Here is a 432,742-nt window from a genome sequence, read left to right as displayed (position 1 = left end):
GCTCCTGCTCAATGAATTCTGTCGTGATACCTACTCGAAAGCAGATATCGCATTACATATATAAGTATACTTTCGTATTTTATAAATAGTATCTGTGTGACATTCATCAAAGTGCTGCTTTACGTCCAATGGACTATGTAAAATCAACATCTCTGTGAGTATCCACACAAATTGCATGATAACTAATTGTTAAAGAATTTCTCTTTCGAGAAGATGTAAATCGCATTCGTTTACATCGTTTGCTCAGTAGCTTTGCCCCGAAGCGGATGCGCATTGTACGCCTCCTAGTTTTGATGTCAACGTTTATTTTATAAAAAGTTAATTTATTTTCAAACTAACTTTCAAACGTTATCTTCGTTAAATGTTTCTCATTTGATTCACTTAACTTATCAAAACAGGCCTTTCGTCTCCATGACTTGACCTACTATGTATTTCCTATACAAACCTTCTTGAGTTGCCCCGTGGAAGTGGATGCGCATTCTAGAGACTTTTAACTTAAGGTCAACTATTATTTCAATTATTTCCTGTTTTTCTTTCCGTTAGGTCGATATTTATACAGAGCTTTTGTTATTTGATGTTTTATTCACTTGTTTTTGTTCTATTTATCTACATCGGTAGTTTTTTTGTTATTTTGAAACAATATAATTAACCTTTAAAAATATGGTTATTAATAATGTTTTTGACTATCTATGTGTTATTTTATTAATTAATCATTCTTTTATTTTAGTTAGTATTAAGGTGTTGTATGACTTTTAAAAACCTTCGCCCCTATCAAGGGATATTACCGAGTGTTGATGATACTTGTTATATTGATGATTCAGCGATTATTGTTGGTGATATATCACTAGCTCAGGATGTAAGTATTTGGCCTTTAGTCGCTGCAAGAGGCGATGTTAATATTATTAGAGTAGGAGCAAGAACAAACATTCAAGATGGTACTGTGCTACATGTTACCCGAAAAAGTCAAAATAACCCCGAAGGAAATCCCTTAATCATAGGAGAAGATGTAACTGTTGGTCATAAATGTATGCTACATGGTTGTACTTTAGGTAGTCGCATTCTTGTCGGCATGGGAGCGATTATCATGGATGGTGCTATTGTAGAAGACGATGTGTTCATTGGTGCTGGTAGCCTTGTTCCGCCTAATAAAACACTAGTGAGTGGTTTCTTATATGTAGGCAACCCTGTAAAACAAGTCAGAAAGCTAAAAGAGAGTGAAAGTAACTTCTTAACACAATCAGCAATTAATTACGTCGAATTAAAAGATGACTATTTGAATCAATAATTATTTAAGGTTTATATGAATGATATTTTCTTCAATATCATTCTTTTCTAACCACAGTTCAGCAACTTCTTCTAAATCATACTTTGTACAGGTATCAATAGAGTCTAGTTGTTTTAATTCAAACGAATGATAATAGATTGTGATGAGTTGGCCACTTAATTGTGCTGTTAAACACCATGCATCCTCTTCATTATTAAAAGATAGGTCATCATTAAATATAAATGCTTGATTCATCGTTTACCTTATATTTCAGCAGCCATTTCTGCTCTTAATATCTTAAGAACACTTTCAATATTAGGCTTTACCTTGCGCCAAATTGTAAAGCTCTCGGCGGCCTGACCTACTAGCATACCTAAGCCATCAATAACCTGAGCAGCTCCTTGTTGCTTTGCCCATAGTAAGAATGGAGAAAGTTGTGCACCGTACACCATATCGTAGCAAACGGTTTGACTTGTTATATTTGATTGAGCTATTGACGGAAATTGTCCTGTTAAGCTTGCTGATGTTGCATTAATAATCACATCAAAGCTTTCGTTATTTAATTCATCAAACCCGCATGCTTTCAATTTATTTTCACTAAAAACTTCAAACTGTTCACATATTTTGTCTGCTTTTGAAACAGTTCTATTAGCAATAACCACTTTGGCAGGTGCTTGTTCTAGAATCGGTAAAATTACCCCTTTTGCTGCGCCACCGGCACCCAGTATAAGTATTTTGCTGTTTTTCAATGGTACGCTATGTCTTAATAAGTCCTGTACTAAGCCAATGCCGTCTGTATTGTCACCATATATCTTGCCATTATTGAAGCTTAATGTATTTACTGCTTCGGCAAGCTTTGCACGATCGGTTAATTCATCTGATAATAATAATGCTTGTTCTTTAAAGGGAGCAGTTACATTGGCACCTTTACCACCTTCGGCAAAAAACTTTTTAACGTCGCTTTTAAATTCACTCACTTGGGAAAGCTGACGACTGTACTCAAGCTCTTGTCCGGTATTGTCAGCAAATTGTCGATGAATATCGGGTGAACGAGATTGTTTTATTGGGTTACCAAAAACGAGGTATTTATCCATAATATAAAGGGTATAAGCTAAGAATACGCTCATGCTAATAGATATATGGTGAGATGCAAACAAAAAAGCAGTAACACTTTGGAATATGTTACTGCTTAATTTATCTAATGAGCCGTTAACTAGAACTTATAACCAAGCATAATTGAATAAACCATAGGATCTACATCCACACTAGCACTTCCTTTACCTGATAAACCGACATTAGCTGGGTCTTCTAAATCAAAGGTTGCTTTAGAGCCAATATCAATATAGCGTGCCGATACATTCACAGACCAGTTCTTGTTTAACTCATAATCGGCACCCACTTGAAATGATAGACCAAAAGAACTATCTAACTCTAAGTTTTGAAAACCTACAGAAGCGGGAGTTGCTGTAAACTCTTCATCGAAAAAAATTGTGTAATTAATACCTGCGCCCACATATGGTTTAAAAGCAGTTCCTGTATCAAAGTAATATAGTGCACTTAATGTTGGAGGTAAGTGTGCGACTTCTGCTAATGTAGCACCGTCTAAGTTTGCACCGTAAACCGACTCAGTGACTCCTTGAGGGTCATGTAAAATAACATCATGAGTAAAAGGTGTTGCCGCTAGTAATTCAACAGCCCAATTGCTATCAAAGAAATAAACAACATTTAAGCCAAGCTGAGTATTGTCATCTACAGAAATAGATAATGGTGTCATGCTATTATCAAGTGCAACGCCAGCTTTTGCTGAATCAGGAGAGATCATAGTTGCACCACCGCGCACTAAAATGTCACCTGCTTGATTAGCTGATGTTGTAAAAGATAACGAAGAAAGTAATGCAATTGCTATTAAAGATTTTTTCATGATTTAATTCCCTATTTAATTTATGGGTATAGTAATTCACCCAAATATATTTGAATTGATCATGATCAAGTAATTACTCTAATTCTATTGTTTTTCTCTACATTTACATCTGCTTCTTGTGATATAAGTCACGTCTATTACCATTAGTTTACTTGTAAATAACCTCGACTCGCCGTAATTAGTAGAACTCTACTTATGTACTGGCCATTATAAATTTCGCTATACTCCGACATAATTTACAAACAGTTATAATTTAAAAGATGTTAAAGTATATTAAGCAGTTACTCGCTAACAATCACAAATCAAATAAAAATCCGAAAGCCGAGAAAACGCTTTACCAATATATTGGCGGAGAAAAAGGAACGCTAGCCTTATCTAATGCCTTTTATGATGAGATGGAAACTAATGTGCATTTACAAGCATTGCTCGCCATTCATAAACAGCCATTAGACAATATTCGATTAAAGTTCTTTTGAATTTCTTTCTGGCTGGCTTGGTGGACCTAATCTCTTTGAAGAGAAATACGGACACCCCCAACTAAGAGCTAGACATATGCCTTTTAAGGTAACAAAGAAGCAGAGCGAATTATGGATGTTATGTATGAATAATGCTTTGAATAAAACAATGACTGATGAAGTGATAAAAATACAATTACGACAAGCTTTTGCCAAGCTTGCCGCACATATGATCAATTGTTAATAATTAGCGTGATAGCCAATTCTGTGGCTTTAAATATCGTTGATAGAGTAATGCTTCAGCAGAGTTATCTTCTGGCTGGTAGTTATACTCCCACCTTGCTAATGGTGGCATTGACATTAAAATAGATTCTGTTCGACCACCAGACTGCAAGCCAAATAAAGTGCCCCTGTCAAAAACTAAGTTAAACTCCACATAGCGTCCGCGGCGATATAATTGAAACTGTCGTTGGTGTTCTGTAAACGGCGTATTCTTTCGCTTATTTATGATCGGGACATACGCATCAATAAAACCTGCCCCTACCGACTTAAGATAATCAAAACACTTCGAAAATTGCCACTGATTTAAATCATCAAAAAACAGCCCACCAATACCACGCGTTTCATCACGATGCTTTAAGAAAAAGTAATCATCACACCATTTTTTATGTTCGTCATAAACATTATCACCAAACGGCTTACATAAGTCATAAGCTGTTTGATGCCAATGTATAACATCCTCTTCTACTGGATAAAAAGGCGTTAAATCAAAGCCGCCCCCAAACCACCACACAGGCTCCTCACCTTCTTTTTCAGCAATAAAGAAACGAACATTCGCATGAGAAGTAGGAATATTAGGATTTTTAGGGTGAATCACCAATGATACTCCGCACGCTTGCCACGACCTCCCTGCTAACTCTGGCCTATGTGCTGTCGCTGATGGCGGTAACTTTGTGCCTGAAACTCTTGAAAAGTTTACTCCACCCTGTTCAATAACCGCTCCATCAGTTAAAACTCGAGTGCGGCCACCACCACCTTCTGCGCGTTTCCAGTTATCTTCAACAAATTTGCCACTACCATCGGCAGCTTCTAATGCATTGCAAATATTATCTTGTAATGATTTTAAAAAATCGATTACCGTCTCTATATTAACTTCGTTCATGAGCGAAATGTTTCTCCTGTTAATGCATCAATAATGGTTGATGGCTGAGTAAAGCCTAAGGTTTGACCTTTAATGATAAAATCTACTTTTGATGATAGCGCTGAATTTTGTTCTATTGCTTGCCAAGTCTTTGCTGGTTCTTCTCCAGTTAAATTGGCACTGGTTGAAACGATTGGCTTGTTAATTTGCTTACATAATGCAACAACATCTGGTTGATCTGTCACTCGAACAGCAATAGTATCAAAGCGACCTGTTAGCCATGCTGGTGTCAGCTTATTTTTGGGTACCACTTGAGTAATACCATTTGGCCAACGTGATAATACCTCAAACCTCTTATCTTGAGGTATAAGGCCATCTTCAATATAAGGCAATAATTGTGAATAGTTAGCGGCTAATAGAATTAATCCCTTTTCAACCGGACGCTTCTTTAACCTTAATAGGTTTTCTACCGCCATTTTATTATCTGGATCACAGCCTAGGCCAAAAACAGCTTCAGTGGGATAAGCAATAATACCCCCATCAATAAAAACGTCAACAGCAGTAGAATTATTCACAAATTTCTCTTTTAGCAAAGTTCAAAGTCTATATCTTAACAAAAGCACTAAATTCACGTCTAACTTTACTCAATATTACTTTGAAAAAACTTCATCATTCCGTATTTGGTTAAACAAGGTTATAATTACAGGCTTTCATATTAACCTTGTTCACAAATAATAACTGAACTTTACTTTTCTAAGGGCATAATTTCATGACAGTGGGTATTATCATGGGGTCAAAATCAGATTGGCCGACAATGCAGCATGCAGCAGAGATGCTTGACTTATTAGGTGTTGCCTATGAAACAAAAGTTGTTTCTGCACATCGTACACCTCATTTACTTGCTGAATATGCTGAAAGTGCAAAAGATAGAGGTATTAAAGTCATTATTGGTGGTGCTGGTGGTGCTGCTCATTTACCTGGTATGACAGCAGCTTATACAAGCTTGCCTGTTTTAGGGGTTCCTGTGCAATCTAAAGCATTAAGTGGGCAAGATTCTCTATTATCTATAGTACAAATGCCAAAAGGTATCGCGGTTGGTACATTAGCTATAGGCACTGCAGGTGCGGCAAATGCTGGTTTACTTGCTGCACAAATTGTTGGAACGTTTGATGAAAGTATCCAACAAAATATTGAAGAGTTTAGAAGAAACCAAACTCAAACAATTTTAGACAACCCTAACCCAGCAGAATAATTATACTAATGAAAAAAGTTCTAGTACTTGGTGCCGGTCAATTAGCTCGTATGATGGAGCTAGCAGGGACACCTTTAAATCTTGATGTGAAAGCATTCGATGTTAGAAGCGATAAAGTCGTACAACCAATAAGTCCCGAACATGAATATGGTGACTTGGCACAAGGCATAATTAATTGCGATGTTATAACGGCAGAATTTGAACATGTAGCTCATGACACGCTAAGCGAGTGTGAAGTTTCGAATAAGCTTTATCCTAGCAGTAACGCCATTAAAATTGGCGGTGATAGACGTTTAGAAAAGTCATTATTAGCAGCTTGTCAGGCTGCTAATGCTAAGCACTATTTTGTTAATAACAAAACTGATTTTGATAAAGCTATTTCAACACTGTCTTTGCCCATTATCTTTAAAAGTGCTTTAGATGGTTATGATGGAAAAGGACAATGGCGATTAAAGTCGCAAGCTGATGCACAAGATACTTGGCAAGATATCGAGAAATTTTTAGCTGAATCAAAAGGTTCTGTTAAGCAAGGTATTGTTGCTGAGCAAATGGTACCATTTGAAAGAGAGCTTTCTCTAGTTGGTGTTCGCCGACTTAATGGAGATATTGCTGTTTATCCACTTACTGAAAACCATCATACCAATGGTATTTTAAGTGTTTCTGTAGCAGCACCTGTTAATTCAGACTTGCAGCAACAAGCTGGAACAGTATTCAAAGCGTTAACCGATGAATTAAATTACGTTGGTGTTATGGCAATAGAGTTCTTTCAAGTTGACAAGACATTATTAGTTAATGAAATTGCGCCACGTGTTCATAACTCGGGTCATTGGACTCAGCAAGGCGCTGATACCTGTCAATTTGAAAACCATTTACGGGCAATCTGCGATTTACCATTAGGCAGTACATCACTAGTTCGCCCTACAGCCATGGTAAACATTATTGGTGAAGACCAAGTTTCAGATGAAGTACTTGCTATACCGAGTGTTACAATGCACTGGTACAACAAAGGTAAACGCGCTGGACGTAAAATGGGGCATATTAATGTCAGTGGTGAAACGGAACTTATCTTAGCGCAACGCTTAGTTCAGTTATCAACGCTATTGCCTGCGGCTACCTTTCCTGATTTAGCGGAGTTCGCTCAAAACTATCTAGCGAAACAGTCGTAAAACGGTAGATTAGATAACTAAAAAAGACGCTTATTAGCGTCTTTTTTTATAGAGATTGCATTGCTGAACACTTTTTACTTGCACATTGATATTTAATGCCAGCTGCCATATTCCTTTTCAATAAAAGTGGGAAGTTACATTCTTCGCATATGCCTTCAACAGGTTCAAAATTTACGATAAATTTGCACTTAGGGTAGGCATCACATGAGTAAAACTTTTTGCCGTATCTACTCGTCTTTTCCTTAAGAACACCTTTTTTACAACTGGGACAATGAATATCAGCAAGTTGTTTTTCTTCTTCATGGTCAATATAGTCGCATTCAGGAAAATTACTGCAACCAATAAACATTCCATAACGTCCCTGCTTTACAGCAAGACTATGATTACACTTAGGGCACTCAGAGCCTTGAAGTATACGATCTTCGACACGCTCATGCTCAACGACTGGACGGGTATATTGACAATTAGGATAATTTGCACAGCCAAAAAAAGAGCCATTCTTACCATGCTTTATTGTTAGCTCAGAGCCGCACTCAGGGCATACTTGATACTCTTTCTCTAAAGCATGTTCGTGGTGGGAAAACAACGGTTTATCAGATTTTGACATGATAGCTATTGGTGACGATTTAATTTCAAAAAGTCATTATGCCATAATTGTCAATTAAACAATATGATCTTCACTAACTGAAGCGTATAGCGACAATTAGTGAATAAGAAAATTAATGTAGAGGCCCTTCTTGCTCTTCAAAGATTAAATCTTCCATTTGAGAATAAGCACACTCTTTACCTGGCACATTAAACAGCACCATCAGAATAACCCACTTAAGATCATCCATAGAGAAGTATTTTGTATCGAGTTCCATAACACGGTCAATAACCATCTCACGTGTGGAGAAATCTAATACATTCACTTGCTCTAAAAACAGAAGAAAGCCTCTGCTTTGTGTATCAAGTAATTGCATTTCCTCGGTAGTATAAATACGTACAGATGTACTCGCTACACGCGTTAAGTAAGGATAAGCATCGGTGTCTTGCAGAGCCGCTAATTTTTCTAACCAGTTTAATGCTTTATAGATTTCATCTTGATGAAATCCTGCTCTAGTTAGTTCGTCGGTAAGTACATCATGATCAACCATAACCTCGGCTTCACTATGAATATAGTTTTCAAAAAGATACATCAAGATATCAAACATAACTAGCCCCTATTTTACTCTAAGGTAGCCTCCAGGTACCGCAGATACCAGACCACTAAGTTCAAGCACGGTTAATCGAGTGAGCACTTCCTCTACGGGAAGTTTACTACGCGAAACAACTCTGTCTACGGGAGTTATTTCAAATCCCACACTAGCCAACAATGCGTCTTCGCACAAGTCCTTTTGTGGATTTTTTTTATTTTCTACGTTGTTTATTATCTGTTGAGGTTTTTGCTGATCTTGCCTTTCTACTGCTAAGTGTAGACCAGAAACTCCAACAAGGTTTAACTCTTCCATTATATCGGCAAAACCTTCAACAAGTTTAGCTCCCTGTTTGATTAGCCAATGGCAACCCTTTGCTTGAGCATTATTGATACTGCTAGGTATAGCGAATACTTCTCTATTTTGCTCAATCGCACAACGAGCCGTAATCAGTGAACCGCTTTTGATGGTAGCTTCTACCACTAAAACCCCTAAACTTAATCCGCTAATAATTCTGTTTCTTTTTGGAAAATGCCCTGCTCTCGCTTTAGTACCCGGAACAAACTCACTAACAATAACTCCGTGTTGCATTAGAATATCTTGAACAAGCTTTTTGTGACGGCTGGGGTAAACACTATCAAGACCTGTTGCAACAACCGCAATAGTTGCTTCAATTACTGCCAATGTACCTTTGTGAGCTGCTGCATCTACGCCGAGTGCAAGACCACTTGTGACTACGATACCAGCGCGACTTAGTTCTTTTGCTAAAATAAAACTAATCTCTCTTGCTTCTACGCTAGCATTTCTACTGCCAACTATCGCCAATTGCGCCTTATTCAATAATTTTTTATTACCTTGAATAAATAGAATGAGTGGCGGATCGTATATTTGCTTTAATTGTTGAGGGTAATATTCATCTTCATAAGCGATAAGTTCACTGTTACATCGCTTACTTTGTTCAATGACTGAATTGATTTTTGTCCAGTCAGGTGCCTCAAAGGCTGCAAGTTGTTTAGTCGAAATACCATGAGATGTGGTTAAAACAGAACGTGATTTTTTAGTTGTAAAAAGCTTTTGAATTCCAAACTCTTGAACTAGTGCTATTTTTTTATGGATAGCTAGCCTTGGTACAAATTTTAAGGCTAGCCATAAAGATAAGTTATTTGCTTGCACTTGTCTTCTCCTTAAGAACAAGTTTAGCGATAAGAGCTGGCTATTGTTATGTAGCCAGCTTTCTAAAACAGCTTATGGCGCTGTAATAAGATCGTTTAATCTAGCTGGTTTTTCAGTGCGCAGTATTAATGCCATGCTTACTTTAGAGTAAACTTTAAAAACCATTAGTTCACCCAACTTTTCTTGCGGCATTTTATACTCAGTCTCTTCATCGCTAACTAAACGATTCCAACGTGGGGCCTCTATCTGATATACAGGACCTTTACCGGTTTTTAACACTGCAGGACTTGGGCGCTTAATTCCCATAACATCACCTAAAGAAACATTATGTTCTGTGCCTTTGTTCAGCATTACCACTTCTAATTTACCAAACTCTCTACCATCACTAGCGGCTTTAATAATCGCCCCTTGAATCGTTTCATCCGCTGCCTTCATGGTAAACACTGAAGGTAATAGCTGCCCTTCATGCACCGGTACAACATAATCTCCACTGTGAATTTCACGTTTTGCAGAGGTAACTTTTAATGTTGATGGTTCATTATCAGCCATATTACCAGTACGAATAGCTTGTGCTGTACCGACTAAATTAACGTAATAACCAAGTGACTCTTCAGTTTCTGGATCAAATAGCTCTTCGCCTTGATCGTATATGGCATAAGTTTTTGCTAAAGCTACATCGCGATTAACATAAACTTTAAAACCGTCAATAGTCATTCTGTAGCCTTCATCACTACCAATAATATGCGGTAGTTCAGCTAATTCATCAGCAGTAAAAAAATGATCGTATCTTAAATAAGGTGCAATAGTTTCAAGTGGTAATAAACTCACTGCTGAATTGTTCTTGTTTTCTTGACGAATCTTTGGTGACCATTTATAGCTAGGTTTTTCTTTAACCTCTTCAACTTCAGCCAGAGGCGTTACAGTTTTGTCATCATCATTATCTTTTGCAACAACTAACACAGGATCACCGTTTTCATCTTGAGTTAGTTTTAATACATCACCGGGATAAATCAAATGAGGGTTATTAACATCAGGGTTTAGTTTCCAAAGTTTTGGCCAAAGCCAAGGTTGTTCGAGAAATACTGATGAAATATCCCAGAGCGTATCACCTTTTTCTACAATATATGTTTTAGGTGCATCTTCATTTAGGGAGAGCTGATCCGCTAATGTGATTAAAGGGTAACTGAGTACTGATAGCGTTAGTATTATTTTTTTAAGCATAGAGCTCATTCCTTTTTAATGCTTTTACTGTAAAGCACTATGATTAATGTAATTTAATGGCTAAAATTAGAACATAACATTCTAGATGAATTATCGCTAATTCTTTTAACAAAATATGACTATTTTAACCGTTTTACGTTTTCCTGATCCGCGCTTACGCACAAAAGCGCAACCTGTAACCGAAATTACTGAGGCTACAGCCATTATTATAGACGATATGTTAGCAACAATGTATCAAGAAAAAGGAGTTGGCCTTGCTGCTACGCAAGTAGATATTCATCAACGTATTGTTGTTATGGATACTTCTGAAGAGAGTAACACGCCAATTGTATTAATTAACCCTGAAATAATCGCGCAAAGTGATGAAAAACTCATTAATGAAGAGGGGTGTTTATCTGTTCCTGGTACTTATGCCAAGGTTGATAGACATGAAGCTTGCACTGTTAAAGCACAAGATCGAACAGGTAATGAATTCACACTCAATGCTACTGGTTTGCAAAGCATATGTATTCAGCATGAACTAGATCATCTTAACGGGGTCTTGTTTGTTGATTATCTTTCACCACTGAAGCGTCAGCGAATTAAAACCAAACTTGAAAAAGAAGCTAGAGCAAATAAAGCAAGTGCATAAGTGCGTACATATAAAATATAGGATTACATCTTGTCTACACCATTAAATATTATTTTTGCAGGCACACCAGACTTTGCAGCCCAACATTTAGCTGCCTTAATTAACAGTCATCATAATATCGTTGCTGTGTATTGTCCGCCAGACAAACCAGCTGGGCGTGGTAAAAAGTTAACCGCTTGCGCGACAAAAGTACTGGCAACCGAACACCATTTACCGGTAGAGCAACCAGAAAACTTTAAAGAAAGCACTGCTCAACAAACTTTAGCTAATTACAACGCTGATATTATGGTAGTAGTTGCCTATGGCTTGTTATTACCTGAAGTTATATTAACAACACCTAAATTAGGTTGTATCAATGTTCATGGTTCGTTATTACCTAAATGGCGAGGTGCTGCTCCTATTCAACGTTCTTTAGAAGCAGGTGATACTGAAACAGGTGTCACCATAATGCAAATGGATAAAGGACTAGATACTGGCGATATGATTTTAAAATCTATTAGTGAAATAGAGACGACAGATACCAGCGCCAGCCTATACGAAAAACTTGCAATATTAGGCCCCAATGCCTTATTAGAAACGCTTGATATCATGGCTGATTCAAACTTTGATGCCAAGCAACACAATATTGCACAAGACAATGATGAAGCAACCTATGCACATAAACTCGATAAAGCTGAAGCTGAATTAGACTGGAACCTCGATGCTCTTGTTCTAGACAGAAAAATACGTGCTTATATTCCTTGGCCCGTTGCACAGTTTACTTTTACAGAAACCAATGAAAAACAACATAGAATTCGTGTGTGGTCAGCGAAGGCTGAACAATATTCAGGAAATGATATGGTGGGTACTATACTCAGCGCAGACAAAACAGGGATACTTGTCGCCACCGAGAACTCAGCAATTCGCTTACTAAAGCTACAATTACCTGGTAAGAAACCATTAGCAATAGCTGAGCTGTTAAATGGTCGAAGTGAATGGTTTCAAGTTGGCAATAACATTAACGGCAAAAGCTAGGTAAAAAATGAGTAAAAATATTAGAGCACTAGCTGCAAAATGCTGTTATAGCGTTATCGATCAAGGGCGCAGCCTAAGCGATGAATTACCCAAACAGCAAGATAAACTTGAAGGTAAAGATAAAGGATTGCTGCAAGAAATATGCTACGGCGTATTACGTTACCTTCCTGAATTAGAAAATGATATTCGACAATTAATGGATAAGCCTCTTACAGGTAAGCAACGTGTTTTCCATTTTTTATTGATTGTTGGCGTTTACCAAATAAAGTATATGCGCACACCTGATCATGCAGCCGTTAGTGAAACTGTTGCAGCAACTAGTGTTTTAAAAAATCGACATATGAAAGCACTGGTTAATGGTGTACTGCGTAATTTTGTCAGACAACAAAACACTGAACAGCAAAATAGCACTACTTTATCTGATGCAATTACCTTCAATCATCCTGGCTGGTTTATCAAAAAACTTCAACAGGGTTACCCCAATCAATGGCAAGCTATATTAACAGCTAACCAATTAAAACCACCAATGTGGTTACGAGTAAACCAACAGGTACAAACAACTGAAAACTACCAAGCCTTACTCACAAATAATGAAATAACAGTAAAAGCTACAGAACCAAATTCTGGTGCTATTGAGTTATCTCGACCAGTAGACGTACAAAAATTGCCTGGGTTCAATGAGGGGTGGGTTTCTGTTCAAGATGCAGCGGCACAACAAGCGGCAAGGCTATTAGATTGTAAACCTGGTGATGTAGTACTAGATTGCTGTGCCGCACCTGGTGGCAAAACATGTCATATGCTAGAAACAACCCCTGATATCACCTCGATGACAGCAATTGATATTGAAGAAACAAGGCTTGAACGCGTTAGAGACAACTTAAGCAGACTAAAACTAAACGCCAAGGTTATCGCTGGCGATGCAGCTAATCCTGACAGTTGGTGGGATGGTCAGTTATATGATCGTATACTTTTAGATGCTCCCTGCTCTGGTACTGGTGTGATTCGTCGTCATCCTGATATAAAGTGGTTGAGAAAATCGAGCGATATAGATGCTTTAGTTGTTTTACAGCAACAAATATTAAAAAGTATTTGGTCACTATTAAAGCCCGGTGGTACTTTACTGTACGCCACATGTAGCGTGTTACCTGAAGAAAACAGCCTGCAAATCGCAAAGTTCATTGAAGAAAATAGTAATGCACAATTAATTGCCATTACCGATAAGGTAGATGATATTGGTTGGCAGTTAGTACCAGACGATAGAAATATGGATGGTTTTTATTACGCTAAGCTGATAAAAAATCAATAACTCGGTACACTTTAGCTCAATTCAAGCGAGAACAATAAAAACAAATGAAAATTATCATAGTAGGTGCCGGTCAAGTTGGCGGCACATTGGCTGAAAACCTTGTAGGTGAAAATAATGACATTTCAGTTGTTGATATTGATGCTGAAAAATTGCGCAACCTGCAAGATAAAATGGATTTACAAGTTGTTGCTGGTCAAGGGTACTTCCCTGAAGTATTGAAAAATGCTGGTGCAGAAGATGCCGATATGGTTATCGCGGTAACCAGTGATGATGCCACCAACATGATCACCTGCCAAATTTGTTCTTCACTTTTTAATACGCATAAAAAAATTGCGCGGATTCGCTCAAACCAAGTATTGAAGTATTCAGACGAGTTATTTCATAAAAAACACATACCTGTAGATCACGTGATTGCACCAGAACAACTAGTAACCCGTGATATTGCTCGACTTATTGACTACCCAGGAGCTTTACAAGTTCTTGAATTTGCACAAGGTAAAGTCAGCCTAGTTGCGGTAAAAGCCTATTATGGCGGCTTATTAGTAGGACATGCGCTTTCCACGCTTAAAGATCACATACCTAATGTCGACACGCGCGTTGCGGCAATTTACCGAAATGGTAAACCTATTAGACCCTTAGGCACCACCGTAATAGAAGCTGATGATGAAGTGTTTTTTATCGCTGCAAGTATTCATATTCGCGCAGTCATGAATGAATTACAAAAGCTTGAACCTGCTTACAAACGTATCATGATTGCTGGTGGCGGTAATATTGGTGCTGGTTTGGCGAGAATATTAGAGAAGCATCATAAAGTTAAACTGATTGAACGTTCAGCAAAACGTGCAGAGCAACTTACCTCAGAGCTGAATGATACCTTGGTTTTTCAAGGCGACTCTTCAGACCAAGAACTATTAAATGAGGAAGGCATCGATCAATTTGATGTTTTTATTGCGGTAACTAACGACGACGAAGCCAATATAATGTCATCATTACTTGCCAAACGCTTAGGCGTTCGTAAAACCATGGTGCTTATTCAACGTGATGCTTATATCGACCTTGTGCATGGTAGTACTATTGATATTGCTATTTCACCACAACAGGCAACAATTTCAGCACTGTTAACTCATGTTAGGCGCGGCACAATTGATAATGTATATAGCTTACGTGGTGGTGCTGCTGAATCGATTGAAATTGTTGCCAAAGGAGATGAAAAGTCTTCGAAAGTAGTCGGTCGAGCAATTAAATCAATCAAACTACCACCTGGGACAACTATTGGTGCTATTGTCCGTGGAAATGAAGTGCTTATTGCGCATTCAAATACGCTAATTAGAGAAGAAGATCACGTGATTTTATTCCTTGTTAATAAGCGCTATATAACGGATGTTGAGAAGCTATTCCAAGTTGGTGCTATTTATTTCTAACACTTTTTAAATAATTTCTTACAGCTAATAACTTATTATTAAGGTAATTAGCTGTAATAATACCCTTTTTATCTAGGGTCTGTTGAACTTTCAGGGTTGTTTTTTCAGCTTTTTGTTGGATATTTGTACAAGGCAGAGCCTTTGTCATGTGGTTATTCCACATAAAAAGGCGATAACGCCGTAAAAATGACCAACAAACGCTGTCCGAAGGATTCGGCTAAAAGCATTTTATGCTTTGTTGAGTAGTATTTGCTTAGAATGACTAAGCTACACACTACTCGCCGCGAATAAAACGCTTTTAGCTCGAACAAAATTTAATCGCGAAAGATCAACAGACCCTAATAACTCATCATAAAAAGGGATGTTTATGCACATCAGCAAAACCCTCAAAGCTATTAGTTTGGCCTTATTTGCTACCACTAGCTATGCCAAAACAGATCAATTAGACAACAGTAAAAACTGGCAAACCTTTGAAACTGAAAATTTTCGAGTGCATTTCACACCTGAATATGAACAATGGGCTCTTTCAAGTGCACGTGAAATGGAGGCAGTTCGTACACTTGTTGAACAACAGCAAGGAAGAGTATTATCAGAAAAGGTTGATGCCTACATAATTGATCCACTCAATGCGGCAAATGGTTTTGCTGTACCGTTAAGTCATAAACCGTATATGGCACTTTTCGCAACACCACCTATGTCTGATAGTGTTATTTCAAACTCTACTGGTTGGCAACAATTATTAGTACTTCATGAATACGTCCACTTAGTTCACCTCGCACAAAAGAGTCGTTCAAATATTCGCAGTAAAGTTGCAGGGTGGTATGATATTTATGACGCTAGCCAAATAAAAGGCGAACGTTGGGTTGCTGAAGGCTATGCGACATTGCTTGAATCTAAAATGACTGGTCGTGGTAGATTATATAACAACTATGTTGAATCTATATTACAACAGTTTGCACGACAAGGTGCTCTGCCCTCATATGCAGAGCTAAGCAACATAAATAATGACTTTATGTCTGGCTCGATGGCGTATTTGGTTGGTGTAAGATATTTAAAGTGGTTAGAAGAAAACTATGGTGAACAAACCTTGGATGCTGTTTGGACTCGATGGACAGCAGTAAAAAACCGTACATTCAATCAAGCGTTTGATGGTGTATTTCCTCAATCAGCACAGAATTTATATCAACGCTTTATTGCTGAATACACTTTTCAAGCACTTCAAAAAGAAGTTAATTATCCTGCAATAGACTCAACGCTTTGGTTAGATTTATCAGGTTATGTGAGTGCGCCAAGCATTAGCCCTAATGGTCAACACTTGGCTGTTGTTGAAAAAACAAAAAATGATGATGAAACCAACGTTACTCTTCAGGTTTATAAAACCGAAGAAAACACGGAAGCAAAAAAAGAATATGATGAGGAAGTAGCAGAATTACTTAAAGACGATCCAAAAGATATTGCCGCTAAAGCACCTAAAGTTTTTAAGCGTAAGCAAGCATATAGTTTATCCCAAACTAATCATCGTGATATCAATGACCCTCGATGGCTTGATAACGATCATATAATATATCGTTCAATGAGTTTATCTAGCGCCAACGAGTTTCATCAAGATTTATTTGTGTGGCAACTCTCAAATAATACAGTGACTCAATTAAGCAATGAACAAAACTTGAGACGCTTTGATATTGCTGATAATGGCCAAACAATTTACGCCGAGCGAAACCGTTACGGTAAATCGCAACTCGTTCAGTTATCTCTCAATACTAATAAGCAACTAAGCACAGAGAGTGAATTAACACCTGCAAGCTTAGAGCATGTTTATGACTTTCCTCGCATTAGCCCAGATCAAAAGCAACTTGCTTACCTTGTTAGCACGTTAAATAAAAAATGGGCGTTAAAAATTAAAAATATCATCACAGGTAAAGAAGAAACCGTACCAGCACCTGAAAACTATCAATTTTTATCTTTTCCGGAATGGGCAAAAGATGGTAAATCAATCTTTTTTGTTGCTGGATTAGACAAGCAAACAAAACTTTATCAGTATAACTTTACTGACAATTCCTTGGTATCAATCACCTCAGGAGAACAACCTGTCACTTGGCCTGTAGCAATGAATGAAAATGAACTGCTCCACCTTGCAATAAATAGCAATGGTCCAGACATTTATCAACTACCTGTTAATAAAGCGAAAAAAACGACTATAACCAATCCAACAACCAGTGCAACGGTTACCCGTAATTTGGCTTCATCTCACCAGTTAGCCAAAGCTGATATTGCGATAAATTCAGCTCTTGGTGAGCAATCTAGTTATGGCATTGGACCTCAGCAAGGTACTGTAACGTTAGGCGGTAATTTCTACTCTGCGAGTTCAAGTATGCTTGAATTAGGTTATAAAAGTGGTGATGTTCTGGGACGTTTTGATTGGCAGGCTAATATAAGTCAGGACTTATCAAGCAATATACTCTCGGGCTTTTCAGCAAGTGCTCGGTGGCATGGTTGGCCAATAAAAGTAATGGCTCATGGCTACCAGTTTAAACTAAAAACTAATCAGCAATATCAAGACGCTATTAACTTGGGTCACTTAAAAGAAAAGGGCTTATTTGTCGAAGCCAGTTACCCTATGCAGTTTGATACACTAAAGCTTAATGCTTTTGCTCAAGGCAAAGTTGCAAATAAAGACAGCTTTGATAGCCATTACTTTTCATTGGGGTTAGTGCAGCGTTGGTCGTTAGATAAACAAAGCTGGGGTGTAAATCAGAACTTTAACACCACGGTTTTACAAGGGCAAGATGACTATTATCAGCAAAATTCATCATCATCCTATCAAGGTAGTAACGGTGAATTTGACATTAATGCTCATTTTAAAGGTTACGGATTTGGTGTTTCATACATATGGGCTAATCGTACAAGTGACGCGGGTAACATACTGTCTTTAGGTGGTTATTCTGCGTCACTCATACAAGAAAAAGCTCATTTAAATAAACTACTGACACCTGAATTAGCTTTTTATAGCCTGCAAGCTAACGACTATGAACAAATGCAAGCATACATACCTGTAAGCTTCGGGCAGTTGTTTTATCGTCGTCATAAGATGGGTACTCAAGAAGAAATAGACAGTTATGGCTTCTCAGGAGTTATTCATAATAGTTTTGGCTTTACGGGTATTACTGACTTAGAGATTAACTACGGAGTAGCTCAGGTAAACCCTGAAAATAAAAAATCTGATACTCAAGGGTGGATTGGTGTTAGCCATCAATTCTAAATAAATCATGCATTAAGATGGCTTGTATATACAATGAAATCACACATGTATATACAAGCTTTAGGTGATTGATTTGTAATTTATGAACGCCAAAATGCTGGCGTGAATAATACTAAAAGAGTAAATATTTCTAAACGACCAAATAGCATAGCCATTATCAACACCCATTTACTCATATCATTGATACTGGCAAAGTTAGCTGCAACTTCGCCTAACCCAGGACCTAAGTTATTAATACAGGCAGCAACCGCAGTAAAAGCAGTAATATCATCCATGCCTGCTGCTAATAATAACAACATACAAATAACAAAAACCGCAGCATAGGCGGAGAAGAAACCCCAGACAGCTTCCACCACCCTATCAGGAAGAACTTTCTTACCTAATTTAATACTAAATATTGCTTTGGGGTGCACAAGCTTATTTAGCTCTCGCACACCTTGTAAATAAAGTAGTACCACTCGAACCACTTTCATTCCACCACCAGTACTACCAGCACAGCCCCCAATAAAGCTAGAGAATATCAATAAAATAGGTAATAAGGTTGGCCAGTCTGCAAAGGATGTTGTAGTAAAACCCGCTGTTGTACTAATTGACACTGATTGAAATAAAGCTTGATCTAACGCGGTATCTTCATTTTGATATGTACCAGAAGCCATTAATACAAAGAAACAAATTAATGTGAGTGCCACTTGAATAGCAATAAAAACTTTAAACTCTGGATCATAGAAGTAATTCTTTAATGACTTACTTTGAACAACAGCATAATGAAGAGCAAAATTAACGCCTGCAATAATTAAAAAGAATACACAAACCAAATTGATTTGCGGACTATTAAAGTAGCCCATGCTTGCATCATGCGTTGAAAAACCACCAATAGCTATCGTTGAAAAGGAGTGGCAAACTGCATCAAAAACACTCATTCCTGCAAGCCAATAGGCTACGGCACACGCAACAGTTAATGATAAATAAATATACCAAAGATGTTTTGCCGTATCGGCTATCCTGGGTGTCATTTTAGAATCTTTAACAGGGCCTGGCGTTTCAGCTCTATATAATTGCATACCACCAATTCCTAACATGGGAAGCACCGCAACAGCTAAAACAATAATCCCCATACCACCAAGCCATTGCAACTGTTGTCGATAAAACAATACCGCATGAGGCAAAGCTTCTATATTGGTTAGTATTGTTGCACCTGTAGTGGTTAAGCCAGAAAAAGATTCAAAAAAAGCATCGGTTGCTGATAAGTTAGGTTGTTCAAGTAAGAGTAAAGGAATCGCAGAAAAGCTAGCCAGAACAAGCCAAAAAAGTACAACAATTAAAAAACCTTCTCTCGCCCTTAAATCTGTTTTTTCATTTCTATTAGGGTACCAAGCGATAATGCCGGTAAATAAACACCATAAGAATGCCATCAAAAAAGGAACACCACCGCCATCACGATATAGCATAGAGATAAGTGCGGGCGGTAACATAGTGACACTTAATAACGCCACCAACAAACCTAAGATCCTGATAATATTTTTATATTGCACGGTTATTCTTATTCTATTTAGGTGTAATGAACAAAGGCTTACTCATTATCTTTTGATAAGACTAATTGCCCTGAAGACATTGTTTGTAACTGTTGTTGAAAACTGTCTACTTTATCCCACGGAATAGCTAACTCAAACTCAACCGCTTGCTGGTATGCTTGACTGATTACTTTGCCTTCAACCATGGAAAGTAGATGCAGGATATCGTTAACCTGACTATATTGACACGCTAAAGTTTTATGCACCATAGCTATTTTAGTTTTTGACTGTAAAAAAGTTAATGCTTGCCTAACACTACCACCATAGGCTCTTTGCAAACCACCTGTTCCCAATTTTGTACCGCCGAAATAACGAACAACAATGGCACAAACTTGCCCTATACCAGATCCTTGCAATACAGCCAACATAGGCCTTCCTGCTGTACCACTTGGCTCACCATCATCAGAAAAGCCATAACCTTGACTATCTTGTGCTGAGCCAACAACAAAGGCATAACAATGATGGTTAGCTTGCGGATGCAATATTTGAGACGCCTTGATTAATTCTTTTGCTTTTTCAGTGGAGTCGCACGGATGCAAATAACAAATAAAACGACTACGAGTTACGATAGTTTCATCAACAACATCGTTAGTCGCGATTAAATAAGATTTAGTCATTCACTCAATATCAATTTACTAACTTAATTCAAGATCACGCGTCATGTTTTCATTGTGTGATTGATGAACAATAATGTTATCTTCTATTCTAATCCCACCAAACGCACGAAGTTCATCTACGTTCTGCCAATTTATTTGATCAGCAAGTTTAGAACTTTTTAAGTCAGCAAGTAATGAATCAATAAAATATAAACCAGGTTCAATAGTAAATACTTGATTTGCTTCAATCACACGAGATGTTCGTAAAAATGGATGTGCTTCTGGCGTATTTACATGGGTACCTCGTTCATCAGCCATAAAGCCACCAACATCATGAGTTTGCAGCCCTAAGTGGTGCCCTAACCCATGCGGGAAAAATGTAGATATTACGCCTGATTCTGCTGCTAATTCCGCATCAACGTTAATTAAGTTAAATTCTTTTAACACCTTACCTATCTCTAAGTAAGTTTGTATATGCAAATCGACATAACTGACGCCAGGCTTTAAACCATCAACTGCATTAAGCATAAGTTGATCCATACGTTTAATTAACTCTGCAAACTTATTATCTTTATAAGCATAGGTTCTGGTTATGTCTGATGCATAACCATTAAAATTTGCACCGGCATCAATTAAAAAGGACTGATGCGTTTGTGGAGGTGTTCGCTCAAGTGCTGTGTAGTGCAAAATTGAACAATTTTTGTTTAAAGCGACTATGTTGCCATAAGGCGTATCATTAGTAGTAAAGCCTATTGCCGTTAAATAAGCTTGTTGAATATCATACTCAGTATCACCTTGTAAAAAGGCTGTTTTGGCCGCTTTATGCCCTAACACCGCTAATTTATTTGATTGACGCATACACTCATGCTCATAGTTTGTTTTATAAGCTCTGTGATAATGAATATAACTAATTAACGGCTCTGGGTTTATGTTGTCAAACCCTAGTGCTCTGGCAACTTCTAAATGTTCGCCAATATACGCATAGCCTTTTTTATCGTATGGTAATAACTGATCTACTTCTGAAGCCTTTTTTAGTATTTTTATATTGAAGTATCCACCCCAGTAACTTTCATCTAATGGTGTTACTTTATGCCAAAAGTCAACGGGCTGGTAGTAAATCAATATTGGCTTGTCTTCACCGTTAACCACTAACCACGAATTGGTTACTTCAGTTAAGGGAAGCCAATATTTAAAGTGCGGGTTCACTTTAAACGGATAACTATTGTCATCTAAAAACGCCTTGATCTCTTGACCTGAATGTATAACAAGACCTTCGAGGTTCTCTCGTTTTAATACTGTTTTGGTTATTTGTTGAAGTTGAGCTACATGGGCTGGGTAAAGTTTAGCCAATTTGTCAATTAATACAGTCATTTGATAGGTCTCCAGTTTTTTATACATCATAGCACAACCCAATTGCTGTACATTGGCTTGAACAGCAATATTATTTTTTCACAGTGTTCATTTTGCTTGGCAGCAGCACTGCTTAATCACCAATATTCATGTTAATAACATTTTCAAAAACACGGCTGACCTCTCCAGGCTTATGTTGGTAAATTTCTTGATATGCCAAAACACTTTTAACGTAATTGCGAGTTTCTTTAAACGGTATTGTTTCAATCCAAATATCGGCAGGCATAGATTTCAAATTTTTTAACCAGCGCTTCACACGATATGGCCCAGCATTATATGAAGCAGTTGCCAGTACTTGGTTACCTTTATTTTTATCCAGTAACTGACGCAAATATTTTGTACCTAATTTAATATTATTTTCCGCATTGAATAAATACCGTTTGCTCACTTTACCACGCTTGAGCGACTTCGCTGTTTTGGGCATAATTTGCATTAAGCCGCGTGCCCCAGCTGATGAATGTGCGTCAGTCATAAAAGAACTTTCTCTTCGAGTAATGGCAAATGCCCACGCAGGAGCAATCTTTGCTTTATTCGCATGTTGATTAATTTTTTCATCAAAAGCCTTTGGAAACCTTAATGATACGTCATTAAGGTAGCCCACTTGAGATAAGGTAAATATGGCTCGATCAAACCATTGATTCTCATTAGCAATTTTTGCCGCAACTAATTTCTCTTGATTATTTAATTGAGACAACCAAAAATTCCATTCTCTTCTTGCTTGTGTATATCGTTTTAAATAGAACAACTCAAAAGCTCTTTTTGCTGCTGGGTGACTCAACACCTTTTGCTTTTCTGCAAGCGTGGTATCAACAGGTTTGTGCTCTAAGCTTACAGGTGCTTGTAAATAACTTGCCGCTAAAAAACCATAATAATGACGTTTATTAGCTAGCTTATTCAAAACATCATTGCCCTTCGCTTCTTTCCCTGTTTCAATTAATGCTCTGCCATACCAGTATTGCCATTGTAAATCGCTTTTATGAGATTCAGGTAATAACGCTAGCTCTGTTATCACACGTTGCCAATCTTGTTGCTTTAATACCTGCGTTAAACGCCATTGCAACATGTTCTTATTCAGTTGTGCCGGGTTTAATTTTTCCAGCCACTGACTTGCTGATTTATGGTTCTTATTTGCCAAAGCGAGTGCGAATTTTTCATTAATTTGATGTAATTGTTCATCAGAAAACTTAAACATGCTTTGCGCTTTTTTATATGTTTTGATTGCTCTGTTTGAATCACGCCAGACTAAACGTTTAATACCATAAGTAAATATCTGACTTTCTTTTTCAGATTTATTTGGAAATTTACTCAATCGAGAAACTATTGCAGGATCTCGACGAACTTTATGCCAGAGCTTACCTAAGTACTTTTCTTCTTCAGGCAATAATTTTGTTAGGTATGGCAATAGTGTGTGCTTACCTCCATCAGCAGAAAGCTCTATCCTCTGCCATACAATATCTGGTGTTCTATATCCTGCTTTTTCCCATAGTTTAAATAACGGGTCACAAGACTTATCTTGTGATTTACCGACCAACCATAATTTTGTTACTTGTGGTAATACTGTACTTTCTGGTAAACCTGCTTTTAATGAAAACGCTAAATGCTTACAAGTTAACTCTGCATTAGATGTCGGTTTAAAATACTTTATAAACAGCAAAGGTCTATTTTTCTTTGCTAAATAATTTAACCATTTTTTTCGTAACGGCCAATCAAGTGGTGAACCTTCAAATTTCGTTAAAAATTTATCGATCTCTGCAGCATCAGACAACTTAACCCTGTCCATTAATCGACGTTGATCTAAATAAGGTTGCAAGGGGTAGTAATAGAGTTGGTTATATAAATCAATATATTGCCTTGAATTTGGTTGGGATATGTATTTTTCAGCTCTTAAAAATGTTTGCTGCTGCGATTTGTCACTTGTAATGACAAAAGAATCACTCGCATTTATTTGCCAAGATAATGAAATAAATAAAAGTGAGGAAATAATTTTTTTTATCATAAGTATGAGATGGCTCATGTTAAAACGAATAACGGTTTATCTGAAGGCTATGTTTATATCATATTGTGATAAACATACGGAGGTAAGTATAGCGTATTCTCTTTTTTATCTCTTAGGCTAGGCTTCATTTACTACTATCAGGTATAATTGTGCCTAATGTTTTATTGTTTAATTGCTTGTTATGAATAATGACTTAACACCCAAAGCTGATCATAACCTTGATGCTATCGGCTTAAGATGCCCAGAGCCTGTAATGATGGTTCGTATGAATATACGTAAAATTGCTAGTGGTGAAACTCTTTTAGTACAGTGTGATGACCCATCAACAACACGTGATATACCCAGTTTTTGTCGTTTTATGGATCATGAATTAACCTTTAAACAAGTAGATCAAAGCCCATACATTTATATCATTAAAAAAAATTAACCAATCACCTACGCATGCCTGTAAATGAATGGTTAATTTGATGCCTAATTAATTAGGCCGTTACTTTACTTTTCTTAATAATAACAAGTAACTTATCTTTTAATAAAAGTCGCTCTTTCTTTTTCCCTTCTAAATATTCATCACTGGTGTTTTCAACACCTTGTTCTATGCGATGAACCTCTTGATTTACTTCATGATATTCTGTAAATAAGCGTGCGAAGTGAGTATCGTTCATTTTTAAGTTATGTATTTCATCATGGTATTCTGGAAACTCGTGATGAAGGTCATGTTTTTCTAAAGTCATGTAGTACTCCTAGTTTGCGCAATCTATACAAGTTGTTGTATAGGGTAATGCTGTTAATCTTTTTGGGTTAATCGGTTCATCGCAACTGCTACAATGTCCATATACACCTTTTTCTAATCTTATTAGTGCTTCATTAACTAATTGCAGCTCTCTTTTGGCTTCATGATGTATTTCATCTAATACATCATCATTTTCTGTTTCAGTTGCTTGTTCAGCAAAGTCTTGTGATCTACCTTTGTGAAAATCAGCTTCAATTGCATTGATTCTTTTTGCCAACTCTTGTTGCTTTTCTTTTAGGGCAACCTCTAGTTTTTTGTTAGGCATTTTATCCTCCTTAATATTGCGAATTTTCATTTAATTCGCCTTATATATCTTCTATAACCACCATACGCCTACTCTTTTTTTTATTGTTGATCTAGCACAATTTATTGCTTTAATTCTGATGGTTTTTACTAAGTTCAGCCCATTAATAAATGGTATGATTCCATCATGCTATTGAGTCAACTTAGAATAACTACTTTCTATATATATAAGTGATAACCTTCTTTGTAACTATTCCAATTTGATAAACCGATAAGATTTAAACTACTAAATAGTAACTTTCTATTAGCTTACATAAAGTGAGTATTGATTATTTTATAGCTAGTAAAGTACCACTCATTTAACATATCTATTTATATATTAAGGTGTCAGGATATTTTACAAAAACACAAAATTCAAATTAACTTTAAACGATAAACAACTGTTTTTTATACAATTAAATTGCTTGGCATTATTCCTGCTCACCATAATTTTATCATTTATTTTTTGAATACCTTCCATCCTTTATGGAAAGTATTACCAAGGACAACTCGTAATGACAAATTTTTTTTTAAAAGGCTTAATAACTAGTTTTGCTTTGATCGTTAGTGGACTTGCAAACGCAGGGTTAATCTACAATATAGAGAATGGCAACTTAGTTAGTGCGAATGGCGTACAGCTTAATGGTGTTGAGTATAATGTATTTTTCGGAGACTCTTGCTCGAGTATGTACGAAGGATGCGATCAGTCACTATTTACTTTTAACACGCAAAGTGAAGCAACAGCTGCGCTAGATGCATTATTTGCTCAGGTTCTAGTTGATAATGTAGTACTTGGTGGAGTTGAATATGACTTTTTATCTAAGCCAATCGATATTTTCAGCTGTAATTGGGGCGCAGGTGGTTCTTCTAGCACAAACTTTTGTGAGCTTTGGGTACCATACCTAGTTAATGGTCAAAGTGTAACCTCTGCTTGGTATTCACACCGTGACGGCGCACGTGTTTCTACAGTCCCTTCTTGGACTGGTTCTATAAATTATGGTGATAACGCTGACTATATGGCTTTCACTCGATGGGAAGTTGCACAAGAAGTACCAGAACCTACTACTTTAGTTATTTTCGCCTTAGGTCTAATGGGATTGGCTTCGCGTAAATTTAAAAAGTAAGCTTGATTTAAAAAGTATTAATATATTGAAGCACTGATCATAACGGTCAGTGTTTTTTTTCGTTCTAGATTTATGAAGTTATGAATTCACACCAACCCCCTAAAGACCCCTTCAAAATCATTTAGTCCTGTGTCGTTCTAAGTAGCCTTTTTATACGTCATGGTATTAAACTAAAAAGCCGCTTTGCTATTACAACAAAACGGCTCCAAGTTCACTCAAGAGTGCGTGTATCCATACCCTTTTTTTACATAATTGTATTACAGCTATATTATTGAAGCTGAGAAATATCAGCTATTTCAAAGAAGCAATTTCTTATTTTATTAAGTAAAGTTAAGCGATTAATTTTTACTGCTTCATCGTCACTCATAACCATTACATTATCAAAGAATACATCGATAGGTGTTTTTAGTTGAGCAAGTTCCGTCAATGCGCCTTGGTAATCTTTTGATGCCATTAATGGGTTTACGCGTTCTTTAACGTCAAAAAACACTTGAGCTAAGTCTTTTTCTTCTTGCTCTTGTGCTAATTCAACTTTAAAGCTTTGGTATAGCTCTCCATCGAATTTTGCCAGAATATTACCAACACGTTTATTAGCCGCAGCTAAAGTTATCGCAGCGTCCAATGTTCTAAAATAACTTACAGCTTTGATTCGTTTGTCGAAATCTAAAGGTGCACTTGGTTTATTAGCCATTACTGCTTGAATTACATCTGCGCTGATACCTTGTTCTTGGTAGAACGCTTTATAACGACCCATTACAAACTCTATAACATCATTTGCAGTATTATCATTGCTCAGCTTGTCACCGAACAAACTGATGCTTTTCTCTATAAGAGCTGTAAGGTCGATATTTAACTCTTTTTCTATGATGATACGTATAACACCAATTGCTGCTCTTCTTAGTGCAAATGGGTCTTTATCACCCTTAGGTGGTTGGTTTATACCAAAGATCCCCACTAAGCTGTCAATTTTATCAGCAATTGCGACTGCACAACCAATATTGGCCTCGGGTAAACTATCGCCTGAATATCGTGGACGATACTGGTCTTCAAGTGCTTGTGCTATTGCTTCACTTTCACCGTCATGTCTCGCATAGTATTTACCCATAGTACCTTGTACTTGTGGAAATTCTAATACCATATCCGTCATTAGATCGGTTTTACTCAATAAGCCTGCTCTATATGCTTCATCTGCATTTTCATTGATTGTTTTTGCAATTGTTTCACTTAACGAGGCTATACGTTCAGATTTATCTTTTACTGTGCCAAGTTGCTTCTGAAATAAAACATTCTCTAACTTATCTAATCGATCTGATAAGCGTTGTTTCTTATCTGTTTTATAGAAAAACTCTGCATCAGCTAATCTTGGTCTGATAACTTTTTCATTACCAAATATCACTTGTTGAGGGTCTTTAGATTCTATATTCGCAACAAAAATAAACTTATTGAGTAAATCACCTGCTTTGTTTGTTACCGGAAAATATTTTTGATGATCTTTCATCGAGTATATTAATGGCTCAGCCGGTACATTAAGAAACTCTTCATCAAAAGTACCAACCAATGTAACAGGCCATTCAACTAACGCTGTTACTTCTTCAAGTAACTCTTCGTCAAGTAACGGCACTGCATTGATTTTATCTGCCGCTTGTTTTATTTGTTCAACAATTTTTGCTTTTCTTTCGGCAAAGTCTGCAATAACGTAAGCATTATTCAGTGTTGCTATATATTCGTCGGCATGAGTTAAGGTTACTATATCTTTTTGATGAAAACGGTGACCTTGGATTTTGTTATCAGAATTAACACCTAATGTTTCACATGGCAGAATATTACTACCGTACATAATAGTTAATGTGTGTACTGGTCTAATAAATTGAGTACGCGCACTTCCCCACCTCATTGGCTTTGGTATAGGCAGTTTAGTCAGTGATGAACTAACAATGTCAGGTACTATTTCTTCTACAGTTTTACCTGCAACATTTGCTTTATGTAATAGCCATTCGCCTTTATCTGTGACAAGTCTTTCGGCTTGATCAACTGTTATGCCATTTGAACGTGCCCAACCTTCTGCTGCTTTACTTGGCTTACCTTGTTCGTCGAACGCAACATTAACAGCTGGACCGCGCTTTTCTACTTGCTTGTCTTCTTGTTTCGCTTTCAGGGCTTTTACTTCAACAGCTAAACGTCGAGGTGATGCATACCAAGTGATCGCTTCATATGGTAAAGCCGCTTTATCTAGTTGGCTTTTAATTCCATCATGAAATGCGATAGCAAGTTTTGTTAATGATTTTGGTGGTAACTCTTCAGTACCTAGCTCAATAAGGAGTGTTTCTGTAGTCATTATTTAGCTCCTTTTTCTTCTTGAGTATTTTTGCACAGTGGAAAACCTAGTTCTTCACGTTTTTGATAATATGCTTCTGCACAGGCTTTAGATAAAGCTCTAACGCGTAATATGTAGCGTTGCCTTTCAGTCACTGATATTGCATGCCTTGCGTCTAATAAATTAAATGCATGCGAAGCTTTCATCACTTGTTCATAAGCAGGTAATGGTAAGTTGGCTGCAATCAACTTTTCACTGTCTTTTTCACACTGGTCAAATTGTTTAAACAAAGCCTCTACATCAGCATGTTCAAAGTTATATGTTGATTGTTCAACTTCGTTTTGGTGGAACACATCGCGATAGTATACGGTTCCCATTGGACCGTCTGTCCAAACAAGATCATAAATACTATCTACATTTTGAATATACATAGCTAAACGTTCAAGACCATAAGTAATCTCACCGGTAACTGGCGCGCATTCTAATCCACCGACTTGTTGGAAATACGTAAATTGCGTAATTTCCATGCCATTTAGCCAAACTTCCCAACCTAAGCCCCACGCACCTAAGGTTGGTGACTCCCAGTTATCTTCAACGAACCTTATGTCGTGTACCAATGTATCAATACCTAGCTCTTCTAAAGAGTCTAAATATAACTGCTGTATGTTTTTCGGCGATGGTTTTAACATAACTTGAAATTGATAGTAATGCTGCAATCTATTTGGATTCTCACCATATCGTCCATCAGTAGGTCTTCGACATGGTTGCACATAGGCACTGCTCATTGGCTCAGGACCAATTGAACGTAAGAACGTCATCGGGTGAAATGTTCCTGCACCTACTTCTAAATCTAATGGCTGTACGATTACGCAGCCTTGTCTTGACCAGTAATCTTGCAACTGCAAGATAAGGCCTTGGAATGTTTTTATGTTGAAATTTGTCATCTGTATCAATTTCGCCGTTATTTATATTCTTGTCAGATTATAACACTGTAGAGTATTTAATCTATTTTGTTTGCATTATGTTAATAGCAAAAAAGCCCGGTTTTTTTAAGACCGGGCATCATATTTCGCTTATATGAACTATACGTCTAAGTTTGAAACTCTTAGCGCGTTTTCTTCAATGAAGTTTCTTCTAGGCTCTACATGATCACCCATTAGTGTATTGAACAATTGGTCAGCTGCAATGGCATCTTCAATTGTTACACGTAGCATACGTCTTGTTTCAGGGTCCATTGTGGTTTCCCATAATTGTTCTGGGTTCATCTCACCCAGCCCTTTATAACGTTGTATATATTGACCACGTTTCGATTCAGCCATCAACCAGTTTAATGCTTGCTCAAAACTAGTTACACCGTTAACTTTCTCACCACGTTTAACATAAGCACCTTCTTCCATTAGATCATTAATTGCTTCGTTCAATGATTGAATAGCTGCAAACTCTTTTGAATTAACAAAATCATAATTACAATTGTAAACTGTGTCGATACCGTGCTTACGAACATTAAAGCTTGGATAATAAATATTACGTTCGTTATCTTGTTCCACTGTTACAGTGTAGATCGAACCATTGCCATCTTGATTATCAAGTTGGTTTATCAAACTTTCAGTCCAAACCTCTACACTTGCTTTATCATTAAATGATTCAGGTTGAATCGTACTGCTGTAAATCATTTTTTCTAGAATATCAGCAGGTATCTGTCTAGATATTCTTTTTATGGTTTCCATTGTCGATCTATATTGATTAACCAATTGCTCTAAAGCAGCCCCCATAATCGCTGGCGCTTGTTCATTCACATGAATAGAGGCATTATCTAATGCTAACGTTGTTAGATATTCGGTTAATGCTTCATCATCTTTAATGTAACGTTCTTGCTTACCTTTTTTAACTTTATATAAAGGAGGTTGTGCAATGAATATATGACCTCGTTCCATAATTTCTGGCATTTGACGATAGAAAAATGTTAGCAATAGTGTACGTATATGCGATCCATCGACATCAGCATCCGTCATTATAATGATACTATGATATCTTAATTTTTCAGGGTCATATTCATCACGACCAATACCACAACCCAACGCAGTAATAAGAGTACCTACTTCTTGCGAAGATATCATTTTATCAAAACGCGCTTTTTCAACGTTTAGTATTTTACCTTTCAAAGGTAATATAGCTTGGTTTTTACGGTTTCTGCCCTGTTTAGCAGAACCACCAGCAGAATCACCCTCCACAATATATAGTTCAGATAATGCAGGATCTTTTTCCTGACAATCCGCTAGTTTACCTGGCAAACCCGCAATATCTAAAGCACCTTTACGTCGAGTCATTTCTCTCGCTTTACGCGCCGCTTCACGAGCTCTTGCAGCATCAACAATTTTCATAATAATTGTTTTAGCAACACTTGGATTTTCTAGTAAATATTCTCCTAGCTTCTCACCCATTGCTTGTTCAACAGCTGTTTTTACTTCAGATGAAACGAGTTTATCTTTTGTTTGAGAAGAGAATTTTGGATCGGGTACTTTCACAGAAATAACAGCAGTAAGACCTTCACGTGCATCATCACCTGTAGCACTTGTTTCACCTTTCTTACTTTTGTTAAGACCTTCTTTCACCATGTATGAGTTTAAGGTACGAGTTAGTGCTGTTCTAAAGCCGCTTAAATGGGTACCACCATCTCGTTGAGGAATATTGTTAGTGAAACAGAAGATACTCTCTTGGAATCCATCATTCCATTGCATTGCTACTTCAACAACAATGCCATCTTCTCTCTCTAGGTCAAAGTAGAATATTTCTTCATTAACTGATGTTTTGTTGGTATTTAAATAATCAACAAAGGCTTGAATACCACCTTCATAGCAGAAGTGCTCTTCACGCCCTTCTTCACGTTCATCAATTAATTTTATTGATACGCCTGAGTTTAAGAATGAAAGTTCTCTTATTCTCTTTACTAAAATATCATAATGAAATAGCGTATCAGAGAATGTTTCAGAACTTGGCCAAAACCTTACTTCCGTACCTGTATTTTCACTCTCGCCAACTACAGCTAATGGTGCATCAGGTTCACCAATCGAATAATTTTGCTCATGTAATTTACCATCTCTACGTATGGTTAATTTTAGTTTTTCACTTAACGCATTTACGACTGATATACCTACGCCGTGTAATCCGCCTGATACTTTATATCCTGAATCATCGCCGCCAAACTTACCACCAGCATGAAGTACCGTCATTATAACTTCAGCTGCAGAAACACCCTCTTCAGGATGAATTTCTGTTGGTATACCTCGACCATCATCTTTAACTGATACTGAGCCATCTAAATGAATTTTCACTATAATATCACTACAGTGTCCGGCTAAAGCCTCATCAATTGAGTTATCTAAAACTTCAAAAACCATGTGATGTAAGCCAGTACCATCATCTGTATCACCGATATACATACCTGGTCTTTTTCGTACTGCATCAAGTCCTTTTAGTACTTTAATACTGGACGAGCCATATTCGTTTTCTACTGTCATAGTTTCAGCCTATTCACTCATTTTTATTTCATTTCTAGCATAAACTTTACCATGTTCCACGTGAAACATTTTAAATTTTTGCTGTTTACCATCATTATTTGCACTACAAAAATTAACAATAAATGGCTTAATCATCTTTTCGTCAATTGCAGTGATAACTGCTTGGCAGTTCATCTGCAAAATTGTATCTGCTAATACAGTTCTTGAATTAACATCTAATTCTGCACCAATATCATCAATTAATAAAATTGGTTTTAGTCGCTTAACTTTTTCAATTAATTTAGCTTGAGCAAAAGTTAAAGCCAATAAAAACAACTTTTGTTGCCCTCTTGATAGACATGCTTCTATTGCATGTTTACCAAACATGAATTTTAGATCAAATTTATGAGCTCCATAAAGTGAGTAACCTTGTTGAAACTCTCTGTCGTATCCTTGTTCTATACAATCTAACAGGTCCCTATTCTTAGGCCAGCCATGTAAATACTGAATGGTTACTTGGTCAGATAAATCTGGAAGTAACAATGCTAGCATATTATTTAATTCACTCTCGAGTGAATCAATATATACTCGCCTACAATTAGCCACTGATATAGCAGCTTCTGTAAAAGCTGTATTCCAATACACCATTTCTTCTTTAGTATATCTATTTCTTATTGCGGCATTTCTCTGCTTTAATATCTGATTAAAATGACGCCATAAAGGAATGAACTCATGTTTCACGTGAAACATACCTAAATCTACAAACTTTCTTCGCTCTTTAGGTCCACCAAAAAAAAGCTTAAAACTTTCTGGGGTAACTATTTGAACTGCAAAATTTTCAACCAAATTAGAAAGTTTTTTAGTAACATCACCGTTTAACTTAAGCTTGGTGGTTTGACTTACAACGTTTTTACTTAACCCTATTTGTGTATCATTACTGTCTTTAGCACTAACAACAAAATTGTCATGTGCAAAAGAAACTATATGATCTAACTTTGTTGTTCTAAAAGACTTACCATGACCGAGGAAGAAAAGTGCCTCTAGCAAGCTACTCTTACCACTTCCATTTTTGCCAATAAAAAAATTGAGCTTAGGGTGTAAATCTATTTGCGCAGAAACTAGGTTCCTAAAATTATCAGTAACAAAATTAACTACACTCATTAAAAAAGTTAAAGCCTCATGGGCATAACTACATACAATGCTTCACCTGAATTAGCACCTTCAATAACCACACTACTATTCGCATCAGCTAGAGTAAACTTAACATCTTCATCTTTAACAGCATTAAGCACGTCAAGGACATAACTAACATTAAAACCAATTTCTAGATCATCATAAGGGAAGTTAATTTCTAACTCCTCTTCTGCTTGCTCCTGTTCGGGGTTGTTAGCAGTTATTTTTAATAAAGAATTTGAAAAATTTAAACGTACCCCTTTAAACTTTTCATTTGATAAAATAGAAGCGCGTGATAAAACTTGTTTAAGTTCATCTTTATTAGTCGCAAAAACCTTATCGCCATTACGTGGTAAAACACGTCGATAATCAGGGAATCGACCATCGACTAATTTACTAGTAAAAGAGAACTCTGTATCGACAATACGTATATGATTTGAACCTAAAAAGACTTGTATTTCTTCATCAACAGGGTTTAAAAGTCTAATGATTTCTAAAATACCTTTTCGAGGCACAATTACTTGCCTTGCAGGTAATGTAAGGCTTTCATTAGCTATTTTACAAATAGCTAGCCTATGTCCATCAGTGGCTACAGATCTTATTTCGTTTCCTTCACACTCTATTGACATGCCATTTAGATAATAACGAACATCTTGGTTAGCCATAGAGAAATGAGTGCTTTCAATTAAACGAAGTAATTCTGATTTCATTAATTTAAATTCAACATCACCCTTCCACTCTTCAATATTTGGAAAGTCTGTGGCAGATAAAGTAGAAAGAGAGTAACGACTTCTTCCTGAAGCAAGAATGACAGACTCTCCTTCTGTCGTGAAAGTAATGTTTGAACTGTCAGGTAAGCTTTTACAAATATCAAGCAACTTTCTTGCTGGTATAGTTATTTTACCGTCTGACCCTTCATTATGAATTTCAGCATACGAAACCATTTCAAGTTCAAGATCGGTTGCAGTTAAAGTTAGTGATTGCTCACTAACATCGAAAAGTATATTACCTAGAATTGGCAGCGTACTTTTTCTTTCTACTGCACCAGAGACTAAAAGTAATGGCTTTAGTAATAATTCCCTATTTAATGAAAACTTCATTCTTTTACCTACTTAAGCATTGAACATTATTATTATGAAGAAAGGGTTCTAATCAAATTAGAATAATCTTCTTTTATATCATGCGTTTCTTCACGCAAAGACTTAACTTTACGACAAGCATGAAGCACAGTTGTATGGTCTCTGCCGCCAAAGGCATCTCCAATTTCCGGTAAACTGTGATTCGTTAATTCTTTAGATAATGCCATGGCAATTTGTCTTGGTCTAGCAACAGATCGATTTCTTCGTTTAGACAGTAAGTCAGCGACTTTAATTTTATAATATTCTGCAACAGTACGTTGAATATTATCAATAGTAACAAGTTTATCTTGCAACGCTAATAAATCTCGTAAAGCTTCTCTAACAAAATCAATGGTGATTGCACGCCCAGTAAAATTGGCATTAGCAATAACACGGTTAAGTGCCCCTTCAAGCTCTCTAACATTTGAACGTAAACGTTTGGCTATAAAGAAAGCGACTTCATCAGCTAGGTTAATATGACTTTCTTCAGCTTTGCGTTTTAAAATAGCAACGCGTGTTTCAAGTTCAGGTGGTTCAATAGCAAGCGTTAATCCCCAACCAAAGCGAGATTTAAGCCTATCATCAACGCCATCTATTTCTTTAGGGTAACGATCACTTGTAAGGATAATCTGTTGATTTCCTTCTAGTAAAGCATTAAAAGTATGGAAAAATTCTTCTTGTGTACGCTCTTTGCCAGCAAAGAATTGAATGTCATCAATAAGTAAAGCATCAACACTACGGTAGTAATGTTTAAACTTTTCCATCGCATTATTTTGCAATGCTCTCACCATATCTTGAACGAAGCGCTCAGAATGCATGTAAGCAATCTTGGCATTAGGTTTATTCAATAAAATGCCATTACCGACAGCATGAAGTAAATGTGTTTTACCTAAACCAGTTCCACCATATATAAACAAAGGATTATAAGCAGCACCCGGATTATCAGCAACTTGTGAAGCAGCAGCTCTGGCTAACTGATTTGATTTACCCTCAACAAAATTATCAAAAGTGTAGTTAACTCGTACATTGGTTTTTTTGGGTAGATTGCTTTCAGTTTCTTTACGCTTAGGATCGTTGTTGTTTGACTGAGCAAACATTGATGATCCTGTTGATGGAGCAACAGAGCTTGGCTTTCCTGATTCTGAACTAATCGATGCTATAGGTTTACTACCAACATCAAAACGTAATAATAATGGATTATCAGTATCATTAAGTGTAACTAACTCATTGATACGATTTACATATTTATCACGTACCCAATCCAATACAAAACGATTTGGTGCATACAATGTCATGACATTATCAGTTATTACACACTGTAAAGGACGAATCCACATACTAAATTGCTGAGCAGGCAACTCTTCTTGTAAAATAGAAAGGCATCGCTGCCAAGGTGAAAGGTCCAACCAAAACTCCAAAAACGTTTAATAATATCAAAGCGACTAATAACAAATAGTCGAATAAAAAACCGTACTCACTGAGGGGAATAAACGGAACACATGATATGATTATTAATATATTTAGCTATTATCTATTGAGTTATCCACAAGTGCAATATGACTTTTGTGTTATTATCAATTTTTTAAGATAAAGTCATAAATAATGCATGAATAATGGCCTTAAGCGAATAAAGAAATAGAGAAACCAACCATAAAAGCAAAAATTGATAACATAATTGAATAAAGAGAATTCAAAACAAGACGCTATTGTTATAAAACTGTGAGTAAATATACGATCTTCAATTAAAGGAAGATCGAAAAGATCCATAAAAAAGGATCATTTATTATAAAATAGAAACGATTAATGATTGACAAATAGGCTAACACGCATTAATATTCGGCCTCTTTTTTTAGACCTGTGTGCTCAAACGGCTGTTTTGCCAGGGCAACAACAACCGACGGATTAGCGTAATGAAAAGAACATTTCAACCTAGCGTATTAAAACGTAAGCGTAACCACGGATTCCGTGCTCGCATGGCAACTAAAAACGGTCGTGCTGTTTTAGCTCGTCGCCGTGCTAAAGGCCGCGCAAGCCTAAGCGCTTAATACATATTCTTATCTTAGAATATAATAAGCTAGCCTAGTAATGGTTACTTATAAATTTAATCGGGAGTCACGTTTGTTGACTCCCGGTCATTTTCAACGAGTATTTTCTAAGCCTACTCGTTATGGTTCTCACCACTTTACTCTACTTATTACCCCAAGTGATAAAAACTCATCTGATGCACCAAATAACCGTTTGGGTTTAGCAATAGCCAAAAAACGCGTTAAATTAGCGGTTCAAAGAAATAGAATAAAAAGACTAGTTAGAGAAAGTTTTCGGTTAAATCAACACAATTTACCTGATATAGACATAGTTGTTATGGTAAAGTCAGGAATTGATCAGCTAGATAACAATGAAATAAATCAACAGTTAGAAAAAATATGGCGAAAAATAAATCAACGCCACAAAAAATAGTAATATCATTGATAAGAGGCTACCAACGCTTCATTAGTCCATTACTAGGTTCAAATTGTCGATTCAACCCTACCTGTTCATCCTACGCAATTGAAGCAGTTAATCGCTTTGGGGTGATAAAAGGGACTTGGTTAGCAATCAAACGTATATTAAAATGTCATCCACTTAATGCAGGGGGTGATGATCCCGTGCCAACACATAAAAAAGAGAAATAAACCTTATGGAATCCCAACGCAGTCTGCTTTTTATTGCGCTTATGGTTGTTACCTATTTGCTATTTAGTCAATGGCAAAAAGAGCAAGCAACACCAATAGAGCAAGTAACTACGACCCAAGAGCAAAGTATTCAAGAAAATAATGGTGATTTTGTTCCTGAATCTTCTGAACAAGTTGCTGCACTAGAAAAAATTCCATCAGCGACAACTAGCAAATTAATTTCTGTTAAAACCGATACTATTTCTGCAAAAATAAATAGCCAAGGTGGTGACATTATTGAAGTTAAATTGCTGAAATTTGAAACCGTTCAAGACAGCGATATCCCATTTACTGTACTTCAAAATGGCGCTCAAAAATATATTGCACAAAGTGGTTTAACCGGTGCTAATGGTATTGACCGAATTGTTAAAGGTCGTCCTATTTATACATCACAGCAAAGCAACTATGATCTTAACGGCAATGAAGAGTTACTTGTTGATTTAGTATACCAGGCTGAGAACGGTTTACATATTACTAAACGATTTACCTTCAAAGCGAACAGTTACGCTATTAATGTTGATTATCTTATTAACAACAATACTAATAATACAGTATCTGTCCAAATGTATGGTCAATTGAAACAATCAACCGTTGTAGAAACCTCTTCAGGAATGTTACCAACCTATCGCGGCGCAGCGTATTCAACAACCGAAGAACGCTACGAAAAATATGATTTTGAAGATATTGCCGAAGCAAATTTAAGCCAACCAACTGCGGGCGGTTGGGTTGCAATGCTTGAACACTACTTTGTTTCAGCTTGGGTACCAAACGCTAAAGATACGAATCAACTTTATACTAGCTACACAAATAGCTACGAAGCCGTTATTGGTTTCAAAGCACCAGCGATTAATATTGATGCGGGTCAACAAGGTCTAACCTCTGCCATATTATACGTAGGACCTAAAGATCAGGGCGTGCTAGAAAAAATAGCACCTAACCTTGATTTAACCATAGATTACGGTTTCTTGTGGATGATTAGCCAACCACTATATGGTTTACTAAATATTATTCAGTCAGGTGAATTTAGCTTCTTTGGTATGTTTGATGTTGACCTTGGTGGTGTTGGGAACTGGGGTTTAGCCATTATAATTATCACTATCTTTATTAAAGGTGCAATGTATCCTTTAACCAAAGCACAATATACTTCAATGGCTAAAATGCGCGATTTAGCGCCTAAAATGCAGCAGTTGAAAGAGCGCTATGGTGATGACAGACAAAAAATGTCACAAGCGACCATGGAAATGTATCGTAAAGAAAAAGTTAACCCTGCCGGTGGTTGCTTGCCCTTATTATTACAAATGCCAATATTCTTAGCACTTTACTGGGTATTCTTAGAAAGTGTTGAGTTACGTCACGCGCCATTTGTTTTTTGGATTCAAGATTTATCGGCTAAAGACCCATTCTTCGTATTACCGCTACTAATGGGTATTAGTATGTATGTTATGCAGAAGATGCAGCCAATGACAATACAAGACCCTATGCAGCAAAAAATTATGCAGTATATGCCTGTTGTATTCTCTATCTTTATGGCATGGTTCCCATCAGGTCTAGTACTTTACTGGTTTATCAGTAACGTAATATCCATTGTACAAATGAAAATAATTTTTGATGGTATGGCTAAACAAAAAGCCGCTAAAGAAAGTTAAACAAACTTTTGTGCAAATGAGGCGACCTTAGGGTCGCCTTTTTTATTTAAAGTTTTAACACCATTAAAAACTGTGAAGAAAAGAAAAATAAAGTAAAATAACAACAAAGTAATTTACTATTAAGCTATAAAATGACAGCCTTTTCACAACAAACTACCATTGCAGCTCAGGCAACAGCACCAGGACGAGGTGGTGTTGGCATAATCAGAGTATCAGGGCCCGAAGCAAAACATGTTGCTCAAGCAATTTTAGGTAAAGTGCCTGAAATCAGAAAAGCTGAATACCTACCCTTTCTAGATGAAAACCAACAAACGCTTGACCAAGGTATCGCTTTATATTTTAAAGGGCCAAATTCTTTTACTGGCGAAGATGTCATCGAGTTTCAAGGTCATGGTGGCCCTGTTATTTTAGATATGCTACTTAAAGCAATTCTTTCATTACCTAATATTCAAATGGCAAAACCGGGTGAATTTAGTGAACAAGCGTTTCTTAATGATAAATTAGATCTCACTCAAGCTGAGGCAATTGCTGATCTTATTAATTCTAGTTCAGAACAAGCTGCTCGTTCTGCTTTACATTCCTTACAAGGTGACTTTTCTAAACTTGTCCATGAAATGGTTGATAGCATTATTCATTTAAGAATGTATGTAGAAGCCGCCATTGATTTTCCTGAAGAAGAAATTGATTTTCTTGCGGATAAAAAAGTCATTACGGATTTAAAAGCCATCATTGAAAGGGTCGCAGCCGTTAGAAAGCAAGCACAACAAGGCAGCCTTATTAGAGAAGGTATGCGGGTAGTTATTGCGGGCAGACCCAACGCGGGTAAATCGAGTTTACTTAATGCTCTTAGCGGCAAGAAAAGTGCAATAGTGACTGATATCGCAGGTACAACCCGTGACGTCTTAGCAGAACAAATTCATATAGACGGTATGCCATTACATATTATTGATACTGCAGGCCTTAGAGAAAGTACAGATACTGTCGAACAAATAGGTATTGAGCGGGCATGGGAAGAAATTGAACAAGCAGACAGAGTACTGCTTATGGTAGATGCAAGTGAGCAACACTCAATACTAGAAGACGAGCAAGATATCAAAAAGCTGTACCCTGAATTTTTTGAAAAACTTCCTGCACATATTGGCCTAACACTAGTAAGAAATAAGGCTGATAAAATTGAGATTGAAACGGGTTTGTCTGAGTTTATTGATAACCAGCAAAAAGTTCATAGTGTTTTAACTTTATCGGCTAAAACAGGTGAAGGCGTTAACAGTCTAAAAGAGCACCTAAAAGCTATTATGGGCTATCAAGGTAGTACTGAAGGAGGCTTTATGGCGAGAAGGCGCCATTTAGTTGCATTAGAACGTGCTCACAATCACTTGCTAACGGGTTTAGACCAACTAGAATCTTACGTTGCTGGTGAAATATTGGCTGAAGAACTACGTATTTGCCAACAAGAATTAGATCAAATTACTGGTGAGTTTACTAGTGATGATCTACTCGGAAAGATCTTTACATCTTTTTGTATTGGAAAATAACCTCTCGTTAAACTTCATTAGGCCGTAATTACTACGGCCTTTTTTATTCCTTTTTTCTAGAGCTGAGGCTAAAAAACCTCAATTTTTCGTTATAAGCTGCTGATTAGCTAGCTAAACTACACAACTGTTACCTTGATTAAAGGGGGATTAACCTCTCAGCTAAATGATTAAACAAAGATAAACACGCCCTTAATAACCGCTTCTCAGGATAATAAATAGCTCACTAGCAGCTCTTTTCCCTTACTGCTGTATTAAACTCATAAACAATAGCTTAACTATCAAACGAGTGAGTTGCTACAACCACAAGTATAACAATTTCAATCGATTAACCTATTTCTTACCCCTAATTGAGGTTAACAAAGTCAATTCAAATTCAAGAGCTTAGATAGCAATAACAGGTTGAGTCTAGCTATATAAGTAATACAATAGCGCTAAATTTAATTACTAAACGAGTTAACTATGAGTTCTATCCAAATAATCGTTGGCAGTATGCTTGGTGGTACTGAGTATGTAGCTGAAGCATGCGAAGAAGTATTTCAAAATCATAATCACACAATAGATCTACATTTAATGCCTAAATTTTCCACAATTATCGATCAGTCATTTCAAGATGATCCCTCTGAAAAAGTCATTTGGTTAGTATGTACCTCGACTCATGGTGCAGGAGAGTATCCTGACAACTTGAAAGCATTTGCTGATGATCTACTCAATACCGATCAAGATCTATCAACAGTTAACTTTTTAACTATTGCTGTAGGTGATTCAAGTTACGATACTTTTTGTAAAGCAGGTAAAGATATAACTAAGCTTTTAATATCAAAAGGTTGCAAAGAAATAAACAGTATTTTAACGTTAGATATGTCTCAAGAGATAGATCCAGAAGATCTAGCACAGCAGTGGATTGAAACAAATATGGATCGCATATAGATCTATTACCCATAAGTTATCAACAGCTACTTAGTTAAAAACAAATCTATGTGGATAAGATCGTGAATAACCGGTTATTTTTCTATTATTATTCAGTTGATGAAATTGATTTTATTTATGCCTGTGTATAAAGTGCCCTTTTGATCAAAGCTTATACGTGAATAGATCATGTATTGATCACAAAGTTATCATTACTGTTACTCTCTAATTTATATGGTAAAAAACCACTTATACACAGAAAAAGGCGATCTTAATAAGTAATAATAATAAGATCTTTATATAGATCTCTTTTTATATATTAAGGATCGCCCTAGATCTTTTTTAGTCATTTGATCGTATCGTTTTGCTAAAAAAAGAGATAAAATATGTCCCCCTTATTTTTAAATGCTCAAAAATTAGAGTATTGATTAGTTATTCAAGGTTATTAATTTATGTGGTATCAAGAGTCTTATGACGTAATTGTTGTTGGTGGTGGTCATGCTGGAACAGAAGCATCACTGGCCGCAGCCCGTATGGGATGTAAAACATTATTGTTAACCCATAACATTGATACATTAGGCCAAATGTCTTGCAACCCAGCAATCGGTGGGATCGGTAAAGGGCATTTAGTTAAAGAAATTGATGCCTTAGGTGGTTTAATGGCCACAGCGATAGATCATAGTGCCATACAATTTAGAACGTTGAATGCAAGTAAAGGCCCTGCTGTTCGAGCCACAAGAGCTCAAGCTGATCGTGCTTTATACCGATCATACGTACGTAACTACCTAGAAAACCAAGAAAACTTAACTATTTTTCAACAACCTTGTGATGACTTGATCCTTGAAAATGATCGCGTTGTCGGTGTCTCTACTCAGATGGGTCTGAAATTTAAAGGAACTACCGTTGTCTTAACGGTTGGTACCTTCCTCGCAGGCCAAATACATATCGGTTTGAATAATTATCAAGGTGGTCGTGCTGGCGATCCTGCCAGTATGAATTTGGCGGCTAAACTAAAAGACATGCCTTTTAGGATGGATCGTTTAAAAACAGGCACACCCCCACGATTAGATGCAAGATCATTAGATTTTTCTGTCATGGAAGAACAACCAGGTGATTCACCTAGACCAGTCTTTTCATTTATGGGATCTACTGCTGATCATCCTGAACAAATATCGTGTTACATCACGCATACTAACGAAAAAACACATCAGTTTATTCGTGAAGGACTTGATAGGTCCCCCATGTATACTGGGGTAATTGAAGGTGTTGGTCCAAGATATTGTCCGTCTATTGAAGATAAAATCACACGATTTGCAGACAAAGATTCTCATCAAATATTTGTTGAACCTGAGGGATTAACAACACATGAAGTTTACCCTAACGGGATTTCAACAAGTCTACCATTTGATGTACAAATGAATTTAGTCCGTTCAATTAAAGGGTTTGAGAATGCGTTTATCACTCGACCTGGTTATGCGATTGAATATGATTACTTTGATCCAAGAGATTTAAAACAAACCTTAGAAAGTAAATTTGTTAGTAATCTTTATTTTGCGGGACAAATTAACGGAACAACAGGCTATGAAGAAGCAGGTGCTCAAGGACTTATTGCAGCTGCCAATGCTGCAAATAGAGTAAAAGGGCGTGATGAATTTATTTTAGGGCGCGATCAAGCCTATATGGGTGTACTCATTGACGATTTAGCCACGTTGGGTACCAAAGAACCTTACCGCATGTTTACATCACGTGCTGAATACCGTTTATTACTTCGTGAAGATAATGCAGATATTCGATTAACAGAAAAAGGCCGTGAAATTGGTTTAGTTGATAATGCTCGTTGGCAGAGATTTAATGAAAAAATGGAAAACGTAGAACAAGAACGTCAGCGTTTACGATCTACATGGGTGCAAAAAGATCACACTGCTGTTGCCCAAGTTAATAAATTACTTAAAACACCAATGAGTAAAGAAGCAAGTTTAGAAGATTTAATCAGACGCCCTGAAGTTAGATATGATGATTTGATAGCTATTGAAGGCTTAGGCCCGGCAATGGCAGACAAACAAGCTGCAGAACAAATTGAAATTCAAATTAAGTATGCTGGTTACATCGACAGACAATTAGAAGACATCGCTAAGAAAAAACGTAACGAAGATACTTTGATTCCTACAGACTTTGATTATCAGCAAATATCAGGTTTATCTAACGAAGTTGTAGCAAAATTGCTTGATGCAAAACCAGAAACAATTGGTAAAGCTTCGAGAATTTCTGGTATTACTCCAGCAGCAATTTCGTTATTATTAGTTTATCTTAAAAAACATGGTCTTTTGCGTAAACAAGCATAGGCAATAATCTAGGGGCATTTTTTAATAAACAGTTAAAAAATGCCTAATAAAAATGACACTAATACAAGAACTTACTGATTTAATATCTAAAACTAACTTACAAGTTACTGAGCATCAAATTCAATTATTGGTGCAATATGTTGAGTTGTTAGATAAATGGAATAAAGCTTACAACTTAACGTCAGTAAGAGATCCTCATGAAATGCTCGTTAAACATATTATGGATAGTTTGATGGTAGGCGAAGTAATTGAAGGTAATAGTTTTATTGATGTTGGCACGGGTCCCGGTCTACCTGGTATCCCTTTAGCCATTTTATATCCAGAACGAAGCTTTGTTTTATTAGACAGCTTAGGAAAGCGTATCACCTTTTTAAGGCAAGTCGTTTTTCAACTCAAGCTGACTAATGTCACACCCGTTAAATCAAGGGTTGAAGATTACCAACCTGAGCAACCTTTTGATGGCGTATTAAGTCGAGCCTTCTCTTCATTAACAGATATGGTAAGCTGGTGTCATCATCTCATTACGATTGAACATGGACGATTTTTTGCGCTTAAAGGACAGTTTCCACAAGATGAAATCGCTCAGTTACCCAGTAATATTGAATTGATTAAAAGCAATCAAATCAAGGTGCCGCAGCTAGTTGGTGAAAGACATGTACTTGAATTGAAAAAAATAAGTTAACAATACTGAGAATTACCATAAAATAACAATTATAAAAATTACTAATCGAGGCGCTTGTGGGAAAAATAATAGCTGTGGCAAACCAAAAAGGTGGCGTAGGGAAGACAACAACTGCGGTCAATTTAGCTGCATCATTAGCAGCCACAAAGCGAAAAGTTTTATTAATTGATTTAGATCCTCAAGGTAATGCCACAATGGCTAGTGGTGTTGATAAATACCAAGTACACGCAACTTGTTATGAATTACTTATTGAAGAGCAAAGTGTTGAAGAAGTTGTCGTAAAAGAAACTTCGGGTTTATATCATCTACTTGCGGCAAATACCGATGTTACTGCCGCTGAGATTAAATTAATGGAAGTTTTTGCTCGCGAGCAGCGTTTAAAAAATTCGCTAGCACCGGTAAAAGATTACTACGACTACATCATTATTGACTGCCCTCCTTCATTAAACATGTTAACAGTTAACGCAATGACAGCTGCTGATTCTGTGTTAGTACCTATGCAATGTGAATATTACGCATTAGAAGGACTAACGGCGTTAATGGATACCATTACAAAACTAACATCTGTGGTTAATGAAGGTCTACATATTGAAGGGATTCTGAGAACGATGTACGATCCTAGAAACCGTTTGGCAAACGATGTTTCTGAACAGTTAAAACGTCACTTTGGTGATAAAGTTTACCGCAGTGTTATTCCAAGAAATGTTCGATTAGCAGAAGCACCAAGTTTCGGTGCACCAGCCATGTATTATGATAAATCGTCAACGGGTGCTAAAGCATATCTAGCCCTTGCTGGTGAAGTGATCAGACGAAATGACTCCAGTAAAAAAGCAGTGACTCAAAAACCTGCTGATGTAAATATTACTGAATAAACAAAAGAACAAGAAGATTAATTAATTTAGGTGCAAGAAAGCTTATGAGTCCAGCAAAACGTAAAGGTGCGAGTCGTTTAGGAAGAGGGTTAGATGCCTTACTTGCGCCCGCAAGCCCTGTAAATGAAAGTTCTGCTGAGGATGCTTCAGCCTCTAAAAATGCTGCTGACAGTGAACTACAAGAGTTATCAGTAAAGTTGCTTTCTCCAGGTAAATATCAGCCAAGAAGAGATATGTCTGATACCGCGCTTGAAGAGTTGTCCTTATCTATTCAATCTCAAGGTATTATTCAACCCATTGTTGTGCGTTCTACTGGTGAAAATAGCTATGAAATCATTGCAGGTGAACGTCGTTGGCGTGCTGCCAAATTAGCACAGTTAGAAGCTGTTCCATGTTTGGTAAAAGATATCCCTGACGAATCAGCTGTTGCCATTGCTTTAATAGAAAATATTCAGCGTGAAGATCTTAATGCTATGGAAGAAGCAATAGCCCTAGAGCGTTTGCTTAACGAATTTGATTTAACCCATCAAGAAGTGGCTATTGCCGTAGGTAAATCTAGAACGACGGTGACAAATTTGCTTCGTTTAAATAATTTAAATGAAGAAGTTAAAACGTTTTTAGAAAATGGTGATATTGAAATGGGTCATGCCCGTGCTTTATTAGCGTTAGAAGGCGAAGTGCAAACAACAGCAGCACAAACAGTGGCGACTAAAGAGCTTACTGTTAGAGAAACAGAAAGTTTAATTAAGAAAATACAAAACCCTGTTGCTGAAAAAGAAGCGATTGAAAAAGATATTAAAACTTTAGATTTAGAGCAAGATTTAGCGGATAGATTAGGTGCAAAAGTGGCCATATCTCATAATAAAAAGGGTAAAGGTAAACTGGTTATTTCTTATGCTAACTTAGAGAAACTTGAAGAAATTTTGACGAAGATAAACTAAATTTTATTTATAATCGTCGTAATAAGAAACCAGCCTAGCGCTGGTTTTTTTATGGATAATATATTTATGCTAGTTAAAGCATTAGCATTTATATATTAACTTGTTATAGTGAAATAATGTACTGAATACAGGTAATTATATAAGGATTTAACCATGTCGTTATTACCGCGTTCTCCCATTCTTTTTACTGTGCTGATGTGCTTTAGTTTATTGGTGAAAGCCGATGATGATGGTGTAGCACTATTAAAAAAAATGGATGAGCTCTTTCGTTCAAAAACGTCTATTGCCACCATGAAAATGACAATAACAACACCCAACTGGCAACGAACACTAGAAATGCAGAGTTGGACACAAGGTATGGATGATACCTTTATTCGTGTGTTATCACCGAGAAAAGATCGTGGTGTTGCTACTTTGAAGAAAGGTAAAGAAATGTGGAATTTCTTTCCTAAAATCAATAAGGTTATTAAAGTACCACCGTCGATGATGATGGGATCTTGGATGGGATCAGATTTTACTAATGATGATCTAGTAAGAGAAGTATCGTTAGTTGAAGAATACCATGTGACTAAAAGTGAATCAGAAAATACTTATCAACTTACCTTACTGCCCAAACAAAGCACTGTTACCGTTTGGGGAAAAATAATCATTATAGTGAATAAGGCTGATTTATTACCGTTAGAGCAAAATTATTTTGACGAACAAGGAGATAAAATTCGTTCAATGAGCTTTTCTGACATTCGAGATTTTTCAGGTAAAAAAATGCCAGCTATTATGACTATGATACCTCATAATAAATCAGGTCATAAAACGATTATTGAATATGTTGAAGCTGAGTTTGATAGTCAATTAAAAGATAATATTTTTACCTTACGTAATTTACAAACTCGATTCTAGCTTTACTGAACTGAACTGAACTGATGTTGACTTAATACCCATGGAATAGTTGCTGTGTTAATTGCTAAATTAGCCTTTAGAAATATATTGCGCAATCGTAGACGGTCTTTGCTGACATTATTGAGCATGGGAGGCGGTTTTTTTTTACTGTGCTTAACATTGTCTATGTCGGAAGGTAGCTACAGTAATATCATTAATATTTTTACTCAAGATCATACGGGTCATGTACAAATTCATCACACTAATTACTTAGAACGCCCATCGCTTTATAAAACAATTAACAACTTAGACTCAATACTTGCCGAGGTTGAAGCCAATCCTCAAGTAATTGGCGTAACCCCCAGAATATATGGTCCTTCCCTTGCTTATGGTAAAAATAAGACCTTTCCAGCACAAGTTATTGGAATAGATACCAAGCGTGAGGCGCTTACAACGCGCTTAAAGAGCAAAGTAAAACAAGGGCAATACATTTCTAGCGATATCAGTAAAGAAGGCTATTTTGAGGCTATGATTGGATATAGCTTAGCAAATAATTTAGCCTTAACGGTTGGTGATGAATTAGTACTAATTTCTCAAGGGATTGATGGCTCGATTGCTAACGATATTTTTTTGGTTAAAGGGATAGTTGGTGATGCAAACTCTTATGAGAAAATGAATGTTTATTTGAGTTTACCAGCAATGCAGCAATTTCTCTCTATGGGGCAAGGTGAAAATAGCCAAGCACATGAATTAGCTATTACTTTAGCACATCAGCAATTAGCTCAACCCTTTGCACAAACATTACAAAAGCAACTTGAGGTTAGCGAATTAACGGTTGCACCATGGCAAGTGGTTGAATCGTCTTTTTACAATAGTATGCAAGCCGATAAAAAAGGTAGCTATGTTTCTATGGGGATCATTATTTTTATCGTGTCTATTGGCGTACTTAACACGATATTAATGGGGACATTAGAACGAACACGAGAATTTGGTGTACTAAAAGCAATTGGTACGCGCCCTCTTTCACTATTTAATTTAATCATACTTGAATCGCTTATTCTAGCGGTAATCAGTTGCTTATTCGGCTTGTTATTATCTTTACCTGTTTGTTATTGGTTGGCGACTAGTGGTATTCCTATGCCAGAGCCTATTGATATGGGGGGAATTGTTTTTGATACCATGTTGGGGGAAGTTAGCTGGTATGTGGTGATAGTGCCTAGCGTTGTTGTCATCGCTAGTACTTTATTGGTGAGTTTTATCCCAGCAATAAGGGCTGCACAAATATCACCATTAAAAGCGCTACAGGCAACTTAATATGAAAATTAATAACGCTAGCTATGATGAAAATAAAACAACAGGTATTGTTGTTCGCTTAGCTAATCGCAGTATTTTTCGTAATACTCGTCGTACCTTACTTACAGTATTGCTTATTTCATGTAGCTTAGTGGCAATATTGTTTACCGATGCTTTTGTACGCGGCATGGTCAGCACTATGGTAAAAATATCAACGCAAACTTTTCTCGGTGAAGCACAAGTTCATCAGCAAGGCTTTAGAGCAACCAATGATATTGATTTATATATTGAAGATACCCATACCCTCTTTTCAAAAATAGCCGAAACAGAAGCTATTCAAGCATATGCACCAAGAGTGATTAGCGGTGCTATGACCTCTTCATCAGATAATGTTGCCGCAGCAATAATTTATGGTGTTGACAGTGATAAAGAAGCTCAGGTGAGTAAATTAAAACAAGCGATGGTTGATGGCCAATACCTTAGCGGTAAAGAAAGTGAAATATTACTGGGTCAACGTCTTGCTGAACTACTCGAAGTATCTTTAGGTGATAGACTTGTGGTTACAGTCTCACAGGCTCATGGTGGTGATTTATCACAAGCCTTATTTCGTGTGTCTGGGATATTCAGTTTCAATGAAAGAAATATGGATAATGGTATGGCGTTTATTAATTTAAGCCAAGCTCAAGAGTTGTTAAGTATTAACGGTGTTCATGAAATCGCCCTCAGGCTACAAAACTTAAATCAAGCTGATGATAAAACGCTTTTGTTCTGGCAAGCGTTAAATAATGAAAAGTTAGAAACTCTTGCTTGGCAAGATCTTGTGCCTCAACTAAGTAGCATGCTGGCGATGACTGAATATTCTACTTTGATCGTTTCAACGATTTTATATGTGTTGGTTTGTTTGGGTCTTATTAACACGATGTTTATGTCTATTTTTGAGCGACAGACAGAATTTGGTATTTTACTCGCCATAGGTACTCGTCCAAAACAGCTTTTCATACAAATATTACTTGAAGGCTTTTTTATCGGCTTACTTAGTATCGTGTTGGGGGTAATATTGGCGTTTATTGTTTGTTATTGGGGTTCTATAACGGGTATTGATTACACCGATTTAGAAATGACAGGCTTAACACTTAATGAACCTATTTACTTAATATTAGATACCATGAGTTTTATAAAAATGGCGTTTGCCACCTTATTAGTAACGATATTGGCATGTATATACCCAGCAGTACACGCCGCTAAATTACAGCCCTCTTTTGCAATGCGAAAAACACTTTAATAAGAGCAAATTTTATGAATAATATAGCTCAAAATAATACTCAAAAGCGTGATGTTTTAGTCAATAGTACTACGGTTATTGAAACGAAGATGTTGTGCCGTCATTTTGGTCAAGGGGATACCTTAGTTAACGCATTAACCGATGCTAACTTAACCATTAATAAAGGAGAGTTTACCACTATTATTGGCCCTTCAGGCTCAGGTAAATCAACATTGCTACAGCTTATTGGTGGATTAGATACCCCAACTTCAGGTGAAGTATTACTTGATAATAAACATATCAGCCAAATGACCGGTACTGAGCTTTCAGACTTTAGACGAGATCATATAGGTTTTATTTTTCAGGCGTATAACTTAATACCCGTCTTAAGTGCGAAGGAAAATATTGAATATATTATGTTACTGCAAGGTATTTCAGCCCAAGAAAGAGCAAAAAGAGTATCTGCTATCATGCATGATGTTGGCCTTGAAGGGTTAGAAAACAGACGCCCTGCACAGCTTTCTGGTGGCCAACAACAACGCGTTGCTGTTGCCCGAGCAATGGTATCAGAGCCTAGTATTATACTGGCAGATGAACCGACAGCGAATTTAGATTCAAAAACAGGTATCGAATTGCTTGATATGATGAAAACATTGAATGAAGAACAAAAGATGACATTTGTTTTTTCAACTCATGATCCGAAAATAATGGAGCGAGCAAAACGAATTATTCGATTAGAAGATGGCTGTATTGTTGATGATGAGTGCTTTAGTTGATGGTTGATATAAAATCATTAGCAATTGCTTATTTCGTGGTGTTTTTTAGCGCAAATTGTTATTCAGAAAACTTTACCCTAAGTGGGTATTTAAAAAGTTACCTTCTCGCTCAAGACAGTATTACGATTGAATCAATCGATAATAGCAGTAATCATTACGATATTGCGGGTAATGTGCAATCACAAAATGCATTACGATTAATGGCATCATATATATCACCAGAACATGGTAACTTTGAACTACATTATGAAATACAACCTTTGTATTTTTCAAATACTGAGTTTACTGAAAGCTCAGGTGGTTTAGGGGCAACAATTAGTGTTGCTAACACCCAATATCGCTTTAAAGATTTTGATGCAATAATGACAGAGGTTGGCGATAACGCGGTTATTCTACAAAACTTAGATCGATTCAATTATCAATACAGTAATAAATATGGTGATTTAACCATAGGCCGACAAGTCTTATCATTTGGTTCTTCGCGTTTTATTAACCCAACAGATATATTCATCCCTTTTGCTATTCAAACCTTAAATCAAGAATATCGAGTAGGCATTGACGCGATAAGGTATAAGGCTGACATTGGTGACTTTTCTGTATTAGATATGGGATTAGTTATTGGTGAAAAGGATCAAAAACAAAATAGCGCCGCATTTTTACGTACTAAAAACGCTATTGCGGGTAACGATATTGAACTAATCGCTATTGCACTTGATGAAGCATGGTTAATAGGTGGAGGACTTGAACGTGCCATTGGTGATTTTGGTTTTTGGTTTGAAACGGCTTATATGAACTGGAACCAAAAGCAAACAGGCAATAAACTAGAAAAACACCAACAACCTCCCCTACCCTCAAAACCTTATGCTAATAATTATTGGCGCACTTCTATTGGTTCAGACTATGCGATAAATGAAGATGTTATTATTATGCTTGAGTATCATTATAACGGCGCAGGTAGTAAAAGTACTGAAAAGTATCAAGCGCTTACACAACAAGCACCTTATCAAAAAGCGGGTGTTTTTTTATTAGGTCAACATTATGTTATTCCAGCAATATCATGGATTTATTCACCATTGATGTCGATCAACACCAGTGCATTTTATAATATAAATGACAGCTCTATCTTCATTAATATCAGTAGTGAAACTAGTTGGACAGATAATTTATATTCTGACTTTGGCGTATATTTAACTCATGGTGATAAGATGCAATACAGTCTGGAAAATCAACAACCGAAATTACATGTTAACTCTGAATTTGGTGCGTCACCGCTAAGTATTTATGCCAGTTTAAGATATTATTTTTAAGTGACTTACAATCATTAACAGCATGTTAGGGCTGGGGGTTAATTTTTCCTTTGCGTTAAAAAAGGGGGGAATCTCTCAGCTGAATGATTAAACAAAGATAAACACGCCCTAGTTATAAATAAAAGTAAAACTTATTTCATCCTCCACATTCATTTGTGGCTATACTAACAATAAATATTTTGTCAATTTTGTTTGGTCGACATCCTCATGTCGTAAGTAGTTATGCACTGTAAAAAATTTATTTGGTTATTTTTTTTGTTTTTTAGTTGGCTAAGCCAAGCTAATGATTATCACCTTAATATTAATACTGAGCCGATGTTACCATATAACTTTTATAGTGAAAGCAATGATATAGTTGGTATTAATATCGACATTGTAAAAGCGATATTAAAGCGTTCTAACATCAGTGCTAACTTCAACATATATCCTTGGGTTCGTTCATATAAAACAACGTTATCTCAATCTAATGCTGGCTTAATGTCGACAGCAAGAACCCCAGAAAGAGAAAAACTGTTTAAGTGGGTTGGCCCTTTAGCATCAGGCAAAGGCTTCCTTTATAAATTAAGCAATCGTGAAGATGTAACAGTTAAGACTATTGAAGATGCCAAACAATATTTAGTTGCTGTAGTGCGAGGAGACATTTATCAAAAAGTGTTTCAAGATTTAGGATTTGAGCTAAATAAAAATCTTATTTTATTTAGCTATAATGCTGAATATATTAAACCTTTCTTAATGGGGAAAGTTGATTTAATACTGGGCTCAGATATTGTTATTCCTTATATGTTATCTGAAAGAGGCAGTGATATTTCTTTAGTTACCCCTGTGGTTAAAATACCTGACACCCAAGGTAATTATCTGGCGTTAAATAATAATGTACCTGATGAAATTGTAGAAAAGTTAAATAATGCTTTAGTAGAGTTAAAAGCTGATCGTGAATATCAGCAGATTATCGAGCGATATAAAAAGCAATAAAGTTAAATAAATGGCCCACCCTGCAGGAGTCGAACCTGCGGCCTCGCCCTCCGGAGGGGCAATTTCTAAACTTTCTAGGGTATTGTAAAATAATGGCCTTTTCTTTTAGTCCTTTGGACTTCGCTGCTTTCATATAACTTGAGCTAATTCTACATAATTCAAGTTAGCTGAAGCAATGTCCCATTATTGTCCCTTGCCAAGCTTAAATCAATTAAATTTTAGTGAGGATAAAACAAGAAAATACTCATCCTATTTATTTAAAGAGAAAAGATAATTTATAGTTATCTCTATTCTCTTTAAATAACTATTTTGGCTTTCTGAAGCTTTAGCTAAACTTTCCAAAACACTCGTCGTTTGTAACAACTAAACATAGCAATGTAAGAAATGACTAAAAATAATAATGAGAATACAAATGAGCCAAAATAGTTGCCGAATAAAGGCTGTAAAGCGTCAGTAAAAATCACTGATTTTAAGCTACTACCCTTAAGTGTAATCATCAATAAAAGACGAGCTATAATACCTGCAAACATAAAAAATAAGATAGCGTTAATCCCAAATACGATAAAAGGAGCACTCCATAATTGAATTTTACGAATATCTAGCACATAACTACAAAAGGCATAACTCAGCATTGCTAGCCCTGTACTCAAAAGTACATAACTAGGTGTCCATAATGCTTTATTAATAGGAATGATTGATGTTGCTATATAACTACAAGTAATCAAGCAGATACCGACAATACAAACGGTTTTTAATTGCTTAATTAGGTTTTTCTCTGCGGATAAATAAAGACCAAATAATACCCCTGATAACGCTGTACCAATGGCGGGTAAGGTGGATAAAATACCTTCAGGGTCAAATGGTAAGGGAGTTGCTTTTGCGAAATAGACATGATTGTCCCCCAGTAGCAGGTTATCCAACCAAGCGCTAGCGTTATTACCGTAAAGCCATAGCCCTTGCTGTACTTCGCCACTTGGCAGTTTATAAGGTAGGTAAAGCATTAGCGCTGTGTAACTCACTAGCACACCAACAAAAGTAACCCATAAGAATCTAGGTTTAAGGTACATAAAACAACACAAGGTAATTAAATATACCAAACCTATACGCTGCAAGACTCCCATAATACGTATATCGAAGAAACGTTCTTCAATCCAGTTAAAGCTTGGGTCACGAAAATTGTAGTAAAACAGGGCTAAAAACCAGCCTAGCAAAATGAGTTTTAAGGTTCGAATCACACCTGCTTTGACTATTTCAGTTTTTTTAATACCTTTGTTGAGCTGTGAGTTAGCTGACAGCGTTATAGATATACCAATAATAAAAATAAAAAATGGGAATATTAGATCCGTGGGGGTGAGACCATGCCATTGAGCATGCTTTAGAGGCCAGTACATATAAGACCAACTCCCAGGATTATTTACTAAAATCATTGCAGTTATAGTTAGGCCTCGGAGTATGTCTAAGGCAAGTAGGCGGTGACTTGGTATTTGATCAAGAATTTTCTGGCAATGTTGTTTAATCATTTTTAATTCCTATTTATATAAGATTACGTATCTAAATTGATATGCCAGATTTCATATACTCATTATTGACAGAATTTTTTATCAAGTCGAATAGCACCAGAAAAATCGTTTAAAGGTATTTCTTGTATTTTTACAATGCCTTTATTTGATGTCATTCTATGAATATAACGATTATTTCCCGTTGCAATGCCGACATGAGTAATAACCCCAGGCTGCCAATTACCATAGGTGTTTTTTAAAAAAATAAGATCCCCGGCTATGGTCTCATCAACGCGTGATATATTTATGCCAAACTCATTGCTAGCTAACGAGTCTGCATGCTCTGGAAGTAGTTTATCGTTAATACCTAAGAGCTCTTTATCCCATGGGTTTTGGGTTTGTAAAGCGTTAAATTTAGACCCACATGCAGCCATAAGAACTTCTCTTGTCCAGTTCATACATTGCTCTGACATTCCTATTCGGTAACCTTTGTTTTCCCACTGTAAAGCGGATGACATTATTTTATTTGAAGTTTTAACTTGAATTTGAACTTCAGCTTCAGCTTCATTTTTGGCGTGATCTTGAGTTACAGAGCAGGCGGATAAAAATAGTATAGTTATCAAGCACATCAATTTTTTCATCGTATTCATTACCTTTATTCGTTTTAGAACGTTAACTTGAATTGGACCCGCTTTTATTGTGTAAATATTAATTAAGTTAACTGAAACACTATAATTATTCATAGTGACCTTTATATTGAGAAAACAATGTTTGTGCTGCAAGCCATAACTCACCCACTCGGCCACTACCCACTTCCTTATTTGCTATAGCAACTACCGGCGCAACTTCTTTGGTTGAACTTGTTAACCACACTTCATCGGCATTAATTACTTCATCATAAGAGACAACACGTTCTTCTACGGCATATTCACAGTATTTTTTGAGTATATCTAACAATATAAAACGGGTTACACCGGGTAATATCTGATGATCAAGATGAGGGGTAATAATCACCTTGTTTTTTACGATAAAAACATTACTAGCACTCGCTTCGGTTAACTCATTCTTACTATTGAATAGAATAGTTTCTTGAGTACTTTCCTCGACGCTTTTTTGAAAATGCATAACATTTCCAAGTAACGAAGTAGATTTTATATTACAACGCTGCCACCTTAAATCTTGATCAGTTGATACCTTATATGTTTTTACTTGGCTTTTATCTGCCAAAGGCGCATTGGGTATTCCAAAGGTAAAAGCATAAATCGTTGGTGTTAAATCATTGTTGTAAGCATGATGTCGCTGCAATGAACATCCACGGGTTACTTGAATATAAAGCGCAAGGTTTTCACCATCGTTTTTCTCAATCAACTGATTACATATATCGAGCCAATCTTTAAGGGTAAAGCTTGTTTTAATTTTAAGTGCTTTCAGTCCATCATTTAATCGATTTAAATGAGGAGCTAAGCCAATAAATTGTCCGCTATAACTAGGTATAACTTCGTAAATACCTTCGCCAAATAAAAAACCTCTGTCCATTGGGGAAATAAGGGCTTTATCAGCAGGTAAATATTCACCATTTAAAAATACAGTATTCATATTATTCTCTATTTATACCTAATTCATTAAATCCACACACACTTTCTAATTGCGCAATAAGCTGTTCACCACATGTAAAGCATAAGCCGTCTTCTGTGAGTTCGTTCAGACGAGTTACGCCATCCACACTGCCCAAACTAGACAAGTAGGTTAAAATTTCTTTTGGCGCTATTTCACTTAAAAAATTCCTGTTATGCCATATTGAAAGGAAAGAAATAAGGCCGTAAGCAGCCCAATTTGAAACGTCTGCAATGAGTAATTCATCACATTGAGTTGTAGACGGTGTGATGTCTAATTGGCGAATTGCTTCGGGAATATTACCCATACCAATTTCGTTACCGCCGTCGCCAATAGCGATAGTTGGGCAAGTTGCCAGTTTCATAAAAAAGTCAAAGCTTGCACAGTTTTTAGAAATATTTTCACCGCGCATATTGTAGTAACCATTTTGCTCACTTAACCCTGGTCTTTCTATTGATAGGATGATATCTGGGGTTAATTTTTCTAAGGCTTTTTTAGCTTGACTCTCAGCATCGGCAATATTGTTTAGGGGTAATTGATAACATTGAAAATCACCTTTTAATGCGCCGTAAAGTGGCTCACCACAGACTATAATTGGGTTTTTATTTAATGATTTAAGTACATTGTAAAGGGCGATAGCACCTACAGGCCCATCGGTTTCAAAAGTACCTGCTACAGGAAAACCAGTCCCTATTATTATGGTGCCAGAGCAATGCATTAATTGTTTTGCAGCGCGTAAATAATACCCTGAGCGTAGGCTATGCTTAACATCTTGCATACCCCGCAAGTTTCGTTGCACCAATAATGTTTCTACTTGCTGACTTATTACTAGCAGGGGAAGTGTGCTTGGTATCGTCATTTAGTCTGCTACCTTTACTAATGCGGTTTGGTTGGTTTTTACATGGGCTAAATGCAATAAGTTATGGGCTAAATGAATGGAAATCGGTTCAAAACTAAGCTTGCTACCTTGATTCGATTGCATTAAAAAATTGAGATCGAGAGAAAGCACAGAGCCAATTTTTGGATAGCCTCCTATTGTTTGCCTGTCATTTGCCAAAACAATAGGCTGTCCATCAGGAGGAATTTGTATTGCCCCCTTACAAATTCCTTCAGAATACATTTTGCTGATGCTTGAATTAATTGCTGCACCGTTAAGGCGGTATCCCATGCGATCGCACTGGCTACTGACTTGGTACTCATTAGCAAAAAACTTGGTTGTTTCGTAATTATCGAATAGCGACGCTTGGTAGCCAGTAATAACCTTCAAGGTTAATGACTCAGAATAAGTTGGAATGTCTTTTTCAGATAAACGCAGTAGCGGTGTTTTTCTTTTCTCAGGAGCAATAGCAAGTAATTGTTTTGCTGCAATGGCACGACCATCAACACCGCCCACGCTTTCCCTAAGTACAGTTGAAACACTGCCAAATTGAGGGGCAACTAAAAAGCCTCCTGCTACTGCAAGATAAATTCTACAGCCTAGCGTGGCGAAACCTATTTCAATTGTGTCTCCAGCATTCACGCGATGGCTATGCCATAGCTCTTTAGGGCAACCGTTAATGGTTAAAGGTGCCTGAGCGCCTGTAACCGTTAGGGTAGTTGAAGCATTAGCGATTAGCTTTAATCCACCAAAGCTGAGTTCTAGTGCGGTTGTGTTTATTGGGTTCTTCACTAATTTATTTGCCCAAATGAAGGCACTTTTATCAGCAGGCCCACCAGTAGTTAGTCCTAAATGTCCTTGTCCAAATCGACCTAAGTCTTGATAGGTACATAATATGCCGGGTGTGGCGACGGTAAAATAATTTTGTGCCATATCACTCATAACGTACCACCAGACTTTAAAAATTGGCCTTTGGTAATCGCCTTAAATTTAACGCTATCACCTACTTGATAAGGTATATGAGGTGTTGTGCTAGGCTCAAAAAGCGTCAGTGGACATAAACCGATTAAATTCCAACCGCCAGGAGAGCTCTCTGGATAAATAGCAGTTTGCTGATCAGCAATAGCGACAGAGCCTTTGGGCACTTTTTTTCTAGGAGTACTTAATCGAGGCATGGCAATTCTTGAGTCTACTTCACCTAAAAAGGCAAAGCCTGGGGCGAAACCTATGGCATAAACTTGATAGGTATTTTCCTGGTGGATGTTAATCACTTCTTCTACAGTCAACCCTGAATTCTTGGCAATGTTTGATAAATCTGGGCCACTTTGTGCTGAGTAATAAACAGGAATTTCAATAATATTTTTATTGACTGATGTTTCATTTGGCTCACCAAAAACTACGGCTAAACGCTGAAAAATAGTATGTTTAACGGCAAAATAATCGCTTACTAGAGGATCAAAAATCACTAATAAAGAGATATATGAAGGAATGAGTTCAATAAGGCAGTTGCTTAATTCTTCTGCCAGTATTGTTTTAAGCTGAGAAATTTTTTTGCTCAGGCTCGGATTAGCTTCATCAGACAAATATATAATTAATGCATTTTCACCTGCTATCTCTATGTGCGGGTAATTGATTATTTGCTGCATAATAACTTCAGTTGTTTAATTACATTAATAGCTTCAGCGTTATCGCCATGTACACAAAGAGAATCTACCTTTAAGACTAATGGCTCTCCTGACTGGCTAATAACTACCTTTTTGGAGATTAAATTTTCTACTTGTTCAAGCATTTCTTGTTTATTAAGTAGTGCTTTAGGGTGCTCTCGCGACATTAAGTGACCTGTTGAGGTGTATCGCCTGTCAGCAAAGGCTTCGAAAATTAAGTCAATCCTGTATTGTTTGGCTTTATCTTGATAGCTCGATTGGTCGGGTGTGGCCAATAACATTAACTTTAAAGGGCGATGATATTGGTGTATCGATTCAAAAATAGCATCGGCGACGTTGCTACTACTCATCATATCGTTATATAAAGCGCCATGAGGCTTAACATAGCTGATTGTTATACCATGGTTTTTAGCCATACCATCAAGTGCTGCAATTTGATAATGCATGAAGTCAATAATTTCACTGGTAGAACACTTCATTGAACGACGACCAAACCCCACTTTGTCGGGGTAGCTTGGATGCGCGCCTACTTCTGTTTGGTTATTTTTTGCTAATAATAGGGTGCTGTTAATAACACTTGGATCGCCCGCGTGAAAACCGCAAGCAATATTTGCCATATCAATGTGTGGCATCAACTTATTATCTTGCCCCAACTGCCAAATTCCGTAGCTTTCGCCTAAGTCACAATTCAATTTCATTTTGTTCAACTTAACTTTTTACTTTAATTTAATTACTGAATATCTATGTTATTTCGTAAACTGGTATTAGGAATATCTGTTATCAACATATAACCGGGACTATGCGTAATACAAATTGGTGGTTTGGCATTTTTTATGGCTAATTGTGGAGTCACACCACAAGCCCAGAATACAGGTATTTCCCCTTCTTTAATGGTGACAGCCTCGCCAAAGTCTGGATAATTAATATCGGTAATACCTATATCTAATGGATTACCAAAATGTATAGGAGCACCATGTACTTTAGGGAATTGGCTACAAATTTGACTTGCACGCTCAATGTCTTGAGGTTTTAAAGGACGCATGCTAACCACCATCTCTCCTTTAAAGTCATTAACAGGGCTATTGCTAATGTTAGTTTTGTACATAGGCACATTTTTTTCTTCAGAAATATTTCTCACTTCTATGTTTTCTGCTAATAAAGCTTCTTCGAAGGAGAACGAACATCCCAATAAAAAGAACATAAAATTATTTTGCCAAATATTCTTCACGTCAGCTGTTTCTCTGATTAATTCGCCATTTTCATATATTCGATATAAAGAAATGTCAGTGCGAATATCCACATCAACACCTAATATTTCAAGCGTAAAATCGCCTGCATTTTCACTCATAGCTATTAAAGGACAAGATTTAGGGTTTAACTGACAAAACGTTAAAAAATCATCAGCGTATTCTTTAGGCAGAATTACTAAGTTGCACTGCACAAAACCAGGAGCACAGCCAGAGGTAGGCTTTGTAAATGTGCCATTACGTATCTGTTGACGTATTCTTAAGGGAGTGGACTGTTGCATAAATAAAATGAGCTGTTATTTATTGATAATGAGCGAAGATTAAGTGAACTTTGTCATTAATAGAAGTTATAAACTATCGGTTTTACCGATAGTTTGATTGGTTAGGTAAGAGCCGTAAATATGCAATGTATTACTTTTCCGTGTCAGTACTTGTATCGATAAAAGTATGTAACCATAAGTCGTCACCATTGCCATTATCATTAATGGCCAGCTCAAAAGCTTTCGCTTCATAACGTAATGCTTTTCCCGATATATTGGTATTATAACCTATTGAAGATTCGGCCCATTTCTTACCTAACCATTTACCATAAGGGTCATTAACAATATAGTTTTCACCGTCAAATCCTGTAATTACCATGATATGACCTGACTTAGTGAACCAGCCGTGAATAATAGTGGGATGTCCGTTACGGGCTAATTTTCTTAGTTGTTCAATAGTACCGTTTTCATAAAATACATCTCTAATCGGTGAGCCTGCATCTTGCGCAACCTTATTAAACATAGCTTGTAACTCAATAGGGTCTTGTTTAATGCCAAATTGCTTAAACAAGTAATCAGGTGTTCTTGTTTCCTGTTTATTTTTAGGTGTGATGGCAAAATAGTCGATAACCATTGCGAAAGAAGTAATATTGCATGCGCGCCAACCTTGCTTTTTATTTTGCTTTTGATCATAAAAAGGAACTTGTGCGATTTTTTGTTTCTTATCTATATTAACAGGTTGATTTGCATAAGCTTGGATACTTAAAGCTAAGCAACAAGAGATAATCCCCGCGTTAGTTTTTAATGAGTGGCTCTTTAAAAAACTAGCTTGCAGAAAAGTAATAATGTCAGAGAAAAGAATATTAAACATCTAAATTAAGTAAATTCAGGAAAACGGGTGGTATACAGGTCGCTTACTTGTTGTTCTTCAACAACACGAGCTACGGTGAATATATGTTCTTCTTCATAAGGACGTCCAACAATTTGAATAGAGCTAGGCACTGAATTGTTACAAAATCCGTTTGGCATGGCTAACACAGGGCACTGGCCTAAAGTGTTAAATGGATAGGTCATAAACCAGCCTTTGTTGGCATCTACTTGTTTTTTATTAATAAAGACAGGGTCCTTACTGTAATCAAAGTTTGCTGGAATATTTGATGTGGCAACGGTCGGACAAATCAATACATCATATTCTTTAAACACAGGAGCAAGTTCATCCCACATTTTGCACGCATGAATATTGGCGTCAAAGACATCATCTAACGTGGTAGTTGCAACATTTTTTAAATATTGCTGAACATAAGGTGTTAGGTCGTTAAACTTTTCTGAGCTTAGGTATTCTCTTTTTAATATTTGTCCCATTAAAGCGTGTTGATGAACTTTTGCTGTTTGTATGACTTGTTCATCCCAATTAATGTCTACATATTCAACTATTGCGCCTGACTGTTCTAATACTTTAGCTGTTGTAATCAAGTTATCTTTGATGTCGTTATCAACTTCATAAAATCCAAGATCGATGGATATTGCGACTTTAAGTTGCTTAATCGATTTAGTGCTTTTTAAGCTAGGATTAATATCTGGAATAAATGAATGAGAGTCCCTCCAGTTTGCTCCTCTAATACGAGGGTATGCTAGTAGCATATCATTTAAATTTCGTGTTAATAGACCATGATGACAGTAGGGATCAATATTATAAGGGCTGATTTCAGCTACTCTACCGTGTGGTGGTTTGTAACCATAAATACCACACATTGCTGCGGGAATACGCAAAGAACCACCGATGTCAGTGCCATTGGCAAAACTACACATGCCAGAGGCAACAGCAATAGCTGAGCCACCAGAAGATCCACCACAAGTAATTGATAAATTCCACGGGTTGCGACTGATCCCCCATAATTTTGACCATGTTACTGATGAGGTAGAAAATTCAGGTGTGGTTGTTCTACCTAGTATTATAGCGCCATCGTTAAGTAATGCTTCAGGAACAGGATCTGTAGAAGTAGCAATATAATCTTTTAAACATAAAGAACCGTTAGTCATTGGTTCGCCCGTTACATACGTTTCATCTTTAATTGCTATCGCTAACCCCGTGAGAGTTTTTGCGGTATTTTCGATATATGCTTGTTCAGCAATCATTGCTTGTTCAAGTGTACGTTCAAAAAAAGTAAAGCTAAACGCGTTAACGTGATCGTTAATTTCTAAAAAACGTTGTTGATATGCATGAACCACATCAACAGGAGATAGTTTTTTATTGTTAAATTGAGTTAATAACTCTGTGGCAGAAAGGTAATGAATAGTCATGCATATTTTTAAACTAATGTAATATGCATGAATTATGATTATTGAGTTTCGATATTAAAAGTTGGAAACTATCGCCTTAAGCGATAGAAAACCAAAAGAGAAGTTAGAAACTATAAAACCTCAAAATCGAAATAATGGTTTGGGTATGCTTGATTTTTTAAGGTGAAATGCCACCATTCCATGTCATAGTCTAAAAAACCTGCTTCGATCATTATTTTTTTTAATAATAATCTATTTTTTCTTTGAAGCTCACTAATATTGCTATTTTCTGTATTAGAGAGGGGATCAAATAAATCAAATGCTGAGCCCATATCAAGTTCTTGCCATTGCCCATTAACCTTTTTTACTAAGGTTAAATCAAGTGTTGAACCACGACTATGTCCTGACTTTGCAGCTATATAAGGTCCAAGTAAGCTATTTTTGGCTAAATTAGGGTAGTAATTGTGCTTTGTAGCCGTATTGTTTAAATCATTAACCCAACGAATAAAGTGGTTTACAGCGCGTTGAGGGCGATAGCAGTCAAATATCTTTAAGTTGAGTTTTGCATCCCTTGCTTGGCGATATGCAGACATAAGAGCGTTTGCTGCAGCTTTATGTAAAATACATTTATCCGCATTGTAACCATCAATCACTTCGCCAACGAAGTTGTCTTTACTATGATATTTTATATCGAATAGAGCCTCTGGAATAAAGGTATTTATTGTGACAAAGTCATTGGGGATTGATTGATTGGCGTCACAATAAAAGCTCATCGTAAAAGACAAAACAAAAGCAATATTTATACAGTTTTTCATTTTTATAAGCGCCTAAATAAAGAAATAGCCAACTAATATATAGAGGCCTATGGTAATTACTCCACAAAATAGTGCGTAAGGCAATTGCGTTTTAACATGCTCTAATAAATCGCAACCAGAGGCTACAGCACTGACTGCAGTTGTATCTGAAATGGGCGAGCAATGATCACCAAAGACACCGCCTCCCATTATTGCTGCAAGTACAAGCGCAGGGTCTAACCCAAGATTTATAACAATCGGCATACCTATAGGAATTAAAATAGCAAAAGTTCCCCAAGATGTTCCTGTTGTGAACGAAATCAACGCCCCTGCTAAAAATAACATGGTAGGAATCAAATACAGTGGTAAGTTATCTGCGACTATACCAGAGATGAATTCACCGGTACCCAAAGCCTGCAAACTACTTCCTAATGCTAACGATAACAAAACGATGGTAACTAAGGGGAGCAATTCACTCATCCCTTTAAAGCCAATATCCATGACCTGTTGATGAGTAAAGTCGCCACTCGATATCATTAAAAAATAACCAACAAGGCAGGCCAACAAACTGGCGTATAAAACAGATAAAGAGCCAGACCCATTTACTATGTTGCCATTTCCAGTCCAAAACATAAAAGCTAACATGCCAAAGACCAAAGTAATTAGCGGTATGATCATAAACCTTGCTTTTGTGTCTGCAACTTCATTACTAAGCTCGGTATCTTTAATCGTTAATGTTTCTTCAGACTGCTTTAAAGGGCCGTAGACCTTGCCAGTGATAATGGTATAAAGCACCACAATCAAGGTTAATATCGCGTAAAAATTAAGAGGGATTGTCGAAATTAAAATGCTGATGGATGATTCAGGCAATTGATAATTACCTAATAAACCTAAAATATAAGCTCCCCAACCATTGAGTAATATTAAAATACAAATTGGCGCGCTGGTACTATCAATTATGTAGGCAAGTCGTGCTCGGCTCATCTTGAATTTATCAAAAAATCCTCGAGAAATTATCCCCGCGGTCAATACGCTTAAGTTTGATTCAATGAAGATCACCGCACCAGTAAAAAAAGTGACTAAACCAGCACGTTGCTGATTAGTAACAAGACCTTTGCTGATGAATAATTTTACGGTAGCGGTAACGCCGCCAGAATATCGCATTAACGCCATTAAAGCGCCAACAATGGTTGAAAACATCAATAAGCGCACATTGCCCGGAGAGGAAAATACTTCAACGACTTGATCAATAGTGGCTATTACGCCATCAAATAAAAAGAAGGTATGCGCTTCTTCAACTAAATATATGGTAATAATTTCTGAAGTAAAGAGAGATAATAAAAGTGCGAGTATCACTTCTTTTTTCCAGAAAACTATGATTATTGCAACAACAGGAGGTAGTACTGTAACCCAATCCATATGTCATACCGATTTCTTGAATATTATAACATATTATTCAAATTACTTTTTTAACGCTTCCCTCATATGAGTAATATACATCAGCGCATAAATAACAATAATGGCCATACTCTTTATTAATATAAAAAATAATCATGGCTCAATTCCCCTGTCAATTTAACTATGTCGAAGATGCTTTTCACGTTGAAAAACTCTCAATTACCGATCTTACTAAAAAAGTAGCCACGCCTTTTTATTTGTATTCTTATAGCGAAATAAAGCAAAATTATCAGAGACTTAGTCAAGCATTAAACAAAGTAAACGCACAAGTTTTTTATGCGGTAAAAGCCAACTCTAACCAAGCAATATTAAAAGTGCTAGCCTCTTTAGGCTCAGGTGCCGATGTAGTGAGTGAAGGTGAATTAAAACGTGCATTACAAGCAGGTATACCGGCTAATAAAATTGTTTTCTCTGGTGTAGGTAAAACCGCATCAGAAATTTCATTTGCGTTAAAGAGTGGCATTTTACAATTCAATGTTGAGTCTGAAGCCGAATTAGAACATATCAGTGAACTATGTGTTTCGTTAAAGCTGACGGCCAAAATTGCTATTCGTATTAATCCTGATATTGAAGCGAATACCCATGCCAAAATATCAACAGGAAAAGCTGAAAACAAATTTGGTATTGAACACACCAGAACTCTAGATATCTATCAATATGCTGCAAATTTACCTGGTATTCAAGTACAAGGAATAGATGTGCATATTGGCTCTCAAATTAATGATCTTGAGCCATTTGAAGCATCATTCAAAAGAATATCGGAATTAGTGTGCCAACTCAGAGATAAAGGTCATGAAATAGAGATTATAGATATAGGTGGTGGGCTAGGTGTTAGTTATGATGCTGAAACAGACGAGCCTTTCGATATTAACGAATACGCTAGTCTGGTTGAACAGCACTTAACGTCATTAGGCTGTAATATTATTGTTGAACCTGGGCGCTCATTATTGGCCAGTGCAGGAGCGTTAATTACCCAAGTCAGTTATATAAAAAACACCAAAGATAAGCAGTTTTTAATTCTAGATGCGGGTATGAATGACTTTGCTCGCCCAAGTTTGTATGACGCCTATCATCAAATACTCCCTGTAAGCCTTAATAAAAAGGAAAATGCTATTTACGATATTGTTGGACCTGTTTGTGAAACAGGGGATACCTTTGCTAAGTCACGAAGTATACCAAGTGTGCAGCAGGGGGATTATTTAGTGATTAAAGACACTGGCGCTTATGGTTCGACGATGTCGTCAAATTACAATACCCGCCCATTTATTCAAGAAATAATGGTAAAAGATTCGCAGTTTTCTACTATCCGCGAATTACAAACATTAGAAGAGCTCATCAGTAAAGATAAATTACCTGACTGGTTATAATATGGAAAATAATAATGTTCAAAGACCATTCATGGAAAAATAAGGTGAACAGTCATCTAAATGGCATTAAATCTAATTTATACATAGGTATTATGTCAGGTACCAGTGTTGATGGTATCGATGTAGTACTCTCTAAAATACAGCATAATAGCACGGTGCTAGTCGGCGGTACGTCCTGTTCGTTTGATGAAAGTCTTAGAACAGAAATACTCTTGCTATGCCAAACTGCGCGTTGTGAATTGATCACGTTAGGACAACTTGAAGTAAAATTAACTAAAAGCTACGCTAAAGCCGTTCAGCAACTTTTGGCTAATTATCAACTTGAACCCTGTCAAATAAGAGCGATTGGCTGCCATGGTCAAACTGTTCTGCACCATCCTTTTGGCGATCACCCTTTTTCAATGCAATTAGTTAATGCCAATGTACTCGCCGCAGAAACAGGCATTACCTGTGTAACTGGTTTTAGAGGTATGGACATCGCGTTCCAAGGACAAGGCGCACCTTTAGTCCCTATGTTTCACCAAAGTTTATTTGAAAATACCGTACCTTCAGCTAATTCTGACCCTTCAAAAAATAGAGTTTTACTGAATTTAGGGGGGATCGCTAATTTAACGCTGATCAGTGAAAAGGTGCTAAAAGGTTTTGATACAGGACCATGTAATACGTTACTCGATAGCTGGATGCAAACTAAATGCTCACAGCCCTATGATAAAAATGGTGAGCTCGCACTTTCGGGTAAGGTAAATAAATCTCTGCTGAGTATTTTATTAGCGGATCATTATTTTTCTCAACCTCACCCTAAAAGCACCGGTAGAGAATATTTTAATTTAGCTTGGTTTAACCAAAAGCTTGAACAGTTTGAGAGTATTCACTCGCAATCACTTTCACACCCACTGTCAAATGCCGATATCATGGCTACTTTAGTTCAACTCTCTGCAGTTAGCATTACTAACGAGTTAAACCAAGCACTCAGCCAAGAAAAAAGCAGAGAGTTAAACCAAGAATTGAAACAACAAGCATCTGGAAGCTTATTGGTATTTGGCGGAGGCACACAAAACATTGCCTTAATGAACGCACTAAGTCGCTTATTACCTTTATGGCACATTGAAACCACTGACAGTATTGGTATAGAAAGTCAGTATATGGAAGCCCTCGCCTTTGCATGGTTAAGTTATCGTTGTATTACTGGCCAAGTGGCTAACGCCCCTAGTGTTACTGGTGCTACACAGGCAACTATTTTAGGACAAATCACCCAAGTGACACGCCAAAAGTTGGTTTTGGGAGAATAAAAGCTGCAATTAATTATCATGGGTGTTTCACTTAAATAATTGTGCTTGATTACACAGCTCCTAATGTTTGCTTTGAATTAACGATTTTGTTAAATCAAAAGGGTAACCCTTAACATGACCTATAATACTGCTTTCATCAATTACTTTTAATGTCTCTAAGTCATAAGTGGTGGTATGAAATTTCTGATTATCGGTATTAATTGATAAAACAGTAACGCTAGAACGTGGTGGGTTTTGTTGTCCTACTAAGGATCTTGGCGGCGTACCTCCGCTGTTCAGTAAAAATACTCCTTGATGAAGTGCTGGAAAATAAACATGTTGATGGCCACTGATATAAATATCTACTTTATATTGCTTAAATAAAGCCATGAGTGTATCGCTTTCTTGCAATACTTCACCAAATTTATTTCTGTTTATCGCAATACCTGTTAAGGGTAAGTGACCAATAACCATCAGAGGTTTATTATTTTGATTATTAGCTAACATATTTTCAATTAACGTTAACTCTTGTACTGACATTTGAAAGCCAGAAGCGTCAATTATAACAAACGTGGTATTAGCAAATTCAAAGCTATAAAAAAAAGGAAAATGCTCTTTATAAAGGTAATTAAGCTTGGGTTGATTATTTAACCAAAATTGATTGGCGATATTACGCTCTGAGCTATATTTATATTGTTGTTGATGACTTTTACCATCACCTTGCTGATTAGCTTTGTTTTCAGTATGAATTTCAGCTTGAGTTTTAGCTAAGTATTTCGAACCATCGTGATTTCCGAAGCTTGTGGCAAAAGGAATACCTTTTTTAGTAAAAGGTGACAAAATTTGCTGATGAAAACCTTGCCACATAGAATTAATATTGTGCTCAGTTAAATTTAGTGATTGTCCAGCAACTAGATCGCCTGGTGATACAACCAATTCAACTTGCCAAGCAGTTATAGCATGGTTTACAAGGCGTTTAATGGTGTCACTATAACCAATGTCACCATAACTACCGTTAATGTCATTTAAAATTAAAATATGTTGCCAATTATTAGGTTGGCTAATATTTGCTTTACCTATTGTTTTAATCTGACTATTTGTGACATGGAGGGTAAAAGTAGTAAATAAAAAAAGAGGCACCAACACTAAAAAAATTATGTTTTGTAACTTGTTGGTGCTCCAAAAAGAGTTATTGAGCATATGTATTTTTATCTACAATGACTAAGGCTGATGGTACTGCACGGTTTTGGTTATATATTTCAGTGTCAAACGTAGCCATAGCAGAAGAACCTCCACCATCTAAATTCATCGCATTTTCACAGCCAATACTGATTAGAAATTTGGGTAAAGCGCTGATTTTATAATGTGTTGCTACTAGCATAATTAAATGTTGATCAGCGGTAACACATACTGCTGTTCTTGGTCTTAAATCATTTAAGAAAACCCCTGAACCCCAAAATACCTCTTCGGCGTAGGAAAGATTTTCCAGACCATCTTTGACTAATGTAGGCCCACCGCCGATTACTAATTTTGGCATAAAGGCGGTTCCATCATCTTTTTCAGGCACAGGCAAAGGGGTTGAATCGTCAGTAGCATAAGCTAATGGTGCTTCAAATTTATATACTTCACCAGACTGATCAAATTGATAAATCCAATTCACTTCAGCAGTATTATCAGCCGATACTGTTAGTCCGCTACGCAATACTGGATAAGCTTTAGAATTTCTATTAAGGCTAGTAACATTACGAGCAAAATAGTTAAAATTATCTATTACTGCAGAATATGAAGTGTTACCCGAAAAATAACCGCCGTTAATTGCAGCAATAGCGCCAGTTTCTTTTACAAACTCATTTAGGTTTTGACTTTGTGGGACGCTAATAGCACGTAATTCTAATGCATCATTTATTAAGTCTAACTTTAGATAATGCACAGAACCGCCAGTACCTTCTATTTTGGCACTGTAAAATTCTACGCCAGTAGGTAAAGAGGTTGTGTCAGATAGATTATTCCATTCAATTTGATAGGCATCAGTAGTTGTCTTTTTTTCTTCTGTTCCTCCACCCCCACAGTTAAGTAGCAGTGGTAAAAAGAGTAAAAAAGAACTTAATTTGAGTGACTTCTTTAACATATATACTTCCATTATTAGTCTTAGTTGAGAGGTGACTTTGTTTTTATCTACAATGTGTTTAGTCATGTTTACTTATTAATTGATCTTATTTCATCGCATTCATACGAGCGAGATAGTAACTATCGTTGAAACCGATTAGTAACTGTTAACACTTCACCTATTTATCAAGCAATTAAATTTTTATTCGAATCCAATTAACATTTGAAACTACCTACTTAGGGGGGGCGGCAAAAAATTGATTTGTTATATTCAAAATCAAAAAGCTAAGGAGTGTACTTTGAATAAAATAATTACAATCACACTAAATATCAGCATACTGCTTTTGTCTAGTTCGTTATTTGCTTTTGAAAACAATGCTATACAGGAAAAATTAAATGCTACAATCAATGACAGTTTTGAGAAGCTAGCTGTACCCGGTTTATCTGTTGCTGTAGTGCTAGAAGATGGCACTTCAATAACAGCTACGAAAGGCATTGCAATAATGTCCTCACAAGTTGAAGTTAACGAAACGCATTTATTTCGGTTGGCTAGCATGTCAAAACATCTAACTGCTATTATGGTGATGATGTTACATGAACAAGGGCATTTTGGTCTTAATGATAGAGTTTCTGATTATGTTGAATTATATAATCTACCTAATAAAGACAAGATTACTATTCGGCAATTATTAAATCACAGTGCAGGTGTTTATGATCATATTAACGGGGCTAATAACTTTTTTGATATTGCCTTAGCACAGCCCAATAAAGTATGGACATCGGCAGAAATTTTAAGCTATCCCGAGCAATATGGTGCTGATTTTGAACCGGGCACAAGTTCCAATTATTCCAATACAGGCTACTACATTCTAGGCTTGCTCATTGAATCTATTACTGGACAAACATTAGCCGATGCTTTTGACACTTTGCTAACAGCTCCATTAGCGCTTAATAATATTTTTGTTGATAATTACAGCACTGCTACTTTGCCTATATACGGATTAGCTGAAAACAATAGGGCCTACGAGTACCATTTAAGTGCTATAGGTGCTGCAGGTAATTTTGTGGCAACGCCGAACGATTTAGCCTTGCTTATTCATAATGTATTTACACAAAACATCCTATCTGCCGATTCGATCGCCGCCATGTCTTCGCCAAGCGAGCAAGATGTAGCCTACGGACTAGGAACACGCTTATGGACAGTACAAAATGTATTTCATTTTGGTCATACTGGAACGCTTGGTGGATACAAGTCTATTATGATGTATTTACCTGAGCAAAAGATGACTATTGCTATAACAGTAAATGGTTATCCGGCTAATTCAGCTGATTGGTGGGCGTTTGTTGATGAAATTTTTATCGACGTGTTATCGTTAGGCGATTCTAAGGTAGAAAATCCTATTGTTGAAGAGCCAGACAAGGTTGCTGACAAAAGCAGCGAGGGTGGCTCATTAAGCTTTTCGATTTTGTTTATAATGTGTTTGCTTATCCGTAAAAGAATATAAAGGTTAAATAAGTAAAAATACACTAACACTATCATTAAAAAGGGAAACGTTTGTTTCCCTTTTAGGTAAATTTACGCTGATAATATCGCGCTAATTCAACCGCAGTAAATACAGAATCTTCTCTAATCTCAAATCTTGTGGATATAGGTTGAACCTATATTACTTAATTGGTTGTGGTTATCTTTTAATCGTTTAATGAAAGTTCCAGTGATTATATTGCTGGTACAGCGAAATCTAACAGTAATAACATTCTGATTTCATAAAATTTTTCAATAAAAAGAATATTAACTATGAGAATAATAAAAAAATTAATAGCTTTAACTTTCTTGCTCAGTGCTAATGCAATAGCAATGTGTCCAGACGGTGCTACGTTTGATGAAAATTTAGGGTTTTGCGCAAATGGAGTTGACGCATTTGGTCCATTTACCAACGATATGGTAAGTGGGTGTGTATCTGCAGGTGGCGGTAGTGCTTGTACCAATACATATCAATATCAAGTTCAAGGTACAACCATAGACGTTTTAAGATGGTCTGAGTCATTTACTAACAATTTAAGAGGGACGGCTGACTGCCCAACAGGTAGTCTTCGTTCAGGGACTTACGGTGGTCATTGTTTTGAAAGCGTATCAGGCGCACCAAATAATGTATATGGCAACTTTAATCAACAAGAAGTTGATGCATGTAATCAGCTAAATGGTGGTACGGCTTGTTATACCAATCGTTGGGGGGCTAGTTTTTATCTTGCGGTTAAAGATCAGATGGCCAGTGGTTCAACAACCGTAGAAAACCGTTTAGGTGCTTGGTTGTGGTATATCGACGAAGATGGTTTAAACAAGAGCCATACGCAATTAGCTAATGAATTGTCTGCTATGGGTGTAAAACGTGTTTTTATTAAAATCGCTGATGATACATCTAATTGTTCATTATTTACTGACGCATGTTCAACCACAACAACCAATATTTATAAAAATAAAGGCATTGAACCTTGGGCTTGGTCATACAATTATCCAGGTGATGATGTAGCGCAAGCAGATGCGTTATATAAAGCGGCTCAATACGGTTATGTAGGGTATGTGCTTGATGTTGAAGTTGAGTTTAATAATACGTCAGCAGCACTTCATAATATATTCCAAGCGTTTGAAAGTGCTAAACAGGACGCTATTAATGCGGGTTTAATAAATGCATCATTCCCAATTGGTGCCACTACGTGGAGCAACCCAATTTCACAAGGGATGAATGTTGGCATTATTGACCAGTATGTAGACTTTCATATGCCACAAACCTATGTAGAAGTATGGGGTGCATCGTATATGGCTAACCCTAAACAATGGATAGAAGCAGGTAATAGTGAGTATCGTACACTTGGGGCTAATAAACCAATTTGGCATATTGTTTCTACAGAGTATGACAACATTACTTCAAGTCAATTAAGTCGCTTTATTGATGTTGCTGGTCCCAATACGTCAATTTGGCGTGTACCAGGAGGTCCAGTTCCTCAAGCTGTTTGGAACGATTGGTCAGCGTTAAATTGGCAACAATCTACGTTTGATAATAATGTTGCTAATCATGGTAATAGTAATGATATGTTACCTTGGATGGCTGCAGATACATCTGGCGGTGGTGGCGTTACGCCTCCTGTTGCTGAGTCAGTGCCATATTACTTTCAACTAAATAACTACTATGACCCTTACGGTACATGTTCAGTTACTTCACTTGCTATGGTGACAGACTTACATAACTTCACTAATCCAAGTGTTACGGGTAATACACCTGATTATTTATATGAAGAATTAGGTGGTGTATTACAAACCGTTCCTTCACTGGCTAATGGTTATAATACAATGGCGATTAGAGCTGGCAGCAGTAAACGTGCAGACAGTAAAACCAACGGTACTTTTGCTGAATTACAACAAGCATTGGCTGATGGCAAAGTTGCTATTGTACATGGTTGGTTTACTAATCCAGGTCACATAATGGTTGTTACTGGTTATGATGGTGCACATTATACGGTTAATGACCCATTTGGCCGTTGGAATGAACAGAAGTGGGGTAGTTATAATTCTTCTGTTTCTGGAGAAGGTCAAAAGTACTCAAAAGCTGCGTTTGAATATGCAATTAATGACAATGGTCAAGGTAATGATCTGTGGTTACACATATTTGAATAATATCGCAACGTAATAAAACAGTCTTTTAATAGGGCAAAATCCTACAGCATATTGGTGGTATTCGTCGCCAATATGCTGAAACTAGTTCATTAAATTAAATACGTTGCCATTAAACTCCTGTTGTCTGGTTATGTATTTGTACAAAAGGTTGGTTCAAGGGAATACAAACTCGACTTTATTCTCATGAAAAAAATGTTTAATTAAATTAACTTCTGATAAGAAGCATAAAATTAGTATTTTAATCATGGTGTTACTCATAAACTATGTTTTGGGGGGACATCATTTATACAGTAAACTCAGTAAACTCAGTAAACTCAGTAAACTCAGTAAACTCAGTAAACTCAGTAAACTCAGTAAACTCAGTAAACTCAGTAAACTCAGTAAACTCAGTAAACTCAGTAAACGAAATAGCATATAAAGTGTTAGATGCCTTTTTAAATCGATGGTTAGTTATTTGCCATACTTTAAGTTAGATAGTAGCCCTGCTATAAAAGGCAATGAAATTGATACGCACAAAGCGATACAAGCCTCTGGGATTGTTATTAAACTGACTATTACACCTATACTAAACACCAATAAGATCAATCCCATTAAAAACAAGCTTCCTCCCATTATCCGGCCCACTTGTTCAGGATCGGAAAAGGAATCATCGTCCCAGCTAGAAAGTAAACTTCGTTTTTGTTTCATGCCTATCATGTAACCAATAACCATACATGGTATGCCACAAAACACGGTAAAAATAATAGCTACAAATGTAGTGTCCATAAAATTAACTCTTAGTCTTACTTAATATAGGCTTTAATTGTTTATTAAATCTAAAGCTGCTGTGATAAGTACTTATATTTAAGTACCAAGTGGATTTAATGTTTTTCCGGTTCGTAAATCGATGATCTGCCCGTTGATAACCGCAAACTTAATACCACGACCATCTGTTAATAAAAATGTGGCCGTTTGACCATTACAAGGGAGAACACAGGCTGTTTTACTTGGGTTAATCATAACGGGGAATCGTGTTGAAACTTTCAGTTTGTCTATATCACCAACAAAATGGCTGTAACCTTGTTTTAGTAACCTGAAATAGACGCTATCGGTTAATGTCAATTTTTTATTAATTGAAAAGCTCTTACCCGTTTGATAATTAAAATCTTTAGCGTCAAAAACGTGATAAGCAGAAAAGTCTGAGGCATCACCAATAGCTTGGATTTTTGCTTTTTGTGAACCGTATACATCAAAATTTATTATTAAATCAGTTTGATAATTCTTATTTTTGTGATGATTTATAGTCAGATTATTAATAATTAAATCTTTGATTTTATGCTCAATATTTAATGGGATAGATTCGTATTGAGCTTGGGTGAATGTAGTATAAGATTGAGTATTAATTGAGTCTATTCCTGCTAATACCATTTTATAAATAGCTTTACGGGCAACTTGACGGTTATCGTCAGAAGGGTAACCGCCAGCTTCTATTAGAACCGTGCTTACTCCTGTTTTAGTAAAAGTGTCACCAAATGCTCTATGGGAATATCCATCATCGTATCGACCAATATGATCGGTTAATTGTCCTTCAATTGTTTCGTTTATATCGACAATAAGCTGCATTGCATTTAAACGAATTGGGTTAATATCACGTTGGTAATTATAAGAGGGAGCTAATATTGATACGGTTGCTGGATTACCAGTGTTTCCTGCGCCATATGTTCGGCTTTGATCGTGCAAGTTAAAAGCAAATTGAGGCTTTAGTGTGGTTAATAACTCCATTAGCACTTTACCTTCAGGAGTTTGCAACGCTCTGGCATCTCGGTTTATATCGATACCTTGTGCATTGACACGGGTGGTTTTATCAGCACCATCTGGATTTAACATTGGCATAAACGTAAGGGTTAATTTGTTCGTCCAGCTTGCACGCCAGTCGACCTGTTCATCATCGATGATGTAATTAATGACATCAAAAATAGCACCTGTAGCCGTGGGTTCATCACCATGCATTTGTGACCAAATTAATATGTGTGTTTTCCCTTTACCTACTGAGATAGTTTTTATATTGGTGCCATTAAAAGATTGCCCAATGGTTTGAATAGTCAGCATTGGCTGTTGTTCAAGCGCACTTAACACAGGGGAAATATCTTGATGTTTAATAAAAGGTTTGTCTAACCCTGATTGTTTATATTTTCCATATCTGACATCAGCTTTTGTTTTTGCTATTAAGGGAGAAACAGTAAGAGCTGTCATCATTACTAGTACTTTAATTGTGAGTAAAAGGTGTTTTATTAAGTGATTCATTACAGGTTCTTTTGTTGATATAAAGGATGTTAGAGGCTATTTCTCAGCCTATTTTGTCTTCTAAAATCATCTATAGCTTTGGCTAATAACAATAGGGTTGGGGTTAAAGCCTCGGCTGTTTTTTCTGGTGTATTGTACAATCTTATCGCTTGATCTTGAGCTGCTAATTCAAGTAAAAATCCGCCCCCTATTGAACCACCAGTGATCTTTAATGTTAAATTATCTTGATATTTAATTGTTTCTTCATAGCCTGGTCGTGTTCTAAAACCGGCGTTATTTAATGACTCTAGTATTTTATAATCATGCAATAAGTAGTAAGTAAGCTTCTGTGTTGCGTGACTCATATTTCTTTTATCTAAAATAAATTGAACCCCACCAATATAAAGAGAACCTTCTTTATAATTTTCAGGGAAAATAATGTCAGCATCAAAGTGCAGTGAAATAATTGTCGCGTTATGTTTTACCGCAGCTTTTAGTACTTTGTCATAATTGGCGTAAGCCAAGTCAAAATCATGTTTGTTTTCAATAATGTCTTTATCAAACAATAAGTCTTCAACATTTAACACGTAAGTGGATAGATTTCTGTTTTTTAATGCGTTATTTAGTTTCACAATAGCGGGGTCAATAAAGTTTCTTTCTACACCATTGGCTCCACCGCTACTTAAATTAAGATGACCAGGTTTAGTGTGATCTGACAGCAGTAACACGTCAGTTTTTTCTATCTGAGTGATAATTTGTTCAATATTATTGAACTGGCTTTTTGGTGAAACGGAAATAGAGGGCACGGCGCTACAGGCAGAAATAGCCAAACTGCAAATCAAAACTAATAATTTTTTCATTTAAATTCTCATATCGAAGTTTAATAATAGCATTCTAAACATAGTTATATTAATTCCTACACCTATTAGAGGGGGCATAGCAAGCATCATTGATACCAGTTAGCTTTAGACTAGGGCATATTAATGATTAAGGTTTAGTTATTGTCTCAGTATCTTTAGCTTCACTGATTTCATCGAGTAAATAAAGTATTGATTGATAAGGAATACCGCTATGGCGAGTTAAACCAATTTCACAACTTCTATTATTACTATAGCCGTATTCACATTGTGTAGGTTGCTGCGCTTTTAACTGTTTTAAGGCGTGTTTGTTTAGGTTGGGTTGAAAAAAACCTTTATCGCCTGCAAAGCCACAGCAACTTATATCGGCAGGAATTTCTACGTGTTCAGCACAAAGTTTTGCTACATGGATTAATTTTTTGTCAAAATGACCGCGCTTACTGCTACAAGTAACATGCAACATAATGCTTGGTTTTTTAGTGCCAATCGTTAATTTAGGTAAAGCAAATTCACTGACAAACTCAATAACTTCGTAAAAATTGATGGTGTTATTTAGATCTTTAAGGTGTAAAGCACAAGCACTGGCATCAATTATTACCGGATATTGTCCATCATTACTTGCTTTAGATATTATATCAAAGGTTTGCTTGGCTTTGGTATCGGCGTTTTTAGTGTCACCTTTACTTGAAAATGCCATTCCGCAACATTGCGAAGCACTTTCATCTGGAATAATTACCTCGAAACCCGCTTTATTTAATACCGAAATAACCACATCAGGTAAAGATAGATTGCTTGAAGGCAAATCGTTTAATGATTGAGTACTCTTATCTTCTGTTGTTGCAAACACTCTACCTGCACACGCTGGTAAATAAACCACTTTATTTACAGGTTTATCTGATTTTTGATTAGGGGAAATGTCAGGCTGAAATAGTCCTGTTTTCAGTTTTTTTTCACCTTTAGGCCAATCTGAAAAATAAAGCGGCACATAACCATTTGATATTTTATTCAGTACTTTAAACCCCCTTGTTACAGCTGTTGTACCGAGCATTACTTGGCTTTTATTTACTATATTAAAACCTATACTAGCAAGTTTAGTAATAGTAGATAAATGACGAGCAGTAGTATTAGCAATAAACTTTTTACTCGATGATTGCTCAAAGCGTTCTTGGCGTAATGCTTTAATAAATTCACCTGTATTAATACCAACTGGGCATTCCATGCCACATAACCCCGTGGCAGCACAGCTATCTATGCCTAAAAACTGATAATCTTGGTGTAATGTTTGGTACTCTTGTTGTAGTTTTTTTCTCTTAGATGGTGAAAGGTTTCTGTCGGTAGCTATTAGTTTATTAATATGCATTAAACGTCGCCATACACTTATTCGTTGCCTAGGCGTAAGCGTTAAACCTTCAGATGGGCAAACCGACTCACAAAAGCCGCATTCAATACATTTGTCAATAATGTTGTGCGCTTCTGGCATAAGTTTGAGGTTTTTTATGTGGGCTTTTTTATCATCGTTAATGATTACACCGGGGTTAAGAATGTTGTTTTGATCAAATAACACCTTTATTTCTTTCATTATTCGATACGCGTCTTTTCCCCATTCCAGTTCAACAAAAGGAGCCATGTTACGACCTGTGCCATGCTCTGCTTTTAGCGAGCCTTGTAACCGAACAGCGACTAAGTTGGCGACTTTAGCCATGAAGTTATCGTATTGGGTAATTTTTTCTGGCGTATCAAAAGATTGAGTAAAGACAAAATGTAAATTACCCGCTAAGGCATGACCAAAAATAATCGCTTCATGGTAGCCAAATTGGTTAAATAGCTTTTGTAATTCAGTGATACCTAATGCCATAGAATTTAATGGAAAAGCAACGTCTTCAATAATAACCGTTGTACCTTTTTTTCTTATTGCACCTACCGCAGGAAAAGTTTCTTTGCGGATATTCCATAAGGCTTCATTACGTTGACTGTCGGCACTAAATGGCATGTTAGTAATAATGTGATCGGAAAAATGCTCAAGCTCTACGCAAATACGTTCCACTTTTTCAGCTAATTTCCGATATTCATTTGCTTGTACCTCAATTAATAAAGCGACGGCATGCTCAGGTAGGTACGCTATGGCTTCGGGCATTATATCGTGATCGGCAACCGACATCAGTGCACGTTTATCGAGTAATTCAACAGCGTTAACGTTAAGATCGGCTAATGTTTGAATTAGTTGACAAGCAGTGGTGGTATTGTCAAAAATGAAAAAACCAGCGCTTTTATAAGGATTATCCTCAACGGTATTAAAAGTAATATCGGCAATGAATCCAAGCGTGCCTTCAGAGCCAATCATTAAATGTTTAATAATTTCAATTGGGTCACTAAAATCAATCAAGGCATTTATACCGTAGCCGGTTGTATTTTTTAAACGATATTTATGAATGATTTTTTGTTTTAATTTAGTATTTTCTTTGGTGTGTTTAGCCAGTGCCAATAATTGCGTAATTAAATTTTGGTGGCTGCTTAAAAATGTTGAGCAACTCTCCTCACAAGCCGTATTCAGTTCGCTCCCGTCGGCAAAAATCAGGCTCATATCAGCCAATGTATGGTAGCTATTTTGTTTAACACCACAGCACATTCCTGATGAATTATTAGCTGCTATTCCACCTATTTTACAGCTATTGATGGAGGCAGGATCTGGACCTATTTTTTTTGCATAAGGCTTGAGCAAACGATTCGCTTTAGCGCCTATAATCCCTGGTTGTAAGGTGATTTTATTCCCTTGCTCATGAATGGTATGTTGCGTCCAATGATCAGATAATACAATAAGTACCGAATCGGTAACCGCCTGCCCAGACAAACTGGTGCCTGCAGCTCTAAAGGTAATGGCTATGCCATGTGCATTAGCCAGTTTAACAATGGCTCTCAGTTGTTCTCGATTGTCTACCTGAATGATTAATTGAGGGGTTAGTCGATAAAAGCTCGCATCAGTACCATAAGCATAGCGCTTACTATACTCAGTGATTAAAGCATTAGCAGGTAAAAGTTCTGCTGCGAGTAGACTAAACTTTTGAAAATTATTTTGTGTCATTATTGTATAATTTTTTTATAACGGAAATACTACCTTGATAGGTAAGGTAAAGTAACTAAGGGTATAACAAATAAGGTTGACGTTTTTTTTTGAAACTATCTAATCCTTGCTGCCAAGATTGTTTTATTTCATCTTGAGATAAACCCGCTTGAATTTGTTTTCTGAGTTTGTCTGTTCCTGATAATTTATCCATAAAACCGGAACGCGTGAAGAAGGGCTTATTATGTTGTTTAAATAAGTTATACCAAGCAATTAAATAGGATAAATCTAACCCGCTAGTATGTATGGCACGCAAGTCTTGTCCCATTGCTTTTTCACCACTTAATTTAGGTGAATTGGCTACGCCTTTTATAGGTCTGGGTGTAAAAGTAAAATCACCATTGGAAAAATCATTAAAGCCAATTACTTGAAAAGGAAAGTGTGTGCCTCTACCAATACTTACAGGAGTTGCTTCAAAAAAACCTAAAGAAGCATAATGAGCTATAGCAATATCATTAGGTAAGTTAGGGCTAGGTTTTATTGGAAGGGAATAGTCCATTTTTCGATGATAATTTTTAACAGGAATAATGGTCAAATCGACTTTTTTATTGATCCAATTTTCACCATTAATCATTAATGCTAATTCTCCCACTGTCATGCCATGCAATAAAGGGATCTCATCTACCCCAACAAAAGACTGAAAGGTTTTATCTAAAACAGGGCCGTCAACATACTTACCATTCGGATTAGGTCTATCTAATACTATAAATGGAATGTTGTTATTTGCGGCAGCTTCCATCATATAATGCATAGAGCTAATATAAGTGTAATAACGTACACCAACATCTTGAATATCAAATAACAGTACATCGACCTGTTTCATCACTTTGGCTGAAGGTTTTTTTTGCTTCCCGTAAATAGAATAAACTTTCACCTTAGAGGCTTTATCTAAGCCTGAATTGACTGTTTCACCGGCTTCATGATTGCCTCTAAAACCATGCTCTGGTGCAAACACAACTTCAACGTTCAAACCTTTGTTTATCAAGTAATCAACTATATGTTGGTTTTGCACGCGAGAAGTTTGATTAACCACTAAGCCAATGCGCTTATCTTTTATTAGCGGTAAATAAAGAGATAATTGTTCTGCGCCAACTTTTATACTATCGGATATATTTTCAGATAGAGTTTCTGATTGAAGCTTAGGTTGGGGCTCAACGTTAAAAGGTTTTGCTTTGATTGGTGTTATTAATATCGAATAAGACATTAAACAAGTAAAACAACCAAGCAAGTACAAAGTATTAAGAAACGTACTGCTGTTATTTTTTAACGTTATACTACTTTTCATTATGACTTTTCACTGCATTACGTAAAAAACCATGATTACTTTTGATGAGTACTTTTGCTTCATCGAGAGGAGAGCCAGTTAAAATCATTAAAATTGCTAATTTTGCGGAGTAATCAGCTTGTTCAAGTGTTTTTCTCGCCAAATTGTGTTCACACCCTGTGGCTTGCATTACTATTCTACTGGCTCTTGCATAAAGTTTTTCATTGCTGGCGTGCACATCGATCATTAAATTCTTATAACTTTTCCCTATACGGATCATACTTGCCGTTGTTAACATATTTAAAATAAGTTTTTGTGCGGTACCTGATTTCATACGTGTAGAGCCGGTTAAAGCCTCTGGGCCAACTTCTGCACATATACCGACGCTTGCAATTTTTAAAATAGGTGCGTCAGGATTACAAGTAACTGAAACAGTTCTAGCATTTAGGGTGTTAGCATAATTTATTGCCGTTATAACATAAGGCGTACGACCACTCGCAGCGATGCCTACTAAAACATCATTTTGATTAAAATCAATGGCTTTTAGGTCGTTAATTGCCAAAGTTTCACTATCTTCTGCGCCTTCAACCGCTTTGTACATGGCTGAACCTCCACCAGCTATTAAGCCTATGACCATATCATCAGGCACTGAAAAGGTCGGAGGGCATTCTACTGCATCTAAAACGCCTAAGCGTCCACTCGTACCTGCACCTAAATATATTAATCTTCCATTTTTTTTAAATGCTTCAATAATATATTCAACTGCAATTGTTATCTCAGGTATCACTTTTTCAATCGCTGTAGCGACTTTATGATCTTGTTGATTAATTAAGGTGAGTACATGAGACGTAGGCAATAAATCGATTTCTAAAGTATCTGGGTTTTGCTTCTCTGATACCATCGATTCTAATTCTGCTATTAGCGATTGCTCATCAGCCATAGAGCCTTTTGATGTTATTGACATGTTTTAAATTCCTGATTTCTTTTTATGTGATGTTTTGCTAATAGGCAAGCACCGTCAATTGAGTTTCCTTTTGAGGGATGTAATCTTTTTTGCAGAGGTTTAGATAAATAAGGTGCTGAGATTTCAGCTAAACTCCCCGTTAAAAACAAAGGAACATTTTTGTTATAAAGTGCGGCATTAGCTAATACTTCTACCTGTTTTATATGTTCTTGAAAAACTTTCTTTGCTAGCGGGCAATTTTCCTTTAGTTCTGTCACCAGTGGTGCCAAATTTGCAAAATCTAAAGGTTTTGCATGACTTAACCAACTTAATATTTCTGTTCTAGTATTTCCAATATGTTGGCTGATTTTTAAAGAGAGTATTGCTGCAAATTCCCCATGTTTGTCATAATCCCATAGTGCGGCACGAACAGCCTGTTTTCCTATGAAAAAAGCACCGCCTTCATCAGAAATACTTGCTCCCCAACCACCTACTTGCTTGGTTTTACCGTAACAATCTAAAGATATTGCTACTGAACCAGTACCTAACGCTAGGCAGACGGCTTCATCACCATTATTTGCACCAAAGATTGACGTGATAGCATCGGTGGTAACAAGTAACTGATCTTTGTTAATATTTAACTTTTGATATAGTTGTTCACAAAATACTTTTTTTAATTGTTCGTTACCTGCACCAGCGGCTCCTATAGCAATAAAAACTTGATGCGACTGGCAATCAACTAGTTGAGTTAATTGAGTTACTAATTGTTTTACAACATCAACTGCTTGTTCAAAGTTATTACTGATAGAGCAGCTTCCCCCTTTTAGCTCAAAAAGAGAATGAGGGTTCTCAGTTCTCGATGGCGTAATTCTAGCAATGATTTTTGTTGCTCCGCCATCAATACCAATAATATATTTGATCATGCATTAATGGCCTTATTGAATTCAGTTTGTACCTTTTTTGACTGTTTACCCAAGCAGCAAATAATAAACGCACAAAAAGTACCAATACATAACTGCCAACTAAAGCCAATATTAACCTCTGCGAAAGCAGGGTGAAGAGAATTCAATACGTATGGCTGCATACTAAAAGTGATTAAAGCGCCGCCAACCAAAGACGCTAAAACTGAATGCTTGCTACCTCGGTTAGTAAATAAAGCGGTAAAATATACCCCTAATAAACCGCTATAAGAAAACACCATGACACTTAACGCAAAGGCTAATAAAGGCATTTGAGTATATCTTTGCCAATAGAAACATAATATTGCCATGCTAGCTAAAAACAAGGCACTTATTATCATGCCGAACTGACCTGCGATAACAAAATGTCTATCAGAATATTGTTTATTTGATTTTTTGATATATGGACGATATATGTCTTGAATAATGACGCTAGACATAGAATTAAGCCCTGAATTCAAGGTTGATAATGCAGCAGCAATTACCCCCACAGTAACTAAGCCTTTCACACCAGAAGGTATTTCATTAAGAATGTAATACATAAAGATTGTTATTTTTTCTCCATCAAAATTTTGAATGATTTCGTTAGAGTCTGAAAGTTGCATTAAATCTGGACGTTGATAAAAAATATAAAGCAGTAGACCGATAAAGATGAATATCGCCATGACCGGAATAACTAAAACTACAGACCAGATCATCGCTTTAACACCATCTTTAGCGTTTTTGCAGGTTAATATTCGTTGGGTCATATCTTGATCTAGACCAAATGCGGCGATATTTAATAATACAAAGCCTGTGATTGAGGACCAGAATGAGAATACCCCAGCTGAACTAAAGTCTAGATTAAAATTAAGTATTGTTAACTTTGATACTTGCCCATTACTGGGCTCTTGTAACGCCGTTATTATTTGTGAAAAATCTGCAGGAATCGCATCTAATAAAAAATAGATAACACATAAGGCGGCACTAATATAAACAAAGCATTGAATAGCATCACTATAAATAACTGAACGAATACCACCAATAACGGAATAGGCTAGTCCTAATGCTGTGAGTATTACTATGGCAAAAACTACACTTTGCGCCGAAATGTTGCCAAATAAAATCATCGCGACTGCAATCGCGGCAAGGTAAAGCCTAGCGCCACTGGCGAAAACTCGACCAAATAAATACATGTATCCCGATTGTTTTTTAGCACTTTCACCGAATTTAACTTCTAAAAATTCATAAACGGTTGACACTTTATATTGATAAAACTTAGGAATTAAATAAATAGCAACAAAAAAAACAGCAAGCAACGCGCCTATATTAGTCGCGAGATAGGTCATATTTCCCTGATAACCTTGATCTGGTCCTCCTAAAAATGTAGCAGCTGATTGTGAGGTTGCTAATACAGATATAGCAACAACCCAAATAGGCATTGAATTACCACCAAGAAAATAATCATTAGTGTTACGAGATTTTGTCTGATTAAAGTACCAACCTATAAAGGCTAAAACCATAAAATATAAGCCAAAAACACCCCAATCTAACCATGTGTATTGTATATTCATAGTGATACTTTGAACTCTTTATTAATATTAGGATTATTGATGATGCACATACGCGTCTTTAATGGTAATGATTTTTACTGAAATAAACGATTCTTGATACCCTCAAAAGAGTTACTTGATCTGTTTCTTGAATTCTTTGTTCTTTTACAATAATAAATAAGCTTTTTAAAAGGTATATCACACCTAGTTGAGGGGAGCACGATAGTAAAACAAATTATTATTATATGGTTCACAACGAATACTCTTTAAAGCGGAAACACCGATGAATAACATTATGATTGTGAAAATATTATTAATTTTACTATTAATATCTTGTTTTCAAGTTCAGGCATTTACTCATACATTAAGCATAGAGCAACAAGTAGCACAGAAGCTAATGATAGATATTCGTTATTATTGTGATGAAAATAATGACGATATAAGCTTAAAAATAAAACATGCAGAAGTTAATCAGACATCAAAATGTAATACCCCACTTACTAAGCTACCAGCCTCACTTAAAAAAATGATTACCGAGACAAACTTAGGCGGAGTGATTTTATTTTCTGAAAATCTAGAGAATATAGACCAAATAATAGAACTAACAAATGATTTACAGTTAGCTGCTAAAGCATCGTCTCTTAAGTCACCATTACTCATTTCAATCGATCAAGAAGGCGGGCGTGTTGCAAGGCTACCACGTCATTTATCTACGCCATTTACCGGTAACATGTCTATTGGAGCCACCTATGCTAAGCATGGTGAAAAATATGCAACGCAATCAGCTACTGTTATCGCAAAAGAGCTAACTGCATTAGGTATTAATGTTAATCATGCACCTGATATTGACGTTAATATGAACCCAAACAACCCTGTTATTAATGTGCGCTCTTTTGGCGAAGATCCTCTAAAAGTGTCTATTTTAGGGGCAGCTCAAGTACGTGCTTTTCAAGCTAAAAAGTTAATTGCTACGATAAAACATTTTCCAGGGCATGGAGATACTAATGTTGACAGTCACAGTGGGTTACCACTTGTTACGCATTCATTAGAAACAATAAAAAATATTGATATATTGCCATTTAAACAAATCATCGCTAAAGCCCCCCCAGGTATGATCATGACTGCTCATATTCAATACCCAGCTTTAGACAATAGCACCTTTACTTCTAAACATGGTGAGGTGATGATTAAGCCTGCAACAATGTCTTATGAAATACTCACCACATTACTTAGAAAAGAGCTGAACTATAAAGGAGTGGTTATAACCGATGCGCTTGATATGGCTGGCGTTAGTGACTTTTTTACACCGACGCAAGCTGTAATTAATACCTTTAGCGCAGGCGCTGATATTGCGTTGATGCCACTAAAGATAAGAACACCCCAAGATATCATGAAACTAAAGCAGCTTATTCAAGATATTTCAGCAGCGGTAAAATCTGGACTGCTTGATAAAAAAGAATTTTCTCTTTCCGCAAATCGAATATTTAGCCTAAAAACTGAGTATAAATTGTCAGAAGCATTCTCTAGCAATATAAAAAAAATGAAACTAAAAGCAAAAGCTACATTGGCAAATAAAAATCATTTACATGTAGAAAAGTCGCTTGCTAAAAATGCTATCACGCTATTGAAAAATAAAAACAACAACTTACCGTTAACTGTAGAAAGCAAACCAAACATTCATTTAATTATGCCTGACCAAAGTAAGTGTATTGCTCTTAAATATTACTTATTGCAACACGCTCCATTTAAGTTGACATGTACCAATTTACTCGTTAATGACAGTACTTATGCAAAGAGACATATTGAACAGGCTGATATCGTTATTGCTGGTAATATATCACCTCTACAAAGTCCAGTTGAAACAGGTGGAGTGGAAGACTTAACGCGTGAGGATGTTAATAAAAATATTAAACAAGCTAGTGGTCAGTTAGAAAAGTTACTTATTTTTACCAAAAGTATTAATAAAAAAGCTGTTTTTATAAGTTTACGGGCGCCTTATGATGTAACGCGTTTTGAAAGCTATGCTGATACTGTCTTAGCTAGTTATGCATACAATACTGATATAACTGAAGACGGGCAAAAAGTCACAAGTGCTGCTTTTTATGCTTTAGCTAATGCATTAGTTGGCAAGGCAGAAATTAGTGGTGAATTACCTGTGACGATTTATCCTTCAAATGAAGTTGAAAAAAATAAATAGGATATAAATTAACAGCAATATTAATTACATGAATAAAATTGATATTGCTGCCATTATTTTTAAAATACTAACCTTATAAATAATAAATAGCGTGACACCATAGGGCGCTTTAAGTTGCTTTACTACCCAGTTTAGTTAAGTTATCGATTAACCATTTTAAACACTGACCATGCGGTATTTCACTTTGCCAGATAATATCTACACAATGCGGGTAAGTGACCGTTTGATGAGTTGTTGGTAATTTAACTAACTCCCCTGTTTCCAACTCATGTTTAATCAAATTTAAAGGTAAGTCTGCCCAACCCACATTATTTTTTACCGCTAATATTAAAAGATTAGTGTTATTTGTATACCAAAGCTTAGTGGACAGTTCGCTATCAAAGTGCCTATAACCCGTTTCACAGTCAGTAATACGTATATGTCGAAATTGAGTTAATTCGTTAGGAGATACTGATTTTTGCAATGCAAGAGGGTGATTCTTACTGACAATAGTACTGTAATGGCTATGAGCGATGCCGCGAAAAGCAAACTCTTCAGGATAATCATCTTGGCTTAATGTGATAGCCAAATCTACCTTTCCTGCTTTGAGTAATTGACTTGCTCTATTATGAGGGGCGGTTATTAATAACAGTGAGGTTGAGGGGAACTTCTCTTCAAATGTAAGCATTAATTCGAAAATTAACTCACTTGATAGCGCAGTTTCATCGTAAGCAATACTGATTTCATTTTCAACATCTTCAACCATATTACTAATTCGATGAACTAAGTTATTATGACTTTTAGTAACGGTCTTAATATCATTTAATAAAGATAACCCTTCTTTGGTTAATGAAGGTGAACGACTTGAACGATCGAATAAATCAAAACCTGTATCTACTTCTAAATTACTGATTAACCCACTGATAGACGACTGGGCTTTACCCAGTTTTCTTGCAGCGGCTGAAAAACTACCAGTTTCAACAGTCGTAACAAAAGCTTCAAGCTGTTCCATGGATAACTGCATATATACGCCTATAAGTTTATGTTTATATCAAGAAAAGTCAGTTCTATTGTTATGTTGTCTTATCTGAACATTTATTCAGAGCTCAATAACTACTATGACTTTTGAAAAATATTGCTGTAAGTTAACTTTCAATAACCCAATTCAAAGATGAAAGTCAAGATTAAAAGTAAGTCGTTACAATAATAACGTGAATGTTATCTGTATCAATCATTTATTCGTTAAAGGTTATAAACACTTATGTAAAATAAATCCTATATTAATTGTAGCCAAGCACATAACTTTTATTAGAATATGCATCAGAGCTTACATCCTCTTTTTTGTTACATAATTCGAGCTGAGAATTATTCGTCAATGAATCATTTTTTATTTCGTTTTTTTCTAATTCTAATGTTGCTATCTGTTCATTGTTATTGTTCATTTTGATATCACTTATTTAGGGTAATCATTTGTTTTAACGTATTACACTAATTACTATTTCAAATATAAAAACTTAATGTATCCCCCTCTTGGGGGCTACTTCTTTGGAGCGTTATTCAATCAATTGTTGTTTTACTAGCTTAAATCATTAATTATTACCATTTGCTACATTCATTTTTCTTATAATTGAGTAATCCCCAATTAACTTGTTCAATATCAACTGCTAACTCAGGTGTATGCATTCGCCATATTGAAGCGTTAGGGCCTGCGTGTTCAATAAATTCGTTTAATTTAACGCTGTCTAATATGCCATCTTCATGAGAAACAATATGCCAAATCGGCTTAGTTGCTCCTAAATTTTGATATTCACAATCGCCTTGTTCAATTGTTCCTTGGATATCATTTTGTGTACCCCATTTTTCAATATAGGTTTGAGGCATGTGAAAATCAGCGTATTGGTCAATAACGTCTATCGCCATTTGATGATCCGCTGGATTCCCCCATGTAGTCACCCCTAATAAAAATGAATCATCAATTAGCCCCTCATTAACAGCTTCATTCAATTTATCTCTATGTGCGGACATTAGTGTTTCAAGTTGTTCTTTTTTTCCATCGAATTCAACTTCAACATCCATCACATATCCGGTATAACCAACTTTAGCTGCAGCGTATAACATATCGGTTTGTGCTGATAACTGACTAATATCATTGTATGTCCAAGCCCAGGGCTCAATTCCTTCATTTACATAGAAGGCTAAATTTGAAGGCTCACAGGCATCTTGCCAAACACCACAATTGACGCTATCTCCATCAAAAGTGATAGCATTACTTTGGTAATTATAATTTATATCATGTATTTTTATGAATACGCGTTTTACCCCCATTTCTGCTAAATATTTAGCCATTGCTTGATGATCACCTTTCACTAAGCCGGGTTCATCAATATAAAAAAGCCAAGCGCCCAATTTGTTGCTAGTAACGCTAGTAGTTTCTGGATCCGTTGGCGTTACTAGCGGAGGTGTTGTTGTAGGAGGTTCAGGCTTTACTTCTACTTCATTTGAGTCGCTCCCTCCTCCACAAGAAGCCAATAACGCTAAGGTTAATACTGAAATGTAGTGTTGTTTTTTATTCATGATCGTGCCTATTATTTTTAGTAATGATCAATATAGGGAAAATTACTGATAAATAGGAGTTGGTTACTATCGGGAAAAACGATATGTGGTTTGGACTTATTTTTGATTAAGTTCGTTAAGTTAGTACAAGACTAGGTAATCAAAAAGCCAAAGAGTTTATTATACTTTTGGCTGATGACTTTTACCTTGTTAAAGGGGAACTAACGCACTGATTTATCAGCTTGTACCAAGAATATAGCACTTACTACAATTGCAATAGCGCCTAAACCGATTACATGGTTAAGTGAATAAATAGAGATAATTAATGCCGCAACGGGAGGGCCAATAACTAACCCGACTTTAAAAGCGGCAATACAAAACACAATTAAGCGACCAGAGTCATCTACATCATTAAATATTCCCATCATAATAGGAACTATGTAGCTCCAGAATATTTGGTAGATAATTGTAGCAAATCCATAAATTAGCAAAGCATTACTAGGCTTCATGTAAAATAAAGCGAGCAAACAAGGTAATTGTACTATAACAGTTAACCAAATGGCCGCAGGCCGACCAATACGTTCTACTGACCAACCTGAAAGCCAAGATCCTATAGCACTTATGGCAAAACCGATCCCTAATATTGTTCCTATTTCGCTAATGGATAAACCAGCTGCAACCCCTATCCTTTCCAAATAAGCCCAAATGGTCCCTTGGGCAAAGTAATAGAACACAACACCACTAAAAACCAACGAAGCAGAAAGCCAATGAATATTAGACGTTAAATTAACATTTGTTTGCTGCTTATTATTACTGGGGTAGGTAATTAGAGTTAATATTAAAGCGATAATCAAGGTAATATTGAAAAATTGAAAAACTCCAGAGAACCCCCAGATTTTAATAAAGTATGGCAGTACGGCGAATCCTACAGTGCCATATATTACTTGAATAGTAACCATATCACCGAATGCTTTATCAGGACTTTTTCTATCCCCTAACGCTGCTAATGCAATTGAATAACTAATACCACAGGCTAAACCGGCCACAAAACGAACAGCTATTAATAAATAAAAGTCATTAACCCAAGTGGTTGCCACGTTGGCAATAATAAAAATGACTAAACTTAAACTTACTAGCTTTTGCCAGTGGCATTTTCTCACCCAAAAATAAGCTGAGGTACTAGCGATTAATATACCGGCTACATCGCTGGCTGTTAAAAAACCAACTTGCTGAGTAGAAAATAACTGACTATCAGTAAACGCCCCTACCATTAAAGGCATTAAGGTAGTAACAGCGGCCCCCATCATGGCTACCATTAAAACAGCCCAATAGGACAAGTTATTTAGAATATCAATCGATTTGCTTTTTGTTATAATCATTATTCTCTCGATATAAAAAAGGCCTACATTATTAGGCCTTTTTATTTAATTACACAAATATGAATTAATCCATAAAGTTATAGGTAAAGTTTACACCTACTGTACGTGGTTGAGTGTATATTGAACGATGACCAAATGGATTACCCACTCGCTGGTAAGATGTTTCGCCGGCTTCATCCGTTAAATTATCCACCCAAGCGGTTATATTCCAATCGTCAAGCCCGTAACTAATAGAGGCATTTAGTACGATAAATGAATCAAACTTATATGGTTCTTCAATTTCACCATTTTCATCAGCATCTGCTCGACTGCTAAGTTGTTCGCCTACATATCTCGCACGTAAGTCTGTTGACATCCATCCTTCACCAATATCAGTATAATAATTAATGCTTGCGTTATGACGCCACTCAGGTGAACCGCCTAAATCTCCACCTTCATACCAAGTTCTACATTGCTGCCCTGGAGCATCTTCACCACCTTCAAAAATACATTTTGTTTTGGTATCGGTAAATTGCGCTTCTGAATTTGCACTACCCCATTTAACCGTCAAGTTGTCGGTAATATTGTAACGCAAATGAAACTCTACCCCGGTAGATTCTGATGATGGACCGTTTGCGGTACCATTTAACGGGAATATACCACCTAGAGTTTGACTGAAATAGGTTTGTGTATCTTCCCATTGAATTAAGAAAACATTTGCCTGCACGTATAAGTCATTATCAAGCATTGAGGCCTTATAGCCTAATTCGTAGTTGTTAGTGGTATCGGGGTTATAACGTTGGGTATCAGCAGATACTGTTAAGTCACCATCATCACGAAAACCGTTGGTACCGCCTCGGCGATAACCTTGGGAAGCAGTGAAATAAGCGAGTTTATCATCATCAAAATAGTAAGCAGTGTTAAACTTAAAAATAGACTCCGCAGATCCTTTATCAGTAGAGCTATCAAGTGTTGAGCCAATTGCTCCAGTGTAATCAGAGATATCTTTAACTGCTGTATCTTCCCAGTTAAAAAAGCGAGCTCCTACTGTTAATTGCCAGGCGTCTGTTACTTGGTAGCTGACTTCACCATAAATAGCAGTTTCTGTGTAATCAGATGCTATGTCTTCAAAATAGCCAGAATCAAGTTCAGTACGTTCAGGGTAATCTACAATAGGATCGGGTAACCAGCTAACATCTTGCTGTGCTTTATCTAACCCTGGAAAAATTTCCCAGAATTTTAAACTATTTTCACGATCAGAATAGTAAAATCCTGCAATCCATGATAATGGACTTTCGCCTTGAGATACTAGGCGTGTTTCGTGCTCAATACCTTTATATTCATTATCATACTTGATATAAGCTGACTCATTTTGAGAGTCAAAATCCATACCAGGAATCCAACCATAATAAGAAAAACCCTCAGCAAGGTAGTCGCCTTGACCGTCACGAATATCATCATAAGCGGCTGTTGAGCTTGTTAACATTGCGAAGCCGAAGTCATAAGAAAGTTCAAGAGAGGTCATTTCAAAAGTACGATCTGAAAACTCTTCAGAAACTGATTGCACAGTGTATTGATCAACTTGAAAAGGTGCTCCTTCACGATCATAACTACAATCACTAATACCTTCACAAGCTTCATCTACATCCCAGCGACTGGCGGCAGAAGTACCATGTGCAAGTTGGTCTTGATTAATATAAGACAGGTTTATACTAAATTTGTCGGTAGGCTTCCATAAAACCTGCACTCTTCCACTAGTTGTTTTTTCCCAGTCATCATCTTCCCACATGTCTCCTTCAACACCGTTTCCTGCGCGTTGTTCATCTTCAGTCCACCATACTGCATTCTTTATTCGATCAGTATATCCGTTATCATCTAAACGGTTGATATTAGCGCGCACTGCTAAAGTATCACTAAGGGGTAAGTTTAAAGTCAAATCAGTATCATGACTTAAACTACCTTCTTTACGTTGGTATAAGCTGGTATTAAAGTTAAATGTAAAAGCATCTAGCTCAGGTTTATTTGTAATATATCGTACTGTACCACCCAAACTACCACCACCATACAGTGTACCTTGAGGCCCAAGTAATGTTTCTACTCGGCTAACATCTTTTATACGATAAGCAATGTTTGGAAGAGGTGTAGAGTCTAAATAGTAGGCAAGTGTAGAAGAATAAAAGCGTTCTATATTGTTTGCGTTTACATTGGATACATTAAGTCCTCGAACAGTAACTGACTCAGCAAAACGTGCACTGTTTCCTGGTGCGCTAATCTCAACACTATCAGAAATTAATCGTTTAATATCTGTAATCCCTTTATTTCTAAGCTCTTCGGCACCCATAGCAGTTACATTCATGGGTATTTGGCTTGCTAAGTTCATTCTACCTGTTGCTGTTACCTCAATTACCTCGGTATCATCAAGTTTATTCTTCTTTTGAGAATCTTCTTCTGCTGAAATTGCAGTGCCTGCAAATAAACTGGCACCTATCAGTACTGCTAGTTTATTAAGCTTAAATTGTGACATGTTAACCTCTTTTTTTTATAGTAATGTGTAGTTAAATAGCATTAAGCGAAAAATTACTGCTGAGCTTAAAGCAATATGGTGATTGTAGAATCAACCACCAAAGCGTTAAGGTAAAATTAAATTCTATAGGCTAAGGCGATAGGTAAAATGAATTGAGGTATAACGTAACAAAATCAAACAGTTTTTAATAGGCTTAAAAAGTGTTAGGAGCCCCCTTTAACCTATCGCCTGAGGCGATATTTTCTACCATGATTTACCCATTTTTAATTGGTAGGTTATATCGTAGGAATAATTCGTATGTTGAAGTTCAAGGCTCAATCTTCCTTTATTCATAAGGGAGATGAAATAATAAAGGTAACTTGAATAAATAATGAACGGTAATCCTTATAAATTAATCAATAGCTATTAAGGTGAAATGTGATGATAGAAGTAATTAACCAACCGTTCAGCGTTAAAGGAATGCCACTATCGTTGAGAGAGACAGAAATTTTGTCTTGTTTTTCTACAGAAAAAAATAAGAAGCAAGCAAAAAGTATGACGTTATCTTCGTGGAGTAAACGCTTAGTTGAAACGACTTTTTCCATCGGAAAACCCAATTTTTATGCATTACTATCTTCATTACTTGAAGAGATAACTTATTTTGATGAAATTGTTATTCTTCATTTTAAGGTTAACCAAAAGCCAACGTTACTGTTACAAAAAAATATAATTAAAGGAGATGACTTTGAGAAGTATTTAAACTCAGCTCATGTACTTGATCCTTTTTACCGTATGGGCATAGATTATAAAACTAAAGGTTTTTTTAGGTTAAGTGACATCTCACCTAATGATTATTCTATATTTGAGTCTTACTATAATAGCTATTTCAGACACTTAAAAATAATTGATGAAATAGGGTATTTAATTCAGTTACCGGAACAAGGCGGATTCATCCATATTGAAATGGCAAACTTTGAAGGTTCACCACTTTTTTTAGCCTATAAATTACAGCAATTTTCTGAGTTATTTGAAACAATAGAAGAACTAGTCTGCCAACATTTACAATCTTATAGTTACGAAGAAGACAGTTGTGCTGAACATAATTACATTGAAGAATTTCATCGTCAATTTGCTACTAAAGTATGTACACCTCGTGAGCATGAAGTTGTGTTACTTATGTTGCAAGGATATTCAGTAAAATCAATGGCTCAAAAAATGTCTTTAGGTATTGAAACGATAAAAATGCATCGTAAAAATATTTATATGAAATTAAGTATCGGCTCACAACCTGAGTTACTTGCCTTATTCATTGATTTATTAGTCGTTACTGAGCCTCCTATATTAGATGACCCTTTATTATTGAAAATTGAGAAAGATAAAAAATCTGCTAGGGATGCGAGATTAGATGCATAATATAAAAATTTATTGTGTTTTATTTTTATTAGTGATGAGTTTGGATCTCGAGGCGGCGACTGACAATAAACCTCAAAATATAATTGAAATGTCACTAGGAAATAATGACGGGTTGCCTAATGACAGCTATTGGCAGCAAAAGCTTGATTACAAAATAATCGCAAAGCTCGAACCGAAAAATAAGTACTTAACAGCGAGCGCTGAAGTCACCTATTACAATAATTCTCCTACAGATCTACTTATTCTATGGTTTGAACTCCCTCAACAACGATTTAAAGAAGAAAAACAAAAAACATCAGAATCCAATGATATTGCGACTAAATACTTACAGGTTACAGATAAATATGGAACACCTTTAAAGGTAGTGTGGCGAGGTACTTTTTTTTCAATTGAACCCACTCAACCAATAAAAGCTCGCAGTGAGTTTGTGTTTCATTTTTCTTGGGATTTAACCTTGATAAATCGCAGTGATGCTTTACAACCCAGAAGCGGTTTTGAAACGTTTGACGAAGATAAATTTCTTTTCGGGGTTGCACAATGGTTCCCAAGAGCTGTTGCTTATAGTGCTGCAAGAGGATGGTCATTAACACCTTTCTTAGGTAAAGGTGAATTTAGTCTTGAATTAGCTGATTATGATGTAGAAATTAATCTGCCAAGTAATTATTTAGTATTAGCTACGGGCCAATTAAAAAATCCTGATACTGCCTTGTCAAAAAAACAATATAAACAATGGTTAACGCTAACCGATACGCCTGTTTTTATCTCTTCAAGTGTTGAAGAATCTAAAGGCAAATTAAAGAATGAAAATAAAAAGTGGCACTTTGAAGCATATAATGTCAGAGACTTTAGCTTTGCTGCGGGTAACAATTTAATTTGGCAATCACAAAAAATCAAGGTGTTAGATAAATCAATAAGACTTAATGTTTCCTATCCTGATAACGGCCGTTGGTTATGGCACCAATATGCTTTACCTGCTACTCGTCATTCAGTTAACTATTTAACTGAATTATTAGGTGTATTCCCATTTAAAACATTAAACGTGGTTAATATTACAGGTATCAGTATGGAATATCCTGGGATTAAATTTGTCGGATTTCGTGGTCCAAACGTTGAGGTTAATAAGGAAGAAATCAAATATACGCGTACTGAAAAATACGATGTTATTGGCGGCATCATTCATGAGGTTGCTCACAGTTATTTTCCAATGACTGTTAATACTGATGAAAGGTTGGAAGGTTTTTTTGATGAAGGTCTAACTAGTTACTTAAGTTATCTTGTTGAGCAAGCTTGGAATCCAAATTTTCAAAGTTTTTACGGTAAACCTTACCGTGTTTTTGAGGCAAACCACAAGGTAGATTACTCAGCACCTTATCAACTAGCGGATAAAGTAAGTAACAAATTAGATAGTCATTATCACGTTCCCGCTGTTGCGTTTAATGTATTAAATAAGTTAGTTCTAGAAAAACACAATTTTAATGAAATATTAGCGAATTTTATTAAACAGTGGCGGAGTAAAAGAGCTTATTTTAAAGATTTTGAGAACTTTGTTTCGGCGCAAAGTAATGAAAATTTACAATGGTTTTGGCATTATTGGTTCGAAACCAATAAACGTGTTGATTTATCTATTGATAATGTTGAGCTTATTTCTGCGAGTGAATCGATTGAATTCCCTACACATCAGACGCAACATAAGCATAAACCTCAGGAAAATATTGCAGCTATTAACTATGCTATTGTCAAAAATACTGCTGTTAGTGATCCAAGTCAGGCTAAATTGTTAGGAAATAGTTTTGAAGGATTGAACCTAAGTAAGCAAGATCAATATACTCATTTTAGTGACGATGTCGAATTAGCCGCTTTTCATTGGGAAATGTGTGCCTATAGTCAAATGAATAACTCACATCAAATACTATCTTCAGGCGTTAAATTTACAGTGAATAATATTGGCGGAATTCCTAGTCCGATAGAACTTAAGGTGATATTGAATAACGGCGAAAGTTTAAATAAAAAATGGCCGGTTGAATACTGGCTTATCAATATTGATAGTGTTAAAAGTAAAAAATCACTCCAGCTTGAATGGCTGTTTGAAAAAAATGTAAAAATAAAGTGTGTTGTGGTTGATCCTAGAAGAATGACAGGGGATACCCAAAGAGAAAATAATTATTATGCTGTACCGTAAAAAGATTGCAGTATTAGTTTTCTTATTATCGTTTGAACCTATACAAGCTGGCTTTAACCAAACTTTTAATCTTATATAATGTTCAAGCTTTCAAATGAAATTAATTATGACACGGTATATAGACAGTATTCCCTTACACACGTATACCTTTTCATTTTTGATGTTATTCTTTTCTTTGATAGTAAAAATGACAAGGCATATCACACGTATGCCTTGTCATTTAATCGTTAAATCTCTGCTCAGCCTTATCCCCCAAGGCTGTCAAATTCTACTTTATCCTAGCATCAATTTAGTTATCTGCGAATACAACCTGGAAAGCTACACAGCATTTCAAAAATCAAATTAGCCGCTAATAATGCAGTATTGCCTGATGTGTCATAAGGAGGTGATACTTCAACCAAATCAGCGCCAATTAAGTTAGTACCAAACATACCGCGAATAATCTCTAATGCTTGTGAAGAAGTTAACCCCGCTGGTTCAGGAGTACCTGTTCCCGGAGCAAAAGCAGGGTCAATACCGTCAATGTCAAAGGTTAAATAGGTCGGCATGCTATCGCCAATAAGGGTTCTAACTTCTGCCATAAGAGGGGTTAGTGATTTAAACCAACACTCTTCTGCTTGTACCACTCGCACACCGCGATCTATCGCCCATTGAAAATCATCAGAACTATAACCCGTTGCTCTTTGTCCTATTTGTACCATTTTATGAGGGTCGACTAAGCCTTCTTCAATAGCCCGTCTAAAAATGGTGCCATGACATTCTTTTTCACCAAACATGGTGTCGTTAATATCTGCATGGGCGTCAACATGAACTAGCGCCATAGTCCCATGTTTTTTATGTAAGGCGCGTAAAATAGGTAAACTAATAGTATGGTCGCCCCCCACAGTAACAGGTTTAATATTACACGCCATAATGTTGTCATAATGTGATTCAATAATATTAATTGACTTAGCTAAATTGAAAGTATTAATGGCAGCATCACCTATATCTGCAATTTGAAAACTATCAAATGGCGCTGCTTTGGTGTACATACCATAAGGACGAACTAATACTGATTCGTTACGCACTGAACGAGGCCCAAATCGTGTACCACTTCGATTACTGGCACCAATATCTAGGGGTACGCCAACAATACCAATATCCAATGTAGCGCTTTCTTTATTCATCAATTCACATGCCGGTAAACGAAACATTGTACTTGGACCCCCAAAACGAGGCATTTCGTTTCCACCCATAGGTTGATTTAATTGTATTGGGTTTTCTGTAGATTGAGTCATATATGTTTACCTTGTTGTAATAATAGCTTTAGTTTCTAGAAACTCATCAACCCCGAGCTGGGTAAATTCTCGACCATTACCTGATTGTTTATAACCTCCAAAGGGAGCCAAATAGTTAAATTCTCCCCCGTTGATCATACATTGGCCGGCACGAATTTTTTTTGCGATGGCTATTGCTTCGTAATCATCTTTGGCAAAAACAGCAGACGAAAGGCCGTAAGGGGTATCGTTAGCAATATCAATGGCTTCTTCTATAGTTTGATATGGAATCATGCAAAGTACAGGACCAAAAATTTCTTCTCGGGCGATACGCATATTATTATTAACATTAGAAAAAATAGTTGGTTGTACGTAATAGCCCGTCGTTAAGTGATCAGGTATTTCAACACCACCACAGACTAATGTTGCGCCTTCTTCCAGCCCCAATTTTATATAATTGAATATTCTTTGTTGATGGGTTTTTGAACTGATAGGGCCAAGAAAGGCATCTTCATTTGTGCCGATAATTAATGATTGAGCAACTGATTTAGCTAATGAAATCGCTTTTTCATACAAGTGTTGAGGCACCAGCATCCTAGATAAAGTATTACAACTTTGGCCACTATTAAGCATTACATCTTCAACGCCGTATTGGATGGCTTCTTTTAAAGGGGCATTTTGAGTAATGATAAATGGAGATTTACCTCCTAGCTCTTGCATCACTCGTTTTACGGTTGGAGCTGCAGATTGAGCTACTTTAATGCCTGCTTGAGTAGAGCCAGTAAATGAAACCATATCCACATCTTTATGCCGACTCAGCGCGTCACCTACCACTTGTCCTGTGCCCGGTATTAAGTTGAATATACCTGCGGGTAAATCATATTCTGCTAATACTGAAGATATGATTTCTGCCATGATAAAATCTTGCCAAGGCGTTTGCTCAGAAGGTTTGACTACCATAGTGCAGCCTGCAGCAAGGGCTGCTCCTACTTTGCCAATAAATTGGTGTAATGGAAAATTCCAAGGATTAATAAATGCACATACACCGATCGCTTCTTTTAAAATCAAGCACTTATCACCTTGTTCAGATGTTTCAGTGACTTGACAATGATCTGCAAATAGCCCCATGGCGTATATTGCACCTTCAACTTGTAACCAGCTTGCAATATGCTCTGGACAGCCCATGGTTTGTGAAATAGCCCTTGTTAGCTCATCTTTTCTAACTTCCATTTTTGAGGCTATTTTTTTTATCACTTGTCTACGCGTTTGAGAAGAGCAGTTTGAAAAAATAATAAAGGCTTTTTTCGCCGCAGCCACGGCTTGATTAACATGTTCGATATTCCCACAAGCCGAATGCGCAATAATTTGCTCAGTAGCCGGGTTGATTACTTCAATGCTTTCACCAGCAGTGTTGTCAATCCACTGCCCATCAATATATAGCTGGTTTAAATTTAAACTCTTATTTGGCATGGCGTCATAAGTCTTATTGTGCATCTGAACTTGAACCTTCTTAACTTAAATTCTTTATTCATTAATTATATAAAGTGAGAAAGTTATTGCTCCCCCCATAAGGGGGACTTTTTAGTTAACAGGTAGTTTGAGGGGGACTTATTTTTATGACCTTAAAAAGGTTAGCCACCTATTTGGGGGATACTTTGATTAATCTTATTTTGTAATAGTTTACTCATTAAAATTATGGCGATGAATAATCAATAAATATTATCCGAGTATTGTTATATGAGTAATCAGTTAAATACACAGACACTAAAATCTCAACAAGCATTGTTAAAAACAAAGTTTTTTCCATATTGGTTAGATGATAAATCAGCACCTGAGCCAGAACCTTATTTAAATGAAAATATTAAATGCGATTTACTTATCGTCGGTGCAGGGTTTAGTGGATTATGGGCTGCAATTCATGCTAAAGAAGCCAATCCAGAGCGTGATGTTGTCATCATTGAAGCTAACTCTATTGCTATTGGTGCCTCAGGAAGGCCCGCCGCAATACTATCTACCTCTGTAATGCATGGTTTAGTCAATGCTTCACGGTTGTTTCCTGATGAAATGGATGAATTAGAGCGCCTTGGTAAAGAAAACATGGATTGTTTTAAAGAAACTATTGAACGCTATAACATTGATTGTGATCTGGAGTGGGGCGGAGAGTTAACAGTAGCCATTGGTGAAGAAGGTATACCTGATATAGTTAGCGAACATGAACTCTATGAAAAATTTGGTCATGATGCCCATTTACTTGATAAAGAAGCCATAAATAAGGAAATTAACTCGCCTTTATTTCATGGGGGTTTATGGTCAAAAAAAAGAAGCGGAACTGTGCATCCTGCAAAATTAGCTTGGGGACTAAAAAGAGTTGCTTTAGATTTCGGTGTTCGTATTTATGAGAACACCCCCTTAGAAAGCTCCACGTATCTAAACCCAAAGGTGTTAGTTTTAACTCCTAAGGGCACAGTAACTGCGAATAAAGTTTTGTTGGCAACCAACGCTTTTGCTGCTGGCAATAAAAAAATAAGTCAAAGAGTATCAGCTATTCGAGATCGTATAGTCGTAACAACTCCATTAACGGATCAACAAATGGAAACTATAGGTTGGAAAAATCGCCAAGGGATTTATGACACAAGGACACAGCTAAACTACATGCGATTAACTGCCGATAATCGCATTTTATTTGGTGGGCGTTTGGGATATTTTTTTAATAATGAAACGGATCCTAAAGAAGACAAAATTGCTGATAATTATTATCGATTGGTGGAAAACTTTTATCAAACATTCCCCACTTTAAAAAATATCAAATTTTCACACGCCTGGAGTGGTCCTATAGCATTAACCACACGAATGGCTGTGCATTATCAGCATTATTATCAAGGTAACATGATATATGTCGGGGGGTATTCAGGTTTTGGGGTTACGGCATCAAGATTTGGTTCAAGAGTGGGTCTTGCTATCTTAGATAAAACAGGCGCTCCTGAGACTAAACTAAGGTTTGCTACTTCATTACCGGGCTATATTCCACCTGAACCTTTCCGTTGGATAGGTGCAAAAATTACAATGTATGCACTTGATACTTTAGATGAAAAAGGCGGCTGGCGTAAGCCTTGGATGCGCATGGTTGAAAAAATGGGTTTTCCTGTCACTCAAAATGAGCAGTAATTAATTTATAAATGTAATCATGCTCGGTCTATATAAAATTAAAAGATTATTATTTTTCGATCTCAATAAGCTTTATAGAAATTATTCTGGAGTTAAACATGCAAGGTATTAAAGATAAGCAACTATTGAAGAATTTTTCTTATATCAATGGCAGTTGGCATAAAAATGAAACTAACTTTGATGTCACTAATCCCGCGACAGGTGAGCTTGTCGTTAGTGTGAGTAATGCCGGTGTTGCGGAAACAGAACTTGCGGTAAAAGCGGCTAGGTCGGCTTTAAAAATGTGGTCTGAAAAATCATCGAATGAGCGTGCGTCTCTTTTGCGTCATTGGTTTAATTTGATGATGGAAAACCAAGATGATTTGGGGCGGATATTAACTCTAGAGCAGGGTAAACCTTTGGCAGAAGCTAAAGGAGAAATTGGTTACGGAGCTTCTTTTATCGAATGGTTTGCTGAAGAAGGTAAACGTGTATATGGCGATGTTATCCCTGCACCATCGAATGATAAAAACATTATTGTTATTAAACAGCCCGTTGGTGTTGTCGCTTCAATAACGCCTTGGAACTTCCCCAATGCGATGATCGCGCGTAAAGCTGCTGCAGCATTAGCCGCGGGCTGTACTTTTATTGTTAGGCCTTCTGAATATACGCCATTATCGGCACTCGCGATGGCTGAATTAGCAGAGCGAGCGGGCATTCCTGCGGGCGTGTTTAATGTTGTTGTAGGTACTGATGCCAAAGGTATGGGGAAAATATTAACTCAACATCCCGATATAGCTAAATTCACCTTCACAGGCTCTACCGCTGTAGGCAAAACACTAATTCAACAATGCGCCACTACCGTTAAAAAAGTCTCTATGGAATTAGGAGGCAATGCACCTTTTATTGTTTTTAATGATGCTGATATTGATGCGGCGGTTAAAGGTGGCATAGCTTCGAAGTATCGTAATGCCGGTCAAACCTGTGTCTGTACTAACCGTGTTTTTGTTCAGCAGGGCGTATTGAAAGAATTTACTGAGAAGTTTGCGCTTGCAGTAAACGCACTAACGGTAGGTAACGGTTTAACTGAAGGCATAGACATAGGGCCGATAATTTCAGAAAAAGCGGTCAATGATGTTGAAAAGTTAGTATCAGACTCAATTGCTGCGGGTGCTACTGTTCATATTGGAGGCGCAAAACACTCAGCAGGGATAAACTATTATCAGCCAACCATTTTAACCAATGTCACTAATGATATGCCAATTGCGGCGAATGAAATTTTTGGTCCTGTTTCGCCCATTATTGCTTTTGATACCGAAGAAGATGTTATCGAAATGGCCAATGACACGGAATATGGATTAGCAGCATATTTTTACACTAGAGATATAGGCACCATTTGGCGAGTAGCTGAAGGCCTAGAGTTTGGTATGGTAGGCATAAACGAAGGCATTATCTCTAATGCGGCAGCACCTTTTGGTGGCGTTAAGCAATCAGGTAATGGGCGTGAAGGTTCAAAATATGGTTTAGATGATTATCTAGAAATTAAGTATTTGTGTATGGGTGGCCTAAACAAATAGTCGCAGCATAAATATTTTATAAATTTTGAATGATAAAGAATTAGGTGAATGTGATGAATAATGAAAAATTACAAGCAAGAAAAACGCAAGTGATTGCTCGCGGACAAGGCAACGTATATCCGGTATATGTAGAGCATGCTAAAAACGCTGAAATTTGGGATGTTGAAGGTCAACGTTATATTGATTTTGGAACAGGTATTGCCGTATGTAACACCGGCCATAGTCATCCAAAAGTTGCTGCTGCGGCAAAAGCGCAAATTGATAAATTTAGTCACACATGTGTGATGGTCAATCCGTATGAAGTAGCCGTAGAGTTAGCAGAAAAATTGACAGATATAGCACCCGGAGATTCAGAGAAAAAAGCCATTTTTGTGACTACTGGAGCTGAAGCAGTTGAAAATTGTGTGAAAATCGCACGCGCTCATACCGGGCGCCGAGGCGTTATTGCTTTTAATGGTGGTTTTCATGGTCGTACAAATTTGACTATGGCATTAACAGGTAAAATTACTCCGTATAAAAATTTATTTGGCCCTTTTCCTGGAGATATTTTTCACGCACCATTTCCTATAGAATGTCATGATATTACCGTTAAAGAATCACTTAAAGCAGTAGAAAACTTATTTAAAGTCGATATTGCCCCAACGGATGTTGCTGCCATAATTGTTGAACCAGTGCAGGGCGAAGGTGGTTTTTATCAAGCGCCTCCTGAGTTTTTACAAGCGTTACGTATCCTTTGTGATCAACACGGAATTGTTTTAATTGCCGATGAAATTCAAACAGGCTTTGGTCGTACCGGAAAAATGTTTAACTTTGAATACTCGGGTGTTGAACCTGACTTAATTACTATGGCTAAAGGTATTGCCGGTGGCTTTCCTATTGCTGCGGTTGTCGGTAAAAGTGACATTATGGATGCACCTTTACCTGGCGGCTTAGGCGGAACTTATGGCGGTTCTCCGGTTGCCTGTGCTGCAGCATTAGCGGTACTCGATATTATTACAGAAGAAAACCTTATTCAGCGTGCAAATGACATTGGCGAAATATTCAACCAGCGATTATCAGCGCTTAAAACTCAGCACCCTGATTTAATTTTAGAGGTGAGAAACACTGGTTCAATGATCGCCATGGAGCTCATTGAAAACGGTGATGCAGAGCAACCAAATATCGCGTTAACGCAAGCGATTATCGCTAATGCAGCAAAGTATGGTTTAGTGCTATTAGCGTGTGGCTTCTATGGCAACGTGATCAGGTTTTTACCGGCATTAACTGCAAGTAACGACATTATTGAGGAAGGCCTGGTTAAGTTTACTGAACTGTTTAATAAAATATCTTAGTAAAGCATCAACCTACTAATCTCTGTTTAAGTTTTTACATATGGTTAGGGGGATCTCTCAGTTGAATTATTAAACAAAGATAAACACGCCCTAGTATATAAATATTCAGTTTTTATATTTTTCAGATAAAAAACTGTTATGTATTTAAGCCGATTGTTTTATTGCTATATTTCACTGTTGGATCGAAAGTGAGTTAGGTTATTCACTTTAATTTCGTTTTTAATTTGAGTGAATGAAATTTTTGGTCACAACCTGGTCACAGAGCTTATTTTATACGAAAACGGTCACAGGGGGGAGCGGTCATATTGAAGGCTATTGTTTAATAATGGCTTTTTCTTTTAATCTTAAGGACTTCGCTGCTTTCATATAATTTGGCTAATGCTACATAATTCAAGTTAGCTGAAGCAATGTCCCATTATTGTCCCTTGCCAAGCTTAAATCAACTAAATTTTTAGTGGGGATAAAACAAGAAAATACTCATCCTATTCATTTTAAGAAAAAAGATAATTTATAGTTACTCCTCTATTATTTTCAAATAACGATTTGGCTTTCTGAAGCTTTAACTAAATAACCTCTACATGTGACAGATATTGTCAAATCATTTGATTCAATAAAACTCAGTCGGCGGAATACTTTCGTCAAAACGTAACAAAACTGAGGTATATATAATGACAGTTATCAAGTCATCTATTTTATTAATTACTCTGCTAACCTTATCTGCCTGTGGAGGTGGTGGAGACAGTTCCAACCCATCTAACGATTCGGGTAATTCCGGTAACAACACTCCATTACCTGCAACTCTGCAATTAGCAAGCGAGCAAATACCAATTTCGTTTCAAGAATTAGAATATGCAGAACTCACGTTTAATTTGCAAGGGGTTGAAGGTACGCTCGACGTTACTGTTGAACATGATTACTTGCCTGAGGGGGCTTTAATTGAAACGTTGATTAATGACTCAATGGTTACTTTGAAGGTCTTTATTGGTAATGAGGAAATGCACAACCAAGTATCTACAGTAAAAGTAACCATTGAAGATCACCGCTCTACTACTAATCAATCGGTTATATGGGAAGGCGCAATTCCAATTCTAAATGTTTCTGGTGATGCCGAATATGAACGATTGAACGCTATTGGTCAGGCTGCCCAAGCCTATGCTGAATTATCTGAAGAACAAAAGTTAGTTGAGAGATTAGCCCAACTAGCGCAGTTAGTTGATGCATCTACTCCTATCAATCAACAACTCGAACTCATTAACCGGATAAAGCAAGTGATAAGCAATGACGAGTATTCAGCATTGTTAGGTGAGGCGAACAGTATGCTCGATAAACATTCACAACAATATCTCAATGGCGAAATTAGTGAAACAAAACTAAGTGAAGTAACACAGTCTTTTGATACCGCTATTGCAGAATACAGCCACGCAGCACATTTGGTTATTCAAGAAGCGATAGCGGCAACTAATGGTGAAGTCACTGAATATGAATATCAAGGTGCACATCTGACTAAAAGCAACCTTAAGTTTTCCTCTTTTATTGGAAACCAGTCTCTAGGCGAATATCAAGATGATAAGTGGGTATTCAATTCCAAATATATATTATTAGAACCAATCGCAACTCCTGAATTAGAAACTTGTAACGCAGAATAAGGAAAACTCCCATGAAATTATTAACATCAGTTTTATTATCAACCTTTTTAATTGTTAGTACCGCCGTATCAGCTGAATCTGTTCGCTTGGTCATAAGTAGTGATATTAGCACTACACTAAATCATGCTAAAAGCGCCTCTGCTGTTAGTACTGGCTGCTGCGTTACATCAAAACTGAATGACGCGAAATGGTGCTTACCTGACATGCATCAGATGAAAGCCCAAAGTTCAACCCCATCAGTGAGTAAAAACAGCGGTATTGTAGTTTTTGAAGTTGACAACCAAGGGTACTCGGCAAAACAGATTGCTGATTATTTTAATCAAGATGGTCGCTTTGGTTTAGTTGAAGTTGACGTGCCTATTTCTGCGCATAGTTTTAGGCCAAATGATCCTCAACATAGCTCACAGGAAGCGTATTTTACGTCTTCAGATTATTCTAGTTCTGGTTCAAATATTTATGGTTTGTGGGATGCATTAGGTCAAGACGTTGTGATAAATAAAAATGACGCGATCGACATTGTAGTCATGGATTCTGTCTTTGAAGAGCACCGTGACTTAACGTACTTTGACGGGCGTAATTTCTCTACCACAGCACTTGAACAAGGTGGTGAACCACAGTCGCGTTCTGATGATTTTACACCTCCAGTTGAAACAGCGGAATTACATTGTGATGCTCATGGACTAGGTGTAGCCAGTGCAATAGGCGCAAATATAGATAACAGCACAGGGAGCGCAGGTTTAACTAACAACGCAAACATTTATGCGATTAGAGTATTAACTTGTGGAAATGGTTTTTTAAGTGATGCTTCAGAGGCGTTGCATTGGTTGGCTGGCAAGTCGGTTGAGGGGGTAACACTCTACCAAGGCAAGCCAGGAGTTGTAAATATGAGTATTGGAGGGAACAGCGGAGCTTGCCCTAAATATATGCAAAATGGTGTAGATGCAGCTATTGAAGCAGGTTTTACTTTAGTGGCTTCGTCAGGAAATGACAGTATTAATGCTGCTCAAAATACGCCATCTAATTGCGAAGGTGTTTTAAGTGTGGGTGCCATTAATGAATCAGGTGAACTAGCTGATTTCAGTAATTTTGGTAGCTCTGTTGATGTGGTAGCACAAGGCATAGATATTTTAGGTTACTGCAATAGTGACAACGATAATGCATGTTGGTGGGATGGTACATCATTTTCAGCACCTCTAGTAGCTGGTGGTTTAGCGATAATAAAGCAAGCAACCGGTGCTAGTAACGAAGAGTTAACTGCCGCACTTAAAATATCTTCAAGCTCAGATAATTTGAGTGCTGATTGTCAGACGGGTCTTTGTGGTCAAGGGCTACCAGATTTTGCAAAGGCATTAGAAATCAGTCAAGGCCTGGCATCAGGTACATTGCACTCTATTGAGTTTGCGCTAAATGAAAGTGACGTTTGCGAGCAAGCGTGGTTCATAGACTATTTTGGTGGTAAGGCACGCATGTGTGAACTTTTCAAAGTCAGTTTCTACGGTGGTTATATCGGTAGCAATATGTCTTACCAGCTGTTTTCAATCAATGTTGACAGTACGTGGAATAGCAGTGAAGAAGTGAGTGAAGGCATATTTGATAAAGGCACTGCAATGTTAAGCGGTTTAGATATAACCAATAAAAAATACGGTTTTAAAGTATGCCAAAGTGGACTCTGCGGTAGAATTATTGAGATGGATATAAGCGGTGCAAATGATGAAAATCGTCCAGCTGGATGTAAAGAGCATTAACTCGCTATATTGCTCCTAATAACCTTTTCTGTGTGCCAAGGATGACCGCTCTATTTTCCATAGGTAATAATGATGAAATCTATATTAAAACTTGTGTTGTTTTTTTTCTTTTTTCCTATTCATGTTGTGATTTCATTTTTAGCGCGACACAGCCAAAAGACTTGTGAGCAATCGCTGTATGATGAAAGCAACTTTTTAAACGATGAAATAGAGCAATTGGAACGAGAACTTGATGATGAAAACCCTGCCTCTATTAATATCACCGAAATAACTCAGAAAAAAAGATCTAAGTGGACGCTTGAAGACGAGACGAAATGGCAAGCAGAAAACCAACGAGAAACTGAATATTATGAAAACCATGTGCTAACTCATGAATATTTCAAAGAAAAGGGTATCGCCCCTATTCCTTGGGATTCCTTTTTTGGCACTGATGAATGGGATATACCTAGTCAGGCTATTTACGAACTGATCGAGAAAGAAAAAGAAGGCAAGCTCATTATCCCTGAAAATACAGAAGACAGAAAACGTTTACGCCAAAACCTTGAAAAAGAAATATTTGAGTATGAGCAAGCTGCACTTATAAAAAACAATCAAAAATATCCATAAAATAAAGTAATTAAGCGCTATTAACTGTAGATATGACAAAAACTGTCAAATCAATTGTTACCTTTGAGCATGAAATAACAAAAGATCTCGGAGTAACGATGGACATTAAACAATTAGATACTTATTTACTAAACGCTTTAGCTCAATACTGTGGAAGAAATCCAGAATTATTCCAAAAAATCAGAACAAAAGATGATGAAGGTCTATATCAGGCATGTGCATTGACAATACTTCATGCATGCAAGTTTATGCCAAAATCGATCGCTGATAAGTTTGTTTTTAACATTAAACCTAAAGCACCTTTTGGCTTTGATTTTGATTTTAAAAAAGAGATACCGTTAGAGAAAGAAGAAGTTAGTGTTGCCATGAAAAAAGCAACAATAGAAATAGAGTCATATTTTTGGGAGTTTAATGCATCCAGCTTTATTAAAATTGTCAGAAACGCTGTCAATAAAGTGCCTAAGCAAGGAACAAAGTTCTCTGCAATTAATGCCATTAATAAAGTGATATACGAGCTGGATGAACATCAAAATGAACTAAAGCGTCAATATAACAATGGTTATGGTGAAATAATTCCTTTCGATGAGGCACCTGGTTTTGAAGAAACTCTTATTATAGAGGACACTCCTTATGCTCCTGAAAATGGCAGTTGGGCACAAGGTTTTATTGATACTCCAATCCTATTTGATATGTCTACAAGGGAGTTTTTATCTCATTCCGCAATTGAAATGAAGCAGCTGATCAATCAGTCATGCTGGACAGCTTGTGCTGAATCGATAAAAGAGGGGTTGTTAACTACAACATTAAATGCCAAAACTACGAGTCATGACGGTAAGGCTATCTCTAAAAAGCTCTCGACTGTGACCCCATCATTGTTATTAACATCTATATTTGGTTCGCCATTAATGATTGAGTTTTTTGCTACTGCATTTGGCATAAATAAAAATGAAGTACAATTTCCACCAAACATATACAGCCAACGTGCAGAGTTGATGAATTATGTAGAGACTAAAACCTTTGAGTCTAATGAAAATGGCCAGAGAAGAGAAATTAATTGGTTGGCGAAAGCTGAAGAGCAAAAGTCACTATTGACTTTAACAAACGAGTGTCAGGCTTTTTTAGGGGCATTCTTTAGTGAAAGAAATGATGAATCATTGCACAAACGTATGAATTATTTAACTAAAGAAAACAGCTGGCGCACTATAGGCAAAGAACTTGGGCAGTTTATTAGGCTCAATACGGGAAATAGACAGTCTAAAGTTCAAAAGCTCTCGACAGTAAAGTCGATAAACTACCAATTAAATAGTCAGGTGTTAGGGCAACCACAAGCGGTTGAATCAGTCTGTAATGCAGTATCTTCAATGCTATTCAAACAATCTGACACGCATCTTGGCGTTTCTACTTTCTTAGGTACAAGTGGTGTAGGAAAAACTTTCCTAGCTGAAAAATTAGCTGAAGCCTTGAATCTAAATATGAATGTAGGCTATACCACTAAAGTTATTAACATGGAGCAATACATTGAAGTCAAAGACGTAATGAAACTCTGGGGTTCTGGATCTCAATATGTAAATTCTGAAATGGGGGAGTTGTCGATGGCTGTGGCAAAACAACCAAGACAAATAATTGTATTTGATGAAATTGAAAAAGCGCATCCTGCACTAGTTCAGTCGCTGTTAACGCTTATTGATAAAGGTAAGGCAAAGGATAGAACTAGCCAACAAGAGGTTGATTTTTCATTGTGCTATTTTGTCTTTACCACGAACCTAGGTAGTCAGACAATTGGACGCCTAAATGACCTTGAAGTCGATGTGGAAGACTTATTGTCAAACACTGCAAGCCATAGCTCATTATCGTCTGAAATGGTTAACCGTCTAGCTGCCGGAAATATTGTCTTATTTAAACAGCTAAGTGCAGTTGAAATGATTCGATTAGCAAGTACAGCTAAAGATGCCTTTATTCGAACAAGCGCTGTTGATTGGTGTGGAAAATTACCAGAGCTAATGATTGAAACCCTAGGAGGTGAAGTAACCCCCCGAAATATCAAGACACAGGCAGAAAAATTAGAAAATACTATCCTATCAAAGGCTATGAATATTTTGCCTGAAGAAAATTTTTCGAAATTAGATAATATATCAGTCTCTGTTCTTGAAGATGTAGCGAAAGAAAATAAAAAGATAATACTTTTTTCTAACGATAAACCATTGTGTGACTTTATTAGTGAAAAAGGCGTTACATGTCTGTCAACTAATTCAGTTGATGATATTGAATTTGGTTTATGTATACCAGCAGATGGCTATATTTTTGACGAAAAATCAATAACAATTCCTCCTCAGCACTTAATTACTTTATTAAAAAATAACCCAGATAGCCTATGTTTTGGTCTGTTCAAAAACAGCGAAAGTGTATTAGCTAAGTGCAACTATCATGAAAATATATTTACGCATTATTTTATTATCCCTAGACGAACTAAGCGCATTATCAATGAACTTTTAGCGGAAACAACGCGAGAAATTCATCTAATAAATAACCTCACACAGCAAATGTCACGCAATATGAAAGCTAATTATTGCATTGAAGTGACTGAAACTGATAATGGCGTTAAAGCGCTATTTAAGGGCTTTGAGTATAGGTGCGCCATTGGCCAAGACGACTTCTTGCCATTCTTAACATTTGATGGTGCGCCAAACGTTAGCTTTAATGATGTGCAAGGCCTCGATGGTGCAAAACAAGACTTGAAGCTCGTCTCTAATGCGATGAACAACACTGATTATCTTAAAAACCGTAATACTGAAATTCCTAAAGGATGTGTTTTTTCTGGTCATCCTGGTACAGGAAAAACCATGCTTGCAAAAGCATTAGCGACAGAATGTGATGTGTCATTTTTTAGTGTCAATTCAGCAGACCTTCTTGGCGGAAACCCTGTTCAGAACATTAATGATTTATTTGATGTTGCTGAAAAAAATGCACCAGCTATTTTATTCCTCGATGAAGTTGACGCAATTGCTCAAAGTCGAGAAAAAGGCTCTGAGTTAACTAGAATGGCGGTTAATACATTATTGGTTAGATTAGACGGCTTTAAAAGTACAGAGCAGCCAGTATTTGTCGCAGCGGCGACTAATCACCCGCAATTACTAGACCGAGCATTATTACGTTCTGGTCGTTTGGAAAAGCACATATACTGCGACTTACCAAACGGAGACATTCGAAAGACGTACATTAAGCAGCATCTTAATGCATCAAATTGCCAAATCGATGATCAGTCATTATCAGAATTAACTAAGATGACCTCAGGTTGCAGTATCGCGGTATTGGCACGCATCATTCGAGAATCGTTCTATACCGAAATCAAAACTGAAATACCATGGAGTGTCGACATGTTAATTGAAGAAGTTCGAACGGCTAAATTTGGTGATATCCGAACGGATATGACCCAAGCAAAAGCAGATATTAAATCAACCGCATACCATGAAGCTGGGCACCTTGTGGCTCACAAGATTTTATTTCCAGAAGCCAAAGTTGAATTAGCCAGTGTTCAGCCTAGAGGTGCAGCACTAGGTATGATCGTACCCGGTGAAAATGCTTCAACAGGTAGTATCAACAAGCGCAGGATTAAACATCACCTACAAGTCTTGCTTGCAGGGCTTGCGGTTGAACACCTAAAAGGTTTTGTCGGGGATGATAGTTTATCTGGTGCTTCTGATGACAGAATGAAAGCAACCAACTTAGCAAAACGAGCAATCACTGAGTGGGGCATGTCAGACCTATTTGGTTTAGCAATACCCTCTCAACTTGCTATGACACCGAGTGATATAACGACGGAAGTAAATAGCTGGTTGTCCGAAGCGTTTGATAGCGTAACCATGCTCCTTGAGGATAACAAACAACTACTCACAACGGTTGCTGAAACCTTAATTAAGCGGGAAACATTGAATTCAACTGAGATAGATGAGTTGTTTTTAAATAGAAGTGATGCACAAATGATTCAGCTAGCTAGTTAACTATAGACTATTAGACGTAGACCAACAAAATCACATCAATCCACATTAGGTAATGAATTATTATTTCCAAATGGTCAATTGTTCAGGCTAATAGCACAATGACAAGCTCTTCGAGCGGGTAGCTGATTGCCAGATATAATTCTACTCTATAACTTTTAATTGTACAGTTTAGGTTGTTTTTGGACTAACCCTAAAACAACCTTCCAAATAATCTTTGGGAAAAGCAAAGTCTATCTTCGACTTATCCAAAGAATCAGCCGATAACAAAATACTTCGATGCATAAACCCTTTAATTTCAAAAAGACCATTTTCATTAGTTCCAATATAAATGAAACTGATGGTATAGGCTTTAATAGCCCATGCAACTCGCAATACCTCCGAAAAATCTGGCTTTTGATATTCACTATTTAAGTAAATAGGAAAACATGCAACCCCTCCTCCGCGACAATTTTGCAAAAATATTGGGCACTTATAAGTAACATAACTAGGAGAATCAATGTAGTCACCGATTTCTAAAATTTTATTAGTGTAGTTTAGGTGAATCTTTCCTGATGCGGTCGAAAAAGCTTTTCTCGTATCTTCACACTTTATAAAATTTACAAATGTTTGATGAGATAAAAACTTAGTGCCCGTTACAAAAAAACCTTTAAAGTGCAAAACCGTGGTTAAATCCGACTCTGCTATTACTTTTTTTAAAGATAAGTATCTCTTGCCATTCTTTGTGGTTACACACGGGGAGGTTTGGATAGTTTCTAAAAATTTTGGAATCGGTTTACCAATAAATTTTGAAAGCTGATCTAATATTGCTTTATTACGTCTAGCCCTAAATCTATTGTTTGTAGTTTCAGAACCATCATTAAATTCAAACCCAAGTGTTTTAACGGCATCAAAAAAGGGAGCATAAATTTCGCAGTTTTGGCTTAATACAGGTGGAGTGGTGTTTTTCAAATAATGCTTAAGTAATATGATATGAAGTTCTTTAGCTATGCTGAGGTTTATGAAATTTGTTTTCTCTTGCAAGATTCTTTGAAACACTACCTTATGTTTACTAAGCAGAAGTGCTAATTTCTCTAATGAGAATTCGGGAATGTTTATTATTGTTCCTATGATATCTGCATATGATAACTGAAATATTTTTTCACATGATAATCTAGGTAAATAAGAGTTTTTATTAAAACAACCAATACAAACTGTAACCTTGCAACCATTTTCTTTGGGTTTATTAAAATTTTGTTTATTTTTATGTAGACTAATGAACACATTATAATGTTTTTGTTTAGAGTTATATTCACAACATACCTCACAATATGCAAAATCCTGGTAATTGCTTTCTTTGTAATATGTGGCTTGCAATAGCTCTAACTCACCAAATATTCTCTCAAGTTTAGCAATTGTTTGTTTTGAGGTCTTAGACTTTCCTTTTTTTACTCTGTAAATGGTTGCTCTTCCTAGCCCTGCGTTTTCTTTCCTTTTTGATATGTCAGCCTCAATATTACTTATTTTCAACTTGAGAACGTCAGGAGCTAGCTTTTGCATATTTAGCTTATTAATAAGTTCGCACTTTTCTTTGTTTAGCTCTTTTTCTTCACGCAGTTTTGATTCATTAACTAGGTCGTCAATCGTCCAATTCTTATTTTTTAGTTGCGTTTCTAACCAAGCAGATAAATCCAATTTAAACTCCAATTTTATTGATTTGACAATCTCATTTATACATCGAAGAACATCCAGTCTCAAAAAAAGTTTAACAAAAAATGGGGATTTTGATACTAATTTTTTTTTTGCACAATAGCACCACACTTGATTAATAGTTGAAGTTAGAGGTAGATATGGTGAAAAGTAACGTTAAATTTTTAACTAATACCCGAAATTTTAGTAGCTTTGAATGTTCGGTGAATAGCTTAGTAAAGTACTATTTTAATAAATGGGGGGTAAATGAACCCGCCGCCATTACTATCTTACTATCGTCTGAATTAATTACGGCGGATATAGCTAAATACAAAGCTTCACAGTCTCAATTGAAACAAATTTGGTTTGATAAATGCGAGCAAATATTCCGCAATAAATTTGAACCTAAGAGCCCACCACCTGCGTCGCCAGCACTAAGGTTAGTAGCGTAGGGGTCGCAAGGTAAATAATGACGTAACAATTCTGAGGTAGTATATGGATTATTCAATATATAAGCTTTTTGAACGTGTTTTTGCTGCAACTGGTGAAGCATTGACAATTAAACATTGTACTAATGAAGCCTTAAACAGAGGACATCCAATGAGTTCTAGAACAATGGCTCGCTATTTACAAATAATGGAAGAGAATGGTGCCGTTGAATGTATCAACCCAGAAGAAAAGCCATATAGATATAAATGGCTGAAGCTTGAATCTACAATGACTGTAGAGGAAGCATTACTTTTATATCCATATATTAAGCATGGCCACACGCAAATGCCTAATTCAGCTTTTGGGTGTCATTCCAGATCTAAAATAGAACAGGCCTTGCAAATCATTCAAGACACCAGGGTTAACAATCCCTGCGGAAAAATTGCAAAATGGCTATTGAACGAAGAAGTTATAGATCAATATGATGATTTAAACAAAGTTAAAGCTACTCTTGCACGAGTATTCAATAATGCAGTTTTTGATGGTGAGAACCTGAATATTACTTATAGAGATGATTTAGGTTTAGTATCTGGTACATTCGAGCCTGATGCGATGCAGTATTTAGACGGGCAATTCTATTTAAAAGTGAGTCTATTAAATAGTTTTCAATTGAACACTATCAAGTTAAGTGATGTGACTAACTTAGAAAGTGTAACAGATGTATATAACTTCGAATATAGTGACCAGATAGCTAGAGCGGCATAGTACATCGGTCGAGCACCCTTGACTACCAATGTTATAAAAAAGATAGTTGGAAACGACATTTTTACTATAATTTATTGTTTTTACAGTATATTGTTTATAATAAATTTAATCAGCTTTGAGAGAGTTTTAATGCAAGATTTAATATTAATTACACTTATGGCACTGTCTGCCTTCTATGGTTACAAATTAAAGGTAACGTCTAAGGATCCTCAGGTCCAATTTTATCTGGTACTTCTTGTTGTCGGAATTGTGCTTTTGGGAAACTGGATGAAGGTGCCATATATTCTCGTTGCTGGATTAATTGGTTTTTTTGTAGGTGTAGCTAGGAGCAGTGGCAAAGATAAATCTACTCAAGAAAATTGCACTGATAGTAAAAATGAGGATAAGGAATTAATAATAGATATAAAACAAGAAGCTGAAAAAATAGTAAAGGTTGAATGTAATAATGGAACTTACTATCTAAAGCAGCTTACAGGAAAAATTAGAAGTGCCAAAGAAAATGCATATTCGTCAGTTAGTACAACTAAAGTAGAAACCTACAGAGGGCATAAGCATGTGGATACTAGCTATAACTACAAAAAGAGCAAGGAAACACGCTGGATGGATTTGGTTATAGAGTTAACTAATGGTCAATTGGTTGATTTGAAAATTCCTGGTTGTACAAATGTTCCCTTCCAATTGGATAGACCTCTTTCACTTTTTCTAGCAAGTGAAAATGGAGAAAATTTCTACCCGTTAAAAACGTACTTTTATGATGATCAAGAGACATGGTATTTAGATTCTCAAGTAGAACAGAAGTTACACTCGCTTAGAACCATTATAAATAGTATTTTTACATTTGTTTTTATGTTGGCAGGTGGGTTCTTAGGTTATTTAATAGGTGATGAGCAAAATAGTTTTTGGCAGGGGCTACTTTTTGGTTTCGTAATTATGCTTATACCAAGTATTATTTCATATTTTTTATTATTTAGGGAACCGAATAAAGCGATAGATACTTTAAAAGAGACTAGTAGAAAAATTACAAAAAGTATTGAAGATGCTATGACTAACACGAATAGTGTATTCTAAATGCTTTATGGTTCCAAAGTTATATAACTTATCACTTTGGAAAACACTTTAAATAGCCAGGGTGATAAGTTTCGGACTCTACTTTTCAGTTATTAGTTACCTAGTAAACCAATTATACTGCTTTTAGCCAGATCATAACCAACTTCAACCCAATGCGTAAGCCAAAGGACTAGCTTTGAATCCATTACATCTATATTGTGAGCCCTCAAGTAGAAACTGAAAATAAAAATAGACAGAATAATTATATAGTTAACTGGATTTTTGTAATATTTTAGCCCCCTATTTCGTTTATAAAAATTAAAAGTAGAAGTAATGCTTACTGAAATAGGTGCGGCTAAGCCAACAAATATTATTATTGAAGTAGGTATGTATAAGAGAAAAAAATCAAAAAAACTTCTTAATTTATAAAAACCCATAAATTGTATTAGGTAAGCGGTTACAAAGGAAAAAATCAACCCCAAAATAAAATGAAATGTCATAGAGCCATTTTCTTCGTTTACACTAAGGTACTTTTCTATATCTGCTTTATCTAGGGCAGAATAAATGCCGGATAAGCAAAATACATAGAAAAAGATAAAGTATGTACTAAATGCTGAGTAAGCCAATTCTAGAAATATTTCAGCTATGGTTATTCCCCAGATTGGAATAAATAACAGAACTATTAAGAAGAATGGGTTTGCACCAGTTGTATGCCTTACCGTAGTACTGCCATCAGACCAACGTTCAGTAACTCTGTATTGCCTTTTTGATGCATCAGATGTGATCGAAGACCAACCCATCATCATCGATATTACTACTCCAAGTAAGAGAATCGGAGCACTAAGAACCGGTAAATTCAAATAAGGGTATTCTTTTATATATTTCATTTTCATCAGCTATATACCTCTTCATTATTGCTTTTGGCTTTTCCAAAGGTCACAACAGATAGCCCTAAATTGGAAATAATAAATATACTCATCTTAAGTAAACCGTTATGTTCCTTATTTTCAATAAATAACACAACAAAAATACATAGCGGAACCTGTTCTTACTTTTGGCCTGTATGGATTAGAATTAATTTCTTGACATAACTACTCTTTAGGCTCAAACGCATTTGCGAATAACATGGGTTCAGCCATAAATTTTGCTCGAAGAAATAAATTGCAAATTACAGGTTCACCGTTATTAATCATTTCAAGGGTAACTCTTTTATCTCTATCAAAGCTCCAATTATTTTCTGAGATTAAAAACCTGTCATAGAGTACTTTCAGAAAACCTTCTTCGTAGCAAACTTTTGCTAAATAATGCACTTCATCAAAAAACCTCGCTCGAAAAAAAGCGAAGCCAATTAATACAGGAACAATTGAATCTAGGCTAATGAACATTGGTTGACGGAAGTTGTTACGATTAAAACCTTCAGTACCATTTTCAAATTTTGAGACCGATGGGGCGAAGTGCTCCCATTCATTGTTAGGAAATATGTAGTCAAAAACATCTTCGACAGATCTTAATAACTTTATTGTTCCTCCAAAAATTCCAAGCTGAATACGGCTTGCTAGCATTTTTTTCAGCTCTATTAACTTTTCATCTTTGTTTAAACTGTCAAAGTTGCTTTCAAGTATATCCAATAATTGCCTAGCTAGAATGAAAAGAGATTCCAGCAGTGTTTGCGCTTCTAGAATTTCAAATAATCCACTAGGCCCGCTATCATAAGCGAGTCGACTACCAGGGATGATTTTTTCAACATTATCCACTAAAGATCCAGGTACTGGTTCATCCGCATTTTTAAATTTGTCGCCATCGTTGGCGATTATGTTTGCAACTTCTTCAGAATTAGATATCTCAAATATCCACTCAGCCATAAGAGCCCTAGAATAAAGGTTCTTGTGGATTGGGTTGTCTAATAGTTTCAATAATTTGTTTTTTCGTCGTTCGAGCTGTAAATCGTTTTTATAACTACCTTTCATTACAACTTTCATGACTTGGCGAGCTTTATTATTTGCGATGTCTTGCAATTCATAGTCAATTATTGCGTTTCGCACGAACCAGAACCAATATTGACTTCTTATAAAGGACAATAAACCTTGCATATTTTTCTACCAAAACAACTTTGGGGGAATTATTGACGCTAAACCCCTTCAGAAATTAATTTTTCACTTTGTCAAAATTATCTCACACAAACTAACCATAGGTAACTGACAATGAAAAAACTTCTTACGATTGATGATTTGGCGGAGTTAATACAAAAAAGCCATGCCGTTATTTACAACATGATTAGTCAAGGGAGAGAAGGTGAAGATCTCCCGAGGTCAATAAAGATTGGTCGCAGTCGAAGATGGCCCGAATCAGAAGTAGATGCGTGGATCCAACATCAACTTGACCATGCAAGTGATTCACAAAAACAAACACCAGCAAACACATCACAAAAAACGATTAATCGTGTTTAATAAGGATGAACATCATGAAAAATGTATCAGGCAAATTCTTTGGATTTTTACTTGGAAAAAACAACTTTTCTGGGGCTAACAATAGCGAACAGAAAGATTCCCAATTAACTGACAAGGTAAGCAGTGTCGAACAATCTACTGCTTTGCAGAATGAAAAATCTAGCAGTTGCCAACATTCTGAAATTGACCAAACGACTAATGCTATAAGCGGTAAACAGTTTCTATGTCGACAAACCAATACAGCAAACGTTGCTTGCTCACAAGACGATCTTGAGAGCGCTACTGACAATAAAGTGTTAAAGACAGCCATAAATAACGAGTTGTATAGTTCGTTTAGGGGTTTGATGGATAAAATGAAAGATATTGATGTTGATATGCCCCCTGGTTTGGCTGGTGATATGTGTAAAGATATCGCACGAGGTGAGAGAAGGAGGTTGCCGACTCTTAGACCCGCGGCTGTTTTAGCTATTCTTTCTGCTTTGAGCCGTAATCGTCTGAACTCAGATGGAGAAAAGATGACGTTCTTTGCTATGGCCACTGCATTGTCTGCTAGTGGGAAAGAAGCACATCAACGATATATTAAAGACATTCTAACTACATTGAATTTACAAGGTATGCTATGCGGTAAACCTCGTTCAGATAAAAATATTATGCTTGACCTCTATGAGCATAAAGATATTTTGTATTCAATTGACGAAGGGCATGAATTATTCGACAAAGCGCTTTCTTCTACATCCAATTCTTGTGAATCAGGTATGGGTGATCTGCTTCTTGAATTAAAAACAAGTTCTCTTTATACATTGTCAGGAAATCATGCTAGAGAGTTGAGTGCTCCGATCATTAAAAGCTTGAAATTATTAAAGGATAAGAGCACTGTTTCAGATAAGGACACGCAAAATATTCAAGATCTTGAAATCAGGTTGTCTCATATACAAAACGGTATGCCACATCCATTTGTATCGCTTATCAGTTATTCCACACCTATCAAGGCTGATTTCATTGTTAACCTCGAAACAATTCTGAGCGGTTTTGTTGGACGTTTCTACTATTGGAGGGGACCTGACGTAAGAGGGAAGTTATTAAAAAAACTTGAATCAAGTAGCCCATGCGAGGACATCATTGAACGTTGCGACCGAATCAATGGGCTCGATTATCAGATTGAAATGTCTCCTGATTGTGATGAACTTATGGATCAAATTGTTGATTATTTTGAGCAGGATGAAATGTTAAATCACGAGCAACTGGGTGCAATTTACGCTCGAGGTTCAGAGCAAATAAAACAAGTGGCTTCTTTACTTGCTGTGGAAACAGGTGAGATATCGTCTGAAATGTTGCTTTATTCTACTCGAATTTTTATCGATAATGTTAACTGTTACATGGAAGTGCTCAATAAAAAGTTAGAACACGATGAGAATCAGGTTTTTGATAGCGTCGAAAAAATTGTTCTCAACGTATCAGAGAAATATGGACCCGTTAAAAAAGGCTTTATGGCAAATCAGATAGATAAGCGAAATGCCACTGTGAGAAAAGCCCGTAAGGAAAAAGATAGTAAATATCACTATCAGCTAATTGACAGGCTTATCGAAAGTGGTTTGATAGTTGAAGTCGATGGTAAGCTTTTACATAGTAAGCTATCAGACGTCAGAGATGCTGCTTGATTATTCATACTGTACGGCGTTCTATTACTCTATATCTCTAATTCAAAAAATATTAGAGCGGTAGAGCAATAGAGTGCCGTATTCTATTTTAGTCTACACCGTAAGAGGATGTTTAGATGCATTAATGTGTAGTAACTTATATCTGTTCTGATAATTTTAAATATTGGTTCTGACCTAGTCGTACAATTGAAAAAGTCAGAACTTAGTCAAAAGCCGACATTAAGTTTGAATTTTGTTTAGTCTCTTCTGTGTTAAAAGCGTAGGCGTCTAGCTAATGACACCTACTCTTAGTAACTGACTTCACTTATGGTATCTCCTAATTTAAGAAGTTACCTTGAGAGTTACACGCAATCAAGAGCAATGGCAGATCCTTTCTTCCTAATAGTGTTGGTTAATTAAATTAGTCTTCCTCCTAAGAACATACCTTTGTCAATTATAAGGTTATAAAAACTACAAAATAAGTAATGTTATCATGTGTTTATTGTGGTATTTTTAAGGTGGTTTTAGGTGGGAGAAGCTTGGTAATGACAGAACAATTTATAGATTTAGACAGGAAGTTTAATCGAGTTCCAACATTGGAAGGTGACGATAAAGATCTGTCAGATTTTTCACTATTATCAGGTAGGCAAAATAAAACATGGGGGCAATTATTAGATTACCCGCGAGTTATTATATTGGCTGAAGCAGGGGCTGGTAAAACAGAAGAAATTCGGCACCAAGCTCAAAAATTAAAGAATTTAGGCAGCTATTCATTCTTTCTTAGAATTGAATATATACATAATAATTTTGAATTAGCGTTTGAGCCAGAAGGTTGCGATAAGGAGCAATTCAAAGAGTGGCTAGCTAGTGAAGATAAAGCATATTTCTTTTTAGATTCAGTCGATGAAGCGAAACTGAAAAGTGAACGTGATTTTACAACTGCAATAAAATCATTTAAGAACGCAACAGGCAACGCGCTAGAAAGAACGCAACTCTTCATTACTTCAAGAGCGTCTGCTTGGAGAGCAACTACTGACCTAAACTTCGTTAACCGAGAACTAAGTAATAAGAGTGAGTCGGATTCGAAAGAAGAATTAGAAAAACAGTTCAAAGTTTATTCACTTGAAAACTTTTCTACAATTGAAATTAAAACTTTTTCAAGCAAATTTGGAATTAAAGATACTGATGACTTTGTGAATCAGTTAAAAGAAAGGGAAGCGGAAGGATTTGCTAATAGGCCTCTTGATCTAATTGACCTTGTTAGATTCAGAAATACTCATCATAGAATTGGTAGTCGTTTGGAGCTAGTTGAATACTCCATAACTACCAAACTTCGCATTGATAAAGCTGATAGGGAATTAGCGAATCTATCTCCGGCAAGACTCATGGAAGGTGCAGAAGAAATTGCCGCAGCAATGGTATTTTGTAAGCAGTCTAATGTAGCAAATATGGGATGCGAACAAAGTGAAGATGTCCTGAATATTGAAGAGATATTAAAGGATTGGACTCCGCAAGAGGTAGAGACTTTATTAAGTAGACCCATATTCGAGCTTTCAAAATATGGTACTTCAAGGTTTAACCATAGAATCATCCGTGAATATTTAGCTGCGCAATGGATTAAGAAAAGGGTAGATAAAAAATCAATAAGTCATGCTCAACTGTTTGAGCTTTTTTACAAAAATATTTATTACGTCGAAGTACTGATACCTTCCTTAAAGCCCATACTTGCATGGTATGTATTATTAGATAGAGATTTTGAAAGTACAGTAATTAACAGATCCCCAGAAGTATTTATCGATGGCGGGGATTCATCAGAACTTCCTGTTGAAACTCGTAAACAGTTAATTTCAACATTCTGTCAGTTATATAGTAGAAAAGAACAGTGCTATATATCCTTTGATTCTGCCGCTATTAAAAGGTTTAGCTCACCAGAAATGGGTAATTTGATTCGCCATTTATTAACTGAATACTATTCATATAAAGACTTGAGGCAAATATTGCTTCAAATAGCCGAATCCAGCTCGATGAATGAGTGTTTAGAAATTGCTTTAGAAATGTCCTTGGATAGTTCAATCGATCCCGTTTCTTTAACTTTTGTGCTTAGAATCATTAAGGCAAATTCTGAACCTGATTTCTTTTCATCACACTCACTTAAAGTTCTAGATGCTGTTCCAAGAGAAAGTGACAGGCTATTTTCTGTAGTTGTGTCTGAACTTGGTCATGTTTTGCCACTTGGAGTTTTATTAAGAACGATTACTTCATTAGATATGTCGAAGAAACGAGGCTTCCGTGACATAAATTACTACATTGAACGATTCGCAGAAGAATTAGATCTAGAAAACTCTGTAAAGGCTCTCAACTTTATTCATCCACTTGTTGATGAAAAGCCATATATCAATAAGTTCAGGTGTAACATTTCTGAAAAATATGAGTGGTTAGTGGGGGTTCTACAAAGATTACTTGTGAATATAATTCGTCACAAAAGATCGGGTGATATAAGCAATCAAGTTCTTGATTCTCTTTCCAAAGCAAGTACCTATGATAAAAACAGTTACCATAGCGATGGTAAGCTCAATGACAAGCTTCGTGAACTTGTAATATCATGGAACGAGCTTAGCAATTCATTATTCTGGTATGAGGTAGGAATATCTAGAGCTAGGCTTAAGAAAGAAGAAGAAAAAACAGGTAGAGAAAGACCTTTAAATAGGTGGTTTCAGGCTGGTTGTTTTGGCAAATTCTGGGGATTTAAATATAGTGATTTAGATTCTTTACTAGGCTGGGTAGATTCTAAGGAGCTAATGGACGATAGGTTTGTAGCACTATCACTTGCTTGGGAAATAGTAAAAGAAGAAGGGCGTAAATCTTCAGATGAAGAGAAGCTTTATTCTGTGGCCGTTCGCCTAGATGGGGCAGTTGAGTTACTAGATAACTTTAGAAATCCAAAGAAAGAAGACTGGGAAATTGAGGAAGAGGCTCGTCAGAAAAAGTACATAGAAGATCAAGCTAGGGAAGAAGAGAAGTCAAAGAAGAATGCTAAAGAGTGGGTTGAACATTTAAATGAGAATTTGAACTATATAGACACTCTTAAACTTGCTCCTACAGGTGAGATCAATAATGCTCAGCTACATTTATATGATCGATTAAGAAACCATTCAATCGATCATAACAGCTATTTAGTGGATGACTGTTCTCCATTAGTTGAAGAATTTGGAGAAGAAATAGCCTCTAGATTTTCAAACTTTTTGGTGAAGTATTGGAAATGTTTTGAAGACAAGATATTAATTTCAGAAGGAAGCGAAAGGAACTCAACCACTTATGCAACGATAATGGCGTTATGTGGGATAGAGATTGAGAATAAAAGTAACCCAAACTGGGTTGATGAAATAAGTTCAAAAGAAGCCACTTCCGCAACTAGACTATCTTTATGTGAACTAAATAATATCCCTTCATGGATGTCTAAAGTCTATGAAAAATATCCCGATGAAGTTCTTTCAGTCTATTTAGCTTGTATAGAGTGGTGCTTTAAAGACACGTCTGATAATGATAATGCAAGTTTCATTTTAGACAAATTGGTAAGTAGTTGCGATTATTTACATAACGATATTGCTCCCCCTATTTATCAGCTACTAGAAAAGTACACTATCTCTAAATATAGATTGCAAAAGCAATCTTTATGGCTGCTTTCATTATCCAATTTAAGTGATACACGCTTAACAGAACTTGCTAAATTCAAGTTCAATAATGAGCCAGCAACCAAATTGATATATATGTGGTGGGCGTTGTATATAGCAACAGAGCCAAATGAGGCTATACGACTATTTGAAAGAAGACTAGAAGTGCTTCCTGATAACGATGCCACTGACTTAGCGATTAATACACTAAATTGTTTGAACGATAAAAGGGGATTCGGCGCCCTAACTAATCGAGAAAAGCATATGAATGTAGCTAATCTACATGCCTTGTATGTTTTGATGCATAAATATATTCGAGAGGAAGATGATATTGATAGAGCAGGTGGTGGGGTATATAGCCCTACTGCTAGAGATGATGCACAAGACGCCAGAAATTCACTGTTTTCAGCTCTAAAATCTATTCCTGGTGAAGAAAGCTATAACGCACTTAGAAGCATAGCGAGGATGTGGGTTGATAAACCTTGGAAAGAGTCTTGGATTGAACATATGGCTATAGAAAGAGCCGCAACAGATGGAGATAGTAAACCAATGTCGGAAAAAGATTTTTCAGATTACTCTGAGAAAACCAGCAAAGAAGAAGGTCAAAATTTAGAAATTAATGTAGGCGGAAATTTGGAAATGAATAATTCTTCCATCGGAAATGAAGTTAATGGACTTAATATTACTGAAACTGTTACGGAATCGACTCATTCAAATCTACCTGAAAAAGAATGGTATGAAACATTCTTTGGTAAAATTATAACTGGCGTAGCCATAGGAGTTTTGTTGGTAGTTATTGGTTGGATGATTAATAAATAAGAGCATTAGTGATGAGAGCAAAGATCAGACCCTGAAATATGTAAATACATTTTGTGTAACTGCCAGGTTTAAATTTAAATAACAAATAACATCTTTTAATCGGTTTTCGAATTTAATCATAAATCGACTCAAGGCTGTTTTCCAATTTCTTTTTGATCTTCCCCCCGATTAGGTCAAATGTAAGGTAAGCGTCTGGCAAAGTGCATCTAAACAACGGGTTTAGTTCTCGGTAAGTTACTTCAAGTATTATTTGGAGTAACTTATGAGAATCACACGTAGCCAGGCACAATGGCAAACCATCATTGAAACGCAACAAACGAGCGGCTTAACCATTGCTGATTTTTGCCGTGAACATCAATTATCAACCACCACCTTTTATGCGGTTCGTAAAAAGCTTGGTCTGACATCGGGTAACTTTGTTCGTGCTCACGTCACACAACAAATCGAGTTAGTCGCCCAGCAACCATCCATAGAACTGGCCGTAGGTCAGGCAACAGTGAAACTACCAGGAACAACGTCTGCAAGCTACTTAGGCCAAGTGCTAAGAGAGCTGCTCTGATGAACATGTTTGTTGAACCACCTGAAGTCTTTTTACACCGTGATGTTGTCGACTTTCGTAAATCTATTAATGGCTTGGTTGGAATTGTCGAAGATGAAGATGAACTTGAGCGTGATGCATATACAGGTGCATTGTTTGTCTTTTGCAATAAAGCCAGAGACAAACTTAAAATTCTGTATTGGGATAATACAGGGTTCGCGTTGTGGTATAAGCGCCTTGAAAAACAAAAATTCAAATGGCCGAGCAAAGTAGCCAGTGAAGCGTTTGAGTTAACCGAGCAGCAATTAACCTGGTTACTCTCAGGCTATGATGTGATCGGCCATGAGCCATTACACTACCAATCAGCGATCTAATTAGATCGCATTGACGGTCAACGATCGTGTACGCAAGGTCTTATATCATTTGATCTTGAGAGCAGATAGCCAGTAAAAAATTTGTTACACTTAGGGCATGAAAATTGATGCTAACTCCTTGCCTGACGACCCAGAACAACTCAAGCAAATGCTGCTTGAGTTGCAGCAAGCCGTGGCTGAAAAAGATAGAGAGTTAGCGCAAAAAGATGACCTCATTACAGAGCAAGCCCAGCAAATCAATCAGTTGATTGAGCGTTACGAACTTGCTAAGCGCAAGCAATTTGGCAAAAGCTCAGAAAAGTTACCCGGTGCAGGTGAAACCTTCAACGAAGCTGAAGAAATCTTAGATGAAGCGGATAAAGCGTTATTAGTCGAAGTTGATGACAAGCCAGCAACACCCGTTAAACGCCAGCCTAAGCGCAAGCCGCTACCTAAAGAATTACCACGTAAAGTGATAACCATCGACTTGTCGACTGATGAACAAGTCTGTGGTTGTTGCCGCAGCAAGTTACATAAAATCGGCGAAACACGCAGTGAAAAACTAGAATTCGTTCCCGCCCATATAAAAGTCATTGAAACGATACGCCCCAAATATGCTTGTCAGCAGTGTGAGCAAAGCGGAACGACTACCCAAGTAAAAATCGCACCGATGCCGCCAGCCCCTATCCCTAAGGGGATCGCAACGGCGAGCTTACTTAGTCAGCTTATCACCGGCAAATACCAGTATGGTTTACCTCTGTATCGACAAGAGCAAATATTTAACGATTATGGTATCAGCTTAAGTCGTCAAACCATGTCGGATTGGTTAATCCGTTGCAGTGAACTACTTGCGCCATTGTATGACGAATTAAAAACGCACTTGCTTAAGCAAGGCGTTATTCATGCTGATGAAACCCCGTTAAAAGTCATCAATGAAGAAAAGTCGACAAGCTACATGTGGATTTATTGCTGTGGAGAGGATAAGCCTAGCAGCAATAAGATGCGAAACATCGTCTTGTTTGACTACCAAAACAGCCGCGCAGCACAATGCCCTATCTCATTTCTTAACGGCTACACCAATTACTTACAAGTTGATGGCTACATTGCTTACGAAAAAACCTCAGCGATATTGGCTGGCTGCATAGCACATGCCCGTCGTAAATTTATTGAGGCTAAGACAGCGCAAGGTAAATCGAAGACTGGCAAAGCCGATGTGATACTGAGCTTAATTGGCAAACTCTATGGTATCGAAGCGAATATAAAAACAAAAAGTGTTGCTGAAAAATATCAGGCAAGACAAGAAAAATCAAACCCCCTGATAGATAAAATCCACCAGTGGGTTAAGGAAAATAAAGAGAAGATACCGCCCAAAAGCAAACTAGGTGAAGCCATTACCTACTGGCACAATCAAGCGCATAAACTCGAAACCTACCTCAGCGATGGCCGTATTAACATCGATAATAATCGTGCAGAGCGGGCCGTGAAACCGTTCGTCATTGGGCGCAAAAACTGGTTGTTCTCAAACACCGCTCGCGGTGCAACCGCGAGTGCCATCCTCTACAGCTTTATTGAAACTGCCAGAGCTAATGGCTTGCTGGTAGACAGCTATTTGCAAACCTGCCTTGACGAGCTTGCTAAAAAGCCTGATAGCCTTGAATACCTGCTACCTTGGAATATCAAGCAAGGCTAGACGTAGTTACCCAGACGCTTACGGTCAAATCCAAAATTGAAAAGTATCAGATCAGATATGAGCTATTACAATTAATGTGACTACGTCAAAGTCGCTCGGTAATTATACCGTCAGTTTCCCCTTGGTAATCACACCATAACAGTTTAGAGCTTGGTAAATGGCTTTCTACATCTATTGTAAACCTATAAAGATAGAGCTTTAGAGTCTGTTCCAAGTTATAGAAATGTCTGACGTGGAGTCCAATGTTCTTGTTGCTATGTCTTTTAGGGCTTGCTCAGAACAGTTATTAATTGCTTCCAGCATGTCATTTTTCAAAGCATCTAGTTCGCGTATTTGTTCCCTGAGAGAGCATAGTCTTTTTTGTAGCGATGTGACTTGCGAACTAGCACTTTCGAACATTTTTTTCTTAATCTCAAAGTCCTTAATTAAGCTGTCATTTTGTTGGGCTAGCTTAATAGCTTTTACTTCAAGATTGCTGATATTTTGCTTTACGAATTCCTCTTTTTTCAGGTGTTTACGGCCTGTAATATTTTTTGACTCTCCTCGCTCGAACCCTAGACGTTTAAAGGTGCTAAAAGCAATATCTTGGATTTTTTCAAAATTGGGGTTTAACTGTTTTGTTTTTCCTACAGCATTTTTACCTTTCGACATGAGGTGTCGAAGCGGTGCTATTTTATTAACAAAATCGAAATTTATGAATTGAACATGGCAGTGAATATTCCGAATAAATAAACCATCGCTAAAAGCATCAATTTTGCTTTCGTTTTCGCAATAAAATGAATTTTGGAAAGAGTTACTTTCTTTCATGATAGGACTTTCGTACCTGCCTTCGTCTACGTGAAAATCGAAGCCCAGCGGCTCGAACCCCCATTCAGATTTAATTACTTGGCAATAACGTTTTAATAGAACGCTCATTGCTTCTTTTATTTTTTCTACGCCGTATTTTTTTTTCAAGAAATAAATAGTGCTCTTCACTGAAGCACAATACGTGTTCAAACAGTACATTATTATCAATGCGGACTTTTTTACCTGTGACTTCCTTGTGCTTTTGCATCATTAGTTCTAAAGCTTCTGTGCATGAATCAGCGTCGTGAAAATAGTAGGAGTAATTATTATCAGAATGTTCCCAATGGACGTTATTAGAGTTAGTAAAACCATGGCGTCCTCCATCAGCATGATCAAGCACAGCTAAAGCCGCTGGATATTTGTAGTACCTGCACCTAGCGGAAACTGAATTCTTATTGGTCATTTACCTATCTCCTTTTTAACGGGTTTTAATACCGTTTCGCTAGTTTGAATCGGGGTTTCTAGGTGGATTTGTAAAAAAGTAGTGATGAGTAATTAGCTCTTGAATTCGCTCGTTGACAAATTTTTCTGATCTAGGGTCGTTTGCGAAAAATAATTTCAACAAATTATCTCTATACCCGATATCGAGCCAAATTCTCGCAAAAGATACCCACGCATTATTTTGGGGGTCATCTAGGTAAGCCAACAGCCAGAATATTTCTTGGCGACTATCATTTGACTTACCTTTTAACTTTTTATCTATATCCATAAAAAACCCTACCAAATTCATGGTCCAGATTTTTGAATATTTTTGGCTCAGCTTTTTAGGTACCATTTTTTGGTCGTTTTCTTTGTGGGATAAATTCATCATCTCTTCCTCGTTGTCATACACTATGAATATATATCGAATTTATGTGTGCCAGTTTTCTTTTTTAGAAGAAATAGATTTCGAGAGTATTAACATAAGAAGGTGGGAGAAAGGCTTTAGTGTGTTAAAGCCTATCTATACCTGCTCAATTGTTCACTATGCTTAAAGTGATTGTCTCACTTAGATTGTCTTTTACTTATTAAGTTTGCAGTTTGTAATAGATCTTCACTAAGCAGGCTGAGGTGGCTATGCGAGACAAATTTAATCAATACTTCGATAGGGTCTATGTAAAAACAATGAACTTTACAGTACTAGGTATTACAAAGACGGCTCAGAGATCTTACTTGATCAATCTGATTTAAATAAGCGTCCCAGAAAATTAACACCACGAGAATGTGCGAGGCTGCAAGGTTTTCCAGAAGAATTTATCGTAGATGCGGTGTCTCAAGGCCAAATATACAAACAATTTGGTAATTCAGTGTGTGTAAATGTTATTAATGAAATTGCGGATGCTCTGGTTAGAACAATGTTGTCGTTGAAGAAAACTAAATCTGAAACGAAAGCAGCTTAAATTTTTACGGCGCTCTAAGACTCTAACTCTCTATGTTTGATAATTTTTTAGAGTGTTAGAGTGTTAGAGCGCTGATTATGTTTTAGTTTAGGCCAATTTTTTAGCCAAGTCTTCAGGTCGAAGGTGAGTGTATCGTTTCAGGCTTGCTAGATCCTTGTGACCTGTGATAGCTGAAACTTCCATCATTTGTAAACCCTTCTCAAACAGTCTGCTAGTTGCTTCATGACGAAGATCATGAAATCTCAAATTTTCAATGCCAGCACGCTTAGTTACTCGTCTAAATGCTTGGCCAACTGAGTCTCCGCGAATTTCAAATATTGGCCCTTGCAACTTACGAGGTTGCTCGAGAATTATTTGTTTTGCTCTTGAGGACAATGGAACGGTACGACTTTCACCATTTTTGGTATCTTCCAGAAATATTGTTGAGTTATTTACATTGAAGTTTTCCCAACACATGCAAGCATATCCATGCTTTTCAATTTCTTTCTCATCGCGAGAATTCACCATTTCACCACGACGCATTCCGGCTTCAACAGCTAATACAATAAGATCATGAATGATTCCTTGGTACTTTTTGGCATGAGACAATAGACGTTCTTCTTCTCCTTCGTTAAAACGTCGATCTCTTTGTTTACCCTTTGCAGGGAAGGATACTGGTGAAACTGGATTTCCGTTGGGCAAATATATTTGCCATTCATTCATTGCATAGGTAAACATTCGTTGAATGAGGGACATCTCTTTTCTAACGGTATCTCCCTTTACCTGCTCAAGTCGGTAAGCTTTGAATTCTCTAATTATCTGAATATTGACATCAAGCAACGACAACCCTGCAAAAACTTTTTTAAGGTGGTTAATTTTATATCTGATATTTTTAGCTGACTTCTTTTTTGTTAACTTTTCTATGAAGTAATTCTCAAATGCGTCATCCATCATTTGCTTTTCAGCGGCTTCAGTAGATTTGAACGTAGATTGATCCATTTTAGTTTCGATCTCTCTAATCCATTTCTGAGCCGCTGCCTTTGTAGTAAAAGTCTTGCTTTGAGCACGATAGCCTTTACGTCGTATCTTAGCTTGCCATCTACCACTTTCGCGTTTTGCTATAGTCGCCATGTCATTCTCCTTTTCGCATGTAAAACTGACTCAAAACATCATTGCAAATATATGGATTCAAAACTTGGGTGAAAAACTTGTCAAAGTTCCCCCAAAGATCGAAATGAACGGGTACGTACCAGTTTGATATGAAATAAATCATTGTGCTTCCTCGTTTTAACAAATGAGACGCTCAAAAAATTCTGAGTGTCCCGAAATTGTCCCGAGGACTAAAAGAAGGTGATGGCCCACCCGACAGGAGTCGAACCTGTGGCCTTACGCTCCGGAGGCGTACGCTCTATCCAGCTGAGCTACGGGTGGTCAATATTTACGATGCTTATGGTGTAAGCAACTACCAACTAAACTTGCTTTAATTAACTAAAGTAAGTCTGTTAAATATCCATTATTTCCCAATACCCTTTCTAAGGTATCTCCCCTTCCGGAGGGGCGCGCTCTATCCAGCTGAGCTAAGGGTGGATATTTGATATTTTGTTGATGTAATTTATCGATGTTTTAAGTTAACAAAATCGCGCAAATACTATAGCTAATCACTTATATTGTCTAGGGCATCTGTTACTTTCTCAATAAATAATTACTTAACGCTTATTATGCGAATGAAAAATGTACTTTATAGAAAAAAATGCCTAAAGTTATTAATACATTGTTAATAAAACCATCAAGCTATTAAAAAATGAAAGACGATTACTGTCGAATTAAGGGACTTTTTTTCTATTTTTTTAGTATTGCTCTCTTCATAAATCCTTTAAGTGTCAATGGCGCTGAGCCTGATTATCAGGTTGCGGTTATTGAAGCTACCTTCCTGGAAAATACCTTACAAAAAACGGGTAAAGTAGCATATAAGCGTATGCTAAAACTCTCTTTCAAAAGTAGCGGTTATTTAAGTACGATTAATATAGATGAGGGTGAATATTTTAAACAAGGTGATGTATTAGCAACTTTAGATGTCACTGAGTTGAATCAACAAAAGAATGCAACCTATGCAAGGTTACTGCAAGCTAAGCGTGAAGTTCAAAGGGTAGAGTCACTGTTATCAAAAAAATTGAGCTCAGAAAAAGAGTTAGATATAGCTAAAACTCAAGTCGAAACATTAAGAGCTGACTACAAAGTTGCTTATTATCATTTAGAGAAAGCGCAATTAATTGCGCCATTTGATGGTGTTGTTTTAACCAGAAGCAGTGAGCTAGGTGAGTTACAATCACCACAAAAAACAGCGTTAACTGTGGCTGCTAGCTCAAATAATCTCATAGTTAAGCTTGCGTTAACATCAAAAGAAATAGCTACGGTGAAGTTAAACCAAAGGGCAATGGTTAACTTGGGCGCTCAAGGCTTTATAACAGGGGTTATTAGCAAAATGCCAGCAATGGCTGATCCACAAAGTCACTTGTTTATTGTTGAAGTCTTAATACCAGATATAAATAACATGAAAGAAATGGCTGTTGGTAATTTAGTCGAAGTGTTAATTACCAGTACTAGTGAACAGTTAGTTTATATGCTTCCTGTATCAGCATTAAATAAAGTAAATAAACAAGGTAAAGCGTTAATAGCATTAAAAAAAGCAGAAGAAATATACCATAAATCTTTTTATATAGAAAAACTAACGAATGACTTTATTTTTCTAGCGGCTAGCGCCAATGACCCCGCAATAAATGTAATTACACAAGGATGGCAAGGTTTAACCATTAAACCAATAGCATTTGCAGAGAGCAATTAGCATGAAGTTGTCTCAAGTCGCTCTAGCAAATAAGCAATTTACCTTAACAATAACGTTATTGTTGTTATTAATTGGCATTGTATCTTACGTGAATATGCCTCGTTCTGAAGATCCTCAATTTGACTTGCCAATTACTATTATTGAAATCGTTTATCCTGGTGCATCACCAAACGATGTTGAAACACTGGTGGTTGATCCGCTGGAGCGTGAAATTGGTGAAATTGAAAGTATTAAGAAGATTGAGTCAGTTATTCATAATGGCTCTGTCAGGATCACAATAGAGTTTCTTTACGGTACTGATGCTGAAGCGGCATTTAACAAAGTAAAGCAGGCTGTTTCTACCATTAAGCCCTCATTACCTAGTGGTATAGAAAGTTTATTAGTATTAAAAGCGACTCCTACGAGTGTTGCTATTATGCAGTTAGCTTTATGGACTGAGCCAACAGACTATAAAACAATGGAACTTAATGCTGAACTTTTGGCTAAGCGACTTGAAACAATATCGGGTGTTAGAAAAGCAGAAATATGGGGCTACCCTAGACAGATTGTCGCGATTGATGTTGATATAAATTTATTAAAGCAATACGGAATAGCGGTTACCGATATTAATCAAACCTTATCAGGGCGGGCATTAAATATTACTCCTGGCTATGTAGATGCAAGTAGTCGACGATTCAATGTAAAAGCGAGCGGCAACTTTACTCAACTTGAAGACATTAACAATACAGTTATCAAAACGAGTCAAAATAAAGGCGAAAGTACGGGGACTATTCGTATACAAGATGTTGCTAACGTTAGTTTTGCTAGTTCACTGCCAAGTTATCTAGCTTATTATGATGAAAAACCGGTTATTTTTATTACGGTTGAGCAACGCGAACGAACAAATATTTTTAATTTAACGACAAATATCAATCAGGAAATAGAACACTTTAAAAGTAACTTAACCACTGATATTAAGGTAGCTAAGTTATTTCAGCAAAGTGATAGTGTCACCGTTAGAGTGGATGGTTTTTTTGATAACTTGATACAAGGTTTAGTCATTGTCGGGATAATGGCATTACTGTTTCTTGGTTTAAAAGAATCATTAGTCGTTATTATTGCGATTCCTTTGTCGTTTCTGGTAGCAATAGGTTGGTTGGACTTTGCGGGTTATGGTCTACAACAAATGTCTATTGTGGGATTAATTATCGCCTTAGGCTTGTTAGTAGATAACGCTATTGTAGTTACAGAGAGTATTCATCGAGAAAAGGTAAAAACAACAGATAGTAAACAAGCTTCTATTCAAGGAACCAGTAAAGTCGCTTGGGCTGTTTCTAGTGGCACTGTAACGACTATGTTGGCATTTTTGCCTATGCTAATGCTTTCTAGTAGTACTGGTGACTTTATCCGCTCTATGCCTGTCACAGTTGTGTTGGTCTTGTTAGCTTCTTTACTTATTGCTCTTACGGTAACGCCATTACTGGCAAGTAAACTATTTTCTAGCGATGTGCCCTCTTCTGATAAAGGATTTACATTTAAACCCTTACAACATTTTGTGAACTTTTTTGCTGAAAACGTTTATGTCAGAGTGTTATCTAAATTGATGCGCTTTCGTTTCATGTTCATTGTTATATCAATAATGGCTTTAGTTGCCATGCTGTCGCTATTTCAACAAGTAGGCGTTAGTTTATTTCCCAAAGCAGAAAAGCCTATGATTTTAGTAGATGTCGCTACGCCAGCTAATTCTTCTTTAGTTTTTACTGATAAAGTTATGCAGCAAGTAAGTCGACATTTAAAAACTTATGAACTGGTTGCAGAAGTTGCATTGAATGTTGGAAACTCTAACCCTCGAATTTATTATAATGAAATACCTAAACGCGGTATGGCACATTTAGGGCAAGCGTTAGTTATACTCAAAGAATACAAAGCTAATCAAGTAAGCCAGTTGGTTAAATCCCTTCGTAAAGATTTTTCTCTTTGGCCTCAAGCAAAGATCACTGTTAAAGAGTTTACTCAAGGTCCGGTGACTGACCAACCTATTGCGATTCGGTTAATGAGCGAATCTCTCGATGATCTTGAACGTGTCGCGAATGATTTAGCCGCTAAAATGAAAGCAACTCAAGGGGTGGTTAATATTGATAACCCTATAGGATTAGCCAACACAGAGTTAACATTAGACATCGATTATGAAAAAGCGGCTCGTAGCCATTTAGATATTCACTTGCTAGACAACACCATTAAAACGCTGCTCTCAGGTACACATGTAGGTATTTATAATGATGATAATGGTGAAGATTATTCTATTGTGGTGCGAAAAAAAAATCCGAGTGTTGAAGGGTTATCTGCGATTGAAATACTCAATAAATTAGGGGATTCAATTCCACTAACACACGTGGCGAATATAACCTTAAAAAAAGGTGATACTGACTTTTTCCATTATCAAAAACTTCGTATGGCTAAAGTCTCTGCAGATGTTGAACAAGGTTATGCTATTAGCGAAGTCACTCAACATTTAGTGTCTTATTTGAAAGAATATGGTTTACCTGAAGGTATGTATTTTTCTTTAGGTGGGGAAGAAGAATCAAGACAAGACTCTTTTGCAGGGTTAACCAAGATTATGTTAATAACCGCTATTGGTATATTTGCGGTGTTAGTGCTGCAGTTTAGTTCAATATTACAACCGATGATTATTTTTAGCTCTATCCCTTTTGCTATGGCGGGTTCTGTTATCGGGCTTTATTTAACGGGTTTATCTTTTTCGATGATGGCATTTGTGGGTTTAATTAGTTTATTTGGTATTGTGGTAAACAATGCCATTATTTTGATTGATTCGGCTAATGCAAACATGCAGCAAGGTCTCGATAAATCGTCAGCAATTTTACAAGCAAGTAGTCATCGCTTTACGCCTATTCTACTCACAACATTGACCACCATTGGCGGGTTAATTCCCCTGACATTATTTGGCGGTGCGTTATGGCAACCATTAGGTGTTGTGCTAATTTCTGGCTTATGTGTTTCTGCCTTATCTAGTTTTTTGTTAGTACCAATACTAACGGAGTTATTTACTAAAAAATCAACATAACTTGTCGAATATTTGTTAATGTTACTCGTAAAACATTATGGCTTAAGTATAATGTCTGAAATATAGTATTAGAACTTTAGAGTACAAATTACCTTCAATAAAGTTCAACTCGCCCTAGGATAAATAACAATGGAAGTCATTGGTTCGACAGGTTTTTTAATATCAGCCTTTGCCTACTTTATTTTTATTTTATTAATACTCGCCGCCCGTAATCACACATTAACGGGAAAGTTACTTTTTATATCAAGCACTCTGTTATTTGCCTCGTCACTCACTGCTGCTCTTCAGTCAAAGCAAGGTTTTTCACTAATGGTTGTTCTTAGCTTAGAAACATTTAAAGTGATGACGTGGTCTGTTTTAATTATCTGTACACAAAATAATATTTCGACCGTTAGAAAACTATTTGCCGATCATCATATTCAAAAATACTTAATTGTTTCGATATCGCTCTCTATTGCATGCTGGTTAATGACTTTTATTGCCAGCAACGGTGGAAAATATTTATTCTCATTATTCTTACTACTTAATTTATGGCTTTTAGTGCTGTTGGAGCAACTGTATCGAAATGCAGATGTAAAGGCTAAATGGGCGTTGTGGTCATTGATTATAGGTCTTGGCATTATTACTGTTTTTGATTTTGTTTTATTTGCGCAAGCCGCGATGGTTAATCAATTAGACTTCTCATATTGGTATGCTCGAGGGTATATTGCCACCATAGCAATGCCGTTGATTTTAATTAGTACACGTCGCATTAAAGATTGGTCGGTTAATGTTTTTGTCTCTAGAGAGGTGGTTTTTTATAGCTCAATGCTACTTATTTCTGGTTTGTATTTATTACTGCTTGCTGTTGCAGGATATCTCATAAACTATTTTGGTGGTGCCTGGGGCGATGTCATCAGTATTGCGTTTGTTATTTTAGGAGGTACTGTTTTAGCTGCCCTATTAATGACGGAGAAGTTACGCCGAGAAGTTAAAGTTTTTATTACCAAACATTTTTTTGCTAATAAATATGATTACCGAATTGAATGGTTAAAGTCGATAGAAAAACTAGAAATTGGCACGCCCGATGATCATTATCATACGGCAACACATATTATTTGTTCTTCATTAAATATTAAAAAAGCAGCACTAATTAAAAAGCAATCTGAAGGCAATTACCAATGCATGTATCAACAAAATTTACCTATTGATAAAGGCCACCTGACAGAGTTAACAGGTGTCGATATCTTTTGTCAGCAACAAGGCTGGATAATTGATGTAAGAGAGTTTGCTAGTATTGAACAGAGTTATCCCGAATTGACGTTAGATGTGGAATTTTGCCGCACACAACATATCGATATTATTGTGCCTATTTTTACAGGAAAAACATTGTACGGCTTTTTCTTGTTAGCACTGCCAGCGGAACAAGGTTTATTGAATTGGGAAGATAGAGATTTATTGTTTGCTCTTTCGAAACAGCTTAGCAACTATGTATCTTTAAATGAAGCAAATGAAAGTTTAGCAGAATCAAAGCAGTTTGAAGCGTTTCACCGTATGTCTGCTTTTTTAATTCACGATTTAAAGAATGTTCAAGCACAGTTAGGGTTAATAAGCAGTAACGCTAAGCGACATAGAGATAACCCTGCATTTATCGATGATGTATTTGAAACCATCGAGTCAGCAACATCTCGTCTTGATAAAGTGCTCGATCAATTACGCAATAAACAAGTGCTAGAATCTAAAGAAGAATCTATTAATGTAAGTGAAGTGATAAAGCAGGTAGTTGCTCAACGCAATATTCAATTACCCACAATACAAGTTATAATCGAGAGTGAAGTAAGCTTAATGATAGAGAGAGAAACTTTTGCTTCTGTTCTCAATCATTTACTGCAAAATGCGCAAGAAGCGACAAATGATCAAGGTTGGGTTAAAATTAGCAGCACAGAAGTAAATAACAGCCTTGTTATTGTTATTCAAGACAATGGCAGTGGTATGACAGAAGAATTCATTAAACAGCGCTTATTTAAGCCTTTTGACACCACAAAAGGTAATGCTGGTATGGGTATTGGTGTTTATGAAGCAAAGCAGTTTATTGAAAGTGTTGGTGGTACGATAAAAGTAAATAGTTTTGAGAATGAGGGAAGTCTTTTTGAGATAACTATCCCCTGTCGAAACGAACACTCTCTAGTTAAGATTTAAATTAAAGGAAATGCAAAGAACAATGGAAAAGTTACTTATTGTTGACGATGATTTAGGTGTTCAGAAACAACTTAAATGGAGCCTAGCAGACTACGATACCGTTTTTGCCGATACACGAGAAAGTGCTATCGCAGCTGTTAGACGTCATGAACCTAAAGTTGTTACGCTAGATTTAGGACTACCACCAGATGCTGCCAATGCGAGTGAAGGCTTATTGGCACTTAAAGAAATATTAGCGATAGCACCACACACTAAAGTAATAGTTATTACCGGTAATGATGATCGAAGTAATGCTCTTAAGGCGATAGAAATGGGTGCCTATGATTTCTATCAAAAACCGGTTGATTCTGATGTTATTAACGTTATTGTTTCAAGAGCTTTTAGTTTAGCGACTATTGAAAATGATAACCGATCATTAAAAGCGGTAATGGGCTCTGATACCGGCATTATTGGCAGTAGCGAAGGTATAGACCGTTTAAGGCTGATGGTACAGCGTATTGCACCTACAGAGATTACCGCAATGCTACTGGGAGAAAGTGGTACAGGTAAAGAAGTGACTGCTAAAGCAATTCACCAAGTAAGTAATCGAAGTAAAAAGCCATTTATTGCCATTAACTGTGCTTCAATTCCAGAAAACTTACTTGAAAGTGAATTATTTGGTTTTGAAAAAGGGGCATTTACTGGCGCACACCGAACGACATTAGGTAAAATAGAATGTGCACAAGGCGGAACACTATTTTTAGATGAAATTGGTGATATGCCCTATAACCTTCAAGCGAAATTATTACGTTTTCTTCAAGAAAAAGTCATTGAACGATTAGGTGGCCGTAAAGAAATACCGGTTGATGTGCGAGTTATCTGTGCAACCAATCAAAATTTAGAAGATATGGTAGCGAATAAAGAGTTTAGAGAAGATTTATTTTATCGTATTACTGAAATTACTCTAAATATCCCACCATTAAGAGAAAGAGAAGAAGACGTACTCATATTGGCAAACTTCTTTTTGAAGCAATACGCGACAGAATATAAGCGTAATATTAAATCTTTTGCTAATGATGCAATGCAGGCGATAAAAAATCATCGCTGGCCAGGTAATATTCGAGAATTACAAAATAAAGTCAAATCTTCAGTAATTATGAGCACTGGCTCACAAGTAACTGCTTTTGATTTAGGTTTTTTTGAACAAGAAGATGCTCAATATGAGTTATCATTAAATTTACGCACTGTGAGAGAGCAAGCTGAAACGGTAGCAATACAAAAGGCTCACGCTCTTGCAGAAGGTAATATGTCTAAAACAGCTGAACTACTTGGTATTACTCGCCCTACCCTTTATTCATTAATTGAAAAATATGAAATTGCGGTCAACACGCCCTAATTACTCCAATAGATAATAAACGTTAGTTAAAAAAAAACCTGATAATTCAGGTTTTTTTATTTATTTCGTTTTCTTTTCACTTTCTTCAATTTGCAATTCAGCATATTGTCGATTTTTTTGTTTCAATAATTTATCAATATACCGAGTCATTTTTACTTTTTGTTGAATGGTCGTTTCAAGTATTTCTTCAACTTCCCTTAACACATTTTTAATATTCTCAACATTTTCAGTTGAGTTTACGATTAACGGTTGCGCTTTTTGTTCATTAGTTAATTCTTTGCCATCTAAGGAACCAGTTAATTCAACAGACATTTCTGTGGCCACTTCATTAATGGCATCATTAGTAATAACGTCGAGCTCTTCTAAAAAACCGAAAAGTAATAATCGGTCAACGAAAATATTAATTTTTCTGGGAACACCTAGTGTTTTTTCGAAAATAAGCTGAAATGCATCATCTGAAAATAATGCCTCTTTATTACAGTTTGCTTGCTTTAAGCGGTGATTAATGTAACTTTTTACTTCATCAACGTTTAGCGGTTTTAAATGAGCTGATGCAATAATTCGTTGTCTAAATTGCTCCATATCGGGTGCAGAGATAATGTCTTTCAACTCTTCCTGACCGAGCAAGAAACTCTGAATTAACGGTTTATTATCTAGTTGGAAATTAGATAACATACGAAGTTCTTCGACGGTTTCTGAAGGCAAATTTTGCGCCTCGTCGACTAGTAAAAGCGCCCTTTTTCCTTGCTTATTTAACTGTATTAAAAACTGCTCAATATTTTGTAAAATATCGGCTTTGTTATTGCTGTCAGTGGTAATTTTAAACTCTGCTGCAACAAGTTCAAGCAACTCATCGGGTGAAAGCTTAGTTGTAACAAGTTGAGCTGCAACAATATTTTCATCAGCAATATTGGCAAGTAGGTTACGTGCAATAGTTGTTTTACCTGTACCTATAGGGCCAGTTATAACAATAAACCCTTCACCTTGGTCTAAGCCATACTGTAAATATGACAGTGCTCGTTGGTGATGGCTTGTGGCGAAGAAAAAACGAGGATCTGGGCTTAGTTGAAACGGTCGTTCACTAAATCCATAGTAGCTTTCATACATGTTAAAAATCTTTTGTTATATTTAGTGAAGCTCTCGCTTCTTGATAATTCCGATCAACTCGGGTTGATTCTCTGTCTAGTAATTGTATAGAGATAAAACTTGAAATTGAATCCGCTAACTCTCTGTTATAAGTCGCTGTTAAAACTTTATATTTATCTTTTTGACCAGCACCATCAGGATTGTTTTTGTTATAAATATTTTCGCTATAACGAGTTTTGAAGTTTATTGTACTTATAGGGCTAAACTTTCTACTAATATCAAAGGAAATATTAAGGTAACTGTCTACAACACCAGAGCTTAATGGTTCCCTATCTCTAGTTGATATGTCAAAAGTAAAGGTAGTTCTAGATAAGGCTAAGATTGACTTCCAGCCTAACCTTTTATTGAGTGTAAATTCATTATTCTCCACAGGAGTAAGGCTAGTAAAAGTCGTATAGGTATAGCTGTCTGGAATATTAGGTGTATTGGTAACAAAGCAATCAGCAGGGCTGGATAGTTCAATATCACTACTTGGGCATAAAAATACCCCTAAATCAGTTTCAATAAAGGTATTTCTATCAAAGGCTTCAAGACTTTCTACATAGGTTATTCTGTTGGTTAGGCGTTTATTTTTATGGGAAAAACTGAAGTCATAGGAGTCACCATAAAATCGTTGGCTGTAACCAGCACTGAGAAATGTTCGGGCAGAGGGCTTCCAGTTTATACTGGTCGAGACATAGTCATCAGAATTAGAGATATTTTCATCGACAAAATTATAGGCGATATCGATAAAGAAATGATCCGTGGGTAACCACCGAATACCAGGGCCAATTGAAGGAGTGCTATTGTTGCTGTTCGCGCCCAGTATATTACCTGTTAAGTCTTCATCATAGGCTCGAATAAAAGGATTAATACGATAGGAAGTAATTGCGCCTACTTTAGCTTCAATCGAGTAACTTTTACCATTAAAATCTTTATTTTCTCTTTGATCAAACTCGGCATCTACTTGCCAAAAAACATTACGCGCACTTCTACCATTTTTGGTTATTAAATCAAAAGAGTAACCTTCGTATTCACCAATATTATCTTCAGTGTTAGTAATATTATAAGTAATAGATGAGGTGATAGAAAAGTCAGTATTAAAGACATTATACTCTAAGCCAGCATTATGTCGTTGCTGCTGAATAGTATCGCCAGAGACTAGATCGGCCAAGCTATTGTCAGTGTCATTTTTGCTTATATTTTCAATAGAAGAAGAGGCTATTATTTGTAAGCCAGTGTCGCCGATAAAAAGCCGGCTATCAACTTGAGCCTCTTGAAAGTCATCGTTAATGTCACTGTCATGACTAAACGCTGCATAGGTTTCTGTTCCTTTGAATGCAAAGTCAAAATACTTTGATTTATAATCAGTATTTAAGCCAATAAAAGCTTGGCTTACTAAACTTGATTGCTTGCTATTAGGCGATAATTCAACGTTATTAGTATATGTTTCTGTTAAGCCTATATTTGGCTCAAAAGTCCATTCACCTGCCCAAATGGGAGCAGGTGTTAACAAAAAGCATATTAACGCGCTAGTCGGTATTATTTTATTGGTGCTTTTTACCGTAGCCATAACCGTAATAGCCATAGACATCCTTTTTAGATCTAATCGTCTTATTCATGACAAGACCAATGGCCATGTCTTCATTGAGTTGCGATACAGCTCTTTTTACATCATCAGTTTTTGTTTTAGACTCTTCTACTACCACTACCGCTTGCCCTACAAGATCTGAAAGAACGGGTGTTTCTGTGACTCCTAGTATTGGTGGGCAGTCAAATATCACGATCCGATCAGGGTAACGACTAGCTAATTCCCTTGCTAATTTTTCCATACGCTCGCTAGCAAGTAATTCATTGGTCAAATGGTGTGGTTTACCAGCAGGAATTAACTTTAAATTATCAATGTTAGTGCTGTAAATAATGTCTGATATTGAAGGGGCTTCTGCAAGCAAATATTCTAATAAGCCTTTTTTACTTTCAAATTCTAGCTCTCTGTGAAGACTAGGCCTTAATACGTCGGCATCAACCAAAAGCACGGTTTTATCTTGTTCAAGAGCAATACTTAACGCTAAATTAATTGCAACATAAGTTTTACCTTCATTAGGCTTTGAACTTGTCACCATAATCAAATTGCTGTTGGTTAATGTTTTTGAAGCTAAACCAAAAGCATTGTTTAATAACTTTCGTTTTATATGACGAAATTCTTCTTGAATATGATGTGTACTATCGGGGCTATAAATAAAACCGCGTTCATTTAACCTTTTACCATTTAAACTAATAATTTCTTTATTTAAGCTCGCCGTACTTTCTGGAATATCGTTAATTAAGTTGGTCGGTTTAATAACCTCTTGTACTTTATCAACGGTTTGCTCAGCGAGTTTTTGTTTAGCCAAGGCTTTTTCAATGGTACTCATGACTTAAAAAATCCTTTTTAATGGGGCTTGAATAATGTCTGGGAATAAAAAGTAACTTATAAAGCCACATAATAAGGCAAGCAACAGTAAATTTGAGCCAATAAATATCAATGTTTTCTTGCGGTGCCACTTTTGTAAACCTAAGTTTTCATTTGCAGACACTACTCCAAAGATAGGAACCCCTGTTATTTTGGTTAATTGCGATGTTGATGTAGCCAGCGGGGTAATTTGGCTCATGACTAATGAAAGAGCAATACCAACACCTGCGCCGAAAATAGTGACTATGGCAAAGAAAATATAACGAGGAGGTCCAGAAGGTTTATTTGCTGCTCTAGGGGGATCAATCACTCTAAATTGAATTTTATCTGTTGTTTCATCTGCTTGCTGGGCTAGTTGAGCTGTTTCCTTTCTTGATAAAAGCTCTTCGTATTTACCTTTAGTGATGTTATAGCCACGGTTTAATGCAACCAACTCTGCTTCAATTTCGGGTAGAGTATGTATTTTGCTTTCTAATTCAATAACACGTTGACGATAATCATCTGCTCTGACATTAAGTGAGGCAATATGATTCTCTAACTGATTAACTTGAATTTGAACCTCTTGAATAACTGGGTTTGCATTCAAACGCTTTAAGTTATTAGGGTTTGTCGTATCTTGTGCTAAGTACTTTTCAATCTCATCAGTACGTTGTTCTTTTAGTAATTCGAGACGACGAGTAACTTCTCTTACGTCAGGGTGCTTGTCTGTGTAGCGCAATTTCAGCATGTCAAGCTGGGCTTCTAGTTCATTAATTCTTTCATCAAAGGTTGTTTGTATTGCATTATCACTTTTTATTTTGTTATCACTGCTCGATTGCGCTGTTGCAGAGATTGATTGTGATAATTGTTGCTTTGCTGATTCTAGACGAGTTTTGTTTTCAAGAATTTCAAGTTCAATGGCTTTTAACTTTTCCTTACTCGAATTAAGTTTGTTGTAATAGCCGCCAGATTGATTAGGTAAAATACCACTGTATTTTTGTTTGAAGCTGGTTAATCTTGCTTCAGCTGCAGATAAACGTAATTCATAATCTTTAATTTGAGCGTTTAAGAATTTTTGTGCGCTATCAGAATCATTTCGCGTTTCACCTAAAGTATTTTCGATAAATACGGTTAATGCTGATTGAACAATATTTTTAGCAATATTTGGATCTCTGTCCTCAATAGATAGAGTATAAATATTTTCTCTTCCGCCCTTAGATATTTTCAGCTTTTTTTTCAATCCATTGAGGATGGCTTCGTACTCTTCAGATGTTGTTGCTTGAACATCTAAGTCTGTCATTCTTGATATGCGCTCTAGATTTGGACGGCTCAAAAGCGTTTTGATCATTAATCGAATTTGGGTGTTAGGATTGTTTTCTACAGTGATACCTTTAAGTAGAGGCCTTAAAAGCGATTGAGTATCAACATACACTCTTGCTTCAGACTGATAAACATTAGGCATTTTAGCAACAAAATACCAACCTAAAGGGCAAATAAGCCATGTTGCTATAATAATATATCGACGTTTAAGCCAAATTCCTTTTAGGTAGTCGATAATTTCTTCGAGTATTTCTTGCATTCCTAACCTTTAAATCCTTTAACTTGTTGACGGTATCGTGAAGATGTTACCGCTTCCCTTGATTCTGTGAGTAATAATTAATTAAAACCATGCTTCTGGAATTATAATAATATCGCCAGGAAACATGTCTACGTTAGCAGTGATATCACCTTCTTTTAATAGCTCATCAATTGATATTTCATATTGAGTTTGTTTTCCATTTTCAATACGAATTAATACCGCATCATCACCATCGGCAAACTCTGTTAAGCCACCAACTTTGATCATGACATCAAGCAAGGTCATATGCTGGGTATAGTTAATAGCTTGAGGTTGTGCGGCTTCACCAATAACTCTTATTTGCTCGCTAAATGGGCCAACAAAATTATTAACAGTAACAGTTACAACTGGGTCTCTGAGGTAGGTTGCTAGGATTTCTTCTATTGAACGAGCTAACTCTGTTGGCGTTTTGCCTGCAACAGGAATATCTTCAACAAGCGAAGTTGTAATCATGCCATCAGGTCTAACAACAAAAGATCCTGATACTTCAGGGTTTCGCCAAACAAAAATGTTTAATACATCACCTGCGCCAATGAGATATTTATATGAGTTTATATCAACGGCATTTGATGGGTGTAATGTTGCTGATGGCAAAGTATTGTTAGAACTACAGCCTGATAGAAAGTAAGTACAAGCAGTAAAAATGAGTACTTTAAGTACTTCGGTAAAACGTATATCCATGGTTTATCACCTTCATTACGTAAAAATAATTTTTATTCAGGATATAATTGTATTGCATTTTTGATGTTTTTAACAAATTTAAAATTCACAAGTGTAAATTAATCGTTAACATTAGTGACAATTTTGTTAGAATTGCCTCACTTTTAGTGATGAGTCTTGATGTGTATCAAGTTAACTGATTGACTTTATGGAATATTATGTAAGGATTCTAGCCATCCATGTCTAGTTCTAAGTTTAGGGATTTATCAGCGGGTAGTAAGTCACTCATCTTGATAGAGCAAGTATTGTTTATATGTGCTCTTTTTTTGGCTGTTTATGTTAATAATGTTTTTAATGTAACCGGTGCCCAAGAAGTACCCAATAGCTTCTTGCTTTTGTACGGTATTATTTTTGCCCTGTTTAATCAATTATCATCACTCGCGCTTGGTCTTTATAACTCTAAATTAAGAGAAAACTATCGAGGTGTGTTTCGACGCTTATTAATGTGCGTTGCCATTGCTTTTTTCTGTACCACCATTATTAACCCCTTTTATGGTCCTTATGTTCTACCTATTGAAGTGCTGGCTATTGCATCAGTATTGAGTATGGTGTTTGTTAGCCTCTTTCGTTATATCACAATTAAAGTTAATTTTTTTGGCTTAAATAAAGCAAATGTATTGGTTTTAGGTGCAGGTAATCGTGCTGCAATTATTGAGCGTAGAATGCGTCGTGATGTTGATAGGCAAGATTTCACCATTCATGGTTTTGTGGTGATGGATGGTGACTCAGAAGATGGTATTAAAGAAGAAACCAAAATTAAACTAGAGACTTCTCTAGTAAATTACGCGCTAGAACAAGAAATAGATGAAATAGTGGTCGCTAATGATGAAAGACGAAATACTCTGCCTGTTGATGAACTGTTTGCGTGCAAAATTCGTGGTATTGAAATAACAGATATTTTAGATTTTATTGAGCGTGAAACAGGGCAAATAGCTGTTAATTTAATATACCCGAGTTGGGTGATATATTCTAATGGATTTGCTTCTAACAACCATTTACGTAATACATTAGATTGGCTTTTTAATGCCTTTATGGCTTTGTTCTTGTTGCTATTAACTTGGCCTATTATGTTGATAGCGGTTTTATGTATTAAATTTACAGAGGGCTTTAATGCCCCTGTGTTTTATAAGCAAGAACGGGTAGGGCTTGATGGTGACTCCTTTAATATTATTAAATTTCGAAGTATGCGATTAGATGCTGAAAAAAATGGTGCTCAAATGGCTAGTGAAAATGACAATCGTATCACTAAGGTAGGGCATTACTTACGCAAATATCGTATTGATGAATTACCTCAAATTTATAATGTTTTGCGAGGAGATATGGGGTTTGTTGGGCCACGCCCAGAACGTCCTGAGTTTGTAAATAAGCTAATTGATAGCTTACCTTATTACAATGAACGTCATAACGTTAAGCCAGGGCTAACAGGTTGGGCACAACTTAAATACCCTTATGGTGCTACAGAAAAAGACTCTTTAGAAAAGTTAAAATATGACCTTTATTATATTAAACATCGTAGCTTTTTACTCGATTTGCTTATTTTAATAAGAACGGTTGAAGTCGTGTTGTTTGGTAAAGGGCGCTAAAATGGTGCAGTTAGATAATATGCCTAACAAGCAGGTAATGACCGTTGATGTCGAAGATTACTTCCATGTTTCTGCGTTTGAAAACAACATAGATAAATCTGATTGGGCAAGTTTAGAGTTACGTGTAGAGTCAAATGTCTATCGGTTGCTAGAACTTTTTGAACAATTCAATGCCAAAGGAACTTTTTTTACCTTAGGTTGGGTGGCTGAGCGTTGTCCTAATTTAATAAAGGCAATAGTTGAGCAAGGGCATGAATTAGCAAGCCATGGTTATGCACATCAACGAGTTAGTCATATGGATCGTGCTCAATTCAAACAAGATGTTGAGTTAAGTAAGCAGTTACTTGAAGATGCATCAGGGCAAGTTGTAACAGGGTACAGAGCGCCTAGTTTTTCTATTAATGATGACAACACTTGGGCATACGATGTGTTGCTAGAGTTAGGTTTTGAATACAGCTCAAGTACTTACCCTATAGAACATGATTTATATGGCGTACCCAAATGGCCTCGTTTTTGTTATACAAGGCCCGAGGGGATTATAGAAATCCCTATTCCTACGGTACGAAAAAATGATAAGAATATTGGTATAGGTGGCGGTGGCTATTTCCGTCTTTATCCTTATTGGTTGTCGAAAAAGCGAATTGATAACTTTTTGAAAACAGAACAACAGCCCTATAGTTTTTATTTTCACCCTTGGGAAATAGACCCTCATCAACCACGTATTGAGGGGGCAACAATAAAATCAAAATTAAGGCATTATTTAAACCTCTCTAAAATGGAAGCAAAAGTCGTTAATCTGCTGAAGGATTATCAGTGGGATACCATGAGAAATGTTTATTTAGCCAAAAAATAGCGCAATAACAACACGCAACAATCACTAGTAGAGAATGGAAACTTGAATAATCAGTGTAATATAAATACGTTATCAGCTGAAAAAAACCACCAATGGGATCGCTTTGTTAAAGAGCACGGTCATGGTAGTTTTTTTCATTTAAGTGGTTGGAAAACCGTTATTGAAAAAACATTTAATCACGACTGTTATTATTTATATTCAAAACAGCAAGATGAAATTACTGGTATTTTACCTCTTGTTGAAGTCAAGAGTGCACTTTTTGGCCATGCGCTTATATCAACACCTTTTTGTGTTTATGGTGGGGCGATAGCCAAAGACGATGAAGTATTAAGAGCTCTCGAACAAAAAGCCTGTGAACTTGCGGAACAACTTAATGTTGATTATTTAGAGTTACGATACAAAACGCAGCAAAACTCTTCATTGTTGCTTAAACAAGCCCATAGTACCTTTGGGTGTGAAATTGCGAATACACCTGAAGATATTTTAAAAAACATCCGCAAAAAACAAAGAGCTGTTGTTAGGCACTCATTGAAAAATGAACTGACATGTGAGATTACTCAAGACAAATCCTCCTTAGACGATTTTTATCATTTATTGTCAACAAGCTATAGAAACCTTGGTACTCCTATTTTTTGCAAAAGTTACTTTAAAAATTTAATGGACGTTTTTGCTGGTGATATTGATATTACTATTATTGCAGGTAAAGATAACAAGCCATCAAGTGCGGTGATGAATTTTTATTATAATGATCAGGTGTTGCCTTACTATGGTGGTGGCAATGATGATGCCCGCTATTTAAAAAGTGCTGACTTTATGTATTATCAAGTGCTATGCCATGCAAATGAAAAAGGTTATACATGGTTTGATTTTGGTCGTAGTAAAAATGATAGTGGCCCTTATAAATATAAGAAAAACTGGGGGATGGAGCCACAGCCTCTTTTTTATTACTATCACTTAGTCAAAGCAGAATCGTTACCAAATCTAAGCCCAAATAATCCTAAGTATAAATACTTTATTCGCATGTGGCAGAAGTTACCATTGCGCATAAGTCAGTTCTTAGGGCCTTTTTTATCTAAGTATTTAGGATAGAAAATGCCTCTGCTAAGTATGAAAAAAGAACCGTTATTATTTCTATGTCATCGTATTCCTTTTCCGCCAAATAAAGGGGATAAAATTCGCTCATTTAATATTTTAAAAAAGCTTAATGAGCAATATGACGTGTACTTGGGATGTTTTATTGATGACCCTTTTGATAAGCAATATGTTGAAACCTTAGCGCAACATTGCACGTCCTTATTTTATTTAGACCAACATAAAACGTTAGCTAAAATAAAAGGTTTACGTGCTTTTTTAACAGGTAAACCCATTACACTCCCTTATTATTTTGATAAGCGTATGTCTCAATGGGTTAGCCGTATCAGTTCACAACATCAAATAAAGAAAATATTTATCTATTCATCGTCAATGGCGCAATATGTTGAGTCGGGCCAGTTTACTCAATTAGCTGATTGTGAGCGAGTGATAGACTTTGTCGATGTTGATTCAGATAAATGGCGACAATACGCAGATAAGAAATCAGGTATTGCAGAGTGGGTTTTTAATCGAGAATATCAATTACTTGCTCAATATGAAAATACTATTTGTGCAGAGTTTGATCACAGCTTATTTGTTTCTCCTGATGAAGCCGCACTTTTTTCAAGCCGCCAACCCGTAGCTCAACAAGATAAAATTCATGGCTTACTAAACGGTGTTGATGTCGATTTTTTTGATCCTGAAAAAGCCTTTACTAATGAGCCTTTATTACCTAAAGAGCCGTTTATTGTTTTTACCGGGGCGATGGACTACTGGGCGAATGTTGATGCCGTTATTTGGTTTGTTAAAAAGGTTTGGCCGCTGATTTTACAAAAAAATGAACAAGCTCAGTTTGCTATTGTTGGTGGAAACCCTAGTAGTGAAATACAAGCGCTAGCAAAACAAAAAGGTATTATGGTGACCGGTCGAGTACATGACATTAGACCATTTATCGCTAAAGCTCAATGTGTTGTTGCGCCATTACAAATAGCTCGAGGCATTCAAAATAAAGTGCTTGAGGCTATGTCGCTAAATCGTCCAGTGATTGTATCAACCATGGCAATGGAGGGGATTAATGCACATGAAAGTGAGGGCGTTATTATCACTGATAATGAAAAAGAATTTGCTCAGGCTTGCCTAGATTTCTTAGGTTTAAATCAAGAAAAATCACTCGATAATAGAAAGTGGATTATTGAACATTTTACATGGCAACAAACGTTGAAACCTTTAGCACAATATTTCTCAGTAAAGCAGGAGACAAGTTAATGCAAGAAGGGAGCACAGTTACCGACAAGCGTTTTCTTATTATAGCTAGCCTATTATTACTAACATGGGGAGTGTTATACCAAGATGCATTGTTGGCGATGGAGTCAATATGGTCACGTTCTGATACCTTCGCTCATGGTTATTTTATATTCCCTATTAGCTTGTGGTTATTTTGGCGAGATAAAGAAGTATTGCTTCAAGCTAAAATTAAACAAAGTTGGTTCGCTTTACCGTTTCTTTTGGGGTCACTTTTTGTTGGGGTTTTTTCTTACGCCGTAGATATTAGCGTTTTAAGCCAGTTATCTGCTGTTGTGTCATTCATTGCTATAGTCTGGTTGATGCTAGGCGACAAACTTGCTTGGCATTATAAATTTCCGTTAGTGTTTTTGTTGTTTTCCGTACCAATGGGTGAGAACTTAATACCATGGTTACAAGATGTTACGGCTTGGTTTACAGTCGCCTTTTTGAAAATTAACGGTATTCCTGTATTCAGAGATGGATTATATATTCAAGTCCCTACCGGTATGTTTGAAGTGGCGGTTGCTTGTTCAGGCATTCGTTATTTAATTGCTTCAGTAGCCGTAGGAACTTTGTATGCGTATTTAACCTACCAAAAAGCGTATAAACAATGGCTCTTTATCTTATTTGCTGTTGCACTGCCTATACTCGCCAATGGCCTTAGAGCTTATGGCATAGTTGCTATTGCCTATTATTCAGATATGGAATATGCAACGGGTGCAGATCACTTGATTTATGGCTGGATATTCTTTGGCTTTGTTATCATGATTATGTTTTGGGTTGGCGGGTTTTTTGCGGATACTGAACAACAAGGGAAAGCATCTCAAATAAAAGAATTATCAACAACTGAGGTTGGTTTTCAGGTTGCTCCTCCTATGTTTGCTGTGATTTTTCTGTTTTTAAGTTATTTTATCGTCAAAGCAATACCTGTTATTGAAGTCGCTAAAGATCATCCAATAACTGCAAATAAAGTATCCTCTTCATGGGGGATTAACTTTGAAGATGCTCTGCAAGTAATTCATACACAGAAAGAACAATTAGAGTTTTATCGTGCAGAATACGGGAACAAACAAACTCAAGGCGAATTGATAACATGGAAAAATGTTACTCATAATCCAGATAAATGGACTGAAGTTGGCAGTGAAGTATTGCAAGTAGAGAATAAGCTCGCTCAATTGATACATTTGCGTAGTATTAATGGCAGTGCTAGAAGCTACCTATATCAATATAAAATCGGTGAACATTACGAAATTAGCGCTACTAAAACTAAGCTATTACAAGGGTGGAATAGTTTATCTCGTCAATCAGATTACAGTGAAATAAGAGCCATTTCTGTAGTAGGCATACAAGATTTTAATGAAGCAAAAGAGATGCTTAAACGTGCTTTTAGTGCGGCGCATTTAGAGGAGTTTTCTGTTGACTTCGCAAAGTAATAAAGCGCCTATTATTGTTCACTTAATATATCGATTGGATATTGGCGGTTTAGAGCGTGTCATGCTTAATTGTATCAACAAACTGGTTGATGAACCGTTTCGTCATATTATTATTTCATTAACAGATGCGAATAATTTTGCACAAGATGAAGGTAATCCGATAGAAGTATTTTGCTTAAATAAAAAATCAGGCAATGATTTTGGCTTGCACTTCAAACTGTATAAGTTATTAAAAAAATTAAAACCTCAAGTTTTGCATACCTATAATTTACCGACTATTGAGTATCATCCAATAGCATGGTTAGCGGGTGTAAAAGGGCACATCCATGCAGAACATGGCCGTGATATTGCCGATCCTCAGGGGTTCAATAAAAAGCACAATATACTAAGAAAGTTAATGGCTTTTTTTATTCAGCGTTATGTGTGTGTGAGTGATGATTTGTATCAGTGGCTAATACATCACGTGGGTATATCTGATGCTAAAGCCTTACTAATAGCAAATGGTATTGATACTGAACAATTTAATTTGCCAAAAGTACCAAGTCACCATATTCGCTTAGCAATTGTCGCTCGGATCACCCCCGTTAAAGATCATTTAACCTTATTGAAAGCACTGGTTATTTTACAACGAGAATTGTCTGAACAAGATATGCCTCAGCTGGCAATTGTAGGAGATGGCGAGCAAAGAGTCGCATTAGAAAGTTATTGTCAGACTAATAAACTAAATTCCGTGAGGTTTTTAGGGGCAAGAGATGATGTTGCCCAAATAATTGCAGAGACTGATATCTTTGTCTTATCTTCATTAGCTGAAGGAATACCGATGACTATACTCGAGGCGATGTCTGGCAAAACGGCCGTAGTATCAACAAATGTTGGTGGTATTCCTGAGGTTGTAACTGATGGTGTTGAAGGTTTTCTCGTTGATAAAAGTAACCCTGAGGCTCTGGCTAAAGCGATTAGAACATATATAAACAAACCAAGGTTAATTACAGAGCACGGTGAACAAGCCAGAGAGCGAATAGTTAATCATTTTAATGAGAAAAACATGGTGCAGGCATACTTACATGAGTATAACGTGCTGTTAGGTAAAGGATAATCTAGATTATGTGTGGTATCACTGGCTTTATTAATTTAAAAGCAGGTACAGAAGTCAATCAAGCGCTACTGGCGCAAATGAATCAAGCTCAATTTCATCGAGGTCCAGATGAAGGAGGAGAGTTTATTGATGAGCATGTTGCTTTAGGTCATAGACGATTATCAATTATTGACTTATCTTCTGGGCAGCAGCCAATGCTAAGTGATGACAGCAACTATGTTTTAATTTTTAATGGTGAGATTTATAACTTTAAAGCAATACGTAAAGAGCTTGAACAGTTAGGGCATAGCTTTCATAGCCATAGCGATACTGAAGTTATATTACATGCCTATATGCAGTGGGATGAGCGTTGTGTTGAAAAACTACAAGGTATGTTTACGTTTGCTATTTGGAATAAGGCAGAGCAAAGCCTCTTTATCGCTCGCGATCGCTTAGGAATTAAACCACTCTTTTACGCCATTATTAATGAAACCCTTTATTTTGCATCAGAATTAAAAAGTATCGCCTTAGTGCCAGGGCTTGATAAAAAAATTGATGCCAAAGCCATAGAACAGTACTTTGCCTTAGGGTATGTTGCAGAGCCACATACTATATATCAGCAAGTTGCTAAACTGTCACCGGGACACAATTTAACGATTAAAGTAGGAGATACTCAGCCGACTATCACGCAATATTGGGATGTTAGTTATGCAAAACAAAGTCCATTATCAGAAGAACAGTTGCTCACTCAAATGGATCAAGAATTAAAAACTGCTGTTGAAAGCCATATGATGGCAGATGTGCCATTAGGTTCGTTTTTATCGGGTGGTGTCGATTCAAGTGCAGTAGTCGCGATGATGTCGCAAATTTCTGATAACTCAGTAACAACATGCTCAATAGGTTTTGATGTAAAAGACTATAATGAAACAGATTTTGCCCTCCAAGTGGCAAAACGTTATGCAACTGATCATCAAGAAAAAATAGTGGCAAGTGATGACTTTGCCCTCGTAGACTCTTTAGCACAGCTATACGATGAACCCTATGCGGATAGTTCGGCGATGCCCACGTATCGCGTGTGTCAATTAGCTCGAGAAAAAGTGACCGTTTGTTTGTCTGGTGATGGTGCCGATGAATTATTAGCAGGCTATCGACGTTATGGGTTAATGATGAATGAAGAGAAAGTACGTTCAGTCTTGCCTTACGCTATACGAAAACCTGTTTTTGGCTTATTAGGAAAACTATACCCAAAATTGGATTGGGCTCCTCAATTTTTAAGAGCGAAAACCACGTTTCAGTCATTAGCTATGGATACAGCAGAAGGTTACTTTCACGGTGTGTCCTTGTTAAACAACCAACAAAGAAAAGAGCTATTTTCTTCACAACTAAATCAAGAGTTAAATGGGTATTCTGCTTTGGAAGTCTTTAGAGAACACCAAAAAAACTTTGATGGTGATGACCCGCTTTCATTAATTCAATATCTAGATATTAAAACCTATCTAGTGGGCGATATTTTAACGAAAGTAGATAGAGCCAGTATGGCGCACAGCTTAGAAGTTAGAGTCCCATTCTTAGATCACAAATTTGTTGAGTGGACAGCACAAGTCCCAACAACGTTGAAATTAAAGCAAGGTTGTGGCAAATATTTATTGAAGAAAGCAATGGAACCACACTTACCTGAAGATGTTTTATATCGCAACAAAATGGGCTTTAGAGTGCCGTTAGCCGATTGGTTTAAAGGTCCACTCAAAGATAAACTTCGTCAAGCGTTACTTAGCGATGAAATGCGTGCCACCGGGCTCTTTAATATGGATACCATAAAGCGTTGGTTAGACGACCACCAATCAGGAAGAAGAGAATATAGTGCACCTCTGTGGACTTTATTAATGTTTGCTTCTTTTTATAAACAATCGCAAGCGGAGTAATTGATGAAAGTATTGCACGTATTTGATCACTCAATCCCTCTTCATAGTGGTTATACTTTTAGAAGCCGCTCTATTATTAAACAACAGCACGCACTAGGTATTGAAACCTGTCATGTTACAAGCCCAAAACATGGTAATGATGAAGCGAGTGTTGATGAAGTTGATGGCTTAACTTTTTATCGTAGCGCACCAACTTCAGGTGTTATGGCGAAATTACCTGTATTGAATCAAATGGCAAATATTGCCCCTATGGTTAAACGCATACTCGAGGTAATAGCGCTTGAAAAACCTGACGTGATTCATGCGCATTCTCCTGCACTAAACGGCATAGCTGCGCTAAAAGCGGGTAGAAAGTCTGGGCTACCTGTAGTGTATGAAATTAGAGCCTTTTGGGAAGATGCCGCAGTAGATCATGGCACCTGTAAAGAAGGTGATTTACGTTATCGACTGACGCGGAAATTAGAAACTCATGTTGTGAAACATGCAGATGCCGTGACAACCATATGCCAAGGTTTAAAAAATGATTTAATTGCTCGAGGCTTCGCCAAAGAAAAGTTTACAGTGATCCCAAATGCGGTCAATGTTGAACAATTTGAAGTGATTAGTGAAAAACATAAACAACTTGAACTGTCGTTAAACTTAACGGGTTGTCATGTCTTAGGTTTTTTAGGGTCTTTTTATGCTTATGAAGGGCTCGATTTACTCATTGAAGCAATGCCAGCTATTTTAAAAAGTAATGCCAATGTCAGGTTGCTCTTAGTAGGCGGTGGACCACAAGAGCAGAATTTAAAACACCAAGTTTCATTATTGGGCATAGAAGACAAAGTAATATTTACTGGCAGAGTGCCTCATGAAGAAGTCGGTAAATATTATAGTTTAGTCGATTTACTCGTTTACCCTAGAAAAACGATGCGCTTAACTGACTTGGTTACGCCATTAAAGCCGTTAGAAGCAATGGCACAAGGGAAAATTGTTTTGGCATCAAATGTTGGAGGTCACCACGAACTCATTACCGATAACCAAAATGGTTTTCTTTTTCAAGCAGGAAATGTCGTTGACTTAAGTGAACGAGTTATTCAATTCTTGGCAAATGATACGGTGGGCAAGTCAGTCATTGAAAATGGGCGACATTATGTGGAGTCTGAGCGAAATTGGAAGGCAAGTGTGAGTAATTACTTACCTGTGTATCAGGCGATAATAAAGTAATGAATGTTTTACTTTTCACGACACTTTTTCCCAATAATATTCAACACCGTCATGGTGTGTTTATTGAAAACCGTATGAAGGAGCTAGTTAAACGCTATCCCGATGTAAAAGTTAAAGTGGTTGCTCCGGTACCCTATTTTCCGTCGTGGTTGCCTGTAAATGATTATAAAAAATACAGCAATGTGACATTTCAAGAACAAAGATGTGGGGTTGATGTTTTGCATCCTCAGTATTGGGTCATACCTAAAGTTGGCATGAATATTACCCCTTATTTTCTATATCATACGAGTGTTAAAGCATTAACACAGGTTATTGAAAGCGGTTTTATCCCTGATATTATTGATGCGCATTACTTTTATCCTGATGGTGTAGTCGCACAATGGCTAGGAGAGAAATTTAATATTCCTGTCATGGTTACGGCGCGAGGCAGCGATATTAACTATATTCCACAAAATAATATCGCGGCAAAACGCATTCAACGAACCCTTATGCAAGCCCAGAGTACTGCGGCTGTTTCTCAAGCATTAAAGAAAAGCATGCAGTCGATAGCACCACAAGCAAAACCCCCTAATGTTTTAAGAAATGGTGTTGATTTAACCGTATTTAAGCCAGACGTACCTTTTTCACAGCAGTCACTGGTGATTGAACCTCATGAGAAGTTGGTATTGAGTGTTGGTAATTTAATTGAATTAAAGGGGCATCACTTAGTGATTGAAGCTGTCGCTTTGTTAGAAAATACAAAATTAGCGATAGTCGGTGATGGTGAAATGAGAAAAGAGCTTGAGGCTTTGGTGATAACGCTTGGCCTAAATGAGAAGGTTTTTTTTATTGGTAATATTCAACAACAAGCATTAATTGAATTTTACGCCAATGCTGATTTACTCGTGCTAGCCTCTAGCAGAGAAGGTATGCCAAACGTATTACTTGAATCCTTAGCCTGTGGAACGCCTGTTGTGGCAACAAAAGTAGGGGGTTGTGAAGAGGTGGTTACTGATCCTATTGCAGGTCAACTCATCGAGCAGCGTACAGTCGCTAATATTGCCAGTGCTATAAAAGATGTTTTAAACCGAAATACTCCTTGTGTTGAGGTTAGAGAATTTGCTAAACAATTTAGCTGGGATGAAACAAGTCGCCTACAATATGAGTTATTTAAACAAACTATAGCTAATTATCGCGGAGAAATAACAGCTCATGGATAGCTTATTATTTATAGTTAATTTAATTTCTGTTGCCTATTTATGCTATTGGGCAATTAAAAAAGAAGACAATGACTAATGCGTGATATTTTACTGGTTCTTGTTTTTCCAGCCTTACTTTATTTCATTTTTAGACGCCCATATATCGGGGTGTCGCTATGGATTTGGAGTGCGATGTTCTTTCCAAATGGATGGGTTTGGGGGTTTGCTTCATCATTTCGCTATAATATGTTGATCGCGGTAGCGACAATTCTCTCGTATGTTCTTCAAAAGAATAAATTGAAAACGGATGGCTCCGCGCTGACGGTATTAATATTATTTTTCTTTATTTGGTCGACTATCTCAAGCATTTTAACCATTTCAAACCCTGATGTCGTTTGGTTTGAATGGAATGTGTTTTTCAAAATCGTTATATTTTATGTGTTATGCATTTTAACAATAAAGACTAAACATCATGTCAATGTCTTTATGTGGGCGATTAGCTTATCAGCAGCATATTTTGGTGCAGGTGAAGGATTAAAGTATTTTGTTACCATCGGTGGTCATACGATTGAAGGTATACCAGGTAGTCGTTTGAGTGATCGAAATGAACTAGCACTTGCCTTGAATATGACTATTCCAATCATTATATTTCTTTTTACTCAAACGAAATCAAAATGGCTAAAAATAGCACTTGCTGGCGCAATTTCCCTTAATGTTTTAGCTATATTAGGCTCTTATTCTCGAGGGGGATTATTGGGTCTATTAGTCCTTGCAGGGTATTTTTTCTTACAAAGTAAACGAAAAGTATTGGTATCAATCTTACTTATTTTTGCTGTTTCCATTAGTAGTTTATTTGTCAGTGATGAGTGGACAGAACGTATGGATACCATTGAAACCATGGATCAAGACGCTTCCTTTTTGGGCAGGGTGTTAGCATGGAAACAAGCAACGTTAATGGCAATTGACCACCCTATATTTGGTGGAGGCTTTAAAGCAGGGCAAAATCAAGTCATTTGGATAATGTACGAACCTGAATTTTATAAGTTAGATTTTATTGTTGATACCAGTGGTTTTACCGTTAATAAGGCTAAAGCAGCCCATAGCATTTATTTTCAAGTGTTAGGCGATCAAGGCTTTGTTGGCTTATTTATCTTTTTAATTATTTTACTTGTTGCCTATCGAAAATTGTCGTGGGTAACAAAACACTCTCAAGATGAGTGGGTAATTAATTTAGCCAGAATGCTAAAAGTGTCGTTAGTGGCTTATTGTGCGGGGGGTGCAGCATTGAGTTTGCCTTACTTTGATTTATCTTTTGCCTTGTTTGCTTTGACCCATGTTTTGACTGAACTTGTTAATAAAGAGAAAAAAAGTGCTAACTTAACAGGCAGGAAAAATCATGTTACTCATGGTAGAAGGAATCTCGCATATGATTAGTCACTTAATAAGCCTATTTGTGAATGTTATTGCTAGTTTATTTGGCAAGAATAAATTGAGTATATTGACCTATCATCGTGTAGGCTCGTCAGGTAATGCCATTGCAATGAATGAAGCATTATTTGAACAACAATTACTATGGATAAAACGTTATTTTAATCCTATTGATTTAACCGAAGGTTTAGCATTACAAAAAGCAGGGAAGTTACCTCCGCGCTCAGTGGCTATCACTATTGATGATGGTTATGCCGATAGTTTTAATACCATTTTTCCTTTATTAAAAAAACACCAACTCACCGCAACATTTTTCATTAGTACCGCGGGACTACAAGAACAGTATTTGTGGGATGAGCTGGTTGCTTTTACTGTGATCAATACGCCTAAACGGGCTATCTCTTTCAATAACAAACATTATAGTTTGATCAGTATCGAAGAACGTCATCATTGTATGAAATCTTGCCTAGAAGAAATCAAATATTGTTCTGTTAAAAAACGAAATGAATTAATAAAAACCTTGTTAAATGAAACTGAATTAACGTCACTTAACAATCAATTCTTAACAAAAGAACAAGTTGTTATTTTAAGTGATTCGGGGATGGGCATTGGGGCTCATACGCATAATCATCCCATATTAATGAGTGAAATTGAGCGTGACGCTCAGCAAGAAATACAGCAAAGTAAAAGTATTCTTGAAGGCATTTTAGGTAAAGACGTTCACTATTTTGCTTACCCTAATGGTCGGTATCAACAAGACTTTGATGATACCCATATTGCTATGGTTAAAGAAGCGGGTTTTAGTGCCGCTTTTTCAACTGATTGGGGGTTATTAAGTCATTTTAATTTAGATAGATTTCAAATTAAACGCTTTACCCCGTGGCACGAGACAGAGTCTAGGTTTGTGTTAAGCCTAGCTCTTAATTATTGCTAATAAATTTAGTGCAGGATAACGAAATGATGCAGCATGACTCATTGATAGAGCAAAATTGGCGAAATAAATACCATGTCTTGGTTCCTCAAGCTGATTCAATGGGAGCGATTGCCGTAATTCGCTCACTTGGTCAACATGGTTATCAAGTGCATGCCGCATCAAGTAAAGAAGGCGCATTAGGTTGTCAGTCAAATTATGCCCATCAATCAATACGGTGCCCTAATTATGATAATAATTATTTAACATGGTTAAGACAGTATATTACTGAATATGATATTAGCGCTATTATTCCAAGCGAGGCTTTTTATTTAGCCATTAGGGACGATTACCAAGAATTTAAACACCTACTTCCTATATCAAGCTCAGAGGAAGAGGTATATCGATGCTTGTGTAAAGCAGATGTTTTTGACGGCTTTTTGCAAAGTGGAGATAAACAATTAACTGATAATATTTCCAATACTCAAGTCATTTCTGATGCGAACTCTATGAATTGGTCTGAGACTACAGAATGGCAATATCCATTATTTATTAAAGGGGATGGCTTCTATGCTAAAGGTGGTGACGATGCCAATATTATCAAAGCCGAAACAGAGGAAGCCGCCAAAGAAGCGGTTGAATATATTTTTACGCTTTATAACAAAGCGATAGTGCAAGATTGCAGTTCAGGCGTTAAAGCGACAGTAAACCTTTTGTATCAAGATGGAAAATTATTAGCAGAGTCAATGGCGGTTGCAACACATGAAAACCCGCATACTGGCGGTTTAACCTCGTTGCGTCAAAGTTGGTGGCAACAAGAGATGTATGAAGATGCTAAAGCACGGTTAAAATTTCTTAACTGGAATGGCCCAGCAATGGTTGAGTATAAGTGGGATAAAGATAAACAAACCTTTGACTTTATAGAGCTAAACTCAAGGTATTGGGCGGCATTAAATTTAGACATTCTAGCAGGTGTACATTTTCCGTGTATTCATCTGGATTACTTCTTTGAGCAGTTAGTCCCTAAAAATCCGATACGATTGACAAAAAGCGTGAATGTAAGAAATGCTTTGCCAGCAGATTTTGGTTATATGTTGTCGTCTTTAAAGGATAAACAGATTAGTCGCGGTAAAAAATTAGTTATTGTGGCAGAGTTTTTCTGGCTATTTTTGAATCCTACCATAAAAGCCGATCTACTTTATCCAGGTGATAGAGGCTTGTATTTTAAAAACTTATGGTCATTTTCAAAGGAGTTCATGCGTTCGTGTTTAAAGCGATTAAAATAGCCATATTACTGGTAATTAAGTACGCAGGCGGCTTTTGGTTAGCTAAACAGTTAAACAAAGGTAATACTTGCGTGCTTTGTTACCATGGTTTTTCATATAAGGATGAAAGCAGTTTTCGCCCTAAGCTTTTTATGAAGCCTGAGCATTTTGCAAGTAGAATGCAATGGTTAGCTAATAGTTCGTATAAAGTGGTTAGCTTACAAGAAGCAACGAAACACCCACACAAAGAAAACTGTGTGGTATTAACCATGGACGATGGATGGGCGGCGACTTACGAGTTAATTAGTGAAACGTTAGCTAAACATCAATTTCCTTTAATGCTTTATATCACGAGTTATTACGCCGCTAAGCAAGGTGCAGTTATTAATGTAGCGCTTGCTTATCTTTTTTGGAAATCTATTGGGAAAAGCGTAAAAGTTAATGATGACCGATTAGATAGTACTATTGAATGTCTTATTGAAAAGCATAAGATTTCACAGATTGTTGATGAGATTAGCTGTGCGTTACAGTCAGTAGCTTTTCAGGAACGACAAGAAATTCTCTGTCAAATAAGTGAACAATTAGGTCATAGCCTGTTGCACAATAATCAGTTGATGTTTCGTTCATTAAACCTTGATGAGATGTTAGCGCTTAAGAAGCTAAATGTTGATATTCAACTTCATACACATCGTCATTGTTCGCCCCAAGAAGAGCAAGCGTTTAAAAATGAAATCATGGAAAACATACAGTTTTTATCACAAGTGATGACTAAAGAGGATTTACAGCACTTTTGTTACCCTAGTGGTGAGTATTACTTAACTCAGCTGCCCTGGTTAAGTGATTGTAACGTTAGAACGGCAACGACTGTTCAGTCGGGTATGCTCACCCCACAAACCGATTTATTACAAATACCGCGCTTTTTAGACGGCGCTGATGTTCATCAGTTAGAGTTTGAGGCCGAACTTTGTGGTTTGGCAAGTTATTTAAGAAAGCTGCTTTAAACCATAGCTGCTGTAATTCATTAAAATATTAGAAGATAAATATGAGCGTAGAGAAAATATCTACTTTAAGTAAGTTAACAAGGACGTATCGCTTAATTAACGCGGAAGCTGAGCGAAAAAAACGTTCTGTGTTTTCCATTATTCAAGAAATGATTCACCTGTATTACAAAATAGGAATAGGACCTAATTATTATTTGCAGGCAGGTATGGCAGATTCAACAATGACGTGGGACTATAAATGTGATCATATTAGTGACGCTGATTATCATAAGTCGTTAGATAAGCTTAACCCGAGAGCTTATCGAAAAATTACCCAGCACAAGTTAGCAGAAAAGTCTTTTTTACAATTTGCCAATATTCCCTGTGCTGCCTTTATTGGCTTTTATGAGCCGATAAAAGGCTTTGATGCTAAAGGTAGTGTACTGACCAATGAGCAGCAATTATCGACCTTATTGGCCTCATATAATGGTCAAGCAATCTGTATCAAAATACCAGAAGGCTATGGCGGTGAAGGTTTTTTTGCAGGGAAAGTATTTGTTGAACATGACGAAGTTCTCTTGCAGGCGTTTAATGAAAATAAGGCACATACGTTAACCGAAGTCCTATCTCGTTATGGTCAAACTATTGCAAAAGAAGGGTTATTGTTTGAAGAGTATATCAATCAGCATGAAGGATTTTCTGTCTTTAATCCTTCAAGTGTTAATACGTTACGAGTTTGGGTTTTACAGCAAGATAATGCAATAAAGGTCATAGGTACCTATATTCGAGTGGGGCGAGACGGTAAGTTAACTGATAATGGCGGCGGCGGTGGAATTATGTGCCCAGTAGACGTTAACACGGGTGTAGTAGATAAAGGCCTTACTACTTCTATCCCTTTTAGGGAGGAATTTGAACAACACCCAGACCATCAAGCGCAATTTTATCGAGCGCAATTACCCTGCTGGCCTGAAATTATAGCTTGCGCACAAGACACCCTTAGAAAATTGCCTTATACCCGCTTTGCTGGCCTTGATATCGCATTAAGTACAGAAGGGCCAATCATCGTTGAAGTTAATGTCTGCCCTGATAAAAATGGAGCCGCGAATGGAAAAATTCGCTCGCGTGCTTTAAAAACAGCAGCAGATAAATTGCAGTAACAACATTATGAAAAAAGTATTAATGATAGCGTTAGAGTTTGCCCCTTGTCGCAGTGCTGGGGTGCAGAGAACCTTGCGTTTTTCAGAGTTTTTAAAAGGCTTTAATTGGCAGGCGCTAGTGCTAACGGCAACAGAAAATATTTATACACGTAGAGATGATACTTTGCAGGTATCTCCTGAGGTTGAACCTTATGTGGTCAGAGCGCAGTGCCATGATGCAGCGACAAAGTACGCCATTAAAGGGCGGTACTTTCAATGGATGACGTTACCTGATCGCTATTGGCCTTGGTATTTTGATGCGGTGAAAAAAGGCGCTCAAATGATTGAGCAAGAACAACCAGAGGTTATTTGGTCAACCTATCCTGTTTTAACGGCGCATTGGATAGCGCGTCGCCTACAAAAAAAATATAAATTGCCTTGGATAGCTGATTTTAGAGATCCATTGCAATGTCGCTACGATACGCAAGCGCAGAGTTTTTCGTGGTTGAAGAAATGGATGGAAAAGCGAGTGGTGCAAAGTGCTACTAAAGTGGTTTTTACGTCAGACAGAGCAGCACAACTTTATCGAGATCTTTATAAAAATGAACCAAAAGAAAAGTTTGTTACCATAGAAAATGGTTATTATTTACATGAAAAAATAGCGCAAACTAAAGCAGTAAAACAAGAAATATTTACCTTGTTATATAGTGGCTCTCTTTATGCTAATGGTCGCGATCCACAACCTTTATTTCAAGCGATAGCAAAACTAAAACAAGAAAAGGTTATTAATAAAGATAACTTTACCTTGCGTTTTAGACCGGGGAAAAGTTCATGGTTTCAAAAAGAACTAGCTCAACTTGATATTGCTGAGTTGATTGAATTTTTACCATCAGTGTCTTTTGATGAAGCACAACAAGAGATGATGTCATCTTCAGCGACTTTATTGATTCAAGATGAAATTTTTTGTCGACAAATTCCAGGCAAAATTTATGAATACATCAGTGCTAAAAAGCCTATATTAGCGATTAGCCCTAAAGATTCTGCAACGGCCGATTTAATTGAAAAACTCCCTTTTGGCTTTAGTGCTTGGGGAGTCGATAATATTGCTGTTGCCATGAAGTCACTGTTGTCTCAAGAGGTTGGGCAGGTAGATATTGAACAATATAGTCGACAAGCAAAAACAAAAGTATTAGCCAATATACTAGACAAAGCAGTAAATAAAGTAGGCTAAAGGATATCACCAACAGTAAAAACTCGTTGGTTAGCAAGAGAAGCTCCCCTTAAACAAGGAAATAGCGAAACGTAATGTTTACATTTTTTATCAGAAAACCACTTTCGTCCATTCGAGAGTTTATATGAGCAGTTTACGAAGTAAAACAGTAAAAGGTGTTGCATCGTTAGGCGTTGGCAAAGGAGTTGGTAGAATAATTTCTTTTGCTAACACGTTAATATTAGCGCGTATTTTATCTCCCGAAGATTATGGCTTAATGGCATTGGCTATGGTGGTTTGTGGATTTATAACCTTTTTCAATGAGATTGGTTTAGGTAGTGCGATTATTCAAAAAGAGCACATATCAGAAGAACAATTAAATGGCGCTTTTTCTATTTCAATTGTCATCAGTTTGCTTTTATATGTTCTTACCTATTATTTTTCACCTGTAGTTGGCGAGTTTTACCAAAATCCTCAAGTGGGTGAAATGTTGCAATGGTTAGCATTATCATTTGTTTTTGGTGCCGTTGCTATGGTTTCAAATGCGCTAATTACTAAAAATATGCTGTTTAAGGAACTTGCGGGTGTCGAATTAATTTCGATTGTATTACAAGTGATCGTTACCTTAATATTTGCCCTTCAAGGACACAAAGCTTGGTCTCTGGTTTATGGGCATATTTTTTCGCAATTTGTTCGTGCTAGTTTAGCCATTTATTTTGCTAAGTGGCGACCAACGGAGTTTGGCCGGTTTAAAGAGGCGTTAGCGTTAACTAAATTTGGTTTAACCGTTACTTATTCACGTTTAACTTGGTATGCCTATTCAAAATCGGCAACCTTTATCATAGGTAAAGTCTCTGGTGAAAAACAGTTAGGAATATTTTCCATGGCTAGTACCTTAGCAGGTTTACCAACCGCGCATATTACATCATTAGTTGGCCAAGTTACTTCATCAGCGTTTGCAAAACTTCAAAGTAACTTAACGGAGTTAAATAAAGTCTTATTTGGCTTTACCGCGGGGATTGCAATGTTAACAGCACCAATTTTGGCAGGAATGGCCGTTACGGCAAATGAACTTATTCCAACCTTGTTGGGTGATCAATGGCATGAAGTTATCTTTTTAGTGCAAGTCATGGCTGTTACTGGCTTTGCAAAAGCACTATCGCCTTTGTTAACGCAAGCGTTAACTTATACGGGAAAAGCTAATATTACCGCTAAATATACAACATTATGTTCTGTTGTTGTGCCGTCTGCTGTGTTGATTGGCGTAATATGGCAAGGTATTAATGGTGTCGCAATAATGCTTTTAGGGACATATTTTATTCTTACAGGCGTGTTATTAGTGCTATGCAAAAAGCATATTGCTCTCAACATAAAACAGTATTTACAACAATTAATTACACCTGTTGTATCCAGTTTAATTATGGCTGTTGGTGTGTTGGTTGTTCGATTATGTTTATTGCCTTACCTTGATAACGCTTTACTCTTATTGTTAGAAGTTTTATTTGGCATGGTTATCTACTTTCTATGGCTTATTTATGTGCAAACAAAAGGTTTACGACAATTAAAATCAGTGCTAAAAGATCTTGGTCTTGGCGCAAATAAACTAAACAGGTGGCCATTTAATCGAGTGAGTGATTAATTGTATATGTATGCATGGCATGGGGTTATTAAGAAATATTTTATAGCCGTTGGGGTTTTATTGCATGTGCTATTCATAGGCTTGTTGTTAGTATTATTTATTAATGTTTATCATTCTGGTTATAGTATCCCGGCATTTAGTGATAAAGCCGCTAAGCGTATTGCCGTTAAACAGCCGAAGTTATACTCATTGTTATCACCACTCTTTGGTTTTACAGAAAGCTTTTCGGTACATCATCATTATTTTCGAGAGATAAACCTACCACAATGGCAAGGCAAAGGGGCGAGTGGTTTTTTTCAAGCCAATATTAAACGTGAACATGTTGTCAATGTTAATAGCTCAACGAGCTTTGTTAACGCGTTGAAGCAAGCTTTACCAGGGCAAACCATTGTTTTAGCTGAAGGTGAGTATCATTTCAAAAGCGCGAGATTAACGCTAGGTTATGCAGGAGAACAAGATAAACCTATCACTGTTATGGCTGAAAAGTTAGGCACGGTTAAGTTGTTTTTAAAAGGGGAAGGTATTGTTGTAGATAAACCTTATTGGCATTTTAATAATCTACATTTAATTGGTCAGTGTAAAAAACATTCGCAATGTGAACATGCTTTTCATGTTGTAGCTAAGGCAAAGCATACGCATATAAAAAATAATTACCTGCAAGATTTTAATGCCATGATTAAAGTAAATGGCATCAAAAATGACTTTCCCGATTATGGAAAAGTACAGGCCAATACTTTTTTTAATACTAGCCCAAGAAAAACGTCAAACCCTGTCACTCCCTTTGATTTAATGCACGCCAATCATTGGCAAGTTAGCGATAACTTTTTCTACGATATTCAAAAATCTTCGGGCGATAAAGTGAGTTATATCGCATTTTTCAAAGGGGGATCAACGCATGGTGTTTTTGAACGAAATTTAGCCATGTGTTCGGCAAACTTAGCGCAGCAATATATTACCGTTGGCTTGTCTTTGGGCGGCGGAGGTTCATTAAAGCAACACAGGCGAGACAAAGCTGAATTTGAACATAAAGCAGGCGTTATAAGAAACAATATTATTATGCACTGTGCTAGTGATGTAGGTATTTATCTCAATCGAGCGAAAGACAGTATTGTTAAAAACAATACGCTGTACAACACTCAAGGAGTTGATGTTAGGTATTCAGAGTCGAGTGCGCTAGTTGAGAGTAATATTATTTCTGGTCGGATAAAATCAAGAGACGGGGCTAATATTGTCGAACAACATAACCTTGTACTTTCACGTAATTTCTTTACCAATGCCGATAGACTTTCCGAATACTTTACTGCGCCAGATATTGGTGATTTCACATGGAACGATGATGAGCCGTTCAAACTAATTAACCATTCACTATCACCATCAGCAAGTGACTTCTGTGGCAATGCGGGGAAAAAAGCATATTTAGGAGTATATAGTGGTCAGCACTTTTGTTTAGAGGCCCTTAACTTAAGAGCTAAGAGTAAACGTTGATGAAACATTTTGTTAAATACTTCTACGCTTGCGGTGTTATTGCACATGTACTGTTAGCCGTATTACTTATGTGGCAACCTTTTCTTATTGAAAAAGGGGCTAGTCTAATCACCAATAAATACTATAGCTGGCAAAAAAAACAAGCCCTTGAACAGTTAACGCAAGGTCAGTCTTTATCTCTTGAGCAAGAAATACAACGAACATTGCCACCATGGCAAGCGCTTACTGCAAAAGTCATCATGCAAGGTGAAGCATTAATTAATCAGGTGTCGTATAGCACATTGGGGGCAGCCGTTTCAGCGTTAAACGACGGTGATTCATTGACCATCGCGCAAGGTGTTTACACACAACCCATTGTACTTAATAAGAATAATATAACCATTAAAGGCAATGGCCATGTTGTTTTTAAAAGCGGTTCGGCACAAGGCAAAGCATTTATTGTGAACAAAGGTGATAACGTCACTGTGGTAAATATTGAATGTAAAAATATTCAGGTGAGAGATGGTAATGGTGCTTGTATACGTCAAGAAGGCAGTAACCTAACTTTAGAACATGTCTATTTTCATGATGCTCAACAAGGTGTTTTAGAATCATCGAGTAAGGCCAGCGTTATTGAAATCAAAGATAGCCGTTTTGAACGCTTAGGTTTTAATGGTCAAGCACATGGTATTTATACCAATAAAGCAAAGGTGTTTATCGATAAATCTATTTTTGTTGCTAGTAAAGATGAAGGCCATGCAATAAAAGTTAGGGGTAATCAGCTAGTGATCGATGATTCTATTCTAATGTCACTAAGTTCAGATGATAGTCGTTTAATTGATATGCCTAATGGTGGAGAATTAACGATTAGTCGGTCATTACTAGCGCAAGGGCCAAAGTCAGTAAATGGCCAAGTAATAGGTTTTGGCTTAGAAGGATATCGCTATATAAATAATGGAATAACCTTCACTGATAATATGTTCCTTTTAGAGCGAATTGGCAGCAATTACTTACTGGCTGTAGATGAAAAAAAAGAAGTAGCACTGAAACAAAGCAACAATATTATCGTCGGTCACGATAAGTCTACTTTTTTTAACAAAGCTAATCAGTATGTTGAGAATAGAGAAGCCCTCAATATGAAAATATACCCTTATCTACCAAACCTTTTTTGTCAGACTTCAAGCCTATGCCCCATAAATACTAATAGCCGATAATATTACTATTTCAAAAGCGTACATCATCGCTTATCATACTCAGGTCAATAACCTCTCAATGGAATAAACATGAGTACAACTAGCCTTTTCCCAGCAATAATGTGTGGTGGTAGTGGAACACGACTTTGGCCACTTTCTCGTTCATTATTCCCTAAGCAATTTTTACCTTTAGTTAATGATACGACTATGCTTCAGGATACGCTTAACAGACTGCCGAGTAATTGCTCTGACGCTATGTTTATTTGTAATGAAGAACATCGTTTTTTATTGGCTGAGCAGGTAAGGCAAGGTAGCGAGAATAGCAGTACCATTTTATTAGAGCCAGAAGGGAGAAATACTGCGCCTGCAGTTGCCTTAGCTGCGCTTCATGCACTTGAAAAAGATAAAGATGCACTACTGCTAGTGTTAGCGGCTGATCACGTGATTAATGATACTGCTGCATTTCACCAAGCAGTCGAACGAGCAACGTCTGCTGCATTAGAAAACAAATTAGTCACCTTTGGCATTGTCCCAACGCATGCCGAAACAGGTTATGGCTATATTCAAAAAGGTGTTAATCAAGCACATCAAACGTTTAAAGTTGCTGAATTTGTAGAAAAACCAACAAAAGTTATCGCTGAGCAATACTTAGCTTCAGGAGACTACCTTTGGAATAGCGGAATGTTTTTATTTAAAGCATCTCGTTATGTTGAAGAATTAGCGAAACATCGTCCAGATATTCTAAAATCTTGTCAAAACGCCATGCAAGATGTACAGCAAGATTTAGACTTTTTACGACCAAATAAAGACGCGTTTTTAGCCTGTGCCAATGAATCGATTGATTATGCGGTGATGGAAAAAACAGAAGATGCTGTTGTTGTTCCTCTGGATGCTGGTTGGAGCGATGTTGGTTCATACTCGGCACTCTGGGATGTCTGTGAGCAAGATCAAGATAAAAACGTAATTAAAGGTGATGTAATTGCTCAGCAAACATCAAATAGTTATTTGCATAGCCAAAACAAGTTAATTGCCACCGTTGGTGTTGATAATTTAGTGGTGATTGATACCCCTGATGCGGTGTTAGTTGCCAATAAAGATAAAGTGCAAGATGTTAAAAATATTGTTACGCACTTAAAAGCAAATAAAAGAGAGGAAGCTTCTATACATCGAGAGGTTTATCGACCTTGGGGTAAATATGATAGCGTTGATGTTGGTGAGCGTTTTCAAGTAAAACGTATTACCGTAAAACCTGGCGCTAAACTTTCTGTACAAATGCATCACCACCGTGCAGAACATTGGATTATTGTTTCAGGCACAGCCAAAGTAACTATTGATGATAACACGGTATTATTAAGTGAAAATCAGTCTACCTTTATTCCTATTGGTGCTGTTCATGCGCTAGAAAACCCGGGAAAACTGCCATTAGAAATGATTGAGGTACAATCAGGAAGCTACTTAGGTGAAGATGACATAGTTCGCTTTGAAGATAGATATGGCCGTACATCAGACAGTAAGTAAAGGATTCTAAATGAACAAAATAAAGGAGTATTGGTTTACCGCGCAGAATATTGCTAAGTATAAAAATGGGATGACTATAGCCGTATTTTTTAAAATGTTAGCTTGTCGTTTAGTGTATGGGTTTGGTCCACAAGATTACGTCTTGTTTGGTTTTTATAATAAACCTTTTAGTGAAGCTAAAACCTATCTAAAAAAAGAAGAGTTAGAACCTATTCAACGTCAAGTGAATAAAGAAGAGCATCGAACATTAGTTGATAATAAAATTGAATTTTTCTTGCATTGTAGAAAAAACAATCTGCCGACACCTCTAGTTCTTGGCGTGCTTACAAAAAAATTAGCGAAAAAATATACAGAAGATATTACTGCGATAGAAGATATAGTTGCACTTAAGAAAACGGTCCATCTACACGGAGAAGGAAGGTATTTATTAAAGCCGTTAGCTGGTTCTCATGGCGCAGGGATAATAAGGTTTTCGTACAGAAATGAAAAGTTATTAGATGATGATGGTAATGAACTGACATTTGAACAGGTATTCAATGTGGTTGCAAAAGGCGCCTCTTTTATCTTACAGCCTTGCTTGGCCCCAAATAAGTTACTAAAAGAACTCATGCCAAATGGTGCTCTGGGTACTATTAGGTTAGTGACGATCAATTATGATGGTAAAGTATTTGAGTATTTACCTTGTGTAAGGCTACCTACGGGTAAGTCTATTACGGACAATTTTTCTCATGGCAAGTCTCATAACCTGGCTGGAGCAATAGACCGTCAATCTGGAAAGTTGTCGTCACCTTTTGGTATTACTTCGAGTAGTATGGGGCAAATTGTTCGAGTAGAGCAACACCCAGAAAGCCAAGTAAAATTTAATGAGTATTATTTTCCTTTGTGGCAAGAGGTCATGGATGTTACTCAAAAGGCTTGTTTGGCATTTTCAGACCTTAAAACAGTTGGTTGGGACATAGCCTTAACCACTGAAGGGCCGTGTTTGATTGAAGGGAACTGGCGATATGATTGTGATATTTTACAAGTGACTTATGATAAAGGAGTGAAAGAGGAGTTACCTCAGTTGTTAATTTGATAATTTAGCTATACTAGATATTAGATACTTTTTGTAAAGAACGGCAATAAGTAATAATATTTTTTAATGGCAATGGAAGCAAAGGTTATGAAGTATTACCCCGCCTTTTTCTTGTTCACCTTTTTACTGGTTAGTCTAGTTGCTTGTGGGCAAAGTGAAAGTAACAGCACAACCACAACAGTCGATGCCAGTGGCTCATCAACTATTGATAATGGCACTGGTGGCGCAGTCACTATAGATACTGCGTTAGTTTGCATTAACAATAATGATGCTATGAGTCATGATACTTTTCCTTATCATGATCCAAATAACTCAAGTGTTACCAGTCAATTATTGACTCAATTTGAAGTTAAAGAATCATCAGGCAAAGGCATAAATAATTACCCTGTGAGTATGGTTTTCCCTTTAAAAGCAGGAGAACACTTTTACGCTGGTGATTTTCACATACGAAATGAGCGTAATCAGATTATTCCCGCCCAATTTAATATGATTAACCGTTGGTGGGCTAAAGATAATGCTTTAAGACATGTACAAGCTCACTTTACTGTAGATATCAGCGCTTATATGCAAGGCGTAGAAAACACAGGTAAAGCACGGTTTTCATTACATGCAGGCACAATCTCTAGTGCTGTTGAAAACCCTGTGTGTGTTGAAGATAAAACTGACAAAATAACAATAGATAACAGCTTACTTTCGATAGAAATACTTAAAGAGCCACTTTCAATTATAACGCCAGCTGGCGAGTTGTCATCAATACTTGTTAATGAACAAGGAGACGTTGAGAGTTCTTTTGAACGCGATAATATTGATATAACTATTGAAGAGGTTGGCCCTGTTCGTGCAGTAATTAAGATATCATCGCCAACAGATTACGTTAACCCAACAACGATAAAGCATGGTTGGGCACTCAGGCTATATGTTCATGCAAACTCTGCATTGGTAAAAGCCGATTTTCAATTGCAAAACTCAGCGATTAATACGGTTTACTCTGGTCCGTTATATTTTAAAAGTCATGAATTGCAACTCAGTGGTATTGGAGCAGCACAAGACATACAGTTAAAAGCAGAAACGATTGATAAAGAAGCAATTCTTTCGGCTAAATCAGGAAGTGTCAGTGCAGAAAACGTTAATACTTTTTTGAGAAACTTCTGGCAAACTTTTCCTAATGGTCTTCATACCAATGAAACGGGTCAACTGAGTGTACAATTATGGCCTCATTGGAAAAAACAATATTTACATAATAAATACGTAGAAGGTGATTATTACTGGTTGGATGATATGAAACAAAGCTACAAAGAGGTATTGTTTGATTTTTCAATGAATACCGATGAAGCTCATATTGAACAGTTGGCCAGTAGTTTTCAATATCCACCCGTAGCGATTATTCCGCAATCATACTATCAAGCAACACAGTCTACTTTGGAGTTAGGTGGTTACTTACCTAATGTGACTCCAGCATCAGAAACTGGTCGCTTACCGGTATATAAAAATACTGATTTTACGACTAAATCGTACGGTTACTATAAATTTGGTCAAGATAACTTTTCTATAGATTTATATCGAAAAAAGGCAACAAGCAATACCGGTGGTGCACCTTATTCAAGTAAGAAGTTTTTTGTTTCTGCCAACCCCAAAGATTATTATGTAGCGCAGCATAAAGCTGTGGCTGAATTAAATATTAGACCACAATGGTTAAGTGGTTATCAGCATGATGTTCATTTTAGTCAGTTAAAACCCTCAACAAACCCTTATGCCGGTAGTACATGGCGACGATTTATTGATCATAACACTAAGGCATACACTCGAGAGTATATAGAGGGTACATCGCAAGTAGCAAATCCTAGAGATGATCAACATGCATGGTTTTACCATATTGAACAAGCCTACTTAATGTCGGGAAATAAGTGGATAAAAGATTGGTTTGAATTTATGGCGGAATTTAAGCAAGTGTATTTACAAGAGCTTGATCCGTGGCCAGATAGAAGTAATCGCTCAGAAGGACATGCCTTAAGTGTAGCCTTGTCTGCTTTTCGGGTTACAGGCAATGAAAAGTTAGCGGAAATACTGAAAAACTATTCAGTTAACATTCATAGCCAATATTTATTAATGCCTCATAACATATCGGTAGGCAGTTTGACGAAGAGTAACCCATCAGCGGCGGTGTTTCAGCAAGGGTTTCTGGTTAAAGGGTTTATTGAACTTTATCAGGAGTTTCCTGATCAAGCATTTACCCTCTCATTAATTAAAAATTATGTCGACTGGAATTATCAATATGCTAATTATAGCTACTATCGTAGTGTGCTCGATTACGAAGTAAGCCCTAAAGCCTCAGGTACTGCGTTAAGCTTTGTTGATGCAGCAATTTGGTATGCTATTTATTCAGGACAAGAAAAGTATGCTACGCATGCAATAAATTTTGTCCGACTAGGTATTGGCGGCGTAAAACCATACGGTTATTGGACTAGCTGGAATGGACAATATGAAGGACAGTTATACCATTATTATTTACAGAATTATTAAGTCTGCAAACGTTAAGTTCAGGTTATTCTTATAACCTGAACTTAAAGATCAACATGCCCTAGTCTAGTTGTACGTAATTATCACCATTAGCAAAAGCAATTAAGCGACTCAGTTGCGCCAAGCTGTAACCTGTTTCAGCTTTTAATTGGTTGAAGTAGTTTTGAATTGCTTCGAGGCTGCGCTTGCTGTGTAAACCACCATCAATAATTTTTTGTGCGCGTAAGTACGCTTCAACATCAGAACTTAAAATAAAAGTATCTTTGCCTAATAATCGAAGGGCATATGGACCTGTATTACCGCCTAAGCGTTGTCCATTTTTTTTCAGCCATAACCATAAACCTACAATGTTGCTACTTGGCCAACTGGCGATAAACTGTGCAAAGCTTTGTTTTTCTTCAATTTGCACATCAAAAATCATTTGTGCATTGTCTTTAATGGTTTTAACTTTATTGAAGTTTCTAATGATTTTTGGATCGCTTGCTTTTCTCTCAAGCATTTCTTCTGGCATCATCAGTACTTTTTCAATATTAAAATTGAAGAATACTTCTTCAAAATCAGGCCATTTATTTTCAACGACGCGCCAAACAAACCCCGATTTAAAAATTTGTTTAGTAAATACCGCTAAAAATCTGTCGTCAGAAAGTTGACTCAATTGTTCGTGATCATTTTTATCGCCAAGCAGAAGAGTTAATGCTTGCTTGCCACCTTTACGTTTGGCTGCACGAGAAAATAATACGTTAAAGCTTTCTGGCTTAGTCGAACTCATAGGTATAACTTATTCCTAGTTTATTATTGGTACCATAATCATCTTCAGAGACAAAACCAAAAATATTAAATGATTGCTGTGCATTAATTTTGTAACTCGTACCCGCTCCAGCCCATATATTACTGTAACCACCCGAGCCAGCACCACCACCACCAAAAGTCATAAAGGTCCAGTTTTCATCCAGAGGTCTTAATCCCATAGCACCAAGGTAACCGCCATTACTGGTATTTTGCACCATAACTAAATCGTTAAGGCTTTCAATTTCATCGCTGTTAATAACAATTTCGCCTTTAGTGTGATTGAAACCTGCCATTGGGAAGATCATCCATTTACCGGTATCAACACCAAAAACGGTTAAAGGCAAAAATGTGCCTACAGAGTATGATTTTTTATGGCCGCCATCATCATATTCAGAGCGGCTAAATGAAAAATTAACAATGCCAAATTCAAACAGCCAAGAGCCACCAATGCGCCACTCATCTCCTTCAATATTCGATTGGGCATTCAGTTTACGCATTTTATCAAGCGCTAAAGACCCAGAAAGCGTTAGATTATCGGTATAACCAGCACCAATACGTGTGATAACTTTAGTTGGATCTTCATGGTGTTTCTCTTGAGCCAAAAGAGGTAAACAGTAAAGCACCCCTAGAAATAAAGTAATTTGCTTAATCATATATGAACCCAAGTAAATGTTATTAGGCATTAATGCCACTGTGTTTTAATAATGCATTGATTTCAGGTGCTCTACCACGAAAAGCTTTAAATAACTCACTCGGTTCTTCACTACCGCCTTTTTCAAGAATGTTTGTTAAGAATGATTGACCTGTTGCTTTATCAAATATTCCTTGCTCTTCAAATAAACTAAAGGCGTCAGCTGATAACACCTCAGCCCATTTGTAACTGTAATAACCTGCAGCATATCCCCCACCAAAGATATGACCAAAACCATGTTGAAAACGATTAAAACTAGGTGCTTTAACGACCGCATATTGTTCGCGAACTTTATCTAATGTTTGCTGGATATGTTGGCTATTGTCAGCGCTAGGGTCGTAACTAGCGTGCATAGTGAAGTCGAATATACTAAATTCAAGTTGACGTAACATTTGCATGGCAGATTGGAAGTTTTTCGCTGCTAGCATTTTATCTAGTAGTGCTTGTGGTAATGGTTCACCTGTTTCAAAGTGACCAGAAATAAAGGCTAGCGCTTCAGGTTGCCAACACCAGTTTTCTAAAAACTGACTTGGTAGCTCTACAGCATCCCATGGCACACCGTTAATGCCAGCGACACTACTGGCATTTATTTGCGTTAACATATGATGAATACCATGACCAAATTCATGGAATAAAGTAACAACTTCATCGTGAGTAAATAAGGCGGGCTGTGAGCCTACAGGCCCATTAAAGTTGCAGGTTAAATACGCTACGGGATATTGGATGTTACCATCACTTAATTCACGTCTGCCTACGCAGTCATCCATCCAAGCACCACCACGTTTTTTCTCACGAGCATATAAATCTAAATAAAAGCTACCACGTAAGTTGTTATTGGCATCATATACGTCATAAAAGTTTACATCATCATGCCAAACATCAACGTTTTTTCGCTCGTTAATCGTTAAGCCGAATAAACGGTGAACTACTTCAAATAAACCTTTTACCACGGTATCTTTTGGAAAATAAGGGCGTAATTGTTCATCTGAAATTGCATAGCGACTTTGTTTAAGTTTTTCGCCATAGTACGCAAGATCCCATGCTTGTAGATCTTTTTGACCAAATTCTTCTAGTGCAAAACGCGTTAATTCTTGGAAATCTTCTTGGCCTTGGTGCTGAGATTTTACTGCAAGATCTTCAAGAAAACTCATTACCTCTTGAGTAGAGCTCGCCATTTTAGTGGCTAATGAATGTTCGGCATAATTATCAAAGTCGAGCAGTATTGCCAACTCATGTTTTAGTGCTAGCAATTCATTCATTATTTCGCTGTTATCAAACTCACCAGCATTAGGTCCTTGATCAGAAGCTCGGGTAACAAAGGCAGTATAAAGCTGTTCACGTAGTGTAGAATTATCGCAATACATCATTACAGGTAAATAACTTGGGTAATCTAAGGTAAAACTATAGCCTGATAAAGATTTGCTGGTCGCTAACGCTTTTGCTGCTGCCAAAGCGCTTTCAGGTAAGCCCGAAAGTTCTTTTTCATCGGTAATATTAAGAGTAAAAGCTTGAGTCGCATCTAAAACATTGTTGCTAAAGCTTGAACTTAAATCAGACAAGCGGCTTACTATTTCACCATAGCGTGCTTTATCATCATTGTTTAATGCAATACCAGACAACGTAAAATCTCGCAGCGCGTTGGTGATAACTTTTTGTTGCGCCGTTGATAACTGAGTAAATTCATCACTTTGTTTAATCGCTTGATAAGCTTTATATAGCGCTTCATGCTGACCTACAAAGGTGCCATATTCAGATAATAAAGGTAAGCAAGACTCATAGGCTGCTCGTAATTCATCATTACTGACTACTGAGTTCATATGCGATATGGGTGACCATAACCTCTCAAGTACATCATCGGCATCATCAAGAGGCATCACTAAGTTATCCCAAGTATATTTTTCATTATTCGCAAGTGATGCAGCAATAGCTGCTTTACACTGTTTAATAGCTTCTTCTACTGCAGGCTTAATATGTTCTGGCTGAATTTTTGAAAAAGCAGGAAGATTAGCATTTTTAATATTTTCTGGTAATAGAGGATTTGTCATGATGAAAGCTTATTGATGATTAAGTAATTACTATGTATGCCCTTGATAAGAAAAAATCAAGGGTGCAGATGAAATTTACTGCTTGAATTTACTGTCTATTGCACATATATCTTGTACTACATAGCTGGTACTTTTTTGGTAATTAGCGACCTATATTTTGGAGAACTCATGACACAACATTTCGATTATTTAGCAATTGGTGCTGGTAGTGGCGGTATTGCCTCAGCAAATAGAGCGGCGAGATTAGGAAAGAAAGCGGCGGTTATTGAGGCCAAATATATAGGTGGCACCTGTGTAAATGTTGGCTGTGTGCCTAAAAAAGCAATGTGGTATGCAGGTCAAATTAGTGATGCACTAAAATATGCCTATGATTATGGCTTTAATGTTGAAAACAATAACTATGATTGGACTCGTTTGGTGAAAAACAGAGAAGCCTACATTGAGAGAATTCATGCTGCGTATCAACGTGGTTTTGATGCCAATGACGTCACAGTGATTCAAGGCTTTGCTAAGTTTGTGAATAAAAATACCGTTGAGGTAAATGGAACTTTATACACCGCCGATCATATCACCATAGCAACAGGCGGTAGACCGACCATTCCAACCATTGAAGGGGCAGAATACGGTATTAATTCAGATGGTTTCTTTGCATTAACAGAACAGCCTAAATCTGTAGCTGTTGTTGGCGCAGGTTATATCGCGGTCGAGTTAGCGGGGGTATTTCATGCTTTGGGTACTGATGCACATTTGTTGGTACGTAAGGAAAAGCCATTGCGCGGTTTTGATGATATGTTAAGTGATACTTTGGTTGAGCAAATGGCTAAACATGGCCCTACGCTGCACAATCACAGTACGCCAGAGCGCATAGAGAAATTAGCTGACGGACAGTTAATGGTGCATTTAACCAATGGTAATACGATTGGACCCGTTGAGAAGCTGGTTTGGGCGATTGGCAGGGAACCCGCAACCGATAACATTAATATTGAATCAACAGGTATAGAGTTAGATGAGCGTGGCTTTATTCCTACGGATAAATATCAAAACACCAAAGTTGATGGTGTTTATGCGGTTGGTGATAATACTGGCCGTGCGCAGTTAACGCCGGTTGCTGTTGCTGCGGGTCGTCGCTTATGCGAGCGTTTATTTAACAATAAACCTTATGAGCACTTAGATTATAATGATATCGCTACGGTGGTATTTAGCCACCCTGTTATAGGTACCGTTGGTTTAACAGAGCAAGAAGCAATTACAGAGTTTGGAGAAGAGCAAGTTAAGACCTATACCTCACAGTTTACTGCTTTATATCAAGCGATGACTGAAGAACATAGAGACCCTACGCGAATGAAACTTGTGTGTGTCGGTAAAGAAGAGCGAATTGTCGGTATTCATAGTATTGGCTTTGGCAGTGATGAGTTATTGCAAGGTTTTGCTGTCGCAATGAAAATGGGCGCAACTAAAGCTGACTTCGATAATACTATTGCGATACATCCGACATCTGCCGAAGAATTTGTCACAATGTAGGCTTAAAGTCGGTAATTGTTTACTCAAAGGGGCTGATGCCCCTTTTTGTTGAGACAGTGTTAACTATTTCACGGTTATCGTTATCTTCTCAGAGACTACAGCAGGGTTATGAGGGACATGGCGGTGATCACCTAGAATCAATTGCAAGGTGTGTGTCCCTTTTGCCAAGGTAAGTGTCGTTTCCGTTTGACCACCACCAAAATGTTTAACATCGCCACCTAACGGTCTATCAAGTGGTGGTAGTTTATCCATATCGATAAGTAAATGATGATGACCAGTATGCTTTTTCTCAAAACCTGCTGGTGAAACTCCCATATCTTTTAAACCAAATTTAATGGTAAATGTTTCGTTAACTGTTGCACCATTTGCGGGAGAAATAATGTAAGCATTGGCTGATTTAGGCGCAACAGATTGTTTAATTTGATGGTTTTGAGCATGATTATGAGAAAATGCCAAAGGACTTAAGGCAAAGGTTGCTAGTGTCATAAGTGATAGTGTTGATAGCTTATTCATAATTTTGCTCCCTATTATTTGTTCGTTTTATATAAAGCTACGAGTATTTAGGGTGCAAAGGTAGTTGACTACAGGTAACGTGTCAATTCTTCTCTAATAAAGCATGATACAAAATTGAAAATAAACGAGAGTTATTCGTTGTTACAATTATCAGCAAAAATTCATTTCAAAAAAAATTCATATTTGCTCTGCTACTTGCGAACACTGATAAAACCTCGCTTATGTTTTTTTGTTATTTATAGTTGTCATTATTCTTTAAAAAAAGTTTAATATTACGCTGGTAATCACGTCAGATTCTGATAATCTTTTACCACGTTATTTAGCTGTTGCACGTTTTTTGTACGCATATTAAATAACAACGATAATTTATTTATCCACATATAATAAAAATAATAAAGAAAGGTACTAAAAGGCATTAGTACACGCATTTTTCTAATTAAATCAACCATATGATTAAGCCTAAGCAAATAGAACCTTTGTTCTCATTTGGCGATTACTCCTGTCCGTACACAAAGTTATCCACAGACTTTTGATATTAATCACATTTCAATTGCTTAAGAATGTGGAGGCTATGGCAGCTTTATGGCATTCTTAGCCATCTTTAGTTACTTTTGACAATTCTTTTTATACTTATGGCCAATGCTACCGACTCAATTATGCAAAAATCTCCTCTCTCTCCATTAATCCTTGTTGATGGTTCTTCTTACTTATTTAGGGCATATCATGTGCCTTACTTACAAGCATTGTCGACTGCTTCAGGGCAACCTACCGGAGCAATTACTGGTGTGCTAAATATGATTAGAAGCCTGAAAAAAGATTATCCTAACGGTAATGTCGTGGTGATATTTGATGCGAAAGGCAAGACCTTTCGAAATGATATGTACCCAGAATATAAAGCTAATCGACCTCCGATGCCTGATGAGTTAAGAACACAAATCGCCCCTTTACATAATATTATTACCGCAATGGGATTGCCATTGTTAGTGGTCCCAGGTGTTGAGGCCGATGATGTTATTGGCACACTAGCTAAACAAGCAAGTGACCAAGGTATTGAAACGGTTATTTCAACGGGTGATAAAGATATGGCGCAATTAGTCACCGAGCATGTACGCCTAATTAACACCATGACGAATGTTGAAATGGATGTCGCAGGTGTGAGTGAAAAATTTGGTGTTCGCCCTGACCAAATTATTGATTACCTCGCCTTAATGGGTGATAAGGTTGATAATATTCCAGGTGTAGTAAAATGTGGTCCTAAAACAGCGGTTAAATGGCTTGCAGAGCATGGTACGCTTGAAAAAGTTATCGAGAGTGCTGACAAAGTAAAAGGAAAAATTGGTGAAAACCTAAGAGATGCCCTTGAGCAATTACCACTTTCTTATCAACTGGCGACAATTAAGTGTGATGTTGAATTGGAGCAAAGTGCTGAACAATTGCAACCAAGCGAACCTAACACAGAGGCTCTTATTGAGCTTTATCAAACCTATGAATTAAAACGTCTATTAGCTGAAATTACTGGTGAGGCTTCTGTTCCTGAGCAGCAAACTAAATCATCAACTAATTTGGCTAAACCAGCAAAAGCAGGCGATATTATCGTAACCCCTGTTGAGGTTAATGATACAGAATACGAGATAATCTATAACAAAGAGTCATTTCAGAAATGGTTATCGTTATTACAAAGCAGTGAGCGATTTGCCTTTGATACTGAAACAACAAGCGTTGACTATATGAAAGCAGAGCTGGTTGGCTTGTCGTTTGCCTGTGAAGCTGGCAAAGCAGCGTATGTACCTTTAGCTCATGATTATACTGATGCACCAGAGCAATTAGAGCTTGAGTGGGTGCTAGAACAATTAAAACCATTACTTGAAAGTAAAACGATACATAAAATAGGTCAAAACCTAAAGTATGATGCTAATGTGTTAAGTCATTATGATATTAATATACAAGGTATTGAATTTGATACCATGATTGAGTCATATTGCTTTAACAGTGTTGCTACTCGTCATAATATGGACGCACTAGCGACTACCTACCTTGATTATAAAACGGTTCATTTTGAAGATATTGCGGGTAAAGGGGCAAAGCAATTAACCTTTAATCAAATTGATGTTGAAAAAGCAGGGCATTATGCCGCTGAAGATGCCGATATCACCTTACGACTGCACTTGGCACTATTTCCAGCGTTAGAGCAATTACCTGAGCAGTTAAGTGTCTTTAAAGAAATAGAAATGCCGTTGTTGTCAGTACTTGCAAGAATGGAGCAAGGTGGGGTGTTAATTGATAGTGATATACTTGATGAACAAAGCCAGCAATTAGGACAGCGACTCAATGAGCTTGAAGTTGAAGCACATAACCTAGCGGGACAAAGCTTCAACCTAGGTTCGCCTAAACAATTACAGAAAATTTTATTTGAAGACTTGAAAATACCGGTCATCAAAAAGACCCCTAAAGGAGCGCCTTCAACAGCGGAAGAAGTTTTACAAGAACTCGCTCTTGATTACCCTTTACCTAAAGTTATATTAGAAAATCGAGGCTTAAGTAAACTTAAGTCTACCTATACTGATAAATTACCTTTGATGGTGAGTAAAAAAACAGGGCGCTTGCATACTTCTTATCACCAAGCAGTAACAGCAACAGGGCGTTTATCATCAACAGAGCCTAATTTACAAAATATCCCAATTCGTAGTGAGCAAGGCAGAAAAATTCGTCAGGCATTTATTGCACCACAAGATCACAAGATCGTCGCAATTGATTACTCGCAAATTGAACTACGCATAATGGCGCACTTATCAAATGATAAGGGCTTAGTGAAAGCGTTTAGTGAAGGTAAAGATATTCACCGTGCTACGGCAGCAGAAATATTTGCTGTATCGTTAGATGAGGTCACTAATGATCAACGTCGAAGTGCAAAAGCGATTAATTTTGGTTTAATTTATGGTATGTCGGCTTTCGGATTAGCAAAACAATTGAATATAGGTCGTAACCAAGCCCAAGATTATATGGATAAATACTTCCAACGATACCCTGGCGTTTTAACTTACATGGAAGAAACAAGAGAAAAGGCTGTTGCTCAAGGTTATGTTGAAACCTTATTTGGTCGTCGATTGTACTTACCTGATATTAACGCTAAAAATGGCATGAGAAAGAAAGCGGCAGAGCGTGCCGCGATTAATGCGCCAATGCAAGGAACGGCAGCAGATATTATCAAAAAAGCTATGTTAGCGGTTGATGAGTGGCTATTAGCTCAAAATGACGAACGAGTGAAAATGACCATGCAAGTACACGATGAATTAATTTTTGAAATTCATCAAGACATCGTTGAAGAAACAACGGCTAAATTAGTCGAGCTAATGAATAATGCCGTTGAGTTATCAGTACCTTTAATAGCTGAAGCAGGTATGGGTAAAAATTGGGATGAAGCACATTAGTGTTTAAAGTAATTAGTGTTTAAAGTAATTAGCAATACAATGAAAGAAAACTAACGGTATAACGTTCATATTATATGCGCGGTGGTTTTCCCGATTACGCCGCGTGTTTCATGTTTGGCTGCGACACTTTTTCAATGAAAGAAATGAGTGAGCAGCCTTTTTTATTCGTTATTATTCAGGTTAGAGGTTTAGCTGACATTTGCTATCTGTGTTAACTATTCTGTCTGTTTCACCACTTTGCTGAAATTCTAATAGCGCTAAATTGATATCATCAAGTAATGTGTGCAGTTCAGTGTATTTCTTACTGACAGCAAAATATAAGTGATTATATTTGAGTGCGGGTTGAACCGCTTCAACGCCATTTAACAAAGCTTGTTTGTTTTGATTGGCAAGATTTGAAAAGCTAACACTGAAATTAAAGACTTCAGGATCACCTATAATTAAATCAACACGTTTGGCCACAAGAAGTTTCATTAACTGTAACTCATTAACAGCATCTATGGTGGAGAATTGCTCGCTGTCCATCATGGCATCGAATTCAGGTGTGTTTTGGTAGCCTCGTACTACACCAATCATTTTACCTTTTAAGTTACTTAAATCGGACTTTAGTTGAAAGTTATCACCTTTTCTTTTCATGAGTGCTAACTCACCACCAGAGAAACGATGAGATAATGCTAATAACTCACGACGCTTTTTACCTTTAATGACATCTGAAGGCGCTGTGCTTTCGATAAAATATTCTGGAAAAAGAATATCCATATTACCTTGTTCGACTAATTTCACTGACCGAGCCCAAGGGAAAAAATGAATATTTACTTGATAACCTTTACTAACAAGTAGCGCGACGGTAAATTGAAAAACCCAACCATGGTTACAGACTTCTTCACTAATATAGGGAGGCCAATTTAATGTCGCTAAGTTTAATACTTTGTTGGACTCGCCATTAAATTGATAACCGTTTGCTGTTTTAACACCTTGAATGCTATGTTCAACATCTTCTTTGAAATAACTGACCGTTAGCTTACTCGCCATTGTTGGCATAGCTACAATAGATAGTGCAAAAACAATGATAGTATATGAAAAAAACGTCAAAGGTGTGATCCAAATACAGGTGATAAAAGCGGTAATAGCTCAGCCGAAATAACGCAAAGTCCTATATTGAGTAACTATAGTCTGATGTACTGTATATGCAACAAATTAGGCTTATTATAAAGACTTGTAATTATGCATTAGAAAAGCGCTCTTTATTGCCTAACCAACGTTGAATCAGTGCTTGGCTTTGAATTGGGTGTTGTCTTGCCATTAAGTATGCTTTTTGCTGAATATCGCTAATTAAATAGGCATCTCGAATTAAATCGGCAATTTTTAGCTCTGCTAGACCCGTTTGTCTCGTGCCTAATAGTTCCCCTGGCCCTCTTATTTCGAGATCTTTTTCTGCAATGACAAAACCATCATTACTTTCTCGTAAAACGGCTAGCCTTTTGGTGGCTGTTTTAGATAAAGGAGGTTTGTACATCAGTACACAATGAGAAGCAATAGAGCCTCGACCTACACGACCTCTAAGTTGATGCAGTTGTGCTAGTCCTAACCTTTCAGGGTTTTCAATGACCATGAGACTTGCGTTAGGTACATCTACGCCCACTTCAATCACGGTAGTTGCTACCAATAAATGTAACTCACCTGCTTTGAAGCTGTCCATGACGGCTTGTTTTTCTGTTGCTTTCATTCTGCCGTGAACTAAGCCAACTTTTAGCTCTGATAACTGTTCTTGCAGGTACAGGGCAGTATCCTCAGCAGCTTGACACTGCAAGACTTCAGATTCTTCAATAAGTGTACAAACCCAATAAGCTTGGCGGCTATCTTGACTACATGCTTGGCGTATTCTCTCTACTATGTGATCACGGCGACTATCAGGTAATGCAATAGTATTAATGGGCGTTCTACCCGGCGGCAATTCATCAATAACTGACGTATCTAAGTCTGCGTATGCCGTCATCGCAAGAGTGCGCGGAATGGGGGTCGCTGTCATAATAAGTTGATGAGGGTATTTATTATCAAATGCTCCTTTATCGCGCAGTGATAAACGTTGCTGAACGCCAAACTTGTGTTGTTCATCAATAATAACTAAGACCATGTTTTTAAAAATAACATCGGCTTGAAATAAAGCATGGGTGCCAATAACCATTTGCATTTCACCACTGGCAATTTGCTCAAGTGCGACTTTTCTCGCTTTTGCTTTGGTTTTTCCTGCTAGCCAGCCGACAGTGATATTGAGTGACTTTAGCCAATGTTGAAAATTAATGGCATGCTGTTCAGCGAGTATTTCTGTTGGTGCCATTAGGGCAACTTGATAGCCTTGACCAATTGCGGTTAGTGCTGATAATGCAGCGACTAAGGTTTTACCTGAGCCGACATCACCTTGCACTAAGCGCATCATAGGTAGTGATTTTGCTAAATCTTTTTGAACCTCTTTAACGACACGTGCTTGGGCATTTGTTGGTGAAAAAGGTAATGAGTTAAGAAATTGTTGTGCTAAATCTTCATCGACATGCAATGAAATGGCTTCATGAACATCGCTGTTTTGCCTCAATTTCTGCATACTCAAGTTATGAGCAAGCAATTCTTCTTTTATTAGCCTTAATTGGGCTGGGTGTTTACCTTGTTCAAGTTGCTCGACGGAAACATCGGGTGGCGGACGGTGAATAATAGTAAGGGCTTGGCTGAGGGAATACTGTTCGCTAAATAAGTCATCAGGTAACAGCTCGTCAACTATTCCCCGTTGAAGTCGTTGTAATGCTTGTTCGCTTATACTACGTAATGATATTTGTCTTAAGCCGTCTGTACTTGGGTATACAGGAGTTAGCGTTTCTTCAACAGGTGTTAATGGTGAGTCTTGATCAAGCGCTTTGTATTCAGGGTGAACAATTTGATAACCACGAGGGCCACGCTTTATTTCACCATAACATCTGATCGCGCGTCCGATGTTAAGATTATTCTTTTGACTAGCAGAAAAACTAAAGAAGCATAGTTGAATACTACCTGTGCCGTCGTTGAGTGTAACCACTAACATACGGCGCTTGCCTTGGGTTATCTGACTATTGGTTATTTCACCAATAATATTGGTTGAGGTGCCGGGCAAAAGATCTCTAATGCTGGTTACGCGAGTTTTATCTTCGTAGCGCAACGGCAAATGGAATAACATGTCTTGAACAGACACTAAGCCAATCTTTTCCAATTTGGTGGCTAAGCTAGGGCCGACACCTTTTAACGAGGTGAGGTTAACTTGAGAGAGTTTAGTCAGTGCTTCCATGGCAATGATTTACTTTTCTTGATTAGTCATCAATATGCTGCCAAGCGTCTTTGTTCATTTGCATTTTTTGCCACCATGATTCATCAGCAACTATTTGTCCATGCTCATCAATCGCAGGGTATGGTAATCCTTTACGTTGACAGGCTTCAGCAAAAATAGGGTGCCCACCTTCAAATAATACCCGCTGACGTCGTTCTTCGCTTAAACGAGGTTGGTCATACATACCAGCTACTTGCCTTTGTCGTTGAGCTTCATAGAGAACAACCGAGCAGGCAACAGAGACGTTCAGTGATTGCACCATGCCCACCATAGGTATAATAATATCTTGATCAGCAAGGGCAAGTGCTTCTTTTGAGGCACCAAATTTTTCTTGGCCTAAAATTATTGCGGTGGGCTTGGTATAATCAATTTCTTTAAAGTCGACCGCAGTTTCAGATAAATTAGTCACTAACACCTGCATACCTTGTGCTTTTAATGCGGCAATAGCATCAGCGGTTTGATGGTAATTATGAACATCAATCCAGTTTTGGCTACCCGCAGCACTGCCACCCCTGACCTCAGTTTCTTCACTCTTCCAAACCGCATGAACATCACTAACCCCAATTGCATCACAAGTACGTACCACAGCAGCTAAATTGTGATGCTTGTGTACACCTTCCATACATACGGTTAGATCGGGTTGGCGTTTATCTAACATGGTATTGATACGGTCAAGTCTTTCTGGTGTCATAGTGTTAATCGTTCTTTAGTCAATGAGTGAGCTATTTTGTGTCTATAGCTCAATAATAAGGTGAGTTTGGTGGAGTCTTTTTTTAGGTAACGCTTGGTAATTCTAATACACCATCAATTTCTATCGCGACATCTTTTGGTAGTCTTGAAACCTGTATTGCAGCACGTGCAGGGTAAGGCTGTTCAAAATAACGTGCCATTACTTCATTAACCGTAGCAAAGTTGCTTAAGTCAGTCATGAAAATATTGACTTTTACCATGTCGTTAATACTGCCGCCAGCTGCTTCACACACTGCGGATAAGTTTTTGAATACTTGCTCGGCTTGCTCAGAAAACTCTTCAGAAATGACTTCCATCGTTTCAGGAACTAATGGAATTTGACCTGATAAATAAACGGTGTTTTTTACTTTAACCGCTTGGCTATAAGTACCAATAGCACTAGGTGCTTTATCTGTTGAAATAATACTTTTCATTGTTAATCCTACTTCAATATATTCGGGTGTTATTTATTTCGGATGACGCGTTGAACATCAACCATCACTTTGATTTTTCTTATAATATCAGCTAAATGAATACGATCTCGACAGGTTATTTCCATATCAATAACATATAAACCAGAATCTTTTTCGCCTGAATTAAGGTTATGTACGTTAGAGCCACTCTTTGCAACAACACTGGTCAACAAGGCTAAAGCACCTTGATGATTGACAATTTCTACCCTTAATTTAGCGATAAATTCTCGATCAATATCAGAATCCCATTTTACTGGAAATAAACTGCCTTGTTCATGGCCTTTAATATTCCGGCAGCCTTGTTGATGCACCATTAACCCTTTACCAGGGCTTAAATAAGCGAGAATAGAATCACCTGGAATAGGGCGGCAACATTTACCATAGCTAACCAACATGCCCTCAGTGCCTTTAATGGGCATTTTAGCTTTATTGATATTCTGCGTTTCATCACTATCTTCGGTGAATTCGTTGGTAAGTTGTCGAGCAATACCAATGCTAAGCGCATTACCAAGACCAATATTCGTAATGAGTTCATCAAAGGTGTCATTACCACTTTGTTGTACTACCGCGTCTATTTTGTCTTGCTCAATGTCTTCAAGTTTTGTTTTACCTAACGCATGACTCAATAACCTTAAGCCAAGTGCATGTGACTCATCTTTTTCTCTTGAACGTAAATAAGTCCGTATTTGTAGTCGAGCTTTTGCGGTAACAACAAAGTTAAGCCAAGTGGCGTTGGGCCTTGCTGCTGCAGAGGTTACTACTTCAATAGTTTGACCTGAATCGATAGGCTGGCTTAATGGGTAAGGCTTTCTATCTACCTTTACCCCTACACAAGAGTTACCAACATCGGTATGAACTGCATAGGCGAAATCGACTGCGGTAGCTCCCATCGGCAATTCTATAATGCGCCCATCAGGCGTGAAAACGTAAATTTCTTCAGGGAATAAATCTGATTTTACATTTTCAATAAACTCAAATGAACTCCCCGCGCTTTGTTGTAATTCAAGTAAACTTTGCATCCAACGACGTGCTTTCATTTGTGCTGTTGTGCCAGAGTCGTCACTTGCTTGTTTATAAAGCCAGTGCGCTGCAACACCCATATCAGCCATTTGATCCATGTCTTGAGTACGAATTTGAATCTCTACGGGTATACCATGAGGACCAATTAACGAGGTGTGCAGTGACTGATAGCCATTGGTTTTAGGAATAGCAATATAATCTTTAAAGCGTGTTTCAATGGGTTTAAATAAATTATGAACCGCTCCAAGCGTGCGGTAACAGTTATCTATTTTTTCTTCAACAATCACTCGAAAGGCGTAAATGTCCATGACTTCATTGAACATTAATTCTTTATTAAGCATTTTACGATAAATAGAATAAAGGTGTTTTTCTCTACCAATGACTTGAGCTTTAATACCGCTTTCTTCAAGACGTGCTGCAATTTCTTCCTGAATATTATTTATAATTGCCTTGCGGTTACCTCGAGCACTTTTTACCGCTGAAGCTAATGCACGCGATCGCATAGGGTAAAGTGCCTGAAAGCCTAATAATTCCAATTCATTTTTGATGTCATGAATACCTAACCTGTTGGCAATAGGTGCGTAAATATCTAGCGTTTCACGGGCAATACGTCGACGCTTGTCAGGCCTTAAAGAGCCTAATGTGCGCATGTTATGAGTTCTGTCTGCGAGCTTGATTAATATAACACGGATATCTTGCACCATAGCAAGTACCATTTTGCGGAAATTTTCCGCTTGCATCTCTTCTTTGTTATCAAATTTAAGTTTATCTAGTTTGCTTACCCCTTCGACTAACTCTGCGACTGTATGACCGAATAATTCAGCGAGTTCATCTTTGGTGACTTCAGTGTCTTCAATAACATCATGTAATAAAGCGGCCATTAATGTTTCATGGTCTAAATGCATATTAGCTAAATTAATCGCTACCGCGACAGGATGCGTAATATAAGGGTCACCACTTGAGCGCATTTGCCCTTCATGTGCATCTTGGGCAACAATAAAAGCATGCTTAAGTAGATCAATTTGTACTTTTGATAGATAGGAAGAGCTGATTTCTTTTAAAGGTTCAAATAGGTACACCTACCACTCCAAATCGCTAAGTCATTTGAGTATATATACTAGAATACGCGGCATTTTTATTAAATGCAAAGCAATAAAAAGCGCGTAACCCGTCTGTTTAATGTAACAGAGTAAAGTACGCGCTTTTCGTTAAGTTAAATTGACGCTTATCTTGCGATAAGGGAGAAACTTAACTTAATTCGTCTTGTTGACCACCAACAATTGCAGCTACTGCATCTAATTCTGCAGTATCTTGCTCAATTTGTTCTTGGCGTTCAGAGCTATCCATTACTTCATTAGAAATTAAATCTGCTTCAATTTCACGTAAAGCAAGTACCGTTGGTTTGTCATTTTCAATGTCTACCAAAGGTTCTTTTCCGCCCGTTGCAATTTGACGAGCACGACGTGATGCAACTAACACCAAATCAAAACGATTACCGATTTTTTCAACGGCATCTTCAACAGTTACGCGAGCCATTTGGTCACTCCAACTAATAAAATAGTTGCGTAGTTTACTGTTCGCTTGCTAATTAAGCAAGTATCAGTCCATAGAAATGGCTAATAAAGCTAAGTTTAAGCTTAAATGAACGTAAAGATTGCAACTTAAGGGTTAAAAAGGGGTTGTAAAAAACTCATTTCAATAAAATATGGCGCTTATCAATGCCAAAATTTATGGTGTTATTTAATCAACTCACTTAATAAAATTTTATGTTGTTCAGATTGTTGATTACATGTCAGTCTTTGATTATAAACGATGGTTTTTAAGTCAGCCAATGCTTGGTTAAAATCATCATTAATGATGATGTAATCAAATTCATGAAAATGAGAGCATTCAGCCTGAGCCTGAGCCATGCGACCTGCGATAATTTCTTCGCTATCTTGTCCACGCCCACGTAATCTATTTTCTAGCTCTTGTTTAGATGGTGGGCTTATAAAGATAGTGGTTACATCAGGCTTTTTTACCCTAACCTGTTGTGCACCTTGCCAGTCTATATCCAAAAATACATCAATACCTTGCGCGAGTTGCGCATCAATAGCGATTTCAGAAGTGCCATAGTAATTACCGAAGACTTCAGCATACTCATAAAAGGTACCTTGGCTTATCTGTGCTTTAAACTCGTCTACAGAGACAAAGTGATAATGTTCGCCATTTTTCTCGCCAGGACGAGGAGCACGTGTTGTATGTGAAACAGAGACTTGCATATCTCGCGTGTTACTATCATTACCTTGTGCTAATAATGCTTTAATTAGGCTAGATTTACCTGCGCCACTTGGTGCAGAAAGAATAAATAAATTACCTGTAACAGACACAGTAATTCCTCAATAAGGTTTAATTTGACTATTGCTAAGGAAACATGATGAGTGGCATCAAAATTTAAGCAATAAAAAAAGCTGAGCGATATTTTACTCTATTAGAATAAAAAAAGCTCAGCTTGTTTAGTACAGCAATAAACCGTGCTAATTAGAGTACTTTAGCAATGGACTTAGCAAGGTAATCAACATTGCTGTTAGCAATACCCGCAATACTCATACGACTAGAGCCAACCATATAAATGCTGTATTCATCTTGCAGCTGTTGCACTTGCTCAGGAGTAATACCTAAGAAAGAGAACATACCACTTTGGCGAGTGATAAAGCTAAAGTCACGCTCAACTCCGTTTTCAACAAGTTTGTCTACAATAAGTTGACGGTTGCCGTTAATGCGATCGCGCATTTCTTTTAGCTCTGCATACCATTGTGTGCGTAGTTCATCAGAACTCAAAATAGTTTCAACAATAGCGGCACCGTGTGCAGGTGGCATTGAGTAAATAACTCGTACAACTGAGAGCAATACAGAAAAAGCGATATCTGCACTGATGCTCGACTCACCAATAATAGTACAGCCACCAATACGTTCACGGTATAGGCCAAAGTTTTTAGAACATGAACTACATACGATCATTTCTTTTACAGAATCAGCCATTAAGCGCAAACCGTACGCATCTTCATCAAGTCCTTCACCAAAACCTTGATAAGCCATATCTATAAGCGGAGTAAAACCGACTGATTTGGCAACATCAGCAACTTGCTGCCATTGTTCTTTATTTAAATCCATACCACTTGGGTTATGACAACAAGCATGCAATAACACGACATCATCACTTGCCACTTCTTTCAGCGCTGCAAGCATGCCGTCAAAATCTAAGTTTTTCTTTTCGTAGTCATAATAAGGATAGGTTTTTACCGTAATCCCCGCAGCTTCAAATAACCCTGTATGGTTAGCCCATGTTGGATTACTAACCCAAATTGTCGCGCCTTGTTTACAACTTTTAATAAATTCTGCTGCAACGCGAAGTGAACCTGTGCCACCTGGTGTTGAAATAGTACGAGCACGGTTCTCAGCTAACACTTTATGATCGCCAAAAATTAGCTCAGCCATTTTTTCATTAAATAGTTCAGAGCCTGTTGGACCAATGTAAACTTTACTGTCTTCGGTATTTAGGCGATGTAACTCAGCTTTTTTTACACAATCAAGTACAGTGGTTTCACCTGCTTCGTTCTTGTATACGCCAACACCCAAATCGATTTTATTTGGATTGTCATCTTTTCTATATTTAGCCAATAACCCTAAAATTGGGTCGGCAGGCAAAGCCTTTAAACTACCAAACATGACAGAAGTTTACCTTGTGGTTAGATGGATGTTTGCTATCAATTACGCCACTGTAATCAGCAGAAAAAACACCCTATTAATTAAGGGTCAAGCATAACGTAAATTTACGTTAAACATAAAGGTTTTTAACGTAATAATTAATACTTATTTCATCTATTTTTAGTATATAAATTTTTACGTGTTTACACTGTACTTATAAGGTTTTACTTAAGGCGGCAATTAAGCCAATCAAACCACCAAAAACGCCTCCCCAAACGACTAGCCAACCTAAGTGTTTTCGTATCATTTCTTGAATAATATCTTTCACTAACTGTGGTGTTAATTCATTTAAACGTTTCTCAATAATATCACTGACTTTTTCTTGCATACCGGCAATAACATCAGGCTGCTCAAGTTCATCTCGCAAAAGTTGTTTAAAATGATCTGTGCTGGTGATGTCCTGCACAGCTTCTTTCATTTTCTCGACAAAGGGCTCTTTCATTGGTTGAATTGCTTCACTTCCGCCAACCATGGCTAACATGCCACCAAAAGAAGAGTTTTCGATAACGTTTACTAAGCTATCGAAGGCAGGTGATAAATCGACTTTTTCAATAATAGGGTTTAAGTCAATAGCGCTAGCATTGCCTGAGCTGTCAGATAAAAACCTATCAATATTCTCTTGAGTAAAAAATTGGGTCATCATTAGTTGGCGGATCCCTAATTTAAACTCTTCAAAGCGCGCAGGAATGACACCTGAACCATATAGCAGAGGCACTTTTTCAAATAACATATGAATAGCGACCCAGTTAGTTATTGCGCCAGATAAAGCAAATAAACCAACGGTGAATAATATAGGTTGAGCTAGGGTGTAGCCTAAAATTGTTGCGATTAACGCAAGGGTATTGGTAATAATACTTTTATTCATAAATTTTCCACAATCATCAAATGAACTAAAGGGCATGTTGATCTTTCGTTATGGTAACAAAAAAGCATTAGTGCTGGTACAGCAAGCTTATTTTTGCTTAACTTAGCGCCATTATCGATGATAAAAACAACAAGTGTAAGGAATTTACCATGAAGGTGAGCATTGCTTTAATAGGGGTGTTAGTCAGTTTACTTTGTGTTACCTCTTGTAGCGCAGAGAAAAATAACAAAGAATGGCGAGTATTAGATAGTAGCAATACTATTTTACTTACTCTGCCACATGGCAAGGTTGTTATTGAATTAGCTCCGCAATTTTCACCTAAACATGTTGCTCAATTTAAACAGCTAGTTAAGCAGGGCTTTTATGACGGCGTAACGTTTAATCGTGTTATTGATGGTTTTGTTGCCCAAGCAGGCCCTAAAGAAGACAGTGAAAAAGATAAATCGGTACCCTTACTTGCGATGGAAAGTAATTGGTCGACTGACTCAACATGGTCTTTTACCAAAGTTCAAGAGAATGATTTTTATGCTGCACAAACAGGCTTTAAAGAGAGTTTTGCTGTGGCATATGAACCAACAAACGTGCAGGAAGGAACAGGCAAAGCTTGGTTAACTCATTGCCCTGGTGTATTAGCTATGGCTAGGCAGAACGAAGCAGACTCAGCCTCAAGCCATTTTTATTTTGTTATTGGGCAAGCACCACGTTATTTAGATGGCATTATGACAATTTTTGGTCGCGTGGTTTATGGCATGCAGCATATTCAAGCCATTCAACGAACAGAGGCTATTGAAGGAGAATATGCTGTGGATAGTCGTGATTATACAGCAATCGTGAAGATGGAAATTATGACAGATGTACCCAAAGCACAACAAATACATATTGAAGTAGAAAACACTGCTTCTTCAGACTTTTTAGAGCGAATAGAAAAACGTCGTCATCGCACACATGAATTTTTCTATCAAAAGCCACCTCCCGTGTTAGATGTGTGTCAAATTCCGCTTCGTAGTCGACTTGTAAAATGAATGCAGTAGTAACATATGTTATTGCTTTGTTAAATTGTAGGAATCTGATTGAGTTGTAAGCAAAACATCGCGATAATGAAATAATAAACGAGTACTAGTACGAGAGAGTGAACCGTGAAGCCTTTAATGTCGCTAAAAAAATTCAATAAATACAGTGTTATAAAATTAACTGCTATAGCCATGATTAATTTTAGTGCTACAACGGTATGGGCTGATATACAACCTAGAAGTGCTAGTTTAAATTATTCACAAAAAGCGCTATCAAATGCTGGCAACCCAGCGTCAGCGGCATTAATCGTCGAACGCAAAGATCCCCATGTAATGATTGGTGGTGCTGTAGAAATCGGTGCTGGACTGGAATATGGTAATTTGGATGAACTATTTGCCAAAATAGACGAAATTTCTAACTCTTTTAAACCACCTGCTGATGGTGGCACCACTCTTCCTGCACCACCGACACCTGAAAACCCTATTGAAGATAATCCTTGGGATGATTTATTAATAAAATACCCAGAGCTTGCAGATAGATTAGATGCGTTAAAAGGCAAAGTGGTTAACACTGCTGGATTGTTAGCATTAATTGCCTCTGAAGGTTATGGTAAAGCTGAAGCAACAGGTAATGCTAGTTTTGTCTTGAATGAAGATTTATACGGTGGCACCTTATTAATGGGGATGGGGTTAAAAGGTAACGCTAAAGTTGTTGGTTTATTTGAAGAAATAGATTTTAATAGTGATCAAGCACTTGAAGCCTTAAAGACAATCCCTGAGTTTGACGAAACAGATCCTATTCAAAAATTAGACCTTTCTGGTGGCGTTTATTTATATTACAACCCGGCTAACCATAAAGTAAAACTGAACATAGATAACGACAGCATGTTATTGGTAAAATCCACTAAAATTGCACAATTCTCGTTAGCATATAGTAAAAAAGCATTTGAATCTGAGGCGGGCGCACTCTACTGGGGAGTTAAACCGATATTTTATCGTGTTGGTTTAACCAATGTCAGCGCAAGATTAGGTGAAATTACGGATTCTGAAGCTATTTTTGACGATATTAAAAATGCGAATTACGTTTATAAAAATGGTTTTGATTTTGATATGGGGGTTACTTGGGCGGCTCCAAATTATCAATTAGGCGCAACAATGACAAATGTTATTGAGAAAACCTATCTTTTTCCAGAGTTAGACACCCAAAGGCTTAATTCAACTAAAATTATTCAAAAAATAAATTACCACTCTGAATTTACTATGCAAAGGCAGGTTAAGTTAGAGGCGGGCATTTTCACCCAGCAGCGTGATTGGAGCTTACATGCAGAGCTTGACGCAAACCCTGTAGAAGATCCTATGCGAGATAGATATCAATGGTTAACCGTAACAGCGGGATATGCCGCCGATAGCTGGTGGTTACCTAGTGCTCGCTTTGGCTTTAGTCGTAATTTAGCAGGCACAAGTTTAGGCTATTTAAATGCAGGGGTAACCTTCATGAAGTTTATTAACCTTGATGTAGCAACAACGCTAGATACAGTAACTCTTGATGGGGATAAATATAGACGAGGAGTAAACCTGCGCTTAGGTGTACAATTTGCTTATTAGCTTCATTTATCACAATTAAGTGATTACTTTTCAGGAAGCTGATAGTTAATAGCAATAATATCAAACACACGCTCACCTTCAGGTGTTTGTACAACTACTTCATCGTCAATGGCTTTGCCTAGTAGGGCTCTCGCCATTGGTGAATCGATACTAATTTCACCGCGTTTTACATCCCACTCGTCAGGACCTACAAGACGATAGATGACTTCTTTATCGTCTTCATTCACTAAGGTAACCCAAGCACCAAAAAAAACACGTCCTTCTTGTTGTTTATCGGGGTAAACAATAGTGAGCTCTTCAGTACGCTTCACTAAGAAACGTACACGCCTGTCTATTTCCCGTAAACGCTTCTTACCATAAATGTATTCAGCATTTTCGCTTCTATCACCTTGTGCGGCAGCTTCACTGACAGAGCGAGTAATTTTAGGTCTTTCATCTTTCCATAAAAACTTTAATTCTTGATCTAAACGATCCCAGCCTGCACGGGTAATATAGTTTGAACGTTTCATTTACTTGTCTTGGCAATCATGATTGGAATAATGATAACAAAATTAGCAAACGATATGTTGAAAACTACTTTTCTGATATTATTTATCTATTGAAGTTTATCAAATTGGAATGTTCACTCAATGGTGTCTATTGCTGAGCAAATTGCTCAAGAATTGAATGTAAAAACAACACAAATTAATACCGCGATTAATTTATTAGATGATGGCTCTACTGTACCTTTTATTGCGCGTTACAGAAAAGAAGTAACGCAAGGTTTAGATGATAATCACTTACGTCATTTGGCACAGAGGTTAACGTATTTAAGAGAGTTAGCTGATCGTCGGCAGGTCATTTTAACGAGTATAAAGCAGCAAAATAAATTAACGGACGCCTTAGAGAAGCAAATAGAGCAAGCCGACAATAAAACCCGACTTGAAGATTTGTATCTACCTTTTAAACCGAAGCGACGCACCAAAGGTAAAATGGCAATTGAAGCAGGAATTGCCCCCTTAGCTGAAGCACTATTAAAGAATTGGCAACTCAATCCAGAAATTGAAGCTAGAAAGTATTTTAATGCAGAAGCGGGTTATAGCGATGAAAAGTCGGTACTTGAAGGAGCTAGTTATATTTTGGCAGAGCAATTTGCTGAAGATGCAAATTTACTGCAAAAATTAAGGCGTCATCTATTAAAGCAAGCGCATTTAACGAGTAAAGTATTAAAAGGTAAAGAGTCATTACGTGAATCAAGCAAGTTCAAAGATTACTTTCAGCACAGTGAACCTTTAAAAACAGTACCTTCGCATCGGATACTTGCCATGTTAAGGGGGCGTAATGAAGGTGTATTGCAGATTGCTATTAATGTTGACCCACATAATGAAAGTAATAGTTACTCTAGTGCGGAACAATTGATTTTAGAACACTTCCACTTAACACTCAGTAAGCAAGCAGCAGCAGATTTTTTAACTAAAGTTGTGCAACTGACATGGAAAACAAAACTCAGTGTTAGCTTATCGACAGAATTAATAACGCAATTACGTGAACAAGCTGAGACAGAGGCTATTAAGGTATTCGCAGGTAATTTGCATGATGTTTTAATGGCAGCACCTGCTGGCGCTAAATCAACGTTAGGTTTAGATCCTGGATTACGAACAGGTTGTAAACTTGCCGTGGTTGATCAAACAGGTAAATTACTCCACACCAGTACTATCTTCCCTCATGCACCGCAAAATCATTGGGATAAATCAGTACGTACCTTAGTGAATATTTGTCGACAGCATAAAGTTGAACTTATTGCTGTGGGTAATGGGACAGGATCACGTGAAAGTGATAAGTTGGTTGCAGAAGCGATAGCGCAATTAGAAGGTAATAAGCCGAATAAAGTTATGGTGAGTGAAGCTGGTGCATCGGTATATTCTGCTTCGGAAAGTGCTGCGTTAGAATTTCCTGAGCTTGATGTTTCTCTTCGTGGCGCAGTTTCAATTGCTCGTCGCTTACAAGATCCGTTAGCAGAGCTAGTAAAGATAGATCCCAAAGCGATTGGTGTGGGGCAATATCAACACGATGTTAGTCAAAGCCAGTTAAGTGCAACTTTAGATAATGTTATTGAAGATTGTGTAAATTCGGTAGGCGTAGATTTAAACAGTGCCTCTGCGGCGTTACTCACTCGAGTCTCAGGGTTGAGTAAAACCATGGCGAACAATATTGTTAGCTTTCGTGATCAGCACGGTCGCTTTACTAATAGAAAGCAACTGAAAAAAGTAGCACGTTTAGGCCCGAAAGCATTTGAGCAAGCTGCAGGGTTTCTTCGGATCACTGAAGGCGATAATGTCCTTGATCAATCAGGCGTTCATCCAGAAACCTATCCTATTGTTGAAAAAATAATTAATCAGTTAAATCTGTCTTTAAGTGAAGTCATTAATAATGACAAACTTAGCCAGATTGATGTGAATTCTTTAGCAACAGATGAGTTTGGTACTGTAACTATTAAAGATATTATTAACGAATTAGAAAAGCCTAATCGAGACCCTAGACCTGAATTTAAAACTGCCACATTCGCCGACGGGGTTAATACAGTCGCTGATCTGGAACTAGGTATGATATTAGAAGGTGTCGTCTCTAATGTTGCTAATTTTGGTGCTTTTGTCGATGTTGGCGTTCATCAAGATGGGTTAGTACACATTTCGTCCATAACCGATAAGTTTGTTGATGACCCACGCAAAGTAGTTAAGGCTGGTGATATCGTTAAAGTGAAAGTACTTGAAGTCGATGTAGAGCGAAAACGTATTAGTTTAACCATGCGTTTAGATGAGAAGGCGACAGCGAAAAGCACATCAAGTAAATCAACCATGGCAAAACAGAAATCAGCAAACCCAAAGAAAGCGAATAATAGTTCAAATCAACGAAAAAGTAAGCCACAAAAAGTTGAAAATGCAGCGATGGGTAATGCGTTTGCTGATGCATTTGCAAAGTTAAAAAAGTAAGCCTTAAATAAAACAAAATAATAGTCAAAATCAAGGTTGACAATACAAATGATAACCATTATCATTTGTATTGTTGGTTAGGGCAAGTGAATGCTCTCTCACTATACTAGCTAACAGCAAAGCTCGTAACTTAGTGGTTATGCTCCAGGACACATAGCCACTAAGTCACTCTTTGTAGCAATCGATTTAAAATTTTTGATGGTGCCAGTAGCTTTATGCTACTGGCTTTTTTTATGCATAAAAAAAGGGGAAGCAGATGCTTCCCCAAAAACAACCTCGATTAGAGGTCAACTAACGCAAGATGGTTGTGACTATTGCTAGCACTATAAAACGTATTTTGCTGAGAATTGTAAGTAAAGTGAATCAGTATCTGATTCATCTTGAACAAACTGACCTACTTCAGCACCAAATGAAAGCTGCTTTGTAACATTAGTAAAAATGTTTACCCCGTAATGTGAGTGGTCGATATCGCTCTCATCCGTTGAGATATTACCGTAGAATACTGAACTACGAGTGCTTTCTGACCAGAAATGACGATATGCCGCCATATATGAAATAGATTCTTCCGCATTTTCACCGACTAAATCTTTTTGTGCCGCAACACCTACGTAACGCCCAGTGTTACCTCCGTGTAATTGGAAGCGTACATCATTTTTACCAAATGTCTTAATCCGGCCTGCAACAGAGAAACCAGCTCCTGTTTCAGTATTACCTAAAGTTGTGTTTAATTGTCTGGCTAAACCAGCAACTGACACATTACCCCAGTCACCTTTGAAGGTGTATTTAGCAATAACATCGGGTAATGAATCTTGTGATGGATCGCCACCGTATGATTCTGGGTTCTCAAGAGAAACCTGTAAACCACCCATAGTGTAGCGAACCTGTGTATTACGTACGAACGCTTCACCTACCATAGGACCACCAAAGTCAGCTGTTTCAGCTAGAGCGCTGGTGTTCATAAAGGTTGTCCAAGTTTGACCAACAGTCACGTTTTTGTATTTAATAAAGGCATGACGTAATCTTGGATGAACAGAGTTAGAGATAACTTCATTACCGCCCCCGCCGTAAAAATCCATCTCAATAAAACCTGTAACATCGCCATGTACATATTTAGTGTTAAAACGAGTTTCATTGGCGAACAGTTTTAATTGTGAAGAATCGGCAACAGGTGTACCTGAACCTGTCCAAAAGTCTTTATAACCAACGGTACCGTCTACGTAACGTGCATCAATTTTAATAAAACCACCAAAAGATAGTTTGTTGTCGTCGCCTAAATCAATGGTGTAACCCGCATTAGCTGCACCAGTCATTGCAAGAAGACCAGTAGCGAGTAATAGTTTTTTCATTTTAAACATTGCTTTTCCCCATTTAATAAACCGATGGTCACTGCGATGTAAGCTACGTAGTATCCAATGGCTTGATTATTATTGTTGCTTCATATTTGTTTTCTATTGCGAATAACTTGTCTAAAGATCTTTGTGTCTCTTCTTTTTATTTAGCGACAAATTATTAATACGCTATTAGAAAGTTAGCTTCATTTTTATTTAATCTACTTTCGAGTTAATAAGTTAGAGCTAAAAGTGTGCAAAAGGTATTAGACCTAAGTCTAAATTCAGTTGTTTAGTATGTAGACTTTAGTCGGTGAAATATTCACCAAGATATAGAGGGGAAAATGTTTAATCACTTTGATAGGTGCATTTAGTTTGTATTGAAACGCGATTAAAGTTATCCCAGCGTAAAGAAATTATTCGGAAGAAAAGTAGCTAAGGCCAAAATAGGCCTGAGCTAGTGTAGCGTGGTTATGTGTTTGTTGCGCTTATTTTCGCATTGATAATATTGAGTTGCCATTGTTGCGCCTTTTGTTGCAAGGCGACAACAAGTGCACGTTGATAGTAATGATGTGCCGTTTTGGTATCGCCTAGTTTCTCATATACACTAGCAATACTTTTGATATGTTCAATATTATGCTTAAATTCAACTTCTACGGCTTTTAATAATGCAAGTTCCGTTTTTGGTGAGTCAAAATGACCAGCATAGCTTGCTTGCATTGCAATAAGTGAACGCTTACTTTCAGGGAGTGCTTTACTTGCGTAGTCAATAAAAGCAGGTAAATCTTGTTCTTTTTTCTGGCGATAGTGTTTTCGCACCATTGCTTTGATGCTGGCGCTAGGGATGCTTTGTTCAAAGGAAGATCGGGTCATCACTTGCTGATAATGTGCAACGATGTCATTTGCTGATTTCATCGCCTTTAAATGCTTTTCAGGTAAGTACCAACCATTAAATATTGTTTTTAAACTATCTCTTAAAGAAATAATACCAACAGAGTTGTGGTTTTCATCAGGGTAATGAGTAAATGACCACGTTAAGTGATCTGGCTGTGTTAAATCAAGTAAGTTAATAAAGTCATATTGCCCCATTTGAGTTTCATCACCCAAAGAAAGAAATAATGAAACAGGTTGTTCAGCGTTGACTGATAAATTTGTTTGCGCTTGTTTAACAATAGCATTGTCAGCCAGCCACACTGATGGACTGATCGCTACGTAATTAGTAAAAGATGCTGGGTTTTCTATAAGGGCATTTAAAACAAATAATCCCCCCATAGAATGACCGACAATCGTGGTATGTTGTGCTGCTCTATATTTTTTTTCTATATACGGCTTAACTTCATCAACAAGGTAAGATAAAAAGGTATTGGCTTGCCCGTTAACATTTTTATCGTGCAGGGTAGGTATTGAGTTAGGTGTCATATAGGTGCGATAACTTTGTGTTCCTTTATCTGCAATGCCTACGAGGATGACATCAGGAATACGTTGACCTTTATTGGCGAGTAAATCAAGCATACCAGCTACAGCATTAAAATTATAATCACCATCTAGCAAGTAAATAACAGGATAAGTCGCGGATTTATTTGCTTGATAATTTTCAGGTAAAAGAATCTGTAGTGTTCTTTCTTCTTTTAAAGTACGAGAATCAAGCGTGATACGTTCTCCAAGCATACTGCCAAATGCGTTGGTGATGGAAAGAAGTACTAGGCACAATGGTAAAAGAGATTTAAACATAAAATATGATCAGCTGATTTATAAGATGCTGAAGCATATGCTAATTTATTTTTATACGCAATTTTACGATGTTAATTGCACGTATGTTCGTAGCGATATATTGCCACTGATAAGGCATAAAAAAAGCCGTCAAAGACAGCTTTTTTTACTCTAATTACCTAACTAGACTCAATTAGCTTTCTTTTTTCGCTTTTAAGTTATCAGCATGCGGTAGTTCATGAGCAGGCATCTCTTTACCATCATTCTTCAGGTAATGATCCATCCAGCGCATTAAACGTAAACTGTAGTCGTATTTTGCGGCTGCTTTGCGGTTACCATGGCCTTCACCTGGGTAATAAACTAAACGAACCGTTTTACCACGTACTTTCATGTAGCGGTATAGTTCCATAGATTGTGAAGGGTGTACACGTGGATCTTCTTTACCGTGCATAATAAGTAAAGGGGTTTTAGATTGGCCAACCCAGTAAATAGGGCTGCGTTCTAAATACCACTGCCACTTTTCCCAAGGGTAAGAACGAGCATGAACTAAGTGCATTTCATTTGAAATATCAGTAGTACCAAACTTAGACAGTTGGTTAGAAATACCAACAAACATAACACTGGCTGCGAAATGCTCTGTTAGTTTTGTTGCGCCCCAGGCTGAAGCGTAACCACCGTATGAACCTCCAGTAATACCTACTTTTTTCATGTCAACTAAGCCGATATTCACTAGATGATTCTTTAAATCTACTAAATCATCGAATTCTTTACCTGCGTAATCATTTTGACCGAGTTTAGAGTAGTCAACCCCTTTACCTGTACTACCTCGGTAATTAGGGTAGAAAACAGCATAACCGTTCGCTGCACCAAGTTGACCAGGGCGAGAATAAGCCGTTAACCAACCATCTTTATCATGGCTTTCAGGGCCACCATGAACAGACATAATTAATGGGTAACGTTTGCCTTCTTCGTGATCAAGTGGGTAAACAAGTACGCCGCCAATTTCTATGCCATCGCGTGCTTTAATGGTAATGCTTTCTTGTTTAGCAAATTTTACGTCGTTTAACCATTCATTTGAATCTGTTAAACGGGTTGTTTTCTTACCGCGTAACATAAACACTTCATTAGGGTGCATCGCAGTATTACCTTTTAAGGCAACTGTTTTGTCAGAGTCTGAAATACTTAGGTTACCAGCAATAAACTTACCGCCTTTAACGACTGTTTTGTAGTTAGTCAGGCTTGCTTTAATTTTGGCTACAATAGATTGAGTGCCAATATTACCAATGAAGTATAATTCATTACGCTTGTTAGCCCATTCTATATCGCTAACATGTCCCATGAAGTTTGGTAACCACTCTTTCACTTTACCTGTTTTAGTTTCAGCGATATAAAGTCGACCCGTTGCAGGATCATGCTTGTCTTGAGCACCTAAAATAGCAATGTATTTACCATCATGTGAGAACTCAGCAGCGCCAAGCTTTCCTTCGGTTGCAAAAGAAGTAGTCACTTTTTGGTTATCAATATCAACTAAATGCCACTGAGAGCGCATGTATTTGTCATCGATCAAAGCACTAGGTTGAGTTTTAACGAGTAAATTTTTTCCAGATGGAGAAAAGTGCACGTCTGAAACGTAATCTTTAATATCCCATGCTGTTGGTGTAAGAGGCTTATCAGCTTTAGCGAGATCAACCACATAAAGGAATTGATTAGTTAAGTCTTCTTCATAGACTTCGGCTTTAAAACCAAGATCTTTCAGCTTTTTAATTGACTTGTCTTTCGCTTTTTTCGCTAAAATAGCGACATGTTTATTATCTTCACTTAGTGTGTAGTAGTTAACACTCGTGTTTTTTAAGCCAATAAGCTTTTGTGCTTGACCACCATCTGAGGCGATTTGATATAAAGCTGTGTATTTATCTCCTTTCATTTTCGCTAAAAAGTAAATAAAAGCGCCATCATGTGACCACTGTATATTACGAATATTTACTTTACCTGTAATGAAAGGGCGTTCAACACCCTCGTCATCAACAATATAGAGTTCACCCCAGTTTTTGCCGTCTTTTTCAACGTAAATTTCGCGTGGTACAGAGCGAGTAAAAGCGATACTTTCACCGTCAGGGCTTACTTGCACTTGACCGACACTTTGTAAGGTCGCTAAGTTTTCAGCAGTAATGGTCTTGTCAGCAGCTATAGCAGAGTAACTAAGTAAACCTAGACCTAATGCTAGCGCTTGCTTAATTGATTTCATCTTCAATTTCATTTGAGTTCCTATTCATTGTCCTAGTAAATGATCCAACGCGTAAACACTATTCTTTGTGCTTATGAGTTTCATTAGATCTCGAGAAATCCTAGTAAAGTACTATTCGATTTTATGTGTTTTCGCGAAGCAAACCAACAAGGTTTTTTAATAATAGCGATGAATGGAGAAATAATCGGGATTAAATAGAGGTAAACTGTTCACCTTATTGTACAAAGGTAATACTGTTTCTGTTAATAGAAGATAAGATGTAATAGCCGCATCATGAATAAACGTAGAGATGTTATTTTTTAACCACTTAGTTATACTCATTATTATGGGCTGCTTATGATTAATAGAGTTATGTTAAGATCTTTATATGAATTCTTCTTTTTTATATTGCTTTGTATATTATTAAGCCTTTCATTTCAGACGCTTGCAAAGCAAGAATTAAAAGTTGGTGTAGGTAATTTCCCTCCTTTTTTCATTGAAGAAAGTCAGTCAGGGCTTTTTTTAGAAATCACCCAAGCTATTTTTAATGAATTACCGGAATACGACATTAAATTTATTTTTATGAGTAACAGTCGTTTGGCTCATGAAATTAATACCGGAAAGCTATTAGATGTTGCTTGCAATATTTTCCCTGGTTCAGGTGTTAAAGGACACTTTTCAAAACCTATCTTTAAATACACCGATGTTGCCGTGACTAAAAAGCGTGATAATTTACGCCTAAACAAGGTCTCAGATCTACAAAACTTATCTATTGCGGCCTATCAAGGAGCTAAAGATTTACTTGGTGCTGAACTTAAGAATATTGCGCTGAATAACCCTAATTATATGGAGTATTCACACCCTAAAGAAACCACCTATCTATTAGTGTCGGGTAAAAAAGATGTTCGTATTGGTGATGTTAGTATTTTTTTGTACGACTTGAAAAATAAAAGATATCAGCAAAAGATGAAGATCAGTATTGATGATTTTACTTTACATCCTCTTTGGTCAGATGTTTATAGTCATATGGCGTTTAGAGATGAAGCATTGCGCAATTCTGTAGATACAATAATCACTTCGCTATTAGCTCAAGGTGCTTTTGACAAAATATATGCTAAGTATCAGCTGAACTAGAGCGTGTTCACTTTTGTTTATATCTTCAGTAATGCGCTATAAAAAACCACTGAACGGTAAAAGTATCAGTGGTTTTTTATGCTTTATTTAAATGTTTGTTTACTTAAAACGCTGCTGTAAATAATCAAACACTGCGCGAACACCAAAGGCTTCACCACCTAATGGGCGGCCTGATTGTTTACGAATATTAAACGCCATAACATCAAAATGAACCCAGTCGGTATCTTTGTTAACAAAATCTTGTAGATATAAGGCCGCAGTAATTGCACCACCAAAAGGTACGGTAGCGCAGTTGGTCATATCTGCTACGGTACTTTTTAATAAATCGCGGTAAGGGGTATAAAGCGGCATACGCCATACAGGATCGGTATTTTTGCTGCCTGCTAAGGTAATGCCTGCTGCAACCTCATCGTTGGTTGAGAAAAACCCAGGTAACTCAACACCTAAGGCAACACGCATTGCTCCCGTTAAGGTAGCGAAATCTATAATTAAATCTGGGTTGTCATTTTCAGCTTCGGCTAACGCATCACATAAAACTAATCGGCCTTCAGCATCGGTATTATCAATTTCAACACTTATACCTTTACGGGTAACAACGACATCGCCGGGTCTTAGTGCATTACCTGAAACCGCGTTTTCTACTGCAGGAATTAATACACGTAAGTTAATAGGTAGTTTAGTTGCCATTATTAAACGCGCTAACCCTAGTACGTGTGCTGAGCCGCCCATATCTTTTTTCATGTTGCGCATGCCAGCAGCAGGTTTTACATCTAAACCACCGCTGTCAAAACAAACACCTTTACCCACTAGAGTCACTTTAGGATGACGACTATCGCCCCATGTTAAGTCAATTAATCGTGGTGCATGAACACTGGCACGGCCAACTGCATGTATGGTTGGATAGTTATGTTCTAATAACTCTTCGCCCACAGTATGTTTAACATTACCACCAAATTCATCTACTAAATCTTGTGCAGCATGTGCTAAGTCTTCAGGCATCATGTCAGCAGCAGGGGTATTGACAAGATCACGAACTAAGCTTGTTGCTTGCACATAGTTAATCGCCGATTCAACAGTTTGTTGATTATCAACAGATAAAATTGGCAACGATTTTTCACTTTTTTTGCTGATATATCTATCAAATTGGTAAGCACCAATTAACCAAGCAAAACAGATGGCTGCGTGGTTTTTCTCATTAGCAACTAAATGGTAATTACCACTAGGCAATTGATTAATTAAATCACCACAAGCAAAGTAGTGGCTGGCATCATTTACCACAAATAATGCTTGTGATAATTCACCGGCATCAGTGGGAAAAATGGCTAAGCCTTCACCCGTGTAATTAATGCTTTCTAACCAATTTTTACTTGATTGATTTTGCTTTGATAGCCAATCGTTATATTCAGATTTTTCGATAACTGACAAAGGTGTACCTTGGTTGCCAGCAATAAGTAAATGATTCATGAGATCCCTATATTTACTTGGTGAAGTTTATATTTGCGAGTATGTATTAATTGTAACCTAACATGAACGCAGAAAAAGCCCAATAAAGTCATTTATTATCTATTTATCGCTAAATTATATTTATAGTACGATTGATCAGCTACTTACCAATTGAAATGGTTAACTGTGAAAACTGCCTTACCTGATCAAGTACCTGTACTACATCGTTATGGCTGGTATCGAAGTTGGGAATTACGATGACCGAATTGCTTTGATTAGTGGCAATAAAATTCTCTATTCTGGCAGGAATTCGTTCTATGTCGACTAAATCACCGTTAAAGGTTGTTACGCCTGATTCACTAATTTGAATAAGCATTGCTGGTGCTGAAGGAGAATTAGACTTGTTCATTTTGGGTCGATTAACCAGAATGCCTTCCTCCTTAATAAATGAAGTGGTAACAATGAAAAAGATTAATAAGATAAAAACAATATCTAGCATGGGTGTCATATCTACTTGAGCTTCTTGTTCGGCGGATAACTTTCTTCTTCTCATATTCACTTCCTTGATATGTTAATTATAATTATTGGTCGTTAATTATTGATAAGTAATTAATATTCGTTTAATAAATAAGCGACAACTTCACTATGTACGAAGATTTACGTAGAGTCAAAATTATTTTACGATTAATTTCGTACTTATGACTGAGTTTTAGACAAAGTTTTAAGTTTAAGTACCGTCAATTCGGCGTAGTTGTCTTTATAAAATGAGCTTACTTTAGGGGCTGTTGATCTTTCAGGGTTGTTTTTACAGCTTTTTGTTGTATATTTGTACAAGGCAGCGCCTTTGCCATGTGGTTACTCCACATAAAAAGGCGATAACGCCGTAAAAATGACCAACAAACGCTGTCCGAAAGATTCGGCTAAAAGCATTTTACGCTTTGTTGAATAGTATTTGCTTAGAATGACTAAGCTAAACACTACTCGCCGCGAATAAAACGCTTTTAGCTCGAACAAAATTTAATCGCGAAAGATCAACAGACCCTAGTGTGGTAGGAAAATTACAATAAAATATCTTTTAAGGTGATTTGCTGCTTTTTTCTTTGTTTACTGGTTTGGGCAAGGTAAAGTTCAGCCGTGGCGATAGCATCGTTCAGGGCGTTATGTGCATGATGCTCAGGTAATTTATATTTATGTCTTAGGCTAGATAGTCTTAACTCCGAGGGGTCGTAAGCGACATCGCGTTTATCAAGCTTACGCTTTGCTAGCACTAAAGTATCTATCATGGGAAATGGCGGAATAACACCATAAAGCTCAAAGCAAGCTTGTTGCAAAAACTGTTTTTCAATGCGGGCAAAGTGCACCAACATGACTTTTCCTGTTAAGGCTTTAAGTAGTGCTTCAACAACAATGCGCAGTTTTTCACCTCGATCTTTTTGCTCATCAGTGATGTGGTGAATAATGACGTTGCTTTCTTCAAGTTGCGCCTTGGTCTTGATGATTTGATGATAGCACGAGTTTAATTTAATTTGTTGATGATCGATTTCAACAAAACCCACACTGAGTAATTTGTCTTGCTTGGCATCAAGGCCTGTGGTTTCAAAATCAACAGACAGTATCGGTATTTGTTGAATTGGCGTTTTTAAATCAGGAAAAGGTACTGAAAGAAAATCTTTAAGTGCACCGTCAGGTACTCTTTTCAATAGTTTTTTCCGCTTAGTTTCATAACCAAGTAGCCAATTAAATAAAGGATTATTTGCGATCATTGCACTGGTCATTAGAAGTTCGATTGCCTTGCATCTTGTAATGTTTTTATGACTTTAAAGGCATCCTTTAAATGCTCCCGTTCGAGTTTTGATATTTCTTTAGGTGATAAAAAGTTATCAGGAGCTTCTCCGCGCATAAGCTTTTTAGCTTGATGTTCTACTCGCAACATTCCTAAGAACTCATAAGCATCAATAAGGTTTTCAGCGGAAGCTTTGGTTAATGAACGTGTACCAGCGGCTTGTTGTATGCGTTCAATGGTATTAACGGCACTAATTCCTTCCGCTAATGCGTAAATACGTGCTAAATCGACAACCGGTGCAATCCCGTTATGCTTTAAATCAAGAGTTGCTTTGTGCTTGCCATTAGGTCGTAAAACAAAATCTCTGAAAAAGCCTAATGGCGGCCTTAAGCCTAATGCATTTTTAGAGAGGTGAGCAATAAAAAGGGTGCTTTGTTTGGTGCTGTTAAGCATTTTATCACGCACATCTTCAAGCAATGCTTTATCGCCATAAATGGTATCTAAATCAAAGAAAACACTACTGTTTAATAATGCTTTAGGGCTTGGTGTTTCAACCCAGTCAGTAAAGTATTTTTGCCATACTTTTCGTGGTTGACGCCATTTGGGGTTGGTCGCCATGATGTCACCCGGACAATAGATAAAGCCACACTCTGCTAAGCCATCACAGACAAAATTGGCTAGGTTCTCAAACCAAGCATCATCATAAGGTTTCATGCTATCGCAAATTATAATGGCATTATCTTGATCAGAGTGTGCGAGTTGTTCTTGTCTTGCTTGCGAACCTGCAGCTAGCCATGCATAAGGGACTGGTGCTTGCCCAAACTTATTTTCAGCCATTTCTATTAGGCGCTTGGTAAAGGCCATGGTTATGGCACTGATACTCTTACCAACATGATCGGCACTGCTACCAAGTTTTGCTAGGCGAATCTGCAATTTAGGGAGTAAATCACTGATTTGTTTTAATTCGTTTAATGAGTTGGCCTTATGAATAATGCTAGAGAGGTTGATAGCATTATGACCTTCGTTGTTGATTAAATCGGTGACACTAACCATACCAGCAAGGTTGCCGTATTTGGTGACCGGTAAATGGTGAATATGTTTTGCGGTCATTGTCATTAGGGCATCGTAGGCATTATTTTTAATATCTATTGTGCACATATCAACGGTCATTATTTGGCTAATTGGCTGGTTTGTTGCTAATCCTTGTGCTACACAACGACGACGAATATCTTTGTCTGTAACAATACCTACTGGATTTGTGCCATCGACCACTACTAAACATGAGTAACCTTGCTCTGTCATTTGAATAGCAGCTTGTTGAATTGTTTTATTACAATCGATAGTAGCAACAGGAGATTGATAAAAATTACTGACAGAGGTATTCATTAAGGTTGAAGCCATGATAGCTTCCTCATTCACTTTACTCATTTTAGTTTTCAGTCGTTGGGCTGAATCGTTACTGAAAAAGTCGCTAATACTAGGAAATTTTTCACCGATGTCTGATAAAACATCAATACTGACGCTATAAACTAAACTGTCTTCATCTGTTTTTACTTGGCTAATTCCATCTTGCTGGGCAATGTCTTTATTGCAAAAAGCAGTACACAAATCCCCTTCGCCTAACCGAGCAATTAATTCACTATCGTTTGATAGGCAACTAATAGCCCCTTTTCTTAAGATATATAGCCTTGGCTCGTTAATACCTTGGGGCGGTAAAAGTTCGTTTTTTCTAACGTAATTAATTGTTAATTCACGAACAAGCTGTGCTAATACTTGTTTAGGTAAGCTATCAAAAGGGGGGATACTTTGTATAAAAGCTGATATTTCTGAAAGTTCAGTGTCCATAGTACTCATTACATAGCATAGGTGAGTGACATGAATAATTTAGAAGGTTGTTATGGGTTAAGCAATAGCTAATACACTAAATTAGACTAAAGTTGCAGAGTCTTAAAACAAAAGAAGGTTGAAAAAGCTAACACTCAGTAAAAATAGTGCCTTTCACCTGGTTTGGGTGGTTCAAATGGCTAATAGAAAGCTTGATCTAGACTAAAGTTTAATATCTCGTTACAAGAAAGCTTGTTAGTGTCTTTTATAGTCGAAGTTGAATATGGATTTTTGCCCTTGTATCTCTTTGTCGATTAGGGTCAGACAAAAATCTATATTCAGACTTCAACTAAATAATTATTACTAACTTACTTTAAGTAAAAGCGTAACAACAACATAAATAACGCTACGTCGCTAGGAGACTATTGTGGAAAATAAAGAAGCATATTGGCAGGAAAATCTGCGCTTAATCTTTATCTGTCTTGCAATCTGGTTTGCGGTTTCATTTGGTTTAGGTCTACTACTAGTAGAGCCATTAAATGCAATTCGTTTAGGTGGATACAAACTTGGTTTTTGGTTTGCACAGCAAGGTTCAATTTATTCATTTTTAGGTTTGATTTTTTGGTATGGTGCCAAAATGAACAAGCTTGACCAAAAATATCATTCGGAGGGCTAAAAATGGATGAGTTAAAACTTTATACTTACATCGCCGTTTTTGGTACGTTCGCGTTATATTTCGGTATTGCTTGGTGGGCGCGTGCAGGATCAACCAGTGATTTCTACGTAGCTGGCGGCGGCATTACACCATTACAAAATGGTATGGCAATTGGTGCTGATTGGATGTCTGCAGCGTCATTCATTTCAATGGCTGGTTTAATCGCCTTCTTAGGTTACGGTGGCTCTGTCTTCTTAATGGGTTGGACAGGTGGTTATGTTCTTTTAGCCATGTTACTTGCGCCTTATATGCGTAAACACGGTAAGTTTACGGTACCTGAATTTATTTCTGACCGTTACTATTCAAAAACTGCTCGTATTGTTGCCGTTGTTTGTTTAATCATTGCTTCGGTAACTTACGTTATCGGTCAAATGAAAGGTGTAGGTGTTGCATTCTCTCGCTTCCTTGAAGTTGACTATGACTTAGGTCTAGTTATTGGTATGGTTGTAGTTTGGGTATACGCAGTACTTGGTGGTATGAAAGGTATTACTTATACGCAAATCGCACAATATGTTGTAATGATTTTTGCTTACACTATTCCAGCGGTATTTATTTCTCTTCAATTAACAGGTAACCCAATCCCACAATTAGGTTTAGGTTCTACCTTAGCTGATGGTAGCGGTGTTTACTTACTTGATAAGTTAGATATGGTTGTTACTGATTTAGGCTTTAAAGAGTACACTACATCTAACATGGGCGGCACATTAAATATGTTCGCATACACCATGTCTCTGATGATTGGTACTGCGGGTCTTCCTCATGTAATCATGCGCTTCTTCACTGTACCTTCAGTACAAGCAGCACGTCAGTCTGCAGGTTATGCATTAGTATTTATCGCATTACTTTACACTGTTGCTCCAGCAGTTGGTGCTATGGCTCGTTTCAACTTAATGAACACCATTGAACCCGCAGCAGGTGAAAACCTTGTTTATGATGAACGTCCACAATGGTTCAAAGACTGGGAAAAAACAGGTCTTTTACAATTTGAAGACAAAAATGGTGACGGAAAAGTACAATACACGGCAGATGCAGCAACTAATGAAATGGTTAAAGTTGACCGTGACATTATGGTACTAGCTAACCCTGCAATTGCTAACTTACCAAACTGGGTAATTGCTTTAGTTGCAGCAGGTGGTTTAGCGGCTGCACTTTCTACTGCCGCAGGTTTATTATTAGCGATATCTTCATCAGTATCTCATGATTTAATGAAAGGTGTATTTGTGCCTGACATGTCAGAGAAGAACGAACTACTAGCGGGGCGTGTCACTATGACCATTGCTATTCTATTTGCGGGCTATCTCGGCATGAATCCACCAGGGTTTGCTGCCGGTACAGTTGCCTTAGCCTTTGGTTTAGCTGCATCTAGTATTTTCCCTGCACTAATGATGGGTATTTTCTCTAAGAAAATGTCTGGTAAAGCTGCTGTAGCAGGTATGATTGCAGGTATTGGCGTTACTATGCTTTATGTATTCCAACATAAAGGCATTATGTTTATTCCAGGTACCTCGTTCCTAGGTGATATGGGTCCTAACTGGTTCTTCGGTATTTCTCCAAATGCTTTTGGTTCAGTTGGCGCATTAGTTAACTTTGCAGTAGCGTTTGCTATGTTAAAAGTAACGGGGCCAGCACCAGCGCATATTCAAGATATTGTTGATAATATGCGTATACCATCAGGTGCAGGTGCTGCACACGATCACTAGTTAATGTGATTAATAACTCATTGTTATTATGAGTTATTAGATAAAAGGTCAGCCGACGAGAATTATAAAGTCGACTGGCCTTTTTTTTAGCTAATAAGAAGTAACCACAGAGAACAACATAGGCGATATTAGAACAAATATTATGAAGTTATCATGGTGTCAATGTGTTCCCGCTAAGAGCTCTTTTTCTAATGCAGACTGGTATAATACATTGAATACAAGACACTTTTGTTGTATCGGTTATCTTTATTTGCTATTAATGTTATGCGTAACGGTTACTAATATTTTATAAGAAGAAAATGTGATGAATAGACATACGAAACTTGCTTTTATGGTTGCGCCTTTTTTGGCAATATTTGGTTATATTGGTGCTGACTACTATGAAGAAAATCAGGCACAAGAAACTAAGTTGATTCAATTAGTGCCAGAGGGGCATTGTGATGTCATTAATCAAAACTGTGTTTTAAGCTCTGGTGAGTTTAAAGTTAATGTTTCAGATGAAGCTGGCATAACGGAAATTAATTCTACTTTCCCCTTAGATAGTGCCACGTTATTTTTAGTCGATAAAAATGATAAAATGACCCCATATCCTTTAGGAATGCAAAAGAGCCCTTATTATTGGCAAAGTCCTACAAATTTAAGAAGTTTAGTGGTTAACAGGGGCGATAGTTACAAGCTCCGCTTAATTGCTAAAATTAAAGGTGGTCAGTATATTTCCGAGTTTTATACTCAAACCGTTAAATAGCTGCGGGTAAAGATGAGCTATCAATGGGTAGCTCAAACTCTTTTATTCTATGCTGTAAGCTTAGCCATTGCTTATGAGCCAATGCTTTATATAACTCAACCTGTGCCTTACCTTGTTTCTTCGACGCTTTTTTATCAAACCACAACGCATTAATTACATGGCTAAAAACTAAATAGTTATTGAGTCTTTGCCTGCATATTGAGCTTTCAGGATTTAACTGTTGATAGTTTTGCAACATACTAGTGGTTGTATGGCTGTCTAGATTATTGATGGCAATACACATGGCGATATCAAACTCAGCATGAGCCATACAGCAGCATTCAAAATCTATCAACCAACTCTTTTGAGTATTATCAAGTAATATATTGCTGAAATTCATATCTCCATGGCAACATACTTTGTCTGCTTTTACCGATAGGTTTTTTTGTAAGTAATGTTTAAGTTGTTGAAATACGGTTAGCTGAGAAGGTGTGTATATGACCTCGCTGGTTTCTAGGAGGAGGTCAATAACTTCACTTGGTACTAATTCTTTATGAGGTAAGTTTAGTTGATGGTATTGGCTCATTAATGTAATGGCGTGATCTAATTTTTCAGTCAAGGGAATAAAGCTTTCAAAGAGCGTTTTACCTTCGATATACATGGTAATGAGCCAGTGCTTTTGATGATGAAAAACAGCAGGGCTGAGCTGTTGAAGAGCCGTTATTTTGCTCGTGGTTGGTTCATCATTGCAGTCATGGTGTTCGATATATTTTGCATAAAATAACTGACCATCGGCGCTAATTTTATAGCTGGCTTGGCTTAATCCTGTATTAATACTTTCTACCTGTTCAATATATTTAAAACAGGGAAGTTGCTTTAATGAAGATAAATGCTCGGCAAAAACTGACATACTTACGGATTAACTCTCTAATGCAGGGTCAAGTCGCATAGCGCTGTTTTGTCGTTGATTTCGCCAAGATACATAACCGTAAGCAGCAATAATGACATAAATGACAAAGAGCACAGCCGTTGGAAATAATGACTTTTCAATATAAAGATAGATAGAAATAAGATCAATAATAATCCAATAAAGCCAATTCTCTAATACCTTCTGAGTCACTAAGTAGGTGGCAAATACTGCATATACGGTAGTAAAAGTGTCTAAATAGGGGAAGTCTGCGTTGGTATTATTTGCCATAAAATAACCTAAGGCAGAGGCAATAATTGCCAAAACAATACAGACTTTAATGTGCCAGCTGAGCTGCCATGACACTATAGTTATATGACTACTGTTAGTATTGTTATTTTCATCAGTGCACTTGCTTTCATTGTTTGTAGGCTTGTATTGCCAACACCAATACCCATAAACAGCCATGACTAAATAATAGGCATTTAAGGCACTGTCCATGAGCAATAACACATCATAAAATATGTAGGTATATAGCGCAGTACTAATAAAAGCGGCAGGCCAGCACCATAGAGACCCTTTTGCCGCTAAAATGACATACGCTAGCGCTAACAGCATTGCTGTTAGCTCTAATAAAGGTAAATTAATGAAATAACTTAAAATGTCTTGCATTAACTTTCTGCTTCTACGTGTGAACGATCACCATTAATAAATTTACAGACGAATACGGCGGCATCAAGTTTCTCGTGTACTAATTTGATTTCTTGCATTACATGCTTTACCGCTAAATCATATTCACCAAACACTTGCGTACTCATGCCATTGGTCACCACTTTTAAGCCGTCAATATTGCGTAAACGTTTAATAAATGCCCAAATTTCTGATTTAAACTCTTGTTCTGCAAGTGGATATAAACTTAGTTCAATGGAGATGTTCATTGTTAGCCCCGCTTAAAAATTATAATCAAAAGTAATACCGAACACTAATGGCTCAGATAATTGTGTGTATTGTTTTGGAGTATAGCCATCACGCGGGTCATTAGGGAAATAAAAACCACGGTTTGCATAATTTTCATCGGTTAAGTTTCTGCCCCAAAGTTTGAGTTGCCAAGCTTCTGCTAAATAAGAGATAGAAGCATTGAGCAACACGATAGATTCAGACGTTAAATCTGCTTTACTAATACGCTCACCCTCATAATAACGGGTATCAGAAAAGTAGAATTCATCTTTACCATCAGCAGAGATATTAATTAACCATGCATCAGTAGGTCGATAATTAAAGCCAATATTAAATTGATATGATGGGGCGTGTGATTGTGGTTCGCCTGTGAGTGATTGCCCTTGCGAGTCTATGAAGTCATTAAACTCAGTCTCCAATAAACCCAATGAACCATAGACATCAATAAAATCATTTATTTGCCAAGATGTTTCAAGCTCAAGACCATAGTTGTTACCAGTTGCGGCATTACCTAAAAATTCAATAAACTCAGTACTGCCGTCTTCTCTAACAATCGTTTGTGAAGACTTAACCTGCATATCTGTTCTATCCATATAAAATAGAGCCGTACGTAGATAGGCGTTATCATTAAGTAAAGAAACTTTATAACCCATTTCATAGTTAACGAGGTATTCAGGATCAAAGCTACGGTATTCTTCAGTTAAACTGCCGTCAGTGTTGTGACCACCAGCCTTGTAGCCGCGATTGATTGAACCATATAGCAGGCTATCTTCATTAACTTGATAAGCTAAAACGATTTTGCCACCAACCATGGTATCGCTAGTATCGTCAGCAAAAAGATCAGAATTTTGGTAATCGGCAGTGCGATTTTCTAGACGTAACCCTGTTGTTAAGGTGAGCTGGGTGTTTAATTGGCTGTCTAACTGGCCATAAAGAGCAAAAGAATGACTTTGGTTGTTAGAGCTAAAATCATTGTCTGCGTAGGTATATTGGCGAAGTAAATCTTGTTCATCACTTTTGTAATAGAGCCCTGCCACCCAAGAGGTGCTGTTGTTAAATAGTTCACTGCCTAATTTAGAAAGTGCTCTAAACTCAAGAGACTGTGAGGCTTTTTCTCGGTAGTAATGATCGGTTGAAGTGTACTCCCAATAAGCAAATTCTGGGTTTTCAATGACTTCTGGATCAGAAATACCTTCATAAGCCCAATCTTCATCATATCCATAACCAAGGTCTGAATCTGCCGCACTAACAATGGATACTAAAGTAAAATGTTCAAAACCTTCATAGGTAAATTTAGCGGCTAGCGCCATGGTTTCTTGATCATCAAAGCCAGGTTCGTCAGAGTATGTTGTTCTGTTGTTGTCTAATGAGAAAGCATCGTAGCCATTATTAAAATCGAAATAAAAGCCTGTTAAATCAACAGTAAGATCATTGGTTGCCTCAATCGATAATTTTCCACGTACATTAAGTTCGTTCCGGTTATTAGTATCATCAGCAGATAAGAAGGTGTTTTCCATAAAGCCGTCGCTGACTAACTTATTCATGGCAAAGCGGTAGTTTACTTTATCGGTAGCGGGACCTGATAACGCAACACCTAAACCATAAGTATTGTAGTTACCAAGATCAAGTTTAATCGCGCCTTCAAAATCATCGGTTGGTGCATTGGTTTGAATATTTATCATACCCGCCAAAGCATTAGCACCAAATCGTGTGCCTTGAGGGCCTCTAAAAACTTCCGCCTGACTAACATCAAAAAGCGTCGCAATACTGCCAATACCAGTAAAATCAACATCATCGATAATCATGCCTACAGATGGATTAATAGGTTCTTTAAATTGACTACGTTCACCAATACCACGTATTTGAAAATAACGTGCGCGTTGAGAACCACTGGCATAGTTTACATTTGGGCTTATGGCGATTAATTCTTCTAAATGTTGCGCATTGCGTAATTTAATATCTTCAGCGGTTAGCACTGACAATGAAGAAGGGGTTGCTTGAAGGTTTTGCTGGCGAAAATCACTGCTTACTGTGATCACTTCTAAATCAGTTGGTGATTCATTTGCAGAAGCCGAAGCGTTAAAAAAGGTAGCAGCAATAGCAAGGCTAATTGTCGTTTTACACAATGTCATAAGTATCTCAATTCAAAACAAAAATTAATTCAGGGAAAACATAGAGATAAGTACGATTAGGTCATTGCTATCGGTAACCATCCCTATGCCAGCAAACGTCATCACTGCCCAGGTTCAAAGAGTCTATTTCTCAGCCACGTCATAATTATGATATTAATTATGAGAGGCACCCCTTGGTTGCGCGCTATTCTAACAAATAATTTATTAAGAATCTTTTTATTGTTGATGGGCTTAGGTTATATTGGTATAAGCGTTTTTCATCTATTTTTTGTGGGCGGATATGTTTCCAAATTGGCAGTTAGTTTTATTAAGCTTGGCTTATATCGGCCTTCTGTTTTTAATTGCTTTTTTGGGGGATAAATATCGTCATCAGTTGGCGAAAAAAGGTCAGAGCCTAATATATGCTTTAACATTAGGTGTTTACTGTACTTCATGGAGCTTTTTGGGGACTACAGGTCAAGCATCCAGTAACTTCCTTTCACATTTGCCTATTTATATCGGGCCAATTTTATTATTTATTTTTGCATGGCCTTTTATTCAACGCATTATTCGTGTCAGTTTAAAGCTCAATTTAACCTCTATTGCTGATTTATTAGCGGCGCGATTTGGTAAATCACATAACCTAGCTATTATAGTCACTATAGTCGCTCTGGTCGGCACGATGCCTTATATTGCTCTACAGCTGAAAGCGATGGTGTATTCTTTTCAGCAACTTCAGGTAGATCAAAGCTTTAATAGTTGGCATATCGGTTTAGTGGTGAGTTTAGTTCTGGCTGGCTTTACTGTGCTTTTTGGTATTCGGAATATTGATGTAACTGAGCGTCATCCTGGCGTAATGTTTGCTATCGCTTTTGAATCATTAGTGAAACTCTTTGCTTTTTTAGCGGTAGGCTTATTTGTTTGTTTTTCGCTTTTTGATTCTCCTATAGATATTTGGCGACAAGCCAATGCTAACGTATTACTTGATCAACAACTCAATGTTGATCAAATGGCGGCAATGGTTGCGATGTTGGTTATTGTCATGGCGGCTTTTTTATCATTGCCGCGACAATTCCAGGTGATGGTCGTAGAACTAAAAGATCAACGTGATACGTGGTTAAGTCGGCGAGTGTTTCCAATTTATTTGTTAGTGTTTGCCTTTTTCGCCGCGCCGTTAGGTTTGGCGGGTCATCTATTATTAGCTGAGAGTGTCCCCTCTGACGCTTATGTGCTTTTCTTACCTAGTTTAGCTAATCAAACATGGCTCACGCTATTTGCCTTCTTAGGTGCAGTCTCTGCGGCAAGCTCTATGGTCATCATTTCATCTATCGCTTTAAGTACAATGCTTAGTAATGAAATTGTTTTCCCATTGCTTTATCGTCGCCAAAAAGTCGCTCAAACTGATTACGATAATTTTAGGCAGCGGTTGTTAAATATACGTAAGTTACTGGCACTGCTCGTTATAATGTTAGGTTATGGTGTTTTTATTATGGCATCACCTGATACATTATCATCGTTAGGTGAAGTTGCTTTCGGTGCTTTTGCACAATTAACCCCGGCATTAATTGCAGCCTTTTATTGGCGCAGAGCAAGTTTAATGGGGGTGTATGCAGGTATATTAGTCGGCTTTATTCTGTGGATGAGCCTAAACTTTTTACCTCAATTTGGCTTGTATTCTTCACCTTTTGCAGAAGGCTTTTTACCGGTTAAAACTACCGCAACGTTATTTAGTTTAGCTGCCAACATAATTGTAATGTGGGCGTTATCACAAATAAGTCGTCAAAGTGTGCAAGAGCGTGTTCAAGCCTCGCTATTTTTAGAATGGCAATCCCCGACGTTAACCAAAGCACAAAAGAAACGACAAATAGATACAGAAGAACTGGAACTCTTAGTCTCTCGATTTGTTGGTTTAGATAAAGCTAAGTCAAGTTTTAGTCTATTTCGTTCTTCTAATAACAAAAAGCAATTAGGGAATGCTACTTATAATCAACTGTTATTACAGCATACTGAAAATACCCTTGCGACAGTGATGGGGGCTTCTTCAGCGCGGTTAGTGTTATCTTCAGCGCTTGATGGGCGTGATATCGCATTAGATGAATTAGCGGTACTTGTTGAAGAAGCTTCGAGTCAACGACAGCAGTTTTCACAAAACTTACTACAAAGTGCGATAGAAAATGCCAGTGAAGGTATTTCTATTGTGGATGAAAATTTACAGCTGGTTGCTTGGAATAAGCGCTACCTTGATTTATTTGATTACCCAAGTGAACTGATTTATGTGGGTAGTCCTATCGAGTCTTTAATACGCCATAACGTTAAGCGTGGTTTATGTGGTATGGGTGATATAGAGCAGCAGGTAAATAAACGATTAGGATATTTAAGAAAAGGTAGCCCGCATAATTCAGAAAGACAACATGCAAGTGGACAAACGATTCGCATTGAAGGTAATCCGTTACCTGATGGTGGTTTTGTTATGATGTTTTCAGATATCACCGCTTATAGGCAAGCTGAGCAAGTATTAAAAGAAGCAAACCTAGACTTAGAAACGCGTGTTTATGAGCGAACATTAACCTTAGCAAAAACGAATGAAGCATTAGCATTAGCTCATGAAAAAGCTGAGCAGGCACATATTAAGAAAAGCCAATATTTGCGAGCTTGTAGTCACGATTTAATGCAGCCTTTAGAAGCTGCACGTTTGTTTACTTCGGCTTTGTCAGAGCAAAATAATTTAACTGACGCTCAATCTCGTCAAGTGGACAATATAGACCGTTCACTTAAAGCGGCCAATGATTTACTGGCCGATTTAGCTGAAATTGCTCGTCTAGAAAGCGGTAATATCAAAGCGAATAAGCAACCATTTGCACTCAATGAGTTATTTGAAGATTTAGCGCAAGAATTTGAAGCCTTGGCAGAAGAGCAACAGGTAGAATTTCGCTTACGAAGCTCAAAAGTTTGGGTTAATTCTGATAAGCACTTATTGCGCCGTATAATACAAAACCTTGTAGGTAATGCCTTTCGATATGCTAGTCCAGGTAAGGTATTACTTGGGGCGCGTGTGATTAATAACGACGTTATAATTCAAATCTTAGACAATGGGCCTGGCATACCCGTTGAAAAGCAAAGTTTAGTTTTTGAACAGTTTACTCAGCTCGACTCGGTAAATAACCAATCTGGCAGAGGGCTAGGGCTAGGATTGAATATAACTCAAAGTCTATCGCGATTATTAGGGCATAGTTTAAGTTTGCAATCGAAGACTATGCAAGGTTGTAAATTCTCAGTACATGTTGAGAGGGCTGCACCAAAGATGGATATTTTACCGTCGACGGTACCTGCATTTAATGTTGCTCTTAAAGATATCACGGTGCTATGCATTGATAATGACCCTGATGTATTAAGCGGCATGGTCGAGCTATTGTCTGCTTGGCACTGCAATATTCTTGCTGCTGATTCACGCGAGAGTGCTTTGGAAGAATTTGCTAATCATAAAAATGATATTGATATTTTATTAGTAGACTACCAATTAGGGTATTTAGCAGGCAGTAAAGAAGGAATACAAGCTGATGGTTTGACACTGATTAAAGATCTACGTAGCCAATCTCCACAAAGTATTCCTGCAATTTTAATTACTGCAACCACGGAAGCGGGTATAGAAGAGAAAGCAAAAAGCTACGATGTGGGTTATATGAGAAAGTTAGTAAAACCAGCCGCATTAAGAGCTATGATGAGTGCTATGCTGGCTAAGAAGTTACAAGCAGATTATGTTGGATATAGCTAAATATTTAAATCACTTTATGGTTTATTGAGCATTAAAACCTGCTTCACTTAAATCTAATTGGCTGATAGCTATTACTGCTTGGGTACGATTTCTTACATTTAATTTGCGAAAAATAGCTGTAGCATGCGCTTTGATAGTTGCTTCTGATACATTGAGATCATAAGCAATTTGCTTATTAAGCATCCCTTGAGCAAACATCATTAAAATACGGTATTGTTGCTGCGTTAAACTGGCCACTCGCTCAGCAATATCACACTCTTCACCACTATCTTGCATTTGTTGGAATGAAGCAGGGAGCCAAACACTTCCTGATAAAATTGTTACTATCGCGTTATAAATATCATCAACAGGTGTAGATTTAGGAACAAAGCCCGCAGCACCATAACCCATAGCTTTACTTATTGTGTCATGATCCTCATGTGCAGATACGATAACAACAGGTATTTGTGGAAAGTGATTTCGCACATGAATTAAGGTATTAAAACCATGCGCACCCGGAATATTTAAATCAAGCAGTAATAAGTCACTTTCATTGTGTGCTTCAAGTAATGCTTCAAGTTCAGCAATTGTTTGTGCTTCTAGCCAAGACGTGTAACTTAACTTAGGCTTTAATGTGCCAAGAAGCGCTTGTCTAAACAAAGGGTGGTCGTCAGCTATTATTATTTTTTCAGGCTGAATCATTGCATACTTCCTTAGAAAATCTAACTTCATTCTAACGGAAAAATAATGAATTACAAAGACATGTTTTGTGCTTTATCTTGACCTTAATTTATTGGTAAATAAACCCCTGTTAAAATAAAGGTTTTTATTAGTTTGTGTTTATTAACTTACTGTAAAAATTTGGTTTTTTGCTTTTGCCAAATATAAGTTGTTAAATATTTCTTGTAACTAAACTGATCTAAAAACAAGAGGAGTATTTTTAAAACGTTAGTTAAAGGTTCGGCAAGTCATTTAATTTAGCGTTACAATAAAAAGAATATTCATTCTTTAATTGTGATTTTTTATTCTTTATGTGTTTGTAGCCCAACCATGAGAGCCTAAAGTTGCACCAACAACGGCAAGTAAGCTCAAAAATAGTAGAATTCGATGCATGCGTAAAATATTATTGAAGGTATTTTCACAATGCTCTTTCGCTTTATTTTTAAACCATTTGTGAAGAAAGAGAGGCTCTAAAACAAACAGCACTATTGAGAATATAAGCCAAATAAAGGTCATTAAATGCAACCACCAGAATTCAATGTGTAAATATCTTTGCCAAGCATTTAGATAATGCAGCATATACCATCCTGAGGCGCCAGCTAGAAGTGTGGTGAGTTTGGCTTGCCAAGAGAAGCTTTGTTCGAGTTGTTCAAATAATGTAAATCGTTGTTCAGTATTAATATGCTTTAGTATTGAAGGTAACAAAACAGTAGTGATAAATGCGACACCACCAATCCACAATACAATAGATAACACATGAACAGACCGAACTATAACGAACCAATTGTAATCATTCATAAGGATTTGTTATTTATTAAGCTTAACGGTCATTATAAAGAATTAGTCTGAGAAACGTTTGTTCTGAATCACTCAAAGATAAACTAGTTGATAATTCTATTGTTAATAGTCAATATGGCTAATATAAATATCTTTAATTAGATGATTAAATTTCAGCGTGTTAGGTGGTTAGCGTGAAACAATGGTTGAAATCCTATCTATTAATGGAAAAAGAAGTAGGAAGTCATTCTTATCGACGTGAAGTTACAGGTAATTTTGTGATTTTGTTTTCGTTCGCTATTCTTTTTTTATTAACACTGAGTAATTTCTTTTATAGCTCTCGTACAGTATTTTATGCAAATTTAGCGTTGTTAACAGGGCTTTGTTTGATCTTTATTCTCTTTCGACACCATAAACGTTTAGTTATTCATAGTATTGCTCATTTTATGGCTGGCGGTATCTTTGTTATTGTTTATGTTAACCAAGCACAAGACTACACACCTATTTGGTCATTCCTGTATATGTATCTTATCATCTCGCTTTATGGCCATAAAAAAGGCTTAATAATAGCGAGTGTGTTTTTAATCTGTTTATTGTTTTTCTTATTTTCGTGGGTTGGGCAAACCGTAACAACCCTTGAGTTTATTCGTTTTTCTTTTGTCGCCATTTTCACTTTGTTTTTTGCTTACCTTGCAGAACTTTTGATTTCGATAACTTTCGAAGAGTTTTATAAAACAAAATCAATGTTAGAGAAAATGACCATCACTGATGAGTTAACAGGTTTACATAATAGACGCCACTTTAACGATATTCTTAGTGATAAAATTAATAGCGCGCGACGAAGTAATGAAATGCTAGCACTAGCGATTATCGATGTAGATCATTTTAAAAAATATAACGATACCTATGGACACCCTGCGGGAGATCAGGTGTTAATTGCTTTGGCTAATTTATACAAAGAAACCATGAAACGTTCTGATGATGTGCTTTTTCGTTTAGGTGGAGAAGAATTTGCCTTGCTTTATAAACCCAAAGGTGAAGCGGAAGCTATTGATTTGTTAGAGCAGATTAGAGAGTCGGTAGAAGCCGTAGTTTCTGATGAGAAAGTGCAATCAACAATTACTATATCTGCCGGCTTATATATTATTAAGCCCCAGAAGGCTCAATCTTTTGAACAAGTCTATAAATCGGCTGATGAGTTACTTTATCAGGCAAAAGAGCTAGGGCGAAACAGAGTTGTTGCTTCACCCTAGTTATTTGTTATTTCGTAGGTGCATTACCTAATACGGCGGTTAATAATTGCCAGTATTGGGCAACTGTCGCAATTTCAACTTTCTCATCAGGTGAGTGCGGAAATTTAATGGTTGGCCCTATCGATACCATATCCCAAGTCGGGTAAGCTGTTTTAAATAAACCGCACTCTAAACCAGCATGAATTACCATAACTTCTGGGACTTTATTAAATAACGATTCGTAAGTGTCGCGAACGGTTTTCATTATGGCTGAATCAGTATCAGGCTTCCATCCAGGGTATGCGCCTGAAAAGTCTACGTTAGCTCCTGCCAACTCAAAGACTGATTGAACGGTTCGAACGGTTTCTAAACGGCCGTCATCATGTAGGCTACGAATCAAGACTAGGGCGTTAAATTTCTTACCACGAGTTCGCATCACGCCAAGGTTTAACGAGGTTTCAACGATGCCCTCAATATCATCACTCATTCGAATTACGCCATTTGGACAAGCATTTAACGCGCGCAAAATGGCAGCTTGTGTTGCTTTTGTCCAGCATTGGTCAAAATCTTCAGGTGAAATAAGTAGCATATCAATGTCAGTTTCGACACTACCTAAGTTGGTTTGAATAGTTGTTAGGTATTTAGCAAGAGCAGCTTTAAGGGCTTCTACATTGCTAGTAGGGACAACAAAGCTAGCATTGGCTTCTCGTGGAATAGCATTACGAAGGCTTCCACCGTTAAGTTCAGTCAGGCTAATATCAAACTCATTACTTGCATCGAGCAGAAAGCGTACCAGTAACTTGTTGGCATTAGCACGGCCAGTGTGAATATCTACACCTGAGTGGCCACCTTTTAAGCCAGAGATTGATAAATTAAATGCTTGATGGTCGTTAGGGACTTCAGTGTAATCTAGTGCAAAGTCAGCTGAGCCATCAATACCACCCGCACAGCCCATGTACACTTCACCTTCTTGCTCCGAATCGGTATTAATGAGAATTTCGCCGTCTAACCAGCCCGCTTCTAAACCAAAAGCGCCAGACATACCCGCTTCTTCATCAATAGTAACAAGAACTTCTAAAGGACCGTGTTCAACATCATTGCTGGCAAGTACCGCGAGAGCAGAAGCTAAGCCTATACCATTATCAGCGCCAAGCGTGGTGCCTTCAGCAGTAACCCATTCGCCACAATCTTGAATGTACGGCTTAATGGGATCGGTTATAAAATCATGATCAGTATCATTATTTTTTTGCGGAACCATATCCATGTGAGCTTGTAGAATAATACCTTTGCGGTTTTCCATACCTTTAGTTGCGGGCTTTTTGATAAATAAATTACCTATGGCATCTTCTTTAATTGTTAGTCCTAATTCTTTCGCCCACTCTTGAATCCAAAGAGAGATTTTTTGCTCATGTTTTGAAGGGTGTGGGATACTGCAAATTTTCTCAAATATTTGCCATAAACTGTTCGGCTGTAGTGTTGATAGTGTGCTCATAAAATTTCCTTAATCATTGCTGCTGTATTGGTTGAAATGCAGCTGATTTATTAAGCTTAAAATAACGAAAGGCTTAATTTAGTATAGTGTTTAGTTCGGTTTGGCTTTGGGTTATTTACTCGCCATAAGAAATTGCCATTGTTCATTAAAGTCGTTACTGGGTAATTTTTCAAAACCTGATCTTACGTATTGACTAATTTTACCTTCTGCAAAAGCAACGAGTAAGTTAGCAAGTGCTTGCTCATTGATTGAAAAAGTTTTGCCTTCTCTTAATTTGCGCTCACGCAAAACTTGTTTGAATTGCGATTCTAACTTTTCAAAAAACTGATGAACACGGCCTCTAAGACGTTCATTCTCACCCATTAAAGCATCACCTGAAAGTATACGGCAAATACCGGGATTTCTTTCTGCAAAAATTAATAAAACATGAAGAATATGATGGCAACGCACTAATGTTTCTTTATGATCAGCCAAGATTAAGTTAACACGAGAAAAAATAGATTCTTCAATAAAATCAATTAACCCCTCAAACATTCTCGCTTTTGAAGGAAAGTGGCGATATAAAGCCGCTTCAGAAACACCGACCTTATTTGCTAGCTTAGCCGTGGTGATTCGCTCTCCTGGGCTGTCTTGTAACATTAACGCTAAACATTCTAAAATTTGTTGCTTACGGTTTGGTTTTGCTGTTTTTTGAGGAGTTGCGCTCATATTAACTCTTATCTCTTGGTGGTTATTATTTATTTAAAATATGTGGTGTTGAGTTTACGTACTGCATCGCTGCTGATAGTGCTCATTAATCAAAGAAACCAGCTGCTTGGCGACATTTTGCTTGCTCGCTAATGGGATTTCTGTTTTATCTACGGCGCTATACAATGTAAGGGCATTGTCATCACTATTAAAGCCTTGCCCTGCTTTGGCGACATTGTTAGCGGCGATTAGATCTAAGTTTTTACGCATTAATTTACCGCGTGCGTATTGCTCTACGTTTTGAGTTTCTGCAGCAAAACCAACGATAAAGGGTTTATCGGCTAATTGGGCGATATCTGCAACAATATCATGGTTTTTAATTAAATCTAATTGCATAGCTTCATTAGATTTTTTAATTTTTTCTGTGGCGACATTAGCCACACGATAATCTGCTACAGCTGCACATGCAACAAAGGTTGTAGCGCTCTTTACGTGGGCAAGCGCTTGTTGATGCATTTCATCAGCGCTTTCAACATTGATAACATGGCAACCAACCGGTGGCGTGATGGTGACTGGTCCAGAAATAAGGGTTACTTCTGCACCTGCGCGTAATGCAGCATGTGCAATCGCATAGCCCATTTTTCCTGAACTATGGTTTGAGATGTATCGAACAGGGTCAATTGCTTCTCTCGTTGGCCCTGCGGTAATTAACCAATGTTGCCCAGCTAAATGCTTCTCGACAAAAAAGTCACTACTCAATGTTACTAAGTCAGGCACGTCTAACATACGACCAAGACCAACATCTCCACAAGCTTGCTCGCCGCTTCCAGGCCCCCAAATATGGTAACCCCATTGTTTTAGAGTTTCGATATTTCGTTGTGTCGCTTGTGCGTGCCACATCTTTTGGTTCATTGCTGGTGCTATTGCAATAGGCGCATCTGTTGCTAAGCATAAAGTGGAAAGCAAGTCGTTTGCCATGCCTGCTCCAATACGAGCAATTAAATCGGCTGTTGCAGGGGCTATGATTAGTATGTCTGCCCACTTAGCAAGCTCTATATGTCCCATAGCAAGTTCCGCTTGGGTGTCTAATAAACTATCAGAAACATGGTTTCCAGAAACGGCTTGTAAAGTAAGAGGGGTGATAAAGGCTTTAGCACCGTCAGTCATTACAACTCTAACATCGGCTCCTTGCTCTTTTAAACGACGTACTAATTCTGGTGTTTTGTAGGCAGCAATTCCACCACTAATACCAAGAACAATCTTTTTGTCCTGAAGAATCTGCATAAACTGCTAATCTTAACTAATCAATGTTAGGAATAAGATAACATTTATTGGCTATATTGAAAAATTTCACATAGAAAAAATTAATTCATGCAAGGATGCAAAATGAAACCAGATAATTTGAATCAAATGTTGCTAAAAGACTGGCCTGAAGTTGAGCGACCAAGAGAAAAGCTAATACATCGAGGTGCAACTTCACTTTCTGACGCTGAGTTATTAGCAATATTTTTACGTACTGGTGTTAAAGGCTGTAATGTTGTTGATTTAGCCAGAAGGCTATTAAAGAGCTTTGGTAGTATAGGGGGCATTTATCAAGCTAATCATGAAGAGTTTTGTGCACATTATGGCTTGGGAACAGCTAAATATGTCCAGTTACAGGCCTGCTTGGAGATGTCAAAGCGTTATTTATCAGAGAAAGTACAGCAACAAAGTCAAGAGTTGACCTCTTCACAAGTCACGAGAGAATATTTAATCGCAGAATTAAGAGCGGAACAAAGAGAAGTATTTGCCATACTTTTTCTCAATAGCCAACACCAGGTAATTCAATTTGAGAAGCTGTTCTTTGGCACACTCAATGCCGCTGCGGTATATCCCAGAATTGTTGTGCAACAGGCACTAAAGCATAATGCTGCTGCAGTAATACTGACACATAATCATCCGTCAGGTGTTGCACAGGCAAGTCATGCGGATCAATTGATAACAGATAAATTAGTACGGGCTTTGCAATTAATTGATGTTATCGTTTTAGATCATATTATTATCGCAGGACATCAGTGCTACTCCTTTGCGGAACATGGCGAAATAATATCCTGATAATTAGTTGATAAAAGTAAAATTCCCAGTTACTTTTAGAGTTCAGGTAGTGAGATATATAATTGAGGAAGGCCATATGGATCAAAGTAGTAATGATGAATTAGAACGCCGAAAGTTCTTTCGTTTAGATATGGAAAAAGAGTTAATTGATATCTCTTGGACGAATGCGACAGGTCAAACTCAACAAAAGAAAATTGCTTGCTTAGACTTCTCTCGTGGTGGTTTACGTTTAGATTGTGATCAAGCTATTCCTATCAATACACAAGTGACGGTTATTTTTAAAGCTGCAAGTGATAAAAATCAAACACTGAGTGGTAAAGTTTTACGCTGTGTTAAACAGAAAAGTGGTTGGTTTGAAGTGGCTTTAATTTTAGACGACGCTAATTAACAGCAATATTGCGCATGCTGAAAATGAGTTTATTCGAAATAAGCTAGACTTATAAAATTGAACTACAATAGTAGTGTTCAAGGTTTAAGATAGAAGTAAAGGATGATAAACATATGATGATATTAGTGGGTGGTGAAAAAGGCGGTAGCGGTAAGAGCTGTCTGGCACAAAATTTAGCCGTATACTTCGCCCGAAATAAAAAAGCAATTGTATTGATGGTTGATTGTGATCCACAAAGAACAACCTCTGATTGGATACAAGCGCGTAACGGCGACCCTTCACTTCCTGCCATTAATTGCATTCAACTTTATGGTAAAATTCGAAATGATTTATTGAGCCTAGGGCAACATTATGATTATGTAATTGTTGACTGTGGTGGACAAGATAACTTAGCACTTCGTGCGGCAATGTCTGTTGCAGATCATGTCATTATTCCATTAAGGCCTAAACGTCGTGATTTAAAAACTGTGCCTCATATGGAAGATATGTTGAGTACTTGCAAAATGGTAAATCCGAAAATGATGGCTTCTTTTGTCGTTACACAATGCCCATCGTTGCCTAATCAAGCAAGTCGAATTTTAGAAGCAAAAGAAGTGTGTAGCTCATACGGCATTAATGTTTTAAATGCAGTGACTTATAACAGAAATGTCTATGATGATAGTGAAGAGCAGGGTTCTTCAGTGATTGAAAACGATCCAAATGGTAAAGCTGCTCAAGAAATGATTGCTATTGCAGAAGAATTATTAGCAATGGAACCGGACAATTCGCATGAGTTTAACTGATTTAAAGAAAACCAAGGACGGCAAGGCAAAAAAGAAAAATTTTACGATAGATGAATTTATTTCTGATGCCGAAAATTATGCTAAGGGTGACCCTAAAATTGTCACTACTGTTGCTGGCGCAGAAAATGATCATAAACTTAATTTGCAAGAAGCAATCTCAGAAGCTAAGCGCTTTATTGAATTAAAAGAGCAAGAACACAAGTTAGCAGAACAACCATCGCGCCAAAGAATAAAAGGTAAAATTAAAGGCGATAAACCATTTCGTCGTGCAACGTTTACCTTAAGCGAAGACGCAATAAATCAGTTACATGAACTTTCAGAAGGATCTGATTTAGCTAAGTCTCATATCTTACGCATTTTAATAGATGAACTGTGTAATAAAGAACAAAATGAGCAACTGAAAAAATTACTGCAATCAAAAATAGATTGATTTGATGGAATTTTGATCGCGAAAGTGACAATAATCATACGAAAACTCACTGCATTTGTGAGTTTTTTGTTTTTAAGATGTTATTAAGTTGCTGATAGATATAAACAAAAAGCCTTTATTGATAAAGTTTTCATTTGGGCTAGCATTAATAAATTAGTTTCTCTATAATATGCCACCTTTTTCAGGATCCTGAGGCGACGGTCTTGGGGAAATATAGCTCGAGCTGAAATTAATTTTGGAGTGACTCAAATGTCTAAAGTTTGCCAAGTAACAGGCAAGAAGCCAGTCGTAGGGAACAACCGTTCTCACGCAAGAAACGCGACTCGTCGTCGTTTCTTACCAAACCTTCAATCTCACCGTTTTTGGGTTGAGAGTGAAAATCGTTTCGTTAAATTACGTTTAACTCCGAAAGGAATGCGTATTATCGATAAAAAAGGTATTGATGCAGTATTAGCTGACATTCGTGCCCGTGGCGAAAAAGTTTAAGTACTCATCTAGGAGAATATCATGCGTGATAAAATTCGTTTAGTTTCTAGTGCAGGTACTGGTCATTTTTATACTACTGATAAGAATAAAAAGACTATGCCAGAGAAGATGGAAATCAAAAAGTTTGATCCAAAAGCTCGTAAGCACGTAATGTATAAAGAAGCAAAAATTAAGTAATTAATTGAGTTTCTAATTAAAAGCCCGGTTTTTACCGGGTTTTTTATTGCCAAAAATTCAGTATGATAGGTATAAAATGATAGGTATAAATTCACAAGAGTAGGCTCAGAATGAAGTTATCACGTACTGGCTGGAATAACGTAATAATATTCTCGGTCATGATTATTATTATTATGATTAATGCAACCAATGAAAAGTTATTCCCTGAGGAAGCGGGGCAGCATTCAAGTGCTGAGCAAAAAATCTTGCCTGAGCATAGTGTTGTGTTAACACTATCAATATTGGTGTCTGAAAAAACAAGTCTGCACTTTGCGCGCGTTGGTCGTAGTTGGCAGTTAACAAGTAAAGGTCTTGCAGTAAACTTAACTGAACAACAAATCGAACAATTAATGTTTTCATGGCAACAAAGCTCAGGCTTAGTTCAAGCTGATGATGTTGTGATTGATCAATCATTAGCGACAGAACTCCATATTGCCTTGGCTGGTGTCGAACAAACGTTAGTATATTGGCTTTACCCACTCAAAGATCAATTATTAATATATAATCAATCATCGGGTATCTGGATATCTTTACCGGCCGCCTTAAGTAAACAACTATTGCCGATACAATAAATAAGTAATCAACACTGAGTCGAATATCTATATGCCAGAGTTACCTGAAGTAGAAGTCTGTCGATTGGGCATAAGCCCGCACCTTGTTGGTAAAACAATACAAGATATCATGGTGCGCAATCACCAGTTACGCTGGCCAATACCGGCAGAAATAAAGCAAGCAGTAGGTGAAAAGATACTTGCTGTTGAAAGAAGAGCGAAATATTTATTACTGCGATGTGAATCTGGAACGATACTGCTTCATCTTGGCATGTCAGGCACAATTCGTGTGATTAAACAGTCTACAGCTGTTGCAAAGCATGATCATTTTGACTTAGTGCTCAAGCACAACCAAGTGCTTAGGCTTAATGATCCTAGGCGCTTTGGCGCAGTACTTTGGTTGAATAGTCATAATGATGAACAAGGTTTATTGAGTAAATTAGGACCTGAGCCATTATCTGATGACTTTTCAGCGGGCTATCTTTATCAAAAAGCGCAGCGTCGTAAAGTGCCTATTAAGACCTTTCTTATGAATAACAATATTGTTGTCGGTGTTGGTAATATCTATGCAAATGAAGCGCTATTCAAAGCGGGAATTTTGCCAACGGCTCTTGCTGGCACTATCAATGAAGAAAGGTTTGATCGGTTAACTGATATTATAAAAGAGGTATTATCGGCTGCAATTAAGCAAGGCGGAACCACCTTAAAAGATTTCACCCAAGCAGACGGGCGTCCAGGGTATTTCGCGCAGTCACTGCAAGTATATGGCCGAGCAGGGCAAGCTTGCTATTGCTGTAAAACCACCTTGGAAGAAGTAAGGCAAGCAAATCGCAGCTCAGTATTTTGTCCGAGCTGTCAGCGTGAATAAGCGCTTTATTTATTTAATGCTGCTTTGACAACAGGGTGGACAAACTGGCTAACATCACCATCGTGAAGAGCGACTTCTTTTACTAGTGTTGAAGAGATAAATGAATTCTCTTCTGCTGGAGTAAGAAAAACACTTTCTAATTCAGGTGATAGCCTGCGATTCATGTTGGCTAGTTGGAATTCGTATTCAAAATCAGATACGGCACGTAAACCGCGAATAAGTACCTTGGCTTGATGTTGCTTAGCAAAGTCTACTAGTAAGCCACTGAAACCGACTACTGAAACATTATCTAAATCTTTTGTAACTTCTTGAAGCATAGCTACGCGTTCTTTTAAATCAAAGCGAGGCTTTTTGCTTGGACTAAATGCAACACCAATAATGACTTCGTTAAATAGTTTACTCGCACGCACGATAAGGTCGCTGTGTCCGTTTGTTACTGGGTCAAAAGTGCCGGGGTAGATTGCTTTTATAGTCATATGCTAATTAATTTTATTGGTGTGCAAAGAAAGATACATTGTAATGGTCTTATAGAGTCACTGACAAGTCTCTATAATTAATTCAAATTAAAAATGAATAAATAATCATAAAAAAGCTTAAAGTATTTACTCAAAATGCTGTATATTAATTCAAAATTGATAGTATCATAGTTCAATCAAAGAAGATTACCATTCATCAGCCAAGAGAAAGAAGCCGTTAGTATGAAGACCCGTGATAAAATAATTCAAGCCAGTATTGCATTATTTAATGAGCAAGGAGAGCGCAATGTAACCACAAATCATATTGCGGCTCACTTATCGATAAGTCCAGGCAACCTGTATTATCACTTTCGTAATAAAGAAGATATTATTCTTTCTATTTATGAGGAATATGCTCGCAGTCTTTTACTTGAGGCTTTACCTAAAGTTTCTGCTGAAGTTAAGCCACTCGATTCATTAATTCTCTATATGGATGCGGTATCGCAAACGACGAGAAAATTTCGTTTTTTCTATAGTAACTTACCTGTATTGTTAGATAAAAACCCAAGTTTGAGAGAGAAGTATGTTGAAGTACAACATACTATAGCAGAGCGAATTCGTGAATTATTGTTAGCACTAAGAAGTGCTGAGATTATTGCATTTGATGATGATGAACTTGATGATATTGTCAGTATTCTCCGCCTGATCAACACCTTCTGGATTAGCTTTTATCAAACACAAACCATTGTGAATGAAGTGAACGATTCAGTTTTTTATCAAGGTGTTTTAAAAATACTCGTTATTCTTAAGCCTTACACGACTGAAGTTGCTAAAGAAGAACTGCTTAAAGCGCGTGATTTATACCAACAAAAATATGAGCAAGCATTAGCTTCTGCTTAAGCGGTTAGCTCAAACTGGTAGCTATCAGGCTTATTATAAGCCTGTGTGATATCTTGATAAAAGTTTTCTATACGTTGAGCACGCTGAGCAATTTCTAAAGATTGTTGAGATTGAATGTGAGCAGTTGAACCATGACTACTGTGGCTTGGAACGAGTGTTTCTTGATCGGCTAATGTTTGATTAATAAAGCTATCAAACTCATTATTACTCTCGTCATTAAGGTGAACATTGACTTGCCCCTTAACGTTATTCTCTTTGTTAACATTTCGTTCTTCATTTTGCTGTGACAATAAATCACTTTGAGCTTGTAAAATTATTTGGGTTGCATTAGCTGCCACACGAGTATCTTGAGCGGATGGGTTGGCCGGTGCTAGTGCTGCCGAATGAACTTTTTGCATCTTGGCAATCGTCGCTTGTGGATCGCCTGTAACACGAGAAAGATCGACAGAGACTTCTCCAGAAACTGCATATTTTTTTCCATCAGGACCAACTTCATAGCTATAAGACGGAGAGCCTGTAGTCGAGCCACCAACGCTAGCATGAGCCATTTCATGGGCTTTTACTTCTAAATCTCGCGTTTTTAATTCAGAAACGACTTGCTCTTCTTCAGGAGATAGAGCATTAGGTGACTGAGTGGGCTTCTCATCTTCATCGTTTTGTTGCTGATTAAATGCATTGGGGTTCTGCTCTTGTTCTTGATGCTCTGAGTTGTGTTCTCGATGTTCGCCATTAATTGATTCAGTTTCATGTTCTGCTTGTTTGCGTAAATTAGCAAAATCGACTTGTTCATTATTTTGCGCAGGTGTTCTAGCACGTTCTTTTTCAGAGGCGACACCTTTTTCTGCAGCTGAACGATTGGTTGCACTGACTTGAGTAATAACTTCTCTTTGCAAGTTTTCACGACGCAAGCTTTCCGTTGGCAAATTAGCCACCGTTGGCATAGATATCATTGGTGTGTGAGAAGTAATGTTCATAATAGTCGTTTTAGTACGTTACTGATTAGGCAGTAACGTCTAATAACGTTCCTAACGTTTCATCTGCCGTTTTAATAACTTCTGCTGATGATTTTGCCTGATACTCAGCAACCTTTAAATCAACGACTGCTTGATTTAGTTCAGGCGCGTCTTTTTGAGTCACTACTTCACTAGTGACTTCAGTGTTGCTTTTCTGGTTTGCTTCGGTGTTAAGCGTGGTGCTAGCTACAATATCTGATGCAGCTTGAGTAGCATTTTCCTTAGCTTGTTGAAAGCCTTGGATCCCCGCGTTAAATGCTGATTGAACTTCCATAGTAAATACCCCTATTTTCTATAGCTTCATCTGTCTAATTATTAACCAAAAATAACAAAAAGTAAATTAATACTTCTGATCAAATGGTTAAATATTGTTATTAAAATTATTGAATAGCCATTTTAACAAGACATTAGTGAATTCAGGTAAGTGAGAGATAAAAGGAGCATGCGAAGCTCCTTCAAAAACATAGTGTTCACTTAATGGTGCTAAGGTATTGATTAATGGGCAAACAGCTTTAGGAACTAGACTATCATTGCGTCCATATAAGCGTAAAAAGGGCTGTTGTATTTGTAATAATTGGTCACGTAAGTCAGTAGTTTCTAGCAAACTCAGTGATTTATCCAGAGTATTTCTATCAGCTAAAGGTTGTGCCATAACTAACTCGGTAATTTGCTTTAAATCTTGGCGAATATGTGGACTGCCCATCGCTTGTATTTTTAAAAAACCTTTAATAGTTTTCTCGCTATCTTGCGATAGTTGTTGATGAAAACTCGACAAAATAGCCGGTTTTATCCCTGGCCAACTGATCTCATCAATAGTTAATTCTTGTTTTTCCATAAATAATGGCGAGCTGGCAACGGAAATTAGCCCTAAAACTTTTTGGCGATAATCGGTAGCCATTTTAGTTGCTATTAAACCGCCAAGCGACCAGCCAAGATAAATTGCTGGTTGAGTAATTGTTTGACTGATTAACTGACAAATACTATCGATAGTGTATGGATTTAAATCAACAGACTTATTGTGGCCAAAGCCAGGCAAATCAATGGTAATTAAATCAAATTTGTCAGACAGTAAAGGTGTGAGTTCTTCTAATAATGGCTGCCAAATGCCTGAATTTAACCCCCAACCATGTAACAAAATGAGTGGGGTTTTGTTAGTGTGCTTATGCGAAGTAGTTGTTGCGATTTTGGTAAAATGTAAACTATCTGCCATGCTAGAAGAGTGCGTTTAAAGGAAAAACGCTAGTGTACAAAAAGGTAACTCACAATGGAATGGCAAAGGGTACTTAATCAATGGCGCATACTCGTATACTCTTTATGGCAAAAAAATATCATAAAACTTGCCTGTTGCGATTTATGTTTTTCAGCAATCAGTGACACTATTACAGAGCAAGAAATGCCTACGCAACGTTTGCTTTGCACTCATTGCTTAAATGAGTTACCACTTTTTAGACTCGAACAATTACAAGGGGATTTACTTCATTGGCCTGCTATTATAAAAGGATTACCACAGCGAGGTTTTAATCGATTACTAACCGTTGCTCCCTATACAGCCCCTTTTGATCATTGGTTAAAACAATTGAAATACCAAGGACGTTTTGAATTAGCCCCCCTGTTTGCGACTTTACTCTACAAGCAATGGCAACATGCTCATCATATTCACCCATTTGATAGTGTTGACTTAGTTATTTCAGTACCTGTTCACCAAAGTAAATGGCAAATACGCGGATATAATCAGGCTCACCTTATTGCTCAACGTTTTGCTAATAAGTTACAGGTGCCTTATCAAAGCAATTTGATAAAACGTGTGAAACAAGGTGACAGTCAAGTAGGAAAAACAGGTGCCCAGCGCAGAAGAGCCTTACGCGGCAACTTTGCTATTAATGACGCTACTTTGAAACATATAAAGCATGTGGTGTTAGTTGATGATGTTGTTACAACGGGTAGTACTGCCAATGAAATAAGTAAACTGCTAATTAGTTTAGGTGTGCATACCGTTACTCTCGTTACGGTATGCATTTCTTTACCTTTATCCAATAAGGTTAAATAACGTTAATTTGAAGTTATTTCGCTGAAGCTGAAAAAGCATGCGCAAAAAAGATACTATTGGCGAGTAACTTAGCACTTCCATGCCAATAACCTCTAAAAGCAAGTACATCAGTGGTAGCAATTACTCTACCTCTACCGTAGTTATGAGCAACAATAGCAGCATTATGTGCAAGTCGATTTGTTAAGTTTTGATCTGTATAACCGCTTAATAAAGGTGTAGGAGTATATTTAGCAACCGTCACAAAAGGTTGTTGCGGATGTTCTATTATCAAGGTGCTATTTCTAAACAGCGGCAACGTCGTTGAAGAATAGCCAAAGGCTAATGGGTGACTTGTATCAAGCGTAGTTTCAAAGATAGCGCCAGCAATACGTTTACGTGCAGCAAGCGCTTCTTTGTCTTGGTAACTTAAATTTTGATGATCAAAAAGTTGATCAATTTGTTCTTTGCTTGCTATTTTTGCCGAGAGAATTTCATGATCAGCTAACCAAGTAGCAGCTCTTTTCTGACCGATTATAACGCCACCCTGTTTAACCCATGCTTTTATTTTTTGAGTCGCTTGCTCACTCATTTGTTGATAATTGCCATTAACCAAAATAATGTGGGTATAGCTGCTGATATCGCGACGAGAAATATTATTGTGTTTAATAACAGAAACAGGAATATTCAGCGTTTCATCCAGATAAAAACGAATTTCACCGGCCTCATATTGTGAGATGCCTTGCCCACCAACGAGTAATATTTTCGGTGTTTTTATAAGTTTTAAAGAACTACTGCCTAAATCAACGCCTAGAGGCGTAAGACCAGTAGCGAGGTTAAATACATTGATACCTAAGTTATTACTGGTTTGAATCACAATGTCTTGCCAATTATCCAGTGTTTGTATGCCAGCTAACAGTACAATACTACCTTTAGCAAACTGCTGGTTTTTACCCTCAATATTACTAGAAAATGGCTTAGTAGCCACTTTAGCTTTTATCCCCTTACGTAATAGTTCGTTTAATAATTTAGGAGCCAAGTAATTTTGCCAGTTAAATGCTAAAGCGTACGTATTAGAAGTACTTTTGTTTACCCTATTTATCGGAGTTTTCTGCCAAGCTTGCTTACTTAGTGATAGACCACGAGTACGTTTCAACGGTGTATATTCAATATTCATGGCAAGTGGTAAAGTCCAACCTGAGACATCGTAAAAAGTATTATCTTTAAAATGGCTTTGTTGATTAAATAATGCTTGTATTAAACGGTACTGCGGCTGAACTAAAGGAATATAGTAACTATGCTGTTTTGTATAAACTTTATCTTGATATTCGTAGTCTTCAGTTAAGGGATATACCTTGATTTGATGTTGTGCCAGTTTGCTTAGTAACGCTTGTAATCGATAGTTGTCGTTAGCTTCGTGCAATATAAAACCAGACGTTTTTTGTTTTTTCGCTAGCTTCAAAGCACTTTGATAGAAGTCTTTTTTATATTGAATTAATTTTTCACGATGATGCCATGCACCTTCAATAGTTGATAATGACGTTAGTACATGATTCTTAATGCTGTCTTCGAAGGTAAGTAAACCATTTACAGTTTGTTGTTGCATGCCACGAGAGCTTGCTTGCTCAAATAAAATACCAATACTGCCGTTGATGTCTGGGTAGGTTGAACCTTTACCAAAATAGAAGTCATCAAAGTTTTCTTCGCTGTAGTATAACCCTTGTTGTTTATCTAAAGCTTTCGCATGGAACTCAGCCATTGCTGCCGTTAAGTTATAATTATCTATTGGCGTTAATGGGTGGTTTCTGCTGCGAATACCCGGTTGAAAAAAATAGCTGCTATTATGACCCATTTCATGAAAATCCCCCACTACATGCGGTTGGTAGCGGTGATAATATGCGAGTCTATGCCTACTTTCTTGCTGAGATAATAATAACCAATCTCGATTTAAATCAAACCAGAAGTGGTTTGTTCGACCTGTTACCCAATCTTGGTGATGCTCAATATGATTCACATCGCTATTATCAGTAGAGTTTCTGTAAGTGGTAACCCAATTAACAAATCTATCCATACCATCGGGATTGATGCTGGGCTCTAAAACAATGATGGTATTCTCTAGAATTTTTTCAATATTTGCTTCATTACTGGCGGCCAAATAATATGCGACCACCATTGCAGCATTAGCACCGCTAATTTCATCACCATGGACGCTATAACCAAGCCATACCACTAGAGGTTCATTGCTGTTATCTTTTTTGCTTGAATTATTTGCTAATAATTGAGGTAATTTAGCCAGATTTTCAGGACTTGAAATAGTTACTAGTAACTGCTCTCTAAACTGAGCTGTTCTACCCATAGAGGTTAACATTACACGCTTAGATACTGCAGATAACTGATAAAAGTATTGTGATAATTGGTCATGCCTGACATGACGCTGGCCAATTTCAAAACCTAAGGTTTCTTTGGGTTGTAAAATGTCTTCATTATAAGCGGCTGATTGAGGTAAATACTGTGTAATTGAACTGGCATTAAGCATGCTTGAAAAGATAAAAAAGCTCAAAATAATTAAGAAACGTAGCAATAACATAAAAACCTCTTTTGTTGATGGCAGGTAAAATAACAAATCTATGTCGAAAAATCATTGTTATTCACGCGCTACGTTGACGCATTGAGTAAAAAGTAAACAGCAAACTGAGATCACCTAATATTGAGGAAAGTGCTAGCACCTAACTTGATAGCAGAGTAAAATGAGATACTTGAGTAAAATAGTCAGGTATACTTATAGTTAATAAGTATATTGAGAGAGCAAAGAGAGTGTAAACGTTATGATCAGTATTTCAGAAAGTGCACAAGCGCATTTTGTAAAATTACTTTCGCAACAAGCGGAAGGTACCCATATTCGAGTTTTCGTGGTTAACCCTGGTACAGCTAAAGCTGAGTGCGGTGTTTCATATTGTCCACCAGATGCTGTTGAACCAGACGATATTGAGCTACCTTTTGATGGTTTTTCTGCCATGGTCGATAACGACAGCAAAAACTTTTTAGAAGATGCAGAAATTGATTTCACTACCGATCAAATGGGGTCTCAGCTTACGTTAAAAGCGCCTAATGCAAAATTGCGTAAAGTGGCTGATGATGCTCCGCTTTTTGATCGTGTTCATTACTTCTTACAAGCAGAAGTAAACCCTCAATTAGCTGGACATGGTGGTGAGTGTACCTTAATGGAAATCACTGACGACGGTTATGCCGTATTACAATTTGGTGGTGGCTGTAATGGGTGTAGCCAAATTGATGTTACTGTTAAAGATGGTATTGAAAAGCAGTTAATTGACATCATGGGTGATGAAATTAAAGGCGTAAAAGATATGACAGAACATGAACGCGGTGAGCACTCATATTATTAAACAAAGATAAACACACCCTAGTGTGATGAAATGCTGTATATATTAGAAAAACTTGGCCAAAATCCACAAACCAGTATGAAAATATTTGTTCGTGGGCTTGGCCTTTTTGTTTTAGGGCTGGGCTTAATTGCCGTCGGCTACTTCTCTCATTATGCATGGCAAATGGCTGGTATTATAGTATTAGCAATCGCTTGTGCTGTTGCTGCGTGGGGCTATATAGGCATATTTGCGAATCGTTGGTATCATATTTTGACTCGACATAATCCAGAGCGGCATAAATAATATGGCTATTTTAACGCTTATTAAAGATTATTGGTTGGCGCTAACTCTATTCATACTGTTTTGTATTACAACGTTATCTTTATGGCCTGCAGAAAGTTTACCCCAAGTCCCCGGCACTGATAAAACGCATCACTTTATTGCCTATGGTTTATTAGTGCTGCCAACGGCATTAAAAAAGCCTAATGGTTGGATATACATCGCTTTAGCCTTTATGGCCTTTAGTGGGGTAATTGAATTAATTCAACCATATGTCAATCGTTATGGTGAGTGGCTTGATATGTTAGCAAATGTCGTAGGGCTGTTTTGTGGCATTATCATTGCGACTATATTGAATTACTTCACCACGCCGGTTTACAAAAAATAACAATAAATTACATAATCATTGAAAAGTTATAATTAATCATTGATAGGCATCAAGCAGTGCAAGTTAAGCCATGCTAAACTGGCGACACTTTAAATTATTGAAAACTGTTTTCTTATGTCAGAACTACCACCAGCACATCATTTACCTGTTAAGCATCCACCTAAACGCCTTTGGCAAAAAATTGCATTGGTTATAGCAAATATCAGCTTTGGCTGCGCGGCAATTGGTGTTGTGGTTACCGTTGTTTATGGTGGTGATGTTGCTCCAGAATATAAAGCGGCTATGGGTGCTATTACCTTTTTCTGCGCTGCAGTTGGTGTTGTATTAAAGGCGTTAGGCGGCACAAGTATTCCTAACTTGAAAATAGAAAAGCAAGAGAACAACAAAGAAGATGCTTAACTAACCTCTGTTCGGGATAATAAATAGCTCCCTAGCAGATATTTTTCCTTACTTCTATGTTAAATTCATAAACAATAGAATAACTATTCTTAATGAATTTGCCTTGAATTAAGAAAAACTATCAAGCTAGTGAGTTGCTAAAACCACAAGCCTAACAATTTCAAACGATTAACTTATCTCTTAACCCGTATATGGACTCCACCTGTTTAGCAACTGCTTTTACAAAAAGATTAGATGCGCACGTATATACGGTTTTTAATTGAAGAAGCTATCTTCTAACCAGTGATCTATTCGCACCTTCTGTCCTAATCGAAATAGTAGCGTTATTAACGCTGTCGGATTAAACAGGTTTTCAGAAGGTTGGTCTTACCTATTTGTTAATGCATTTTGCTGAACTTTTTTAAAACTTTAATTTAAACTGCTTGGATTTTATATTCTGTACCGTAATTAAGTAATGCCCACGCTGTGCGCACCGTCTTATTCATTAACGCAACACATGCTCGTTTAATGCCGACTCGCTTAACTAAAGCTATGAGCCATTGTTGCTTATACGTTTTTGGCTCGCTAGGTAACCTAGAAATGACTGCAAGTGCACCTTGATAGAGGATTGAACGAAGCAGTTTATCTCCCCCATGTTTATCTATGCCAACCATAACGACCTTACCGCCACTGCTATGCTGCTTTGGTGTTACACCCACGTAAACAGAAGCATGACGACCATTTTTAAAGTTTTTGCCATCTCCTAGACATGAAACTAAACCAGCTGCACCTATATGACTAACACCTTCTAATTCCATCAAGCGTTTACATGGCTCTGATTGATTAACCCATTCTTTTAGTTGAAGCGTGATTGCTTGGTAATGCGTCTCTGTTGTTTGATATTGTTGCCATAAAACCATAAGTAATTGCTTCACTGGTATGGGGAAATCATCAGACTCTGGTGAGATAAAATGAGTGATGCTTTCTCTTAATGACTTTTTCCCTAGAGCTATCGTCGCCCCATATTCAAAACATAAAGCTCGAATATGATTTCCGAGTGACGTCGTTGCTCGGTCAAACCATTTTCGACTTATTTGAATTGCTTGGATGTTTTGTTGAGATAAATCTTTTACTTGGCAGAAAGTCATACCTAATTGTGTTGAAGCGACGGCAATACCGACAGCATCATTAGCGTCTGTTTTCTGGTTTCCTATATAAGGTTTTACTTTTTTAGGAGCCATACCTCTCACTTCATGACCAAAAGACTGTGCGACTCTAGCCTAATAATGAAAGCTAGCGCAGCCTTCCATTGCTACTATGCAGGGTGATGAATTAGCGAGTAGCTCTTTAGTCTTTTGTGGTGACATTGCTTTATTAAATAAAAGCTCGCCATGCTTATTAACTTTACAAACTTGAATGACTTTTTTTGCTAAATCGAGTGATATTATTGTGCGCTTGCTCATGTATGGACTCCTTTTGTTTTGGTAGACACCAATCTACGGGTGTAGGTCGGTGGAGTCCATACATCGAACTGAGGTTAACTATTTGTGTCGTTGAGGTTGGCGCTGGCAAATGCGGGCGTTAACTTACGATGAAAATGCCAAGCTAATGTCGCACCACGTGCTAACATAAATAAAGAGAAAGCCGCCCATAATCCATGATTTTGGTATGGTTGCATGATAAACCATAATGGGAAAAAGCATAAAAAAGTTGAAATAATCATACTATTCCTCATTGCTTTTGCTTGCATTAAGCCAATATAAACACCGTCATACAAGTAACACCAACAAGAAAGTATCGGTAAAAAAACCATCCAAATTAAGTAACCTTGTGCGTAATTAATAACGCTGTCTATCGATGAAATTAATGACAACAGTTGCTTACCTGCAATGGCAAAAAGCAAAGAGTAAAAGAGTGCAAAGATAGCGGTCCAAAATAAAGCTATATGCACTGTACTTTTTAACGCGGTATTATTCTTACTGCCATGGGCTTTACCTACCATTGCTTCAGCAGCATTTGCAATACCGTCTAACCCAAACGAAATTAATAGCAAAAAGTTCATAAGAATAGCATTAGCCGCGACAACATTATCGCCCATTCTTGCACCTTGAAATGTAATAAACATAAAGCAAATCTGTAGGCATAGGGTTCGAATTAAAATATCGCGATTTAGTTTGAAGTAGGCACTAATGACATGACTTTCAATGAGTTGGGATAAGAAAGCACCGCTATCTTGTAGTAATGTCGCTATCTCAGTTTTATGTCGATTCAATATGAAGCCTAAACCAAAAATAAGCGCAGAATACTCAGCAATAACACTTGCTAAAGCAACACCTTGAACTTGCCATTGAAAAGAAAACACAAACACTATATCAAGGATAACATTGACAGTATTGGTTAATATTAATAACCACATCACCGCTTTACTTTGATGATTACCCAGTAACCAACCAAAGATCACTAAATTAGCTAATGCTGCAGGTACTGACCAAATACGAATTTGGGCGTATTGATTAGCATAAAACTGTACTTGCTCAGAGCCACCAGCAATTGCTAAGGCAATATTAATAAAAGGTGATTGTAGTAAAACTAAAAGTGCACCTATGCAAAATGCGACAGTGAGACCTCGAAATAACACCATCAAGTTTTTTTGTTTGTTATTACTGCCAAAGGCTTGAGCACTTAACCCCGTTGTCGACATACGAAGAAAACCGCATAGCCAAACCACTGAAGTAGTAATCATCGCACCTATGGTGCTACCTCCTAGGTAATAGGCATGTGATAAGTGACCAATAACTGCAGTATCAACTAGACCTAATAAAGGAACAGTAATATTGGAAAGTATCATTGGCAGCGCTAACAAGAATAAACGCTTATGTTGATCAAGATCGCTAAATAACGGCAAGAAATATTCCTAATCGCTAGGCTTTTAATAAGAAAAGCGGTATTTTACCTTATCTTGTAACCCTCAGCCATGAGAAGAAAAATTACCATGATTGTCCGCATTCTTACGTTACTTTGCTTTTTTTTCCATACTGCTAGTTTTGCTGCGGTTATTTTGCAGTATCACCATGTTAGTGAAACCACTCCTGCAAGTACAACCATTTCTCCGAGCCAATTTGAGGCACATTTAACATATTTGAAAGACAATAATTTTACCGTGGTACCTTTATCGACAATAGTTGAGTCTATTAAAACTCAGCAAGTCATGAAAGATAAGATTGTCGCAATAACATTTGATGATGCTTACACGAATATTTTAACAACGGCAAAACCGCTTTTAGACAAATTTGGTTATCCTTACACCATCTTTGTTAACCCAGGTATTATTGATCGATACGAATCAAGAACTTCTTCCCCGTACCTGTCTTGGGCACAATTAAAATCAATGGCTGATGATGGTGTTATTTTAGCTAACCATGGCTTTGAACATGATTCGCTTATTAGAATGAAAGCAGGAGTCAGTGAAGAGCAGTGGTTAGCAGAGCAGTCAAAGCTTTTACTCAGTGCTGAAAGTATTTTAAAAGAAAAGACAGGGCAGAGTTGGCGCTATTTTGCTTACCCTTATGGTGAATATAGCCCCGCTATTCAAGCATGGATAAGGCAACATGATTTTGTTGCATTCTCGCAACAGTCGGGGGCTGTTGGTATCAAATCTGATATAACAAGTTTACCTAGGTTCCCTGCTTCTCAGCCATACGATAAAATTTCAAGTCTTAGAGATAAGTTGAACTCATTACCTATGGCAATAACCTTGTCAGAACAAGATGCGCAAACGATTTATCAGCACAAGCAAAGTAAAAAAATAACCTTTACAGTACAAGCCGATGATTTCTACCAATCTCAGTTACATTGCTATATTTCGGGTCTAGGCAAGCAGCAGGTTGATTGGATAGACGATCAAACGTTTTCTATTACCTTTAAAAAAGATTTACCTTCAGGACGAGTGCGTTGTAACTGCACTGCAGCAAGTAAAAGTAAACCTGGCCGATACTATTGGTATTCTAAACCATGGTTTGTACTAAAACCTGATGGTGAATGGTTTCACCTATAGTCGTCTGCCGCTAATATAAAGCGACAATACGTTGATAATCAGCAAGTAGTTTGTCGCTATCTATACTCGGAACTTCTCCTACCGCTTGCTCAGCTTTAAAGATAGCAGCAATTTTTGCGTCTGGGTTTATTAGTGCTAATGAAGCGCTATGATCTACTTGATAGGCTTCACTCTTTCCATCATCGCTGATGGCGTACATTAAACCGAGATTGCGGGCAAAAGGGTATAACTTATCATGCTCTGCTCTTAATGCTAAAAAGTCTTCATTAAAGTAAGCAATGTATTGAGCTAATTTAGATTGGCTATCACGCTTAGGATCTACTGATACGAGTAACACTTGACTATTTTCATCAATTTCTTGAAGCTCTTCATAAATAAAACTTAAATTTTGCAGTGTTGTTGGGCAGACATCTGGACAAGAAGTATAGCCAAAAAACACAAAACTCCACTTACCTCTAAGCTTTTGATTGGTGAACGGTTTACCAGCTTGATCAACTAATTGAAAATTGGCTAATCCGCGACTTTGTTTATAATATAACGCGTGTTCTGGTAAGGGTTTTTTAGTCAAAAAATGAAAACCAATTGCGCCAGCACAGGTCGCAATAATAGCGACAATGATAATTAATATTTTATTCATAAAGACTTAAGCTCCCTTCTACACACTAGCTACTAAGTAATGATCGAGTAGTAAAATAATAAAAAGTGCCATTAAGTGTACGATTGAAAATTTAAACGTCGCAAAGGCTGTACCTTCTTTATCATTAAATTTTAATTGCCATGCATAATAAAAAAATACTAGATTTAATCCGACTGAGCCTAAAAGGTATAACCAACCACTCATGCCAACAAGATAAGGCAATAAGCAAACGACAAATAATAATACCGTATAGAGCAATATTTGAGTCTTAGTAAATTCGACGCCATGTGTAACAGGTAGCATAGGTATGTTTACTTTGGCGTAATCATTTTTTCGATGAATGGCCAATGCCCAAAAATGTGGTGGTGTCCAAGTAAAAATAATTAACACAAGTAATAAGGCATGGGCATGAACTTCATTGGTCATGGCTGTCCAACCTAATAATGGAGGAATGGCGCCAGCTAAACCGCCAATAGTGATATTTTGTGGTGTTGCACGTTTTAAGTATAAGGTGTAAACAAAGCTATAACCGACTAAGCCAGCTAAGGTTAAATAGGCTGTTAATGGGTTAACAAACCCATATAGCAACACAAAACCAAACAACGCCATCGCAAAGGAAAATATAATAGCATTGCTTGTGGTAACTTGGCCTGTCGGTAATGGGCGGTTATGGGTTCTTCCCATTATGGTATCAATTTTTTGGTCAACAATATGATTAATCGCTGCTGCCGCAGAAGACAATAAACCGATACCTAGCATAGCTGGTATAAGAATTTGCCAAGGTAAACCACCGGGAACAGAAAGACTCATGCCGACAAGTGCGGTGAGCACAAGTAAAGCTACAACTCTAGGCTTTGTCATTTCATAATAGGCTCGCCATGGAACGCGAGCTGTATTAGATAGACGCACTTGGCTAGTATTAGTGGTATTAACAATGCCAACTAAATTCTTATTTAAAGTTTTGTTCATAATGAATTACTCCGATAGAGTGTGGCTTGATAGCATTGAATGAGAGTTTCGAGCCTGATAAATGAGTGCAATAAGGCACATCATCAAGCATACCGCGACTACATTATGTGCCACGGCAACGGCTAAGGGTAAAGCAAACCAAATGTTACTTATACCCAACATGACTTGAACGGTTAACGCCAGTAATAGTAGTTTTGCAGAAGATTTGGTCGCCTTGTTATTTTTTTGACGAAAGACCATAACTGCAAGCCAAAGTAGGTACGCAGTGGCGATCATCGCGCCAATTCTATGGCTAACATGAATGGTGACAAGTTCATTAAACGCTAAGTGACCATATTCATAACTATCTTTTTCTGGCGGTATTAACTCAAAAGCTTTTGAAAAATTCAGTTGAGTTGACCAATCTCCCTGACAAATAGGCAGTTCAACGCAACTCGTGGCTGCATAGTTAGCCGATGTCCAACCACCGAGTGCAATTTGGCTTGCCAATATAAAAACACCAATAATGCCATAACGCACAATATGATTACTTGATGTTGGTTCTTGGCTTCTATTCGATAATCGTAAATAAAGCAAAAAAAGTAAGCATAAGGTAGTGAAACCGCCTAACAAGTGTCCCATTACTACAATGGGCATCAGTTTCATTGTTACCGTCCACATACCTAACGCGCCTTGAAATACCACTAAACAGGCAATAAAGAGTGGTAACTTTAAGGGAACATGCTCTTGTCTACATTTGAATGATAAGAAGGCTATAGAGAAAATAAATAACCCTAATGTACTAGCAAAGTAGCGATGAATCATTTCATTCCATGCTTTAGCTGGCTCAACGGGTCTTTCGGGGAAGGCTAATTCAGCTTTTTGAATTTGCTCTGTCGTTTCGGGCACATCGATTAAACCATAACAAGTTGGCCAATCTGGGCATCCAAGCCCTGCATGTGTTAATCGAGTGTAGGCACCTAGTCCAATAACCAGAATTGCGAGTAACATACTAACAATTACCAGTCGCTGAAGATTTATTTTGCCATTTTCCATGTAATACTTCTCCTTAACCTACTTTGGAGTATTTCAGTAACTTCTTCATATCGGCCAAAACTTGTTTACCAAAGAGGATTTGTTGATTTTCCTCTGTGGGTAATTGATGAGATAAAATAATGTTGCCCAGAGGATCAACAATTAGTAATTGTGGTTGTGGAAAAGTACTTTCTGACAGCGGTGTAGCAGTAGTAATATGCCAGTCACTTTTTTGTTTCAGGTCACTATATTTATTAGTTAACTGGTTATTTAATAGAGCAACAGGTAAAACCCTTGGTTTATCTTTACCTAGCGCTAAATACGTATTGTACAGTGCTTTCATGCTGTTCTGGCAGGTCGCATTACACTGCTGAGTTGGGTGATATAATAATAGCCATTTATTAGCGAAGTTGGTGCTGTCAATATCAAGTTGGTTTAAGGTGACGGGTTGCTCAATTAATGTTCCTTTGTTAGTGACACCGTAATTTAACCAGTTAAAACTGAGTGCTAACTTTGCCAAGATTACTGGTAAAGCGAAAGCCGCTAACATTAACAAAAATGTCGTTTTAGACTTCATTTTCTTTGGGGAAGGTTGAACAGTTGTTGTTTCGATTGTGCTCATATTAAACCTTATTCGTTATTATTGTTTTTTGTAATAGGTTATCTTTAAACCAAGTTAATAAACCACTTACCCACGCCATCAGCAGTAACCAAGCTATAGCTAGACATAACCATTGAAACGCATAAGCTTGATGTTTTTCTGGCGGCATTACGATTGGTTGCCAGTTTTTTTTATAACCGATAGACTCGGATTCATCTACATAAGCAACAAAAGGCAATAACGGTTGAGTAAGGTGATGCTCCAATAAGGTATTAAAAGCAGCAAGGTCAATTTGCTGAACTCTTTGCGGCCAGCTTACGGAAGAAAAATCGTCTTCTTTCAGAATAATACCTTGTTCAATTACTCGTACATGTGCTTTAAATCGTTGTTTCCCGACAATTGGTTGAATGTCGGGCAACACATTGCGATTTATGCTGCCTTTTACCCAGCCTAAATTAACTAAAACGGCATGTTCTGTTGTTTGAGCTATTTGATAAACTTTATAGCCAAGTTGACCTTTATTTACTTGATTATCGAGTAAGAAAATAAATTCATTATTTAGGTATGCCGTTAACTCAATGGGAATATCGTTAATGTTTTCTTTGGGGTCTTTTGCAAGTTGTGCCACTTGCGCTAATTTAATCGGCTTTGTTTGCTTTAATTGTACTATTTTATCTAGCCGTATATGCTTTTCTATGGCTCTAGAGTATTGCCAATGCGCGAGTTTTAATAATCCAGAAAAAACAGCTAGCGTAAAAAATACCCAGCTAATTTTTCTGATTATTACACTATGCATTTTAATACGTCGCAAAGGCTACCACTTAACTTTAAATAATATAGACAAAAACAAATAGCATTACCCAAACCACATCGACAAAATGCCAGTACCAACTTGCTGCTTTAAATGCAAAGTGATTTTCTGCTGTGAAATGACCTTTCAATACTCTAAAAAACATAACGATCAGCATGATACAACCTAAAGTGACATGCATGCCGTGAAAGCCGGTTAATAGGTAGAAACTATTACCATAAACACCACTGGTTAAGTACAAGCGCATTTCTTCTGAATAGCCATGAGCGTATTCTTCAACTTGAAAATACATAAAGGCAATGCCCAGTAATATTGTAATGCCAAGCCATACTTTTAATTGGCTACGGTTGTTTTTAATAAGTGAGGTATGAGCAAAGTGCGCGGTTATAGAAGAGGTTAATAATAAAACGGTGTTAATCAAAGGCAAGCCATACCAGCCCATCGCTGTTGTTTCAGTACCATCGGGCGTTTTCAATAAAGGCCATGCTGCGGTAAAATCAGGCCAAAGTACTGCAGCGGTTTCAGCATTGTTTCCTTCGCCACCAAGCCATGGTACCGAAAAAACGCGTAAATAAAGTAAAGCACCAAAAAAGGCGGCAAAAAACATGACTTCTGAGAAAATAAACCAACTCATACCCTGCTTAAAAGAGTTATCCATTTGGTGCGAGTACTTACCCGCTAATGATTCTGTAATAACATCACTAAACCAGCCGTAAATCATATACAAAACTAAGGCTATCCCAGCAAGTAAAATATACCCGCCGTAACCCCCATCTTCGCTGTTCATATCGCTGACATAGTTTCCTGCGCCAACTGCAATGAGGAATAAAGCGACAGCGCCCACAATGGGCCAATGGCTTTGGCTTGGTACGTAATAACTTTCGTATTCTTTAGTAGTCATATTAGTTCCTTATCTCTTTATGGATTTTTAATACTTATAAAGAGGCTATTTTTTCGCTAATGTCGTATAACGTATAAGATAACGTGAGTGTTGATATATCTTTTGGCAATTCTACATCTACATAAAATTGTAGTGCCATCTCTACTTCTTCATTGGCTTGTAGAGGTTGTCGTTCAAAACAAAAACATTCAATTTTTTGAAAATACCCTGCGGCGATGCCCGGTGAAACAGAAGGTACTGCTTGTCCTACAATAGGTTCACTTGCTTGATTCTTGGCATAAAATTTAACCACTTTTTGTTCACCTGGATGTACTTTAATATGTTGAACGAGTGGTTTGAATTTCCAGGGAATTTGCTTAGCATTATGGGTAATGAATTGCACAGTCACTGTGCGAGAGGTATCAATACCATCTGCGGTGTACTCCACTGCTTCATCATTGGTTTTCCCATTAAGACCGGTTATATCACAAAACACGTCGTATAAAGGGACAAGGGCGAAACCGAAGCCAAACATGCTAACGACAACAAGCATAAGTTTTTTTACCGTTGCTTTATGGTTTACTGGTGCTGGGGTTTCGCTTGTCATAATTATTACTCGTCTTTAATTGCTGGCGGTGTGCTAAATGTGTGATAAGGAGCTGGGCTTGCGACTGTCCACTCTAACCCTTGGGCACCATCCCATGGTTTATCAGCGGCTTTTTCACCCCCTTTAATGCACTTGATAACCACAGCAAGAAAAATTAACTGTGATAAACCAAAAGCGAAGCCACCAATACTGACCCACTTGTTAAAGTCGGCGAATTGCAACGCATAATCTGGAATACGTCGAGGCATACCCGCAAGACCAAGGAAGTGCATAGGGAAAAACAGTAAATTTACACTGATAACTGAACACCAAAAGTGCCAGTGAGCAAGTGATTGGTTGTACATGTGACCAGTCCACTTTGGTAACCAGTAATAGGTACCTGCAAAAATAGAGAATAAAGAACCTGTTACAAGTACGTAATGGAAATGAGCTACCACAAAATAGGTATCATGATATTGAAAATCAACTGGCGTTAATGCCAGCATTAATCCAGAAAACCCGCCAATGGTAAACAATATGACAAAGGCGATAGAAAACAGCATTGGAATCTCAAAACTTAATGAGCCTTTCCACATAGTAGCGACCCAGTTAAATACTTTAACGCCAGTTGGTACTGCAATGAGCATGGTGCAATACATGAAAAACAGCTCACCAAAAAGTGGCATACCTGTTGTAAACATGTGGTGCGCCCAAACAATAAACGATAGTAATGCAATTGAAGCGGTAGCGTAAACCATAGAGCTGTAGCCAAAAAGCTTCTTACGTGCGAACGCTGGAATGATGGTAGACACTATGCCAAACGCAGGCAAAATCATAATGTACACTTCAGGATGACCAAAGAACCAGAATATATGTTGGAACATCACAGGATCACCACCACCAGCAGCATCGAAAAAGCTAGTGCCAAAGTAAGTGTCGGTCAACAACATGGTAACAACCCCTGCTAAAACAGGCATTACTGCGATAAGTAAATATGCGGTTATAAAGAAGGTCCAAACAAAAAGTGGCATCTTCATGTAGGTCATGCCGGGGGCACGCATGTTCATAATGGTTACAATGACATTTATGGCACCCATAATCGAAGAAATACCCATGATATGTACGGCAAAGACAAAGAAAGCGGTACTACCATTTGAGTAAGTTGTTGAAAGCGGTGCGTAGAATGTCCAACCAAAATTTGGCGCGCCACTTTCCATAAAGAATGAGCTAAGCAAAATACCAAATGCAAATGGTAGAATCCAAAAACTCCAGTTATTCATTCGTGGTAAAGCCATATCCGGAGCACCTATCATCATAGGTATCATCCAGTTAGCAAACCCCGTAAAGGCAGGCATTATGGCACCAAAAACCATAATCAAGCCATGTGTTGTTGTTAATTGGTTGAAGAAATCAGGTTCTACAATTTGTAAGCCAGGCTGAAAAAGTTCAGCGCGAATAACCATGGCGAGAGCGCCACCAATCAGTAACATAATAAATGAAAACCATAAGTACAAAGTACCAATGTCTTTATGGTTTGTTGTAAATAGCCAGCGTTTTATACCCGTTGGCTGATCATGGTGCTCATCGTGATGTTCTGTATTTTCTAAGGTATCTGTAGTCATCTGTTATTCCCCGCTTACAGCTTTTACGTCGGCGCTTTGCACTAAATCACCGGTATCATTACCCCAAGCATTTCGCTCGAAAGTAACTACAGCAGCAATTTCTTTTAAGCTCAGCTGCTTACCGTAACCTTGCATACCTGTGCCTGCTTTACCGTTAAAGACAATGTTAATGTGCTCTTCAATACTACCGGTGGTAGCAATAGGGCTACCCTTAAGTGCAGGAAAAGCAGGAGGAATACCTAAACCTGTTGGTTGATGACACGCTGCGCAATGAGCAAGGTATGTCGATTCACCAAGTTGCATAAGATCTTCTTTACTCATAGATGAACTAAGTGAGGCAGCTTCAGCATTGGCAGCGTCAGCGATTAATTGTTTTTGGTCATTGAGCCATTGTTGATAATCGGCTTCTGACTTTACTTCAACAACAACAGGCATGAAACCATGGTCTTTACCACACAGCTCGGCACACTGGCCGCGGTAAACACCGGGTTCGTCAACTATTGCCCATGCTTCGTTGATAAATCCTGGGTTTGCATCTTGCTTAACTGCAAAGGCGGGTACCCACCAAGAATGAATTACATCATCTGAGGTTAGTAAGAATCTTACTTTTTTATTAACAGGTATTACGAGTGGCTTATCTACTTCAAGTAAGTAATGTTCACTTCGCTCGGCAGGTTCACCATTATGGTTTTCATATTGTTCACGTGGGGTAGAAAGAACAGAGTAATATTCAATGTCTTGATCGAAATATTTATAGTGCCATTTCCATTGCGAGCCCGTAACAAGAATAGTAATGTCTGAGTCGCTATTATCTTCCATCGCAATTAAGGTACTAGTCGCAGGAACTGCCATAGCAATTAAAATTACAACAGGAATGGCGGTCCAGAGGATTTCAATTTTAGTACTTTCATGAAAATCAGCAGGCTTGGCTCCTTTAGACTTTCGATGAAAGATAATTGACCAAAACATTGCCCCAAAAACGACTATGCCTATGGCGGTACAAATGTATAGCACCAACATGTGCAAATCGTAAACTTCATTACTTATTGCAGTTACTCCTTTGGTCAAATTCAATTGTGAATCTGACCAAGCTGCACTGGAAAATAAACTTACCAATAGCAGCCCTATTCGGTTACGTCTTTTCACTAGACATCTCCTTGCCTCTAATACCCAAAGGTATATTGTTAGAAACAGAAATGCAGCAATGTAAATCACGGCCCACTGAACTGAATATCTGTTAATTCTTTATAGTTATATTTTTGAAATTAACGACGTGAACGAGCAACAACTTGAAAGGATTGTATTAGCGTACTGACGTCTTTTTATTCTTGTTATGGTCATTTTTTATTCTATTCTAGTTTAGAATCACCTATAAATTGATCTAGGTCAATTAATTTTATAGGTTAAATTTTATAAAAAAGCCAATTAATTCAATGGAGTAATAACTCTAACTATAGTGCTAGGCTATGTATATACTACTAATCTAGAGCTGAGAAAAATTCATTTTAAGTGACATATATCACTTAAATTAATTATACATGGGTAGTAAAAAGGAGTGATTTTAGGTAAAAAAGGAGGGGAATAACGATAAAGTCAAACTAATCAAAGAAAACTATTCAATAATTAGGGCAAGTTGATCTTTGTTTAAAAAAATCAACTCGCTCTAACTTGATAGTTTGGCTATGCGAAATATGAGACGTGATAAACTGTGATTTTTACATCCAATTACCGTTTCTTACAATACCTACAGCAATACCTTCAATAGTAAAGTGTTGAGCAGACAAATCGACTTTGATGGGCTCAAAGGCTTCATTTTCGGCATGTAAATAGACGATATTACCCTCACGTTTGTAACGCTTAACTGTTACGTCATTTTCAACACGTGCAACAACAACTTGGCCATTATGTACATCTGTTGTTTGATGAACAGCTAATAAATCACCATCCATAATGCCAATCTCTTTCATGCTTTCACCATTTACGCGCAGCAAATAATCGGCTGCAGGGTGAAAAAGGCTACCATCTAACTTGTAATGATCTTCCACATGCTCTTGTGCAAGAATAGGCTCACCTGCCGCGACTTGACCAATAAGTGGAATGCCTTCTTCTTCAAGTTGGTCTTCTATTAAGCGAATACCACGAGATGTACCAGCTAGCATCTCTATATAGCCTTTTTTTGCTAATGCCTTTAAGTGCTCTTCGGCGGCATTTGCTGATTTGAAACCAAAAAACTCAGCAATTTCTGCGCGGGTAGGTGGCATGCCGGTTTCTTGTATTTTTTCTTTGATTAGATCGAAAATTTGCTGTTGTCTTGCTGTTAATGGACGTAAGTTTTCCATAGCATAGTTCCTGTAAATTTACACAGTAGTACTGGTAGTATATACATACTGTAATTAAAGACAAGTAATTGTTTTCTATGTAGACAGTTTAGATAGGCGAGGTTTTGCTTGTGTAGTTAATCGTCAGTTAGGAATTCTTTGAAATAAATCAAGTAGCACAAAAACCAAATTATCATTTTATATAATATATAGATCAATACTCAGAGGTATATTGTTAAAAACAAGCACATTAATGAGCAGTATATGTTTAAATAGCTCGCTTTAGGTTAATAAGCTTTATCTCTGTAATATTGTGGTATTGAAAAATAAATATAAAAGGAATTCTTATGAAAGGTGCAGGTGGAACATCAGGTGGTTTAGGTCAGTTTTTTATTGGCTTAATTATGATGTGTGGTGGTTTTTATATGTTGTTAAATGCGATAACCGTAACGTCAAGTTTTGGCATGGGTATGCGCTTGTATGGCTTTTCAGCCATGGGGGGGTCTTATAATGTTACTAGCGGTATGATCATGATTCCATTTATATTTGGTATCGGTCTTATCTTTTACAATAGTAAAAATATATTAGGTTGGATTTTATCCCTAGGATCAATTACTGCATTAATATTCGGCGTAATATCATCAATACGTTTCTCATTTAGAACCATGACATCGTTTGATTTAATCGTTATTTTAGTACTAGCAATAGGGGGGTTAGGGCTTTTTCTTCGTTCATTAAAAGCGTTAGATGAAAAGTTACCTGACGCGTAATAAGCTATATTTTTATTAAGAGGAATCACTAATCAAGCGGTTATAACTATCATAATAGTTTTTGCAGGTTGATTAGTGGTTTTTCTTATTAACAACTGTGTCATGTCTTTATCGACACTGTTGGTCCCCATAGTAATTATTTGCATAATTACACTGTTTTTCTGAGCGTTCGCTATGTTCTACAGTAAAAACATTTTTTATTATCTTTATGATCTTATTCATATATTTCCTTCTTAGTTAATTGCCCTTCAATCATGTCAAGATTATGTACTCGAGTATATTTGATAAAATCGATAACGATATTCACAAAATAATATCGCAAATTAACCCCGAATGACTTCTTACTAAGTAGAAAATTAAAGAATTAACATAGCTAATTTTTTTATTGAAAATTTAGGTCTACTATTAAAGTACTATTTGCCTAAAGAGTTTTAGTAAAAATGCCATTTAGTTTACTGCAAGAAAACACCGAAAAAATCGAATTACCTCCTTGGAAAATTTTAATCGTTGATGATGAAGAAGATATTCATGCGATAACCAAAATGGCATTAAAACGTTTTAAATTGGAAAGCCGAGGCGTTGAGTTTTTAAGTGCTTATAACTCAGATCAGGCAAAAAAAGTGATTGAAGAACAAGATGATATCGCATTGATTTTTCTAGATGTTGTGATGGAAACAGATGATGCGGGTTTGAGACTAGCCAAGTGGCTACGCGAAGAAAATAATAACACTTTTACTCGGATTGTGCTTAGAACTGGGCAGCCAGGTCAAGCGCCAGAAGAAGAAGTTATTATGGATTATGATATTAATGATTATAAACAAAAGACAGAATTAGATCGAAGCAAACTATTTACCACCGTAGTTACCGCACTTAGAGCTTATCGGGATTTAATCAAAATAGAAAAATCTCGCAACTATGAAAAAATTTATCGTATCGGCCTTCAGCAAGTGATTGAGTCTACAACAGATCTATTAGAAAAGAAGACATTAAAGCATTTTTTTGATGGCTTGCTAAAGCAGGTGGTTTCGTTAATTCATGTTGATCAAAAAGGTGTGCTGATTAAACCTGTCAAAGGTGCAGGGACGATATGTTACAAAGATGATTATGAAATAATTGCTGAATGCGGTGGTATAACGCTTGAAAACGGCCTAGATGCCAAGGCATTAGAACTACTTGATAAAGCGAGGAAGCAAAAAGGCAGTGTTTTTGACGGGGAGCATTATGCTGCTTATTTTCCCACAAAGAGTGACGAAGAAAGTTTACTTTATTTAACTGGACAGCAACTTGTTGGCTTGTCAGACGTAAACATTCAATTACTCAATTTGTTCTCTAATAGTATCGGAATTGCTTTTGATAACTTTTTGTTAAATAGGGAAATAATTCAAACTCAAGAAGATTTAATTAACCGATTGGGTAATGCAGTTGAATCGAGATCTAAAGAGTCGGGTAACCATATTAGAAGGATGTCTGAGTTTTGCTTTATTATTGCAAAAGACCTTAATTTACCTGAAAGTAGTTGCGAAATTCTCAAACAAGCTACGCCAATGCATGACGTAGGTAAAATTTCAATTCCTGATAGTGTGTTGTTAAAACCAGGTCGATTATCCGACGAAGAAATGCTTATCATGAAGCAACATGCTGATATGGGGTTTGATATATTGTCGGGGTCTGATCGCCCTATTCTTAAAGCTGCAGCCATTATAGCTCAGCAACATCATGAAAAATATGATGGTACAGGGTACCCATTGGGGTTGAAAGGGGATGCTATTCACATCTATGCCAGAATTGTCGCTGTGGCTGACGTATTCGATGCGCTCATACATCGCCGCTGCTATAAAGAACCTTGGCCTGTTGAAGATATTGTTAATCTACTGAAAAATGAAAGAAATAAACACTTTGACCCTGAAGTCGTAGATGCACTTTTAAATAAACTCGATGAAATTTTAGTGCTAAATGAAAAATTAACAAATAGTGATTGTTTGTAATATGAACTTGTATAAAACCCCTGATAGAAGTCACTTAAATGTAACTAATGCCTTATTGCAAATATCTTCGTTAGTGCTTTCTAATTTAACCTTACCGCAAATTTATAAAAGAATTCATGAGGTCGCTTCTGAAGTGATTCCTGTGAGGAATATTGCTATTTTTCTTTATGAACAAGAAACAGAAATCATTACGTTTGGCTATTTTGTTGATGAGAAAGATAAAGACGATATCGTAGGTTTGCAGATGGCACTTGGCGAAGGCCTTTCTTCTTATGTAATTAAAAAAAATAAACCTTGCCTATTTACTAAAGAAGAACAGTTGAAGTTGGAGCGAGATAAAGAAATAACAAAAGTTATAGGGTCAATAAGTGAAAGTTGGATGGGCGCTCCTATTTGTGGTGATGATGGTGTGATGGGGATCATTATTATACAAAGTTACAATGAAGAAGAAATTTACGATACAAGTGACTTAGAGGTACTCTCATTTGTTGCGGCAAATCTGGCTATTGTTTTACAACAGCAAAAATATCGTCATCAACAAGCAATAGATAAAAAAGCACTTGAAGAGAGCCTTGAGCATATACAGCAACAAAAAAGCACCTTAGAAAATATGATGGATGAATTACAGTTAACACAAAAAGAACTAGTGCAAAAAGAAAAAATGGCTTCATTGGGTAACTTAGTGGCAGGTATATCTCATGAAATTAATACGCCAATTGGTATTTGTGTTACAGGCATTTCAAATTTACATCACGTTTACAAAGACCTAAAAAAGAAAATGGAGCAAAAAACAGCAACTAATACTCATTTAACGGATTTTCTCGAGGATGTTGAAGAAGCCTGCCATATTATTGAAGCCAATACTCAAAGGGCTGCGCAATTGATAAATAGCTTTAAAGAAATAGCCGTTGATCAATCATCAGAATCTACACGAGAGATAAATCTTAAAGACTATATTGATGAAATTTTATTGTCTATGCGCCCGATTTTAAAAAAACTGCCGTACCATGTGGTTATTCAATGCCCAGAACACCTGTATTTGCATACTATACCTGGAGCTATCTCTCAGATATTAACTAATTTGATTAATAATTCTATTTTGCATGGCTTAGATGAAACGGAACAAGGCGTTATTCGTATTATCGTTGAAAGTTCTCAAGAGTCTGTTTTGATTCGCTATGAAGATAATGGCAAAGGGTTGAACGAAAAAGAAAAAGAAATGCTTTTTGAGCCTTTCTATACAACCAAGAGAAGCAAAGGCGGAAGCGGTTTAGGCACCCACTTAATTTATAACCTCATTACATCAACGTTACATGGTCGTGTAACCGTTCAAAGTGAGCAGAATAAAGGCTTACGCTATGATATTACTATTCCATTACATATTGCTAAATAGGCAGAATATTGATCTATTAGGCTTAAGAATCACTACCTAAGTTTATCTTTTTATATGTTAAGTGGACTTATTTAGGGATTTAGCATTTAAGTGTTAGCTGCTGCGTAAAAATCTCTTTTAACAGCGTTAATTCATTTGTTCTAACATAGTTAGGCCTAATGATAAGAGCTAGTGTTCTATGGGGGCCAGGTTCATTTAAGTGAATTGCCCTGAGTTCAGATTCATTATGAATCAACTGATCTAACGCCATTTGCGGTACTATAGTGGTGCCGAGTTTACCCGCCACCATTTGAATTAAGGTATGCAAGCTAGCTGCGTCGAAGTCAGAATTTTGTTTGTGGCTTTGTAAACTGCAGGCAGCTAATGCATGATCTTTTAAGCAATGTCCATCTTTAAGTAGCATTAGCTTTTCTGTCTCAAGTTCCTCAGTTGTTATTTCTTGAAGTTGTGATGAGCATTCATCTTTGTGACTAACCCAGTAAAAATCTTCGTGCCAAAAAGTGAAACTCATTAAACCTTCAATCGGATAAGGTAGCGCTAATATAGCAGCGTCAAGTTCACCATTTCTTACCATATCAACCAAGACATGAGATTGGTCTTCATGGATTTTTAATTTAAATTGAGGATATTGCTTTCTTACTTCAGGTAACACTTTCGGTAATAAGTACGGCCCTATCGTTGGAATGACGCCGAGCGACATTGAGCTTTGAAAGGGCGATTTGTTTAACTGCGCAATTTGCATTAATTCATCAACTTCTAGCTGTACTTTCTTTGCTTTGTTAAGAACTTGTTGACCATAACTGGTCACTAAAACTTGCTTATTATTACGCTCAAACACCGCAACACCTAATTGCTTTTCTAGTTCATTAATTGCGGTACTTAACGCTGATTGAGAAACATTGCAGGCTTCTGCTGCTTTTTTGAAATGTAGAGTTTTTTCTACGGCAAGCGCATAACGTAATTGTTTAAGTGAAATCATAATAGTACCTATCGAACCTTTTTTAATGAGCGCTATTGTCTCTATGTATAAACACAGAGCAAAGTCATAACCTCCTCAGTGTAATGGAAATACCCATAAAAGTAATTCAGTTTTTTAGAATATAAAGATAGATTTTATTTATTTTATTAATCACAAGGTTTTTATTATTATTTCCTCATCGAAAGCAAAACTGCTTTTTTAACCAAAACACATAACCGTTTTATTTTTTAAAAGAGGAAATACTCATGGCTCAAATAGGCAAATTAATTCCAGAATTCACAGCACAAGCATTCCACAATGGTGAGTTTACTGAAGTAACTTCAGAAAGTGTAAAAGGTAAGTGGTCTATCTTCTTATTTTACCCAGCAGATTTTACTTTTGTTTGTCCTACTGAATTAGAAGATATGGCAAACCAATACGAAGAATTACAAAAACTTGGTGTTGAAGTTTACGCAGTATCAACCGATACGCATTTTTCTCACAAAGCATGGCACGACTCATCAGACGCGATTGGTAAGATTAAATTTCCAATGTTAGGTGACCAAACAGGCAATATTACACGCGGTTTTGATGTCATGATTGAGGAAGACCATATGGCACATCGTGGAACATTCTTAGCTGATCCTGATGGCATCATCCAAGTTGCACACATTCATGCTGGTGGTATTGGTCGAAGTGCTAAAGATATGGTACGTAACGTTAAAGCAGCACAATATGTTCGTGAAAATGATGGCGAAGTATGCCCAGCTGCATGGGAGCAAGGTGAAGCAACCTTAACACCTAGTTTAGACTTAGTAGGTAAAATCTAAGCAACCTTTAATGCAGCCCTTTAATGGGCTGCTAATTCACCAGTAATTCATCCCCCACTTCATAATGTAGAGGTAATCTCATGTTAAGCAATGATATTTTAAATGCCTTAAAATCATATACTCAAAATATGACTCAAAAAGTATCACTAGTGCTACAAACTGGTGAACATAGTAAACGCGCAGAGTTAACCGAATTCTTAACTCAGGTCTGTTCGGTCTCTGATAATTTAGAGCTGATAGAACGAAATGAAAATTTAAGAAGCCCAATAACGTTTTACTTAGAAGTTGAGGGCAAACGTAATGGCATTTATTTTTCAGGTATTCCCAGTGGTCACGAATTTAATTCATTAATATTGGCGATATTACAATCATCTGGTACGGCACTTAAGCTCGATAAAAACTTAATAGGTATGGTAGAGAAAATTACCGATAAGTTGCATTTTGAAGTGTTTATTTCGTTAAGTTGTCATAATTGTCCAGACGTGGTGCAGTCTTTAAATCAATTTGCACTACTTAATGAAAATATTTCAACGGAGATGATCGATGGCGGATTATTCCAAACTATTGTTGATGAACGAAATATACAAGGCGTACCAAGCGTATATTTAAATGGTGAGCTTTTTGCTAACGGTAAAATAGATACCGCGCAATTAGTTGACAAGTTGATTGAACGATACCCTGCTATTGTTAACAGTGATAATGCAGAAACACTGCCGTTACAAGATGTTACGGTGATTGGAGCAGGCCCTGCAGGTGTTGCATCAGCTATTTACGCTGCACGAAAAGGCTTAAATGTGACTATGATTGCTGACCGAATTGGCGGCCAAGTTAAAGATACTGTTGGCATTGAAAATTTAATCTCAGTGCCTAAAACAACAGGTACAGAGCTCACCGGTAATATGCAAGCGCATATGGCTGATTATGACATCACGATAAAAGAATTTTTGCGGGTTGAGAAAATAGAAAAAGGGCAAAACAAAACATTACACCTTTCTAGTGGTGAAGTCATTGAAAGTAAAACCGTTATTATTACCACAGGTGCTAAGTGGCGAGAGCTAGGCGTACCAGGTGAGAAAGAAAATATAGGCTCTGGCGTTGCTTATTGTCCGCATTGTGATGGCCCTTTCTTTAAAGGTAAAGATGTAGCGGTTGTTGGCGGTGGAAATTCAGGTATTGAAGCTGCGCTTGATTTAGCAGGTATGGTTAATCATGTTACTGTTTTTGAGTTTCTTCCTGAATTAAAAGCTGACAGTGTGCTCGTTGACAAAGCAATTGCCAACGATAAAATATCGATTATTAAGAATGTTGCCACGAAAGAAATTATTGCTGAAAATGGCAGTGTTGTTGGACTCGCTTATCAAGACAGAGCAACAGGCGAAATTTTACAATGCGATTTATCAGGCGTGTTTGTTCAAATAGGCTTAGTGCCAAATAGTGAGTTTTTAAATGGGCTTGTTGAAAGAACTCAATATGGCGAAGTGATTATTGATGAAAAGTGTCAAACCACTGAACCAGGTATTTTTGCTGCAGGCGATGTGACAACAGTACCTTATAAGCAAATAGTGGTCGCTATGGGTGAAGGGTCTAAAGCCTCTTTAGCTGCCTTTGATTATTTGATTAGAGAAAGTTAAGCATATAACGCTAGCAAAATACATCACCCATTTTAGGTGGTGTATCTTTTTGTTAAAAGATAAAAAATAAAAAATTATTTTAAGTGTGCTTTACTCCGATACCAAAGCAAGAACGGCACCCGCTGGGTCTTTTATCACACAAAATTGATTGCCACACATAACTCTTGGCCCATCGAGTATTTCACCACCAAGAGCAATACACTTTTCAGCACTAGTTTTCACGTTTTCAACCCTAACATACATTAGCCATTGAGCAGGTAAATTACTGTTACTGCCACGTGTATGGCAAATACCCGCTACAGTATCTCCCGACTCGGGTAAGATTATACTGTAATCTTCGTAATCACCCATTGATTCAGGGGTTGATTGCCATCCAACAACATCACTATAGAAGTCTTTTATTTGCGGTGCATTGCTCACGGTAAGATCACACCATTCTATCGTGCCTATTTTTGAGCTAGATTTTGACATAGTTATTGCTCTCTTATTCAATGTTCGGTCTGCGGGTTAAATTTATATTAGCGTACCAGTGAAAATTAGCTAACCTTAGAGTAGTTAGTTATATCTATAAACACTACAAATGAATATGAGGATAAGTTAATTTAATGCATTACCTTGTTTTGGCGTTTTTTTTAGTTATTTATAGTAGCTTTGCTCAAGCAAAAATAGTCGTAGGAGTAACCGTTTGGGATGGATACAGTAACGCTGATGAATCAGGAAAATACATCGAGCTTGTTAAACGCATATACCCTGACGAAGAGTTAGATTTTCAATTTACTTCGTACAATAGAATGACAAATTTATTTGGCCAAAACGGTTTTGATTTGGTGATTGGTGTTGCTAGAGAAGACGTCCCCAAAGGCCACTTTCCTAAATGGCGACTCGACATTGATTACCCTGTAAAAGCTTTTTATTTAAAAAGCCGAAAAGATATAAAACATCTTTCTGATTTAGAAAACCTTACCTTGTCTTGGTTACAAGGATATGATTTTGATAAATACATAAGCTATTCCCATAAAAGTTATTTGGTGGATACGCTAGAAAAAGGCTTCCGATTATTAATGAATGGACGAATTGATAGCTTTATCGATTTTGAATACAACATTCATAAAGACTATAGCGGTAAGCTTCATAGTTTAGAATTATTACCTGCAAGACCAATCTACCTTGCTTTTTCTGATACAAAACGAGGCAAAACATTAGCTCAGATTTATGATCGGGAAATGCTAAAACTACGAGATTCAGGAGAGCTAAAAAAACTCTATACTGATGATTATGAACATGCCGGTTTTGCTCACTTTCAGGTAAATAGACCCACCATAATTATTAAAACAGATGATGCAAACTTACATCGAGCAAAGGGAGCAGAAAATTTACATTCACTAGAAGCGGTACTCTATCGGCTTATCTTATCTCAATTGACTCAATTTAATATTGAGTTTGTTAAAGTTGATAGTCACTCTGCTGATAATCTTTTAACAGCGCAACAGTGTTTTGCCAACAAAATTTATACACTAACACGCGCCGAGCAAAACTATTTTTCTAAGCCCTTTGCACTTTATACCGGAGCACGGCTATTTTCGATGAAGCCGTTAGAAGTTGAGCAGGAAATTGAGTTAGCTGACTTTATCAAATCACCTAATTTACATATCGGAGTAACACCAAGTTTACTGTATAGCGCCCCCTTAATGAAAGAGCTAGAACAGTTGCCTCATACGAATATTGTAGAGGCATCAATCGATGTCTTTGCGCAATTAAAAGAATTAAAAGCGGGCAAATTCGATGTGAAATTGGCGTACCCAGCAGATGTAAACAGCCATTGGCAGTTTATAGGGGGGCAAATGCCATACAGTTACTCAATTAAAGGCATGCCTCCTTTCGCAATTGGCCATGTTATGTGTCACCAAGATGATATTAATCAGCAGTTTATTAAACAGCTTAATCGTGTATTAGAGACACTTTATCAATCTCAAGCTTATTATAATTTGCTTCGCCAAGCAGCCATTGGCACATCAGACAGTGATTTTGAACAATATTTTCGCACAGGGTTTAATCTCGACAATCAGTAGTAGCGAATTAAAATTTAATTGAAGTGATAAATGTTATCCCAATAAGTATCGAGGGTTGTTTTAGCTTGGTTTAATGAGATGGCTAAGTAACGGTCATCTTTAATAGTCACTAACTTCATGGTTTCAAGTTTTTCTAGCGCATCAGAAATTTCAAAATTTAAGTGGCATTGATACTTATCTTGAAACCACTGTTCAACTGCATCATCTAACTCATTGGCTGTACAGCCTTTTGTTTGTGCTAATAGAAAACTATAAGCAATGATGGCTTCTTTAAAGTCTTCTTCTTCAGCGGCATCAATTAAGGTGTGAAAAACACCGGCATTATTATCTAAATTTTTAAAATAGAGGTTGTCTGATAAGGCTTTCATAAACTTGATTTTACGGTTTTTAAATTTACTCCATTCTTTAAAAACAAAGCCACCAAATATTCCCATACCTAATGCAAACGATATAAAGTGTTGCTGAGTCATTTCAACTGACTCTTCGCGCCAACCAAACCAAAAAGCAAACAGTGCTGCCAGCAATAATATTGAAGCGCCTAATTTTGTTACCAATACCACCGCACCACCAATAATAGCTGAGCCGCTAATAATAGCCTTATCAATAGGGCGCATTCTTACTTCGCTATTAGGAAATAGCATTTCTAAATCAGCCTTTGGTACATTTTGAAAAAGTTTAACAATGGTTGAACTTGGCTCAAAACCTAAAGGAGTTTTACCTTTTTGTTGAAAATGTTCAGCATTTTTAAACGTAATAAATACCGCAACGCGATCATAATGGGTAAAATTAATCGTTTGCTTTTTAAGGCCCCAAAAAAAAGTTAATGTCTCATGCTTGGTTGATTCACCACGACGATAAAAAACCACTTGCTCAAAATCTTCAAAGTCGACTTCCAGCCTGACTTTAAATAACGACTCTTCCGTTAATGCTTCTTGCAAATCTTGTTCAGTAATTTTTTCAAAGTTGGCAGCATTGAGTACTTTAGCTAAGTTATTGGCAAAGTTTTCTCTACACTTGTTGCGTTGAGTTAAAGAATAAGTGGTGAATGAGCGTGTATCAGCATTGGGGTCAAATGGCGCATAATCACACTTTAATGACTCAAGTAGCTGATGATAATCATGATGAACAACACTAGAAAGTAACTGGCAAAACTGCAGGAAAGACGCTTGGTTTTGTTCTTTAGGTAAATTTTGAGCAAGCATTGAGATGATATCCTGCTTTCTAAAGGGAATAAAACGGTCGTTATTCATAAATTGAGGCTTATAAAAAATGATAGTTAAAGTGTATGACAAATACTATTTTTTGGGTATATCAGTGATTGAATAATAATGATTTATTCTGCTTTTGAGACTTTAATTATGTCTTCGTGAACAGGCAATAGTAGCGGGTTTAACTCTTCGGTTGTTGCACTAAACCAATTATGGGTATTTTCAGGATAAACCAAAACGGGCATGCGTTGATGATATTGAGCACATTTAGGGTTAGGTGTCGTCGTTAATGTTACCAGTTCAGTATGTTCTTTTTTGAATAAAATACCTGCCATGTATAGGGGTAACTTATTGGCATGTTCGAAGAAATACTTTACTTTTTTACCTTCCTCAGTGCGCCATTCGAACCAACCATTGCAAGGCACTAAGCAGCGCTGAGATGCAAAGGCTTGCTTGAATGTTGATTTAGTCGCTGCCGTTTCTGCTTGTGCATTAATTAGCAGCTTATTAGACCAATCTGGCTTAATGCCCCATACAGAGTCAGTTTGCCTGAAACCTGTACTTGATTTTGTGATTGTTGCAACTTGCTGGCTAGGGCTTAAATTTGAATTTGTCTCTGTAGAAAAGGGCATATTAAAAGCCTCACTGACTTGAGGAAACATATTACCTTGAACGCTAAATCGGCCACACATTTTAAAGCCTAGCTTTCGTCTGTATTATTAATCGCGCTGAGATAACCTTTAACTAAGGCAAATTGCGCGAAATAATACGTTGCCATGACCCAAAGTTGGCTTTGCCAAAGCTGTGCAGTGAACTTATCAAAACCAATAAGAGAGTCTGATACCACAAAGCTAATACCGCCAGCAATTAGCCAAACGTTAGATTTAGCACTAAATACCGTCGCAATTGCCATTAACAACAACACGCCCATGTAAGCAAGTACAGGAATAAATAACTCGCCAAGACCATCTTTTAGCAAGAAAAACATGATGGTGCCAAAGATGCCATACGCTAATAGAATCACCGTGGTTATGCCTTTGGAGTGCTTGTTCTTAAACGGGCTTAGGCTTTTCAGATAAAATAAATGAGCAACAAAAAATGCGCCTAGCCCAAAGATAAACCACTGCTCTCTATTATAATCTAAAATAAAATCGCCAATGGCTGAGCACATCAACCCTAGAAGAAAAAATGTTGCATGGCTTAACGGTGTTGAATGAGTTTGCTGTGTTTTCAATCGCGTTAATTGCTGCCAGGTCACGCAAATTAATAATACAATGGGTAATAGTTTTACAGCCCAACTCAATGGATAAGGTTTAATGAGTGTTGAAACGATAAAGACGAATGCAAGGCTAATAAATAGTAGCGTGATATTTTGCTGTAGGTTTTGTTGCAGGTTTTGATGTCGACTTTGTAGTGATTTTTGTTTTGAATTGGGCATATTACTCATCTTATACGTATTGGTATTAATTAACCTTTTTAACCAACTGAACTTAAGCTTTTTTTATTTAACTCAATAACAATCATATTTTCGCCAATGAGATTAATGTCTTTATCACTCGCACAGGCTTGATTATCAATGCGACATAAAGAGCCTGAAGGGGCAAAGAGTTTGTGCTCACCCTGCATAATTTGGATTTGGGCAGATAAGCTATAGGCAAAACACAATGCGCATGTTTTAGGGTTCACAGTAACAACTTGTTTTGCGCTATAGGTAGTTACGTTTGCTTGATAACACCCTTGTTTTACCATGATATTAAAATCTTTAATTGTTCCTTCGCTGAGTAAACCTTCGGTTTGCCAACCACCATCAAACTCTGCAATATCAAGTAATTGAGAGAGCTCGTCTACTTGGCCACTATCGTGTTTTAACGTAAGGCCATTACCTTCAATTAATACAAGGTTTCTTTGGTAACCGGAAAAATCAGAGAACACACCATTATTAGCTACGGTAGCAATACTTAAACGCCAGTCAAAATCAGTTAAATTACTGTTTGGGCTTATGGCAAGTTCGGTTGTGCTACCAAGACCATTTTTCCATGGAATGGTGTTAAAATATTCTGGAGAAATTACCGTAATCATATTTAACCTAAGTAAATGAAGTAAGTAAACATTCATTCTATCTTAAATCAACCTAGGGCGTGTTAATTTTTGAGTACAATTTTTTATCAATTAAACATGATTTTATTGAGGCGTAGTGATTAAAGTACTTTTATTTGTAGTCGTCGTTATGTGATAAAGGTTATGTGTAAAGGTTCATACTTGCACTGACGCCTTACGGGGGGAGGATCTGATTAAACCTGATTGTCTGAAATGAGTGAAGTACGGAGGTTACCATCAGTAATTACTTTATATGACTTCTGTTAGCCATTAACTGGCATTAGGGGAGTATATGCTTTGCGTCACCTTGCCTTAAGCTACAGTAATAAGTTCACTGCTTTTACTAGTAAACCCCTTTTTATCTGGAGAAATTTTAGAGTGCTTTTCCAGCCTATTATACAAATAGCACACAAGGATGACAGACGTGCTTGTAATTCAGTGTTAGTAATACCCTTTACGTTACGCTATTCGATTTATAGTTCTTGAATGTAACGCATTGATTTTATGGTTGCTATTATTTATGCTGCTGTTAGGGTCCATTAATTCTTCACAAGAAGTAGGTAAATTATCTATCTAACTTTTTTAAATTATTGCTCAAAGGAAGTGACATGAAAATAGACAATTCATTTTTTAACCATGATGCACAATCAAACGGATTTTATCCCGAAACACATGTTGGTCATAGCCTAAACGATATTGGAGACAAAAAAAATACACTTATAGAAGGCATAAGAGGGGCTGGGAAAACCCATGTGCTAAAAATGATTCAAAGATTCCACATTGAAAATTATCAAGAAAAAAAAGTTTTACCAATATATATATCTATTGCGCAATTAAGTGAGCACTCCCGAAAAGACCCCCAAGAATTTCGATTAAATTTATACGTCCATCTTGTTAAACTTGCAGTAGAGGCTAGCAAAAGTTTTATATCTCAAGCCCAACTAGAATCATCAGATGGGAGAAATGCCATAGCATACATAAAAAAACTATTCAAAATAGATGACACGAAAATAGGTGTAGAAGTATTTGACGAAATTTCTAAACTCGCGGATAGGTTACATTTTAATTTGAGTTTTTCTATAAAAGAACATCTACAGAAAGATGAAATACTTGCAACTGTGGCTTCAAAAGAAAGTGGCAACATTGATTTAGGTGTTGACATTAAGAAAGTAAAAGCCGAGTTTCAACACGGGATAGATAAAACTGATTCTCACAAGGAAAATACTGAAATTGTGTATATGAGCAGGCAACTTTCTGACCAAAACGCATCAGACTTCCTAAGTGCTTTCTTAAAGCAGCTTCAAGAAATTCTTAACTTGAACTATACACTCCTTCTTATAGATGAGTGCTCAGAGGCTCCTAAGAGTGCACAGGTAGAAATATTTAGATTGTTTAAATCTATAAGAGGAATACAACCCTCACAACCTCATAAGCATAAATGGTGTTGTTTTTTTATCGGTTCAGTTTATCCGAAAGGCAATACATATTACCCGACCCAAGAGCAAGACGGTGTGAACTTTGAACCAGGTCATGATTGTATAATCGAATATTTACAAAAGGATGAAGCTGATAAAGCTGGCTACGAAGCTTTCTTTAAAGAGTGTTTACTGAGCAGAGCGAAAAATTTAATAGATTACGATGGTGATTATAATAGCTTAGTGAACAGCTTATTCGACCACGAAAATACTTTGTACTTGGCTATTTATGCTGCGAACGGCATTCCACGTCGATTCTTAGAAATATTGAGGAGAGCATGCGAAGATAGCTATATAAATCTAGATAGAACTAGAATAGCAATTGAAAAACTAGCAAATGATCAATTGCTGGAACACAGTTCAGTCCAAGAGCGTGATAAAAACTTCATCTATAAATTAGTCGATGATTTGACTCAACAAAATAGAAAAATTCGAAATAAAAATGAAAAAGTTAATCGCAATCAGCCGCAAACCATTTACTTTCTAACAAACAGAGTAACCTCTGAGAAGTTTCAGAGATTGATTATGTCAGGAGCATTGCATGATAAAGCTAAAATGATACGGAATAATAATGGTCGACCGAAGCAACTATTTGCTATTGATATAGCGGTCGTATCTTCTCTCGGAATAATTCCCCGTCCATTATTTTTTAAATTTATAAAAAATGAACTCCATAGAAACGTAAAACTAAATTATGAACATGCATTGACAGCCGATAATTACGAACTACAAAGTACAGCTATTGTCGAATCTAATACAAAAAGTAATATCGTCCAAGAACAAAAACAGGAAATAGAACCAGAAAGGTTTTATGGAAAAATATTAAACTACAATGACAACGTAGGTATTATAGAGGTAGAAGATGGTGAGAAGAATGCAATTTTTTCGCATCATTCAATAGACTCAAGCTGTCTAGACTCACTAAAAAAAGGAGACTTAGTGTCCTTTGTAAATCATTGGCACAATGACGATGGAACTAGAAGCGCATCATCTATTTACAAAATTAACACCGTAAAAGTTGAGGGATTAATAACTCAATATTACAAAGAATCATTTGGGATTTTGGAGGTTAGTGATGGCGGTGGGCAAGTGTATTTCACCCCCCATGATGTTCTTGATGAAAGTGTTGAAGGGTCTTTCGTTGAATTTTATCTAGAAGAAACTACGAAAGGACGCTGGGCTACGAAGATTAGAGCTAAAAAGTCGCAAGGTTATATTTCGGGAAATATCAAATCCCAGCTTGAAAATTATATAACGGAAAAAGTAACCGATGCTGACCATAAGCTCACATTAGCAGTTCTTGCAAAGTTAGTCAGATTTCGGTTCGGAAATATTGTGACAAATAACCAATGGTTTGGTTTTTCTAAGTTTTCAATTTTATTAAAAAATCTTGATTTACCAAAGCTAGATATTAATTTAAGTCAAACGCCGGGTTATATTTTTGTAAAAGATTTAAAGAAAGATTATGAGCATAATACGACTAGAGAAATTATTGACATTAGAAAAGAGCAACACCTAAAATTAAAGGAGGAATTAATACAAAGCATAACTAATCTTTTGATAAACTCAAAAGTACCTGTAGCACTTAGTTCGCTCTCGATACATTTGAATACTGAGTATAGGAAAGAATTAAACAACTCTAATTGGTTTGGTTTTAATAAATTTATTCATTTCTTGGCTTACTTAAATATTGAAAATTCAATAATAGATGTTTCTATCACTCCAGGCTTTATGCACTTAGATAGAAATGTTCAAACTGATGGCAAATCTTCAGGGTAATTTATATTTGAAATTAATCGGGGTCAGAGTAAAGTTAACCCCATAATTATAAATTTTCCGAATAATATCCAATGCATCACTAACCCCAGCTTTGGATCTTTTGCGTACATTAGGGTTGTCACGACAAAACATCTACGGATTTTTAAAAAAGTATAGTTCAGTGATTTTCCTAATGTTCGCAATGTCAGGTATTTGTTGTTAGAAATGCCAAGTTTAATGTCTGCTAACATGTCAAAATTGCCTTTTAAAATTCAGATACAAACTTCCGATTTTGGCACATATGCGACTAATAGATTTGGTTAAGCTCTAACGAGTAAACTTAACAGATCAGGTTGCAATTCATGTAAGTCTTTCTGTTCAAGTTTTCCTTCGATGTTTTCATTTGTTTATGGGGAACAACCCCATGACATTAGCTTAGTCTTACATTACAGAGAATAGGTTTTTTATCTCTTGCGTATTTATAGGTGCTCAGGATAGAATCTGGTTGCTTTGTTAACTAGCCCAGAGAACTACTCTGCGTGTATATACCGTTAACAAACAACTTGTCGGAGTGCCAAAGGCTGAGATCGCGTAAGCGGGATCCGTAGTACCTGAACAGATTAGTATCTGCGTAGGGAACAAGACAGAGCATCATTTTCTATAATGAAGCTACTCTCTTTTTGTCAACAGCTCCGCCTTTTTTTTAAATTTTAATACTTTTAAAAACAGGTAGTGACCATGAGCGATATTGAAAACAAGCCGCAAACAAGACGTGAAAAACGTGCAGCGGCAGAAGCCTTTCTAAAGAACGTATCAGATCAATCTTTTCCAAACTCTAAGAAAATTTATGTTAACGGTACTATTCACGATATTAAAGTGGGTATGCGTGAGATTACTTTGTCTGACACCCTTGTAGGTGGTGGTAAAGACAATCCTATTTATGAAAAAAATGAACCATTATGCGTTTATGATACTTCAGGTTTTTATACTGATGAAGGCGTTGATATTGATGTTCATAAAGGCATACCGCGTTTACGTGAAACCTGGATAGATGCCCGTGATGATGTTGAATTTTTGCAATCAAACAGCTCTGTTTATGCGCAACAACGTTTAGCTGATGAGGGTATTGATCATATTCGTTTTGAGCATTTACCCAAAATGCGTATTGCCAAAGAAGGCAAGAATGTTACGCAAATGCATTACGCGAAACAAGGCATTATTACCCCTGAAATGGAATACATTGCTATTCGTGAAAACTTAAAGCGCGAACAAGTGAAAGATGAAATTTTATTACAGCAGCATAAAGGGCAATCGTTTGGTGCCAGTATTCCTGAACAAATCACGCCTGAATTTGTTCGCGATGAAGTCGCGCGTGGTCGTGCGATTATTCCGGTAAATATTAATCACCCAGAATGTGAACCGATGATTATTGGTCGTAACTTTTTAATTAAGGTAAATGCCAATATTGGTAACTCAGCCGTTACTTCTTCTATTGAAGAAGAAGTTGAAAAGTTAGTGTGGTCGGCAAAATGGGGTGCTGATACGGTTATGGATTTATCTACTGGTCGTAATATCCATGAAACACGTGAATGGATTTTGCGTAATTCACCTGTGCCAATTGGTACGGTACCTATTTACCAAGCACTAGAAAAAGTAAATGGTATTGCTGAAGATTTAACGTGGGAAATTTTTCGCGATACCTTAATAGAACAAGCTGAACAAGGGGTTGATTATTTCACTATTCATGCAGGTGTGTTATTACGTTATGTTCCTATGACCGCCAAACGTGTTACAGGTATTGTCTCGCGCGGTGGCTCAATTATGGCAAAATGGTGTTTAGCGCATCATAAAGAGAACTTCTTATATACTCATTTTGAAGACATTTGTGAAACCCTGAAAAAATATGATGTGTCGTTTTCATTAGGTGATGGTTTACGCCCAGGTTCAGTCGCAGATGCTAATGATGAAGCACAATTTGCCGAGTTACGTACTTTAGGTGAATTAACTAAAATTGCTTGGAAACATGATGTACAAACTATCATTGAAGGCCCAGGCCATGTGCCACTTCATATGATTAAAGACAATATGGAAGAGCAGCTTGAACATTGTGGCGAAGCGCCTTTCTATACCTTAGGGCCGTTAACTACTGATATTGCACCGGGCTATGATCATATTACCTCGGGTATTGGTGCCGCGAATATCGGTTGGTATGGTTGCGCCATGCTTTGTTACGTAACGCCGAAAGAGCACTTAGGTTTACCGAATAAAGAAGACGTAAAAGAAGGGCTAATAACTTATAAAATTGCCGCACATGCTGGCGATTTAGCGAAAGGCCACCCCGGCGCACAAATTCGTGACAATGCCATGAGTAAGGCACGTTTTGAGTTTCGTTGGTACGATCAATTCAATATTGGTTTAGACCCTGAAACAGCACGCGCTTATCATGATGAAACCTTGCCACAAGAGTCAGGCAAAGTTGCTCACTTCTGCTCTATGTGTGGCCCTAAATTCTGCTCAATGAAAATATCACAAGAAGTACGTGATTACGCAGCTGATCTTGATAAAGGCGAAATAGAAATCAAACTGCTTGATGAAACCGTCACGTTATCATCGGCAATTGATGTTGAAAGAGCCATGCAAGAAAAGTCTGAAGAATTTAAATCAACGGGCAGTGAAATTTATCACACGGCTAAGTAATTTAAGCGCATAGAGTACAAGAAATTGCCTCTGTGCTTCAGGGGCAACTTCAATAAGTGGGTCATATGAAAGTAGCCATTATTGGCGCAGGGCTTATGGGCAGGTTAATTGCTTTATCTTTATTAAGAGAAAGTAACAGTGCTGAGCATAGCTTTGATATTACGCTATTTGATAAAGACAAAAAGAATGCACATAACAGTGCTGCCTATGCAGCAGCTGGCTTATTAACCCCGTTAGGTGAATCGCTACACTGTGAAGCCAACATTGTTGAAATGGGCTTTGCTGCGTTAAAGCGTTGGCCAGATTTATTAAATAGCCTTGATGAATACACTATTTTTCAACAAGCTGGCGCTATTATGGTCAGTCATGAGCAAGACAAAGGCGACTACCAACGCTTTGTTAGGCACTTGGCTACTCATTATCCTGAGCACAGTGTGCATTCATTAAATCGCCAACAATTACTCGAATTAGAGCCAGAGTTAGGCCGAAGTTTTAATCAAGGTTTGTATTTACCCCAAGAGGGGCAGTTAGGTAATCGTCGTTTGTTAGTTGCGTTGAAAAAGCAACTTGAGCAAGAAGGTAAAGAGCGTACTTTTTGTTGGCAGAGCGAGTCTGAAGTGACTGCCATCGTGCAAACGGGTGATGGTCAACAGGTTAGTTTTCAACACGCAAACAAATTATATCAACAATCATTTGATTTAGTCATTGATTGTCGAGGTACAGGGGCAAGTAAAGCTAAGGCTTCGAGTAATAGCGCACCGTTACAAGGTTTGCGTTCAGTTCGGGGTGAATTGTTTCAATTGTATGCGCCTGATGTGCACATTACTAGGCCTATTCGCTTAATGCACCCTCGCTATCAGTTATATATTGCGCCTAAACAAAAAGGCTATTATGTGGTGGGCGCTACTGAAATAGAAAGTGAAGATGAATCACCCATGACAGTTCGCTCAGCGATGGAGTTATTAAGTGCTGCTTATAGTGTTCACCCTGGCTTTGCTGAGGCGAACATTCGACAACATGTTAGCCAATGTAGACCGGCTTTTAATAATAACCAACCCAGTATTAAAGTGAACCAAAGCCTTATTCAGGTGAATGGCTTATTCAGACATGGCTTTTTAATTGCCCCAATAGTACTAGAGCAAGTGATGGCTGTTATTGGTCAAAGTAGTTATAGCGCGTTGCAATCTCGCCCTTATGATCATTGGCTACCGATTGACTTTCACGCTAATCACTCAAAAACAGAAGAATTTATCGCATGAATATTCATATAAATGGTCAAGCTTTTACCGTAGAGCATGAGAGCAGTATTACCGTTGCTGCGGCTTTAAAGCTTTATTTTATAACGGCACAGCAATCGACTTTTGCTGTTGCGCTTAATGGTGATTTTGTTGGTAGAACGGATTATGACAACACCTTAGTTCATAACGGTGACAGTCTTGATGTGTTACTACCTATTCAGGGAGGCTAGTGCCAATGTCGTTAACAATATATGGTGAACAATTATCAAGTCGCTTGCTTATCGGTAGTGCGTTATACCCTTCACCACAAGTAATGAAACAGGCTATTTTAGCGAGTGAATCGCAAGTGGTTACCCTGTCGTTAAAGAGACAAAATCCTAACGAGCAAGCAGGGCAACAAATTTGGCAATACTTACAAGAGATTGTTAGCCAAACTAACGGCTATTTACTGCCTAATACAGCAGGGTGTAAAACCGCAAAAGAAGCGGTAACGCTGGCAAAAATGAGTCGAGAAATATTTCAAACCAATTGGATTAAACTTGAAGTGATTGGCGATGATTATAACCTTCAACCTGATCCGATTGAGTTACTGAGCGCAGCAGAGCAACTGATTAATGATGGTTTTAAGGTTCTGCCTTACTGTACCGATGATTTAGTACTATGTCAGCGCTTGTACGATTTAGGCTGTCAGGTCATTATGCCTTGGGCTTCGCCAATAGGAACAGGTAAAGGGTTAATGAACCCTTATAACCTTGAGACAATTCGTTTGAGGTTGCCCGAAGCCACCTTAATACTTGATGCTGGCATAGGTAAGCCGTCTGATGCTTGTTTAGCGATGGAGATGGGTTATGACGGCGTGTTGCTTAATAGTGCCGTGGCATTGGCTGACAACCCCGTTATGATGGCGAAAGCTTTTGCTCAGGCGTTAAAGGCTGGAGAGCAAGGGTATGTAGCAGGGGTGATGGAGCAAAGGCAAACAGCTCATCCGTCAACGCCAATACTAGACACACCCTTTTGGCACCAAAACTAAAAAATTACTCTGTTTGTGCTGTATTGCTCAATTTATTTGTCAAAAGTACTCATTGACTAGCGTCAACTCCGTGCTTTTTCCGCTAACTTGAACAATACATCAGTAAACAGCAAAACTTTTTATATCAACTTAATAAAGATAATTAAATGAAATCAAAACCAATTATTTGGACCATTTCAGGGAGTGATTGCTCTGGTGGGGCTGGTATTGCGGCAGATATCAAAACAGGGCATGCTTTAGGGATTGAGGTATGCCATTTAATTACCGCGAATACGGTGCAAAACTCAGCGAAGTTATTGTCAGTTAATCCTGTTTCAATTGATATTTTACAACAACAGTTTGAGGTATTGATTGAAGATAAAACACCTTCGGTCATCAAAATAGGCTTGCTGGCGAATGTTGAACAGGTGGTTTGGCTAACGCAGCTTATTCGAAAAATTCAGTTAAAAGTATTAGACCTTATTGTTGTTTATGATCCTGTTGGGCAAGCGAGTGTTGGTGGTCATTTTAACTCACTTACCTTGGCTGAATTAAAACCTTTGTTAAAAGAGGTCGATATACTCACACCAAATGTGGGTGAAGCGCAAACGCTAGCGCAAAATAATAACAATGCTAGCCAAGTAGAATTAGCACAAGCGCTTTATCAAGCTTATGGCATTAATGCCGTCATTGTAAAAGGTGGGCATAGTGATGATCCAAAGCAGTGCCTTGATTACTGTTATCACCAATTAAACCAAATAAAACAAGATAATCAGGATAGAACTCACGAAGCCATTAGTTATCAATTATCATCAGCGAGAATAAATAGCCATTACAGTCATGGTGGTGGTTGTAGCTTTGCCACGGCTATGGCGAGCTTTTTAGCGTTAGGGTATTTAGTGCGCGATGCTTTTACCTTGAGTAAAGCCTTTATTTACCAAGGGCTACAAGCAAGTGTTAGTCATAGTGCTGCCAAGCAACATCAATATTATGGCGCTTTTGAACAATTACATTGGCCTAATCAGGCTGGCGACTTCCCACAAGTGATTGATGAGTTGTCACAGCAGTATCAGCAATTATCAGCGTTTAACTCTTTAGAACTTGATGGCAAGAAACTAGGGCTTTACCCTGTTATTGACTCTATTGCGTGGTTAAAACGCTTATTGCCTTTAGGGCTTGAGATTATACAGCTGAGAGTAAAAAACTTAGCCGATGAGGAACTAGAGCAAGTGATCGCTGAAGCGGTTGAGCTTGCTAAAGATTATAATACCCGACTCTTCATTAATGATTATTGGCAATTGGCGATTAAGTATGGTGCATATGGTGTGCATATTGGCCAAGAAGACTTAACCGAGGCAGATTTACAACATATTCACCAATCTGGCATTCGCTTAGGTATAAGCACTCATGGCTGTTATGAGTTTTTGCTAGCGCAGCAGTTGCAGCCCTCTTATCTAGCTATTGGTGCAATTTTCCCTACCACAACCAAAGATATGACGGGGCAAATTCAAGGGATAGATAATTTAGCGCAAGTATTAAACTTAAGACCTAAGCAAGTCGAGCAGCAAATTCCCGTGGTCGCTATTGGCGGTATCAATCTAAGTAGAGCAACGCAAGTGTTAGCAACTGGAGTAGAGAGCATTGCCGTGGTAACTGCGATTACTCAAGCTAAAAACCCAGAGCAAGCTATTGCTGATTTTATGAAAGAGATATCGTAAAGTGTTAATAAAAGGATTAGATTAGAAACGTGATGTCACCTTATTTAGTAAGAATGCTTAACGTCTTTATTTTATTGGCTCTCTTAGCAATAAGTACAAATATTTATGCTTGTAATAAGGCGCAAATAATAGATTATGATTATCAGATAAATGATCCTTTAGGCGCTGGATACGCTACACATGGAAGGTTTTGGGCGCTTGATAACGAACAAGTGTGTACTGAGTCGCTTAAGTATGGTGCCTGTATAAGTGTTAAGCCGATAACCGACGGTGTTGCAGAAGTGACGGTGAATATCAAAAAAGATCAAGGTACGTCATCTAGTTTCACACAGAAGCTCAAATATAATTCTTCTAACGTACTAAGGTTTGAAGCGATTTCCATGGATGTATATCTAAAACTGTTTGTTAGTAATACTATTGCGGATTTAAAAATGTCAGGTAAAAGCTGCTCAGGTGGCTTTCCAAGTTTACCGAGACAATTAACTCGAAAAGAGCTAGATAATATGTTCAAAGGGTAGGAAAATATGATTAAACTTGTAATCGATATTTGGCTGCTTAATTAATTATGAACAAACAAAAGCACAAGTTACTCCAGTTTGAAACTAGCTCAGTTGAACATGTTTTTAGTAAAGAAAGTACGTTGCTAAAACAACTACAGCAAGGCGAGCTTGATCAGTGCTTAATGCTTTGGCAAGCCAATGAGCCCACCTTAGTGTTACCCGCAGGTAAAAAATGGCCAGAATCCCTTGAGTTAATTAACACGTTAAAGGAAAGTGGTTGGCAGTTATATGCACGTAAAACAGGTGGCGCGCCTGTACCGCAATGCCAAGGGGTTATTAATTTATCTCATCTTTATCAATGGCACCAAGACAAGCCTTATTCTATTACCCAAGCCTATGAAAACTTATGTGCAGTGTTAAAACGTTTCTTTGCTCAATGGGGAATTGAAGTTCAAGCCCATGCAACCGAACATTCGTATTGTGACGGTGACTATAACCTCAATATTAACGGTAAAAAAGTGGTCGGCACAGCACAACGCGTGGTGTTAAAAAGCGGCGGAGGAAAAATTGTATTGGCGCAAGCTTTTATACTGATTGATGTACTATTTGAGCAGCTCATTCAGCCCGTAAATTTATGTTATCAGCAAGGTGGAAAAACAGAACGTGTTAAGGCTGAAGTGCACACGTCATTATTTGAGCATACAAGTGAAAGGCCAACGATTAATGCGTTGTACCAATCACTTATTAAGGCATTTGTTGATAGCGAATTATATCAATAAGTTAGATTACAAATGCTGTGCTAATTTAGTTGCTAATACTTCAAAATTAACTCGTTGTTTATAACCTTGGTAAAAATACTTATCTAGCACTTTGCCTTGGTTATCGATAATCACAATACCGGGGTAAGGTATGCCGTAGTTGGCTTCCCCTTTCTGGTATTGCTTGTTTCGTATTTTATAGGCATTAATCGTTTTTACATCTTGGTCTGACAATAGTGTGAACGGCAATTGTTGCTCGTTAGAAAAATTTTTCAATATCATCGTGTCATCATAAGAAATTGCTGCAACACCAAAGCCTAATTCATTTAATTTTGTATAGGACTCTTTCAACTCAACTAAGTGACGCTTACAAAATGGACACCAATCGGCTGATCTAAAAAAAACCAAAATCAATCCTTTCTCTTTTGATAAAGACTGAATGGTTTGTCTGCTACCCTGTTCATCAATAACAGAGATTTTAGGTGCGTTTTCACCGACTTCAGGCCCTATATCAATAGCTATTTTTTCGCTGGCATGACATTGAGCAAACACAGCGAGTAACAGTATTGCTGTAACGATAAGCATTTTTTTCATAAATAATCTCTTTTCGATTGATAAATAACCTCAGTTCGGGATAATAAATAGCTCCCTAGCAGCTATTTTTCCTTACTTCTGTGTTAAATTCATAAACAATAGAATAACTATTCTTAATGAATTTGCCTTGAATTAAGAAAAACTATCAAGCTAGTGAGTAGCTATAACCGCAAGTATCACAACTTCAAACTGTTAACTTATCTCTTAACCCGAGCTGAGGTTAAATAACCTCGTAAGCAAAGACCTTTTGGCGTAAGATAATCTTTCACCAGTTAATGTTTATTTACATGATTTGCGGATTTAAGGAAATGCATTGGTAGAATCAGACGAAAATATTTGCCCACTTTGTCATAAAGATAATTCGTGTCGTGTTGTTGCAATAAATGATTGTTGGTGTAAATCGTTATCTGTACCTGAAGGGCTCATTAAGCAATTGCCTGATAACATCAAAAATACCCGCTGTATTTGTAAAGCATGCGTAGAGCAATATCTTAATCAACAAACGCTAGAGATATAAAAACTTAACAACCTAACGTCACTGGCTATAAATCTTTAATATGCAAAGTAGCCATAAATAGCTAAACCGTCACCTTCAGCGATTTATGGCTTTAACGAAATCTCGGTTTGCCATTCAAGCCAATCACTATCAACCTCTTGATGCAAAATAAATTGTTGCGGTAATTCTGCTTGTTGCTCTGAATCATCTTGCTCAGGTGTGGCAAAGGCAATACCACCCGCAATGAGGGTTTCAACAGACTCTGAATCAATGTTAATACCTGAAAAAATACCGGCTTCAATATTAATACCACTAGTATTCCAGAATTGGCTGTTAGGTTTAACTAACGGGGCATAGCGTTTTGCAATATTGATAAAAACATTCACGCTATTGGCGTTTTCTGATAAATCAATCCCTATAACCTCACCAACTTTTATTTGTCGATAAAGCACAGGATTACCAACCCTAACTGAGCCAAGTCGATGAGTACTTAATGTTATGTTTAGACCATAAGGCAGCTCTGTTACTGTCGGCGGAAGTGCAAGTGCGGTAAAGTTGAGTTCAGAAGTGTCTGGTGAACTCTTTGGAGCAGGTAATAAGGCAATGAAAGCGCCATCAAGTAAATTTACGAGGTTTTTCGAGCCAACTAAACCAATTTCAGGCTCAACTTTCCAGAATTTAGCGCCTTGTTTTGCGTATTGGCTACCGAAATCATTTAACATCACTAATGCTTCTACGCCTACTTTGTCATCATTAAATATTAAACGTTCGATGAAACCCATCTCTTGTTCTTGATAGATAACCTTAGTATTCTTCTTTAAGCCTGCAATGTCGTTAAAGTGAATTTTTATTGCAAGACCAGCACCTTGAGCTTGTTCATAATGATCAAATAATGAAAAACTATCGAGTTCATTAACTTTAACATCAGGGTTTAACGTTGAGACAGGATTATAAAAGCTTATTCCACCACGTAAAATTGCATCGAGAGATTCTGTTTTCACAACAAAATCACCTAAACCACCACTTAAGGTTATGCCACTAGCATTATAAAAGCGGGTATTGGCTGAAATAAGGTCGGTATGTTCGTCGTCTATCGTAATATTAACTTGAATCTTGTCTGTCGCTTTATCTAACTCAACATTGTCTACTTGACCAACAATTACGCCACGATAACTTACCGCACTTCCCGGTGTAGCTACATTGGCAGAGTCAGTCAACAAGGTCAGTTGTAAACCGTCAGCACTTGGATGTTTTGCAGGTGGTTTGTTAAGTAAAGTAAAGCTATGTTGGCTTTCGCCTTTTCCTATATTAAATGTTATGTAGTTACCTGCAAATAATGCCTGAGTATCGGTAGCACCTGACAAACTTAAGTTTGCCTCGGCTAACCAAAACTGTGAGCCAGCTTTAAGAATATGCTCAAACTCAGGTAATAAACCCAAATGCACATGTTTGATGTTGTCGATAACCTCGATTGTTTGCACACTACCCACTTCTTCGCCACGATAAAGCAAACGAGTTTTTGGTTTTATTGCGGTATCAATCTTTGTTTTTAAGGTGAATTTGGCGACTTGTTGCGCCATTTTTATATCATCAAATAATTTATATGAGTGGCCATTTTTAACGGTAACTTGCGTTGTACTTTTGTCGTCATGGTTATCGTCATTAATAAAAGCAATACCGCCAGAAAGAATAGTCTGTAATGACTCCGCAGCAATTTCTACGCCTTGAAGGTTGGCTGTTAACTTAACGCCACTATTATTAAAGAATCGGCTTTTTTGGGTCACATAATGTTCAAATTCTGGCTGAATATGTAGGTAGATTTGATGCTGCTCAGCACCAATAGTTTTAATCGCTTGAACATTGCCAACGACCTGCTGCTTATACAAAATATTACTGCCTACTTGAAGAGAGCTTCTACTGCTCGCCTCTAACATAATGTGTAGACCAGGTTCGTCATATTTAAACGCGGGTTTATTGTTATAAACAATAAACTTGGTTTGCGGGTTGCCTGCTAATGATGGCCTGATGCCTATATAGGTACCAGTAAGCAATGTTTTGGCATTAGAAATACCCGTCAACCCTATTTCAGGTGAAACCAAGTAGAATTGTGAATTATCGGTTAAATAAGGTACCACGCGCGGATTTACTTTAGCTTTGGCAATAATTTTACGTTCAACAGGATCTATTTTGGTAATTGACTCAATTGTGCCAATAGTGAAGCCTTGATAAATAATAGCGGCATTATGATCAATGTTTGAATTCCAAGCTAACGTTAGTTCAATTTCATGGCCTACTTCAGCAGATTGAAAATCTGGGTGTAATGTAAATACTTCACCATTTTTCGCTGCTTGACCTTCATCTTGATAACTCAACGTATCAACGGCAATACCACCAGCAATAATTGAAGCAATAGAGTCAGTATTGATTTTTAAACCCGTACTCAGTGATGCGGTAACTTGAACCCCACTGGTATTCCAAAATAGTGAGTTTTCTTTAACGAGGTGTGCATGTATTTGTTCAATGAACACATTAATATTAATTTTTTTCGCCTGTTCATCGTAACGATAACCCGTAACATAGCCTATAGGTAGCTGTTTAAAGGTGATGGGGGAATTTTCACTCACAGAGCCTAATACGTCAGTTTGTAAGGTTAAGTGTAAACCAGGGCTAGACATATCTAATGCGGGCGCTTCATTTAGTGCAATGAAATGCTCTTGGCTATCAGCCCCTTCTTCAGTATCAGGAAGAATATTAATATAGCTACCTGAAATGAGTGTATCTAAGCCTGAAACACCTTGAAGTGATATGTCAGCACTAACTAACCAGAAAAGCGTATTATCTGTGAGGTAATCAGTGAACTTTGGTGACATTTCAACTTCAGCGATCACATGTTGTAAATCATCTGACGGAATAACTTTAGTCACCATGCCAGTTACCAAGCCTTTGTAACGCACTTCGGTTTTTTTCGGCACAATTCCTGAGCCATTTTCAAACTCAATCGTAATGAAAGTGCCTTGTTCTGAAATTACCTTAAAGGCTAACCAGCCACCAAAAATAAGGGCGATAAATGGCACAAACCAAACAATAGAAATACCTTGTCGAGGGACAATTTCTGCAGAATTGAATGATTTAGTTTTAGGCTGTTGAGATTCTTCGCTTGTCATTATATTCCTTTGCTTTCGGCATGCCTATTTTGTTGTTTTAGCTTTTTGTCCCATAACAGCCTAGGATCAAAACTATTTGCTGCGATCATGGTGAAAATTACGGTCATGGTAAAATAGTTAATTGCAGGGCCTGCAGCTACAGACGTTACAAAGCCTAACTCTACCACAGCAACCAGTAATGCAACCACGAATACATCAAGCATAGACCACGGACCTAAGAACTCTAACATGTAGTAAATTTTGCTATGCTTAGTTGGTTTTAGGCGTACACCTGTATGCACTTTATAAACTAACACAAAAAGGCCAATAATTTTAATTAACGGCACAATAATACTGGCAGTAAATATTATCACTGCAATTGGATATAACCCTTGGTCGATAAATTGCCCTATGCCCGACAAAATTGTTGACTCATCGCCAATGCCTAGTGAATAAATAATCATAATGGGATAGAGGTTAGCGGGAATAAATGCCAGCAAGGCAGCTATATTCCACGCTAAGGTATATTGCAAACTATTGCGATTTCGTTGATAAAACCAACCATGACAGCGAACACATTGCATAGGCTCGGTATGCATAGTGTTGACCTTATGACATTTAGGGCATAAACCTAAACCTAACTCTTTAGCTGTCTTCATGAGTAAACTCTTGCTCTAAGGTTTCCCATATGTAGTCTTGATCTAGGGTGATAGAAGCCATGGTGGTGCAAATGAGCCAGAGAATTAATGACAGCAATCCCAAATTAACAGAGAGCTCAGTATCATCTATTAATTTATACATAGAGACAATGATACCCAGCATAAATACATTAAGCATCGCCCAGTGACCTAAGTGATGATAAGCACGAAAAAAAGTAAGCATTGATGAGCTTAACCGTTGATACTTAAAGCTAATAGCAATATAAAAAGCACCAAACAAGCGCACAATAGGTACTGCAATAGCAAACAAAAAGACAAGAGTGGCTATCATAAAAAAACCACGGTCTATTAACACAAGAATACAGTCAAGAAGCGAAGCATTGTGATATTGCTTTGCTAGGGTTACGCCCATAATGGGTAATAAAATGGCGGGAATAAGTAATACAATGCCAGCAATAGACCAATAGAAGCTTCGATTAATTGAATCTACTTTTCGCTCAACTAGCGTACTACCACAACGGTGGCATTTAGCACTTTGTCCTTGCTTTAATTGTGGTTTGTCAAACACTGCATCACAGAGGTGACAAGCAACAATGTCATGATTATTCGATAATTGATTCATTGCAATATAACAACATGTTTCCTGCTTGCTAGCCTACACGCTTTATAGGTTATCACAATAGGCAATTGGTCTAAATTTTGTAAGAAAATAAGGTGTTGAACAAAAAAAGATTAAAAAAAAGCAGCGATAAACGCTGCTTTAGATATTTGTTGTTTTCCGAACCTATTTAAGGCCTGACATGTATTCAGCTAAGGCATCAATTTGAGCATCAGAAAGCTTGATAGCAATGTTACGCATAATGCCGTTGTTATCATTCGCACGAGAACCGTCGCGGAAGCTAGCTAATTGCTTTTTCAAATAATCTTTGCTTTGCGCAGCGACAGCAGGGAAAGCGGCTTGCTTCATGCCTTTACCTTTAACGCCATGACAAGCGATACAGGCAGTAACGCCTTTCGCTGCATCACCACCAAAGTATAATTTATGGCCTTCAGCATTCGTTTCACCTGAACCTGGTGTAGCAGATTGAACAGCGAAGTATGCACCTAAATCGTTCATGTCTTCTTCAGATAAACCAGCAACCATGCCAGCCATTACTGGGTCAACACGTAAACCTGATTTAAAATCTGCTAACTGCTTAGCAATGTAACTTGCACTTTGACCAGCAATACTTGGGTACATTGGTACAGCGCTGTTTCCGTCAACACCGTGACAAGCAACACACATTGCAGATTTTGATTGACCTGCTTTAATATCGCCATTGTAGATGGCAGCTGCTGGAGAAGAAGTAACAACATCTGCAGTACCTGCACTAGCTGTTGCTGTAGGTGCATCTGTTGAAGCACTTTCTGCTGGGGCTTCTTCACCTGCCATTGGTAACGAAGAATAATATGCCGCTAAATCAGCCATATCCTGCTCAGATAAATTGGCAGCCATAGGCGCCATCATCATGTCTGTACGAGCGCCTGATTTAAAATCCTTCAATTGTTTAATAATATAAGCGTCTTTTTGACCAGCGATATTTGGGTAAATGCCCATAGCACTAATACCTGCAGGACCATGACAGGCACCACAAGCTGCTGCTTTAGTTTTACCTGCGGCGGCATCGCCTTGTGCTGCTTGAGCAGCATTCATTAAACCGAATGCTAAAATAAGCGAAAAGATAATTTTTTTCATTGAGTTGCTCTCTGCTTGTCAATAATTACATAACGTGTGGACAATTATATCGCTATCTAATTAAAAAATGATAAAAAAGTAGTTCAAACCTGACGGCATTTTACACTAATCTGGTCAATGTGTAACAGTAGCAGCAAAAAAAATACCTCAAAAGAGGCATAATTTTACTGAGAATGTCAGTTGATGAAGAAAAAATAAGAAAAATGCCTTAAAAAAGTTATAATACATTTTTTAATTTTAATCGAGAACGTCCTTTGTCTTCTTCAGCTATTCATCTAAGCAAAGCAACATTTACCATCAGTGCCCCAGACATTCGCCGTTTGCCTGAAGACTCAGGTATTGAAGTGGCTTTTGCGGGTCGTTCAAATGCTGGGAAATCAAGCGCGCTAAATACACTTACCAACCAAAAAAGCTTGGCAAGAACAAGTAAAACCCCTGGACGTACGCAATTAATCAACGTGTTTGAAATTGCAGAGAACAAACGTTTAGTTGATTTACCTGGTTATGGCTTTGCTAAAGTGCCATTAGAAATGAAGAAAAAATGGCAAAAAGCGTTGGGTGAGTATTTAGAAAAGCGAGAAAGCTTAAAAGGTTTGGTTGTTCTTATGGATATAAGACACCCGTTAAAAGATCTCGATTTAGATTTAATTGAATGGGCAGCTGATAGCGATTTACCCGTACTCTGCTTATTAACCAAAGCCGATAAGCTATCGCAAGGTAAATGTAGCTCCGAAGTATTAAAAGTGAAAAAAGCCTTAGCGTCCTTAAAAGCCGATATAAAAGTACAGGCCTTTTCATCACTAAAACGAACAGGGGCTGATCAAGCAAATAACGTTATTTGTCATTGGTTTACTCAAGAAGACGAACTATCGTTGGCTGAGCCAAGCATAGAAGAAGAGTAGCATTCTAGGGCGTGTTGATCTTTGTTTAATCATTCAGCCTTAGCCCTAAGGGCAATGTTTTTTTGCACTAGCGGCTTTAGTATTCACGCCCTAAGCTAAAATAATTTCTAATGTAATATTAGGGTAGCGTTCACTTAATGCAGATTTTATTTGCGTTTGCATCGCGGTTATTTCACTCGCCTTTATACTCTCTAAGTATTGGCTTTGAATATAAACAGCCACTAAATAACTACTCCCTGTTTTTGAAATAAAGCTATCTTTTAGTAAGTCACTTTGTTTGAAATGCGAAGATAATACCTCTTCTATTTGGCGTTTTTCTTCTTGGTTCTGTAGTGTTCCTCCTGCTAATTCTACAAAGGAATCACGCACCAAGAGAAAGGGTTCTTTGCTGAGTAATATCGCTAATATACTAACAATGATAGCATCGCCAATATAATGTAAAAAGCCAAAACCACCCTCAATAGCAGTAAAGCCAATCGCATATAGCGCAACACCTAACGCGAGTGACATAGCACCATCTATTTTTGCGCCTGTATATTCTGCGCGTAATATGGCGCTTGCAAAGTTAATTTTTTTATTTTGCTTATGACAATAAAAGCCTAAAAATGCACAAAGTAACACCATAACAACGGTATACACTAAAACGACGTCTGTGTTTAATGGTATTAAAGGGTCACCTTGTAAATAATGAAGTATTGCTGAAAGGTTAGTTATGAGCGCAGTAAGTAATACCCCTATTATCATAATACCTTTTGATAACGAGAACAGTGCTTCATAGACATATTGGCCGTAAGGAAACACTTTAGTTCGCTTAGCTTTTATCGCCGCGATGCGTATGGCAACTAAGGTAACGATAAAAGCAATAAATGAATAATTGCCGTCTAATAAAATAGCTTGTGAATTGGTGTAATAAAAAGCTAACCATCCACTAATTGCCATGACCATATTTAATAGGGCGGTAACGACTAAAGCGTTGCGTTCGGCGTTATTGTGATTCATGTTTTTAGCTCTCGAATAGTTGTTAAACTCGCGTTACCCGTAATTGCCTGTAGCCTATTTAACTGCATACCTGAAATAACAAAGAAACAGGGCAATAAACGTAATACTAACCACAGTACACGAACAGCCCAAGCAAGAAAATCACCAATATGTAATTTCATAGTATTGGCTATATATTTTGAGCAATCGGTAGCATGGCTAACTCAAAAAAATTCAGAGTAACTTAAACGAAGAGGGATTTTAGGCATAAAAAAGCCGATAACATTATCTTTAATAAAAAGAAGGATATCGGCGTATTAGCTATGGGGAAGCTAGAATATAAAAAATTATTACAATAAGTGTTCGCTTAAGAACAAAACGAGTATAGAGTAAGAACTCTACATTTGTAAAGCTTTTTAAAGTAGTTACTCTATTTTTATTGATCTGAATCAATAGCTAAAAATAGATAGTGTGTGGATCGTCACAAATAATAAGAAATGTGTCACATAATGAGATAATTTAACCTTTAAGTTACACCTTAGTTTATTTTTGTAAGTCGTTAATGATCCAATAAGGTCAGCAAAGATACGAAAGCTGACGTTAAAAGTAGACATAAGTAATGTCTCTTAAGAGCGATAAGCAGATATTTTTGCTATGACTTTTTATTCAGAAGTATAGGAAAGATATGTTCCTTAGAGAGCTTTTGATGGCTTCTATTTTCATATTTATCAAGATAGCTGTTTAGTAATATTATTATAGAGATATCTAAATCAGGTAAATATTGTGCAAGAGCTGTATAACCAAAGTCGGTACTGCCTCCCGCGTAATAACTTAAAGTTCCCCAAGATGAAAAGTGTCTAATATTACCAAGCATCCACTTTTTATTTGCTTGCTGAAGCATCAAATTTTCAGGTTTATTTAAGGGTAAATTTCCATTCAATATTGCGGTAAACCAAATTGCTAAATCATTCGCTGAAGAAACCATTCCACCTTGACCAACTAATGCCCAAGTCAGACCTTTTTCAAATGTTGTCTGACCATTATCAGAGCCGCCGTAACCTTTGGCAATATTAGAATAGTTAATTTTTTTATCACTATAGAAGCCTGTGTTGTTTAACTTTAGTGGTTTAATAAGGTTTTTGTGAACATAGGTTTGGAAGTTCATATTAGCTATTTTTTCAACAATTGCAGCCAAAAGAGTATATGCAGCATTGGAGTATTTAACTGTCTTCCCTTGCTTTCCTATCATTGAAAGATCAAAGATTTTATCAATAGCTTCTGCTTTGCTCATAACGTCAAAATCTGTTTGATTGTGAAAGTTATCAATTCCTGAACTATGGGAAAGTAGGCTTTTTATAGTTAATGCTTTTTTGTCGCTGGGGGAATCAGGGAAAATGTCAGCTAACTTAGTTTCGAGTGTCAATTTACCCTCTGAAACTAACTTTAATATAGCGCCGGCAGTGAATGTTTTTGCTATAGAACCAATATCCGATACCGTATCTTCAGTGTTTTTTATCTTAGAGGCCCTATTTGCAAAGCCATAAGAGTGACTAAATATTTCCTGATCTCTGGATAAAAGTATTATTGTACCGTCAAAGTTATTTTTATTGTGTAATTGATTTAACTCATCTGAAAGCTCTTTTACCAAATATTGATAGGATTTTGATTTTGACAAATTGGCTTTATATGTGTTGGCTAGTGCATTTGTACAGTTCGCTAGGGTGAAAAAACTAAAGGATAAACTGATTAAATATTTTAAGTACAATTGCCGTTACCTCTATGTAATTGGTCTGTTAATGTTCGAGACTATATTAAATTAACTAATTGATAAATGTATTAGATGTAAGAAGTTTTAACAGTCCGTTATTGGCACTAAGTAATCATTCAAGACATTGCTTTGGATTTTTAAATTTCTTATTTTTTGTGATGTTTTTTATAATTTTCTCACGACATTTGACATAAAAATTTCAATTGATTTATCACAATCTAGCTACATCCTAGAAAACCCTGCTCAATAATTCTCGAGATTGGTGACGATCCACATGTGTAGATATTCTTCTTTATAAGTGTTGATTATTGTTTAGATTCAAATGTAGTTGGTTGAAGTAATTGTGTCATATGGAATTTGAGCAGAATAATTTTCGGTGGACATAATAGAAAGTCTCTTTCTTACGGCTTACTCTCTCAAGAAAGAGACTTTTTTAAACTATTATTATTCAAGCATTAATACTGTTTTAACCATAAGATACCAACAGAGTTTAAGGTGTATTTTGCCACTTTATTTTTTACTAGAGGCATCTCATCTAGTATCTTTTTAGCTTCTTTATCTGTTTGCGCTTTAAGAAAAAACATAACTCTCGCTACATCGCCTTTGTGCACAACCTGATGCGACTTTTTAGTGTCAAGGTAGACATTTTCTACTATACCGCCTGTCCATAACTCAAGCAGCTTGGCTCCTTGTAGGTTTATTGTATCGTTGAAAAGTTCGGAATCGTTTGTATCGATGATCCATGAAACGGCATAAGTATTTCTCATATTTATTTCTTCAGCATTCACTTTAGAAACAGAAAAGAAACAAAGTAGTATTATTGAACAAGTTAATAATTTTTTTATCATAGTAAATCTCTCAGGTTAATTTTTAATATAAATGATGGAATTCAAATCTAAAAATATGTTATTCGTCGGTTGTAAACTTAGTCATAGGCGATCCTTTTATTTTTGGTATTAAGTGAGTTGTATACTTGTTAAGCGCTATCAAAAATTATTTGTCCCACCACTCATTTTGAATTTGAGCAAGTGCATAACTTTTTCGATGTTGCATTCTTAAGTAATAATCTGATACTTCTGCAGATGTCTCTTTATCAAACCATTTGCTGTAATCGAAGGCCAAAGGTTAGCTTTGCTCTATTGTGTGATTCTATTTACGCGGCTTTATTGGCAGCATACGTGGTAGAACATCAGCCTCAGGTTCATCTAGCAAACGATGCTTTAATGCTCCTGCAATATGGGCAAATAAGGCAGCGATAAGTGTGTACACTACTATGACATGAGCTTGTTTAGCCAAAAGTGCTAATTCTGGTTTTTTAGCAAACATAGTAGGTAATTCTACTAAGCCAAATAAACTAACAGGGTAGCCAAATAAATTTGTCATGGCGTAGCCAGTAAAAGGGATTGCCAACATTAAAAGATATAACGAGCCTGTAACTGTTTTTGATAATAACTTTTCCCAAGTTGCCAAGACATTTGGTAGTTTTGGTGACTGATTAACCCGACTCCATATCACACGTACCATTGCAAATAGCATGAAGATAACCCCAAAAGATTTATGCATGCCTGCGAGTTGCATCTTGCTTGGATCTGTTTTATCTAATCCTGCCATGTAAGTGCCCACTGCTATTAGTACAATGACCATTATTGCCATTCCCCAGTGCAAAAATTTAGCGAATAAGCCATAACCTTGTTCTTGCATATTTTTAGTATTCATATTTCACCTTTTCACATTTATTACTGGCTATTACTGCCTTGTGTAATCATTAAGATGTAGCTTATTGTATTTTTAGGTGTTGATATATATGCTAGTTGTCAACTTATTGTTCACTCACAGGTGCTAATGTGAATATTTTAACGCTGATGGAAACCTTCTCGGTTGTTGTTGATGCTGGAAGTTTTACGGCAGCAGCAGATAAGCTTGGGCTTTCCAAATCGTTTATTAGTAAACAAATTTCTATGCTGGAGGACGATTTAGGAGCGCGTTTACTTTATCGCACTACGCGTAAATTGAGTTTGTCTGATGAAGGAAGTCAATTCTATAAACACTGTAAGATTATTATGGCGGAAGCTGAAAATGCCCGTGCTGAAGTTATCGACAGTCAAGGATCACCAAGAGGAAAAATTCGTATAACAATACCTCAAAGCCTTATCATTTCAGGCTTTGGGCAATTGCTAATAGAGTTTCAACTGCAATACCCCGAAATAGAGTTCGAAGTTATCGCGAGTGGCCGTATAGTAGATTTAATTGAAGAGGGCATAGATATTGCGATAAGAGTTGGGCAGCTGGAAGACTCAAGCTTAATATCTCGTCGATTAGCAGACTGTACATTTCAGGTTGTGGCTTCTCCTGAGTATATAAAAAAACATGGTCTACCTTCACAACCAGCAGATTTAATGGAACATAACTGTTTAATTTATGGTGATTCAAAGTTAAACAAAGGCTGGCCTTTTCGCTCTCCTAGCGGTGAGTTAATTACTGTAAAAGCAAAAGGGAGTTTAACAAGTAATGACGGAGGATTAATTGTTGATGGTATGCTTAATGGGTTAGGAATAGGTTTTGGGCCGAGCTTTTTATTTGAAAAATGTATTAAAGAGGGGCGGTTACACTTATTACTCAGTGATTACTATCAACCAACCACTGCTATTTCAGCTTTATATCCGCTAAATCGAAACTTGTCTCGAAGAATTAGAATATTAATTGATTATTTATCTGAACGGTTATCCACCTAGTGTCCTTTTATTATAACGTGCTAATTTCATCCATAACTTTTAGTGATAAATTACATTTCTGTGGTTTTTTAAATTAATCGATCGCATCATGTTTTTATCTGGCCTTACTTGCCCGCACTTAAATAAACCGTTAAATTCACTAATAAAATTCAAATCGCAACCGCTGGTTGACAAATTAACAACTGGGCTTGCTGGTTTGCAACTAGCTGTTTTTCTATGCTAAACGCTCAACATTGAATGAAAAAGAGAACACTATGATATTAGCAGAAAAAATTATCCAATTAAGAAAACAGTGTGGTTGGTCGCAAGAAGAATTAGCTGAAAAAATGAATATTTCAAGGCAGTCTGTATCGAAATGGGAAAGTACTAACAGTATTCCCGATTTAAATAAAATTATTAAACTTGCAGAAATTTTTGATGTTTCGACAGACTTTCTACTAAAAGATGAATACGAAATTTCAGACACAGTGCTGGAAAACAAAGCACCAAGTGCAATGCAAATTACTTTAGAGCAAGCGCTAAAGTACGTTGACAGCAAAATGGAGATAGCTAACTTAGTTACGAAGGGCGTAATGCTTTGTGTTTGTTCAGTTATTCCACTCTTTTTCTTTTTGGCGATGGCGGAAACTAATCGCATGGGTATTACCGACGATTTTGCTGCTGCAATGGGTGTTGTCGGCATATTAGTTTTGGTTTGTTGGGCAGTGAGCTTTTTTATCAGAACCAATCAATATGAACATGATATTAGCTCGATAGATAATGAACCTTTCGAGTTGGCATATGGCGTTCATAGTGTTTTTACCGAAAAATTACAGAAATTCAGAGCAAGCTATAACCTGAAACTCTCAGTGAGTATTTTCTTATTTATTATTAGTTTTGTTCCTTTAATGCTTGTTAGTGTTTTTTCAGGAGGATCTGACATGGTAATGATGATGCTAGTCGTACTGATGCTTTTAATAGCGATAGGGTTATTTATTTTAATACCTGTGTCAGCGAGATACGATGCATATAATCACATTATTACCGACCAAAGTGATAATGAAAAAAGTAAACGTGCAAAAAGAGCTGAAAAACTTGCCGCTTTTTACTGGCCACTATTAACAGCAATATTTCTTGGCTGGAGCTTATGGACGATGAACTGGGGCGTTACCTGGATAGTTTGGCCTGTAGGAGCTGTGCTTTTTGCCGCGCTATTAGGGCTAATGGAACTATTTGAGAAAGAAGAGTAATTAAATTATGTATTTACATGACGTGAGTTTTAACATGCTCACGTCATAAACCGTATATAAGTTTTTATTCTGCATTCCTTTGTTGTGCTAGCACATGCACATAAACATGTCTCGAACACTATTTGAAATCATGACAGGCCTACAGTAAACCTCTCCTTTGCCTACTAATATGTATTTTAGAATTTTTCTGATGTTGTATATAACAAAATTGTTATATACAATTGCATTCATAAATAGCTGAGGCTCTGTTGAATGAAAGTTCTTTTTTTATGCACCGAAAATTCTGCTCGCTCAATTATGGCAGAAGCTTTATTGCGCCATCATAGTCAGGGAAGCATTGAAGTACATAGTGCTGGATCTCACCCTAAAGGCATTGATGAAAATACGCTTAAGGCGATTGAGCATTTTGGCTTATCAGTAAGCGGCTTAGTTTGCCAAAATGTTGATGATTACATTGGGCAACATTTTGATTTTGTTATTACTTTATGTGATGAAGCGGCACTTGAATGTGAAAAGCGTATTCAGGGAAGCAACTGTTTAGCGTGGAACTTTGCCGAGCCTCGAACAAGAAATGAGATAAACCCATTTGAAAAAACACTCCATGAAATCAATGAATCGATTAAGCATTTCCTAAATGAACATCAGCAATATTTACCTACTAGCTTAACGCCTACTCTTTTTTATAAAGCATTGGCAGACGATATTCGCTTAAAAACACTATTACTAATTTCTGTTGAAAAAGAGTTGTGTGTTTGTGAGTTAATGGCCGCATTGGCTGAAGAAAGCCAGCCCAAAGTCTCTCGTCATTTAGCGCAATTAAGAAAAACAGGCTTGCTTGCCGTAAGAAAAAAACAGCAATGGGTTTATTACTTTTTAAACCCGACGTTACCAACGTGGATGAAGAATATTATTACCTCAACAGTGGTTAATGACCCTATTTTTGTTGAGAAAGAGTTAACACGGCTAAACGAGATGGGTGAGCGTCCAAATCGCGTTGCTCGTATATGTCAGTAATAAAGCAAAGGTTGTAAGGAAAAAGGTTAAGCATGGGAATATTTGAACGTTACTTATCTGTTTGGGTTGGGCTTTGTATTATTGGTGGTGTGCTTTTAGGGAGTTTGTTTCCTGAAGCATTCATGTACATTGCCTCTTTAGAGTTTGCTCATGTCAATATTGTTGTTGCGGTATTCATTTGGGTGATGATTTTCCCAATGATGGTACAAATCGATTTTTCGTCGCTTAAAGAAGTCGGTAAAAATCCAAAAGGGTTAGCGTTGACCTTAGTAGTGAACTGGCTAATAAAACCGTTTTCTATGGCATTGCTCGGCTGGTTGTTTTTTGAAGGACTCTTTGCGGGTTTGGTCTCTTTAGAAACAGCGCAAGAATATATAGCAGGGATGATATTACTTGGTGTTGCACCTTGTACAGCCATGGTATTTGTTTGGTCGCAGTTAACTAAAGGTGATGCAAATTATACCTTAGTGCAAGTATCGGTGAATGACGTGATTATGATTTTTGCTTTCGCACCTATTGCAGGGTTATTGCTAGGCGTTACAAATATTCATGTGCCTTGGAACACGCTGTTCTTATCGGTAGTTTTATATGTTGTTTTACCGCTAATTGCAGGCGCTTTGACACGCAATGTACTAAATAAATCGGCAAAAAATGAATTAGCTATTAGCGAGTTTTTAGCGAAATTGAAACCTTTCTCTGTTGTCGGGCTACTTGCAACAGTAATACTACTCTTTGCTTTTCAAGCGAATACTATTTTAGATGAACCTAAAAATATTGTCTTAATAGCGATACCGTTAATGATTCAAACTTATGGTATTTTCTTTATGAGTTACTTCGCGGCATTAAAGCTAAAACTTAAATTTAATATTGCTGCGCCCGCTTGTTTAATTGGTACGTCTAATTTCTTTGAACTGGCTGTGGCAGTAGCAATTTCACTATTTGGTTTACACTCAGGGGCAGCATTAGCAACTGTAGTTGGTGTGTTGGTTGAAGTACCGGTTATGTTATCGCTAGTGGCATTTGCTAATAAAACACAACATTGGTTTAACCAAACTGAAAGCAATTAATAAAAGCACACATCATTGATAAATTAATAATTTAAAGGCAGAAAAATGACAATTAAAGTAGGAATAAATGGCTTTGGCCGTATGGGGCGTTTAACACTTCGTGCTGCTTTTGCTTCGCAAGATATAGAGTTTGTACACATCAATGATCCTGCAGGTAATGCAGAAACATTAGCCCACTTACTTAAGTACGATTCAGTGCATGGTATATGGGCTCATGATGTAAACCATGATGAAAATAATATTATTATCAATGATCAAACGATTAAGGTGACACAAAACACCGATATTGCCGATTCTGACTGGTCAGCTTGTGATGTTGTAATTGAAGCCTCAGGCAAAATGAAGCAAAAAGTTATCTTGCAACAGTATTTAGCGCAAGGCGTTAAAAAGGTAGTTGTTACAGCGCCGGTAAAAGAAGAAGGCGTGCTTAATATTGTTATGGGCGTTAATGATGAATTATACCAAGCTGAGCTGCATAATATTGTAACGGCGGCTTCTTGTACTACTAATTGCTTAGCGCCTGTTGTAAAAGTATTGCAAGAAAATATTGGCATTAAGCACGGTTCAATGACCACGATTCATGATATTACCAATACTCAAACTATTCTTGATGCACCCCACAAAGATTTACGACGCGCTCGAGCATGTGGTATGAGCCTTATACCGACCACGACAGGTTCGGCAACGGCTATTACCCATATTTTTCCCGAACTAAAAGGTAAGTTAAACGGTCATGCGGTGCGCGTGCCTTTAGCTAATGCATCAATTACCGATTGTGTTTTTGAACTAGAAAAACCAACCACAGCAGTTGAAATTAATGCGCTGATGAAAAACGCTGCTGAAGGTGAATTAAAAGATATATTAGGTTATGAAGAAAAACCGTTGGTGTCGATAGATTATAAAACGGACCCGCGATCAAGCATTATTGATGCATTATCAACTATGGTGGTTAACGGTACACAGGTTAAGCTTTACGTTTGGTACGACAATGAATGGGGCTATGCGAATAGAACCGCTGAATTAACGCTAAAAGTCGCACGTTCAATTGGCTAGCGTTTAACTTAATATGACATTATTTAGTAACCTATCTCATGAAGTAAAGCAGTACCTAATTGTTACCGGTAATTATTGGGCATTTACGCTAACTGACGGTGCTTTGCGTATGTTAGTGGTGCTGTATTTCCATCAACTTGGATACAGCCCTCTAAGCATTGCTATGTTGTTCTTGTTTTATGAGTTTTTTGGCGTAGTAACTAACCTTATTGGAGGTTGGCTAGGTGCTCGAATAGGTTTAAATCGCACCATGAATATTGGCCTTGGTATTCAAGTAATGGCCTTATTAATGTTGGCTATGCCAAGTGAATGGTTATCGGTAGTATACGTTATGATAGCCCAAGCGCTGTCGGGTATTGCCAAAGATTTAAATAAAATGAGTGCCAAAAGCGCGATAAAAATGCTGGTTAAGCAGGGTGAAGAAAGCACTTTATTTAAATGGGTGGCGATTTTAACGGGTTCTAAAAACACCTTAAAGGGTATTGGCTTTTTCTTAGGTGGCTTATTACTGACGACTGTTGGCTTTAAAGGCGCAATGCTACTTATGGCAAGCATTTTAAGTTTAGTTTGGTTGTATAGTTTATTTGCGTTACAAGGTGAATTAGGCCAAGCGAAAAACAAAGCTAAATTTTCAGATATTTTCTCCAAAAGTAAAGCGATAAATACCCTGTCTGCTGCACGATTATTTCTTTTTGCTGCAAGAGATGTGTGGTTTGTTGTCGCTTTACCTGTTTATTTATCTCAACAATTTCATTGGGATCATTGGTGGGTGGGTAGCTTTATTGCTCTTTGGATTATTGGTTACGGTATGGTGCAAACGTTTGCGCCACGTTTACTTCAAAGTCAAAAACGAGCTATTACAGCGAATATGGCGGCATCTTGGGCGTTTGCTTTAGTGCTCATACCTTTATGTATTGCGATAGCGATATATGCCAACTGGTTTACGTTACCTGTTCTTGTTATTGGCTTGTTATGTTTTGGTGTGGTTTTTGCGATTAACTCCTCTTTACACAGCTATTTGATTGTCAGTTTAGCTGATGCTGATGGAGTTTCATTAGATGTTGGCTTTTACTACATGGCAAATGCAATGGGCAGGTTATTAGGTACAGTGTTATCTGGTTGGGTGTATCAACAGTATGGATTAACTATGTGCCTAGTGATTTCCTCAGGCTTTATCGCCATAGCAGGGTTAATCTCTTTAAAGCTTCCTAGGGGCTGTTGATCTTTCGGGGTTGTTTTTGCAGCTTTTTGTTGGATATTTGTACAAGGCAGAGCCTTTGTCATGGGTTATTCCACATAAAAAGGCGATAACGCCGTAAAAATAACCAACAAACGCTGTCCGAAGGATTCGGCTAAAAGCATTTTACGCTTTGTTGAGTAGTATTTGCTTAGAATGACTAAACTACACACTACTCGCCGAGAATAAAACGCTTTTAGCTCGAACAAAATTTAATCGCGAAAGATCAACAGACCCTAATCATCAGCAGGTTAATCAGTAAAGTAACTGGCGAGTTCAACGAGCAGTTTGTCAGAGTTAATAGGTTTTGTGATATGGCTATTCATACCTGCCTGTAAACTTGTTTCTTTATCGTCGCTCATTGCATTGGCGGTGATAGCAATAATAGGTATTGTTTGATATTGCGGTAACTTTCTGATGTTGCATGTCGCTTCATAGCCATTCATAACAGGCATTTGAATATCCATTAGAATGATATCGAATAACATTTCTTGTGCGAGTTCAACTGCTTCAAGACCATTTTGCGCTAAGGAAACTTTCATCCCAAACTCTGTTAGCATTTTATTGGCAATGACTTGGTTTATTCGATTATCTTCAACTAGTAGCACTGTTTTATCACGCAGCTTAGTTATTAACTGCTCTGTGGTTGATTGTTGGCTTTGAGCAGGTAATTCATTATCGTTAGTTGTAACAGATGATTCCATCGTAACAATAGGTAAGAGGATAGAAAATTTAAACTGAGTACCTTTATTTTCTTCACTTTCTAAATGAATACTCCCCCCCATTAATTCGATTAAATTTTTGCATATAACTAACCCTAACCCCGACCCGCCGTAATTGCGAGTTGTTGAGTCATCGGCCTGTACAAACGTTGAAAATAACTTTTGCTGTTGAGCAGGAGAAATACCAATGCCAGTATCTACGACTGAAAAGTCAATAAAATCAGAATCTTTTCTTCGCGTTAAGTGCAGTGTAATGCTACCTGCTTCAGTAAATTTTATCGCGTTTGATAATAAGTTTGCCAGTACTTGTGAGCACCTAACCGAATCCCCTTTCACTAAAGTAAACAGGCTATCGTCCATAACAACATCTAAGGCAATTAATTTTTTCTCTGCCTGGTGTTGGTAAACATCAATGACAGCAAAAATAAATTTCTTAAAATCAAAGGTGGCTGATTCAATATCTAATTTACCCGCTTCAATTTTCGATATATCTAAAATGTCATTAAGGATGTGCATTAAATGATCTGATGATTGTTTTAGCTGTTCTACATAGCCCACTTGTTCATCATTTAATGGCGTTTTGCGCATTAATTCAGTTAAGCCAATAATCCCATTCATTGGGGTGCGAATTTCATGACTCATATTGGCCAAAAATAAGCTTTTAGCTTTATTGGCATCTTCAGCCGCTGCGGTTTTCTCAATCAGCTGTTTATTCGTATTAGCGAGTTCTTGTGTTCTTCTCAATACCCTCTTTTCTAGATTAATATTAATATTTTTAAGTTGTTCTTCGTGCTCTTTTTGTTCACTAATATCAAGGTTTGTACCAACCATACGTATGGGATCATTCGTTTTAGGATCTCGTACCACAAAGCCACGGGTTAAAATATCAACCAAATGGCCTTGTTTATGTATCATACGAAATTCAGTTTTATAATAAGGAGTTTTTCCAGCTAAATAATCAGCTAGAATTGATTTTACTTTGGCTCTATCTTCTTGATAAATTAGAGATTCTAATGTGCGTATTTTGGTAGGAAGTTCATGCTCACTATAACCTAACATATCAAGCCAGCGAGCTGAAAAGAATATAGAATCGTTAACAATATCCCAATCCCATAAGCCATCATTAGCCCCTTTCATCGCCAGTGCAAAGCGTTGCTCACTGTTAAACAATATTTTTTTATTTTTAGCGACAGTGATGAGTAAGTTGTTGAACTCATTGAATAACTGTTTAAATTCTAACGTGGTGCTATTGTGAGGGATTTCTTTCAGTGCGTTCTTATCTAAATGTCGAATACTTTGGGTAAATCGCTGTAATGGCTGAATGGTTTTATTAGAAAAATACATTAACCAGAGAAATGCTATTGCAGCAGAAAGCACAAAAGCGACCGTTAGAAAATAGCTTAATTGGTGGGTACGTGCTGCAAGAATTTGGTCACTGACGGTTAATTGGAGAACATAGCCCGTTGAGGGAATTGAATAAAAAAGGTGATGGAATGTCTCTTTATTTTCTTTTCTAATAAAATAGTACATATCACCATGACTGGTCGCTGCCATAATATTATTAGCATGTTCTGGCATTAACTGCATTAATGTTGTGCTTTTTGTCGATTTTTCACCATCAGCGTTAATAATAATCTGATTATCATCATTTTTTGCTAAATGAATAATATGTTTTGCTTGCCAGTGATACCAGTAAGTTCCGTCTTTACTGATTAACGCAAGCTTAGCTAAACCTGAAAAATCATCGGAAAGTTTTTCTTGCAAGTTATTCATAACATGGTTGATATTTTGCCATGGCAATGACCCGCCAATTAAGCCTGATGCATTGGCGTTCTCATCAATAATGCTGGAGGCGACTACCACCTGCTTGACGCCAGTAGTAAATGAAATCATAGGATTAGAGACATAAGTTATTCGCTCGTTTTTATCATTGTGCAGAACGGTCTTTTGCCAGTAATCTCTACTACGTATGTTTTTAGGCTGGGCTTCTGGTGAAGTATCATCGGTAGTTCTTAACATCATGACATGGGGGTTACCACCCGATGTATTATGGAATGTGCCATTTTTGCGACCAATAATAAATTTTTCGTAATATGATTTTTTAATCGCTAATGCATCTAACAGCAGCGGTCTCATTTCGAAAAAATTCATACTTTTTACTGCAGGTTGAATAGCTAATAACTCAACCTCAGCAAGTCTTGCTTTAAAAAAGCCATCTAGATGCTCAGTAGAAATGCGTAAATTGGTTTTTACGTTGTCTAAAACAACTTCATCGGTTGTGTTTGAGCTTTGCCAAATAGCGAAAATAAACGAAATGGCTAAAGGGAGAAAGCCACAAAGAATCAGCACAATGAGAATTTTGTTTTTAAGCTTCATTGAATTGTTAGTTGATTGTGAATATTTCAAGTGTAGTACATACGGGTGGGTTTTCCGTTAAATTGCGTGAATAACGCTATAAAAAGCTTTAGTTTTATTGCATTTATGTTCAGTCACTATACCGCAGAGTCTGTAACAGGAAAGTGCTGTGTTAGTTGGCCATCAGCTTCATTAACCATAATTCTATTTTTACCATTGTTTTTAGCAAGATAAAGCGCTTCATCTGCTGACTTTATCATTAGCTCGAAAGAGTTGTCTGATAGCTTTTCATCGTTAAATTGATTATCTAGACTACCAGCAACACCAAAGCTTGCGGTTACGCTTAAATGAGTATTACCAATATCAGAACGCAGTGCTTCAATTGCTTTTCGTACGCGTTCAGCTTGTATTGCTGCTTGTTCTCGAGATGTTTCAGGTAAAAATATAATGAATTCTTCACCTCCCCATCTTGCGGCAATATCTGCTTTTCTTATGGTTTGAGCAATGCAATTGGCTACGTTCTTTAAAATAATATCACCTGCATCGTGACCATTTTGATCGTTAATTCTTTTGAAGCTATCTAAATCAATTAAAACGATTGATGCATCGCGACCTATTCGCGCAATACTATGCCAAATAGGAACAGTGGCTTCTTGAAAGCCGCGACGATTATTTATATTGGTGAGTGCATCGGTGCGGGCATAACTTTCAGCGATGAGTTTATCCATTTTAGCCATACGAAATTGTTTGGCTAAAATAGCCGCCAACACAAAAGCTTCAAATGTCATGCCTATTTCAATCGCTTTAAAGGTGAAGTCGTTATAGGGAATAAAAATCCAGCGACCGCTAATGTCGATATGGTAATACAAACAGCTGCGGTAACAGAAGATAATAAGAATATCTTAGCAAAAGGCCTGTTTTCTTTAAGCGCACAAATACCCATAGCAATAAAGAGTGTGACAAACCCTGTGTTCAATAAAAAGGCGATTGCCATGGAGAATAAAAGTTGTTGGAGCAACAGGCCAATTAACATGGCAAAAGGAAGTATAGTGGTAATTTTTATTACCAGTTTATCTAATGCTGGGGAGTCACTTTTAGTATCAAGTAATGTACGTGCAAAGTGTAAGCCCGCAATGCTGTAGGTAATCATTAAAAAGATATCTAACCAATCTTGAAATAAGGGGCCAATATCAACAGTAATTAATGTATGGAGTTGTCCTGTGTACGATAAGCTATTTAAAGCAAAGCCAAACAAATACAAGCTATATAAGCCATATTCTTTTTGTCTTATGAAGATGAATAACACTAAGTTATAGAGTGCTAGCGCAAATATAATGCCATATAGAATTCCATATTCGTATGCAGACGAAATATCGCGCTTGGTTGCTTGCTCTTTGCTACTAAAATGAATCGGAACTGCAAGAGGGCCTTCACTTTGAATACGAATATAAATATCAGTGATGCCAGCAGAAAACTGATGCTCAAAGGCGTAAAAACGATATGGCATAGGTCGTTGCTCAAAAGGGATGCCATCACCCCCAACAATATGACGACTCACTTGGTTGTCTTCAACTAACCAAGTATCTATGTAATCAAGCCATGGCGTTTCAATTGAGAGCCGATAAGCTGATTGAACTTCGTGATGGTTTGAAACGCTAAACTTCATCCAAACAGGCTTTACCCCAATACCTAATGAAATTGAATTGCTATTACCTTGTTTAGTTTTCCCTTGAGAAAAGATTGAAATGGCTTGTGATAATGAAAGTTTTTTATCTGATTCCTGAAAATATTGAATATACGTTCCAACAGTTCCTGCTTTAAATTCGCTTAATTCTATTTCTTGTGCAGTTTTCTGCGCCCCAACTTTAGTGCTAAATAGGAAAAGGAAAACTAATAATATGCCAGCAACAATTACTCCTGAGGCTAATGGAATGAGCTTCTGAGCAGGTATTTTCTTATTATTACAAGTTAAAAACAGCATATTGTCGGTTGATTACAAATGATAATTTGTGTGAAACATTACTTTTAAATATAACACCGATTTTAATAACTAATGAAATCTATGGGAAATAATTGAACATATTACTAATTTTGGATGCCAATGAAGTTTTTATAAACAGAAGCTATTGCTAAAGTCCATTCAGCAGAAGCTTTGCCGTCAGCTCCTATACATTAAGTGATTTTAACTGATAATCCTGAGGCTTTTGCAAGTACTTCTTGTGGCCAACCATTTTCGGTACGTAATGCTTTTAATTTACTTGTAGATAGAAACAATGCTACCTCCTTTGTGGTATACCAACAACGAGGAAAACATATCAAAGATATGTAAAAAAATACTAGAAAATTAGCCTGATAAATTTTCGGCAGTATACGATATTTATTAAATATCAGTAGGTTATAGGGATTGTTGAACTCTATTTAATAGGTATGAACGCTTGTCATTTTCCGTAAGTTAACACTGGTTAGATAACCAAAGCTGCTCTAATCGTTTTGTGGGTAATTGATCGTTATTAAATTTCTTTATTTCGAAAAGGGTTTTACAAATTTGTATTCTAGCCTCCTCAACTTTAACGGCTTTTTCTGCATCACTGAGCTGGCTATTGGTAAAGGCTTCAATAAGAATTTTATTATGCTTTTCAATATTACTCGAAAGAGCGGCAAGTAACTTATCATCGATAATAGCGTCGATGGTTTTAATACCAACTTTCAGAGGTTTCTTTGCTCGCTTTTGAAGTAAGCGTACTTTGCGATTATCAACTTTTTTGTTGCTATCACGCGCGGTATAAAATGCCTGAATCAAACTACCTAGGGCGCTTACACTTGCAACAAATAATCCTGCGATATCCAAAAGTGACTCCTATTATTCCATTATGTTGAGTAAACCGTTTCGCTGAAAAGGTTGGCGGTAACGATTGCTGTAGATTAACGCATGTTACTGTTTAAAGGGAACTTATTTATATATGATTTCAGTAGTTTTTGAGATTTTTTTGAAAAGTTAGTATATAAAAAAGCCTGATATAAGTATCAGGCTTTGCTTTATAAAAAATAGATATTTATTTCGCTAGTTTTGTTCTTTTTTCAGCGAGTAGTAAATAAAAACTCGGTAAGATAAAGAGCGTAAAGATGGTGCCAATAAACATACCTGCTACTAAGATAATACCAATGCTATTTCTTGCCTCAGCGCCAGCACCAGTCACTAACACCAATGGGAAGTGACCTAAAATAGTCGCCGCTGTTGTCATTAGTATTGGACGCAACCTTGTTGTGGCAGCTTCAGTAACAGCAGCCAGTTTATTTGCGCCTTGCTCTTGAGCATGGTTTGCAAATTCAACAATTAAAATACCATTTTTCGCAATTAAGCCAATTAAGGTAATTAAACCAATTTGTGAGTATATATTGATGGTAGTCAGTTCAATATAAGGTATTAATAAAGCGCCGGATAAGGCCAATGGCACACACCCTAATAACACCACCAAGGGATCTCTAAAGCTATTAAATTGAATGGCTAAGACTAAAAAGACAATAAGTAGAGATACGGCTAAGACCATGATCAAGGTATTACCTTCTTGGCGCAGTTGTCTTGATTCACCAGCGTAGTCAATGGTGTAGCCTAACGGTAGAATATCGCTAGCTGCATTTTCTAATGCAGTTAGTGCTGCTTCTTTATTTGAACCAGGGGCTACTGCGCCATAAACTCTAAAAGCATTTTGTTGAGCAAAGGTACCAAGTTGTCTTGGTACTGTTTTCCATGTTAAATCAGCCACCGCTGAAATGGGCATTAGCTCACCCGAAGGTAGTTTAATGTTTAAGGAAAGAATGGCTTCTGTTTTAGTGCGAACATCGTCATTTACAATAGGAATTACACGGTACGCTTTGCCGTTATCATCAAAACGATTAACAAAATTGTTAGATAATAGAATGCCTAATTGTTGGCTAATTTGCGCGACACTCATGCCTAAATCAGCTACTTTTTGACGATTAATTTTTAATTCAACTTGAGGTAAGTCTATCTTTAAGTCGGTATCAGCATAAAGGAATTGTCCACTGCCAAATGCTGCGCCTACTAATTGATCAGCGTATTGCTTCATGTCGGTAAAGGGGGCGGATGATTTAACGACCATCTCAATTTCAAATTGTCCTGAAGTTGGCAATGATGAAGGTAAGATAGGAAACATATTTAAGCCGGGTATTTGTGCTAATTTTCCGTATATTTGAGGCAAAACTGACTGCGCACTAAAATCGCGTTGGTCGGCATTAACTAACTCTAAGCCACCAAATCCACCTGAGCCAAAAATAATCTGCCAAATTTGTTTACCACCTTCAATCTCTTTTAAACTGTCTACTACAGGATGTATTTGCGCTACGTTATAGGTTAATGATGAATCAGGCGGTGATTGAATAACAAACATAATGCCCGCTTGATCTTCCACAGGAGCCAATTCTTTTTGCGAAAACATATAGAAGGGCACTGCGAGTAATGACACTACAAACGCAATGAGAAATACTTGCCCTTTCCAATTGAAAATATGTGTTAGTAACTTACCGTATGCACGCTGTACTTTGTCAAAAAGATGATTCACCTTGCGGGTTAACCAGCCTTCTTGTCCGCCTTTAGGTGACACATAAGCACTCATAATTGGCGATAAGGTAATAGCGACGATACCTGAAATGATGACGGCAATCGCTAAAGTAAAAGCAAATTCTTTAAATAACACCCCTGTTAAACCAGATAAAAAGCCAATAGGAGCATAAACTGCCGCGAGGGTTAACGTCATTGAAATAATAGGTACTAGCAGCTGTCTTGAACTGATTAACGCAGCGTCAATTTTAGACATACCTTCACGCATCAGTCTTGCAACGTTTTCCACAACCACGATGGCATCATCAACCACTAAACCCACTGATAATACAATGGCTAACACTGTAAGCAGGTTTAGAGAGAAGCCCATCATAGCCATTGATGCAATGGCACCTAGAATAGAAATAGGAATCGTAATTAAAGGAACAATGGCACTTCTAAATGACCCCATAAGCAGTAAGACTACTAAGCCAACTAAAATAACGGTTTCGATTAACGTGGTGAAAATCTCTTTTAAGGCATCACGCATATATAGGGTGCCGTCGTAGGCAAAATCAATTGTAAGCCCTTGAGGTAACGTTTTATTTAACTCGGCGACTTTTTTATATAAGCGATCACCAATAGCGATTTCATTGGCACCCGGTAGTGGCCAAACAGAAATATAAACCGCATCGTTTTCATTCAGCCTAGCGGTCACGTTACTGTCTTCGGCAGCAAGTTTGATGGTAGCAATATCTTTTAAATAGATATTAGCGCCATCGATTTCGCTAACGACTAATTGTTCAAATTCAGCAACACTTCGTAACTGTGTATTGGCAACAATATCGATTTTCTGGTGATTATTTTCAACATAGCCCATGGTGGCAATGGTGTTATTAGATTGTAATGCTTGATACACATCGCTGGCGCTTAAGTTAAATGTTGTTAGTGCCTGTGCGTCTAACCAAACTCGCATTGCTGGTGTTCTTGCCCCTTCAATTCCAACACGCTGGACTCCTTCAATAGCGTTCAAAATAGGATTTACTTGACGAGTGAGGTAATCGGTAATGCGAGATAAATCATTGCCGTTGGCATGTACATTGAGGTAAAAAACTGCAAAAGGGCGATCGGCTCGACTAACAGATACTACAGGGTCTTGAGAGCCTGAAGGCAATTCATAACGAATTTGCCCTAAACGCGCAGTTAATTCAGCTAAGGCTAAGGTACTATTCTCATTCAATTTCAGCCACGCAGTAACTTTACTGCTGCCCGAGGTGCTGGTGGAATCGACATATTCAACACCCGGCACGGTAGCCGCGACTCGTTCAATAGGTTCAGTGATAAAGCCTTGCACCACATCAGCAGATGCACCAATGTAATAGGTATCAATAACAAGTGAAGCACTTTCAATTTTAGGAAACTGTAAAACGGGAATTTTACTGGCAGACCAAACACCTGCAATACAAATAATAATAGATAATACGATGGCAACGACAGGGCGACGGACAAAGATATCCATTATCGACGATTTAGAGTCTTTCATGAGCTTTCCTTATTGCGCTGAATTGTCATTGGCAATATAGACTTTCATGCCAGGGAACAGTTTAAAGGCTCCTTTACTGGCAATTAATTGCCCAGGTGTCAGACCTGTTAAAATCATCACTGTATCGCCTTGACGTTCACCTAATTCTACCTTGGTTTGTTGTGCGCGATAGTCGCCGTTATCATCTTTGTTTAATAAAAAGACGTAAGTGCCTAGCGAATCACGCTTAATGGCTAAATCTGGCACCGAAGTTAAACGTTGTTGCTTGGCTATTGGTGCATGTACTGTCACTAAAGTGTTTGGTTTAAGAAGTAGTTCTTTAGATGCAATTTGTGCACGATATTTTAAGTGACGTGACTGTTTAGATAATTGCGGATCGACCGCGATAATTTCAGCACTATAAGAGGTTGTTTGATTCATAGGTGTTACTTGAATTTTAGAGCCAACAGTTAACTCTTGATAAAGTTGTGGTAAATGAAAATCAATCCAAGTGTAATCATGAATGCCAACAAGAGAAAAAACGTAGCTGTTTTTATCAAGGTACTGTCCAACTTCTAATGTATGTATAGCAATGCGACCTTTAAATGGCGCAATAAGTTGCTTTTTCGATATGGCAGTTGATAACACCGCAATGTCTGATTTAGCGATATTTACTGCGGCTAATGCTTTATCAACTTGCTCTGCACTGATTTCATTATTCTGTTGTAATTTAATGTAGCGAGCATGGGTTTGTTCATTAAGTGTTAAGGCCGCTTTTGCCGCAATTAATCTGGCATTTTCATCGCGATGATCTAATTCCAGTAAGACTTGCCCTTTTTCAACGATACTGCCAGAAGGTGCATTTAATTTAGTAATAACACCCGCTAATTCATTATTTAATTGTATATATTTAAAAGCTTGCACTTCACCACTAACTTGCACATGTTTTTGAAAATTAATTGATTGTGCTTTAACAGCATCTACCGTTGCAGAAGGCTCAGGCATACTAGCCGCTTGAGCACTAGCAGCAGCTTGTAGTGATGTTTTATAACTATGTAAGCCAAAAATTAGCCCTGCTAATAGGCCTATAACGATAATCCAGCGAGTAAATTTCATGATATTTCCTTGTGTTCATTGGCTGTGTTTACAGCGAATGAATGATTTATTCATTATAACGAGCACTTTCTTATACGAATTGGTATTAGAGAGCAGGCTCTTTCATTAAGCGTAGTAAAGTTTTTGTGTTTATCTTAAACCTGCTTGTTCTAAAGATTTGCAAGTGTCTACAATACTTTTGCTAGTGAGTTTTTCTCGCCAGTCGAAGGTATTTAGTAGTCTTTGCATATTGCGAATATGTATATGTTCTGGCGCTAATGCACTATTGTGTTGACTATCATGTGGAATTTGGTTCATTTGCCAATTTTCATGAATACGAACCACTTGAAAGTAACCGATCATCATTGACCATGTTGAAATGCCAATTTCATCAATATCATGGTTTACAGTGATCAACTCGCCAGAATCTGCCGCTTGTTTGATAAAGCTTTTAAACGTTGATTCACACACTTCTCCGCAATTAACCATATGTTGCACCCACCTTGTGGAGCATCTTTTCATCATGGCAGTAGTATTTACAATGCTCTCTAGCTGATCATCAAATGAGTACATTTGTACTTTTGAATAACTCAACAAGCTCATTGCGATAATACGTTGAGGAGTATTTAAAGGTAATGATAAAACTTGCTGGTAAGTAAGATGGCGCTGCTGATACATATTGGTCGCCAAAGCGATTAAGACATCTTCTTTGCATTGCACAAACTTATAAACTGACCCCATAGAAAGCCCTGCAAGCTTGGCAATAGCTGACATTGAAAAATCAAGTAAGTTGGTTTGTTCTATTACCGCTATTGCGGCATTGAGAATTAACTTTTCTTGTTCATCAGGGCTGTATTTAGGCGCTGGAGCCATATTTAATCTCTTTTTGTAATTTTATTCGAATAGCATTCGAACGTGATTATAATTTGATTGTCGCTAAGATCAAGTCCTATCTTTCGTCATAGAATTTAAAGGTTTATATGTCGTGATTGATTTTGACAAGGGAATACCCATTCTCTACAATCAACGCTCAGTCTCTAAGCCTTTAAATCCTCGCGAAGAGACCTCTTTCTTATTTGAATTGGGCTAAGTATGAACAGTAATAGCATCAAAGCCATTGTCAGTGGCAAAGTACAAAAAGTGTAGTTTCGTGCCAATACACAAAAAAAAGCGCAGCAACTCAAGGTCATGGGTCATGCGATTAATTTAGCCAATGGCGATGTTGAGGTATTAGCCTATGGTGATATTACTCAACTAGTCGCGTTAGTTGATTGGTTACATGTAGGCTCTGAAAAGTCCGAAGTTAAACGAGTGACTGTGACCGAGTTGGCTGATAATGAACTAGCCCATTTAACTAGTTTTACAACAGGCTAAGCAGACATTGCTTTATATTAATGCTGTGTTAAATAACAGAGCAGGCAGTAGAAAAACACTTGAGAATAATAGTGAACTTGTAAACACTAAAGCAGCGGTATAAAAAATACTTTGGGTAATATATATTTTGGGTTGCATTAGCGCACTCTGCTGTAGTGAGCCCTTTATAAAGTTCACGTTATTTTTCACTTGAATCACTTTGTTGAAGAACCAGTTAAAGTAAGGTTTGTAGTAAAGAAATAAAAAGCCAAAGACAAGCTCAATTCCACCTAAATCGGCAATAAAAATAAACTCAGGTGCAAAAGGGACTATGGCAGCCATTACAATAATAAATAGTAATTGCTGTGTTTTTGACAGTTGCTTCCATTGCATGGTTAAAACCCTGTTTGATTAAATGTTTGAGAAGAAAAGGTTACTCTCTGCAAGGAGTAAGTAACCTTGTAAGCATGGTAATGTTATTTCTCTTTCATGTTCCAGAGAATATCCTGACCACTGCCCATTACGGTGGTCGGTAATTTACCATCCCACTGCTGTGCTTTAACATAATCTACTAGCGTATTATTAGCTTTAATCGCTTGTGCTTTTTTCAGCATCGCTTCAGCTTCTGCTATACCTTTTACACGAATTGCTTCCGCCTCTGCTTTTGCTTCTACTTCTGTCGCATATGCTGAACCGTCTGCGCGCGCTTTTTCTGCATCACGTTTTGCTTCAGCCGTGTTAACTTCACGTTGGGCTTCTAACTTTTGACGTTCTAAACGATGCTTTTCAGCGGCGGCCAAGTTTTTCTCAGTTTGCTTGGTCTCGATACTTTGTAAGTATTTTTTTGGCAGAATTAAGTTTTCTATTTGTACGCTATCAAGTTTTACTGGAAATTCAGCCATGGCAGAAAGTAAGGTTTCTTCAATTTTTTGAATGACTTGACCACGATTTTGGATGATTTGTTCCGCTTTGAAACGTGCTAAGGCATCTTTAGTTGCAGAGCGTAAACGAGGATCTAAAATACGATTCTCAAATTGGTCTAAACCGCCATAACCTTTGTATAGCTCAAAAGCTTCTGCACGAATTACCGTCCAGTTCACCGATACTTCTGCCTGAACAGGCATTTGCTCAAAGGTTGATGCTTTTAAGTTTTCAGTATTTTTACGGGTACGTATTTCAAGTTCTTCAATGCCATCAGCAAAGGGAACTTTGGTATGTAAGCCAGGGTTAACTTGTGTTGTTGCTTCGCCAAAGCGTTTGACGATACCAACATGACCTTCATCGATAGTGTAAAATACTTGCCATAAAACGATGCCCGATATGATGGCTATGGCTGCTTTACCTAAATGCTTTCCTGCTTGAGCAGTATCAACATTGACGGTATTTTTGGTTAGTCCTTTGTTTAGCATAAAAACTCCTTTGCTATTATTATATTTATTTTGTTGTCATGACATAATATGACCAGTTAGACATAATATGTCAAGCTGGTCATTTTAGAGCGCTTATTTGAAAGGAAGTTTTATTTGGGGGAATTAACTTAAAAACGTTTGATAAGCAAGGTTGTCAGTTTCTTCTTGCCATTGATAACCAAGATCATCAAGGTGTTGAAAAAACTCTTTTTCTTTAGCCTGACTAATTTCAAAACCTGCAAGCACTTGGCCAAATGCAGCGCCATGGTTACGGTAATGAAACAAGGTAATATTCCATAATTCACCCATAGCCGCTAAAAATTTCTCTAATGCGCCTGGATGTTCAGGAAATTCAAAACTGAACAAACGTTCTTCTTTTTGGCTACTGGTGTCGTTATTTTTACCACCAATCATGTATCGAATATGAAGCTTAGCTAATTCATTATCGGTAAAATCCCTGACAAGGTAATTGGCCTTGGTTAAGCTTTGTAATAACTCTTGCCTTTCTTGAACACTGCCGCCTAGACGAACACCAACGAAGATTTCTGCGCTGGGTTTTCCAGAGTAACGATAGTTAAACTCGGTAATGGCTCGATTACCAATAATTTTACAAAAGCGTTTGAAACTGCCTTTTTCTTCAGGAATAGTTACCGCAAGTATTGCTTCTTTTTTCTCACCTAATTCACAACGCTCAGAGACATAACGTAAGCTATGAAAATTCATGTTAGCGCCAGAAAGTACCGCTGCCAATGATTGACCACCTGCTTCATTATTTGCTTGCTGTAATTGACAATACTTCTGTAAACCCGCTAAAGACAGCGCACCTGCAGGCTCAGCTATAACACGCGTTTGTTCGAAAATATCTTTAATTGAAGCGCAAATCTCATCGGTTGTTACCGTGATTACATCATCGCAATAACGTTTAATCAGCTCAAAGGTATGCTCACCTATACGTTTCACCGCCACGCCATCGGCAAATAAACCGACTTGCTCTAAATCGACAGGCGTTCCAGCTTCAAGTGCCGCTTTTAAGCAGGCTGAATCTTGTGCTTCAACTCCAATAATTTTTGTTTTTGGGCTTAATTGCTTCAAATAAACGGCCATACCTGCAAGTAAACCACCGCCACCGACAGGGACAAAAACTACATCTGCCTGAGGCAGCTGCTGTAATAACTCTTTAGCCACTGTACCTTGACCCGCAATTACATCAGTATCGTCAAAAGGATGGATTAAGGTTTTATTTTCTTGTTCAGCAAACGCTAACGATGCAACTTGTGCTTCGTTAAAGCTATTGCCAACTAAACGTACCTCACCACCAAAGCGACGCACATTATCGACTTTGATATCTGGCGTTGTTTTTGGCATGACAATAGTGGCTTTAATACCAAGCTTATTTGCTGCTAATGCTAAACCTTGAGCATGATTGCCTGCAGAAGCGGCAATAACACCATGAATACATTGCTCCTCTGATAAGCTGGATAGTTTGTTATAAGCACCTCTAAGTTTAAACGAATGAACAGGTTGCTGATCTTCACGCTTTAAATAGATTTGATTACCAAATCTAGCGGTAAGCTTAGTTAACGGGGTTAAATCTGTTTCAACCACAACATCATAGATAGGTGCGAGCAATATGCGTCGCAAATAATCTAATTCTTGTGCTTGCTGAGCTAATAGCTCTTGGCTTTGTTCTTCAGTCATAATAGGTGCTTACAATAGTATTTCGTCATTGCTTATTTGTCGGTTACTTATCAGTTAAGCCGTCAAGTAAATCTCTGTTTCGAACTGCACCCTTATCGGCACTGGTTGCTAACATGGCATAGTTTTTAAGCGCATAACTAATTGGGCGAACACGGTCTGCTGGTTTCCAAGCATCTTTACCTTTGGCTTCCATGTTTGCTCGACGTTGAGCTAGCTCTTCTTCGCTGACATTTAAGCTAATCGCACGGCTTGGGATATCTATGTGAATAATATCGCCTTGTTCAACTAAAGCGATGGTGCCGCCACTACCAGCTTCTGGTGACACATGTCCGATTGATAAACCCGATGTACCACCTGAGAAGCGTCCATCAGTTAATAATGCACATGCTTTGCCTAAACCCATAGATTTTAAATAAGTGGTTGGATAAAGCATTTCTTGCATGCCAGGGCCACCCTTTGGACCTTCGTAGCGAATGACCACCACTTCACCAGCAACAACCTTGCCATCTAAAATGCCTTTTACGGCATCATCTTGGCTTTCAAACACATGGGCAGGGCCAGTGAACGTTAAGTTGTCATCACTTACACCGGCAGTTTTTACTACACAGCCATCAACAGCGATATTACCCGAGAGAACAGCTAGGCCACCTTCCAAAGAAAAAGCATTGTCTATTGAACGAATACAACCGTTTTCGCGATCATCATCTAGGGTATCCCAACGACAATCTTGGCTAAATGCTTTAGTTGTACGAATACCTGCTGGGCCTGCACGGTAGAACTTTTTAACGTCTTCATCTTCAGTGACTTTAATGTCATATTGTGCGATGACGTCAGCTAAAGTAGTGCCCAACACATTGGGTACGTCGGTATTTAGTAAGTTAGCACGTGCTAACTCACCTAAGATGGCGATAACACCACCTGCACGGTGAACATCTTCCATGTGATAATCAGGTGTTGAAGGGGCAACTTTACATAGTTGCGGCACGATACGTGATAATTTATCCATATCTTCCATGGTGTAATCAATTTCAGCTTCTTGCGCCGTCGCTAATAAATGCAAAATAGTATTGGTAGAGCCACCCATGGCAATATCAAGACACATCGCATTGTGCAAAGCCTCTTTACTGGCAATGTTACGTGGTAAAGCACTTTCATCATTGTCTTGATAGTAACGTTTGGTTAATTCAACAATTTGCTTACCTGCTTTTAAGAAGAGTTGCTCTCTGTCAGCATGGGTGGCTAACATTGAGCCATTACCAGGTAATGCTAAGCCAAGGGCTTCAGCAAGACAGTTCATTGAGTTAGCGGTAAACATACCAGAACATGAACCACAGGTAGGGCACGCTGAGCGTTCAACTTCATCACTTTGCTCGTCAGAAACTGTTGGGTCAGCGCCTTGAATCATGGCATCTACTAAATCAAGTTTGATTATCTGATCAGAAAGCTTGGTTTTACCTGCTTCCATTGGCCCACCAGAAACGAAAATGACTGGAATATTTAAACGCATCGCAGCCATTAACATACCCGGCGTAATTTTGTCACAGTTTGAGATACAAACCATGGCATCAGCACAATGAGCGTTAACCATATACTCTACTGAGTCAGCAATTAAATCGCGCGACGGTAAGCTGTAAAGCATACCGCTATGGCCCATAGCAATGCCATCATCAACGGCAATGGTATTAAACTCTTTGGCGACACCGCCGGCTTCTTCAATCGCGCCAGCCACTAATTGTCCCATGTCTTTTAAATGCACATGACCAGGTACAAATTGAGTAAATGAATTAACAACGGCAATAATAGGTTTACCAAAGTCATTATCTGTCATACCTGTGGCGCGCCATAAAGCACGAGCACCAGCCATATTGCGACCTTGAGTTGAAGTTGCTGATCTTAATTTTGCCATGGTCTTACTACCTGTTTAATCATTGATAATACGTTTAAAGGAAATATAATTTGAGCAATGGGCTTGAATAAGCCGACTGTTAAAATAATACTTGAGAAAATCGCTAAACGTTAAAAATGTTAACGTTTAGCTTTGTGAGGTTTACTGTTGATTATTCAACAGATTCTAACCAACCCCATTTGTCTTCTGTAGTACCATCAAAAATACCAAAGAAGGCTTCTTGAAGTGCTTTAGTTACAGGGCCTCGAGAACCATCACCTACAGGTAAACCGTCTACTGATTTAACCGGAACTATTTCGGTTGCAGTACCTGTCATAAAGAATTCATCAGCAATGTATAAGGCATCACGAGCGATAGTTTCTTCGCGTACTTCATAGCCTAAGTCTTTAGCAAGAACCATAACAGCATCACGCGTTAAACCTGATAAAATTGAAGCACTACCTGGTGGTGTATAAATAATACCTTTACGCACTAAAAATAAGTTTTGACCTGCGCCTTCACTGATTTGGTTATTAACATCCATGGCAATACCTTCAGTATAACCGTGACGTCCAGCTTCCATTGAAATAAGCTGTGAAGACAAGTAGTTACCACCGGCTTTAGCCGCAGTAGGCATAGTGTTTGGTGCTAAACGATTCCAACTTGAAACGCCTACCTCTACGCCGTTTTCAATGGCGTCAGCACCTAAATAGGCTTCCCAACTAAAGGCGGCAATCATTAGGTCTGCTTCTGCATCTGCTGGTGGACGAAGGCCCATACCTACATCACCTAAAAAGGCGAGCGGACGTAAATAAGCTGATTTTAGCTCATTTTTAACAACTGAATCTTTACAGGCTTGTACAACCTCTGCATTCGTATATGGGATAGTCATACGGTAAATTTTTGCTGAATCAAATAGGCGATCTATATGTTCTTGCAAGCGAAAGATGCACGTACCTTTATGCGTATTATAGGCGCGAATACCTTCAAACACTGATGAACCATAATGCAGCGCGTGACTCATTACGTGTACTTTGGCATTTTGCCAAGGCATGAGTTCACCGTTAAACCAAATATATTCTGCGTTTACTTTTGCCATGTTCTTTTTCCTAATATTTTATTTCTACTGATTAACTCTTAAAGTTGAAAATTGAATTAATTCAGTGTTTATATGGGTGCTGTAATAATATGTTAGGCGCTATGTTGTTGCGCGCCATTATTCTCGGCTTTATTGTCTACTTTGACACCCTTTATGTCGATCAGTTTATTGATTTGATCGATTAAAAGTTCAATTGGTCGCTCACTACTGACAAATAACTCAATCGTGGCGATTTGATTGCCCGTGTTAACTTGAGCATTCATCCCATTGATTAAAAATCCACGATAGCGTGTTACCTGCAAAATTCTCTCTAAGACAACTTGCTTGTCATCGGTCATGATAATTAATTTATAATCGTTCATGTTACACACTCTCCATCATTTTATCGTTGGCGGTATTAGGTGGCACTAATGGCCAAACGTTGTCTTTAGCATCTATTTTCACATGCAATAGATATGGGCCTTGATGATCAATCATTTCTTTAAGTGCTTCAGATACTTGGCTCTTTTCTGTAATCGTTTGAGCTTTAATCTCAAATGAGCGAGCTAACTGAGAGAAGTCAGGGTTATCAGCCAAGTCAGTTTCGCTTAAGCGACCATCAAAGAACAAGTCTTGCCATTGGCGAACCATGCCTAATTTAGCATTGTCGATCAGTAAAATTTTAACCGGTATTTGATAGCGTTTTATTGTGGCTAATTCTTGGACATTCATCATGATAGAACCATCACCTGAAACGGCAATAACGGTATCGTGAGGTCGACTAATTTGTGCGCCTATGGCAGCAGGTAAACCAAAGCCCATGGTACCCATGCCACCACTGGTTAGAAAATTACACGGATCATCAACGCTAATGTGCTGTGCAGACCACATTTGGTGCTGGCCAACATCCGTTGTAATACAGGTGTTTTTCGGCATTAAATCGCTCATTTCTTTTAGCACAGCTGGGGCAAAAATTTTGCTGCCTGGGTGATCATATCGCCAGCCAAAATCAGCTTTCATTTGCTTAACTTTGGCTTGCCACTCACTAATGTTTAACGACATAGATAATAGCGGTAAATTGGCTTTTAAATCACCTAAAATAGCGGCATCAGCAAAGCGTCTTTTATTGATTTCTGCGGTATCAATATCGAAATGAATTACCTTCGCATTTGGGGCGAATTCGTTCAGCTTCCCTGTTACTCGGTCATCAAAACGAGCACCAACAACCACTAACAAATCACACTCCTGAACCGCTAAGTTTGATGCTTTAGTGCCGTGCATACCTAGCATACCCATGTAATTTTCATTATCAGCGTTAATAGCGCCTAAGCCTTTTAAGGTTGAAACGCTAGGCATGCCTGTTTGCTCAGCAAAACTTCTTACTTCGTCAATGGCATTGGCCATACCAACACCACCACCTACATATAAAATAGGCTGTTTGGCATGGGTTAATATGTCGATAGCGTTACTGATATCGGCTAACGGTAATTGTACTTTGTTGGTTAAATGTGAAAATTCTTCTAAACGTGAAGTGACTTCTGCTTGTTGAATATCTTTTGGAATATCGACAAGAACAGGCCCTTGTCGACCTTCTAACGCGATTTCAAAGGCTTGATGAAGTACATTTTCTAAATCATTAATATCGCTTACTTGGAATGAATGTTTTGTACAGGCAAGTGATAAACCGAATATGTCGATTTCTTGAAAGGCATCACTACCCATAGCAGAAGTGGCAACTTGGCCGGTAATAGCAACAACAGGAATAGAATCCGCTAAAGCGTCGGCAAGACCTGTGATTAGGTTAGTTGCACCTGGACCAGACGTTGCCATGCAAACACCGACTTTACCCGCAGCACGTGCATAACCGACCGCGGAAAACGCAGCACCTTGTTCATGACGACAAAGAAAGTGCTTCACATTGCTATCGTAAAGAGCATCGTAAATAGGCATGATTGCGCCACCTGGGTAGCCAAAGACATGCTCTACGCCATGTTGCTCTAATACTTCAAATAATAATCCGCCACCTGTTAAAGGTTTGCTGCTGTTCATGTTGATTCCAAAAATATCAATTAAAAAAAAGAAAACCCTCGGTTCTTTCGAAGCGAGGGTTTGTTATTCAGTATTTTGCTTTTCTCTAGCTCAACGAAAACCCTCGAGGTGATTTAATAATCACTACGACGAGAAGGTTGACAATAATTGAGTTAAAGTTTTTCATATTTTCTCTTTGTTATTTTTAGCTATTTATTTTTGTTTTTAGTCGCTAATTTATTTGGCCGAAAACGGGTCAGTTCGCAGCCTTATTAAATTAGTACCATAGCAAATGGGCACATAGCAAGAAGTTTTGTTATAGCTTTTTTGCACAAAGCTTGAGCAATGGTAATAACAGTGAACTATTAAAAAGTGAGCTACACTAAATTTTAAAGATAATATTAAAAAGGATTTTATATGTCACTTGCCTGTGTTTATAGTCGAGCTCGAGTGGGGTTAACTGCTCCATTAGTTACCGTAGAAGTGCATTTAGCTAATGGCTTACCTGCATTCAATATCGTCGGCCTTCCAGAGGCTTCGGTAAAAGAATCAAAAGACAGAGTTCGTAGTGCCATCATCAATTGTGGTTACGAATTTCCTGCTAAGCGTATCACCATCAACCTTGCGCCTGCTGACCTTCCCAAAGAGGGAGGACGTTTTGATTTACCCATTGCTGTAGGGATATTAGCTGCCTCAGAGCAGCTGCCAGAGATAGATCTTGCTCAATATGAATTTGCTGGTGAGTTGGCTTTATCAGGTGAGTTAAGGGCGATAATAGGTGAAATTCCAATGACAATAGCAAGTTGTCAAAGTGGACGTACATTAATCATACCAGAACAAAACACTGATCAAGCAAGTTGGGTTAAGCAAGCAAAAGTACATGGCGTAAGACATTTAACTGAGTTATACCCGCATTTTTCAAAACAGAAAAGATTACCGTTTGTCACCGAAAGAGAAGTGAAAGAACAGCCATTGCAAAACTCACTCGACATGAGTGATGTTATCGGTCAGCCTTTTGCAAAACGTGCCTTAGAGATTGCTGCTAGTGGTGGTCATAATTTGCTTTTGATTGGTCCACCAGGTACGGGTAAAACCATGCTAGCAAGTCGCTTAGCAGGTATTCTGCCAAAGATGACTGAACAAGAGGCGCTTGAAATTGCAGCCGTTCAATCAATTAGCCACCAAACTATCGATCAACAATCATGGTTTACTAGACCCTTTAGAGCACCGCATCATACCGCTTCTTCGGCAGCCCTTGTTGGCGGTGGGAGTCAACCAAAGCCCGGTGAAATTTCGTTAGCACATAACGGTGTCTTGTTTTTAGATGAACTACCCGAGTTTGAACGTAAAGTCCTTGATGTATTGCGAGAACCGATGGAGTCAGGTGAGGTGACCATATCGCGAGCGTTGCATAAGCAATGCTTTCCTGCAAGGTTTCAACTTATTGCAGCAATGAACCCTAGTCCAACGGGGTTTTATAATGATAATCGAAGTACACCAGAGCAAGTGTTACGGTATCTTAATCGTTTATCAGGCCCTTTTCTTGATCGCATTGATATTCAAATTGAAGTGGCGAGATTACCTAAAGGCACTTGGGCACAAGATAGCTCAGGCAATGAGACCAGTTGTACTGTTCGTGAGCGAGTTGAAATATGCCGTGCAAAACAAAACGCACGACAAAGTAAAGCCAACGCTCACCTTGAAGCCAGTGAATTAAAACTGCATTGTCAATTATCAGCTCAAAATAATGAATTTCTTGAGCTGGCAGTTGAGAAATTAGGCTTATCAACACGTGCTCATCATAAAATCTTAAAAATTGCTCGCACGCTAGCAGACATGGAGCATGTTGAACATATTGCACATGAACACCTTGTTGAAGCGTTGTCGTATCGCGCAATGGATAGACTGTTACGGCATTTAACCAGCGCGGTTGCTGTCTGACTATCAGTACTAAAACATTATTGTATTGATTGGAAAAATGCTTGGATCAAAGGTTGAGAGCGTGATTGATTCAAGCAGCAAATACCTAATTCAAAGGGTTCAATTTCACCGACATCACTTAAATATTGTACCCTATCTTTCACAGGGCTATTTTCAACGACCACTTGCGGTACTATGCCTACACCACAGCCCAAAGCAACCATACTGACTAAAGCTTCATGACCTGAAACGGTGGCATAAATATTGGCTTTCCCTTGTTGTTTTTTACGATACCAATGCTCGAAACGCTTTCTCGCGGGACCATGCTCGGGCAAAATAATTGGCATTTGCGACCAAATAATGCCTTGTGAAGAGTTACTGGCTTGTTGTAATTGTTGCTGTACTTTGCATGTCATTGTCGGTGCGATTACCGCAAGAGGCACGGTAGCTAAGTGATGAAAAAAAACACTTCTAGGGAGGTTTTCTGGGTTGGCAGCAATGGCAAAATCGACAGATTGATTTTGCAGTTGTTCAAGAGCATCGGCGGCATCACCGGTCGTTAACATAATTTCAACTAACGGATGCGCTACTCTGAATCGATCGAGCAGTGGCGGCAAATGACTATATGCTGCCGTTACTGAACAGTAAATATGAAGTTTCCCCGTTAACGCTTGCTGTTCTTGAGCGATAGAGTGTTTAAACGTTTGCCATTGCTCTAATTGCTGCTCGGCAAAGCGTTTAAATTTTTTACCTTCTTCAGTCAGTACTACCGTACGATTATCACGATGTAATAACTCACAGGCTAACTCTTGTTCTAAACGTTGTATTGCCCTGCTCAAGGTTGAAGGACTCATGTGGTGCGCTTGCGCTGTTTTACCAAAGTGTAAACTAGTGGCGAGGTGTTGAAATATCGCGAGTGCTTTTTGATCCATAACAAGGCTTCTTTCATGTGGCGAGATAATATTTAATAGTATATTGCAAAAAACGCAATACTACGATGCAAATATATCATTTTTCGCAACACGGATTGTGCGCTATGCTTCAATCATCAAAATTCAGTACGTGCCATTAAAATCTAATGAACGTATTAATATCAGTTATTGTTATACCGAGGAAAGGCCATGAGCAATTATTTTAATACCTTAAGCTTACGTGAAAAGCTTGAACAATTAGGCAAGTGTCGATTTATGAAGCGTGAAGAGTTCAGCGATGGCTGTAACTTCATTAAAGATTGGAACATTGTCATTGTTGGTTGTGGTGCACAAGGTTTGAACCAAGGTTTAAACATGCGCGATTCTGGTTTAAACATCTCTTATGCCTTACGTGACGCGGCTATTGCTGAAAAACGTCAATCATGGCAGTGGGCTACAGAAAATGGTTTTACCGTAGGCAACTACGAAGAATTAATACCTCAAGCTGACTTAGTATTAAACTTAACACCTGATAAGCAACATACTTCAGCGGTAACTGCCGTTATGCCTTTAATGAAGCAAGGTGCAACGCTTTCATACTCTCACGGTTTTAATATCGTTGAAGAAGGTATGCAAATTCGTCCAGACATTACGGTTGTGATGGTAGCGCCTAAGTGTCCTGGTACTGAAGTACGTGAAGAATACAAGCGTGGTTTTGGTGTACCAACCTTAATCGCTGTTCACCCTGAAAATGATCCACAAGGTAACGGTTTAGCGATTGCAAAAGCCTATGCTTCTGCAACAGGTGGTGATAGAGCTGGTGTATTAGAATCATCATTCATTGCTGAAGTAAAGTCTGACTTAATGGGTGAGCAAACAATTCTTTGTGGTATGTTGCAAACGGCTGCGGTATTAGGTCATAAGCAATTAGTTGCTCAAGGTATGGATGCAGGTTATGCACGTAAATTGTTACAATACGGTATCGAAACTACCACTGAAGGCTTAAAGCATGGTGGAATCACTAACATGATGGATCGCTTGACAAATCCAGCTAAAGTGAAAGCATTCGATATGTCTTTAGAGCTGAAAGAAATATTACGTCCACTTTTCCAAAAGCATATGGACGACATTATTGAAGGTCGTTTCTCTGCAACCATGATGGAAGATTGGAAAAATGATGATGCTAACTTACTTAAGTGGCGTGCAGCAACAGCCGAAACATCATTTGAACAAGCCCCAGATTGCGATACTGAAATTACTGAACAAGAGTATTACGACAAAGGTATTTTCGTAGTAGCTATGGTTAAAGCGGGTGTTGAATTAGCGTTTGAAGCGATGGTAGATTCAGGCATTATTGAAGAATCTGCTTACTATGAGTCATTACATGAAACGCCATTAATTGCTAACTGTATTGCACGTAACAAACTATACGAAATGAATGTTGTTATCTCTGATACTGCTGAATACGGTAACTACTTATTTAGCCATGCAGCGGTACCATTATTAGAAGAATATGCTTCGCGCTTAACACTGGAAGAGTTAGGTGACGGTATCACTGGTTCAAACGGGGTTGATAACGTGCGTTTAATCGAAGTGAATGAAGAAATTCGCAACCACGGTGTTGAGATTGTCGGTAAAGAACTTCGTGGTTACATGACCGATATGAAAAAAATTGTAGAAGCGAATAGCTAATACTCAATGCTAACCTAGAATACAGGTAAGTAAACAAGAATCGGCATGTCACTTTAAAAAGGGCAGGCCGATTTTTTTTGCAATATTTTTAATCATTAATAGGAACAGAAGATGGCTGAATTTAATAATGTGACGGTAACTAAAGCGGCTAGTGTGTATTTTGATGGTATGGTCACCAGTAGAAAAGTGACCTTTGCTGATGGAAGTTTTAAAACCTTAGGTATTATGCAAGTAGGCGATTATAAGTTTGCAACCAAAGAAAAAGAGCTGATGGAAATACTCGCGGGTGAATGTGATATTTTATTACCTGAAACAGAACAATGGCAAACTATTGGCGCAGGCGAATCATTTTATGTCCCTGCGCACAGTAAATTTGAAATTAAAGCCAAAACCTTAATTGACTATTGCTGTAGCTATCTAGCCAGCGAATAACGTTTAAAAACAAGGATGATAATGTTTAACACCCTAGATATAACACAAGGAGCCTTGTTAATCGTAATAGGATTAATTGCAGGCGTTATTAATACGTTGGCTGGCGGAGGCTCAAATCTATCGTTACCAGCATTAATGATGTGTGGTTTACCTGCTGATATCGCTAATGCAACAAATAGGGTAGGTGTATTACTGCAATCAATTACTGCAACGAAAGGGTTTTATCACCATAAAAAGTTAGAGTTAAGTGCAATAAAAAATACCTTTTGGCCTTTATTGCTTGGCGGTTTATGTGGCGCGCTAACGGCTTCATATTTAAATGTTGAACTATTAAAGCCTTTACTTTTAGGTACTATGGTTGCCGTGTCTTTATGGGTTGTTATTAAAAGTGATGCTGACTCAGAGCAACAAAGCGAGCCTGAAAGTTGTTATGCCTCTATTGGTCGATTATTAGCGGTGTTTGGCTCAGGGTTTTATGGCGGTTTTGTACAAGCAGGTGTTGGTTTTGTGTTAATTGCAGCGTTTGTTGGTATGCTCAATTATAATTTATTAAGGGCCAATGCAATGAAAGTGGTCGCGACGGTTATTTTTACCAGTGTGGCGCTAATTATTTTTATTTTTCGAGATCAAGTCGCTTGGATACCCGGCTTATTACTCGGCGTAGGTAGTATTGTTGGCGCAAAAGTCGCTGTGCAATTTGCCGTAAACGTTAAAGCAGGCACGTTAAAAATCATGGTATTACTGATGACGGTTATAGCAAGTGCAGCAGCACTAATTACATAACCTAAACTCAGTATAATAAATAGCTCCCTAGCGGCTATTTTCTTTACTGCTGTGTTGAATACATAAAAAATAGAATGACTGCTTGTAATGAATTAACTTTAAATTAAGAAAAATATCAATTTTTCTCTGGAATACTTTGTAGAGGTTTATTGATTAAAGCACTTAGCTTTATTGCTTGTTGTTTTTCGTTGTAAGTTAATGCTTTATAGCCCCTAGGGTATGGCCAACCATAGCCCCAACGAAAAGAGGTTGGTAAATAAGGTGTTCCACCAACACGAACACCAGCAAGCATCAATTGCGCTATTTCTGGTTCTCCTACTGCAGCAACACATTGTTGAAGTGCTTCATCGGCAATTAACCTTTCCTTAGCTGTTCCCCCCTGCCAGTAAGCTAAGTCGTGTGCTGTACAGCAAGAAAGCCAAAGGTGAGACTGTTCAAAGGTACCATCAGGAAAAACACTACATCCGTCAGAAGTGAAAGGGGCTAATTCGTCAGCGGCAGCGTTAAAAGCTGTAACTAATAAAATAATAACTATATAAATACGCATAAAATTTCTATATGGTTGTCAGTGTGCATATGCTTAAAGCTTTTTAACTAAACTAAAAGCCCCACGCACATCACCTAATTTATAGCCTGTTGCATTATCGTTTGGGTAGTGTTTTTTTAAAGCTTGTTCTACTTCTGGAGCTATAGTGCTGCCATGACAATTTAAACATACTCCTTCAATTAACTGAGCTTTCATATAACGAAATTCATTATTGATAATTTCAGCGTGTTCAAGAGGGCTTTTTGTATTTTCGCTATTATGTTTGGCAAATTGTCGTAATACTTTTGCTTCATAATTATTTGCAGTCGCATTGTTAGCATTACGTGTTTTCAAACTAACACGGCTTATATCCCATTGCGTTTTCTGGCTTAATGTTTTGGCTATTTTGGGTGCTTCAGTAGCGCATACATCAATGGCGTGCACTAAACCACTAGATTGTATTGCTTGTTTTAATGTTGGCTTTAATGTGTTGGCAAAGCTTTTTACTATTGTTTGCGCTTCAGCAGTTAATTGCTGTTTGCTTGATGAGTTATTGGCCTCAGCACTTATTGTGGTGAGAATGAAAAAAGTGAAGCTGGCAATCGCTGTCATTTTATTATTCATAATAATAATGAGTTAAGAAATGATTTGATAGTTATAACCTTAATAGCGTCAGTTTGCACATAACTAGTGAATATTTTGGTTATTAATGCAGAGATTATCTCATTAAAGCGAAATAACATTTAAAAACATCTTCCGTATGAAAGATAACAGCAATAAGGACTGAAATTGTTATCTTATGGTTATCGAATTAATGAGTCATTGATAGGCAATTGCCTAGAAGGAGAGTTTCTATGAAATCTATAACATTAATCTCAACGGTTGTTTTTTCTTTACTGGCATTTAATGTGTTGGCAAATGATACAAACGAATTGGTAGAAAACCCTAAGTTTGCTGAGAAGTTAGAGCAAGCATTAGAAAATAGACTAGCGTCACAACATTACGATATAGAAGCTAACTTACAAGTACAGTTAGAAGATGAATTAGAACAAAATATTGACGTTGCGGTTGAAGAATTTGTAAAGCAAGCTAAATAATTAACTACCGTAATACTCTCCAGTGTTAGTCGCTTCTTGGGATTGAATATGTCCCAAGGCGCGGCTTTTTTATTGCTCATTCTGAATTTTTGTATTTATCCAAAGTCGTTCATCTTTTATTAATGCTTTGGTTCGTTCCGTTAAAGAAGCGTTAGTAAGGGTGAAGCTGATCCTTTGATTAAAGTTTACTTTAGTAAGTAAGTTAGCAGTGATCGGGTGAGACTGGAAAAAATGTTCAAAAACACCAGACTCGATAATTTTACTGAAGCCAAGTTCTAGCCGCTTTTTAAGGTGGAGATTGTTTTTATTAATAAAGAAAAACATTGGTGCGGGATACTTAAGCAAGAAATTATCTTCAATCACTAAACTCGGTTCCGTCTTTATTTCAAACCATGGCTCATGCAGAGCTCTGGGAAAATAATCAAAACGATTCTTTTTGAGCATAGAGAGTAAATAAATGTCATAACCTTTAACGACATTGAAGTTGTTATCTTCAAGAATTTCAGTATCTGGCCAATTATACCCTTGCCCAAGAGGACGATCTTGAAGTTCTGTTAAAGAGATTTCCCGAGAAAATTTATCTTGCTCACCTTTTCTAATGATAAAAATTCTATAGCCCATTAAACCTTTTAAAATAGGGATATATATCGCCTGAAGATCTTGTTCTAGTTGTTGAGATGTCATACGCCAATGAATATCAATAAATTCATTTCGCTTTAATGATGCTGATGTTCTCGCTTGCGACATTTCAAATGCTACGGGCTTCAAGGTATAGTCACCAAACTCCTCTTTCGTGGCATTTAAAATAAGCGTCAGCAAATCAACAAAATAACTTTGTTTAGGGTCAGGATATTTTTTAGATTCAATATATCTGATTTGATTGGTTTGGTTAGCAAAAGCAGAGGTAGATACAAACAACAAGATAAGAGTGTACATAACAATGCACGTCAGTTGCGATGACTTAAATGCGCTGATTAGCCAATGTTTTTCCACTGTGGCGACCTCTCTCCTTGGTTAACTTGTCATAAACGTTATCATATTTTCTTGCTTTGCTATTGATAAACATAGTTCATTGCTGAAAATATCAATAAAGGTCAACACGCTCTTATGTGCTCTAGTTTAAAACTATAGGGTTAAAATAAGAGCTTGTCTAAATTTCAAAGTCACATACTTAGGCTTTCATATTGAGAAAATGCGATATTGATGAAGCTCTCACTATTAAAGTCTTTTCATTTTATAAAAAGTCAGTCAAAATCTAAACCACGATATATCGTGCACTCTAAAGGTTGATAATGAAAAATACACTAAAGCAGTTTCTTGCTGACTCTGAATTACTATTAAATGCCGTGGGTGAGGGAGTATATGGTTTTGATTTAGCAGGAAAAGCGGTATTTATTAATCCTGCTGCCGAGCAAATGACAGGATGGAAATCTAGTGAATTACTAGGTAAGAATATTCATCAATATCATCATCATAGTCACGCAAACGGTGATGAATATCCTGTAGAAGAATGCCAAATATATAATACTATGCATGATGGCATTGAACGAAGAGTCACCAATGAAGTTTTTTGGCGAAAAGATGGTAGCTGCTTTCCAGTTGAGTACACTTCAACACCTGTGTACAAAGATGATAAAAGAATAGGTGCTGTCGCGGTATTTCGTGATGTTAGTCAACAGCGCTTGGCTGATGATAATTTGAGAAAAGCGCTGCAACAAGTGCAGGAGTTAACGGAAAAGCTGCAAGCCGAAAATACTTATTTACAAGACGAGATAAATGAAACGTGGTCAGGCTCTGGTTTAGAGGGGATCAGTAAGCCTTTTAAACAAATGCTAAAACAAATAAAACTGGTTGGGCAAACAGACAGTACCGTATTAATTCTTGGTGAAAATGGTACAGGCAAGGAGGTAGTGGCTAGAAATTTACACCAACTCAGTGAGCGCTGTAATTCACCAATGATGAAAGTGAACTGTGCAGCATTCACTTCAAGTTTGCTTGAATCGGAATTATTTGGCCATGAGAAAGGTGCTTTTACAGGTGCTAATGAGCGCAGAAAAGGTCGTTTTGAGCAGGCTCATCAAGGTACATTGTTTCTTGATGAAATTGGCGAGCTTTCTTTAGAAGCCCAAAGTAAGCTATTAAGGGTACTTCAAGAGCGCGAGTTCGAAAGAGTGGGAGGTAGTAAAACGATTCAAGTCGACATCAGAATAATTGCCGCTACCAATAGAAACCTGCTTGAAATGGTTGCTGATGGCCAGTTCAGGATGGATTTATATTATCGATTGAATGTTTTTCCTATTGAAGTGCCTTCATTACGCGAAAGAATCGATGATCTTCCTATTCTATGTGACAGTATCTTGCAGCAACTGAACCATAAACTAAAAAAACATATTACGGGCGTTAATAAACGCAGCTTGTACAAGTTAAGCCAATATTCTTGGCCCGGAAATATTAGAGAACTGCAAAACATATTAGAGCGAGAAGTTATTCTGACAACATCAAGAGTATTAGATGTTAAGCAAAGTTTTAAAGCGTTAATACAGCCAAAAGTATCAGAAGTTAAAACGCTTGCAGAAGCAGAAAGAGATCATATTCTTGCGGTATTAGATGAATGTAAATGGCGAATTGGCGGTACACGTGGTGCCGCTAAAATTTTAGGACTACCTGATAGCACCTTACGTTCAAAAATGAAAAAACTGCATATTAAAAGATAAAAAAGGCACGACATATCGTGTAGGCGCGGTATATCGTGCTCAATCGGTTTTGCTTTTTTGTTTATATGTATAAAATACAGCGACTTACCTGTATGAAAAGCTGGCTTGATTATTGATATTAGGTAAACATAACCTACTGCCTAGAAGTCAGAAAATGAAGTTTGATATTAAAGAAGAGCAACTCATCATTAAGCCTTATGAAAATGAAGGCAACATCCAAGTAAGAGAACAAAAAGGTCATTATCAAGGTATACGTCGTAAGCTTAGCTGGTTGCTGATGATTACGTTTATGCTAGTACCGTTTATTTCCTACAATGGTCAACAAGCTGTATTACTAAATATAAGTGAACAACAGTTCAGAATTTTTGCTATTACTTTTTGGCCGCAAGATTTTATTTTTTTGGCGGGCATATTCATGGTCGCGGCTTTTGCCTTGTTTTTTGTTACAGCTTGGCTTGGGCGAGTTTGGTGTGGCTATACCTGCCCACAAACCATTTGGACACTCGCCTATGTTTGGGTAGAACATCGCATAGAAGGTAGCCGAAATAAACGCATTGCCTTAAATAAAAAGCCTTGGTCGATAGAAAAGATTAATAAAAAAATACAAAAACACAGTATTTGGTTTTTGATGTCTTTTCTGACTGCAACGACTTTTGTTTCTTATTTTGTCCCAGTCGTCGAACTGTATAGCACAATGCTGTCATTTGAATGGAGTGGTTTAATCACCTTCTGGGTCTTTTTCTTTGCGTTATGTACCTATGGTAATGCAGGCTATTTACGTGAAAAAGTGTGTACGCATATGTGTCCTTATGCCAGATTCCAATCGGCTATGTTTGATAAAGATACTTTGATTGTCGCTTATGATAGTAAACGAGGTGAAAGTCGTGGCAGAAGAAAACGTAAAGACGACCCTAAAACACTAGGATTAGGTGATTGTGTAGACTGTAATTTGTGTGTTGAAGTATGCCCAGTTGGTATAGATATTCGCAACGGCTTGCAATATGAGTGTATTAACTGTGCTTTATGCGTTGATGCATGCGATCAAACCATGGATAAATTTGGTTATGAGCCTGGGTTAATTTCATACACTAGTGAACAACAACTTGCAGGTAAAAAATCAGTTAAGTTTAGCTATAAACTATTCGGCTATGCCTGCTTTACCGTGTTAATAACAGCACTTATGATTTTTTGGCTTTATAACCGCATTCCGTTAGAAGTATCGGTTCTACGTGATAGAAATGTGCTTTATCGTATGAATTATGAAGGTCATGTTGAAAATATTTATACCTTAAAAATATTGAATAAACATCAACAAGCACTTAATTATACTATTGATGTACAAGGCATTAGCGATGTCAGTATTAATGTGCCTGACAAGTTACTTATTGGTGGCGGTCAAATGTTGCAAATTCCAGTTACTTTGGCGACAGACGGCTATAATTTAGATAAGAAGATGACTAATATTCGTTTTGTGGTGAAGGCAATTGAACACCCTAGTACTTTGTTATCAAAAGACACCGTATTTTTTCGTGATTAATTATTCATTCAAATACCCTGTTTTAGGCTTTGTTGAGGAAGAAATTACATGACCGTTTCACAAGCTACTAATGAGCGATTAGTTAGCCAAGCAGAAGATGTTTTTTACCTTAACGGTAGCGGTAATGTTACCTCTGAGCCTGAAACTATAAAAAAAATACCGGGAAATAAAGCGGTTTGGGTCGGTATTTTTGCTGAATTATCTGAATTTGCGGTATTTTTTATCGCGTATTTTATTGCTAAAGCACATAACCCCATTGAATTCGAGCAAGGGCCATTAGCGTTAAATACATTGGCAGGTACATTAAATACGTTTGCCTTAATTACCAGCAGTTATTTTGTTGCTAAAGCATTAGCTGCAATTCGTGTCGATGATCCACAAAAAAGTATTCGATGCTTAAGTTATGCCGTTAGCTGTGGGGCACTGTATTTGCTGATTAAATTTTGGGAATACCATTGGAATGTAGACCATGGCATTCATGCCGATACCAATAGCTTTTTCAGTATGTATTACTACATGACGTTTAATCATTTGATTCATGTGTCTTGGGCCAGTCTAAGTTTGTTATGGGCCATCTCACAAATTAAAGTTGGAAATTACAACAAAGAGCGACATGTTGGTTTAACTGCTATTGCCTGTTATTGGCACATGGTTGATCTAGCTTGGGTGATAATATTTCCTTTGCTTTATGTGTTGCGTTAGGAGCATACGATGACATTAGATAAATTAGATATTACTTGGCTTACGTTAATTGTAATTACTATGGCGAATGCACTCGTTGCAGAAACAGCAGAGCCACATTTATTGATTACAGCAATTATCTGTTTTTCAATTGCTTATAAAGGTCGGCGCATTATAGATAACTTTATGGAGCTAGCCCATGCTAATGAGACGATTAAAAAACTAATGCGCGCTTACTTTTATATTTTTCCGGCACTGATATTTCTTACAGATGCTTTTTCAACGCAATTAGCTGCCATAACAACGTTATAGCAGCGTGTAACTTGCAGTTATATAACGATAAGGGTAAATTGATGAGCTAACGCATAGGAATACATAATAATAAAGGAATAGTATCAATGCCCTTACTACAAGAACTACTCACTAACCCAGCGCTTTGGGTCACTATAGTTATTTTATATACCCTGAAAAAAGGGATTTATTTTGTTCCGCAAAACCGAGGTTATGTGGTTTATACGCTGGGAAAATACAGTAAAACATTGTCAGCGGGATTAAATTTTATTATCCCTTACGTGCAATCTATTGCTGCTGATCGTAACTTAAAAGAGCAATCGCTCGAAATCACCTCACAACCTGCCATTACTAAAGATAATATCACCTTAGAAATTGATGGTATTTTGTTTATGAAAGTCACTGACGCCGCCGCCGCGACTAATAACATTACTGATTATAAAGTGTCAGTTACCCAACTTGCGATGACCACTATGCGTAACGCTATAGGTTCAATGGAGTTAGATGAGTGTTTTCAAAACCGTGATGGTATTAATGCTCAAATTCTTGCAGCGATGACCGAAGCGACAGAACCTTGGGGGGTTATGGTAACTCGTTATGAGATTAAAGATATTACGCCTCCACAAAGTATTCGTGAAGATATGGAAAAACAAATGACTGCAGAACGTGAGAAACGTTCAGTTATTTTAACGGCAGAAGGCGTTAAAACAGCCGCTATTACTGAGGCTGAAGGTCAAAAGCAAGCCAGAGTACTGGATGCTGAAGCGGCAAAAGCTGAACAAGTATTAGCGGCAGAAGCAACTAAAGAATCACAAATACTTGAAGCAACGGGTAAAGCAGAAGCCATTCGATTAGTCGCCGAAGCAGACGCATCAGCACTTGATGTTATCGGTAAATCAGCCAGCACTTCAGAAGGTAAATCTGCGGTTACGCTAACGTTAGCGCAAGACGCGATTACAGCGCATCAAGCAATAGCCAATGAAAGTACCGTTGTGCTTACTGACGGTAAAACAGGTGATAATGTGGCTAATACCGTCGCACAAGCCATTGCAGTATCTAGTAGCTTGAAGTTACCTAACTCACCTTAGATAACCTCAGCTCGGGATAATAAATAGCTCCCTAGTTGCTATTTTTCCTTACTTCTGTGTTAAATTCACACACAATAGAATAACTATTCTTAATGAATTTGCCTTGAATTAAGAAAAACTATCAAACTAGTGAGTTATTACAATCATAAGTCTAACAATTTCAATCTATTAACTTATCTCTTAACCTGAGTTGAGGTTAGATAGCCGAAAGTTTGGAGAATATATGGAATATTTTTTAGAAAATCATCATCATTTGTGGTTTTTAATTGCAGGCATCAGCTTTATTGTTGAGCTTAGTATCATGGGCTTAAGCGGACCATTACTCTTCTTTGCTATTGCAAGTATTGTTACCGGTATTTTAGTGTCGATAGGTGTATTAACAAGTTGGCAAATGGAGATTTTATCGGTGGGTGTCGTGTCGGCACTAACGGCGCTCATTCTTTGGAAACCGCTGAAAAATTTACAAAACTCAAAGAGCAAAACAGATACCTCAAGCGATATGATCGGCTTAAAGGTTCCTGTCAGTACCGATATTACAGAAACCTCAGGTAACATTCGTTATTCAGGCATTAACTGGAATGCACGATTAGTGGAAGACGCCAGTGTTGAGGTAATTACAACTGAACAACAATGCCAAATTGTTGCTGTTTCAGGGAATACTATGTTGGTTAAGCCTGTTTAGGGCTGAGGCTAGAATCTCTTTACTCTGCGTTAAAAGGTGCTGATTTTGCGAGTAAACTACGTAGTTAATTAAAGGGGTTTTATCTCTCAGCTGAACTATTAACAAAGATAAATATGCCCTAGCCTATAGCTATTATATTTGTGATGACATTGAATTGAATTTGGCGAAAGCCTGTTAATGCATTTAACAGGCTTTTCAGTTTTAGTGAGAAGGTAATGTTAAAGAAGAGTTATTGTTTAATAACTATGAGTTCTTTGGTTAATTTCTCAATCATTTCCAGACCGTATTCACTTTTAGGGTTTAGTGCAACCGATTGCTTAAATGCTGCGAGTGACTCAAATTTTTGGCCGTTTCGATAATATCCGTCGCCTAATGAATCCCATACATTCCAAGAGTTAGGGTAAGCCTGACTATTTATTTCGAAAATTGTGACCGCTTCACTCAATAAACCCTCTTTTATTAACTTGTATCCAAAACCATTTAATACGTTCTCACGAAAACTATATTGTTCAAAAGCTGTGTTTTTTAAATGGTGATACTGGCTTTTAGCAGCATCTAAGCTTTTATTCTTCATTGTGTTTTTCAATAAAACTGTGATGTCGTCTTTAGGTTCACTAACAGAAATGACTTCATAATCAAAAATTAATGTCGCGTTAGGTGGAATAGAGTTTTCTATGCCTTTTTCTTTATATGCAAGCTTTGGCGGTACAATTAGCTTGTAACGATCACCTACGCGCATTTTTAATAGTGCTTCTTCAGCACCAGGGATAACCTGACCTTTTCCAGTGATAAAGTAAAAAGGTTCGGAATCGCGTGAACTACCAAATGACTTCTTTGTTGATTGTAAAAATCCAGTCCAGTGGAATGCGATTTCTTTATTTAACTCTACTGCAGCACCATTACCTGATTTAATTATTCCATATTGCAAACCACTATCTGTCGTAATAAGTTTTTCTACGTTGGGTATTTTTGTCTCAGTTGCGTTGGTTTTAGTATTGATAAGTAAAGTAATTAATGTAAGTGTTGTGGTTATAAGAATGACTTTTGCTGACTTCATTATATTCTCGTTATGTTGTTTCAAATGGGGCTTGAGAAGAGAATATTAGAAATAACTCACTTTGTATACTGTATCCTCTCTGGTGATTGGGTTGATAAATGAAGATTAAAAAAGAAAGCCTATTAATAAATTAATAGGCTTTCTTTTTTTGGATTTTTGTTTATAACATGCTAGCGGTTAAGGTCTTACTTGCCCATCACCTAGAACAACAAATTTTTCAGTCGTTAATGAAGCAAGTCCCATAGGACCGTATGCATGTAATTTACTGGTTGAAATACCAATTTCTGAACCTAAACCTAACTGACCACCATCAGAGAACCTAGAAGAGGCATTTACCATAACAACCGAAGAATTGATTTGGCGAATAAATTGCTGCGTTCTTGAGGTATCTTGACTAACAATTACTTCAGTATGATCAGAAGTATATTCATTGATATGTTCTATCGCTTTATCAAAACTCGTTACCACTTTTATCGCTATTTCTTGGGCTAGATATTCTGCGTGATAGTCTTCTACACTCGCTTCTTCGCCGTTAGGAAAATAAGCAAGGCTACGATCACAGGCATGGACTTTTACTTGGGCGGCATCAGCAAGTGCTTTAGCAGCTAATGGCAAAAACGATTCAGCGATGTCTTGGTGTACTAATAAAGTTTCTATAGCATTACAAGCACTTGGTCGTTGTGTTTTACCATTCACCAGTATATCGATGGCTTTGCTTAATTCAGCATGCTTATCGATAAATAAATGACATACCCCTTTAAAGTGTTGAATCACAGGGATTTGACTATGCTCAGTGACATAACGAATTAGCCCCTCACCACCACGCGGAATAACAAGATCAATTGAATCACGTTGTTTAAGTAATAACTCAATAACTTCACGGCTAGTATCAGGGATAACAGAAACAATGTTTTTATCAACCTTGTGGGCACCAAGCACGTTATGTAAGCATGCAGCTAGCGCTAAGTTACTATGAATTGCTTCGGAGCCACCACGTAAAATAACCGCATTGCCTGATTTGATACATAAGGCTGCGGCTTCTGCCGTAACGTTGGGTCTTGCTTCATAAATCATAGCAATAACGCCAAGGGGAATGCGCATTTTACCCACTTGCATGCCATTAGGGCGAAGCGATAAGTTGGCGATATCGCCAACAGGATCAGTAAGAGTGGTAATTTCTCTGATGGCATTACTGATATCACTTACACGCTCAGGGGTTAGTAAGAGTCTATCGAGCATAGCTGCTGACAAACCCTTCTTTTCTCCTGCAGTTATGTCTTTGGCATTTTCCTTGATGATGCTATCTGTTTGCGCTTCAATCGCATCAGCCATTGCGCTTAACAAAGTGTTTTTTTCAATTGTTGTTAATTGTGCTGCTACTCTACTAGCAACTTTACTGCCTTTAGCCATGTTTTCCATAGAAAATGATGTCATTAATCAGCCTCTGTTTTTGTTAAGTTTTGCATGTCGTCACGTTCATTATGTAGTAACACCATATCGTCTCGATGAACGATTACATCGCCAAAGTCATGACCTAAAATGCCATCTATTTCATCACTTTGCTTACCCATAATGCGTTTTAAGTCATGATGATTATATAAACATATACCTTTAGCTATTATGCGATTACTTTGGCCATCAATGAGCTCAATGGTATCACCGGCTTGAAAGTTATTTGCAACGGATAGGATGCCGGCTGGCAATAAGGAGGCTCCTTGGTTAATAAGTGCGTTAACCGCTCCTGCATCAAGGGTTATTTGTCCGTTACTTTTTAACGTATGCTTTAACCAATGCTTTTTAGCAGTGATAATATTTTTGTCCGCAGCAAAGCGAGTTCCAGGGTTAATCTTATTTAACAAAGATGAAAACACATGGTTTTTAGTGCCATTAATAATGTAAGTGTTAATACCATGCTCAACTGCTTTTTCTGCAGCTTGAATTTTGGTTTTCATGCCGCCTGTCGCAAGATGATTTCGACTTGTACCAGCCATAGCATAAATTTCATCAGTAATTTCACTGATTTCAGGAATAAGTACAGCATCATCATTCACTTTAGGATCTTTGGTAAAAACACCATCGATATCACTAAAAATGAATAAGCTATCTGCTTCACAAACTTGAGCAACGAGTGCTGCGAGGTTATCGTTATCGCCAACGCTTAAATTGTCTGTTGTGACCGTGTCATTTTCATTGACTATAGGTAAGACATTATTTGCTAATTGGATTTGTATGGTTTCTTTAATACTAATGTAACGTTTTCTGTCAGCTAAATCACTTTGAGTGATTAATATTTGGCTACAGGGGGTGTCGAAAAAGCGTTGCCAATTTGCCATCATCTGCATTTGTCCAACAGAAGCCATCGCTTTTTTAGTGGCGCCAGATAACTCTGGTGAGCCATGATGAATTAAACTGCGCCCAGCGGCAACGCCACCTGACGATACTAAGATAATTTCTTTACCTTGCTGTTGGCAGTTAGTAATAAATTGTGCAATAGCAAGTGCATACTTACCACTACAGCCATTATTTTCAGGGGCGATAAGTGCACTACCTACTTTTATCACCGCTCTTTTAAAGTTCATTTTTCCTCCTATTAATTAGTCCACTTTCAGTATGCAAGAAAGCGAGTACGCATTCAACACAACAAAGGCTAAATGCATCAGTTTCAATAGATGAAAATAGACTGTTTAATAGCCTAACTAGCTAGTAGTGATTAAAAAGCGCTTTTTCGATGCTTTTAAAGTGCATTTACAGAAAAATAATGGCAACAAAATATCAGGTGGTGCTTTTTGCATCAATGAGTGAATATAGCGTGAACAGTTATAGGCAAAGAGGTTGAAGAGTTAAGTTGCGAATAAAAAATACAAATTATGGTGAATTCATGGTTAAATATATCAACCAAGGGCTAATTGCTAAATAACAAGTTTTAGAACAACGTATGCTAAATTTTTTACCAGGGCCATTCATTGGCTTTTTTTCACTATTTTTATATTTAATTAATACCATATTTTGGTTGATACCTATTCTCTTGTTTTCGTTGCTTAAAGCATTATTTCCCTTTGCTTTTACTCAAAAAATATTTAGCTATTTACTTGATTTATCGGCGAGCAGTTGGGTCGCGTGTAATAGTGTAAATCAAAAACTGTTTACGCAATTCGACATTCAAGTGACTGGCTTAGAAGAGCTTAATAAAAAAGATTGGTATTTAGTGTTGGCAAATCATCAATCGTGGGTTGATATTCTTGTTCTGCAACGAGTCTTGCATGGCAATATTCCCTTTTTAAAATTTTTCCTGAAAAAAGAACTGATCTATGTACCAATTTTAGGGTTAGCTTGGTGGGCGCTTGATTTTCCCTTTATGAAAAGATATAGCCAAGCTTTTTTGAAGAAGAACCCGCATTTACGTGGTCAAGATCTAGAGACTACTCGAAAAGCATGCAGAAAGTTTAAACATAAACCTGTTAGTGTGATGAGCTTTATTGAGGGCACTCGCTTTACCCAAGAAAAATATGAAAAGCAAAATTCACCGTTTAAGCATTTATTAAAGCCTAAAGCAGGCGGGATCGCATTTGTTTTGGATGCCATGAGTGAACATTTAACGTCTATTGTTGATGTCACTATTTATTATCCTGATGGTGTGCCAAACTTTGTTGACTTTTTATGTGGCCGAGTGAAAACTGTTCATATTGAAATACATACCCGTGAAATTGCTCAAGAACTTAGTGGTGACTATTTTAATGATCGCAGTTATAAAATTTTCTTCCAAAAGTGGTTAACTCAATTTTGGCATGAAAAAGATGAACGACTTGAACAAATGATATCTGAACATAACCAAAGCAAGGATCGTGAATGAATGAAATAATTAGTATTTGGTTAGCAGGTCAAGGTGTCAGTGAAGGCCACCTTGAAATGGCAACTTTGGCTACTGGCATAGCGATTATTATTGTTTTATCGGGTATTAGCTTTTATTTCTCCAAATACCAATTATTAAAATTTGTTAAGCACCTAATACTAAAAAGTCGTAATACTTGGGACGATGCATTAATTGAGCATAATGTGTTAAGTCGAATGACTTTACTGGTTCCTCTGGTCATTATTCTTTTTCTATCTCCCTTAGTACTTGAAGCAGACAGTAAATCAAGTGAAATATTGATTCTGTTTGCTAAAGTGATGCTTACCTTTCAAGTTGCACGTAGTTTAAGTGCATTTTTAAACGTTAGCCGTAGTATTTATCACGAAACAGCCAAACAAAAATACGTGCCGCTTAATGCCATTATTCAAGTATTGAAACTGGCGCTATATCTTGTTGCAACTATTGTTATTGTGGCGTTAATTATCAATCGCTCTCCTGTTTATTTACTGAGTGGTTTGGGGGCGTTAACGGCAGTATTGTTATTAATATTCCAAGACACCATTAAAGGCTTAGTGGCCAGTATACAAATATCAGCAAATAAAATGGTTGTTGCTGGTGATTGGATTGAATTACCGAAATATGGTGCCGATGGCGATGTGATTGAAATTGGTTTAAGTACCGTTAAAGTTGAGAATTTTGATAAAACCATTACCACTATTCCTACATACGCTTTGATCAGTGATTCATTCAAAAATTGGCGTAATATGTACCATACGGGTGCCCGAAGAATAAAGCGTACCTTGATTATTGACATTGGCAGTATTGATTTTTATAGCTTAGATAAAATCGATTTTTTATCTAATGCTGCCTTACTTAAAACTTACCTCAATGAGAAAAAAGCGCAGATAAACCTTAATGAAAATGAGACGAAAAATGTTGAAGCGTTAGATAAAATTAACCGACGTCAATTAACCAACATCGGTACCTTTCGTGCCTACGTAGAGTTGTATTTGAAGCAAAATAATAATATACGTAATGATCTTACTTGTATGGTAAGGCAACTACCAGCAACTGCTAGTGGTTTACCATTAGAAATATACTGCTTTGCGAATACCTCTGAATGGACAAAATATGAAGGTATTCAAGCAGATATATTTGATCACCTTTTCGCTATCGCACCACAATTTGATTTACGAGTGTTTCAACACCCAAGCGGATTTGATTGGCAACGTTAGTTTACCAATCAATACAGAGTGTTATTACCCCAAGCCGAGGTATTTATTTAGCGTTGTCGAATAACGCCCTCTTGCATCGTTGAAGCAACCAACTCCCCCTGACGATTATATACTTGGCCCTTAACTAAGCCTCTACCATTACTTGCTGATGGACTATCCATACAATAAAGTAACCAATCGTCAAAACGAAAAGGTTTATGAAACCACATTGCATGGTCTATGGTAGCTATTTGAAAATTTGGTTGCCAGTGACTGACACCGTGTTTGTATAATGCGGTGGGTAAAAAATGAAAGTCTGATGTATAAGCCAGCATATAAGTATGAATGCGTAAATCGTCAGGCAAATCACCGTTGGCTTTAATCCACATCTGGCAAGCAGAATCAGTTTTTTCTGGCTTTAACCAATCATATTTTTGTACAGGCCTTAAATCGATAGGTTTTTCAGCTAGAAATTTTTGCTTCATTGGTTCAGGTAACACATGCTGAATCTCATGAATGTAATCACTATAAGAACTGATTTGTTCAGGTGGCGGTACATCAGGCATAGTATCTTGATGTTCAAAGCCTTGCTCAACATGCTGAAAAGAAGCGGTCATGTAAAAAATAGCTTTACCATTTTGAATGGCTTGTACGCGTCGAGTACTAAAACTTGCCCCGTCTCGGATACTTTCAACATCATAGACAACGGGTTTGCTGGCATCTCCTGGGCGTAGAAAATAACTGTGTAACGAATGGACAAATCTGTCTTCTGCTACTGTTTCTTGAGCGGCTGATAATGCTTGCCCCATTACTTGCCCGCCAAATAGTGCTTTGAAACCAAGATCTTGACTTTGACCGCGGTAAATTCCTTGTTCAATGATTTCTAGCTTAAGCAGGGCGAGTAGTTCATCTAATACAGCACTCATTTTATGACCTATTAATTAGTGGTTGTAACGTAAATTATACATTCGAAAAGACTTGTTTTCAGTGAATTTTAAACGCTATTGCAGTCTAAAGTAAAATAGGTTAAATTTTGACCGCTATGTTAGTTGTAAGTTAATTTTAACTTTGGTGTATGTTTTTTTTGTTTTATACAAATAAAGCTTTTTTAAGAGGTAACTCATGCAAGCGGCAGAAGTAACACAAGAGCGACGTGACACAAAAACAGTTTCAAGCAATGAAAGTTTATGGAGTGAGCTTACTTTAGCTCAAAAATTTGCAGCCAGCAGTTTAACTCAGTTTGGCTATGAACTTTTGTTTGTTCGAGATATGAATAATAAAAATATTGCGGCATTAGTATGTAATGACAACATAGCGACTATCAGTAAGTCAGGAGAAATAAATACTGCGCCCAATATGGAGATTAGACGAGCATAAACCTAATTCTTTTTGGTTAAGTTGCCATATAATTTATCATAAAGAAAGGCTAGTTCATTAGGTGAATTAGCCTTTTCTTCTTATGGGTAATTAACATTTTTTACGTTGCTGAGATAACTGCCAAAACATAATCAGGTTGGCAATAAACCAAAGATCTTTTATTAAAAAATGGCCGCCTGTTGATAATAGTGTTTCTGTAGATATAGCTACACTCCAAGAAAACAAAAAAGTTTGTGTTACAACAAAGACAGCTCCAGCAGCGACTATAGCAATGTTAACTAAACGAGAGTTATAAACAGCAGAAATCAATAAAACTACGGCAAATAAATCATAAAGCCCAATCAAGTTTGATGTGGTTTGAACATCCCAATAGAGATACATCCATGACATCAAAGGCGAGCTTGCAATAAGCTCTTCGATGCCCTTTGCCTCAAGTAGTGTGAACTTCATGCCGCCTATCCAAAGCAATACCAGCATAACAGGCATGAGGCTTAACCACTTTTTTGTACCGATTGATAGCCTTGGGCGTGTATATAAAATACCCATAGTAAGTAATGCCGTGTATTTGATAATGCCTTGACCAGAGCCTATTGCAGGAAAGCCGCCTAAAGATTCAATCCACATTGAACTACCTAATAGCGAGATTAAAGGGATAGTAGCGATGATAATAAGCAAGTAGCCGAGTTTAACTCTCAGGTTGTGATATTTAAGCGTTAACAAAGCAACCACAGCGGTAACAGTATAAGCTGCCACGGCAATGATATTACTGATACTTTCAGGTATATATTGGCTTATGCCATAAAAGTCGGTCACTAAGCTAATGTGCTTATGATGACCCATTAACCCCATTGATATAGCCAATAGAGAAGCTGAAAGAGCAATAAGAATTAAAATGATTTGGCTGAGATACTGTTTCATTTGTATTGAATTAATAAGGCTAAAGATATTGAAAAGACCCAAAAAGTGCACTTTTGCTTTCACTTAAAGATTACCTTTTTAACAATAACGAAGAATTATAGGTTTTGCTATGCTGTTTTACGAACAAAATAATTAATTATGCACTGGCTTAATATTCGCGTAAAATAGCTCCATAGTTAATTAAATAGTACTCATCATGTCGCGTAAGAAAAAGTCGAGAAAACCAGGTTCAGCACCCACAGCTAAACCGAAATTAAGTAAAGCAGAATTAGCCAATGTTGAAAAACGCGTGCGAAAGAAAACAGGTAAGCAGGCAGGTAATCGTCAGCAGGAAGCAAAGATGGATAATAATGGCGCTGCTAACCAGCAAGCCAATAAAGATCCGCGCTTAGGTAGCAAAAAACCTATTGAATTAGGGAAAATTGCCGCGAAAGCTGAAAAAGCACAAAAGCCTGTTAAAGCACCTGTACCATTAGCGGCGGTTCGTCCTGTGTCAGTGTCACAAGAACAATCGGCTCAACAAGCATTAGTTGCCATTGAGCAAGATGAAAAGTTACAGCGTATTCTCGCTAAACAAGATGATGACATTGAACTTAATGAAGCTGAAGTTGATTATTACAATGACATGATGGAGCGTCATCAAGCTTTAACAGATGAATTGGGTATTGAAGAAGAAGAAGTTGAACAAAAATCTCACTCTGTTGATGAAGAGTCGCTTTGGGACAAACTTGATGGACATGATTTTTCGGATTTTGATAAAGAGTAAATGTAATGGATAACAATTGGGTCATTGCGCTAGTGTTAGCAATAGTTGTGATTGTTCCTTTAGCTTACTATGCAGGAAGTTTGCTTAAGCAATTAGCTCGGCAAAATGCACTTCAGCAAGAGGCTATTATAGCTAAACGTCAAGCTCACCAAGCTCATGATAAAAAAATACTCGATAGTGTTGTCATTATTACCCGCGCTATGGAAGAAGAACAATGTGATTACAGTGAAGGCTGTTGGCGACTTTCTGTACTGTTAGACTCATTAAAACTGAGCTCGGATCTTAATCAACAGTTTCCAGCTATATTTGAGTTATATAACGAGATAAAAGAATTATCTATTCTGGAAGACCGGAAGCAGTTAGCTAAAAAACAGCGTATGAAAGAAGATTATCAACGCATGACAGCAGAAGCGAAATTACGTGATAAAATCACCGAGGAAGTTAAGTCGCTACACCAATTTGCTTCCGATCAAATCACCTCATTCTCTAAAAAGGTCTAGCTGCAACAAACTAGCTAAAGCTTTCTTGGTTTTTGAATAATTGATTCATTAATATCATGCCCCACAATCAATGTAATACTCCGAAATCAATGCCTTGCTTACATGGATGTATACTTAGGTCATGTTTGGAACGTATAGCTGATGACCTTAAGCCTTTAAAATCTCACTAGAAATCAATTTCTTATACAGATTAGTATACAACCAGAGGTGGTACCTAGGTATTAACTTCTCCACCTAATTTTATTGAGACTTATTGCGATTCGCTACTTTGCGCTTGATCAAGACCCTAAAGAAACTATTGTGTATAATTGACTTGTTTTTAAAATCATCGGTACATAACATGAAAGCAAGTCAATTTTTCGATAATCAATTACTCAGTAAATACAACACAAGTGGGCCTAGATATACATCGTATCCTACCGCGTTAGAGTTTCATGATGACTTTAAGCATGATGATTTTATTAAAGCGATTGAAAATTCAAATAATCGTGATTTGTCTTTATATGTTCATATCCCTTTTTGTCATACGCTTTGTTACTACTGTGGTTGCAACAAAGTTATTACCCGTCATCGTGACAAAGCCGATACTTATTTAGAGTATTTAGCCAAAGAAATTGCCCTGCAAGCACCATTATTTAAAGAATATAATGTAAAACAATTACATTGGGGTGGCGGTACGCCAAGCTTTTTAACTCATGAGCAAATCACAACTTTAGTGTCGCTGCTAAAAGACAAATTTAATTTCTCTGATGATTTAGAAATGAGTATTGAAATTGATCCACGTGAAATTGAAATGGACTTAGCTGAACACTTATTTTCACTAGGCTTTAATCGTTTGAGTTTAGGTGTTCAAGATCTTGATTTAAAAGTACAAGAAGCAATTAACCGCGTGCAATCAACAGAGTTTATTGGAGATTTCATTCAACACGCTAAAACGGTTGGTTTTCAATCTATCAATATCGATTTGATTTATGGTTTACCGCACCAAACACCTGAAAATTTCCGTAAAACATTAGATAAAGCCCATGAATGGGATGTCGATAGAATTTCGCTATTTAGTTATGCCCATTTACCAAGCCGCTTTGCTGCACAGCGTAAATTACGTGATGAATGGTTACCAAATACCCAAGAAAAATTCGCGTTAATGAAGCTTGCTATTGAAACGCTATGTGATTATGGCTACGACTTTATTGGTATGGACCATTTTGCTAAGCCGAATGATGAATTGTCGATTGCTCAAAATGATGGCTCGCTACACCGTAATTTCCAAGGGTACACTACGCGCGGTGAGTGTGATTTATTAGGATTAGGGGTATCGTCTATCAGCGCTATTGGTAATAGTTTTAGCCAAAATTTGAAAGACTTAAAAGAATACTATAAAGCAATAACTGAGCAACAACATGCTCAAGTTGTCGGTGTTAGCTTATCAGAAGATGACATTATCCGCGGTGAAGTCATTCGTGAACTAATGTGTAACCTTTATTTAGATAAAGATAAAATCAATGAGAAATATAATATAGTTTTCGATGATTATTTTGCTGAAGATTTGCCGTTATTAGAGACATTTATTGACGATGGTTTAGTAGAGAATACGTCAAAGGCAATTGCCGTTGATCAAAAAGCACGTTTGTTAATTCGTATTATTTGTATGAGCTTTGATGCCTATATGAAGAAACATATAAACCAACAACGCTTTTCACGCGTTATTTAGTACGCGGTTATAGATCAGCTATTGAGTAAAGTTATTTATTATCCCGAACTGAGGTTAGTTAACCCAAGTGGTGGTTAATAAGGCGAAACACCTTGAATGTAAATTGGTTACCTCTGTGCTTCAATAGGCAAGTTATGATGGTAGGCATCAATCTAATTCAATGTGGTTCGCCAAAACTTTAAAAAATAATACGGTTGAACTACCTAAATAATCCCATATTTCGATCAGCAACGGCTTCTCGCCAGCCCCCCAACCACTGTGATTTTGTTTCTATATTTTGATACGGACATTGTTCTTTTGCTTTCCCGCAAAGCCCAGCTTGATATCCGTTAGAATGCGCTCTTCCTAATTTATCCCTTTTTTGCCTTTTCATTCTTTACTCCTCATAAAATACCCCGTAACTCTTTGAAAATTCTATTTATAAATAAGTACTACGTAGTTTTTTGGTAATTCATACTTTATGTTGAAAGTACTAATTGCCTATTATTTTCTGAGTGTTTCTAAGAAAAATCCGTATTTCAAAATAGTGAAATGCTTAGAAAATAGACGATTTATTTAAGAAGATTTTACTTACGGATGCAAGCAAAAAAGTTTTGATTTCATACTTGAAAAAATAAAATTTTAGGCTTCAAAAAAGCTAGATAAAACGGTTAAAAAAATTACGTTGTTAAAACAGGTTTTTAGTAAAAACATATATAATTATTTTTAATAAAAAAGTTCGTTTATAGAAAAAATTGATTTATAGGAGGGCTAAGGTTTTTTAGTTAATAGTAGGATTTAATCCTGCTGTAAAAGAGGCTTTAACATGCCTTCTAAGCCATTTAGTTTTATTTCATACATTAATGCAAGTTGACTTCCCAACTTACCTTCAGGAAAACCCTTGGAATGAAACCACACTAAATATGGCTCAGGTAGTTGTAATAACTTTCGCCCAGCATACTTGCCAAAAGGCATCACTTGATTAATTGCTTCAACGAGTGTTTTTTGTTCAACCTGCAAGTGTAATACTCCAACATAGCTATTAAATAATCGTTATAAATTTAACACAAAACAGTAAGTCAATCTTGTCATTTTAATGACATTAATAAGTCACAAAAATGTCATTTAACCAATCTAGAATAGCGCTCATTAATTAGACTGAAAAGTAATGGAATTATTATGTCGATCATTAGAAAACGAAGTGCAGCTCACAAAGCGTACTTGCCTAATAACCTTAGGGACAATCAGTATATTTTAGCGGAGTTTACATTAACTGATGAGTTATTAGCGACAATATCAGCCTTTATCGATGAAAAGTCAACACAGCCCTATTATGCGACTTATCAAAAACTATCTAGCCTCTTTTTTGAAATAACAGAAGGGTTTGAATTGAGTAACTGTCAGTTTATTGCCAATGATAAATTGGCCAGAGTAAGATTTAGTCAAGAAATGCATCAATGGCAAACCAATCAACAAATTCTATTTTATTACAATCCCGAGCATCACCAACTCAATAAAGCTTTTTTTGATGCGACAAAACGTGCTAAAAAAATCAGTTTATTGTTTCTCGCCACAGGCAACGATATTCGTTTAAATGCAGCATATTTTCATCAAAAAGTGACACAAGTCGTTAATAAATTATGTGAAGCGGTTAACCTGGATGCTTCAGATGTCAGACTGAGAGATCACCAACATTTAACTTATGATTTGTTTGCTAAGCAAAAGGGATGTCTTAACACACAAACACATAAATTGAGACACATTGAAAAGCGCTATCAAAGTCAACAAGTTATTGTGCCCGAGTATCACAGTGCAATGAACTATGCCGTTGTTAGTTTGAATATCAGTAATGAGTTGATGCAGTTAGTTGAGTTAGATCACAGTGCAAAAGATCCTTACAACCCTCTTTACGCACACATTACTAATGCTTTCACGCAAGCCGCGCAGCATTATAACCTCAATAATGCTGCACTAATTGCCAATGGTTTGGTTCCAATTGTGCGCTATAGCATTCATGAAATCGTATCCCGTGTTGGAGAGCTGCAAATGTTAGGTTATAACCCTGAACAATTGCCCTGTGGCATTGTTAGTAAATGGGATGCAAATGAATTAACCGATACAGTACACTTTATTTTTGTTGCTACAAAAGAAAACAGTACAGAACATGGTTTTGGTCGCTTTCTTAATCAAATAGAGCAAGCAATGAAAGAAGTGTCAGAAACGCTACAAGTTTCGGCAAGTAAAGATGAAGTGTTAGTAAGGTTTCATCAACACATTGCCTATAATTTTTAATCGCTATACGTTAAAGCCCAGCAAACATTAACTATTTGCTGGTCTTTTTTGTAGTTTGCGCTGCAAGGTTCTTCTGTGCATCGACAGTTGTCTTGCTGTTGCAGAAATATTACCTTGGTTCGCTTTTAATACCTGCTGAATATGTTGCCATTCAACTTGTTCAGCGGATAAGGTTTCGTCACTGTCATCTGTTAACTCTATTGAAGCAGCCTTGCTGTCACTGAGTGTTGCTAATAGCGTTTGGGTATCTACTGGCTTTGCTAAGTAATCATCCGCGCCTAATTTAATTGCCTCTACTGCTGTAGCAATACTCGCAAAACCCGTTAATAAGATGATTCTGCTATTAGGACGTGACTTCCTTAATGGGGTGATAATATTAAGCGTAGTTTCTTGTGCTAACTTCATATCAAGCAAGATATAGTCGGGCATATGTCTATGACAAGCTAAAAGTGCATCATTATTATTATCGACATGAAGGCAATCGTACCCATGTTTTTCAAGGCGTCGCTTTAAAGTGTTGGCAAAAATTTCATCATCTTCAACAATAAGTAATTTCAATTATTATTCTCCCTGAATTAGGTACAACTGAGGCATATTACAATGATTCAGTTTGTATGTTTGGTAGGCTCAATGTTACTAAAGCGCCACCTTTTTGATGATTGGTTAGTGTTAATTTACCACCTAATCGCTCTAAACTGGCGTGGCTTAAAAACACTGCCATGCCAAGCCCTTGCTCGCTATCAACAGGGCGAACACCAAGCTCTGAAAGCTTTTCTAAGGTAAAGCCTGAGCCATAATCCCTTATAATGAGCTGCCAATTATTATCAATAAGTTGGCTGGTAATACTTAATGCTTGGCTGCTATTTGCTTTACTGGCGCGTATAGCATTATTTATCAAATTTAATATTGCGGGTAATAGTGCAGCATCAGCTTTAACTAAGACATTATCTTGCTCCTTGGTGTTTAACTCAAGGATAACTTCAGGGTAATTAACATCAATATTCTCTTTTATTTGAGCAATTAACTCTTGGGTGCTCAATGGTGCGATGGTTTGCTCTTTAATTGAAAAAACCATCTCTCGAAATTCCGATAGGCTATCTCGGCATCGAGCCAGTTGTATTTGCATATCTTCTATTACAGGGTTATCAGGAAAATCTTCTGCTAATTCATCAGAAAGTAATTGTACGGTTGCTATAGGCGTTGCTAACTGATGAGTAACTTGAGCAGAAGCAACACCTAAAGAGGTGACTTGTTCCTGTTTTAATAAATCTTCACGATAAGCTGCGATGGCAAGCTCTTGCTGGTTGATGCTTCTTGCCATTTTACCGACAACGAGTGCAACAACTAAGGCTGAAAATAAGAAGTTGATACCCATGCCAATGAAGTGCCCCTCCATGTTGCCGTGCATAACGCTCATAGGCAAGAACCAAAGTAAAGCACTGTAAGACGCAATAGCCAAAGAAGCTACAATAGCCAGTAATATAGGTGTTAATGTAACGGCGGCAATGGCTATAGGTATTAGCAGCAGTGACACAAAGGCATTTGTTGCACCGCCACTAAAGAACAGTAAAAACGATAAAAATAAAATATCGGCACAAATTTGAATTAACACTGCTCTTTGTCTGGAGTTATCGTCTCTTAGTTGATGTTTTGCATAATAAGCACGACTAATGAGGGTGAAAAGTACTTCTACCCCGATAACACTAAATAGTGGGGTCCAAGGTAGTTCATACTGTAAAACCAAATTAACGAAAAAAATAAGTAAGAGTTGTATGGTGATGGCAACAGATCGCAAAGCAATAATAGCTTGAATTTGATTGGCCCTACTAATAAATTTTGGCATAAATTAACAGCGTATCTTTGAAGTTTAGGTCAGTTATTAGGTTATCTTACCCGAATGGTTAACAACAAAGTAATCGATAAAACATAAAGTTGATAAAGATCAGAAAAATAATTATAGACGTCTAAACGTCTGTGATATATGCTTTGCTTATTGAGTTAGTTTAAGTAACAGAAGAGATCACTATGACAGAGCAATCAACTAGTAATAATTATGAACAAGCAGTTTTAGCAGGCGGTTGCTTTTGGTGTATTGAGGCAGCGTATAACAGTTTAAAAGGTATTATTAATGCTACGTCAGGCTATATGGGTGGAGCAACAGGTACACCAAGTTATGAAGCGGTATGTAAAGGAGATACAGGGCATGCGGAGGTTGTTAAGCTTGAATTCGATGCAAGCATTATTTCTTATCAAGACATAATAGAAATATTTTTTACCTTACACAACCCGACACAATTAAACCGTCAAGGGAATGATATAGGCACGCAGTATCGTTCTGAAATATTTGTCTATGATGAACAACAAAAAGAAATAGCGAATAATATTATTGATGAATTGTCAGCCGCGAATAGTTTTGAAGAACCTATTGTGACGCAAGTAACTCCAGTCAGTGAATTTTTCTGTGGTGAAGATTATCACCAAGAATATTTTAATAATAACCCTGAAAACCAATACTGTCAGGCGGTTGTGTCGCCTAAGCTGGCTAAATTTAGACAAACATTTGTCAGTAAATTAAAATAGTTTTTTGATTAATCAATTAGGCTGACGTATATCTAACATGTCAGCCTTTCGTTTATTAAAGCACTATCATTTATTTATATTTATATTTACATTTATTTACCATGTGCTTCATCAAATTTAGTTCTTAATGTTTTTGCCCAACCTCTGATAATGCGTCGAGCATCAGCTCGGTTTGATACTCGGTTTGACCACTGATAAAACCCATTGTCTCTACCACCTTGCGTATCTAATACTCGAGCGAGTATTTCACCGCTAACGCTATCATATATCTCTAAAAACAAGGTCGCTTCTCCTGATTCTCTAGTATATGTTCTTGATATTGAGGCAGAAGGTAAATCGGGCGCATTAACATCTAAATTAACAATCGAAGGCTTTATTAATAATGTGTTTGCTGCTGGCGTGGAGACAACAGAGTATCCTTTGCCTTTGCTGAATTCTTCGATAAAAATTTCATCAAGCATTGTAGCAACCGCTTGCTTTATTTTTATCACATCACTTTCTTTAACCCTTGCTGATAATGTAGCAGTATTTCGATTGTAATCTCGTAACCAGTTTTGCTTAAAAGCAACGGTACTTGGCATAATTTGTACTTGGTCATAAACGGCAAAATCAATATCGGGCTTTTTATAAGCAATAGTAGAGCGGGTAGATACCTTAAGGTTTAAACCGTCTTCTGAAACTTCTGGTGCATTAGTTGAAGAGCAACCTACAGCTATTGAAGTAATAAACAATAGAGCACAGCTTTTAAAGAGATGAGTTCGATTCATTTTAATTCCCTATTAATCAATAATATTACACCATAGTTAAAAATGGTTTTTTATACAATACAACAGGCCCCATTTAAAATAACTATCTCGCCAGCCATGTCATTAGTAATGAATAGGCAATACCCCACATAACGAGGCCAATTAAGGTATCAATAACACGCTTAACTTTTGGTTTGCTTAAATGATGTGAAAACTTGGCTGCACCAACCGCTAAACAGCTAAACCATACCATCGACGCTAAAATGGTGCCGATTAAAAATGCTAGTTTTGCTTCACCTTGGTATTGTCCGCCAACACTACCAATAACCATAACGGTATCAATATACGCGTGTGGATTTAAAAAAGTTACCACTAAGCTCGTCATGATAATAACTTTCGCTGATTTGTGTTTAGCACTTAATACGGCATTTGATGCAGTGCTAAGGTAAGCCGACTTAAATGACATCCAGCCATAACAGAGTAAAAAGGTGATACCGCCCCATGTGAGCAGGGTAAAGAGCAAATCACTACTTGATAAAATCAAGCTGCCGCCAAAGATGCCAAGTGACATTAATATCACATCATATAGCACAAATAAGCTTGCGGTCATTAAGTGATGGTTACGATTAATTCCTTGATTTAACAATAAAGAATTTTGACTACCAATTGGAATGATCATGCTTAATGCTAAAGTAAACCCTTTGGTCATTACTAATAAACTCATCGTCACTCTCCGTTTAAAAATTCGTTTTTAAGATGAGCGAAGTTTGCGCCTTTTTATGTTATAAATATAATTAATAAATCTTAACTATCATAAGTAAAACTTATGAAGGTTGTTGTCATGTTTGATTACAAATTATTATCTGCATTAAATTCGATTATAGAAAATCAAAGCTTTGAGTTAGCAGCTAAAAAACTCTTTATAAGTCAGTCGGCTATTTCTCAGCGTATTAAGTCTCTAGAAGAAGCGGTCGGACAGCCAATACTCATTCGTAATCAGCCAATTATGCCAACAAAGGCGGGAGAAAAATTACTAAGCCATTATAAAAAGGTACAGCAATTAGAGAGTGAGTTATTACCTAATTTGTTACCCGATAAGCCATTAAAACCGTTAAATATAGCGATAGCTGTTAATGCTGATAGTTTGGCAACTTGGTTTATTAGAGCGATTACCCCGGTTGTTGAACAAGAACTAATTGAATTAAATATAATTATTGAGCATGAAAATAATACCCTAGATAAATTGCGCTCTGGAGAGGCTATTGGTGCCGTTAGCACCCAAGAAAAGCCATTGAAGGGTTATCGATCTTTTACCTTAGGGAAAATGGAATATTGTTTAGTCGCATCAAAGAGTTTTAAAGAGAAATACTTTTCAAAGGGGGTGTCGAAAAAAACGTTAAAAATGGCACCAGCGATTAGTTATGATCACAAAGATGATATGCATACCGCCTATATCGCTAAGCACTTTACATTGGCTGCGACTGAGTACTATTGTCATACCGTTAAGTCTTCAGAAGCCTTTGTTGGCTTAGCAAAAGCAGGGGTGGCTTATTGCTTATTACCTAAATTGCAAATAGAGCAAGAGCTTAATTCAGGCGAACTTATTGATTTATGCCCAGATAAACAACTAATCAGACATTTATATTGGCATAGTTGGGTATTGGTGAAAGGGGTTAATAAGTCGTTATCTCAGGAAATTATTCGAGCAGGACAAGCGATATTAAGTTAATACCGCTTGTTAGATATAGGGCGAGAGTTATCGAATAAACCGTGTATTATTTAAATCGCATAGATAAATCAACCGCAAGTACGTGTTTAGTTAACGCACCTGAAGAGATAAAATCTACACCTGCTTTTGCGTATTCGCGCAAAATCTCAATGGTCATATTACCAGATACTTCTAGTTTGGCTTTACCACGCGTAGCGGCAACGGCTTGTTCAATCATTGTTGGGGTAAAGTTATCCAACATAATGATATCTGCACCTGCGGTTAATGCTTGTGATAACTCATCTAAGGATTCAACTTCTACTTCAACGGTCTTATCACTGTGATTTGCTTTTGCTGTGGCAATGGCTTTATCGATGCCACCACAGGCTGCAATATGGTTTTCTTTAATTAAAAAGGCATCAAATAAGCCAATTCTATGGTTAACACCTCCACCACATAACACGGCATATTTTTGCGCGCTACGTAATCCTGGTAAGGTTTTACGGGTGTCTAACAATTTAGTATTACTGCCAGCAAGCTCTTTAACATATTGACTAGTAATAGTGGCTGTACCACATAAGGTTTGTAAAAAGTTTAGTGCAGCACGTTCACCCGTTAATAAGGTACGAGCATAACCTTCAAGTTCGAATAAAGTTGTATTGGCTTCAACAGCTTCCCCGTCATTAACGAACCAAGTAATTTTAGTTGCTTTGTCGCCACTATGGCCTAGAGATTCATCTAGTTGAGCAAACACTTCATTCACCCAAGCAACACCACAAATAATGCAATCTTCACGAGAAATTACCGTGGCAACAGCCTGTTCATTCTCAGGGATCAGCATAGCAGTAACATCTTGATCTGCTTTGGCTGATTGCTCAGCACTTGCGCCTAAATCTTCTTTAAGTGCCCATGACACTGTATGGCGAATATCCTCTTTTAACGCTTGTAGCTGAGTGGTTAGCATTTGCTATTGTTCCCGTAAAATTAATTGTTTACCCGTTTGGCGAAATTCTACTCTTTTTAAGGCGCTCATGCCTAATAGAATTTCATTGCTTTTCATGGCAGGGTTAATGTGAGCGGCAACATTATAAAGGATAATATTACCTAAGCTCAATTGCTCAACTTGAGTTTTATATACAGTTACGCTGCCATTGGCTGTTTGTACTCTAAACCCACCTTGCCCTTGAAGACCTAGATCATCAGCAATGTGTGCAGGTATCGAAAGTTCTGTTGCGCCAGTATCGAGTAAAAAAGTAACAGGCATTTCGTTAATCGCACCGCGCGCTAAATAATGCCCTTGTCTATTTTGTTGAAGTACCACTTCGGCTTTACCACTACTCGTTAAGCGCATTTCTGGCGATGTATTAGGGTTAAATTGTTTGTCTAATACCTCTTGAAAGAAAAACATCAGTAAAGCAATGGCCATTAACCAAGCAATCCAGACAAATATCTTCCCTATTTTGTTTGTTGCGTCATCTTCAGTCATACTAAGCGAAATATTGATTAATTTACTTGTTATTGTATGACGTTAATACAGAACAACAAAGATGTACTTTGTAATAATTTGCAGATAAAAGACGGTTGGTTAACTGGCGTTGCTCAGTGTTCATCGCCACACTTTACGCCACGCGAACAAGGTGTAGAGATTAATTTATTGGTAATTCACAATATCTCTTTACCCGCAGGTGAGTTTGGTGGTTCGTATATTACGGATTTATTTATGGGCAATATCGATGTAACCGCTCATCCGAGTTTTTGCGATTTGGCAGGGGTAACAGTATCTGCTCATTGCTTAATTCGTCGAGACGGCAGTGTCACGCAATATGTGTCTTTTAATGATAAGGCATGGCATGCTGGCGTTTCTTGCTTCAAAGGGCAAGATAGGTGTAATGACTTTTCGATAGGAATAGAGCTTGAAGGTACTGACAATATTGATTATTGTCAGGCACAATATCAACAACTTGCTAATATAGCTGCCAGTTTAATGAAGACTTATCCTGCGATAACAAAGGATAATATTGTTGGTCATTGTGATATTGCACCAGGTAGAAAAACTGATCCTGGAGAAGCGTTTAATTGGCCGCACTTTCATCATCAATTAGCTAGTATACAACCAGAAAAACAATAAAATACATTGCAACAAAAGCAATAGGAGTGGAATTCACCGTACTATGAGTTTATTAAGTTTACTAATCGCTTTGGCGGCTGAGCGTTCTTTGTCGTCACCATGGTGGTGTTTTCATCACTATTATAAAAGGTATCAAGGCTTCTTTAATAGCCAAGATAGTTTAAAAGACAAACAATCAAGCACAGCTGGCCGTATACTGTTTATTGTGCTCCCTGTACTGTTGACCGCTTTTATTTTAAATAGTGTAGATAATGGTTTATTGCACTTGATTCTGTCGACAGTTATTTTGATTATTTGTTTTGGTTGTGTAGGCACTCGCGAAAGCTATAAGCAGTATTTACAGTCAGCTTTTCGTGGTGAAGAAACGACAACAGCGCTTCATCATAAGCAGCTTTTACAAGATAAAAACCTTCCGCAAATGGGCTTTGGACAAGCACTTATTTGGTTAAACTATCGTTATTACATTGCGATAATGTTGCACTTTGTTTTATTTGGTGCAGCTGGCGTTGTGTTTTATCGCTTAATTACCACGGTAATAGAGCAAGAAAACAATAAGAAAAAGCTCGACGAATGTAATGAAGCCACTGAACAAGCATCAGAAGCTGAAACTGTATCGCAACCTCTTGATGAAGAACACGAAGTTAATAACCCGCCCAATGTTGAAACGGGCTGTCAAAACCATCACGATGTCGTGTTTTGGTTAGACTGGTTACCTGTAAGAATCACCTCTTTTGGTTATATGTTCGTAGGTCACTTCACCAAAGCAATGCCTACTTGGCTTGATAGTTTGTTAGACTTTCAAAAACCAGCTCACAAAGTATTGATTGAGGTAGCAGAGAAGTCAGAAGATATTATGGTTAATGAGAATGACTGTACAGCAGAGCCATGTTTACTTGTACGCTTAGCTAAGCGTAATGTCTTGCTGGTACTGGCTGTTATCTCAGTTTTCACGCTAGCGGGTGTGCTAAATTAACTAACGTCACTGTTTGTACTAACTATAAAACCGCTAGACATTCTAGCGGTTTTTTTATGCCTTGAATGTACCGTGTATTCAAATAACTTGTATACCCATGATACCTTAGGGTATCATTTGTGAGCTTAAGGTATCTTAATGTTACTAAAAGTTAACTTTTTCAAACAATACAAGGAAGTAATATGAGTACACTACCAGTAAATGAAGAGACTTTTTTAAAGCGCAATGCATTCTTAAGTTTGATACTAGGTATATATTTTACTTATGGATGGGTATACATTGCGATTGAACCAAACTTTATCATCTACGCTTGGTTAAAACCCTTGTGTGTAGTTATTGGTGCTATTGTGATGACTTTCTTAATTGGTAGTTTCTTCAAGGCATTAAAATCTATGGAGGGTATAAATAAGACTACTGTTTTTTATGGGAACTTTGAAGATGAATACTTAAATTTTGTTGCCAGTCAAGGCGTTAGGTATGCTTTTTCTTTCGTTTGGATCTACTTGATGGTAATTTATTTAGCGTACCCATATTTTGAGGATTTTTTTTCAGGTATTAGTATTCAGTTATTTGCAAAATATTCAATGGGGCTAATTTTTATTAGCTATGCATTACCTGTGTTATATTTATTACAAAGGTCTAACGATGAGTAATGTGCTAGACAATAATATAGCTAAATTACGCAGTAAACAAAGAATATCCCAGCAACAACTAGCTGATGCGATTGGCGTTTCAAGAAAAACTATTAGTACTGTGGAAACTGGACGATTTACTCCATCGGTAGTTATTGCCTTAAAGCTTGCCTTATACTTTGAAGTTCCTGTAGAAAAAATATTTCAGCTCGAACCTGAATGACTTTTTCATTGGTCAGACCAATGGTTTTTTTATTATCTTAGCAATAAATCAAACGCCAGTATGAAGCTTTCGCTCTATTAATTGCCTTGATCTAACACAGGCTATCCTCTAAATTCTCTTGTCATTAACCCTCTTTTTTGCTATTTTATTGTCCAGTTTTTCAATGGTAATACCAATTTACCAAAATAATTTATGGTAAATGAAGGGCTAAATTTTGTGTCTAGCATTTTATTAGTTAAGCACAGTAACACTGAATAATACTGGTTGAGTTACACAATGACACCGAGAATGACAGCTAAAAAATCTGCAGTACAGGCGCCGCTTAAGCAGAAAAAACTTGCTGATATTATTATGGCTCAATTAGAGGGTATGATAATTGAAGGCAGCTTGCTGCCCGGTGAAAAATTACTACCAGAGCGCGAATTAGCGGTGCAATTCGAAGTGTCTCGTCCATCATTACGTGAAGCCATTCAAAAGTTAGAAGCTAAAGGTTTAGTGGTTCGCAAGCAAGGTGGCGGCACTTTTGTTAGTGAGAAAATCTTAAGTGGCTTTGCAGATCCTTTGTTTGAATTAATGGCAAACAGCAATGAATCACAATTTGATTTATTAGAATTTCGTCATGGTATTGAAGGCATGGCATCTTACTATGCCGCAATGCGTGGCACGTCTACCGACTTTGAACATATACAAGCTAAGCATGATGATATTGGTAATAGCCAACTAGAAGACGATTTTCGCTTAGAAGCAACGGCAGTATTTGAGTTTTACTTAGCGATATGTGGCGCTTCTCACAATGCGGTTATTTTGCACTTAGCGCGCAGCATGTCAGATTTGCTAATTGATAATATTGAACAAAATTTAACGATATTAGCAAAACGACCTGATATTTTTAGCAAAATTACTGATTACCGTAAAAGACTACTAGACGCTATTTTAAGTGGTCAGCCACAAAAAGCATGGGGCGCTAGTCATCGCCATTTAGCCTTCATAGAAGAAGTGCTATTAAAAATGACACAAGAGAATAGTCGCATGGAACGTTCAATGAGAAGGATGTAGCAACTAGCATTTAAACGCAGGTAAATAGAAAAACGTTCCTGTGAGTAATAAAACGAATTTATTAATGAAGATTAACGATAATTTACTACCGAATATAGAAAAGCAAACTATCTTTAATCATCAATTAAATAGAAATTTTTAAAAATTAAACATAATCAGCTTTCATTACTAATACAGAAGAAAACTTCGTTATTAGGAACAAAGCAATCGGAGATTAAATAATATGTCAGATTTGCCAAATATCGATATAGATTCAATAGAAACCCAAGAGTGGTTAGAGTCAATGGAATCTGTATTAGAAAATGAAGGCCCAGAGCGCGCTCATTTTTTATTAGAACAGCTAATTGATCGAGCTCGCCGTGGTGGTACTCATTTACCCTTTGATGCGACAACTGCTTATGTAAATACTATTCCTCCAGGGCAAGAGCCTCATATGCCAGCTGACCAAACGATAGAGTCGCGCATCCGTGCTGCTATTCGTTGGAATGCTTTGGTTTTAGTCTTACGTGCTTCAAAAAAAGATTTAGAACTAGGTGGTCACATTGGTAGCTTTGCTTCTTCTTCAACATTATATGATGTAGGTTTTAACCACTTCTTTAAAGCCGCAACACCAGAAAACGGTGGCGACTTTATTTTCTCTCAAGGTCATATTTCTCCGGGTATTTATGCCCGTGCTTTCATGGAAGGCCGTTTAACAGAAGAGCAGATGGATAACTTTCGTCAAGAGTGTGATGGTAAAGGTTTATCTTCATACCCACACCCTCACTTAATGAAAGACTTCTGGCAGTTCCCAACGGTTTCAATGGGCTTAGGTCCATTGCAAGCAATCTATACCGCACGTTTTTTGAAGTACCTAACCGATCGTGGCATTAAAGATTGTTCAGGCCAACGTGTTTATGCGTTCTTAGGTGACGGTGAGTGTGATGAGCCAGAATCATTAGGTGCTATTGGTTTAGCTGCCCGTGAAGGCTTAGATAACTTAACCTTCGTTATTAACTGTAACTTACAGCGCCTTGATGGCCCTGTTCGTGGTAACGGTAAAATTATTCAAGAGCTTGAAGGTACATTCCGTGGCGCAGGCTGGGAAGTAACTAAAGTAATTTGGGGTTCATACTGGGATGCGTTATTAGCCCGTGATACTTCAGGTAAGTTATTACAGTTAATGAACGAAACGGTTGATGGCGAATACCAAAACTGTAAAGCGAAAGGCGGTAAATATACCCGCGAAAACTTCTTCAATAAATACCCTGAAACACAAGCGATGGTTGCCAACATGTCTGATGCAGATATCTGGCGTTTAAACCGTGGTGGACACGATCCTGTTAAAGTTTACGCGGCTTATGATAAAGCAATGAAAACTAAAGGTCGCCCAACCGTAATCTTAGCTAAAACAGTTAAAGGTTTTGGTTTAGGTGCCTCAGGTGAAGCGTTAAACATTGCACATAATGTTAAGAAAATGGACGTTGACTCTATTAAACATTATCGTGATCGTTTCAATATTCCAGTAAGTGATGAAGATATTGCTGACTTACCTTTCTTCAAGTTCCCTGAAGACAGTGAAGAATACAAATACATGAAAGCACGTCGAGAAGCATTAGGTGGTTCTTTACCAGCACGTCGTGAACAAGCAGAAGAATCTTTAGAAATCCCGCCGCTTAAATCATTTGATGCGATTTTAAAAGGCTCTGGCGATCGTCAAGTTTCTTCAACAATGACTTTTGTTCGTGTACTTAATAGCTTATTAAAAGACAAGAAAATTGGTAAGCGTATCGTGCCAATTATTCCAGATGAAGCACGTACCTTTGGTATGGAAGGCTTGTTCCGTCAAGTAGGTATTTACGCTAATGAAGGACAAAAATATGTTCCTCAAGATGCTGACCAAGTCGCTTACTACCGTGAAGACAAAAAAGGTCAAGTACTACAAGAAGGTATTAACGAACTAGGTGCTATGGCTTCTTGGGTTGCTTCGGGTACGTCATACTCAACGTGTGATGCGACGACCATTCCATTTTATATTTACTACTCAATGTTTGGTTTCCAACGTGTTGGTGATTTAGCGTGGGCTGCTGGCGATAGCCAAGCACGTGGTTTCTTATTAGGTGCTACTGCGGGCCGTACAACGCTTAATGGTGAAGGATTACAACATCAAGATGGTCATTCACATGTACAAGCAGGTTTAATCCCTAATTGTGTAACTTACGACCCAACTTACGGTTACGAGATTGCAGTTATTGTGCGTGAAGGTCTTCGTCGTATGTACGAGCAGAATGAAAATATATTCTTCTACTTAACATTAATGAATGAAAACTATCAGCACCCTGCCTTACCAGAGAAAAAAGATATCACTGATGAAATCATCAAAGGTATTTACCAACTTGAACAAGTTGCGCCGAAGAAAGCGATAGCTAATGTTCAGTTAATGGGCTCAGGTACAATTTTAGAAAAAGTACGCCAAGCAGCGCAAATCTTAGCCGATGACTACAACGTATCAAGTGACGTTTACTCAGTGACTTCATTCAATGAATTAGGTCGAGATGGTCAAGACGTAACGCGTTGGAACATGCTTCACCCTGAAAGTGAGCAACGTGTGCCTTACATTGCACAAGTTATCACTAAAGAAGCAGGGCCTGCTATTGCAGCAACCGATTACATCAAGAACTACTCAGACCAAGTTCGCGCATACCTAGATACTGAATATCGTTGTTTAGGTACTGATGGTTTTGGTCGAAGTGATAGCCGTGCAAACTTACGTACTCACTTTGAAGTTAATGCAGATTACGTTGTTGTTGCCTCTTTATATGAATTAGCAAACCGTGGTGAAGTAGAGCGCAGTGTCGTAACTGAAGCAATTAAACGCTTTAATATTGACACTGAAAAACTTAACCCACTTTACGCTTAATTTGTGACTAGAAAAGGAAAAGAGAAATGTCTGATATTGAAAAAATCCTAGTCCCTGATGTTGGCGGCGAAGAAGTTGAAGTTATCGAAATTTGTGTTGCCGTTGGTGATGCATTAGAAGCCGATGAAGGTATTGTTACCGTTGAAACTGATAAAGCGTCAATGGATATACCTGCACCGTTTGCAGGCACTTTAGCAAGCCTTACTGTTGCGGTAGGTGATAAAATTAAAGAAGGCGATGTGATTGGTGAAATCAGTGCTGCCGCTGATAATGCTGATGCAGCAAGTGATGCTGCGCCAGCTGAAGCACCAGCTGCACCTGTTGTAGAAGAGGCACCCGCTGCTGAGCCAGCACCAGTTGCAACGCCAACTCCTGGTGCAAGTGCCTCAGCCGTGATTGATGTTGCGGTACCTGATATTGGTGAAGACGGTGAAGTTGATGTAATCGATGTGTTAGTTAATGTTGGTGATGTCATTGAAGCTGAAGATGGCCTAATTACCTTAGAAACTGACAAAGCCACTATGGACGTACCATCTACAGATGCCGGTACCGTAAAAGAAGTTTTCATCAAAGTTGGTGATAAAGTTAAGCAAGGTTCAGTTGTTATTAAATTAGAAACAACCAGTGGCGCACCTGTTGAAGCTGCTGCACCTGTTGCAACACCAGCACCCGTAGCGGCTCCTGCACCAGCAGCTCCTGCAGCTAAGCCAGTTAAAGCAGCACCTGTACCGCATCACCCACAAGCAGGTTCAACGGCAAAAGGTACTATTTATTCGTCACCTTCAATTCGCCGTTTAGCACGCGAATTTGGTGTTGATTTAACTTTAGTTAAAGGTACAGGTAACAAAGGGCGCATTTTAAAAGAAGATGTACAATCTTACGTGAAATATGAGCTTTCGCGCCCTAAAGCCAATGCCGGTAGTTCTGTTGGCGCTGGCGAAGGTGGTTTGCAGGTAGTGAGTGCTAAAGCAATAGATTTTGCTAAATTTGGTGAGATTGAAACCAAAGCGCTGTCTCGTATTCAAAAAATATCGGGTCCATTCTTGCATCGTAACTGGGTAACCATTCCACACGTTACCCAATTTGACGAAGCCGATATCACCAACGTAGAAGCATTCCGTAAAGAGCAGAATGTCGTTTGTGAAAAACAAAAGCTTGGTTTTAAAATTACACCTTTAGTGTTTATCTTAAAAGCAGCAGCAGACGCTTTACGTGCATTTCCAACGTTTAACTCTAGTTTGAGTGAAGACGGTGAAAGCTTAATATTGAAAAAATACATCCACATTGGTGTTGCCGTTGATACGCCAAACGGTTTAGTTGTACCCGTTGTGCGTGATGTTGATAAAAAAGGTATTCATGAATTATCACGTGAATTACTAGAAATCAGCATTAAAGCACGTGAAGGCAAGTTAAAAGCCGCTGATATGCAAGGTGGTTGTTTTACTATTTCTAGCCTAGGCGGCATTGGTGGAACAGCGTTTACACCAATTGTTAATGCACCAGAAGTGGCGATCTTAGGAGTGTCTAAATCAGAAATGAAACCTAAGTGGAACGGTAAAGAATTTGAACCTAAACTGATGTTACCATTATCTATGTCGTATGATCATAGAGTTATTGATGGTGCACTTGCAGCACGCTTTACGGTGCACTTAGCTGGTGTGATGTCAGATATCCGTAAGTTAATTCTTTAGTACTGTAACAGTAAAACAAATCAACAATTGTGCGACTTTAGTCGGCAGTGGTGAATAAAGGTTGGCGATTTACCTTGGCAAAGAGTAAAATCGCCAACAATAATAATTCTTTACTAGTAAAGTAATAAACAACAAGTTCGTGGTAATGCTCGCTATGATTATTACCATAATAAAAATTTAATTTGAGGTTAGCATGAGTAACGAAATTAAAACTCAAGTAGTAGTTTTAGGTGCAGGTCCTGGTGGTTATTCAGCAGCATTCCGTGCCGCTGATTTAGGCTTAGATGTCGTATTAGTTGAAAGTCGCGAAACACTAGGCGGTGTATGTTTAAACGTGGGTTGTATCCCATCAAAAGCGTTATTACACGTAGCTAAAGTGATTGATGATGCAGCTGCAATGGCATCTCACGGTGTTACTTTTGGTAAGCCAGAAATAGATTTAGATAAAATCCGTAGCTGGAAAGAAGACGTTATTGGTCAATTAACGGGTGGTTTAGGCGGAATGTCTAAAGCACGTAAAGTGAAAACAGTAACAGGTTACGGTAAATTCACTTCAGACAAAACCGTTGAAGTTGAAGGCAGCGACGGCAAAACAACGATTACTTTTGATAATGCTATTATTGCCTGTGGTTCGTCGGTAATTGATTTACCATTCATTCCAAATGATGACCCACGTGTTATTGATTCAACAGGTGCATTAGAGCTTCAAGACGTTCCTGAAGAAATGTTAGTACTTGGTGGCGGTATCATCGGTTTAGAAATGGGTACAGTTTACTCGGCACTTGGTTCAAATGTTTCTGTTGTTGAGTTTGCAGATCAATTAGTGCCTGCAGCAGACAAAGACATTGTGCGTGTTTACAACAACTACAACAAGAAGAAATTCAACATTATGTTGTCTACTAAGGTTGTTGCTGTTGAAGCAAAAGATGATGGTTTATACGTAACGTTTGAAGGTAAAAAAGCACCAACAGAGCAAGTACGTTACGACAAAATTTTAGTTGCTGTGGGTCGTAAGCCAAACGGACACTTAGTTGCTGCTGATAAAGCGGGTGTCAATGTTGATGAGCGTGGTTTCATTAATGTGTCTAAAGAAATGCGTACTAACGTGCCGCATATTTTTGCTATTGGTGATGTTGTTGGCCAACCAATGCTTGCTCATAAAGCAGTACATGAAGCACATTGTGCTGCTGAAGTTATCTCTGGTAAGAAGCATGAGTTCGATCCACGTTGTATCCCTTCAATTGCCTATACTGATCCAGAAATGGCTTGGGTTGGTGTTACGGAAGCACAAGCAAAAGAAGAAGGTTTGAATATTGAAGTTGCTAACTTCCCATGGGCTGCATCTGGTCGTGCAATTGCCTCTGCACGTACTGAAGGTAAAACTAAGCTAATCTTTGAAAAAGAAACTGGCCGTGTTTTAGGTGGTGCAATTGTTGGTATCAATGCTGGTGAAATGCTGGGTGAAATCTGTTTAGCCGTTGAAATGGGCGCAGATGCAGAAGACGTTGCATTAACGGTTCATGCTCACCCTACATTGAACGAATCAATTGGTTTAGCAGCAGAAATTTTTGAAGGTTCAATTACTGATTTACCTAACCCAAAAGCGGTTAAGAAAAAGAAGTAATACTTAACTAAAATAAGTGTTTATAAAAACCAGTGACTTAATTTTAAGTTACTGGTTTTTTTTGCTTTGTCCATATAGAATAATCCCAAAATTAAAACTTCTAAGTACCTATAATTCTAAATAGAAAAAGGATTTCTATGTCTAAACTAATGACCTTTATTACATCATTATCGTGTGCATTGTCACTTTTCATACTCAGTAACCCTGCTTATGCATGTATTAAGGACAAAGCAGCTCAAGAAAAGTTAGCTCAGTTGCAAAAAGCTCCAGATGAATTATCGCAACTGCTAGCGACACGTATTGCACCTGAGCCTATTGAACGCGTGCACCCTAGATATCCTGTTAATGCAGCACGTCAGGGGCGAGAAGGTTGGGCGGTAGTGAGCTTTGTTATTGATGAAGAAGGGGAAGTGAATGACATTATTGTTAAGGACACTTCAGGCAGTAAAGATTTTGCTAAAGCCGCTAAAAAAGCAGTGAAGCGTTGGAAATATAAACCCGCTATAGAAAATGGCAAGCCCATTGAGCAGTGTGTAAATATGGTACAGCTAGATTTTACAATGGGTAGTGATGGCACTCTTGGTGTTACAAGGCGATTTAAAGGTAAGTACAAAAAGGCTAAAGAGGCGCTTGAGAATAAAGATTTTAAGGAATTTAATGAACAGGTCGCATCAATCAAGAAAAATGTTTCGATGCACCTCTCTGAATATAATTATCTACATTTGCTCATTGCCGAGTATCAAAAAATTCAGGGCAATAAAAAGCAACAATTAAATCATTTAAGAAAAGTAGCGAAAGCGTCGACACGTTTAGCAAGTAAAGAACAACAGTTATCAACTCTTTATCAGGTTTTTGTTTTAGAAGTTGAATTAAGTAAATATCGAGCTGCGTTTGATACTTATAGCAAGATAGCAAAAATGGATGAAGCTAAGCCATATATGAAGCACTTAGATGAAGTGCTTGCCAAAGTTGAAAATGTTATCTCTGGTGATAAAAATATAATTCGACAAGGTAATATCAAACAAGATTTTTGGTCAGCGTCGCTGGTTAGGCATGAATTTTCGCTTGTTGATATAAAAGGCAATATTGATTCGTTAGATGTGCGTTGCGCTAATAAACGCCATATCTATGATGTAAAAGAAAACAGTACTTGGACTTTACCAAAATCTTGGAAAAGCTGTGATGTTTACGTTCATGGTGACGATGATGCAAGCTTCAGTCTTGTTGAGCATCCTGTGACTTCAAGTTAAGAAATAGTTTAATTACACTCTTGGATTTAGTTTTAGTAGATAAAGCTAAATCTGATTCAAATTAAATGGGGAGTTTAACTAAACCTTATAGCCAATAATAAACACATTGGAAATTTATAACTAAAAACTGCTGTGATACGAAAGCGGAAGTTAACACCAATAGCTTTTTGATCTGTTTGCAGTATTTTGATCTACCTTCACTCTGATAGACAACTAAGCCACCAAAGCGGTCGTAGAAGTGTTAAATCAAAGAGGTCGCTCCTCGACAAAGCGGACATTCATCGGTAAGTATTATCCAAAATATCAAGGTTTCTACAATCACCTTCTTTTTGACCATTGCTTTATCCCAATAAACTAACGGACATCATCACTATGTGGGCAATCATATGAGCGGCAATGGCAGACTCTAAGCCATATTTCCAAAACAGCCATCCAGCAATAAAGCCAAATAAACTGTTAGCTATTATAATGTAGCTTACCAGCCCTACAGTCATTTCTGCGCCTAATAAGTTGATGACAGGTAGGTGTCCAATGCCAAATAACATGGATGTAATAACAATAGCAATTATGAAATATTTAGAACTCACTTCTTCATTGTTTTTTTGAATAAATTTGTACATTAACCACACCAGCAAAGACATCATCCCCCAACGGATTAGTATTTCTTCGGTGATGCCGCCATACAATAGTCGAGTATACCAAGACGGATTGAGCTGCTCGCCAATTTTTACAAACTCAACAGGTAAGTATGGCATTGAAATAAAGCTAAAAGCGACCATTAACAGACCGCCTAGGACTCCCCCTACTAAAGTTGGTTGGATAGCTTTTATTAACTTGTGCTGGAAGTTTTTTTTGTTTAATACTGCTTCAATAATAGGTGCATGAAGGTTAACTCGATTGGCAAATTTACAACCTAACCAAGACATTAATACAACCATTAAACCTGTTTGTAGTGCACTCACTAATTGCAGTTGAGAAACAGTCAATGGGATATCTTGTATTAAAGTCACTTCCAATAACATTGGTATAAATGCCAGTATTGACCACACACCTACAAAACCTAGAAAGCTAAGGGTGAAAAATAGTTTACGATTACTTACTAATAAGGCATTTATCATTAAGTGAATTTCCTTTTAAATAAAAAACGATTTGTCGCTAATTCCAAGTGTCAATTTATGTGAAGTGTTAATTATTAGCTTCAAACTTAACCGCCGTTCCAAATACCAATAATTCTGCCGCTCCCCTTGCTATCATTGATGTTGTAAATCGAACATCGACAATAGCATCTGCGCCTAACTCTCTTGCTTCATCTACCATACGGTCTATGGCTTGCTCTCGACTTTCTGCCATTAGTTTTGTGTATTCTGATATTTCACCACCTATAATCATGCGAAACACAGCGAGTATATCTTTGCCTAAATGTCGTGAGCGAATTACATTGCCACGAACTAACCCTAAGTGCTGCGATATTTGCTTGCCAGCTACCTGTTCACTGGTAAAGACTAAAATATGATTCATAACTTAACTCCCTTATATTTATCATTTTTTCTATTTTTTAATCGTTGTCTTAAGACAGATAGAAACAACCCAACCCCTCCTGCGATTAGTAAACCGACGGTAAACTTCTCAAAACCAGAAAGGCTGGTATCAATCCAAAATTCATATCCAGCTAAAACCAATACAAACACAAAGCCTGACACTATGGCTACCCAACTAATTAGCTCTAATTTCTTTGAAGTTAGGTCATTTACGATATGCTCCAGTTGGCTTTCATCCATATTTTGATACTTAGATTGTTTGATCAGTTTTTGCATTGCTTGTAATTCTTCAAATGAGGATTTACATGTTTCACAACTTTGAAGATGCAAACTTACTCGTTGGCTATCTTGCTGAGTTAACTCTCCATCGAGATAGCCAGTAATTAGCTCAGAAAACTGCTGGCAATTGTTAGATTGGTGCATCACTCTACTCCTCTACTATTGGCATAAGTTTTAATTTTAAAGCACATCTGGCTCGGTGGAGTCGTGACATAACCGAGCCTTTCGGAATATCTAAAACATTTGCAATATCTTGATAAGACAAACCGTGGAAGTCTTTTAAAACAATAATTTCCCTTTGCTGTAGCGGTAATTCCTCTAAAGCAGCTTTAATGTATTGCTGAGTTTGAGCATTTTCCAAAATACGCTGAGGACAATGTTGAACTTGGTCAGGTACAACTTCTTCAATAAAAGGTTCTCCTTCAGAACGTTTCACTTTGCGGAGAGAATCAATCGATTTGTTACGAACAACTTTATAAAACCAAGGTTTAAACCCGCCACTGTTCGGGTGTGGGGCTGCTGGATGAGAAAGAGCTATGATTGCGGCATCTTGTAAAATGTCATGTGCTTCAGCAGGCTGCTTAACTAACTGCAAAGCTAGCTTAAATGCACCTTGTGTTATGTCAGCCAATACGCTGCCCATTCCCTGATATTCCTTGTTAATAATTATTGATATTACTATAACGATTTAAGTTGCAATTTTATTCCAAATTTTAAAAAATATTTTTAGTCAGGTAAGATTTCTTATTCTTAAAGAGAGTTGAAAGTGAAGAGTTATAGAATCAATACTGTTAAATTGTCAATGTCCACTATGGCCTATAATTAACATTCAATAACCTAATATCAACGGCAGCAATGAGCTTAAACCAGCCCCACACACGAGCAGTAACTTTCGGTTAATACTGCCCTGAATATCATTATGGATTCACAAAAGCTAATGTCTGCAATTGGCTAAAGAACTGACATTTTTATTTTATCTTTCTATGTCGCAGTGGTGGCACTTCCAAAATCAGTTCTTAATTGAGTCAACGGTAAATTCTATTTTTAGAGTTGAGTTGATTTACCGCCATTCATCTCATATTTCTGCTTACTTATCTGTTTTGCTTACTTATCTGTTTTGCATACTTTATACGTGCGAGCGCTTGTTGTATGATTTGAACCGTGGCAAGGTGGTTTAACTTAGAGATTGGAGAATAATAATGAACAAAAAAATACTTAGCGGTTTATTCGCTGTTGGTCTTGTTACTGGATGTCAAACAACGACAGAAACAGTTAACCCTGTTGATTACAGTAAAGCAAAACTGGCTTATGGTAATGTAGTAAAAGATGGTGAAGTGTTCATCCCTTCATGGGTTCGTAATGAAAAGCAAATTAACGAAGTATTAGCTAATGTGCATTACTGTGCAGATAACTTAGTTCTGCGCCATCAAGGGATGAGTGAGCAAAATATCATTGATTCTTGTCAGTTATTACTTGAAACAGAAGAGCGTTTTCATACATTATTTAATCGTCGAGGTAAGCCAGTATTGCATGATAACAATGATGTATTACGTGCCAATATTTATGCTAGCCGCGATGACTATGTGAAATATGTAACCGATCACTTTGACGTACCATCAAACAATGGTGGCATGTATTTAGAAGGCTTACCGCACCTAGAAAATAACAGCGCAGAATATGTTGCTTACTTGAAAAAAGGTAGCGTATGGAATTTAAACCATGAGTTTGTGCATTACTTAGATGGCCGTTTTAATACGTACGGAGATTATTGTTCTCCACCACATGATAACCACGCGGGGCCTGAATACTGCCCTAAGCCTGCACCTGAGCTGCCTTATTTAATTTGGTGGGGCGAGGGTTTAGGTGAATATGTTGCGCATATGGACGATAATCCAGCTGCCTTAAAGCTTGCTGGTGAAAAAACGTATCAGTTAAGTGAGTTATTCAATAACAGCGGTGCAACGTGGAGTACGCCAAGAGTATATCGCTGGGGTTACTTAGCTGTGCGCTACATGATGGAAGAGCAACGCGACAAAGTGGAAGAAATGCTGTTTCATGTGCGCCGTGGTGATTATGTACGTTATCAAAAAATCGTGAAAGACTGGGGTATCAGTATGGATGCCGACTTCCATACTTGGTTAGATACGGTTGCGATAAAATAGGTTTAGCCCTTTCAAGCTTCTGCTGACAACGTTTTAAGCGAAATATAACCATGAAGGTTGTGTTTCGCTTTTTTGTTGCAACAACAATGTATTCAGATTAACCTCAGCTCGGGTTAAGAGATAAGTTAATCGTTTGAAATGGTTAGAATTGTGGTTTTAACAATTCACTAGCTTTACAGGTTTTTTGATTTAAATTCAGCGATTTTTTCATCCACTAAACGAAGTGTTTCGCGTTGAGTTTTCATCGCGGCATCAAACGCACCTTGTGCATTGCCTGCTTTAATTAAGTTGAAAATCTCAACATGTGCTTGGTATTCAGCTTCACTAACTGCTTCAGCCCTGTTTGTAAAAAGTAAATTTACTTTCAGTGCCGTTTCAATAAAGGTAGTTAACTGCACGAAAAAAGGGTTGTTACTGGCGAATAAAATACTTTTGTGAAAGTCTATATCGCCTTGGTGGCTATCTTCGTATCCAGCTTGATTAAATTTCATAGAAGCTAAGCTACGTTCAATCTGTGCTAATTCATCGGTAGTAGCAAAACGTGCCGCAAGCGATGCAGCTTCAGGCTCTATCGCTAATCGTAGTTGTAAGAAGTGTCTAAGCATATACAAATCAGGCTTACCCAGTAAAATCCAGCGTAATACGTCGGTATCAAATAAGTTCCAGCTTTTAATGTCTTTTAATTTTATGCCTTGTCTAGGCCTAGAACTAATGAGCCCTTTTGCCGTTAGCATTTTAATGGCTTCACGTGTTGCCGTTCTGCTCACGTCATATTCAATAGAAATATCAGCCTCTGAAGGGAGTTTTTTGAACTCATTATACTTGCCTTGAAGAATGGCTTCACCGAGCTCATGGGTAAGTTGCTGGGTTAAATTTCGATGTGATATTTCCATAAAATCAATCTCTAATATATAGCGTAATTGCTATGTTGAATAATAAAACCATACCATTGCTAAGAGAGTTATTTTACTGAAATAGATTAAAGTAATATAGATAACTCTTAATAATTATCATGAAAAACTTGAACTAGGAGAGGTCTATTTTGTATTATAAATACTATTGTATAATGTATGGTGTTTTTCATGAAGGTTAGTTTAATATGTTTTACCCTTGGCGTCACTCTTTTTGCCTCATCTATGTCTGCTAAAGAAGTAAGAGAGCCATGGCAAGATCATACTGTTTTTGCTATTAACAAATTAGCACCCCATGCGAGTTTATTTCCTTTTAAAAACTCGCATGAAGCGCTGCTTGATAATAAAGAGCAGAGCAGCAACTTCATGTTACTTAATGGCTTGTGGCAGTTTAACTGGCAGCGTTCACCAAAAGATAAGCCTGTGGGGTTTCAGTTAAATAGTTTTGATGATTCAAGTTGGTCGCAAATTCCTGTTCCGGGGAATTGGGAAGTTGAAGGCTTTGGCTATCCTATTTATTTAGACGAGCGCTTTCCGTTCACAACAACGTGGCCAGATGCACCGACAGATTACAATCCCATAGGTTCATATCGGAAACCTTTTACTTTACCAAAACATTGGCAAGGTAAGCAGGTAATACTGCATGTAGGTGCGGCAAAATCATCATTAGATGTATGGCTTAACGGCGAAAAAGTGGGTTTTAGTCAAGATTCAAAAACACCTGCTGAATTTGATTTAACACCTTACGTACATAACGATGAAAACTTATTGGCGTTTCAAATTCGTCGTTGGACCGATGCCAGTTACCTTGAAAGCCAAGATATGTTAAGGATTTCAGGTATTGAACGTGATGTGTATTTATATGCAAGAGAACTGCAGCATATCGCTGATTTCCATGCTAAACCGCAATTAAATAAGGATTTCAATCAGGCGAACTTTGAACTGGAAGTTTCTATTAATAATGCTGATAAACGGAAAAGCAAAGCAGTTAACGTTGCTTATCAACTACTTGACCCTAAGAACCATATGCAAGTGGTTATTCAGGGAGAAAAAGCATTAAAAGTTAATCAAAAAAGCAATGCTGTAGTGCAGTTATCTGGTTCGTTTGCACAACCTAGGTTATGGAGTGCAGAAACGCCGAATTTATACACCCTATTAATTGAGCTAAAAGATCAAGACAACAAAGTCTTAGAAGTTATTAAAGATGATATTGGTTTTAGGCATATTGAGATAGTAAATAGCCAACTTACCGTAAACGGCAAAGCGATTTATATTCGCGGTGTTGACCGTCATGAAACATCGCCAACACGCGGGCATGTGGTTAGTAAAGCACTAATGGAAAAAGATATTAAGTTGATGAAACAATTTAATATTAATGCGGTGCGATCTAGTCATTACCCTAACGACCCTTATTGGTATGACTTAACAGATAAGTATGGCTTATATGTCATTGATGAAGCGAACATTGAATCACACCCTTTAGCAATTGATAAGAAAACACAAATCGGTAATGAAGAAAGTTGGATACCTGCTCATATCGATAGAACAAGAAATATGTTTGAGCGTGATAAAAATCATCCCTCAATTATTATTTGGTCGTTAGGTAATGAAGCGGGCGAAGGAAAAGTATTTGAAGCGACTTATCAGTGGTTGAAAGAGCATGACGAGAGTCGCCCAGTACAATATGAACCTGCAGGCGAGGAGCATTACACTGATATTTTTGCGCCTATGTATCCATCAATAGAACGACTAGAGAAATATGCGAAATCAAATCCACACCGCCCAGGCATTATGATTGAGTATGCTCACGCAATGGGGAATTCAGTCGGTAACCTGCAAGACTATTGGGATGTGATTGAGAAGCATGATGTACTTCAAGGTGGCTTTATTTGGGATTGGGTTGACCAGTCGTTAGAGTATACGAACGAACAAGGCGTGAAATATTGGGCATATGGCAAAGATTTTCATCCCGATTTACCCAGCGATGGTAACTTCTTAAATAATGGCTTGGTTGATCCTAACCGTGTACCACATCCTCATTTATATGAAGTGAAAAAGGTGTATCAACCTGCTAAATTTACAGCAAAAAACTTAGCAAAAGCACAATTTTCTATTTTGAATAAGTTTGCTTTCTCAAACCTTGAACAGTACGACCTGCACTGGGTTCTTGAAGCTGATGGCAAAACCATTGCTAAAGGTCACCAAGTAATGCCGAGTATTAAAGCAGGTTTTGCAAAAGATATTCAATTACCGACAGTGCTAAGCCATTTACCTAAGCAAAGTGATAAAGAATACTTTATTACCTTATCGATAAAAGTTAATAAGCCACAGCCTTTATTGGCGCAAGGCCATGAAATTGCATTTGAACAGTTTCAGATGCCAGTGAGTAAAGTTGCTGCAGAGGTAAAACAACTAACCAGCACAGATACCTTGAGTAAAAGCGAACGTGATGGTGTTATTACCATAGAAAACAATGTGATTTCATTGTCATTTGATCAAAAGACAGGTTGGTTAACGCAATTTAACTATCAAGGAAACTCATTAGTTTCACCGCTAGTGAGTGAGCCATTAAAAGTAAATTTATGGCGAGCACCTACTGATAATGATTTAGGTAATAATTTACAAAATCGCGCTAAACTTTGGCAGCAAGCAGCGGCTAGCTTTACTTTATCAAGTTTATCTACCATGACTGTTGATAAGAAAAACCTTGAAAGCATTAGAGTGCAAGCATCGTATAAAAGCTCGCTGTTTAAAGGCACTTACCAAGTTAGCTACGATATTTCACCTCTTGGTACGGTTGATGTTACGAGTGCGCTTAACCTTGAACAAGGGCAAGAATTACCTGATATCCCTCGTGTTGGTATGCAGTTAGTGATGCCAGGAGAGTTTCAGTTTGTGCGCTGGTTCGGTCGTGGGCCACAAGAAAACTATGCTGATAGAAAAACAGCAGCAGCTATTGGCTTATATAAAATGCCAGTGAAAGAGCAAATTCATCATTATTCAAGGCCACAAGAAAATGCCAATAAAACTGACGTAAGATGGATTGCATTAGAAAACCAGCAAGGTCATGGTTTATTAGCTATTGGTGAGCAACCCTTGAACGCAAGTGCGTGGCCATATCTTCAACAAGATATTGATTTTGTGAGTGGCGATGGTAGTGCCTCTGCTTCGGGTTTGGTCCCTGTAACCACTAAACATGGTGCAGAGTTGATAATGCGCGATTTAACTACCGTGAATATTGATCACAAACAAATGGGCGTGGGTGGAGATACATCATGGGGTCGATTAGTTCACCCACAATATCGTATTCCAGCAAAGAGTTATCAATACCGTTTTACCATGGTACCTTTTAGCAAGCATGATGATTTAGGGCAGTTAGCGCGTGAAGTGGAGAGCAGAAAATGAGTGAACAAATAGCAGTAACGCCAAGTTTTTCAGAAGAAAAGGTTTTAACGTTATTAAATCAGCACTATCAGCTTTCAGGGAAAATAAAAGCTTTACCGGGGTATTGTGACCAGAATATTTTACTGACCGCACAAGATAATCAATATATTGTTAAAATAGCAAATACGGCTGAAAGTAAAACTGAGTTAGCCATGCAAAATGCGGCGATGAAGCACTTGAGTGCGAAACAACTCGCCGTACCTCACCCTATTGAGAGCAATACTCAGCAAACCATTACAGAGATCAGTGACGAGCAAGGTCATGTATTTTATTTAAGGGTATTGTCATTTTTACCCGGCAGCTTTTATGCTGATGCAGCACCTTCGCGACATAATTCTTTATTATGGAAGTCGTTGGGGCAGTTTATGGCGCAAGTCAACCAAGGACTTAATGATTTTAATCACGCTGGCGCTCATCGCTATTTGGAATGGGATTTAGCGCAAGGATATTCTGTGTGTCTAGAAAAAAAAGCACACTTAAACGATAAGCAGCAAGGTATCGTTGAATCTTTTCTAGCAGACTATCAAGCTAAAACATTACCATTGTTAGCGCAATGTTCAAAAGCAGTGATACATAATGATGCTAACGATTATAATTTACTTATCGATGAGGTTAATCAGCCGAGTACAATCACTGGGCTAATTGATTTTGGTGATATGGTTTATAGCCATGTTATTAATGATTTAGCCATTACCTGTGCTTATGCACTGATGGGGCAAGAGCGCCCTATTGATACACTTAAAGAGATTGTTGCGAGCTATCATCATCACACCCCACTATCTGATGCTGAGTTAGAAGTACTGTACTCACTTATTGCCTTAAGATTATGTGTGAGCGTTTGCAATTCTGCTCAAGCAATAAAAGCTCAGCCAGATAATGAATATCTTTTAGTATCAGTTAAACCTGCTTGGCAGCTACTAACGCAATTGCAAGAACAAAACAATTTTGCGGTTTATTGCCAACTTCGTCATGCTTGTGGTTTATCGGTTGATTCAGGGCAAAGTAAGACAGAGATTACCCAATTTCGAAAGAGGCATTTAGGTAAAACCTTAAGCTTAAGCTACCAAGAACCGTTAAAAATTGTTCGAGGGCAAGGGGCTTACTTATTCGATGAGCATGGTAAACGTTATTTAGATATGGTGAATAATGTCTGTCATGTTGGTCATTGTCATCCCAAAGTGGTCGCCGCAGGGCAGCAACAAATGGCAAAACTCAATACAAATACCCGCTATTTGCATGACAATATTGTTAATTTCGCTGAAAAGTTATTAGCAACTATGCCTGATGAATTATCGGTTTGTATGTTGGTTAATTCAGGTAGTGAAGCTAATGAATTAGCCTTTAGATTAGCGAAAAATTATACCCAAGGCACAGAACTGCTGGTAGTTGATGGTGCGTATCATGGCAATACCAATGCCTGCATTGAAGCCAGCCCATATAAATTTGATGGCCCAGGTGGTGCAGGCGCTGCTCCTTATGTACACAAGGTTGAATTACCTGATCCTTATCGTGGTATTTATCAAGGCAATACTGTTGAAACGAGTAAAGCATATGCTGATAGCGTAGCGACAGCGCTTTCTGCTATTGAGCAGCAAAACAAAAAGCCAAGTGCCTTTATTTGTGAATCTTTACAAGGAGTTGCTGGGCAAATTATTATGCCTGATGGCTACCTAACACAAGTCTATAAACAGGTAAGAGCGGCAGGTGGTGTATGTATTGCCGATGAAGTGCAAGTGGGTTTTGGTCGTGTTGGTCGTCATATGTGGGCCTTTGAAACTCAAGAGGTTGTGCCAGATATTGTTACCTTAGGTAAACCTATAGGCAATGGCCACCCTATGGCGGCAGTAATCACTACGCAGGCGATTGCTGATGCTTTTGTTAATGGCATGGAATATTTTAACACCTTTGGTGGAAACCCGGTGTCATGCGCTATTGGCAGTGCCGTTTTAGATGTTATTCAACAAGAAAACTTGCAACAGCACGCCCTTGAAACAGGTGAATACTTTATGACGCAATTACGTGAGGTACAGCAAGAGTTTGACCTTATTGGTGATGTGCGAGGTTTAGGATTGTTTATCGGTGTTGAGCTAGTTGAAGATAGAGCTTCTAAAGTCCCTGCAACGGAGAAAACCTCTGCGTTAGTGGAATTCTTTAAAGGTCATCAAATATTACTGAGCACGGAAGGTCGCTATTACAATATCCTTAAAATTAAGCCGCCGTTAGCGTTTAGTAAAGCGAACGCCGATGAATTTATTAAGGTGCTGCGTTTAGGGTTAGCAGAAATAGCATAAGCCCTCTCACTGTAGAAATGTTAAAAGCGATAAGCAGGTGGGAAAAGCCTGCTTATCGCTAGGTATTACACTAAAGAGGTGAGCATTTCTTCAGAGTACTCTACCAAGGCTTCTTTATTCTTCACTTTGTTTACATAGTCAGGGTTTGCAATGAATGGGCGGCCAATGGCAATTAAATCGAATTTATTTGCTTCAATAGCTTGGCTCGCTGATTCAGCGGTATAACTACCAACACCGACTAATGTATTTTTATAGTGTGCTCTAACGTAACTTGAGGCAGTACCGTTTAAGTAGGCAAACTCTTGCGAGTCATCAAAAATACCAATGTGTAGATAAGCTAGATTTCTTTTTTCAAGTTCAGGTAACAGGTAATCAAATACTTGTCTGTCTCTATCATCACCCGCTAAATTAACATAAGCCCCTGGGCTAACACGTAGGGCGGTTCTTTCATTACCTATTGCTTCAGTAATGGCATCAACTACTGCTAACGGAAAACGCACCATATTTTCTGGTGTGCCACCAAACTCATCGTCACGACGGTTGGTATCATGATGTAAAAATTGGTCAATTAAATAACCGTTAGCACCATGAATTTCAATACCGTCAAACCCTGCATCAATGGCGTTTTTTGCCGCATTGACATAATCAGTAATAAGTTGGGCAATTTCTTGGTGATCTACTGCTTTTGGTACTTCGTAGCTTAATTCTCGCATTCTTGCGACCGTACCTTCTTTAGCAATGGCAGACGGTGCAACGGTGGGTTCACCAGAAAAATGAGAGTGCGCGACTCTACCTGTATGCCATAACTGAGCAAATATTTTGCCACCATTCTCATGCACGGCGTGAGTTACTTTTTTCCAGCCATCAACCTGTGCTGGATTAAATAAGCCAGGGGTATTCGGGTAGCCTTGACCATCAGGACGAATAATAGCTGCTTCTGAAATAATTAAGCCTGCGTCTGCACGACGACCATAGTATTGTGCCATTAAGTCAGTAGGCACTAAGTTTTTATCAGCCATACAACGCGTTAATGGTGCCATTAAAATACGGTTTTTTAGTTCAATCGTGTCATTGAGTGAGAACGAATCAAATAAATTGTCAGTCACAGTAACTCCTTAGTTCTTGAATGTTCGTTCAAGATACTCTTGTTCGAATAACTGTTCAACTTTTGTTTTTGAATAATCATTCAAGATTGATTATCATATGTAAACATATTTAGCCATACAGTGAGTGATCACGATGAGAAATGCTGAGTTCGATCGTGAACAGGTTTTAAGAGCTGCAATGAATGCTTTTTTGCATAAAGGTTATGCGAAAACAAGTATGCAAGCATTAACCAAAGCCACGGGCTTACATCCCGGTTCTATCTATTGTGCTTTTGAAAACAAACGCGGTTTATTATTAGCCTCGTTAGAGCAATATAAACAAGACAGAAATGATGAATTTCAACAATTTTTCATTCAAGAACGCCCAGTGCTTGATTCACTAAAAGCTTATATAGATAACATTGTTACTGAATGCAATAGCTGTGATACTGCTAAAGCATGCTTATTAACAAAGTCATTAAGCGAACTTGCTGAACAAGATGAAAGTATTAAAATATTTATCAGTGAAGTGCTTGAACAATGGCAACAATCACTGTCGGCCAAGTTTGAACAAGCTAAAAAATTGGGTGAGTTAACCACAACAAAAGACAGTAAACATTTAGCTCGATACTTGGTGATGGGAATTTATGGTTTAAGAACGTTTGCGCACACTCATCCTCAGTCAGCAGTGATTCAGCAATTAGCAGATCAACTCTATGAAGATTTATGTCGAGAGTAATAGAACGTTGTAAAATTATCCAAAAACTTCACACGCGCAAGTAAAATAAGCAGTTTTTATTGGCAGTTGAGAAATAGTGCCGTATTCTTTAGGTAATTGATTTTACATATATACTGATGGAGCAGGGTACTTTCCCTAGTGAGATATGACGAGTACCGAGATAGTAAAACCTAAAGAGAAAGCATTGCCTGCACAAGTTACCAAGGAATGTGAGAATTGTGGAGCCACTATCAATGGACAATTTTGTGCTGAATGCGGTCAAGAAATCACCTCAAATATTCGTTATTTTGGCACGGTAATTTTACATTTACTTGATGATATTTTTAGCTTTGATTCCAGAGCTAGCCGTACATTACTACCGTTAATGTTAAAACCGGGTTTTTTAACGCAAAAATACTTTGCCGGCAAGCGTGTTCATTATGTTCCACCGCTCAGGTTATACCTGTTTATCAGCATTATTTTTTTTCTATCGTTAAAGCTTTTTACTGATATTGCAGCACCCAATTTACCATCAACCTCACCAATTCCAGCAACAGAAATTCAGCAAACCATTGAGAAAAATATAAGTCAATTGGCGCTAACGCCAGATTCGACAGAAAATGAAGCGATTAAAAATCGGCTAAAGGCATACCTAAAAGATATTCAGCAAAGTAGCTCGCCCCAATTACAACGTGACGCGATTAAACTCGCGCAGCTTGAGTTAAAAAAACTCTCTACTCCTGAAGATTTCACCAGTGATGATGCAATCGACTATAAGGTCTATGAGGAGAGTATTTCTGATTATAAAAAGGGAGTGAAAACTGAAAACAAAGATGACACTTTTATCAATGTGTCAAACCAAGAAGATGGTACCTTACGTTTTGATTTCTTATCTGAAGAAATGAACAAAAAACTGAATATACAAGTAGATCTTTTAAAAGAAAAAGCAGAAACGACCATTACTTCTAACCCTTCGAAACTCATTAAAGAAGCCTTAGGAAAAATGCCACAACTGATGTTTATACTACTGCCTTTGTTTGCTTTGCTTCTAAAAATATTTTATATGTTTTCTAAGCGCCTTTATATGGAACATTTAACGGTCGCATTGCATAGTCATAGCTTTATATTCTTAACGCTGTTGTTGATTGAGTTATTAAATGAATTGCAGGATATTGTTATTGAGCAGTATCCTGCTTTTGCCGATATGATAGATACACTAATGATCGGGCTGCTGATATGGATACCTGTTTACTTATTTTTGATGCAAAAGCGTGTTTATAAGCAAGGGATGTTGATGACAGTGATTAAATTCAATGTGATCTCAATATCTTATTTATTGATGATGGTATTTACAGGCTTAGCTGCGTTAGTGTGGGGTTTAACCAGTATTTAGTGTTAAATGCGCAGATTAAAGCCTGCTAAAAGTAACAGGCTGTATTTGCTTAAGAGAGGAGTTACTTCACTACTTGATGAGTAATCACTTCACCTAAATCGGATAGTTGCTGAATCCATGAAGCAATTTCTTTAGTTTGATGCGGCGCAGCACTAACACCTTTTTCTGCAACATTATTCAATACTGATTCAATCGCGAAACTGACTGGCACAGATACTAACCTTGCCATTGCTTGGCCTTTTTCATTACCGCTTGAATCAAGTAAATAGCTTTGCTGCCAAACGGTACCGTCTGCATTTTTAGCTTCTAAATCAACGTGAAGTACTACGCGGTCTGGTTCACCTTCATCGTAACTGTATTGACGCTCTAACGATTCACTAATGGTTTTTAATTCTTGCTCTGCTGTATCAGCTGAAGCAGAAGACGTTAATTGAGCGACTTTGTCAAATAGCTCAGACCAAGCGTCAGACCAACCCGCTAATCGTAATGTACCACGAACAAATTGTTGTACATTTTCATCAGCTAAATGGTATTGCTTTATAAAAGGGAGAGAGTCTCTATTTGGATAACATTGAAATGTTTCACTACCTTGTGCTAAATCAATGCTGTAATCAGCTAGTGCTTCCCACGGGGCATTAGAGGTGCCCACTTCACCATGTTGCAACCACTTAGCTGGTGATTTCAACGCCTTTAATACACCTAACGGTGACCAGCTGAATTTGTATTTAAAATCATTAGCAATTTTAGGGAAACCGCCACAATATGAACGAAAATAAAGTTTATTATCACTATGATATTGCGCACTATTTTTATAATTCTCAACCAGTGCATGCGCTAGGATATGGTCTAAGCCAGGATCTAAACCAACTTCATTAACAAAGCATAAGTTAGCGTCTTTTGCTTGTTGATGGAGAGCTTGCATTTCTGGTGATATATAACTACTTGAGACAAAGTGAGCCTTTTTTTCTAAGCACAGTTCTGCCACTTTAATATGCATAGTTGCTGGTAGCATCGAGATTAAAATGTCTCCAGACTTTACTTTATCGGCTAATAAAGACCAGTCTAATGCCGATATTTCAATTTTGTCGGCGACTTGTGAAAGTGCAGTTTGCGCTTTTCCTAAGCTTCTGTTCCAGACGATGACATTTCGGCCATCTTGGGCAAGTTTTTCAATACCGGGAATAGAAGATAAACCGGCACCAAGCCAATGAATTGTTGCTGACATAAGGGTTCCTTATAACTTAATTTCTGCTGTTTTTTCGTTAAATAGTGATAATGCTTTTGGCCAAACACCTTGGCTTTGATCATTAAGCGTTAATAAATGTTTCACTAGCTGTTGGCCATAATCTTCGCTGCTTTCTTTTGGTAAAAGCGATGGTAGGTGGTCAATGGCAATCATATCTAGCGGTTTATCACCCTGAATAATAGATAAGCAGGGTGATTTAAAAGTAGTACATTCATTATAAATGGGTAGTGGGTTATAGCTACCGTATGGATCGCAACTTACATCAACAATCATTGATAATGTTCTTTCCTCAGTTATTAGCATTTCCTTGGTAATAAATGGAGGTAAATCTTGATTGATGAAAACACAGTTAACCAGAATATCCATATTAAGGATCTCAGCAAATGGCCCACCTTTTTGTGTTTCTGCAATGTCCCATTCTACGGTTTCAAGTGATAAAGCTTTCGCTAAGGCAACTGCACCAGAGCCACTACGTCCTTTAGCACCAATCACTAATATTTTTGGTTTTGACTCGCAAGTAGCAAGTAAGTCATTAATCTCTGCAATGAGTGATTCTTGATTAGCGTAAGAGTTTATATTATTTAAAGGTGGCGTAATATTTTGTTGTTGCTTTAACCAAGCAAGAACACCTAAAGCTGCTCCAGCATAGCCAGCCCAATAGCCAAATGCTGCGATACGGCGGTTGTTATCATCGACTAAATATTCAAGATCAAATAACTCACCTTTGCCGCTAACAAATCGACTTAATAGCGCTTGCCAGCCTTGCTGTTCTTTATAGGCATGAGCAAAATAAATATGCTGATGATGCAACGGGAAAGTTGCTTCAGGTAGCTCTTTTAAAGCAAGAATAATCGCCTCTTCAGGGGCATCAACCCAGCTTCCTTCTGGTGCAATGCTAGCACCAACGGCTTCATAGTCGTTAATGGCAAAAATACTTTGTACAGAAGATTCAATGGTGACTTTAAAGCCAGCATCTAGCAATTGTTTAGTATTTTCAGGCGTTAAAGCGGTACGTTGTTCTTGTGGTTTACTTTCGGCACGTAACCACAGGTGTGTATGTGTCATGACAAATGTTTCTCTCATTGAACGTGTTATTTGTACTATAAATACTACAGTATACAGTATTCTAGTGTCATGATATAGTTTTATCATGAACCAATCAGTATTACGGTGTTATTTTTTTAAATGCGATGAAACGTTTCATTAAATACACTAACCAAGAAAAGAAGAGTATCTAAACTTGAATATTAAATATTGCCTCAACTTATTCAAAGCTATCACATTTTCCATAACTAGTAGCATAGTTGCTATCTTTATGGCACACGCAAGTACAACAGACAATAATGTTATTGATCGAACAGGAACTCCGCTTCAATTTAAATCGTTTGATCAATACGGTAACCAAAAGTTTAACCCATTGTTAGATAGCGGGGCATGGCATGGCTTTTTACTGCCTAAACATAGTGAAGATTATGCCAGTTTCACAGGGCCGATGGTTATAGCACAAGAATATGGGGTTTTTATCGCAAGAAAACTGGAGCAACTAAAAGTTATTGATAGTTCAACCAATCAGCAATACAACTTTGATCAAGCTGAAAAAATAATTCAATCAAAACCGGGTGAGTTGATACAGCAGTATGACTTTGAAGATGTGTCGATTACGTTGTCGTTAGTTTTTGTTAATGAGAGAACAGCATTAATAAGTACCAAGTTTGCAAACAAGAGCGGTAAAACTAAAGAATTAGCATTACGCTGGCAAGGAAAGCTACTCTCTAAGTGGAATAATAAGCAAACAATAAAAGAAGCAATACCTCATTGGCAAGTTACCTTAACGAGTGATGATCATGGAGTCGCTTTTACCTTTCCAAAAGTACGGGCAACGTGGCACCTGATGCTTGATGAAGGAGCGCAGTACCGCATTGAGCGTTCCATTAAAACCAGTACGGTCATTTCTCAAGGTAATCAAGCTCAAGGTAATCAAAGTTATGAAAGTGTCGCTCAATTATCGCTAACGCCTAATAGTAGTGAAACGATATACACCACGCAAAGTTATTACCATAACCAAGATGAACTAAAGGCTTACAACGAGCAGAACAAGGCTATATTGACCGAGCCTAAGGGTTATATATCGGATAGTAAGCAACGATGGCAGCAATATTTATCTAAGGGATTAATGAATGTCACTTCAAAAGAAACAGCACAAGAATCATTACCAGCAAATAATAACCAAGCATTAGCTATATTAGCGTTAAAAAGTATTGAAACCTTACATGGTAACTGGCGTAGCCCAGCAGGTATGCTGAAAAAAAATATTGTATCGCCTTCTGTAACAGCCCGTTGGTTTAATGGTGCGTGGGCATGGGATAGTTGGAAGCATGCCTATGCGTTAGCATCGATTAACCCTGAACTAGCCAAAGATAACATTCGCGCTATGTTTGATTACCAAGTTAATCTGTCAGATGAATTACGACCACAAGATGCAGGTATGGTGGTTGATGCTATTTTTTACAATAAAGATATTGCTCGCTCGGGTGATGGTGGTAATTGGAATGAACGTAATACCAAACCACCACTAGCAAGTTGGGCTGTGTGGCAAGTGTATCAAGAAGAGGGTGATAAAACTTTTATTGAAGAAATGTACACTAAATTAGTGGCTTATCATCAATGGTGGTATAGCAATAGAGATCATAATGGTAATGGGCTTGCTGAATATGGTGCTACTAAACATAGATTACATAATAACGAAAAGCAGCAAATTATTTTTACCGTAGAGTACGAACAAGCGCCTGAAAACAAAGAACTCTTGTCTGAATGTAAAATGAGTGGTTCATATAGTTACCAATGTGCAGGTATGGCGAGTTACCAACAAGTACTTACACTGGGTGGCTATAAAAAATTGGATATACCCGCGCAACATGCAGCTGGCTGGGAGTCAGGCATGGACAATGCTGCACGTTTTGGTTTTATCAACGATGAGCAGCTAACAGCTTATGCGCAAAAACATTATCAAGGTGACATTGATAAAGCACGTGCTGATTGGCAAGTGAGATTTTTTGTTAATAAAGACAAGCAAGGAAATTTACTCGGCTTTTCAATTGACCAAGAGTCAGTTGAATTGAATAGTTATTTGGCGCAAGAAAAGCTTATTCTGGCAAAAATGGCACGGGTATTAGGTGATAATAAACAGGCAGAGCGTTATAAAAGTGCTGCTGAAAACTTAGTTAAAAGAATAAACCAATGCTTTTATCATCAAGAAACAGGTTTTTATTACGACAGAAAAATTAATTCGAATCATGACAAAAGTGAAGCATGTCAGGGCACGTTACTTGATAAGCGCGGGCGCGGTCCTGAGGGTTGGAGCCCTTTATGGGCTAATATCGCCGACAAAGATAAGGCCACCTCGGTTATGAAGATTATGCTCGATGAAAAAGAGTTTAATACGCATATTCCTTTGGGGACGGCTTCATTGCAAAACCCTGCTTATGATGCTGATATTTACTGGCGTGGCCGAGTATGGCTAGATCAATTTTATTTTGGGATTATTGCTTTAAACAACTATGGTGAGAAAGCTGCAGCGAAACAATTAATGCAAAAGTTGTTGGATAACGCTGAAGGTTTGCTTGAGCAAGGTACCATTCGTGAAAATTACAATCCAGAAACGGGCGCAGTACAAGGAGCGACTAACTTTAGTTGGAGTGCGGCTCATTTATATATGCTTTATCAAGCATTATTGGTTAAGTAATCTATATCAACGGAGCCCAGTATAAAATCTTGCTGAGCTTGTTGAGTATCATTTAAAGACTCGCCTAAGTAACTATCATTCACTACAATGAATGGTAAAAATCAGTGATAGAGAACGAAATGCTCCAATTTTTAAATCAGTCAAAAATTCACTGTGTATTTTGTATTGTGTTCGCAGGGTTTATGCTAGCAGGTTGTCAAAATAGTTCTTTACTAGTGCAGCAGCCGAGTCAAAACACGACTGAGATACTAAGCTTGTGGGATTTTGATCATGAAGTACGTTACAACAAAACTAAGCTTGCTGATAATAAATATCAGTTGGAAGTCGAAGCAAATGGTCAGGTTGCTTTTGAGCGATTAGCAACTTTTTTATTACGAAAGAGTTACCAGTTGTGCCGAGGTTATGGTTTTCAGCTTGAAATGTTAGATGGTATTGAAAGTTTTGATCATTATCGGGCAACGCCAAACCTTATTATGAGTAATTTAAAGGCAAACCTTGAATGTCCACGTAGTTAACATGTTGGTTACGAACTAACTTCTCATATAAAAAAGGGTTACTTGTACACAAGTAACCCTTTTATTTTAGTGTTAGCTAAATTTTATAACACCGCATTTGCTACGTTATATTAAACAACCTTAACAGGTACTGCTGGAGCAGTGTATTTAGTGGTCATTTCTTCCGTTGGTGGTGCGAAACGCGTTAAGTCGATACCTTCAACCGCGGCAGTATATTCAGCCATAGTAGGGAAGCGACCTAAAATGGTAGAAAGTACTACTAATGGCGTAGAACCAAGTAGAGATTCACCTTTTTTCTCTGCAGTATCAGCTACAACACGCCCTTGGAATAAACGAGTAGATGTTGCAATTACCGTATCACCAGGTTCAGCTTTTTCTTGGTTACCCATACATAAGTTACAACCAGGGCGTTCAAGGTATAAGATGTTTTCGTACTTGGTACGTGCTTCACCTTTTGGCTTGTCATCGTCAAAGACGAAACCAGCGTATTTGGCTAAAATATCCCAATCACCTTCCGCTTTTAATTCATCAACAATGTTGTACGTTGGTGGTGCAACAACTAATGGCGCATTGAAAGTAATAGTACCGTTTTGCTTCTCAAGGTTACGTAACATTTGTGCAATAATTTGCATGTCGCCTTTGTGAACCATACAAGAACCAACAAAACCTAAATCTACAGGCTTATCTTTGTAGAATGAAACAGGGCGAATAACATCATGCGTATAACGCTTAGATACGTCTTCATTGTTTACGTCTGGGTCAGCAATCATTGGTTCATCGATAGCATCTAAGTCGATAAGTACTTCTGCGTAGTATTTTGCATTATCATCTGGTGATAGTGCTGGTTGAGCGCCTGATTTAACTTCGTCGATACGCTTATCAGCTAAAGCAATTAAGCCTGCTAATGTGCCCGCTTCGTTTTCCATACCCTTGTTGATCATTATTTGGATACGGCTCTTAGCAAGCTCGATAGATTTAATTAACGTTTCATCGTTTGAGATACAGATAGAAGCTTTTGCTTTCATTTCTGCAGACCAGTCAGTGAAAGTGAATGCTTGGTCAGCCATTAACGTACCAATGTGTACTTCGATGATACGACCTTGGAAAACGTTTTCACCACCAAATTGCTTAAGCATTTGTGCTTGAGTAGCGTGAACAACATCACGGAAATCCATGTGCCCTTTCATGTTTCCTTTAAAGGTAACTTTAACAGACTCAGGAATTGGCATTGCTGATTCACCGGTAGCAAGTGCGATGGCAACAGTACCTGAATCGGCACCAAATGCGACACCCTTAGACATACGCGTATGTGAATCACCACCAATGATAATGGCGCGATCATCAACGGTAATATCATTCAATACTTTATGAATAACATCAGTCATTGAATGGTAAACACCTTTTGGATCACGTGCTGTGATAAGACCAAATTTGTTCATGAACGCCATTAATTTAGGTGTGTTCGCTTTTGCTTTGCTATCCCAAACTGATGCCGTGTGACACCCTGACTGGAATGCGCCGTCAACAAGTGGAGAAATTGTCGAAGCAGCCATTGCCTCTAATTCCTGACAAGTCATTGGGCCTGTTGTATCTTGAGAACCAACAATGTTCACTTTAACACGTACGTTAGAGCCAGCATGCAGAGGTGTTTCTGAAGCAACACCAACGGCGTTGCGGTTAAAAATTTTCTCAACAGCAGTCAAACCTTGGCCTTCGTGCGAAATTTCTTTCGATGCGGCATATACAACAGGTGCTTCAATACCTAAAGCTTCAGCAGCAAATGTTTGTAGTTTCTTACCGAAGGTAACAGCGTAAGAGCCACCCGCTTTCATGAATTCTTGTTTTTGTGGTGTAAATGCTGAAGAAACATCAACGAGCTCTTTATCGCCGTTGTATAATTTCTTCGCTTTAGTATCGATAGTTAATACCGTGCCCGTTGCTACTGAGTAAGCTTCTTCTAAAACAGGGTCGCCATTTTCATCGACAACGTTATTACCGTTAGCGTCTACTTTGTTCACCCAGTTTTTAAGGTCAAGACCAATACCACCAGTAACATCAACGGTAGTTAAGAAAATTGGTGCAATACCATTGGTACCAGCGACTACAGGCGCAATGTTAATAAAAGGAACATAAGGACTTGCTTGCTTACCTGCCCAAAGTGCAACGTTGTTCACACCCGACATACGTGAAGATCCAACACCCATAGTACCTTTTTCTGCGATAAGCATTACTTTCGCGTTAGGGTGCTTAGCTTGAAGCGCTACAATTTCGTCTTGTGCTTCAGGTGTGATCATACACTTACCGTGTAATTCACGGTCGGCACGAGAGTGAGATTGGTGACCAGGAGATAATAAATCTGTAGAGATATCACCTTCACCAGCGATATAAGTGACAACGTCAATTTTTTCTTCAATCGCAGGGAGTTTAGTGAAAAACTCAGCGTTAGCGTAGCTCTCTAAAAGATCTTTAGCTACCGCGTTGCCAGCTTCAAATGCAGCTTTTATACGTGCCATGTCAGCGTCGTATAAGAATACTTGGGTTTTTAATACATCAGCAGCAGGCGCAGATACTGATGCATCGTCGCCTAACGCAAGGTCAAGTAGCACTTCAATTGAAGGGCCACCTTTCATGTGTGAAAGTAGTTCAAAAGCAAATTCAGTCGTGATTTCGGCAACAGTTTCTTGACCTAATATAATTTCTTTTAAGAATTTGGCTTTAACACCAGCAGCACTTGTTGTGCCTGGTAAGGTATTATAAATAAAGAAGTTAAGAGAATCTTCGCGGTATTCATTACCTTGATCTTTAATTTGTGCGATGATTTCTGATAATAGCTCGGCGCTATCGATAGGCTTAGGTGCTAGGCCTAGTTCTTCCTTACGATTTTGTATTTCTTTGATATATTCTAAATAAAGACTCATTTAATACTCTCTTTTAGCGGTTAGTGGCTAATAACATTAACGAATAGAAGGGGATGTTAACCTTAAAAGATCAACTCGCCCTTGTTATAACAGGACAAATTTGTCCTTAGTTTACCTGAATTATTTTTTACTACGAATCATTTGCTGAAATAAGCATTATTCACCAAATTTATAACAAGTAGAAGGCTAAGTTATAATACTTATACCATTAGCTTTGTAACGGTTTCTTCACGGTATATATGAATTGTTGGTTCTTACGTTACTTGGGTCTCATCATTGCTTTAAAATACAATTAACCTTAGCTTGGGTTAAGAGGTAAGTTAATTGTTTGAAATTGTTGAGTTTTTGGTTGCAGCAACTCACTAGCTTGATAGTATTTTTCATTCAAGGCAAATTCATTAAGAATAGTTATTTTACTGTTTATGAATTTAACACAGAATTAAGGAAAAATAGCTGCTAGAGAGCTATTTATTATCCCGAGCTGAGGTTAATTATATAGCTAAACTTAGTTAACACTTTTTATGGTATTTAGCTTAGCAGCAAGATAGCAATCTGCTTAATTTTGGAGGTTATTTTTTGTCATTAATGGTTAACGCTGACTTGCTTATAAATTACCTTCCCATGAAAACTGACCATAATCAGGAAACTTAAGTTTAATGGGCTTTTGTTGATTTACAGCGTTAAGCGCTTGCTGTTTTAAACTAATAATATCAGTTTGAATATTGTAGCGAAGCTTTCTTGCTTGAGACCATATTTTTTCATTTTCGTCACTGAACTGTTCTTTATGCTCAACATAACGCGCTAGTACAGGACCTAAAATTTGGTAGGCTTTTTTTAATCTTTGTGCTTGTTGTGTGGAAAAGTCGTTAATCTGCTGGTAATAAGCTTCTAATTGCGGTGATAGTGGTTTTTCTTGTATCGCCTTTACTTGCGCGAATTGCGCAAAGTATTGTTGGTAAACCGTTTGTTCAATGCTGTCGGCACTAAGCCACTGCTGCATTGAATCTTCATTAATAATCGTTTCAGTTTCAGGTTCAATCACCATAACGGTAGGTGTGCCATAATAAATTGGCATATTGAAACGAGAAACCACGTCAAAACCGCGTTGGTAATAGCCGACATCGATAAAAAGTGTTTGATAATTTTCTGTTAGTATTTCTTGCATGGCATCTTGAGAAAACTTTGCGGCAAGGCCCGTACTATCGTGACACCACTGTGCACCTAACACGAGTAATAACTTTTTGTTTTCGGCTTTTGCCTTGACAATTTTCTTATCAATTTCCTGCATAACATGTTCAGAAGGAGAAAATTGATAGTTTGCTAATACTGGAGCATTACCATTATTACTCGATAGATTACTGCAAGCAGATAAGAATAAAAGTACCATTAATGAAGTAAAAAAACGCATTTATTGTCCAACAGAAAAACATAATAATATGGATAATAACTGATCGAAGTAGGAGATGATATTGCTTTGAATCAATATGAAAAAAGTGCATGAAAAGAGTATGTAAAAAGTATACTTTTAGAGAGCAGCAATAGCTTTGAACACTATTGCCGCAACAAGGTTTAACCCACCTTAGTTATCATCATCTTTATGGTTAAATGCGGTACTAAAGAAATTAACAACATTTCGTCTGGATTTTCTAGCAATACGTTTGTTAGGTGCTAAAAGTACTTCTCCGCCTTGCCCTAAATGTGAGAATGGATCCGTTACTAACCATTTTGGTTCTAATCTATCCCATGCGTGGTAAGCACGCTTAAACATATTGAGTGATACATATTCAGCGTCAGAAGTAGCAAGGTTACTTACCAGCATAGGGCAAGTTTCGGGTGAATCATAGCCATCTAAATTGCCTGATTGAATAAGTACAGGTGCCGCTGTTAGGTTAGTAAACTCAAAACCGGGTACGTTATTATAAAGCCAACAAACAGGATAATGTGCTACGTGGGCGGCAAAACGTAAAGGGGTGCCTGTTAATGACATATATTGCTCAGTTGCGGTGAGCATGGATAAAACGCCGCCCCATGAAAAGCCAATAATACCAATTTTATTGGCATCTATTTCTTGTCTTTGCGCTAAGTAATGCAATGCGGCAAATACATCAGGTAACGTCTCTTGTGGCGAACTTGCTCTATTTTCACTACCACCCATTAAATTTCTAGCGCCCCATAAGTCAATTTCAAGGGTGGCAATTCCTGCATTATTTAGCGCTTTAGCATAGTATTGACCCGTGCTGTCAATTCCGCTGGTACTATGGACAATTATCACAGCAGGTTTTTGGTTTGCTGATTCAGATCTGGGCAATTGATATTTGGCTGATAGTTGCCAGTCACTAGTGGGTCCTTGCACAGGTATATTGATGTAGAACGTATGCGGTAATGGCTTTAAGGTAACCTTTGCATTAGCATTGAGTGAAGTAGCGAGTGTTAATAGGCACAATAAGCACCTAATCATGAACGTATTCATGGTAATTCCTTCTAGTTAATGTGAACGAGTACTCCTTTCGAGCATTGAGGATAGTTGCGAATTGGTGATATGTCTAATAATGAGTGGTTATGTAATGAGTAGTTAAGTCGTATTTTGAAAATTTAACTATTGGATCTTTTTTCTGATAGAATGCGCCTGAAAAATCTTGATCTATATCAAGGTTTACTTGTTTTAATCTACAGCGCTGGTTTTACGTTCCAGTTTGCTCAATGGAGAAGTTAATGACTACCACACCTATAACTATTTGTGCGCTATACAAATTTGTTCGTTTAGATCACTATCAATCTTTACGTGAACCTTTATTAACCGAAATGTCAGCGAATGACGTTAAAGGTACTTTATTGCTTGCTGCAGAAGGTATTAACGGTACTATAGCAGGACCTGCTCAGGGAATTTCAGCGGTATTGACCTTTTTAGATGCACAGCCAAATTTAGATAACATTTCTCATAAAGAATCTTTTAGTGACGAGAACCCTTTTCATCGTACAAAAGTAAAATTAAAAAAAGAGATTGTCACGATGGGAGTTGAAGGTATTGATCCTAATCAAGTGGTAGGAACTTATGTAAAGCCAAAAGACTGGAACGCACTTATTTCTGATCCTGAAGTTTTACTCATTGATACACGAAATGATTACGAAATTGAAATAGGTACTTTCAAGAATGCTGTTAATCCAGATACGGAAACGTTTAGAGAATTTCCTGATTATGTAGAAAAGAACCTTGATAAAACTAAGCATAAAAAAGTTGCCATGTATTGCACCGGCGGTATTCGTTGTGAAAAATCAACCGCATACTTAAAGGAGCAGGGGTTTGATGAGGTATATCACCTTGAAGGCGGTATTTTAAAGTATCTCGAAGAAGTGCCAAGTGAAGAAACGCTATGGGAAGGTGAGTGTTTTGTTTTTGATGGCCGAGTTGCCGTTAATCATAATCTAGAACAAGGGCAATATGATCAATGTTATGCTTGTCGTTTTCCGTTAACTGAAACACAAAAACAGAACGAACATTATATTGAAGGCGTTAGCTGTCACCGTTGCTTTGATAAAGTAACTGATGCTCAGCGAAGCCGCTATCAAGAGCGTCAACGTCAAATAGCTTTAGCCGCAGAACGTGGTGAAGCTCATATTGGCGGTGAAATTACCGATATTATTAAGCAAAGAAAGCAACAAAAATCAGATGTAAAAGCAGCGCAAGCCAAGCAAAAGTAAACCCAAGCTTATTTGTTGCTTTGATATAATACCATTACGCATAAAGCGCCATTAGAGCATATCTAATGGCGCTTTTTCTTTACAGCCAATCTCTTTCAGGAATGGATGAAAATTGCCTATTTTCTTTAGATTGTATATTCTTGCTGCACGAAATATATAGGCTGCGATGGTTTAATCCTTATTCTGATTTTTCCTATCAAAGCACCTTAATCTAATTCGATAGTAACCGTTAAACGAGAGACTTATGAAATTATCATTTATTGCTGCGGGTTTGACCTTAGCAGCGAGTTTTAATGCGGTGCAAGCTGATGTGCTCACCGTTGAAAAGTTAAATACATTAAACCAACTCCATGATGTAACTATTTCCCCTAAAGGCGAATCGTTAATTTACGGGCTTAAAAAGGGCAGTAGCTCTGCTGATAATCATTTATATCGTCAAGAGATTGAATCAGGAAAAATTACTCAGCTAACTAGTCATGATAAGTCTGAGCACAATGTGATCTGGGCTAATGATGGACAATCTATCTATTTTCTCTCTTCGCGCAGCGGAAGCTCACAAATATGGCAATTGCCACTGAATGGTGGAGAGGCGAAACAAATTTCAGACATAGCTGCTGATATCAATGGCTTTAAAGTTTCTCAAAACGGTAAAACGTTTGCGTTATCAATTACGGTTAAGCCAGGTTGTGAAACATTAGCGTGTACTAATGATGCGCGTAAGGCGGATAAAGACAAGAAACATAATGTTCGCGCATACGATCAGCTAATGGTGCGTCACTGGGATGTTTGGTTAACCGATTATAAAGAGCACTTATTTGTCGCAACACCAAATGAACAAGGTGTTATTACCCAAGCGAATGATATTATGGTGAATTGGCGAAGTGATATTGCCGGTATAGGCAATGTAGCGATTCATCCCCAAGGAACCTCTTTAGTCTTTTCAGCAAAAGATTCATCAAGTGACGTTGCTGCAAGAGATCATTCATGGACCACTAACTATGATTTGTTTGAAGTTGATTTAACAAAGAGAAGCGAGCAAAAAAATTATCAACTGGTGAACATTACAGCAGAAAATACCGCTTGGGATACCGCACCTGTTTACTCATCAAATGGTCGATTTTTAGCGTATAAAGCGATGTCGATTCCTGGCTATGAATCTGATAAGTTTGGCTTGAAGTTACGTGATAATCGTTCAGGTAAAATTCGTGATGTTGCACCAAAGTGGGATCGCTCAATTAGTACTCTTCAATTTGCGGATGATAACAAGACCTTACTAGTAACGGCTCAAGATGTTGGTCAAAAAAGTATTTTTGCTATTACCCCTGAATTTAATGAAGTACAAAAAGTCTATGGCACAGGCTCTAACGGTGATGTATTAACTCATGGTGAGAGTATTTATTTTACCCGTCATACACTAGGCTCACCGAAAGATATTTTCACAATTAATCAAGACGGTTATGGTTTTAAACAATTAACTGAAATAAACAAAGGTAAACTCGCTGACATTAAGTTTGCTGCTTACGAGCAGTTTAATTTTAAAGGTTGGAACAATGAAAAAGTTCACGGCTATTGGTTAAAACCTGCAAACTATGAAGCAGGTAAAAAGTACCCTATTGCTTTCTTGGTACATGGTGGCCCGCAAGGTAGCTTTGGTAACATGTTTCATTACCGTTGGAATGCTCAATTATGGGCAGCTCAAGGTTATGGTGTAGTGATGGTTGATTTTCATGGCTCTACAGGTTACGGCCAAGAATTTACCCACTCAATTAGTCGTGACTGGGGCGGTAAGCCTCTGGAAGATTTACAAAAAGGTCTCGATTTTATCGTGAAAGATCAACCATGGTTAGATGGTGATAATGCTTGTGCGTTAGGTGCATCTTACGGTGGTTACATGATGAATTGGATTGCCGGAAACTGGTTTGATCGTTTTAAGTGTCTTATTAACCATGCAGGTTTATTTGATATGCCAAGCTTCTACCAATCAACAGAAGAGCTCTGGTTCCCTGAATATGATTTAGGAGGCCCACTATTTGGCGATGATAAAGGTAATGTCAGCGATGATTATAATAAGTTTAACCCGTCAGCTTTTGTGAATAACTGGCAAACACCGATGTTAGTAATACAAGGTGAATTGGATTATCGTGTACCTTACGCGCAAAGCTTAGGCGCTTTTACTACACTACAACGAAAAGGCATTGATAGCCGATTAGTGATGTTCCCAGATGAAGATCATCATATTCGTAAACCTGATAATTTAGTGGTTTGGTATGAAGAAGTGTTTAAGTGGTTAGAAAAATACACTAAGAAATAATTCCGTATTTTATTGAGCTAAAAACCTCCTAGAGGCACATTGATATAATGTGCCTTTTTATTTTTACATGACATATGAATTAGAGTAGAACTCTTTGCACAAAATAATAGAAAAAGTTGTCTCAGCAGAAGATTTTGTCAGGTTAAGGAAAGTGTCTGGTTTAACCCCTAGAAGCTTATTGGCCGCACAGAAGGCATTGCCTAATAGTTTATACGGTGTGCATATTACCCTAAATAATGAGGTAATAGGAATGGCGAGAGTTGTCGGGGATGGTGCACTTAATTTTGATATTGTAGATGTTGCCGTTGATCCTAAACATCAAGGCCAAGGTTATGGCACGATGTTAATGGAATACGTGATGAGTTATATTGATCAATCTGCTATGCCAACAGCCTACATCACCTTGATGGCAGATGTGCCAGAGCTGTATTTAAAATTTGGGTTTAAGCTGAGTCGACCAAAAAGCGAAGGTATGTACATCGTTAAATAAATCAATAAAAACTTAATAGGATTAAAAGATGATTAAGGCAAGCTGCCACTGTGGCAATGTGCAAATAGATATTAAAGCTAAGGTTGATTCACTTACTTGCTGCAATTGTTCAATATGCCATCGAATAGGTGCTCGTTGGGCATACTTTAACCCGCGTGATATTAGAGTGATTCATAAAGATGTGCCTACTAATACCTATCAATGGGGAGACAAGATGATTAATTTTCATCACTGCCCTTTATGCGGTGTTACAACACATTACACAGTGGTAGATGCAAACTCAACACGTATGGCAATAAACTTTAGACAAGTAGCAAGGGAAGTAACCAAAGATTTACCTATTAAGTATTTTGATGGCGCAGATACTTGGAAGTTTGTTGAAGAGCCTTTTTAGGTGACTATTGTCGGTTAGGGTTAATAATCCCCTTTTGAATAGCAGCATTGAGCCGTTCAGAAATAAGTTGAGCAAGTTCCTGCTTTGTGGATTTCTTAGAAAAAACGATATAACTACCTACTGGCTGATTGTATTGGTATTTTGCTAATGAAACTTTCTGTTGAAAATCTTGCGAAGAAATCAGTGGCTTTATCGACTCTTCTCTTTCTATCACAGTGTCTATATGTCCCTTCAGTAACATGTTTATTAATTGTTCATGTGATGTTACTGCAACCTTTTTTATCGCCTTATTTTCATCAAATTCTTTAAAATAGGCACCGCCACGTATAGTGCCAACTAATAGCCCTTCGAGATCATTTAATTGGTTTATGGTTAACTGACGCGAGTTTAAGGTAAAAAATCGTAATGGATGATGCTGCATTAGATACGGTGGTTCGATAAAAATGAGATCTTCTTCGCGTTTAGCTGATTTTAACAAACTCATCATCATGTCTGCTTGACCATTTTTAACCATGGTTAAACAGCGCGCAAAGGGGCAATGAATATAATCGATAGATATATTCAGATCTTGAGTTACAAGGTTGATTATATCTATATTATCACCAACCCATTGCTCATTTACAAACTCAACGTACGGTGGCTCAATAAACATAGCCACTTTTAATTGTTGCTGGTTTGCTTGCAAAGGTAAACTGAGCAAAGCAAAGAAACTAAAGATAAGGGGTAAAGATCTCATATCTTTAGTGTAGTAAAATAGCTTTAATAGATCATTAAATAGATTAAAAACTTTACCACTTTGCAGAGAAATCATAGGGCTCAAATCAAAATATAGTCTTTTATTGTGAATAGCTACTACTTCATAGATTCTAGTTTTTTTTCTAATTCAGCGAGTTTTATATAAATCTCAGCATTTTGCTGAAAGATATCTTCATTCTGTTTTCTTAATTCACGGTTTTTAATATTGGTATCAGCAAAACCAAAAATTTTGTTGGCAAATATAGCACCTACTCCCCCTAAAATGCCGACCCCTAAAATAAACATCACAAAGACCGCTGCTCTGCCTATGAAAGTCACGGGATATACATCACCAAAACCAATAGTGGTTGATGACATCATCATAAGCCATAACGCATCAGCATAGGTTTGAACAGGTGAGGTTTCAACGGTAATTTCAGCTAAATAGGCGACATAGCCTAAACTTAAATTTAATACACTAAAAACGGCAAAAGATAGTAGCCCTAAAATGCCATAGTTATAGTTTTTTACGCCAAATTCATCCAACTTGTATAGGTTGGTTTTTTCCATAGCATTTTGCAGAATAATCATAAAGGTAGTCTCAATTTTCAGTTCGAATTTCTTAATATTTTACATAATATTATTTTAATCGAGTAAATAGAAGTAGTTAATGATGATGTTATTCGCAAGTTATAAAAACCATAGTTGTGTATACAATATATTTTTGTGGACAGTGAAAATTATCAATGTTAGGGTGGAAATGATTTTTTTTAGTAGTATTAAATCAAGGAATTAGCTTACAAGCTAAGAGTTTATAAAATAAAAAGTATGGAAATATAACAATGAATAAAAAAATTGCGTCGTTGATGTTAGGTTTAGGTTTAGGTTTAGGTGCTTTAACGGTACAAGCGGGACCTGATGGTCAATGTAATGGCCAGAGTGATGAGTCATGTATACAGCAAGAGAGATTATGTATGAATAGTGGTGCTTCTTATACATTCTGTGATCGCCAACTTAGTCGTTGTTTGTATAATGCATTAAATTGTCAAAGATAAGCTATACCGTGACACTTTAAATTATCTATGCAGTACCTAGTGCTGCATTTTTTATTAGGAAAAATGAGATATGGATAATCAAAATAGTTGGGCGCATAAGATAAAAGAAGTTATTAGCTACGGTTTAATTGTAACTGTTGGTTTAGCCATGGGGTATGGAGTTAAGTATGGTATTGAAAAATACAATGAAGAACCGGCTTTTATTCAAACCAATACACAGGCTCACTTTGAAAATACAAATAATAAAGTGGTTATATACACTACGCAATGGTGTCCTTATTGTAAAAAAGCGAAAAAATTTCTCACTGAAAAAAATATAGCATTTACTGAAAGGGATATAGAGTTGGGTGATAAAACTATTGATGATTTATTTGCTTCAATTAATAGCCCTGGAGTACCCAAAATTGTGATTGGAAATGTCATTATTAATGGTTTTAATACACAGCTAATAACTAAAAACTTAAATGATCAAACATTGTTGTAAGTGCTTTTATTGTGAAGTTTCCTCAATCAATAAAAAATGAAAGGGATCTGATTATCATTATCAATCATTGTCTTTCATTTAACTTGCTTTCTTCTTAGCAAACTTTTTTTTGCCACGTTTAGGTTTAAAAGACACTTTCGGTAAACCAGAGAAGTCTTGTTGGCTAGCGCTATTTACCATGTCAGTAACGGTTTGTGTTAAAGGGGCCATAAAGTGCTGGTAACTTGTTGTCTTTTCGCTAATTGCCGTTAATGAGGCTTCCCATTGGGCTGTCATGTCGGGCAAAGTAGCATGCTCAGGTAAGGCATTAATTAACGCTTTACCTGTTTCAGTGGCTAATATTGTTTTGCCTTGTCGCTTTAAAAAATCACGTTTAAAGAGCAGTTCTATAATACCTGCTCTTGTCGCATCTGTACCTAAGCCATCAGTATCTCGTAACACTTTTTTAATGTTCGCATCTTTAACATAGCGCGCAATCCCTGTCATAGCACTTAACAGGCTAGCATCAGTAAATGATGCTGGCGGCGAGGTGTGTTTTTCAATTAGCTCTCCCTTGGTGCATTGTAATACTTGCCCTTTAGTTAAAGAAGGAAGCTTTTGCATACTTAGCGTTGATTCATTCTGTTCTTTTTTGTTTTTTGGGAATAATGCTTTCCAACCTAATTGAGTTTCTTCATTAAGCTGACAAGTAAATAAGCCATTAGCAATTGTGACCGTTATTTTGGTTTGTTGATATTGATAAGCAGGGTAAAACTGCAATAAATACTGCCTAACAATGAGCCCGTAAATATTTTTTTCAAAAGGGTTTAGTGCTATGTTGTTGGCTGACTTTTCGGTAGGCACAATAGCGTGATGTGCGGTAACTTTTTTATCATTCCAAGCTTTGCTTTTTAGGGAAGTATTGGCTTGCTCTGCTTGCTGTTGTATTGATAGTGGCTGTGCAGGCAAGCTACTTTGACAAAGCATTTTAACAATAGTGGGGGCTTGATGAAATTGCTCTTTAGGGAGGTATCGGCAATCTGAACGCGGGTAAGTGATTAGCTTGTGCTTTTCGTAGAGTGCTTGGCAAACATCGAGAACAAGCTTGGCATTCATCGAAAACTGTTTTGCGGCACTAATTTGTAAGCTTGATAAATTAAAAGGTAAAGGAGCATTTTGTTGCTTTTGCTCATTGCTTACCTTATTAACAACAGCGGGTTGATTAGTGATGCGGTTAATAACATTTTCAGCTAAAGCTTTATTAAGTACACGCCCTTCTTCATCACAATGGGGTTGGCAATGTTCACTCGGTTGCCACTTTGCTGTAAAATATTCATTTTGTTCGGTTTGTAAGTGTGCAAATACCTGATAAAAAGGTTTACTGACGAAGTTTGCAATATCTTGTTCGCGCTTCACTACTAAGCCAAGCACTGGGGTTTGTACTCTACCCACTGATAGTACGCTATTAAAACCCGATTTTTGCCCTTGAATAGTGTAGGCGCGGGTAAGATTTATTCCATAAAGCCAATCAGCTCTAGAGCGCGCTAGTGCAGAAATCGATAACGGCATGAACTCGCTATTATCTTTAAGCGCATTAAGCGCCCTTTTTACTGCGGATAAATTCAAATCACTGATCAGTAAACGCTTAGTTTTTAATTTTTTTGTTTTAGGTACTTTTAGGTAATCAATCACTTCATCAACGAGTAGTTGACCTTCTCTATCAGGATCGCCAGCATGGATAATTTCACTGGCTTGCTTTACGAGTTTTCTTAAAACGGTAAGTTGACTTCGAGTGCGATAAATAGGCTTGAGTTGCCACTGCTCGGGAATAATAGGCAAGGTTTCCATTTGCCATTTCTTAAACTGTAAGTCGTAATCTTCGGGATTAGCTTGCGCCAAAATATGACCAATACACCAACTCACCATATCACCATTGGCTAGTTCAATATGAGTTTTGTGGTTTTTATGGGGCTTAGGTAATGCTGCCGCAATCGCGCGACCTAAACTTGGTTTTTCAGCAATATATAACTTCACAAGGATTTGCTTTTAATCAACATAGCTATAGCATAACTCATGCACTGTTTTTATGTACAGTTAATTTGTGTGAGTGTTTTCTTTATGCTGATATTTCATACAGATATTTTTTTGATTTTGTGTGATCTTCTTTGCACTGAGATACGTATTTTTTTTGGGTAAATTCGATACCAATATCGGTGGTTGAATCAACAGATAAGCAATTAGGAAATATATGATTACAGTACACCATTTAAATAATTCACGTTCGCAACGTGTTCTTTGGGCGTTAGAGGAACTAAAAATTCCATACCAAGTTAAACACTATGAACGAGACCCCAAAACAAATTTAGCACCAGAGCAATTGAAACAGGTTCATCCCTTAGGCAAATCTCCTGTCATTACTGATGGTGAAAAAATGATTGCTGAATCAGGTGCCATTATTGAATATCTCAGTGAAACTTATGGTGACTCATCGTTTATACCAGCTGTGAAAAGCAGTAGTTATTGGCAATATAAGTATTGGCTTCATTTTTCAGAAGGCACAATGATGCCTCAGTTATTGTTAGCTTTAATTTTTAAAAAAATTGTAGCGCGTTCATTACCATTTATTGTTAAGCCTATTGCTAAAGGGATTGCTAAAAAAGTTATGGATGGATACGTTCTAAAAAATATTGGTGATAATTTAGCGCTGATTGAAATTCATTTAAAAGAAAATGAATGGTTCGCAGGTGACACTTTAACAGGTGCTGATATTCAAATGAGCTTTCCTTTAGAAGCGTGGGCTTCACAAAATAAACATAACCCAAGCTACCCTACAATTATTGCGTATGTGAAGCGTATTCAAAACAGGCCTGCTTATCAAAAAGCTTTACAGGTTGGTGGGGCATATGATTATGCAAATATTTAGGTCGTAAAGAACACATTAAAAGTTGCTTATACAGACTTATTCTAACGAATATTTGCTTAAGGTTACACGCTAAGATATCTGTAATAACGTATAACCTCGCAAACATTATTGGGCTTATACCATATCGTTGAATGGATTTTTATTGGGCAAATCAATAGCGTGTTTATACTCAGCGAAGCTTAATTGCTTATTGTTTATCTCAATGGCATCTTCATCGAGTAAGCCTTCACCAAACTTGTAGATAATATCGAATTGTCCTTGGTTGGCATTGTCTCGATATTGCTGTTGCGCGTTTTTAACATCCGAAAGCTTTTCATGGTAAGTTGTCATGGCGCTTTCACCATAACGTTTTGATAGCATATCAAGGCTTACTTTAGCTGATAACACTGTTGCCGTTGCATTATTACCACCAAAACCTTTTGAATTAATAAATGCTACATCCATATCGGGGCAGTGCCAATGTTCGGTTGCAATATTTAAATGTTGATTGTGAACATCTTCTGCGACTTCATCTATGGTAGTAACACCAGGCATAATATTGTCGTGAAATACACCTAACGCCATTGCCATTTGATCACCACTTGCTGGCCCTATTGTATGGCCTACATAAGCTTTTGGCGCCGCTACTGGCCAATTTTCAATATTAAATGACTCGGCAATACGATGATAAATAAGCGATTCAGTAACTCTATTTTGTGGTGTACTTGAACCATGTGCCAAAATAAAGCTGCGTTTTTGTAAGGCTTCTTTACCTAGTATTTGCTCGGCTAAGGCAACGGATTTTGCCATGGTAATATAGTTACCTGGACCTGGTGCAGTAATTGATTTTTTGAATCCATCAGCATTAATGAATACATCAGCGACTGAACCCATTATGTTTGCACCCATTTCTAGTGCTAATGCGTCATCCATCAGTACAACAAATTGTGCGCCTTCACCTATGGTAAAACCGCAGTTTCTACCAAAAGGTCTACTGGTTCTTCGATGATCAGCTTGCTCTGCAGCATCTAACTTTTTAAGACCTTCTTCATTAGCCAAAGCACTCATATTACCGAACCCTTCAACAATTTCTGGTGTAATCGGTGCTTCACTACTGCCAACAATAGCAACACGAACACGACCTGCATGAATATCATGCACGGCAGCTCTTAAATTATAAAGAAAAGTTGCACAAGCACCTGATGAAGTAAAAGTAGTGCCAACATTGCCTGTGACGTATGCGTTTATAAAGTCAGTTGACATAGTATTTAAGCCAAGTGCTAATTGCTTAGTACTAACACGTGAACCCAATAAGCGGCTTTTTGCCATACCACCTAAGCCTTCATCCTGCATTTGCCCTGCGACAGAAGCTGAGTAAGCTCCAACTTGATCTGGGGTGATTTTTTCTAAAATGGCATCCCATTCAATGCCTGTAGAGCGAATAGCATCAGTCGCGGCAAAAATAGTCGCCTGCAAACCACGTGGCTGATAACGGCTATTGTAAAGCTTTTCAGGTAAAAAGCCGGTAGGCATTTGTCCGGCAGCTTTAATAGGATTGTTACGGTAAGTATCATGAGTAATCGTTAATTGCTCAGGGATTTCTACGCTGACACGCCCAGAATCAAGCTCAGTAACTATCCAAGATGCCGGTAGTGGTTTGGGTAGTTCTTTCGCTTTCAGTTCGAATTGTATGTGTTGTTCTGTCGGGGCTAGATTCATTTTTTGATGACCGTGCGTTGCATCGGGATCGAAATGGTTTTTTTCTATTTTTCGAATAAGCGTACCAGCAAGAATCTGTTGACCAAATTTAGTTTCAATCTCTTCATGGGCAACGGGGTTATTCTCACCGTCAACAAGTTGGCCATCTTTAAGTGATACTAAGTTCATTAAACTGGCTAAACCCAGCATTGTCTCTTGGCGCGCTTGTGCTGTTAATTTATCAATAACGATTCGACGAAAACCTTGATGAAAAGACGTACGGCCAGCAGCATTAATACCACCCATGCCAACAATTAAAGGTAAAGCAGTCATAGAAAAACCTAAATAATATTAAGAACTAAATTCATTAAGGTTATTTTAAACAGTCATGTAAATATTTTATCAGCTATAACGGCCTAAAAATATGTCATAATGGCCAATAGTGATTGTAGAGGTAATCAATATGACTAAACCAAAAATAATGCCAGACCACTTAAATGTCAGTTTAGCAATATACCAGCATGTTTTAGCAACGAGTTTAACCTTACCTGTTGAAATGCTTTTAGCGGGTGAAGCATTTGCTAAACGTTATAATCAATCAGCGAACACATTACTAACACAGTTTGTAAGTGATAGTGATGCGATGATTCGTTCAAGAGCAGGAATGAGTTTAGTGGCTGATGAAGTGTTAGCGGATAGTGGGCTTAATAGAACAATTCCTGATTTTATTATAGTTCCTAGCTTGTGGCGAAACCCAAGACCTGTAATAAGAAAGCAAGGACGATTAATTCAATGGCTAAATCATTGTTGGCAGCATGGTAGTACCTTAATCGGCGTAGGTACTGGTGTTTGCTTTCTAGCTGAATCAGGTTTGCTTGATAACCACCCTGCAACAACTCATTGGCATTATGGTGAACAATTTAAGCGTGATTATCCAAGGGTTGAGTTAAAACCCGACTTTTTTATTACTCAATCTGAACGGATATATTGCGCAGCGAGTTTGAACGCGCTTGCCGATATTATTGTACATATTATAGAGCAAACTTATGGCAGGGCAGCAGCACAAAATGTTGAACGGAATTTCTCACATGAAATTAGAAAACCCTATGAAGAACAACGCTATCTTGAAGGAGCAGTTGACCGCCATGCTGATGAACTAATTGCGCAAATTCAGTTTTGGTTAAGGACTAATTTACATTCAGAATTAAGTTTAGCGGAAGTTGCTGAGCAATTTGGCTTGAGTCAGCGCTCATTTACGCGGCGGTTTAAAGCGGCGGTGGGTGTTAGAGCAACACAATATTGGCAGCAACTTAGAATTGAGTCAGCAAAAGATTTATTAGCTTCAAGTAATTTAACCATTCAAGAGGTGGCTATTCATGTGGGTTATCAAGATCAAGGACATTTGACTAAGTTGTTTAAAACTCATTTAGGGTTAACCCCTAAACATTATCGTGCAATGGTGCGAAAAAAGCTATTTAGTCAAGATTAATGAATGTAGAGATAATGATAAGGATGTCAGCTTCTTTTACATTTTTACCTTTGTACATGCAAAAGAATCATTAAGTAATTGTTCTTGATGGGTTTATATTGTTGGCTAGATTTTTGCTTAGTGCTGGTTGATTTTAACCCAAAGGAAGAAGGGAATATGCAAAATTTTTTAAAAAACTCGAAAAAGGTTATTGCGGGTACCGCATTATCTTTAGTATTTTCAGTAACAGCCTCTGCAACAGCAATGCAAGGTACGTTTGATAGCGGTATTCCAGCAGGCTGGGATTGCACAGGCAATTGTGGTGCAGATGCAGCCAATGGTGTGGTTGTAGCACCGCCTACGGGTAACGATCAGTATGGTTGGGTATCAACGGCCAATGGTGTTAGTGGTACTGGTTTACCAGGTATTATTGGCAAAGAAGGTTCAGTGTTATTGTCAACATTATTTGCTGCTGATGCAGGTGATGATTTAGAGTTTTTCTTCAATTACGTAACTAGTGATGGCGGTGGTTTTGCTGACTATGGCTGGGCAAGGTTATTAGATGATAGCTTACAACAGGTGGCTATGTTATTTACTGCGCGTACTATGAAATCTGGCAATATTGTACCAGGTGAAAATATGCCGTTACCAGAAGCAACACTTACGCCTGGTAGTGTTGAAATTATTGGTGGGGCACCAGCATGGTCGGTACTGGGTGCTGATAGTGGGAAATGTTTTTCGGCAGGCTGCGGTTATACTGGTTGGGTTCAATCAAATTACAGCATTTTAAATAGCGGTAATTACTACCTTGAGTTTGGTGTTACTAACTGGACCGATAGTTCTTATGATTCAGGCTTAGCTTTTGATGGTATTTCTATTGATGGTGTTGCTATTGATGAGCCTAAAGATATTCCTGAACCTACAGGTATTGCTTTATTTGGTTTAGCGCTAATGGGCTTAGTTCGTGCTAAAAGAGCAAATAAGTAAGTTTTACTAAATTGACGTTTGAATGAATAGAATTTATGCTGGTGTTTACCTTTATTAAGAGAGTTAATTAAGGTAAACACCAGCATTTTTATTTTAAACTGAGCTAAAATATCTTATATGAAAACTTTATTAACTGTGAAAATTTTTTGAAGTTATATAAGCCGAGTTTTTTATCAGCTATTATTTATGTTTGTTATTTGACTCTAACAGCATGTAGTTTTATAGCTTATGCGAACGATAATCAAAAACAATTAACACTTGCAACGACACAATGGTGTCCCTATACCTGTGTATCACAAGGTGATAAAGGTAATCTTATAGGGAAGTACCTCTCTGATATTCTAGCTAAACACAATATTCATTTATCAGTACAAAGTTACCCATGGGCAAGAGCAGTTCGCCTAGCAGAAAATAAAACGGTTGATGGGTTACTGACTGCTACTCATGCTGAAGCCCCTAATTTATCCTTTACTGAACATCCAATTGCGAATTTTCAAGTGTGTTTTTATAGTCATCAAGCAAGTCATTGGCGATATCAATCACCTTTACGTCTTGATAACTTAACCTTAGGAGTTATTAAGGGCTATGGTTACCAAAAAGAGATAGATGATTATGTTAGTTTTAATCAATCAAGTGAAAAAATAATTTCTTTAAGTGGCGATCAAGGGCTACTTCGATTAATTGCGATGTTGAAAAAACAGCGAGTAGATGTGATTGTTGCAGACAAACTGGTGTTGAACTGGCAAGCAAAATCTAATCGCCTAGACCTAACCGGTATTAGAAACGTAGGCTGCACGGCAGCTCAACCTTTTTATCTCGCTTTAAATTCTGATTTACCTGAATTACATACTTTTTTAAATATACTCAATAATGAATTTGTCTTGCCTGAAAATCAAAAAAAATTAGAGAAACTTATAGAGCAGTATTCATTTTAGTTACAACGTTCTAAATATACTCATTACGTGCGATAAAATTTAAATGTTACCGCCTATAACCCAAAGCTAATTTGTACTTGTTAGTTCTGGCAACCTACGGCAAAATAGCTGTTCTTTTCAAAACAAATAATAAGTGATTTTACCCCCATGAGCGAACAACTTTCTGAAGCAATATCTATTGCCGAAAAGCAGATTAACCAGATGCTAACTATGCAAGATGCTATGAATAGTCGAGTAAGTGAAACTTGGCGTGATAATGGCTATGAATGGTACAGAGCTATTTGGGTAGAGTGTGCTGAAATGTTAGACCATCATGGTTGGAAATGGTGGAAACACCAAGAGATTGATGTTGCTCAAGTGCAATTAGAGTTAGTTGATATATTTCATTTTGGTTTAAGTTTACGGTTATTACAAAACGAAAGTGTAGAATCTATTTCTCACCAATTAGCAAAAGAATTGCACCAAGGTACTGGTGAAAGTGACTTTAAAATAGCGCTAGAAAACTTAGCTTCAGCTGCGGTAACTGACAAAGCCTTTGATGCTAAAGCACTTGCTGATTGCATGAGCTTGATGAACATGGATTTAAACGAGCTATTTCGTCAATATGTGGGTAAGAATACCTTGAACTTCTTCCGCCAAGATCACGGTTATAAAGAGGGCACCTACATTAAAATATGGCATGGTGAAGAAGACAATGAAGTGTTAGCTAAACTTGTTACAGAATTAGAGACTAGTGCTGATGATTTCCAACAACAGTTGTATAAGGCTTTAGAAGAAAAGTACCCAAGTTAAATCGTCACTATTACATCTCTGGCATAATTTCTGCTTAAGTAGAAATACGTAGTGCGCTTGTTAGTAAAGCGTCAAGAAATTGAATGCTGGAGATGTTTATGGAATTTATATTATTTGCTTTAATTAGTTTAATTGTCGTGGTGGCAGTTTTAGCTAGCCGATTAAATGACAACAGTTTTCCTTTTCCTTTCGATAGTAAAAATACTATTTTTACACCTGCAGAAAAAAACTTTCAAAACTTGGTAGAACAAGCCATGGGGCCAAAATATCGCGTGCTTAATCGCGTGAAACTATCAGATATTGTTACGATTAGACAAGGTGTTTCAAACAGAGCAAGTCAATCAGCAGCTGCTAATGCAGAAGGAAAATTTCTCGATTTTGTTATCTGTGATAGAAGTTCAATGACTTTACTAGGGGCTATTGATTTGGTTGATACACAAGGTAAAGGCTATAAGGTCAAAAAAGATTGGTTTGTGAGTGGCTCTTTAGAAGCAGCCTCTATCCCTCATTTGAGGATTAAAGTAAAGGCTAATTATACGCTTGATGAAATTCGTGCATGTATTCATAATCGGTTGTTAGCAAATAGAGGTGCTGCTTTAAAACCTCAACCTAAAATAAAAGGCCGGGTCATTCCTGCGCCGCTTGTTAAGGCGAGAAGTAAAAATACAGGTGCGGTAACCCCTGCAGCTGCGCAAGGTCAATTAGGGCAATTAGAAACCAATTTACATAGCCCTACAGCAGCCCTACCTCATTAATTTCACATATGTTCAGTGCTTTGTGAAAAGCACTGAACTGTTTGTATTGCTAATTTCCTCTTAAGCTTTTTATATTATTCAGGTAGAGTAAACCTTTACCTTAATAATAATGTAGCCAAGCTTAGATGCATAAAAACAATGGTTTTACCCTGATAGAATTAGTCGTTGTGATCGTATTGCTTGGTATATTGGCAGTAGTTGCAGCGCCTAAGTTTATAGAACTAAAGCGCGAAAGCCGCATAAGTATTCTCAGTCAGGTACAGGCTTCATTTAAGTCGGTTGCAAGCTTAACGCACAGTAAAAGTATTATTAAACAATTTGAAGATGGCACCATAGATATCGATGGTAATACTATTCAAATTAAAGGTAGCTATCCGACAGGTCACTGGAATAACACTTGGCGCTATGCACTTAACATAGGCAAAGAAATTGGCTATACACCAACTAACCAAACCTGTACGAAAAATGATTTGTGTGGTGTTGGCAATCAACGTAATGCTCCCAGCTTGCCCATTGCCACAACAAATCGAGGCCTAGTGTTGGTTTGGTTTGAAGGAATGAAGCTTTCAGATTTATGTTATAGCTATTATTATAATGATGAATTGGGTGACTTTCCTAAAACAGGTATGGTTACTGATGGCTGTTAGCGTGATTTATCCGTTTAACCCGTGCTTAAATTACTTAAAATCCTTTATAATGACAGTAAGTTAAAATACACATCGACAGGAAAATAAATGAAAGCAGGTATAATTGGGGCGATGGAGCCTGAAGTTGCTATTTTAAAAGCTAAATTACATAACGAGAAAACTACCGAACATGCAGGATACTTGTTTTATCAAGGGCAATTAAATGGCAATGAGGTTGTTATTGTGCAATCAGGCATTGGTAAAGTTGCAGCGGCGTTGGCTACGGCAGTTTTAATTGACAAGTTTAGTGTTGATTATGTCGTGAATACTGGCTCTGCGGGTGGTTTTGACCCCTCATTAAAAGTGGGAGATATTGTTGTTAGTTCTGAAGTACGCTATCACGATGTTGATGTAACCGCTTTTGGTTATGAAATAGGTCAGCTGCCTGCAAACCCCGCGGCTTATTTGCCTCATCCACAATTAGTAGCTGCCGCTGAAAAAGGTATTGAGCAACTAACCACAGACAATAAGCTTTCTATTCGTGCCATATCAGGGTTAATTACGACGGGTGATACCTTCATGACTAAAGAAGAAGATATCACTAAAGCGAAGCATAACTTCCCTAATATGGCCGCTGTTGAAATGGAAGGTGCAGCTATTGCACAGGCTTGTTTACAGTTTAAAACACCCTTTGTAATTATTCGCTCGTTATCTGATATTGCAGGTAAAGAATCACCTCAAAGTTTTGAAGAGTATTTAGAGACAGCGTCAGTAAACTCATCACAGTTAGTGTTAAATATGCTGGCACAATTACAGTTTAGTCAGTTAACTACAGTGAATTAATAATGACTTTTGACACATTACCTGAGTTAAATAGCTTTAGTTATAGTGTGTTAATTCTCTTTGTTGTTATTGCGATAAAGGCGTTTGTGACTCGGCTTGGCAGCCATGAGCCACTGCGCTTTTTTCAATTCTATTGTCATCAATTAAGTCAAAAGGTAAATAAACTCGAAAATAGTCAACAACAAAAAAAAGTTGTGGGTTTTATTGCGGTAGTGGTTACCTTGTCACCTTTAGCAGTAATATTATGGCTATTTGAAGACTTTGTTGAAGTACGCGAGCTTTGGTATGGCCTTTTACTTTATTTTGCCTTGGGTTCTTTTGGTATTCAGTCAGCGACAAAAAAAATAGCTCAAGATCTCGTTGCTAATCAAAGTTATGAAGCCAAACAAACCTTATCTCAATGGTGTTTACGAGATACCGATAAACTGTCTCCTGTTGGGCTAAGTAAAGCGGCGATTGAAATGCAGTTATTGAAAACGTTACAGCAGGCGTATGTTGTAGCATGCCTTTATTTGAGCATAGGGCCGTTGGCTGCTCTTTGTTTTCGTTTACTCTTAGAGATGCACTATAGTTGGAATGTAAAGGTAGCCAAGTATGAAGCCTTTGGTCGAGCAGCAAAAGTTCTCGTTGAGTTTATTCAGTGGTTGCCAGTTCGAATATTTTCAATGTTATTATTATTGCTAAGTCTAGGTAATAACTTCTTACTTTTTAGGCGGTTAAGTAGCCCTTATTTTTACCAGTTAAATAATAACTATGCCTTACAGTTATTTGCTTTGATATTAGAAATTAAACTTGGCGGCGTTGCCATGTATAATCAATATAAATTAAGACGCACAAGCTTTAACGACCTAGCAAAGCAACCTCAAGCGACAGATATTATTCATGCGAATAAAGAAATTAAGTTGGTGATCTATCTGAGCTTTATTGCCGTAATTGCTATAGCGATAATCAGTAGTGTGATATCACCCAGCTAGGAAAAATAGCAGCTACGGAGCTATTTATTATCCCGAGCTGAGGTTAAATATATACTTTATTAAATGAGATAAACAGATGAACATAAATACTATCAAAACCTTTTTTATTACTGTTACTTTTGTTGTAAGCAGTATTTTTATGGTAAATGCATTCGCTGGTCAAACACCCGTAATGTCGCAGCAAGCATTGATTGAAGCAATCAGCCAAGACAAAAGTACTGTTGTTGTGCTCGATGTAAGAAGCGAAGCAGAGTTTAATGAAGGCCATATTAAAGGTGCCATTAATGTTAGTCATGATACCGTAGAAGAAAATTTAACTAAGTTGGCTCTTTATAAAGACAAAAAAGTTGTTGTTTATTGTCGCTCAGGTCGAAGAGCGGGTATTGCGGAACATATTCTAGCTGAAAATGGTTTCTCTAATCTTTATCACCTTGCGGGCGATATGAACGGTTGGGTTGCTGCTGAATTGCCTACAGTAAAAACTCAGTAATTAACCATTAGGGCGCGATTATCTTCGTTTAATCATTCAGCTGAGAGATAAAACCGCAGCCTTTCGGGCAATGGCTATTTTTAACACTAGCGGAATTAGTATTGATAAACATAGCTTATTGCTGAAAATATCAGCAAAGATCAACATGCTCTAAGCTTTGTAAGTGACTAATATGAGTGAACTACTTTTTTATCTAGATATTTTTGGCATAGTGGTTTTTGCTTTTTCAGGGGCATTAATGGCGGGTCGCTATCAGTTAGACCCTTTTGGTGTTGTCGTTTTGGCGTCTGTTACGGCGATTGGCGGCGGTACTATTCGTGATGTTATTTTACAAACACAAGTTTTTTGGGTCGCTAAACCCTATTATCTTTATGTTATTTTAGCGACTGCTTTGCTAACTATTGTGTTGATTAGGCAACCTAAACGTATACCAAAACGATTCCTGCTTGTTTCAGATGCTTTAGGGTTAGCCTTATTCGCTGTTTTAGGGACACAAAAGTCACTTTATTTAGGTGCGCCAATACCCGTGGCGATTGTCTTAGGGACAATAACCGGGGTCGCTGGCGGTATGATTCGAGATGTGCTTTGTAATGTAATACCAATGATACTAAGGCAAGAAATTTATGCCTTAGCCGCTATGTTAGGGGGGTGTTTATATATATTGTTTGACTGGTTAGGTTGGAGTGAAAACCAAGCTATTATCGTGTCAATGTCTGCAGCACTATTATTGCGACTTGCCGCAATCTATTGGCGAGTATCACTTCCCGCTTTTCATATACCTGAGCAGGAAAACAAGGAATAAAAGATGTTGAGGTTATTTAATCAAAAATAATTCGTTCATATCTCGATGTGTTTTTTCATACCAACCGTTTTCAATAGTAATAGCGGGTAAGGCTTCAATTTCAATAACGCCTGTTTGGGCTGTTTTTGCTGACTCGTTATACACCGAAAGAATGTTTTTAATCACCACAGGTTGTGCTTTTAGCTGAAGCTTCTCTACTAACACTTTAGTACCTGCTTCAAAGGGTTCTATTTTACCTGATTGCGACCGTGTGCCTTCAGGAAATATAACTACTTTTTTCCCTTTACATGCTTTTACGTCTTTAAGTAATTTGATAATAGCACGGCGATCTTTTTGATCGACAGTAATATGACCAACCATATCGACAATGCGTGATACTGGCCACTTATCCATAATACCGGTACGACCAATAAATCTAACGTCATTCCCAAGCACTTCTTCTAGCGCGAATATATCAGCCATACTTTGATGATTAGCAATAAGTATGTCAGTATCAGAATCTATTGAGCCTACTAATTTTACTGTTCCTCCAACACTTCGCACGATACGAATACTAAAGAAACGGCGAAATTTGTTGAAGGTATTCCCATGTTGTTGACAAAGTGATAGCGCAACTGACTCTGCAAAAATAGTAAGATAAGTTATGTATTTTTTTATATAGAAAGACATCATGAATTATTATTAAAACCGAAGATTAGGCTTCTATTCCCCAACCATCATTGTAACCTGAAAACTTAGCGGCAATTTGTTCAAAATTTGTTTCCTGTTCAATAATAGCTTGATGGGAAGGTATCATTTTGATTGTACAATCTAAATCCCAAACATTGGGGGTCTCATCAGGATGTATATTCAGAGATAAATTAGGCATAACTTGTTTTAAATGCTCAGCCATCGCCTCTGCTTGCGATTTTTGTTCAAATAAATGAAAAAAAACTACATCATGTTCTATTGATAAATCAATGCCAGCTTGCTGCATTTCACTAAGCACTTGGCCTGTTTCATCGTTCGGGAAATTCATAATAATGTAAACTTGTTATGCTAATAAGGTCGACATTATAAAGCGCGAGAACTTACTTGAGAAGTGTTTTGCAGTAATAGTTGTATTTGGTAGCCAAATAAATGAATTATTTTATTTGGGGTATTGCTTAAGCATTGAAGATACCGCGTATTGAATTTTTTCATTCACTTCTTGGCTATTATCTTTTGTTTTTATTTTAAGAGCCTGTGTACTGCGCCACACAGAACGCTTTTTATCTGGGTCAACAAGATCAATGATCAAACCACCAGGCTTTATATTCAACTCACCATCTGTTTCTTTCCATGCGTTGGCTTTTAAACAATATTCACAAAAGAGTACTGATTTATTATAAATAGAAAAGTCTCTACCATTGGTAAAAATATGATACGTAGCGATGAGATCTGCATCTTTAACGTCTACATATGAAAAATTAAGTTGTTCCATATTTTTTTCAATGGCAATTTCAATGCTATTTCGCATAGCTCTACTTAAATTTTGACTCTCGGCAAACGCAGAATTTTGTTGATATATGCTGTAAGTTTTTACTTGCTCGAATTGAAAACGATTATGATAAATAGCATCACTTGATGTGAGCCCTGTACACGCAGTGATAAAGACCAATAGAAAGAGAATAGAAAGTTTAAAAAGCCGCACAGTTGTCATTATTTATTTACCTTTGAAGTCGTTAGACTACCAAGTCAGGCAAGTGATTAACAGCAAAAATATTTTCTTCATTGCTCCTGATAAGTGCTCGCTATATAGTAAGCACTAGGAATTTCAAATCACATAATAGGGAATACATGAACATTAAACTAATCTCAACACTATTGCTAACGCTAGTAACACTGGCAAGCGGCTTAACCTCAAATGATGCTGCAGCAAATACATCAGTATGGAAGGTTTCTAAAGATAATGATTTTATCTATTTAGGCGGCACCATCCATATATTGCCTGTGTCTGAATTTCCGTTACCTCAAGAGTTCACTAATGCTTATCAAAAAAGTGATGCCATAGTGCTTGAGGCTAAACTGCCTGAAGCGACTGATACTGCTTTTCAAATGAAAATGATGCAGATGATGTTATATCAAAATGGGCAGACGTTATCAGGTGTATTATCAAAATCGACCTATCGCCAGTTGTCTGATTACCTTGCTGGCTTTGGTGCTGATATTAATACCTTAAATGGTTTCAAGCCTGGTTTTATTATTACCATGATGGCAATGTTAGAAGCGCAGCGTGCACAATTATCAGGTGATGGTGTCGATGCCTACTTTAATCAAAAAGCGTTAAAAGATGCTAAAGCGATTGAATATTTAGAGTCGGCTGATTTTCAAATGAACATGCTTGCTAGTATGGGGCAGGGACATGAAGATAAATTTATTAAGATGAATTTATCTCAAATGGAAGACTTTAAAACGATGTTTAGTCAGATGATAAAATCATGGCGCGTTGGCGATATTAAAGCACTAGAAAAGCTAGTGATTGAACCGATGAAAGAAGACCCTAAAAGCTACCAAACCATGCTTGTTGATCGCAATAAAAACTGGGTTCCTTTAATTGAGAAGATGTTTAACGACAATGACAAAGAATTTGTGCTTGTCGGTGTTGGGCATTTAATTGGTGATAAAAGTGTAGTGAAGTTACTTGAACAAAAGGGCTATAGTGTTAAAAAACTATAATTTTTAGTACGTCATTTTTCTTATACGTTTATATCTAGTTTAATTATTTTTCGAGGAAACAGCTTATGGAATATCTTATTGAAGGGGCTTGTCAATGTGGTCAGTTAACTTATAAATTGTTTGAAAAGCCCAAAGTGGTTTTAGCTTGTCACTGTACTGAATGTCAAAAATTGTCTTCAAGCCCATTTAGCGTTACAGCAGTGTTTGACTCTTCTGCGATTGAGTTTCAAGGAGAGTTGAAAGAGTGGAGTCGAAGTTCAGATAGCGGCAATAGAAATCATGCAAAGTTTTGTCCTACATGCGGAAATAGAGTTTATCATTACAACCCTGATGAACCACAAACGATAAAGCTAAAATTAAAACCTGTGAGTTTAGCTGATGCCTCTATATTTGAACCTACTGTACATATTTGGGTGAGTGAAAAGTTAAGTTGGTACAAAATACCTGAAGGCGTTCAAATCGCAGGCAAACAGTTATAATGCGGGTTATAAATCGCTTAGTGCACCTAAATCCAGCCTTTTTGCTTGGCGATTCTTGCAGCATCGATTCTATTTGTAGCATTTAACTTTGAAATGGCTTCAGAAAGATAATTTCTTACCGTACCTTCTGATAAAAATAACGCAGTGGCAATTTCGGCTGTGGTTAGCCCATCACCAGCGAGCTTTATTGCTTTACGTTCTTTATTGGTTAAGGGGTCGTTATCATTCAGCGCCATTAAAGCGAGTTCAGGCGCTATAACACGTTCACCGGCTTTTACTTTTTTAATGGCCGAAACTAAATACTCGGTGGGCGACTCCTTTAAAATAAAGGCTTTTACGCCAAGTGCCATGGCTCGTTTTATATAACCTGATTTAGAGAAAGTTGTCATGATAAGCATGTCTATCTTTTGATGATCTGCTATAACAATTTCGGCCAGCTCTAAACCCGAAAGTATAGGCATTTCAATATCGCTTAAAATGAAATCAACGTCTATATCATTAAGCAGATTAAGTGCTACTTGGCCATTTTCTGCTTGCGCTACAACCTCGATATCATCCTCTAATGACAGTAAGCTGGCTATGGCGCCACGAACTAATGCTTGGTCTTCTACAACAAGTACTTTAATCATAGTGGTAAAGGCTCCTCATCAATGAACTGTTTGCTCGATTCAACCACTAATGGGATGGTAACAGATAACTTAACGCCACTTTCTTGATTAATTTGTAATTGGCCATTGAGCTCCGCGATACGTGAACGCATGCCTTCTATGCCATTTCCTGGTGTTATGTTATCGGTTTGACCATTATCACCAATATGTAATTTGGCTTCTTTATTATCAGAGGTTACTGAGATCGAAACGCTATTACCGTTACTATGTCTTAAAATGTTAGTGATCCACTCTTTACTCAGCATAATTAAGGTAGATTCCACTTTAGGAGGCAGGTCGCTTGTATCGTGATAAAGTTTAGCATCAAAGGCCATATGGTTTAATTCACTGGTTAGCTTTTCAAGCACACCAATTAAGCCATGTTGTTTTAAACCCGTAACGGCACACCTGACTTCAGATAATGTTTTTCGTGCTAAATCGGCGACTTCAGCGATTTCTTTTTGCGCGCTCGCGTACTCTTGTTTGATTGATAGCTTTTCAGCCAATTCTGATTTTAATGCTATGGATGAAAGCGAATGGCCGAGTAAATCATGCATATCACGTGCGATTCTTTCACGCTCGGCAATGGCGGCAAGCTGTTCAATTTGTTCTTTATTTTTGTATTGAATACAAGCATGTAAATATTCTTTTTGACTAAAAACACCGTAAACAAATAAGCTAAGTGAACAAGCCAAAGAAGGCCCAAGGTAGTATGGGGATAAGAGATCAAGAGCCATGGCTGAAGTTATTTGTGCGATTAAGTTAAGTATTAACAAAGATACGGCAAATCTTCGTTGAAAATAATAGCCACTAAAAAAGGCAGCAAAACCAAATAATGCATTAGTTCCTGGATTTACGGATGCCCCAAAGGCTGATAGCGCAATAATGGCAACAACAGGTTGAATAACTGCCTTACCTGTCAGTTTAGTTGCTTTAATATAGGCGATTATAAAAGCTATATAAATAATCAAAGCAACGGCTAGTTCATTAGCTGTATAACGGTCGTAACTGATAATCATGTTTAAAAAATAAAACAAGGAAAATACGAGGGAAATATAACTCCATTTTGCGGCACTTGTTTGAGCTATTGGCTCAATGTAAAAGGTTGTATTTTCTGATGATGGATCAGACATTGTCATTTTAGTTACCTTAAGTTAACTATTGAGCAAGTAAAATGAAATGGTGTTACTTGCTCAATTACATTGCTAATGAAGTTTGGTTCTAGCATAGCAGGCGGAGATGCTCTCACCTGCTATCAACACTACTATACTATTGATTTTGTTCTAGTAGTATTTTTGCCCAGTTATATTCAGGATTAACATTTAACGCTAATTGCCAATCTTGCTTAGCTTTTTCTTGCTCACCCGCTTTTGAGTAAGTCAGACCTCGCCATGTATAGGCTTCAGCAAACCCCCAATGATAATTAGAATTGCTGTCTGTTGAAAAAGCAGTAATTGCCTTATCGAATGCTTGATAGGCTTCTTTGCTGTCTCCGCCAAAAATTGCTGGAGTGCTAAATTTACTAATACCAGTCACTAATTGCACTCTCGGGTTGTTTGGGTCTAAAGCATTCGCTTGAGCCAAAACTTCATTTGATTTTGGTCCATAATACATGCCTTTAAGTGGCTCTAGTGCAATTTTGTAACCGTAGACTTGCGCCAATAATGCTTTGATTTCAACATCATCAACTGAATTGCTATTTAGTTGCTCTAACAGTTCAATGGCTTGGTCAATGGCTACAATTGCTGGTTCAGTTTGACCAGATAAGTTTTCGCTTAAACCAAGGCGGTAATAAGCAAGTGCTTTATCATAGCCGCTAACTTCTTGTGCGATTGTTTCTAATGCAGAAATGTTTAGGGTTCCTGCTGCTTGTTCAATGGTATCTATTTCAGCTTGGCCTGCCAGTGCATTAAAAGTCATCGGTAATGTTATTGCTAATGTAAGTAATGTTTTGTTGATATTCATGTCATGCTCCTTTTTAGTTGACCCGACTAGTATTAGATAAATCATTAAAAGAGTTTAGAGAGCTTTGTCATCAATTTGATGTGACAATTGTCATGAGTTTTAAAAAGAGTGTGAATGAGGGGAGTTTCTTAGCAGAAATAAAATGCCGCTTATTGGCGGCATTGTTGGTTACTGTTTTCTATAAAGGCAACAGTGTTATAGCAGCACTTCTATAGTGATATCTTTAAAGTGTAAGACATTACCGCCAAACTCTTCTGCAAAGGCTTTGGCATCGGCTTCTTGACTAAAGCTTGCTAAGGTAGCGCCCATAGCTCCTTTTTGTGATGAGTTAGCTACGTACCATGCTGTTTTCGCATCAATAAAATGTTCATCGTTAATTGTACCCCATGGCATTTTACTCATGTCGTGAACCATCATTTGTGAGACATTTCGCTTATTTTCAGGGTCAAGATAATAGCTGAATAAATCTCGTGTAGAGCAAAACTTGAAAACGGTACTGCCTTGCTCTTTTCTAAAAGCTTCACCTTTTGGGCCATCAAAGTGCTTAATTAGCATGCCACATAAATGACATTCGTCACTGGCTTCAATAGCAACCGCTTTATGAAGCATTTCTTGTTCAGCTTTATCTGAACAAGCAGATAAAGCGAGTAAAGCGATGGTAAGGGTAATGGTTCTTAATAAGTGTGCCATTAGAGTTTCTTCCTTTTAAAAATGAAAATTGCTAAGGTTAATGGAATAGCAACCCAAGCGGTTAATGCGGTAATTAATTGACCTTGAGATAAGCTGGCATTAATGGCAACCGCTAAGGCACCATTAACATCGCTGCTATCTAAACCAGCCAAATTAACTAAACGAAATATATCAGCGGGGTTAAGCATCATCAGTTGTGTTAACCCTGTTTGGCTAATACCATCTTCAACACCAACTAGTAAGGCCAATAGCGCTAAATCAAAGGCCAAAGCAAATAAAAACCACGTGATAAGTGCGAATCCAGCTGCTTTTGATTTTTCTGACACTGACAGGCTGATCAAGTAAGAAATCGCGGTAAAGCTTAAACCCAACAGAATTGCACTCAGTATGAATAGCGAAAAGGCGCTGAGAATGGCATCATCTTCTAACTGGAAATAAAGCAGCACTGCTGAGGCGCCAAAACCAATTAAAGTTGCTAAGGCAATTATACTACCCTGACCAATAAACTTACCTAATAACAATTGGCTTTTACTTAATGGATAAGACAGTAGTAACAGTAAAGTACCACTTTCTTGCTCACCAACAAAACTATCGTAACTGAGTAATAATGCGATAAGTGGGATCAGAAATACGGCTAAGCTGGCTAAACTCGCTACGGTGGTTGAGAGCGAAGTAACCCCCATTTCACCAGAGGCTGCAGCACCAAAATAGGTTAACCCGACAGAAAGTAATGCAAAAATAAGGGTAATTGAGACTAACCAGCGATTTCTTAACCCGTCATGAAACTCTTTGTTAGCTACGGTAAAAATTTGTTTCATTAGTTTTGCCCTTTTGCTTGTAGCTGCTGTGCATGCAAAGCAAGGTAATGCTGATACACTTGTTCGAGGTTGGCTGATTCCACATGGACATCTTCAATGTGTTCAAAGCCTAATAAGGTTTTCAGTACACTGATCTTTTCTGCTTCAGGCACATTAAGAGTTTGTGAGCAGGTTGGTGATATAAAGTGAGCTAAATGCTCATGATTAGCCATCGCGCCATTGAGTCCGTGGGCTTTAATTTGAACAGGAAGTGCCGCTTGCTGGCGAAGTTCTGACAGGCTCCCCATAGCAAGTAGTTGACCTGAAGACAAAATCATCGCACGGTCGATATGTTGCTCTACGCCCGGTAATACATGTGAGCATAAAATGACACTAGAGCCTTGAGACTTTAGTTGATCCACTGTGCGATAGAAGTCACCTGTGGCAATGGGATCAAGGCCAACAGTGGGCTCATCTAACAATAATAACTTTGGTTCACCAATAAAGGCTTGCGCTAATCCTAAGCGTTGTCGCATACCTTTTGAGTAGGTTTTAACTTGGCGTTTCATTGCATGGGTAATACCCACTTGCTCTAGTAAGTCTATTGCTTGTTTCTTATTAAAGCCTTTTAGCTTCGCAAAATAAGTCAGTACTTCTAAGCCTGTTAATTGTTCGTAAAAGCTTACGTTCTCAGGAAGGTAACCTATTTTTGTTCGGCTATGCCATGCTTCTTTGGAGTCAGGCGCCATACCCATAACAGCAACTTGGCCTCTGCTTGGCGATATAACACCGAGAATTAGCTTCATCATGGTAGTTTTACCTGCGCCATTATGACCAAATAAACCTAGCACTTCACCTTCACCTAGCGTCATGGTAACTGATTGCAAGGCATCTAGTTTGTTATAGCTTTTACCGGCATCGGTAAGAGAAACGATTGGGGTTGTCATGGTATTATTCCTTTGTTGCTGCATGCTGGCTAGCTAACAAGTCTGAAATTTGTTGAGTATGCGGTGATGTCATTAGGGGATGACTGTCTTTAATACCTGGCGGCTTTAATACCGGAAATTGACGTTGAACCCAACGTAAAATAAGAATCGCTGGGCTGTCCATAATCATTTTCATTTCAGGGTATTGCCAAATCAATTTATCTATTCCGTCATTAGGCTCAAAAACTGTGTCGCCAATATTGTCATTGTTCATGTCCCAGCCAAGGTAATTACTCCAATAATTTCCTTGGCCTTCTTCACTCCATTCTTGCTTTTTTGAGGAGACATATTTGACTTGTGTCGGATTATTAATAAAGGAATTACCGTAAATTTTAACGCCGTCTGAGCCAGCCGTTAAGTGAATGCCAATTTCAGCGGTATCAATAATATTATCAGTAAAGGTATTAAAGCCTGAGTTATAAACAAACAAGCCTTTACCGTCACGTCCAAGTACTTTATTTTCTGGTTTGGTCCACACGCGGGTAATATGGTTTTGTTTTATGGTTGAATAAGTGATGTAGTTAAATAAAAATCCATAATCTTCACTATCGCGGGTTTTATTGCCTTGAATAATCAAACGGCGTGAGCTCATCATGGCATAACCCGCACGAGTTTCATAAGCGGCGTTATTTAAAATAGAGTTATCATACGAATACATGTAGTGAATACCATAACGTAAGTTGTGCATGGTATTGCCTTCAATGGTATTATTTTTACTGGCTATAACGTATATACCATCTCTTACATTGTAGGTTTCATTATGATAGACGCGGCTGTGAGACACATTAGCTACTTGAATGCCATTACCTCTATCAGCAGACCTAAGCGTTGGATTCCCTTCAACTTTATTAGCGAATATTTTGGCATTATCGATTTTATTTAACCAAATACCAAAGCCATCGCCCTTTAAAAAATTATTGTTAATCGTTAAATGACTTACTTTGTCGTTGGCATAAATACCCGAGTTTTCATCAGTTAAATCATAACCCCAATTCATAATATTGAGATGTTGAATGGTAATGTTTGAATTTTTAACAACAAGAGCATGGCCTTTGCCTTGAGCATCAATGATGGCGGGTTTTGCTGAAGCCGTTTTAGGGCCTTGTAGCGTAATTTGTTTGGTAATAATGAAATTACCTAAATAGCTACCCGATTCAAGGGTAATAATATCGCCATCATTAGCACTATCTAAAACGCTTTGTAAATTATCACCAGGCGATAAGTGAAAATCTGTAGCAAAAGTTGCTGAACTGAAGGTCAACAAAAAGTAGCTAAAAGTGAGGCAAACTTTTCTGGTCAGTTTTAGATTAGGTGTTACTATGTTTAACAAATACAAAGGATTTTCTACACAAATTTTTGAGTGGATATAGCATATCATTATTTGTCGAAAGACAGTTGATCCTGATTAAAAAAACTTTCAGATTTAAAGCGCAAGGAATAAGCATGACAATAATGCAAAAGGTATACTGGCTAATAGCAGGGCTTGGTAATTTAACCGCGATTTACTTTTTTAGTGCTCAAGGTGGAACTGCTGCAAGTTTGTATTTAATTTTTACCTTAAGTTATACCGCGATCGGGTTTTATGATCTCAAGTATAGTAAGCATAGCTTAAACAGGCTTTATCCTGTTGTCGCTTATATTCGCTACCTATTAGAATCGTTTCGCGTTGAAATACAACAATATTTTATTGCGAATGATACTGAAGAAAAGCCCTTTAATCGTGAACAACGTAGTTTAGTGTATCAACGTGCAAAAAATGTCAGAGATACCATCGCTTTTGGTACACAACGAGATCTTTTTGAAGATAACTACCTTAGCCTTTGGCATTCATTAGCACCAAGTAAAGTCATAGAATCTGCTAAGCGTATCACTATAGGCTCAACTAGTTGCTTACAGCCATATAATGCATCATATCTTAATATCTCTGCGATGAGCTTTGGCGCTTTGAGTTGGTCGGCTATCGAGGCATTGAACTTAGGAGCTAAAAAAGCGGGGTGTTTTCATAACACAGGTGAAGGTGGTGTTAGTTCATATCATTTAAAACATGGTGGAGATCTTGTCTGGCAATTAGGTACGGGTTTGTTTGGTTGTCGAGATGATTTAGGTAACTTTGCTGAAGAGAGTTTTAAAAAAACGGCGTTATTACCGCAAGTTAAAATGATTGAGATTAAGTTAAGCCAAGGGGCAAAACCGGGTCATGGTGGTGTTTTGCCTAAGGCTAAGATTACAGAAGAAATTGCAGCAATACGATATATCAGTATGGACAAAGATTGTGTATCTCCAGCTGTGAACCCTGAGTGTACAACACCTAAAGCGTTGCTGAATTTTGTTGATAAAGTACGTACTTTAAGTGGTGGGAAACCTGTTGGTTTTAAATTGTGCATCGGTAATCCAGCTGAATTTTTAAGCTTATGTAAAGCGATGCATGAAACGCAAATATTACCAGATTTTATTACTGTTGACGGTGCTGAAGGTGGTACAGGTGCAGCGCCGGTAGAGTTTAGTAATAGGCTGGGTATGACATGTTTAGAAGGTGTTCATTTTGTTCATAATGCTTTAGTCGGTATGGGATTTAGGGAGCAAATTAAAATTATAGCGTCAGGGAAAACAGCTTCAAGTTTCGATTTATTGGCCAAAATAGCTGTGGGCGCAGATATTGTTAATGCAGCACGGACTATGATGATGGCCATTGGTTGTATTCAATCAAGGCAATGTAATACAAATAATTGTTCTACTGGCATTGCGACGCAAGATCCTGTTCGTGCTTTAGCGATAGATATTGAAGCTAAAAGTGAACGCGTTAAAAACTTTCATCAAAACACATTAAAAAGCTTTTATGAATTAGTCGGCAGTATCGGTCTTGATGATCCTGCAAAGCTTACTCCAAATATGATTAAACGTCGTTCACCATATGGTGTGCAGATGTCTATTGGAAGTTTAACAAAACCACTTCAACATAATAGTTTAATTGACAATAAAGTGGATGAAGAGACATGGTTGCATTGGTGGCAGCATGCTGATGCAGAGCAGTTTTATGTACAAGATAATGATGTGTTGTATGCTGCTGAATTAAAACGTTAATACGAAATAACAGTATCAAAACAATTGTAGTTAACGCTTATGCTTTAACTAACAGTTGTCCACGCATTTCCATGTTTAGTTTGTATAGCTGCGTGACAGAACACGTTCTGTTGTTGATTTTTATCCATAAAAAAAACTGATACTAACGCATCAGGCTTTTAGTTACTAAACAGTTTAGTATGAAGTTAACGCTTATGCTTCAACTAACAGTCGTCCATGCATTTCCATGTTTAGTTTGTATAGCTGCGTGACAGAACACGTTCTGTTGTTGATTTTTATCCATAAAAAAACCTGATACTAACGCATCAGGTTTTTAGTTACTAAACTGTTTAGTATGAAGTTAATGCTTATGCTTCAACTAACATACGACCACGCATTTCCACGTTTAGTTTGTATAGCTGCGTGACAGAACACGTTCTGTTGTTGATTTTTATCCATAAAAAAACCTGATACTAACGCATCAGGTTTTTAGTTACTAAACTGTTTAGTATGAAGTTAACGCTTATGCTTCAACTAACATACGACCACGCATTTCCATGTGTAGCGCATGACAGAACCAGTTACAGTAGTACCATTGAACACCTGGTTTATTCGCTGTAAAGGTAATAGAAGAAGTCGCTTGTGGACCGATTTCCATTTGTACACCGTGGTTAGTCATACAGAAACCATGGGTTACATCTTCAACCATATCTAAGTTAGTTACGATAACCGTTACTTCATCACCTAGCTTAACTTTAAACTCAGTCATGCCGTAGTTCGGTGCGATAGATGTCATGTAAACACGTACCTTCTTAGGATCATTCTTATCACGAATAACTTTGTTGTCAGTCATGGTATTTACGCCATCTTTCTTAGCTTGTGCCAAGGTAGGAGCGAAAATTGAATCATCACGCGACCAAACTTTATTTGGTTTTACTTTACTACGGTGAATGATTGTACCGTCATGTGGTTCAGCGAAAGTAGGACCATCATGAACAAGTTTCATTTCATCGCCAGAGATATCAATTAATTGATCATTTTCTGGTTTTAATGGACCAACAGGTAAGAATCTATCTTTAGAGAACTTACAAAGCGAGACTAACCATTTACCATCAGCGTCACGCGTTTCACCTGAAGACGTTGAGTTATGACCTGGTTGGTAATGTACATCAAGCTTTTGACGAATATAGTTAACTTTTTTACCTTGGTACGCTTCAATTGCTTCTTCAATATTCCATTTAGCTACTTGGCTATCTAAGAATAACGTTGTGAAAGCATGGCCTTTATTATCAAACGCAGTATGAAGTGGACCTAAGCCTAATTCTGGCTCACCTACGATGGTGTCACGTTCTTTAATTTTATTAGCAAATAAAGCATCTAATTTATCAATAGCGATAATTGATACTGTTGGTGATAATTTACCATTTGCCATGAAGTACTTACCGTCTGGTGAAGTATTTAATCCATGAGGAGACTTAGGTACAGGTATGTAACGAGTTAATTCTGAACCTTTACGGCCATCTAATACAGGTACGTTGTTACCATTGTAAGTTTTGAATTTACCTGCTTTAAGCGCTGCTTCACAACGTGCAAGGTTGAAAACAACCACATGATCACGTTCAGAAGAAATCATTTCGCCTAAGTTCATACCCATTTCTGAGTTATATGAAGTAGACGCGAAATACTTACCATCGTAATCAGCATCGGTGTTATCTAAGTTACCATCAACCATTACTTGGAAAGCAACTTCCATTTTTTCAGCATCGATCACATTGTATAAAGAACGGTAAGTACTAACATCTTCCATGCCAGCTTTACCGTCGTTATTCATTGGAATTTCGAACTCACCATTACATACAACGTATTTTGTATGCGGTACTTTTTGAACACGTAAACCATGTACTGCTTGTACATTAGGAATAGTGATCATTTTATCAACTTTCATTACATCACAACGAATACGTGCTACACGAGAGTTTGCTTTATCGTTGATGAAAACGTATTTACCATTGTAACGACCATCAGTCATTGACATATGAGGATGATGAGAATCGCCCATCATGATATCGGCACTTTCGCCCTTAATACGCTTAGATTCGTCAGTTAAACCCCAGCCTGTAGCAGAGTCAGTGTTAAATACAGGGATACGCATAAGTTCACGCATTGATGGAATACCCATAATACGTACTTCACCAGAGTGACCACCTGACCAGAAACCGTAGTACTCATCTAATTCACCCGGGTGAACTACAGCACTATTACCAGCTTCTGCAGCACGAGCTTTAGCAGTAGATGCGAACATAGCTGCTGTCATAGGGGCAGCTACTGCACCAGCACCAATTAAAGCTGTTTTGCCGAAAAACTTACGACGGCCTTCATTTTCCAATGCTACTTCATTGGAGCTGTTCTCTTCTTTACTCATTGCTTTTCTCCACTTTTAAAATCTTGTCTAATTATGTTTGTTGTATTACTACGTTAAATCTTTTTTAAGCTACATTGACTGCAGGTATTTCTGCTTCTTTAAACTTCTGCTTTTTCCGTGCTAGTTTCTTCAATGGTGGACACTTCTCTTCATTGAAATACGTTACCTGGCAATCAAGACAGTAATGACACTCACGCATGTTGATTTCACCATCAGGGTTAATCGCTTGAATTTCACATTCTTTAGCACAGGTTTTACAAGGTTGACCGCATTCAGGGCGACGTCTTAACCAGCTGAATAGTCTTATGCTATTACTGGTTGATAATGCTGCACCTAGCGGACATAGATAACGACAGAAGAATTTACGGTTAACCACGTTAATCGCTAATAAAGCTATGGCATAAATAATAAATGGCCATTCGCGATCAAATTTTAATAAGAAGGTGGTTTTGAAAGGTTCTACTTCGGCAAATTGTTCAGCAGTCGCTAACGACTCCATCGATAAACCAAACAAGCCAAGTAGAATTAAATATTTAATAGCCCATAGGCGTTCATGTACCGCCCAAGGTAACTCAAACTGTGGGATTTTAATGTAACGCGCAAACACGTTAATTAATTCTTGTAATGCACCGAATGGGCATAACCAACCACAATAAACAGCACGACCCCATAACAGCATAGTGACTGCTGCAGCACCCCATAACATGAAAATAATTGGGTCAAGTAAGAATAAATCCCACGAGAAGTCAGACATAAAGGCTTGTAAGAAGGTAAATACGTTTACGATTGATAATTGCCCGCCCCACGACCAACCAATAAATACCACGGTAATAATTAAGAATAAGTGACGGAAGTTATGCATAAAGGTAGGGTGACGTACTAAAATATCTTGGAAAAACAGTGATGCCAGCAGAAGAACCATAAGTATTGATAAAATGATGACTTCAGAATTTTTTTCTTTCCATACTTGTTGAGCAAGTGTTAATTCAGGCTCTGGCATAATGACTGGCGGACGATTTATATATTTGTCTAAAGTATGGTAGTCTGCTTTAAAACTAGTAAATATGCTGTCTAAAGGACCCGTTTGACGACGAACTAATAATTCTAATTGCCAATCTGACGCTGGGTTGAATTCATGATGCTCACGAATGATAAAAATAGAACGCTCGTTAAAGCGCGGAGCACCATCAATATAAATGTCTGGTAAACGCGTGTGATCTAGGTCTCGAAAGGCAAAGGCTTCACCGTTTTGTAATACCTGAATTCGGTCAAAGATAGCACCACGTACATAACCTGAACCTTTAAATGAATAACCAGTACCCATAAGTGCAAGTGCATGTTCACCTTCTTTAAGGTTGGACATCAGGTATTCGTATTCAGTATCGCCAAGTAAATTGCGACCTATTGTCGGAATATTGACTTGTGCAAAGTATATTTCAGCAAACATATCTTGCTTTTGTTCAGCCGTTGCTTCATCAACATGCTCAGCTTCAGTGCCAACAAACGCTTCATCAACTGTTTTGCGGTTTAAATACAATTTGCGAATAGAACCATCACCTGTCAGGGTCGTCCAATCGGCTTTGGAGTATACATCAGGGTAAATAGTACCCATCGGTTGAATAATTTCTTGGCTAGCGCTAATGATGCCAAGAGAACGAGCTACTTGAGTGGCGGCCTTTACAATCGCAACATTCATTACCATCACGGTTACTGTTGCGCCTGATAAGCCATCTATATGAACAATACCTTCGGTTTGGTTACCACCGACTTTTAATCGGTCTTTAACACTTAAACCGTTATATTGATCGGCAAATTTATGTAATTTCGTTTCAGGTATACCCGCTAAGATAATGGGTTCATGATGCTCAAGTACTTTAGCACCGAGATAGACACCTTCAGGGTTAATCGCAACAAGCATATTAACTGGCTCACCCGAATAGGCAGGGATTTTTGCCAAGTCATTTGTTTCAAAGGCGTAACCTATAACATCTTCACCTTTGTAAATGGTCCAAACTATAGGGTCGCCTTCTTTAGCGGCAACTTTGTCACTAATTTTGGTTTGCTCAGGAAAAATTTCTTTAATCAATGGCATTGGGTCTTTAGGAGGACTAACAAACAATGCTTGAGCAGGGAAAACAACACACAAGGTCAACGCAATAAGTTGTATCAACGTTGTAGAGACTTTTTTCGGAAAATGTTTAAAAAATGGTAATAACATTAATGGCTCGAATTATAAATTTTGTGAGCGCAATTAACTGAGTTAACTGCGACAATATGTCACAGTTTAACGATCTTATGTTTTATCGTTATGATTTAGATCAAGAAAAGGTAGTGAAGTAAATTATGGGATTATAAGGAAAAAGCACGGTTTAATTCCTTGCTCAGCACAAGGTTTATTGAGTAAGAACCAGATAGAACAGTTGGTCTGGCTAATGGTGCAGGTCAACGCTAATACTTATGATTATAAAACAGAGTAAGCGTAAAACTGTTAAATATTCGATCGTTAAGTGAGCGAGTGTTGCGCACTTAATGACCGAAGATTGCTTGGGTTATTCAGTTTATTGATAGTGAGTTGATAAACTATTTAACCGTTACGCGAGCAAATTTACGTTTACCCACCTGATATACAGCTGTGCTACCTGCTGTTATAACTAAGCTCTTATCGCTAACCTTTTCACCTTCAATTTTGGCTGCGCCTTGTTTAATCATGCGCATTGCATCTGAGGTGCTACTGACTAATCCAGCTTCTTTTAATAAATTGGCAATGAGAATTTCGCCGCCTTCAGGAGACAACTCGATTTCAGGCATTTCATCTGGCATTGCACCTTTTTGGAAGCGATTAATAAACTCTTCATGTGCTGCTTGCGCTGCTTTTTCATCATGAAAGCGTTCAATAAGCTCTTTGGCTAAGTCAATCTTTACATCGCGTGGGTTAGAGCCTGCCGCAATGCTAGCTTTGTAGCCTTCAATAACGTCAAGTTCTTTAAAGCTTAATAATTCGTAATAACGCCACATTAAATCGTCTGAAATTGACATGATTTTACCAAACATGTCGCTTGGTGAATCAGTTATGCCAATATAGTTGCCTAATGATTTAGACATTTTTTGTACGCCATCTAAACCTTCAAGTAACGGCATCATTAATACGGTTTGTGGACGCTGGCCCTCAGATTTTTGTAATTCACGACCCATTAATAAATTGAATTTTTGATCGGTACCGCCAAGTTCTACGTCAGACTCTAAAGCAACAGAATCCCAACCTTGTACTAACGGGTACATAAATTCATGAATCGCAATGGCTTGACCATTTGCATAACGTTTTTTAAAGTCATCGCGCTCCATCATACGGGCAACCGTTTGACGAGAGGCAAGCTTTAACATGCCAGCAGCGCCCATTTTATCCATCCATGTTGAGTTAAAGGCAACTGTGGTTTTGGCTGGATCAAGTATTTTAAATACTTGCTCTTTATATGTTTCAGCATTGGCTAAAACATCTTCTTTAGTTAATGGTTTACGCGTAACGTTCTTACCTGTAGGGTCGCCAATCATACCCGTGAAGTCACCAATAAGAAAAATTACTTCATGACCTAACTGTTGAAATTGACGTAATTTATTAATAAGAACGGTATGGCCTAAATGTAAATCAGGAGCAGTGGGATCGAAACCTGCTTTAATTTTTAATGGCTTGCCAGTTTTTAATTTTTCTAATAATTCATCTTCAAGCAAAATTTCTTCTGCACCACGTTTTATCTCGGCAAACGCTTGACTGACATCGGTCATTCCTAGGCTCCACTACATCGTTTTAGGTTGAAAAGTATGGCGAACATTTTTTGTAACATATCGCGAATGGTCGAATTCTACTGTACTTTGGCTACAGGATAAAACCTTAATAGCATTTCAGTGAGTATTTTTTAGAAAAGTTTTGTTATAGTAAGTGATAATTGTTAATGTTTTGATGCCTTAAGCGCTCAATTGAAAAGATCAAAAGTAGTCATTCGTTGAAAAACCTTACAGAAATTTTTTTACAGCTTCCTAAAATTCATCGCATCATAATAACGGCCTTATTATTCGTTATCGTGATTATTTTAATTTCACCTACTAAAGATGCTGAAGAAGAAGCTGAAATGCTTACGGTAGGTAAGCGTTATCAAGTTGTTTTACCACAAAATGGAGAAGCTCAAACCATAACCCCAATTGAAATGCCATCTATTGTTGAGCCTGAACCGAGTGTACCTGTAGGGAAAATTGATGTTGTAGAACCTGCGAATGAATTACCTTCAATCAAACAAAGTTATCAGTGGCAAACGGCAAAAGTAAAAAGTGGTGATTCACTTGCGCGCATTTTTAAACGTCTTGGTTATAGCGCTCAAACAACCTATGCAGTGAGTACAGCAAAAGGTGAAGACAGTAAGTTGTTGAAAAAGCTTGATGTTGGCGATGAGCTAAAAATAGCCAGTGATGATAATGGTCAATTGGTGGCATTAGAATACCCATTATCTAAAACAGATACCTTGTTTATTGATTTGGTTGGTGACAGATATCAATCTCATAAAGAGAGTAAACAAATAGAAGTACGAGAGACATTTAGTCATGGCACTATTACTTCTAGCTTTTGGAATGCGGGTGTTAAAGCGGGGTTGTCTGATGCTCAAATCATTAACTTTGCCAATATTTTTGGTTGGGACATCGATTTTGCACAAGATATTCGTGGTGACGATAGTTTCCATGTGATTTATGAGCAGCAATATGTTGATGGAGAATATATTGGCACTGGCAATATATTAGCGGCAGAGTTTATTAACCAAGGTGAAGTCTTTCAGGCCGTAAGGTTTACTGATGACGAATATTACACACCAGACGGTAAAAGTATGCGTAAAGCCTTTTTGCGCGCTCCAGTTAACTTTAAATATATTAGTTCTAGTTTTAAACGAAAACGCTTTCACCCTGTTCAAAAGCGATGGAAAGCACATCGCGGGGTTGATTACGCGGCTAAAACTGGCACACCTGTAGTAGCCGCGGGTAATGGTAAAGTCACTCATTCAACTTATAATAAGTACAATGGTCATTACGTATTTATTCAGCATGGCAATGGTATTGTTACTAAATACCTGCACTTTTCTAAACGTGCTGTCAAAAAAGGGCAACGCGTTAAACAAGGCCAGGTTATTGGGTATGTTGGTGCAACAGGGTTAGCGGCAGGTCCTCATTTACATTATGAGTTTTTGTTAAATGGCGTTCATCGTAACCCTAGAACGGTAAAATTACCTGACGCTAAACCTATTGATAAAAAGTACAAAGCAAAATTTACTGCATTAGCTCGTGAGCGTTTACTTTCGTTAGAAGGTTCTAAAAGTGCTTTTATTTCGATGAATAAGTCATCAGCAGTACCAGAATCAGTAAAACAAAAACGCACATTAACACCGAGTGATTAAACAATAAAGCTAAGGAGTCAGACATGTATTTTATCGGTTTAATGTCTGGTACTAGTGCTGATGGCATTGATTTAGCTCTGGTGCGTTTTACTAAACATGAGCACAATGACCAAGCAACTATTGAGCTTGTCGCGAGCTATTTTCAATCTTATCAAGCTGAGTTAGCGCAACGTATTAAATCATTTTATGATTCGGGTAATCACGAAATAGATTTAGCGGGTAGTTTAGATATTGAACTTGCCCATCTATTTAGCAAAGCCATTATCACCTTTCTTCAGCAGAAAAACATACCAGCAGATGCTATTACTGCCATCGGTAATCATGGCCAAACTATAAGGCATCGACCTAGTGGTGAATTTCCATTTACCTTGCAGATTGGTTGTAGTCAAACGTTAGCCTGTTTAACGGGTATTAACGTGGTTGGTCAGTTTCGTCAAAAAGATATTGCCCTAGGTGGGCAGGGAGCACCGCTTGTTCCTGCGTTTCATCAACAATTGTTTAACAATGCGGAAATAGATGTTTTTTTTGTGAATATTGGTGGTATTGCCAATATCAGTTATTTACCAAAGCTAAAAGAAAAAAGTGTACAAGGCTTTGATACAGGACCTGGAAATGCCTTGTTAGATGATTGGTTTGTGCACTGTAACCCTGAATCGAAGCATTGTTATGATGAGTCAGGTCAGTGGGGAAGTTTAGGTACGGTAAATCAACCTTTGTTGGCTCAATTACTGTCTGATCCCTATTTTAGTGTAGTAGCCCCTAAAAGCACTGGCCGCGAGTATTTTACTTTTGCGTGGCTTGAACAACAATTATCTCGATTTACAGAGTCAAGCGCCGTATCAATTTCAGCACAAGACATTCAAGCAACCTTAGTCGCGTTAACGGCTAACTCTATTACTGATGAGATAAAAAAGTTATCTCAAAAGGCTAAAGTCATTACTTGCGGCGGCGGTGTTCATAACGATTCGTTAATGAAGCAACTCGCTAATAGTTTACATGAAGAAGGGAGTCAAAATCGTTATGATTTAGTTACCGCATCTGAACTCGGTATAGACGGTGACTCACTTGAGGCAATGGCCTTTGCATGGCTTGCTTATGCTCATGTTAACGAGATAAAAAGTAATATGCCTTCAGTAACAGGGGCAAGTCATCATTGCGTGCTGGGTTTGTCTTATTCTCCATAATTATGTGACCCCCTTTTTATATAGCAGTTTATTCTTGAGTGAATAGTGAACTATTTATGTGTGATGATATCTAACAATAAACAATGCTGTGTTGTGGCATTTTGTCTTACGTAACCTACACTCGTTTAAGTGTTTATATTTTATCAAATTAATTTTATTAAATTAAAAAGGGGGGCTAATGATGAAATTTAGCGATATCCATATTGGAATGAAGTGCGGTAGTACAAAAGGTAGCGGTACTGTGACTTGGATTGACGGTTCAACCAGAACGATTTATTTATCTAGTGCACAAAATAATAATAATTTTGAAGTGAATATTAATGACATTATTGATGACCCACAGGTTCATAATAAAGAGGACAGTTATTATTAACCGTTAATATAAATTACATGGATGTAATAACGTTGAAGCGAAGGCCCAAGTAGTTTTACTTCTTGGGCCTTTTTACTTACCCCGTTCAGGTTGTATAGATAACCTAAAACTATGACTTGTTATTCAAGGTTGCTTTTGTAACACTGCAACGGTTTTAAATAATTCAGAGTTAAAGGTTCTTTATGGAATGGCTTTCAGTAATCCCACCGTTGATCGCAATTATAATTGTTTTATGGAAAAAAGAAGTGATAGCCGCATTATTGGTTGCGGTTTTTTCATCAGAGTTATTATTAGCAACCAAAGGTGATGGGGTTAGTTTATTTCAAGCATTTTTGGGCTTGATAGAGCGAGTGGTTTCTGTGATTAGCTCACCCGGTAATGCGCGATTGCTGGTTTTTAGTTTACTCATCGGTGCTTTACTCGCCTATGTTAGAAACTCTGGTGGTGTAACTGCTATGGTGAATAAACTGGTCAGTAAAGGCATAGCTAAAAGTAAACGGCAAGTCGGCTCAGTTACCTTCTTTACTGGGGTGGTTATATTTATTGAATCAAACTTAAGTGTCTTAACCGCAGGGATTTTATCTCGCGATTTATTTGATAAATTTAAAATGAGTCGAGCGCGCTTAGCCTTTATGATTGATACCACCAGTGCGCCAATTTGTATTCTTATTCTTCTCAATGGCTGGGGGGCATATGTACTTGGTTTACTTAATAATTATGAATTGGGTCAATCTACGGTTTCTATATTATGGGGCACCATTCCACTAAATTTTTACGCCATTATTGCACTGCTATTAGTGGCTTACACCATCATCACTGATAAAGTTCATGGCCCGATGAAAGAAAGTGAAATGAAGCTTCAACAAGAGTCATCAGCCGATCAACCTATTAATCATGCCTTAGTGAAAGAGCAGCTAGTACCTGCAACAAAAGCCCGTTTCATGGTAGTACCTTTACTAAGCATGGTTGTCGCCATGTTCTTTTTTATGTTTTGGACGGGCAATGGGGATATAACACAAGGCAGTGGCGGCAAGTCGGTTTTATATGCAACTTGCTTTGCAGTAGCTGTTGCTTACTTTTTACTGCTTTTCTCGAAACGATTTACTCATCAAGAATTAGTTGATGTTGGCTTTAAAGGGTTAAGTGAACTCTTACCTTTGGTGACCATTGTATTATTCTCTTTAACGTTAGGTGCTAGTTTGAAAGAGCTAGGTACTGGTATCTTTATTGCTGGTTTAGTTGGTGATTATTTACCTGTGGTGATGATAGTCCCTATGTTGTTTCTTGCAGGTGCTGCTATGTCTTTTAGCACAGGAACGTCTTGGGGAACTTTTGCGATATTAATTCCAATTGGTGTACCTCTTATTCAAACTTTAGGGTTACCGCCCTCATTGGTGATTGCAGCCATTCTTGGTGGTGGTGTGTTTGGCGATCATTGCTCTCCTATATCAGATACCACTTGTGTTTCTGCGATAGCTTCAGGATGCGATTTACTTGAACACGTAAAAACGCAATTACCGTATGCGTTATTTGGCGGTGGCTTAACGTTAATCGCTTACTTTGTTGCTAGCGTAGTTATGTTGTAGTTGTTGTTATTTTCGATAATTAGCATGGTGAGCTTTACTTTAAGGTTATTTTTCGGCAGATTGAGATAATCCTCTTTCTGCTGAAAACACATTATGCGTAACATAACGGTTAGCTCAAAAAACATCTCTCTTTCTTTACCTAAAAATGCACTTAAAAGAACGTTTAATAAAACATTGATAAACGGCATTAAAGCCTTAGCTGTGTTAATTACTTGTCAGTTAAGTGCAGCGACAACTGAGCCTCTATCGATAAAAGCTGCTGATAAATCACCCATTGCAATAGCCATTCACGGTGGGGCAGGTGTGATCAAAAAATCACGTTTTACCCCTGAAAAAGAAAAAGCATATCGCGCAAAACTGACCGAAGCGATTAATACAGGTTACGCGGTATTAAATCGTGGTGGGACAAGTTTAGATGCGATTACGGCTGCGATTAACGTACTTGAAAATTCACCTTTTTTTAATGCAGGTAAAGGTTCGGTGTATACCCATGATGAAACCCATGAACTAGATGCCTCTATTATGGACGGTAAAACCCGTCAAGCGGGCGCTGTTGCAGGAGTTAAACGTATTGAAAACCCAATTAACTTAGCGCGGTTAGTGATGGAAGAGTCTGTTCATGTCATGTTGAGCGGTGAGGGCGCTGAACAATTTGCACATAATAAAGGTGTCCCGCTAATTGATAATAAACATTTTGATACTGATAGCAGGTATCAATCTTTATTACGCGCAAAAAAGAAAATGAAAGAAGAGCAAGCAACGAAAGATTATCAGGCGGCACATAAAACCCTTTCAACTGAATACAAAGTTGGTACTGTGGGTGCGGTGGCGTTAGACCAATACGGGAATATTGCCGCAGGCACTTCAACGGGGGGTATGACAAATAAGCGCTTTGGTCGTATAGGTGATGCTCCGGTAATAGGTGCTGGAACTTTTGCTGAAAATGAATCTTGTGCTGTATCAGCCACAGGACATGGTGAGTATTTTATTCGCTACAATGTAGCCGCAGATATATGTGCGCGCGTGAAATACCAAGGTAAGTCGATTCATCAGGCTGGCGATGAAGTGATTAATAGCGTTTTAAAACCCGTGGGCGGTACGGGTGGCGTAATTATAATCGATCAACAAGGTAATATCGCTATGCCGTTTAATACTCAAGGTATGTATAGAGCGAGTAAAACGGCAGATGATGAAACCTATGTGGCTATTTTCTCTGACGAATAGTGCTATTTATAGCAAACCAAACGCTGACATTAAGCTACGAGCACTAAGCATTAGCGTCACAATAATGACAAATGACGCTAATACGTTTTGTAGTTTTGTATTTCTGTATTCTTTTAATGCCACAGTGTTCATCACCCATAATAAAAATATTGCCACAACAGGTAATAAAACCCCGTTAGCAACTTGGGCAAACCAAATGACATTAATAGGTTTATAACCTGATGACGAAATGATAATACCCAATAATAATATCGACCCCCAAATTGCTTTAAAGGCGTTCGAGTTGAGTTGTTTTTTCAAATTTAAAATGCCATTAAGTGCGTAAGCTGCGGCTAAAGGAGCTGTTACGGCAGAAGAAATACCCGCACAGAAAAGTCCAAGTGCAATAAAAAAGCCTGCTAAATCCCCAAATAAGGGTTGTAAAGCAGGAGCAATATCTGCTGCACTGGTTATATTGATGTTCTGTCCAAAAAAAGCACTGGCTGCGGTAGAGACTATGGCAATAGAAATGAGACCGCCTAGCGGGATCGATAAATATAAATCTTGCTTAGCCTTATCAATATCTTCAACGTTATGCCATTTTTCACTGACACTGGCGCTGTGTAAAAATAAATTATAAGGCACAACCGTTGTACCAATTAACGCTATAACGGTTAGCGCTGCGCCGTCTGGTAATGACGGAATAAATAGGCCTGAAAAAAACTGGATAAGGTTTGGTTTAGTAATAATGAAGGTAATTAAAAAAGCTAAACTCATCAAGCCAACTAACGCAATGAGAGCTCGTTCAATGATTTTATAATTGCCTGAAATTAAAATGACGAAAGCGAATAATCCGATGATTAATGGCCAAAAAGAGAATGCACCGAATACAGCTGGCTTTGCAAAGATACTCTCTAAACCAAGACTCGCACCTGAAATATTGCCGCCTTGGTACGCGGCATTACCAATGACAATCGCACTTACCACTAATGAAACTGCTATTACTCGCGCTATAGGGTTTTTGCAGCTGGTGCGAATGTTTTCACCAAGTCCTTGACGAGTCACTATGCCTAAACGTGCAGACATTTCTTGTAAAATAATGGTCGCAATAATTGAAAATAATAATGCCCATAAAAGGCTGTAACCATAGTTAGCACCAGCTAATGTTGCTGTTATGACAGTGCCAGGGCCAATAAAAGCTGCAGTAACTAGTATTGCTGGGCCAAGATTCAAGCGACTATTTTTCATGATGATTTTTATTATTAGTGTTGGTTGACTCAGAGTAATGGTCGGATGAATGATGGTCAAGTGCCAGAAGTTAATCACTGTCTCCTGTTGATGGAGCGCATCATAAGAAAGTGACTTCATGGAGTTATGGTGTTTTTTTCAGTACAATGCTTTCTTTTTAATACATGTCTTATTAACGCTTTATGAATAGTAGTCTTCAACAATGTCTGCAAATTAAGAATAGTTTCAACGTGAAAGCATTTAGTGAAAAAATACTAAAGCCAAATAGTATTGAAGCATTACAAGAAATAGCGGATATGACAGAAGTTATTGAGCAACACTTTTATATTCTAGGTGATGGCAGCAATACGTTATTTGTTGATGAACAAGCGCCGACAATCATACAGCCTAAATTTTCAGGTATAGAGATCACCGAGCATAACGACCACTATAGTGTTCAAGTGGGTGCAAGCGAAAATTGGCATGATTTAGTTAGCTTATGTATTGAGCAAGGCATAAACGGTTTAGAAAACCTTGCTTTGATCCCAGGGAGTGTGGGAGCTGCTCCGGTGCAAAACATCGGCGCTTATGGTGTTGAGTTTGCAAATTTTTGCCGTGAGGTAAATTTTTTCGAGTTCGCCAGTAAAAAGCTAATAACGCTGTCTAACCATGATTGTCAGTTTGCTTATCGAGATAGTATATTTAAAGGGCGCTTATATAATAAAGGTATTATTACTCAAGTAACCCTGGATCTTCCTAAAGGTTGGCAAGGAAAAACTTCTTATCATGGTTTAAATACACTGCCCGATACGGCAAGCGCTAAAACCATTATGAATGCAGTGATTTCCTTACGTCAGAGCAAACTACCAGAGCCAAAAAAATTGCCCAATGCTGGGAGCTTCTTTAAGAATCCCGTTGTAAGTAAAGAGATGTTTGAGCAACTGCAAAGTAAGTATCCATCAATACCAAGTTATCCTCAACCCAATGGTGAGATAAAATTGGCTGCAGGTTGGTTGATAGAGCAAGCAGGCTTAAAAGGCGCTATCTATAAAGAGGTCGGTGTTCATAAAAAACAGGCATTAGTGTTAGTTAATTATGGTCAAGGCACGGGTAAAGATGTATTGAGTTTGGCTAAGTATATACAGCAACACATAAAAGCGGTATTTAACATTGAAATAACCCCTGAAGTTCGGATGATTTCAGCACAAGGTGAGCAACCCTTTGCCTCGTTTACTCACTTCACCCCAATCAGTGAGTTAACTTATGACTAAAGTGATAAAGCAGCATTTAATTAGATCGTTAGCGCAAGGTCAATTTATCTCAGGCCAGCAATTAGGCGACGAACTGAATGTGAGTAGAACAGCTATTGCTAAACACATTAAAGCATTAACCGAATTAGGGCTAGATATATATAGTGTTACTGGCAAAGGTTATAGGTTATCTCAACCAATTAATTTATTAGATAAAAATACAATTGATAGTTTATTAAATGATACCCGCATTGTTGTTGAGGTTCATAACTTAATAGATTCAACTAATGATTACCTAATGAGACGATTACCAAATCAGTTAACACAAGGACAAGTTTGTTTAGCTGAATGTCAAAGTGCAGGAAGGGGCCGTAGAGGAAGAAAATGGGTTTCTCCTTTTGGTTCGCAAATATATTTATCAATGTATTGGTATTTAGAGCAAGGTTTATCAGCTGCTATGGGCTTGAGTTTAGTAACAGCGTTAGCCGTGAGTGATGCTATTAAAGAGTACTGTGATGTACAAGTTCAATTAAAATGGCCGAATGATATTTATATTAATGGTGTAAAATTAGCTGGTATTTTAATCGATTTAGAAGGGCAGGCATTAGAGCCAAGCCATAGTGTGATTGGAATTGGTATAAACCTGAATATGCCAGAGCAAGCTGCGAAAGCAATTGATCAACAATGGACAGATTTACAAAGTCATTGCTCAAAAAATATAGATAGAAGTGAGTTAAGCGCCAGTATCATTAAACACTTAAGAGCGCGACTTGTTGAACACCAAAACCATGGGCTTACACCCATGCTTGATGATTGGCATCAGCAAGATGTTTTTCTCAACAAAGCAGTAAGGCTACTCACGGGCGAACGCGTAACTTCGGGAATTTGTCGAGGTATTAATAACCAAGGCGCGTTAATGTTAGAAGTTAATGGGCAACTAAAGCCTATTTATGGTGGTGAGGTAAGTTTGCGAGGTGCTTCTTGATTCTGTTACTTGATATTGGCAATACCCGTGCTAAGTATGTGGTGCTTGAAAAAGGTATTCGCTCACCAATAAAGGTGATAGAAAATACATCATTTAATAAAGACAGCTTAGATGAGCACTTTACGGGCATCAAAAAAGTAATTTTAGCAAGTGTAGCTAAAGAAGAAATAACCGATACGGTAAAGTCTTGGTGTGTAGATAATATTATAGCTTTCCAGCGTGTTTATAGTGAAAAACAAAAAGGTGTAGTATATTCGGCTTATGATGTACCAGAGCAATTAGGTGTTGATCGCTGGTTAACATTGATTGCAAGTCATGTTTTATTCCCTAACACCAATGTTTTGATTGTTGATGCCGGTACTGCAACGACAATAGATGTGCTATCTGCTTCAGGTTGCCATCAAGGCGGTTGGATACTTGCGGGGGTAGCGACTTTATTTGAGAGTGTCTTAGCAAATACAACCAAGGTTTTAGCAACAAACACGAAGCAGGCGAGTTTATCGTTTGGTCGTAATACCAGTGACAATGTTAATAATGCGTGTTGGGCAGCTACAGTAGGTGCAATTCATCATGCGTTAATGCAAGCAGAGCTTGAAAACTTTAAAATTGAAAAGGTGTTATTAACGGGCGGCAATGCCAAAGTACTTCAATCGCTATTACGTTTAGAATCGATAGTCATTGATGATTTGGTCTTTCAAGGTTTGCAAGCATACGACGAAAAATAGATAAAATAACGATTTCCTGAGTAAAAACAGCGTTAGCTTGAGTAAAAAAACGACAAACGCCGTTCAAACAAGAAAAAACATCGAATTTTTTTAATTTTGCTATTGCAAGGGGCAAAACATTACTCTAGAATTCGCACCACTTAATGTAGTGCCGACTTAGCTCAGTTGGTAGAGCAACTGACTTGTAATCAGTAGGTCGCCAGTTCGATTCCGGCAGTCGGCACCATTAATACTAAAGCTTGCTTTGGTATTGCACTCAATAAGTGTTAGTGAAAATATGGAGGGGTTCCCGAGTGGCCAAAGGGATCAGACTGTAAATCTGACGGCTCCGCCTTCGGTGGTTCGAATCCACCTCCCTCCACCATATTTCAAGTTAAGCTTTAATGCCAAAATAAGCTTAACTTAAAAAACAGAGATACTCTGATAGACGAAGCGGGTGTCGTATACTGGCTATTACCTCAGCCTTCCAAGCTGATGAAGCGGGTTCGATTCCCGCCACCCGCTCCAATCTTTGTAAATGAATGCTGATATGGCTCAGTTGGTAGAGCGCACCCTTGGTAAGGGTGAGGTCGGCAGTTCGAATCTGCCTATCAGCACCATTCTTAAGATTATCTATCCTTTTATCTCAACATTAAAAATGTAAACTTAAACAGTAAATTATTACTATACCCAGAGGTATTTTAAAATGGCTAAAGAAAAATTTGAACGTTCGAAACCGCATGTAAACGTTGGTACTATCGGACACGTTGACCACGGTAAAACTACGTTAACAGCTGCTATCTCTGCGGTATTAACGAAAGTACACGGTGGTGAAGTTCGTGATTTCGCACAAATCGATAATGCTCCAGAAGAGCGTGAGCGTGGTATTACAAT

375 protein-coding genes, 6 tRNA genes, 5 pseudogenes and 1 riboswitch are annotated in these 432,742 nt (G+C 37.5%); of the genes and pseudogenes, 195 read left to right on the top strand and 191 right to left on the bottom strand.

What is annotated here, in order from left to right; genetic code table 11:
- Positions 1 to 745 precede the first annotated feature (745 nt).
- A complete protein-coding gene (locus D1094_RS09605; RefSeq protein WP_118959869.1) occupies positions 746 to 1,285 on the top strand; it encodes a gamma carbonic anhydrase family protein in 540 nt (179 codons plus the stop codon).
- Here the strand turns inward: D1094_RS09605 and D1094_RS09600 are convergent, their stop codons facing one another.
- The 3 genes from D1094_RS09600 to D1094_RS09590 form a co-directional block, all read right to left on the bottom strand.
- The gene (locus D1094_RS09600; RefSeq protein WP_118959868.1) at positions 1,286 to 1,519 is read right to left on the bottom strand and encodes a hypothetical protein; all 234 of its coding nucleotides are present in this window, start codon (positions 1,517 to 1,519) and stop codon (positions 1,286 to 1,288) included.
- 8 nt (positions 1,520 to 1,527) lie between these two features.
- Positions 1,528 to 2,391 (bottom strand): shikimate dehydrogenase, encoded by an 864-nt coding sequence (gene aroE, locus D1094_RS09595; protein ID WP_259337893.1) that lies wholly within the window; start codon positions 2,389 to 2,391, stop codon positions 1,528 to 1,530.
- Positions 2,392 to 2,477: 86 nt separating this feature from the next.
- Positions 2,478 to 3,185 (bottom strand): OmpW family protein, encoded by a 708-nt coding sequence (locus D1094_RS09590; RefSeq protein WP_118959866.1) that lies wholly within the window; start codon positions 3,183 to 3,185, stop codon positions 2,478 to 2,480.
- 260 nt (positions 3,186 to 3,445) lie between these two features.
- On the opposite strand from D1094_RS09590, the gene D1094_RS18890 reads away from it, so the two are divergent.
- Both D1094_RS18890 and D1094_RS18885 read left to right on the top strand, forming a co-directional pair.
- Complete coding sequence (locus D1094_RS18890; RefSeq protein WP_259337892.1) at positions 3,446 to 3,661, top strand: hypothetical protein; 216 nt, start codon at positions 3,446 to 3,448, stop codon at positions 3,659 to 3,661.
- Positions 3,662 to 3,716: 55 nt separating this feature from the next.
- Positions 3,717 to 3,884, top strand: a pseudogene (locus tag D1094_RS18885) (hemoglobin-like oxygen-binding protein); the annotation flags it as partial.
- A gap of 3 nt (positions 3,885 to 3,887) precedes the next feature.
- Here the strand turns inward: D1094_RS18885 and hemF are convergent.
- Positions 3,888 to 4,802: an oxygen-dependent coproporphyrinogen oxidase gene (hemF, locus tag D1094_RS09580; protein WP_118959865.1), complete on the bottom strand. Its 915-nt coding sequence runs from the start codon at positions 4,800 to 4,802 to the stop codon at positions 3,888 to 3,890.
- Positions 4,799 to 5,356, bottom strand: a complete 558-nt coding sequence (locus D1094_RS09575; RefSeq protein WP_118959864.1) for a Sua5/YciO/YrdC/YwlC family protein — start codon at positions 5,354 to 5,356, stop codon at positions 4,799 to 4,801. Before D1094_RS09575 ends, hemF begins: the two co-directional genes overlap by 4 nt.
- Before the next feature lie 194 nt (positions 5,357 to 5,550).
- Between D1094_RS09575 and purE the strand changes: the two genes are divergently transcribed.
- Positions 5,551 to 6,033 carry a 5-(carboxyamino)imidazole ribonucleotide mutase gene (purE, locus tag D1094_RS09570; RefSeq protein ID WP_118959863.1) on the top strand — a complete coding sequence of 161 codons (483 nt, stop codon included), beginning with the start codon at positions 5,551 to 5,553 and terminating at the stop codon, positions 6,031 to 6,033.
- Positions 6,034 to 6,041: 8 nt separating this feature from the next.
- Positions 6,042 to 7,199, top strand: a complete 1,158-nt coding sequence (locus tag D1094_RS09565) for a 5-(carboxyamino)imidazole ribonucleotide synthase (RefSeq protein WP_118959862.1) — start codon at positions 6,042 to 6,044, stop codon at positions 7,197 to 7,199.
- A gap of 46 nt (positions 7,200 to 7,245) precedes the next feature.
- Here the strand turns inward: D1094_RS09565 and D1094_RS09560 are convergent, their stop codons facing one another.
- The 4 genes from D1094_RS09560 to D1094_RS09545 form a co-directional block, all read right to left on the bottom strand.
- Positions 7,246 to 7,806 (bottom strand): topoisomerase DNA-binding C4 zinc finger domain-containing protein, encoded by a 561-nt coding sequence (locus D1094_RS09560; protein ID WP_118959861.1) that lies wholly within the window; start codon positions 7,804 to 7,806, stop codon positions 7,246 to 7,248.
- Between the two features lie 112 nt (positions 7,807 to 7,918).
- Complete coding sequence (locus D1094_RS09555; protein WP_118959860.1) at positions 7,919 to 8,392, bottom strand: DUF494 family protein; 474 nt, start codon at positions 8,390 to 8,392, stop codon at positions 7,919 to 7,921.
- Positions 8,393 to 8,401: 9 nt separating this feature from the next.
- On the bottom strand, positions 8,402 to 9,547 hold the full coding sequence (gene dprA, locus D1094_RS09550; RefSeq protein ID WP_118959859.1) for a DNA-processing protein DprA: 1,146 nt from the start codon (positions 9,545 to 9,547) through the stop codon (positions 8,402 to 8,404).
- Between the two features lie 72 nt (positions 9,548 to 9,619).
- Positions 9,620 to 10,768, bottom strand: coding sequence for a LysM peptidoglycan-binding domain-containing protein (locus D1094_RS09545; RefSeq protein ID WP_118959858.1), 1,149 nt, complete (start codon positions 10,766 to 10,768; stop codon positions 9,620 to 9,622).
- A 115-nt stretch (positions 10,769 to 10,883) separates the two neighbouring features.
- Between D1094_RS09545 and def the strand changes: the two genes are divergently transcribed.
- The 4 genes from def to trkA are packed head-to-tail and all read left to right on the top strand — an operon-like array spanning position 10,884 to position 15,140.
- Positions 10,884 to 11,399, top strand: coding sequence for a peptide deformylase (gene def / locus D1094_RS09540; RefSeq protein ID WP_118959857.1), 516 nt, complete (start codon positions 10,884 to 10,886; stop codon positions 11,397 to 11,399).
- Between the two features lie 30 nt (positions 11,400 to 11,429).
- Positions 11,430 to 12,413: a methionyl-tRNA formyltransferase gene (fmt, locus tag D1094_RS09535; RefSeq protein WP_118959856.1), complete on the top strand. Its 984-nt coding sequence runs from the start codon at positions 11,430 to 11,432 to the stop codon at positions 12,411 to 12,413.
- 7 nt (positions 12,414 to 12,420) lie between these two features.
- The gene (gene rsmB / locus D1094_RS09530) at positions 12,421 to 13,719 is read left to right on the top strand and encodes a 16S rRNA (cytosine(967)-C(5))-methyltransferase RsmB (protein ID WP_118959855.1); all 1,299 of its coding nucleotides are present in this window, start codon (positions 12,421 to 12,423) and stop codon (positions 13,717 to 13,719) included.
- 44 nt (positions 13,720 to 13,763) lie between these two features.
- On the top strand, positions 13,764 to 15,140 hold the full coding sequence (gene trkA / locus D1094_RS09525; protein ID WP_118959854.1) for a Trk system potassium transporter TrkA: 1,377 nt from the start codon (positions 13,764 to 13,766) through the stop codon (positions 15,138 to 15,140).
- On the opposite strand, the gene D1094_RS18630 is transcribed toward trkA, so the two are convergent.
- Positions 15,127 to 15,288, bottom strand: coding sequence for a hypothetical protein (locus D1094_RS18630; protein ID WP_182440144.1), 162 nt, complete (start codon positions 15,286 to 15,288; stop codon positions 15,127 to 15,129). The two genes, trkA and D1094_RS18630, sit on opposite strands and share 14 nt — an antisense overlap.
- Positions 15,289 to 15,507: 219 nt before the next feature.
- On the opposite strand from D1094_RS18630, the gene D1094_RS09520 reads away from it, so the two are divergent.
- Positions 15,508 to 18,399: a hypothetical protein gene (locus D1094_RS09520; RefSeq protein WP_118959853.1), complete on the top strand. Its 2,892-nt coding sequence runs from the start codon at positions 15,508 to 15,510 to the stop codon at positions 18,397 to 18,399.
- Positions 18,400 to 18,479: 80 nt separating this feature from the next.
- Here the strand turns inward: D1094_RS09520 and D1094_RS09515 are convergent, their stop codons facing one another.
- The 4 genes from D1094_RS09515 to D1094_RS09500 form a co-directional block, all read right to left on the bottom strand.
- Entirely contained in the window at positions 18,480 to 19,931 is a 1,452-nt protein-coding gene (locus D1094_RS09515; protein ID WP_118959852.1) for a TrkH family potassium uptake protein, read from the bottom strand.
- A gap of 38 nt (positions 19,932 to 19,969) precedes the next feature.
- Positions 19,970 to 20,587, bottom strand: coding sequence for a YigZ family protein (locus D1094_RS09510; RefSeq protein ID WP_118959851.1), 618 nt, complete (start codon positions 20,585 to 20,587; stop codon positions 19,970 to 19,972).
- An 18-nt stretch (positions 20,588 to 20,605) separates the two neighbouring features.
- Positions 20,606 to 21,925 (bottom strand): Xaa-Pro dipeptidase, encoded by a 1,320-nt coding sequence (pepQ, locus tag D1094_RS09505; RefSeq protein WP_118959896.1) that lies wholly within the window; start codon positions 21,923 to 21,925, stop codon positions 20,606 to 20,608.
- A 124-nt stretch (positions 21,926 to 22,049) separates the two neighbouring features.
- Positions 22,050 to 23,972, bottom strand: a complete 1,923-nt coding sequence (locus D1094_RS09500) for a transglycosylase SLT domain-containing protein (RefSeq protein WP_259337891.1) — start codon at positions 23,970 to 23,972, stop codon at positions 22,050 to 22,052.
- 181 nt (positions 23,973 to 24,153) lie between these two features.
- Here D1094_RS09500 and tusA point away from each other — a divergent pair, with 181 nt between their 5' ends.
- On the top strand, positions 24,154 to 24,399 hold the full coding sequence (tusA, locus tag D1094_RS09495) for a sulfurtransferase TusA (RefSeq protein WP_118959895.1): 246 nt from the start codon (positions 24,154 to 24,156) through the stop codon (positions 24,397 to 24,399).
- A 52-nt stretch (positions 24,400 to 24,451) separates the two neighbouring features.
- Here tusA and D1094_RS09490 read toward each other — a convergent pair whose 3' ends face one another.
- Both D1094_RS09490 and D1094_RS09485 read right to left on the bottom strand, forming a co-directional pair.
- Positions 24,452 to 24,703: a YdcH family protein gene (locus tag D1094_RS09490; RefSeq protein ID WP_118959849.1), complete on the bottom strand. Its 252-nt coding sequence runs from the start codon at positions 24,701 to 24,703 to the stop codon at positions 24,452 to 24,454.
- Between the two features lie 9 nt (positions 24,704 to 24,712).
- Complete coding sequence (locus tag D1094_RS09485; protein WP_118959848.1) at positions 24,713 to 25,027, bottom strand: TraR/DksA family transcriptional regulator; 315 nt, start codon at positions 25,025 to 25,027, stop codon at positions 24,713 to 24,715.
- Between the two features lie 532 nt (positions 25,028 to 25,559).
- Here D1094_RS09485 and D1094_RS18880 point away from each other — a divergent pair.
- Complete coding sequence (locus tag D1094_RS18880; RefSeq protein ID WP_259337890.1) at positions 25,560 to 26,168, top strand: PEP-CTERM sorting domain-containing protein; 609 nt, start codon at positions 25,560 to 25,562, stop codon at positions 26,166 to 26,168.
- 268 nt (positions 26,169 to 26,436) lie between these two features.
- Here D1094_RS18880 and glyS read toward each other — a convergent pair whose 3' ends face one another.
- The 6 genes from glyS to dnaA all read right to left on the bottom strand — a co-directional run bounded on the left by glyS (position 26,437) and on the right by dnaA (position 35,676).
- Positions 26,437 to 28,503: a glycine--tRNA ligase subunit beta gene (gene glyS / locus D1094_RS09475; RefSeq protein ID WP_118959847.1), complete on the bottom strand. Its 2,067-nt coding sequence runs from the start codon at positions 28,501 to 28,503 to the stop codon at positions 26,437 to 26,439.
- Positions 28,503 to 29,426 (bottom strand): glycine--tRNA ligase subunit alpha, encoded by a 924-nt coding sequence (gene glyQ / locus D1094_RS09470; protein WP_118959846.1) that lies wholly within the window; start codon positions 29,424 to 29,426, stop codon positions 28,503 to 28,505. Before glyQ ends, glyS begins: the two co-directional genes overlap by 1 nt.
- Positions 29,427 to 29,564: 138 nt before the next feature.
- Positions 29,565 to 32,000 (bottom strand): DNA topoisomerase (ATP-hydrolyzing) subunit B, encoded by a 2,436-nt coding sequence (gene gyrB / locus D1094_RS09465; protein WP_118959845.1) that lies wholly within the window; start codon positions 31,998 to 32,000, stop codon positions 29,565 to 29,567.
- A 9-nt stretch (positions 32,001 to 32,009) separates the two neighbouring features.
- Complete coding sequence (gene recF / locus D1094_RS09460) at positions 32,010 to 33,140, bottom strand: DNA replication/repair protein RecF (protein ID WP_118959844.1); 1,131 nt, start codon at positions 33,138 to 33,140, stop codon at positions 32,010 to 32,012.
- 8 nt (positions 33,141 to 33,148) lie between these two features.
- The gene (dnaN, locus tag D1094_RS09455) at positions 33,149 to 34,252 is read right to left on the bottom strand and encodes a DNA polymerase III subunit beta (RefSeq protein ID WP_118959843.1); all 1,104 of its coding nucleotides are present in this window, start codon (positions 34,250 to 34,252) and stop codon (positions 33,149 to 33,151) included.
- A gap of 32 nt (positions 34,253 to 34,284) precedes the next feature.
- Positions 34,285 to 35,676, bottom strand: a complete 1,392-nt coding sequence (gene dnaA / locus D1094_RS09450) for a chromosomal replication initiator protein DnaA (RefSeq protein ID WP_118959842.1) — start codon at positions 35,674 to 35,676, stop codon at positions 34,285 to 34,287.
- Between the two features lie 504 nt (positions 35,677 to 36,180).
- Here dnaA and rpmH point away from each other — a divergent pair.
- The 16 genes from rpmH (at position 36,181) to D1094_RS09370 (ending at position 52,390) form a co-directional block, all read left to right on the top strand.
- Positions 36,181 to 36,315: a 50S ribosomal protein L34 gene (gene rpmH / locus D1094_RS09445; protein ID WP_118959841.1), complete on the top strand. Its 135-nt coding sequence runs from the start codon at positions 36,181 to 36,183 to the stop codon at positions 36,313 to 36,315.
- 40 nt (positions 36,316 to 36,355) lie between these two features.
- Positions 36,356 to 36,727 carry a ribonuclease P protein component gene (rnpA, locus tag D1094_RS09440; protein ID WP_118959840.1) on the top strand — a complete coding sequence of 124 codons (372 nt, stop codon included), beginning with the start codon at positions 36,356 to 36,358 and terminating at the stop codon, positions 36,725 to 36,727.
- Positions 36,694 to 36,942, top strand: coding sequence for a membrane protein insertion efficiency factor YidD (gene yidD / locus D1094_RS09435; protein ID WP_118959839.1), 249 nt, complete (start codon positions 36,694 to 36,696; stop codon positions 36,940 to 36,942). The genes rnpA and yidD overlap by 34 nt, the downstream gene beginning before the upstream one ends.
- A 5-nt stretch (positions 36,943 to 36,947) precedes the next feature.
- On the top strand, positions 36,948 to 38,627 hold the full coding sequence (gene yidC, locus D1094_RS09430) for a membrane protein insertase YidC (protein ID WP_118959838.1): 1,680 nt from the start codon (positions 36,948 to 36,950) through the stop codon (positions 38,625 to 38,627).
- A 131-nt stretch (positions 38,628 to 38,758) separates the two neighbouring features.
- The gene (gene mnmE / locus D1094_RS09425; RefSeq protein ID WP_118959837.1) at positions 38,759 to 40,162 is read left to right on the top strand and encodes a tRNA uridine-5-carboxymethylaminomethyl(34) synthesis GTPase MnmE; all 1,404 of its coding nucleotides are present in this window, start codon (positions 38,759 to 38,761) and stop codon (positions 40,160 to 40,162) included.
- 459 nt (positions 40,163 to 40,621) lie between these two features.
- Entirely contained in the window at positions 40,622 to 41,089 is a 468-nt protein-coding gene (locus D1094_RS09420) for a flavodoxin domain-containing protein (RefSeq protein ID WP_118959836.1), read from the top strand.
- Between the two features lie 431 nt (positions 41,090 to 41,520).
- Entirely contained in the window at positions 41,521 to 43,410 is a 1,890-nt protein-coding gene (mnmG, locus tag D1094_RS09415) for a tRNA uridine-5-carboxymethylaminomethyl(34) synthesis enzyme MnmG (protein WP_118959835.1), read from the top strand.
- Positions 43,411 to 43,462: 52 nt separating this feature from the next.
- Entirely contained in the window at positions 43,463 to 44,092 is a 630-nt protein-coding gene (gene rsmG / locus D1094_RS09410) for a 16S rRNA (guanine(527)-N(7))-methyltransferase RsmG (RefSeq protein WP_118959834.1), read from the top strand.
- Between the two features lie 56 nt (positions 44,093 to 44,148).
- Positions 44,149 to 44,964 (top strand): ParA family protein, encoded by an 816-nt coding sequence (locus tag D1094_RS09405; protein WP_118959833.1) that lies wholly within the window; start codon positions 44,149 to 44,151, stop codon positions 44,962 to 44,964.
- 44 nt (positions 44,965 to 45,008) lie between these two features.
- Complete coding sequence (locus tag D1094_RS09400) at positions 45,009 to 45,905, top strand: ParB/RepB/Spo0J family partition protein (RefSeq protein ID WP_118959832.1); 897 nt, start codon at positions 45,009 to 45,011, stop codon at positions 45,903 to 45,905.
- 153 nt (positions 45,906 to 46,058) lie between these two features.
- The gene (locus D1094_RS09395; RefSeq protein WP_118959831.1) at positions 46,059 to 46,802 is read left to right on the top strand and encodes an outer membrane lipoprotein-sorting protein; all 744 of its coding nucleotides are present in this window, start codon (positions 46,059 to 46,061) and stop codon (positions 46,800 to 46,802) included.
- 87 nt (positions 46,803 to 46,889) lie between these two features.
- A complete protein-coding gene (locus D1094_RS09390; protein WP_259337889.1) occupies positions 46,890 to 48,095 on the top strand; it encodes an ABC transporter permease in 1,206 nt (401 codons plus the stop codon).
- Position 48,096: 1 nt separating this feature from the next.
- Complete coding sequence (locus D1094_RS09385; protein ID WP_118959829.1) at positions 48,097 to 49,356, top strand: FtsX-like permease family protein; 1,260 nt, start codon at positions 48,097 to 48,099, stop codon at positions 49,354 to 49,356.
- A 14-nt stretch (positions 49,357 to 49,370) separates the two neighbouring features.
- Positions 49,371 to 50,111, top strand: coding sequence for an ABC transporter ATP-binding protein (locus D1094_RS09380; RefSeq protein WP_118959828.1), 741 nt, complete (start codon positions 49,371 to 49,373; stop codon positions 50,109 to 50,111).
- Positions 50,111 to 51,418 (top strand): hypothetical protein, encoded by a 1,308-nt coding sequence (locus tag D1094_RS09375; protein ID WP_118959827.1) that lies wholly within the window; start codon positions 50,111 to 50,113, stop codon positions 51,416 to 51,418. Before D1094_RS09380 ends, D1094_RS09375 begins: the two co-directional genes overlap by 1 nt.
- 255 nt (positions 51,419 to 51,673) lie before the next feature.
- Positions 51,674 to 52,390: an ABC transporter substrate-binding protein gene (locus D1094_RS09370; protein ID WP_182440143.1), complete on the top strand. Its 717-nt coding sequence runs from the start codon at positions 51,674 to 51,676 to the stop codon at positions 52,388 to 52,390.
- 11 nt (positions 52,391 to 52,401) lie between these two features.
- On the opposite strand, the gene D1094_RS18625 is transcribed toward D1094_RS09370, so the two are convergent.
- The 13 genes from D1094_RS18625 to D1094_RS09310 all read right to left on the bottom strand — a co-directional run bounded on the left by D1094_RS18625 (position 52,402) and on the right by D1094_RS09310 (position 64,044).
- A tRNA-Arg gene (locus D1094_RS18625) sits at positions 52,402 to 52,486 on the bottom strand.
- Positions 52,487 to 52,719: 233 nt separating this feature from the next.
- Complete coding sequence (locus D1094_RS09365) at positions 52,720 to 53,910, bottom strand: acyltransferase family protein (protein WP_118959825.1); 1,191 nt, start codon at positions 53,908 to 53,910, stop codon at positions 52,720 to 52,722.
- A 62-nt stretch (positions 53,911 to 53,972) separates the two neighbouring features.
- Complete coding sequence (locus D1094_RS09360) at positions 53,973 to 54,530, bottom strand: NlpC/P60 family protein (protein ID WP_220452539.1); 558 nt, start codon at positions 54,528 to 54,530, stop codon at positions 53,973 to 53,975.
- A 94-nt stretch (positions 54,531 to 54,624) separates the two neighbouring features.
- The gene (locus D1094_RS09355) at positions 54,625 to 55,485 is read right to left on the bottom strand and encodes an aminotransferase class IV (protein ID WP_118959824.1); all 861 of its coding nucleotides are present in this window, start codon (positions 55,483 to 55,485) and stop codon (positions 54,625 to 54,627) included.
- Between the two features lies 1 nt (position 55,486).
- Positions 55,487 to 56,362 carry a DUF4392 domain-containing protein gene (locus tag D1094_RS09350; RefSeq protein WP_118959823.1) on the bottom strand — a complete coding sequence of 292 codons (876 nt, stop codon included), beginning with the start codon at positions 56,360 to 56,362 and terminating at the stop codon, positions 55,487 to 55,489.
- Complete coding sequence (locus D1094_RS09345) at positions 56,363 to 57,322, bottom strand: biotin-dependent carboxyltransferase family protein (RefSeq protein ID WP_220452538.1); 960 nt, start codon at positions 57,320 to 57,322, stop codon at positions 56,363 to 56,365. It lies immediately after the preceding gene.
- Positions 57,319 to 58,026, bottom strand: coding sequence for a 5-oxoprolinase subunit PxpB (gene pxpB / locus D1094_RS09340; protein ID WP_118959822.1), 708 nt, complete (start codon positions 58,024 to 58,026; stop codon positions 57,319 to 57,321). Before pxpB ends, D1094_RS09345 begins: the two co-directional genes overlap by 4 nt.
- Positions 58,014 to 58,742 (bottom strand): 5-oxoprolinase subunit PxpA, encoded by a 729-nt coding sequence (locus D1094_RS09335; RefSeq protein WP_118959821.1) that lies wholly within the window; start codon positions 58,740 to 58,742, stop codon positions 58,014 to 58,016. Before D1094_RS09335 ends, pxpB begins: the two co-directional genes overlap by 13 nt.
- Positions 58,743 to 58,774: 32 nt before the next feature.
- Complete coding sequence (locus D1094_RS09330; protein ID WP_118959820.1) at positions 58,775 to 59,572, bottom strand: putative hydro-lyase; 798 nt, start codon at positions 59,570 to 59,572, stop codon at positions 58,775 to 58,777.
- A 130-nt stretch (positions 59,573 to 59,702) separates the two neighbouring features.
- A complete protein-coding gene (locus D1094_RS09325) occupies positions 59,703 to 60,422 on the bottom strand; it encodes a C39 family peptidase (protein ID WP_118959819.1) in 720 nt (239 codons plus the stop codon).
- A 5-nt stretch (positions 60,423 to 60,427) separates the two neighbouring features.
- A complete protein-coding gene (locus tag D1094_RS09320) occupies positions 60,428 to 61,852 on the bottom strand; it encodes an amidase (RefSeq protein ID WP_118959818.1) in 1,425 nt (474 codons plus the stop codon).
- A 110-nt stretch (positions 61,853 to 61,962) separates the two neighbouring features.
- Positions 61,963 to 62,646 (bottom strand): M15 family metallopeptidase, encoded by a 684-nt coding sequence (locus tag D1094_RS09315; RefSeq protein WP_118959817.1) that lies wholly within the window; start codon positions 62,644 to 62,646, stop codon positions 61,963 to 61,965.
- A gap of 12 nt (positions 62,647 to 62,658) precedes the next feature.
- Positions 62,659 to 64,044, bottom strand: coding sequence for a Na+/H+ antiporter NhaC family protein (locus D1094_RS09310; protein WP_118959816.1), 1,386 nt, complete (start codon positions 64,042 to 64,044; stop codon positions 62,659 to 62,661).
- Positions 64,045 to 64,178: 134 nt separating this feature from the next.
- Here D1094_RS09310 and lysA point away from each other — a divergent pair, with 134 nt between their 5' ends.
- Positions 64,179 to 65,450 (top strand): diaminopimelate decarboxylase, encoded by a 1,272-nt coding sequence (gene lysA, locus D1094_RS09305; RefSeq protein ID WP_118959815.1) that lies wholly within the window; start codon positions 64,179 to 64,181, stop codon positions 65,448 to 65,450.
- A 14-nt stretch (positions 65,451 to 65,464) separates the two neighbouring features.
- Entirely contained in the window at positions 65,465 to 66,739 is a 1,275-nt protein-coding gene (locus D1094_RS09300; protein WP_118959814.1) for an anhydro-N-acetylmuramic acid kinase, read from the top strand.
- A 60-nt stretch (positions 66,740 to 66,799) separates the two neighbouring features.
- Here the strand turns inward: D1094_RS09300 and D1094_RS09295 are convergent, their stop codons facing one another.
- Together D1094_RS09295 and D1094_RS09290 are read right to left on the bottom strand one after the other, a co-directional pair.
- Positions 66,800 to 67,918, bottom strand: coding sequence for a metallophosphoesterase (locus D1094_RS09295; RefSeq protein ID WP_118959813.1), 1,119 nt, complete (start codon positions 67,916 to 67,918; stop codon positions 66,800 to 66,802).
- Positions 67,908 to 68,846 carry a phosphodiester glycosidase family protein gene (locus tag D1094_RS09290; protein WP_182440142.1) on the bottom strand — a complete coding sequence of 313 codons (939 nt, stop codon included), beginning with the start codon at positions 68,844 to 68,846 and terminating at the stop codon, positions 67,908 to 67,910. The genes D1094_RS09295 and D1094_RS09290 overlap by 11 nt, the downstream gene beginning before the upstream one ends.
- 277 nt (positions 68,847 to 69,123) lie before the next feature.
- Here D1094_RS09290 and D1094_RS09285 point away from each other — a divergent pair, with 277 nt between their 5' ends.
- Both D1094_RS09285 and D1094_RS09280 read left to right on the top strand, forming a co-directional pair.
- Positions 69,124 to 70,329, top strand: a complete 1,206-nt coding sequence (locus D1094_RS09285; protein WP_182440141.1) for a serine hydrolase — start codon at positions 69,124 to 69,126, stop codon at positions 70,327 to 70,329.
- A 290-nt stretch (positions 70,330 to 70,619) separates the two neighbouring features.
- Positions 70,620 to 72,494, top strand: coding sequence for a C39 family peptidase (locus D1094_RS09280; protein ID WP_118959810.1), 1,875 nt, complete (start codon positions 70,620 to 70,622; stop codon positions 72,492 to 72,494).
- A gap of 450 nt (positions 72,495 to 72,944) precedes the next feature.
- Here D1094_RS09280 and D1094_RS09275 read toward each other — a convergent pair whose 3' ends face one another.
- The 8 genes from D1094_RS09275 to D1094_RS09240 all read right to left on the bottom strand — a co-directional run bounded on the left by D1094_RS09275 (position 72,945) and on the right by D1094_RS09240 (position 83,450).
- Positions 72,945 to 73,259, bottom strand: a complete 315-nt coding sequence (locus D1094_RS09275) for a hypothetical protein (RefSeq protein ID WP_118959809.1) — start codon at positions 73,257 to 73,259, stop codon at positions 72,945 to 72,947.
- Positions 73,260 to 73,337: 78 nt separating this feature from the next.
- Positions 73,338 to 74,777, bottom strand: a complete 1,440-nt coding sequence (locus D1094_RS09270) for a M14 family zinc carboxypeptidase (RefSeq protein WP_118959808.1) — start codon at positions 74,775 to 74,777, stop codon at positions 73,338 to 73,340.
- A gap of 29 nt (positions 74,778 to 74,806) precedes the next feature.
- Positions 74,807 to 75,616 carry a hypothetical protein gene (locus D1094_RS09265; protein WP_118959807.1) on the bottom strand — a complete coding sequence of 270 codons (810 nt, stop codon included), beginning with the start codon at positions 75,614 to 75,616 and terminating at the stop codon, positions 74,807 to 74,809.
- A 127-nt stretch (positions 75,617 to 75,743) separates the two neighbouring features.
- Entirely contained in the window at positions 75,744 to 78,692 is a 2,949-nt protein-coding gene (locus D1094_RS09260; RefSeq protein WP_118959806.1) for an FAD-binding and (Fe-S)-binding domain-containing protein, read from the bottom strand.
- Positions 78,693 to 78,747: 55 nt separating this feature from the next.
- Positions 78,748 to 80,016, bottom strand: a complete 1,269-nt coding sequence (locus D1094_RS09255; protein ID WP_259337886.1) for a DUF1343 domain-containing protein — start codon at positions 80,014 to 80,016, stop codon at positions 78,748 to 78,750.
- Positions 80,006 to 80,959, bottom strand: coding sequence for an N-acetylmuramic acid 6-phosphate etherase (gene murQ, locus D1094_RS09250; RefSeq protein WP_118959805.1), 954 nt, complete (start codon positions 80,957 to 80,959; stop codon positions 80,006 to 80,008). The genes D1094_RS09255 and murQ overlap by 11 nt, the downstream gene beginning before the upstream one ends.
- A complete protein-coding gene (locus D1094_RS09245) occupies positions 80,950 to 81,861 on the bottom strand; it encodes a BadF/BadG/BcrA/BcrD ATPase family protein (RefSeq protein ID WP_118959804.1) in 912 nt (303 codons plus the stop codon). The genes murQ and D1094_RS09245 overlap by 10 nt, the downstream gene beginning before the upstream one ends.
- Positions 81,858 to 83,450, bottom strand: a complete 1,593-nt coding sequence (locus D1094_RS09240) for a sodium:solute symporter (RefSeq protein ID WP_118959803.1) — start codon at positions 83,448 to 83,450, stop codon at positions 81,858 to 81,860. The genes D1094_RS09245 and D1094_RS09240 overlap by 4 nt, the downstream gene beginning before the upstream one ends.
- A 376-nt stretch (positions 83,451 to 83,826) precedes the next feature.
- On the opposite strand from D1094_RS09240, the gene D1094_RS09235 reads away from it, so the two are divergent.
- The gene (locus D1094_RS09235; protein ID WP_118959891.1) at positions 83,827 to 85,626 is read left to right on the top strand and encodes a glycoside hydrolase family 3 protein; all 1,800 of its coding nucleotides are present in this window, start codon (positions 83,827 to 83,829) and stop codon (positions 85,624 to 85,626) included.
- A gap of 109 nt (positions 85,627 to 85,735) precedes the next feature.
- Here D1094_RS09235 and D1094_RS09230 read toward each other — a convergent pair whose 3' ends face one another.
- The 4 genes from D1094_RS09230 to D1094_RS09215 form a co-directional block, all read right to left on the bottom strand.
- Complete coding sequence (locus D1094_RS09230) at positions 85,736 to 86,629, bottom strand: LysR family transcriptional regulator (RefSeq protein ID WP_118959802.1); 894 nt, start codon at positions 86,627 to 86,629, stop codon at positions 85,736 to 85,738.
- A 572-nt stretch (positions 86,630 to 87,201) separates the two neighbouring features.
- Positions 87,202 to 88,179: a hypothetical protein gene (locus tag D1094_RS09225; RefSeq protein WP_118959801.1), complete on the bottom strand. Its 978-nt coding sequence runs from the start codon at positions 88,177 to 88,179 to the stop codon at positions 87,202 to 87,204.
- Between the two features lie 200 nt (positions 88,180 to 88,379).
- On the bottom strand, positions 88,380 to 89,537 hold the full coding sequence (locus D1094_RS09220) for an MFS transporter (RefSeq protein ID WP_118959800.1): 1,158 nt from the start codon (positions 89,535 to 89,537) through the stop codon (positions 88,380 to 88,382).
- A gap of 64 nt (positions 89,538 to 89,601) precedes the next feature.
- Positions 89,602 to 92,040, bottom strand: a complete 2,439-nt coding sequence (locus tag D1094_RS09215; protein ID WP_118959799.1) for a TonB-dependent receptor — start codon at positions 92,038 to 92,040, stop codon at positions 89,602 to 89,604.
- A gap of 420 nt (positions 92,041 to 92,460) precedes the next feature.
- Here D1094_RS09215 and D1094_RS09210 point away from each other — a divergent pair, with 420 nt between their 5' ends.
- Together D1094_RS09210 and D1094_RS09205 are read left to right on the top strand one after the other, a co-directional pair.
- Entirely contained in the window at positions 92,461 to 93,432 is a 972-nt protein-coding gene (locus D1094_RS09210; RefSeq protein WP_118959798.1) for a helix-turn-helix transcriptional regulator, read from the top strand.
- A complete protein-coding gene (locus tag D1094_RS09205) occupies positions 93,425 to 95,611 on the top strand; it encodes a M1 family aminopeptidase (RefSeq protein ID WP_118959797.1) in 2,187 nt (728 codons plus the stop codon). The genes D1094_RS09210 and D1094_RS09205 overlap by 8 nt, the downstream gene beginning before the upstream one ends.
- 293 nt (positions 95,612 to 95,904) lie before the next feature.
- Here the strand turns inward: D1094_RS09205 and speB are convergent, their stop codons facing one another.
- On the bottom strand, positions 95,905 to 96,888 hold the full coding sequence (speB, locus tag D1094_RS09200; RefSeq protein WP_118959796.1) for an agmatinase: 984 nt from the start codon (positions 96,886 to 96,888) through the stop codon (positions 95,905 to 95,907).
- Between the two features lie 6 nt (positions 96,889 to 96,894).
- Entirely contained in the window at positions 96,895 to 98,361 is a 1,467-nt protein-coding gene (locus D1094_RS09195) for an aldehyde dehydrogenase family protein (protein WP_259337885.1), read from the bottom strand.
- Between the two features lie 243 nt (positions 98,362 to 98,604).
- Between D1094_RS09195 and D1094_RS09190 the strand changes: the two genes are divergently transcribed.
- From D1094_RS09190 to D1094_RS09160, 7 genes are all read left to right on the top strand, one after another.
- Positions 98,605 to 100,032, top strand: coding sequence for an FAD-binding oxidoreductase (locus D1094_RS09190; RefSeq protein ID WP_118959795.1), 1,428 nt, complete (start codon positions 98,605 to 98,607; stop codon positions 100,030 to 100,032).
- A gap of 98 nt (positions 100,033 to 100,130) precedes the next feature.
- Positions 100,131 to 101,588 (top strand): NAD-dependent succinate-semialdehyde dehydrogenase, encoded by a 1,458-nt coding sequence (locus D1094_RS09185; protein ID WP_118959794.1) that lies wholly within the window; start codon positions 100,131 to 100,133, stop codon positions 101,586 to 101,588.
- A 53-nt stretch (positions 101,589 to 101,641) separates the two neighbouring features.
- Positions 101,642 to 102,919 (top strand): 4-aminobutyrate--2-oxoglutarate transaminase, encoded by a 1,278-nt coding sequence (gene gabT, locus D1094_RS09180; protein WP_118959793.1) that lies wholly within the window; start codon positions 101,642 to 101,644, stop codon positions 102,917 to 102,919.
- Positions 102,920 to 103,587: 668 nt separating this feature from the next.
- Entirely contained in the window at positions 103,588 to 104,565 is a 978-nt protein-coding gene (locus tag D1094_RS09175; protein WP_118959792.1) for a hypothetical protein, read from the top strand.
- Between the two features lie 11 nt (positions 104,566 to 104,576).
- Entirely contained in the window at positions 104,577 to 106,310 is a 1,734-nt protein-coding gene (locus D1094_RS09170) for a S8 family serine peptidase (RefSeq protein WP_118959791.1), read from the top strand.
- Between the two features lie 72 nt (positions 106,311 to 106,382).
- The gene (locus D1094_RS09165) at positions 106,383 to 106,916 is read left to right on the top strand and encodes a hypothetical protein (RefSeq protein WP_118959790.1); all 534 of its coding nucleotides are present in this window, start codon (positions 106,383 to 106,385) and stop codon (positions 106,914 to 106,916) included.
- 32 nt (positions 106,917 to 106,948) lie between these two features.
- Positions 106,949 to 110,914, top strand: coding sequence for an AAA family ATPase (locus D1094_RS09160; RefSeq protein WP_118959789.1), 3,966 nt, complete (start codon positions 106,949 to 106,951; stop codon positions 110,912 to 110,914).
- Positions 110,915 to 111,082: 168 nt separating this feature from the next.
- On the opposite strand, the gene D1094_RS09155 is transcribed toward D1094_RS09160, so the two are convergent.
- Positions 111,083 to 112,585: a hypothetical protein gene (locus tag D1094_RS09155; RefSeq protein ID WP_118959788.1), complete on the bottom strand. Its 1,503-nt coding sequence runs from the start codon at positions 112,583 to 112,585 to the stop codon at positions 111,083 to 111,085.
- A 155-nt stretch (positions 112,586 to 112,740) separates the two neighbouring features.
- Between D1094_RS09155 and D1094_RS18620 the strand changes: the two genes are divergently transcribed.
- From D1094_RS18620 to D1094_RS09140, 3 genes are all read left to right on the top strand, one after another.
- Complete coding sequence (locus tag D1094_RS18620) at positions 112,741 to 113,031, top strand: hypothetical protein (protein ID WP_118959787.1); 291 nt, start codon at positions 112,741 to 112,743, stop codon at positions 113,029 to 113,031.
- Positions 113,032 to 113,074: 43 nt separating this feature from the next.
- Positions 113,075 to 113,773: a hypothetical protein gene (locus D1094_RS09145; protein WP_118959786.1), complete on the top strand. Its 699-nt coding sequence runs from the start codon at positions 113,075 to 113,077 to the stop codon at positions 113,771 to 113,773.
- Positions 113,774 to 113,902: 129 nt separating this feature from the next.
- A complete protein-coding gene (locus D1094_RS09140) occupies positions 113,903 to 114,841 on the top strand; it encodes a hypothetical protein (protein ID WP_118959785.1) in 939 nt (312 codons plus the stop codon).
- Between the two features lie 92 nt (positions 114,842 to 114,933).
- On the opposite strand, the gene D1094_RS09135 is transcribed toward D1094_RS09140, so the two are convergent.
- Complete coding sequence (locus tag D1094_RS09135; RefSeq protein ID WP_118959784.1) at positions 114,934 to 115,713, bottom strand: hypothetical protein; 780 nt, start codon at positions 115,711 to 115,713, stop codon at positions 114,934 to 114,936.
- Positions 115,714 to 115,911: 198 nt separating this feature from the next.
- Positions 115,912 to 116,910: a hypothetical protein gene (locus D1094_RS09130; protein ID WP_118959783.1), complete on the bottom strand. Its 999-nt coding sequence runs from the start codon at positions 116,908 to 116,910 to the stop codon at positions 115,912 to 115,914.
- Positions 116,911 to 117,021: 111 nt separating this feature from the next.
- Here D1094_RS09130 and D1094_RS09125 point away from each other — a divergent pair, with 111 nt between their 5' ends.
- The 6 genes from D1094_RS09125 to tnpC all read left to right on the top strand — a co-directional run bounded on the left by D1094_RS09125 (position 117,022) and on the right by tnpC (position 125,975).
- On the top strand, positions 117,022 to 117,267 hold the full coding sequence (locus tag D1094_RS09125; RefSeq protein WP_118959782.1) for an AlpA family transcriptional regulator: 246 nt from the start codon (positions 117,022 to 117,024) through the stop codon (positions 117,265 to 117,267).
- Between the two features lie 14 nt (positions 117,268 to 117,281).
- Positions 117,282 to 118,925: a hypothetical protein gene (locus D1094_RS09120; protein WP_118959781.1), complete on the top strand. Its 1,644-nt coding sequence runs from the start codon at positions 117,282 to 117,284 to the stop codon at positions 118,923 to 118,925.
- A gap of 524 nt (positions 118,926 to 119,449) precedes the next feature.
- Complete coding sequence (locus tag D1094_RS09115) at positions 119,450 to 123,394, top strand: NACHT domain-containing NTPase (protein ID WP_118959780.1); 3,945 nt, start codon at positions 119,450 to 119,452, stop codon at positions 123,392 to 123,394.
- Between the two features lie 262 nt (positions 123,395 to 123,656).
- Positions 123,657 to 123,953 carry an IS66 family insertion sequence element accessory protein TnpA gene (gene tnpA / locus D1094_RS09110; protein ID WP_118959779.1) on the top strand — a complete coding sequence of 99 codons (297 nt, stop codon included), beginning with the start codon at positions 123,657 to 123,659 and terminating at the stop codon, positions 123,951 to 123,953.
- Entirely contained in the window at positions 123,953 to 124,306 is a 354-nt protein-coding gene (gene tnpB / locus D1094_RS09105) for an IS66 family insertion sequence element accessory protein TnpB (protein ID WP_118959778.1), read from the top strand. The genes tnpA and tnpB overlap by 1 nt, the downstream gene beginning before the upstream one ends.
- Before the next feature lie 97 nt (positions 124,307 to 124,403).
- Complete coding sequence (gene tnpC / locus D1094_RS09100) at positions 124,404 to 125,975, top strand: IS66 family transposase (protein ID WP_118959777.1); 1,572 nt, start codon at positions 124,404 to 124,406, stop codon at positions 125,973 to 125,975.
- Positions 125,976 to 126,173: 198 nt separating this feature from the next.
- Here tnpC and D1094_RS09095 read toward each other — a convergent pair whose 3' ends face one another.
- The 3 genes from D1094_RS09095 to D1094_RS09085 are packed head-to-tail and all read right to left on the bottom strand — an operon-like array spanning position 126,174 to position 127,629.
- Complete coding sequence (locus D1094_RS09095; RefSeq protein WP_182440140.1) at positions 126,174 to 126,929, bottom strand: hypothetical protein; 756 nt, start codon at positions 126,927 to 126,929, stop codon at positions 126,174 to 126,176.
- Positions 126,853 to 127,224 carry a hypothetical protein gene (locus D1094_RS09090; RefSeq protein ID WP_118959775.1) on the bottom strand — a complete coding sequence of 124 codons (372 nt, stop codon included), beginning with the start codon at positions 127,222 to 127,224 and terminating at the stop codon, positions 126,853 to 126,855. The genes D1094_RS09095 and D1094_RS09090 overlap by 77 nt, the downstream gene beginning before the upstream one ends.
- Positions 127,225 to 127,263: 39 nt before the next feature.
- The gene (locus tag D1094_RS09085; protein WP_118959774.1) at positions 127,264 to 127,629 is read right to left on the bottom strand and encodes a hypothetical protein; all 366 of its coding nucleotides are present in this window, start codon (positions 127,627 to 127,629) and stop codon (positions 127,264 to 127,266) included.
- A gap of 337 nt (positions 127,630 to 127,966) precedes the next feature.
- On the opposite strand from D1094_RS09085, the gene D1094_RS09080 reads away from it, so the two are divergent.
- The gene (locus tag D1094_RS09080) at positions 127,967 to 128,200 is read left to right on the top strand and encodes a DNA cytosine methyltransferase (RefSeq protein WP_259337894.1); all 234 of its coding nucleotides are present in this window, start codon (positions 127,967 to 127,969) and stop codon (positions 128,198 to 128,200) included.
- Positions 128,201 to 128,287: 87 nt separating this feature from the next.
- On the opposite strand, the gene D1094_RS09075 is transcribed toward D1094_RS09080, so the two are convergent.
- On the bottom strand, positions 128,288 to 129,310 hold the full coding sequence (locus D1094_RS09075) for a site-specific integrase (protein ID WP_118959773.1): 1,023 nt from the start codon (positions 129,308 to 129,310) through the stop codon (positions 128,288 to 128,290).
- A gap of 223 nt (positions 129,311 to 129,533) precedes the next feature.
- Positions 129,534 to 129,610 (bottom strand) — tRNA-Arg (locus D1094_RS09070).
- Positions 129,611 to 129,980: 370 nt separating this feature from the next.
- On the opposite strand from D1094_RS09070, the gene D1094_RS09065 reads away from it, so the two are divergent.
- The 4 genes from D1094_RS09065 (at position 129,981) to prsR (ending at position 137,635) form a co-directional block, all read left to right on the top strand.
- Complete coding sequence (locus D1094_RS09065) at positions 129,981 to 131,021, top strand: efflux RND transporter periplasmic adaptor subunit (protein WP_118959772.1); 1,041 nt, start codon at positions 129,981 to 129,983, stop codon at positions 131,019 to 131,021.
- Position 131,022: 1 nt separating this feature from the next.
- Positions 131,023 to 134,082, top strand: a complete 3,060-nt coding sequence (locus D1094_RS09060; protein WP_118959771.1) for an efflux RND transporter permease subunit — start codon at positions 131,023 to 131,025, stop codon at positions 134,080 to 134,082.
- A gap of 129 nt (positions 134,083 to 134,211) precedes the next feature.
- The gene (prsK, locus tag D1094_RS09055; RefSeq protein WP_118959770.1) at positions 134,212 to 136,260 is read left to right on the top strand and encodes an XrtA/PEP-CTERM system histidine kinase PrsK; all 2,049 of its coding nucleotides are present in this window, start codon (positions 134,212 to 134,214) and stop codon (positions 136,258 to 136,260) included.
- Positions 136,261 to 136,282: 22 nt separating this feature from the next.
- A complete protein-coding gene (gene prsR, locus D1094_RS09050) occupies positions 136,283 to 137,635 on the top strand; it encodes a PEP-CTERM-box response regulator transcription factor (RefSeq protein WP_118959769.1) in 1,353 nt (450 codons plus the stop codon).
- Between the two features lie 60 nt (positions 137,636 to 137,695).
- Here the strand turns inward: prsR and D1094_RS09045 are convergent, their stop codons facing one another.
- From D1094_RS09045 to D1094_RS09025, 5 genes are all read right to left on the bottom strand, one after another.
- A complete protein-coding gene (locus D1094_RS09045) occupies positions 137,696 to 138,742 on the bottom strand; it encodes an XrtA/PEP-CTERM system-associated ATPase (RefSeq protein ID WP_118959768.1) in 1,047 nt (348 codons plus the stop codon).
- Between the two features lies 1 nt (position 138,743).
- A complete protein-coding gene (locus D1094_RS09040; RefSeq protein ID WP_182440139.1) occupies positions 138,744 to 140,348 on the bottom strand; it encodes a TIGR03016 family PEP-CTERM system-associated outer membrane protein in 1,605 nt (534 codons plus the stop codon).
- Positions 140,308 to 141,174, bottom strand: a complete 867-nt coding sequence (locus D1094_RS09035) for an XrtA-associated tyrosine autokinase (RefSeq protein WP_118959766.1) — start codon at positions 141,172 to 141,174, stop codon at positions 140,308 to 140,310. The genes D1094_RS09040 and D1094_RS09035 overlap by 41 nt, the downstream gene beginning before the upstream one ends.
- Before the next feature lie 3 nt (positions 141,175 to 141,177).
- A complete protein-coding gene (locus tag D1094_RS09030; RefSeq protein WP_118959765.1) occupies positions 141,178 to 142,770 on the bottom strand; it encodes an XrtA system polysaccharide chain length determinant in 1,593 nt (530 codons plus the stop codon).
- 81 nt (positions 142,771 to 142,851) lie between these two features.
- Complete coding sequence (locus D1094_RS09025) at positions 142,852 to 143,490, bottom strand: XrtA/PEP-CTERM system exopolysaccharide export protein (protein ID WP_118959764.1); 639 nt, start codon at positions 143,488 to 143,490, stop codon at positions 142,852 to 142,854.
- 218 nt (positions 143,491 to 143,708) lie between these two features.
- Between D1094_RS09025 and D1094_RS09020 the strand changes: the two genes are divergently transcribed.
- The 21 genes from D1094_RS09020 (at position 143,709) to D1094_RS08920 (ending at position 171,472) form a co-directional block, all read left to right on the top strand.
- Complete coding sequence (locus D1094_RS09020) at positions 143,709 to 145,112, top strand: TIGR03013 family XrtA/PEP-CTERM system glycosyltransferase (RefSeq protein WP_118959763.1); 1,404 nt, start codon at positions 143,709 to 143,711, stop codon at positions 145,110 to 145,112.
- Position 145,113: 1 nt separating this feature from the next.
- Positions 145,114 to 145,965 carry an XrtA system polysaccharide deacetylase gene (locus D1094_RS09015; protein ID WP_182440138.1) on the top strand — a complete coding sequence of 284 codons (852 nt, stop codon included), beginning with the start codon at positions 145,114 to 145,116 and terminating at the stop codon, positions 145,963 to 145,965.
- 42 nt (positions 145,966 to 146,007) lie between these two features.
- Positions 146,008 to 147,054: a FemAB family XrtA/PEP-CTERM system-associated protein gene (locus D1094_RS09010; protein ID WP_118959762.1), complete on the top strand. Its 1,047-nt coding sequence runs from the start codon at positions 146,008 to 146,010 to the stop codon at positions 147,052 to 147,054.
- A 3-nt stretch (positions 147,055 to 147,057) separates the two neighbouring features.
- The gene (locus D1094_RS09005) at positions 147,058 to 148,302 is read left to right on the top strand and encodes a TIGR03087 family PEP-CTERM/XrtA system glycosyltransferase (RefSeq protein WP_118959761.1); all 1,245 of its coding nucleotides are present in this window, start codon (positions 147,058 to 147,060) and stop codon (positions 148,300 to 148,302) included.
- On the top strand, positions 148,242 to 149,753 hold the full coding sequence (xrtA, locus tag D1094_RS09000) for an exosortase A (protein WP_118959760.1): 1,512 nt from the start codon (positions 148,242 to 148,244) through the stop codon (positions 149,751 to 149,753). The genes D1094_RS09005 and xrtA overlap by 61 nt, the downstream gene beginning before the upstream one ends.
- On the top strand, positions 149,737 to 150,849 hold the full coding sequence (locus tag D1094_RS08995) for a TIGR03088 family PEP-CTERM/XrtA system glycosyltransferase (RefSeq protein WP_182440137.1): 1,113 nt from the start codon (positions 149,737 to 149,739) through the stop codon (positions 150,847 to 150,849). The genes xrtA and D1094_RS08995 overlap by 17 nt, the downstream gene beginning before the upstream one ends.
- An 8-nt stretch (positions 150,850 to 150,857) precedes the next feature.
- The gene (locus D1094_RS08990) at positions 150,858 to 152,750 is read left to right on the top strand and encodes an XrtA/PEP-CTERM system amidotransferase (protein WP_118959758.1); all 1,893 of its coding nucleotides are present in this window, start codon (positions 150,858 to 150,860) and stop codon (positions 152,748 to 152,750) included.
- Between the two features lie 3 nt (positions 152,751 to 152,753).
- The gene (locus D1094_RS08985; RefSeq protein WP_118959757.1) at positions 152,754 to 153,956 is read left to right on the top strand and encodes a TIGR04063 family PEP-CTERM/XrtA system glycosyltransferase; all 1,203 of its coding nucleotides are present in this window, start codon (positions 152,754 to 152,756) and stop codon (positions 153,954 to 153,956) included.
- Positions 153,956 to 155,155, top strand: coding sequence for a glycosyltransferase (locus D1094_RS08980; protein WP_118959756.1), 1,200 nt, complete (start codon positions 153,956 to 153,958; stop codon positions 155,153 to 155,155). The genes D1094_RS08985 and D1094_RS08980 overlap by 1 nt, the downstream gene beginning before the upstream one ends.
- 75 nt (positions 155,156 to 155,230) lie before the next feature.
- Positions 155,231 to 156,568 (top strand): putative O-glycosylation ligase, exosortase A system-associated, encoded by a 1,338-nt coding sequence (locus D1094_RS08975; RefSeq protein ID WP_118959755.1) that lies wholly within the window; start codon positions 155,231 to 155,233, stop codon positions 156,566 to 156,568.
- Positions 156,561 to 157,496: a polysaccharide deacetylase family protein gene (locus D1094_RS08970; protein WP_182440136.1), complete on the top strand. Its 936-nt coding sequence runs from the start codon at positions 156,561 to 156,563 to the stop codon at positions 157,494 to 157,496. The genes D1094_RS08975 and D1094_RS08970 overlap by 8 nt, the downstream gene beginning before the upstream one ends.
- Positions 157,497 to 157,519: 23 nt before the next feature.
- The gene (locus D1094_RS08965; protein WP_118959753.1) at positions 157,520 to 158,758 is read left to right on the top strand and encodes a hypothetical protein; all 1,239 of its coding nucleotides are present in this window, start codon (positions 157,520 to 157,522) and stop codon (positions 158,756 to 158,758) included.
- Entirely contained in the window at positions 158,737 to 159,738 is a 1,002-nt protein-coding gene (locus D1094_RS08960) for a polysaccharide deacetylase family protein (RefSeq protein ID WP_182440135.1), read from the top strand. Before D1094_RS08965 ends, D1094_RS08960 begins: the two co-directional genes overlap by 22 nt.
- A 41-nt stretch (positions 159,739 to 159,779) precedes the next feature.
- Positions 159,780 to 160,874, top strand: coding sequence for a sugar-transfer associated ATP-grasp domain-containing protein (locus tag D1094_RS08955; protein ID WP_118959751.1), 1,095 nt, complete (start codon positions 159,780 to 159,782; stop codon positions 160,872 to 160,874).
- Between the two features lie 7 nt (positions 160,875 to 160,881).
- Positions 160,882 to 162,084 (top strand): glycosyltransferase, encoded by a 1,203-nt coding sequence (locus tag D1094_RS08950; protein WP_118959750.1) that lies wholly within the window; start codon positions 160,882 to 160,884, stop codon positions 162,082 to 162,084.
- A 124-nt stretch (positions 162,085 to 162,208) separates the two neighbouring features.
- The gene (locus D1094_RS08945) at positions 162,209 to 163,702 is read left to right on the top strand and encodes a lipopolysaccharide biosynthesis protein (protein WP_118959749.1); all 1,494 of its coding nucleotides are present in this window, start codon (positions 162,209 to 162,211) and stop codon (positions 163,700 to 163,702) included.
- Between the two features lie 6 nt (positions 163,703 to 163,708).
- Entirely contained in the window at positions 163,709 to 165,187 is a 1,479-nt protein-coding gene (locus D1094_RS08940; protein ID WP_118959748.1) for a chondroitinase-B domain-containing protein, read from the top strand.
- The gene (locus D1094_RS08935) at positions 165,187 to 166,380 is read left to right on the top strand and encodes a hypothetical protein (protein WP_118959747.1); all 1,194 of its coding nucleotides are present in this window, start codon (positions 165,187 to 165,189) and stop codon (positions 166,378 to 166,380) included. Before D1094_RS08940 ends, D1094_RS08935 begins: the two co-directional genes overlap by 1 nt.
- 69 nt (positions 166,381 to 166,449) lie before the next feature.
- Positions 166,450 to 167,877 (top strand): mannose-1-phosphate guanylyltransferase/mannose-6-phosphate isomerase, encoded by a 1,428-nt coding sequence (locus tag D1094_RS08930; RefSeq protein ID WP_118959746.1) that lies wholly within the window; start codon positions 166,450 to 166,452, stop codon positions 167,875 to 167,877.
- A 10-nt stretch (positions 167,878 to 167,887) separates the two neighbouring features.
- Positions 167,888 to 168,952, top strand: a complete 1,065-nt coding sequence (locus tag D1094_RS08925) for a sugar-transfer associated ATP-grasp domain-containing protein (protein ID WP_118959745.1) — start codon at positions 167,888 to 167,890, stop codon at positions 168,950 to 168,952.
- 87 nt (positions 168,953 to 169,039) lie between these two features.
- Positions 169,040 to 171,472, top strand: coding sequence for a hypothetical protein (locus D1094_RS08920; protein WP_147361065.1), 2,433 nt, complete (start codon positions 169,040 to 169,042; stop codon positions 171,470 to 171,472).
- A 58-nt stretch (positions 171,473 to 171,530) separates the two neighbouring features.
- Here D1094_RS08920 and D1094_RS08915 read toward each other — a convergent pair whose 3' ends face one another.
- From D1094_RS08915 to prlC, 3 genes are read right to left on the bottom strand one after another with little or no spacing between them, the layout of a single operon-like run.
- The gene (locus D1094_RS08915) at positions 171,531 to 172,238 is read right to left on the bottom strand and encodes a DNA-3-methyladenine glycosylase I (RefSeq protein WP_118959743.1); all 708 of its coding nucleotides are present in this window, start codon (positions 172,236 to 172,238) and stop codon (positions 171,531 to 171,533) included.
- Positions 172,225 to 172,911, bottom strand: coding sequence for a hypothetical protein (locus tag D1094_RS08910; RefSeq protein ID WP_118959888.1), 687 nt, complete (start codon positions 172,909 to 172,911; stop codon positions 172,225 to 172,227). Before D1094_RS08910 ends, D1094_RS08915 begins: the two co-directional genes overlap by 14 nt.
- A 22-nt stretch (positions 172,912 to 172,933) precedes the next feature.
- Complete coding sequence (prlC, locus tag D1094_RS08905; RefSeq protein WP_118959742.1) at positions 172,934 to 174,994, bottom strand: oligopeptidase A; 2,061 nt, start codon at positions 174,992 to 174,994, stop codon at positions 172,934 to 172,936.
- Positions 174,995 to 175,162: 168 nt separating this feature from the next.
- Here prlC and gorA point away from each other — a divergent pair, with 168 nt between their 5' ends.
- Positions 175,163 to 176,515: a glutathione-disulfide reductase gene (gene gorA, locus D1094_RS08900; protein WP_118959741.1), complete on the top strand. Its 1,353-nt coding sequence runs from the start codon at positions 175,163 to 175,165 to the stop codon at positions 176,513 to 176,515.
- Between the two features lie 63 nt (positions 176,516 to 176,578).
- On the opposite strand, the gene D1094_RS08895 is transcribed toward gorA, so the two are convergent.
- The gene (locus tag D1094_RS08895; protein ID WP_118959740.1) at positions 176,579 to 177,028 is read right to left on the bottom strand and encodes a DUF4399 domain-containing protein; all 450 of its coding nucleotides are present in this window, start codon (positions 177,026 to 177,028) and stop codon (positions 176,579 to 176,581) included.
- A 656-nt stretch (positions 177,029 to 177,684) separates the two neighbouring features.
- On the opposite strand from D1094_RS08895, the gene polA reads away from it, so the two are divergent.
- The gene (gene polA, locus D1094_RS08890) at positions 177,685 to 180,456 is read left to right on the top strand and encodes a DNA polymerase I (protein WP_118959887.1); all 2,772 of its coding nucleotides are present in this window, start codon (positions 177,685 to 177,687) and stop codon (positions 180,454 to 180,456) included.
- 180 nt (positions 180,457 to 180,636) lie between these two features.
- Here polA and D1094_RS08885 read toward each other — a convergent pair whose 3' ends face one another.
- From D1094_RS08885 to D1094_RS08845, 9 genes are all read right to left on the bottom strand, one after another.
- Complete coding sequence (locus D1094_RS08885) at positions 180,637 to 181,497, bottom strand: ABC transporter substrate-binding protein (RefSeq protein ID WP_118959886.1); 861 nt, start codon at positions 181,495 to 181,497, stop codon at positions 180,637 to 180,639.
- 181 nt (positions 181,498 to 181,678) lie between these two features.
- A complete protein-coding gene (recG, locus tag D1094_RS08880) occupies positions 181,679 to 183,766 on the bottom strand; it encodes an ATP-dependent DNA helicase RecG (RefSeq protein WP_118959739.1) in 2,088 nt (695 codons plus the stop codon).
- Positions 183,767 to 183,788: 22 nt separating this feature from the next.
- Entirely contained in the window at positions 183,789 to 184,496 is a 708-nt protein-coding gene (gene trmH, locus D1094_RS08875; protein ID WP_118959738.1) for a tRNA (guanosine(18)-2'-O)-methyltransferase TrmH, read from the bottom strand.
- 82 nt (positions 184,497 to 184,578) lie between these two features.
- On the bottom strand, positions 184,579 to 184,968 hold the full coding sequence (locus tag D1094_RS08870) for a RidA family protein (protein WP_118959737.1): 390 nt from the start codon (positions 184,966 to 184,968) through the stop codon (positions 184,579 to 184,581).
- Between the two features lie 29 nt (positions 184,969 to 184,997).
- Positions 184,998 to 187,106 (bottom strand): bifunctional GTP diphosphokinase/guanosine-3',5'-bis pyrophosphate 3'-pyrophosphohydrolase, encoded by a 2,109-nt coding sequence (gene spoT / locus D1094_RS08865; RefSeq protein WP_118959736.1) that lies wholly within the window; start codon positions 187,104 to 187,106, stop codon positions 184,998 to 185,000.
- A gap of 169 nt (positions 187,107 to 187,275) precedes the next feature.
- Positions 187,276 to 187,563 (bottom strand): DNA-directed RNA polymerase subunit omega, encoded by a 288-nt coding sequence (gene rpoZ, locus D1094_RS08860; RefSeq protein ID WP_118959735.1) that lies wholly within the window; start codon positions 187,561 to 187,563, stop codon positions 187,276 to 187,278.
- Between the two features lie 200 nt (positions 187,564 to 187,763).
- Entirely contained in the window at positions 187,764 to 188,402 is a 639-nt protein-coding gene (gmk, locus tag D1094_RS08855) for a guanylate kinase (RefSeq protein ID WP_404851462.1), read from the bottom strand.
- 145 nt (positions 188,403 to 188,547) lie between these two features.
- Positions 188,548 to 189,735, bottom strand: a complete 1,188-nt coding sequence (locus tag D1094_RS08850; protein WP_118959733.1) for an amino acid aminotransferase — start codon at positions 189,733 to 189,735, stop codon at positions 188,548 to 188,550.
- A 193-nt stretch (positions 189,736 to 189,928) separates the two neighbouring features.
- Entirely contained in the window at positions 189,929 to 190,639 is a 711-nt protein-coding gene (locus D1094_RS08845) for a DUF445 family protein (RefSeq protein WP_118959885.1), read from the bottom strand.
- A 149-nt stretch (positions 190,640 to 190,788) separates the two neighbouring features.
- Between D1094_RS08845 and D1094_RS08840 the strand changes: the two genes are divergently transcribed.
- Both D1094_RS08840 and traF read left to right on the top strand, forming a co-directional pair.
- Positions 190,789 to 191,661, top strand: a complete 873-nt coding sequence (locus tag D1094_RS08840) for a peptidylprolyl isomerase (protein ID WP_118959732.1) — start codon at positions 190,789 to 190,791, stop codon at positions 191,659 to 191,661.
- A 126-nt stretch (positions 191,662 to 191,787) separates the two neighbouring features.
- On the top strand, positions 191,788 to 193,254 hold the full coding sequence (gene traF, locus D1094_RS08835) for a conjugal transfer protein TraF (RefSeq protein WP_118959884.1): 1,467 nt from the start codon (positions 191,788 to 191,790) through the stop codon (positions 193,252 to 193,254).
- A 23-nt stretch (positions 193,255 to 193,277) separates the two neighbouring features.
- On the opposite strand, the gene greB is transcribed toward traF, so the two are convergent.
- Complete coding sequence (gene greB / locus D1094_RS08830) at positions 193,278 to 193,763, bottom strand: transcription elongation factor GreB (RefSeq protein WP_118959731.1); 486 nt, start codon at positions 193,761 to 193,763, stop codon at positions 193,278 to 193,280.
- A gap of 120 nt (positions 193,764 to 193,883) precedes the next feature.
- On the opposite strand from greB, the gene D1094_RS08825 reads away from it, so the two are divergent.
- Positions 193,884 to 196,223 carry a Tex family protein gene (locus tag D1094_RS08825; protein WP_118959730.1) on the top strand — a complete coding sequence of 780 codons (2,340 nt, stop codon included), beginning with the start codon at positions 193,884 to 193,886 and terminating at the stop codon, positions 196,221 to 196,223.
- A 323-nt stretch (positions 196,224 to 196,546) separates the two neighbouring features.
- Here D1094_RS08825 and D1094_RS08820 read toward each other — a convergent pair whose 3' ends face one another.
- From D1094_RS08820 to D1094_RS08810, 3 genes are all read right to left on the bottom strand, one after another.
- On the bottom strand, positions 196,547 to 197,578 hold the full coding sequence (locus D1094_RS08820) for a DcaP family trimeric outer membrane transporter (protein ID WP_118959729.1): 1,032 nt from the start codon (positions 197,576 to 197,578) through the stop codon (positions 196,547 to 196,549).
- A gap of 444 nt (positions 197,579 to 198,022) precedes the next feature.
- Complete coding sequence (locus tag D1094_RS08815; RefSeq protein WP_118959728.1) at positions 198,023 to 199,282, bottom strand: alpha/beta hydrolase; 1,260 nt, start codon at positions 199,280 to 199,282, stop codon at positions 198,023 to 198,025.
- 172 nt (positions 199,283 to 199,454) lie between these two features.
- Entirely contained in the window at positions 199,455 to 201,506 is a 2,052-nt protein-coding gene (locus tag D1094_RS08810; RefSeq protein ID WP_118959883.1) for a S9 family peptidase, read from the bottom strand.
- A 336-nt stretch (positions 201,507 to 201,842) separates the two neighbouring features.
- On the opposite strand from D1094_RS08810, the gene D1094_RS08805 reads away from it, so the two are divergent.
- Positions 201,843 to 202,619: an ABC transporter substrate-binding protein gene (locus D1094_RS08805; RefSeq protein WP_259337881.1), complete on the top strand. Its 777-nt coding sequence runs from the start codon at positions 201,843 to 201,845 to the stop codon at positions 202,617 to 202,619.
- A gap of 99 nt (positions 202,620 to 202,718) precedes the next feature.
- Here D1094_RS08805 and D1094_RS08800 read toward each other — a convergent pair whose 3' ends face one another.
- From D1094_RS08800 to D1094_RS08785, 5 genes and pseudogenes are all read right to left on the bottom strand, one after another.
- Positions 202,719 to 204,083 carry a M17 family metallopeptidase gene (locus D1094_RS08800; RefSeq protein ID WP_118959727.1) on the bottom strand — a complete coding sequence of 455 codons (1,365 nt, stop codon included), beginning with the start codon at positions 204,081 to 204,083 and terminating at the stop codon, positions 202,719 to 202,721.
- 139 nt (positions 204,084 to 204,222) lie between these two features.
- Positions 204,223 to 204,615 (bottom strand): biopolymer transporter ExbD, encoded by a 393-nt coding sequence (locus D1094_RS08795; protein WP_118959726.1) that lies wholly within the window; start codon positions 204,613 to 204,615, stop codon positions 204,223 to 204,225.
- A gap of 143 nt (positions 204,616 to 204,758) precedes the next feature.
- Positions 204,759 to 205,040 (bottom strand): annotated as a pseudogene (locus D1094_RS18875) (hypothetical protein).
- Positions 205,041 to 205,120: 80 nt separating this feature from the next.
- Entirely contained in the window at positions 205,121 to 205,837 is a 717-nt protein-coding gene (locus D1094_RS08790) for an exonuclease domain-containing protein (protein WP_118959725.1), read from the bottom strand.
- Entirely contained in the window at positions 205,837 to 207,690 is a 1,854-nt protein-coding gene (locus D1094_RS08785) for a putative nucleotidyltransferase substrate binding domain-containing protein (RefSeq protein ID WP_118959724.1), read from the bottom strand. The genes D1094_RS08790 and D1094_RS08785 overlap by 1 nt, the downstream gene beginning before the upstream one ends.
- 406 nt (positions 207,691 to 208,096) lie before the next feature.
- Between D1094_RS08785 and D1094_RS08780 the strand changes: the two genes are divergently transcribed.
- From D1094_RS08780 to D1094_RS08770, 3 genes are all read left to right on the top strand, one after another.
- The gene (locus D1094_RS08780) at positions 208,097 to 208,345 is read left to right on the top strand and encodes a DUF4212 domain-containing protein (RefSeq protein WP_118959723.1); all 249 of its coding nucleotides are present in this window, start codon (positions 208,097 to 208,099) and stop codon (positions 208,343 to 208,345) included.
- Positions 208,346 to 208,347: 2 nt separating this feature from the next.
- Complete coding sequence (locus D1094_RS08775; RefSeq protein ID WP_118959722.1) at positions 208,348 to 210,084, top strand: sodium:solute symporter family protein; 1,737 nt, start codon at positions 208,348 to 208,350, stop codon at positions 210,082 to 210,084.
- A 304-nt stretch (positions 210,085 to 210,388) separates the two neighbouring features.
- Positions 210,389 to 210,829 (top strand): hypothetical protein, encoded by a 441-nt coding sequence (locus tag D1094_RS08770; RefSeq protein WP_118959721.1) that lies wholly within the window; start codon positions 210,389 to 210,391, stop codon positions 210,827 to 210,829.
- Here the strand turns inward: D1094_RS08770 and D1094_RS08765 are convergent.
- Genes D1094_RS08765 through D1094_RS08750 form a run of 4 tightly spaced genes read right to left on the bottom strand, consistent with a single transcriptional unit; the run spans position 210,822 to position 214,804 of the window.
- Positions 210,822 to 211,718, bottom strand: coding sequence for a phosphotransferase (locus D1094_RS08765; protein WP_118959720.1), 897 nt, complete (start codon positions 211,716 to 211,718; stop codon positions 210,822 to 210,824). The two genes, D1094_RS08770 and D1094_RS08765, sit on opposite strands and share 8 nt — an antisense overlap.
- Before the next feature lie 9 nt (positions 211,719 to 211,727).
- A complete protein-coding gene (pnuC, locus tag D1094_RS08760) occupies positions 211,728 to 212,387 on the bottom strand; it encodes a nicotinamide riboside transporter PnuC (protein WP_118959719.1) in 660 nt (219 codons plus the stop codon).
- Positions 212,387 to 212,653 carry a hypothetical protein gene (locus D1094_RS08755; RefSeq protein ID WP_118959718.1) on the bottom strand — a complete coding sequence of 89 codons (267 nt, stop codon included), beginning with the start codon at positions 212,651 to 212,653 and terminating at the stop codon, positions 212,387 to 212,389. The genes pnuC and D1094_RS08755 overlap by 1 nt, the downstream gene beginning before the upstream one ends.
- A gap of 12 nt (positions 212,654 to 212,665) precedes the next feature.
- Positions 212,666 to 214,804 (bottom strand): TonB-dependent receptor, encoded by a 2,139-nt coding sequence (locus D1094_RS08750; protein ID WP_118959717.1) that lies wholly within the window; start codon positions 214,802 to 214,804, stop codon positions 212,666 to 212,668.
- Positions 214,805 to 215,084: 280 nt separating this feature from the next.
- On the opposite strand from D1094_RS08750, the gene D1094_RS08745 reads away from it, so the two are divergent.
- Positions 215,085 to 218,555: a PAS domain-containing hybrid sensor histidine kinase/response regulator gene (locus D1094_RS08745; RefSeq protein WP_118959716.1), complete on the top strand. Its 3,471-nt coding sequence runs from the start codon at positions 215,085 to 215,087 to the stop codon at positions 218,553 to 218,555.
- A 21-nt stretch (positions 218,556 to 218,576) separates the two neighbouring features.
- Here D1094_RS08745 and D1094_RS08740 read toward each other — a convergent pair whose 3' ends face one another.
- The gene (locus tag D1094_RS08740) at positions 218,577 to 219,236 is read right to left on the bottom strand and encodes a response regulator transcription factor (RefSeq protein ID WP_118959715.1); all 660 of its coding nucleotides are present in this window, start codon (positions 219,234 to 219,236) and stop codon (positions 218,577 to 218,579) included.
- A 327-nt stretch (positions 219,237 to 219,563) separates the two neighbouring features.
- On the bottom strand, positions 219,564 to 220,052 hold the full coding sequence (locus tag D1094_RS08735) for a hypothetical protein (protein WP_118959714.1): 489 nt from the start codon (positions 220,050 to 220,052) through the stop codon (positions 219,564 to 219,566).
- A 173-nt stretch (positions 220,053 to 220,225) separates the two neighbouring features.
- Here D1094_RS08735 and D1094_RS08730 point away from each other — a divergent pair, with 173 nt between their 5' ends.
- Positions 220,226 to 221,284: a GGDEF domain-containing protein gene (locus D1094_RS08730; RefSeq protein ID WP_147361064.1), complete on the top strand. Its 1,059-nt coding sequence runs from the start codon at positions 220,226 to 220,228 to the stop codon at positions 221,282 to 221,284.
- Positions 221,285 to 221,291: 7 nt separating this feature from the next.
- On the opposite strand, the gene D1094_RS08725 is transcribed toward D1094_RS08730, so the two are convergent.
- The 3 genes from D1094_RS08725 to coaBC form a co-directional block, all read right to left on the bottom strand.
- On the bottom strand, positions 221,292 to 222,755 hold the full coding sequence (locus tag D1094_RS08725) for an aminoacyl-histidine dipeptidase (protein ID WP_118959712.1): 1,464 nt from the start codon (positions 222,753 to 222,755) through the stop codon (positions 221,292 to 221,294).
- A 111-nt stretch (positions 222,756 to 222,866) separates the two neighbouring features.
- Positions 222,867 to 223,463 carry a nucleoid occlusion factor SlmA gene (gene slmA, locus D1094_RS08720; RefSeq protein ID WP_118959711.1) on the bottom strand — a complete coding sequence of 199 codons (597 nt, stop codon included), beginning with the start codon at positions 223,461 to 223,463 and terminating at the stop codon, positions 222,867 to 222,869.
- Between the two features lie 54 nt (positions 223,464 to 223,517).
- Complete coding sequence (gene coaBC, locus D1094_RS08715) at positions 223,518 to 224,726, bottom strand: bifunctional phosphopantothenoylcysteine decarboxylase/phosphopantothenate--cysteine ligase CoaBC (RefSeq protein ID WP_118959710.1); 1,209 nt, start codon at positions 224,724 to 224,726, stop codon at positions 223,518 to 223,520.
- 126 nt (positions 224,727 to 224,852) lie between these two features.
- Between coaBC and radC the strand changes: the two genes are divergently transcribed.
- The 8 genes from radC to mutM all read left to right on the top strand — a co-directional run bounded on the left by radC (position 224,853) and on the right by mutM (position 229,257).
- A complete protein-coding gene (radC, locus tag D1094_RS08710) occupies positions 224,853 to 225,536 on the top strand; it encodes a DNA repair protein RadC (protein ID WP_118959881.1) in 684 nt (227 codons plus the stop codon).
- A 76-nt stretch (positions 225,537 to 225,612) separates the two neighbouring features.
- Positions 225,613 to 225,924 (top strand): PilZ domain-containing protein, encoded by a 312-nt coding sequence (locus D1094_RS08705; RefSeq protein WP_118959709.1) that lies wholly within the window; start codon positions 225,613 to 225,615, stop codon positions 225,922 to 225,924.
- Positions 225,925 to 226,037: 113 nt separating this feature from the next.
- Positions 226,038 to 226,706 (top strand): AAA family ATPase, encoded by a 669-nt coding sequence (locus D1094_RS08700; protein ID WP_118959708.1) that lies wholly within the window; start codon positions 226,038 to 226,040, stop codon positions 226,704 to 226,706.
- Entirely contained in the window at positions 226,693 to 227,136 is a 444-nt protein-coding gene (locus D1094_RS08695; RefSeq protein ID WP_118959707.1) for a hypothetical protein, read from the top strand. The genes D1094_RS08700 and D1094_RS08695 overlap by 14 nt, the downstream gene beginning before the upstream one ends.
- Before the next feature lie 249 nt (positions 227,137 to 227,385).
- Complete coding sequence (gene rpmB / locus D1094_RS08690) at positions 227,386 to 227,622, top strand: 50S ribosomal protein L28 (protein ID WP_084692866.1); 237 nt, start codon at positions 227,386 to 227,388, stop codon at positions 227,620 to 227,622.
- A gap of 21 nt (positions 227,623 to 227,643) precedes the next feature.
- Entirely contained in the window at positions 227,644 to 227,799 is a 156-nt protein-coding gene (rpmG, locus tag D1094_RS08685; protein WP_044834320.1) for a 50S ribosomal protein L33, read from the top strand.
- Positions 227,800 to 227,909: 110 nt separating this feature from the next.
- Positions 227,910 to 228,410, top strand: coding sequence for a hypothetical protein (locus D1094_RS08680; protein ID WP_118959706.1), 501 nt, complete (start codon positions 227,910 to 227,912; stop codon positions 228,408 to 228,410).
- Positions 228,411 to 228,441: 31 nt separating this feature from the next.
- Positions 228,442 to 229,257: a bifunctional DNA-formamidopyrimidine glycosylase/DNA-(apurinic or apyrimidinic site) lyase gene (gene mutM / locus D1094_RS08675; RefSeq protein WP_118959705.1), complete on the top strand. Its 816-nt coding sequence runs from the start codon at positions 228,442 to 228,444 to the stop codon at positions 229,255 to 229,257.
- Positions 229,258 to 229,262: 5 nt separating this feature from the next.
- On the opposite strand, the gene coaD is transcribed toward mutM, so the two are convergent.
- Positions 229,263 to 229,733, bottom strand: a complete 471-nt coding sequence (gene coaD, locus D1094_RS08670; RefSeq protein WP_118959704.1) for a pantetheine-phosphate adenylyltransferase — start codon at positions 229,731 to 229,733, stop codon at positions 229,263 to 229,265.
- 222 nt (positions 229,734 to 229,955) lie between these two features.
- On the opposite strand from coaD, the gene D1094_RS08665 reads away from it, so the two are divergent.
- The gene (locus tag D1094_RS08665; RefSeq protein WP_118959703.1) at positions 229,956 to 230,612 is read left to right on the top strand and encodes a TetR/AcrR family transcriptional regulator; all 657 of its coding nucleotides are present in this window, start codon (positions 229,956 to 229,958) and stop codon (positions 230,610 to 230,612) included.
- Here the strand turns inward: D1094_RS08665 and D1094_RS08660 are convergent.
- The 3 genes from D1094_RS08660 to bioH form a co-directional block, all read right to left on the bottom strand.
- Positions 230,609 to 231,586, bottom strand: a complete 978-nt coding sequence (locus tag D1094_RS08660; protein WP_118959702.1) for a putative metalloprotease CJM1_0395 family protein — start codon at positions 231,584 to 231,586, stop codon at positions 230,609 to 230,611. The two genes, D1094_RS08665 and D1094_RS08660, sit on opposite strands and share 4 nt — an antisense overlap.
- 25 nt (positions 231,587 to 231,611) lie before the next feature.
- Positions 231,612 to 231,899, bottom strand: coding sequence for a hypothetical protein (locus D1094_RS08655; protein ID WP_118959701.1), 288 nt, complete (start codon positions 231,897 to 231,899; stop codon positions 231,612 to 231,614).
- Between the two features lie 87 nt (positions 231,900 to 231,986).
- A complete protein-coding gene (gene bioH, locus D1094_RS08650; protein ID WP_118959700.1) occupies positions 231,987 to 232,835 on the bottom strand; it encodes a pimeloyl-ACP methyl ester esterase BioH in 849 nt (282 codons plus the stop codon).
- Between the two features lie 54 nt (positions 232,836 to 232,889).
- Here bioH and D1094_RS08645 point away from each other — a divergent pair, with 54 nt between their 5' ends.
- Entirely contained in the window at positions 232,890 to 233,672 is a 783-nt protein-coding gene (locus D1094_RS08645) for a ComF family protein (protein ID WP_118959699.1), read from the top strand.
- A gap of 13 nt (positions 233,673 to 233,685) precedes the next feature.
- On the opposite strand, the gene D1094_RS08640 is transcribed toward D1094_RS08645, so the two are convergent.
- The gene (locus D1094_RS08640; RefSeq protein WP_118959698.1) at positions 233,686 to 236,235 is read right to left on the bottom strand and encodes a M14 family zinc carboxypeptidase; all 2,550 of its coding nucleotides are present in this window, start codon (positions 236,233 to 236,235) and stop codon (positions 233,686 to 233,688) included.
- A 238-nt stretch (positions 236,236 to 236,473) separates the two neighbouring features.
- Between D1094_RS08640 and nfuA the strand changes: the two genes are divergently transcribed.
- The 4 genes from nfuA (at position 236,474) to D1094_RS08620 (ending at position 238,097) form a co-directional block, all read left to right on the top strand.
- Entirely contained in the window at positions 236,474 to 237,052 is a 579-nt protein-coding gene (gene nfuA / locus D1094_RS08635) for a Fe-S biogenesis protein NfuA (RefSeq protein WP_118959697.1), read from the top strand.
- A gap of 30 nt (positions 237,053 to 237,082) precedes the next feature.
- The gene (locus D1094_RS08630; RefSeq protein ID WP_118959696.1) at positions 237,083 to 237,334 is read left to right on the top strand and encodes a hypothetical protein; all 252 of its coding nucleotides are present in this window, start codon (positions 237,083 to 237,085) and stop codon (positions 237,332 to 237,334) included.
- A gap of 1 nt (position 237,335) precedes the next feature.
- Positions 237,336 to 237,698 (top strand): VanZ family protein, encoded by a 363-nt coding sequence (locus D1094_RS08625; RefSeq protein WP_118959695.1) that lies wholly within the window; start codon positions 237,336 to 237,338, stop codon positions 237,696 to 237,698.
- A 114-nt stretch (positions 237,699 to 237,812) separates the two neighbouring features.
- The gene (locus D1094_RS08620) at positions 237,813 to 238,097 is read left to right on the top strand and encodes a hypothetical protein (protein WP_118959694.1); all 285 of its coding nucleotides are present in this window, start codon (positions 237,813 to 237,815) and stop codon (positions 238,095 to 238,097) included.
- 413 nt (positions 238,098 to 238,510) lie between these two features.
- Here D1094_RS08620 and D1094_RS08615 read toward each other — a convergent pair.
- The 3 genes and pseudogenes from D1094_RS08615 to D1094_RS08610 form a co-directional block, all read right to left on the bottom strand.
- Positions 238,511 to 239,341 (bottom strand): annotated as a pseudogene (locus D1094_RS08615) (IS110 family transposase); the annotation flags it as partial.
- A 15-nt stretch (positions 239,342 to 239,356) separates the two neighbouring features.
- Complete coding sequence (locus D1094_RS18870; protein WP_259337878.1) at positions 239,357 to 239,539, bottom strand: hypothetical protein; 183 nt, start codon at positions 239,537 to 239,539, stop codon at positions 239,357 to 239,359.
- Between the two features lie 74 nt (positions 239,540 to 239,613).
- The gene (locus tag D1094_RS08610) at positions 239,614 to 240,981 is read right to left on the bottom strand and encodes an MATE family efflux transporter (RefSeq protein ID WP_404851454.1); all 1,368 of its coding nucleotides are present in this window, start codon (positions 240,979 to 240,981) and stop codon (positions 239,614 to 239,616) included.
- Between the two features lie 87 nt (positions 240,982 to 241,068).
- Between D1094_RS08610 and D1094_RS08605 the strand changes: the two genes are divergently transcribed.
- Positions 241,069 to 242,130, top strand: a complete 1,062-nt coding sequence (locus D1094_RS08605; protein ID WP_118959693.1) for a polysaccharide deacetylase family protein — start codon at positions 241,069 to 241,071, stop codon at positions 242,128 to 242,130.
- A 10-nt stretch (positions 242,131 to 242,140) separates the two neighbouring features.
- Here the strand turns inward: D1094_RS08605 and D1094_RS08600 are convergent, their stop codons facing one another.
- The 10 genes from D1094_RS08600 to lexA all read right to left on the bottom strand — a co-directional run bounded on the left by D1094_RS08600 (position 242,141) and on the right by lexA (position 251,589).
- Positions 242,141 to 242,767 (bottom strand): SCO family protein, encoded by a 627-nt coding sequence (locus tag D1094_RS08600; protein ID WP_118959692.1) that lies wholly within the window; start codon positions 242,765 to 242,767, stop codon positions 242,141 to 242,143.
- 18 nt (positions 242,768 to 242,785) lie between these two features.
- On the bottom strand, positions 242,786 to 243,628 hold the full coding sequence (gene cyoE, locus D1094_RS08595; RefSeq protein ID WP_404851460.1) for a heme o synthase: 843 nt from the start codon (positions 243,626 to 243,628) through the stop codon (positions 242,786 to 242,788).
- Positions 243,629 to 243,742: 114 nt separating this feature from the next.
- Positions 243,743 to 244,771 (bottom strand): heme A synthase, encoded by a 1,029-nt coding sequence (locus D1094_RS08590; protein WP_118959690.1) that lies wholly within the window; start codon positions 244,769 to 244,771, stop codon positions 243,743 to 243,745.
- Positions 244,772 to 244,784: 13 nt separating this feature from the next.
- Complete coding sequence (locus D1094_RS08585) at positions 244,785 to 245,372, bottom strand: hypothetical protein (RefSeq protein WP_118959689.1); 588 nt, start codon at positions 245,370 to 245,372, stop codon at positions 244,785 to 244,787.
- Between the two features lies 1 nt (position 245,373).
- Positions 245,374 to 246,147 carry an SURF1 family protein gene (locus D1094_RS08580; protein ID WP_118959688.1) on the bottom strand — a complete coding sequence of 258 codons (774 nt, stop codon included), beginning with the start codon at positions 246,145 to 246,147 and terminating at the stop codon, positions 245,374 to 245,376.
- A 31-nt stretch (positions 246,148 to 246,178) separates the two neighbouring features.
- Positions 246,179 to 247,063 (bottom strand): cytochrome c oxidase subunit 3, encoded by an 885-nt coding sequence (locus D1094_RS08575; protein WP_118959687.1) that lies wholly within the window; start codon positions 247,061 to 247,063, stop codon positions 246,179 to 246,181.
- 34 nt (positions 247,064 to 247,097) lie between these two features.
- Positions 247,098 to 247,649, bottom strand: a complete 552-nt coding sequence (locus D1094_RS08570) for a cytochrome c oxidase assembly protein (protein WP_118959686.1) — start codon at positions 247,647 to 247,649, stop codon at positions 247,098 to 247,100.
- A gap of 5 nt (positions 247,650 to 247,654) precedes the next feature.
- Positions 247,655 to 249,250, bottom strand: coding sequence for a cytochrome c oxidase subunit I (gene ctaD, locus D1094_RS08565; protein WP_118959685.1), 1,596 nt, complete (start codon positions 249,248 to 249,250; stop codon positions 247,655 to 247,657).
- Positions 249,251 to 249,253: 3 nt separating this feature from the next.
- Positions 249,254 to 250,396 (bottom strand): cytochrome c oxidase subunit II, encoded by a 1,143-nt coding sequence (coxB, locus tag D1094_RS08560; protein WP_118959684.1) that lies wholly within the window; start codon positions 250,394 to 250,396, stop codon positions 249,254 to 249,256.
- Positions 250,397 to 250,965: 569 nt separating this feature from the next.
- On the bottom strand, positions 250,966 to 251,589 hold the full coding sequence (lexA, locus tag D1094_RS08555) for a transcriptional repressor LexA (RefSeq protein ID WP_118959683.1): 624 nt from the start codon (positions 251,587 to 251,589) through the stop codon (positions 250,966 to 250,968).
- Between the two features lie 326 nt (positions 251,590 to 251,915).
- On the opposite strand from lexA, the gene D1094_RS08550 reads away from it, so the two are divergent.
- The 3 genes from D1094_RS08550 (at position 251,916) to D1094_RS08540 (ending at position 255,716) form a co-directional block, all read left to right on the top strand.
- On the top strand, positions 251,916 to 252,338 hold the full coding sequence (locus tag D1094_RS08550; protein WP_118959682.1) for a hypothetical protein: 423 nt from the start codon (positions 251,916 to 251,918) through the stop codon (positions 252,336 to 252,338).
- A 440-nt stretch (positions 252,339 to 252,778) separates the two neighbouring features.
- Positions 252,779 to 254,323 carry an HD domain-containing phosphohydrolase gene (locus D1094_RS08545; RefSeq protein WP_118959681.1) on the top strand — a complete coding sequence of 515 codons (1,545 nt, stop codon included), beginning with the start codon at positions 252,779 to 252,781 and terminating at the stop codon, positions 254,321 to 254,323.
- A 1-nt stretch (position 254,324) separates the two neighbouring features.
- Positions 254,325 to 255,716, top strand: a complete 1,392-nt coding sequence (locus D1094_RS08540; RefSeq protein WP_118959680.1) for a GAF domain-containing sensor histidine kinase — start codon at positions 254,325 to 254,327, stop codon at positions 255,714 to 255,716.
- A gap of 79 nt (positions 255,717 to 255,795) precedes the next feature.
- Here the strand turns inward: D1094_RS08540 and D1094_RS08535 are convergent, their stop codons facing one another.
- Positions 255,796 to 256,695, bottom strand: a complete 900-nt coding sequence (locus tag D1094_RS08535) for a hydrogen peroxide-inducible genes activator (protein ID WP_118959679.1) — start codon at positions 256,693 to 256,695, stop codon at positions 255,796 to 255,798.
- 245 nt (positions 256,696 to 256,940) lie between these two features.
- On the opposite strand from D1094_RS08535, the gene ahpC reads away from it, so the two are divergent.
- On the top strand, positions 256,941 to 257,504 hold the full coding sequence (gene ahpC / locus D1094_RS08530; protein WP_118959678.1) for an alkyl hydroperoxide reductase subunit C: 564 nt from the start codon (positions 256,941 to 256,943) through the stop codon (positions 257,502 to 257,504).
- Between the two features lie 80 nt (positions 257,505 to 257,584).
- Positions 257,585 to 259,135, top strand: a complete 1,551-nt coding sequence (ahpF, locus tag D1094_RS08525) for an alkyl hydroperoxide reductase subunit F (RefSeq protein WP_118959677.1) — start codon at positions 257,585 to 257,587, stop codon at positions 259,133 to 259,135.
- A gap of 90 nt (positions 259,136 to 259,225) precedes the next feature.
- On the opposite strand, the gene D1094_RS08520 is transcribed toward ahpF, so the two are convergent.
- Positions 259,226 to 259,606 carry a VOC family protein gene (locus tag D1094_RS08520; RefSeq protein WP_118959676.1) on the bottom strand — a complete coding sequence of 127 codons (381 nt, stop codon included), beginning with the start codon at positions 259,604 to 259,606 and terminating at the stop codon, positions 259,226 to 259,228.
- Between the two features lie 134 nt (positions 259,607 to 259,740).
- On the opposite strand from D1094_RS08520, the gene D1094_RS08515 reads away from it, so the two are divergent.
- Entirely contained in the window at positions 259,741 to 261,204 is a 1,464-nt protein-coding gene (locus D1094_RS08515; RefSeq protein ID WP_118959675.1) for an ABC transporter substrate-binding protein, read from the top strand.
- A gap of 14 nt (positions 261,205 to 261,218) precedes the next feature.
- On the opposite strand, the gene D1094_RS08510 is transcribed toward D1094_RS08515, so the two are convergent.
- The 4 genes from D1094_RS08510 to D1094_RS08495 form a co-directional block, all read right to left on the bottom strand.
- Positions 261,219 to 262,454, bottom strand: coding sequence for a TMEM143 family protein (locus D1094_RS08510; protein WP_118959674.1), 1,236 nt, complete (start codon positions 262,452 to 262,454; stop codon positions 261,219 to 261,221).
- A gap of 83 nt (positions 262,455 to 262,537) precedes the next feature.
- Positions 262,538 to 263,104 (bottom strand): SOS response-associated peptidase, encoded by a 567-nt coding sequence (locus tag D1094_RS08505; RefSeq protein ID WP_118959673.1) that lies wholly within the window; start codon positions 263,102 to 263,104, stop codon positions 262,538 to 262,540.
- 8 nt (positions 263,105 to 263,112) lie between these two features.
- A complete protein-coding gene (locus tag D1094_RS08500) occupies positions 263,113 to 263,850 on the bottom strand; it encodes a lysoplasmalogenase (protein WP_182440134.1) in 738 nt (245 codons plus the stop codon).
- A 38-nt stretch (positions 263,851 to 263,888) separates the two neighbouring features.
- A complete protein-coding gene (locus D1094_RS08495; protein ID WP_118959671.1) occupies positions 263,889 to 264,491 on the bottom strand; it encodes a HutD family protein in 603 nt (200 codons plus the stop codon).
- Between the two features lie 626 nt (positions 264,492 to 265,117).
- Between D1094_RS08495 and D1094_RS08490 the strand changes: the two genes are divergently transcribed.
- The 8 genes from D1094_RS08490 (at position 265,118) to D1094_RS08450 (ending at position 275,683) form a co-directional block, all read left to right on the top strand.
- Entirely contained in the window at positions 265,118 to 267,763 is a 2,646-nt protein-coding gene (locus tag D1094_RS08490) for a hypothetical protein (protein ID WP_118959670.1), read from the top strand.
- Positions 267,764 to 268,299: 536 nt separating this feature from the next.
- Positions 268,300 to 268,397: riboswitch (TPP riboswitch) on the top strand.
- Between the two features lie 83 nt (positions 268,398 to 268,480).
- Positions 268,481 to 270,439 (top strand): phosphomethylpyrimidine synthase ThiC, encoded by a 1,959-nt coding sequence (thiC, locus tag D1094_RS08480; RefSeq protein ID WP_118959668.1) that lies wholly within the window; start codon positions 268,481 to 268,483, stop codon positions 270,437 to 270,439.
- A gap of 65 nt (positions 270,440 to 270,504) precedes the next feature.
- Positions 270,505 to 271,698: an FAD-dependent oxidoreductase gene (locus D1094_RS08475; RefSeq protein ID WP_118959667.1), complete on the top strand. Its 1,194-nt coding sequence runs from the start codon at positions 270,505 to 270,507 to the stop codon at positions 271,696 to 271,698.
- Entirely contained in the window at positions 271,695 to 271,907 is a 213-nt protein-coding gene (thiS, locus tag D1094_RS08470) for a sulfur carrier protein ThiS (protein WP_118959666.1), read from the top strand. The genes D1094_RS08475 and thiS overlap by 4 nt, the downstream gene beginning before the upstream one ends.
- A 5-nt stretch (positions 271,908 to 271,912) precedes the next feature.
- A complete protein-coding gene (locus D1094_RS08465) occupies positions 271,913 to 272,707 on the top strand; it encodes a thiazole synthase (RefSeq protein ID WP_118959665.1) in 795 nt (264 codons plus the stop codon).
- Between the two features lie 146 nt (positions 272,708 to 272,853).
- Positions 272,854 to 274,404, top strand: a complete 1,551-nt coding sequence (gene thiE / locus D1094_RS08460; protein WP_118959664.1) for a thiamine phosphate synthase — start codon at positions 272,854 to 272,856, stop codon at positions 274,402 to 274,404.
- A 32-nt stretch (positions 274,405 to 274,436) separates the two neighbouring features.
- The gene (locus D1094_RS08455) at positions 274,437 to 274,922 is read left to right on the top strand and encodes a hypothetical protein (RefSeq protein WP_118959663.1); all 486 of its coding nucleotides are present in this window, start codon (positions 274,437 to 274,439) and stop codon (positions 274,920 to 274,922) included.
- Between the two features lie 47 nt (positions 274,923 to 274,969).
- Positions 274,970 to 275,683: a lipoyl protein ligase domain-containing protein gene (locus tag D1094_RS08450; RefSeq protein WP_118959662.1), complete on the top strand. Its 714-nt coding sequence runs from the start codon at positions 274,970 to 274,972 to the stop codon at positions 275,681 to 275,683.
- A 6-nt stretch (positions 275,684 to 275,689) separates the two neighbouring features.
- On the opposite strand, the gene D1094_RS08445 is transcribed toward D1094_RS08450, so the two are convergent.
- A complete protein-coding gene (locus tag D1094_RS08445) occupies positions 275,690 to 276,256 on the bottom strand; it encodes a peroxiredoxin family protein (RefSeq protein ID WP_259337877.1) in 567 nt (188 codons plus the stop codon).
- A gap of 313 nt (positions 276,257 to 276,569) precedes the next feature.
- On the opposite strand from D1094_RS08445, the gene D1094_RS08440 reads away from it, so the two are divergent.
- Positions 276,570 to 276,773: a cysteine-rich CWC family protein gene (locus D1094_RS08440; protein ID WP_118959661.1), complete on the top strand. Its 204-nt coding sequence runs from the start codon at positions 276,570 to 276,572 to the stop codon at positions 276,771 to 276,773.
- An 83-nt stretch (positions 276,774 to 276,856) separates the two neighbouring features.
- Here the strand turns inward: D1094_RS08440 and D1094_RS08435 are convergent, their stop codons facing one another.
- The 4 genes from D1094_RS08435 to D1094_RS08420 all read right to left on the bottom strand — a co-directional run bounded on the left by D1094_RS08435 (position 276,857) and on the right by D1094_RS08420 (position 282,289).
- Positions 276,857 to 279,916: a PqiB family protein gene (locus D1094_RS08435; RefSeq protein WP_118959660.1), complete on the bottom strand. Its 3,060-nt coding sequence runs from the start codon at positions 279,914 to 279,916 to the stop codon at positions 276,857 to 276,859.
- The gene (locus D1094_RS08430) at positions 279,916 to 280,554 is read right to left on the bottom strand and encodes a paraquat-inducible protein A (RefSeq protein WP_118959659.1); all 639 of its coding nucleotides are present in this window, start codon (positions 280,552 to 280,554) and stop codon (positions 279,916 to 279,918) included. The genes D1094_RS08435 and D1094_RS08430 overlap by 1 nt, the downstream gene beginning before the upstream one ends.
- On the bottom strand, positions 280,541 to 281,176 hold the full coding sequence (locus D1094_RS08425) for a paraquat-inducible protein A (protein WP_118959658.1): 636 nt from the start codon (positions 281,174 to 281,176) through the stop codon (positions 280,541 to 280,543). Before D1094_RS08425 ends, D1094_RS08430 begins: the two co-directional genes overlap by 14 nt.
- A 162-nt stretch (positions 281,177 to 281,338) precedes the next feature.
- Positions 281,339 to 282,289 carry a cytochrome c gene (locus D1094_RS08420; protein WP_118959657.1) on the bottom strand — a complete coding sequence of 317 codons (951 nt, stop codon included), beginning with the start codon at positions 282,287 to 282,289 and terminating at the stop codon, positions 281,339 to 281,341.
- 254 nt (positions 282,290 to 282,543) lie between these two features.
- On the opposite strand from D1094_RS08420, the gene yihA reads away from it, so the two are divergent.
- Positions 282,544 to 283,191, top strand: coding sequence for a ribosome biogenesis GTP-binding protein YihA/YsxC (gene yihA / locus D1094_RS08415; RefSeq protein WP_118959656.1), 648 nt, complete (start codon positions 282,544 to 282,546; stop codon positions 283,189 to 283,191).
- Between the two features lie 90 nt (positions 283,192 to 283,281).
- Here yihA and D1094_RS08410 read toward each other — a convergent pair whose 3' ends face one another.
- The 6 genes from D1094_RS08410 to D1094_RS08390 all read right to left on the bottom strand — a co-directional run bounded on the left by D1094_RS08410 (position 283,282) and on the right by D1094_RS08390 (position 287,653).
- On the bottom strand, positions 283,282 to 284,190 hold the full coding sequence (locus D1094_RS08410) for a cation transporter (protein ID WP_118959655.1): 909 nt from the start codon (positions 284,188 to 284,190) through the stop codon (positions 283,282 to 283,284).
- Positions 284,187 to 284,351 (bottom strand): hypothetical protein, encoded by a 165-nt coding sequence (locus tag D1094_RS18615; protein WP_182440133.1) that lies wholly within the window; start codon positions 284,349 to 284,351, stop codon positions 284,187 to 284,189. The genes D1094_RS08410 and D1094_RS18615 overlap by 4 nt, the downstream gene beginning before the upstream one ends.
- 470 nt (positions 284,352 to 284,821) lie before the next feature.
- Positions 284,822 to 285,934 (bottom strand): serine hydrolase, encoded by a 1,113-nt coding sequence (locus tag D1094_RS08405; protein WP_118959654.1) that lies wholly within the window; start codon positions 285,932 to 285,934, stop codon positions 284,822 to 284,824.
- A 458-nt stretch (positions 285,935 to 286,392) separates the two neighbouring features.
- Complete coding sequence (locus tag D1094_RS08400; RefSeq protein WP_259337876.1) at positions 286,393 to 286,704, bottom strand: hypothetical protein; 312 nt, start codon at positions 286,702 to 286,704, stop codon at positions 286,393 to 286,395.
- A gap of 226 nt (positions 286,705 to 286,930) precedes the next feature.
- Complete coding sequence (locus D1094_RS18865; protein WP_259337875.1) at positions 286,931 to 287,059, bottom strand: hypothetical protein; 129 nt, start codon at positions 287,057 to 287,059, stop codon at positions 286,931 to 286,933.
- Positions 287,060 to 287,086: 27 nt separating this feature from the next.
- Complete coding sequence (locus tag D1094_RS08390; protein WP_259337874.1) at positions 287,087 to 287,653, bottom strand: cytochrome b; 567 nt, start codon at positions 287,651 to 287,653, stop codon at positions 287,087 to 287,089.
- Between the two features lie 128 nt (positions 287,654 to 287,781).
- Here D1094_RS08390 and D1094_RS08385 point away from each other — a divergent pair, with 128 nt between their 5' ends.
- The 6 genes from D1094_RS08385 (at position 287,782) to arsJ (ending at position 294,254) form a co-directional block, all read left to right on the top strand.
- On the top strand, positions 287,782 to 288,669 hold the full coding sequence (locus D1094_RS08385) for a LysR family transcriptional regulator (RefSeq protein WP_118959652.1): 888 nt from the start codon (positions 287,782 to 287,784) through the stop codon (positions 288,667 to 288,669).
- Between the two features lie 254 nt (positions 288,670 to 288,923).
- Positions 288,924 to 289,898 carry a helix-turn-helix domain-containing protein gene (locus D1094_RS08380; protein ID WP_118959651.1) on the top strand — a complete coding sequence of 325 codons (975 nt, stop codon included), beginning with the start codon at positions 288,924 to 288,926 and terminating at the stop codon, positions 289,896 to 289,898.
- A 252-nt stretch (positions 289,899 to 290,150) separates the two neighbouring features.
- Complete coding sequence (locus D1094_RS08375) at positions 290,151 to 290,912, top strand: metalloregulator ArsR/SmtB family transcription factor (RefSeq protein ID WP_118959650.1); 762 nt, start codon at positions 290,151 to 290,153, stop codon at positions 290,910 to 290,912.
- Between the two features lie 32 nt (positions 290,913 to 290,944).
- Positions 290,945 to 291,979, top strand: a complete 1,035-nt coding sequence (gene arsB, locus D1094_RS08370) for an ACR3 family arsenite efflux transporter (RefSeq protein ID WP_118959649.1) — start codon at positions 290,945 to 290,947, stop codon at positions 291,977 to 291,979.
- A 45-nt stretch (positions 291,980 to 292,024) separates the two neighbouring features.
- Positions 292,025 to 293,032 (top strand): ArsJ-associated glyceraldehyde-3-phosphate dehydrogenase, encoded by a 1,008-nt coding sequence (locus D1094_RS08365; protein WP_118959648.1) that lies wholly within the window; start codon positions 292,025 to 292,027, stop codon positions 293,030 to 293,032.
- Positions 293,033 to 293,045: 13 nt separating this feature from the next.
- On the top strand, positions 293,046 to 294,254 hold the full coding sequence (gene arsJ, locus D1094_RS08360; protein WP_118959647.1) for an organoarsenical effux MFS transporter ArsJ: 1,209 nt from the start codon (positions 293,046 to 293,048) through the stop codon (positions 294,252 to 294,254).
- Here arsJ and D1094_RS18860 read toward each other — a convergent pair.
- The 8 genes and pseudogenes from D1094_RS18860 to D1094_RS08315 all read right to left on the bottom strand — a co-directional run bounded on the left by D1094_RS18860 (position 294,231) and on the right by D1094_RS08315 (position 305,394).
- A pseudogene (locus D1094_RS18860) lies at positions 294,231 to 294,442 on the bottom strand (hypothetical protein). The gene arsJ and the pseudogene D1094_RS18860 sit on opposite strands and share 24 nt — an antisense overlap.
- A 78-nt stretch (positions 294,443 to 294,520) precedes the next feature.
- Positions 294,521 to 297,397, bottom strand: a complete 2,877-nt coding sequence (locus tag D1094_RS08350) for an ATP-binding protein (RefSeq protein ID WP_182440132.1) — start codon at positions 297,395 to 297,397, stop codon at positions 294,521 to 294,523.
- Positions 297,398 to 297,483: 86 nt separating this feature from the next.
- Positions 297,484 to 298,134, bottom strand: a complete 651-nt coding sequence (locus D1094_RS08345; protein WP_118959645.1) for a GGDEF domain-containing protein — start codon at positions 298,132 to 298,134, stop codon at positions 297,484 to 297,486.
- A gap of 2 nt (positions 298,135 to 298,136) precedes the next feature.
- Positions 298,137 to 299,327: a 7TM-DISM domain-containing protein gene (locus D1094_RS08340; protein WP_118959644.1), complete on the bottom strand. Its 1,191-nt coding sequence runs from the start codon at positions 299,325 to 299,327 to the stop codon at positions 298,137 to 298,139.
- Between the two features lie 471 nt (positions 299,328 to 299,798).
- The gene (locus tag D1094_RS08330) at positions 299,799 to 300,194 is read right to left on the bottom strand and encodes a hypothetical protein (RefSeq protein WP_118959643.1); all 396 of its coding nucleotides are present in this window, start codon (positions 300,192 to 300,194) and stop codon (positions 299,799 to 299,801) included.
- 205 nt (positions 300,195 to 300,399) lie between these two features.
- Positions 300,400 to 303,447, bottom strand: a complete 3,048-nt coding sequence (locus D1094_RS08325; RefSeq protein WP_118959642.1) for an efflux RND transporter permease subunit — start codon at positions 303,445 to 303,447, stop codon at positions 300,400 to 300,402.
- 9 nt (positions 303,448 to 303,456) lie between these two features.
- Entirely contained in the window at positions 303,457 to 304,542 is a 1,086-nt protein-coding gene (locus tag D1094_RS08320; RefSeq protein ID WP_118959641.1) for an efflux RND transporter periplasmic adaptor subunit, read from the bottom strand.
- A gap of 129 nt (positions 304,543 to 304,671) precedes the next feature.
- Positions 304,672 to 305,394, bottom strand: coding sequence for a TetR/AcrR family transcriptional regulator (locus tag D1094_RS08315; protein WP_118959640.1), 723 nt, complete (start codon positions 305,392 to 305,394; stop codon positions 304,672 to 304,674).
- Positions 305,395 to 305,679: 285 nt separating this feature from the next.
- Between D1094_RS08315 and D1094_RS08310 the strand changes: the two are divergent.
- Positions 305,680 to 305,895: pseudogene (locus D1094_RS08310) on the top strand (acylphosphatase); the annotation flags it as partial.
- A 12-nt stretch (positions 305,896 to 305,907) separates the two neighbouring features.
- On the opposite strand, the gene D1094_RS08305 reads toward D1094_RS08310, so the two are convergent.
- The 7 genes from D1094_RS08305 to ilvG form a co-directional block, all read right to left on the bottom strand.
- Positions 305,908 to 306,267, bottom strand: a complete 360-nt coding sequence (locus tag D1094_RS08305; RefSeq protein WP_118959639.1) for a hypothetical protein — start codon at positions 306,265 to 306,267, stop codon at positions 305,908 to 305,910.
- 83 nt (positions 306,268 to 306,350) lie between these two features.
- Positions 306,351 to 307,283, bottom strand: coding sequence for a prohibitin family protein (locus D1094_RS08300; protein ID WP_118959638.1), 933 nt, complete (start codon positions 307,281 to 307,283; stop codon positions 306,351 to 306,353).
- A 123-nt stretch (positions 307,284 to 307,406) separates the two neighbouring features.
- The gene (gene ilvA / locus D1094_RS08295; RefSeq protein ID WP_118959637.1) at positions 307,407 to 308,981 is read right to left on the bottom strand and encodes a threonine ammonia-lyase, biosynthetic; all 1,575 of its coding nucleotides are present in this window, start codon (positions 308,979 to 308,981) and stop codon (positions 307,407 to 307,409) included.
- 43 nt (positions 308,982 to 309,024) lie between these two features.
- Positions 309,025 to 310,887, bottom strand: coding sequence for a dihydroxy-acid dehydratase (gene ilvD / locus D1094_RS08290; protein ID WP_118959636.1), 1,863 nt, complete (start codon positions 310,885 to 310,887; stop codon positions 309,025 to 309,027).
- Positions 310,888 to 311,038: 151 nt separating this feature from the next.
- The gene (locus tag D1094_RS08285) at positions 311,039 to 311,965 is read right to left on the bottom strand and encodes a branched-chain amino acid transaminase (protein WP_118959635.1); all 927 of its coding nucleotides are present in this window, start codon (positions 311,963 to 311,965) and stop codon (positions 311,039 to 311,041) included.
- 92 nt (positions 311,966 to 312,057) lie between these two features.
- A complete protein-coding gene (ilvM, locus tag D1094_RS08280; protein ID WP_118959634.1) occupies positions 312,058 to 312,327 on the bottom strand; it encodes an acetolactate synthase 2 small subunit in 270 nt (89 codons plus the stop codon).
- Position 312,328: 1 nt separating this feature from the next.
- Positions 312,329 to 313,993: an acetolactate synthase 2 catalytic subunit gene (ilvG, locus tag D1094_RS08275; RefSeq protein WP_118959633.1), complete on the bottom strand. Its 1,665-nt coding sequence runs from the start codon at positions 313,991 to 313,993 to the stop codon at positions 312,329 to 312,331.
- 396 nt (positions 313,994 to 314,389) lie between these two features.
- Here ilvG and D1094_RS08270 point away from each other — a divergent pair, with 396 nt between their 5' ends.
- A complete protein-coding gene (locus D1094_RS08270) occupies positions 314,390 to 315,913 on the top strand; it encodes a YifB family Mg chelatase-like AAA ATPase (protein ID WP_118959632.1) in 1,524 nt (507 codons plus the stop codon).
- 17 nt (positions 315,914 to 315,930) lie between these two features.
- On the opposite strand, the gene ilvY is transcribed toward D1094_RS08270, so the two are convergent.
- The gene (gene ilvY, locus D1094_RS08265; RefSeq protein ID WP_118959631.1) at positions 315,931 to 316,824 is read right to left on the bottom strand and encodes an HTH-type transcriptional activator IlvY; all 894 of its coding nucleotides are present in this window, start codon (positions 316,822 to 316,824) and stop codon (positions 315,931 to 315,933) included.
- Between the two features lie 189 nt (positions 316,825 to 317,013).
- On the opposite strand from ilvY, the gene ilvC reads away from it, so the two are divergent.
- From ilvC to D1094_RS08250, 3 genes are all read left to right on the top strand, one after another.
- Complete coding sequence (gene ilvC, locus D1094_RS08260; protein WP_118959630.1) at positions 317,014 to 318,495, top strand: ketol-acid reductoisomerase; 1,482 nt, start codon at positions 317,014 to 317,016, stop codon at positions 318,493 to 318,495.
- 111 nt (positions 318,496 to 318,606) lie between these two features.
- Positions 318,607 to 318,927, top strand: a complete 321-nt coding sequence (locus tag D1094_RS08255) for a pyrimidine/purine nucleoside phosphorylase (protein WP_118959629.1) — start codon at positions 318,607 to 318,609, stop codon at positions 318,925 to 318,927.
- A 21-nt stretch (positions 318,928 to 318,948) separates the two neighbouring features.
- Positions 318,949 to 319,710, top strand: coding sequence for a sulfite exporter TauE/SafE family protein (locus D1094_RS08250; RefSeq protein ID WP_118959628.1), 762 nt, complete (start codon positions 318,949 to 318,951; stop codon positions 319,708 to 319,710).
- A gap of 115 nt (positions 319,711 to 319,825) precedes the next feature.
- On the opposite strand, the gene D1094_RS08245 is transcribed toward D1094_RS08250, so the two are convergent.
- Together D1094_RS08245 and D1094_RS08240 are read right to left on the bottom strand one after the other, a co-directional pair.
- A complete protein-coding gene (locus tag D1094_RS08245; protein ID WP_118959627.1) occupies positions 319,826 to 320,257 on the bottom strand; it encodes a hypothetical protein in 432 nt (143 codons plus the stop codon).
- Between the two features lie 33 nt (positions 320,258 to 320,290).
- Entirely contained in the window at positions 320,291 to 320,848 is a 558-nt protein-coding gene (locus tag D1094_RS08240; RefSeq protein ID WP_182440131.1) for a DUF3365 domain-containing protein, read from the bottom strand.
- Positions 320,849 to 321,090: 242 nt separating this feature from the next.
- On the opposite strand from D1094_RS08240, the gene D1094_RS08235 reads away from it, so the two are divergent.
- Entirely contained in the window at positions 321,091 to 321,333 is a 243-nt protein-coding gene (locus tag D1094_RS08235) for a hypothetical protein (RefSeq protein WP_118959625.1), read from the top strand.
- 69 nt (positions 321,334 to 321,402) lie between these two features.
- Here D1094_RS08235 and D1094_RS08230 read toward each other — a convergent pair whose 3' ends face one another.
- The gene (locus D1094_RS08230) at positions 321,403 to 322,269 is read right to left on the bottom strand and encodes a hypothetical protein (RefSeq protein ID WP_147361063.1); all 867 of its coding nucleotides are present in this window, start codon (positions 322,267 to 322,269) and stop codon (positions 321,403 to 321,405) included.
- A gap of 356 nt (positions 322,270 to 322,625) precedes the next feature.
- On the opposite strand from D1094_RS08230, the gene D1094_RS08225 reads away from it, so the two are divergent.
- The 6 genes from D1094_RS08225 to D1094_RS08200 all read left to right on the top strand — a co-directional run bounded on the left by D1094_RS08225 (position 322,626) and on the right by D1094_RS08200 (position 328,326).
- Entirely contained in the window at positions 322,626 to 324,047 is a 1,422-nt protein-coding gene (locus D1094_RS08225; protein ID WP_118959623.1) for a sigma-54-dependent Fis family transcriptional regulator, read from the top strand.
- 154 nt (positions 324,048 to 324,201) lie between these two features.
- The gene (gene ccoG / locus D1094_RS08220) at positions 324,202 to 325,584 is read left to right on the top strand and encodes a cytochrome c oxidase accessory protein CcoG (protein ID WP_118959622.1); all 1,383 of its coding nucleotides are present in this window, start codon (positions 324,202 to 324,204) and stop codon (positions 325,582 to 325,584) included.
- Between the two features lie 48 nt (positions 325,585 to 325,632).
- On the top strand, positions 325,633 to 326,286 hold the full coding sequence (locus tag D1094_RS08215; protein WP_118959621.1) for a cytochrome c oxidase subunit 3 family protein: 654 nt from the start codon (positions 325,633 to 325,635) through the stop codon (positions 326,284 to 326,286).
- A 9-nt stretch (positions 326,287 to 326,295) separates the two neighbouring features.
- Positions 326,296 to 326,577: a cytochrome C oxidase subunit IV family protein gene (locus tag D1094_RS08210; protein ID WP_118959620.1), complete on the top strand. Its 282-nt coding sequence runs from the start codon at positions 326,296 to 326,298 to the stop codon at positions 326,575 to 326,577.
- Between the two features lie 86 nt (positions 326,578 to 326,663).
- The gene (locus tag D1094_RS08205; RefSeq protein ID WP_118959619.1) at positions 326,664 to 327,644 is read left to right on the top strand and encodes a stomatin-like protein; all 981 of its coding nucleotides are present in this window, start codon (positions 326,664 to 326,666) and stop codon (positions 327,642 to 327,644) included.
- A 223-nt stretch (positions 327,645 to 327,867) separates the two neighbouring features.
- Complete coding sequence (locus tag D1094_RS08200; protein WP_118959618.1) at positions 327,868 to 328,326, top strand: NfeD family protein; 459 nt, start codon at positions 327,868 to 327,870, stop codon at positions 328,324 to 328,326.
- A 229-nt stretch (positions 328,327 to 328,555) separates the two neighbouring features.
- On the opposite strand, the gene D1094_RS08195 is transcribed toward D1094_RS08200, so the two are convergent.
- From D1094_RS08195 to proB, 3 genes are all read right to left on the bottom strand, one after another.
- Positions 328,556 to 329,383, bottom strand: coding sequence for an FKBP-type peptidyl-prolyl cis-trans isomerase (locus D1094_RS08195; RefSeq protein WP_118959617.1), 828 nt, complete (start codon positions 329,381 to 329,383; stop codon positions 328,556 to 328,558).
- Positions 329,384 to 329,560: 177 nt separating this feature from the next.
- On the bottom strand, positions 329,561 to 330,817 hold the full coding sequence (locus tag D1094_RS08190; RefSeq protein ID WP_118959616.1) for a glutamate-5-semialdehyde dehydrogenase: 1,257 nt from the start codon (positions 330,815 to 330,817) through the stop codon (positions 329,561 to 329,563).
- Positions 330,817 to 331,962 carry a glutamate 5-kinase gene (proB, locus tag D1094_RS08185; protein ID WP_118959615.1) on the bottom strand — a complete coding sequence of 382 codons (1,146 nt, stop codon included), beginning with the start codon at positions 331,960 to 331,962 and terminating at the stop codon, positions 330,817 to 330,819. The genes D1094_RS08190 and proB overlap by 1 nt, the downstream gene beginning before the upstream one ends.
- Positions 331,963 to 332,318: 356 nt before the next feature.
- On the opposite strand from proB, the gene D1094_RS08180 reads away from it, so the two are divergent.
- Both D1094_RS08180 and D1094_RS08175 read left to right on the top strand, forming a co-directional pair.
- The gene (locus D1094_RS08180; RefSeq protein ID WP_118959614.1) at positions 332,319 to 333,233 is read left to right on the top strand and encodes an acyltransferase; all 915 of its coding nucleotides are present in this window, start codon (positions 332,319 to 332,321) and stop codon (positions 333,231 to 333,233) included.
- On the top strand, positions 333,230 to 334,468 hold the full coding sequence (locus tag D1094_RS08175; protein ID WP_118959613.1) for a mechanosensitive ion channel family protein: 1,239 nt from the start codon (positions 333,230 to 333,232) through the stop codon (positions 334,466 to 334,468). Before D1094_RS08180 ends, D1094_RS08175 begins: the two co-directional genes overlap by 4 nt.
- Positions 334,469 to 334,515: 47 nt before the next feature.
- Here the strand turns inward: D1094_RS08175 and tesB are convergent, their stop codons facing one another.
- On the bottom strand, positions 334,516 to 335,373 hold the full coding sequence (tesB, locus tag D1094_RS08170) for an acyl-CoA thioesterase II (RefSeq protein ID WP_118959612.1): 858 nt from the start codon (positions 335,371 to 335,373) through the stop codon (positions 334,516 to 334,518).
- Between the two features lie 196 nt (positions 335,374 to 335,569).
- On the opposite strand from tesB, the gene D1094_RS08165 reads away from it, so the two are divergent.
- A complete protein-coding gene (locus D1094_RS08165; protein ID WP_118959611.1) occupies positions 335,570 to 335,824 on the top strand; it encodes a hypothetical protein in 255 nt (84 codons plus the stop codon).
- A gap of 90 nt (positions 335,825 to 335,914) precedes the next feature.
- On the opposite strand, the gene D1094_RS08160 is transcribed toward D1094_RS08165, so the two are convergent.
- Positions 335,915 to 336,805, bottom strand: coding sequence for a YkgB family protein (locus D1094_RS08160; RefSeq protein WP_259337873.1), 891 nt, complete (start codon positions 336,803 to 336,805; stop codon positions 335,915 to 335,917).
- Between the two features lie 133 nt (positions 336,806 to 336,938).
- Here D1094_RS08160 and yihI point away from each other — a divergent pair, with 133 nt between their 5' ends.
- From yihI to hemN, 3 genes are all read left to right on the top strand, one after another.
- Positions 336,939 to 337,508, top strand: coding sequence for a Der GTPase-activating protein YihI (gene yihI / locus D1094_RS08155; RefSeq protein WP_118959610.1), 570 nt, complete (start codon positions 336,939 to 336,941; stop codon positions 337,506 to 337,508).
- Positions 337,509 to 337,513: 5 nt separating this feature from the next.
- Positions 337,514 to 338,008, top strand: coding sequence for a DUF2489 domain-containing protein (locus D1094_RS08150; RefSeq protein WP_118959609.1), 495 nt, complete (start codon positions 337,514 to 337,516; stop codon positions 338,006 to 338,008).
- Between the two features lie 340 nt (positions 338,009 to 338,348).
- Positions 338,349 to 339,719 carry an oxygen-independent coproporphyrinogen III oxidase gene (gene hemN, locus D1094_RS08145; RefSeq protein WP_118959608.1) on the top strand — a complete coding sequence of 457 codons (1,371 nt, stop codon included), beginning with the start codon at positions 338,349 to 338,351 and terminating at the stop codon, positions 339,717 to 339,719.
- A 199-nt stretch (positions 339,720 to 339,918) separates the two neighbouring features.
- Here the strand turns inward: hemN and rmf are convergent, their stop codons facing one another.
- Positions 339,919 to 340,092 carry a ribosome modulation factor gene (rmf, locus tag D1094_RS08140; RefSeq protein WP_118959607.1) on the bottom strand — a complete coding sequence of 58 codons (174 nt, stop codon included), beginning with the start codon at positions 340,090 to 340,092 and terminating at the stop codon, positions 339,919 to 339,921.
- A 404-nt stretch (positions 340,093 to 340,496) separates the two neighbouring features.
- The gene (locus D1094_RS08135; protein WP_118959606.1) at positions 340,497 to 340,718 is read right to left on the bottom strand and encodes a DUF3820 family protein; all 222 of its coding nucleotides are present in this window, start codon (positions 340,716 to 340,718) and stop codon (positions 340,497 to 340,499) included.
- A gap of 159 nt (positions 340,719 to 340,877) precedes the next feature.
- On the opposite strand from D1094_RS08135, the gene D1094_RS08130 reads away from it, so the two are divergent.
- On the top strand, positions 340,878 to 341,990 hold the full coding sequence (locus D1094_RS08130) for a DUF3083 family protein (protein WP_118959605.1): 1,113 nt from the start codon (positions 340,878 to 340,880) through the stop codon (positions 341,988 to 341,990).
- A 27-nt stretch (positions 341,991 to 342,017) separates the two neighbouring features.
- Here the strand turns inward: D1094_RS08130 and D1094_RS08125 are convergent, their stop codons facing one another.
- Both D1094_RS08125 and D1094_RS08120 read right to left on the bottom strand, forming a co-directional pair.
- Entirely contained in the window at positions 342,018 to 342,548 is a 531-nt protein-coding gene (locus tag D1094_RS08125; RefSeq protein ID WP_118959604.1) for a response regulator transcription factor, read from the bottom strand.
- Positions 342,549 to 342,585: 37 nt separating this feature from the next.
- Entirely contained in the window at positions 342,586 to 343,833 is a 1,248-nt protein-coding gene (locus D1094_RS08120) for a sensor histidine kinase KdpD (RefSeq protein ID WP_118959603.1), read from the bottom strand.
- Positions 343,834 to 344,015: 182 nt separating this feature from the next.
- Between D1094_RS08120 and msrA the strand changes: the two genes are divergently transcribed.
- The gene (gene msrA, locus D1094_RS08115; protein WP_118959602.1) at positions 344,016 to 344,570 is read left to right on the top strand and encodes a peptide-methionine (S)-S-oxide reductase MsrA; all 555 of its coding nucleotides are present in this window, start codon (positions 344,016 to 344,018) and stop codon (positions 344,568 to 344,570) included.
- A gap of 92 nt (positions 344,571 to 344,662) precedes the next feature.
- On the opposite strand, the gene D1094_RS08110 is transcribed toward msrA, so the two are convergent.
- Together D1094_RS08110 and D1094_RS08105 are read right to left on the bottom strand one after the other, a co-directional pair.
- Positions 344,663 to 345,337 (bottom strand): DUF3313 family protein, encoded by a 675-nt coding sequence (locus D1094_RS08110; RefSeq protein WP_118959601.1) that lies wholly within the window; start codon positions 345,335 to 345,337, stop codon positions 344,663 to 344,665.
- A gap of 82 nt (positions 345,338 to 345,419) precedes the next feature.
- Positions 345,420 to 346,040 carry a LysE/ArgO family amino acid transporter gene (locus tag D1094_RS08105; RefSeq protein WP_118959600.1) on the bottom strand — a complete coding sequence of 207 codons (621 nt, stop codon included), beginning with the start codon at positions 346,038 to 346,040 and terminating at the stop codon, positions 345,420 to 345,422.
- 102 nt (positions 346,041 to 346,142) lie between these two features.
- Between D1094_RS08105 and D1094_RS08100 the strand changes: the two genes are divergently transcribed.
- A complete protein-coding gene (locus D1094_RS08100; protein WP_118959599.1) occupies positions 346,143 to 347,045 on the top strand; it encodes a LysR family transcriptional regulator ArgP in 903 nt (300 codons plus the stop codon).
- A gap of 46 nt (positions 347,046 to 347,091) precedes the next feature.
- Here D1094_RS08100 and nadC read toward each other — a convergent pair whose 3' ends face one another.
- Both nadC and D1094_RS08090 read right to left on the bottom strand, forming a co-directional pair.
- Complete coding sequence (gene nadC, locus D1094_RS08095; protein WP_118959598.1) at positions 347,092 to 347,988, bottom strand: carboxylating nicotinate-nucleotide diphosphorylase; 897 nt, start codon at positions 347,986 to 347,988, stop codon at positions 347,092 to 347,094.
- Between the two features lie 3 nt (positions 347,989 to 347,991).
- Entirely contained in the window at positions 347,992 to 348,510 is a 519-nt protein-coding gene (locus D1094_RS08090) for a TIGR02281 family clan AA aspartic protease (RefSeq protein WP_118959597.1), read from the bottom strand.
- Between the two features lie 36 nt (positions 348,511 to 348,546).
- On the opposite strand from D1094_RS08090, the gene ampD reads away from it, so the two are divergent.
- The 9 genes from ampD to D1094_RS08045 all read left to right on the top strand — a co-directional run bounded on the left by ampD (position 348,547) and on the right by D1094_RS08045 (position 359,500).
- Positions 348,547 to 349,152, top strand: a complete 606-nt coding sequence (gene ampD, locus D1094_RS08085; RefSeq protein WP_220452536.1) for a 1,6-anhydro-N-acetylmuramyl-L-alanine amidase AmpD — start codon at positions 348,547 to 348,549, stop codon at positions 349,150 to 349,152.
- Positions 349,153 to 349,195: 43 nt separating this feature from the next.
- Entirely contained in the window at positions 349,196 to 350,125 is a 930-nt protein-coding gene (ampE, locus tag D1094_RS08080; RefSeq protein WP_118959596.1) for a beta-lactamase regulator AmpE, read from the top strand.
- Positions 350,126 to 350,307: 182 nt separating this feature from the next.
- On the top strand, positions 350,308 to 350,778 hold the full coding sequence (locus tag D1094_RS08075; protein ID WP_118959595.1) for a hypothetical protein: 471 nt from the start codon (positions 350,308 to 350,310) through the stop codon (positions 350,776 to 350,778).
- Positions 350,771 to 350,980, top strand: coding sequence for a helix-turn-helix transcriptional regulator (locus D1094_RS08070; RefSeq protein ID WP_182440130.1), 210 nt, complete (start codon positions 350,771 to 350,773; stop codon positions 350,978 to 350,980). The genes D1094_RS08075 and D1094_RS08070 overlap by 8 nt, the downstream gene beginning before the upstream one ends.
- 288 nt (positions 350,981 to 351,268) lie before the next feature.
- Positions 351,269 to 352,036 (top strand): pyruvate dehydrogenase complex transcriptional repressor PdhR, encoded by a 768-nt coding sequence (gene pdhR / locus D1094_RS08065; protein ID WP_118959874.1) that lies wholly within the window; start codon positions 351,269 to 351,271, stop codon positions 352,034 to 352,036.
- A gap of 223 nt (positions 352,037 to 352,259) precedes the next feature.
- Positions 352,260 to 354,935: a pyruvate dehydrogenase (acetyl-transferring), homodimeric type gene (gene aceE / locus D1094_RS08060; protein ID WP_118959594.1), complete on the top strand. Its 2,676-nt coding sequence runs from the start codon at positions 352,260 to 352,262 to the stop codon at positions 354,933 to 354,935.
- 26 nt (positions 354,936 to 354,961) lie between these two features.
- Entirely contained in the window at positions 354,962 to 356,626 is a 1,665-nt protein-coding gene (aceF, locus tag D1094_RS08055) for a dihydrolipoyllysine-residue acetyltransferase (RefSeq protein ID WP_118959593.1), read from the top strand.
- Positions 356,627 to 356,819: 193 nt separating this feature from the next.
- On the top strand, positions 356,820 to 358,250 hold the full coding sequence (lpdA, locus tag D1094_RS08050) for a dihydrolipoyl dehydrogenase (RefSeq protein ID WP_118959592.1): 1,431 nt from the start codon (positions 356,820 to 356,822) through the stop codon (positions 358,248 to 358,250).
- A gap of 137 nt (positions 358,251 to 358,387) precedes the next feature.
- Entirely contained in the window at positions 358,388 to 359,500 is a 1,113-nt protein-coding gene (locus D1094_RS08045) for an energy transducer TonB (RefSeq protein WP_259337871.1), read from the top strand.
- 341 nt (positions 359,501 to 359,841) lie between these two features.
- On the opposite strand, the gene D1094_RS08040 is transcribed toward D1094_RS08045, so the two are convergent.
- From D1094_RS08040 to D1094_RS08025, 4 genes are all read right to left on the bottom strand, one after another.
- The gene (locus D1094_RS08040; RefSeq protein WP_118959591.1) at positions 359,842 to 360,618 is read right to left on the bottom strand and encodes a CPBP family intramembrane glutamic endopeptidase; all 777 of its coding nucleotides are present in this window, start codon (positions 360,616 to 360,618) and stop codon (positions 359,842 to 359,844) included.
- 67 nt (positions 360,619 to 360,685) lie between these two features.
- Entirely contained in the window at positions 360,686 to 361,018 is a 333-nt protein-coding gene (locus D1094_RS08035; protein WP_118959590.1) for a YbjQ family protein, read from the bottom strand.
- Positions 361,015 to 361,461 (bottom strand): zf-HC2 domain-containing protein, encoded by a 447-nt coding sequence (locus D1094_RS08030; RefSeq protein ID WP_118959589.1) that lies wholly within the window; start codon positions 361,459 to 361,461, stop codon positions 361,015 to 361,017. Before D1094_RS08030 ends, D1094_RS08035 begins: the two co-directional genes overlap by 4 nt.
- A gap of 4 nt (positions 361,462 to 361,465) precedes the next feature.
- Positions 361,466 to 361,960 carry an RNA polymerase sigma factor gene (locus D1094_RS08025; protein ID WP_118959588.1) on the bottom strand — a complete coding sequence of 165 codons (495 nt, stop codon included), beginning with the start codon at positions 361,958 to 361,960 and terminating at the stop codon, positions 361,466 to 361,468.
- Positions 361,961 to 362,516: 556 nt separating this feature from the next.
- Between D1094_RS08025 and D1094_RS08020 the strand changes: the two genes are divergently transcribed.
- A complete protein-coding gene (locus D1094_RS08020; RefSeq protein ID WP_118959587.1) occupies positions 362,517 to 363,479 on the top strand; it encodes a collagenase in 963 nt (320 codons plus the stop codon).
- 173 nt (positions 363,480 to 363,652) lie between these two features.
- Here D1094_RS08020 and D1094_RS08015 read toward each other — a convergent pair whose 3' ends face one another.
- The gene (locus tag D1094_RS08015; RefSeq protein ID WP_118959586.1) at positions 363,653 to 364,372 is read right to left on the bottom strand and encodes a FadR/GntR family transcriptional regulator; all 720 of its coding nucleotides are present in this window, start codon (positions 364,370 to 364,372) and stop codon (positions 363,653 to 363,655) included.
- Positions 364,373 to 364,561: 189 nt separating this feature from the next.
- Here D1094_RS08015 and D1094_RS08010 point away from each other — a divergent pair, with 189 nt between their 5' ends.
- Positions 364,562 to 367,795, top strand: coding sequence for a glycoside hydrolase family 2 TIM barrel-domain containing protein (locus tag D1094_RS08010; protein WP_118959585.1), 3,234 nt, complete (start codon positions 364,562 to 364,564; stop codon positions 367,793 to 367,795).
- The gene (locus D1094_RS08005) at positions 367,792 to 370,125 is read left to right on the top strand and encodes an aminotransferase class III-fold pyridoxal phosphate-dependent enzyme (protein WP_118959584.1); all 2,334 of its coding nucleotides are present in this window, start codon (positions 367,792 to 367,794) and stop codon (positions 370,123 to 370,125) included. The genes D1094_RS08010 and D1094_RS08005 overlap by 4 nt, the downstream gene beginning before the upstream one ends.
- Before the next feature lie 65 nt (positions 370,126 to 370,190).
- On the opposite strand, the gene D1094_RS08000 is transcribed toward D1094_RS08005, so the two are convergent.
- Entirely contained in the window at positions 370,191 to 371,231 is a 1,041-nt protein-coding gene (locus D1094_RS08000) for an alkene reductase (protein ID WP_118959583.1), read from the bottom strand.
- Positions 371,232 to 371,364: 133 nt separating this feature from the next.
- Here D1094_RS08000 and D1094_RS07995 point away from each other — a divergent pair, with 133 nt between their 5' ends.
- On the top strand, positions 371,365 to 371,949 hold the full coding sequence (locus tag D1094_RS07995) for a TetR/AcrR family transcriptional regulator (protein WP_118959582.1): 585 nt from the start codon (positions 371,365 to 371,367) through the stop codon (positions 371,947 to 371,949).
- Between the two features lie 145 nt (positions 371,950 to 372,094).
- Positions 372,095 to 373,321 (top strand): DUF3667 domain-containing protein, encoded by a 1,227-nt coding sequence (locus tag D1094_RS07990; protein WP_118959581.1) that lies wholly within the window; start codon positions 372,095 to 372,097, stop codon positions 373,319 to 373,321.
- 61 nt (positions 373,322 to 373,382) lie between these two features.
- Here the strand turns inward: D1094_RS07990 and D1094_RS07985 are convergent, their stop codons facing one another.
- Both D1094_RS07985 and D1094_RS07980 read right to left on the bottom strand, forming a co-directional pair.
- Positions 373,383 to 374,546, bottom strand: coding sequence for a saccharopine dehydrogenase C-terminal domain-containing protein (locus tag D1094_RS07985; RefSeq protein ID WP_118959580.1), 1,164 nt, complete (start codon positions 374,544 to 374,546; stop codon positions 373,383 to 373,385).
- Between the two features lie 9 nt (positions 374,547 to 374,555).
- A complete protein-coding gene (locus D1094_RS07980; RefSeq protein ID WP_118959579.1) occupies positions 374,556 to 375,632 on the bottom strand; it encodes a saccharopine dehydrogenase in 1,077 nt (358 codons plus the stop codon).
- 250 nt (positions 375,633 to 375,882) lie between these two features.
- Here D1094_RS07980 and ygjK point away from each other — a divergent pair, with 250 nt between their 5' ends.
- On the top strand, positions 375,883 to 378,309 hold the full coding sequence (ygjK, locus tag D1094_RS07975) for an alpha-glucosidase (protein WP_118959578.1): 2,427 nt from the start codon (positions 375,883 to 375,885) through the stop codon (positions 378,307 to 378,309).
- A 119-nt stretch (positions 378,310 to 378,428) separates the two neighbouring features.
- Positions 378,429 to 378,824 carry a hypothetical protein gene (locus D1094_RS07970; protein ID WP_118959577.1) on the top strand — a complete coding sequence of 132 codons (396 nt, stop codon included), beginning with the start codon at positions 378,429 to 378,431 and terminating at the stop codon, positions 378,822 to 378,824.
- Between the two features lie 110 nt (positions 378,825 to 378,934).
- Here D1094_RS07970 and D1094_RS07965 read toward each other — a convergent pair whose 3' ends face one another.
- From D1094_RS07965 to D1094_RS07955, 3 genes are all read right to left on the bottom strand, one after another.
- A complete protein-coding gene (locus D1094_RS07965; protein WP_118959576.1) occupies positions 378,935 to 381,742 on the bottom strand; it encodes a bifunctional aconitate hydratase 2/2-methylisocitrate dehydratase in 2,808 nt (935 codons plus the stop codon).
- A 604-nt stretch (positions 381,743 to 382,346) separates the two neighbouring features.
- Complete coding sequence (locus D1094_RS07960; RefSeq protein WP_118959575.1) at positions 382,347 to 383,150, bottom strand: thioredoxin family protein; 804 nt, start codon at positions 383,148 to 383,150, stop codon at positions 382,347 to 382,349.
- A gap of 171 nt (positions 383,151 to 383,321) precedes the next feature.
- Positions 383,322 to 384,212 carry a dienelactone hydrolase family protein gene (locus D1094_RS07955; protein ID WP_118959574.1) on the bottom strand — a complete coding sequence of 297 codons (891 nt, stop codon included), beginning with the start codon at positions 384,210 to 384,212 and terminating at the stop codon, positions 383,322 to 383,324.
- 242 nt (positions 384,213 to 384,454) lie between these two features.
- Here D1094_RS07955 and D1094_RS07950 point away from each other — a divergent pair, with 242 nt between their 5' ends.
- The 4 genes from D1094_RS07950 (at position 384,455) to D1094_RS07935 (ending at position 388,636) form a co-directional block, all read left to right on the top strand.
- On the top strand, positions 384,455 to 385,441 hold the full coding sequence (locus D1094_RS07950) for a rhodanese-related sulfurtransferase (protein WP_259337870.1): 987 nt from the start codon (positions 384,455 to 384,457) through the stop codon (positions 385,439 to 385,441).
- 244 nt (positions 385,442 to 385,685) lie between these two features.
- Positions 385,686 to 387,752 carry a S9 family peptidase gene (locus D1094_RS07945; protein WP_118959572.1) on the top strand — a complete coding sequence of 689 codons (2,067 nt, stop codon included), beginning with the start codon at positions 385,686 to 385,688 and terminating at the stop codon, positions 387,750 to 387,752.
- A gap of 94 nt (positions 387,753 to 387,846) precedes the next feature.
- A complete protein-coding gene (locus D1094_RS07940) occupies positions 387,847 to 388,242 on the top strand; it encodes a GNAT family N-acetyltransferase (RefSeq protein ID WP_118959571.1) in 396 nt (131 codons plus the stop codon).
- Positions 388,243 to 388,270: 28 nt separating this feature from the next.
- Positions 388,271 to 388,636, top strand: a complete 366-nt coding sequence (locus D1094_RS07935; RefSeq protein WP_118959570.1) for a GFA family protein — start codon at positions 388,271 to 388,273, stop codon at positions 388,634 to 388,636.
- A 4-nt stretch (positions 388,637 to 388,640) separates the two neighbouring features.
- Here the strand turns inward: D1094_RS07935 and D1094_RS07930 are convergent, their stop codons facing one another.
- Both D1094_RS07930 and D1094_RS07925 read right to left on the bottom strand, forming a co-directional pair.
- Entirely contained in the window at positions 388,641 to 389,447 is an 807-nt protein-coding gene (locus tag D1094_RS07930; RefSeq protein WP_118959569.1) for an ABC transporter substrate-binding protein, read from the bottom strand.
- A 41-nt stretch (positions 389,448 to 389,488) separates the two neighbouring features.
- A complete protein-coding gene (locus D1094_RS07925) occupies positions 389,489 to 389,962 on the bottom strand; it encodes a potassium channel family protein (protein WP_118959568.1) in 474 nt (157 codons plus the stop codon).
- A gap of 251 nt (positions 389,963 to 390,213) precedes the next feature.
- Between D1094_RS07925 and D1094_RS07920 the strand changes: the two genes are divergently transcribed.
- Together D1094_RS07920 and D1094_RS07915 are read left to right on the top strand one after the other, a co-directional pair.
- Positions 390,214 to 390,426 (top strand): hypothetical protein, encoded by a 213-nt coding sequence (locus D1094_RS07920; RefSeq protein ID WP_118959567.1) that lies wholly within the window; start codon positions 390,214 to 390,216, stop codon positions 390,424 to 390,426.
- Between the two features lie 70 nt (positions 390,427 to 390,496).
- Positions 390,497 to 390,910, top strand: a complete 414-nt coding sequence (locus D1094_RS07915) for a glutaredoxin domain-containing protein (RefSeq protein WP_118959566.1) — start codon at positions 390,497 to 390,499, stop codon at positions 390,908 to 390,910.
- A 78-nt stretch (positions 390,911 to 390,988) separates the two neighbouring features.
- Here D1094_RS07915 and D1094_RS07910 read toward each other — a convergent pair whose 3' ends face one another.
- Positions 390,989 to 392,923: a DNA topoisomerase III gene (locus D1094_RS07910; protein WP_118959565.1), complete on the bottom strand. Its 1,935-nt coding sequence runs from the start codon at positions 392,921 to 392,923 to the stop codon at positions 390,989 to 390,991.
- A 214-nt stretch (positions 392,924 to 393,137) separates the two neighbouring features.
- Between D1094_RS07910 and D1094_RS07905 the strand changes: the two genes are divergently transcribed.
- A complete protein-coding gene (locus tag D1094_RS07905; protein ID WP_118959564.1) occupies positions 393,138 to 393,812 on the top strand; it encodes a glutathione S-transferase family protein in 675 nt (224 codons plus the stop codon).
- 114 nt (positions 393,813 to 393,926) lie between these two features.
- Here D1094_RS07905 and D1094_RS07900 read toward each other — a convergent pair whose 3' ends face one another.
- Positions 393,927 to 395,822, bottom strand: a complete 1,896-nt coding sequence (locus tag D1094_RS07900) for a beta-ketoacyl synthase (protein WP_118959563.1) — start codon at positions 395,820 to 395,822, stop codon at positions 393,927 to 393,929.
- Positions 395,823 to 395,952: 130 nt separating this feature from the next.
- Between D1094_RS07900 and D1094_RS07895 the strand changes: the two genes are divergently transcribed.
- The 10 genes from D1094_RS07895 (at position 395,953) to D1094_RS07850 (ending at position 404,161) form a co-directional block, all read left to right on the top strand.
- On the top strand, positions 395,953 to 396,978 hold the full coding sequence (locus D1094_RS07895; RefSeq protein ID WP_118959562.1) for a GlxA family transcriptional regulator: 1,026 nt from the start codon (positions 395,953 to 395,955) through the stop codon (positions 396,976 to 396,978).
- A 156-nt stretch (positions 396,979 to 397,134) separates the two neighbouring features.
- The gene (locus D1094_RS07890) at positions 397,135 to 397,944 is read left to right on the top strand and encodes an NF038132 family protein (RefSeq protein WP_118959872.1); all 810 of its coding nucleotides are present in this window, start codon (positions 397,135 to 397,137) and stop codon (positions 397,942 to 397,944) included.
- 197 nt (positions 397,945 to 398,141) lie between these two features.
- Positions 398,142 to 398,879: an ABC transporter substrate-binding protein gene (locus D1094_RS07885; protein WP_182440129.1), complete on the top strand. Its 738-nt coding sequence runs from the start codon at positions 398,142 to 398,144 to the stop codon at positions 398,877 to 398,879.
- 147 nt (positions 398,880 to 399,026) lie between these two features.
- Entirely contained in the window at positions 399,027 to 399,671 is a 645-nt protein-coding gene (locus tag D1094_RS07880) for a dUTP diphosphatase (RefSeq protein WP_118959560.1), read from the top strand.
- A 98-nt stretch (positions 399,672 to 399,769) separates the two neighbouring features.
- Positions 399,770 to 400,426 (top strand): DUF2726 domain-containing protein, encoded by a 657-nt coding sequence (locus tag D1094_RS07875; protein WP_118959559.1) that lies wholly within the window; start codon positions 399,770 to 399,772, stop codon positions 400,424 to 400,426.
- Between the two features lie 125 nt (positions 400,427 to 400,551).
- Entirely contained in the window at positions 400,552 to 401,073 is a 522-nt protein-coding gene (locus D1094_RS07870) for a type II secretion system protein (RefSeq protein ID WP_118959558.1), read from the top strand.
- Between the two features lie 87 nt (positions 401,074 to 401,160).
- On the top strand, positions 401,161 to 401,895 hold the full coding sequence (gene mtnN / locus D1094_RS07865) for a 5'-methylthioadenosine/S-adenosylhomocysteine nucleosidase (RefSeq protein WP_118959557.1): 735 nt from the start codon (positions 401,161 to 401,163) through the stop codon (positions 401,893 to 401,895).
- A 2-nt stretch (positions 401,896 to 401,897) separates the two neighbouring features.
- On the top strand, positions 401,898 to 402,869 hold the full coding sequence (locus D1094_RS07860; RefSeq protein ID WP_118959556.1) for a cobalamin biosynthesis protein: 972 nt from the start codon (positions 401,898 to 401,900) through the stop codon (positions 402,867 to 402,869).
- Positions 402,870 to 402,945: 76 nt separating this feature from the next.
- Positions 402,946 to 403,359 (top strand): rhodanese-like domain-containing protein, encoded by a 414-nt coding sequence (locus tag D1094_RS07855; protein ID WP_118959555.1) that lies wholly within the window; start codon positions 402,946 to 402,948, stop codon positions 403,357 to 403,359.
- Positions 403,360 to 403,531: 172 nt separating this feature from the next.
- Positions 403,532 to 404,161 carry a trimeric intracellular cation channel family protein gene (locus D1094_RS07850; protein WP_118959554.1) on the top strand — a complete coding sequence of 210 codons (630 nt, stop codon included), beginning with the start codon at positions 403,532 to 403,534 and terminating at the stop codon, positions 404,159 to 404,161.
- Between the two features lie 12 nt (positions 404,162 to 404,173).
- Here the strand turns inward: D1094_RS07850 and D1094_RS07845 are convergent, their stop codons facing one another.
- The 3 genes from D1094_RS07845 to D1094_RS07835 form a co-directional block, all read right to left on the bottom strand.
- Positions 404,174 to 404,830, bottom strand: a complete 657-nt coding sequence (locus D1094_RS07845) for a lysophospholipid acyltransferase family protein (RefSeq protein WP_259337869.1) — start codon at positions 404,828 to 404,830, stop codon at positions 404,174 to 404,176.
- Between the two features lie 25 nt (positions 404,831 to 404,855).
- A complete protein-coding gene (locus tag D1094_RS07840) occupies positions 404,856 to 405,179 on the bottom strand; it encodes a ribonuclease E inhibitor RraB (protein WP_118959552.1) in 324 nt (107 codons plus the stop codon).
- 111 nt (positions 405,180 to 405,290) lie between these two features.
- Complete coding sequence (locus D1094_RS07835; protein WP_118959551.1) at positions 405,291 to 405,842, bottom strand: DUF4136 domain-containing protein; 552 nt, start codon at positions 405,840 to 405,842, stop codon at positions 405,291 to 405,293.
- A 137-nt stretch (positions 405,843 to 405,979) separates the two neighbouring features.
- On the opposite strand from D1094_RS07835, the gene D1094_RS07830 reads away from it, so the two are divergent.
- Positions 405,980 to 406,858: a TraB/GumN family protein gene (locus tag D1094_RS07830; RefSeq protein ID WP_118959550.1), complete on the top strand. Its 879-nt coding sequence runs from the start codon at positions 405,980 to 405,982 to the stop codon at positions 406,856 to 406,858.
- 65 nt (positions 406,859 to 406,923) lie between these two features.
- Positions 406,924 to 407,337 carry a GFA family protein gene (locus D1094_RS07825; RefSeq protein WP_118959549.1) on the top strand — a complete coding sequence of 138 codons (414 nt, stop codon included), beginning with the start codon at positions 406,924 to 406,926 and terminating at the stop codon, positions 407,335 to 407,337.
- A 26-nt stretch (positions 407,338 to 407,363) separates the two neighbouring features.
- Here D1094_RS07825 and D1094_RS07820 read toward each other — a convergent pair whose 3' ends face one another.
- From D1094_RS07820 to D1094_RS07790, 7 genes are all read right to left on the bottom strand, one after another.
- Positions 407,364 to 407,966 carry a DNA-binding response regulator gene (locus D1094_RS07820; protein ID WP_118959548.1) on the bottom strand — a complete coding sequence of 201 codons (603 nt, stop codon included), beginning with the start codon at positions 407,964 to 407,966 and terminating at the stop codon, positions 407,364 to 407,366.
- On the bottom strand, positions 407,963 to 409,123 hold the full coding sequence (locus tag D1094_RS07815) for a sensor histidine kinase (RefSeq protein ID WP_118959547.1): 1,161 nt from the start codon (positions 409,121 to 409,123) through the stop codon (positions 407,963 to 407,965). The genes D1094_RS07820 and D1094_RS07815 overlap by 4 nt, the downstream gene beginning before the upstream one ends.
- Positions 409,124 to 409,253: 130 nt before the next feature.
- Positions 409,254 to 409,949 (bottom strand): M48 family metallopeptidase, encoded by a 696-nt coding sequence (locus D1094_RS07810; protein WP_182440128.1) that lies wholly within the window; start codon positions 409,947 to 409,949, stop codon positions 409,254 to 409,256.
- Between the two features lie 195 nt (positions 409,950 to 410,144).
- Positions 410,145 to 410,639, bottom strand: coding sequence for a nitrous oxide reductase accessory protein NosL (locus tag D1094_RS07805; RefSeq protein WP_118959545.1), 495 nt, complete (start codon positions 410,637 to 410,639; stop codon positions 410,145 to 410,147).
- Positions 410,639 to 411,457, bottom strand: coding sequence for an ABC transporter permease (locus D1094_RS07800; protein ID WP_118959544.1), 819 nt, complete (start codon positions 411,455 to 411,457; stop codon positions 410,639 to 410,641). Before D1094_RS07800 ends, D1094_RS07805 begins: the two co-directional genes overlap by 1 nt.
- Positions 411,457 to 412,383, bottom strand: a complete 927-nt coding sequence (locus tag D1094_RS07795; protein WP_118959543.1) for an ABC transporter ATP-binding protein — start codon at positions 412,381 to 412,383, stop codon at positions 411,457 to 411,459. Before D1094_RS07795 ends, D1094_RS07800 begins: the two co-directional genes overlap by 1 nt.
- 4 nt (positions 412,384 to 412,387) lie before the next feature.
- Positions 412,388 to 413,683: a nitrous oxide reductase family maturation protein NosD gene (locus tag D1094_RS07790; RefSeq protein ID WP_259337866.1), complete on the bottom strand. Its 1,296-nt coding sequence runs from the start codon at positions 413,681 to 413,683 to the stop codon at positions 412,388 to 412,390.
- Positions 413,684 to 413,865: 182 nt separating this feature from the next.
- Here D1094_RS07790 and D1094_RS07785 point away from each other — a divergent pair, with 182 nt between their 5' ends.
- Positions 413,866 to 415,503 carry an FMN-binding glutamate synthase family protein gene (locus D1094_RS07785; protein ID WP_118959541.1) on the top strand — a complete coding sequence of 546 codons (1,638 nt, stop codon included), beginning with the start codon at positions 413,866 to 413,868 and terminating at the stop codon, positions 415,501 to 415,503.
- A gap of 502 nt (positions 415,504 to 416,005) precedes the next feature.
- Here D1094_RS07785 and nosZ read toward each other — a convergent pair.
- From nosZ to tyrS, 3 genes are all read right to left on the bottom strand, one after another.
- Complete coding sequence (gene nosZ / locus D1094_RS07780) at positions 416,006 to 417,904, bottom strand: TAT-dependent nitrous-oxide reductase (RefSeq protein ID WP_118959540.1); 1,899 nt, start codon at positions 417,902 to 417,904, stop codon at positions 416,006 to 416,008.
- Between the two features lie 64 nt (positions 417,905 to 417,968).
- Positions 417,969 to 420,122 (bottom strand): transcriptional regulator NosR, encoded by a 2,154-nt coding sequence (nosR, locus tag D1094_RS07775; RefSeq protein WP_118959539.1) that lies wholly within the window; start codon positions 420,120 to 420,122, stop codon positions 417,969 to 417,971.
- Between the two features lie 362 nt (positions 420,123 to 420,484).
- Positions 420,485 to 421,684 (bottom strand): tyrosine--tRNA ligase, encoded by a 1,200-nt coding sequence (tyrS, locus tag D1094_RS07770; RefSeq protein ID WP_118959538.1) that lies wholly within the window; start codon positions 421,682 to 421,684, stop codon positions 420,485 to 420,487.
- Between the two features lie 419 nt (positions 421,685 to 422,103).
- On the opposite strand from tyrS, the gene D1094_RS07765 reads away from it, so the two are divergent.
- From D1094_RS07765 to D1094_RS07745, 5 genes are all read left to right on the top strand, one after another.
- The gene (locus tag D1094_RS07765; RefSeq protein ID WP_404851458.1) at positions 422,104 to 423,336 is read left to right on the top strand and encodes an OapA family protein; all 1,233 of its coding nucleotides are present in this window, start codon (positions 422,104 to 422,106) and stop codon (positions 423,334 to 423,336) included.
- A 23-nt stretch (positions 423,337 to 423,359) separates the two neighbouring features.
- On the top strand, positions 423,360 to 424,520 hold the full coding sequence (locus D1094_RS07760) for an anhydro-N-acetylmuramic acid kinase (protein ID WP_118959536.1): 1,161 nt from the start codon (positions 423,360 to 423,362) through the stop codon (positions 424,518 to 424,520).
- Between the two features lie 178 nt (positions 424,521 to 424,698).
- Positions 424,699 to 424,893 (top strand): hypothetical protein, encoded by a 195-nt coding sequence (locus D1094_RS07755; protein WP_259337864.1) that lies wholly within the window; start codon positions 424,699 to 424,701, stop codon positions 424,891 to 424,893.
- Positions 424,894 to 425,075: 182 nt separating this feature from the next.
- On the top strand, positions 425,076 to 426,479 hold the full coding sequence (locus D1094_RS07750; RefSeq protein ID WP_118959535.1) for a Na+/H+ antiporter NhaC family protein: 1,404 nt from the start codon (positions 425,076 to 425,078) through the stop codon (positions 426,477 to 426,479).
- 177 nt (positions 426,480 to 426,656) lie between these two features.
- On the top strand, positions 426,657 to 427,703 hold the full coding sequence (locus D1094_RS07745) for an isoaspartyl peptidase/L-asparaginase family protein (protein ID WP_404851456.1): 1,047 nt from the start codon (positions 426,657 to 426,659) through the stop codon (positions 427,701 to 427,703).
- 6 nt (positions 427,704 to 427,709) lie between these two features.
- On the opposite strand, the gene D1094_RS07740 is transcribed toward D1094_RS07745, so the two are convergent.
- Positions 427,710 to 428,930 carry an Nramp family divalent metal transporter gene (locus D1094_RS07740; protein ID WP_182440127.1) on the bottom strand — a complete coding sequence of 407 codons (1,221 nt, stop codon included), beginning with the start codon at positions 428,928 to 428,930 and terminating at the stop codon, positions 427,710 to 427,712.
- Positions 428,931 to 429,112: 182 nt separating this feature from the next.
- Between D1094_RS07740 and murB the strand changes: the two genes are divergently transcribed.
- The 8 genes from murB to D1094_RS07700 all read left to right on the top strand — a co-directional run.
- A complete protein-coding gene (murB, locus tag D1094_RS07735) occupies positions 429,113 to 430,180 on the top strand; it encodes a UDP-N-acetylmuramate dehydrogenase (protein WP_118959533.1) in 1,068 nt (355 codons plus the stop codon).
- Positions 430,173 to 431,144, top strand: coding sequence for a bifunctional biotin--[acetyl-CoA-carboxylase] ligase/biotin operon repressor BirA (gene birA / locus D1094_RS07730; protein ID WP_118959532.1), 972 nt, complete (start codon positions 430,173 to 430,175; stop codon positions 431,142 to 431,144). Before murB ends, birA begins: the two co-directional genes overlap by 8 nt.
- A complete protein-coding gene (locus tag D1094_RS07725; protein ID WP_118959531.1) occupies positions 431,141 to 431,869 on the top strand; it encodes a type III pantothenate kinase in 729 nt (242 codons plus the stop codon). Before birA ends, D1094_RS07725 begins: the two co-directional genes overlap by 4 nt.
- 150 nt (positions 431,870 to 432,019) lie before the next feature.
- A tRNA-Thr gene (locus D1094_RS07720) sits at positions 432,020 to 432,095 on the top strand.
- Between the two features lie 53 nt (positions 432,096 to 432,148).
- Positions 432,149 to 432,233: transfer RNA gene (locus D1094_RS07715), tRNA-Tyr, on the top strand.
- 68 nt (positions 432,234 to 432,301) lie between these two features.
- Positions 432,302 to 432,376: transfer RNA gene (locus D1094_RS07710), tRNA-Gly, on the top strand.
- Positions 432,377 to 432,392: 16 nt separating this feature from the next.
- Positions 432,393 to 432,468: transfer RNA gene (locus tag D1094_RS07705), tRNA-Thr, on the top strand.
- A gap of 86 nt (positions 432,469 to 432,554) precedes the next feature.
- A partial coding sequence (locus D1094_RS07700; RefSeq protein WP_259337863.1) for a GTP-binding protein occupies positions 432,555 to 432,742 on the top strand: 188 nt, incomplete at its 3' end.

The organism is Colwellia sp. RSH04, from assembly GCF_003545765.1.
In the GTDB taxonomy this organism is placed as follows: Bacteria; Pseudomonadota; Gammaproteobacteria; order Enterobacterales; family Alteromonadaceae; genus Colwellia.
This window is presented reverse-complemented; position numbering and strand designations above follow the sequence as displayed.

Coding starts and splice junctions, on each gene's coding strand:
- D1094_RS07750 (WP_118959535.1), top strand. CDS start 425,076: ATGGAATGGCTTTCAGTAATCCCACCGTTGATCGCAATTATAATTGTT.
- D1094_RS09260 (WP_118959806.1), bottom strand. CDS start 78,692: ATGACACAAAATAATTTTCAAAAGTTTAGTCTACTCGCAGCAGAACTT.
- D1094_RS09485 (WP_118959848.1), bottom strand. CDS start 25,027: ATGCCTAACAAAAAACTAGAGGTTGCCCTAAAAGAAAAGCAACAAGAG.
- D1094_RS07875 (WP_118959559.1), top strand. CDS start 399,770: ATGGAATTTATATTATTTGCTTTAATTAGTTTAATTGTCGTGGTGGCA.
- D1094_RS08520 (WP_118959676.1), bottom strand. CDS start 259,606: ATGTCAAAATCTAGCTCAAAAATAGGCACGATAGAATGGTGTGATCTT.
- def (WP_118959857.1), top strand. CDS start 10,884: ATGACTATTTTAACCGTTTTACGTTTTCCTGATCCGCGCTTACGCACA.
- D1094_RS07870 (WP_118959558.1), top strand. CDS start 400,552: ATGCATAAAAACAATGGTTTTACCCTGATAGAATTAGTCGTTGTGATC.
- yidC (WP_118959838.1), top strand. CDS start 36,948: ATGGAATCCCAACGCAGTCTGCTTTTTATTGCGCTTATGGTTGTTACC.
- D1094_RS08580 (WP_118959688.1), bottom strand. CDS start 246,147: ATGCATAGTGTAATAATCAGAAAAATTAGCTGGGTATTTTTTACGCTA.
- D1094_RS09045 (WP_118959768.1), bottom strand. CDS start 138,742: ATGTATGAAAGCTACTATGGATTTAGTGAACGACCGTTTCAACTAAGC.
- D1094_RS09365 (WP_118959825.1), bottom strand. CDS start 53,910: ATGATTAAACAACATTGCCAGAAAATTCTTGATCAAATACCAAGTCAC.
- D1094_RS08935 (WP_118959747.1), top strand. CDS start 165,187: ATGAAACATTTTGTTAAATACTTCTACGCTTGCGGTGTTATTGCACAT.
- D1094_RS09310 (WP_118959816.1), bottom strand. CDS start 64,044: ATGGATTGGGTTACAGTACTACCTCCTGTTGTTGCAATAATCATAGTT.
- D1094_RS08505 (WP_118959673.1), bottom strand. CDS start 263,104: ATGTGTGGCCGATTTAGCGTTCAAGGTAATATGTTTCCTCAAGTCAGT.
- D1094_RS07835 (WP_118959551.1), bottom strand. CDS start 405,842: ATGACAACTGTGCGGCTTTTTAAACTTTCTATTCTCTTTCTATTGGTC.
- proB (WP_118959615.1), bottom strand. CDS start 331,962: ATGAACTTTAAAAGAGCGGTGATAAAAGTAGGTAGTGCACTTATCGCC.
- D1094_RS07815 (WP_118959547.1), bottom strand. CDS start 409,123: ATGACAATGTCTGATCCATCATCAGAAAATACAACCTTTTACATTGAG.
- D1094_RS08215 (WP_118959621.1), top strand. CDS start 325,633: ATGACCGTTTCACAAGCTACTAATGAGCGATTAGTTAGCCAAGCAGAA.
- D1094_RS07995 (WP_118959582.1), top strand. CDS start 371,365: ATGAGAAATGCTGAGTTCGATCGTGAACAGGTTTTAAGAGCTGCAATG.
- D1094_RS08775 (WP_118959722.1), top strand. CDS start 208,348: ATGGATGAGTTAAAACTTTATACTTACATCGCCGTTTTTGGTACGTTC.
- D1094_RS18870 (WP_259337878.1), bottom strand. CDS start 239,539: ATGAGCAAGCGCACAATAATATCACTCGATTTAGCAAAAAAAGTCATT.
- ilvG (WP_118959633.1), bottom strand. CDS start 313,993: ATGAACAGCAGCAAACCTTTAACAGGTGGCGGATTATTATTTGAAGTA.
- D1094_RS07990 (WP_118959581.1), top strand. CDS start 372,095: ATGACGAGTACCGAGATAGTAAAACCTAAAGAGAAAGCATTGCCTGCA.
- D1094_RS07925 (WP_118959568.1), bottom strand. CDS start 389,962: ATGATTATTCTGCAAAATGCTATGGAAAAAACCAACCTATACAAGTTG.
- D1094_RS08025 (WP_118959588.1), bottom strand. CDS start 361,960: ATGGGCAGCGTATTGGCTGACATAACACAAGGTGCATTTAAGCTAGCT.
- D1094_RS08985 (WP_118959757.1), top strand. CDS start 152,754: ATGAAAGTATTGCACGTATTTGATCACTCAATCCCTCTTCATAGTGGT.
- xrtA (WP_118959760.1), top strand. CDS start 148,242: ATGGCAACAAACGTTGAAACCTTTAGCACAATATTTCTCAGTAAAGCA.
- D1094_RS08825 (WP_118959730.1), top strand. CDS start 193,884: ATGGTGTCTATTGCTGAGCAAATTGCTCAAGAATTGAATGTAAAAACA.
- recF (WP_118959844.1), bottom strand. CDS start 33,140: ATGAGTGTAGTTAATTTTGTTACTGATAATTTTAGGAACCTAGTTTCT.
- D1094_RS07945 (WP_118959572.1), top strand. CDS start 385,686: ATGAAATTATCATTTATTGCTGCGGGTTTGACCTTAGCAGCGAGTTTT.
- glyS (WP_118959847.1), bottom strand. CDS start 28,503: ATGACTACAGAAACACTCCTTATTGAGCTAGGTACTGAAGAGTTACCA.
- D1094_RS07915 (WP_118959566.1), top strand. CDS start 390,497: ATGGATAATCAAAATAGTTGGGCGCATAAGATAAAAGAAGTTATTAGC.
- D1094_RS09060 (WP_118959771.1), top strand. CDS start 131,023: ATGAAGTTGTCTCAAGTCGCTCTAGCAAATAAGCAATTTACCTTAACA.
- D1094_RS07970 (WP_118959577.1), top strand. CDS start 378,429: ATGCTCCAATTTTTAAATCAGTCAAAAATTCACTGTGTATTTTGTATT.
- D1094_RS09355 (WP_118959824.1), bottom strand. CDS start 55,485: ATGAATACTGTATTTTTAAATGGTGAATATTTACCTGCTGATAAAGCC.
- coaD (WP_118959704.1), bottom strand. CDS start 229,733: ATGACTATAAAAGCAATCTACCCCGGCACTTTTGACCCAGTAACAAAC.
- D1094_RS09230 (WP_118959802.1), bottom strand. CDS start 86,629: ATGCAGTTATCCATGGAACAGCTTGAAGCTTTTGTTACGACTGTTGAA.
- D1094_RS09215 (WP_118959799.1), bottom strand. CDS start 92,040: ATGTCACAATTTAAGCTTAATAAACTAGCAGTACTGATAGGTGCCAGT.
- D1094_RS08955 (WP_118959751.1), top strand. CDS start 159,780: ATGAGCGTAGAGAAAATATCTACTTTAAGTAAGTTAACAAGGACGTAT.
- D1094_RS08090 (WP_118959597.1), bottom strand. CDS start 348,510: ATGACTGAAGATGACGCAACAAACAAAATAGGGAAGATATTTGTCTGG.
- rpmG (WP_044834320.1), top strand. CDS start 227,644: ATGCGTGATAAAATTCGTTTAGTTTCTAGTGCAGGTACTGGTCATTTT.
- D1094_RS08400 (WP_259337876.1), bottom strand. CDS start 286,704: ATGAGAAATACTTATGCCGTTTCATGGATCATCGATACAAACGATTCC.
- D1094_RS08645 (WP_118959699.1), top strand. CDS start 232,890: ATGGAATGGCAAAGGGTACTTAATCAATGGCGCATACTCGTATACTCT.
- traF (WP_118959884.1), top strand. CDS start 191,788: ATGTCGCTAAAAAAATTCAATAAATACAGTGTTATAAAATTAACTGCT.
- D1094_RS09210 (WP_118959798.1), top strand. CDS start 92,461: ATGATAGAAGTAATTAACCAACCGTTCAGCGTTAAAGGAATGCCACTA.
- lexA (WP_118959683.1), bottom strand. CDS start 251,589: ATGGAAAACTTACGTCCATTAACAGCAAGACAACAGCAAATTTTCGAT.
- D1094_RS08345 (WP_118959645.1), bottom strand. CDS start 298,134: ATGACATTTGAAGCTTTTGTGTTGGCGGCTATTTTAGCCAAACAATTT.
- D1094_RS08680 (WP_118959706.1), top strand. CDS start 227,910: ATGAAGTTATCACGTACTGGCTGGAATAACGTAATAATATTCTCGGTC.
- D1094_RS09235 (WP_118959891.1), top strand. CDS start 83,827: ATGATAGATATTCGTTATTATTGTGATGAAAATAATGACGATATAAGC.
- D1094_RS08915 (WP_118959743.1), bottom strand. CDS start 172,238: ATGAGTTCGACTAAGCCAGAAAGCTTTAACGTATTATTTTCTCGTGCA.
- rpmH (WP_118959841.1), top strand. CDS start 36,181: ATGAAAAGAACATTTCAACCTAGCGTATTAAAACGTAAGCGTAACCAC.
- mtnN (WP_118959557.1), top strand. CDS start 401,161: ATGAAAGCAGGTATAATTGGGGCGATGGAGCCTGAAGTTGCTATTTTA.
- D1094_RS07795 (WP_118959543.1), bottom strand. CDS start 412,383: ATGACAACCCCAATCGTTTCTCTTACCGATGCCGGTAAAAGCTATAAC.
- D1094_RS09325 (WP_118959819.1), bottom strand. CDS start 60,422: ATGTTTAATATTCTTTTCTCTGACATTATTACTTTTCTGCAAGCTAGT.
- D1094_RS09125 (WP_118959782.1), top strand. CDS start 117,022: ATGAAAAAACTTCTTACGATTGATGATTTGGCGGAGTTAATACAAAAA.
- D1094_RS09025 (WP_118959764.1), bottom strand. CDS start 143,490: ATGGATATACGTTTTACCGAAGTACTTAAAGTACTCATTTTTACTGCT.
- D1094_RS09600 (WP_118959868.1), bottom strand. CDS start 1,519: ATGAATCAAGCATTTATATTTAATGATGACCTATCTTTTAATAATGAA.
- nfuA (WP_118959697.1), top strand. CDS start 236,474: ATGATCAGTATTTCAGAAAGTGCACAAGCGCATTTTGTAAAATTACTT.
- tnpB (WP_118959778.1), top strand. CDS start 123,953: ATGAACATGTTTGTTGAACCACCTGAAGTCTTTTTACACCGTGATGTT.
- D1094_RS09555 (WP_118959860.1), bottom strand. CDS start 8,392: ATGTTTGATATCTTGATGTATCTTTTTGAAAACTATATTCATAGTGAA.
- prlC (WP_118959742.1), bottom strand. CDS start 174,994: ATGACAAATCCTCTATTACCAGAAAATATTAAAAATGCTAATCTTCCT.
- D1094_RS08445 (WP_259337877.1), bottom strand. CDS start 276,256: ATGAAAAAAATGCTTATCGTTACAGCAATACTGTTACTCGCTGTGTTT.
- D1094_RS09120 (WP_118959781.1), top strand. CDS start 117,282: ATGAAAAATGTATCAGGCAAATTCTTTGGATTTTTACTTGGAAAAAAC.
- D1094_RS08075 (WP_118959595.1), top strand. CDS start 350,308: ATGAGTACACTACCAGTAAATGAAGAGACTTTTTTAAAGCGCAATGCA.
- nosZ (WP_118959540.1), bottom strand. CDS start 417,904: ATGAGTAAAGAAGAGAACAGCTCCAATGAAGTAGCATTGGAAAATGAA.
- D1094_RS09015 (WP_182440138.1), top strand. CDS start 145,114: ATGGTGCAGTTAGATAATATGCCTAACAAGCAGGTAATGACCGTTGAT.
- D1094_RS08175 (WP_118959613.1), top strand. CDS start 333,230: ATGAATGAAATAATTAGTATTTGGTTAGCAGGTCAAGGTGTCAGTGAA.
- D1094_RS08795 (WP_118959726.1), bottom strand. CDS start 204,615: ATGAGAAGAAGAAAGTTATCCGCCGAACAAGAAGCTCAAGTAGATATG.
- D1094_RS08250 (WP_118959628.1), top strand. CDS start 318,949: ATGTTTAACACCCTAGATATAACACAAGGAGCCTTGTTAATCGTAATA.
- D1094_RS08845 (WP_118959885.1), bottom strand. CDS start 190,639: ATGAATAAAAGTATTATTACCAATACCCTTGCGTTAATCGCAACAATT.
- D1094_RS08035 (WP_118959590.1), bottom strand. CDS start 361,018: ATGAATCATATTTTAGTCTTTACCAGTGAACAGGTAGCTGGCAAGCAA.
- D1094_RS09360 (WP_220452539.1), bottom strand. CDS start 54,530: ATGAAAAAATTGATGTGCTTGATAACTATACTATTTTTATCCGCCTGC.
- D1094_RS08300 (WP_118959638.1), bottom strand. CDS start 307,283: ATGCTAAACAAAGGACTAACCAAAAATACCGTCAATGTTGATACTGCT.
- D1094_RS08970 (WP_182440136.1), top strand. CDS start 156,561: ATGATTAGTCACTTAATAAGCCTATTTGTGAATGTTATTGCTAGTTTA.
- prsR (WP_118959769.1), top strand. CDS start 136,283: ATGGAAAAGTTACTTATTGTTGACGATGATTTAGGTGTTCAGAAACAA.
- D1094_RS09330 (WP_118959820.1), bottom strand. CDS start 59,572: ATGCAACAGTCCACTCCCTTAAGAATACGTCAACAGATACGTAATGGC.
- D1094_RS07820 (WP_118959548.1), bottom strand. CDS start 407,966: ATGATTAAAGTACTTGTTGTAGAAGACCAAGCATTAGTTCGTGGCGCC.
- D1094_RS08150 (WP_118959609.1), top strand. CDS start 337,514: ATGGATAACAATTGGGTCATTGCGCTAGTGTTAGCAATAGTTGTGATT.
- D1094_RS08425 (WP_118959658.1), bottom strand. CDS start 281,176: ATGAATCAATTATCGAATAATCATGACATTGTTGCTTGTCACCTCTGT.
- D1094_RS08815 (WP_118959728.1), bottom strand. CDS start 199,282: ATGTTTAAATCTCTTTTACCATTGTGCCTAGTACTTCTTTCCATCACC.
- D1094_RS09040 (WP_182440139.1), bottom strand. CDS start 140,348: ATGGCTATTACGGTTATGGCTACGGTAAAAAGCACCAATAAAATAATA.
- D1094_RS09165 (WP_118959790.1), top strand. CDS start 106,383: ATGAAATCTATATTAAAACTTGTGTTGTTTTTTTTCTTTTTTCCTATT.
- D1094_RS08590 (WP_118959690.1), bottom strand. CDS start 244,771: ATGGAAAATGGCAAAATAAATCTTCAGCGACTGGTAATTGTTAGTATG.
- D1094_RS09375 (WP_118959827.1), top strand. CDS start 50,111: ATGGTTGATATAAAATCATTAGCAATTGCTTATTTCGTGGTGTTTTTT.
- polA (WP_118959887.1), top strand. CDS start 177,685: ATGCAAAAATCTCCTCTCTCTCCATTAATCCTTGTTGATGGTTCTTCT.
- D1094_RS09380 (WP_118959828.1), top strand. CDS start 49,371: ATGAATAATATAGCTCAAAATAATACTCAAAAGCGTGATGTTTTAGTC.
- D1094_RS08410 (WP_118959655.1), bottom strand. CDS start 284,190: ATGAATCACAATAACGCCGAACGCAACGCTTTAGTCGTTACCGCCCTA.
- D1094_RS08585 (WP_118959689.1), bottom strand. CDS start 245,372: ATGAGCACAATCGAAACAACAACTGTTCAACCTTCCCCAAAGAAAATG.
- D1094_RS09280 (WP_118959810.1), top strand. CDS start 70,620: ATGAGAATAATAAAAAAATTAATAGCTTTAACTTTCTTGCTCAGTGCT.
- D1094_RS08765 (WP_118959720.1), bottom strand. CDS start 211,718: ATGTCAGTTTTTGCCGAGCATTTATCTTCATTAAAGCAACTTCCCTGT.
- D1094_RS08100 (WP_118959599.1), top strand. CDS start 346,143: ATGAAGGTTGTTGTCATGTTTGATTACAAATTATTATCTGCATTAAAT.
- D1094_RS07950 (WP_259337870.1), top strand. CDS start 384,455: ATGACTACCACACCTATAACTATTTGTGCGCTATACAAATTTGTTCGT.
- D1094_RS09400 (WP_118959832.1), top strand. CDS start 45,009: ATGAGTCCAGCAAAACGTAAAGGTGCGAGTCGTTTAGGAAGAGGGTTA.
- D1094_RS08940 (WP_118959748.1), top strand. CDS start 163,709: ATGTATGCATGGCATGGGGTTATTAAGAAATATTTTATAGCCGTTGGG.
- D1094_RS08640 (WP_118959698.1), bottom strand. CDS start 236,235: ATGTTATTGCTACGTTTCTTAATTATTTTGAGCTTTTTTATCTTTTCA.
- D1094_RS07890 (WP_118959872.1), top strand. CDS start 397,135: ATGCAAAATTTTTTAAAAAACTCGAAAAAGGTTATTGCGGGTACCGCA.
- yidD (WP_118959839.1), top strand. CDS start 36,694: ATGGCGAAAAATAAATCAACGCCACAAAAAATAGTAATATCATTGATA.
- ampE (WP_118959596.1), top strand. CDS start 349,196: ATGAGTTTATTAAGTTTACTAATCGCTTTGGCGGCTGAGCGTTCTTTG.
- D1094_RS08745 (WP_118959716.1), top strand. CDS start 215,085: ATGTTTCCAAATTGGCAGTTAGTTTTATTAAGCTTGGCTTATATCGGC.
- D1094_RS08600 (WP_118959692.1), bottom strand. CDS start 242,767: ATGAATAAAATATTAATTATCATTGTCGCTATTATTGCGACCTGTGCT.
- D1094_RS18630 (WP_182440144.1), bottom strand. CDS start 15,288: ATGACAAAGGCTCTGCCTTGTACAAATATCCAACAAAAAGCTGAAAAA.
- D1094_RS08105 (WP_118959600.1), bottom strand. CDS start 346,040: ATGAGTTTATTAGTAATGACCAAAGGGTTTACTTTAGCATTAAGCATG.
- D1094_RS08885 (WP_118959886.1), bottom strand. CDS start 181,497: ATGCCAACAATGGCGAGTAAGCTAACGGTCAGTTATTTCAAAGAAGAT.
- speB (WP_118959796.1), bottom strand. CDS start 96,888: ATGACTCAATCTACAGAAAACCCAATACAATTAAATCAACCTATGGGT.
- D1094_RS08790 (WP_118959725.1), bottom strand. CDS start 205,837: ATGACCAGTGCAATGATCGCAAATAATCCTTTATTTAATTGGCTACTT.
- D1094_RS08500 (WP_182440134.1), bottom strand. CDS start 263,850: ATGCCCAATTCAAAACAAAAATCACTACAAAGTCGACATCAAAACCTG.
- D1094_RS08435 (WP_118959660.1), bottom strand. CDS start 279,916: ATGACAAGCGAAGAATCTCAACAGCCTAAAACTAAATCATTCAATTCT.
- D1094_RS07805 (WP_118959545.1), bottom strand. CDS start 410,639: ATGGCACACTTATTAAGAACCATTACCCTTACCATCGCTTTACTCGCT.
- D1094_RS08210 (WP_118959620.1), top strand. CDS start 326,296: ATGACATTAGATAAATTAGATATTACTTGGCTTACGTTAATTGTAATT.
- D1094_RS09065 (WP_118959772.1), top strand. CDS start 129,981: ATGAAAGACGATTACTGTCGAATTAAGGGACTTTTTTTCTATTTTTTT.
- D1094_RS09275 (WP_118959809.1), bottom strand. CDS start 73,259: ATGGACACTACATTTGTAGCTATTATTTTTACCGTGTTTTGTGGCATA.
- D1094_RS09590 (WP_118959866.1), bottom strand. CDS start 3,185: ATGAAAAAATCTTTAATAGCAATTGCATTACTTTCTTCGTTATCTTTT.
- D1094_RS07955 (WP_118959574.1), bottom strand. CDS start 384,212: ATGAATACGTTCATGATTAGGTGCTTATTGTGCCTATTAACACTCGCT.
- trmH (WP_118959738.1), bottom strand. CDS start 184,496: ATGACACCAGAAAGACTTGACCGTATCAATACCATGTTAGATAAACGC.
- rmf (WP_118959607.1), bottom strand. CDS start 340,092: ATGAAAAGGCAAAAAAGGGATAAATTAGGAAGAGCGCATTCTAACGGA.
- D1094_RS08365 (WP_118959648.1), top strand. CDS start 292,025: ATGACAATTAAAGTAGGAATAAATGGCTTTGGCCGTATGGGGCGTTTA.
- D1094_RS07980 (WP_118959579.1), bottom strand. CDS start 375,632: ATGACACATACACACCTGTGGTTACGTGCCGAAAGTAAACCACAAGAA.
- D1094_RS08495 (WP_118959671.1), bottom strand. CDS start 264,491: ATGATTACGGTAATTTCTCCAGAATATTTTAACACCATTCCATGGAAA.
- D1094_RS18880 (WP_259337890.1), top strand. CDS start 25,560: ATGACAAATTTTTTTTTAAAAGGCTTAATAACTAGTTTTGCTTTGATC.
- tyrS (WP_118959538.1), bottom strand. CDS start 421,684: ATGACCGATGTCAGTCAAGCGTTTGCCGAGATAAAACGTGGTGCAGAA.
- D1094_RS08750 (WP_118959717.1), bottom strand. CDS start 214,804: ATGACATTGTGTAAAACGACAATTAGCCTTGCTATTGCTGCTACCTTT.
- murB (WP_118959533.1), top strand. CDS start 429,113: ATGAATAGTAGTCTTCAACAATGTCTGCAAATTAAGAATAGTTTCAAC.
- D1094_RS08625 (WP_118959695.1), top strand. CDS start 237,336: ATGGCTATTTTAACGCTTATTAAAGATTATTGGTTGGCGCTAACTCTA.
- D1094_RS08820 (WP_118959729.1), bottom strand. CDS start 197,578: ATGTTTAAAATGAAAAAACTATTACTCGCTACTGGTCTTCTTGCAATG.
- D1094_RS09395 (WP_118959831.1), top strand. CDS start 46,059: ATGTCGTTATTACCGCGTTCTCCCATTCTTTTTACTGTGCTGATGTGC.
- D1094_RS08205 (WP_118959619.1), top strand. CDS start 326,664: ATGCCCTTACTACAAGAACTACTCACTAACCCAGCGCTTTGGGTCACT.
- D1094_RS08800 (WP_118959727.1), bottom strand. CDS start 204,083: ATGAATCATTTACTTATTGCTGGCAACCAAGGTACACCTTTGTCAGTT.
- D1094_RS07930 (WP_118959569.1), bottom strand. CDS start 389,447: ATGATTTCTCTGCAAAGTGGTAAAGTTTTTAATCTATTTAATGATCTA.
- tesB (WP_118959612.1), bottom strand. CDS start 335,373: ATGAGTGCTGTATTAGATGAACTACTCGCCCTGCTTAAGCTAGAAATC.
- lpdA (WP_118959592.1), top strand. CDS start 356,820: ATGAGTAACGAAATTAAAACTCAAGTAGTAGTTTTAGGTGCAGGTCCT.
- ilvD (WP_118959636.1), bottom strand. CDS start 310,887: ATGGCAAAATTAAGATCAGCAACTTCAACTCAAGGTCGCAATATGGCT.
- D1094_RS08895 (WP_118959740.1), bottom strand. CDS start 177,028: ATGAATAAGCTATCAACACTATCACTTATGACACTAGCAACCTTTGCC.
- D1094_RS09160 (WP_118959789.1), top strand. CDS start 106,949: ATGACAAAAACTGTCAAATCAATTGTTACCTTTGAGCATGAAATAACA.
- lysA (WP_118959815.1), top strand. CDS start 64,179: ATGGCTCAATTCCCCTGTCAATTTAACTATGTCGAAGATGCTTTTCAC.
- D1094_RS09090 (WP_118959775.1), bottom strand. CDS start 127,224: ATGACCAATAAGAATTCAGTTTCCGCTAGGTGCAGGTACTACAAATAT.
- D1094_RS08070 (WP_182440130.1), top strand. CDS start 350,771: ATGAGTAATGTGCTAGACAATAATATAGCTAAATTACGCAGTAAACAA.
- D1094_RS08340 (WP_118959644.1), bottom strand. CDS start 299,327: ATGCTGTTTTTAACTTGTAATAATAAGAAAATACCTGCTCAGAAGCTC.
- D1094_RS08810 (WP_118959883.1), bottom strand. CDS start 201,506: ATGAAATCAATTAAGCAAGCGCTAGCATTAGGTCTAGGTTTACTTAGT.
- bioH (WP_118959700.1), bottom strand. CDS start 232,835: ATGGCAGATAGTTTACATTTTACCAAAATCGCAACAACTACTTCGCAT.
- D1094_RS08950 (WP_118959750.1), top strand. CDS start 160,882: ATGAAAAAAGTATTAATGATAGCGTTAGAGTTTGCCCCTTGTCGCAGT.
- D1094_RS09500 (WP_259337891.1), bottom strand. CDS start 23,972: ATGATAAAAAAAATTATTTCCTCACTTTTATTTATTTCATTATCTTGG.
- gabT (WP_118959793.1), top strand. CDS start 101,642: ATGAATAATGAAAAATTACAAGCAAGAAAAACGCAAGTGATTGCTCGC.
- D1094_RS09030 (WP_118959765.1), bottom strand. CDS start 142,770: ATGCAAGAAATACTCGAAGAAATTATCGACTACCTAAAAGGAATTTGG.
- D1094_RS08375 (WP_118959650.1), top strand. CDS start 290,151: ATGAAAGTTCTTTTTTTATGCACCGAAAATTCTGCTCGCTCAATTATG.
- D1094_RS09315 (WP_118959817.1), bottom strand. CDS start 62,646: ATGAAAAACTGTATAAATATTGCTTTTGTTTTGTCTTTTACGATGAGC.
- D1094_RS08325 (WP_118959642.1), bottom strand. CDS start 303,447: ATGAAAGACTCTAAATCGTCGATAATGGATATCTTTGTCCGTCGCCCT.
- D1094_RS09545 (WP_118959858.1), bottom strand. CDS start 10,768: ATGCTTAAAAAAATAATACTAACGCTATCAGTACTCAGTTACCCTTTA.
- D1094_RS08390 (WP_259337874.1), bottom strand. CDS start 287,653: ATGAATACTAAAAATATGCAAGAACAAGGTTATGGCTTATTCGCTAAA.
- prsK (WP_118959770.1), top strand. CDS start 134,212: ATGGAAGTCATTGGTTCGACAGGTTTTTTAATATCAGCCTTTGCCTAC.
- D1094_RS09245 (WP_118959804.1), bottom strand. CDS start 81,861: ATGATCAAATATATTATTGGTATTGATGGCGGAGCAACAAAAATCATT.
- rpoZ (WP_118959735.1), bottom strand. CDS start 187,563: ATGGCTCGCGTAACTGTTGAAGATGCCGTTGAAAAAATCGGTAATCGT.
- D1094_RS09320 (WP_118959818.1), bottom strand. CDS start 61,852: ATGACTATTCATTACCTTTCTGCCACAGAGTTATTAACTCAATTTAAC.
- D1094_RS09565 (WP_118959862.1), top strand. CDS start 6,042: ATGAAAAAAGTTCTAGTACTTGGTGCCGGTCAATTAGCTCGTATGATG.
- D1094_RS08490 (WP_118959670.1), top strand. CDS start 265,118: ATGAAAATAGACAATTCATTTTTTAACCATGATGCACAATCAAACGGA.
- D1094_RS07900 (WP_118959563.1), bottom strand. CDS start 395,822: ATGACTGCTTTACCTTTAATTGTTGGCATGGGTGGTATTAATGCTGCT.
- D1094_RS07860 (WP_118959556.1), top strand. CDS start 401,898: ATGACTTTTGACACATTACCTGAGTTAAATAGCTTTAGTTATAGTGTG.
- D1094_RS08200 (WP_118959618.1), top strand. CDS start 327,868: ATGGAATATTTTTTAGAAAATCATCATCATTTGTGGTTTTTAATTGCA.
- D1094_RS09130 (WP_118959783.1), bottom strand. CDS start 116,910: ATGCAAGGTTTATTGTCCTTTATAAGAAGTCAATATTGGTTCTGGTTC.
- recG (WP_118959739.1), bottom strand. CDS start 183,766: ATGGAAGCACTGACTAAACTCTCTCAAGTTAACCTCACCTCGTTAAAA.
- D1094_RS08695 (WP_118959707.1), top strand. CDS start 226,693: ATGAGTTTAACTGATTTAAAGAAAACCAAGGACGGCAAGGCAAAAAAG.
- D1094_RS08040 (WP_118959591.1), bottom strand. CDS start 360,618: ATGATAAATGCCTTATTAGTAAGTAATCGTAAACTATTTTTCACCCTT.
- ampD (WP_220452536.1), top strand. CDS start 348,547: ATGACGTTAATACAGAACAACAAAGATGTACTTTGTAATAATTTGCAG.
- D1094_RS08020 (WP_118959587.1), top strand. CDS start 362,517: ATGAACAAAAAAATACTTAGCGGTTTATTCGCTGTTGGTCTTGTTACT.
- D1094_RS08870 (WP_118959737.1), bottom strand. CDS start 184,968: ATGAAAAGTATTATTTCAACAGATAAAGCACCTAGTGCTATTGGTACT.
- D1094_RS08840 (WP_118959732.1), top strand. CDS start 190,789: ATGAAGGTGAGCATTGCTTTAATAGGGGTGTTAGTCAGTTTACTTTGT.
- D1094_RS09005 (WP_118959761.1), top strand. CDS start 147,058: ATGCCTCTGCTAAGTATGAAAAAAGAACCGTTATTATTTCTATGTCAT.
- D1094_RS09185 (WP_118959794.1), top strand. CDS start 100,131: ATGCAAGGTATTAAAGATAAGCAACTATTGAAGAATTTTTCTTATATC.
- trkA (WP_118959854.1), top strand. CDS start 13,764: ATGAAAATTATCATAGTAGGTGCCGGTCAAGTTGGCGGCACATTGGCT.
- glyQ (WP_118959846.1), bottom strand. CDS start 29,426: ATGACAAATTTCAACATAAAAACATTCCAAGGCCTTATCTTGCAGTTG.
- D1094_RS08320 (WP_118959641.1), bottom strand. CDS start 304,542: ATGAAATTTACTCGCTGGATTATCGTTATAGGCCTATTAGCAGGGCTA.
- D1094_RS09290 (WP_182440142.1), bottom strand. CDS start 68,846: ATGTTAAAGAAGTCACTCAAATTAAGTTCTTTTTTACTCTTTTTACCA.
- D1094_RS07845 (WP_259337869.1), bottom strand. CDS start 404,830: ATGTCTTTCTATATAAAAAAATACATAACTTATCTTACTATTTTTGCA.
- D1094_RS07895 (WP_118959562.1), top strand. CDS start 395,953: ATGACTAAACCAAAAATAATGCCAGACCACTTAAATGTCAGTTTAGCA.
- D1094_RS09205 (WP_118959797.1), top strand. CDS start 93,425: ATGCATAATATAAAAATTTATTGTGTTTTATTTTTATTAGTGATGAGT.
- D1094_RS08195 (WP_118959617.1), bottom strand. CDS start 329,383: ATGAAGTCAGCAAAAGTCATTCTTATAACCACAACACTTACATTAATT.
- D1094_RS08725 (WP_118959712.1), bottom strand. CDS start 222,755: ATGAGCACACTATCAACACTACAGCCGAACAGTTTATGGCAAATATTT.
- ahpC (WP_118959678.1), top strand. CDS start 256,941: ATGGCTCAAATAGGCAAATTAATTCCAGAATTCACAGCACAAGCATTC.
- D1094_RS08245 (WP_118959627.1), bottom strand. CDS start 320,257: ATGCGTATTTATATAGTTATTATTTTATTAGTTACAGCTTTTAACGCT.
- D1094_RS09300 (WP_118959814.1), top strand. CDS start 65,465: ATGTTCAAAGACCATTCATGGAAAAATAAGGTGAACAGTCATCTAAAT.
- D1094_RS07740 (WP_182440127.1), bottom strand. CDS start 428,930: ATGAAAAATAGTCGCTTGAATCTTGGCCCAGCAATACTAGTTACTGCA.
- D1094_RS08380 (WP_118959651.1), top strand. CDS start 288,924: ATGATATTAGCAGAAAAAATTATCCAATTAAGAAAACAGTGTGGTTGG.
- D1094_RS09035 (WP_118959766.1), bottom strand. CDS start 141,174: ATGAGTACCATTGAAAAAGCCTTGGCTAAACAAAAACTCGCTGAGCAA.
- D1094_RS07920 (WP_118959567.1), top strand. CDS start 390,214: ATGAATAAAAAAATTGCGTCGTTGATGTTAGGTTTAGGTTTAGGTTTA.
- D1094_RS08465 (WP_118959665.1), top strand. CDS start 271,913: ATGTCGTTAACAATATATGGTGAACAATTATCAAGTCGCTTGCTTATC.
- D1094_RS08630 (WP_118959696.1), top strand. CDS start 237,083: ATGCTGTATATATTAGAAAAACTTGGCCAAAATCCACAAACCAGTATG.
- D1094_RS09115 (WP_118959780.1), top strand. CDS start 119,450: ATGACAGAACAATTTATAGATTTAGACAGGAAGTTTAATCGAGTTCCA.
- ahpF (WP_118959677.1), top strand. CDS start 257,585: ATGTTAAGCAATGATATTTTAAATGCCTTAAAATCATATACTCAAAAT.
- ilvM (WP_118959634.1), bottom strand. CDS start 312,327: ATGAACGATTATAAATTAATTATCATGACCGATGACAAGCAAGTTGTC.
- D1094_RS08255 (WP_118959629.1), top strand. CDS start 318,607: ATGGCTGAATTTAATAATGTGACGGTAACTAAAGCGGCTAGTGTGTAT.
- D1094_RS07800 (WP_118959544.1), bottom strand. CDS start 411,457: ATGAAACAAATTTTTACCGTAGCTAACAAAGAGTTTCATGACGGGTTA.
- tnpC (WP_118959777.1), top strand. CDS start 124,404: ATGAAAATTGATGCTAACTCCTTGCCTGACGACCCAGAACAACTCAAG.
- thiE (WP_118959664.1), top strand. CDS start 272,854: ATGAAATCAAAACCAATTATTTGGACCATTTCAGGGAGTGATTGCTCT.
- D1094_RS08920 (WP_147361065.1), top strand. CDS start 169,040: ATGAAGTATTACCCCGCCTTTTTCTTGTTCACCTTTTTACTGGTTAGT.
- D1094_RS07855 (WP_118959555.1), top strand. CDS start 402,946: ATGAACATAAATACTATCAAAACCTTTTTTATTACTGTTACTTTTGTT.
- D1094_RS08450 (WP_118959662.1), top strand. CDS start 274,970: ATGAACAAACAAAAGCACAAGTTACTCCAGTTTGAAACTAGCTCAGTT.
- D1094_RS09520 (WP_118959853.1), top strand. CDS start 15,508: ATGCACATCAGCAAAACCCTCAAAGCTATTAGTTTGGCCTTATTTGCT.
- D1094_RS08130 (WP_118959605.1), top strand. CDS start 340,878: ATGTCGATCATTAGAAAACGAAGTGCAGCTCACAAAGCGTACTTGCCT.
- D1094_RS09335 (WP_118959821.1), bottom strand. CDS start 58,742: ATGAAATTGAATTGTGACTTAGGCGAAAGCTACGGAATTTGGCAGTTG.
- D1094_RS08165 (WP_118959611.1), top strand. CDS start 335,570: ATGCAAGCGGCAGAAGTAACACAAGAGCGACGTGACACAAAAACAGTT.
- D1094_RS09175 (WP_118959792.1), top strand. CDS start 103,588: ATGACAGTTATCAAGTCATCTATTTTATTAATTACTCTGCTAACCTTA.
- D1094_RS08535 (WP_118959679.1), bottom strand. CDS start 256,695: ATGATTTCACTTAAACAATTACGTTATGCGCTTGCCGTAGAAAAAACT.
- nadC (WP_118959598.1), bottom strand. CDS start 347,988: ATGCTAACCACTCAGCTACAAGCGTTAAAAGAGGATATTCGCCATACA.
- dnaN (WP_118959843.1), bottom strand. CDS start 34,252: ATGAAGTTTTCATTAAATAGGGAATTATTACTAAAGCCATTACTTTTA.
- D1094_RS09265 (WP_118959807.1), bottom strand. CDS start 75,616: ATGAAAAAATTATTAGTTTTGATTTGCAGTTTGGCTATTTCTGCCTGT.
- tnpA (WP_118959779.1), top strand. CDS start 123,657: ATGAGAATCACACGTAGCCAGGCACAATGGCAAACCATCATTGAAACG.
- hemF (WP_118959865.1), bottom strand. CDS start 4,802: ATGAACGAAGTTAATATAGAGACGGTAATCGATTTTTTAAAATCATTA.
- rpmB (WP_084692866.1), top strand. CDS start 227,386: ATGTCTAAAGTTTGCCAAGTAACAGGCAAGAAGCCAGTCGTAGGGAAC.
- D1094_RS08110 (WP_118959601.1), bottom strand. CDS start 345,337: ATGAATCGAACTCATCTCTTTAAAAGCTGTGCTCTATTGTTTATTACT.
- D1094_RS08705 (WP_118959709.1), top strand. CDS start 225,613: ATGGATCAAAGTAGTAATGATGAATTAGAACGCCGAAAGTTCTTTCGT.
- D1094_RS08805 (WP_259337881.1), top strand. CDS start 201,843: ATGATTAATAGAGTTATGTTAAGATCTTTATATGAATTCTTCTTTTTT.
- mnmG (WP_118959835.1), top strand. CDS start 41,521: ATGTGGTATCAAGAGTCTTATGACGTAATTGTTGTTGGTGGTGGTCAT.
- D1094_RS08655 (WP_118959701.1), bottom strand. CDS start 231,899: ATGGAAGTTCAATCAGCATTTAACGCGGGGATCCAAGGCTTTCAACAA.
- D1094_RS09490 (WP_118959849.1), bottom strand. CDS start 24,703: ATGACTTTAGAAAAACATGACCTTCATCACGAGTTTCCAGAATACCAT.
- ygjK (WP_118959578.1), top strand. CDS start 375,883: ATGGCACACGCAAGTACAACAGACAATAATGTTATTGATCGAACAGGA.
- D1094_RS08965 (WP_118959753.1), top strand. CDS start 157,520: ATGATGCAGCATGACTCATTGATAGAGCAAAATTGGCGAAATAAATAC.
- D1094_RS08605 (WP_118959693.1), top strand. CDS start 241,069: ATGATTGTCCGCATTCTTACGTTACTTTGCTTTTTTTTCCATACTGCT.
- pdhR (WP_118959874.1), top strand. CDS start 351,269: ATGACAGCTAAAAAATCTGCAGTACAGGCGCCGCTTAAGCAGAAAAAA.
- slmA (WP_118959711.1), bottom strand. CDS start 223,463: ATGAGCGCAACTCCTCAAAAAACAGCAAAACCAAACCGTAAGCAACAA.
- D1094_RS09560 (WP_118959861.1), bottom strand. CDS start 7,806: ATGTCAAAATCTGATAAACCGTTGTTTTCCCACCACGAACATGCTTTA.
- gyrB (WP_118959845.1), bottom strand. CDS start 32,000: ATGACAGTAGAAAACGAATATGGCTCGTCCAGTATTAAAGTACTAAAA.
- D1094_RS09145 (WP_118959786.1), top strand. CDS start 113,075: ATGGATTATTCAATATATAAGCTTTTTGAACGTGTTTTTGCTGCAACT.
- D1094_RS07850 (WP_118959554.1), top strand. CDS start 403,532: ATGAGTGAACTACTTTTTTATCTAGATATTTTTGGCATAGTGGTTTTT.
- D1094_RS08420 (WP_118959657.1), bottom strand. CDS start 282,289: ATGAAAAAAATTATCTTTTCGCTTATTTTAGCATTCGGTTTAATGAAT.
- D1094_RS08285 (WP_118959635.1), bottom strand. CDS start 311,965: ATGGCAAAAGTAAACGCAGAATATATTTGGTTTAACGGTGAACTCATG.
- cyoE (WP_404851460.1), bottom strand. CDS start 243,628: ATGACAAAGCCTAGAGTTGTAGCTTTACTTGTGCTCACCGCACTTGTC.
- D1094_RS08660 (WP_118959702.1), bottom strand. CDS start 231,586: ATGAACATTACTTCTCACACACCAATGATATCTATGCCAACGGTGGCT.
- D1094_RS08930 (WP_118959746.1), top strand. CDS start 166,450: ATGAGTACAACTAGCCTTTTCCCAGCAATAATGTGTGGTGGTAGTGGA.
- greB (WP_118959731.1), bottom strand. CDS start 193,763: ATGAAACGTTCAAACTATATTACCCGTGCAGGCTGGGATCGTTTAGAT.
- D1094_RS08235 (WP_118959625.1), top strand. CDS start 321,091: ATGAAATCTATAACATTAATCTCAACGGTTGTTTTTTCTTTACTGGCA.
- pxpB (WP_118959822.1), bottom strand. CDS start 58,026: ATGCAGCAAATAATCAATTACCCGCACATAGAGATAGCAGGTGAAAAT.
- D1094_RS08990 (WP_118959758.1), top strand. CDS start 150,858: ATGTGTGGTATCACTGGCTTTATTAATTTAAAAGCAGGTACAGAAGTC.
- D1094_RS08665 (WP_118959703.1), top strand. CDS start 229,956: ATGAAGACCCGTGATAAAATAATTCAAGCCAGTATTGCATTATTTAAT.
- ctaD (WP_118959685.1), bottom strand. CDS start 249,250: ATGACTACAGATACCTTAGAAAATACAGAACATCACGATGAGCACCAT.
- D1094_RS09420 (WP_118959836.1), top strand. CDS start 40,622: ATGAGTTCTATCCAAATAATCGTTGGCAGTATGCTTGGTGGTACTGAG.
- D1094_RS08515 (WP_118959675.1), top strand. CDS start 259,741: ATGCATTACCTTGTTTTGGCGTTTTTTTTAGTTATTTATAGTAGCTTT.
- D1094_RS09270 (WP_118959808.1), bottom strand. CDS start 74,777: ATGAATCACTTAATAAAACACCTTTTACTCACAATTAAAGTACTAGTA.
- D1094_RS08770 (WP_118959721.1), top strand. CDS start 210,389: ATGAATAGACATACGAAACTTGCTTTTATGGTTGCGCCTTTTTTGGCA.
- D1094_RS09255 (WP_259337886.1), bottom strand. CDS start 80,016: ATGAAAAGTAGTATAACGTTAAAAAATAACAGCAGTACGTTTCTTAAT.
- rsmB (WP_118959855.1), top strand. CDS start 12,421: ATGAGTAAAAATATTAGAGCACTAGCTGCAAAATGCTGTTATAGCGTT.
- D1094_RS07785 (WP_118959541.1), top strand. CDS start 413,866: ATGACAATAATGCAAAAGGTATACTGGCTAATAGCAGGGCTTGGTAAT.
- ilvA (WP_118959637.1), bottom strand. CDS start 308,981: ATGACTGAAGAACAAAGCCAAGAGCTATTAGCTCAGCAAGCACAAGAA.
- msrA (WP_118959602.1), top strand. CDS start 344,016: ATGACAGAGCAATCAACTAGTAATAATTATGAACAAGCAGTTTTAGCA.
- ccoG (WP_118959622.1), top strand. CDS start 324,202: ATGAAGTTTGATATTAAAGAAGAGCAACTCATCATTAAGCCTTATGAA.
- rnpA (WP_118959840.1), top strand. CDS start 36,356: ATGGTTACTTATAAATTTAATCGGGAGTCACGTTTGTTGACTCCCGGT.
- D1094_RS08510 (WP_118959674.1), bottom strand. CDS start 262,454: ATGAATAACGACCGTTTTATTCCCTTTAGAAAGCAGGATATCATCTCA.
- tusA (WP_118959895.1), top strand. CDS start 24,154: ATGAATAATGACTTAACACCCAAAGCTGATCATAACCTTGATGCTATC.
- D1094_RS07985 (WP_118959580.1), bottom strand. CDS start 374,546: ATGTCAGCAACAATTCATTGGCTTGGTGCCGGTTTATCTTCTATTCCC.
- D1094_RS07765 (WP_404851458.1), top strand. CDS start 422,104: ATGCCATCTATTGTTGAGCCTGAACCGAGTGTACCTGTAGGGAAAATT.
- D1094_RS08975 (WP_118959755.1), top strand. CDS start 155,231: ATGCGTGATATTTTACTGGTTCTTGTTTTTCCAGCCTTACTTTATTTC.
- D1094_RS08190 (WP_118959616.1), bottom strand. CDS start 330,817: ATGACATCATTTTCTATGGAAAACATGGCTAAAGGCAGTAAAGTTGCT.
- D1094_RS09345 (WP_220452538.1), bottom strand. CDS start 57,322: ATGAGTGATATGGCACAAAATTATTTTACCGTCGCCACACCCGGCATA.
- mnmE (WP_118959837.1), top strand. CDS start 38,759: ATGACAGCCTTTTCACAACAAACTACCATTGCAGCTCAGGCAACAGCA.
- D1094_RS09220 (WP_118959800.1), bottom strand. CDS start 89,537: ATGATTATAACAAAAAGCAAATCGATTGATATTCTAAATAACTTGTCC.
- D1094_RS09135 (WP_118959784.1), bottom strand. CDS start 115,713: ATGAAAATGAAATATATAAAAGAATACCCTTATTTGAATTTACCGGTT.
- ilvY (WP_118959631.1), bottom strand. CDS start 316,824: ATGGATCAAAAAGCACTCGCGATATTTCAACACCTCGCCACTAGTTTA.
- D1094_RS09140 (WP_118959785.1), top strand. CDS start 113,903: ATGCAAGATTTAATATTAATTACACTTATGGCACTGTCTGCCTTCTAT.
- D1094_RS08850 (WP_118959733.1), bottom strand. CDS start 189,735: ATGTTTGGTAGTTTAAAGGCTTTGCCTGCCGACCCAATTTTAGGGTTA.
- D1094_RS07965 (WP_118959576.1), bottom strand. CDS start 381,742: ATGAGTCTTTATTTAGAATATATCAAAGAAATACAAAATCGTAAGGAA.
- D1094_RS08700 (WP_118959708.1), top strand. CDS start 226,038: ATGATGATATTAGTGGGTGGTGAAAAAGGCGGTAGCGGTAAGAGCTGT.
- D1094_RS08910 (WP_118959888.1), bottom strand. CDS start 172,911: ATGATTAAGCAAATTACTTTATTTCTAGGGGTGCTTTACTGTTTACCT.
- D1094_RS08575 (WP_118959687.1), bottom strand. CDS start 247,063: ATGACTACTAAAGAATACGAAAGTTATTACGTACCAAGCCAAAGCCAT.
- D1094_RS08455 (WP_118959663.1), top strand. CDS start 274,437: ATGTCACCTTATTTAGTAAGAATGCTTAACGTCTTTATTTTATTGGCT.
- arsB (WP_118959649.1), top strand. CDS start 290,945: ATGGGAATATTTGAACGTTACTTATCTGTTTGGGTTGGGCTTTGTATT.
- D1094_RS07935 (WP_118959570.1), top strand. CDS start 388,271: ATGATTAAGGCAAGCTGCCACTGTGGCAATGTGCAAATAGATATTAAA.
- D1094_RS09605 (WP_118959869.1), top strand. CDS start 746: ATGACTTTTAAAAACCTTCGCCCCTATCAAGGGATATTACCGAGTGTT.
- D1094_RS09075 (WP_118959773.1), bottom strand. CDS start 129,310: ATGGCGACTATAGCAAAACGCGAAAGTGGTAGATGGCAAGCTAAGATA.
- D1094_RS09190 (WP_118959795.1), top strand. CDS start 98,605: ATGAGTAATCAGTTAAATACACAGACACTAAAATCTCAACAAGCATTG.
- D1094_RS07830 (WP_118959550.1), top strand. CDS start 405,980: ATGAACATTAAACTAATCTCAACACTATTGCTAACGCTAGTAACACTG.
- D1094_RS08005 (WP_118959584.1), top strand. CDS start 367,792: ATGAGTGAACAAATAGCAGTAACGCCAAGTTTTTCAGAAGAAAAGGTT.
- D1094_RS07825 (WP_118959549.1), top strand. CDS start 406,924: ATGGAATATCTTATTGAAGGGGCTTGTCAATGTGGTCAGTTAACTTAT.
- D1094_RS08305 (WP_118959639.1), bottom strand. CDS start 306,267: ATGCAATGGAAGCAACTGTCAAAAACACAGCAATTACTATTTATTATT.
- aroE (WP_259337893.1), bottom strand. CDS start 2,391: ATGAGCGTATTCTTAGCTTATACCCTTTATATTATGGATAAATACCTC.
- D1094_RS08430 (WP_118959659.1), bottom strand. CDS start 280,554: ATGAAGACAGCTAAAGAGTTAGGTTTAGGTTTATGCCCTAAATGTCAT.
- D1094_RS08550 (WP_118959682.1), top strand. CDS start 251,916: ATGAAAGGTGCAGGTGGAACATCAGGTGGTTTAGGTCAGTTTTTTATT.
- D1094_RS08240 (WP_182440131.1), bottom strand. CDS start 320,848: ATGACAGCGATTGCCAGCTTCACTTTTTTCATTCTCACCACAATAAGT.
- nosR (WP_118959539.1), bottom strand. CDS start 420,122: ATGTTATTACCATTTTTTAAACATTTTCCGAAAAAAGTCTCTACAACG.
- murQ (WP_118959805.1), bottom strand. CDS start 80,959: ATGTCAATAACATCAAAAGGCTCTATGGCTGATGAGCAATCGCTAATA.
- D1094_RS07840 (WP_118959552.1), bottom strand. CDS start 405,179: ATGAATTTCCCGAACGATGAAACAGGCCAAGTGCTTAGTGAAATGCAG.
- D1094_RS08045 (WP_259337871.1), top strand. CDS start 358,388: ATGTCTAAACTAATGACCTTTATTACATCATTATCGTGTGCATTGTCA.
- D1094_RS09350 (WP_118959823.1), bottom strand. CDS start 56,362: ATGACGATACCAAGCACACTTCCCCTGCTAGTAATAAGTCAGCAAGTA.
- D1094_RS08315 (WP_118959640.1), bottom strand. CDS start 305,394: ATGGCTCCAGCGCCTAAATACAGCCCTGATGAACAAGAAAAGTTAATT.
- D1094_RS09385 (WP_118959829.1), top strand. CDS start 48,097: ATGAAAATTAATAACGCTAGCTATGATGAAAATAAAACAACAGGTATT.
- D1094_RS09195 (WP_259337885.1), bottom strand. CDS start 98,361: ATGCACAATAAGACTTATGACGCCATGCCAAATAAGAGTTTAAATTTA.
- D1094_RS08030 (WP_118959589.1), bottom strand. CDS start 361,461: ATGCACCAATCTAACAATTGCCAGCAGTTTTCTGAGCTAATTACTGGC.
- D1094_RS08475 (WP_118959667.1), top strand. CDS start 270,505: ATGAAAGTAGCCATTATTGGCGCAGGGCTTATGGGCAGGTTAATTGCT.
- D1094_RS08980 (WP_118959756.1), top strand. CDS start 153,956: ATGAATGTTTTACTTTTCACGACACTTTTTCCCAATAATATTCAACAC.
- rsmG (WP_118959834.1), top strand. CDS start 43,463: ATGACACTAATACAAGAACTTACTGATTTAATATCTAAAACTAACTTA.
- D1094_RS09240 (WP_118959803.1), bottom strand. CDS start 83,450: ATGAATATACAATACACATGGTTAGATTGGGGTGTTTTTGGCTTATAT.
- D1094_RS08755 (WP_118959718.1), bottom strand. CDS start 212,653: ATGAACATCTCCATTGAACTAAGTTTATATCCACTTGCAGAACAAGAG.
- D1094_RS09295 (WP_118959813.1), bottom strand. CDS start 67,918: ATGCTCAATAACTCTTTTTGGAGCACCAACAAGTTACAAAACATAATT.
- D1094_RS08620 (WP_118959694.1), top strand. CDS start 237,813: ATGTCAGAACTACCACCAGCACATCATTTACCTGTTAAGCATCCACCT.
- D1094_RS08540 (WP_118959680.1), top strand. CDS start 254,325: ATGAACTTGTATAAAACCCCTGATAGAAGTCACTTAAATGTAACTAAT.
- D1094_RS08740 (WP_118959715.1), bottom strand. CDS start 219,236: ATGATTCAGCCTGAAAAAATAATAATAGCTGACGACCACCCTTTGTTT.
- D1094_RS07905 (WP_118959564.1), top strand. CDS start 393,138: ATGATTACAGTACACCATTTAAATAATTCACGTTCGCAACGTGTTCTT.
- purE (WP_118959863.1), top strand. CDS start 5,551: ATGACAGTGGGTATTATCATGGGGTCAAAATCAGATTGGCCGACAATG.
- D1094_RS08015 (WP_118959586.1), bottom strand. CDS start 364,372: ATGGAAATATCACATCGAAATTTAACCCAGCAACTTACCCATGAGCTC.
- thiS (WP_118959666.1), top strand. CDS start 271,695: ATGAATATTCATATAAATGGTCAAGCTTTTACCGTAGAGCATGAGAGC.
- thiC (WP_118959668.1), top strand. CDS start 268,481: ATGAGCGATATTGAAAACAAGCCGCAAACAAGACGTGAAAAACGTGCA.
- D1094_RS08180 (WP_118959614.1), top strand. CDS start 332,319: ATGCTAAATTTTTTACCAGGGCCATTCATTGGCTTTTTTTCACTATTT.
- D1094_RS08545 (WP_118959681.1), top strand. CDS start 252,779: ATGCCATTTAGTTTACTGCAAGAAAACACCGAAAAAATCGAATTACCT.
- aceE (WP_118959594.1), top strand. CDS start 352,260: ATGTCAGATTTGCCAAATATCGATATAGATTCAATAGAAACCCAAGAG.
- aceF (WP_118959593.1), top strand. CDS start 354,962: ATGTCTGATATTGAAAAAATCCTAGTCCCTGATGTTGGCGGCGAAGAA.
- D1094_RS07755 (WP_259337864.1), top strand. CDS start 424,699: ATGATGAAATTTAGCGATATCCATATTGGAATGAAGTGCGGTAGTACA.
- D1094_RS18620 (WP_118959787.1), top strand. CDS start 112,741: ATGGTGAAAAGTAACGTTAAATTTTTAACTAATACCCGAAATTTTAGT.
- D1094_RS08270 (WP_118959632.1), top strand. CDS start 314,390: ATGTCACTTGCCTGTGTTTATAGTCGAGCTCGAGTGGGGTTAACTGCT.
- radC (WP_118959881.1), top strand. CDS start 224,853: ATGTTGCTAAAAGACTGGCCTGAAGTTGAGCGACCAAGAGAAAAGCTA.
- D1094_RS07880 (WP_118959560.1), top strand. CDS start 399,027: ATGAGCGAACAACTTTCTGAAGCAATATCTATTGCCGAAAAGCAGATT.
- mutM (WP_118959705.1), top strand. CDS start 228,442: ATGCCAGAGTTACCTGAAGTAGAAGTCTGTCGATTGGGCATAAGCCCG.
- D1094_RS08945 (WP_118959749.1), top strand. CDS start 162,209: ATGAGCAGTTTACGAAGTAAAACAGTAAAAGGTGTTGCATCGTTAGGC.
- D1094_RS08010 (WP_118959585.1), top strand. CDS start 364,562: ATGAAGGTTAGTTTAATATGTTTTACCCTTGGCGTCACTCTTTTTGCC.
- gorA (WP_118959741.1), top strand. CDS start 175,163: ATGACACAACATTTCGATTATTTAGCAATTGGTGCTGGTAGTGGCGGT.
- coaBC (WP_118959710.1), bottom strand. CDS start 224,726: ATGCAGATTCTTCAGGACAAAAAGATTGTTCTTGGTATTAGTGGTGGA.
- D1094_RS09020 (WP_118959763.1), top strand. CDS start 143,709: ATGTCTAGTTCTAAGTTTAGGGATTTATCAGCGGGTAGTAAGTCACTC.
- D1094_RS18890 (WP_259337892.1), top strand. CDS start 3,446: ATGTTAAAGTATATTAAGCAGTTACTCGCTAACAATCACAAATCAAAT.
- D1094_RS09170 (WP_118959791.1), top strand. CDS start 104,577: ATGAAATTATTAACATCAGTTTTATTATCAACCTTTTTAATTGTTAGT.
- D1094_RS07960 (WP_118959575.1), bottom strand. CDS start 383,150: ATGCGTTTTTTTACTTCATTAATGGTACTTTTATTCTTATCTGCTTGC.
- D1094_RS08230 (WP_147361063.1), bottom strand. CDS start 322,269: ATGTACACTCTTATCTTGTTGTTTGTATCTACCTCTGCTTTTGCTAAC.
- D1094_RS07810 (WP_182440128.1), bottom strand. CDS start 409,949: ATGAATATCAACAAAACATTACTTACATTAGCAATAACATTACCGATG.
- yihI (WP_118959610.1), top strand. CDS start 336,939: ATGTCGCGTAAGAAAAAGTCGAGAAAACCAGGTTCAGCACCCACAGCT.
- D1094_RS08735 (WP_118959714.1), bottom strand. CDS start 220,052: ATGAATGATTACAATTGGTTCGTTATAGTTCGGTCTGTTCATGTGTTA.
- hemN (WP_118959608.1), top strand. CDS start 338,349: ATGAAAGCAAGTCAATTTTTCGATAATCAATTACTCAGTAAATACAAC.
- D1094_RS08225 (WP_118959623.1), top strand. CDS start 322,626: ATGAAAAATACACTAAAGCAGTTTCTTGCTGACTCTGAATTACTATTA.
- D1094_RS07760 (WP_118959536.1), top strand. CDS start 423,360: ATGTATTTTATCGGTTTAATGTCTGGTACTAGTGCTGATGGCATTGAT.
- D1094_RS08785 (WP_118959724.1), bottom strand. CDS start 207,690: ATGGACACTGAACTTTCAGAAATATCAGCTTTTATACAAAGTATCCCC.
- arsJ (WP_118959647.1), top strand. CDS start 293,046: ATGACATTATTTAGTAACCTATCTCATGAAGTAAAGCAGTACCTAATT.
- D1094_RS09085 (WP_118959774.1), bottom strand. CDS start 127,629: ATGAATTTATCCCACAAAGAAAACGACCAAAAAATGGTACCTAAAAAG.
- D1094_RS08925 (WP_118959745.1), top strand. CDS start 167,888: ATGAACAAAATAAAGGAGTATTGGTTTACCGCGCAGAATATTGCTAAG.
- D1094_RS08570 (WP_118959686.1), bottom strand. CDS start 247,649: ATGACAAGCGAAACCCCAGCACCAGTAAACCATAAAGCAACGGTAAAA.
- pnuC (WP_118959719.1), bottom strand. CDS start 212,387: ATGCAAGACATTTTAAGTTATTTCATTAATTTACCTTTATTAGAGCTA.
- D1094_RS08120 (WP_118959603.1), bottom strand. CDS start 343,833: ATGCCAAAATTTATTAGTAGGGCCAATCAAATTCAAGCTATTATTGCT.
- birA (WP_118959532.1), top strand. CDS start 430,173: ATGACTAAAGTGATAAAGCAGCATTTAATTAGATCGTTAGCGCAAGGT.
- ilvC (WP_118959630.1), top strand. CDS start 317,014: ATGAGCAATTATTTTAATACCTTAAGCTTACGTGAAAAGCTTGAACAA.
- D1094_RS09225 (WP_118959801.1), bottom strand. CDS start 88,179: ATGAATAAAAAACAACACTACATTTCAGTATTAACCTTAGCGTTATTG.
- D1094_RS09510 (WP_118959851.1), bottom strand. CDS start 20,587: ATGACTAAATCTTATTTAATCGCGACTAACGATGTTGTTGATGAAACT.
- D1094_RS18615 (WP_182440133.1), bottom strand. CDS start 284,351: ATGAAATTACATATTGGTGATTTTCTTGCTTGGGCTGTTCGTGTACTG.